This is a genomic window from Bacillus cereus group sp. Bce041, assembly GCF_052646455.1.
The window spans coordinates 1-461,373 of record NZ_JBQXON010000001.1 but is presented as its reverse complement, the minus strand read 5'-3'; the positions used below and the strand labels follow the sequence as shown (position 1 = coordinate 461,373).

The window sequence follows — 461,373 nt, the reverse complement described above, 5'->3', positions numbered from 1 at the left end:
TTACGCGCGCCAACACCGACCGCAGCAGCTGAGTTGGCAGCACCTAACATTATAGAGTTACAAGAAAAGGTATTACAAAGAACTCTGAGATTGCAAAGAGCAATGAGAGAGTTAGTACATAAAAAAGAAGAAAAACTACAAGTGTTGCAAAAATCGTATGCGTTCCGTTATCCAAGACAAGTATATGAGCAAAAGGAAGAGCAATTAGATAGAGCGCTAGAACAGCTTGTTTTAGCGAAAGAGCGCTATATTGATAAAAAGGTGAATCAGTTAAAGCAACTTTCATTTTATTTAGAGAAGCACCACCCATCTCAAAAAATTATGCAAACGAAGGTAGCTGTGGAAACGTTGCAAAAGCAATTACAACGTGAAATGCAAACGTTACTTCAAACGAAAGAATTTGCCTTTGTAAGAGCTGCTCAAAAACTTGAAGCGTTAAGTCCGCTTAAAGTAATGATGAGAGGGTACGGGCTTGTATATGATGAAGAGAAGCAAGTGTTAAAAAGTGTGAAAGATGTAAGCCTTGGAGATGCTGTTTCAGTTCAATTACAAGATGGAATACTAGATTGTAGCGTATCAGGCATAGAGGAGCGTGAATTGAATAATGGAAAATAAATTAAGCTTTGAAGAGGCAATTTCGCAACTTGAGCATCTTGTTTCTAAGCTAGAACAAGGTGACGTACCTTTAGAAGAAGCGATTTCTTATTTTAAAGAAGGTATGGAATTATCTAAGCTTTGTGATGAGAAGCTGAAGAATGTACAAGAACAAATGGCAGTTATTCTTGGGGAAGATGGAGAGCTTGAACCGTTTACTGCTTTAGGAGATGAAGCATAGTGACGATTGCTTTTGATACTTTTTTGAAAGAAAGTAAAACTTTCGTAGAAGAAAAACTTGTAAGCTATGCAAATGGATTACAATGTCCAAATGTACTTCGTGAAGCGATGGCATATTCTTTGGAAGCGGGTGGAAAACGTCTCCGCCCGTTACTTTTGTTTGCAACATTACAAGCGTTTGGGAAAGAAAGAAATCTTGGAGTAGGTGCAGCTTGTGCTCTTGAAATGATTCATACATATTCGTTAGTTCATGATGATTTACCTTGTATGGATGATGATGATTTAAGAAGAGGAAAGCCCACAAATCACAAAGTATTTGGTGAAGCGATGGCAGTTTTAGCAGGAGATGGCTTATTGACATACGCTTTTCAAGTTATTATGGCATATGAGCAGAAAGAAATTTCTGCTGAAAAAAAAGTAAGACTTGTACTTGAACTCGCAAAAGCAGCAGGACCAGAAGGAATGGTTGGCGGACAAGTGGCAGATATGGAAGCGGAAGGGAAACGCCTTACGATTGATGAATTGGAGTACATCCATAAACATAAGACCGGAAAACTACTTGAATTTGCTGTACTTGCGGGTGCGATACTTTCTGATGCGACAGAAGAGCAAGAAGAAAAGTTGCTTACGTTTGCCAAATATATCGGTCTAGCTTTCCAAATTCGAGATGATATTTTAGATGTGGAAGGAACTGAAGAAGAGATTGGAAAACCGATTGGTAGCGATCTTTCTAATGAAAAGAGCACATATACGACGTTGTTTACTGTAGATAGAGCAAAGGAGATTTTAGAAGAAACAATTGCAGAAGCAAAAGGTGCGATTAGCTCCTTGCAATTACAAGATGAATATTTACTATCTATTTGCGATTTGATTGCAAAACGTAATAACTAATATAACAGCGTTTTCATTTGTTGAGTCATTCATCATTTTATGATATAAATGTAGGAAAAGGTTTTTCTTTTCTTGTTATTGGCAAAAATATATGTAGATTACATTGCCGTTATCACTTCGTGTTAGCGGCTATTTTTTTCATCGCCTAAAGAAATATGGTTTATAATAGGATTAAGGCGCAATAGACTGGTTAATAGCGGGACAAGACGAAAAATAGAAAAGAGAATTTCTTGTTTTGTGTAAATGTTTTTTATAATATTTGACATGTTGACAGATTATGAAATGAAAGTGAGTGATCCGTGTGGATCTAACGCAAATTCAAAACCCTAGTTTTTTGAAAGATATGTCTATCAGTGAACTAGAGGGATTGAGTGAGGATATTCGTAAGTTTTTAATTGAAGAGCTCTCTCAAACAGGTGGACATATTGCACCTAATTTAGGTGTAGTAGAACTCACAATTGCTCTGCATAAATTATTTGATAGCCCGCAAGATAAATTTTTATGGGATGTAGGACATCAATCCTATGTACATAAAATTTTAACTGGACGCGCGAAAGAGTTTGGTACATTAAGGCAATATCAAGGTCTATGTGGTTTCCCGAAACGTTGTGAGAGTGAGCACGATGTATGGGAAACTGGTCATAGCTCGACTTCGTTATCGGCTGCAATGGGAATGGCTCTGGCACGTGATTTAAAGAAAACGAAAGAATATGTTATACCAATTATTGGAGATGGTGCTTTAACAGGCGGAATGGCTTTAGAGGCATTGAACCATATTGGACATGAAAAAACAGACATGATTGTTATTTTGAATGATAATGAAATGTCAATTGCACCAAACGTTGGTGCGCTTCATAATGTGCTCGGTCGTTTACGTACCGCAGGAAAATATCACTGGGTAAAAGATGAATTAGAGTATATATTAAAGAAAATCCCAGCAGTTGGCGGGAAAGTGGCTGCGACAGCAGAGAAAATAAAAGATAGTCTTAAATATTTACTAGTATCTGGTGTCTTTTTCGAAGAGTTAGGCTTTACATATTTAGGTCCAGTCGATGGGCATGATTATGAAAAGTTATTCGAAACGTTGCAATATGCAAAGAAAACAAAAGGCCCAGTACTCGTTCATGTTATTACGAAAAAAGGAAAAGGTTATAAACCGGCTGAGAGTGACGTTATTGGAACTTGGCATGGAACAGGACCTTATAAAATTGAATCAGGTGACTTCGTTAAGCCGAAAGAAGTTGCACCAGCATGGAGTGCTGTCGTTAGTGAAACAGTACTTAAGCTAGCGAGAGCAGATGAGCGTATCGTAGCAATTACACCTGCAATGCCTGTTGGATCAAAACTTGAGAAATTCCAAAAAGAATTCCCAGATCGTATGATTGATGTAGGTATTGCAGAACAGCATGCTACAACAATGGCAGCAGGTATGGCAACGCAAGGAATGAAGCCATTCTTAGCGATTTATTCAACATTTTTACAAAGAGCATATGACCAAGTTGTTCATGATATATGCCGCCAAAATTTAAATGTTTTCATCGGAATAGATCGTTCGGGATTAGTAGGAGCAGATGGTGAAACGCATCAAGGCGTATTTGATATCTCATTCTTACGTCACTTGCCGAATATGGTGCTTATGATGCCGAAAGATGAAAATGAAGGGCAACATTTAGTTTATACGGCGATGCAATATGAAGATGGACCAATCGCATTGCGTTATGCGCGCGGTAATGGACTTGGCGTTCATATGGATGAAGAATTAAAGGCGATTCCAATCGGTACGTGGGAGACGTTAAAAGAGGGTACACAAGCAGCTATTTTAACGTTTGGTACGACAATACCAATGGCAATGGAAGCAGCTGAGCGTCTTGAAAAAGCTGGGGTTTCAGTGAAAGTAGTGAATGCTCGCTTTATTAAACCAATGGATGAAGCATATTTACATGATCTTCTAGGAAAGAATATACCGATTTTAACGATTGAAGAAGCTTGTTTAATCGGTGGTTTTGGAACAGGAGTAGTTGAATTTGCATCTGAAAATGGTTACCATAGTGCATTAGTTGAACGAATGGGTATTCCAGATCGCTTCATAGAGCACGGAAGTGTAACAAAATTATTAGAAGAAATTGGTTTAACGACAGATGCTGTTGTAGACCGTATTCATACAATGATTCCATCAAAACAAAAAAGGGCGTAACAAATGAGCGTAAAAAAAGAAAGAGTAGATGTACTATTAGTAGAGCGAGGACTTATAGAAACGCGTGAGAAAGCAAAGCGCGCCATTATGGCCGGACTCGTATATGCAAATGAGATGAGACTTGATAAGCCAGGAGAGAAAATCTCGCAAGATACTGAGATTACGGTGAAGGGACAAGTTATGCCGTATGTAAGTCGTGGTGGTTATAAACTTGAAAAGGCATTAGAGACATTTCATCTTGATTTACAAGATAAAGTTATGATAGATATTGGTTCATCAACTGGTGGCTTTACAGATTGCGCGCTTCAAAATGGAGCGAAATTATCTTATGCATTAGATGTAGGATACAATCAACTAGCGTGGAAATTACGTCAAGATGAGCGTGTTGTTGTAATGGAACGAACAAACTTCCGTTACGTGACACCAGCAGACTTAGAACGTGGTTTACCTCAATTTGCAAGTATTGATGTTTCATTTATATCATTAAAGCTTATACTGCCAGTTTTAAAAACAATGCTTATGCCTAACGGAGATGTAGCAGCGTTAATTAAACCGCAGTTTGAAGCTGGAAGAGAGCAAGTTGGGAAAAAAGGTATCGTTCGTGATAGAAAAGTACATGAAGCTGTTGTAGAAATGATTGTCGAGTTTGCTTTAAAAGAAGGCTATGATGTGGAAGGTTTAACATTCTCACCAATTACGGGTGGGGATGGTAATATTGAATTTTTAATTCATCTGAAATGGCATGGTGAACGTGAGAATGGCGAAAATCATTCTCCGATTTCTATAGAGCAAGTTGTTACAGAAGCGCATGAAGTTCTAAAACAAAAAGGGAAAGGGGAATAACATATGTTGTTCCTCTTTTTGCTGTAATTGTATAATGATTGTAAAAACAATTGTGTACAAGAAACGAATTATAAGTTAACATAAATAAGTGAAGTATACCAATGTTTAAACTATGGTAAGAGATAGTGTGAGGTGCAAATGTATGAATAAAGGTCAGCGCCATATTAAAATCAGGGAAATTATTGCAAACAAAGAAATTGAAACACAAGATGAATTAGTTGATATTTTACGTAATGAGGGATTTAATGTAACGCAAGCAACAGTATCGCGCGATATTAAAGAACTGCACTTAGTGAAGGTGCCATTACATGATGGGCGCTATAAATATAGCTTGCCAGCAGATCAACGATTTAACCCGTTACAAAAATTAAAACGAAATCTAGTGGATTCATTTGTAAAATTAGACACGGCAGGACATATGCTTGTGCTAAAAACATTGCCTGGTAACGCTCATTCACTTGGAGCACTTATTGATCATTTAGAGTGGGATGAGATCATCGGAACCATCTGTGGTGATGATACTTGCTTAATTATTTGCCGTACACCTGACGATACAGGTGTTGTCTCTGATCGTTTCTTAAATATGTTGTAACAAAAAATCTTGTTTGCTTTCCATCGTAAAGTGGAAAGTGAACAAGATATTTTTATTGGTTAAAAATATGAATTTTCAATTGTAATATAATATTTTGTTTGCATAAAGTTAGAAAATAGATGGATTGACCCGTAAAACAAATGTTTGGTACAATGAAGCGGGTTAGAAGAGTATATACATACAAATATATAGCATGATTATTTGAATGAAGAACTGAGAAAATCCTTTAGTAAGGGATTATTTTATAACGAGGTGAATGGGGCATTGTTATCGGAATTATCGATTAGAAACTTTGCTATTATTGAAGCATTAAATATTTCTTTTCAAAAAGGTTTAACGGTTTTAAGCGGTGAAACAGGGGCCGGAAAATCGATTATTATTGATGCAATTAGTTTACTTGTAGGTGGCCGTGGGTCAGCAGAATTTGTTCGATATGGAACAGAGAAGGCTGAGATTGAAGGGCTATTTTATGTTGAAGATGAGAAGCATCCATGTATTGAAAAGGCAGAAGAGTTAGATATAGAAATAGAAGATGGCATGATTATTTTAAAGCGTGATATTGCTGCGAACGGGAAGAGTGTATGTCGTGTAAATGGGAAGCTTGTTACACTTAGCATATTAAAAGAAATTGGGAAAACACTTGTTGATATTCATGGACAGCACGAAACGCAAGATTTAATGAATGAAGAACGACATCTGTTTATGCTTGATCACTTTGATGGGGATCGAATCGTTAAACAATTAGACATATATCAAAACGTATACGCTGACTATGAAAAATTAAAAAAACAATTGAAATCGTTAAGTGAAAATGAGCAACAAATGGCACATCGCTTAGATTTAATTCAATTTCAGCATGAAGAAATTCGCAAGGCGGATTTAAAGATGGATGAAGAAAATGAATTAACTGAGGAACGATTGCAAATTTCTAATTTTGAAAAGATTTATAAAGCGTTAGGTGATGCATATCGTTCGTTAAGTGCCGACGGACAAGGGTTAGATAATGTAAGAAGTGCAATGGGGCAAATGGAAAGTATTACACATTTAGATGAAGTGTATCAGGAGAATCATGATTCAATTGCAAATAGCTATTACTTATTAGAAGAGGTTGCCTATCAACTGAGAGAAAAGCTCGATATGATGGAATATGATCCAAATCGTTTAGATGAAATCGAAACACGTTTGAATGAAATTCGTATGCTAAAGAGAAAATATGGAAATACTGTAGAAGAGATTTTAGCGTATGCTGATAAAATTGAACAGGAAATTTTTACGATTGAAAATAAAGACGTTCATATTGAAACGACGAAGAAACAGTTGAAGGAATTAGAAAGTGTTATTCTGAAAGAAGCAACGTTGTTAAGTAATATGCGTCATGAGCTTGCAGAACACCTTACAAATGCAATTCATCAGGAATTAAAAGAATTATATATGGAAAAAACGAAATTTGAAGTGAGAATTATGAAGAGAGAAGGAAATGTAGAAGAGCCCCTTGTGGAAGGTGCGCCGGTAAGACTTACGGCGGATGGTTACGATCATGTGGAATTTTATATTTCAACGAACCCAGGAGAGCCGCTAAAACCACTTTCAAAGGTTGCATCTGGCGGAGAGTTATCTCGTATCATTTTAGCTTTAAAAAGCATTTTTTCTAAGCATCAAGGGGTTGCATCTGTTATTTTTGATGAAGTGGATACGGGTGTAAGTGGCCGGGTCGCACAGGCTATTGCGGAAAAAATTTATCGAGTATCAGTAAACTCGCAAGTACTTTGTATTACGCACTTACCTCAAGTAGCTTCAATGGCAGATTCACATTTATTTATTCGAAAACAAGTAGCGAATGATCGGACAATTACATCGGTTACTGTTTTAACTATGGAGGATAAAGTAACAGAAATAGCTCGAATGATTTCTGGTGTGGAAATCACAGATTTAACGACAGAGCATGCGAAAGAATTACTTACGCAAGCGCATCATTTTAAACAGACAGCAGAGGCTATCCAGTAATGGATAGCTTTTTTTCTCAAATGACGATTTCTTAATTCTTCCGGTTATAAATAAAGCACTGCAAGGAGAGATTAAAAAGTGAAGCCAAGAGGCTGAATGTGGGGTAGGAGCGAGGAGAGTGAACAAGTTGAAATTAGAAAAATTTCGAAAAATAATAGGTCTTTGTCTCCTTGTTTCTTTAGTTTTTATTGGATGTTTTAAACCGCTTCGAACGTTTATTTCATCACCGAAACAACTTGTTGTTTTTGAAGGACAACAATCAGAAATATCATCATTACCAGTTTTCAAAGCTTCATCCACAAATCGTCATGTATTTACAGTGAGTTCGAATGAACAAAAACAAGGACTTATGGTAAATTCTCATCAAAATGGTGAAGCTGATATGGTATTTCAGCTTGCTGGTTTTCCAGTAAAAAAAGTAAATGTGAAAGTGTTAAAAGATTTTAAAGTGATTCCAGGTGGACAATCAATTGGTGTGAAATTAAATACAAAAGGTGTACTTGTTGTAGGCCATCATTTAATTCAAACTGAAAAAGGTAAAATATCCCCTGGTGAAACAGCAGGTGTACAAATTGGAGATATGATTACTGAAATTAATGGTAAAACAATTGAAAGAATGAGTGATGTAGCACCGTTTATTCATAATAGTGGAGAAACAGGTGAACCGCTTAATCTTGTATTGTTAAGAGATGGAAAATATATTCGTACGAAGCTAACTCCACAAAAAGACAACGGTGAATCGTCTTATCGAATTGGCTTGTATATCCGTGATTCGGCAGCTGGAATTGGAACGATGACATTTGTTCATCCAGATTCTATGAAATATGGGGCACTTGGTCATGTTATTTCTGATAATGATACGAAAAAGCCGATTCAAGTCGAAGATGGACAAATTATGCGCTCGACAGTTACATCAATTGAAAGAGGTAGTCATGGGAATCCAGGGGAGAAATTAGCAAGATTCTCACCAGACCGTGAAGTGATTGGCAATATTACAATTAATAGTCCATATGGTATTTTTGGAAAATTAAATACGAATATGAAAAACGGTATAATGGATAAAGCAATGCCTATCGCATTATCTCATCAAGTAAAAGAAGGACCGGCAAAAATATTAACAGTTATTGATCAAGATAAAGTAGAAGCGTTTGATATTGAAGTCGTTAGTACAGTGCAGCAAAAATTCCCAGCCACAAAGGGTATGGTAATAAAAGTAACAGATAAACGTCTATTAGCGAAAACGGGCGGTATCGTACAAGGAATGAGCGGAAGTCCAATTGTACAAAATGGAAAAGTAATTGGTGCTGTTACACATGTATTTGTAAATGATCCAACATCAGGATATGGTGTTCATATTGAATGGATGTTACATCAAGCTGGAATTAATATTTATGATCAAGAGAAAAAAGCGAGCTAATATATATTATTAGCTCGCTTTTTCTGTTGAAAAATTCGTTGAAATTTTGTAAAAGCTCCGCAAGAGGTGTTTTTTGTTGTAAAATAAAAGGAAAGGGTTGAACGTTTCGTTGTATTTCTATGATGGAATGTGTTGCGAAAGGGAATAAATGAACGATAAACATATTTTTTTGTGATTTTATCGGAAAGTAAGAAACTTTAAAAGGGAATTTTCACACAATTGTCGAACAATTCATGTAGCCTAGAAGGATACACATGTCGGAGAATCGATTCGGTAAGGGAGGAAAAGCTGTGGAGAAAATTAAAGTATGTCTTGTGGATGATAATAAAGAACTAGTATCAATGTTAGAGAGCTATGTAGCCGCTCAAGATGATATGGAAGTAATCGGTACTGCTTATAATGGTCAAGAGTGTTTAAACTTATTAACAGATAAGCAACCTGATGTACTCGTTTTAGACATTATTATGCCACACTTAGATGGTTTAGCTGTATTGGAGAAAATGCGACATATTGAAAGGTTAAAACAGCCTAGCGTAATTATGTTGACAGCATTTGGCCAAGAAGATGTGACGAAAAAAGCAGTTGACTTAGGTGCCTCATATTTCATATTAAAACCATTTGATATGGAGAATTTAACGAGTCATATTCGTCAAGTGAGTGGTAAAGCAAACGCTATGATTAAACGTCCACTACCATCATTCCGATCAGCAACAACAGTAGATGGAAAACCGAAAAACTTAGATGCGAGTATTACGAGTATCATTCATGAAATTGGTGTACCCGCTCATATTAAAGGATATATGTATTTACGAGAAGCAATCTCCATGGTATACAACGATATCGAGTTATTAGGATCGATTACGAAAGTATTGTATCCAGATATCGCAAAGAAATATAATACAACAGCAAGCCGTGTGGAGCGCGCAATTCGTCACGCGATTGAAGTAGCTTGGAGCCGTGGGAATATTGATTCTATTTCGTCCTTATTCGGTTATACAGTATCCATGTCAAAAGCAAAACCTACGAACTCTGAGTTTATCGCAATGGTTGCGGATAAGCTGAGACTTGAACATAAAGCTAGCTGAGAGTAGAAGTAGCAATGGGTTTTCGTTTTAGTAAAACCGATGTATGCTGGAACGCTATGCTCGATGTTAATTTTAAAGCCAATAAACTTTTTAATGAAAGACCAATGAATGTTATAATTCGTTGGTCTTTTTATTTTGTTGAGAAAAAGAGATTATTTGATATCATGGGAAATAAAACCTATTTTTAGTAATATTACATGTAAGTGAGTTTTTTATAAGGCAATAAAATAGATATAGATAGGGAGAAGGGGAATGGAAAATAAAATTTCAACTTGGCTAGGAATAGTAGCAGCTATGGGAGTTCTTGCTATTGCAGTTACATTTGGAATGTTAGAACTTGCAGATAATCCAGTAGATAAAAAAGAAGACCAAACAATAGTAGGTAGAGAGGTGGATGGGGTCTTTGTTGATGTGTATGTTACTGAAAATTCTACTGAAAGCGAAGTCATTACAGCGATGCATCGCATGACTCATCAAAAAGTGGTGGCAGAACGAAAATCGGGCTCTATCCCAATGATTCAAAGTAATGCTAAAAAATTAAAAGAAATTATAAATAAGAGTAGCTTTACGAAGAAAAATGAACTTTTAGCAATTGCTGATAGATGGGCGAAAAAAGATTTTAGTAAAATTGTAGAAGATCACAATTATTTCTCGGATGCTCAAGAAGATAGCGTTTGTAAAGTAACTAGAGCAATGGATGCGTTAGAAGAGCAACATTATATTTTAACTACATTCGGGGAGGAAAAAGCGAAAGAACTATACGAATCAGGGGATGCTCCGCACGTTCAATAAAAAATAATATAAAGGACTTCTCTAGTTTTTTTATTATCGTGTTTTAAGGACGTAATGGGACTTATAAATAAATGGTCTGCTTTCTTTATGACGTGTAACAAAAAAGAAAAGATGTGATTCATTATTAAATGATGAAGGAACGGCTAAATCACATCGTAGTACATCTGTTAAAGGATTTTAGTAGGAAAGGCATCCGTGATATAATAGAAAATAATAAAAAGTCCTGCAAAACAGGACTGTATTATTCTTCGTCTTTATTTTGTTTTTCTAATTCAACTAGCTTTTGAATTAAAATGTGCTGCGGCATATGCATGAGTTGTTCAAGTGGAACACCTAGTGCTTTTGATAAGCGGACTGCAGTATCTGGAGAGATTTGTAATGGTCTCATAGAAGTACCTCCTTTTTCGTATAGTATAGCATAAGATTGGGGGAGTGAGGATGACTCTTATATTTGCACATCGTGGTGCGGCTGGAACGTACCCAGAAAATACAATGATTTCATTTGAAGCGGCTGAGTCTTTTAGAGCGGATGGAATTGAACTTGATGTTCAATTAACGAAAGACGGAAAAGTTGTCGTCATTCATGATGAAACGGTGGACCGGACAACAAATGGAAAAGGTGCGGTTCGGAATTATGTATATGAGGACTTATGCAAGTTAGATGCAAGTTATAAATTTGGTGATAAAGTAGGTTTTTGTAAAATACCACTTTTAGAAGAGGTATTAGAATGGCTTGCACAAACGAGTTTGCTACTTAATATTGAACTTAAAAATAATAAAATTCCATACAGAGGTTTAGAGGAAGAAGTTATAACGCTTGTACGGAAATTTAGTCTAGAGGATCGTGTTATATTTTCTTCGTTTAATCACTACAGTATGAAACGGTGCCATATGATGGCTCCTGATATTCAAACAGCAATTTTATATCGCGAAGGTTTGCATAGTCCGTGGGCATACGCGAAAAAAATGGGCGCTACAGCAGTACATCCGAATTATCGTTACCTTCAAGATGCTATTGCCGAACTAACGATGGAAAGTGGTGTAGAGGTTCGCCCTTATACAATTAATGAAGAAACGCTTATGCGTAAATATTTTGATATGAATATATCGGCGATTATTACTGATTACCCTGAAACGGCCAGAACGTTAATGCCAATAAAAAAATGAGACCGCGTGTAACGGTCTCATTTTTTTATTTATAAATAGTGGGGCATTCCTATCTTCTAAAGCGAGCTTGTACTTTATTTCGTTTACGGTCTCGGTGCAAGACGAAGCCACCGAAGATATAAAACCCGAGCCCGAAGCAGAGAGCGCCGATTAAAAATTGTAACCACAGTATAGAGATTGGTGGAAATAGAATCCCGAATACAGTATCTCTCATTAACTTTATACCAAACACAGCTAATGAAATAGGGATGAGTGCTAATAGTAGAGCAACGTAACGCTGCATACATAACGCTCCTTTTCAGATTATTTCGTATATTTTAATGATGTTATAAGGAAAGGGGGTTTGTCAAGAGGGTGCTGAACGAGTAAGATAAAGGTGTGAAAAAATTTGCAGAGTTACTTCGAGAGGAAGTGGGATATATGAAACAAAAAGTATTAATTGTTGGTGCAGGTGAAGGCGGGAGCGCACTGCTGAATCTGTTACAAAGTTCGAATATATTTCAAATTATAGGGATTATTGATATAAATCCGTTGGCAAAAGGACTACAAATTGCTAAGGAATACGGGATTGCAATTGGAGAAAGTGTAACTCCATTTCTTTCTATGCATATCGATGTAATATTTGATATGACAGGTGAAGATGATGTGCATAAGGTTTTATTGGAAAAAAAGAAAAAAGACACTCTTCTTATACCAGGTGATATCGCAAAAATTGTTACAGGATTAGCGCATGAGAAGGAAGGGCTGATTGGGCGATTAGAGGAACAAACGCAACAAGGAGAATTAATTTTAAATTCTACACATGACGGCATGATCGTAATTGATCGAGAGGGACAAGTTCGTCTTTTTAATAAAAGTGCAGAGCGTATTATCGGATATAAAAAAGAAGAGGCGATAGGAAAATATATTTTAGAAGTCATTCCAACTAGTAAATTACTTCGTATTATACGTACGAAACAAATAGAAGTAAATTATGAACTAACATTAGAGAATGGAAAGAAAATTATTACAACGCGTATACCGATATTAAAAGAGGGCGGAGAGGTACAAGGGGCATTTGCAATTTTTAAAGATATAACAGAAGTTGTAGATTTAGCGGAAGAAGTTACAGATTTAAAGGAGATTCAAACACTATTAGAGGCAATTATTAACTCATCTGAAGAAGCAATTTCGGTTGTGGATGAAAAAGGAAGAGGTTTAGTCATTAACCCGGCATATACGAAATTAACGGGTTTAACAGAAGAAGATATTATTGGGAAGCCTGCTACAACTGATATTGTAGAAGGCGAAAGTATGCATATGAAAGTACTTCGAACGCGTCGTGCGGTGCGCGGAATACATATGAAGATTGGGCAAAAAAAGCGCGATGTAATTGTAAACGTGGCACCAGTCATTGTGGATGGAATATTGAAAGGAAGCGTCGGCGTTATCCGTGACGTGTCGGAAATTCAAAAGTTAACAAATGAATTGAATAGAGCAAGGCAAATTATTCGCACATTAGAAGCGAAATATTCATTTGATGATATTGTCGGGAATTCAGATGAAACAACGGCAGCTATCGAACAGGCGAAGCTAGGAGCAAATACACCAGCAACAGTACTGTTACGCGGTGAATCTGGGACTGGTAAAGAATTGTTTGCACATGCAATCCATAATGGAAGTAATCGAAAATACAATAAGTTTGTCCGTGTAAACTGTGCGGCCATTTCGGAGACGTTGTTAGAAAGTGAATTATTTGGTTATGAGGAAGGGGCGTTTTCTGGAGCGAAAAGAGGCGGGAAACGTGGGTTCTTTGAGGAAGCAAATAACGGTAGTATTTTTTTAGATGAAATAGGGGAGTTATCTGCAAATACACAAGCGAAACTCCTTCGTGTACTGCAGGAAAAAGAAATTGTAAAAGTTGGTGGAACGAAAGCGATACCTATTAATGTTCGAGTAATTGCAGCGACGCATGTGAATTTAGAAAAGGCTATTCTAGAAGGGAAGTTTAGGGAGGATTTATATTATCGATTAAATAAAATCCCAATTCAAATTCCATCTCTTCGTCAACGTAAAGGAGATATACCGACAATTGCGGACAGATTGATTCAAAAAATTAATCAAGATTACGGTCGTAATGTAGAAGGGCTCACTGATTCAGCCATTTTATATTTACAATCATACGAATGGCCAGGGAATGTGAGGGAACTTGAAAATATTCTGGGAAGAGCTATTATCTTTATGAATTATAACGAGACCTATATTGATGTACACCATTTACCGCCATTACATAACGAAGAGCAGGTGGAGTCAAAGCAATCTCATTTATTACCTGAATTAGAAGAAAAGCCACTTGAACATTTAGTGACAGAGTTTGAAGGGAATATTATTCATGAATATTTGGAGAGATTTGATGGGAATAAAACGCAAACTGCAAAAGCGTTAGGAATTTCCGTTCGAAATTTATATTACAAGATAGAAAAGTATGACCATGCAAAAAATAGCATGCAATAAATTGCGTACCGTGCAATTTATTGCATGGTATACAAAAAGCGACAAAATAAGACAGAATCTTTTGTTATTTTCCAAAGTATTGATTTTACTGCATTTTGAATGCGTTTTCATTATTGGTAAGACCACTTTTAAAAGTTGGCACGGTATTTGCTTTATAAATAGACGAGGGACGACGGAAAGGGTTGATTACAAAATATGAAGTTAGAATACTTAATTGATCAAGCAGCAGGGCAGCCTAAAAAAACTGTAGCTGTAGCAGTAGCTGAAGATCATGAAGTAATTGAAGCTGTAGCGAAAGCAATTAAATTACAGTTAGCTCAATTTCGTCTATATGGAAATCAAGAAAAAATAATGGGGATGCTACAAGAACATGGTTTACAAACTTCAGAACATGTTGAAGTGATTGCAGCAATGTCTAGTGCAGAGGCTGCAGAACTTTCTGTTAAAGCTGTGAGAAATGGTGAAGCAGACGTGCTTATGAAGGGGAACATCCCAACAGCGAATATTTTGAAGGCTGTGTTAAACAAAGAGTGGGGCCTACGTAAAGGTAGCGTACTTTCACATGTAGCAGCATTTGAAGTTCCAAATTACGATCGTCTTATTTTTGTTACAGATGCAGCGATGAACATCGCACCTGATGTAACACAAAAAGCTGCTATTATACAAAATACTGTAGAAGTTGCCCGGGCAATAGGAATCGACTTGCCAAAAGTGGCACCAATTGCAGCAGTAGAAGTTGTGAATCCAGCGATGCAGGCGACAATTGATGCAGCGATGTTAACACAAATGAATCGCCGCGGACAAATTAAAGATTGTATCGTTGATGGACCACTTGCTTTAGATAATGCAGTATCACAAATTGCAGCAGAGCATAAAGGCATAGTAAGTGATGTAGCAGGTAAGGCAGATATTTTACTCGTCCCAACGATTGAAGCTGGAAATGTGCTATATAAATCACTCGTATACTTTGCGGATGCAAAAGTAGGAGCAATGATTGCTGGCGCAAAAGCACCGATTGTTTTAACATCTCGTGCTGATTCAGCAGAAACAAAAGTATATTCATTAGCATTGGCAGTTGCGACTGCTTCAAAATAAACCAAAAAGGGTAAAACATTAGGGGGAAACGACAATGACATTAGAAATCTTCGAATACTTAGAAAAATATGATTATGAGCAAGTAGTATTTTGTCAAGATAAAGAATCTGGTTTAAAAGCAATTATTGCAATTCATGATACAACACTTGGACCGGCTCTTGGTGGAACAAGAATGTGGACATATGATTCTGAAGAAGCGGCGATTGAAGATGCATTGCGTCTTGCAAAAGGGATGACATACAAAAACGCAGCAGCTGGTTTAAACTTAGGTGGTGCGAAAACAGTAATTATCGGTGATCCTCGTAAAGATAAGAGCGAAGCAATGTTCCGTGCACTAGGACGTTATATCCAAGGACTAAACGGACGTTACATTACAGCTGAAGATGTTGGTACAACAGTAGATGATATGGATATTATCCATGAAGAAACTGACTTTGTAACAGGTATCTCACCATCATTCGGTTCTTCTGGTAACCCATCTCCGGTAACTGCATACGGTGTTTACCGTGGTATGAAAGCAGCTGCAAAAGAAGCTTTCGGTACTGACAATTTAGAAGGAAAAGTAATTGCTGTTCAAGGCGTTGGTAACGTAGCATATCACCTATGCAAACATTTACACGCTGAAGGAGCAAAATTAATCGTTACAGATATTAATAAAGAAGCTGTACAACGTGCTGTAGAAGAATTCGGTGCATCAGCAGTTGAACCAAATGAAATTTACGGTGTTGAATGCGATATTTACGCACCATGTGCACTAGGCGCAACAGTTAATGATGAAACTATTCCACAACTTAAAGCAAAAGTAATCGCAGGTTCTGCAAATAACCAATTAAAAGAAGATCGTCATGGTGACATCATTCATGAAATGGGTATTGTATACGCACCAGATTATGTAATTAATGCAGGTGGCGTAATTAACGTAGCAGACGAATTATATGGATACAATAGAGAACGTGCACTAAAACGTGTTGAGTCTATTTATGACACGATTGCAAAAGTAATCGAAATTTCAAAACGCGATGGCATAGCAACTTATGTAGCGGCAGATCGTCTAGCTGAAGAGCGCATTGCAAGCTTGAAGAATTCTCGTAGCACTTACTTACGCAACGGTCACGATATTATTAGCCGTCGCTAATCATTCATATATAACTTTTACAAAAGGTGTGGTTACCTCTTATGAGGTTTCCACTTCCTTTTGAATTTATTAGTGGAGGTAGCAACATTGTCTGTAAATCGAATTCTTGTTATTAACCCAGGTAGTACATCCACAAAAATTGGTGTTTTTGATAATGAAAGACCCGTTCTAGAAGAAACGATTCGTCATGACGTAGAACAGATTGGAAAATATAAGAGAATTATCGACCAATATGAGTTTCGAAAAGAAACGATTTTAGAAGTTCTACATTCTCATGGTATTAACATTTCAAAATTAAACGCTGTTTGTGGGCGTGGTGGATTACTTCGTCCAATCGAAGGCGGTACGTATACAGTAAACGATGCGATGTTAGAAGATTTGAAAAATGGCTTTAGCGGTCATCACGCTTCAAACCTTGGAGGCATTTTAGCATATGAAATTGCTTCTGGATTAAACATTCCTGCATTCATTGTAGATCCTGTCGTTGTAGATGAGATGGAGCCGGTTGCTCGTATAAGTGGCATTGCTGGTATGGAACGCAAAAGTATCTTCCATGCATTAAATCAAAAAGCAGTTGCTCGTAAAGTAGCTGAACAGTTAAATCACAAATACGAGGATTTAAATTTATTAGTTACACATATGGGTGGCGGTATTACAGTTGGTGCTCATAAAAAAGGAAGAGTAATCGATGTGAATAACGGTTTAAACGGAGAAGGACCATTTAGTCCAGAGCGCGCTGGTACAGTACCAGTAGGGCAACTAGTAGAAATGTGTTTCTCTGGTGAGTATTACCGTGATGAAATGATTAAAAAACTTGTCGGACAAGGTGGACTTGTAAGTTTAATCGGTACAAATGATGCGATTAAAGTAGAGCAAATGGTTGAAAAAGGTGATCCTGAAGCAACTCTTATTTATAAAGCAATGGCATATCAAGTTGCAAAAGAGATTGGCGGAGCTAGCGCTGTACTTCACGGGAAAATCGATGCAATCGTATTAACTGGTGGACTGGCATACAGTAAAATTCTTGTCGATGAAATAAAAGAGCGAGTGGACTGGATTGCAGATGTTATCGTACATCCAGGCGAAGATGAGTTAGAAGCGTTAGCAGAAGGAGCACTTCGTGTATTACGTGAAGAAGAAGCTCCAAAAGAATACGTTGTACGTGAAAAAGAAACGGTAGCTAGGGGTTGAGATAATGGCAAAAGAATATGATTTAGTCATCGTTGGCGGCGGTACTGGTGGATATGTTGCTGCAATTCGTGCATCACAACTAGGGTTAAAAACTGCACTAGTCGAAAAAGAAAATCTTGGTGGTACTTGTTTACACAAAGGATGTATTCCTAGTAAAGCTCTTTTACGTAGTGCGGAAGTATATGCAACTGCTAAAAAAAGCGAAGAGTTCGGAGTTATTGCAAGCAATGTAGAACTAAACTTTGCGAAAGTACAAGAGCGTAAAGAGAAGATAGTAACGCAGCTTCATAAAGGCGTTCAACATTTAATGAAACAAGGTAAAATTGATGTGTTTGAAGGTATTGGCCGTATTCTTGGCCCATCTATTTTCTCTCCGATGCCAGGGACAATTTCAGTTGAACTTGCAAGTGGAGAAGAGAATGAAATGTTAATTCCAAAAAATGTACTTATTGCAACAGGTTCTCGTCCAAATTCATTACCAGGTTTAGAATTAGACGGAGAGTACGTAATGTCTTCAGATCATGCTCTAAAAATGGAAACGCTTCCTAGTTCGATTATTATCGTTGGTGGCGGTGTAATCGGTATTGAGTGGGCATCTATGCTTGCTGACTTCGGTGTAGAAGTTACAGTATTAGAGTATGCGAAAACGATATTACCACTAGAAGATCAAGATGTTTCAAAAGAAATGCAACGTCTATTCAAGAAAAAAGGTATTAAAGTGGTAACTGGTGCAAAAGTATTACCAGAAACATTGGTAAAAGATAATGGAGTAACAATCCAAGCTGAACACAACGGTGAAAATAAAGAATTTAAAGCAGAAAAAATGCTTGTATCTGTAGGAAGACAAGCGAATACGCAAAATATTGGCTTAGAGAATACAGATATCGTTGTGGAAAAAGGATACATTCAAACAAATGAGTTTTATCAAACGAAAGAATCGCATATTTACGCAATTGGAGATGTAATCGGTGGCCTGCAACTTGCTCACGTTGCTTCTCATGAAGGAATTGCTGCAGTAGAACATATTGCAGGGAAAGAAGTTACACCAATTGATTACTCTATGGTATCAAAATGCGTATATAGCAGTCCAGAAGTTGCTTCTGTCGGTTTAACAGAACAAGAAGCAAAAGAAAAAGGCTATAAGTTAAAAGTAGGTAAGTTCTCATTCCGCGCAATCGGAAAAGCACTTGTATACGGAGAATCAGATGGTTTCGTAAAACTTGTAGTTGATGAAGAGACAAATGACATTCTTGGTGTTCATATGATTGGACCACATGTAACAGATATGATTTCTGAAGCTGGTCTTGCAAGAGTACTTGATGCAACACCTTGGGAAGTAGCACATACAATTCATCCGCATCCATCATTATCTGAGGCGATTGGTGAAGCAGCACTTGCTGTAGATGGAAGAGCGTTACACGCATAAAAATGTGGATTTAGGAGGTTATGAAAAATGGCAGAAGTAAAAGAAAAGCGCCATGAAGAGCTTGGCTTAAGTGATGAGCAAGTATTAGAAATGTTCCGTACGATGTTACTTGCACGTAAAATCGACGAACGTATGTGGTTATTAAACCGTGCTGGTAAAATTCCATTCGTAATTTCTTGTCAAGGACAAGAGGCTGCACAAGTTGGAGCGGCGTTCGCTCTTGATAGAGAGAAAGATTATGCATTACCATACTACCGTGATATGGGTGTTGTACTAGCATTTGGTATGACAGCTAAAGAGCTTATGTTGTCTGCTTTCGCGAAAGCTGGAGATCCAAACTCTGGTGGTCGTCAAATGCCTGGTCACTTCGGTCAAAAGAAAAATCGTATTGTTACAGGTTCATCTCCAGTAACAACGCAAGTACCACATGCAGTTGGTATTGCATTAGCTGGAAAAATGGAGAAGAAAGATTTAGTAACGTTCGTTACATTTGGAGAAGGTTCTTCAAACCAAGGTGACTTCCATGAAGGGGCAAACTTTGCTGGTGTACACAAACTACCTGTTATTTTTATGTGTGAAAATAACAAATATGCAATCTCTATTCCAGTTGAAAAACAATTAGCATGTAAAAACGTATCAGATCGTGCGATTGGTTACGGTATGCCTGGATATACAATAGACGGAAACGATCCGCTTGCAGTATATAAAGCTGTAAAAGAAGCAGCAGATCGCGGTCGCCGTGGTGAAGGCCCAACTTTAATTGAAACAGTATCATATCGTTTAACAGCACATTCTAGTGACGATGATGATCGTGTTTATCGTGATAAAGAAGAAGTAGAAGAAGCAAAGAAAAAAGATTCAATTATAACATTCGCGGCTTATTTAAAAGAAGCTGGTGTATTAACTGAGGAATCGGAAAAACAAATGTTAGACGAAATTATGCATATCGTAAATGAAGCAACAGAATATGCAGAAAATGCTCCGTATGCAGCACCTGAAGATGCATTGAAGCACGTATACGCAGAATAGGGGGGAACGTTTCATGGCTGTAATGTCTTATATTGATGCTATTACATTAGCAATGCGCGAAGAAATGGAACGCGATGAGAAAGTATTCGTTTTAGGAGAAGATGTTGGTAAAAAAGGTGGCGTGTTTAAAGCGACACACGGTTTGTATGATCAATTTGGTGAAGATCGTGCGCTTGATGCACCGCTTGCAGAATCTGCAATTGCTGGGGTAGCAATTGGTGCGGCAATGTATGGTATGCGTCCAATCGCTGAAATGCAGTTTGCTGATTTCATCATGCCAGCAGTAAACCAAATTGTTTCTGAGGCAGCAAAAATTCGTTATCGTTCTAATAATGATTGGACTTGTCCAGTTACAATTCGTGCACCATTTGGCGGGGGTGTTCACGGTGCATTGTATCATTCACAATCTGTAGAAGCGATGTTTGCAAACCAACCAGGTTTAAAAATCGTTATCCCTTCTACACCATATGATGCAAAAGGCTTATTAAAAGCAGCCATTCGTGATGAAGATCCAGTATTATTCTTCGAACATAAACGTGCATATCGTTTAATTAAAGGTGAAGTGCCGGAGGATGACTACGTATTACCAATCGGAAAAGCAGATGTAAAACGTGAAGGTGATGATATTACAGTTATCACGTACGGATTATGTGTTCATTTTGCTCTTCAAGCGGCTGAAAAGTTAGCACAAGATGGCATCTCTGCACACATTCTTGATTTACGTACTGTATATCCATTAGATAAAGAAGCAATCATTGAAGCAGCTTCTAAAACAGGTAAAGTTCTTCTTGTAACAGAAGACAATAAAGAAGGAAGCATTATGAGTGAAGTGGCAGCAATTATTGCTGAAAACTGTCTATTTGATTTAGATGCGCCAATCGCACGTCTTGCAGGTCCAGATGTTCCAGCAATGCCATATGCACCAACAATGGAAAAATTCTTTATGGTAAATCCAGATAAAGTTGAAAAAGCAATGCGTGAACTTGCGGAATTTTAATCGGGGGGACTATACATGGCTGTAGAAAATATTACAATGCCTCAGCTCGGGGAGAGCGTTACAGAGGGCACAATTAGTAAATGGCTCGTTAATGTTGGCGATCACGTAAACAAGTATGATCCGCTTGCAGAAGTAATGACTGATAAAGTAAATGCTGAAGTACCATCTTCTTTCACGGGGATTGTAAAAGAGTTAATCGCTGGTGAAGGTGATACGTTAGCTGTAGGTGAAGTAGTTTGTGTGATTCAAGTAGAAGGCGCAGATGAAGTAGCAGCAACAGCTGTTGAGGAAAAAACGAAAGAAGAACCAAAGGCAGAAGTAGCTACGTCTGAAAAAGCACCGAAAGTAAAACAACCAACTGATGGAAAACCACGTTTTTCACCAGCTGTGTTAAAACTTGCGGGTGAGCATAACGTTGATTTAGATCTAGTAGAAGGTACGGGAGCAAACGGCCGTATCACTCGTAAAGATATTTTAAAGCTAGTGGAATCTGGAAATATTCCGCAAGCAGGTGCAGCGAAGAAAGAGGAAGCTGTAGCGGCAGTAGTAGAAGCTCACCCAGAAGCACCAAAAGCAGCACCAGTAGCGCAAAAAGTAGAAGCTGCGAAACCAGTTTCTGTACCTACAATGCCTGGAGATATCGAAATTCCAGTAACAGGTGTGCGTAAAGCAATCGCAGCAAACATGTTACGTAGTAAACATGAAGCACCACATGCTTGGATGATGATTGAAGTAGATGTGACAAACCTTGTGTCATACCGTAACTCAATTAAAGGTGACTTTAAGAAGCGTGAAGGCTTTAACTTAACGTTCTTTGCTTTCTTCGTAAAAGCAGTAGCACAAGCGTTAAAAGAGTATCCTCAAATTAATTCAATGTGGGCTGGCGATAAAATTGTTCAGAAGAAAGATATTAACCTTTCTATCGCTGTTGCAACAGAGGAAGAACTATTTGTACCAGTAATTAAGCAAGCGGACGAGAAAACAATTAAAGGTATCGCTCGTGAAATTACAGAACTTGCAGGAAAAGTACGTACGAAATCGTTAAAAGCAGACGAAATGCAAGGTGGAACATTTACAATTAATAACACAGGATCATTCGGTTCTGTTCAATCTATGGGTATTATTAATTACCCACAAGCGGCTATTTTACAAGTTGAATCAATTGTAAAGCGCCCAGTAATTATGGATAATGGTATGTTCGGTGCTCGTGACATGGTTAACTTATGTTTATCACTTGATCACCGAGTACTTGATGGTTTAATTTGTGGTAAGTTCTTAGGGCGTGTTAAAGAAATTTTAGAAAACATGTCAGAAAATAATACATCTGTATATTAATAAAAAGCTCGCTTATGCGAGCTTTTTATTATCTTATTTCTTCATCTACATCCTACTATATGTATAAATATCTTTCCCAGTAATCTTACAATAAACGATTATGTATTAGGAATTTACGAAAATACATTGCTGATATATGGTATATGGATATAAAATAAGAAAAGAATAATTTTTTTGGCAAATCTTACTGATGAAACTGTAGTATAATATATTGTATTGTATGAAAAAGAGAGTTATTCTATATAAGTGTTTTATAGATAATGTGTAATCAGTCGTCAAAACATGAAGAATGTTGACTCCTGGTTTTTTATTTTTGCCGTAACAATGTTTCAGGAGGATGTCATGAAAAGAAGTACCGAGTTTCTAAAAAGTTTAGATGTAAAATTAATTTTAATTTTGTGTGCACTATGTGTGACGAGTATAGCTGCTATATATAGCAGTCAGCAAACGGGACAGTATGGAGCTGCAAACTTTGCTATGAAACAAGGTGTTAACTACATAATTGGGGTTGTATTGTTACTTCTTGTTGCAAGCATTGATTTAGATCAGTTACAAAAATTATCTTGGCCGCTTTATATTGCTGGGTTTGCTTCACTTATTCTTTTGAAAGTATTACCACCATCAGGTTTTACACCTGAAAAATTAGGTGCAAAAAGATGGTTTGTTTTCCCAGTATTTGGACAAATTCAGCCGTCTGAGTTTTTCAAAATTGCATTGCTACTTGTAGTAGCGAGTATAGCAGTAAAACATAATGCACAGTATATGGCAAGGACATTCCAAACAGATTTAAAGCTAGTAGGTAAAATTATGCTAGTGTCACTTCCACCTATGGCGGTTGTATATAGTCAACCTGATACAGGTATGGTGTTCTTATATGCTGCTGCTATTGCATGTATTTTATTTATGTCAGGTATTCAAAAGAAATTGATAGCATTATGTACAGTTATTCCGTTGACCATATTATCTGCTTTAATATTTATTTTCTTTAAGTATCAAGATTTTTTCTATAATAATTTAGTTACTTTACTAAAACCTCACCAACAGTCGCGTATTGTAGGTTGGTTAAATCCATTTGAAAATGCAGATCAAGGTTATCAAACGCAACAATCGATTTTAGCTGTAGGTAGTGGAGGAATGGAAGGTAAAGGGTTTGGGGGAGGAAGCGTCTATATCCCAGAGAAGCATACTGACTTTATTTTCGCTACAATTGCCGAAGAAGGTGGATTTATCGTAGCAGCCTTAGTTGTCTTCTTGTTCCTATTACTACTATATCGAACAATTATTATTGGTTATTCCGCTGATAATTTATTTGGTACATTATTATGCGCTGGATCGATCGGTATATTAACAGTTCAAATATTCCAAAACATCGGTATGATCGTTGGATTAATGCCTGTAAAAGGTATTGCATTACCTTTCTTATCGTATGGGGGAAGTTCCTTATTCTCGAATATGATTATGATGGGGCTCATACTATCGGTACGGAAAACGTATAAAAAATATATGTTTTCAGTTAAGTAAAAAAAGCTGGTTCGTTTTTAAACGAACCAGCTTTTTTACATATATGCTCATAAACGTTGCAAACTAAAACAGGTTAGCAGTTTGAGACGGGTAAGGAGTGCAAAGTGATGCATATGCATATTTTTGAAGGAGCACGGCATCTTTCTAGTAGTGAATGGGTTATTCGGGCTATTATAGCATACATATTTTTAATATTAGTTGCGAAAGCGATGGGACAAAGGTCTATCGCACAACTTCGTTTTTTAGATGTTGTATTAGTGTTATTGCTTGGTGGGAATATTTCTAACGCATTGTCTGATGAAAAAGTAGGGTTACTGGGCTCGATGATTACAACGTTCATACTCGTTGTACTTCATATTATAAGCTCAGTTTTAATGCTGAAATGGGATAGATGGAGACGTTTTTTAGAGCCAGCACCTATCATTCTTATACATAATGGTTCCATTGATTTTAGCAATTTGAAAAAGGCGAGAATTACCGTGGAATATTTGTTTTCGGAACTTCGTATGCGAAATGTGAGCGATATTCAAACGATTAAATTAGCATTATGGGAAGCAAACGGTGTCGTTTCTATATTTCGGTATCCAGAATATGAAGCAGTTTCGCGGCTTGATCTTAAAGTGGCGGGAAAAAAATCTCCAGTTTCTTTTGTATTAGTAAAGGATGGGAGGATACAGAAAGATGTTCTTGCATTATTAGGAAAAACAGAAGCTTGGGCGAGAGAATTTCTAGAGGAGAGTACAGAAGTGGAATCTATTATGTTAGCTACAGTAGATGAATCACATAAAATAAATATTTTGTTAAAAAAATGAAAAATATACGCATTTTGTCGTTTCGAACATATGATACAATAGTGTGGACAACGAAAAAGGAGGCGATACGGTGGGATATGTAGAAGAATTACGAAAAATAGTTGGTCATCGCCCTTTAATTTTAGTTGGTGCTGTTGTACTCGTTATAAATGAAAATGGATATGTTTTATTGCAGCAGCGGACAGAGCCGTACGGAAAATGGGGGCTACCTGGTGGGCTAATGGAGCTTAGTGAATCACCAGAAGAAACAGCTTATCGTGAAGTATATGAAGAGACAGGAATAAAAGTGAAGAACTTGCGACTAATCAATGTATTTTCTGGAGCGAACTACTTTACAAAATTAGCAAACGGTGATGAATTTCAATCTGTAACAACCGCCTATTATACGGATGAATACGAAGGGGATTTTGTTATGAATAAAGAAGAAGCAGTTCAGCTTAAATTCTTTTCAGTAACAGAACTACCTGACTATATTGTAGGATCGCATAAAAAAATGATTGCTGAATATATGAAGATTATGGAAAAAAAGATATAATCATAGTGAAAGAAATACAAAAACACAGTTCTGGTTGGTAGTCCAGACGCATGATTCCATGTCAGTAACCTTCCCCTCCGGGATGTCCCGTATTTCTAATCTTTTAAAGGAGGGGCTGTCAATGGATTTGACAGTATATCACGATGGCCAATTTTTTGTTGGAATCATTACATGCAAAGAAAAAGGGAAATTGTATGGAGCGAGGTATATTTTTGGGGCGGAACCGTCAGATGAAGAAGTGCTTATGTTTGTGAATAGTTCACTTTTAGAGCATTTTCAGCACTTTGCAAAATGTGGTGTAGAAATTAAAGAAAAACAGCGTCCTAAAAACATAAAGCGTACCATACGACAAGCAGCAAAAGAAATAAATATTAAACGTTTTACTAAGGCGCAAGAGGCGATTAGTTTATCTTATGAATTGCATAAACAAGAAAAGAAAGTGCAGTCTAAAGAGAAGCGAGAAGCTGAAAAAGAAAGAAGACGTTTAATGAAAGTACAAAAAGCAAAGCAAAAACATCGTGGTCATTAAAGAAAAGGTGTTAGAGCAAGAGCTCTAACACCTTTTCTATACTGAAATACAAGTAAACTTACTTGTATTTCATAAACATTAACTGGTAAGATACAAATAGGTAGTTTTAGAGGAGGGAAAAGAGTGATTAATTTTAACTTTTTTATGAATGATGTTGTCCGCCAAGCGCGTGAAGAGATTGTCTCTGCTGGATATACAGAATTGACGACGCCAGTAGCGGTAGAAGAAGCGTTTAAAAGAAATGGAACAACACTTGTAATGGTAAACTCTGTATGTGGTTGTGCAGGTGGTATTGCTCGTCCTGCTGCTGCGCATTCCGTACATTATGATAAACGTCCTAACCACCTTGTAACGGTGTTTGCAGGTCAAGATAAAGAAGCGACAGCAAGAGCGCGTGAATATTTCGAAGGGTACCCACCTTCTTCTCCATCATTTGCTTTATTAAAAGATGGAAAAATTGTAACGATGGTAGAGCGTCATGAAATTGAAGGTCATGAACCGATGCAAGTTATTGCGAAACTACAATCATATTTTGAAGAGAATTGTGAAGAACTATAAAAATAAGAGAAGAGGCGGCACGTCCACAATCAAGTGGATGTGCCGCCTTTTTTATTTATTATTAAAATTTATGGAATATGCATAGTTGTGTTATTTTATGCATCATTTTATACATAAAAAATAGCGTTTATATTGTTTTTTTATTTATTTTTATTTTATATATTGCATAAAAATAAAAGTGCTGATACAATACAAACATCGAATAAATATTCTATTAAACTTTTAAATATACATTATTAGGGGGAAGAAAGATGAAGAAGTTAGTATCAATATCGTTTGCACTTATTTTAATTGTAAGTATATTCAGCGCTTGTAGTAATGGGGAATCGAAAGAAACAAAAGGAAATAAAAAAGTACTCGTAATGGGAACTTCAGCAGATTATAAACCTTATGAATATGTAGATGCGTCAAAGAGCGATGAAATTATCGGCTTTGATGTTGATGTTGCTAAATATATCGGAAAAGAACTTGGGTATGAAGTGAAAGTGAAAGATATGGATTTTGGTGGTTTATTAGCATCTCTTAGTTCAGGAAAAGTTGATTTCGTAATGGCAGGCATGACGCCAACTGCAGAGCGTAAAAATAATGTTGATTTTACAGATATTTATTTTGTTGCGAAAAATATGGTCGTTTCTAAAAAGGATTCTAACATTAAATCTGTAGAGGATTTAAAAGGGAAAAAAGTAGGAGTACAAACAGGGTCTATTCAAGAAGAGAAAGCAGCAGAATTTAAAAAACAAGTAGATTTCCAGGTTGAGGGACGTGACCGTATACCAGAAATCGTACAAGAAATTAAAGCTGGTCGTTTTGACGCTGCAATTATAGAAGACACAGTTGCTAAAAATTATTTAGAGAAAATGAAAGATTTACAAGGAGTTGAAATTAAAGAAGCGCCAGAAGAAGTTGGAGCAGCAATTGCCCTTCCGAAAAACAGTGATAAAACAGCTGAATTTAATAAAGTAATTAAAAAAATGCAAGAAAATGGAGAAATGGATAAATTAGTGAAGAAATGGTTTGGCAGCGGAAAATAAGCTGCCTTTCACTTTTCTGTGAGGGGAATGAAAAGAATGAACTTAGATTTTTCGGCGATTACGCCTTCGATACCATATATACTAAAAGGTTTAGAAGTTACTTTAAAAATTGTAGCAGTATCAGCTTTAGCAGGATTTATTTTAGGAACGCTATTAGCACTTTGTAAAATTGCTAGAATACGAGCATTAAATATAGCAGCAGATTTTTATACATCAATTTTTCGTGGTACACCCCTTGTATTGCAATTAATGATTATTTATTTCGGTGTCCCGCAAATAATTGGTTATGAAATACCAGCATTCTTAGCTGCTGTACTTGCATTTAGCTTGAATTCAGGTGCATACATGTCAGAAGTAATTCGTGCTGGTATTCAAGCGGTTGATAAAGGACAAACAGAAGCAGCAATGGCTTTAGGGGTACCATACGGAAAAATGATGAGAAATATTATTTTCCCTCAAGCATTAAAAAATATATTACCAGCGCTTGTGAACGAATTTGCGACACTTACGAAAGAATCGGCTGTAGTAACAGTAATAGGCGCGACTGATTTAATGCGTCGTGCTTACATCGTAGGCGGTGAGACATTTAAATATCTTGAACCATTACTTTTTGTTGGACTGATTTATTATATGTTAGTCATTATTCTTACATTAGTCGGGAAGGAAATTGAAGGGAGAATGAAGAAAAGTGATTAAAATTGAAAACCTTCATAAATCATTTGGTAAAAACGAAGTATTAAAAGGAATTACAACAACGATTGAAAAAGGGGAAGTAGTTGCAATTATAGGACCTTCTGGATCAGGAAAATCAACATTTTTACGTTGTATGAATATGTTAGAAGCACCAACGGATGGTCACATTTGGATTGGAACGGAAGAAGTAACGAATCCGAAAACGAATGTTATGCATGTTCGTGAAAATGTCGGTATGGTATTTCAACATTTTCATTTATTTCCTCATATGACTGTATTAGAAAATATTACGTATGCTCCTACCAATGTAAAAGGGGTAACGAAGCAAGAAGCTGAAAAGAAAGCTGAGAAACTTTTAGAAAAGGTTGGACTAGTAGATAAAAAAGATACGTATCCAAATCGTCTTTCGGGAGGACAAAAGCAACGTGTAGCAATTGCAAGAGCGTTAGCAATGGAACCCGAAGTTATGTTATTTGATGAACCGACATCGGCGCTAGATCCAGAGATGGTGAAAGAAGTGTTAGAAGTTATGAAATCGTTAGTTACGACAGGAATGACGATGGCTATCGTTACACATGAAATGGGCTTTGCAAAAGAAGTGGCAGATCGTGTTCTTTTCTTGGACGGAGGAAAGCTTGTAGAAGATAGTGCGCCAGAAGAATTTTTTGCAGCGCCGAAAAGTGAACGTGCGCAACAATTTTTACAAAAAATATTGTAATATGAAAAGGTTATGTGAATAATAAGTAGAAAAGGATGACATTGTGTCATCCTTTTTTTATACTAGCTGTAAATACGTTTATACATATAGGAGTAATGATATGTTTAAAATTGGATACCGTACAGTAAAAACAGCAATAGGGACAGGCGCGGCAGTTTTTATTGCTCAGTTATTAGGGTTGGAATTTTATAGTTCAGCAGGTATTTTAGTTATTTTATGTGTACAAAATACGAAGCGCAAATCGCTTCAAGTGTCGTTACATCGTTTTCTAGCTTGTGTATTATCAATGGTATTCGCGTTTTGTATTTTTGAAACGATCGGCTATACACCACTTGCAATTAGCATATTGTTACTTACATTTATTCCGACTGCAGTAATGCTTAAAATTCAAGAAGGCATTGTCACGAGTTCAGTTATTGTTATGCATCTATATTCATTGAAGCAAATTACATGGCTTATAGTTGGAAATGAAATTGCTATATTAACGATAGGGATTAGCGTGGCGTTATTAGTAAATATGTATATGCCGAGTAGTGAAAATAAGCTAAAAGAGTATCAGGATAAAATAGAGAGCAATTTTAAAACGATTTTGTTTGAAATGGTTGTGTATTTACGAAATCGAGAAAGTAGTTGGAGTGGGGCAGAGCTCATTGAAACCGAGAATATGTTAAATGAAGCAAGAGATTTATCGTTTAAAAAACTTGAGAATGCATTTATGCGAGAAGATGATTATTACTATCGTTATTTTAATATGCGTATGCAACAATTCGAAATTTTAGAGCGAATGATACCACTAGCAGCTTCTTTATCATGGACATATGAACAAGCTGATATGATTGCAGATGTTGTTGAAAACATTGGTAATGCTATTAGCCCTGAGAGTACTGGCGTTATTTCCTTAAGGCAGCTTCAAGAAATGAGGGAATTATTTAGAGACATGCCATTACCAGCTACACGCGAAGAATTTGAGATACGTGCGAAACTTGTTCAACTTGTGTATGAAATGGAACAATATTTACTCATTAAAAGTCGCTTTAAGGGAAAGGATAATATAAAAGAACTTATATAGAAGGTAGGAATTATCTATGCCGTATCTTCTCTCTATCATATTATGTCTTTCTTTATCGCCGATTTGGCCTCTTGGGGATAATCCACGTGCCGGAGATCCTTTTATTATTGTAAATAAAGCAACGAATAAATTAGCTTACATTGACGATGGAAAGATTCAAAAGGTTTTTCCAGTAGCGACAGGGAAAACGAATGAATTAACTCCAGAAGGAACTTTTGATGTTGTAATGAAAGCGAAGGATCCGTATTATATTGCGAAGGATATTCCAGGTGGGTCGCCAAAAAATCCACTTGGGTCAAGGTGGATTGGATTTAATGCAAGAGGAACTGATGGAAGTAAATATGGAATACATGGAACAAACCAACCGAGTTCAATTGGAAAGTATATTTCACAAGGGTGTATAAGAATGAAGAAAAACGATGTGGAATATTTGTTTGATCGCATTCCAATTGGAACGAAAGTATGGATTGTGAAATCGAAAAAATCATTTCAGCAATTGGCAAAAGAAAAAGGAGCCGTTGCATATGAAAAAGCCAACGAAAAGGTTGGCTTTTTCTATTATAATAAGTTGTCTTGACATGTGTACATAACCGTGCGTTAATGAGAATATAGAAAGATAAAATTAGATAAAGGGGTTGCTCATATGTACTTGAATCCAAAACTTTCGTATATGCAGTTTTTTATGGGATTTCTATTTGTTATTACATTCATATTGGCAACTTTTAATATATGTTCTTATCTTGTAGCGATTGTATGTATGGCATTACTTAATCTAACTTTTGTTATTGGAGCATTTCAGCAGAAACAGTATACAAGTTTTGTAATAGCACTTGTAATGTCATTTTCCTTTAGTATTGTAGCGATTGTGTTTTATATAAAATAAACCATCTCGATGTCGAGATGGTTTATTTTGTCATGTGTGAAAAGTAAAAAAAGGACGAACACATCGCCCTTTTTACCAAAACATACTCGCGCCAGCAAGTAATGTTGTTACAAGCATAGAAATCAGCATCACATAAACCATAACTTTTTGAGCTTTTTTATGCATCGTTATACCTCCTTGCAAATCAGTACAATTTCATTGTAACGAGAAATGAAATTATGGACAAGGGGAGAGTGAGGACAAAATTCGGGAGGGGATTGCAAAATATAACAGGAAATTTGAGTGTGTATAGAGAATATAGTAAAAGGGTATATTGTTAATTTTTAGTTGGGCAAGCTGAAGAATGGAGATACGATGATGAAAATATACGAAACAGATCGTTTATACTTAAGGGAAATTGATGAGTCGTATGCTGAAACAGTTCTTCAATATTACGACAGAAATCGTGAATTTTTAAAAGCTTGGGAAGAGTATAGACCGGATGATTTTTTTACGCTAGATTATCAAAAGAAAAAGTTGCAAAAGGATAGAAAAGAGTTCGAAGAAGGGAAAATCATCAGACTATGGATTTTTAAAAAGGGTGATGATACGAAAATAATTGGGTGTATTTCATTTAATTTAATCGTTCGTGGCATTTATCAATCTTGTGTACTCAGTTATAAATTAGATAAAGCAGAGTTAAACAAAGGGTATACGACAGAAGCGCTTAGAAAAGCAATTCAAGTTGCTTTTGGGGAATTTCAGTTACATCGTATAGAAGCTCCGATTATGCCTCGTAATTTAGCATCTATACAAGTAGTAACGAAGATAGGTTTTCAATATGAAGGCGTGTCTAGGAAGATGTTAATGGTAAATGGCGTGTGGGAAGATCATATGCGCTGGGTATTGTTAAATGAGTAATAGAAAGCAGATGGTTATCTAGACATGTAAACCATCTGTTTTTTGTCTTGTATTTCGAAACTTTTGCGAAATTCTGTTATAATTAATAGTGTTACATACATAATGGTAGTGCAGGAGGCGCAGTCTTATGATTAATCAAGAACGTTTAGTAAATGAATTTATGGAATTAGTACAAGTAGATTCTGAAACGAAATTTGAAGCAGAAATCTGCAAAGTATTAACGAAGAAATTTACAGATTTAGGTGTAGAAGTATTTGAAGATGACACAATGGCTGTAACTGGTCATGGTGCAGGTAACTTAATTTGTACTTTACCAGCAACAAAAGATGGTGTTGATACAATTTACTTTACTTCTCATATGGATACAGTAGTTCCTGGTAATGGAATTAAGCCTTCTATTAAAGATGGATATATCGTATCAGATGGTACAACAATTTTAGGTGCGGATGATAAAGCTGGATTAGCATCAATGTTCGAAGCAATCCGTGTTTTAAAAGAGAAAAATATCCCTCATGGTAAAATAGAATTTATTATTACAGTCGGAGAAGAATCAGGTCTTGTTGGTGCAAAAGCATTAGACCGTGAGCGTATTACAGCGAAATATGGCTACGCATTAGATAGCGATGGAAAAGTTGGTGAAATCGTTGTTGCAGCTCCAACACAAGCGAAAGTGAACGCAATTATTCGCGGGAAAACAGCTCACGCTGGTGTAGCGCCGGAGAAAGGTGTATCTGCAATTACTATCGCAGCGAAAGCAATTGCGAAGATGCCACTTGGTCGCATTGACTCTGAAACGACTGCAAATATTGGACGTTTTGAAGGTGGTACACAAACGAATATCGTTTGCGATCATGTACAAATCTTTGCAGAAGCTCGTTCTTTAATTAATGAGAAAATGGAAGCACAAGTTGCGAAAATGAAAGAAGCATTTGAAACAACTGCAAAAGAAATGGGCGGTCATGCAGACGTTGAAGTAAACGTTATGTACCCAGGATTTAAATTTGCTGATGGCGATCACGTTGTAGAAGTTGCAAAACGTGCAGCTGAAAAAATTGGTCGTACACCTTCTCTTCACCAAAGTGGTGGCGGAAGTGATGCAAACGTAATTGCAGGACATGGTATCCCAACAGTTAACTTAGCGGTTGGTTATGAAGAAATTCATACAACAAACGAGAAGATTCCTGTTGAAGAATTAGCAAAAACAGCAGAATTAGTTGTTGCAATTATTGAAGAAGTAGCGAAGTAATGGAATAGAAAAAGCGTGTAAATCAATTATGATTTACACGCTTTTTATTTTGATTCGATTGCTTTGACAAGACGTATAAGCGAATATAAGAAAAACTATGGAAGTATATACGTTGTTGCTACATGTACTAGACGAGGGAATAACCTTAACGTATTCATATTGAAAATCGGAAGTAGTAAATAATTAATTGCAATGATTAATATAACTACAAGGAATGTATAGTTGAGTTTATCCCGCTATTTGCCGGACAGTAAGACCCCTACCTCAAAATTCAGCGAAAGTAAAGAAGTTAGGTGGGGGCCCTGCTGCCCGTAAAAGTCCGATTAGTGAGAGTTGATTAAAGTTTCGATTTATATCGATTATAAAAAAGAACAAGTAATTATTATAACTATTGTGCAAAATTTGATATAATAAAAGAACGAACGTTCTGATTAGGGAGTGAGTACTATGCGAGAAATGTATCCGAAAAATGGTCGTGTTATTTTACATGTAGATATGAATTGCTTTTTCGCATCTGTTGAAATTGCTCATGATCCATCATTACAAGGAAAGCCATTAGCGGTTGCTGGAAATGAAAAAGAGAGAAAAGGAATTATTATAACATGTAGTTATGAGGCGAGAGAATACGGAATACGTACGACGATGCCCCTTTGGGAAGCGAAAAGGTTATGCCCGCAATTAGTTGTAAGGCGTCCTAATTTCACATTATATCGCGAAGCTTCATTTCAAATGTTTCAAGTCCTTTCTCGTTTTACAGAAAAGATACAACCAGTCTCAATAGATGAAGGATATTTAGATATTACAGATTGCTACGCACTTGGTTCGCCTCTTGAAATAGCAAAGATGATTCAACAAGCACTATTAACAGAGTTGCAGCTTCCGTGTAGTATCGGAATCGCTCCAAATCTTTTCCTAGCAAAAACAGCTTCTGATATGAAAAAACCTCTCGGTATTACCGTACTTCGAAAACGTGATATTCCAGAAATGATTTGGCCACTTTCAGTTGAAGCAATGCATGGGATTGGAGAAAAAACAGCTGAAAAATTAAATGAAATTCATATACATACAATTGAACAGTTAGCGAAGGGAGACGAGCATATCATTCGCGCTAAAATTGGCAAGCACGGTATTGATTTACAAAAGCGTGCAAAAGGTACGGATGATAGGGAAGTGGATCCGAGTCAAATGGGCCAACATAAAAGTGTCGGTAACTCGATGACTTTTTCAAAGGATATGGATGAAGAGAAAGAATTACTTGATATGTTAGAACGGTTATCAAAATCAGTGAGTAAAAGATTACAAAAGCGAACCCTTGTCAGCTATAATATTCAAATTATGATTAAATACCATGATAGGCGAACAGTAACACGGAGTAAGCAATTGAAAAATGCAATTTGGGAAGAACGCGATATTTTTCAAGCAGCATCCCGTTTATGGAAGCAACATTGGGATGGTGATTCCGTTCGTTTACTAGGTGTTACAGCTACTGAAATAGAGTGGAAGACAGAATCGGTGAAACAATTAGATTTATTTTCATTTGAAGAGGATGCGAAAAAAGAACCACTACTTGCTGTCATTGATCAAATTAACGATAAGTATGGAACACCGATTTTACAACGAGGTAGTCAACTACTACGTAAGCAAGAGAAGTCGTTTCAACAAAAGTTAGAAAATAAGTTTATGTAGAAGGTGTCATGAAGTAGTAAAATCATGACACCTTTCCTAGTTAACTCGCTTCTAAATTTAAAGAAGTCTTCCATCCAGCTCCAGTAACGCCAGATTCTAATAGCATTCTACTTACTATTTTTTCAATTAAGATAGCCGCATTTGTCTTGCAATGTAATGTAGCCTGTATACACACCTTTTGATTAGAATCTACGTCTTCACTATACAACTCTTTTAAACCGATTCCTTCTGTACTTACCATATGCATAAGTAAAAAACGAATATGTGCTTCATTTTCTTCTGAACAAGTAAGGGAAAGTAAGTAGTTCGTTTGTTCTGGTGATTCTTCTTTTGATTTTTTATTCATAAAAAGAGCAATTGGGCGAAGAAGTATATTTGCTAGTAACACGCCGGCTGCACCTAATATAGCTGCAACGAGGAAACCGGCGCCTGTAAGAGTACCGACAGCAGCTGCACACCATAAAGTAGCTGCTGTATTTAGCCCTCTAATACTAAAACCATCGCGGATAATAACGCCACCCCCTAAAAATCCAATACCACTAACGACTTGAGCAGCAATGCGGGATGGGCTAGCATCATGATCAAGCATGACGGATAATAAAACAAATATACAGGCACCAAGTGATACGAGAGCATTTGTCCGTAACCCAGCCATTCGGTGTCTCCATTGTCTTTCCATTCCAATGCAAGCTCCTACAATAATTGCTATAACTAACCTGAATACAATGTCGTACCATACCATCATGGTCACCTCCATATATAATATGTGTTATGTTTTTTAGAATGAGCGGGGGATACCCACTCATTCTTATTTTTACAACCAGCTATGAAACTTTTTAATATAAAGCTTTTTCAGGAATTGTGTTAAAAAAGCGTAGCCTAATAGTATTCCTACTAACCAAGGGAAATAGTTAAGTGGCAATGCTTGTAAACCAACGGCTGCACCAAGTGGTGAGAATGGAATATAAATCCCGATTGCCATAATAAGAGCGGTTAATAAAACGACTGGTGTTGATGCAGTGCTTTGAATAAATGGAATCTTTTGTGTTCTTATCATGTGAACAATTAAAGTTTGTGTTAACAACCCAACGACAAACCAACCGGACTGGAATAATGATTGCTCGCTCGGTGTATTTGCACCAAATACATTCCACATGACTACGTATGTGATAATATCAAATATAGAACTAATTGGGCCGATACAAATAATGAAGTTTCGTAAGTTTGCAGTATCCCATTTTCGTGGTTTTTCTAGAAACTCTTTATCCATTTTGTCCCATGGAATAGAAAGTTGTGAAATATCATAAAGTAAGTTTTGAATTAAAAGATGAATGGCAAGCATCGGTAAAAAAGGAATGAAAGCACTTGCTACTAACACGCTAAACACATTACCGAAGTTAGAGCTAGCTGTCATCTTAATATATTTTAAAATATTTCCGAATGTAGTACGTCCTTCTAAAATCCCTGCTTCTAATATAGTTAAACTTTTTTCGAGTAGAATAATATCGGAAGCTTCTTTCGCAATATCAGTAGCAGTATCAACAGATATTCCGACATCAGCTTCACGTAATGCTACAGCATCGTTAATGCCGTCTCCCATGTAACCTACAGTGTATCCATTTCCTTGTAATGCGTGTATAATACGAGATTTTTGCATGGGATTAAGCTTCGCAAATACAGTCGTTTCTTCGGCAAGTTTTGCTAATGCTTTATCTGGTAAAGAATCAATCTCGTAACCGAGGATTGGTTCGCAGATATCTAATCCAACTTCTTTACAAACCTTTCTTGTAACAATTTCGTTATCGCCAGTTAAAATTTTCACTTGTACACCATGTTTTTGTAATGCTTGAATTGCAGCTGCTGCAGATGGTTTCGGTGGATCTAAAAAGCCGATATATCCAGCGAGAATCATATCAGTTTCGTCTTTTACTGCGTACTCTGTATCATTTATTCTTCTATCTTTTTTATAAGCCACAGCAATAACCCGCATACCTTCACTATTTAGTGTCTCACTTATTTTTTTGACATTTGAACGTATTTCCTCGGTGAGTGGAACGATTTTTTCATCCACTTCAGTGTAGTTACAAATTGATAAAATTTCTTCTACGGCACCTTTACAAACCATTGTATGTTCACCTGAAATATCCTTTACGATGACTGACATACGCCGGCGGGCGAAATCGAATGGAATTTCATCTAGCTTTTGAAAAGCTGATGGATTAAATGTATTGTTTTCCTCTGTATGCTTAATAACAGCTTTATCTATTAAATTTTTCAATCCAGTTTGATAGAAACTATTTAAATAGGCAAATTGCAAGACGCGATTGCATTCATTTCCCTTGGGATCTAAGTGACGAACAAGGACAACTTTATCTTCTGTTAAAGTTCCTGTTTTATCTGTACAAAGAATGTTCATAGCACCTAAGTTTTGAATAGAATTTAGCTGTTTTACAATTACTTTTTGTTTAGACATTTTAACGGCACCTTTAGCTAAATTAGCAGTTACAATCATTGGTAACATTTCAGGTGTAAGGCCAACAGCGACGGCAATAGCGAAGAAGAAAGCTTCTTGCCAATCACCTTTTGTGAATCCATTAATGAGAAGGACAATAGGTGCCATAATAAGCATGAATGTAATTAAGAGCCAGCTTACTTTGTTTACACCTTTATCAAAGCTTGTTTCTACACGCTTTCCAATTACCTTATTGGCTAAAGAGCCGAAATACGTATCGGTACTTGTTGAGATGACAACAGCTTTTGCGCTACCACTTACAATATTTGTTCCCATGAAACAAAGGTTTTCCATATCGAGTGGATTGTAATTTTTTTTCATGTTTGTCGGTAAGATATGCTTATTTTCTGTATGGTAGCAGTGTTCGTATTTTTCTACAGGAAGTGCTTCCCCTGTTAAAGAAGATTGATTAACAAATAAATCTTTAGCGGATACAATACGCACATCAGCTGGAATGATATCACCGGCTGAAAGGGAAATGATATCGCCAGGTACAAGTTCCTCAATTGGAATTTCTGTTGTGTAATTTCGATTTAAATTCGTTACATTTTTTGTTTCATGTACAAATCCATTTATTCTAAATACGCTTGCAGTTGTTCGAACCATAGCTTTTAACTTATCGGCAGCTTTTTGAGAACGAAATTCTTGGGAAAACCGAATTGTTGCACTAAGTAGTACCATTGCAGATACGACAATTGTTCCTTGCATATCATCCGTGAAAAAGGAGAGTGCTCCAAGAGCTAATAAAACGAAAATAAATGGATTTTTAAATGCCAACAGAAATTGAATGTACCACGGCGCCATTTTATTATGAGCTATTTCGTTCGGACCATATAAAGAAAGTCTACGAGACGCTTCTTGTTTAGATAATCCATCTTGTGTTGTTTCTAAAAGTTTTAACGCAGAGCTTACATCTTGTGTTGCAACCGCCACTAATAATTCGTTATTTGTTTTCATGCTATCTTGCTCATAAGCATGCTTTGTTTCTTGTCTTTGTAAATTAAACATCGGTAGTTCCTCCTCTGTCATGAAGGAGGAAACAATCTGTTACCTAACTATTTGAAATGGTGAGGAACAGTTTCTTTCCTACCTACATGATGAAATATGAATGTAAAACGTATGGGTATCTGGGCCGAATCATCAATTGCCAACTGTTCCTCACCTCCGTACAATTTAGTAGTTTCTGAATATGCTATGTTTGTTTCATAGTAAGGTGCATATAGACGTAAAAAGACCTTTACTCAAAACGAGTAAAGGTCTGAATTCGCAGCTAAAAGAGTCCACAACAAAGACTGTTAGTAGACATAAATAAAAACAGTTTTTGTGTATGACAAAATACATGCACCTCTCCCTCGTTGAGTTTTAGCACTGTATAGCATAGGTACTGAAACCAGCTACATTAAAAAAGGCCTTCATTCCGACCTTTCCTGTTGACCCATTGGCGTCTCTCGACATTTTTGGGCAGCAGCGTTTCTCTATACAGGAGCCTCACCTAACAGAGACCATATTCAATTACATGTTGAATGTTAGCACTGTAAAATCGTAGTGTCAATATCTTTTTATCTGTGTTTTTAAAATATTAAATGGATTTATAATAGATATATGGGATGAAATGTATGATATTGATTATGAATAATATGGAAAATAAATATTTTTATAAAAGGGGAATTTGTAATGGTACCACAAAATTTTATTATAAATATTGAGAATCAAAAATAGAAAACAAATTGTTTCTTTTGCGCTACAAGCAAAAGAGTTATTCAATAAATCAAGTGAAAAGATAATTTTAGATGAGTTTGATCAAAGTATGTATACAGACTTTTGGACGGAATATAATCATTTGCTAAATAAGTATAAATAAAAAAGCACTGTAACCAGTGCTTTTTTATTATAGATTACGAGATTGTAGGGTTTTCAAAAATAACAATCTCTGAACTGTTTGTAGTTGAAACGCGTTGGGCGTAATATGTTAAAGCTGAAGAAATATATGCTGGTAACGTATCATTTGTATGTGATGTTGTATATTCATGGATTAATTCCTTTAAAGTTGTCCATTCTAATTGTGCTGGGTGATCAGACACGAAAGAACTTACCCAGCGATCAAATGAAGATGAAAAATCAGTTTGTAAACGAAATACTTCTTTCATAATAAAACGCTCCCTTAAAATGTAGTATAATCATTTTAACACAAAACACGAACGATAGCTAAATTTTTTGAGTATAACGTTCGTGTTATATAGTTGTCTAGATGTTTGGTTATGTAAATTCAATTTGCCATTTGAAATAACATTCCGTAAGATGAGAGATAGAGTATATTTAGAGCTGGAGGAAAGAAAGTGGAATTTGTATTTTTAGGAACTGGTGCAGGTGTTCCTTCAAAAGGAAGGAACGTTTCAGCAATTGCTTTACAATTGTTAGAAGAACGAGGACAAACTTGGTTATTTGATTGTGGCGAGGCCACGCAACATCAAATATTACATACATCTGTACGTCCGCGCCGCATTGAAAAAATATTTATTACGCATTTACATGGCGATCATATTTTTGGATTGCCTGGTTTATTAGGTAGCCGTTCATTTCAAGGAGGAACTACGCCTTTAACGGTGTATGGACCGAAAGGAATTAAACAATTTATTGAAGTGGCATTATCGGTAAGTACGACACATGTGAAATATCCACTTGAAGTTGTGGAGATAACAGAAGAAGGTACCGTATTTGAAGATAATGAATTTTATGTAGAAACGAAAAGATTGTCACACGGTATAGAATGCTTTGGATATCGTATTGTAGAGAAAGATATACAAGGTGCTCTTTTAGTTGATAAGTTGCTTGAGATGGGTGTGAAACCAGGTCCAATCTTTAAACGTTTAAAAGATGGTGAAGTAGTTGAATTAGAGGATGGCACGATATTAAATGGAAATGAGTTTATCGGCCCACCTCAAAAAGGAAGAATTATTACTATCTTAGGTGATACGCGATATTGCGAAGCGAGTAGGGAGCTTGCGCAAGATGCAGATGTACTTGTCCATGAAGCGACTTTCGCAGCAGAAGATGAGCAACAAGCGTATGATTATTTTCATTCTACATCTAAGCAAGCTGCGAGCATTGCACTTCAGGCAAATGCGAAGCGACTAATATTAACTCACATTAGTTCTCGTTATCAAGGAGATACATATAAGGAATTATTGAAAGAGGCTAGAGAGTTGTTTTCTAATACAGAAATAGCGACAGATTTGAAATCATTCCCAGTAGAAAAATAATAATTTTGTAAAAAATGGTAACGGCGGGTTACCATTTTTTTATGTCTAAAAAAATTTAAAAATAAAACTGTTATTATTTTATACTTATACTTGGATGGTACAGAAAATTAGAATGGTTTGAATATATACGATAAAAATACGAAATAATGATTATTTAGAAAAACTGTTATATAAGTCAGATGACATACAAGTGATACAAATAGCAGAAATGGACTGTTATTCAGAACTTTTAAAATTCAACAAAAGTAAGCGTTTTATAAAAAACAAGCTATAATGAGGGCAGATTATAATTTATGATAAGTCGCATGTATTTTAGTCATTATCGTAACAAGTGAAGTTGACTAAATCATGAGAGAGTAACACGAGAATTATAATAGGAAAGATATTACTATTATTTGTCATAAGTCTTTTTCACTTTTTAGCTAAACGATATGATTAGCAAGTGTAGCTATTGCGAGTTCCTTAGTAGAAGCTTTTTATTAATAAGGTGGTGGAGATTTAATTGGTACACCACTCTTTAAAAGAGTTCAGAACATCAGCAGGTAGTCTAGGCGGAATAGCGGGTGCAAATTTAGTTGCATTAGCAATGGTTATATCACTTGTTTATGCTATGCTTGCAATGGCTTCTGTGTTAAACTTTGGATTGCTACCAGACTTTATTCTGGATCATCTTGTATCATTTTTAAATGAAAATAATGCTAAGATTCTTATGTAGTATGATAACTGGTATTATTTCAGGTTATATTGGATTACTTTTATTCAAAAACTATCCAATTCGTACAGCAGAACAAATTCGTGGTACAACTGGAAAAGCGACAGATGTAGCAACTTAATAGAATAGTAGAATAAATTTTTTCATAGAGGTTTAGGGGGAGTTATGATGAAGTATCGCTCAGTATTTGATATTATCGGTCCAGTTATGATTGGACCATCAAGTTCACATACAGCAGGCGCGGCAAGAATGGGGCAAGTTGCTCGCCAGCTGTTTCGTCATGAACCAGAAAGAGTAAGCATTTCGTTATATGGATCATTTGCAAAGACGTATCGAGGGCATGGTACGGATGTAGCACTAATCGGTGGAATATTAGGATTTGAAACAGATGACTTACGTATTCCAGAGGCGCTAGAAATAGCAAAAGAGCGCGAAATTGAAGTGGAATTCATTGAAGAAGATGCCAATGCACCTCATCCAAATACAGCGAGAATTCGTTTGTATAAAGGTGAAGATGAAATTGAAGTTGTTGCTTGCTCAATTGGTGGCGGTAAAATTGAAGTTGTAGAATTAAACGGATTCGATCTTCAATTATCAGGCACGAGCCCAGCACTACTTATTGTAAATAACGATCGCTTCGGTGCTATTGCAGCGGTAGCTTCAATCCTTGCGAAACATGAGATTAACATTAGTACAATGAGTGTTTCTCGTAAAGAAAAAGGAAGAAGAGCGCTTATGGTCATTGAAACAGATGAATTATTAGCAGATGAAGTAATTGAAGAAATAAAAGCGCAACAAAATATTTGTCAAGTAACTATTATGGAATAATTGCAGGGGGGACACACCATGTTTCGGAACGCAGCGGAACTAGTGGCGCAAGCTAAAGAACAAAATGTAAAAATCGCAGAAATTATGATTCAATGTGAAATGGAAACAAGAAGTATTTCACGTGAAGAAGTAATTGCTGGTATGGAAAAGAACTTAGTCGTGATGGAGCAAGCAGTAGAACGTGGTATTCGCGGCGTGAAATCACCAACTGGTTTAACTGGTGGAGATGCTGTAAAAGTTCAAGCGTATATGAAGAGCGGAAAAGGCTTATCTGGAGATACGATTTTGGATGCAGTAAGCAAAGCTGTTGCAACAAATGAAGTAAACGCAGCGATGGGAATTATTTGTGCAACACCAACAGCAGGTTCTGCTGGAACAGTGCCAGGTGTACTATTTGCACTAAGAGAAAAATTGCAGCCTACACGTGAAGAAATGATTGAATTCTTATTTACAGCAGGAGCTTTCGGTATGGTTGTTGCGAATAACGCTTGTATTTCTGGTGCAGCGGGAGGATGCCAAGCTGAAGTTGGTTCAGCAAGTGGAATGGCGGCTGCAGCCGCAGTTGAGATGGCTGGTGGAACACAAGATCAAGCAGCTACAGCGATGGCAATTTCATTAAAGAACATGCTTGGTTTAGTGTGTGATCCTGTTGCAGGACTTGTAGAAGTACCTTGTGTAAAACGTAATGCAGCAGGAGCTGCGAATGCGATGATTTCAGCAGATTTAGCATTAGCTGGTGTAACGAGTACAATTCCATGTGATGAAGTAATTGAGGCAATGTTTAGAATCGGACAAACGATGCCAGTAGCACTTCGTGAAACAGCAGAAGGTGGACTTGCAGCAACGCCGACTGGTCGTCGCCTGCAAGAAGAGATTTTTGGGAAGAACAATAACTAAGTGTAATTATAGAAAAAGGAGCTCAAATAAACTTGAGCTCCTTTTTCTATTTTTCTTTTGTTAGTTGTTTTAATGTTTTTCCAAGATTATGTGATCGTTCCGTTGCCTGTTTAATACAAGAAATAAGTGCTTGTTGAAATTTATGTTCTTGTAATACTTCAATACCTGCTTCGGTAGTTCCACCAGGAGAAGTAATTTCCTTTCTCAAAATAGAAGGGTGTTTGTCACTTGCTTTTAGCATTTCAGCAGCACCAATCATCGTTTGAAGAATAAGTGATTTTGCAACATCTTCTTTTAAACCGATTTTTTTTGCAGCTTCTTCCATAGCTTCCACTACGTAATAAATATAAGCAGGTCCACTTCCGGATAATGCAGTGACAGCATGCATATCTTCTTCCTCTACAACAGAGACGAGACCAATCGTTTCAAATAAAGATGTTGCAGTGCGAATATGCTCCGCTGTTGCATGTTTTGAAGGGGAGATAGCGGTAGCTGATTTTAAAATGGCTGCGGATGTATTTGGCATTGCACGAATAATTGGAACGTCTTTTTGAAGTAGTTTTCTAATTGAGTCAGTAGAAACACCTGCTAGTAATGAAATAATAAGCACGTTATTATTTATGTATTCTTTAAAAGGGGTAAGCGCCTCTGCAACATCCTTTGGTTTCATTGCTAGAAAAAGAATATTTGCATCAGTAAGTAATTCTTTTTTATTATGAGTACCTTTGACACCGTATTTTTTATGTAGCTCTTGTAATCTTGTCTCGTTAGAACGATTACTTACAGTAATTTGTTCACCTTTAACGACATTTGCATGTAACAAGCCACCAATAATAGCTTCGGCAATAGAGCCTGCACCGAGAAAGGAAATGTTTTGAATAGACATGATGTTCCTCCTTTAATTTTGGTTAGAAATTCTTATAAATGTACATACATTCGTTTTTTTATAGGAAACACCTCTTTTTATCTGAAAATAATGACAAATATATATAGAAGTTGTAAACTGAAGAAGTATTCATTTTTGAACCGGAAAGAGACAGGGGGGCTAAGCATGACGGCGATTCACCGAATGGAGATTCCTGTACCATTTGCAGTGGAAACTGTGAATGTGTTTTTAGTTGAGGGGGAGACATTAACATTAATTGATACAGGGACGAATACAGAAGAGGCAAGGAATGCGTTAGAAAGTCAATTAGGTGCATTAGGACATACGATAGAAGATATTGAAACAGTAGTCATTACGCATCATCATGCAGATCATTGTGGACTTTTAAATATATTTTCTGAGAAGACGAATATTATTGGACATCCTTGGAATGAGCCTTGGATTACACAAAATCCAGAATTTTTAAAGCGGTATCATGAATTTTTTAGAGAGACGGCCTTACAGTTTGGTGTGCCAGCAGCATTTTTGAAAGACGAGTCGTTATTGACGACGAGGACACTTAAATATTCTTGTAATAGATCGTTAACGCATACTGTGAGAGAAGGAGATCGTATTGATTCTTTGCCTGGATTTACAGTGCTTGAAACACCAGGTCATGCTTCTACTCATATTTCTTTATATAGAGAATCTGATGGAATATTAATTGGTGGAGATGCTCTCATTAGTCATATTTCTTCGAATCCAATACTAGAACCGCCATATGAAGGGCAAACAGAGCGGGCACGCCCATTACTACAATATAATCAAACATTACAGCGTTTAAGCGAAATGAATATTTCACGCATTTTATCAGGGCATGGGGAAGATGTTCTAAATGTGAAACAACTTATTGAAACGAGATTACAAAAGCAAGAAACACGTGCTTTTAAAGTGCTTGAGTTATTAAAGGAAAAACCAATGACAGCATTTGAAGTATGTGTAAAACTATTTCCGGTATTATATAAAGAACAATTACCACTTACTATTTCAGAAACGGTTGGACAATTGGACTATTTAGCATATAATCAACAAGTGATGATTGATGAGTCATCGCAACAATTGATTTATTATGCAAAGTAGGTGACAGCAATGACAGGACGTTTACAAAATAAAGTAATCGTCATTACAGGTGCTTCTAGTGGGATTGGTGAGCAAGTTGCAATGCAAGTTGCAGCACAGGGAGCGACTCCAGTATTAATGGCTCGAACAGAAGAGAAACTACAAGTGTTAGTAGACAAAATTAAAGAAACTTATAATACGCCTTGCTATTATTATGTATTAGATGTAAGTGAAGAGATGGAAGTACAGTCTGTTTTTTCAAAGGTATTACAAGAAGTGGGACGTATTGATATATTAGTAAACAATGCGGGATTTGGTATTTTTAAAACGTTTGAAGATGCGTCAATGGGTGAAGTAAAAGATATGTTCCAAGTAAATGTATTTGGATTAGTAGCATGTACGAAAGCGGTACTACCTTATATGGTAAACAAGAACGAAGGACATATTATTAATATTGCTTCACTTGCCGGAAAAATTGCAACTCCGAAATCAAGTGCGTATGCAGCAACGAAACATGCTGTATTAGGATTTACGAATAGTTTACGCATGGAATTAGCGAATACAGATATTTATGTTACAGCAATTAATCCAGGTCCGATAGATACAAACTTTTTTGAAATAGCGGATCAATCTGGTACATATGTAAAGAATATGGGACGTTACATGTTAAAACCAACATACGTAGCAGAACAAATCGTAAAGTCGATGCACACGAAAAAACGTGAAGTAAACTTACCGAAGTGGATGGGAATTGGTCCAAAACTTTATGCTTTATTCCCAGGTTTATTTGAACGTGTAGCAGGTAAATCATTAAGTAAAAAATAGGAGATTTCCACATGGAAATCTCCTATTTTTTATTGTTTTCCAGTCACATAATCATAAACAATATCCTCAATCTCCTCGTATAAATCAATTTCAATATTTGAATGAGTCACCGTTTGAATATGTTTCACTAGCATTTCCTGATCTTCTTTTGATATTGGACTGCATTGATATTGCTGAAAACTTTTTATAATCATTTTCTCAATTAATTTTTCGTTCATATTTTTTCCCGCCTGTATGTACGTATGTATTGTTTTATTGTACTTGAAGTGAAATAAAAAAACTACTATGCACTATTTTTGTATAAAAATTCGGTTGAGTATATTATTTTTCTAATAAAATTAAGTTTTTTTAGATTTAAAAATTTATAAATATTTAATTGACTCTATAAATATACAATATTATAATCATACTTAATTTAAAGAATCGATTTGAGGAGGAACTTATGAAAGTCGCAATTATTGGAGCCACTGGATATGGGGGCATTGAATTAATTCGTTTATTAGAACAACATCCATATTTTTCGATAGCATCTCTTCATTCTTTTTCGCAAGTTGGTGAGTGTATAACAAATGTATATCCGCATCTTCGAAATGTTCTCGTTCATACGTTACAAGAAATTGATGTGAAGACAATAGGGAAAGAAGCAGAAATCGTATTTCTAGCAACACCAGCAGGAGTATCGGCGGAGTTAACTCCCAAGTTATTAGCAGAAGGTTTAAAAGTAATTGACCTATCTGGAGACTTTCGTATGATAGATCCTTCGTCATATGAACTGTGGTATAAAAGGCCAGCAGCGAAAGAAGAAATTCTTAGAAAAGCAGTGTATGGGTTAAGTGAATGGAAAAGGACTGGGATTCAAAAGGCAAATTTAATTGCAAACCCAGGATGTTTTGCTACAGCCACATTGCTAGCGATAGCGCCGTTAGTACGTAGCGGCATGATTGAAGAAGATTCGATTATTATTGATGCGAAATCAGGGGTATCAGGAGCAGGTAAAACACCAACAACAATGACTCACTTTCCTGAGCTATATGATAACTTGCACATTTATAAAGTGAATGAGCATCAGCACGTTCCAGAGATTGAGCAAATGCTTACAGAATGGAATAATGGATCACAGCCAATTACATTTAGCACACATTTAATACCGATATCACGAGGAATTATGATTACACTTTATGCAAAAGTAAAACAAAAGATGGAAATAAAGCAACTTCAAAAATTGTATGAAGAAACGTATGAACAATCGCCTTTCATCCGAATTTGTACGCAAGGGAAATTTCCAAGTCCAAAAGAAGTGAGAGGCTCAAATTATTGTGATATTGGCATAGCTTACGATGAAAGAACTGAAAGAGTTACGGTCGTTTCTGTTATAGACAATATGATGAAAGGCGCGGCTGGGCAAGCGATTCAAAATGCAAACATAATAGCGGGACTAGAAGAGACAACAGGTTTACAACATATGCCGCTTTATCTATAAGGGGGACATGATGATTAAAGTAGCGTCTATTACAAAATTAGAAAATGGTTCAATTGTAACGCCTAAAGGCTTTTCGGCAATTGGTACTGTAAATGGTCTGAAAAAGGAGAAAAAGGATTTAGGGGCAATCGTTTGTGACGTACCAGCATCATGTGCCGCTGTGTATACAACGAATCAAATACAAGCAGCCCCTTTGCAAGTAACGAAGGATAGTATAACGGCAGAAGGGAAGTTACAAGCAATTATCGTTAATAGTGGAAATGCAAATGCTTGTACTGGAATGCAAGGATTACAAGACGCATACGAGATGCGCGCGTTAGGGGCGGAACATTTTGGAGTGAAAGAAAATTACGTTGCAGTAGCTTCAACAGGTGTAATTGGTGTTCCACTGCCGATGGATATAATCCGAAAGGGGATTGCAACTCTTATACCGACGAAGGAAGAAAGTGGAGCGTATTCTTTTTCTGAAGCAATTTTAACGACGGATCTTATCACGAAAGAAACTTGCTATGAAATGATTATTGATGGGAAGAAAGTGGCGATTGCGGGTGTTGCAAAGGGTTCAGGGATGATTCATCCGAATATGGCAACGATGCTTAGTTTTATTACGACAGATGCTCATATAGAGCATGACGTATTGCAAACAGCATTATCCCAAATTACGAATCATACATTTAATCAAATTACGGTAGATGGAGATACTTCTACGAATGATATGGTCATCGTTATGGCAAGTGGATTATCAGAAACAAGCCCGATAAATATGGAACATACAGATTGGGAAACTTTCGTATGTACTTTACAGAAGGTATGTGAAGATTTAGCAAAAAAAATTGCGCAAGATGGTGAAGGCGCTACGAAGTTAATAGAAGTAAATGTGCTAGGAGCTCAAACGAATGAAGAGGCAAAAAAAATTGCAAAGCAAATAGTCGGTTCGAGTCTTGTGAAAACAGCAATACATGGTGAAGACCCAAACTGGGGGCGAATTATTAGCAGTATTGGACAAAGTGAAGTAGTTATTAATCCGAACACAATTGACATTACTCTTCAATCTATATCGGTATTAAAAAATAGTGAGCCTCAAATATTTTCTGAAGAAGAAATGAAAGAGAGATTACAAGAAGATGAAATAGTCATTAATGTGTACTTACACTTAGGTGAAGAGACAGGATCAGCTTGGGGCTGTGACTTAAGCTATGAATATGTGAAAATAAATGCTTGTTATCGTACATAAGGAGAGAGAAGATGAGCGATTATATTGTAGTGAAATGCGGCGGTAGTATGTTGAATCAATTAAATGATGTGTTTTTTGAATGTATAAAGAAATTGCAACAGAAGTATAAAGTAGTGATTGTTCATGGTGGTGGACCAGAAATTGATGCCAAATTAAAAGATTGTAACATCAACGTAGAAAAAAGAGATGGATTACGGATAACACCAAAAGAAGTTATGGATGTTGTTCAAATGGTGCTATGCGGAAGTACGAATAAAAAATTCGTAATGAATTTACAAAAGCATAATTTACTTGCTGTAGGTTGTTCAGGGTGTGACGGCAATTTACTTCAAGTTCAACCTGTCAGCGAGGAGATAGGATATGTGGGAGAAGTAAGTTATGTAGAAACAGCCTTATTAAAAGGATTAATAAATATGGGGTATATTCCTGTTATTGCTCCAATCGGGGTAAATGGTAATGAAATTTATAACATAAATGCGGACAATGCTGCAGCTGGGATTGCGGCTGCGTTAGGGGCAAAAGAGCTGATTTTTATTACGGATGTAGATGGAATATTACATGAAGGGAATTTGGTAAAGGAAACGGATGAATCTGAAATTGCTACTTTTATAGAAACAGGTGTTATTACAGGTGGGATGATTCCGAAAGTACAGGCGGCACTAGCATCATTAAAAATGGGAGTGCAAAAGATAAGTATTGTGAATGGTACAAAAGATTTTACTGAGGTTACGGGAGAGTGTATTGGAACGACGGTAACGAAAGGCGTGAGTATTGCATGACGAGTCATCTTTTTCAAACGTATGGCAGAAGAACTATTGAGTTTGTAAAGGGAACTGGAACGAAAGTTATTGATAATAACGGTAAGGAATATTTAGATTTCACATCAGGAATTGGCGTATGTAATTTAGGACATTGTCACCCTACTGTTCTCAAAGGTGTACAAGATCAACTTGATGATATATGGCATATATCTAACCTGTTTACAAACAGCTTACAAGAAGAAGTTGCGTCATTATTAACAGAAAATAGAGCATTAGATTATGTGTTTTTCTGTAATAGTGGGGCAGAGGCAAATGAAGCGGCTTTAAAGTTAGCACGTAAGCATACTGGAAAATCTCTCGTCGTAACATGCCAGCAGTCTTTTCACGGTAGAACATTTGGAACGATGAGTGCAACAGGCCAAGATAAGGTAAAAGAAGGATTTGGTCCATTACTTCCATCTTTTTTACATATCCCTTTTAATGATATTAAAGCATTAGAGGAAGTAATGAATGAAGAAGTTGCGGCGGTAATGGTAGAAGTTGTTCAAGGAGAGGGAGGAGTAATACCTGCCGATCTATCTTTTTTGAAAGAGATTGAAACATTATGTAATAAGTTCGGTTCCTTATTTATTATAGACGAAGTACAAACGGGGATAGGAAGAACTGGAACACTATTCGCTTATGAACAAGTGCGAATAGAGCCTGATATCGTTACCGTTGCAAAGGCACTTGGGAATGGGGTTCCTGTCGGAGCGATGATTGGCCGGAAAGAGCTCGGAACGTCGTTTACTGCAGGATCACACGGTTCAACTTTTGGCGGGAATTACATCGCGATGGCTGCAGCGAAAGAAGTATTGCAAGTGAGTAAAAAACCATCGTTTTTAAAAGAAGTACAAGAAAAGGGCGAGTACGTATTAGAGAAGTTGCAAGAGGAATTACAGCATGTCGAATGTATTCAAAATATACGTGGTAAGGGGCTTATGATTGGGATTGAGTGTAAGCATGAAGTTGCAAGTTTTATAGAACAACTAGAAAACGAAGGGCTTCTCGTATTACAAGCAGGCCCTAATGTTATAAGACTATTACCGCCACTCATTGTCACGAATGAAGAGTTAGAACAGGCAGTATATATAATAAAAAAAGTAGTTTGTACAAAAAACGTATCAATCATATAAGGGGGAAGTTTCATGTCAACTGTACAAGTACCGAAATTAAATACGAAAGATCTTTTAACACTAGAAGAATTAACGAAAGAAGAAATTATTTCTTTAATTGAGTTCGCTATATATTTAAAAAAGAATAAGCAAGAGCCTTTATTACAAGGCAAAATATTAGGGCTTATTTTTGATAAGCATTCAACTCGTACTCGTGTATCTTTTGAAGCGGGAATGGTACAACTCGGGGGACATGGTATGTTTTTAAGTGGAAAAGAGATGCAAATGGGAAGAGGAGAAACTGTTTCAGATACTGCGAAAGTATTATCGCAGTATATTGACGGGATTATGATACGTACATTCTCGCACGCGGATGTAGAAGAGCTTGCAAAAGAATCGAGCATTCCTGTTATTAACGGTTTAACGGATGATCATCATCCTTGTCAAGCATTGGCAGACCTCATGACAATATATGAAGAAACAAATACATTTAAAGGAATAAAATTGGCTTACGTAGGTGACGGAAATAATGTATGTCATTCATTGTTGCTAGCGAGTGCAAAAGTCGGAATGCATATGACTGTTGCAACGCCTGTAGGATATGAACCGAATGAAGAGATTGTAAAAAAAGCGTTAGCGATTGCCAAGGAAACAGGAGCTGAGATTGAAGTTTTGCATAATCCTGAATTAGCGGTGAATGAAGCAGATTTCATTTATACTGACGTTTGGATGAGCATGGGGCAAGAGGGCGAAGAAGAGAAATATTCTTTATTTCAACCTTACCAAATCAATAACGAACTTGTTAAGCATGCGAAGCAAACATATCGTTTCTTACACTGTTTACCTGCCCATCGTGAAGAAGAAGTAACAGGAAAAATTATAGATGGACCGCAGTCTATCGTCTTTGAGCAAGCTGGTAATCGATTGCATGCTCAAAAAGCGTTATTAGTGAGTTTATTTAAAAATGTAGAAGAGCCTTCCTAAAAGGGAGGTTTTTTTATATTAAAATGTCATATGTATATTTAGTTAACCATTTCGATATCATTTATAATAAAAGAGAAAACTAAATTTGTTTTTCAGAGTGTGTAAGGACATACTACATATAAAAATATAGTTAAAGAGATGATGAGGGTGAAAACAACTAAGAAAACATATTCGTTTTTTCAGCGGATGTGGAGAATATTAAAGTTTCAATATTATAAGTTGCTTCGATCGCCAGAAGGCGCAAAGAAAGTATCGTTAGGGTTTGCTATAGGATTCGGCTTAGAAATGTTAGTCATTTATACGGCATCGCTCGTATATGTAATATTTTATCCAATCGTCAGGTTAGCAAAGGGATCTTTTCCTGCGGCAGTTATTGGCAATATTATTGGGAAAATATCGTTTCTCCCAGTATTTTTATTTCCGCTTGCGTATGCGCTAGGAAAAATGATTTATCCATTTCATGTACAGAAAATTCATCATGAACCATTTACGATATCGGACTTGTTTTCAAGTCACATTTTTACGATATTAAAGAGCTTATTACAAAGTGAAGTGTATGTATTAATTGGAATGACGATTTTAGGAGTTGTGTTTGGTCTCATTTCGTATTTCGTTGTGCATTATTTATACGAAAAGAACCGTAAGTTACGCTTGAAGAAAAGGAAGAAACGAGTGAGAGAACCACTTGTACAATTATAAACAATGTCACATCCATTTTCTCCTTTGAATATGTTTAAGAAAAAGGAGGAGAGGATAATGTATTATTATTACGTACCTCAAGTATATCCATATGTAAATTATTATCCGGTTTATGATACGAGTAGACAATACGAATTATATCGGCAACAACAATTACAGCAATTATCACAAATACCACAATTACCACAACAACAGCCTACACAGGAAAAAAAACCATATTTAACAACATGGCCATATTCCAATGTGTACTATGGTAACTATTACGAATCATAAAGCTGCTTCTATTTAGAAGCAGCTTTATACGTTTGTTTTCAAAATTAAATTTTGAATGGTTTGAAGAGAATGAATGAGCTTTTCGCGCTCTTCCTCAGATAATGTTTGGAAATTTTCTTTTAGTTTGTCTAAAATGAATTGCTGATACTGATTTACTAATAATTTCCCTTCAGCTGTTAGGGAAATTAAAATGACCCGTCGATCTTTTTCGCTATAATGACGCTCTATTAGTTCTTCTTGAATAAGTTTGTTTAATAGAGGTGTCATGTTAGGCCGTGAAATCGCTAGCCGCTTGCCGATTTCGGAAACTGCTAATGTGCCGTTTTCATGCAAAAGCAGTAATACTTGTGTATGTGATGGCGGCATATGTCTTTGAGAAGAAAATTCTCCAGGAAGCATAAATTTGCGATAAAAAAGAGGCACTAGCGAAAGAAGATGATCAACAATACGTTCCCACTCGCGTGATTCCATATAAAGGCCCCCTTCCACTATCATTGTAACAAAAAAGACATGTTATAAAAATAGAATTGTTTCATGGGAATTTTAATATTTGTAGGCCAATACTTTTTTTGTAAATGAATCGGCAATAATCGTATAGCCTTTATCATTTGGGTGTACTTGGTCAAAGAGCAATTCTTTTTTATCATTCGATATTAATTTACGAATTGGCAAAACGATAGATGGTTGATTCACTTTTGCAATGGAATAAACGGATTCATTCCAGCCGTCTAAAAACATATCTGCATAACTTGCGATGGAGTCATCGAGTTGTAACGGGTTATAGAGTTCAGAAAGAATGAGTAAAGCATCCGGATTTTGATCTCGGACTGTCTTTACAATATTTTTTACATCCGCTTCAAAATGAGCTTTTTCTTTATTTAACATTTTAATACCGTCTATAACACCGACATCACGATTTAAGCGAAATAAATTATTTCCCCCAATATTAATTGTAATGATATTTGCTGCTCTAATTTTTTGCTTTACATCTTCTGATTGAACTTTTTTAGCGAGACGATCTGTTGTAAGACCGTTTATCCCAAGGTTTTCTACAGTAATTGGTTTATGAATTTGTGCTTCTATTTGTTTAGAGGCTAATTCAGCAAATCCACCTTGTGTTGATCCATATCCTTTGGCGAGCGAATCACCTAGTACGAGATGATAAAAGGAATCGTTTGTTTGCTTATCAATCCAACTTGGAGTAGATGTTTTTTCTTCGGGTTCATTTTGTTTTGTCTCGTCGTTCTTTTCAAAATAAGAATAAGAAATGATCAGAAGGAGGAGACAAACAATTGTTAAGATGACTTTTTTCATAAATTCATCCTCCTTGTAATTGGTAATTGTATCATATTCAGCAGTATTAGCAATGTAAGGGCATATTATATGTTTATGAAAAGTTTATAATAACTTTACAGAAAATTTGTTGAAGTTTGTCAAAAAATATTGACGATAGGAAAGAACTTTATATATGATAATGTCAGATAAGGTGAAATTTTAATTAGTGGGAGCTTTATTTCCTATTAATTGTTAGTCTTCATCAATCGAGCGTTTAAGGGGACTACTCGTTAGCGCAGGGTGAAATGAAAATTGTGTCTCTAATAGAAGAAAAAAGGTATGTGGTTAGAGACAGATAGGGATTCATTTCATTATTTCTGGTAATTGTATAAGGGGGATTTTTTGTGAAAAAGTCAAAAAAAATGCTAGCTGGAGCAACTCTTGCGATTGGTGTTATAGCACCGCAAGTAATGCCAGCAACAGCTCATGCAGATGAGAACGCTGGGGAGAGTACAGTTAAATTACGAATTCTAGAAACATCAGATATTCACGTTAACTTAATGAATTACGATTATTATCAAACGAAAACAGATAATAAAGTAGGTCTCGTACAAACGGCAACACTCGTTAATAAAGCACGTGAAGAAGTGAAGAACTCTGTCCTATTTGATGATGGAGATGCATTACAAGGGACACCGCTTGGAGATTATGTAGCAAATAAAATAAAAGATCAGAAGAATCCTGTGGATCCTAGTTATACACATCCATTATATCGTGTAATGAATTTAATGAAGTATGACGTCATCTCTCTTGGGAATCATGAATTTAACTATGGTTTAGATTATTTAAAGGAAGTGACTAGTAAAACAAAAATTCCGGTTATTAACTCGAATGTCTACAGAGATGACCATGATGGTAATGATGAGAATGACGAGCATTACTTTGATAGACCATATCATATTTTAGAGAAAGAAGTAGTGGATGAAGCAGGCCAAAAACAAATAGTGAAAATTGGTGTAATGGGATTTGTTCCACCACAAATTATGAATTGGGATAAAGCGAATTTAGAAGGACAAGTTAAAGCGAAAGATATAGTTGAAACAGCGAAGAAAATGGTACCAAAAATGAAAGCAGAAGGTGCAGATGTTATCGTTGCACTAGCTCATTCCGGTGTTGATAAAAGTGGATACAACGTTGGTATGGAAAACGCGTCGTATTATTTAACAGAGGTTCCTGGCGTAAATGCAGTATTAATGGGACATTCACATACTGAAGTGAAGGATGTATTTAATGGTGTTCCAGTCGTAATGCCTGGTGTTTTTGGTAGTAACTTAGGTATTATTGATATGCAATTGAAAAAGGTAAACGGAAAATGGGAAGTACAAAAAGATCAATCTAAGCCACAACTTCGCCCGATTGCTAATAGTAAAGGTACCCCATTAGTAGAATCTGATCAAAAATTAGTTAATGAAATTAAAGATGAGCATCAAGCGACAATCGACTATGTAAATACACCTGTAGGTAAAACGAAAGCACCAATTAATAGTTATTTTTCATTAGTACAAGATGATCCTTCCGTACAAATTGTGACAAATGCGCAAAAATGGTATGTAGAACAAGAACTTAAAAAACCAGAGTACGAAGAGATTAAAGATATTCCGGTTTTATCTGCAGGCGCACCATTTAAAGCAGGTGGCCGAAACGGTGCTACATATTATACGGATATTCCAGCTGGAACGTTAGCAATTAAAAACGTTGCAGATTTATACGTGTATCCAAATACGTTATATGCTGTAAAAGTAAATGGGGCACAAGTGAAAGAATGGCTTGAAATGTCTGCAGGTCAGTTTAATCAAATTGATCCAAAGAAAACAGAAGAACAGCCGTTAGTAAATATAGGCTATCCTACATATAACTTTGATATTTTAGATGGCTTAAAATACGAAATTGATGTAACACAACCAGCGAAATACGATAAAGATGGAAAAGTTGTAAATGCAAATACGAATCGTATTGTAAATATGACATATGAAGGTAAGCCAGTAGCTGATGATCAAAAGTTCATTGTCGCTACAAATAACTATCGTGGAAGTAGTCAAACGTTCCCAGGTGTAAGTGAAGGGGAAGTTGTATACCAATCACAAGATGAAACACGTCAAATCATTGTGAAGTATATGCAAAAAATAAAAAATATTGATCCAGCAGCTGATCAAAATTGGACGTTTAAACCGATTGTTGCAGATAAATTAAATACAACATTTGATTCTTCACCAAATGCACAAAAGTATATAAAGAAAGATGGGAACATATCATATGTTGGACCATCTGAAAATGAATTTGCTAAATATGCAATTGATATAACGAAGAAAAATGATGATAAAGAAACTGGTGGAGAAAATCCGACGACACCACCGAAAGGTGATGGAGAGAACCCGACGACACCGCCAACAGGTGGTGGAGAAAACCCAACACCACCAACAGAAGAAGGTAATAATGGTAATGAACCAAAACAAGATGGAAACAATACTGGATCTGGACAAACTACAACAGCTGATCAAAATAAAAAAGAAACAACAACAACTGTAAGTGAAAATAAAGAAGCTGAAAAAGATGAACGTGATTTACCGAAAACAGGTGCAAGTATTGCTTCTACAATTGGAGCGGGTCTTGCGTTTGTTGGAGCGGGATTACTTATGTTATTTAGAAGAAAGAAAGCGAATAGATAGTCGAGAAATATAAAAAGGATTACCGATTTGGTAATCCTTTTTATTATATTATGAAACTGGTACTGCTTTTTCTTTTTTCCATGAAAGACCGAATCCAGTAAAGCCGACGATAATGGTTACGACTGGACATGCTAAACAGAAGATTGCGTATGGCAGGTAATCGAATGTTGGAACGCTAAGAACGTTTGTTAAGAATACGCCACTTACACCCCATGGTACGAGTGGATTAATTACTGTACCAGCATCTTCTAATACTCGTGATAAATTACGACGTTCTAAACCGACTTCATCGTATTTATTAGCGAATGCTTGTCCTGTTAAAACGATAGATAAGTATTGCTCACCAAGTAAGAAGTTTACACCAATTGCAGTTGAAGCAGTAGAAATAATTAAGCGTGTACTAGTTTTTACGAAGCTAGAGATAATATTCATCAGCTGCGCTATAATACCCATTCCTTGTAATAATCCTCCCATACAAAGAGCTAGGAAAATAAGAGCAATTGACATCATCATACTTTGCAGGCCACCGCGAGATAATAAGCTGTCAATGTCTTTGATACCAGTTTTAGAAACGTAACCGTCTTGCATAATTTTTATTAAATCAGCTAAAGAAGTGCTAGGTTTAAAAATAAAGAGAATAATAATCCCTACCACAATTCCTGCAAGTAATGTTGGAACTGCGGGTACCTTTTTAAATGCGAATAGGAACAGTAATAAAATAGGAATCAGTGTAACGATAGAAATCGTTGCATTTTTTTCTAGTGTGTTAATAAATGCTGAGAAATCAACGTTTCCACCAGATCCGCTTCCTAAAATGAAAAATGCGATAAAAGCAATAATGAAAGCTGGCACTGTTGTCCAAAGCATGTTACGAATATGTTCAAATAAATCTACACCTGTTACAGCAGGCGCTAAGTTTGTTGTATCAGATAAAGGAGACATTTTATCTCCGAAGAATGCACCAGAAATAATTGCACCAGCAATAAGAGCTGGATCGTATCCAAGGGCAGTACCCATTCCCATAAAGGCAAGTCCTACAGTTGCAGCAGTTGTAAATGCACTACCGATACTCGTTCCAACAATTGCACAAACAACAAAAACAGTTGGAACGAAAATTTTTGGAGATACAAGTTGGAAGCCGTATACCATTAAAGTGGGAATAGTTCCAGCTGCGATCCAAACGCTAATTAATACGCCTACAAGTAAGAAAATAAATATAGATGGAATGCCAGCTGAAATACTACTAATCATCCCTTTCTCCATAGTAGACCAAGAGATTTTCTTCAAGAATCCAAATGCTAATAAAAGAACGATACCAAATAAAATTGGGATGTGTGGTGAAACTTCTAATTGAATAACACTAAAACCAATACAGAAAAAGATAAAAATTGTTAAAAGAACAGACTCAATTTTTGAAACCATTGTTTTCCCCTCCTAAGTAATGTGAAATAGCTCTTTTTTATATAAAATTCGCCAATATTGTATATTTCCTTCTAAAATTTAGAATTTTGTGACAAATTACCGGTAATTGTTAGTCCTTCTATATGATACGGAAATGATTGGATAAAAAAACGTCCCTGCATATAATTATGCAGGGACGAAGAAATCGCGGTACCACCCTAGCTTGTGAAATGAATGTATCACAAAATAAAGGGTCATATGATATGCGCTTATAAAATAAAAACGCCCCTGCAATATATGCAGGGACGAAAAATTCGCGGTACCACCCTAAATTGTGAAACAGTTTCGTTTCACCACTCTTTAGACATAACGGTCTATAACCGTCTTTCACTACTCCTTACGTTTCGTAAAAGAAGCTCCAGGGGGTAATTCATAATTCGCTCTGTACTGGTTCGCACCGACCACCAGCTCTCTGAAATCAGAAATCGAAATACTACTAAATCCTATCAACGCCGATTCATATGATGTTAGTTAAATTTTTATCATATATTCATCATACATGTCAATAAAAATATGTGATATTTTTTTAGGGAAATAAAGGAGATAGGTTTTAACACTAAAAAATGTGCGTTATAATGAATTTGAAAGGGGAGGAAAGAGTGAAGAAAAAAATAATTCTTTTTACCACCTTACTAGTCATTGGCGGAAGTGCTGGCATTTACACAGCTTTTGCAGCTGAATCAGAGCAAGCGAAGCAAAAGCAAGTACAGCAGTCAGAAGTGAAGAAAGCGAAAGAAGCGGAAGAGAAGAAGTCGATGGAGAAAGCAGCTACGAAACTAGGGGTTTCTAGTGATGGAAAAACAAAAGAAGAAATTACGAAAGAAGTAAATAAGGCTAGATTTGAGCAGCGTCATGATTTATTAATTGAGCATGCGAAGCAGCTTGGAATTAATACAGAGGGAAAAAAAGATGAAGAAATTATTTTAGAAATTGGAAAGATACAGCATGGAAAGTAGAACAACTTATCGTATGATAAGTTGTTCTTTTTTAAGAACTATTTGATTTTAAAATAATTGACAGTCATTCAGATTTAATGTTAACTTTATTTGTAAACAAGTTAACATTAGGGGTGACAATTGTGACAATAAATAGTAAAACGATTGAAAAATCATCTTATACATATGAAGAATTAGCAGAGAAAAATAAAGCTTACGTATGGCACCCATTTACACAAATGAAAGATTATTTAGAAGAAGATCCTGTCATTATTGAACGTGGAGAGGGAAGAAAGCTATACGATGTAAATGGTAATGAATATTGGGATGGTGTTTCATCTATATGGTTAAATGTTCACGGACATCAAGTACCGGAATTAGATGAAGCAATTCGTGAGCAATTAAATAAAATTGCTCATTCTACTATGCTAGGACTTGCTAACGTTCCATCTATTTTATTAGCAGAAAAAATTATTGAGGTTGTACCAGATGGATTGAAGAAGGTATTCTATTCTGATTCAGGTTCTACCGCTGTTGAAATTGCAATTAAGATGGCTTTCCAATATTGGCAGCATAAAGGGAAACCAAAGAAACAAAGATTCGTTACATTAAAAGAAGCATATCACGGTGATACAATTGGAGCTGTTTCAGTAGGAGCAATAGACTTGTTTCACCAAGTGTATAGTTCGCTCTTATTTGATGCGATTAAAATGCCGTATCCATATACATATCGTTCTCCTTACGGAAATAATAAGGAGGAAATTGTAAAAAGCCATTTAGAAGAAATGGAAGAATTGTTGAAAGAAAAGCATGAAGAAGTAGCTGCCATCATTGTAGAGCCATTAATGCAAGGTGCTGGCGGGATGATTACAATGCCAAAAGGATATTTAAAAGGACTGCGCGATTTATGTACTAAGTACAATGTATTATTTATTACAGATGAGGTAGCAACTGGATTTGGGCGTACAGGGAAAATGTTTGCTTGTGAACATGAAAATGTGACGCCAGACATTTTAACTGCTGGGAAAGGTTTAACAGGTGGATATTTACCAATTGCAGTTACGGTAACGACAGATGAAATATATAATGCCTTCTTAGGAGAATATGAAGAACAAAAAACATTTTTCCATGGACATAGCTACACAGGCAATCCGTTAGGGTGTGCCGTAGCAATCGCGAATCTAGAACTATATGAAAAAACAAATTTAATAGAAGAAGTGGCACGTAAAACGGATTATGTGGCAGCGCAATTAGAAAAGCTCTTTGCTTATAAACATGTAGGTGATATTCGTCAGTGCGGATTAATGGTTGGTATTGAGCTTGTGAAGAATAAGGAAACGAAAGAAGCGTTTGACTGGACAGAGAGAGTCGGTGTTCAAGTATGTAAACGCTCAAGAGAGCTGGGTATGATTTTACGACCGCTAGGTAACACGATTGTATTTATGCCGCCACTTGCTTCTACTTTTGAAGAAATTGATGATATGTTACGCATTTTATATAAGGCAATCTCGGATGTTACGGAGGGAGAATAATGAGTGGTTTTTTCATAACAGCAACTGATACTGAAGTTGGAAAAACAGTAGTTGCAGGTGCTATAGCAGGTGTATTTAGAGAATTAGGATATAACGTAGGGGTATATAAACCGTTGCAAAGTGGGCATGTTGCATCAAACCCTGAGGGAGATGCGGCAAGGTTAAAATCATTATCAGGTGTACCGACACAAGAAAATGAAATTTGCCCTTATTCTATTGAAGAACCACTTGCTCCGAGACTTGCCATGAAAAGAGCTGGAAGAGTAGTAAAGTTAAAAGAAATTACTGATTACTATAATGAACTATTAAAAGAGTTTAATAACTTATTTGTAGAAGGAGCAGGTGGGCTTGCTGTCCCATATACAGAAGATGCTTTAGTAATTGATTTTGCAAAAGAATTACAGTTGCCTCTTATTGTAGTAGCTCGTCCTACATTAGGAACAGTAAATCATACAGTGTTAACGATTGCTTACGCAAAGGCGCATGGCTTAACCGTAGCGGGTGTCATTTTATCAGGTTGCAAAGAATGTGAAATGGAAAGAGTGCAAGAAAATAAAGAGATGATTGAAGAGCTGAGCGGGGTACCAGTTTTAGGATTATTACCATTCTTTGCAGGTGAGTTTACGAAAGAAGAAGTATTAGAATCTGCAAAAGAACATATTATGATTTCAAAATTAGAGGAGTTTATCCAAAATGAATCAAACGTGGCGGGCGCACCTTCAATGTAAATTACAACAATTACATGAGGAAGGGCAGTATCGTGATTTGCATGTAACAGAGAAGGCAGAAGAGACTTGGCTTATTCGAGATAAAAAAAGGATGTTAAATTTAGCGTCAAATAATTATTTAGGGTTAGCTGGAGATGAAAGGTTAAAAGAAGCTGCTATTGCCTGTACAAAAAGATATGGAACTGGAGCGACTGCCTCTCGTCTCGTTGTAGGAAATCATCTATTATATGAAGAGGTTGAGAGAAGCATATGTGACTGGAAAGGTACTGAAAGAGCTTTAATTGTAAATAGTGGGTATACGGCAAATATAGGTGCCATATCTTCTTTAGCCTCTCGGCACGATATTGTTTTTAGTGATAAGTTAAATCACGCAAGTATTGTTGATGGAATCATATTAAGCGGGGCAGAGCATAAAAGGTATCGTCATAATGATTTGGATCATTTAGAGAAGTTGTTGAAAATGGCTTCGCCTGAAAAAAGGAAATTAATCGTAACAGATACCGTTTTTAGTATGGACGGTGATACTGCGTATTTGAGAGATTTAGTACAGCTGAAAGAGAAATACGGGGCAATCATTATAGTCGATGAAGCACATGCGAGTGGAATATATGGAATCGGCGGAGCTGGGTTATCTCATATAGAAAAAAATCTTTCTCAAAAAATTGATATACATATGGGGACGTTTAGCAAGGCTTTAGGGTGTTATGGTGCGTATTTGACAGGTGATGAAATTTATATAGAGTATTTACAAAATATGATGAGAAGCTTTATTTTTACTACAGCCTTACCACCAAGTACGTTAGGAGCAGTGCAAAAAGCAATTGAAATTGTAAAAGAAGATAACGAAAGAAGAGAGAACCTTATAGCAAACGGAGAATACTTCAGAACTAAATTAAGGGATGCTGGTTTTGATATTGGAAATAGTTCAACTCATATTGTACCGATTGTAGTCGGTTCAAATGAACATGCTTTACGGTTTAGTAAAAGGTTGCAAGAGGCAGGGATTGCGGCTATTGCAATTCGTCCGCCAACTGTGCCGGTTCATAGTTCTCGAATTCGCTTTGCAGTTACATCGCAACATACAATAGCTGATTTAAAATGGGCTATTGACCGAATTATCCACATTGCGAAAGAAGAGGAGCTTTTCGTATGAATGAGCTAAAGATTATTTTTATCCCCGGATGGGGAATGGAAGAGAATATTTGGGATTTAGTACTTCCGTATTTTAAAGGATATTCTGTTCAATGCATAGATTGGCGTAATGTGAAAGAACGAAGTGAATTTGCGGAACGAATTATAGATGTAGCGCATAATGACAACGTAATATTGGTTGGATGGTCACTAGGAGCGTTAGCAGCAGTTGAAGCTTATAAAAAGATTCAGGCAAAAGGCATCGTATTAATTGGTGGTACTGCTAAATTTACAAATACGAGCGATTACAGTAACGGATGGAATGCTTTGCATGTAGAACGGCTGAAAAGGAATTTGGCGAGAAGGAAAGAAGATACGCTCAAGCGGTTTTATGAAAATATGTTTACGAAAGATGAGCTAAAAGAGAATAAAAACTTTGAAGACATTGTAGACCGTTTTAAAGGTGATTCTATTCAGTCTTTACAACTAGGTTTAGATTATTTAATAGAAACAGATATGAGAGAAGAACTAAAAGAAATTAAAGTACCTATACTACTTATTCACGGAGAACAGGATGTAATATGCCCATTGTCTGCGGCACGTAGTATGACGGAGAATAGCAGCAGCGAGCTGAAAGTAGTAAGTGAAGCAGGGCATGCATTATGTGTGACGAATTTTGAATATTGCGCAAATGAGATAATTCAATTTGTAGAGGGGATACGACATGATCAACAAAACGTTACTACAAAAACGGTTTAATGGGGCAGCCGTATCTTACGATCGATATGCAAATGTACAAAAAAAGATGGCACATTCATTACTTTCAATCTTAAAGGAACGATATAGTGAAACGGCATCAATACGTATTTTAGAACTAGGATGCGGGACGGGGTATGTAACAGAGCAATTATCAAAGTTATTTCCGAAATCACATATTACAGCAGTTGATTTTGCTGAAAGTATGATTGCGATTGCGCAAACTAGACAAAATGTAAAAAATGTAACGTTTCACTGTGAAGATATTGAGCGATTACGATTAGAAGAATCATATGATGTCATTATTTCAAATGCTACATTTCAATGGTTAAATAATTTACAACAAGTGTTAAGAAATTTATTTCAACATTTGTCTATAGATGGGATATTACTCTTTTCAACGTTTGGACATGAAACATTTAAAGAATTGCATGCTTCGTTCCAACGTGCGAAAGAAGAAAGAAATATAAAAAATGAAACATCGATTGGTCAACGTTTTTATTCAAAAGATCAGTTGCTTCATATATGTAAGATAGAAACAGGGGATGTGCATGTTTCTGAAACATGTTACATAGAGAGTTTTACAGAAGTTAAGGAGTTTCTGCATTCTATTCGAAAAGTAGGAGCAACTAATAGCAATGAAGGATCATATTGTCAAAGTCCCTCACTCTTTCGTGCGATGCTACGCATATACGAAAGAGACTTCACGGGAAATGAAGGGATAATGGCAACGTATCATGCTTTATTTATACATATAACAAAAGAGGGGAAGAGATGAAATGAAACAAGTACAAACAAAAAGGGATTGGAAAAAACTTGCATACGACGTAGTGGAAGAGAAGATGATTACAAAAGAAGATGCAATAGCGATATTAGAAGCTGATGATACAGAAGTTTTAGAAATTATGAATGCGGCTTACATTATTCGCCATCATCACTTTGGTAAGAAAGTAAAATTGAATATGATTATTAATACGAAATCTGGATTATGTCCTGAAGATTGTGGATATTGCTCACAGTCTATTATTTCAGAAGCACCGATTGATAAATATGCATGGTTAACGCAGGAGAAGATTGTAGAAGGGGCACATGAAGCAATACGCCGTAAAGCAGGTACATATTGTATTGTAGCGTCTGGTCGTCGTCCGACGGATAAAGAGGTAAATCACGTAATTGGAGCAGTTAAGGAAATTCGTGAAACGACAGACTTGAAGATTTGTTGTTGTTTAGGTTTCTTAAATGAAGATCAAGCAGGACGTTTAGCGGAAGCAGGCGTGCACCGTTATAACCACAACTTAAATACACATGCAAATAATTACGATAGTATTTGTTCAACTCATACGTATGATGATCGTGTTGATACAGTTCAAAAAGCAAAACAAGCGGGCATTTCCCCATGCTCTGGAGCGATTTTTGGCATGGGAGAAACAATTGAAGAGCGTGCTGAAATTGCATTTGAATTACAACGTATAGATGCAGATTCTATCCCTTGTAATTTCCTTGTTGCTGTAAAGGGGACACCTCTTGAAGGGCAAAAAGAGTTAACGCCAGTAGAATGTTTAAAAGTACTGGCAATGATGCGTTTTGTAAACCCGACAAAAGAAATTCGTATTTCAGGAGGACGTGAAATCAATTTACGTTCTGTACAGCCAATCGGTTTATTTGCAGCAAATTCTATTTTTGTCGGGGACTACTTAACGACAGCTGGACAAGAGCCGACTGCAGACTGGGGTATGATTGCAGATTTAGGATTTGAGATTGAAGAGTGTGCATTATAAGATAGATGAAAAAGCAAACTTGTAAAAGGGTTTGCTTTTTTTGTAAATAAAATGTAATAAATAGTTGTGAACGCCTGTTACTATTGGTTTTTGAACGAAAAAAAGAATTTTTGTGAACGAATTTTCCAAGCCCTAGTTGTACATAGTAAATATGTAATTTATATTGGGTTGGAGGATTTTACATGTACAAATACATATTAGCGATTATGACTTGTTTAATTTTAATAAAAGCAATAAGTTCTGATCCAGTTAAGGCTGCTGAAAATCCTGAACAAAAAGAGATGCAACAAAGAATCGAACAACACTTTCGAACGAAAGCTGAACATTTTGGATTGAAAACGGAAGGAAAAGATTTAAAGGAAGTTAGAAAAGAAATTACTATTATAGAAGAAGCGAAAAAAAGAGAGAATGTATGGAGAACAGCACAAGCTCTTCATATAAAAACAGAAGGAAAAACGATGAATGAATTAATAAAAGATGTACAAAAAAAGGTGAAAAAATAAAAAGAGGCCGTAGCCTCTTTTTTTATGCCCATTGTTTTGATAAGTGAGCCATTTCAATTGCAGCAACAGCTGATTCATATCCTTTATTACCAGCTTTCGTACCTGCGCGTTCAATCGCTTGTTCAATTGTTTCTGTCGTTAATACGCCGAAAATAACTGGGATGTCCATTTGTAGTGATAAAGACGCAACACCTTTTGCTACTTCATTACAAACGTAATCGTAGTGAGTTGTAGCACCTCGGATTACAGTACCTAATGTAATAACAGCATCATACTTGCCGCTACTAGCCATCTTTTTAGCAATTAAAGGAATTTCAAATGCACCAGGAACCCAAGCAACATCAATATCATTTTCTTCTACACCGTGACGCTTTAATCCGTCTAAAGCGCCGCCAAGTAACTTACTTGTAATAAATTCGTTAAAACGTCCAACAACAACTCCAACTTTTAATCCTGTACCAACTAAATGACCTTCGAATACCATAATAAATCTCTCCTTTAATTATAAGTTTAGTAAGTGTCCTAATTTGTTTACTTTCGTTTGTAAATACGATTTATTCTCTTCTTTTGCTGGCATTTGCAACGGTACACGCTCGACTACTTCTAAATCGTAACCTTGTAAGCCAGCAATTTTTCTTGGGTTATTCGTTAATAATCGTAAACTTTGTAAACCTAAATCTTTTAATATTTGTGCACCGATACCGTAATCACGAAGATCAGCAGGGAAGCCGAGTTTTTCATTTGCTTCTACAGTATCGAATCCTTCTTCTTGTAATTTATAAGCACGAAGCTTATTAAGAAGCCCAATGCCTCTTCCTTCTTGTCTCATATAAAGAAGAACACCTTTTCCTTCACGCTCAATTTGAGCAAGTGCTGCATGGAGTTGTGGTCCGCAATCGCAGCGATGTGAACCGAATACATCTCCTGTTAAGCATTCAGAATGAACACGCACAAGTACCGGTTCACCTATTGAAATATCACCTTTTACAAGTGCGATATGTTCTTTCGTATCTAATGAGTTAGAATAGCCAATTGCGTGGAAAGTACCGAAATCTGTAGGTAATGTAATTTCCACCTCTCTCGTCACAAGTGTTTCATGATGGCGGCGGTAAGCAATTAAATCTTCTATTGTAATCATTTTTATATCAAATTGTTTTGCGCATTCTATTAAATCAGGTACACGTGCCATCGTGCCGTCCTCATTTATAATCTCGCAAATAACTCCAGCTGGTTCGGCACCGCATAGCTTCGCTAAATCAACAGCAGCTTCTGTATGACCTGCACGACGCAGGACACCGCCTTCTTTCGCAATTAATGGAAAGATATGTCCAGGTCGATTGAAATCAGCGCCTTTTGATGCGGGGTTTAACAATTCTTGTATCGTAGTTGCACGTTCGTGAGCGCTAATCCCTGTTGTTGTAGAAACATGGTCAATGCTCACTGTAAACGCAGTATGATGTGAATCTGTATTATGAGATACCATTGGTTCTAATTGTAGACGTTCTGCGTACCCTGCTGTAATCGGTACACAAACGAGACCACGGCCATGTGTAATCATAAAATTAATTGTTTCTGGTGTAATGTACTCTGCTAAAGCAATAAAATCGCCTTCATTTTCTCGGTTTTCATCATCACATACGATAACGACTTTACCTTGTTTTAAATCTTCTAGAGCTTCTTCAATACGATGAAACATTGTGCTTCCCCCTTATAGAAATCCGTTTTCTTGTAAAAAGCTTTCGGTCATTGAACCTACTCGTTTTGTAGGTTTAGTAATAAAGCGTTCGATATATTTACCAATCATGTCACACTCAATGTTTACGATATCTCCGGCATTTTTTTCTCCAATGACAGATTCGCTTACTGTGTGCGGGATGAGTGAAATCGTTATAGAAGATTCGTCTATATCAAATATCGTTAAACTCGTTCCATCAACAGCAATGGACCCTTTCTGCAAACAATAGCGCAGCAGTTCATCAGAAATTGCTATTTTGTAATAGACGGCATTGTAATGTTGTTTTTTATTTAAAATCGTTCCGATGCCATCAATATGTCCTGAAACGAAATGTCCACCGAATCGTCCATTTGCAGCCATTGCTCGCTCTAAATTTACTTTAGAGTGCGGTTTAAGCATGCGAAGTGATGTCGACTGCATCGTTTCAGGCATTGCATCAACTGTAAATGAAGTAGTTGTAAAGCTTGTTACAGTTAAGCAAATACCGTTAACCGCGATACTATCACCTAAGTGAACATCTGATAAAATTTTCTTTGCATGAATCGTTAATTTCATCGCTTCTCCGCTTTGTTGCATGTTTGCTATCGTTCCTAATTCTTCTACAATTCCTGTAAACATTTCGTCACCTCGTTTCGGGCATTCGCAACGATTTTTATATCATCACCAATTTGTTTCATCTCTTGAATTTTCAAGGAAAGCGCATTTTGTAATTTTGAAAAACCATTTCCTCCAAATAAAGTAGGAGCATCTTTCCCACCAATTAATTTCGGACTTATATAGGTTACAATTTCATTAAAATTGTTTGTTTTTAAGAAACTTGCATGAATCGATTGGCCACCTTCAACGAATAGAGAAAGAATTTGTTTCTCTCCAAGAAAGGAAAGAAGGTCCTCGATTTCTATATGTTTCGTTTCCATTTGGAATATAGCTATATTTTTAGATTCATAAGAAGATATCTTCTCTTCCTTTACATCCTTACCGACAATAATCCATGTCGGTGCTAAACCATCTGTTATAACATGAGAAGATGGTGGCGTTCGTAAATGGATATCTAAAACAACGCGAATAGGATGTTTCCCACCATTTGGAATTCTTGTTGTTAAATGAGGATTATCAGCTATAACTGTATTCACTCCAACAAGAATTGCATCATGTGTATGGCGATATTGGTGAACATCAGCACGTGCTTCTTCACCTGTAATCCACTTACTTTCACCAGTTACAGTTGCTGTTTTTCCATCTAAGCTCATCGCTGTTTTGATTGTTACAAAAGGGCGCTTCGTTTTCATGTAGTGAAAAAAGTAGCGATTTAATAAAACTGCTTCTGCTTCAAGAACACCGGTCGTTACTTCAATTCTAGCTTCCTCTAATCTTCTTTTTCCGTTACCAGAAACGAGCGGATTACAATCGAGAGTAGCAATTACAACACGCTTAACTCCTTTTTCGATGAGCAATTCACAACAAGGTGGTGTTTTTCCAAAGTGGCTACACGGTTCCAGTGTTACATAAACGGTAGCGTCTTTGGCGTTCTGACCAGCCATTTGAAGGGCATGAACTTCTGCGTGTTCTTCACCAGCTCGTAAATGAGCCCCCATACCAACGATGTTTCCATCTTTTACAACAACAGCACCAACCATAGGATTTGGACTTGTTTGTCCTGATGTCCCTTCTGCTAACTGCAGGGCAATCCTCATATATTCTTGATCTGTCATTTTCTTCACCTCTCCTAAAAAAATCAAAAAACCCCAAGGATTTAATATCCTTGGGGTTTGGGAGACGTGATTTCTAGAAATATAGTTTGAATACGAAAGCATAGGAAAGAAACCTAACGATAATTGATATTTCTGCATAAGGAAAAAACCTAGCAAAATATCGAATTTTTAAACGCTAGTTGTCTCTTTTTATTTCAGTATAAAAAATAAGTATAGAAAATTAAACATATATAAAGAATCAAAATGAATCTTTAAAAATATGCATACTGAAATAAAAGTGTATTCACTATATAAAAAACTAGAAACATATCCTTCTCCCATCCAGACTATACTGTCGGCCCTAGAGTTTCACTAGATCCACCGTTTTCGAGTTGAAAACGGGTCACGGACTTAGAAGTTTTCACTTCATCACCGCCGGTTGGGAATTTCACCCGACCCCGAAGGATGCTGTTTGCTCAAATTATAGCACAAAAAAAATAAAAGGCTAGTAAAAAATATTCGAATGTGAAGAATTGTGTGAAAATATATGCAGGCTGGAATGGAAATAAAAGTATTAGAAATGTTGTAAGGAGAAGGGATATAACGGAGTTGCTAAAAAGAAAAAACATGCACAAAAAAATGTGCATGTCACATGTAAAATTATTCTGCCTCTGGTGCTCTAACAACAGACTCGAATTTACCTTTATGCGAAGCGTCGCAATAAGGCATATTTTTTGATAAACCACAACGGCATAAAGAAAATGCCGGTTTTGCTGGGAATACATTCCCTTGTGAGTCGACTAATTCCACGTCCCCTGTAACGCGAAAAGAGCCATTATCATTTACTTTAATTTGTACTTTTGCCAACGTTATCCCTCCTTCCCAAACGCTTAATTTCATCATATAATCAAGGGAAGTGCTTGACAATATAAAAAGAGCACTTTGTTTGAGAAAGAAGAGAGTGTTATAATAGTTTTCATAACTGACTAGAGTAAGGTGACGAGAGATGGATAAACAATTACATACATTACGAAACATTGCAAATGAGCGCACGTGGGCATCATTTTTGAATGATAATCATCCATATAGTTTGTTACATTGGTCCATTGCAGGTGTAGGGCAAGAGGCAAAGGATGTTTGGTTACTTCAAGATGAAGTAACATTTCAAACGACAGAATTCCCAACGTTAGATGATGCAATGCAATGGATTTCTGAAAATATGGAACAAGTTACAGACGTTTTAGCGCAATAAAAAACAGGCTTATGCAAGCCTGTTTTTTGTTTCTTTCACATATGTGTTTAAAAATTGATCGACGGCTGCTTCGTACTCTTCTTTATTTTCGTTATAAGAGCAAGCGTGTGCACCGTGTTCTGCAATATAAAGCTGCTTATTATTTTCTTTCGCTTCATATAACGCTTTTGTCATATCAGCTAAAATATAGTCGTCATCTTTACTATGAATAAAGAGAACGGGATTGTTAATGTTTTTTATACAGTCGATTGGTGAAACTTCACGAATTGTATAACCGTCACGAACTTTCAAAAATGCGTTTGCTAAAGGTAATAAAGGCCATTTTGGTAAATGGAATTCAACCTTTAAACGGTGCTGTAATTGTCCGTGGAAATCAGAGAAAGGACAATCTGCAATATAGAAATCAGCACCATCTTCTACAAGTCCTGCGTATTGAAGAAGTGTTGCAGCTCCCATAGATTCACCATGAATACCAAGTGTAATATTGGTGCCAAAACGGTTTTTTAGCCAGTCAACTACGGATTTTAAATCATGTTTTTCATAGTATCCATAGCTTGTTGTTTTTCCGCCAGTTTTACCATGACGACGATGATCGTAAATGAGGACGTTATATCCCCTTTTTAAGAATAAGTTTGCATATTTTACAGAGTTTATTTTATTTACAGTTACACCGTGGCAAAAAACCATAAACTTATTGGTGGAATGACCAGCAGGAATGTAATATCCGTGAAGGTCGTATCCGAATTGTGAAGGGATATGAATTTCTTCTTTATGAAGAGCATCAAAATCCTCTATACGAAAATGTTTTTTCGTTTCTCTTTCGAGTACTTCTTCCTCTGTTTTTTTCTTTAAGTACATCACTTTATTTGTAAAGAAAATCCCAAGGGCAGTTATTGCACCTAGTATAGTAAACAATGCTGCAAAAAAACGTTTCATACTTTACCTCACCCTCCAAATACCGTTACATGTGATACACTTATATTGTATCACAATGATATAAAAGGGGAGAAATAGGAAATGCTGCATATACAAAAAATTACGCCAGCGATGAAAGAAACAATCCGAATGTTCATGTGTGAGAACTGGGGAAGTTCATTGATGGTTTCACGTGGTAAGGGACATCAGTTAGAAGAGTTGCCAGGATTTGTTGCGCTCTCAGATGACAGAATAATCGGAATTATAACGTATGAAGTGACCGGAAATATATGCGAAATTGTATCGCTAGATAGCTTTGAAGAAAGAAAAGGAATAGGGACGAAACTTGTGGATTGTGTATTACAAGTTGCAGAAGAAGAACGGTGCAGACAGGTTTGGCTTATTACAACAAATGATAATATGAATGCGTTACGATTTTACCAAAAACGTAATTTTGTAATGACTAATTTATATGTGAATGCGGTAGAGGAGGCACGAAAAATAAAGAAAGAAATTCCACGTATGGGATATGATAATATCCCAATTTTACATGAAATTCAGTTGGAGTATCGTTTAGTGAAATGATGTAACAATTTTCAGAAATGTGAGTTATTAATCTTGACGGATAGTGTAATTTAGGTTACCGTAAAATTGTAATCTATTACCATATTAAGGGGTGACGATGTGGCAACTATACGTGATGTTGCAAAATTGGCAGGTGTTTCAGTCGCAACCGTTTCACGAGTTATTAATGAAAAAGGATACGTTCATGAGGACACAGTAAAACAAGTAAAGGAAGCAATTGAAGAATTACGTTATAGGCCAAACAGTGCAGCGAAGCCACTATTTAAAGAGAGTTCAACGATAATTGCATTACTTGTAGATAATTTATGTAACCAATCAAACATCACTTTGCTACATTGTATTGAGGAAATAGCATATAAAGAAGGCTATCAAATCATTATTTGTAATATAGAGAATAAAGATAGATACATACATATGCTGAAGCAAAATAACATTGCAGGTGTTATTTTGACGAGAGCAGTTTTTAAAAGTGTAGGAGAAATTCCATTTCCGTTTGTTGTGATCGATGAGCAACAATCACATGGAAATTATTATGAAAGTGGACAGAGAGCTGTTTCTTTATTAAAAGAGAAAGGGTGTCACTTTCTTGCATATTTCGGTGAGGGAGAAGAAAGTGAAGAAATGGAAGATTATATAGCAGGGTTTTTAGACACTGTTTGGGATGAAGGAATCTCTTATCGAGAAGAATGTGTACAAGGGTATACAAATAAACAATTTATTACATTATTGCAAAACAATCCGTATATAGATGGAATTGTAGCCTCAAGTGATCAGATTGCTATTGAGTTAATTCGGTCAGCGAGATTTCTAAATATACATATACCAGATAAATTAAAAATTGTTGGACCGAATGGGAGTATAGAGTGTGAATGGATAGGTTCATCACTACCGACAATTGAAAGCTATGTCAAAGATAACGGAAAAGTAGCTTTTCAACAATTAAAAGGAAAAATAAAAAAGTAAAAGGTGCGTTTTATACGCACCTTTTTATAATGTAATTGCGGCAATAAAGCCAAATATAAGTAACGGTATATTGTAATGTAGAAAAGTGGGTACACATGTATCCCATATATGATGGTGCTGACCATCAGCATTTAAACCGGATGTTGGTCCAAGGGTACTATCCGATGCTGGAGATCCTGCGTCACCTAGTGCTCCGGCTGTACCGATAATTGCAATTGTGGCCATTGGACTAAATCCAAGCTGAATGCAAAGAGGTACAAAAATGGTTGTTAAGATAGGGATGGTTGAAAAGGATGAACCAATTCCCATCGTAACGAGAAGTCCAATAACGAGCATAAGAAATGCAGCGAGTGGTTTGTTATTTCCGATTATATGTGCACTCGTTTGCACTAGAGATTCAACATGTCCTGTTTTTCGAAGAACAGCGCCGAATCCAGCGGCAGCAATCATAACAAAGCCAATAAAGGACATCATACGCATTCCGCTTGTTAATATCGCATCTGCTTCTTTAAGTGGTAGACTGCCACTAACTGATAAGACGATAATACCTGCTAAAGCACCGAAAATCATGGATTCTGTTGTTAATTGAACAGTTAATGTAGCAATGATAGATAATAACCCGAAAGTAATGCTACGTTTTGTATAGGGAACGATTTCATTTTCGGTAGTATGAATTTGTTCTGTTTCATACGTACGAGGTTTTCGGTACGTAATGAATACCGCTACACATAATCCAATAATCATACCGATTGCTGGAATAGTCATTGCTTTTGGAATAAGTGTGACATCAAATGTAAGGCCGCTTTGCGCAGCGTTGGTTTGCAATACGTCATGATAAATTTTTCCGAACCCTGCAGGGATCCACATATAAGGAGTAATCAATCCAAATGTAATAATACATGTGACAAGTCTGCGATCCACTTTCAGCTCATTTAATACTTTTAAAAGTGCTGGAATTAAGATGGGGATGAAAGCAATGTGAACAGGAATCACATTTTGTGAGAAACAAGCCATCGTTAAAATAATGAATAAAATAAGTATTTTAGAATAAACTTGTTTTTTCGTGTCTTGTTCATTGCCAATCCATTTTAATGCAGTTTGAATCATAGCATCTGGAAGTCCTGTTTTGGAAAGGGAAATAGCGAAACCACCAAGCATTGCATAACTTAAAGCGATTGGAGCACTGTTTCCAAGACCAGTTGTAAAAGTGTTAATCGTTTCTGAAATACCGAGTCCGCCGATAAGTCCGCCTGTTAAAGCTCCAACAATGATGGCGACAATGACCTGGACACGTAACAAACTAAGCAATAGCATAATTGCTACTGCGACGAGTACAGCGTTCATAATAAATGTAATCTCCCTAAATTTTTATTCTGTTAAGACAAGTAAATATGAAACATTTTGCTATGTTTATACATACTTGCGACATATTATTATAAAATGTTTTCTATGAAATGTAAAAGAGCCTTTTGTTACTAATGCTGAAAAGCTAGCTCTTGTTTAATTGATTGTAAAGAATTAGCGAATAATTCTGGTTCTTCTAAATCAGGAGAATGTGCTGAATTTGGGAACCAAATCATCTTTTTTATAGGCGCTTCAATAATATCGCAATATTCCTGAACGAGTGCATAAGGAGTTTGATAATCATAGCGACCAGAACAAAAATAAACTGGAATAGATAAACTTGAGATAGAAGAAAAGAAATCGATTGTCAGCATTTCTTCCCATAAAATGCCAGATTTTAAATTTCCTGCGAGAAACTTGAACCAATCTAATAGCGTATATTCGGGAGAAAAGAAACCTTTTCGTATGAAAGAAAAGGAAGATCCGTTTTGGATTGCGCCTCCAAATGTGCCAAGCCACTTTCTTTGAATAATGAGACGTCTCGTATCTAAAAATGGTGGTTTGCCTAATTTTAAAAGGGAAGCTAATGCTTTTTTATGATCATGTTTTTTTGCAGAATGAATTAAATGTTGATATAGCAATTCTTCATTTTGTTTCATATGTACAATTTGCCCAATACCGATGTAAGCCTCGATATACTTTGGATATTGATGTGCTATGTTAAGCCCAATAATACTTCCCCAAGAATGACCAGCGAGAAATAGTTTTTGTTTGTTGAACTTTTTAAGTACATATTGAATCACTTCTTTTGCATCGGAAACGAATTGTTCGATTGTGAAATTTGCTCCGAAATCTTTCATTGAAAAGGATTTACCAGCTCCGCGCTGATCCCAATTAATAACAATAAATTGCTTCTCTAATTCTTTTTGAAAATGGCGAATAAATCCGATTTGTGCCATCCCAGGTCCGCCGTGACAGCATAATAAAATAGGTTGCTCTACGTTTTGTCCACGCATAAGGAGAGTTTGTTTTCGATTATTAATCATAACGCTTTCTATCGTAGCGATACTATTAGGAATGAGTTGTTTGTTTTCGTTATAGAACTGAGGGGTGTAGCTACGAAAAAGCATATTGAAAACCTCCTTTTGTGAAATCGTATGAATCGCACAGGCTCTTCATTTTGCATATACTGTTAGAAAATCATTGTAACATACCATACTAGTGTCATTTCAACACGGGAGGAGGGAAATTGTGACGATTGGAGAAATTATAGATGGTTTAAATAGACGTGAATCCATCGCTATTATAGCAAAACGTCTTGAAATAAGCCCGTATACATTATCGAAGAAATTAAGATTGATTGGATACGAATATGATGGAGAGCAGAAGAAACGTATTTTTGTAGGAGATGGAGAAGAACCACGTCACTTACAACTCCAAGAAGCGACCGCCCTTCAATATGAGAAAACAGATTATCAATTATTAATTTATGAGCAATTACAAAGTATTTATGAGTTATTAAGAAAAAGAGAAGAAGTAATTGCACCAATTGTGAGTAAAAGTACAGAGAAAAAGAGACGAACCTTTTCTATTAATACAGAAATATTAGCAAGATTGGACCTTATATCAGAATCGAAAGGAATTCAAAAATCTAAACTTGTAGAAGAGGCGTTGCAACAATTTTTACAGCAATATGAAGTTGACAAAACATCACATTTTGATAACTAAAGAAAAGGATACTATGTTCATTAGAAGAACGAGTATCCTTTTTATGATGTATATTACGTATAAAATAGAGGATCAGTACAAATCCTTTATACGTGAAAAATGAAATTTATTATTAGAGAAACACTTAATTTACTTTTTGAATTCTTCCATCAATAACTGGCTGAATTGGTTCTTTTAATTGTTTTACGTAATTGACTAACGCTTCAAAGTCGTTTGGCCCAGTTTCTGCATTTTTACCATTTTTAAATGATACGAATCCATCACCGCCAGAAGCTAAGAAGGCATTTGCAACTACGCTATACGTTGTAGATGGAGATAATTCTTCTCCGTTTGTTAAACGTATATTTGTAACTTTTTCACCGTTTGGTTTATTTGCATCCCACGTATATTGAATACCTGAAATTTGAAGCATTCTTGTTGTTCCTTTTTGCCATTGCTGATTTAAAATATCGCGAATGTCTTGACCTGTTAAATCTACTTTAATCAATTGATTTCCAAAAGGTTGAATGCCGTATAACTCACCCCACGTAATATCACCAGCATCTAAGTCATTACGAATGCCACCAGGATTCATGAGGGAGATTTGAGTTTGCATCGTTTGACGCTGAGCATCGGCAACTAAATTTCCAAGAGTGGACTCACCAGCATCATTTTGTTTACGGTCGATAGGTGCTGTAGATTTTCCGACCACTTCATTTACAAGTGGTGCGATTTTTTCTTTATATTGATCTAGTTTTTTCTTTACTTGTTTATCAGGTTCTACACCTTCATGATACGTTGTAACAACTTCAGCTTTTTTCTTTACAATATCCTTTGTTTTACGATCAATTGTTACATCGACGTCTGAGAAAGCCATTCCGTATGAATTTGCTTGGACAATTAGTTTATTGTTTACTGTACCATTTACATACGTATGACTATGTCCACCGAAAATAACATCAACTTCTGGGTCTGTTTCATTTGCAATTCGAGTAAGATCGCCATTTGTTACCCCAGACTCATCGGTTGTTCCACCGACATGAGCAAGAACGACGATAGATTTAACGCCGAGGCGTTTTAATTGTTGTGTTGATTTATTAATTGCTTCTACTTCATCAGTAATTTGTACATTGTTAAGCATCGTAGGCATAACGACATTTGGTGTATCAGTTGTAACAATCCCAATGAATCCTACAGGAACACCATCTACCATTTTTACAGTAAATGGTGGTAAAAATAAGCGGCCAGTTGATTTGTTATAGAAATTAGCAGCTACATAGGGGAAGTTAGCCCCTTTGAAATTTCCTGTTTTTTCATGATATCCACCGTAAATGAGGCGTTTCATTTCATCAATGCCTTCATCAAATTCATGGTTCCCGATTGTACCGACATCAAATTTTAAGTCATTTAAAAATTCAATCGTCGGTTCATCTTGTAATAATGCTGAAACTGGTGGACTAGCTCCGACGATATCACCAGCATGTACGAGAAGTGTATTAGGGTTTTGTTTTTTATGTTCTTTTAAATAAGTAGCTAAGTAATCAGCGCCACCAGCTTCTTTATTATTGATTTTTTTAACAGTATCTAGTTGTCCATGGAGATCATTAATACCAAGCATTTGTACGTCTATGTAGCGGTTTTGTTCAGCTGGATTCTGAGATGGGGGAGCGGCAAATACGCTTGAAAAAGTAATGGTGCTTAAAACAGCAACGGCAGGAATAATTTTTTTCCACATAATATAATTCTCCTTTTTTATAATCTGACATCATACGACATAATTTTAATAGATTCATAGGATTATAGCTACATAAAAATTTAGTCTTTTCGAAAAATTAACATATTTACAAAAAGTGAATAATAGAGTAAAGACCCTTTTTTATTGTCGATTTCATTGTGTATCTACTATAATGGAGAAAAAAGTAAAAGGTGAGTAGCATGAAGAAAAAGAAACAAAGACAAATGCAAAGACAATCACAAGTGAATCAACCAAAGAAAGAAACACTTACATTAGGCGATCAATTAAATGATTCACTCATGCAACAATTAAAGAGTAAGAAGAAAGAGTTGCAAGTGAGGGAAGAGGAAAAAGAGGCAGCTGAACTGGAAAGAAAGCGCCAAGAACAAAAAGAACGTGAAAAGAATAAATCATTTGAAGAACTGCTAAGTGAAAGTAACCTTACTTGGAAAGACTTTAAATAATAAAAAAATGATCAGTGAAATACCACTGATCATTTTTTGACGAGCTTGTAAGAAAAGGGGAGTTAGCATGAGAAAAATTGTCGTTGTTCCACATGAAAACCATTGGAGTGAAAAATTTCAAATGGAGGCTAAAAGATTAAAATCAGCGATGCCAGAAACGGTAAAAATTTATCATATTGGAAGTACGTCAGTTCCCGGACTGGCAGCTAAACCTATTATTGATATGATCATGGAAGTAGAAAATATCGAAAGAGTAGATGGGTGGAATGAACGATTTATAGAGCTTGGTTACATCGTAAAAGGGGAAAATGGTATTTCAAGACGCCGATATTTTATTCATGGAACTGAAGAAAAACGCTCGTATCATTTACACGTGTTTGAAAAAGGAAATCCAGAGATAGTAAGGCATTTAGCATTTCGTGATTATATGATGGCTCATTGTGAAGAAGCAGAGGCATATGCAACCTTAAAGAAAGAATTAGCCGAAAAGTATAAATATGATGGCGCGTTATATACGGAAGGAAAAAATGAGTTTGTGCGCAATGTGGATGAAAAAGCGAAAGAATGGAGAAAAAATAACGTGAATGAATGAGTTCACGCTATTTTTTAGCTATATAAAAGTGTTATGTAAACTGTACGTATGTTTTGACTTTTGGGATGAATCTTGTTGAAATAAAATTGTGGCTTATAAAAAATGTAACAATGAAAGGGAGACGACTGTGCATATTCCAACAACTACACTTCATAATGGCGTGAAAATGCCGATGATTGGTCTAGGCGTATATAAAGCGAAAGAAGGAGACGAAGTAAAGCAAGCAGTAAAAACAGCGTTAGAAGTTGGATACCGTTCGATTGATACAGCAACTGTATATGAAAATGAAAGCGGTGTCGGAGAGGCGATACGTGAATCAGGAATTCCAAGAGAAGATATATTTATTACAACAAAAGTATGGAACGACGATCAAGGATATGAGGAGACACTCGAGGCGTTTGAAAAGAGTTTGAAAAAATTACAAATGGACTATGTAGATTTATATTTAATACATTGGCCGGTAAGAGGGAAGTATGTTGATACGTACCGAGCTTTAGAGAAATTGTATGAAGAAGGTAAAGTGCGTGCGATTGGTGTTTCTAATTTTCATAAACATCATTTAGAACTATTATTACCAAATTGCAAAGTGAAGCCGATGGTAAACCAAGTGGAACTTCATCCGATGTTGACGCAATTTGAGTTGCGAAATTATTGTCAAGATGAGCAAATTCAAATGGAAGCATGGAGTCCGTTAATGAGGGGCGGAGAAGTATTCCAGCATCCAATCATTCAGGCTATTGCTAACAAATATGAAAAAACACCTGCACAAGTTATATTAAGGTGGGATATTCAAAGCGGGATTGTTACAATTCCTAAATCTGTTACACCATCTCGTATTAAAGAAAACTTTACTATTTCTGATTTTGCACTAACTGAAGAAGAGATACGTCAAATTAACACGTTGAATCGTGATTTACATGTAGGAACGAATCCTGATAAATATGATACGTTATAAAAAAGACTGTCTCCTAATACTGGAGACAGTCTTCTGTTTTATCGGTAATTCGATATTTTTAACGATGCAAAGCATATGTGTCATATTTAACAATCTTTTGAAGTTGTATATATTCTTCTTTCGTTAAAGGTAACTGTTGACTAGCTCGTATATTTTCCTGTAATTGTTGAAGAGAGCTTGCACCAGGTATAACAGCTGCAACAGTCTTATTATGTAAGCAATATTGAATAGCTGTTCCTGTTAAAGAGCGTTCTCCAATCATTTCTTTTACACTTGCTAGAGTTGCATGTAATTCATCGTAAGAATAAGAGAGATAATCCTTTTCCTTTACTCTTTCTATCTTTCTTGCATTATTGTCAGTTAAAATTCCTTTTGCAAGTGGCCCGCGGGCAATGACGCTAATTTGGTGTTCATTTAGAAGGGGGAACCATTCTTCTGGACGACGATTTAAAAGGTTATATTCCATTAGTACACTAACGATGTTTGAGCGTTTTGCATATTCACGAACGACATTTGGGCGTATAGAAGAAATACCGTAATGGCGAATAATACCTTCCTTTTTCAATTCTTCAAAAGCTTCAATTGTTTCATCTATTGGATCTTCAATTGTTCCGCCATGAAGTTGGTAAAGGTCAATATAATCAGTTTGAAGTCTACGTAAACTTTCCTTTACTTCAGTCTTTATGTAAGCTTTAGAAGGATCCCAAGACCAGCCATTTTTTTCTTCTGTCCAACGATTTCCAACCTTCGTTGTAAGTACAATTTGGTCTCTTCTTCCCTTCAAGGCTTTTCCAACAAATTCTTCATTTAATCCGTAATCATATAAATCTGCTGTATCAAAAAAATTAATTCCTAAATCGATCGCTTCATCGATAATATGCATAGCTTCTGTTTCAGATGTACCGAGAGACATACAGCCAAGGCCCATTTCTGTAACAAACAAATCTGAGTTTCCTAATTGACGTTTTTTCATAGGTCAACCTCCTTACCTTTATTGTACGAGAGGGAAAAGAGGTTGACAAACGTTTACTTTCCGCTTCGCATTAACTGCCCGTAAAAGCATGATTAATGTTTCACTTTATTTGCAGTAATCCACTCTTGTACAGTTGTATACTCTTTGCTATATTGCTTTAGCTTATGGCGAATTTGCCATGCTTTTCCGACTAAAGTGACGCGATTTGGTAAAATATAAACTTTCATTTCTATCACGCTCCTTTCAATGTGGTAAAATGTATGAGGAAAGAATAGGAAATAGAACAGGGAGATGAAGTAGTATGAGTAATCTTGCAGAGAGAACAGTAAAAACTGAGCCAATTTTTGATGGTAGAGTTATAAAAGTTCGTGTTGATGATGTAGTATTACCAAATGGAGCAATGAGTAAACGTGAAATTGTAAATCACCCTGGTGCAGTTGCTATTATTGCTATTACTGATGAGGGGAAAATTGTGCTTGTTGAGCAGTATCGTAAAGCACTTGAAAAGGCGATTATAGAAATTCCGGCTGGCAAGTTAGAACCTGGTGAAAAACCTGAGGTAACAGCAGTTCGTGAATTAGAAGAGGAAACAGGATATGTATGTGAAAATATGGAGCTCATTACTTCTTTCTATACATCTCCAGGATTCGCAGATGAAATTTTATATGTATATAAAGCGACAGGTTTGACAAGAAAAGAAAATAAAGCTGAGTTAGATGAAGATGAGTTTGTGGAATTAATGGAAGTATCGTTAGAAGAAGCGATTACTCTTATGAAAGATCTTCGTATTCATGATGCGAAGACGATGTTTGCAGTACAATATTTACAACTACAAAAATAAACACTCGCCAAAGGCGAGTGTTTTTTAATTGATTTTTGCATATACACGTGCATCACGTAAGCTACCATCTGGTGCTAGGAAATCATTTTCCATTGTCCCTTCTAGAATGAATTCTAGACGTTCTGCTAAGCTACATGCATTTATATTTGTTGCATCAGTACGAATTTCAATTCTTCTAGCGCCTAGTTTATCAAAGGCGAACTGAATTGCACCTTTAACAGCTTCGGTCATATAGCCTTGTTTTGTATAGGCACTATGTAGCCAGAAGTGAAGTGAAAACTTTGGAATATCCCAGTTTTCAGGCTTTAGTGTAATTGCTCCGATGAATGTACCAGATACTTTATCGTATAAGTGAAAATCAAGTGTTTCACGAAGTAAAAACTGTCCGTGAGCTTCGCGAACAATTTCTTCAGCACTCTCTTCTGTTTCAGCGTTAATTGGTATCCACGGTACTAAGTCTTCTAGAGAAGCTTGGATTGCTTCATATACTTCTGCACCATCACCTGGAAATGGTTTACGAACCTGCAAGCGTTCAGTTTGAAATAATGTTGGAAAATCTAATAATAATGGTTTCAAGAGAAATCCCTCCTATTCTCTACTTTTTAGTTTAGCAAAGTAGAGCGGAATTTCAATGTTAATTCGTCATACTTTTTTCTTTCTTTCATACATTTTTAATAAGAGTGTGAACGGAGGGAAGAAAAATGTGGCGAAAAAATTGGCAAGACCGTGTAATGTCTCACATACAGGAAAACTCTTCATTATATATATTTAACGCTGTTTTATTATTGATGGGAGTAATATTCGGAGCCATTCTCGTGAATAGTTTACAAATCAATCAAAAACAAGATTTATCATTTTATTTACAACGTTTTTTTGGACAAGTCTCTAAAGGAGAATTTGCCATTGCGGGCGAAATGTTTCGAGAAAGTTACTTTTCGCAATTAAAATACATCGGATTTATTTGGATTTTAGGAATTTCAATTATTGGATTACCACTTATTTTTATTTTATTATTTGTAAAAGGAGTTGTCGTTGGATTTACAGTTGGTTTTTTAGTAAGTCAGCATGGATGGAATGGACTATTATTAGCATTTGTATCTGTTTTGCCACAAAATTTAATTATCATTCCAGTCTTTCTCGTTATGACAACCATTGCTGCAAGTTTTTCTTTACGGATGATTAGGCATCAATTTATTAGAAAAATAACCGAGCCACTATTACCATTATTAATCCGTTATACATGCTTCTTTCTCGTAATTGGAGTGGTGTTAGCACTTGCTTCTAGTGTGGAGGCTTACGCATCACCAGTTTTAATGAAAGAAGTCGTTGAGGCTATTAATAAAAAATAAATACTTTTTGAGAATAATTATCAATTTGTTTTTATTGTTTTTTCTTTTGACAGAAGCCCTTCTTCTGATATAATGGTGTAAGAGTGGCGAGGAGGGAGTAGTACCGAATGGAAGAAAGAATTGAACGAATTAAGAAGCAATTACATGCAGCGAGCTACAAATTAACACCGCAACGTGAAGCAACAGTTCGTGTGCTGCTAGAAAATGAAGAAGATCATTTAAGCGCAGAAGATGTTTACCTCCTTGTAAAAGAAAAGTCGCCAGAGATCGGATTAGCAACCGTCTATCGAACTTTAGAACTATTATCTGAGTTAAAAGTTGTCGATAAGATTAACTTCGGAGACGGTGTTTCACGCTATGACTTACGCCAAGAAGGTGCGCAGCGTTTCCACCATCATTTGATTTGTACACAATGTGGTGCTGTACAAGAAATACAAGAAGATTTACTTGGTGAAGTGGAAAGGAAAGTAGAACGAGACTGGAGCTTTAAGGTGAAAGATCATCGTTTAACATTCCATGGGATTTGTAAAAATTGTCAAGAAAATGAAACGGATGAAAAATAACCTTTTCCTATTTATCTAGGAAGAGGTTTTTTATTTGAATAAGGTATAAATTGGTGAAAGCTTGGCATATGTTGTAATAACTTATATTTTGGAGGAATTTACAATGCGCCGAGCTTTAAAATTAACTTTTGATGGAATAAAAGTATTTTTATTATTTACAAGTTGTACGATTTTGTTTTATTTCGCTATACTATGGATAAATGAAGAATATGAAAGCTATCATCGTTATGAAAAACCTAAAGAAGAGACTGTAGAAAAAGTATCAGGGAATGAAGAACCGGCAAAGGATGCTTTCGTAAATAGAATGATGTTTTTCTATGAAAATGGGGAGTAGTGTAGAGTGGAAGATCAATTAAAAGATTTTATTCATTATATGGTTGTCGAAAAAGGATTAGCAAAGAATACAGTAGTATCTTATGAACGGGATTTAAAAAGCTACGTAAAGTATTTGCAAAATGTGGAACAGACGAAAACTTTTCATGAAGTGACCCGTTTACACATTGTTAACTTTTTGCAGTATTTAAAAGAGAACGGAAAATCTTCGAAAACATTGGCGCGTCATATCGCATCAATTCGTTCGTTCCACCAATTTTTACTTCGTGAACGAGCGGTAGAACACGATCCATCCGTACATATTGAAACGCCACAAGGGGAACGGAAATTACCAAAGGTATTATCAGTTGATGAAGTAGAGGCGTTACTTCAAACACCAAAAATGACAAGTGCTTTTGGTATTCGTGATAAGGCGATGCTAGAGTTACTGTATGCGACAGGACTTCGGGTTTCAGAATTGATTGCACTCAATTTAGAAGATGTACATTTAACGATGGGATTTGTTCGTTGCATAGGGAAAGGGAATAAAGAAAGAATTATTCCACTAGGAAGTTTAGCAACGGAAGCGATTCAAAAGTATATTGAAAAAGGAAGAAGAGAATTAATGGGGAAAAAAGTAGTAGATGCACTCTTTTTAAACCATCATGGTAATCGATTATCAAGACAAGGATTTTGGAAAATATTAAAACGATTAGCGAAAGAGGCAAATATTGAAAAAGAACTTACACCTCATACGTTGCGTCACTCGTTTGCTACGCACTTATTAGAAAATGGAGCAGATTTACGTGCTGTACAAGAAATGCTTGGACATGCAGATATTTCAACTACGCAAATCTATACGCACGTTTCAAAAACTAGATTAAAAGATGTATATAAACAGTTTCATCCGAGAGCATAGTTACTATGCTCTTTTTTTCATAGATTAAGAGGGGAAGACCGTTTCACAGAAACTTCACAAACATTTCGTATATTGTTTTCAGCAGAAGACTGGAATATTACAATGTATTTCCTCTATACTAAATAAAGTATAAAGGAGGAAATGATGATGAAAAAACTGATTATAACTTTATTTATCGCGATGCTAGCGTTGGCTGGCTGTAATACAAACAAAGAAGAACCGAAAAAAGAACAGAAACTTGAAGCTGTAAAAGTAGCAGTCCAAACAAATCCGAAAGAAATTAAACCAGGTGAAAAAACAGAAGTACAAGCACTTGTTACACAAGGGAAAGAAAAAGTAACGGATGCCGATGATGTAAAGTTTGAAATTTGGAAAGGTGGCGACGAAAAGCACGAGATGTTAGATGGTAAGCATAAAGGAAAAGGTGTTTATGCAGTAGAGAAAACATTCGAAACGGATGGAGTATACCATATTATTGCTCACACAAATGCACGTGAAATGCACGTTATGCCAGAAGTGAAAGTTGCTGTAGGAAATGCGAAAGTAGAAGATGCGAAAAAAGAAAATAGTGATCACAGTGCAGGACATGGAGATCATAAAAGTGACACAATGATCCATCTTATGGCTGGAGACATAAAGGCAAATGCTGAATCTACAATGAAAGTTCATTTAAAGCAAAAAGAAGAAGCATTAACTGGTGCTGAAGTACAACTAGAGATTTGGAAAGATGGTGTTGAAAAACACGAATTTATTCCAGCGAAAGAAGGGAATAAAGGAGAGTATGAAACGAAACATACTTTCAAAGAGAACGGTGCTTACAACGTGAAAGTACATGTAAGAAAAGGCGAATTGCATGAACATAAAGAAGAAACAATAGAAGTAAAATAAAAAGTAGCTCTTTAGAGCTACTTTTTATTTTTAATATGAAGAAATAAATCATAAAAAAATTAGCACTTCGTTGCAGAATGGATTACAATAGAAGTGTGAAGAAAATGAGAAATTCTACGAAAATGTATTAAAAAGAAAGCGTAAACATGTTATGATATCAGTATCAGATGTCTGACATCTGACTTAGAAAAAACTAGAAATGTTTTTGAATCGTTTCAAGTAAACGAAATAGGTTAGAAAATGATTTAAAGAAGTACTGTTTGACAATGAGAATTCTTTTGGATAACAGTTTCACTTTATAGCGTTTTGAACATACTACAAGAAGTAGAACTGAACTTATAGGAGGTCGCAGTTATGAATAAATATAAACGTATATTCCTAGTCGTAATGGACTCTGTGGGAATCGGTGAAGCACCAGATGCTGAGCAATTTGGTGATCTAGGATCTGACACAATTGGTCACATTGCTGAACATATGAATGGGTTACAAATGCCTAACATGGTGAAATTAGGTCTTGGTAACATTCGAGAAATGAAAGGTATCTCTAAAGTAGAGAAACCACTTGGATATTACACAAAAATGCAAGAGAAATCTACTGGTAAAGATACAATGACAGGTCACTGGGAAATCATGGGCCTTTACATTGATACACCATTCCAAGTGTTCCCAGAAGGATTCCCAAAAGAATTACTTGATGAATTAGAAGAAAAAACAGGCCGTAAAATTATCGGTAATAAGCCAGCTTCTGGAACTGAGATTCTTGATGAACTTGGTCAAGAGCAAATGGAAACAGGCTCTTTAATCGTTTATACTTCTGCTGATAGCGTATTGCAAATTGCAGCACACGAAGAAGTAGTGCCACTTGATGAGTTATATAAAATCTGTAAAATTGCACGTGAATTAACATTAGATGAGAAATACATGGTAGGTCGTGTTATTGCTCGTCCATTCGTTGGTGAACCTGGAAACTTTACACGTACACCAAATCGTCATGACTATGCATTAAAACCATTCGGCCGTACAGTAATGAACGAATTAAAAGATAGTGACTACGATGTAATTGCTATTGGTAAAATCTCTGATATTTATGATGGTGAAGGGGTAACTGAATCACTTCGTACGAAGTCTAACATGGATGGAATGGATAAGCTTGTAGATACATTAAATATGGACTTTACAGGTCTTAGCTTCTTAAACTTAGTTGACTTTGATGCATTATTCGGCCACCGCCGTGATCCACAAGGATACGGAGAAGCTCTGCAAGAATATGATGCACGTCTTCCAGAAGTATTCGCAAAACTAAAAGAAGATGATCTATTATTAATTACAGCAGACCACGGTAATGATCCAATTCACCCTGGTACTGACCATACACGTGAATATGTACCATTATTAGCATATAGCCCAAGCATGAAAGAAGGCGGACAAGAGTTACCACTTCGTCAAACATTTGCTGATATTGGTGCAACAGTAGCAGAAAACTTCGGTGTGAAAATGCCAGAATACGGAACAAGCTTCTTAAACGAGCTAAAGAAATAGGGGGATAAACAAATGAATCGTGAACTTATTACAAAATCAGCTTCATACTTAAAAGAGAAATTTCAAGAGACACCACAAGTAGGACTAATCCTTGGATCAGGACTAGGTGTATTAGCAGACGAAATTGAGAATGCAGTAACAGTACCTTACAGTGAAATCCCTGAATTCCCAGTATCAACTGTAGAAGGCCATGCAGGTCAACTAGTATTTGGTACACTTCAAGGTGTAACAGTAGTAGCAATGCAAGGACGTTTCCACTTCTATGAAGGATACGACATGCAAAAAGTAACATTCCCAGTTCGTGTTATGAAAGAACTAGGTGTAGAAACAGTAGTTGTAACAAACGCAGCTGGTGGTGTAAATACATCATTTGAGCCAGGCGATCTTATGTTAATTTCAGACCACATTAACTTCATGGGTACGAATCCATTAATCGGACCGAATGATTCTGAAATGGGCGTACGTTTCCCTGATATGTCTACATCATATACAGTAGAACTTCGCGAAATGGCGAAACAAGTTGCAGCAGACTTAAATATTAAAGTACAAGAAGGTGTATACGTAGGAATGACAGGTCCTGTATATGAAACACCTGCTGAAATTCGTATGCTTCGTACACTTGGCGGAGATGCAGTTGGTATGTCAACAGTACCTGAAGTAATTGTAGCGCGTCACGCTGGTATGAAAGTATTAGGTATTTCTTGTATTTCAAATATGGCAGCTGGTATTTTAGATCAACCACTTCACCACGATGAAGTAATTGAAACGACAGAACGTGTTAAAGCTAACTTCTTAGCATTAGTAAAAGCAATCGTAAAACAAATGAAGGGGTGACTTCACAATGAGAATGGTGGACCTAATTGCAAAAAAACGTGACGGACATGCATTAACGACAGAAGAAATTAACTTTATTGTTGAAGGATATACGAATGGTGATATTCCTGATTATCAAGTAAGTTCACTTGCAATGGCAATTTTCTTCCAAGATATGAACGATCAAGAGCGTGCTGATTTAACGATGGCAATGGTAAATAGCGGTGATACAATCGACTTATCGGCTATTGAAGGTGTAAAAGTAGATAAGCATTCAACAGGTGGTGTTGGTGATACAACGACACTTGTATTAGGTCCATTAGTAGCTGCTTTAGATGTACCAGTAGCGAAAATGTCTGGACGCGGTTTAGGACATACTGGTGGTACAATTGATAAATTAGAAGCAGTTCCAGGATTCCATGTGGAAATTGAAAACGATGAATTCATGCGTCTTGTAAATGAAAACAAAATCGCTGTTATCGGCCAAAGTGGTAACTTAACACCTGCTGATAAAAAGCTATATGCACTTCGTGATGTAACAGCAACAGTAAACTCAATTCCGCTTATTGCAAGTTCGATTATGAGTAAAAAAATTGCTGCTGGTGCAGATGCAATTGTTCTTGATGTAAAAACTGGAGCAGGTGCATTTATGAAAACGGATGAAGATGCAAAACGTTTAGCAGAAGCAATGGTACGTATCGGTAATAACGTTGGTCGTAATACGATGGCAGTTATTTCTGATATGAGTCAACCACTCGGTGAAGCTATCGGTAACGCATTAGAAGTTCAAGAAGCAATTGATACATTACAAGGTAAAGGGCCGAAAGATTTAGAAGAGCTATGTTTAACACTTGGAAGTCAAATGGTGTACCTTGCTGGACAAGCTTCATCTTTAGAAGATGCACGTGAAAAGCTAATTGAAGTAATGAACAACGGAAAAGCGCTAGAATCATTTAAAACGTTCTTATCAGCGCAAGGCGGTGACGCATCTGTTGTTGATGACCCTTCTAAATTGCCACAAGCACAATTTAAAATTGAAGTGGAAGCGAAAGAAGACGGATATGTATCAGAAATCGTTGCAGACGAAATCGGAACAGCAGCAATGCTTTTAGGAGCAGGACGTGCAACGAAAGAGTCTGAAATTGATTTAGCAGTTGGTCTAATGCTGCGCAAAAAAGTAGGCGATAGCGTGAAGCAAGGTGAATCTCTCGTTACAATTTACGCAAACCGCGAAAATGTTGAAGATGTAAAAGCGAAAATTTATGAGAACATGAAGATCTCTAAAGAACACGTAGATGCACCAACTTTAGTACACGGTATCGTAACGAAGTAATAAAAAAAGCTGAGGAGATTTCTCCTTGGCTTTTTTTACTATTTTTTGTTTATAATAATAATGGGTGAAATTATGATTAGAATTTGTGCAGTAACAAAAACAGATGAAGTATTATATGATGTTTCTCTAGAAGAAACAAAGAAAGACCATATTGTATGGTATTGGCTAGATTTATATAAGCCAACGAAAGAAGAGTATACATATATTCTGCAAGACCATTTTAAGTTCCATCCCCTTGCAATTGAAGACTGTCTAGAATACGTACAGAGGCCAAAAGTTGATTTTTATGATGGATATAACTTTTTAGTTCTTCACGCGTTTGGAGAAGATGGGCTAGAACCACATGAAATTGATTTGTTTGTTAGTGATCGCTATATTGTTTCTTTCCATTTTTCTCATAATAATGCAATTGAAAGAGTATGGAAAACACTTGGTGAGAAGAGGCGGATTAAGAAAGGACCTTTACATGTAGCACATACGATCACTGATCAAATTGTAGATGATTATTTCGCACCTGTATATTACATTGAAGATCATTTAAATGCGATTGATGATAATTTAACAGGTGAGACAGCAGGAGCCGTACTAGAAGAAGTATTTGATATTAGGGCAGATTTATCTAAGTTAAGACGTACAATTATTCCAATGCGTGATTTATTGTATCGTATTTTGAATTCCACTCGTTTTTACGGTATAAGTGATCATGAGATTTATTTTAAAGATATACATGATCATTTACTTAAACTTACGGAAATGATTGAGGCAAGTCGAGAGTTAACGGCGGATATTCGGGATAGTTATTTTTCATTAAACTCACATCATATGAATAACATTATGAAAACATTAACTGTATTCTCGACTATTTTCATGCCATTAACATTTATTGCGGGAGTATATGGAATGAACTTTACGCATATGCCAGAGCTTGGTGGACAATATAGTTATTTTATTTGTCTTCTTCTAATGGCATTAATTGGCGGCGGAATGATGGCCTGGTTTTATAAAAAAGGATGGTTTAAGTAAAAAAACACCGAGGATTTCCTCGGTGTTTTTTTTCAACCAATAGCATGTAATACAAACATAGCTAAGAATAAGCATGTAATGATATACATAGATGGTGCGACTTCTTTACGCTTTCCAAGAGCAACTTTTAAGATAGGGTAAGCAATAAATCCGAACGCAATGCCATCAGCGATACTATATGTGAGCGGGATCATGACGATAATTAAGAACGCTGGAAATCCTTCTGAAAAATCGTTCAGAGGAATTTGCTGAATGCTTGTAATCATCAGGCCGCCAATAATAATTAAGATTGGTGCAATGGCACTATCAGGAATTAGTTTGACAAACGGAAGTGCAAACAATGATGCAAAGAATAACAACCCCGTAACGATAGACGTCAGACCTGTCTTTCCGCCTGCAGTAATACCTGCGGCACTCTCTACTGTTGATACGGTAGGGCTTGTGCCAAATAGACCACATGTCATTGCTGAAATTGCATTGGCTTGGTAAGCACGTGGGAATTTACGGTCATCTTCTAATAAACCGTGCAGAAGTCCCATGTTCTCAAAAATAAGCACCATGCTTAAGGAGAATGTTGCAATCCAAAACGGTAAGGAAGAAAGTTTGCCAAATGACATAGCTCCAAACACATCCCCGTAATTAGCGAATGAGAATGAACTATTTCCGATTTGACTTGTATCAACAAGGCCAAATAGCCATGCAATACCAGTTCCTATTGCAATCGTCCATAAAAAGTTTCCACGTACGTTACGAATAAATAGTACAAGTGCAACGATAAGAGTAAGCACGGTCGCAAGAACGACAGGGTTACTTAATTTACCCATTGCAACAGCAGTATTTGGGTTCGAAACGACTAAGCCACCTTTTTGCAATCCGATAAACGCTAAAAATAATCCGATGCCGACAGTAATTGCTTCCTTTAATGACTTTGGAATTGATACTGATAGCACGCGAGCGATTGGTGTAAAAGCGGCAATTGCAAAAATAATACCAGAGATAAAGACAGCAGCCAATGCTTCTTGCCAAGTTAGTCCAAGCGTATGCACAGCTGTGTACGTGAAGAATGCATTTACACCCATACCAGGGACAAGAATAGCAGGTGCATTTGCCCAAAATGCCATGAGTAGACATCCGACAAATGAACTGAAAACAGTTGCTAAAATTCCAGCTTCAAGAGGAATGCCAGCATCGGATAAAATTGATGCATTTACAATCATAATATATACGATCGTGAAAAATGACGTAACTCCAGCTAAAACTTCTTGTTTTGGTGATGTTTCGTGTAAACCTAATTTAAATGTTCTTTCAAGTATTCCTTTCATGTTAAACCTTCTTTTTCATATCCCTCTCCCACCCGTGATATCTCTTTCGTAAGAGCTCACCGTCCTTTATTATATCAGAACATCATGTTTTTACAACAAGGAAAATGATAACGTTTACTTATAAATGAAATTATTTATAAATACGTAAAAATTGCCCGTATTGTTGAAATAATTTCTAACTCTCCCGATTGAATGGGTGGAGCTGCTTGCGCATGTAAAGTAGCATAAGACGTAACCTCCCTTGGTAATTGGGCAGATTCTTCAACGAATGAGAGGGGAACAGGATTAATATTTAAATTATATGTACTCGCAATAGCACGAGCTTTTTCTACTGATTGGTGCAGAGCTTGAATGAGAGCTTGCTCATAATATTTATTTGGATGAGATACTCGGAAACGTAAACCTTTTGCTACATTTGCACCATTTGAAACGGCTATATCATATACTTCCCCAGCTTTTTGTACATTTAAAACGGTAATTTCATACAAATGCTCCACGCGGTATCCTTGCAGCAAGGCTTTATCATTTACATATTCGTATTGAGGAGTAATTGTATAAGAAATCGTCTCTATATCTTTATCGGCAATACCAAGCTGTTTAAGTGCATCCAACAATTGTTTGGATTGCACTGCATTTTCTTCTTGAGCCTGTTTTACATTTTTATCATCTGTTCGAATGCCGAGTGTTAATATAACAACATTCGGTTTTGCTTTTACAACACCTTCTCCTTGTACAGTAATAGTAGCTTCTTTACCAGTATTAGCAGTGCGTACGTTGTGTAAATAAGGATTCATTCCACCCTGCATTTTCCATCACCATCCTTTTTATATGTATATGTGTGAACAAAAAAGAAATTTATATGAAAAAAGTTACATAAATGAGAATGTTGAGGAAAGAAAGCATATACAACATAGGTATTTATAGATTATAATATGTGTAAATATGATAAAAAAGGGACGAGGCTATTGAACGAAAAAAGAGAAACGCTGATTTTAGATTTATCTGCATCATTTCGAAAAATGATACGTTTATTACAAAATGATATTAATACACGTTTTGCAGAACATATGCCATATAATGAATTTTCTGTATTACGTGCGTTATTTTTAAACAGTCCACAGATGGCTTCGCAAATTGCGAGTGAAGTAAACGTAACCTCCAGTCATATTACAGCTGTTACAGATCGTCTCGTACGAAAAGGATTAGTAGAAAGAAAACGTTCTAATTCAGATCGTCGAATCGTGTACTTAGAAATTACAGAGCACGGAAGAGAAGTAACTGAAAAACTTGAAGCTGTGCGTAAAGAATATTATAAAGAGAGATTTAAAGGTTGGAGCGACCAAGAAATAGAAATGGTCTTAGAACTATTTGGCCGCGTATTATAATAAATGAGGATAGGAAGCGAAAGCATTCCTATCCTTTTTCTTTTGAATAAAAATATTTTGAAACTCCGATACTTTAATTAAAAGATCGGAGGAAAGATTATGAAATATATTGCTGCACTTACCATTTTATTTGGTGGTTTTTTCTGTTTTCAAACATTCACGTACGCAGATACGCCTATCCAAGTAGTGCGAAAAGAAGTGAAGTACATTGAAAATGATAATACAGTCTTATATTCGAAATTATGGGTTCGTTCTATGCAAAACGCAGTATTATTCCACCATAGCGATAATATTCGTAATCGGGACACATTACGTAATGTAACAAGTTCATCGCTTGTTAAAGCGAAGCAACTATCTTTTCAGAAAGCAGCACTTTATATACCGAGACTATCGCAATACGTATCAAAAATAGGGAAAGAAAACATTCAAGTGTACTACATTGCGATTCACTATAATGTGAAAAAAGAAAATGCATATCAATTAGATGGCATGAACTATTTTCTACAAGTATTCGTAAAAGAGCGTGGGGAATGGAAAATTGCCGAAAGTGTAGTTGCCCCGACAGAGCAAATTGTGCAAAATGGTGATGGATTTGGAATGAAAGAAGAGATGGTGTATGGGGATAGGAGAGAGAATGTGAAATAACCTCCTCATCGAGAGGAGGTTATTTTATTTGAAATTCCAAGAGACTTTCCATTTTAATATTTTAGGTAGGAAGAAATACGTAATGAAACTAGTTATTAAAAATCCGATGTAAAAGCTGGACAATGAGTGCGCGCGACTTAGTATTAAACCTCCAACGATCCCACCAAAGAAAATAGCGCATGCCATTACTAACTTTTGTAACTTTGGATATAATAGATAGTTACCATTTCGCTCATTGATTGAACGGGCATATAAATAAATACCGAGTGGTAATAAAATAAGTATATGTGCAATAGGTGCAATCAATGTTTTTGCCGGCGGAATCTTTGTAAAGTTTGGTTCGTTATGACGTACTCCATTTTGATCAGTATAAGCGCTTTGTGGATCATAATTAAAGTTAATAGTAAAATCTTCTGCTGGACTAGAAATACGTATGTTTTCCATAACATCATGTATAATGCCATTGTTCTCATGAAAGTCGGCACTCGAGTGAACAGCAATGACTCCTGATATTAGAGATGGAAGTAACGCTGGGAAGATTAATATAGCTGCAGTAAGAAATCCTTGCGATATCACATTTCCAGCGATTGTTCCTATACATAAGGCAAGTGTATAAATAGCGATTAATACAATTAACATATATATAAAGTAACTATGAAACGGTGAAAATACTTGATATTTATTATGAAAAGTCAACCTTTTCATAATAGCAAATAGCCCCCAGTTTAAAATGACAACAGCGGCGATATTACAGATTCCAAACAACCACTTTGTTATATAAAGGTGTGAACGTTTAAAGGGCATAGACCATAACAAGTCGCTAGCGTTATTTTGTCTTTCCCATCCAATTAACGTACAAGCTAGAATGGTCAGTATGCTACCTAACAGCATGATAGGATCTAAAAGTGTTAAATCAAAGTGATAATGATATACATAGTTCCATTTTTTATTGTCATTTAGAAAGTGTTGCTGTTGAATAGAAGTCATATAGTATTTATATGACAAACTATAGAAGCTGACGAGCCAAAATAACCATACAACATATTTACTTTGTTGATACGTTCTTAGCCATAGTGCTTTTTGAAACATAGGATCTCTCCTTTAAAAAACTTTATAATTTGTTAGGCGTGATAATACAACATAAGTAATGATTCCAGCGAGAAACAAACTGATATAGTAGTTAGGTAAGAAATAAAATTGATTGATTTTATAGCCACCTAGTAATGAAAAGTAAATGGTTGTCCCCCATATACATATTTTTAAATGTTTTTGGAAAATAAATATCCTTTGACTATTTTCATTTGGTGAACGCACATATAAATATGTCCCAAGTAGTAAATAAAATATTGTATAGAAAATAGGGACTAACATTGATTTGGCTGAATAATATACGTGAGATGCTGGATTTCTTAAAGTAGTTGGATCGTTGTCCCTCTTCCGAGAATCTGGCTGATAGTTATAATCAATAGAAAAGCGATATATTGGTACAACTATATTTGTTTTTTGATTGATTTCATATAGTTGTTGATCTAATTTATTATTTTTAGTATCGGTAGCCTCTAAATGGTTTAGTGTAAAAGTGTACACTAGTGGAATAAATGTAAGGCCCATTAGTAGCCATGGAATGCAAAAAATGACCTGTGAAACAATACTTCCAGTAAAAGTACCGATACATAGAGCAGCTGTATAGACTGCAACATAAGAAACTATCGCATAAAGAAAGTATCGGTGAAGTGGACTAAATGATTGATAATCAAAATGGATAGTTGTTCTATAAATAACATACATAATAATCCAATTTATAAGTAACGAGCTCACAATACAGAAGGAACCGAAAGCCCATTTAGATAAGAAAACATGTTTTCTTTTAAATGGCATCGTCATAAGTAGTGTATTAGATTGGTTGCTACGTTCCCATCCTATCAATAAGCAGGCTAAAGCAATGATAAGAACAGTTAACCAAAAACTATTACCATCTCGTGCAGAAAAGGTATAAAAATAATAATACTGTTCCCCTTTTTCTTGTAATTCGTAATATTTATCGAGTTCCATCTGAGCACTTCTATAGTATCCGAGAGATAGAAGATAAAGCGAACTAAAGAAGAATAGTAACGCAGCATATTTCCCACGCTTCCAATTCCACATCCATAACGCTTTATGAAACATATCCATCCTCCTCCAGTGTCGTAACGAAGACATCTTCAAGTGACATTGTTAATTCTTCAATGAGCAGTGGTTGTTCTTTATAAAACTTCTCGAGTGTTGTAGTCACATTTCCTTCAATTAAGATTGTATATACTTTTCCTGTTTGATTTAATATTTTAATATTGCTTAAGTTTTCTAGTTTTTGAGGTAATGAACGCTCGTAAGCTACTTGTATTTTTGCAAATTGTGATTTTGCATCGTCTAGTGACGTAATAGATGCTACAGTATGTCCTTTTAACATAATGATTGTATCTGCAATTTGTTCCACTTCATCTAAATGATGGGTAGAGATGAAAATGGTAATTTCTTTTTCTGCAACTTCTCCAACGAGAAACTGTAAAATCTGTCTTTTAACGATAGGATCAAGTCCGTTTGTTGGTTCATCTAAAATAATATATTCTGCTTTTGCAGCAACAGCTAAAATGATGGCAAGCAGTGCTTTCATTCCTTTTGAATAACTACGAATTCGTTTATTTGGTAAGTTGAAATGTTCTAGTAGTTCATAGAAATATGGTTCATCAAAAGCTGTATAAACTGCTTTATAAAACTTCACGATTTCTTTTACTGTATAACCGTTCAGTATGTTAGTAGAATCCGGAACATATACGATTTTTTGTTTCGTTTCAGGATTCTTATGAATGTCGATATCCTCATATGTAACAGTTCCCTCGTCTGGGTCTAAAATGCCGACCATCGTTCGTAATAAAGTTGTTTTTCCCGCGCCGTTTCTTCCAAGTAACCCGATGATACTACCTTTTTGTAATGTGAAAGAAACATCGTCTAAAATTGTTTGAGTATCAATTGTTTTCTTCAAGCTTGTCACTTTCAGCATCCGTATTTCCTCCAATCTCTTTATAGTATGAATCTATCCAATCATGAATTTTATCTTTCGTAACACCAAGATAAGAGGCTTCTAATAGTAATTGATGAAATTGCTTTTCAACCATAGCGATTTTCCTTTCGTCTAATGTTGGGGTAATCGATTGGGATACAAATGTTCCTTTTCCTCGTAACGTTTCAATAATTCCTTGTCTCTCTAACTCTTGATACGCTTTACTCACTGTATTTGGATTTATAACGAGTAAAGAAGCGAGTTCGCGTACAGAAGGAAGTTTATCACTTGGAGCCAACATGCTTTTCAATACGAGTTCTTTTATATTTTGAACAATTTGTTCCCATATCGGAGTGTTGCTTCTTGGGTCAAGTTGAATATGCAAGAGCAATGTCTCCTTCCTCATATGTATTAAGTGTACTACTATGTGTAATACACTTAATACAATATAGGGGACGAATGTATTTGTCAACTGAAAATAATAGAAAAAATTGGTATTAAAAAAGGGGGAATTGGAAAAAATAGGTCTGATATAGAATGGAGGGTTAGTCATGAAGCGAGTTTTTGGAATACTTGTTTGTTTCATGTTATTGCTTTCTGGAACTTCAGTGAGTTTTGCGCAATCTGAAAAAACGAAGCAGGAGAAAACAGAAGAAACAACGCCGAAGTTAGCGGAACAAGCGTCGTCAGCAATCGTAATTGAGCAAGATACAGGTAGAGTTTTATTTGATAAAAACCCAAATGAAAAATTACCACCTGCTAGTATGACAAAGATTATGACAATGCTTTTAATTATGGAAGAAGTTGAAAAAGGAAAACTAAAACTGACCGATAAAGTTAGAGCGAGTGAACATGCAGCTTCAATGGGTGGATCGCAAATCTTTTTAGAACCTGGGGAAGAGATGACTGTAAATGAGATGTTAAAGGGTATTGCAATTGCATCTGGAAATGACGCATCTGTTGCAGTAGCCGAGCACATCGCAGGTTCAGAAGAAGGATTTGTAAATATGATGAACAAAAAGGCGAAAGATTTAGGGCTGAAAAATACACATTTTCAAAATCCAACAGGTCTTCCGGCCAAAGACCATTATTCGACAGCAAATGATATGGCTATAATGGCGAGAGAATTGATGAAGTATCCACTTATTCGTAAATACACAGGTAAGTACGAAGATTATTTACGTGAAGATACGGATAAAAAGTTTTGGCTCGTTAATACGAATAAACTAGTACGTTTTTATCCTGGCGTAGATGGAGTAAAAACAGGTTTTACGACAGAAGCGAAATATTGTTTAACAGCATCGGCTGAAAAAAATGGCATGCGTGTCATTTCAGTTGTCATGGGAGCACCAACATCAAAAGAACGGAACAACCAAGTGACGAAGCTTCTTGACTATGCATTTGGACAATATATGACAAAGAAATTGTATACGCGCGGCGAAAAAATTAAGACAGTTCAAGTAGGAAAAGGGAAAAAAGAAAAAGTAGATTTAGTTGCGTCAGATAATGTTTCTCTTCTTATGAAGAAGGGCGAGAATATGGACAAGGTAAAACAAGAAGTAATTGCTGAAAAGAAAGTAAAAGCACCGATTAAAAAAGGTGACGCGCTTGGTACACTTGTTATTAAAAAAGATAAAGATGTTTTATTAAAACAAACAATTGTAGCAAAAGAAGATGTTGCTGCAGCGAGCTGGTGGGAGTTATTTAAAAGAAGTTTTGGGATGTTTTCAACATCAAAATAGCGGCAAATATTTTGCCGCTTTTCTATTCGTATGTAAGTGAATAATGCTGAAAGGTTTCACTTTATGACGAAATAGTTCTTCTTTTGTCAGCAGGAAGGATTCTTATTTTGTATCACGAAAATCTTTATGTATGTGAATAAGTAAAGTTTGAGCATAAGGAGGAAATCGTGTGAGTCTTTCCATGCAATTAGAAGTAAAACGTGACGTCCTATGTGTGAGACTAGAGGGTGAATTAGATCATCATACGGCTGAAGAGTTGCGAACGAAAGTAACAGATATGATTGAGACACATGGTGTTCATCATATTGTTTTGAGCCTAGAGAACTTATCGTTTATGGATAGTTCTGGTCTAGGTGTTATATTAGGCCGATATAAACACGTAAAGGGATTAGGTGGAGAAATGGTTGTTTGTGCAATTTCACCGCCTGTTAAGCGTTTATTTGAAATGTCGGGCTTATTCAAAATCGTTCGCTTAGAAGAAAGTGAAGCGCACGCGCTCGCGACGTTGGGGGTGGCATAGATGAGAAATGAAATGAACCTTCAATTTTCAGCATTAAGTCAAAATGAATCATTCGCTCGCGTTACAGTGGCGGCTTTCATTGCACAACTAGATCCAACGATGGAAGAATTAACGGAGATTAAAACAGTTGTGTCAGAAGCGGTTACAAATGCAATTATTCATGGATACGAAGGAAATGCAGAAGGTATTGTTTATATTTCTGTAATTTTGGAAGAAGCAATGGTGAAACTCACGATTCGAGATGAAGGGATTGGAATCTTTAACTTAGATGAAGCGAGACAACCCCTTTTTACAACTAAACCTGAATTAGAGCGTTCCGGAATGGGATTTACTATCATGGAAAATTTTATGGATGAAGTAGAAGTTATTTCAAACGAATCTTTCGGGACAACAATCCATTTGACAAAATACTTATCAAATAGTAACGCTCTATGCAATTAAGGAGAATAGCCTATGGACATAGAGGTCAAAAATGAGAAGAAGAAACCTCAGTTAAAGGACCACGAGCTAAAAGCGTTAATTCAAAAAAGTCAAGATGGAGATCAACAAGCGAGAGATACAATCGTTCAAAGTAATATGCGCCTCGTTTGGTCGGTTGTACAGCGGTTTCTTAATCGAGGATACGAACCAGACGACCTATTTCAAATTGGATGTATTGGGCTCTTGAAATCGGTAGATAAATTTGATTTATCTTTCGACGTGAAATTTTCAACATATGCAGTTCCAATGATTATTGGTGAAATACAACGTTTCTTACGCGATGATGGATCAGTGAAAGTTAGTAGGTCTTTAAAAGAAACAGGAAACAAAATTCGAAAGATGAGAGATGAGCTTTCGAAAGAATTCGGAAGGGCTCCAACGATTAATGAAGTGGCAGAGGCACTAGAACTAACGCCAGAGGAAGTTGTTCTAGCACAAGAAGCGAGCCGGGCCCCTTCATCTATACATGAAACTGTATATGAAAACGATGGAGATCCAATCACTATTTTAGATCAAATTGCAGATCAATCTGAAACGAAATGGTTCGATAAAATTGCTTTAAAAGAAGCGATTAGAGAACTAGATGAACGAGAGCGCTTAATTGTATACTTGCGTTACTATAAAGATCAAACACAGTCAGAAGTAGCCGAGCGCATAGGCATTTCGCAAGTACAAGTTTCAAGACTTGAAAAGAAAATATTAAAACAGATGAAAGATCGAATAGACGAATAATTGTCTATTCGATTTTTTTATGCCGTTAATAGGAGAGAGATGTTAATTTTCGCAAAAATTAACAGAATTTATTGATAATTTAGTCAATTTAAAATATAATCCAAGTATGAACTTGTCATAAAGGGGGAAGGAAACATGGAAACGAGGCAACAATGGGGAACGAGAGCTGGATTTATTTTCGCAGCGGTCGGATCTGCCGTTGGATTAGGAAACATATGGCGTTTTCCTTATACAGCGTATGAAAATGGAGGAGGAGCATTCTTTTTACCGTATTTATTTGCATTATTAACGACTGGTATTTCATTGTTAGCGTTTGAGTTTGCCCTTGGTCATCGTCATCGTGGCTCAGCACCACTTACATTTTTCCGTATTAGCCCGCGTGCAGAATTTATTGGATGGTGGCAAATGTGCGTAACATTTATTGTTTCAACATATTATGCAGTGATTATTGCTTGGTCTATATCGTATACATACTTTGCAATTACTGGAGCATGGGGAAAAGACACGCAATCATTTTTATTTAAAGAGTACTTACATGTTGCAGATAAGCCAGGACAATTTGGAGGACTTGTACCAGAAGTATTAATTCCGTTAGCTCTCGTTTGGATTATTGTGCTTGGCGTTGCATTTAAAGGAGTTAAAAAAGGAATCGAAGTTGTTAACCGTATATTTATTCCTTTATTAGTTGTTATGTTCCTTATTATCGTTGTTCGTGCAGTGACGATGGAAGGTGCTATGCAAGGACTAGATGCATTCTTTAAACCAGATTGGAGTCGTATTTTTGATGGGAAAGTATGGCTTGCTGCTTACGGTCAAATATTCTTTAGTTTATCTTTAGCATTTGGAATTATGATTACGTATTCTAGTTATTTACCGAAAAACTCGGATACAACAAATAATGCCTTTATTACTGGATTTGCAAACTCAGGATTTGAATTATTAGCAGGTATTGGGGTCTTTGCAGCTCTTGGATTTATGGCAAATAATATGGGAGTACCGGTTGATAAAGTAGCAAGTGCTGGCGTTGGGCTTGCGTTCGTAGTATTTCCCCAAATTATTAATGAATTGCCGATGTCACCGTTGTTTGGTGTTTTATTTTTCTTATCGTTAACGGTTGCTGGAATTACATCACTTATTTCACTCGCGGAAGTATGCTTTGCCGCTGTATCTGAAAAATTCAGTTTAAGTCGGGAAAAAACTATTGGAATTATGGGAACCCTTCTCGTGTTAGTTTCTCTTGTTTTTGCAACACGTGGTGGACTTATGTTCTTAGATGTTGTCGACTATTTCGCTAATAATTTCGGATTAATTACAATTGCACTTGCGGAAGTAGTTACGATAGGGCTCATTTTACGCCGTTTACCAGTTTATCAAAATCATGCAAACTTTGTATCTGATATTAAATTAGGAACGTTTTGGAGAGTGAGTTTACTCGTTATTACTCCGCTTATGTTAGGGTATATGCTAATTGATGGTACAATCCAAAATATTAAAAAGAACTACGGAGATTATCCGACTGAGTTTGTTGTAACGTATGGTTGGTCGATAGCAGCAGCATTCCTCATAGTTGCAATAATCATTGGCTTGAAAAAATGGGATGCACAAATTCATTCGGATTCTGCCAAGCTTGAAAAAGAATGGAAAGATCGAGGTGTTTCATAATGAGTGGATCAGCGATTATGATGATGGTTATTGGAATAGTAGTCATTTGGGGAGGGCTTGCATTAAGTATTGTAAACTTATTTAAGAAAAAGGCATAAGTAAAAAACATCTGTACCGAAATGGTGCAGATGTTTTTTTATGAAAAAATTGTATTAGAAAAAAATTCAATAACCATACTACAACTACGAGGAAGAGTGAAGGGGTGAATGAAAGTTGGAACAAACGATTTATATTAAAATGCGCAATCGTTTAAAAGTTTCTCCTACTTATGAAGTAAAGCTGGGCGATGTTGCTCAACTTGCCGGAGATTCTTCCGTAGTTGAGTTGTTACAAAATGAGATAGTTTACAAAATAACAGCGCATGATAAGACGCATGTTGTAATTGATGTTATGAAAGTAATTGAGATTATTCAACAGAAAGCATCTCATGTACAAATTAATTTACTCGGTTCTGGACAAACTCTTGTTGAAATTATATACGAAAAAAAGAAGACACACCCAATTTTTTTCGGGCTTGTATGGCTGTTACTGTTCATTGGAGCGGCCCTTGCGATCATTTATTTCCATGAAGATGTAAGTATGCAACAAGTACATCAACGGTTATATTACATGATTACTGGAGAATTTAATGCGCAACCACTTTTATTTCAAATCCCTTATTCTTTAGGTCTTGGCTTAGGGATGGTTTTATTTTTTAATCATGTATTTCAAAAGCGAATTAATGAAGAGCCGAGTCCGTTAGAAGTTGAGATGTTTCAATACCAACAGTCACTTGATCAGTATGTAATCGTTAATGAAAACAAGGATAATATGAAACAACTTGCCGATGATTGAGTCTGGATTTGTTATTTTAATTGGTTTAGCTGGAGGGATTGCGGTAGGTAGCGGATATGTCGCATTTTTAGCTGTACTTGGTATAATCCCCCGTTTAGCCCAATTAACGAGAAGTGGAAAGCATATTCAATATTTTGAGTGGGCAGTCATTGCAGGTACTTTAACAGGGGCTTGGTGCAGTTTGAAAAACATTACATTTCAAACGTCGCAGTATTGGCTCGTTATATTAGGGATATTTTGTGGCACATTCATCGGAATGCTTGCTGCGGCATTAACAGAGGTGTTAAATGTTCTGCCTATTTTAGCGAAACGAGTAGGGGTAGAGGGGAAGATTATTGTTTTACTCGTTGCTCTTGTACTTGGAAAAGTAATAGGATCGTTGTTTCACTGGATTTATTTCGTAAAGTAGGAGGCAGTATATAAATGACAAGTCAGAAATTGAAGGATGATTACATAAATAAAGTGAAGGAGTATCATCCAAAGCCAAACTATTTACTAAATTGTATCAAAGCATTTCTTGTAGGTGGACTCATTTGCACAGTTGGAGAAGTATTGATGAAATTTTATATACATTATTTTCACTTCAGTGAACAAGAGGCAGGAAACCCAACTGTTGCAACCCTTGTTTTATTATCCGCGATTTTAACAGGGTGTGGTGTATATGATAAAATCGGTCAATTTGCTGGAGCAGGATCAGCGGTACCGGTAACAGGATTTGCAAATTCTATGGCGAGCGCTGCCTTAGAACATAAGAGCGAAGGGGTTGTTCTAGGGATTGCTACAAATATGTTTAAACTGGCAGGAAGTGTGATTGTATTTGGGGTTGTTGGTGCATATATCATTGGGTTAATAAGGTATACCTTTAAAATTTTTATGTCTTAAAGGAGGGCTAGTATGAGGTTGACCGGAAAACAAACGTGGGTATTTCAAAATGATATATATGTGAATGCAACGGGTACTGCTGTCGGTCCGAAAGAAGCTGAGGGCCCTCTCGGGAAAAAATTTGATATTTCATATGGTGACTTGCATTGTGGAGAAGAAAATTGGGAGCTTGCCGAACGAAGATTAATGTCAGACTCAATTCAACAAGCAGTGCAAAAAGGGAATATAAAAACATCGCAAATTGATTTCTTTTTAGCGGGAGATTTATTAAATCAAACAGTGACAGCAAATTATGTTGCGCGTAAGTGGGGCATTCCTTTTTTAGGAATGTTTAGCGCTTGTGCGACGTCTATGGAGACTTTAGCAGTTGGCTCAGCTTTTATAGACGGTGGATTTGCAAATCGTGTCTTAGCGACAGTAAGTAGTCATAATGCAACGGCTGAAAGACAATTTCGCTATCCAACAGAGTACGGTGGACAAAAGCCAGGGACAGCAAATTCAACTGTGACTGGTGCAGGATCTATATTAATTAGCAATGAAAAAAGTGCAATTAAAATTACGTCAGCTACAATTGGAAAAGTGCAAGATTTAGGAATTACAAATCCTTTGGATATGGGGGCAGCGATGGCTCCAGCAGCAGCTCATACAATTCAACAACATTTTGAAGATTTAAGAAGAAGTGCCGATGATTATGATTTGATTGTTACGGGTGATTTATCAGCTGTTGGGACGCCGATTGCGAAACAACTTTTACTTGAGGAAGGTTATGATCTTGGGCATATATACAATGATTGTGGATTGATGATTTATGAATCAAGTCAAGAAGAAGTGTTTGCAGGTGGTAGTGGTTGCGCTTGTTCAGCAGTTGTCACATATGGTCATTTATTACACGAGATGCAAAAAGGGAATTTACAACGAATTTTTGTCGTTGCGACTGGTGCATTATTAAGCCCGATGATGATGCAACAGAAGGAAACGATTCCAACAATTGCACATGGTGTCGTATTTGAGAGAGTTAAAGGAGAGTGAATTGTGGATTTTATATATGCATTTCTTGTAGGTGGAGTTATTTGTTTAATTGGGCAACTATTGTTAGATTTCGTAAAGTTAACACCAGCTCATTTAATGGCAACTTTTGTAGTCATCGGAGCAATTTTAGATGGATTTGGATTGTACGATAAACTAATAAAGTTTGCAGGTGCTGGAGCAACAGTCCCTATTACAAGTTTTGGACATTCACTATTGCACGGAGCAATGCATGCAGCAGAAAAACATGGATATTTAGGAATTGGTATTGGCATGTTTAGTTTAACGTCTGCGGGCATTTCCGCAGCGATATTGTTTTCGTTTTTTATAGCACTTATATGTAAACCGAAAGGATAAATCAAATGAGACGAAGGGTTGTTTTGGTCACAGATGGAGATGAATATGCAAAGCGGACAATTGAGCTTTTAACGAAGGAATTTGGGGGAAGGTGTATTTCAGCATCACAAAGTAATCCAACCAAATTGACAGGGAAAAAAGTTGTTGAGCTTATTATGCAAACGCCATATGACCCTGTATTTGTCATGTTTGATGACAGTGGATTTATTGGAGAAGGATCTGGTGAAAAGGCTTTAAAATATGTGGCTACCCATAAACAAATTGATGTGCTCGGTATTTTAGCGGTAGCGTCTAATACGCATCATTGGGAATGGGCACGTGTAGATGTAAGTGTAGATCGGAACGGGAATTTAACCGAATACGGTGTTGATAAATTTGGACTTCCAGATGGCGAAATTGGCAGAATTAGCGGAGATACAATTTATTGTTTAGATGACTTGAATGTTCCTGTCATCGTTGGAGTCGGTGACATTGGTAAGATGTGTGGAAATGATGAATGGGAGAGGGGATCACCTATTACGAAGAAAGCAATTCAATTAATTTTGGAAAGGAGTGGTTTTTATGACGAAGCCTAAAAAAGTGGATATCCCTATATCAACTTTCATAAGTGACAATGAAAATTATTTAAAGCAGACAGTTGGGCTAGGCGTTACATACGATGTTGGCATTCGTAAATTTCAAATTTTGAATAAAGAAATTGGTGTGTTATTTGTAAACGGACTTTGTGATACGAATTATATTATCCCTATTTTAGAAGAAGCGGTGGATACAAATGAGATAAGGGATGTAGAAGAAGATACAGTGAAGCTTTTAGAGAATCGCTTAATCCATCAACAAGTAAGTAAAGTGAAAACGATGGATGAGGTAATGCTCCAAGTATTATCAGGACTCATCGTGATATTTGTGGAAGGTGAAACGGAAGCGTTTGCAATCGATGTTCGTAGTTATCCAGGGCGAACGCCGACAGAACCAGATACCGAAAAGGTAGTACGCGGTGCAAGGGATGGATTTGTTGAAAATATCGTTGTAAATACAGCATTAATCCGTAGAAGAATTCGAGATCCACGTCTTCGAAATGAAATGGTTCGAGTAGGAGATAGATCACAAACGGATATTTGCATTACATACGTTCAAGATGTTGCAAATCCAGATTTAGTAAAGATTATAAAACAAGAATTAAATAACATCGATGTAGATGGAATTACGATGGCGGATAAAACAGTAGAAGAATTTGTTGTAAAGCAAAGCTATAACCCATTTCCACTTATTCGATATACAGAAAGGCCAGATGTAGCAGCAAATCATCTACTAGAAGGACATGTGTTAGTACTTGTTGACACATCGCCAAGTGCTATGATTACACCGACAACATATTTTCATCATTTACAGCACGCGGAAGAGTTTAGACAAAATCCAGCTGTCGGTACATTTTTACGCTGGGTGCGCTTTTTAGGTGTTATATTCTCGTTATTTTTATTACCATTTTGGTTAGTGTTTGTATTTGATCCAACTCTTTTGCCAGCAAATCTTGCTTTTATTGGACCGACTAAGATGACGCATTTACCAATTTTATTACAGGTGTTAATGGCAGAGGTCGGACTTGAGTTTTTAAGGATGGCAGCCATTCATACTCCAACGCCGTTATCGTCTGCAGCAGGGTTGATTTCCGCTATATTAATTGGTCAAATTGCAATTGATGTAGGTTTGTTTGTGCCAGAAGTAATTTTGTATGTAGCAGTTTCGATGATTGGTGCATATGCAACACCGAGTTATGAATTAGGATTAGGGAATAAGGTTGGGAAATTGTTTGTTATTATTTTAACAGGCCTCTTCCATGAGATGGGATTTGTAATTGGTATGACGATATTAATTTTATTTTTAACGTCTATAAAAAGTTTACAAACACCTTATTTATGGCCGTTTTTACCATTTGATTGGGGCGCATTAACAAAAATTTTACTCCGTCCAACGATGTCTAGTTTAAAAGTACGACCAAGTATTGTAAGACCTCAAAATGTAAAAAGACAAAAATAAACGGGATTATACACCCGTTTATTTTTTTTAGCAAAAATTTATTATTTTTTAACAAAAATCAAACATTTTTTGTGTACACTTAGAGTAGATATTGTGTATGGAAGGGGAAGAGGACATGATTAAATTATTTGTAAGTGATTTAGATGACACGCTCGTTTACGATGTGAATCATATGCAAAAAGAAGATGAACGTGCGCTGTGTTGGTTAGCTGAGAAAGGGACAAATATTTGTTTTGCCTCTGGCCGCTTTACACACAGAATTGATGAAGTTGTAAAAAGGTTTGCATTCCCATATTACACAACTGGCTTAAATGGAGCGACAATGTTACTTCCGGATGGAAATTTATTTCATGAATCGAGTTTTGAAAATGTGGTTGCCCAGGAAATATATCGATATATACATAAAAAAGGACTAGCGGATATTGTTTGTGCAAATGAGCAGCGATATACAAAAAGGAAGAATGAACATCACCATAATTTTGAAGCGTATATGGGCGTGCATATCGCTGAAATTGAAGCGTTAGAAGAAGAGTTTGGTAAGACTGTACACCCTGCAAAATTGTTTGTTTTTGGAGAAGAAGAGAAAATTGTGACGTTAGATCAAGAGCTACGAGATACGTTTCAAGGCGAAGCGGAAGTTTTTATATCAGGTAAACGCTATGTTGATATTATGCCAAGAGGCGTGAGTAAGGGGAGTGCTCTAAAGCGACTAATGGATCATTTGCAAATTGAAGCAAATGAAGTTGCTTGTATTGGAGATTCTTTCAATGATATTTCTATGTTTGAAGTAACCCCGCATTCATTTACTCTTCATCATGCCCATCCATATGTAAAGGAGAAAGCAAATCATATAGTGCGTTCGGTTGAAGAGGCTGTTATGAAATTACCGTTACTTGTATAAAAAAGAAGCCCGTCATTGGCGGGCTTCTTTTTTACTTGAATAAAGATTTAACAAAATCAATGATACTTGAGAAGAAATCTTTCACTTTATCTAGAAAACTTTGCCCTTCTTCAGATCCTAAAAAGGCAGAAACATGTTCTTTTGCTTTGTTTAATTGACTACCAACTTGATTCCAATCGATATTAAGATTTTTCATTTTATCAAATAACGATACTAAGTTATCTAACTGTTCATCTGTTAATGTAATGCCGAGTTGATCAGCAATTTTTTTAATTAATGAACGTAAATCTTCTGTTGTTTTTGGCTGTTCTTTTGCAATTTCTTCTTTAATTTTTGCAACAAGTTGAACTGCTTTTTCTTCACCAATTTTATCACCAAGCTGGGCTGTTTGTACCATTTCTTCATTCGCTACTTTTTTAATTTCTTCAGGAATTTGTTTATTGGACGCAGTTTCGTATGCTTTCATTAATCCAGTTAAAGCTGCAGTTCCTGAAACTTTAAAAGGTGCAGTAATTTGAATTTCTGCATCTTTTACACCTGCTGTAATCAAAGCGTTAGTGTACATTGCATCTGTTACCCAGTTAATGTTCTTTGATCGTACAATAAGACCAGATCCTGGTTTTGTGTATGTAATCATAGAAGAAGAAATTGCTCTCGTACCAATTTGTGCTTTTGGAACAATGCCTTCTAGAAATTTATGTTCTTCCGCATTAGATACAGTGATAATTGTAGCATCTTTTGGTGCTTTCATTTCTTTTAACAGATCTTGTTTTTGTTGTTCGGATAAGTTCTCTCCTAATGTAACAATTGATTCTCCCTCAATGATGTCTGCAAATGAAGCTGTTGGCATCATAAATACCGTTACAGCTAATAGCAGAGCTAATAATTTCGTTTTCACGAAAAATCGCTCCCTTTCTCTTTCTAAAATTTTCGGGCAACAAAGTTATTATAGTATATATTTCTTATTTGTCACCTAGCTTTTTCCACATTTCAAAAAAGAAGTATCTAGATTGTCGGATTCTTTTTGTTTCTAGTCATGAATGTGGTAATATAGTGCTGAGATAGTTGAAAGGAGACATATACGTATGAAAACTTTAGGATACATATTAATGGAAAACGGTGAAAAAATCGACTTGGAATTTTTCCCAGAAGAAGCACCGAAAACAGTAGAAAACTTTAAAAAATTAGCAGAGCAAGGATTTTATGACGGTGTTACATTCCACCGTGTTATTCCTGGCTTCGTAAGCCAAGGTGGAGACCCAACAGGTACAGGTGCAGGTGGCCCAGGTTACTCTATTCCATGTGAAACTGATGGAAACCCTCATAGACACCTTGTAGGATCACTTTCTATGGCTCACGCTGGCCGTAACACAGGCGGTAGCCAATTCTTTATCGTTCATGAGCCACAGCCGCATTTAGATGGTGTTCATACTGTATTCGGTAAAGCAACAAGCGGTATTGAAACAGTATTAAAAATGCGTCAAGGCGATGTAATGAAAGAAGTTAAAGTTTGGGAAGAATAAGGTAAGGAAAAAGAGAGCTTTTGCTCTCTTTTTTATTTTTAATGAGATTGAGTACTACTTCTACAGCTCATCATACAAGTAGTATTGTTGCTAAAATATATTGTTTGTGAGAACAAACCTTTAACCAATTACATAGAATACATTACATTATATGTTTCAATAAATATTTTTTGTTATATTAATTTTGCTAGAATTGTGCTGCTTTAGAGTAACTATAAATGAAGTGCTGTTGAATGATATGTTTCTTTCCATTCCATATAAAATTTTCTTTTTTTAACTCTATTTATTAAAGGAATAGTGCTGAAACATAGATTTGACTTTCTTCTTTTCGCTTTGTATGATTATCAAGTTGTTTTAGACTCTTCTCACTCTGTTGAAAATATTGTAAAATGAATGTGATATGAAAAGAGTGATTGAGGGGATTACTAGTTTGTAACTTTTGTAAGAAGGGATAAGGGTTATGTTAATTCGTTTTAAAAAAAGTTATGAAAAAATTGCAATGGGGCTTCTTTCGTTTATGCCAACTGAAAAAGATGTGAAAACATTACAATTGACAATGAAAGAATATGAAGCAAAAGATGATTGGCAATTGTATTTGTGGAAAGAAAATGAAGATTTTGTTGGAATAATGGGGATTGTAAAAAAAGAGAATCAAGTATTAGAAATTCAGCATTTGAGTGTGAACCCGTCTCACCGTCATGTGGGGATTGGGACGAAGATGGTTCAAGAGTTAAAGAGTAAATTTCTTGAGTTTACAATTTGCGGAAATGAGCAAACAGCAAGTTTTTGCGAAAAATGTAAAGGGCTAGAACAAAATATACATTCGTGAAAGCAGAGATAAGTAGTTTATTATCTCTGCTTTCTTTTTTGTAATTGTTCGTTTCGTTCAGTAATGACCTCTGTGCGATCACGCAAAGTGTGCTTGTTTATAATATATTCACCTGGGATAGCATTCAAGTCTTTCCAAGAGAGGTTTTGTTTTTGACATAACTCTATGCACTGCTTCTCTAACGATGAATCTGATAAGGGTAAAAATAAAGGTACAAAACGTTCTTTTTTATGGATAGATTGCAATCTTTCATTGAGCAAGGAAAGAAGTTGTACTTGATTAATTCCTAAACGTTGTAAAGGCACACCGCTTTTTTCTAAAATTGTAATTGCGCTTTTCATCATTTTTGTAGAACCATTCCAATTAGCACGTCTTTGGTGGTATAAAGAAACTGCAATTTGAATGAGACCAACTAAGTAATGATCACGATTACCTCTTGGTTTTGTCTTCCAATACTCTTCTAGTATTTCGTGGCATTCAAAATAGTCATAATCTCCATGGAAATGAATTAAAAATTGTATGTATTCGGTAGGATACATGTTTTCTCGCTCCTATCTAACGGTTATACATATAAGTGTATCATAGAAATATGAACAATAAACGACTAGGAGGTTTCCCCCTAGCCGTTATTGTTCATATTAGCAGAAGCAAGCTGCTCCTACAATAATTAGTAAAATAAACAGTACAACAAGTAATGCGAACCCACCGCTAAAACCACAATCAACGTGACCCATAGTTTTTTGACCTCCTACATTGTTCTTACTACACTGTTATCATATGAAGTGGTGGGCATGATGACATAGGCATCGGTCTATTTTTAATTAAATTTCTTAAAAAGGTTGGATAGAACATGAGTATGCTCTATACTTATGTTGTTATAGAAAAAATGTGGTGGGATGCTTTGTGCAATATAATTTTAAAGTAGAGGCTTTTGAAGGGCCGTTAGATCTATTGTTACATTTAATACATCGTTATGAAATTGATATATATAATATTCCTGTAGCAGATATTACAGAGCAATATTTATCTTATGTGCATACGATGAAAGAACTTCAATTAGATGTTGCAAGTGAGTATTTAGTAATGGCTGCAACGTTATTACAAATTAAAAGTAAGATGTTGTTGCCGAAACATGAAGAAGATGTACTTGATAACGGTGATGATTTTATAGATGATCCTCGTCAAGAATTGATGGAGAGGTTAATTGAATATAAGAAATATAAGCAAGTTGCTACTGAGTTAAAAGAAAGAGAACAAGAAAGAGCACAGCTATATACACGTCCACCAATTGACTTTACATCGTTGCAACAAGAAGAGGAGACAAGCTTACCTCTTGATGTTACGTTATATGATATGCTAGCAGCATTTCAAAAATTAATGCGCCGTAAAAAGGCAAAAAAACCTGTAACAACACGTATTACTCGTCAAGAAATACCAATTGAACAGCGAATGACTGATATTTTAAAACAGTTAAAAATAAAGGGTGGTCGCCAAAGTTTTTATGATTTGTTTGTTGATGATGAACGTGAAATAATGGTTGTAACATTTTTAGCAGTTCTGGAACTTATGAAAAACCAACAAATCATAATTGAGCAAGAACATAATTTTGATGAAATTTTCGTATCAAGCTCTAATAAATCTGCATAGAGCAAGTATGTGAAAATGGGATAGCAACATTTTATCTCATGCTATGTTTTAATGTATCGTTTGGAACAAGAGAAAAAATATTGAACCGAACGCATTAATTGTGATTCGGTTTTTTGATGTGTATTTTTATGAGAAAATAGAAGGAAGGAGCTCGTGAAATGGATAGGAAAGAACAAAAGTCAATTATTGAAGGCCTTTTATTTGTTTCTGGTGATGAAGGGATTTATCCAGAACAAATAGCGAAAGTTCTTGAAATTGAAATGAATGAAGCAATTAATATTTTAGAAGAAATGCAACAAGAATGTGAAGGTGCAAACCGTGGTTTGCAAATTGTACAGTATGCAAAAGTATATCGTTTTGCTACAAAGAAAGAACATGCTTCATATTATCAAAAATTAATAGATACACCAACAGCTGCTTCACTCTCACAAGCTGCCCTCGAAACGTTAGCGATTGTTGCATATCGCCAACCAATCACAAGGACTGAAATGGAAGAGATTAGAGGAGTTAAAACTGATAAGGCGTTACAAACGTTGGTTTCACATTTACTTATAAAAGAAATGGGAAGAGCAGAAGGACCAGGGCGTCCTATTTTATACGGAACAACAAAAGAATTTTTAGACACATTTGGATTGAAAACATTAGATGATTTACCACCGCTTTCTGAAGAGAATGAACAAATGAATGAAGCAGATTTATTCTTCGGTTCCTTACAAGAGATATCAAAATAAAAGCTTAGCATTTTGCTAAGCTTTTTTTGTATATCAATTATTTACAGTGCCATACTAAATGAAAAAAGGAGACGAGTTATGAGAGGTATGCGGATTATTTTATTATTAGTTTCTGTTTTATTATGTTTTTCTTTAAATAGCGCATCAGCTAAAAGGTATATGATGTCCATTCATACTACGTCTCCTTTACATATGCATCGGCAACATCTTAGTAAAATGAAAGTGAGCTTTTTAAAAGTGGGGCAAGGTGACGCAACACTTATTATAATGCCAAATGGACAAACAATGTTAATTGATGGAGGACCTTATGAAGCAGGAGAGGTTATTATTCAGAAATTAATTGAGAAAGGGATTAATCATTTAGATGTAATTGTCAGTACGCATCCCGATATGGATCATATAGGGGGGTTAATTCCAATTGTAGAGCAAATGCCGGTATCGCTTATACTAGATAGCGGAAAAACATATAGTTCTCTTACTTATCATACGTATCGGAATAATATAAAAAAAAGAGGGATACCTTTCGTTTCAGTAAAGGAAGGACAATATATACCGCTGGATCCACATGTTTCTATACAAGTATTAAACAACGGGAAATCAAAAGATGAAAATAATGAATCCTCAATTGTTTTAAAGGTGCGATATGGAAAAGCGGATTTTTTATTAATGGGTGACGCGGATGTACGGACAGAACATGAAATATTAAAACAATTTGATGTCCATGCAGATGTGTTAAAAGTGGGGCATCATGGCTCATATACTTCAACAAGTGAAACGTTTATAAAAAAAGTGGAACCGCAGTTTGCTATTCTATCGTACGGGAGTAATAATCCGTATGGACATCCTCACCAAAGTGTAGTGAAACGCTTAAAAAGGCACGGTATAATGGTATATAGAACGAATAAACGTACAGTAGAAATGGAAACAGATGGTGAACATATTATGTTAGAATCTAGCGGATTAATGCCATTGTTGAAGTGATTTCTATATTAGGGGGCGATACTGTCCCTTTTTGGAAAAATGAATAATATATATTATAATTATAAGAGACGTAAGAAATTTCCTTTTCTGTTGAATAAAAAGGAAATTTCATTAGAATGTATAGACAACTACTCGTGCGTATATTAAGATGGAACTAGGCGAATAAGGTAATAATAACAAGTAGGTAATTCATGGGAAAGGATCGATGAAAATGAAAACGCAAATTGTCATCAATGCCAAAATTTACACAGGTCAAGAAATAGTGGAAAACGGATTTATTCGTTACGCAGAAACCATTAAAGAAATTGGTTTGATGGCTCAATATGTACCACAAGAAAATGAAACTGTTTTTGATGCTACAGGGAAGATTATAATTCCAGGTATGATTGATGTTCATATTCATGGTGGATACGATATTGATGCGATGGATGCAAATAGCGATGGGTTAGTAACTCTAGGTAAAGAAATGTTAAAAGAAGGGGTTACAACTTACTTCCCAACAACAATGACACAAGCTCCAGAGGCAATTGAAGCAGCGTTAACTGCTGCGAAAGAAGCAAAAGAAAAAGGAGCGCATTTCGAATATATTCATTTAGAAGGACCTTATGTTTCAAAGAAACGTGCAGGTGCACAGCCACTTGAACATATCGTTCCTGCAAATATTGAGCAATTTAAACAATGGCAAGAAGCAAGTGGGAACTTAATTAAATTAGTAACATATGCACCAGAAGAAGAGGGAGCATTAGAGTTTGAACAATATCTTGCTGAAACTGGTGTAGTTGGCACAATGGGACATACAGATGCAATTGATGCGCAACTAAAAAATAGAAAGATTACACATGCGACACATTTATACAATCAAATGCGTGGATTACATCACCGTGAACCAGGAGTTGTGGGTCATGTGTTATTAAATCCAGATGTAATGGTTGAAGTAATTACAGATGGTATTCATATTCACCCTGACATGGTGAAATTAGCATATAAGTTAAAAGGACCGAAAAAAGTAAGTGTTATTACTGACGCAATGCGTGCAAAAGGTCTTGAAGATGGATTATATGAGCTTGGCGGACAGCCAGTACATGTAAAAGATGGTAGTGCTCGATTAGAAGATGGAACGTTAGCTGGTAGTATTCTAAAAATGGATCAAGCTTTCCGAAATGTAATTGAATTTACAGGTTGTTCAATCGAAGATGCAGTACTTATGACATCAGTTAACCAAGCAGAAGAGTTTGGATTAAATAATAAAGGTGCATTAGCGGTAGGAAAAGATGCAGACTTTGTTGTGATGAATGAAGATTTACATGTATATGATACGGTTCGTTTAGGAATTCATATGAAGGAAGGGAAGTAATTAAATGAATATTCTTGTTGTAAAAACTCCAGAAGAATTAGCAGAAGCAGGTTATAAATTAATTGAAGAAGTTGTAAAAACAAAAGAAAATCCAACATTAGGAATGGCTACAGGAAGCTCTCCATTAGGTATTTATGCAGAAATGCGAAAAAATAAACTTGATACAAGCCGTGTAACCACTGTAAACTTAGATGAGTACGTAAATTTACCACATGAAGATAAAAACAGCTATCACTATTTCATGCAAGAACAGTTGTTTGATCATCTTCCATTTAAACAAACTTATGTACCAAACGGGATGGCAAGTGATTTAGAGGAAGAGTGCAAACGTTACGAGAGCATTCTAGCTGCTAACCCAGTTGACCTACAGATTCTTGGAATCGGTGAAAACGGTCACATCGGATTTAATGAGCCAGGAACACCGTTTAATTCTCCAACAAACATTGTTGAATTAACAGAATCTACACGCCAAGCAAACCTTCGATTCTTCGAAAAAGAAGAAGATGTGCCAACTCATGCGATTACAATGGGAATTGGAAGCATTATGAAAGCGAAACAAGTTCTACTTGTTGCTATGGGTTCTAAAAAGGCAGAAGCTGTTAAAGAATTATTGCAAGGTGAATATAGTGAAGAGTGTCCGGCTACAGTTTTACAACGTCATCCGAATGTAACCGTAATCGCTGATCAAGAAGCTCTATCTTTATGCAGTGAGGCGATTGCTGATGAACATCGACAAGTATTCACCATTTCCGATCTATTATCAGATTCAAGAGTGGGTGAAACAGCTAATTGAGGACGGCGAATGGAAGCCGGGAGATAAAATCCCATCTGAGAATGAACTTTGTGATAAGTTCGAAGTGAGTCGAATGACAATCAGACAGGCGATTAATAATTTAGTGGAACAAGGCTATTTATATCGGAAGCGTGGAATTGGAACATTTGTCCAACTTCCGAAAGTGGAACAAAAATTGCAAGGAATGACGGGATTCACAGAAGACATGATTTCTCGTGGGATGAACCCAAGTAGTCAATTACTTAGTTTCCGCCTAGTTCCAGCTACTGCTAAAATAGCAGACCGGTTGAGAATACAGGAGGGGGAATCGGTTTATGAAGTGAGGCGTATTCGCTTAGCTGATGATGAACCGATTGCTTTTGAGACGACATATTTGTCGCCAGCTCTTGTAAAAGATATTAACGAAGAGATATTGCAACAATCTTTATATGAACATTTAGAGAAAAAACTGGGCTTTAAACTTGTTAGCGCTACTCAGTCAATTGAAGCTTCCGTTGCGACGGAAAATGAAGCTGAACATCTGCATATTCCTAAAAAGGCGCCTGTACTTGTAATGCGTCAATGGTCATATTCAGAAGGTGAGATACCGCTAGAGTACGTGAAATGTATTTATCGTGGAGATCGTTATAAATTTATTACGAATATCGCACGTAACAAATAGTATATTTCAGTTTGTGAAGTACAGTGGAATTGAAAATGGTTAACATGTAAAGAAATAAAAATACGACTCATCCTTATAAGGAATGAGTCGTATTTTTATTATGAGCAATTACGTGGTTAACAGCATCTTTGACGTGATTTACTACATAGTGAGCGTGTTTTTTTACTGCATCATCTGCTTGCGACATAGCAAAACTGTGAGGAGTTAAAGAAAACATAGGAATGTCATTATAAGAATCCCCTATACAAGCAATATCCTCAGGTTTTATTTGAAACTCATTTAATAAAACAGAAATGGCAGAGCCTTTACTAACATTCGGTGGCATTACATCTAAACATTGTTCTGCTGAGATGAAAGTACTAACTTTCCCGTGGAATTTTTCATCAATTTTTTTCTGAAGGAGTTGTAAGCTCTCCTTTGTTCCACCGACAGAAATTTTATTTGGGAAAATTGTATCATCAATCTTCTGTAGTAAGTTTGGTTCTTCAACAGAAGTCATAGTTACTTGTTGTTCAAGTTCTTGAATGAAAGGTGTTTTCTCTTCAATGTAATAATTATGCTCATCACTTACATAACGGAAATAAGGATCTTCATTCGTCATAGCTAACAAATCGGGAAGTATGCTGGAATCAAAAGTTGCAGATAATAGTTGTTTATTTTCATGTGTATATACAAAAACACCATTTACACTAATGCGATGAAAATTTGTATTTACAGCTTTCATTAAGTCTGCAATTTCATTATCAAGTCTTCCGGAAGCGAAGCAAAGAATAACATTTTGCTCGGCAAGGCTGCGCAGTGCCGCAACATCTTGTTCGTCAATAAGACCTCCGTGTTGCATCATTGTACCATCGATATCACTTACAAACATTTTAATCATGCTGTTATCTCCTTTCTATGTACAGTTGCTCTTACATTATACGCATCATATATAAACATGTCTAAAAAATGAATTTTTATTAAATGGCAGATGTTTTACATTGACGACAAAGAAGAATATTCTGTAACATAAAAGTAGGCTATTTAAGTACGAGGGTGGTGTTATATGAGTAATTATCTAGAAATTAAAAAAGTTTTAAATAATAATGTCATCATTGCTAGCCATCCGGAACACGAGGAAGTAGTAGTGATTGGTAAAGGAATTGGATTTGGGAAAAAAGCGAAAGATGTATTGGAGCAAGAACAAATCGAAAAGATGTTTGTCTTAAAAAATGAACGTGATCGTGAACAATACAAATTATTAGTGCCGCATATTAGTGAAAAATTAATTGAATTGATGAACGATATTATGCTGTACATTCAAGGGAAAGCGAAATCGCCACTAAATGAACATATTCATATTGCGTTAACAGATCATATTTCATTTGCGATTAAAAGGTTAAAACAAGGACTTACAATTGATAACCCTTTTTTAGTTGAAACAAAAATGCTCTATCCAAAGGAATATGAAATTGCGGAAGGTGTTGTAGAACTTTTAAATTCTCGTTTGCAAATTACATTGCCAGAAGGAGAAATTGGTTTTATTGCACTTCACATTTACAGTTCGCTTACAAATTCTGATTTATCTTCAGTTAATCAAAACTCCCGTCTCATTGCACAACTTGTATCTTTAATTGAGACAAACTTACAAATTACATTAGATCAAGAGAGCATTCATTATTTACGTCTTATTCGTCATCTTCAATATGCTATTGAGAGGGTGAAAAAAGGAGAAAAAGTAGAGGAATCGCAAAGTTTTGCTGATTTATTAAAGGCGGAGTATCCAGCTTGCTATAACTTGGCTTGGAAGCTAGTTAAGGTCATGCAAAAAGAGTTGCAACTACCTGTATATGAAGCTGAAAGTATTTATTTAACGATGCACTTGCAACGCTTAGTAAAGGCAGAGCATGTGTAAAAAGCCATATATTTTTGTCTAAAATGAAAACGTTAAAAAAAATGATTGAATCGCTTACAATAGTTATGTATAATAACTATTGCAAAGTTATACAAATTTCGACAAACACATTAAGGTGAGTAACGAAAACGTTTGCCTTAATTATAGTGAACTTATACGTAAACCTATTTTTGACACGTGTTACTGATTCGATCAGGCATGAGTGGAGAAAAGTAAGGAATGTAAGCTAGAGAAAGGGATATACTACCCTTTGTATAGCTATCGTTCTATCTTTTTTTCCTCATGTCTTTTTGGCGTTTGTCGGAAGGTATCAATATAGATAAGAGAGGAAGGGTTTCCATGTTTAAGAAGATCTTTGGTGTTCTTCAAAAAGTCGGAAAAGCGTTAATGCTTCCAGTAGCGATTTTACCGGCGGCAGGTATTTTACTTGGATTTGGTAATGCATTTCAAAATCCACAGTTAACAAATGTTATTCCTGCTTTAAAAGCAGATTGGTTCGTAATGGTTGCAAAAATTATGGAACAATCTGGTGATATTATTTTCGCTAACCTTGCATTATTATTCGCAGTTGGGGTAGCAATTGGTTTAGCTGGTGGAGACGGAGTAGCTGGTTTAGCAGCATTCGTCGGCTACTTAATTATGAACAAAACGATGAGTGTGTTCTTAGAAGTAGATAAGCTAGTGAAAGTAACAAGTTCTGGAGCAGACCCAGTAAAAATTGGATTTGCAGATCCAGCGTATGCAAACGTATTAGGTATTCCAACGCTACAAACAGGGGTATTTGGTGGTATTATCGTCGGTATAGTAGCGGCATATTGCTATAATAAATACTTCAATATTGAATTACCATCATACTTAGGTTTCTTTGCAGGTAAGCGTTTCGTACCGATTGCAACTGCAACATTCTCTTTAATAGTAGGTATTATCATGTGCTTCGTTTGGCCATACATTCAAGGTGGCTTAAACACGTTCTCACATCAAATGATTGATGCAAATAGAACAATTGCAGCATTTATATTCGGTTTAATTGAACGTTCATTAATTCCATTTGGATTACATCACATTTTCTATTCACCGTTCTGGTTCGAATTCGGTCAGTATACAAATGCAGCTGGCGAATTAATCCGTGGTGACCAAAAAATCTTTATGGCACAGTTAAAAGACGGTGTAGAATTAACAGCAGGGACATTTACAACTGGTAAGTATCCGTTCATGATGTTCGGTCTTCCAGCAGCAGCTTTAGCAATGTACCATGAAGCACGTCCAGAAAATAAAAAATTAGCAGCAGGTATTTTAGGTTCTGCAGCATTAACATCTTTCTTAACAGGTATTACAGAGCCACTTGAATTTTCATTCTTATTCGTAGCGCCAGTATTATTCGGAATTCACGCTGTATTTGCTGGTCTATCATTTATGACAATGCAAATTTTAGGTGTTAAAATTGGTATGACATTCTCTGGTGGTTTAATTGACTTCCTATTATTCGGTGTACTACCAGGCCGTACAGCATGGTGGTGGGTAATTATTGTTGGTCTTGTACTAGCAGTTATTTACTACTTCGGATTCCGCTTTGCAATTCGTAAATGGAATCTAAAAACACCTGGTCGTGAAGTGGCAAATGCAAATGACGGCGCAGGAAAAGCAGAAGCAGGCGAACTCCCTCGTGAAGTATTAGTAGCACTTGGTGGTAAAGAAAACATTGCTTCTTTAGATGCTTGTATTACTCGTTTACGTGTTCAAGTTAACGAACAAAAGAATGTAAACAAAGACCGCTTAAAAGAACTTGGAGCAGCTGGTGTACTTGAAGTTGGAAATAACATTCAAGCTATTTTCGGACCGAAATCTGACACATTAAAATCACAAATTCATGATATTATGTCAGGTCGTACACCTCATGTTGAAAAAGAAGAACCTGTAAAAGTGGAAGAAACTCCTCAAAAAGTTGATGAAAATGAAACAATTGTATCACCAATCGAAGGAAAAATCTTACCAATTACAGAAGTACCTGACCAAGTATTCTCAGGAAAAATGATGGGAGACGGATTTGCAATTGAGCCAACTGAAGGAACAGTAGTTTCTCCAGTGAACGGTGAGATTGTCAATGTATTCCCTACAAAACATGCGATTGGTATTCAATCTGAAGGCGGAAAAGAAATTTTAATTCACTTCGGTATTGATACTGTAAAATTAAATGGTGAAGGTTTTGAAGCGCTTGTAGCACAAGGCGACAAGGTGAAACAAGGCCAACCATTATTAAAAGTAGATCTTGCATTTGTAAAAGAAAATGCACCATCTATCATTACACCAATTGTCTTTACAAACTTACAACAAGGGCAACAAGTCGAATTGAAAAAAGATGGAAATGTTAAGAAGGGCGAAACCGCTATTATTGACATTCAGTAGGAATTTGACGCAAAATGTTTATAATTATAATAGGCGATGTGGTTGACCGAACATCGCCTATTATATACAATAGATGATGTAATACTCACGTCTATACAACTAAAAAATACTGTAATTTAAAGGAGATAAATTATCATGGAAAAAATCTTTAAAGTAACTAGCGACTCAGGAATTCATGCTCGTCCAGCAACTCTACTTGTAAACACTGCAAGCAAATTCGGTTCTGATATTAACTTAGAGTATAACGGAAAGAACGTTAACTTAAAATCAATCATGGGCGTTATGTCTTTAGGCATTCAACAAAACGCAGAAATTAAAATCACTGCAAATGGTGATGATGCAGCTCAAGCACTAGCAGCTATCGAAGAAACTATGAAAAACGAAGGATTAGGAGAATAATGACTCTTAACATTCAAGGGATCGCTGCATCAAGTGGGATTGCTATTGCAAAGGCTTTCAGACTTGAAAATCCTGAATTTAACATCGAAAAGAAATCAATTACAAACGAAGCTGCAGAAATTGCACGCTTAGACGCTGCGCTTGAGAAAGCAAAAACTGAATTAGAAGCTATTAAGGACCACGCATTTGCTGAGCTAGGTGCTGACAAAGCTGCAATCTTTGAAGCACATTTATTAGTGTTAAATGATCCAGAACTAGTAAACCCAGTAAAAGATAAAGTAAATAGCGAAAAAGTAAATGCTGAATTTGCAATGGATGAAGTTGCATCAATGTTTATTTCTATGTTTGAAAACATGGATAACGAATATATGAAAGAACGTGCTGCGGACATTCGTGACGTAACAAAACGCGTTCTTGCACATTTACTAGGAATTAACTTCTCAAATCCTGGTACAATTTCTGAAGAGGTAATCATCATTGCTGAAGATTTAACACCATCTGATACAGCTCAGTTAAACCGTAAGTATGCAAAAGGTTTCACTACTGATATCGGTGGACGTACATCTCACTCAGCAATTATGGCTCGTTCTATGGAAATTCCAGCTGTTGTTGGTACAAAAGTTGTTATGGAGAAAATCCAAAATGGCGATATCGTTATCATTGACGGTTTAGATGGAGAAGTAATTGTAAACCCATCAGAAGAAACTCTTCGTTCGTTTGAAGAAAAGAAAGCGAAATTTGAAGAGCAAAAAGCTGAATGGGCTAAATTAAAAGACCAAGCTACTGTAACAAGTGACGGACATCACGTTGAGCTTGTTGCAAATATCGGAACACCAAATGATGTACAAGGTATTATCGATAATGGCGGAGAAGGCGTTGGCTTATACCGTACAGAATTCTTATACATGGGCCGTGACAATCTTCCAACAGAAGAAGAGCAGTTCGAAGCGTATAAAGCAGTTCTTGAAGGTGTAAAAGAAGGTCAACCAGTCGTTGTTCGTACACTTGATATCGGTGGAGATAAAGAGCTTCCATACTTACATTTACCAAAAGAAATGAACCCATTCTTAGGATATCGTGCAATTCGCTTATGTCTTGATGAGCAAGATGTGTTCCGTACACAACTTCGTGCATTACTTCGTGCTAGCGTATACGGTAACTTAAAAATTATGTTCCCAATGATTGCAACTCTTGATGAGTTCCGTCAAGCGAAAGCAATTTTATTAGAAGAGAAAGCGAAACTTGTAGAAGCGGGTACAACTGTTTCTAATTCTATTGAAGTTGGTATGATGGTTGAAATCCCAGCTTCAGCAGTATTAGCAGATCAATTCGCGAAAGAAGTTGACTTCTTCTCTATCGGAACAAATGATTTAATCCAATACACAATGGCTGCAGACCGTATGAACGAACAAGTATCATACTTATACCAACCATATAACCCATCTATTTTACGTCTTGTAAAAATGGTTATCGATGCTGCTCATAAAGAAGGAAAATGGGCTGGTATGTGTGGTGAGATGGCGGGCGATTCACTTGCTATCCCATTACTATTAGGATTAGGGTTAGATGAGTTCAGTATGAGTGCAACATCTATTCTTCCTGCAAGAACACAGCTAAGCAAGTTGTCAAAAGCAGAAATGGAAACATTAGCAGAAAAAGCATTAATGATGTCAACTGCTGAAGAAGTTGTTGAACTAGTTAAAAGCATCTAATTAATAAAAAAACCTGAGTCGATTTGAAATCGGTCTCAGGTTTTTTCTATGAGAAAAGTAAATCTTATTTGCTTACTATCGAGGATAAGAGACAGAATTAGATAGCGATTGCAACGATATCAGTTGGGCATACACGTAAAATACCAGTAAAAGTATTTCGATTTTGATTGTTCTTATCGTCTTTATTGTTATCTTTGTTGTCTTTGTCATTACGAGCTAAAGCAGAGAAAAGAGCAACACCGTTAGCGAAACCTTCAAAAATTACATTGTTGAAAGTACCATTACCTCTAATGCTTAAAAGAGAAAGTTCTGTTCCAACTGAAATGCTAGCAAGTACGTTACATACAGCTGGTTGTTGTGGTCTAACCTCTCTCTCTCTCTTTCTCGCGATGGTCGCGCTCTCTTTCATGATGATGACATTCTCTAAAGTTATCACAGCATCCAAATGATCCAAACATAATCCTCATCACCCCCTTCACACTTATAATCTATGTAAGTTCGGTAGTTAGTGACTGGACAGAGAGTGGAATTTTTTCTAGGGGATTTTCTCATTTTAAATGACTAGCTGGGTGTTTAGTATGGAATGATGTTTAAAATAGGTGGAATATAACAAAAAAATGTAAAAACCACCGAAATAAATGAAATGGGTAGCCTTTACACTTTTTTACTTTTATATAAAACGATGATATATACAGGAAGAGCTAGGAGTAGTGGTACAATGGATCGTGCAGTATGTTTTTCTGATTCTAATTGGAATGCTTCTTCTTTTGGAAATTGTAAAATGGAGATGTTTGCGGCATCACCAATAAAATATAGAAGCAGTACAGTTACTATGTAACATAAAAGTGCGATAAAGCTTCCGTATGAACTCAATGAAAATCCCTCTCTTGTTATCTATTTGTTATCATTGTATCACAATTGTAACAAAAATACACGGGTATATTTCAACGCCTTAACAAAATTCGACATGAAACGTCACGTTTATTTATGAGAAGGGAATAGAATATACTTTTCCATAAGTATAAATGTCGAATGATTTGTAGTAATATTACAAAAGTATGACAGGGAATAAAAAAACGAAGGCAATGTAGTTGCCTTCGTTTTTTATTATTTTGCCCACTCGCTTACTTGCTCTACGCTCATGCGAGGTGCAGGGTGGCCTTTTAAAGTTGATTCACCAATTGTAATAAGCATAATTGGAACGTAACGAGATGAAACGTTAAATTCGTCTGTCAGTGCTTGTGGATTGAAGCCACCAATAGCACAAGTATCCCAACCAGTTGCTTTAGCTGCAAGCATAAGTTGCATTGCTGCTAAAGATGCATTTGAAAAGGCAGCATCTCTTGGGAATTGTTCACGAGCATATGCAGATTCAATATTTTTAGCTAAGCGTTCTTTTGCTTCTTCTTTCATAAATCCTTGTTCTACAATTGGACCATATACTGGCTCAACATTTTTATAAGCTTCTAAATCACCTAAAATAGCGACTACTGCAGAAGCATCAAGAATTTGTTGTTGGTTATAAGCTATTGGGTGTAATCGTTTTTGTACATCTTCACCTTGAAAAACAAGGAATTTCCAGTGTTGTAAGTTCCAAGCGGAAGGTGCTTGTGCTGCTGCTTTTAAAATCTCATGTAATTCTGTAGATGAGATTTCTTTATTTGGGTTGAATGCACGTGTAGATGTGCGTTCATATAGAACGTTAAAAAAGTTGTCGTTTGTCATAATATATCCTCCAAATTGTATATAAAATTATCGGGAAAACGCAATGTATATTACTTACATTTTGTAAGTTATCGAATTTAAGAATATAATATCTTTATTTTAATTGTCAAGTTTTAAGAAATAAGCTAGGGCATTCATACAAACGATATAATTCCTATAATCATACACTAAAAAAGGAATTTATAGAGTGAAAAGGGAAGATAACATTCTCAATTAGCTTGTTAATATGTATTTCTCACAAATTAAAGTTTATTGGAGAACAGTCTTTTAAAAATGTTTGTGAGGAATTCAGTAGAACAAGATATATGAAGTGAGTGAAGACTAGTGATGAACATACTACATTTTTTATTAGAGAATACGGTTTTCCAAAATGTGTTACAAGATCTGCAGTTAAATGTCCTTTATATAGAAAATGGATGTAAACATCAACAAACGATAGAAAATATCCATCCAAAATGTATGTTTATAGCAAATAGTTTTGAAGAGGGCGAACTATTATTTCAAAGAACGAAACCGCACATTATAATTATGTATGTAACAGATTATTCTCAAATAAAATATATAAAGAATATGTATACCTCGCAAAGTACATTCATTGTCATTTGGGATCAACAAATAACAAAGGAATTTACAGATGTACTTGCATTAGGAATACGTAATATTGTAATAGCCCCTGTAACTCCGCAAGCAGTGTTAGAAGAAGTGAATAAGAGTTTGTATCAACTTTCTTTAGTAAGGCAAGTTAGTTTACAACAGGAACTGCTTCAAACGATGTTTGATTTTCAAAATGATTTATTATTTATAGTAGAAGATGATGAAATTGTTGATTGTAATACAAATTTTTTAACGTTTTTCGGATATGAAAATTTGTTTGCCTATCGCGAGCAACATTTAGTATTTGCTGAACATTTTATTAGAGAAAATGGATACTACTCGACGACGCATGATATAACATGGCTAGACGATACTTTATCAAGCGGTAGAAGAATTAAGATGTCAAATTATGAAGGGGCAGTATCTACTTTTCTATTACGTGCGACACCATTGCCAGAAGATTTATCAAGATTTATTGTAAAGTGCACGGAAATTACAGAATTAGATGAAATCTATCAAGAACAAGAAAGACTTGCTATGATAGATTCATTGACAGAGATTTATAATCGTTTAAAGTTTCAACAAATACTAGAGGTAGAATGGGAAAAGGTAATACGTAATGATGAGAAAATAGCAATTATTTTATTTGATATAGATAATTTTAAAACAGTTAATGACACATATGGTCATGATTTTGGCGATTTGGCATTAATACAACTTGCAGAGCTTATGAAATCTAAAGTGGAGCAGCAACATGTATTTGCAAGATGGGGAGGGGAAGAATTCATTATATTAGTGACAAATACAGTAGAAAAGGAAGCATTTCAAGTTGCGGAATCATTACGATTCTTCATTGAAACAAAGCAATTCACTGGAATTTCGAAGTTAACAGCTAGCTTTGGGGTTGCGTTATATGAACAAGGAACTACAAGAGAAGAATTAATGCAACGAGCGGATATTGCATTATATGAAGCGAAAAAAAATGGAAAGAATCAAGTATGTGTGTATAGAAAAGAAAAAATGTGATTTTTCGCAACAAATTGTTGCGATTTTTTTTTATTGTTTGATAATAGAATAGGGGGACAATTTTTAGCGAAGGAATTATGGAGGATCAATATGATAAAAAAAGTAATGGTGGTGGCTTCACTGTCTGCTATAGTTGGCGGCGGAGTATACTATTTTCTTGTTAGCCCCAATATAAAGGAAAACACTGTATTAACAACTAAAGTGAATCCTACTATTGAATCGGAAGTACAAGGGAATATAGAAGAAAAAGAAGAGCAACAAATTGATTATGCTAGCATATCTCAAAAATTAGATCAATATTTAGTCGGAAAGCAATTCAATGGAACAGTTTTGGTAACAGATAAAGAGCATGTTATATTGAATAAAGGATATGGGTATGCTGATGTTCAAAATAAAATAGAAAATACGCCTCAAACAAAATATCGTATCGGTTCTATTACGAAAACAGTCGTTGCCACATCTATTTTACAGCTGCAAGAACAAGGGAAATTGAATATTCAAGATAATGTAAATAAATATATTCCTTCATTTCCGGAGAATAAAAATATTACGCTATATCATTTATTAACGCATACCTCTGGTTTACCTGAACACGCAAAAGGCAATATTAATGCGGCTTCCCGCTTACAATTAATTAATTGGATTGGACGTCAAAATTTAGAATTTCCTGCAGGAACAGGTTGGAGATATACAGATTATAATTATATGGTGCTTGCTTATATAATAGAACATATATCGAAAAAACCTTTAGGAGATTACATAAAAGAAAACATATTTGTAAAAGCAGATATGCATGAATCCGGTATGGGAAATATGGTACCTGGAGATAAAAATTTTACAAAGGGTTATGTGAAAAAAGATCAAGAGCTTGTACCAGCGCAGAAGTTAGGCATGGATTGGCTATATGGTTGTGGTGAGATGTATACGACAGTTGGAGATATGAAGAAATTAGACGAAGCAATTATAAATGGAAAACTTCTTTCTGAACAAAGTATACAAGCAATGTTTTCACCTTCAGCAGAACGGAAATATGCATTTAGTTTTTATATATATCCAGATTATTTTCATAATCATGGTGTATTATCTGGTTGGAACACTTTCAATAATTTTAATAAAGAAAAAGGAACTTTTGTTATTTTATTTTCAAATGTGAAAAATAGTATGGATGATGACTTTAATAAAGAGTTCCGAAAGATGGTAAATGATTTATTAGAACAAAGGGGATGAGAAAATGGAACATAAAACTTTATCAATAGGTTTCATTGGTATTGGCGTAATGGGAAAAAGTATGGTTTATCACTTAATGCAAGATGGTCACAAAGTATATGTATATAATAGAACGAAAGCAAAAACAGATTCTTTAGTGCAAGATGGTGCAAATTGGTGTAATACGCCAAAAGAGTTAGTAAAGCAAGTTGATATTGTAATGACAATGGTTGGATATCCACATGATGTAGAAGAAGTGTATTTTGGTATAGAAGGAATTATAGAACATGCAAAAGAAGGTATGATAGCAATTGACTTTACGACATCTACACCTACTTTAGCAAAACGGATTAATGAAGTTGCAAAAAGCAAAAATATATATACGTTAGATGCACCTGTCTCAGGAGGAGATGTTGGTGCGAAAGAAGCAAAACTCGCAATTATGGTAGGTGGGGAGAAAGAAATATATGATAGATGCTTACCTTTACTTGAAAAGTTAGGAACAAACATTCAATTACAAGGACCAGCTGGGAGTGGACAACATACAAAAATGTGCAATCAAATTGCGATTGCTTCCAATATGATTGGAGTATGTGAAGCTGTTGCTTACGCGAAGAAGGCTGGACTGAATCCAGATAAAGTGTTAGAGAGTATTTCAACAGGGGCGGCAGGTAGCTGGTCATTAAGTAATTTAGCTCCTCGAATGTTAAAAGGAGACTTTGAGCCAGGATTTTATGTAAAGCATTTTATGAAAGATATGAAAATTGCTTTAGAGGAAGCAGAAAAATTACAATTACCAGTCCCAGGCTTAAGTTTGGCGAAAGAATTGTATGAAGAGTTAATTAAGGATGGCGAAGAAAATAGTGGAACACAAGTACTATATAAAAAATATATAAGGGGGTAAACGAGGTGGACCTTCAAAAGTTTGATGAGATGATTGATACTGTACAGCGAGCTACTTGTATGCAAATTAATGAAAAACAAAAAGAAGCTTTTAAACAAAAATATGATTTTGAACCAGAATTTGAATATGGAAGAGATGAGAAGGGACATTATGTAATTCGAACCTCAAAAAAGATGTTAGAAGAAATGGAGTTTTATTTGGCATTGAAATATGATCGTGATGGAGTGGATCTTTATATGCAAGCTGAGATTGATGGTATATTTCATGTATCTGTTAGCTATGGTGAAGATGCCCTACATCTACAAGAATTGTTTCAATTTCTAGAAGAAAATAAATAAAAGTCCTCATTTGAGGACTTTTATTTATTTAGTCATCTTTAATTTTTATAATTATAAGTTAGAAGCGCGTCGGCATCGTTCAACCGGGAACGGGATAATTTGTGCGATGTGATTAGGACCAAATTGTTTTGTACGAGCATGGCGTATTATATAAAAAGCACACAGAATTGAAACAGGAATAGCGCCGAATAAACCAAATAATAAAGCGCTTACACAAGATGCGACAAATCCTAAAACACCAATTTCTAACTCTTCCATAATAGCTCCTAAAATAACAGGAAATGCTCCACATGTAACTCCAAGTATAAGTGCGATAAGTAAGCTCATGATTATCCCCCTCTGTTTGCGATATTATTTTCCTTCTAAGTTAATTGTAGTATATCACATATAAAACAGAATTTTCAGAAAAAATTCAATAAATGTTCAAAAAATGTTCGAAAAATGCACTTGAAAAATTAAGGTGTAAATTTGTGATGAAATGGTACTTTCAAGTAAATAAAAAATCAGACTTATTTCAAAATGAAATAAGCCTGTTCCATAGGAGGATGTATATATGTAGAGTGAATAAAAGTTTGGAAAAGGGGGTCCAAGTCCTTTTATTCAACTAACTACCTTAATAGATTGGAACCCAGCCTTCAGTTGTCACAAAAATACGAATAGCTACAACTTGGCGATCATCTTGCAAGGTAAAATAATGTCTTGCATTTTCAGGAACAGATATTAAATCGCCTGGCTCAAGTTCAACATCAAAGAATTTCCCATCTTTACCTTCAATAGCGAAAATGCCGTGACCACTGACGATAAAGCGAACTTCGTCATCTGTATGATGGTGTTCCTTTTGGAAATTAATTAATAATTCGTCAAGGTTAGGTGTGCTACTTGAAAGTGAGATTACATCATGTGCTTTATAACCTCGACGTGCTGAAACATCAGCGATTTCTTTTGAAAAAATAGCTAATATTTCAGCTTTGTTTTCATCCGTTAACGAATAATTTTCATTTAAATGAGTAGGAAGTTTAGAAATATTCCATTTCTCATATAAAACGCCTTCCTCTTGTAGAAATTTAGATACTTCCACTTCATTTTCAATACGAGTATTTACTTCATGAATACGAATTTGCGCCATTAGAAACGCCTCCTTGAATTGATAATAGTTTTATATGAAATTGGAATAAAAACTCATAAGCTTCTAATCTCTTCTTTGCATCAAAGCTATCTCGGCCCCATACGGTAATACCGTGGTTACGGATTAATACTGCACCCGAATCTCCTTGTATATGCTTTCGGAAGTTTTCTCCAAGTGTTGGGATATGGGCATGGTTTTCGATAATAGGAATGTGAATGGTTGCACCTTCTTCCCAAATATCGAGAGCTTTAATAATTTCTTGATTTTGAAGGGTGACTGCATCACTATATAAATTTGTGATGACATTATTATCGGTTGTATGAACATGAAGTACGCAACCGGCATTCGTATTGTTATAAATGTGTGTATGCAATATTGTTTCTGCTGAAGGGCGTAATTCAGTCTCTAAAACGGGAACTCCTACATGATCTACTAATAGAAAATCATCTGGAGTGGTTTTTGTTTTATCTTTACCGCTTGCCGTAATAAGAAAAGTAAGTGGTTCATGACTAACCTTTATAGAAATATTACCACTTGTTGCTGGGAACCAATTTCGTGTTGTTAACTCTTGTTTTATCTCGCTTAAGTCATACCATTGACGAAAAAGTTGTTTCATGCCTTCACCTCCAACAAAAGTTTTAATTCAGCTTGCACATCTTGAAATGTTTCAAACGGTGTATAAGCAATATGATTTTCTTCACACTTTGTAATAAGAAAATCGCGAGCGAATACTTTATCAGCTTGTTTCGCGGCTTGTAAATCAGTAATAGAATCTCCAATTACAATATGAAAGTCATCTGTATCACTTAATTTACGGATTAATGATGATTTACATAATCCGCAATGATTTTGACAATGATCATCACAAGAATGAGGCCATTTAACTGTAATAAACTCTGCTGAAAAGTCTGTTTCATTACAATAAATTTGCTCTTTTGGAATGATTCCTTGTAAGAGTGGATAGACGAAGAAATCCATTCCACCTGATATCACGTAAAAAGAAATGTTATTTTCCTTTACGAATTGTATAAACTCATGAAAACCACTACGGATTTCAGCAGTTTCTATTAAAAATTGAATAATATCATCGTGCAGATTAGTAGGTATTAATTGAAATAATTGAGAAACACCTTCTTGAATGGATAGTTCTTGTGATAAAATTTTATTCTTTACTTCTTCGGCTTCTGGTGGTGCGAATTTTTCCATAATGGACATAATGTTATCATTATTTGTAATCGTGCCATCGAAATCACAAAATACTTGAATACTCATAATTTCACCTCATAAGAGGGATTTCCCCATATTTGTAGTGCACTATGCAAATTTATGTCGTCTACTTCATGGAGTGGTTTATTTTGCAAAGTAGCATCAATTGCAGTACGGAAAGCTTTACCGCCGCCTTGCGCTCCATTTGGATGTCCGTGTATCCCGCCGCCAGCATTAATAACAACATCTTTACCGAAATCTCGTACAATAAAGGGAACGAAACCAGGATGAATACCAGCAGACGGAACAGAAAAGCTCTTCTTGAAAGATGCATCGTCTTCAGTTAAATATTTTGAGATAGCAAGAGCCTCCTCTTTTTCTAGCGCAACACTTCCGTATGGAGATGGGAATAATGAAAAGTCAGCCCCAGCATAACGTAGTAGCTTTCCAAGTAATAATGGAGATGAAACTCCATATAACTTGGATGCTGAATAAGCACCACTTACAGCAGGATGTGCCATAATAGGAACTGGGATTTCATCATCTTCTGCAAGTGATTGTAGTACATCTAGTCCGTAAGCAAATACGTTAAATAATAGAATATCAGCTCCAGCTTGCACTGCACGTTTAGCATTTTCTTTTAAATCAAAAGTTCGTCCTGTTAAATTTACGGCATATAACGTTTTATGTCCGTATGTTTCATATACGGATTGTAAAACTTCTTTTCCAGATACAATGCGTTTCGTAAGTGGTGTTAATGCATTTTCAAATAATATTTCATCATCTTTTACTATATCTACACCACCAATTGCTTGATCGCGTAATTGCGTTTTTAAATACCCAATATTTCGTCCAATCATTCCTTTAAAAATACTCATTAAAAGGGGACGATCATGCACTTGTAAAAGGTTTCGAATACCATCTATCCCGAATTTTGGACCAGGAAAATGTTTTTTTAACTCGTCTGAAAAAGTTAAGTCAATTAATTTTACTTCGCCATCAAGGGATAGTTTTCCAAATGTAGTCGTTAAAATTGCTGGTAAATCTGGACTGAAGTTTAATAACGGATATTCGATTTTAATAATTCCGCGTTTTACTTTTTTACGTAAATACGAATTGGTATGTTCATGTTCAGCTAATTCCTCAACATGAATGACATTGCCTTTATGCTGTTTTAATTGTTCTTGTAATAAGTGTGGCAAATGAGTCCAAGAGCCAATTGTTAAACCAAGTGCAATTTGCTCAGCTTTTTTTTCTAAGTTATGTGAACCGTCATGGATCAAATACGTCGCTATTATTCCGCTCATTGTTATAACCTCCTAGTTAAATAAAAAAACCTCTCAGCTAAGGAGAGGTTTTTTTACAACCAGCTCCTTATCTGTCAGCATAATGCTGCGAGAATTAGCACCGTGTCTACAATTGTAGATCGGTTGCCGGGTTTCGTCGGGCTCGTCCCTCCACCTGCTCTTGATAAGAAGTATTTAGAAATGTTTAAATTTTTAAGATAACTGAATTTTGTCAGATATTTTTCGTGTTGTCAATTACTTTTTGAAAAAATTTAATTTATCAATTCGATTAATGGCTTCTCGTAATCTATCTTCTGTATGTAAGAGACCAACACGGACATACCCTTCGCCATGCTCACCAAATCCAACACCAGGAGCAACTGCGACATGTGCTTTTTCTAGTAAAATATTAGAAAATTGCTCAGAGGTATATCCTTTTGGAACGGGAAGCCATGCAAAGAATGATCCTGTTGGAATGTCTACATTCCAACCAATTGAGTGACAGGCTGAAATAAGAGCGTTTCTTCGAGATTCGTAACTATTTACAAGGTCTATTACACAAGACTGTGAACTTAATAGCGCTTCTCGAGCAGCATCTTGAACTGCACCGAATATACTAACATACATATGATCTTGTAATAGGTTAATTGTTTCAATCACACTTTCATTCCCTACAGCAAAAGCGATGCGCCAGCCAGCCATATTGAAAGTTTTTGATAATGTGTAAATTTCAATTCCTATATCTTTCGCACCATCTGCTTGCAAGAAACTAACAGGTTTTTGACCATCAAATCCGATAGCGCCATAAGCAAAATCGTGAACAACTAATATATTATGTTTATTAGCAAAGTGAATGGTTTCATCAAAAAAATCTTTTGATGCAGTAGCACCGGTAGGATTATTTGGATAGTTTAAAAACATTAATTTTGCACGCTCTGCAATAGAGTCATCAATGTTCGTATAATCTGGTAAAAAGTTATTTTCTGCAATAAGTGGCATTCTTTCAAAGTGTGCTTTTGCTAAAGCAACCCCGGATAAATAATCTGGATAACCTGGATCCGGAACGAGAATCGTATCACCAGGATTTGTAAAACAAATCGGTAATTCTACTAGTCCAGCCTTCCCACCAAATAAAATAGCAACTTCAGTTTTTGGGTTTAATTCGACGCCATATTCACGTTTATAGAATGTAGCCACGGCTTCCTTTAAGCTTTCATGTCCGCGAAATGGCGGATATTTATGATGAATGGTCTTTTCGGCAGCATCTTGTAAAGCTTTTACGATATGCTGCGGTGTTGGTTGATCTGGATTACCTTGACCTAGATTAATAACATCGTGACCAGCTGCAACGACTTTGTTAACTTTTGCAACAAGTGAAGCGAAAAATTGTGTTGGCAATGATGTTACTATCTCAGAAGGTTGAAATAATTTCATACTTTCCACCTCTTTTGAAAGTTGTTACAATTCTAGTGACAAATGATATAATCTTTCCAGTATTTTGTAAAGAGAAAAATAAGAATGGGGCTGAAAAAATGAAAGTCGCATGTATTCAAATGGATATTGTTTTTGGAGATGTAGAAAAAAATATTGAGAATGCTAAAAATAAAATAAGTGAAGCTATGAAGGAAAGGCCAGATGTTATCGTCTTACCAGAACTATGGACAACAGGATATGATTTAACGAGACTTTCTGAAATTGCAGATAGGGATGGAGTGGAAATGAAAGAAAAGTTAATAGAATGGGCGAAGCGATATGATGTACATATTGTTGGTGGGTCCATAGCAAAGCAAACAGAGCAAGGCGTTACAAATACGATGTATGTTGTAAATAATGAAGGACAGTTAGTCAACGAATATAGTAAAGTACATTTATTTCAGCTTATGGATGAACATAAATATTTAATAGCTGGTAATGGTACGGGCGAATTTAAGCTAGATGATGTTGAATGCGCTGGAACAATTTGTTATGATATTCGTTTTCCAGAGTGGATGCGTGTTCATACTGCTAAAGGGGCAAAAGTATTATTTGTTGTAGCTGAATGGCCATTAGTTCGTTTAGCACATTGGCGTTTGCTATTGCAAGCAAGAGCAGTTGAAAATCAGTGTTATGTTGTTGCGTGTAATAGAGCAGGGAAGGATCCGAATAATGTGTTTGCAGGTCATTCTTTAATTGTGGATCCTTGGGGTGAAGTTGTAGTAGAGGCGAATGAAGAGGAATCAATTTTATTTGGAGAGCTTGAATTCGAGAAAATTAAAGAAGTACGTAAAGGAATTCCAGTTTTTGCGGATCGCCGTCCAGAATTATACAAATAAAATGTTGACAAGTGATTTTTATTCTTGGTATAGTCTTCAACATAAAGTTAAAAATTCAAAAAATTATACAACTCTTATCAAGAGCAGGTGGAGGGATTTGGCCCGATGAAGCCCAGCAACCGACCGTAATACCATTGTGAAATGGGGCGTTTATTACGCCAAAAGGCACGGTGCTAATTCCAGCAGAAAGTAAAACTTTCTGGCAGATAAGAGGGGAGAAGATAAACTTCAAACCTCTTTCTTAGTGGAAAGAGGTTTTTCTATGTTAGAAAAACCTCTGAATTTAAAAAGGGGGAGAAGAAGATGGGATATTATTCATTAACAGAAATAACAGCTGTACAATATGCGAAAGATCATGGCTATTTTGAAGAGAAGGCAAATGTCATTTGTCATGAAATTGGAGATGGAAACTTAAATTACGTGTTCAAATTAGATGATGGAGAGAAATCCATTATAATAAAACAAGCACTGCCTTATGCGAAAGTAGTTGGTGAAAGCTGGCCATTGTCTATAAAAAGAGCAACGATTGAAAGCAAGGCATTACAAATTTTTGCGCAGTATGTACCGGATTATGTTCCAGTAGTGTACAGTCATGACGAAGAGTTAGCGATAACGGTAATAGAAGACTTATCAAGACTAACAATTACAAGAAAAGGATTAATAGACGGAGAAGAATATCCGCTTTTATCCCAGCATATTGGTCGTTTTCTAGCACATGTTTTATTTTACACTTCAGATTTTGGTTTACAGTCAGAAGAGAAGAGGATACTAGAAGGTACCTTTGTAAATCCGGACCTATGTAAAATTACAGAGGATTTAGTGTTTACAGATCCGTTTGGGCATTATGATACAAATGATTATGAGCCAGATTTACAGCTCGTGGTTGATGAACTTTGGAGTGATAAAACTTTAAAACTAAAAGTAGCACAATATAAATATAAGTTCTTAACAAGAAAAGAAACTCTTATTCATGGTGATTTACATACTGGTAGTATTTTTTCGTCACCTTCTGAAACGAAAGTGATTGATCCAGAATTTGCGACATATGGCCCATTTGGGTTTGACATAGGTCAATTTATTGCAAATCTATTATTAAATGCGTTATCTAGAGAAGAAGAAAAGAGAAGTGTACTATTTTTCCATATAGAAAAGACGTGGAGTTATTTTGTAGAGACTTTTACAAAGTTATGGATTGGAGAAGGTGTAGAAGCATATACGAAAGAAAAACAATGGTTACCAATTATTTTGCAAAATATCTTTACTGATGCTGTTGGATTTGCCGGATGTGAACTAATTCGTAGAACAATTGGTTTAGCTCATGTAGCAGATTTAGATGAAATAGAAAATAAAGAAACAAGAATTCAAGCTAAGAAACAAGCGCTATCCTTAGGAAAAGAACTAATAAAATATGAATCTAAAAGTGCTGATATTCAACTGTTTCGAACATTATTTCAACAGACAGTTTCAAGGGGTGTAAAAGCATGAGTACAATCGTTACTGTTCCGAGATCTGTAAGTTGGAAAGGGGATGCAATTGCGGTATTAAATCAAACGAAATTGCCACATAGCACAGAATACAAAACATTAACGACTATTGAAGAGGTTTGGAAAAGTATCATAATGTTAGAAGTACGCGGAGCGCCTGCAATTGGAATTGTAGCTGCATTTGGCTTGGCGCTTGCAGCGAAAAAATATAATACTTTACATATCGAAGAATTTCAAAAGAAGTTTAATAGAGACTGTAACTATTTAGGGACATCACGCCCAACGGCAGTAAATTTATTTTGGGCAATTGATCGTATGAGAGAATCTATTCGAGAGATTACTACAATAAAAGAAGCACAAAAAATATTAGAAGAAGAAGCGCTTCGCATTCAACAGGAAGATGAAGAGGTGTGTCGAAATATTGGGGAATATGCGTTAACATGTTTTAAAGATGGCGATAATATTTTAACAATCTGTAACGCTGGAAGTATCGCAACTGCCAGATATGGAACTGCATTAGCTCCCTTTTATATTGGAAAAGAGAAAGGTGTGCGTTTACATGCATATGCGTGTGAAACGAGACCAGTTTTACAAGGTGGTCGCTTAACGACGTGGGAATTGAAGCAAGCAAATATTGATGTGACCCTTATAACAGATAATACTGCAGCTCATGCTATTCAAACGAAAGAAATAAACGCAATTATTGTGGGGGCGGATCGAATTGTCGCAAATGGAGATACAGCCAATAAAATAGGGACAATGAATTTAGCTATTTTAGCAAAGTACTTTAATATCCCATTTTACGTTGCTGCGCCACTGTCAACATTTGATGTTACGAAAGAAACTGGAGCCGAAATTATTATTGAAGAAAGAGATGAAACAGAAGTTACGAAAATCTTTGGAAAACAAGTAGCACCAATTGGAACGGATGTTTATAATCCAGCATTTGACATAACGCCGAATGAATTAATTACAGGAATTATTACTGAGAAAGGTATTATACGCGGGGACTATAAACGAGAAATTGCATCATTATTTGAAAAACAAGCTAATACATAATAGCTTGTTTTTTTATGCCTAAATGCAGTGTTTTCTCTTACTTATATAATGAAAGGAGGGGAAGAGGGTGGAAGAGTGGATCAAGATGATAGGTAATGTAGGGTTTCCGATTGTTGTAACATTATATTTACTCCACCGTATTGAAAGTAAATTAGAGGGGGTAATTGTTGCAATTGAGAAGCTCCCGCGGCAATTACTAAAGTACGAAGATCCTCGGGATAAAAAATAAAGTTTGCTCTTCTTGAGCAAACTTTATTTTTATTGAGCGGTATAACCACCATCGATAACGACAGCTTGACCAGTTATACCTTTAGCTTTTTCACTCGCTAAAAACATCGCATAATCTGCAATTTCTTGTACTTGTAATAAGCGCTTTTGTGGAACGAGTGGATAAATAACATCTTCTAAAACATTTTCAAGTGGTACATTTCGTGTAGTAGCTAAGTCTTGTAGTTGATTACGTACAAGGGGGGTATCAACATAACCAGGGCAAAGGGCATTAACAGTAATACCATGCGTAGCACCTTCTAAAGCGGCAACTTTTGTTAATCCAATTACGCCATGTTTTGCACTATTGTAGGCAGCTTTTCCAGCAAACCCGACAAGGCCGTTAATAGAAGCGACATTAATAATACGACCATATTTTTGTTGTTTCATAATCGGAAAGGCATGCTTAATTGCAATAAACGGAGCAATTTGCATAATTTGAATTAGTAGCTCGAACTTTTCAGTTGGAAAGTCTTCAATGGGTGAAACGTGTTGCATTCCTGCGTTGTTAATTAATATATGTAATGAACCGAAATGATCAACTGTTTGAGAAATTGCTGCTGTAATTTCCTCTTCAGATGTAACGTCACATTTTAAACCGATAGCTTGAAAACCTTCATTTTGTAATTGTTCAGCAGCTTCTTTTGCACGTTCTTCAAGCCGATCGGTAATCACAACTTTTGCACCTTCTTTTGCAAAAGCCTTTCCCATTTCATAACCAATGCCACTTGCAGCACCTGTTAAAAAGACAACTCGATTTGTAACCATGATGAAAAACATCCCTTCATAATAAAGTTTTCATAGTGCTCTATTTAGAGAAGCTATAATGAAATTCCTGCAAACATTTGGAAAAAATATCGTTAGCTATCTTGTTTTGCAAAATAGTCTTTGCTATACTATTTTGTAAAGCAAGATACTTACGCTTATCTATCTTGTAAAGCAAGATAGTAGGAGGATTTGAATTATGTCGACAAGTCAAATGCTGAAAGGGATTTTAGAAGGATGCTTACTTGCTATTATTTCTGAAGGCGAAATATACGGTTATGAAATGAGTGAAAAGCTAGCGAAGTATGGTTTTACAATGGCGAGTGAGGGAAGTATTTATCCGTTATTAATACGAATGCAAAAAGAAGGACTAATAACAAGCGTAATGAAGGAATCTCCATCTGGTCCAAAGAGAAAATATTATACATTAACAGAAAAAGGCGAGGAAGCACTTGATGAATTTATGGATCGCTGGGAAACGATGCAAAGTAGTGTAGAACGTCTACTTGAAGGGAAGGGAAGGAGAAAATAATGCTATCAAGTGAAGCGCGAAAGTTTTTGTTAGATATGAGATTATTTTTGACGGCAAAGAGTGTGAAAGAAAGCGATATTGAAAATTTTATAGAAGATGCGGAACTCCATTTAATTGAGGGTGAGAGTGATGGGAAAAGTGTAGAAGATATTTTCGGAAGCTCACCGAAAGAATATGCAAATGAACTTGTCAAAGTAATGGAAAGAGATAGACAGGAAACGTGGAAGCAAATTGGTTTTACAGTAATGAATATCGTATCGTTTTGGATTATTGCTTCTATCTTAATAGTGAATCATGGAATGTTACAGATTTCACTTATTCAGTGTATCGGTTATAGTTTTTCATTGATTTTAGTTGTTATAGGTCCTAATTTTCTACTTCGCAAAATGGCCTTCGTAACAAGTTTTACAAAAACATGGTTTTCTATGTGGTCTTTAGTTATGATCGCTCCAATGTTTTTATTAGGAGCTGTTACGATATTAGACGTGATATATCCGACAAAAATGCTCACATTCACCGAAGTGCAAAGTTATATAGTGGCTGGTGGGATTTTTATCATCACAGTAGCTATAAATATATATTTTGAAGGATGGTTTAAAAACTTATATTTAATCATTCCACTTTCAATTATGTTAGTGTTTAAAACATTTACAACGGAAGACCTTGTTCCAATGTTATTTCAAATTATATGTTTATACGGAAGTTTGTTTATTTTAATTTTCCTTGAAATTATGATGAAGACGAATAGAAGAGAGACGGTTTAATAAGGGAGGGATTATCATGATGATTTCTAAAGAAGGAGAAAAGTTTTTAATTGATACGAAAGTGTATTTAATAACGAAAGGAATTAAAGAAGAAGATGTTGACGCTTTTTTAGAAGATGCAGAACTTCATTTAATTGAAGGTGAGAAAGAAGGAAAAACGGTAAGTGATATATTTGGTGATTCGCCAAAAGAGTATGCTAATCAACTTGCAAAAGAGATGGGTATAGATAGAAAAGGTAATTATAAATTATTGCTTTACTTTATTGTAAATTTATTGGCTTTTACGATGATGAAGAGCGTATTCTTTAGTGAAACCGACCATCGTTTGTCTTATTCTTTAATTGAGTTAATTGGCTATCCGATTATGATTTTTGCAGGAATTATTGTATTAATATGGGGGATGAGAACAGCATCATTTAAGCGTAAAAGAATTGAATTTTTAATTATATATATAAGTGGTGCGGTATGGTTCTTATCAATTTTTAGTATTGCATTATTAAATAAGTTTTATGGTACAACATTTATTAAGTTTACTAGTACAGAAAGTTTCATCCTTGTTGGTGGAGTAGTTCTTTTAGCGGCTGTTATAAATATTAAATTTGGTGGTTGGTTTACTTTGTCATATTTACTAGTTCCAATTGCATTAGAATATGCATTTGGAATGATAGATGTATCAAGCGTTATCGGAATGTATGTACAACAAATAATTCTTTTCATTGCTATTTATATGCTTTTACAAATTCAGATAAAATTAGAAAAAAGAGAAGTATACAAATAAACAAGTAGGAGAGTTATGTATATGAGGAGGGGATTTCTCAGATCAACCATACTGTTTTTATCAAAAGAAATACATGATGCCTATTTTAATATTTTATTAGGTGATAAGTTTATATCTATCTTTTTAGTTTAATAGGAAAAAGGCTGCTCTGGATATACCAAAAATTATTTCCAAAGAAATATTATATAGGGATTTTTAGAGGGATTACATTTACATTTAGTTGTCTATTTTTATTTCTAGCAGCCGGGATTTGTTTTGTTGATTGGAATAAGTTGTTTTAAACAGTAACATGAGGGTTACTGTTTTTTTCTTTGCAATAAAGAGCTTTGTAAAGAGAGTGTTTTTTGTTCGTTCGTCAATAGAGACTGAATAGGAACATTTTCAGGGCGCGGGACTATCGGATACATAAGATTGGTTGGAGAAGGGTGGTGCTCGGAGCCGGTTGGAGAATGAGGATCTGCGTGAGTAAGTTTTCCGTGAACACGTCTTGTAAATAAAATATGACCAATTTCGTGAGCGAGCGTATATATATTTTTCATAGGAGCAGCCGAATTTGTTAAAACGATATAGCCAGTAAGTTGCTGTTGTTTTGCTAAAGAATAAGCGCAGGCAATTACTGCTGTTTCTTTGAAATAATCACTGCCAATATAACAAATATAAAGGTCGCATTCAGGAGCTTCATTTACACATGTTTGGAAAAAGGATGCCAGCTTTTCTTGACTTTGAATGGAATTTTTATAACTGATTTCACGGTCAAAAAAACGGAAAAGTTCATTTAATACAATTACTTCTTGAATTTGAAATGTAATGGGGTGCCAAATTGATTCTGCAACAGCTAAATCTTTTGCGATGCGGTCATCAGAAATATCGGCGCCGGGAGTAATACAAATACATATATTGACGTATGGATCCATAAGGAACACCTCAACTGAAAAAAAGTTCTTCCTATAATATATGTGGGGAAAAGATGTCATGTATGGATAAACGCCTTCTTTATTGAATATATAGATGACAAGTCGAAAAAATTTCATAGTTCTATAACGTAGTGTGATCATCTTTTTGATATAGTAAAGAAAAGGGGGAGAATATATGTATACATTAAAAATCGTTTCAGACAGAGAAGCTCTTTATCAATTTGCAAGTTATGTAAGAGTTGTACAAGGGGTGGAAGATGTATATGTAGAGGTGGGAGAACCTTTATATGAACATCCGTTAATGAAGTTTTATGTACATATTAAGCTGAAAGAAACATATGAGCAGCATAAAGCGTTACAGGAAATAGCAAGATTAGTAGAATTGGGGCGTTTTACATATGTCCATTATCGTAATGATGAAATTGAGGAAGCTTTTGAAGCTGTAAAATATGAAAGTTTTAAGAAATAAAGGTGAAAAAAAGGAGGCGAAAGCTTCTTTTTTTCTTTAAAATTACATGAACAAAAAGAGAAAAATTTTGTTATGATAAGGGAGGTTAGGGAAAGGGGAATTTACATATGGGGTATATTGAAGAGTTACGAAAAGTCGTTGGTACAAGGCCGCTTATTCTCGTAGGATCAGCAATTATTATATTAAACGATAATCAAGAAGTATTGCTTCAATATCGTTCAGATACATATGATTGGGGTGTACCTGGTGGGGCGATGGAACTGGGCGAAACGACAGAAGAAACTGCACGTAGAGAGTTATTTGAGGAAACGGGGTTAACTGCAAAAATAATGCAATTTCTTGGTGTTCTATCAGGAAAAGAAGTATATTTCCGTTATCCGAATGGCGATGAAATTTTCAATGTTATTCATCTGTATCAGGCACATCATGTGAGCGGGGAATTAAAGCTCGATCATGAAGGGTTAAAACTTCAATATTTTCCAGTAGATAAGTTGCCAAAATTGAATGAAACGACAGAGAAAATTTTACAAAAGTTTTTATATGCGCTGACAGAATAGAAGGTTAATTCCTTCTATTTTTATTATATTAAATATTTTGATTTTTTAGTATGTTTATAGTATGATAGTTATAGATATACATCTTATGGAATTTCACCTAAAAACTGACTAGGGTACATAAGAGAGGGGCAAGTGCAAAATGCATAATGTTGTTATTACAGCTGCAGTTCGTTCGCCAATTGGAACTTTTGGAGGAGCGCTAAAAAATGTAACGCCAGTAGAATTAGCTGTTCCTGTACTTCAGGAAGCTGTAAAACGAGGCGGGGTAGAACCACATGAAGTTGATGAAGTAATTTTAGGTCATTGTATTCAAAGAACTGATGAAGCAAATACGGCGAGAACAGCTGCATTAGCGGCAGGATTTCCTGACACAGTTACGGGATATACAATCCAACGTCAATGTTCTTCAGGTATGCAAGCAATTATGTCAGCTGCAATGCAAATCCAATTAGGTGTAAGTGATGTTGTTGTTGCAGGTGGGGTAGAAGCGATGAGTTCGAGCCCTTATGCATTGAAACAGCACCGCTGGGGACAACGTCTACAGCACGGAGAAATTCGTGATACGGTGTGGGAAGTGTTAGAAGATCCGATTCACCATATTATGATGGGTGAAACAGCGGAAAATTTAGTTGAACAATATGAAATTACAAGAGAGGAACAAGATGAAGTTGCTCTTCGCAGTCATACATTGGCACTGAAGGCAATCGAGTCTGGATACTTTGACGATCAAATTGTTCCTATTACAATAAAAGAGCGTAGAAAAGAAGTTGTATTTTCGAAGGATGAACATCCACGTGCAGATATTACAGCTGAAAAATTAGCTGGATTGAAGCCGGCGTTCCGTAAAGATGGATCAGTGACTGCTGGAAATGCATCTGGCCTTAATGACGGGAGTGCAGTTCTAGTATTAATGAGCGAAGAAAAAGCGAAAGAAAAAGGTTTACAACCGTTAGCTAGAATTGTTGGATATTCAGTAGCTGGAGTAGATCCAAAAATTATGGGTATTGGACCAGCACCAGCAATTCGTAAAGGTTTAGAAAAAGTAGATTGGTCATTGGAAGATGCAGATTTACTTGAAATTAATGAAGCTTTCGCGGCTCAATATTTAGCTGTAGAGAAAGAGTTAGGCTTAGACCGTGAAAAAGTGAACGTAAACGGTAGTGGCGTAGGACTTGGGCATCCAATTGGTTGTACAGGGGCTCGTATTACAGTAAGTTTAATTCACGAATTAAAAAGACGTGGGTTAGAAAAAGGAATTGCCTCTTTATGCGTCGGTGGCGGTATCGGGGTTGCCTTATTTATAGAAGCACTATAAAAAAGAAGCAGCTATTGCTGCTTCTTTTTTTACGACTCAAATAGATGCTGGAATAATCGATCGCGATTTTCAAAGAAAAGTTTCGTCGTTTGGTAATGCTCAGTTTCTTCTAATGTGGATTCGTGAATTCCCTCTTGTGTTAAAGAATATATAGTGGATTCAGGATAAGCCATTAAAATAGGAGAATGCGTCGCGATAACAAATTGTGAACCTTGTTCAGCTAGTTCGTGCATTCGAATGAGCATGGAAAGTTGTCTCATTGGTGATAAAGCTGCCTCAGGCTCATCTAAAATGTATAAACCTTGTCCTGAAAAACGGTTCATAAATAATGAGAAGAATGATTCACCGTGTGATTGTTTGTGTAGTGAGATACCACCATAAGAGTTGATAACCGGATTCCCACGTGCTTCTCTATCAGCATCTATTTCATCAATATAAGAAGCGACGTTATAAAATGATTCAGCGCGAAGAAAGAAACCGTCGTTTGGTGTATTGAAACTTTTTGAAATTCGAAGGTATTCATGTAAAGATGAATGGGAATCGTTTGTGCTAAAGCGGAAGTTCTTCGTTCCACCTTCTGCATTAAAACCTAACGCAATTGCAATTCCTTCAAGTAATGTTGATTTACCTGTTCCGTTTTCTCCAATAATGAATGTTACATTTGGATGGAAAGCTAGTGATTGTAATGTTCGAATAGCGGGTAAACAGTAAGGATATGCGGAAAAACTAGGGATATTTTCTTTTTTTAATGTGACATTTTGTAAAAAGGGTACGTCAATCAATATATAAACCTCAATTCATAACGGATTTTGAATTTAAAAAGGCAGCAAATACAAGTGTTAATGACACCTGAATCCCTTCTTGTTTTCTGAATATTTTATGTGGATTATATCATTTAAACTATCATATTCCAATGTGAAAATAAATATTGCATGAAGATCCATTCTCTCGTTATGATATATGGTATTCTATTGAAAATGTGAGAAGGAGTTAAAGTATGCCGTTTACATTTGCACATCCAGCAGCAGTTCTTCCTTTTGCGAAAAAGCACTCTAAACATATTTCAGTAACGGCTCTTATATTAGGTAGTATGGCGCCTGACTTTGAATATTTTTTGCACTTTAGACCCTATGGTGTTATTGGCCATACATGGCTTGGGTTCTTATATTTAAATTTACCGCTTGTATTTCTAATCGCATACATATATCATTACATTTTAAAAAAGCCGTTTATAACGCATTTGCCTAAACCGTTTGCTGGTTATTATTCATATGCAATAGATGAGAGGTGGGGGCTACATACCTGGAAAGAATTCTTTGTATTTTGCTATTCTGCATTATTCGGTATGCTCACGCATGTCGTTTGGGATGCATTTACTCATAATACAGGCTATTTCGTTATGAAAATAGCATTGTTACAAATTGAATTACGCAGTATTCCATTGTATAAATATATGCAACATGGGAGTACATGTGTTGGCTTATTATTGCTATTATACGTACTATGGAAGTATAAAGATGAAACAGGGAAAGATATGATTGTAGCTTTAGAAAAAAGAAAGTATTGGGTTTCGATAATCATTGTGACAGCTTTTATATTTATCGTGCATGCGTTCCTAGATCCCTATTTTCATATTTTCCAAATTGGAGGTATAATAGTATCTGGACTGACAAGTTCATTTTGTGGAATTGTCATTGTTTCTATAGTTTACAAAGCAAGGGACTAATTTTATATTCATGAATGATAGCGTTAGGAGAAATGAAATGATGAAAGCATGGAAAAGTATTTTTGTTTTATGTAGTTTTCTTCTTATGTTAAGTGGTTGCTTCCATCAAGAAGAAAAGAAAGCTGAACCGAAGAAGAAAGAATCTATTCCTGAAACGAAAGAATATGGTGGGCGTGAGCTGAAAAAAGTAGGACAAAAAGTGAAAGAAACAGGATGGGGTACTTTCAAGTTAGAGCAGATGCATTCTGTGAATCAAACATTTGAAGTAGCGCCAATGAAAATTCACGTACAAGATGTGAAAGTAATCTCTTTATCACAAATGAGTGAAAAGGCAAAAAATACATTGAAAGTATACACGGCACTAACTCCTGAAGAAGTAAAACGTAGATTAGGGGATAAAGTAAGCCAAGAAGATGCAGAATTATATGCATCGCTAAGTGGAACAGAGATTAGTAATACAATTCGTTACGTTGAGATTACATATAAAGTGGAGAATAGCGGAAATAAAAATATGCAATTTTTCTCTATGAATGATGTTATGATTAATGGTAAGCAACATTTTAAAGTAGCCACTCAAAACTTTTTATATGACGAAGATACGTTAGTTGGTACAAAAAATGTATCAAGAGAAGACTATAAGCCTGGTGAAATAAGAGATGGTATTATTGGTTTAATACTTGACGATGGAAAAGACAAGGTAAAGGATATTCAGTTTACAACTGATGATTTACTTGCAGGAGATTCAGAAACACAAGATGTTGTAAAAGAGCCACAAACGTTTAACATCTCACTAAAATAATGTAAGACAAAACAGTCAGCATACAAATATTATGCTGACTGTTTTTTTATTTCTTTTATGTATGAATCTACATTTTGAAAAGGCACCTTAATTTTAAACGCATCTTTTTGTTCATTAAATTGCTTTTCATTGTAGGGACCGAAACGTTTATTGTGCTTTACATCAATAATCCAATAATGTTCACTTTTTTTATTCGCAATTGCTGCGTCAGGGTTATTTGGATCTGATTTTTCCTCAGTTTGTTTTGCAATAATGTATTTATCATCCCAAGCAATGTCTGTAATTTTTGCAGGGATGTATTGTGTGGCATATACAGCATCTTGCGAGGGGAAAAGTTCAAATGCATTTCCAGAAGTACGTATGAGTTCGTATTCATCGTTAACCGTATAAGTTAAGTGACTTGTGTTTCCTGCACAACCAGTTAATAGGAAGGCGACGAATAGGATTATCCATTTTTTCAATATGGGAACCTCCTTTATAATGCTATTGTAACAAATTGTACAAGAAAAGTAAGAGAAACGCTAGTTTACAATGTTTTTTAGAAGTGGTACGATGAGACGGGTAAAGAAGGATATGAAGGAGTCGACATAAAATGAAGTTAAAGATGCATCGTCCAGCGCTTGTAATGAATCGCATAGGTGCTTCCCTAATTGACATGTTTTTAATCTCGGTTATGTATGGTGCAGTAGTAGCTATTATGACCGGAAACTATAGTGCTATGTTTAAGCGCTTTAATATAAGCTTAGGTGATTTTAGATATGATTTCGCAGTAGTTTTCATATTAATGGCGATATATTTTATTGTATTACCCTTTATTTGGAACGGTGTTACACTTGGCAAAAAGGTAACGAGAATAAAATTAATTTCATTGAAGAGTGAAAAGCTAACGTTGCAAACATTAATTATAAGATTTTTTGTAGTGTTATTACCGAACGTATTGCTATTAGGAATTCCATTAATATGTAACGTATATATGATGTTGTTCCGCAAAGACAATTGCGGTTTTCAGGACTTAATTACAAAGACGAAAATAATAAGTCTTGTATAATAAAATAAAAAAAGACCCTTTTATATATAAAAGGGTCTTTTTTTATTTTATAAGTATATTGTGAATATTTACAGTAAGGAAAAACTAAAATGTGTCATTTCTATTTATAATAGATTGAAAATTAAGATAATGGTATAATGATTAAAAATAATATCTTTATCTCACCATTTGGGGCTGATTAAAGTTTTACTTTATATAATAAGGGGGAAGTTGAGATGACAGGAGGTAGCATAATTTTTTGGGGCATTCTCATTTTTATCGGTCTAGTTCTTGATCAGCGTAAGAGTAAGAAAAAAGAAGGATAAAAAGTAAACGTTTACAAATCGAATGGCAATTTTTCTTGCTTGCAGAATAATCTCATAAAGGAGTATACTGAATGACGGTAAGACTTATAGAAGGGGTAATGAAAATGAAGCTTGCAGGAAAAGTTGCTATCGTAACTGGCGGTGGCATCGGTATTGGACGTAATACAGCTCTTTTGTTGGCTAAACAAGGCGCAAAAGTTATTGTGACGGACATTGATCAAGAGAGTGGACAAGCAACAGTGGAGGAAATTACGAATCTAGGCGGAGAAGCCCTTTTTGTATTCTATGATATGGAAAAGCAAGGAGATTGGCAACGCGTTATTAGCATTACTTTGAATGCATTCAGTCGCATTGACATGCTTTTTCAAAATGCTGGTTTATATAAAATAGATTCTATTTTTTCTCGCCAACAAGAGAACGATTCCAATGTACTTTGTATTAATGACGTTTGGATAGAGATAAAACAATTAACGTCATCTTTTATGAAACAGCAAGAAGAAGTGGTGCTTAGTGATTTACCGATTTTCGGTATTATTGGCACGAAAGGACAATCATTTCATACAGTAGAAGCCCTAGTATAATAATGAAAACCGCCCTCAATATATGTGGACGGTTTTTTATATGTGTATAGTAATGATAAATTTTTTAGCGAATACGTTGTTCAGTTTGGTTATCAAAGAAATGCGCTTTATTCATATCAAATGCTAATTTAATTTGGTCACCAGGTGAAAACGTATGTCTTGCATCTACACGTGCCGCAAAATCTTGATTCCCAAGTTTCATATATAAAATGGATTCAGCACCTAATAACTCAGCGACTTCAATTTTTGTTGTGAAGGCAGTAGATTGTGAAGCTTCTAAAAATAGTAGTTCATCATGAATGTCCTCTGGACGAATACCTAAAACAATTTCCTTATTTACATAGCCTTGTTCACGTAGCATCTTCATTTTTCCTTCAGATACTTTAATTTTTATAGTATTGTCTATAACGAAATCGGTTTCAGTCAATTTACCACGGAAGAAGTTCATAGCTGGTGAGCCGATAAATCCACCCACGAAGATGTTTTCTGGTGTTTCATATACTTCTTTTGGAGTTCCAATTTGTTGGATTTTTCCATCCTTCATAACGACAAGACGCGAAGCCATAGTCATTGCTTCTGTTTGATCATGTGTTACATAAATTGTTGTTGTTCCAAGACGATGATGTAGCTTAGAAATTTCTGAGCGCATTGCAACACGGAGTTTAGCATCTAAGTTTGATAATGGTTCATCCATTAAGAAAACTTTTGCATCTCGAACGATTGCTCTACCTAACGCAACACGTTGGCGCTGTCCACCTGATAATGCTTTCGGTTTTCTATCTAAATATTGTTCAAGTCCTAAAATTTTTGCTGCATCTTTCACACGACGATCGATTTCATCTTTTGGTATTTTTCGAAGTTTTAATCCAAATGCCATATTATCATATACACTCATATGTGGATAAAGAGCGTAGTTTTGGAATACCATAGCGATATCTCGATCTTTTGGAGGAACATCATTCATTAGTTTACCATCAATTGAAAACTCGCCTTTTGAAATATCTTCAAGTCCAGCTACCATTCGTAATGTTGTAGATTTTCCGCATCCAGAAGGACCGACAAATACAATAAATTCTTTATCTTGAATGTGTAAATTAAAATCAGTTACAGCTGTTACGTTATTATCATATATTTTATAAATGTTTTCTAATTTAAGTTCTGCCATGGTATTTCCCCCTAGAAATAATTATGCAAACGTTTTCTTTGAGTTCATTATAAACGAATAGATTCAAAAAATAAATAAAAAAATAAAACGTTTTCATTTATTGGAGATTTATTAGTGGTTTTCATATGTTTTCTTAGAAAAATACAATAAAAATTGTAAGCGCTATTTTAAATTGAGATAGAATCTGTTATCATTCATTAATGAAAACGTTTGCGCCTTAAAAAAGAGAAAAATGAATGATGAATGAAATGGGGTAGCATAATGGAAAAACAATGGTGGAAAGAAAGTGTAGTATATCAAATTTATCCTCGTAGCTTTATGGATAGTAATGGTGATGGTATAGGAGATCTTCAAGGGATTATTTCAAAGCTAGATTACTTAAAAGAGTTAGGGATTGATGTGATTTGGTTATCACCAGTCTATGAATCTCCAAATGATGATAATGGTTATGATATAAGCGATTATTGTAAAATTATGAACGAGTTCGGAACAATGGAAGATTGGGATGAGCTATTACATGAAATGCATGAACGTAATATGAAATTGATGATGGATTTAGTTGTTAATCATACATCTGATGAACATAATTGGTTTATTGAATCACGTAAATCAAAAGATAATAAATATAGAGATTACTATATATGGCGCCCTGGAAAAGAAGGAAAAGAACCGAACAACTGGGGAGCAGCGTTTAGTGGATCAGCATGGCAGTATGATGAAATGACAGATGAATATTATTTACATCTGTTTTCTAAAAAACAGCCAGATTTAAATTGGGATAATGAAAAGGTAAGACAAGATGTTTATGAAATGATGAAGTTTTGGTTAGAAAAAGGAATTGATGGTTTCCGTATGGATGTTATTAATTTTATTTCTAAAGAAGAGGGATTACCAGCTGTTGAAACAGAAGAAGAGGGGTATGTTTCAGGTCATAAGCATTTTATGAACGGTCCAAACATTCATAAATATTTACATGAAATGAATGAGGAAGTATTATCGCATTATGATATTATGACGGTTGGTGAAATGCCTGGTGTAACGACAGAAGAAGCGAAATTGTATACTGGAGAAGAACGAAAAGAATTGCAAATGGTATTCCAATTTGAACATATGGATTTAGATTCAGGAGAAGGTGGAAAGTGGGATGTAAAACCATGCTCACTTCTTACTTTAAAAGAGAATTTAACAAAGTGGCAAAAAGCATTAGAGCATACCGGATGGAATAGCCTTTATTGGAATAATCATGATCAGCCTCGCGTTGTATCTCGTTTTGGTAATGATGGAATGTATCGCATTGAATCAGCAAAAATGTTAGCGACAGTTCTTCATATGATGAAAGGAACGCCATATATTTATCAAGGAGAGGAAATCGGAATGACGAACGTCCGATTTGAGTCAATTGATGAATATCGAGATATTGAAACGTTAAATATGTATAAAGAAAAAGTGATAGACCATGGTGAAGATATAGAAAAAGTAATGGAATCTATTTATATAAAGGGTCGTGATAATGCTAGAACTCCGATGCAGTGGAATGATCAGAATCACGCTGGATTTACAAAAGGTGAACCTTGGATTACTGTAAATCCTAACTATAAAGAGATTAATGTGAAACAAGCAATCCAAGATGAAGGTTCAATTTTTTATTACTATAAGAAATTAATTGAACTACGCAAAAATAATGAAATAGTTGTGTATGGATCATATGATTTAATATTAAATAATGACCCTTCTATTTTTGCTTATGTAAGAACATATGGAGATGAAAAACTACTTGTCATTGCAAACTTTACTGCGGATGAAAGTGTATTTGAAATGCCTAAGGATATTAGTTATAGTGAATCAGAGTTATTTATACACAATTACGATGTAGAAATCGGATCAATAGATAACATTCCATTACGTCCGTATGAAGCGATAGTGTTCAAATTGAAATAAGAAAAAGCCTTATGCCACTTCAAACTTGGCATAAGGCTTTTTTGGATTACCATTTTAATATGGAGAATCCATATGGAGGAAGTGTAACTTGTAATACACTTGCTTCTGCTGAAAATTCTTCGTTTGTATAAATGTTAATTATTTTCTTACCAGTAACATGAAGAGGGAGTGAAACTGTAACTTCACTATTAGTAGGGTTTAAAACGAAAAAGATAGTTTCATCCTCATATGTTTTCGTATAAGAAATATAATTATGTTCATCATTTGCTTCGATGAATTGAAAAGTACCATGTCCTCCAAATGCTTTATGTTGTTTCCGTAATAAAATCAATGTTTGTATATGGGTAAATAATGCATGATCTTGTTCTTTAGTATCCCAAATCATACATTTACGGCAATCAGGGTCCATGCCGCCATCCATACCAATTTCATCTCCGTAATAAATACAAGGAGAGCCGATGAAAGAAAGATGGAATACATAGAGCAATTTCAACTTATTTTTATCTCCGTTGCATGTTGTTAAAATTCTTGGAGTATCATGGCTATCTAATAAATGAAATGCTGCTTCATTTACATTCATAGAGTAGGAATGTAGAGATTCTGTAATTTGCTTCATGAATTCACTTGCTTTAATGGAATCGTTAGCAAAGTAAGAAAGTAGAGCGTTTGTAACAGGATAGCTCATGACAGCATCAAATTGATCGCCTTGTAGCCACGGAAGGGCATCGTGCCAAATTTCTCCCAAAATATATACTTCAGGATTTAGTGTCTTTATTTCAGTTCGGAATTCTCTCCAAAAGTTGTGATCGACTTCATTGGCGACATCAAGGCGCCAGCCATCTATATTGAATTCTCGTACCCAATAACGTCCTACTTCAAGTAAGTATTCTTTTACATCTGGATGAGCTGTATTTAATTTAGGCATATACGGTGTAAAGGCGAAAGTATCATAATTTGGAAGTGGTTCGGTTATAATCGGAAATTCATGAATGTGGAACCACTCTTTATATGCGGACTTCTCACCATTCTCTAGTACGTCTTGAAATTTCTCGAAAAAGTATCCACTATGATTAAACACAGCATCGAGCATTACTTTTATACCGTGCTTATGACATTCTTCAACGAGCTCTTTAAAAGTTTCTTTCGTCCCAAATTGTGGGTCAATTTCCATATAGTCAATTGTGTCATATTTATGGTTTGAATGAGCTTTGAAAATAGGTGTGAAATATATTCCGGAAATGCCAAGCTTAACAAGGTAATCAAGGTTTTGAATAACACCAGAAAAATCTCCGCCGAAAAAATTAGTTGGAGTTGGATTCGCACTTCCCCAAGGAAGGGTGTTTTCTGGATTCAGCGTACTATCGCCATTAGCGAATCGCTCAGGGAAAATCTGATACCAAATGGTGTCTTTAATCCAAGATGGTGCTTTGAATACATCATCTGCATGAATAAATGGAAAACAGAAAAAGTTACCAACATCATCATTTGGAATGCTAGAAAAGAATCCTCGCTCTGCATAAATAAGAGTGTCTGTTTCAGATTTTAATTCAAACCCATAACGTAAGCGCTTAAATTTTGGTTCGATTGAAATGGACCAATAATCAAATAATGCAGTAGAACCCGTTTTTTTCATGGGTGTACTTGCTGATATCCATTTCCCGTCTTTCCATTCGTAAGGATCACCGTAAATAAGATCGGCGCTTTGAATATCATCTCTCTTAGTACGTACTCGGATGTGAATTGTTTGTTCATCATAAGCGTATGCATAATTATCTTTCGGCCTATGATAAATAGCTTCTTTAAACATATAGAAAATCCCCCTTCAATATCTCTATACATAGTATTCCCTTAAGTGTAATAATAAAGCCTATATTGCAAACGATTGCCTTTCTCGTAGCTTTAATATTGCTTATAAGAGTAGTATTCATTTCATATAAAGTCAATGTATAAAGAGTATAATGACATAATTTTTAAATTAATATTTGCAAAATGAATAAAAGAATGTATAATGATAGACAAATAGCGCAAACGTTTTCATAGATTGAGATATTGTTTGCGCTTCAATTAAACTATTAAATGCAAACGTTTTCAGTTACTGAGGTACATAGACAATTTAGGGAGGTTTTTGGGATGAAGAAAGCATTATCATTATTAACGGTTTCAGCATTATCTATTGGTATGTTATCTGCATGTGGACCGAAAGATTCAGGGAAAAAAGAGGAAAGTAAAGCGAAAAAAGACTATGATCTTCTTGTTTGGGAAGATGATAAAAAAGGTGTTGGTTTAGAACCAGCAGTGAAAAGCTTTGAGGAAAAATATAAAGTAAAAGTAAAAGTTGTTGAAATGCAAATGACAGATCAAGTGAAGAAGTTACGCCTTGATGGACCAGCGGGGACTGGACCAGATGTTGTAACATTGCCACACGATCAAATCGGAAATGCAGTAACAGAAGGTTTACTTTCTGAAGTGAAAGCAGATGATGCTGTAAAGAGTAAATTTACTAATTCATCAATAGAAGCACAGACATATAATGGAAAATTATATGGTTTACCAAAAGCAATTGAGACACCAGTCTTTATTTACAATAAAAAACTAATGCCAAAAGCGCCAGAAACGATGGACGAGCTGTTTAACTTCTCAAAAGAATTTACGAAAGATGGCAAGTACGGATTTTTAGCATTAGGAGATAACTTCTACTTTGCTAATGCATTCATGGCAGGTATGGGCGGTTATGTATTTGGTGAAAAAGATGGAAAGCCAAATGCAAGTGATGTTGGATTAAATAATAGCGGAGCAGTACAAGGTGCTGAATATCTTCAAAAATGGTACAAGGAAAAATTATTCCCAAAAGGTATTATCGGTGAATCAGGTGGGCCTGCTGCTGATGGACTATTCAATGAAGGAAAAGCAGCTTCTATCATGAATGGCCCATGGGCGTTCCAAGCAATGGAAAAGAACGGGATTGATTATGGCGTTGCTCCAATGCCGAAATTACTAAATGGTCAACCAATGAAAACGTTTGTTGGGGTTAAAGGATGGCATGTAACAAGTTTCTCTAAACAAAATGATTTAGCTACAAAATTCACTGAGTGGGTAACAAATGAAGAAAACGCAAAAATTCGATTTGAGAAAACAAAAGAAATTCCTCCAGTAAAATCAGTAATGGAAGATCCAATTATTAAAGATAACGAAGCTGCAAAAGCAGTTGCAACGCAATCTGAAAATGGAATTCCAATGCCAAACATTCCAGAAATGCAAGAAGTTTGGAAACCAGCTGGAGATGCGCTTCAATTAGTTGTTACAGATAAAGAGGCACCAAAAGCGGCGCTTGATAGTGCAGTGAAACAAATTAAAGGTAATATTGAGGCAAATCATAACAAGAAAAAATAAGGTGAAATTCGTGCCTCGAATATGAGAGGCACGAATTCTCTCCCTTCCATGTAGGAAGAAAAAAGGGGGAAGGAACATGCAAACATCTATGGAACCAGCAAATGGGTTAAACCATTCAAAGCATAGAAAAATGGCAACCATGTTATCAATCATTCCAGGCGTGGGCCAAATGTATAATAAACAATTTGTAAAAGGTCTTATTTTTCTAGTATTAACAGGTTCATTTATTGTAGCCTTTGCTGATTTATTAAATATGGGATTATGGGGTATTGTAACGCTTGGTACAGAAGTTCCACGTGACCATTCTGTCTTTCTATTAGTAGAAGGAATCTTGGCCCTTATCGTTATCGCTTTTGGGCTCGGCATATATGCATTTAACTTATACGATGCATACCAAAATGGAAAGAAACGTGATATCGGAACACCGTTAAATTCTGTAAAAGAGCAATACCGTAATTTGTTAGATCAAGGTTTTCCTTATTTAATGGTTTCACCAGGTTTTCTACTACTCATCTTTGTTGTCGTATTTCCAATCATCTTCGTAATTTTAATTGGATTTACAAACTATGATTTATATCATTCTCCTCCAGCAAAATTAGTAGATTGGGTGGGCTTTAAAAACTTTATTGATATTTTCACTTTACCGATGTGGAGAGAGACATTTGTAAGTGTATTCTCTTGGACTGTCATTTGGACATTCGTTGCAACAACATTACAAGTTGCGCTTGGTATTTTCTTAGCGATTATCGTAAATCAGCCCGGTATTAAAGGAAAGGCAATTATTCGAACAATCTTCATTTTACCGTGGGCGGTTCCAGCATTCGTATCTATTCTTGTTTTCTCTGGTATGTTTAATGAAACATTCGGAGCGATTAACAATCAAGTATTAGCTTTATTCGGAATTGAAAAAATTGCTTGGATGACAGATCCATTTTGGGCGAAGATTGCTTTAATTATGATTCAAACGTGGCTTGGGTTCCCGTTTATCTTTGCGATGACAACGGGTATACTGCAATCGATTCCGGGAGAATTATATGAAGCGGCTACAGTAGATGGAGCGACAGCTTGGCAACAGTTTCGTAAAATTACATTGCCACTTGTGTTATATGCAACAGCACCAATATTAATTACGCAATATACGTTTAACTTTAATAACTTTAGTATCATCTATCTATTTAACGGTGGAGGTCCTGCTGTAGCTGGACAAGACGCAGGTGGAACGGATATTTTAATTTCATGGATTTATAAGTTAACGATGACTTCAGCGCAGTACGGAAAAGCAGCAGCTCTTACAATGATATTATCGTTAATCGTTATTACAGTTGCGTTATGGCAATTTAAGAGAACAAAATCATTCCAAGAAGAGGATATGATGTAAATGAATATTAAAAGACAGAAGATGTTACGTCTCTCATTAAGTTATTTAGTTATTTTCGTAATGTGTGCCATCATTTTCTATCCGTTATTATGGATTATTGGCTCATCGTTTAATCCGGGTGATAGTTTATCTGGATCAAGTATTATTCCACAAAATGCAACGTTAGATCATTATCGTAAGTTATTAGATCTAGAGAATAGTAATTACTTACTATGGTATAAAAACACATTAAAAGTAAGTGTTTTAACGATGATTTTCTCAGTGTTAGCAATTAGCTTTACTGCTTATGCATTTTCGAGATATCGTTTTGTTGGAAGAAAAAATGGTTTATTAACATTTTTAATTCTGCAAATGATTCCAAACTTTGCAGCGTTAATTGCTTTATACGTATTAGCTCAATTAACAGGATTAATTGATACACACCTTGCATTAATTTTAATTTATGTAGGCGGAGCTATTCCGATGAATACATGGCTTATGAAAGGGTATTTTGATACGATTCCGAAAGAACTAGATGAATCAGCTCGAATGGATGGAGCAGGGCATTTTCGTATTTTTTGGCAAATCATTATGCCACTTGCAAAGCCAATCGTAGCGGTTGTAGCGTTATTTACTTTCATTGGTCCATTTACAGATTTCATTTTAGCGAGTATTATTTTGCGAACACCAGAAAATTATACTTTAGCAGTTGGATTATATGAAATGGTTGCGAAGAAATTCGGTAATGAATTTACAACGTTTGCAGCGGGTTCTGTGTTAATTGCGATCCCAATTTCAATTTTATTCCTATCACTACAAAAATACTTTATTTCTGGTTTAACAGCTGGAGGTACAAAAGGATGAAAAATGGGACATTACGTCCCATTTTTCTTTTCATCTCCCTATAAATAAGTTTATAGGGAGATGAAAAGAGATTTGACATCACATGTGAAAAGAAGTGAAATAAATAGTATATTATAGTATAGGAAAAAATAGCTATATCCCTTACAATACATGAAGAGGGAGAATAGGATTAGTTTTGCAAGATATAAGAAATGAAAGTTTATGACTTGCAATGAGTGCGAGATAAAATATATGAAAAATGGCAGAGAAATGAGAGGAGGGGGATTTTTATGACAGTTACAATTAAAGATGTGGCGAAGCAAGCGAATGTTGCACCATCAACAGTTTCTCGTGTAATTGCTGATAATCCAAGTATAAGTGAAAAGACAAAGCGCCGTGTTAGGAAAGTGATGAGTGAATTAGGGTATCATCCCAATTTAAATGCGAGAAATCTTGCGAACCAAACGACGAAAACACTTGGTCTTGTTATGCCAAGTTCTGCAAGTAAAGCTTTTCAAAATCCATTTTTCCCAGAAGTTATAAGAGGGATTAGTTCATTTGCACACGTAGAAGGTTATGCGCTTTACATGTCGACAGGTGAAACGGAAGAAGAAATTTTTAATGGTGTCGTAAAGATGGTACAAGGACGCCAAATTGGTGGCATTATTCTTTTATATTCAAGGGAGAATGATCGGATTATTCAATATTTACATGAACAAAATTTCCCGTTTGTTTTAATAGGAAAACCATATGATCGAAAAGATGAAATTACATATGTAGATAATGACAATTATACAGCTGCAAGAGAAGTGGCAGAATATTTAATTTCATTAGGGCATAAACAAATCGCGTTCATTGGTGGTGGATCAGATTTACTTGTAACGAGAGATCGTTTAGCTGGTATGAGTGATGCCTTGAAATTAGCAGACATTGTATTACCAAAAGAATATATTTTACATTTTGATTTTTCGAGGGAAAGTGGTCAACAAGCTGTTGAGGAATTAATGGGACTGCAGCAACCGCCAACGGCAATTATGGCAACGGATGACTTAATTGGACTTGGTGTGTTAAGTGCTCTTTCTAAAAAAGGATTTTTTGTACCGAAAGATGTTTCTATTGTAAGCTTTAATAATGCTTTATTATCGGAAATTGCGAGCCCTCCACTTTCGACAGTTGATGTGAATATTTATCAGCTAGGATATGAGGCGGCAAAAGCTTTAGTTGATAAAGTAGAGAATGCAGAATCCACTGCAAAGTGTATCATTATTCCTCATAAATTACTAAAACGTCAAACTTGTGATCATTATGCATAAAAAAGCTAAGAGTTTAACTCTTAGCTTTTTTCATTAGAAAGGCTTCTAATCGGTCGCAGCCTTCTTTTAAAGTTTCGATACTATACGCATAGGACAAGCGAAGGTAGCCTTCACCGTATTCAGAGAATGCTGTTCCAGGAACTACAGCTAGTCCCGCTTCTTTGACAAGATCAAGTGCAAAATCAAATGATGAAGATGTCAAATGACCAACATATGGGAATAAGTAAAATGCACCTGTTGGCTTTTCAACTGTTAATCCCATTTGAGTGAGTCTATTATATACGTAATCACGGCGTTTTTTATATTGGTGGCGCATCATTTTTGGTGCGTCTTTAGCTGCTGTTAATGCTTCAATTGCAGCGTATTGAGCGATTGAAGTAGCACACGTTACATTGTATTGATGAACTTTTAATATGTGTCCTGCTAAATAGCTTGGTGCAAATAAAAGTCCAACACGCCAGCCAGTCATAGAATGTGATTTAGATAAACCGTTAATGACAATTGTCTTTTCACGCATTTCTGGGAAATGAGCGATAGATGTATGCTTTTGTTCATATACAAGCTCGCTATAAATTTCATCTGAAAGGACGAAAATATTTTTATCTTTTAAAACATCTACAATATCTTTTAGCTCTTCTGTTGATAAAGTTACACCAGTTGGATTAGAAGGATACGGTAGTACGATACATCTTGTTTTTTCTGTAATAGCATTTTTAAGCGCTTCAGCTGTTAAACGAAATCCAGTTTCACGAACATCTACAAAAACAGGCGTTGCACCGCATAATCGAATAATGGGTTCGTAACCTGGATAAATAGGAGCAGGTAAAATTACTTCTGTTCCTGGCTCTAAAATCGTTCGGAATGCAACATCAATTGCTTCGCTAGCACCGATTGTAACGATGGTTTCGTTTTCAGGTGAGTAATGTAAATCGTAGTTATCTTTTACAAAGTTACAAGCTGCCTTACGTAATTCTAGTAAACCAGCGTTATGTGTATAGCTTGTATAGTTTTCTGTAATCGCCCGTTTTGCCGCTTCTTTTACGAGAGAAGGTGTAGGGAAATCGGGTTGTCCAATTGTTAAAGAAATCAAATTATCATAGTTTTGAATCATGTTAGAGAATTGACGGATTCCAGAAATTTGGATGTCCTTCACTCTAGGGTTAATGAATTGTTCCATTGTATCTCCCTTTCTTCCGTTTGAAAATTAAGTTCATTTTATCATATTTTCTATGATTACGCTTTGTATATGTTATTTAGAAAGAGAGAGAAAAGAGAAAAAAAGCCGCTATAAGCGACTTTTTAATATCCGTATTCCCAATCTATTTCATCTTCATTCCAGAGTACAGAGGATACCTTGCCAAGGTGAACGACTGATTGGTTCACAGCACATGTGCAGTTTTCATCTCCCGCTTTATGCTGTAACTCTTCATATACTGATTTTTCAACATTTTCTAGAACAACCAAATTTTCTTCTTTTAAAACAAGCGTAGTACCCGCCATATTTATCTTCCTCCTACTAAAGTAATGATCACTTATTTGTAAACATAGATAGTATGGATTATATGCTGTATTTTGCTATAGTTGTCCGTCTAAAAAAGTATTTTTATATTTTCTTTGTAATCCGTATTCATTGTATACTGCACGAAGGAAATTTGGTACAGGGTTTACAATCATTTCGAAAATCTGTAACAATTATTATGAGTTGTTAACAAAGAATTAACAAATATGTTAAGAAAAATCAAAATTTTAAAACAAATACACCTATAAAATGATATAATCATATCAAAATACATATAGGGGATGAGAGGTTATGGAGCTTATCCGTGATTTATTGATTCAAATTGCCATCATAATTTTGCCACTATTTTTATATGAAGCGATTCGTTTAAATCGCTATCAAGAAATGCCTCCGAAGCCAAATCGTTACTTTATTATGTTTTTATCTAGCGTTACGCTCGTTCTCTCCATGACATACTCTATTTGTTTTGGCAATGTGTGTGGGTATAACTTTCACCCCATTCCAATTGTCAGTGGTTTTTTATATGGTGGGATTGTTGGTTTAATCCCAGCGGTTATTTTTGTTGCATATGAATGGTTACTAAAGGGAATGAGCTTTCTTCCAGTTTTAGAAGTAATATTTTTATTGATAGTTCCGCTATTTTTATCAAAGAAATGGTCTCTTTTTTCAAGGGATAAGAAATTAATTTTAGCATTTATGATTTCATCATTTTATGTGCTTGTTTCTTTAGTATTAGGCATGATTATTGTTCTTTTGGAAACAGGATTTACACCGTATATTTCGCAAATATATAGCGGATTTATATTTGCCTCGCTTATCATGGTCATGACAATGGTATTTCAGGTGTATTTAACTGAATATTTAAATGAAAATGCATTGCTACGTACAGAGATGCAAAAATCAGAAAAGCTTAATATTGTAAGTGAGTTAGCAGCAAGTGTGGCACATGAAGTTCGAAATCCACTAACTGTTGTTCGTGGATTTATCCAATTGCTAGAAAGTACGGAAGATGTGAAGAATAAGGATTATATGCGTCTCGTATTAGCTGAATTGGATCGGGCGGAACAAATTATTTCAGATTACTTAAATTTAGCAAGGCCGCAAATTGAGAAAAAAGAACACATTTGTTTATCAGCCCAATTAATAGAAATGACCACTCTCATGTCGTCATTTGCAGCGATGCAAGGTGTATATTTACAAGTTGAAATTTCAGAAAGTCTTTATACGATTGGTGATAAGACAAAATTGAAGCAAGCTATTATGAATGTTGTTAAAAATGGTATTGAAGCAATTCAAGGAAATAAAGGATATTTAAAAGTAACAGCTATTCAAAAAGACGAAACAATCATAATAAGAGTTAAAGATAGTGGTGTTGGTATGACGAATGAACAGTTAGCAAGGCTTGGGCAACCATATTATTCTTTAAAAGAAAAAGGGACAGGATTAGGACTTATGGTAACATTTAGTATTTTACAAGCGCATAATGGTACATTGGAATATAAGAGTGAAAGTGGAAAAGGCACTGAAGCAATTATTATATTACCAGCTGTACAAAATAAGGAATAAAAGTTACCGATGAAAGGTAACTTTTTATTTTATATTGTTTATTCATTTGTTTTTTCTTGTTTTGCTCGGCTAAATAAACTTTTAAATGATTGAAAGAAGCTTTGCTCTTTTGAGGCAGCAACCATTCTTTTTGTTTCTTGAATTTCTCGAATAACTTGCATAAGCTGTGCATCACGGTTACTGTCTTTATTATAAATTTGACTAACAAGTTTATTCATTTTTTCTTCCTGTTTGGATTCTCGTTTATACATATGATTCATTAATAAGTCCATCTTTTCTTTTTGCAGTGCATCTGTTTGAGCGGCGTGATCGACTAACTCTTGAAGCATTTTTTCTTGAGAGCCTTCTTTTACATAAACTTGTTGCATCAATTCGTCTAGTTTCTCATCCTTTAAACGATTTTGTGTAATTAAAGTAGAATTTTGATGAATAATTGCCTCATTTAATTGAGCTAGCATTTCAAGTTTTAACATGAACTCCTCAAAGTTACGCCCATCTTCTTTTTCTTTCGTTTGTATCTCTTGCTTATCTTGTATAACTGGTACAGGTGGGGCCTCTTTTTCTTTTAAAATAATCGGTATCGTTTCTGAAATATCTTCTTGTAATGTAGCAGCTCTTTCGTGTATAGATTTCAATAATTTTAAATCATCAAGTTTATAAATACGAGCATCAGCTGTTTTGGAAATCATATAACCATGTTCTTCTAACAGTTGACTATATTTGCGAACTATATGTTTTGGGATGCCTGTTTTATTCGTGACATCTTTCGTTTTATAGGTAGCTTCCATCATATTTCCTCCCCAAAAAGTATCGTATATATCATTTCAATCTTTTATGAGGACTTCCTTTGAAAAAGAATGTCGGAAGGCTATTAGTTTTCTACAGCATTAGTGAAAAAATGAAAATTTTTGGCGGAATGGCAAGGAATAACTAAAATAATGTCTGAAAACATATACAGGAGAAGTTTGTTATAATAACGGAGGAAAAGAAACTGGTAGAAACATGGAGGTATACATGAAGCAATTAAAAGGTATTATCATTTCAATTATCGCAATTCTGTCTATTTTAGTAGCAGTTTATGAAGTACTTGTGCCAGAGGAAACAAGTGTAAAGAAAACGAATACGTATGATCAAGTGTTAGAATTTCCAAAAGAACGTTATCCAGAGACAGGAAAACATATTACGGATGCTATAAAAGAAGGGCATTCAGAAGTTTGTACAATCGATCGTGGTGGTGCTGCAGATAGAAGGAAATTGTCGTTAGCACCATATCCATCAAAAAAAGGGTATGATCGTGATGAATGGCCAATGGCGATGTGCAAGGAAGGCGGAAAAGGAGCACATATTGAATATATAAGTCCGGCGGATAACCGCGGAGCAGGTTCTTGGGTAGGGAATAAGTTAGATAAATACCCAGATGGTACGCGAGTAAAATTTGAAGTGAAGTAGTAGTTGTATATTTCATAATGAAGGAGAAGGGGAACTATGGAGTTAACGATTTCTTATTCGCAATTAATGTTGATGAACTATGACGGTGAGCAGCCTTATGTAGATTGGACTGATGAAGATTTTGAAAGAGGTTATGCTAAGGCAGATGGAACTGTTATTTTTGAAGCACTTTCTGATTATACTTGTGAAGTGAAAGTGACCCCAGGGAAACATATTGAAAAAGAAGAAGTAGTTAGAACGATTACGGTTCCTTTTACAGTTGAAAATGAAAGTATCGTTATAACGAGTATTCTTTCTAATAAATTTCAAATACCTATTCCAAATGGTGAGTATACAGTTGTATTACAAGCAATTCCTCTTGAAGAGCCAACGGATGATGAATTATATAAAATACAATATGAATTCTTTTTTGAAAGTAAAGAATAAAAAATGGGTTATCCTGAGAAAAGGATAACCCATTTTTGTTATGCGTTTGTTTTTAAAAGGGAACGAGCATCTTTCGCTGCTTGCACCATATGTTCTAAAGCTGGAATAACTTCTTCTGTTCTTCTCGTTTTTAAACCACAATCAGGATTAATCCAGAAATATTTAGGATCACATACTTCTAAAGATTGTTCTACGATTTTATACATTTCATCTTTACTCGGTACACGTGGGCTATGAATATCATATACACCTAGGCCGATGCCTTTTTCATATGTTGTATGTTTTAATGTATCAATAAATTCTCCGTGACTTCTTGATGTTTCGATAGAAATTACATCTGCATCTAATGCGCGAATCGCGTCAACAATATCTTCGAAGTTACTGTAACACATATGAGTATGAATTTGTGTTTCATTTGCTACAGAAGAAGTTGCTAAAAGGAAGGATTGTACTGCCCATGTAATATAAGCATCCCAATCTTTTTCTTTTAGTGGCATTCCTTCACGAAGTGCGGGCTCATCGACTTGGATTACTCTAATTCCGGAAGATTCAAGTAGTTCAATTTCGTGACGAAGAGCTAGTGCAATTTGATACGAAACTTCTTTTCTTGGAATATCATTTCGAACGAAGGACCAATTTAAAATTGTAACAGGTCCGGTTAACATTCCTTTTACAACTTTCTCTGTTAAGCTTTGCGCATAAACTGTTTCCTTAATAGTCATGCCGTTAATAAAGGCTACATCACCATAAATAACAGGTGGTTTTACGCAGCGGGAACCGTATGATTGTACCCAACCGTTTTTAGTGAATGAGAAACCAGCAAGGCGCTCACCAAAATATTCGACCATGTCAGTTCTTTCAAATTCACCATGTACAAGGACATCAAGCCCAATTTCTTCTTGGTAACGAATCCATTTTTCTGTCTCTTTTTCAATAAATTGTTCATATTGTTCATTTGAAATAACACCGTTACGCCATTCTTTTCGCGTTTGACGAACTTCAGTTGTTTGCGGGAAGCTACCAATAGTCGTTGTTGGTAATAGCGGTAACTCTAGAGCAACTTGTTGTAATTCGTATCGTTTTTCAAATGGAAGAGGACGTGAAAAATCTTCTTCTTTTAGTGCTGTTCGTGCTGCTTTGACATCTTCTCGGTTACGTGCAGCAGATGAACGAATTGTATGATGTACGTTTCGATATGTTTCCAGCTCATTACTAATGCTTTCTGTACCTTGAGTGAGAGCGGAATGAATAAGAACTAATTCTTCTAATTTTTGATTTGCAAATGCTAACGCATCAAACAGCTCAGTCGATAAGTGAGTTTCTTCTGTTTTATCGATTGGTGTATGCAATAAGCTACAAGAAGGCTGAACGATGATATCTTTCGTTTGGACTTGTTTTTGTAACGTTGTAAATAAATCAAGAACTTCATCAAGGTCAGCTCTCCAAATGTTACGGCCATCTATACAACCGACAGCTAAAGTTTTATCAGCTGGGAATCCATATTTTGAAATAGCATTTAGATTACCTTCTTTACCATGAATGAAATCTAATCCAATACCGGATACCGGGAATGTAATAATTTCTTCATAGTTTTCTTCTACGCTATCAAAATATGTTTGTAAAAGAAGAGTCGCATTTGGAACTTCTTTACGAATAGCTTCATAAATTTCTTTTGCTTGTTGAACTTCTTTTTTAGTTAAAGAAGCGAAAATCGGTTCATCAACTTGAATGGCTGGTGCACCAGCTGCATGTAGTTCTGAAAGCAGTTGTACGTAAGGTGCAACTAACTGTTTTAAAATGGTAGGAAATTGTTCTTGTGTATAACCTTTAGCTAATTTTAAGAAAGTATATGGTCCTAAAATAACAGGCTTTCCATCTACTCCTAATTCTTGTTTTGCCTCTTCGTATAAGCGAAGTGGACGATTATCTTTTAAAGAGATTTGTAATCCCTCTTCATATTCAGGAACGATATAGTGATAGTTTGTGTTAAACCATTTTGTCATTTCGGAAGCTACGTGATCTTTAGAGCCACGCGCCATTGCGAAATATACATCAAGGTAAGATGTAAACTCAGAAAAACGTGATGGAATAAATCCTAGCATATAGGCAGTATCCAAAACGTGATCATAATATGTAAAGTCGCCAATTGGAATGAGTTCAATCCCTTTTTCTTGCTGTACTTTTACGTGTTGAAGGCGAATTTCTTTCATTGTTGTTAAAAATTGTTCTTCATCGATTTTATTGGACCAAAAAGCTTCCAATGTTTTTTTCCACTCTCGTTGTAGTCCGATACGTGGATAACCTAAGTTACTTGTTTGAATTGCCATTTTAAATTCCTCCCTAATTGAAAGTAAGCATTTCCGTTTACTAGGAAATACCTATAACAAAAAGTACAAAGACATAGAAAATAAGCCTTCCTTTTTGTTTTAACACCTCATCATCATCCGTGAATCTATCAGTGTTGTTAAAACAGGCAGGTCTCCTGACTTATGCTTCATATAATTTCTTTCACCTTCCCGTTTTCACAGTGGCACCAAAAAGAAATCTCAGCATTTACAGTGGCGGGACCGTGTTGGAGTTTCACCAAGCTTCCCTTTTAAACACGAAACGAAACTTTCGTGTACCTATTTTCCTTTTGAAAGGAATTTAACAAGCGATATGATATTGAAACAAATTTTAACATAATTTTTGGAATTTTGTCTACTGTTTTAAAATAAGAAAATTCTAAAGTTTTTATTTCTTAGTATTCTGACTTTTCATATTCTGGAGTAACTAATAATATTACAGTATGAAAAGAGAAATTGAGCTATGAAAGAAGTAGGGATGTCTTCTTTCATAGCTCAATCTTCATCTATAGCAACTTCTGAAAGTTGGCCTGCTATAGCATCTTTAAGGAGGGTGTTTAGCCATTGTAATTCAACTGTAATATGCTCAATTACACTTTGCAAAATATATAGTTGTGCACGTGGAACCTTTCCTTTATTACAATCATATATCGTTTGCATAGTATGTAAATATTGAAGAGTATCGTTTTTCTTTTTTTCTAAAATAGGAACTAATTCGTGATCATTGCTAAAGTGAGCGAAAGATAAGGCTGAATAAATAGGTTTATATATTTGGTTTTTGGCTTCGAATTGTTTTAATAGTAAAGTGTGGAATAGTTTTTTGCCTTCTTCTGTTATATGAAAAATCGTTTTGTCAGGTCGATTTGTGTCTCTAATTACATTTGTAATATGAATTGCCCCTTGCTTTTCTAATTGCTCGAAGGCGTAATAAAGTGATCCTTTAGCATATTTAATGTAACAATCCATTTGTCGTTCTTTCATAATATGCTGCACTTCATATGGATGTTTATCTCCTTCGAGTAGTAAGCCGAGAATGACTAATTTCATGCTCATGCTGTCTCAACTCCTGTATATAAAAACTTTATACATATTATAAACGGCATATCCTTTTTCATAAAGGGATATGCCGCTTCTTTTTTATATTAACTAACTTGCTTTTGTTTTTCTTTCTTTTTAGGGCCTGTAAAGAGGCGTTCATTTCCCATAAGTAAAATACAAATAATACTTAGTACAGCCGGGATGAGTGCCCAGAAGAATGTGTTCGCAATAGATGTAGCGAGAGCTTCCTTAATACCCGCTAATATTTCAGCAGGAATTTTTGCGGTAGCGCCTGGTGATAATAAGAAACTTGTGTCTCCGCCTTTTGGAGCTAATTTTGCTAGTTCAGGGGGGAATACAGAGTTTAGTTTATCTGTAAAAATATGATTTTGAATTGTACCAAAAATCGTTACACCAAGAGTCATACCGAGTGATCGGAAGAATGAGTTTGTTGATGTCGCCGAACCACGGTCCCGCATTTCCAACTTGTGAATAGAAGACATACTTAATACTGAGAATGAGAAACCAACACCAAGCCCAGCGAGAATCATAAATAGTGTTACGAGTAAACGAGGTGTGTCCATTGTTAAAGTACTTAATAAATAAATACCAAGAACGAAGAAGACACCAGATACCATCATAATGTTACGATAGCTTGTTCGAGAAGCTAATTGTCCTCCCGTTTGACTTCCAATTACAGAACCAACCATCATTGGTGTTAAAATTAATCCAGCATTAGAGGCGGAACCTCCAAGGACGCCTTGAATGAAGATTGGAATATAAACTGTACAGATAATGAAAGCGGCACCATAGAAAAAGGCAACTCCTTGACTAGCTGCGAATAAAGGTTTTTTAAATAGATGGAATGAAATAATAGGCTCGGTTGCTTTTCGTTCTACAAAGAAGAAAATAATAAGCGTAATAACTACTGTTGTAAATAAGCCAATAATTACAGTAGAATTCCAGGCATATTCCTTACCACCAAGTTCTAATACGAACATTAAGCAAACGATACTTATGACAAGTGTAATAGCACCAGCCCAATCAATTTTTTGTTTTCTAAATTCTAGAGACTCACTGTAGTATTTAGTAATGAAGAAAAAGGAGATAAGTCCTAATGGAATATTGATATAGAAGACCCAATGCCAACTTATATAGTCTGTAATATAAGCACCTAATAAAGGACCGAATACACTAGATGTCCCGAAAACAGCACCGAATAGTCCTGTCATCTTCCCGCGTTTTTCTGGTGGGAAGATATCGTACATAATTGTGAAGGCGATAGGCATAAGGGCACCACCACCGATCCCTTGAATAGCTCTATAAATACTTAATTGCTCAATGCTTGAAGCTGTTCCGCAGAGCGCAGAACCGAATAAGAAAAGAATGAGGCCACCAATATAAAAACGTTTCCGCCCGTACATATCAGAAAGTTTCCCGAAGATAGGCATCCCTGCCATTGTTGCTACCATATAAGCTGATGTGACCCAAACAAACTTATCAAATCCTCCCAGGTCTCCAACGATTGTTGCCATTGCGGTTGCAACGATTGTATTATCCATTGCGGCCATTAATATACCAAGCAGTAAACCAGCAACAACAAATTTTGTCTTGTTGGCTTCTTTTTTTAATGGTTGAGTTTCCAAATATAACCCTCCTTTAGAAATAAGTAAACTATATTAAATTTTGAGTGCAGTGGATAAAAAATTTAAATGTATAGTTGATGTTAATTTCTTTTCCATAAGTGCACTTATATGCCATAAAGAATATTATAGTCAAATTTGACTATAAGGCAAATTTTTTCTTCCGTCAAAATATTCTTTCGTATGAGTAGAGAACGAGTGAGCCATACGAATATTGCTATGAAGGGAATGAAGTAAATTGTAAAAAAATTTCATAAAGAACACCTTCTGTTAATAGATGAAAAATGGTTTTTTCTTCATATTGTCGAATAGGATAAAAGGAAGAGAAATATTAAACATTGCTTGTAGCAAGCTTTAGGAATTTGGGGAATTCATTGTGTGTATGTTACATCTGAAATGAGGTGAATATATATTATGAAAATATGGGGACGAATTTCGGATACAGGAAAGTATTCAATACCGCTACAACCAGTATTGTGGATTGACGGATCGAAAAAGGAAAACGAATTTCCTCAAGTAGCCGTTACATTACAAATTGGTAGTATGTATACAGAACAATTTTCGTATGAATTGACCTACGATGTAAACGACATACTTATTATGAGAATTGAAGTGGAAAATAAAGGGGTAGAAATGATTTCGAGAGTTGTTGTAAGTCATATGATTCGAGATTACTTTGCTTATATTCCTAATTCTTTAAAAGTTGATAAGGGGATAAGTGAGTTTTTATTCCAGCTTGTTAGATGGCGAATTGATGATTTGTTACCGAATGAGAAGGTGGAACTACGTTGTAAAATAAAAGCTAATAAAGATAAAGCTCTTAAACAAACATTCTTTCAGGCTACATATACATTTCAAGATAAAGAGATATCATATGGCCCACTGCAAACAAATGAAGTTGTTGTGCGTCAATGATAAAAAGGAACCTGTACAAAAGGTTCCTTTTTTAGTGAAGGTTGTGTTTTTTGAGTATTTTCTTTTGCTCCATTCCTTTTTTTCCTACATAGTTATTTTTGTAGCCAAAGTATAGAATAAATAAAAATGAAACAACATTAACAATAGCGTCGATTTGATCGTTTGTAATAAAGTGTATCCCGAAAGAGGTAAATAATAATTTTAATGATAATAGAAAACCAGCTAGCAAACGCATAGCATCTGATAGATTCTCTTTTTGTAGCATATAGATTACTCCTTTCTATAAAAGTTATATATTATATATATGAAATAGAGTAGAAAAGGTATACAAGCTTAAGCAGAAATGTACATTGCATATGTACATTTTTTATTTTGTAGAAAAACATTATTGATATAGAAACATATATTGGTATAAAAGGGGGAAAAGTATGAAACATAAAGGAAAAATTAGTGGATTATTGCTTGGCAATACTGTGGCAGTTACAGAATGGATTGCACTTCAGGATGTAATTGCAAAACTGGATTCACGATCATTTTATACCGTCTTTATTATTTATATATTGCAAATGATACTAAGTTATTATTTTGGACATTGGTACGATAAAAGAACAAACGAGCGTATGGGTATGGAAGTAGGAGGAATGGCAAGCAATGATTTTGTTGTTGATTTTTTTGGGAAAGTAGCTGCTTTATCTGAAAGAGATTCTCGTAATATTACAGTGTACATTCTTTCTGTAAAAGAATGGGAAGGGTTAAAAGACACGTTGCAAGAAAAAAAGTTGGGAGTGTTAGTACAAAAATTAGAGAGTACCATTGTAAAGACAATTCGGAAGGGCGATGTTGTTACAAAGTGGGATGAAAATAAGTACGTTATTGTAGCAATTGATAATGGTCATGAAACATCAACAATAACAAAACGATTAATGAAAAATATTGAAAGTGAAATAGAAGGTGATTTACTCAGTGTCACTCTTTTATTTGGAGCAGCTAGCTATCCAGTAGAAGGAAAAACGTTTGAAGAACTGTTGAGAAAGTCGCAAAATCAATTGTACCAGTATAGAAATTTGCAAGAAAATGAGTGAAGCTTTGATTTGAAGATATATGATAGGAAGATGTTTTATTTGTAACATTTTTTTGACTTTTATTACAAAAAACGCCACGTTTGTAATAAAAGTCTTTAAAAATATATGAAATAAGCATATAATTATGATGGTAGTGCCAATGCAATTTGCACAGTGTGTTTTATTTTAAAAGTGTAGAGGAAAGCAAGCTCTACACTTTTCCTTTTTAGGAAATGAAAAGAATATTTGTAAGTTGTTGCGAGATATCGATTGTACTGTGTAAAATGAACAAAGAGATTAATTGATAGAAAGCTGGAAAGGGAATGATAGACGTGAGAGCGGAGCGATCACCTTTTATCAGGTGAACTATTATAGTCTTATTAAGACTGAGGTGAAATTCCGTGGATATTAAAGTAATACATAGTGTGAACAGGCCTTAAAAAACACGAAGTAGTATACTTAAAGATGGATATGGAATTGCTAAATAATTCAAAAAGAATAATGTAATATCAAGTAATAATTTGTACAAACAATATTAATGATCTTCGTAAAAAAGATGCGAGTGTATAGAACAATTACATATTTTATAACTTTTTTATATTACACGATGGTCGTTTATAAGTAGGAGGAAGAGATGTTGAAATATAGTAAATTAGCAATTGTAACTACATTATCAATGATTTTATTAGCCGGTTGTTTCGGTCCGAAACCAGAAGAAGAATTATATGTAGCGTTTGAAAACGCTGCTAAACAAGAAAAAACAATGTTTGAAGATGCAAAAAAACTTGAGACTTTAGAGAAAGAAGGACAAGAATTATATAACCAGATTGTTCAAGAAGGAAAAGATAATAATCAAACTGTTAAAGAAAAACTGAATCAAGCAGTGAAAAATACAACTGAACGAGAAAAAGTGCTTACAAAAGAAAAAGAAGTTTTAAATAAAGCGCAAGAAGAAGTGAAGTCAGCTGATAAGTATGTGAAGAAAATTGAAGATAAGAAATTGAAAGATCAAGCTGATAAAGTGAAAAGCACGTATGAGAAACGCCACGATTCATTTAATAAAATGTATGACAGCTATAACAAATCTTTAAAACAAGAAAAAGAGTTATATACAATGTTACAAGATAAAGGTACTAAATTAAAAGATATTAGTGAAAAAGTAAAAGTAGTAAATCAATCTTATAAGGATATTGAGTCAGAAAAAGATAAATTTAATGAATTTACAAAGTCTTATAATACAGAAAAAGTAGCTTTTTATAAACAAGCAAATATTAAAATTAAAGAAGAGAAAAAATAAAACAGTTTGGCCTACACTTGGCCAAACTGTTTTATTTTTTTGTATAAGTACGACTATACCATGGAACAGGCTCACTTAATTTTTTTTCTTGTTTTAATGCTTCAGGACCAATATAATCTTGAAGTGTTTTTTTTGCTACTGTTAAAGATAAGGTTGTTTTCGGATTTCGATAGGAGGATTCAAGATGACCAAGATGCGGTAGAATTCGAAAATCTTCTTTCGTAGGAGGGATGTGGAAAAAATAATCGCCTAAACGTATAAGGACATCAGATTGTTGTTGGCTAAAACGTGGGTTTCTAGAAAAATGCAATCCTTCTTTAATTGCTTTTTTTTCAGCAATCAAACGTTCTAAAGCTGTCTTTTTTAACCAGTATAAATATTTAGGATTAGTAGCTGCTTTAGCATGACGATTCACAACGAAAATAGATTGAGCTAGTCGATTAATAGAATGTTGGTTTTGTAATTGAGATTGTGGTTGTGAAGGTTTCATATTGAATCTCCTTTCAATTTTTCATTATTATACCATAAATAAAATAGGTATTTATTATACGCAAAAAGTGATTGTATATATTTTCAATATTAAAGCAATATTGTTACAAAAAACAACTATTTTGTATAATAGTAATAGAATATGTTTTTGAAATTTGATAATGAAAGAGTGAGAAGTTTGAAAGAAATATTAAAACAACAGTATGCCATTATAGATATTGGATCTAATACAATGCGTTTAGTTATTTATGAAAAGCAAAATGGAGGTTTTTATAAAGAGATTGAAAATACGAAAGTTGTTGCTAGGTTAAGGAATTACTTAATTGATGGTGTATTGAATGAAGAGGGAATAGAAGTATTATTACAGACATTATTTCAATTTCAAGAAAGTACAAGATTCCATCAGTTGCATCATGTACTTTGTGTTGCAACAGCAACAATTAGACAGTCGGAGAATCAAGAGGAAATTAAAAAGCTTGTTGAAGGACAAACGGACTTTACTCTTAGAGTATTATCAGAGTATGAGGAAGCGCGTTACGGATACCTGGCGGTTATGAATTCTACATCGTTTTCAGAAGGAATAACGGTAGATATTGGTGGGGGAAGTACGGAAGTTACATACTTTAGAAATAGAGAGATTTTAGAGTACCATAGTTTTCCTTTTGGGGCACTTTCTTTAAAGCAACAATTTATTAAAGGTGATATTCCTACTAAAGATGAGTTAGAGGGAATGCAACAGTATTTAGAGTTTCAATTTCGAACGTTACCATGGTTAATCAATAAGAAATTGCCTCTTATTGCAATTGGTGGTAGTGCTAGGAACTTAGTAAAAATCCATCAAAATTTAATATGTTATCCTATAGCAGGATTACATTTATACAAGATGAAAGAAGAAGATGTTGAAAGTGTAAAAGAGGAATTGGAAAAATTGTCGTTCATAGAACTTCAGAAATTGGAAGGATTAGCAAAAGATCGAGCAGATACGATTATTCCAGCGGTTGAAGTATTTCATACACTTGTTCATGTTATAGAGGCACCGGCATTTGTATTAAGTAGAAAAGGGTTAAGAGAAGGTGTTTTCTATGAAGAGTTGACAAAAGATTTGGGGATTTCATATTATCCGAACGTAGTTGAAGAAAGTTTGCATTTACTATCACATGAATACGAAATGGACATGGAATTTGTTATTCAACTTATTAAACATGGAAGACTAATTTGCAAACAACTTGAGGAAATAGGGCTTATTTCTATGTCAGTAAAAGACTGGGAAGTGTTCCATCAAGCTGCGAAAGTATTTAATATAGGCAAATATATAGACGAAGAAGCGAGCCGTTTACATACGTTTTATTTATTAGCGAATAAGACAATTGATGGCATGATGCATAAAGATCGAGTAAGGCTAGCGCTTATTGCATCGTATAAATCAAAAATGTTATTTAAACAACATTTATCTCCATTTGAAGGTTGGTTTGATAAAAGCGAACAAAAAAAAATCCGCCTGTTAGGAGCTGTTTTACAATTTTCAGCTACTTTAAATGTAAGGCAACGATCGCTTATTGATACCATATCTATAACAGAAAGCGAAGAGGGATTAACGTTTAAAGTTTTATGTGAACAATCGGCATTAGCAGAAAAAGTACAAGCTGAAAAACAAAAAAAACAGTTAGAAAGAGTATTAAAAACGAATATTAATTTATTATTTGAACTAAAACATTAGGGTTGTACGGATGTCTTTACGAAAAATTTACACTTTGTAATATTGTAATTTGATAAAATGAAATTAACTAAATTATAGTAAAAAAGTTTCAAGGGGAAGTGTGAAGAGAATGGAATTATTGAAGGGGAATGCAGTAAATTTAAATGATACAGCTTATTACAATAATCGAGAGTTAAGTTGGTTAGCATTTAATGAACGTGTCTTACAAGAAGCGCAAGATGCAAATAATCCACTTTTGGAAAGATTGAAATTTATTAGTATTTTTAGTTCGAATTTAGATGAATTTTTTATGGTACGTGTAGCGGGATTAAAGGATCAAGTGAGTGCTGGATTTAATCAACCAGAAAATAAAGCTGGCTTAACACCGAAAAAGCAATTAAATAAAATTGCGATAAAAGCCCATGCACTAATGACAGTACAATATGATACATTTAAAAATTATGTATTACCAGCGCTTGAGTTAGAGGGAATTGAACGTTTAACATTCAATGATTTGACGAAAGAGCAGCGAGAATTTATAGAAGAGTATTTTGACGAGCAAATTTTTCCGGTGTTAACTCCTGTAGCTATTGATGCATATCGCCCATTTCCAATGTTATTAAACAAAAGTTTGAATTTGGCTACTCTTTTATATGATGAGAAGCAAGCGGAAGAAGAAAACAGGACGAAGTTAGGGATTGTACAAGTTCCTTCATTACTTGAGCGCTTCATAATTTTACCGAGTGAAGGGCAAAAGCATAAATTTATTTTATTAGAAGACGTAATTAGTAGCTTTACTCATAAATTATTTACGGGATATACAGTATCATCTGTTACTCGTTTCCGTATTACACGCAATGCAGATTTAACGATTCATGAAGAAGGTGCGAGAGATTTATTAAAGGTAATTGAAAAAGAATTAAAAAAGCGTAAGTGGGGGGCTGCTGTACGTTTAGAAGTTGGGAAAGAACACATTGATGAAAGAGTATTAGCGTTATTATATGAGGTTCTGGAAGTAAAAGATGAAGATGTATATATAATGGATGGCCCATTAGATTTAACATGTTTGTTTTCTTTATATAAAAAACTAGCTCCTTTATATGAACATCTTGTATATCCAGCTCTTATTCCGCAACCGCCTCAAGATTTAGGTGATGAAGAAGATGTATTTGAAAAAGCAATTGAGCATGATATTTTATTACATCATCCTTTTGAATCATTTCAGCCGGTAGTTGATTTTGTCCGTGATGCGGCAGACGATCCGAATGTACTTGCGATTAAACAAACGTTATATCGTGTAAGTGGTGATTCACCGATTATTCAGGCGTTAAAGATAGCGGCTGAAAAGGGAAAACAAGTGACGGTATTAGTTGAATTAAAGGCAAGGTTTGATGAAGAAAACAATGTTCACTGGGCTAAAGAATTGGAACAGGCAGGCTGTCATGTTATTTACGGTGTCAGTCACTTGAAAACACATAGTAAAATTACGCTAGTTGCAAGGAGAAAAAACGGAAAAATCGAAAGGTTCGTACATCTCGGAACTGGGAACTATAATGATGCAACAGCGAAGTTATATACTGATTTTGGATATATTACATCAAGAAAAGATTTTGGGGTCGATGCAACCAATTTCTTTAATTATTTAAGTGGTTATACAACAAAGCCACATTTTCATCATTTATCGGTTGCTCCATTTGATATAAGAGAGCAATTTATGGATTTAATAGATGAAGAAATCCGTTATCATAGGCAATATGGAAATGGATATATTATCGCTAAGATGAATTCATTAACAGATAAACCGTTAATAAAAAAAATGTACGAAGCATCACAAGCTGGAGTAAAGGTAGAGCTCATTGTTCGAGGAACATGTTGCCTACGACCTGGTATTCCAAATGTAAGTGAAAATATTCGTGTAGTTAGTGTTGTTGGAAGATATTTAGAACATAGCCGTATTTATTATTTCCATCATAATGGGGAGGAGAAAATATATTTATCTTCAGCTGATTTGATGACGCGAAATATGGAGAAGCGAGTGGAAATATCTTTCCCGATATTAGATATTGAAATGAAGGCACGAATTAAGGCGATTTTACAGCTTACATTAGCTGATAATGTGAAAACACGTGAACAAAATAAAGATGGTGATTACTATTATGTTATTAATGGTAGTACAGAAGAAATTGATAGCCAAGTGAAGTTGTTTAAGATGGCGTATCAAAATACAGACGCTGAATAATGAAAAAAAGTAAAAACCTCTTATGTCCATAAGAGGTTTTTACTTTTTTCTACTCATATGCTCCAAAAATAGAAGGATGAGTAGAAACAATAGTTTTATTATAAGCGTGTAATGAGATGGCTCGTTGAGAGAATAATATTTGAAAGAATCGTTACTTTAACCTAGTAATAGTAGGGTTGCTGACACGGTCCACCGTAACAAGGATAAGGTGCTGGCGGCGGGAAAGGTGGTGGATAAGGTGGATAAAATGGTCGAGGGCCGAAAGCTAATGCTCCGCCGAGCAATCCACCAGCAATTCCAGCTAGAAAGGGAACGCCAAAAAACGGGAAGAAGCGTGAGTCGCCTACTGGACCAATAGGTGCTGAACGGACTGGAATTGGTTGATAATATGGATACATGAACATACCTCCTTTATTGGACTCACTTTTATCATATGGTAAACGAAACATGGATGAGCGCGTACAAGAAAGGATATGTAAGAAAATAGGCGAATTATTACGAATGTTGGAGTGTGAAAATTGTGATTTCAGGTTTTGACATGAAACGAAATGGGACACGTGTTCTTCCAAGACCTCGATTGACATAGAGAGTTAAATCTTGCATCGTATAGAAGCCTTCAATATAGTCTTTGGCGAGTGATGGTGTAATAATAGCCCCTAAAAAAGGAATTTGTACTTGTCCGCCATGGCTATGACCAGAAAGTTGCAAGTTGATTGGATATTTGGAAATTTGCGGCGCGATATCTGGCTCGTGAACAAGAACGATGTTATAAGTATTTTGCCGTGCATGTTGTAATGTTTTCTCTATTTTTGGTTTGCCTAGTAGTATATCATCGAGACCGAAAATAGAAATTTCACTATTATCCATTAGACGAATTCTTTTTTCACTATTTAGCAATAGTTCAAATCCTGATTCACGCATGATGTGCTCATAGTATTCAGTTCCATATCCACCGTGATCATGGTTACCATAAATAGCGAATTTACCGAAGGGGGCTTGTATATTTTTTAAAATGGATGCGACAAAAGGAGTGTCAGTATACGTTTGATAATTATCAATGAGATCTCCGGTAAAAAGGACAATATCTGGATTTACAGCATTAATTTTAGAAACAACTTGAGATAAATGTTGAAGCGAGAAATAGTATCCGAGATGTAAATCGCTGAATTGAAGAATTTTCATACCATGAAAACTTTTTGGGATGAGTTGTGATTTTAATGTGTGCTGTGTAAAAGAAATGAAATGGGGTTCTATATATTTAGCATAGTAGTATCCGATGCCACTGGTTATAAATGAATAGAGACAAGTACGCATACCAATTTTTAAAAAATTTCTTCTTGTAATGTGCGTCATAAAAATATGAGTATTCCTCAATGTTTTTATTCCATTTACAGGCTACTCAAATCTCCTTTCAGTTTATTTAAAAATATACTTTACATAATAAAAAATTAGTATAGATTACGAAAAAAATGAATAAAAAGAAAGTTCTTTACATTAAAATATCAGAAAAGTTTAAAAATATAAAGATTTCTATTAAATAAAGTGATAAAATGAATGTGTATTCATTTTTTGGAGGGGATGTATGTGAAAGAAAAGGTAGTTATTATAACAGGTGGATCGAGTGGAATGGGAAAAGGAATGGCGACTCGCTTTGCAAAAGAAGGGGCACGAGTTGTTATTACAGGACGTACAAAAGAAAAACTAGAGGAAACAAAGTTGGAAATTGAACAATTTCCAGGGCAAGTATTACCTGTACAAATGGATGTAAGAAATACGGATGACATTCAGAAAATGATTGAACAGATTGATGAGAAGTTTGGTCGAATTGATGTTTTAATAAATAATGCAGCTGGAAACTTTATTTGTCCAGCAGAAGATTTATCCGTGAATGGCTGGAATTCGGTCATTAATATTGTATTAAACGGTACATTTTACTGTAGCCATGCTGTCGGAAAATATTGGATTGAAAAAGGTATAAAAGGGAATATCATTAACATGGTAGCAACATATGCATGGGATGCAGGTCCAGGAGTTATTCATTCGGCTGCAGCGAAGGCAGGAGTATTAGCGATGACGAAGACGCTCGCTGTTGAGTGGGGACGTAAATATGGAATACGAGTTAACGCTATCGCTCCAGGACCAATTGAACGTACGGGCGGTGCTGATAAATTATGGATTTCAGAAGAAATGGCTAAGCGTACGATACAAAGTGTTCCGCTTGGAAGGCTGGGTACGCCAGAAGAAATCGCTGGTTTAGCTTATTATTTATGCTCAGATGAAGCTGCGTACATAAATGGAACTTGCATGACAATGGATGGAGGACAACATTTACATCAATATCCATTTTAAAAGGGATAAAAAAATGAATGTTTGATTCATTTTTTTACGGTTAAATGTGACGGAATTGTGACATATGAAAGAAAAGTGTTTACAAGAGGTCATATATACGTTATATTTAAGACCTCTTTTTTCTTCATAGTAGAATTGCTAATTCCCCTTAGCATTTTACCCCTCTAATCCCTTCAGGAAAACTGAAGGGATTTTTTATTATTTTTCCGTAAATATCATGTTATAATTTTTGAAAAGTAAAGGGAGGGAAGCACGTTGATAGATGCATTAGATGTAATGAGTAACTTGGATAAAGTCCTTCCTTATTATCAAGCTATTTTTAGTGCTGATGAGCATACTGTAATTGGATATGAAGTAGTAGGACGTATTCAAACAGAAGAGGGCATACAAAGTTTAGCTTCTTTCTTTCACGATGATTCGATTCCAAGTGAATTTCAACTGGAAGCGGATAATATTATAGTAGAAAAAGCTTTAAATCGTTATTTAGAAAGCGATCAAAAATTATTATTATTTATACATCGGAATGCTAATGTATTAATGAATGATGATGATGAAAGCTTGCTTCAACTTTTATTGAGGTATGAAGAACAAGGTTTAAATTTAAAACAAATTGTTTTAGAGATTACAGAGCATGAATGTAAAGAAGATATAGAGCAATTTAATCATTTGCTTATGTATTATCGTACATATGGTATTCAAATTTCGATTAATAAAGTCGGAACGGGTACAAGTAATTTAGAGCGTATTAGCGTGTTAGCACCTGATATTTTAAAAGTAGATTTAACAAACTTAAGGCAAACAGCACTTTTACAATCTTATCAAGATATTTTATATTCTTTATCATTACTTGCTAGAAGAATTGGTGCAACTTTATTATATGAAGAAATAGATGCTTTTTATCAACTGCAATATGCTTGGAAGAACGGCGGAAGATATTATCAAGGTAATTATTTAAAAGAATGTTTACCTGATTTTATTGAAACGAATGTTTTGAAAGAGCGACTAGGTAATGAATGTCATCAGTTTATTCAGCATGAAAAGAAGAAGTTACAAAAAATTTATAATTTAACAGAGATGTTACGCGATCGCATTGGCGATGTTTTATCAAAACAAAAAAAGAATGAAGATATAAATGATTGGTTATTACAATTTAGTCAAAGTGTATCACAGTGTAGTTTTCGTATATTTATTTGTAATGAAGATGGTTTCCAACAATCAGGAAATGTTATGAAAAAAGATGGAGAATGGATTGTGATGCCGGATTATTATATGAAGAACTGGAGCTGGCGCCCGTATTTTCTCGAGAATATAATGAAAATGCGTTTTGAGAATAAGGCGAGGCTTTCAGATTTATATGCAGATATTGAAACGGGAGAAATGGTACGAACATTTTCTTTCCCGATTGATGATGACAACTTTTTATTTATAGATTTATCTTATGAATATTTATATGAAGAAGATGTTTTATTTTAATGCACGAAGAGATTCGTGCATTTTTTGTTTGTTTTTATCATAAATTGGTAATAGTGAAAATGGTGATGAAAATGCTGTCTATCGTTGTAAAGATTTTACGAACGAAATCTGTCCTTTCTTTGCATAATCATTGTTACAATGAATACTACAAAGACAAGTTCTTTTAAAAGGAAGGTGAAAAAATGAGGAAATATGGAATATGGCTTGTTCTATTTGTATGTGTTGCCTTTCTAGTTGGTTATAGTGTTACGACTGTTTTAGGAAAAGAGGAAGTGGAAGTCGATCGGAAAGAAGTATTTACAACGATACAAAAAGGCTATGAAACCCAGTTTTCAATTCGTGGGAAGCATTTGCCGATGAATAAGATGATAGAGACGTTATCACCGTATTTTACAGATAATTTCCTTCAAGTATTTACAGATGAAAATAGCAGAAGTGATAAACAAAGTGGTGAATATTTACTTCCGGCAAAAGAAGCGCCGTTTTCTTTTAATTCAGAAACGAAAATGTCGTATGATGAAGAACATAAAAATTTATATGTATATGAGCGGACAAAAAGTGGACAATATCAAATTGTAACATTGAAAAGGGATCAAGATAAATGGAAGTTAGCAGGATATCATGAAAGTCAGGAACTTTTAACTGAAATAAAAAGGTTGCAACAATTATAAAGTGAAACTTTTAATCAGTGGGTGGGAGTTTTACTACCTACAAATAGCGGGATAAGAATAGGAATAGGTATTTACCTATTCCTATTCTATATTGAGTAGTTGTTGTAACTTTTCAATTTGAAAACCTGCAACTACTTCGCCATCAATTACGACTGTTGGAGTTGAATAAGAATCATAGTCGTATAAAAGACGATTGCGAGCAGCAGCGTCTTTTTTTACGTCAAATTCTTCATATGCAACGTTATTATGCTTCAAAAATTCTTTTACAATAACACATGGCGGACAATCGGGTTGTGTATAAACCTCAATTTTTTTCATTGTAATTCCTCCTTTTTTTCTGTTTTTTATTATATTCTTCCAGTATAAAAACCGCAATAATGAAGGAGAAATATGTTCTTTCTGTTTTTTCCTTCGCATTTCGACAAATTTTTAGTTGAGTTTCTGGCCAATAACCTTTATCCTAGAGTGTGGAACATTTTTTCTGTTATGACGGATAGAATGAGTATAGCTGTAAAACCTATTGGTAGGAAGATCAGAGAAAGGAGAGATTTCATGTCTCTACTCCAAGGAATTTTAACTCGACTTGTTAGTCTACAAGAACAAGCTGAAAGCGGTGAAGTAGCACAACGCTATTTTGAAGTGAACGGTGAGCGCAAATGTAGCGTGAAATTTTTCGATAAAAGTGAAATGTATGAGTTAGAAGTGTATCAACAAGGTGAAAAACCTCAAGTATATCAATTCGATAATATCGACATGGTTGCAATTGAGATTTACGATATCATTTCTTGATACATATAAAAAAGGTACTGCCACATGGCAGTACCTTTTTTAGTTCTATTACTTTCTAGCATAATGTATAGAAGTTTTTTATTTTTCCTACAATGGTATTAAAATGAAAATTTAATCCGTGCAAGTTTGCTTATCCATGTGGATAATTAGTCCCGTCAACCGGGTGAATATGTGAAGCTAAACTTCTCACTATCGCTGGGTTTTGCAAATAGCGGGAGAAATATAACTAGGAGGTTATCGTATGGAACGTTTACCAGTTGTGATTTGTCCTAATTGTCAAAGTTCTGCTGAGATTATTCATGTATTAACGGCTCAATCTAATCAAAATGTAATTTATACGTGCCAAGTTTGTCACTTTGTAATTCGAAATATTGAAACGAATAAAGGATAGGAAGTTATAATTTTAGTTTTTGTCCCATACAATGAGAATACGAAAAGTCTGTCTAATTGAAAGGACGTGACTCTGTGGACGGTGCACATAAATTTTACAATGTTTCAGAGAGACATTTAAATTTTGATATGGTCTTTAACCGTATTTGTAGTTTCATTGAAAAGGATCCGCGAAATTTGTATCGATTATCCATTGGGACAGACTCGCAAGCGCATCAAAAGGATACGAGGTTTATTACAGCAATCCATATTCATCGTGTTGGAAAAGGTGCCTGGGGTTGTTTACACCATAGATCAGTAAAAGATAAGCCAGCGACCTTACGTGAGAAAATATATTTAGAAACGCAGTTTAGTCAAGAAATCGCATGTCTATTTACGCCTACTCATATACAAACAATATGGGAGTTATTGCATCCTTATGCTCAAGATGGGGCTGGATTCATAATGGAAATTCATTTAGACATTGGGAATGATGGCTTAACAAAAGAATTTATTTTAGATATGACAGAAAAAATTCGAGCGATGGGATTAACTGCAAAAATTAAGCCGGATGCTTATGCGGCGTTTAGCTATGCAAATCGATATACGAAATGATTTTTTTATATGTGTACGATTGTTACATATCTTTTAATAAAAACTGAATATTACATCTATTAAATAGGTTGAATTTTTTATATAATAAGAGTAACGATGCGAGTGTAAGGAGAGGGGTATATGCAAAGGGAAGTTGTTTTAACGAAGGAAGAAGAAAGTTTACTACTAGATATTTTATTTCAGCAAAATTACGCAAGTGAAATTTTAGCTGTGGAACTTACAGATATTGAGAATGGTTTGAAACAGACCGATGTGATGCAATATAAAAAAATCACAAGGTTATTTTACAGATTAAAAAATAAAGGGTATTAAGCGCTACCGGAATGGTAGTCTTTTTTTTGTGCGGTATGCTAAAATAGCTGTGTGATTGTATTTTTATTGAAATAAATTTAGGACAAAATAATAATATGAAAACGCTGTCATAAAATGTGAATAGAGTTGTGAACATAAGCAGGAAAAAGGGAAAATGGGGGATGTAATATGATTAGTATTCCGAAAGACGAATTTCAACAAATTCTTGTGAAGGATTTAATGATTTCATCGGAAAAAGTAGCTCATGTCCAAATTGGAAATAGTTTAGAACATGCTTTACTCGTTCTTGTAAAATCTGGATATTCAGCGATACCTGTCTTAGATCCAATGTATAAACTACATGGTTTGATTAGTACTGCCATGATATTAGATGGTATGTTAGGATTAGAACGTATTGAGTTTGAAAGGCTCGATGATATGAAAGTAGAGCAGGTGATGAAAGAAGATATACCTGTTCTTAAATTAGACGATTCATTTGCAAAAGCTTTAGAAATGACAATTGATCATCCTTTTATTTGCGCTGTTAATGAAGAAGGCTATTTTGAGGGGATTTTAACACGTCGAGCTATTTTAAAATTGTTGAATAAGAAAGTAAGGCAACATAATCGATAAAGTGAAAAAAGTGACTTCATAGAAACGAAGAAGTCACTTTTTTTTCGTGCATATCACTTGTGTATGTATTATATTTAAAAAGACATAAAACATAAGGAAAGTTTGCGCTGGACAATTGTATTTTCTGAATGAAAGCATTCGGGTAAATTAAGGATGAAAAGCTTATTGAAATAAGGTGTATGGAAGCTAAGGAAAGAGGGAGAAAGTTGCAAATTGATGATTTTCAAATGATGGTTGTGTTAGCTCAGGAATCAAATATGAGAAAAGCGGCGGAACGTTTATTTGTTTCCCAACCTGCGCTGAGTCAACGATTACAATCTATGGAGAAACAATGGGGAATGAAGTTTTTTATTCGCTCACAAAAAGGATTGACAATTACACCTGAAGGGGAAAAAGTTGCAAATTATGCCAAAGAAATGTTGCAAAGGGAAGAAGATATAAAAAGTGAGCTGGCTGTTTTCAGAACGGAAACTCATGGAACGTTAAAAATAGCTGTTGCATCAGTTATTGGTCAATATTGGCTCCCTCCTGTTTTGAAAAAGTTTGTGCATAAATATCCTTCTGTAAAGATATCGCTGTTTACTGGATGGAGTAGTGAAGTGCAAAAGCAGTTTTATGAAGGAGACGTGCATGTTGCTATACTGAGGGGAACACAAGAATATAAAGGTCAGAAGCAACAATTATTTGAAGATGAACTGTATTTAGTTGATAAAGAAATAAAAGATATTTCGATGTTAAAAGAAACAAATAGGCCGTTCATTCAATTTAAAAGTGACTCGACTTATTATGGACAAATACAAAATTGGTGGTATGGTTTATTTTCTAATCCGCCTAAGCGAACGATTGTAGTTGACCAAATTGAAACATGTAAACAACTTGTTTTAAATGGTATAGGTTATGCCCTTTTACCTTCTACTGTTTTAAAGGAAGTACAGGAAAATATGTATAAAACACCTGTTCAACTGACGAGAGAAACATGGTTGTTAACAAGTGACTCGGCAAGGCAGTTGAAGCAAGTACAAGCATTTTTAGAAATTATAGAAGAAATTCAAAGGGAAAAATAAGATTATTATCTTGCTACTCGCTCTTTCGTTTGGTAGAGTAACATTATAAATGGATTTAGGAGGCAACAAGAATGAAAATGATGGACGCTAACGAAATTATTTCGTTTATTCAAAAAAGTGAAAAGAAAACTCCTGTAAAGGTATACATAAAAGGGGATTTAAAAGAAGTAACATTCCCTGAAACAGTACAAGCATTTGTGAATAAAAAATCAGGTGTATTATTCGGAGAATGGTCTGAAATTAAGACAATTCTTGATGAGAATAATAAGCACATCGTTGACTACGTTGTAGAAAACGATCGTCGTAATTCTGCAATCCCAATGCTTGATTTAAAAGGTATTAAAGCTCGCATCGAGCCAGGTGCTATTATTCGTGACCATGTTGAAATTGGTGACAACGCTGTAATTATGATGAATGCAACAATTAACATTGGTGCTGTAATTGGTGAAGGTTCTATGATCGACATGAACGCAGTACTTGGTGGACGTGCAACAGTCGGTAAAAACTGTCACGTAGGTGCAGGTGCTGTACTTGCAGGTGTTATTGAGCCACCTTCTGCAAAACCAGTTATCGTTGAAGATGATGTAGTAATCGGTGCAAATGTAGTTGTTTTAGAGGGTGTTACAGTAGGTAAAGGTGCAGTTGTAGCAGCGGGAGCTGTTGTAACAGAAGATGTGCCTCCATACACAGTTGTTGCAGGTACTCCAGCACGTGTAATTAAAGAAATTGATGAGAAGACAAAAGCAAAAACAGAAATTAAACAAGAGCTTCGTCAATTAAACCCAGAGAAATAAAAAGTAAAAAAAGCGTAAAAGCGTAAGAGCGTAAATGGGCTCTTACGCTTTTTATAGATAGAGGTGCAAAAATGACAGTAAGCAAATTTGTCCAAATTCGTAGAGATCTACATAGAATTCCAGAAATCGGATTTAAGGAATGGAAAACACAACAGTATATTTTAGATTATATAGGAACACTTTCTCATGAATTTGTGGAAGTGAAGACATGGAAAACGGGTGTAATCGTTAAAGTAAATGGAAAAAATCCCGAAAAAATAATAGGTTATCGTGCAGATATAGACGGTTTACCAATTACAGAGGAAACTGGATACGAGTTTGCTTCTATTCATGAAGGAATGATGCATGCATGTGGCCATGATGTACATACAACAATCGGTTTAGGCCTTCTAACGAAAGCTGTGAGCGAAAGAATAGATGATGACCTTGTATTTCTATTCCAGCCAGCAGAAGAAGGACCAGGCGGTGCTCTTCCTATGTTAGAAAGTGAAGAGTTAAAAGAATGGAAACCGAATATAATTCTTGGTCTTCATATTGCACCAGAATACGCTGTGGGGACAATTGCAACGAAAGAAGGACTGTTATTTGCCAATACTTCAGAATTATATATTGATTTAAAAGGGAAAGGTGGCCATGCTGCCTATCCGCATACTGCAAATGACATGATTGTTGCAGCGAGTCATCTTGTTACACAGCTTCAATCCGTTATTAGTCGCAATGTAAATCCTCTTGATAGTGCAGTAATTACAATCGGGAAAATTACTGGTGGTACGGTTCAAAATATTATTGCAGAAAAATCTCGTTTAGAAGGAACGATTCGAACATTATCAGTGGAATCAATGAAGCGTGTGAAAAGCAGAATTGAGTCAATTGTTGCAGGCATCGAAGCTTCTTTCCAGTGTGAGGCGATTATAGATTACGGAGCAATGTATCATCAAGTATATAACCATGAAGAGTTAACGAGAGAGTTTATGGAATTTGTACATAAACAAACTGATATGAATGTTATTACATGTACTGAGGCAATGACGGGTGAAGATTTTGGTTATATGCTTCGAGAAATCCCTGGATTTATGTTTTGGCTTGGAGTAAATTCAGAATATGGTTTACATCATGCAAAATTAAAACCAGACGAAGAAGTGATTGAAAAGGCAATTACATTTTTAAGCCAATATGTAAAGTGGAAAGGGAATAGAAAATAAAACTTCCACTTTCTTGAAGGTTCCAAAAAACTTTTTGTTCTGAGGTGTAAGTAACGCTCGTATAGATTGATTTTAGACATTTACATACAAATGGAAGAATTAAAGTTAATTGTACTGTTTTAATAATGAGCAGGGGGTTTAGCCACTGCTCATTATTAATTATTTGACTAACTTATATATGTTTACTTTTAGTATGAAAAGTGTGTAAAATCAATGTGAAACATAGAAAAAAGGGTGGGGAATTACGTGCAAATTAGCAGTGCGATTTTATGTTTCGTCTTATATGCGTATGTTATTATTGCGGCGGTTTATTTTGGGATAAGTTTTTATGCCTATCGTCTAGTAGATAATAATGAATATGACGAAACATACAAATGGGTGAAGAGATATTTATCACCTGTACTAGAAATTATGAATGGGTTTGTGCTCTTTTTATTTATTGGATTAATTGCTTTCTCAACGAGTTTAGTAGGGAATAAAACTACGTTATTTGTATTGGGTATCATTATTTTTATGTTGTTAGGAATAAGGATTGGTAATACGGTCTTTTGGAATGAAAGAAAAGTAGATGGTTGGACGGGAATGTTAATTCCGTGCATGTTAGCTGCAATCGTGACAAATATAGAGCATGAATATTATCAATTACATTTTTGGCTTATTATCGTTTTAACAATTCTTTCTGTTTTGTATATAAGCACAGTAGTACTAACATATATTGCACATGAAAAAGGAGATGTTAAAGGCACTCGTTTCTTTAGAGGACGGGCATTATTTTGGAGTGTGCCGACGATGGTAGTTATCGCGCTTATTGCGATATTAGTAAATGGATATCAATTTTCTAATTGGCAACTATTTTTAGAAAATTGGTGGATCTTTATCTTTTCGTTTATTGCTTTTTTAGGTGCAACGCATTATTTATTCCATCAACATCATTACATATGGGCGTTGTTATTTGCATTCACACAGCTTCTATTTGCCTTTTTTGGTCAAGAAACATTATTATTCGTTTTTGAAACATTTAGTTCTTTTGGAAATATATTTGTATTTGCTATGCTACTTGTTGGTATCGCTTTTTACTTGCAACAATATTTTTATATACAAAAACAAAAATAAGAGCTAATTACAGTTTTTGTGACGCATATAAAGTGTGTTACACTGAAAATAAATAGTACTTGAAGTTATTGGAGGAATTCCCGTGGGTGAGAAAGAAAAAGAATTTGCTGTCATTGGACTTGGTCGCTTTGGTGGAAGTATTTGCCGAGAACTAGCTCAATTAGGAATGGAAGTAATGGCAATCGATTCAGATGAGGATAAAATTAATGAATTTGCAAATATAGCTTCGCATGCTGTAATTGCAGATTCAACAGATGAGATGGTATTAAAAAGCCTTGGTATTCGAAATTTTGATCACGTAGTCGTTGCTATTGGAGATAATTTAAATTCAAGTATTTTAACGACTTTGATTTTGAAAGAGTTGGGTGTAAAAAATATTACTGTAAAAGCTCAAAATGATTATCATGAAAAAGTATTAAGTAAAATAGGTGCAGATCATATTGTGCATCCAGAACGTGATATGGGAAAAAGGATTGCTAATAATATTGCATCAAGCAATGTGCTAGACTACCTTGAGCTTTCAGATGAGCATAGTATTGTAGAGATTATTGCGAATAAAAAAATTGATGGGCACTCTTTAATTGAATTAGATATTCGTGCGAAGTTTGGATTGAATATTGTAGCAATTAAACGAGGCAAAGAAGTTATCGTATCCCCTCGAGCTACGGAGAATATTCAAGCAGGAGATATATTAATTGTCATTGGTCATGACGATGAAGTGGATCGATTTAAACACTTTTTAAGATAAGAGAAAAGAAAAGGACAATGCCTTCATGGCATTGTCCTTTTTCTTATATTTCCATAATGATTGGTAAAATCATTGGACGACGTTTCGTTTTCTCATATAGGAATGGAGCTAATGTGTCTGTAATTTCATTTTTAATTTCAGACCATTGTGTTGTTTTACGCTCCATTACTTTTTCTAAATGAGTTGTAATTAATGTTTGTGCATCATTGATTAAATCGCTACTTTCACGCATGTAAACGAAACCGCGTGAGATGATATCAGGTCCTGCTGCAACTTTAAATTCTTTCATATCAATGCTTACAACTACAATTACAAGTCCTTCTTCAGAAAGGATACGACGATCGCGTAATACGATATTGCCAATATCTCCAATACCGTTCCCATCAATGTAGACCGAACCAGATGGGATTTTTCCAGCTACGCTAGCTTCATCCGAACGTAAAGCAAGAACATCGCCATTATCCATAATGAAGCAATTTTCTTCAGGGATGCCACAATCATTTGCTATGTTCATGTGCATACGCTGCATACGATATTCACCATGAATTGGCATGAAGTACTTCGGTTTAATTAGACGTAACATTAACTTTTGTTCTTCTTGTCCACCGTGTCCACTTGTATGGATATTTGAAAGTTTCCCATGAATTACATCAGCGCCAGCGCGGTACAACATGTTAATTGTACGACTTACGCTAATTGTATTTCCTGGAATTGGTGAAGAAGAGAAAACAACTGTATCTCCAGGAATAATTTGAATTTGGCGGTGTGTACCGTTTGCAATACGTGAAAGTGCTGCCATCGGTTCACCTTGACTACCTGTACATAAAATAACAACTTTATTAGCTGGTAAGCGGTTTAGTTGAGATGCATCTATGAATGTATCTTTCGGGCAACGAATATAACCAAGGTTTTGTCCAATTTCAATCGCTGCTTCCATACTTCGACCAAACACAGCTACTTTACGGTTGTTTTCAACAGCAGCTTCAACAACTTGTTGTAAGCGGTGAATATTTGATGCAAAGGTTGCGAATATAATCCGTCCTTCTACTTTACGGAAAATGTCTTGAATGCTATCACCAACGCGACGCTCAGACATAGTAAAGTTTGGAACTTCACTGTTCGTACTATCAGATAATAGACATAGTACGCCATCTTTACCGATTTCAGCCATTTTTGTTAAATCAGCTGGTTCACCAACTGGTGTGAAGTCAAATTTGAAGTCACCTGTATGAACAACTTGACCTTGAGGTGTTTTCACAACAACGCCGTACGAATCTGGAATACTGTGAGTTGTACGGAAGAAGGATACAGACGTTTTTTTGAATTTAATAACGTCATCTTCTTGAATCTCGTAAAGTTTTGCTTTACGAAGTAAGCCGTGTTCTTCTAATTTGTTTTTGATGAGTGCAATTGCTAATTTTCCGCCGTAAATTGGAATGTTCACTTGACGTAATAGGTAAGGGATTCCGCCGATATGATCTTCGTGACCATGTGTAATGAATAACCCTTTAATTTTATCTTCGTTTCGCACAAAATAAGTGTAGTCTGGTATTACATAATCGATTCCGAGAAGTTCGTCCTCTGGAAATTTAATTCCAGCATCAATTATAATAATTTCATCTTGAAATTGAACAGCGTATGTATTTTTACCGATTTCACCAAGCCCACCGAGAGCAAATACAGCAACTTGGTCGTTTTTTAGAAATTTCATATCGCTATACGATTTCCGCTAATGTTAAATCAGCGTTTTCTTTTTCATATTCAAGATGAGCGCCAGTAACAGACTGAACAAACTCGATATTATATGCGAACTTATTTAATTTTGTACGAACATCCTTTTCAGACGTAGCCTCTAAATATAAAACTTTTGTATTTTCACGTACTGGAACCTCAGTTAATTTTTCTTGATAAAATACTTTAAAAATCATTTGGAAAACCTCTCCTTGTCTATGTTTTGCATTATCTGTTACTTATTATAAAGCAAACAGTCACGATTTTCATGTTTTTTCGAATGAGAATGAAGAAAAAGCCCGAAATGGGCACAATTTAAGCGACTGTCTTTTTACGGACTAGACCATTTAAATAACGCTTGAGCTTTTTCTTCAGCTTCTTCAGCATGATTACTCCTTCCTTTCCTTATTTTAAACATGCCTATTACTAGTGAAAACTCTATCTCTGATATAAGAGATAGGACAAAAGTGAATGGTGAATCTTGTCCTTTCCCATACAGTGAAAGTTATTCTATAGTAACGATCAGTAGCCGTTAGTTATTGGTATAGTATGAGGAAGAATGGAAAAGAAAATTCATCCGAACAAGTATCTACATGTTTTACTAATATATATATGCAAAGTTTACAAATAAGGTCAGAAAGGGAACGCTTTCTTCACAGATGTTTAATATGTTATACTTTTTTTTAGAATTTGAAAAGTGATATTCAAAATAGGAATATAGAGTCCCAGAAAGGATTTTGACAAATGAATGATAAAATTGTCTTTTTTGATATTGATGGAACATTATTAGATCATGATAAAAAAATTCCGCAATCTACACGAGATGCAGTAAAACAGTTACAAGAAAAAGGTGTACATGTAGCAATTGCGACAGGGCGCGCGCCATTTATGTTCGAAGATATTCGTAAGGAACTTGATATACATAATTATGTTAGTTTTAATGGACAATATGTTGTCTTTGAAGATGAGGTAATATTTAATAATCCGTTACATCCAGATGCTTTACATAAGTTTACTCAGTTTGCAAAACAAGAAGGATATCCACTTGTATATCTTGACCATCAAGATATGAGAGCATCAGTGGAATATCATGATTATGTGAAAGAAGGCTTTGGAAGCTTAAACTTTGAGCATCCAGCATATGAGCCTAATTTTTATGAGGAACGTAATATTTATCAAACACTACTTTTTTGTGAAGTAAATGAAGAGGAAAAGTTTATTAATCATTATCCAGATTTCCATTTTATTCGTTGGCATGCATATTCAATGGATATCATTCCGAATGGTGGTTCTAAGGCAAAAGGAATTGAGAAATACATTGAAAAGTTAGGTTTTAATCGTGATCAAGTGTATGCATTTGGAGATGGCTTAAATGATTTAGAAATGATCGAAGCCGTTGGCACAGGTATTGTGATGGGAAATGGCCATGAAGACTTGAAAAAACTTGCAAATCATGTGACAAAGGATGTTAATGAAGACGGTATATATCATGGACTAAAGTGGGCTGGATTGCTATAAGTGAATATGGAACCCATTTCATAATAAAAAGGCGGAAGATTAACTTCCGCCTTTTTATTATTATCGCTCTAGAGGTTTGGAATCATCAGGAGCGGCAAAAGGATTTTCTTTATTGATATGGTCATAGAACATAACGCCATTTAAATGATCAATCTCGTGTTGGAATACGATTGCTGGTAAACCTTTTAAACGTAATTTTACTTCTTCTCCGTTAATAGAAGTTGCTTTTACTGTAATTCTTGTATAACGAGGAACATAACCAGGTACTTCGCGGTCTACAGATAGACAGCCTTCACCACCCTGTAAATATGTACGTTCAACAGAATGGCTAATGATTTTTGGATTGAATAATGCATGGCTATATAATGTACCATCCGCATCGGTTACATGAACTGCAATCATTTTTTTTGAAACACCGATTTGCGGAGCCGCTAATCCGATTCCAGGGCGTAAACTATATTTTTCAGCCATTTCAGGATCTTGGCTATTTATTACGAATTCAATCATTTCTTTTAAGGTAGTTGTATCTTCTTCGCTTGCCGGTAAGGACACCTCTTCTGCAACGTTGCGCAAAATAGGATCTCCTTCGCGAATAACATCTTTCATTGTAAGCATATGTAATCTCTCCTTTCCTCTTTAGTCTACCAAAGGAGATAGAAAAAGTCATCGGCAAGAAAGGGAAGGCATTTTGGAAATCGTTCTATTATAGAGTAGTTATGTATGTGATAAACAGAAAAAGACGGCAAAGCCGTCTTTTTCTTTCCATAGTTGTTTCGTTTTACAATTAGCGAATGCAAGCAGCACCAACGATAATTAAAAGAATAAACAACACAACGATTAAGGCGAAGCCGCGTCCAGACCCGCCACAAGAACCGCCATAACCGTAGGAAGGATATGAACAAGTTGGATAGCAATATGAGTATCCGTACATGAGATGACCTCCTTTATCATTTCCCGCTAATACTGCGGTTACTATAATGTATGGAAGAGAGGGTAGAAATGTATAGGTATTTACCTAAAAAAGGAAGAGTAGTTTGTATATTTTTGTTACGAAGAGAGAAAAACTAAAGAGAATTAAATCGTTTACATATTATTCTAAGAGAAAAAATAAGTGAAAAAGGGAATAATATAACAGTAGGTCAATGCTTACTAATACAGATGTAAAAAATAAAAACACGTTTGTGTAGTAGAAACCTGCATATTATTTATAAAAAAACGTATTCAAAGTAATTGACATCGTAATTAGAATAGTTGTAAACTAAAAAACGTGATCAAGATTGTATTAATATGTTTCTGAAAAAACATTAGTACAGATTGTTAGGTACACAAAATTATTCTCAACCGACATACAAACATGTTGGTTTACATCGTTGCGCTTTTTAAACTGGAAAATAGCCAGTGAAAGCGTTTCAGAATATGGTTCAAGAGAGGAAGAGGTGAACGGAATGGGTACTAAAACAAAAAAGACCCTATTTAATGTTGATGAGCAAATGAAAGCTATCGCAGCTCAATTTGAAACATTACAAATTTTAAATGAAAACGGTGAAGTTGTGAATGAAGCAGCTATGCCTGAATTATCTGATGATCAATTAAAAGAATTAATGCGTCGTATGGTGTATACTCGCGTATTAGATCAACGTTCTATTTCTTTAAACCGTCAAGGACGTTTAGGTTTCTACGCACCTACAGCTGGACAAGAAGCTTCTCAATTAGCAAGTCATTTCGCACTTGAAGCAGAAGACTTCATCTTACCAGGATACCGTGATGTACCACAATTAGTATGGCACGGATTACCATTATACCAAGCATTCTTATTCTCTCGTGGACACTTCATGGGTAACCAAATGCCTGAGAATGTAAATGCATTAGCTCCACAGATCATTATCGGTGCGCAAATCATCCAAACTGCTGGTGTTGCGTTAGGTATGAAACTACGTGGTAAAAAATCTGTTGCAATTACTTACACTGGTGACGGTGGTGCTTCACAAGGTGACTTCTACGAAGGTATGAACTTTGCAGGTGCATTCAAAGCTCCAGCAATCTTCGTTGTTCAAAACAACCGTTATGCAATCTCTACTCCAGTAGAAAAGCAATCTGCAGCTAAAACTGTAGCACAAAAAGCAGTAGCAGCAGGTATTTACGGAATTCAAGTAGACGGTATGGATCCATTAGCTGTATACGCAGCAACTGCTTTCGCTCGTGAGCGCGCAGTAAATGGCGAAGGCCCTACTTTAATCGAGACTTTAACATTCCGTTACGGTCCACATACAATGGCTGGTGATGACCCAACTCGTTACCGTACAAAAGATATCGAAAACGAATGGGAACAAAAAGACCCAATCGTACGCTTCCGTAAGTTCTTAGAAGCTAAAGGCCTATGGTCTCAAGAAGTTGAAGAGACAGTAATCGAAGAAGCAAAAGAAGATATCAAACAAGCAATTGCTAAGGCTGACCAAGCTCCAAAACAAAAAGTAACTGATTTAATGGAAATCATGTACGAAAAAATGCCTTACAACTTAGCTGAACAATATGAAATCTACAAAGAAAAGGAGTCGAAGTAAGCCATGGCTCAAATGACAATGATTCAAGCAATCACTGATGCTTTACGCGTTGAAATGAAAAATGACCCTAACGTACTTGTATTTGGTGAAGACGTTGGTGTAAACGGCGGTGTATTCCGTGCTACTGAAGGTTTACAAGCTGAATTTGGTGAAGATCGTGTAATGGATACTCCACTTGCAGAGTCTGGTATTGGTGGACTTGCAGTTGGTCTTGCACTTGAAGGATTCCGTCCAGTTCCAGAAATCCAATTCTTCGGTTTCGTTTATGAAGTAATGGATTCAATTTCTGGTCAATTAGCTCGTATGCGTTACCGTTCTGGTGGACGTTGGACTGCTCCAGTAACAGTTCGTTCTCCATTCGGTGGTGGTGTTCATACTCCTGAACTTCATGCTGATAGCTTAGAAGGATTAGTGGCTCAACAACCTGGTCTAAAAGTTGTTATTCCATCTACTCCATACGATGCTAAAGGTCTTTTAATCTCTGCGATTCGTGACAACGATCCAGTTATCTACTTAGAGCATATGAAATTGTACCGTTCATTCCGTCAAGAGGTACCAGAAGGTGATTACACAATTGATTTAGGTAAAGCTGATATCAAACGTGAAGGTACAGATGTATCTGTTATCGCTTACGGTGCTATGGTTCACGCTGCATTAAAAGCTGCTGAAGAACTTGAAAAAGAAGGTATCTCTTTAGAGGTTGTTGACTTACGTACAGTTCAACCATTAGATATCGAAACAATCATCGCTTCTGTTGAAAAAACAGGTCGCGTAGTTGTAGTTCAAGAAGCTCAAAAACAAGCTGGTATTGCAGCTAACGTTGTAGCGGAAATTAACGACCGTGCAATCTTAAACTTAGAAGCTCCAGTTGTACGTGTTGCAGCTGCTGATACAGTATTCCCATTCTCTCAAGCAGAGAGCGTATGGTTACCAAACCACAAAGATATTGTTGAAGCTGTAAACAAAGTAATGAACTTCTAATTTTTAGCTTTTCATGTGCAAAAGAAATCAGCACATGCTGGTTTCTTTTGTACATATTCCATAATAATGAAATGAATCAGGGGGCTGAATTCCGTGGCATTTGAATTTAAACTACCAGATATCGGTGAAGGTATCCACGAAGGTGAAATCGTAAAATGGTTTATTAAACCAGGCGATGAAGTAAACGAAGACGATGTACTTCTTGAAGTACAAAATGATAAAGCAGTAGTAGAAATCCCTTCTCCTGTTAAAGGTAAAGTACTTGAAGTACTTGTAGAAGAAGGAACAGTTGCAATCGTAGGAGATACATTAATTAAATTTGATGCTCCTGGATACGAAAACCTTAAATTTAAAGGTGACGATCATGATGAAGCTCCAAAAGCTGAAGAAGCAGCAGTAGAAGCTCCAGCAGCGGAAGCTACTCCAGCAGCAACTGCAGAAGTAGTAAATGAGCGCGTAATTGCTATGCCATCTGTTCGTAAATACGCTCGTGAAAAAGGTGTAGACATTCATAAAGTAGCTGGTACTGGTAAGAATGGCCGTATCGTAAAAGCTGACATCGATGCATTTGCAAATGGTGGACAAACTGTAGCAGCAACTGAGGCTCCAGCAGCAGTAGAAGCTACTCCAGCAGCAGCGAAAGAAGAAGCACCAAAAGCACAACCAATCCCAGCTGGTGAATATCCAGAAACTCGTGAGAAAATGAGTGGTATCCGTAAAGCGATTGCGAAAGCAATGGTTAACTCTAAACACACAGCTCCTCACGTAACATTAATGGACGAAGTAGATGTAACAGAACTTGTTGCTCACCGTAAGAAGTTCAAAGCAGTAGCGGCTGACAAAGGTATTAAATTAACTTACCTTCCGTACGTTGTTAAAGCTTTAACATCTGCATTACGTGAATACCCAATGTTAAACACTTCTTTAGACGATGCATCTCAAGAAGTAGTTCATAAACATTACTTCAACATCGGTATCGCAGCTGATACAGACAAAGGTCTATTAGTACCAGTTGTTAAAGATACAGATCGTAAGTCTATCTTCACAATCTCTAACGAGATCAATGATCTTGCTGGTAAAGCACGTGAAGGTCGTCTAGCTCCAGCTGAAATGAAAGGTGCTTCTTGCACAATTACAAACATTGGTTCTGCAGGTGGACAATGGTTCACTCCAGTTATCAACCACCCAGAAGTAGCAATCCTTGGTATCGGCCGTATCGCTGAAAAACCAGTTGTGAAAAACGGTGAGATCGTTGCAGCTCCAGTATTAGCATTATCTCTAAGCTTTGACCATCGTTTAATTGACGGTGCAACTGCTCAAAAAGCGTTAAACCAAATTAAACGTCTATTGAATGACCCACAATTATTAGTAATGGAGGCGTAATAACAATGGTAGTAGGAGATTTCCCAATTGAATTAGATACAGTCGTTGTTGGTGCAGGTCCTGGTGGATACGTTGCGGCAATTCGTGCAGCACAATTAGGTCAAAAGGTAGCAATCATTGAAAAAGCTAACCTTGGTGGCGTATGCTTAAACGTTGGATGTATTCCTTCAAAAGCGTTAATCAATGCAGGTCATCGTTATGAGAATGCAATGCATTCTGATGACATGGGTATTACTGCAGAAAACGTAAAAGTTGACTTTACAAAAGTTCAAGAATGGAAAAACGGCGTAGTTAAGAAATTAACTGGCGGTGTTGAAGGCCTTCTTAAAGGTAACAAAGTTGAAATCATTCGCGGTGAAGCTTACTTCGTAGATGCTAATACATTACGCGTTATGACTGAAGATGCAGCTCAAACTTATACGTTTAAAAATGCTGTTCTTGCAACTGGTTCTACACCAATCGAAATTCCAGGATTCAAATACTCTAAACGTGTTATCAACTCTACAGGTGCTTTAAGCTTACCTGAAATTCCTAAAAAACTTGTTGTAATCGGCGGCGGTTACATCGGTATGGAATTAGGTACTGCATATGCTAACTTCGGTACAGAAGTTACTGTAGTAGAAGCTGGCGACGAAATCTTAGCTGGTTTCGAAAAAGCTATGAGCTCTGTTGTTAAACGTGCTCTACAGAAAAAAGGTAACGTAAATATCCATACAAAAGCTATGGCTAAAGGCGTTGAAGAAACAGAAACTGGCGTAAAAGTTAGCTTTGAAGTTAAAGGTGAAATCCAAACTGTAGAAGCAGATTACGTATTAGTAACTGTAGGTCGTCGTCCAAACACTCAAGAAATCGGTCTTGAGCAAGTTGGAGTTAAAATGACTGACCGCGGCATCATCGAAATCGATGAGCAATGTCGTACAAATGTACCAAACATCTATGCAATCGGTGATATCGTTCCTGGACCACCATTAGCTCACAAAGCTTCTTACGAAGGTAAAGTAGCTGTAGAAGCAATTAGTGGCCATGCATCAGCTATCGATTACATCGGAATTCCTGCAGTATGCTTCACTGATCCAGAACTAGCATCTGTTGGTTACACTAAAAAACAAGCTGAAGAAGCTGGAATGACTGTAACTGTATCTAAGTTCCCATTCGCTGCTAACGGTCGTGCATTATCATTAAACAGCACTGACGGTTTCCTACAACTTGTAACACGTAAAGAAGATGGTCTTCTTGTAGGTGCTCAAGTTGCAGGTGCAGGTGCTTCTGATATTATTTCTGAGATTGGTTTAGCTATCGAAGCTGGAATGACAGCTGAAGATATCGCTCAAACAATCCATGCTCACCCAACATTAGGTGAAATCACAATGGAAGCAGCTGAAGTTGCTCTTGGAATGCCAATTCACATTGTAAAATAATTTAAGTAATGTAAATAGCCCTTCTCTTATTGTAAGAGAGGGGCTATTTTTATTTTCATCAAATGACTTGCAAGGTCTTTAAACGTACTTGTCGAATGAATATATAATACTTTAACAAATGATTCAGGCTTAACTTACTTCGAAGGTAATATATATCATCCTATAATATGTAATTGATTCAAACTTACCCCCATATATTAATAAAATAGAGCATGTCAAAGGAGAAGGTTCCATGAAAATATTACATGTTATATTTTATCATTTACTACTATGGAGTGGCTTTTCCACTGTATTAACATTATCGAATGGTGATAAGTTTCATTATAAAGTTATTCTTTTTTTCGTATTTCTATATTTAGCCTATGTAATAGCATATTTTGTATTGCACGTAAGAAAGCAAGCTTTATTTCTTACATGTTCGAATTGTATATTATTTTTAATCATATTATCTATTTTTTAAATTAGCGTTTATAAAAATACATTGTTCTTCCATTAAATAATTGTAACTCTCCTTCTAATTTCTTCGCTAAAAAACGGCAAAATTCATTTGCTTTCCCTTTGTCACCAAATGTTGCATTAGGTGGTAAAGAAACTTGGATGAAAGATTGTTCATTTTCTATACCAACACCAATATAAATTGAGTCATACCGGTCGTGAGTGGATTGAAGTTTTAATGTTGTTGTAGATGTATCTAAAATTTCATAAGGAAAAGCGGTATTTGTATACGTGTAATTAATTTGGGCACCAGTTTTAGAAGTAACTGTTTTATAATAATGAAAAAGTTGTTTTATATCATCTATTGAAACTGATTGTTGGTTGGATTTCGGTACAAGCGTAATAAAGGCGTGTTGCATATAAGTTCCCCCTAGCTTAGTAGAATACTATCATTCTACATCCTACTGAATTTTTTGACAATTAAAAGGAGTATTACATGTTTTGTTTAATATACTATTAATGAAACGTGATGTAGAAAGGTGGAAACCAATGTTTGAAAAATTGTATGATGAGCATGAAAGTGTGAAGGTACGATTTTTAGGGTTTATGACACATGATACACGTTATGATTTTGGTGTTATTTATACAAATATGTTTTTTGGAAAGCCGCTCATTGTTTGTATGCAAACAGGAAGGTCTACTTTACTCGGACGAGATGATGTAGAGAATGTTCAATATATACAGGAGATTTTTAAATTAGGATCAGAAGAGGAAGCAAAGGAGTTAGCTCAGTTTTTCAAATTTCTAGTTCCGTCAACTTCTTTACATGCGGAATATGAAGAATAATTAATGTGAAACAGTCGTACTTATAAATATGGCTGTTTTTTTATTTTAATATCGCATACTAATTTAAATTAAAAATATTTAATGTGTTATACTAAAAACCTATTGACGTAAAAAGTATAACATATTAAAATAAAGGCAGAAAGTTAAGCGGTTACAAAAAGTTTTTGGGATTATAAACTTAGGGGGAAATGAAAAATGGGAACAATCGTATGTCAAGATTGTGAAGGTACAATTGCACACTTCGAAGATGAGAAAGTAACGGTACTTTACGGGAAATGTGGATCTTGCGGATGTGATCACACAGAGCATACAAAAGCCCAATAATTGATAGGAAATGGACAGCTAAAAGTTTTTAGGACCATAAACTTAGGGGGAAATGAAAATGGGAACAATCGTATGCCAAGTATGTGAAGGAACAATCGGACATTTTGAAGATGAGAAAACGACGGTACTTTACGGAAAATGTGGAACAAATTGTGACTGTGCTAGAAAAGATAATGCGAAAGCTTAATGATAAATAAATAGATTACTATTAAAACTCAGGGGGAAATGAAAATGGGAACAATCGTATGCCAAGTATGTGAAGGAACAATTGGACATTTTGAAGATGAAAAATCAACAGTACTATACGGGAAATGTGGATCTCATTGCGAATGTGACCATAAAGAACATACAAAAGCTTAATAATAAGAAAAAGCGCCTACATGTGTAGGCGCTTTTTTAATAAATTGTAGTTGTATGACCAACTGTTGCAACGATTGCATCATCCCTAATCGGAATAAAGCTTATGGAGGTCTGTGGTGTACTAGAAGAAGCGTATTGGCTCATTATACGACTATCGATACGGGTAATAGTATCGGTCAAGAAAGCTGAAATAAAAGCGTAAGGGACTCGTCGTTCATTTAATGAATAAATAATTTCTTCTTTTGTTTTTACACCTACGCCATGCCCGTAAAAAAAGAAATTTCCTAAATAGATTGTATTTTCTCCTTGCCATTCAATCGTAGCTGGATTTACTTGTGGGTTTTTAAAGTAAACGAGGTCACCTGGAACAAGATCGCCACCGTTTTTTGTTATGAGCCTTAGATCTTGGTCGTAGTCCCATGTATAAAGTAAAAGGTTTGCAAATAGACGATTGAAAGTTTCTTCCTCATACAATGATAGTAAAGCTTTATAAAAAATAATGATCATAGCGGTTGCGCATTCAGTTCCATATAGTTTTCCGTTTTTGAAAATATCCTGTATGGCAATAGAAGGTGGTATGTTTGGAAGAAGCTCGAATCCTCCAAGAGACGTTCTTTTCCAATACTGGGGGTTGCAAAAGGATTGTTGAAATGTACGAAACTGAAATCCACTTTGAAAAAGCTCTAGTGCAGAGATAATAATATTAACTCGTAAATTGAGATCAAAGCTGAGTTCATCAGCTGTTCGGAAGGAATAAACTTCTTGATTTCCTGCCATTATTGATAAAATTTGTTGTTTCTCTGCTGCAAATGGCTCGTATTCATTTGTAATATAAGGATGTACAATAGAACGGCCTATTACAATCATAATAGTATCCCCACCTATACGTTACATTCTTAAGTATCGTATGAAGAAAAGGAAAAAAGGTGAAAAAAAAGCCTATCAACTGATAGGCTTGTACTCTTTAATAACACGTAATGTTTGTAATGTCATATCTTCAGGACCTTGTACAGGTAAACCTGCTTCTAAGTTTTTACGAATATACTCTAAGTTTTCTTGTGTAATAATTTCCCCCGGAGTAAAGATTGGAATCCCTGGCGGATAAACCATAACAAAATCAGCTATAATACGACCCGCTGCATTTTCAAATGGAATGACTTCTGTTTCCGAATAAAAAGCATCTCGAGGAGAAAGTGCTAGCACTGGAATTTCTGGAATCTCTACTTGTACTTGAACACCTTTATCTGCCCTATTTCTAAATGTTGCTGCTAAATCTTGTAATGCTGCAATAAGTGTATTTGTATCACTTTCTGTATCTCCCAAAGTGATAAGACATAGTATGTTGTATAGATCTGAGAGTTCTACTTCAATGTTATATTGCTCTCTAAGCCATACTTCAGCTTGGTGGCCGGTAATACCTAAATCTTTTACAGATACAATTATCTTTGTAGGATCATAGTTAAAGGTAGCATCTGTACCTAACATTTCTTTTCCAGGACAGTAAAGATGCTCAATAGAATTTATAGCATCACGAACATGCTCAGCTAATTGTATTGTTTGTTCTATGAGTGCTGTTCCTTCTGTAGCAAGACGTTTTCTCGCAACATCAAGGGATGCTAACAAGATGTAAGAAGTTGATGTAGTTGTAAGCATGCTAATAATAGATTGGACATGCTTTACATTCACTAAGCCTTCTTTCACATTAAGAATAGAACTTTGAGTTAAAGAGCCTCCTAATTTGTGAACACTTGTTGCTGCCATATCCGCACCAGCTTGCATCGCTGACATAGGTAATTCATCGTGAAAATGAATATGAACACCATGAGCTTCGTCGACTAGTACAGGGATGTCATAAGAATGTGCTAATTGTACAATCTGTTCTAAGTCTGCAGCAAACCCAAAGTACGTTGGGTTAATAACAAGTAAGCCCTTTGCATCTGAGTGCTCTTCAAGTGCTTTTTTGACAGATTGAATTGTGATTCCATGAGAAATACCGAGCTTCGGATCGATTTCAGGATGCATGAAAATCGGTTTTGCACCTGAGAAAATAATAGCTGACATTACTGATTTATGCACGTTTCGTGGTACTAGGATTTTGTCACCAGGACCGCAAACGCTCATCACCATTGTCATAATAGCGCCACTTGTACCTTGAATAGAAAAGAAAGTATGATCTGCACCGAATGCGGCTGCTGCTAAATCTTGTGCTTCTTTAATCATACCTTTTGGATGATGTAAATCATCGAGTGGCGCAATATTAATTAAATCAATTGCTAATGCATTATGCCCAATAAATTCGCGAAATGTAGGATCCATGCCCTGTCCTTTTTTATGACCAGGAATATGGAATTGAATTGGATTTCGCTTACTGTGCTCAACTAAAGCGGTAAACAATGGTGTTTCGTATTGGGACAATCTATACACCCCTTCTTCTTCATAATATTTAGTGTAATTTGTTTTATATAATCCTGCTCTAAAAAAGTGTAGCCCTTTTTAGAATAAGGCTTGTTTTTCTGCCATTCAAAAAATCGTTTTTGAGATGGTAGCTTCACTTTATTTTCTATAAAACAAAAGCATTATATCACCAATAATTATAGATGTATAGAAAAAAATATTTTTAAGGTGAGTATGTTTAATAGTTAGCCTCAACTAATGAATAGAGGAAGACAATTCCATTAAAATGAATAAATAGTGTATAATGCAGAGTGGCTATAATGAAGAATAAAATATTCTCTTTAAGATAGCATAATGAAACAAGAAGAAATGATAAATGAGGTGCAAAATGGAATATCAATATCCGTTAGATTATGATTGGTCAAATGAGGAAATGGTTACAATGGTGAAGTTTTATGAAGCGATTGAGAAAGCTTATGAAAAAGGAATTATAAGAGAAGAGTTAATGGGTTTATATCGTCGTTTTAAAGAGATTGTTCCATCGAAAGCAGAAGAAAAGAAAATTGATAAAGAATTTCAAGAGGTAAGTGGATACTCTATATATCGTGCTATTCAAAGGGCAAAAGAAGTCGAAGAACAAAAGCTTGTAAAAATGTAAAAAATATTTTGAAAAATAAAAACTGAAGTGATATAATGTGATAACAACTAAAAACGGACAATATAAATTGTCCGTTTTCTACTATCGATTACAAAGTGCATATAAAGGAAGGAGTGATTGCATCGTAGATTCAATCTTAGCAAGGAATTGTTCGTTGGTCATTGCTGAAAACTCCTCTGGTGATATATGAATACCAACTAATAATTCTGCTTTTTTTACAGTAGCTAATCGTTCAATCATCTTTTGTAAGTCTTCGGTTTCAAGTGTTTTATGTAATTTCACACTTGGTTTAGTATGGTCAATGGACCAAACGAAGTCATTTGGAATATTTGTTTTTAAATCATTTAAATGTTCTAAGAAGGCATGAGCCGTCTCAACTTTTTGTGGACACTCATAGATTAAACCAAAGTATATGAAGGCATGAGTACCCCATAAGCCGATTTGGAAATGCGGTAGCATTTTATATCCTCGTTTATTTGTTGAAAAAGCAACCCAAGTATCGTTTGGTGGATTGACTTTGCGGCGTGCGTGTTTTGCAACATGATAAAAAAAGTTCTCATCAGTTTGTTTGGATAAGTATTCTGCAAATTGTTCCCCTAAAGCTTCTAGCTTAGGATGAATGTTCGTTTTAATTGCACTCATTCGTTCTTCGAGACCATCAACTGTAAAGACATCAAAATCAGTTGACTTGAATGTTTGTATTGTCATGATTGTTCCTCCAACTCCTATTTTGCTTTTATTTTAGCATAGCTTGTACTATTCATAAAAAAAACAGCACAAAAAAATTTAAATAAAAAAATATAATTTTGTTGCATAGATGATTTATCCAACATAGTATAGTATAAAACAAAAAATCAGAAAATTGAATTAATTCTAGTCCGAGGGCAGACGAATATTGGGAGGAGGCAAATAATATGAGACAGGTGATTAATGCGTTAAAGAGAACAGATGCTGAAAAGAGAATACCGGTGCTACGTTTGGAGCTAGATTATGAATTAGCAACTTTATATGATGCGATGATGGAAGATGATAACCAGAAAAAAGAAGAGTGTGTACAAAAGTTAGAAGTATTAAGACTTGAAATGATTCGCTTAGAAGCGTAATAATAGTATATGTATAAAAAATTAGTTGGTGCGAACCTTATAAAGGGTTCGTTTTTTCTGTGAACAGTATAGATCGGAGTGTTTAAACATGCAAGAAGTATGGAAAGACATCGATGCACACGCCAAACGGTGGATTCGGGATGCAGGAGAGCATTTAATGGCATCAATGAAAAAAGCACTTATTATAGAAACAAAATCAAATGCAGCTGACTTAGTTACAAATATGGACCGAGAGATAGAACAGTTTTTAATTGGGAAAATTAAAGAAACATTCCCGAATCATAATATTTTAGGAGAAGAGGGTTATGGAGACGAGATAACGTCTTCTGACGGGGTTGTTTGGTTAATTGATCCAATTGACGGCACGATGAACTTTGTTCATCAAAAAAGAAATTTTGCGATTTCAATTGGGATTTATGAGAACGGTATCGGAAAGATTGGACTTATATATGATCCAGTGCATGATGAGCTATATCATGCAGTCAAGGGATCTGGAGCTTTTTGTAATGATATATCAATTCCTCCATTGGAAAAAGGAACTGTAGAGCAAGGTATTGTAGCTTTAAATGCGATATGGCTTACAGATAATCCATTGCTTAATATGGAAAGTATGATGGCACTTGTTAAGAAAGCAAGGGGCACAAGGTCATATGGCTGTGCAGCATTAGAGATGGTATACGTTGCAACAGGAAGAATAGATGCATATGTAACGCCGAGATTATCACCATGGGATTTTGGCGGAGGGCAGATAATTGTAGAAGAAGTTGGAGGTAAGGTGACGACATTCTCTGGAGCGCCACTTTCTATCATAGAGAAGAGCAGTGTGTTAGTTGCAAAACCAGGAGTGTATGAAGAAGTGTTATCGTTTATATGAGAGCAACAAAAAAAGTAAGAGGCTGTGTATAAGCTTCTTACTTTTTAGCGTTATTGTGATTTGCGCATTTTTCTTTTTGTTACAAAACCGTATCCAACTGTAACAAATGTGCCGATAATGCAAATAATAATACCGATTGGACTATTTTCAGCAATCATAATGCCGATACCGATTAAGAAAATAACACCGATAATTGCAGTTAATAAAAAGCGATATTGAATGTGTTCCATTTCTTCACCCTCCAATCTCATTTTACTTTCACAAAAGTAAGAATACAACTATATTTTCATTCTTGCTTTTATTTTAATTGCTATTGTATCCCCTTCGCTCTTATAATAGAGAAGGATTAAAAAGACATTAGGAGTTGGACATGTTGAAAAAACGACAAGATTTACGTAATATAGCAATTATTGCCCACGTTGACCATGGTAAAACAACACTTGTTGACCAGTTATTACGTCAAGCGGGGACTTTCCGTGCGAACGAACACGTTGAAGAACGCGCAATGGATTCAAATGATCTAGAAAGAGAACGCGGTATTACAATTTTAGCGAAAAATACAGCGATTCACTATGAAGATAAAAGAATTAACATTTTAGATACACCTGGTCACGCTGACTTCGGTGGAGAAGTAGAACGTATCATGAAAATGGTTGATGGTGTTTTACTTGTTGTTGATGCATATGAAGGTTGTATGCCACAAACACGATTTGTTTTAAAGAAAGCTCTTGAGCAAAACTTAACTCCAATCGTAGTTGTAAACAAAATTGACCGTGACTTTGCTCGTCCAGATGAAGTAGTTGATGAAGTAATCGACTTATTCATTGAGCTTGGTGCAAACGAAGATCAATTAGAGTTCCCAGTTGTATTTGCATCAGCAATGAACGGAACAGCAAGCTTAGATTCAAATCCAGCAAATCAAGAAGAGAATATGAAATCATTATTCGATACAATTATCGAACATATTCCAGCACCAATTGATAACAGCGAAGAGCCACTTCAATTCCAAGTAGCACTTCTTGATTACAACGACTACGTTGGACGTATTGGAGTTGGTCGCGTATTCCGCGGTACAATGAAGGTTGGACAACAAGTTGCTTTAATGAAAGTAGACGGAAGCGTGAAGCAATTCCGCGTAACGAAATTATTCGGTTACATGGGATTAAAACGTCAAGAAATTGAAGAAGCAAAAGCAGGGGACTTAGTAGCCGTTTCTGGTATGGAAGACATTAACGTAGGTGAAACAGTATGTCCAGTTGAACATCAAGATGCGTTACCATTATTACGTATTGATGAGCCAACACTACAAATGACGTTCCTTGTAAATAACAGCCCATTTGCAGGTCGTGAAGGTAAATACATTACATCTCGTAAAATTGAAGAGCGTCTTCGTTCACAATTAGAAACAGATGTAAGTTTACGTGTAGATAATACAGATTCTCCTGATGCGTGGATCGTATCTGGACGTGGGGAACTACATTTATCTATCTTAATTGAAAACATGCGTCGTGAAGGTTATGAATTACAAGTATCTAAGCCAGAAGTAATCATTAAAGAAGTTGATGGCGTAAGATGTGAGCCTGTAGAGCGCGTACAAATCGATGTACCTGAAGAATACACTGGTTCTATTATGGAATCTATGGGTGCACGTAAAGGTGAAATGTTAGATATGGTGAATAACGGAAACGGTCAAGTTCGCCTTACTTTCATGGTTCCAGCACGTGGTTTAATTGGTTACACAACAGAATTCTTAACATTAACTCGTGGTTACGGTATTTTAAACCATACATTCGATTGCTACCAACCAGTACACGCTGGACAAGTTGGTGGACGTCGCCAAGGTGTTCTAGTTTCACTTGAAACAGGAAAAGCATCACAATACGGTATTATGCAAGTTGAAGACCGTGGTGTAATCTTCGTTGAACCAGGTACAGAAGTATATGCTGGTATGATTGTCGGAGAACACACTCGTGAGAACGACTTAACAGTTAACGTTGTGAAAATGAAACAACAAACTAACATTCGTTCTGCGACGAAAGATCAAACTTCAACAATGAAGAAACCACGCCTAATGACTTTAGAAGAATCATTAGAGTACTTAAACGATGACGAGTTCTGTGAAGTAACTCCAGAATCAATTCGTCTACGTAAAAAGATTCTGGATAAGAGTGAGCGCGAAAGAGCTGCTAAGAAAAAGAAATCTGTTGAAGCGTAAAAATAAAAAAACAACGCCCTTTATAAAGGGCGTTGTTTTTTTATTTTGTTTATTTTTTAGAATATTTACTCTTTTTTGTGGACAGTATTTTTTTTGCGAGTTACTCTTGTATTAAGTGTATAAAGAAAATTGCATTTTACTGCTAGGGGGGGAAGAGTGTGTTAGAAAGGATGTCTTTTTTTGCAAAATTGTGTAAGGTAGATGAAAATCCAGAGTTAGGAATGTGGTTACTTTATGGGACGATTATTATATTAAGTGCTCTCGTTTATAATTTAGGGTTTGCTAGAAAGTTGTCTGTACTAAAAAATATTGTGATATACATATCATTAGCAATTGGATGCACAGTATTAACCTTTTTTGCTGTGTTTTTACCTGTTGGAGAAGGACTTGTTGTAGCGGCAATTGTACTTGGAATTTATAGACTGCGTTTGCGTCAAGCGAAACAACAAAAAGCAGGATAAGAAAGGGGAGTTTTCATGCGTTCAGTACAAGATGCACTATATAATTGGTTAACAATTAAAACAGTTGCGGAAGCACGTCCAGATGATAGTGCTGCAAAAGAAACATATTTGTTATTTCAAAATATGGTATATGAAGAACATAAATTAAGAAATGTGGAAGTCGAAAAGAACGAGGAAATGTATTTAATTACATATGAAATAAATGGAGAACGGAAATCTGCAAGGTTTCCGTTAGAAGCCATTGATTGTTTTTTGGATCAGATGAATCGTGAACCAGAAAAATATAAATAAGTCCTTATCTATATGAGTAAGGACTTATTTACATTTTACCAATCATCTTCGATTTTTTTATCACGATATAATCGGAAATTACCACTTGCATGACGTTCCATTGTACGCTCTGCAATTCGTTCCGAACATTCCATGCACATATATGTATGAATAGGGCGATTACGCAGTTTTTTTGCCATAGGATTTTCATCATCTAACATATCTTTTTTATCACAAATCATACATTTGACTCTCATTTCGTCACCTCAATACGAATTCTATCAGTATAAGTATATCATGGAAGTATAATGTTTTTGAATAATAGTGGGAAAAAATAATATTTTCGCAATTCAAAAAATAAGTTATGATAAGGATATACCAAGTATATTTGGAGGTGAAAATATGGCGAATGTAGTAGAGCCTACCTTAACAGAGGATTTAGTACAAACGTTGCGTAAAGAGTGTATTGTTATGATAGCAACGACAGATTTCGAAAAACAAGTTCCTAACGTAAGTGCTATTTCTTGGGTGTATGCAGTGAGTGAAACTAGTATTCGATTTGCAGTAGATCAACGTTCACGTATTGTGGAAAATATACGTCATAATACAGGTGTGGTATTGACTATAATGGCGAATGAATCCGTATTTTCTATAAGTGGTGCAGGTGAAATTTTGACAGATAGAATGGAAGGTATTTCTCTAAAATTAACTGTAATAGAAGTAAAGGTGCAAGAAGTGCGTGATGTTATGTTTTATGGAGCGAAACTTGCAATTGAACCAACATATGAAAAAACATATGATCTTCGGGCAGCGAAAAAGCTGGATAACGAAGTGTTAGTAGGGATAAGAGAATTATAAAGATGCTAAATAAGAAATTCGTTTATTCACTTTTGTAGTCGGTTATTGTGATTTAACGTTAATAATTATAATAAAAAGTAATATATTGAATAGAAATGAATAAAGAATAAATAAAAGGTTTAATGACTATGATTTTCGATTCTACCTCGTTTACACGGTACATATAATTATAACAATGGTTCGTCCATATTTTATGGATGAAACCCTTGTTCTACAAATTTAAAAGTGGAGTCAGGGGGTAACAGGTTGGATAAAATTTATGTGTTAGATACGAATGTACTTTTGCAGGATCCTTTATCTATTTTTTCATTTGAAACCAATGAAGTAGTGATTCCAGCAGTTGTATTAGAAGAGGTTGATTCGAAAAAACGTTATATGGATGAAGTAGGAAGAAACGCTCGTTATGTATCTAAGTTAATAGATAAATTTCGTGAAATAGGAAAGCTGCATGAAAGTATCCCGCTAGAAAACGGCGGAACATTTCGTATTGAATTGAACCATCGTTCATTTGTGCAACTACAAGATATTTTTGTAGAAAAAACAAATGATAATCGAATTTTAGCTGTAGCAAAAAATCTATCTTTAGAAGAACAGGAAAAAGAGGACGGGAAGTCTGTTATTTTAGTAAGTAAAGATGTACTCGTAAGGGTAAAAGCTGATGCAATTGGTTTGAAGGCTGAAGATTATTTAAGTGATCGCGTAATTGAAGTAGAAAATATATATTCTGGTTTTTTAGAAGGATATATATCAAAAGAACAATTGGATTATTTTTATGAGAAAGGTGAATTGCCTCTATCTGAAATTGCGAATCATCCTTTTTACCCAAATCAATTTGTAGTAATGAAAGATGCATTAGGGGGCTCTAGTTCTGCGCTTGGCATTGTGGATCACTTAGGGAAGAAGGTAAAGAAACTTATTTTTCACAATGAACAAGTGTGGGGGATACGACCACGAAACGTGCAGCAAATTATGGGATTAGAATTGTTGCTTCGTGAAGATATTCCGCTTGTAACGTTAACGGGGAAAGCCGGCACAGGAAAAACGTTACTTGCGTTAGCTTCGGGACTTATGCAAACAGAAGACTTAGGGTTATATAAAAAATTACTTGTGGCAAGACCAATTGTTCCAGTCGGAAAAGATATCGGTTATTTACCAGGAGAAAAAGAAGAAAAATTAAGACCATGGATGCAGCCAATTTTTGATAACCTAGAGTATTTATTTAATACGAAAAAGCCAGGAGAGTTAGATGCTATTTTAGCTGGAATGGGTTCGATTGAAGTAGAAGCCCTTACTTATATACGCGGGAGAAGTATTCCAGATCAGTTCATTATCATTGACGAAGCACAAAATTTAACAAAGCATGAAGTGAAGACGATATTAACTAGGGTAGGGGAAAAGAGTAAGATTGTATTGATGGGAGATCCTCAGCAAATTGATCACCCATATTTAGATGAATATAATAATGGCTTAACGTATGTTGTAGAGAAGTTTAAAGAACAGCGTATTAGTGGTCATGTGAAGTTTGTTAAAGGGGAGCGATCTAATTTAGCTCAACTAGCAGCAGATTTATTGTAAAAAGGAGTGAGCTTAAGCTCACTCCTTTTCTTTAAATAATTGTAAATTTACGGATGTTACGGATTGGATTTTGTTGATTAGATCCATCATTGAAATAGAGATGAACAGGCCCGTCTTCTTTTAATGGTTTTCCTTCTTTTGAAAAGCCTAGTATAGCATTTTTGACAGTTTCTAATGGAAGTGTCATTGTATGATCTACCGTTTCAATTTCAACTTGCGTAGCGTCCTCTAAAATTTCAGCGTTAGCAAGGAATGGATGAAATGGTATACCAAATGTTCCAGTAATCAGCTGTTCTTTTTTATATTTCTTTACACTTTGTTGTATCGGTGGGAAGGCAGCACCATCACGAATTTCACGATCCCAATGTTCTGAAGTGTTTTTTAAATAAGTTTCTAGTTCAGACGTGTTTTCTCTAGTTTCATCAAAGTAAGTTGTCAAATCTACTTTTCGATCATCAAAGATCCAAACAGTTGGATCAATAGTGATTGGAAAACGTACTTTTCCGTTAATAAATAAAATTTCGCTCATTGTTGTTCCCCCATTTGTGTTATACTCCCACTTTTCAGTATAATAGCATTAGACACTGTTGTCACAAAAAATGTTTCTATTGCAATTTATTAAAACTATCGCTAATATTAATAGATAGGATAGAGGAGAGTAGGACGGAAACGGAGGGAATCAATTTGGCGTCTGAGACAGTAGCAAATCATCAGGAAAAGGCACTAGCCCTTCTACAAGCGGATGCAGAGAAGATTTTAAGACTTATTAAGGTGCAAATGGACCATCTTACAATGCCGCAATGTCCATTATATGAAGAAGTGTTAGACACACAAATGTTTGGACTATCCCGCGAGGTCGATTTTGCAGTTCGCCTTGGTCTTATTGCAGAAGAACAAGGGAAAGCAATGTTAGGTGAGCTCGAACGTGAGTTGTCTGCACTTCATGAAGCATTTACAAACAAACAACAATAACGGGTTCAAATAAGGGGGCTCAAACTAAATTAGTTTGAGCTTTTTATTTGTATAATAAAGCAGGAAGAATCAATATACATATGGAATACAACAATAATTAAATTGAAACAGAAAGAGGAAATGAAATGAAAAAAGTATGGAAATCAATGGATTATTCATTGTTACTTCCTCTTGTTATCTTATGTGTGCTGGGAGTAATAATGGTATATAGTTCTAGTTCCATTGTTGCGATTTCGCGATTTGATAAACCAGCAAATTTCTTTTTTAAAAGACAATTAATTACTTTAGCTGCTGGAACAGTGTTATTAATAATTCTTGCTATTATCCCATATAAAGTGTGGAGAAAACGAATCTTTTTATTGGGGAGTTATGGAATTAGTGTTGCATTATTAGCAGCAGCTGCCTTTTTCACTAAGAAAGTAAACGGTGCAAACGGGTGGATATTTGGAATACAGCCTGCAGAATTTGTTAAGATAACAGTTATTCTCGTCTTAGCTCATTTCTTTGCCAAAAGACAAGAAACGAATACACCTGTTTCCAAAGGGTCAGGTCCAGTACTTATTGGTGTTGGTATAATCATGTTTTTAATATTAAAGCAAAATGATTTAGGTACTGATTTGTTAATTGCAGGAACAGTAGGAATTATGTTCCTTTGTTCGGGAGTACAGGTTAACTTATGGATTAAACGAATTGCTTTAACTTCTATAGTATGGATTCCGGCACTATATCTTCTTGGCAATTATGCATTAAATCCATATCAAAAGGCACGTTTTTCTGTTTTCCTTGATCCGTTTAATGATCCTCAAAAGGATGGATTCCAATTGGTGAATTCATTTATTGGAATTGCTTCTGGAGGGCTTAATGGTAGGGGATTAGGAAATAGTGTGCAAAAGTATGGTTATTTACCAGAACCACAAACGGATTTTATTATGGCAATTATATCGGAAGAACTTGGTTTTATAGGCGTAGCAATCATTTTGATTTGTTTATTGCTTATAATTATTCGATCATTTAGAGTCGCACAAAAGTGTACAGATCCATTTGGAAGTTTAATAGCTATCGGAATTGCAAGCTTGTTTGGAGTTCAAACGTTTATTAATGTTGGTGGTATGTCTGGAGTAATACCACTTACCGGAGTACCATTACCGTTTGTCAGTTACGGTGGTAGTTCTTTATTAGCTAATCTACTTGCGATGGGGATACTACTCAATATTGCTAGTCACGTGAAACGACAAGAGAAACAACAGAATGGATTAATGAAAGAAAAAGAACAAAATGGACCACATCTTGTAGTTGTAAAATAAAAACACATTGTGCTTTAGAGCATGATGTGTTTTTATTTTTAAGTAGTTTTAAATATGATGTACTAATTTCTCTTTCAGTTAAAAGATATATCACATTAAGTTAAATGTGATATACAATTAAGTTGTTAGAAAAGGAAGAGGTATGCTATACTATTTTTGTGAAACAAATTGCACAGAAAACTTATCATTTGTTAAAAAATAAGGTATGATGGATAAAAATAAAGTGAAGCTTTCTAAGTATAATATAATGTGGAAAGTGAAGAACTTCACGCTTTTTAAGGTGTGTATATATTTTATCTCTAGAGTGGTAGGAAAGTAGAGGGGGAAAATCATGACAAAGCTGCAACGTATTCAAAAAGTATTGGTAGCTAACCGTGGAGAGATTGCAATTCGTGTGTTTCGAGCTTGTTCGGAACTTGGATTAAAAACAGTTGCAATCTATTCTAAAGAGGATAGTGGTTCTTATCATCGCTATAAAGCCGATGAGTCCTATTTAGTTGGGGAAGGAAAAAAACCAATTGATGCTTATCTAGATATTGAAGGCATTATTGAGATTGCAAAAAGTAATCATGTAGATGCAATCCACCCTGGATATGGTTTCTTGTCAGAAAATATTCAATTCGCTAAACGTTGTGAAGAAGAAGGAATTATCTTTATCGGTCCGAAAAGTAAGCATTTAGATATGTTTGGAGATAAAGTGAAAGCAAGAACACAAGCGCAGCTAGCACAAATTCCAGTTATACCTGGTAGTGATGGTCCAGTAAATTCATTAGAAGAAGTCGAAAAATTTGCTGAAAAGTATGATTACCCGATTATTATTAAAGCATCCCTTGGGGGTGGCGGTCGTGGTATGCGTATTGTGCGTACTAGTGAGGAATTAGGAGAATCATATAATCGAGCGAAATCAGAAGCGAAAGCAGCCTTTGGTAATGATGAAGTTTACGTCGAAAAATTCGTTGAAAAACCTAAACATATAGAAGTACAAATTTTAGCAGATGAAGAAGGCAATGTTGTTCATTTATACGAGCGTGACTGTTCTGTACAACGTCGTCATCAAAAAGTTGTAGAAATTGCACCGAGTGTATCACTTTCAGATGATCTGCGTCAGCGTATTTGTGATGCTGCTGTGAAGTTAACGAAAAATGTAAATTATTTAAATGCAGGAACAGTAGAATTCCTTGTAAAAGATGATGAGTTTTACTTTATTGAAGTAAATCCACGTGTTCAAGTAGAACATACGATTACAGAAATGATTACGGGAGTAGATATTGTTCAATCACAAATTTTAATAGCTGATGGACATTCATTACATAGCAAAATGGTAGGTGTTCCGAAGCAAGAGGAAGTAGTTGTACATGGATTTGCAATTCAATCTCGTGTAACAACTGAAGATCCGCTAAATAATTTTATGCCGGATACAGGAAAAATTATGGCGTATCGATCAGGCGGTGGTTTTGGTGTACGTCTTGATACAGGAAATAGCTTCCAAGGTGCAGTTATTACACCGTACTACGATTCTTTACTTGTAAAAGTTACAACTTGGGCACTTACTTTTGAGCAAGCTGCTGCAAAAATGGAACGTAACTTAAAAGAATTCCGTATTCGTGGTATTAAAACAAATATTCCATTCCTAGAGAATGTAGTAAAACATAAAAACTTCTTATCAGGAGAATATGATACTTCATTTATCGATGCGTCACCTGAATTGTTCTTGTTCCCGAAACGTAAAGACCGTGGAACGAAAATGTTAAATTACATTGGTACAGTAACAGTAAATGGTTTCCCAGGAGTAGGTAAAAAAGAAAAACCAATATTCCCAGATGCTCGTATTCCATGTTTAAAACATTCAGAGCCAATCCAAAATGGAACGAAACAAATTTTGGACGAGCGTGGAGCGGACGGATTAGTAAAATGGGTACAGGATCAAAAACGTGTACTTTTAACGGATACAACATTCCGTGATGCACACCAGTCATTACTTGCAACTCGTATTCGTACAAAAGATTTACATCAAATTGCGGAGCCAACAGCGAGAATGTTACCGAACCTATTCTCAGCGGAAATGTGGGGCGGTGCAACGTTTGACGTTGCGTATCGTTTCTTAAAAGAAGATCCATGGGAACGATTACTAGATCTTCGTGAAAAAATGCCGAACGTTTTATTCCAAATGTTACTTCGTTCTTCAAACGCAGTTGGATACAAAAACTATCCAGATAATTTAATTCAAAAATTTGTGGAATGTTCTGCTCAAGCAGGCATTGATGTATTCCGTATTTTTGATAGCTTAAACTGGGTGGAAGGCATGAGAGTTGCAATTGACGCTGTACGAGACACTGGTAAAATTGCAGAAGCAACAATGTGCTACACAGGGGATATCCATGATCCACTGCGTAGTAAATATGATTTAAATTACTATAAAAATTTAGCAAAAGAGTTAGAAGCATCAGGAGCTCACATTTTAGGTATTAAAGATATGGCGGGCTTATTAAAACCAAATGCAGCATATGATTTAGTTTCTGCATTAAAAGAGACAGTGTCGATTCCAATTCATCTGCACACGCACGATACGAGTGGAAATGGTATATTAACGTATACGAAGGCAATTGAAGCGGGTGTTGATATCGTCGATGTAGCAGTGAGTTCTATGGCTGGTCAAACGTCACAACCAAGTGCGAACACGCTATACTATGCATTAGGTGGAAACGAAAGACAACCAGATGTTAATATAGATTCTTTAGAAAAACTATCTCATTATTGGGAAGATGTACGCAAATACTATGCACCATTTGAAAGTGGTATGAATGCGCCGCATACAGAGGTATATATGCATGAAATGCCGGGTGGGCAGTATAGTAATCTTCAGCAACAAGCGAAGGCGGTTGGTTTAGGAGATCGCTTCGATGAAGTGAAAGTAATGTACCGCCGTGTGAATGACATGTTTGGAGATATTGTAAAAGTAACGCCATCATCAAAAGTTGTTGGTGATATGGCATTATTTATGGTTCAAAACCATCTGACAGAACAAGATGTTTTAGAGCGTGGACATGCGATGGACTTCCCAGGGTCTGTTGTTGAAATGTTCTCTGGTGATTTAGGTCAACCGTATGGTGGTTTCCCGAAAGAATTACAAAAGATTATTTTAAAAGGGAAAGAGCCGTTAACAGTAAGACCAGGTGAATTACTAGAGCCAGTAGATTTCGAAGCATTAAAAGAAGAATTATTCCATAAACTTGGACGCGAAGTAACGATTTTTGATGTAGTTGCATATGCTTTATATCCAAAAGTATTTATGGATTATGAAAAAGTTGCTGAGCTTTATGGAAATGTATCTGTACTTGATACACCGACGTTCTTCTATGGTATGAGACTAGGTGAAGAAATTGATGTAGAAATTGAACAGGGTAAAACATTGATGGTTAAACTAGTATCAATTGGAGAACCTCAGCCGGATGGAAATCGTGTCCTTTACTTGGAATTTAACGGTCAACCACGTGAAATTATCGTGAAAGACGAGAGTGTAAAAGCAACAGTTGCACAACGTGTGAAAGGAAACCGTGAGAATCCAAATCATATTAGTGCAACGATGCCAGGAACGGTAATTAAAGTAGTTGTAAAAGAAGGCGATGAAGTGAAAAAAGGCGATTCTATGGCAATTACAGAAGCGATGAAAATGGAAACGACAGTTCAAGCGCCGTTCAATGGTAAAGTGAAGAAAGTATATGTTAACGATGGTGATGCAATTCAAACGGGTGATTTACTTATTGAATTAGATCACTAAAATAAAAAAAGAGCTGTGTAAAATACAGCTCTTTTTTTATTGCAAAAAATCCCTTGCCAATTCGGCAAGGGATTTTAGTTTTAAATTATTTTGTTTGTTTAGAAGTTAATTCGGCTTCTTTTGCATTCACTTTACTTCTTGTTCCTAACATAACTAAATAGCATAGTACGGCAAACAAGCAAGAAATGAATAGAGAATGTAACAATGCCATTGCTAAACTAGCGTTTGTAAATACAACTAAAACTCCTACTACAGCTTGAAGTGTAACAAGGATAAATGAAATGATCCATCCCCAATATACGACAGGTTGCTGTTTGTAATGGCGAATAGCGAGAATCATCGCGTATAGTATCCAAGCGAAAATTAACATTGCTGCAACTCTATGGCCCATTTGAACCCATTCATGTAGTTGAGTTGGCATAGGTCTGTTTTTGCTACATAAAGGAAAGTCTGGACAGGCTAAGCTAGCTCGTTCGTGACGTACTAAAGCACCTGTGTAGACGACGATATAACTGTAAATTGTTACACCATAAATATGAATTTTCATTTTTTTGTCCATAATAAGTGAACGTGCATCAAATTTTTGGTCAATTTCAAAGATAAGACACGTTAATAAAATGACAGAAGCAAATGAAATTAAGGAAATACCGAAGTGGATAGCAAGTACAGCTGGCATTTGGCCCCAAACAACTGCTGCTGCTCCCATTAATGCTTGTGCAACTAAAAATACGAAGGATAAAATTGCTAACGTTTTTGTTTCACGCACATGTTTATAATATTTCCAGGACAAAATACAAAGGAGAGTGACAAGAATTCCAGCTGATCCGGATGTTAATCGGTGGCTAAGTTCAATAATAGTTTCCATTGATAAATTAGATGGAACAAATTCACCGTTACAAAGTGGCCATGATTTACCACAACCTTGACCAGAACCTGTTTTTGTAACTAAAGCGCCTCCTAATAAAACTATTAATAAATCAAGGCTTGTAATGACTGCTAACCATTTAATAAAGCGTTGCAATCTCTTTCACCATCTTTCTGCTATGAAGTTATTGCGAAATATTTTCATTCCATTATGTATAGAATAAAACGCGCTAGTTCCTATGATATATAAAAAATAATAAAATAGCAAAGAAATGGAGGGGGAAGGAAAGGGGGAGAAAATAGGTGTAAAAACAGGGTTCCTAAGGAAAATTTTAGGTGGAAAATAGGCTATTTTGAAAAGAAATGGGGAGAATACGTGTTAAATAAGACAAAATAGTTTATTATAGAAGGTAACATCATGTTATGATAAGGACAAGTCAGAATGAAGTTTTTTATATTCGACACAAAAAGTTCATGTTTTCTTCACAAAATGTTCGGGAAATATGATTTAATATATTGGAGTATGGGCGTAGATTAGTAGTAGAATGGGTTAACAATGTTTCTACTGTAATAATATTGCTATATAGAAGCGAATTATTTCATTTGAAATATGCGCAAAAAGAAAGATGAAAGTTTTAAGAGGGGGTTAGAGTGATGAACCATGCAACAAGTGAGCTGCATGATGAGTCCGCTGTTACAAGTGTACCGGAAACAACTCGGTTACAAGATTTAAAAGCACTCGTTAAAATGGGGATTGTAAACTCAAATACACTTACTGTATTTACAGGATTTTGGTTGGCATTACACTTTAATGGATTAAGTGTAATGGACAATCTGGATAAGTTATTCTTTACAATCGTTGGTTCTGGATTAGTTATGGCAGGGGTATGTTGTTTAAACAACTACATTGATCGAGACATCGATCCATTAATGGAAAGAACAAAGACCCGTCCAACGGTTACTGGAAAGTATAAACCAGGATTTGCACTTACATTTGGACTAGTCATATTACTTCTTGGTTTTGTATTTTTATTATTAACAACACCAATGGCAGTCTTAATGGGATTTATTGGTGCTTTCACATATGTTGTTCTATATAGTTTATGGACAAAGAGAAAGTATACACTAAATACTGTTGTAGGTAGTATATCTGGTGCAGTTCCTCCTTTAATTGGATGGGCAGCAATCGATCCATCTTTAGGCCATCCAATTGCTTGGATGTTATTTTTAATTATGTTTATTTGGCAAATCCCACATTTCCTTGCATTAGCAATGAAACGTGTTGATGAATATCGAAATGCAGGAATTCCAATGCTTCCTGTAGTTCATGGATTTGAAATTACGAAACGCCAAATTATGATTTGGACAGTATGTTTATTACCACTACCATTTTATATGAGTGGACTAGGGATAACATTTATGGTAATTGCAACACTGCTTAACATCGGATGGATCGTTTTAGGATTTTATGGCTTCCGTAAGAAAGATGACATCAAATGGTCCGTGCAAATGTTTGTTTATTCCCTAAATTATTTAACAATCTTATTTGTATCAATGATTGTAGTTACATTCTTCTAAGACAACGACATAATTGGATTTCTTTACGTTGAGATTTACTTTACTTAACTATAAAGTACAATCTAATTCACAAGGAAAGTGGGGGTTGTTTGTATGAAGAAACAGTGGCGACTGCTTTCGTTCGTTTCACTGCTGGCTTTACTGTTAGGGGGATGCGGTAAAGCCTTTCAATCTACTTTAATTCCGCAAGGAGAAGTAGCAAAAATGCAATATGATTTACTTCTACTGGCGAGTGCAATCATGGTAGGAGTAGTACTAGTAGTTACTATTATTTTCTTATATGTAATTGTGCGTTTCCGACAAAAGAAAGGTCAGGAAGATTATATTCCAGAGCAAGTTGAAGGGAATCACAAGCTAGAAATTATATGGACAGTTATTCCGATTATTCTTTTACTAATCTTAGCTGTTCCAACAGTTACATATACATTCAAACTTGCTGATGTAAGTGCGATGGAGAAAAAGAATATTGATAAAGATACTATCGTTGTTGATGTAACAGCGAATCTTTATTGGTGGGAATTTTCTTATAAATCAGAAAAGATAGTAACTTCGCAAGATTTGGTCATCCCCACAGGTAAGAAAGTGTATTTAAATTTGAAGGGTGCCGATATTAAACACTCATTTTGGGTTCCATCTTTAGCAGGGAAAATGGATACAAATACAGACAATGTGAACAAAATGTGGTTAAAGGCAGATAAATCGGGCACTTATAATGGTTTTTGTACAGAATTTTGCGGCCCATCACATTCTTTAATGCAATTTAAAGTGAAAGCTTTAGATGAAAGCGAGTACAAAAAATGGCTTGCTGATATGAAGAAGATTGATGGGAAGAAAGAAGTAGCTTCAACAAAGGCGCAAGAGGGCCAAGAAATATTTAATAAAAGCTGTATTGGTTGTCATGCAGTTGGATCTAATGATAGTAGACCACCTTCCGCTCGTATCGCACCAAACTTAGCAAACTTTGCGGATCGCGATATGGTTGCCGGTATTGCCGAAAACAATGAAGAAAACTTAAAAAAATGGCTGAAAGATCCTGAAAATATGAAGCCAGGAAACAAAATGACTGGCAAATATGGCAACTTAACGGATGATCAAATTGATGCATTAAATGCATACTTACAAACGTTAAAAGTTGAAAAGTAAAGAGGGATTATTCGCGAAGGGGAGGTTGAAAACGTGAGTTCTGTAGCAAAAAAACAGGGGATGGGTGCTGTCATATGGGATTATTTAACGACAGTAGACCATAAAAAGATTGCCATTCTCTATTTAATTGCAGGTGGATTGTTTTTTGTAATAGGCGGAATAGAAGCTCTATTTATTCGCCTTCAATTAGCGATTCCTAACAACGCTTTTCTTGTTGGGGATGCTTATAATCAAGTATTAACGATGCACGGTACAACAATGATTTTCCTCGCAGCTATGCCACTCGTGTTTGCATTTATGAACGCCGCTGTACCACTTCAAATTGGTGCACGTGATGTAGCGTTCCCGTTTTTGAATTCACTCGGATTTTGGTTATTTTTCTTTGGTGGAGTATTTTTAAATTTAAGTTGGTTTTTAGGTGGAGCACCTGATGCAGGATGGACATCTTATGCATCTTTAGCTTTAGCCTCTAAAGGTCATGGTGTTGATTTCTATGTACTCGGCTTGCAAATCTCAGGTATTGGTACATTAATTGGAGGTATTAACTTCCTTGTAACCATTATTAATATGCGGGCGCCAGGAATGACGTACATGCGTATGCCGATGTTTACATGGACGACATTTGTAACATCTTCGCTTATATTATTCGCTTTTCCGCCGTTAACTGTAGGATTAGGACTTTTAATGTTAGATCGTTTATTTGGAACAAGTTTCTTTAATCCGGCATTGGGCGGGAATACAATTATATGGGAGCATTTATTCTGGATTTTCGGTCATCCAGAAGTATACATTCTTATACTCCCAGCTTTCGGAATATTCTCAGAAATCTTCGCGACATTTTCGAAAAAACGATTGTTTGGTTATTCATCGATGGTGTTTGCGACTGTATTAATTGGATTTTTAGGATTTATGGTATGGGCGCACCATATGTTTACTGTTGGACTTGGTCCAGTTGCTAATGCTATTTTCTCGGTCGCAACAATGGCGATTGCGGTTCCAACTGGTATCAAAATATTCAACTGGCTCTTTACAATGTGGGGCGGAAGTATTCGTTTTACGACACCAATGATGTGGGCAGTAGCTTTCATTCCATCATTCGTAATGGGTGGAGTTACAGGGGTTATGCTAGCATCTGCACCAGCTGATTATCAATTTCATGATAACTATTTCGTAGTAGCGCATTTTCATTATGTAATCGTTGGCGGTGTTGTATTTGGTTTACTTGCAGGAGCTCATTATTATTGGCCACTGATGTTTAATAAAGTATTAAATGAAACATTAGGAAAGATAACGTTCTGGCTATTCTTTATCGGCTTCCATTTAACGTTCTTTATTCAGCATTTCCTTGGCTTGATTGGTATGCCACGCCGTTACTACACATATCTTGAAGGGCAAGGGTTGGAAATGGGGAATATGATTAGTTCCATCGGAGCGGTGTTTATGGCTCTTGGAACGATTGTTCTTCTATTCAATGTAATTAAAACGACAGTATCAAAAGAAAAAGCTGGTCGTGATCCGTGGGATGCACGTACATTAGAATGGACAATGCCAGCACCGACACCAGAATATAACTTTAAACAATTACCATTTGTTCGCGGATTAGATCCGTTTTGGATTGAAAAACGTGAAGGTAATAAAGAGATGACAGCAGCGGAACCAGTTGGTGATATTCATATGCCAAATCCTTCGTTTTCACCATTTGTCATTTCTTTCGGATTGTTTATAGCGGCATTTGGTGCGATGTATATGCAGGGCGGAAAAGATAAGTTCTGGTTATTAGTAGCAATTATTGGTTTAATCATTACATTTGGCGCAATGTTCCTACGTTCAGTAATTGATGATCATGGGTATCATATTCATAAAGAAGATTTAGAGGATAAGGGGGGCAAGGCATAATGCATGTAGATGAAAAATTAACGAATGAAACATTTCCAGCAGAGCCTGAAAAAGCAACCCTTGAAGGGAAAAATAAGTTTGTCGGTTTTTGGTTATTTCTTGGAGGCGAAACAGTGTTGTTCGCTTCCTTATTCGGAACATATTTAGCGTTAAAGAATTCTACAAATGGTGGACCAACATCTCAAGAGATGTTCCAAATGCCACTCGTTTTCATTATGACGATGCTTTTATTAACGAGTAGCTTAACGAGTGTATATGCGATGTATCACATGAAAAACTTTAACTTTAAGAAAATGCAGCTTTGGTTACTAGTAACAGTATTGCTAGGTTTAGGGTTTTTAGGGTTTGAGATATATGAGTTTTATCATTATACACATGAATTTAAGCATACTATGAGAAGTAGTGCGTTTGGCTCTGCGTTTTATGCTCTTGTTGGTACACATGGACTCCACGTATTGTTTGGGTTATGTTGGATTCTAACATTAATCTTTAGAAATGCGAAGAGAGGTCTAAATTTATACAATGCACCGAAGTTTTATGTTGCATCGATTTATTGGCACTTTATTGACGTAGTTTGGGTGTTTATTTTCACTGTAGTATATTTAATGGGAATGGTGGGATAAACAATGGCGATAAAGCAAACGAATAATTCTAAAGTTGATCTTGTTTATCGGAAGAGAAAAAGTGCGGAGGAAATGAGGCATCAAGTTATTACGTTTGCATTAATGATTTTTTTAACATTAGTTGCATTTGTAGCGGTGGCGTATCCAAAAACTTTTAGTCCGATTTTCTCTGTACCGTTTATTTTACTATTAGCAGTGGTACAAGTAATTTTTCAATTGTATTATTTTATGCATATGAGTCATAAAGGACATGAAGCAGCAAGTTTCTTTCTTTACTCTGGTCTGCTAATAGGGTTAATTACAATTTTAGCTTTTATGACAATCGTGTGGATTTGAAAAGTGAAAAATAAGGGAGCTTGTGTTGTCACAGCTCCCTCTTCATATTATGAGATAACCTTACGAAGGTAGGTGTGAAAATGAGTAACTTGTGGATATTTGGTTTTCAGGCTTTATGGAGTCCAATCTTTTTATTATTTATGCTTTCGATTCTTATTGGGTACTTCTTAATTATTGGGCCATATAGAATGCGATTTGAAAATGCGACGAAGGTAAGTAAGAAGCAAATTTTTTATTTTACGACTGGTATTGTTCTTTTGTATTTTGTAAAGGGAGGGCCTATTGATTTAATTGGCCATATTATATTTAGTGCTCATATGTTTGAAATGGCAGTCATGTATATTGCAGTTCCACCGTTACTGTTGCTTGGTATACCAATTTGGTTATATCGTTACATTACTTCTTTTAAGTTTGTTCAAATTATATTAAAGGTATTTGCTAAACCGCTTATTGCGTTATTTGTATTTAACGGCCTGTTTTCTTTTTATCATTTACCAGTTGTTTTTGATACGGTAAAACAAAGTCAAATAGCTCATCCTATTTGTCTCGCTATATTGTTTTTTACAGCAATCATGATGTGGTGGCCGATGTTAAATCCATTACCAGAATATCAAACATTAAGTGATATAAAGAAACTTGGTTATATGTTTGCTAATGGCATATTATTAACGCCTGCTTGTGCGTTAATCATTTTTGCGACAGCCCCGTTATTTGCAACGTATACGGATCCGGCTGCTTGGATGAAAGCGATGGAACTATGTGTACCAGCGGGCACTTTATCAGATTTAAATATAACGGGACCAGAATTTTTGCACTGGATGCCAGTCGTACAAGACCAGCAAACTGGTGGTATCATAATGAAAATTGTCCAGGAAATAGTGTACGGTACAATTATAGGCTATGTATTCTTTAGATGGGCACGTAGAGAACGTGAAAAGGATAAGGAGCAGTTGCAACAATTGCCGCCGTATTTACAGACTAAGTAAAAAAAGTGTATGGGATTCCATGCGCTTTTTCTTTTTAGTTTTAGCTACCTTAAAAGATTGAATTTTCTAATTTTTTATGTTAAGTTAGTGTAGGCGTGTACTAAAAGTGGAGATAAAATTTACTACTAGCTTTCATGCGTAATAATTCCATATGTAGTGCAAGTTTTTTAGAGAGTTACAAATATATATTGTTATCTTTAATAAACACGAACTATTTTAAGGGGGAGTTTAAATGGGTAGTAGTGGAAGTATGGTAAAGCCGATTAGTGGTTTTTTGACAGCACTAATTCAATATCCAGTACCAGTAGTAGAATCGCGTGCAGACATTGATAAACAAATTCAACAAATCATAAAAACAATTCATTCGACCAAATCAGGTTACCCTGGTTTAGAATTGATAGTATTTCCTGAATATAGTACACAAGGGCTCAATACAAAAAAATGGACTACAGAAGAATTTTTATGTACAGTGCCTGGGCCAGAAACAGACTTATTTGCTGAGGCATGTAAAGAATCTAAAGTATATGGTGTTTTTTCAATAATGGAGAAAAATCCTGATGGTGGAGAGCCATATAATACAGCAGTTATTATTGATCCACAAGGTGAAATGATTTTGAAGTATCGTAAGCTAAATCCTTGGGTGCCAGTCGAGCCTTGGAAAGCTGGAGATTTAGGCTTACCTGTTTGTGATGGACCTGGAGGAAGTAAATTAGCTGTTTGTATTTGTCATGATGGCATGTTCCCTGAAGTAGCTCGTGAAGCGGCCTATAAAGGTGCAAATGTCTTAATTCGTATTTCTGGATATAGTACACAAGTTAGTGAACAATGGATGCTAACCAATCGTTCAAATGCATGGCAGAATTTAATGTATACATTGTCGGTAAACTTAGCGGGTTATGATGGCGTATTTTATTACTTTGGTGAAGGACAAGTATGTAATTTTGATGGGACTACTTTAGTACAGGGACATCGAAATCCTTGGGAGATTGTTACTGCTGAAGTATATCCAGAACTAGCAGATCAGGCTAGATTAGGATGGGGATTGGAAAATAATATATATAATCTAGGTTCAAGAGGATATGTAGCAACTCCTGGTGGGGTGAAAGAAAATCCATATACGTTTGTAAAAGATTTAGCTGAAGGTAAATATAAGGTTCCTTGGGAAGATGAGATTAAAGTAAAAGATGGATCTATTTATGGATATCCAGTAAAAAAAACGATTCATTCTTAGGGAAGGGAAATAAAACAAGCGCATCATATTGATGCGCTTGTTTTTGTTAATCAATAATTTGAAATTCTTTTAACTCTTTTTCGACATTTTGTAGGAGTTGTTCGCTTTTTTGAAGTACATTCGTTGGGAAAGTCTCATCATCACCATATTCAACGCCGTGAGGATAATAATGTTTTCCTAATAAGGGGGGAAGTAGTTTTACTTCAGCGTGTCTACTGCCAATGTCACCTTCAACAGCAACTCCTTGCACTCGTAAATAATAAACATCCTTTAATATTTCAAATTTATAATCGTATGTAACTCGCTCATAATCCCACTGTCCGGCAAGTACGAAGTGGTTGTTTTCCATGATTTCAGTTAAAAGAGTTAATTCAACGACGGCTCCATTAAATTGCGTATTTGTAAATTGCATATAATACCTCCTTTTTTAATGTTACACCATTATTTTTATAATAGTATGAATAATAAGAAAGTGCAATTCATATTGAGAGAAAAGGGATAATCCAGACTTTTTTCACAAAAATATGATATAGTGAAAAGAGTACGGTACACACAAAAAGAAAGAAAAGGATTTGTGTATATCTCAATTTTATGTTTTGTTCAGGAGGTATATCGTTTGAAGAAATTATTGCGTATCGTAATGATTACATTTTTAATTTTAGCTGTTGATTTATACGGGAAATTACTCGTTTCACAATATATATTAACCCCATCTCAATCAAAGCAAGAAAATAAAATTGTGAAAAAGAAAAAGCAAATTAAGGAAGACTCCTCAGACACTGTTTTAAATATGATTGGTGAAGACTCTGAAAACTTATTAGCGAAGTGGGGAGAACCCTCTCGAATAGAGCCATCTGCATACGGATATGAATGGTGGGTATACAACCAGGATTTAACTCAGTATGTTCAATTTGGAGTTTCTGAACGTAAAGTTGTAACGGCATACGCAGCTGGTGAACAAGTTAAGGTTCCACCTTATTATATAAATGAAAAATATGAAGAAGTATATAAAAAAAGTCCGCTTTCGCATGAAATTTCATTAAAAAGAGGGAAAAATAGTTATCAATTTGAGCTATCTGATACCGAAGTCATGGAACAACCGTTAATACCTGTAGAAGATGGATGGGCGCAATTGTATTTTGATCAATTTACACATGAGCTTATTGGTGTTCGTTATATGGATGATGAAACTTTATTACGCCAAAGACCGTATCAGCTCGTTTATTCAGGTGAATTAATAGCAGAACAACCATTGACTCCAGAAAAAATAAAACAAGTAGAAAATGGGAATATGCAACAAATTTTTGATTTAACAAATATCATTCGAAGTCGTCATAAATTACCATTATTAACATGGGATCAGGAAACAGCAGATGTTGCTGTTGGTCACAGTAAAGATATGAAAGACAATAATTATTTTTCTCATGACTCACCTACATTAGGTACACTAGGAGATCGTTTGCAGCGCGGGAAAGTAGGATTTCAACTTGCTGGTGAGAACATAGCGGCGCAACATAGTGATGGAATTGCGGCAGTGCAAGGTTGGTTAAATAGTGAGGGGCATAGAAAGAATTTATTAAATGAACAATTTACAGGATTAGGTGTTGGTGTATACGATAAATTTTATACACAAAACTTTATTCGAAAATAAAGTGAAATTGTAAGCGGTGGGGTGTTAACATCACCAAATTAGTTACTTCGTATTCACTGAATTGTAGGTGGGAATCTGACCGTATGCAAATAGCAGAAAAAAAGGTGCATGAATCGTCTAAAAATAGGCGAACCATGCGCCTTTTTTTTCTTACTATATAGTAGATATACATGGAGAGGTGAGGATTATGCCAACAACAAAAGGACCGTTACATCCATCGGTTCAACAGTTTAAAGAATTTGTAAACCATCACCCTAAAATGGTTCATGAGGTTAGAAGTGGTCATAAAACATGGCAACAATTTTATGAAGAATGGTACTTACTTGGTGAAGAAGATCCAATATGGGCAACTTATAGACCGGATGGAGCGCCTGCGTTTTCTTCGGTAAAAGAAAATAAAAAAGAAAAAGATAATCGAACTGAAGAGGAAAAAACTGCTGATGTGATGGGGCAAATGCTTTCTTTTTTTAAAAAGTTGGACGTGGAACAAATGCAGAACCATTTAGCCAATGTGACGAGTGCAATCGGGAGCGTGCAACAAGTTATTCAGCAATTTCAAGGTAACCGTACGCAGCAAGAGCAAAGTACTTCAGAAAATAACCCATTTTTCTTTCAAAAGGATTAGGGGGAAAGATGATGAGAGCAGAAATTATGGAGTTTATAAAGGCTGATGAGGATTTATCTCGCTATATTAGAGAGCAACCGTACTGGTATAGAAAATTAACACGAAATCCTGAAGAAAAAGAGGCTTTTGAGTTAGCGGCGATGCAACATTTCAAAAAAACAATACCAGATAAAGTGGAAAAGTTTCAAAATCAATTGGCCGTTGCTTCGATCATGATTGATATGTTTCAGTATATGAAGCAACAAAATGCAACCTAATTGGAAGTGAAAAATATGTCCGTCATGCAGAACTTTTGTTACAATAGAGGTTGATTATTTAAAAAGGAGTTGCAGCATGACGGAAATTTGTTTAGTACGACATGGACAAACTGATTGGAATTTTCAAGAAATTATTCAGGGGCGAGAAGATATTCCGCTTAATGAAGTTGGTAAGAAGCAAGCGAGTCAGAGTGCAGCTGCTTTACAAGAAGAAACGTGGGATATCATTATAAGTAGCCCGTTAATTAGAGCGCAAGAAACGGCTAATGAAATTGCAAAGACAGTTGGATTACAATCGATTTTATTAGATGAGCGATTTGTTGAACGGAATTTTGGAGAAGCTTCAGGGAAGCCGGTTGCGGCTGTTAGAGAGTTGATTGCTGAAGGTAAAGTAGAAGGTATGGAGCGAGATGAAGAGATTGTAGCTCGTTGCTTTGCTGCTTTAGAAGATGTTGCGACAACTCATTTTGGCAAACGTATTATTATTGTTGCTCACTCACACGCGATAAAAGCGATTTTACATGCCATTGAACCAGATGAAATTACATTTAAGACACCATTAAAAAATGCGTGTATTAGTTATATGAAACAAAATAGTGGAAAGTGGGATGTTCTTAAATATAATATAGCGGAACATATTAATGTATAAGTGTGTACGGATATAGTGTAAAAATAGTTTCATTATATCTTTCTTTTGAGTAAGTCACTTCAATTAGTAGTTCTAATCTAAATGTGGTATGATGGATACTCGGAGGTGTCTCTCATGATTGTAGCGACGCTAGAAAGCGTATTAATATTAGATAAGGCAGAGCAGCTTGCAAAAGCGATTATCTGTTCAGATATAGCAGAAGATTATCGTAAGTATTATAGAGAATTACATGAAGATATGGAACTTCAGACGCTCATTCAGCAATTTACAGCGATGAAAGAACGGTATGAGGAAGTACAGCGTTTTGGAAAATACCATCCTGACTATACTACCGTGTCAATGAAAACGAGAGAATTAAAGCGTTCTGTGGACTTACATGATAAGGTTGCAGCTTTTAAAAGAGCAGAAACTGCTTTGCAGAAGTTATTAGACGAAGTTAGTGTAGCAATCGGTTCGGAAGTGTCTTCTTCCATTAAAGTGCCAACAGGAAATCCATTCTTTGATGCTGGTGGCTGTGGTGGAGGTTGTGGTACTGGCGGAGGTTGTGGTTGTAAAAAAACGGGGTGATGTACCCCGTTTTTTAGAAGTTGGAAGAAAACGTATACAGAGTTTGTCCTGTAATGTTATAAATTTCTGATTGGTTTTCATAGAATATAAAATATATGTTTTTAAAAGGAGAAGATGGAGAAGATTATGTTCGGGCAACGACAAAGTATGATTGTTTATTTACATTCATTGAAACATGCCAAGATTTTAAGGAAATATGGTAACATACATTACATATCAAAACGATTAAAATATGCTGTAGTATATTGTGATATGGAACAAATTGAGCATATGATGCATAAGTTGAACAAACTTCCTTTTGTGAAAAAGATAGAACAGTCGTATCGCCCGTATTTAAAAACGGAATTTGAAAATTCCCGTCCTGATCGAGCAAAAGAATACGATTATAGCTAATAGAAAAAATCCCCGGCTAAATTTAGCCGGGGATTTTTCACTTGAAATAACGTGTTATTTCATCGGAGGAATGAAATTGTTCATTCGTAAAATACCAATTAAATGATTAAAAAATAGTTCTTTTTCTGGGAAAGTTGTAGATGGTTTTACAGTAAAGGTAGCCACTTTTTTTCCGAGTTGTTCTGCCGTTTCTTCAAATAAAATGACACGTTTACTTTTTTTATTTTCAAATACAGGAATGCCTTCACGACATATGTATAATGGTTGGAAATCACCAGTAGTAGTTGGTTTTAATATTACAACAAGCGAACATACTTTTTTATCGTTTTTTATCGTTTCAAATTGTAACATATGTGCTATACGTTCTTGATTTGTTTTGGCAATTTCAAGTAATTCATATAAATCAGAGTAGCCTTCTCCAAGTTCTATAAAGCGTTGAATCATATCTTTTCCTCCTCTTTCTTTTACTGTACCATTTCACTTTTTAAATGAAAAGCACACAAAGAAAAAAAACCCTGCATAGCAGGGCCCTTCTTATACTAGCATGTACTAGTAAGAAGGCAAAGGGAGAGGAGAAACCGGAGGAAGAACTTATGGGGAAACGTAAGTCTTCTCCGCGGTTGGCAACAACATCGAAGGTGATGTTGTTATAATTATTTATGTCCAATCTAAATGAAGATATACATAATGAAATTAAATTTTATGTTGGGCTTTTTATTTTTCTTTTTTTTATTTTGTGATAGGATAAAAAAGATAAAGTGGAACTAATATACATATTGGGTTCATATTAGTGAATGATGAGATGAATACATAAAAATAACGAGAGGTTATTTGAGGCCGAGTTTTCCTATAGTTAGGTGAATGTGGTTTGTTAACGGTTACCGAAGTGGGAATGGCTTTCTATAATCGCTCGATAGATTGAAATAAAGGTAGTGACAACAGATGAGAGTAGTTTCAGGAAAATGTAAAGGACACCCACTTAAAGCGGTTCCTGGTAATACAACACGTCCAACGACAGATAAAGTAAAAGAATCTATTTTTAATATGATAGGTCCTTATTTTGATGGTGGTATCGCCCTTGATTTATTTGGTGGTAGTGGTGGTCTTGGAATTGAGGCTTTGAGCAGAGGGATTGATAAAGCAATTTTTGTTGATCGGGATAGTAAAGCGATAAAAGTAATTCATCAAAATTTAGAAAGTTGTAGAGTACAGGAACAAGCTGAAGTATATCGAAATGATGCTGAACGTGCAGTAAAGGCGCTAATAAAACGTGAAATGTCATTCGATCTTATATTGATAGATCCTCCATATAAAGAGCAAAAAATTGTATCTTTAATTAGTATAATGGATCAACATGGATTGCTACATAGTGATGGATTAATTATGGCAGAGCATGGTAATGATGTAGTTTTACCTAATTCAATAGGAAGGCTTGTAAAAGTACGAGCTGAGAATTATGGGATTACTGCAATATCGATTTATAAGTATGAAGGTGAGGGGACAGAATGACAAGTATAGCTATTTCTTCAGGAAGTTTTGATCCAATTACCCTTGGGCATCTGGATATTATTAAAAGGGGAGCAAAAGTATTTGATGAGGTGTACGTAGTCGTTTTAAACAATTCATCAAAAAAACCATTCTTTTCAGTTGAAGAGCGATTAGAATTAATTCGAGAAGCGACAAAGGATATCCCGAATGTAAAAGTAGATTCACATAGTGGGCTATTAGTAGAGTATGCAAAAATGCGTAATGCAAATGCAATATTACGTGGTTTACGAGCAGTTTCTGATTTTGAATATGAGATGCAAATTACTTCTATGAATCGAAAATTAGATGAAAATATTGAAACATTTTTTATTATGACAAACAATCAATATTCATTTTTAAGCTCGAGTATTGTAAAAGAAGTTGCGAGGTATGGAGGAAGTGTAGTAGATCTTGTACCTCCTATTGTAGAACGTGCTTTAAAAGAAAAGTTTCAAACCCCGTTAAAGTGAACGGGGTTTTTCTTTATATGTGCGCAAAAATAATAAAATAACATATAAGTATAGACAAAATAATGTGAAAATTGGTCCATAATGTATAAAAGATGTCCAAATTTCATGTAGTATAGAAGGATGTTCGGATAAAAATACAGGAATATCTTTTGGTATAGGCGAGAAAGAACTCACTTTCTCATAAAATGGTGTCCAAAATACAAATGTAAAAATAGGGGCAAGAATACTTTGAATAATTCGTGCGAAAAAATAGGGTTTAAATCGGATATCTGTTTCAGCTAATATGCTAGCAACTTGTGCCTGAATAGAAAGACCACTAAATGCTAAAATGAAGCTTGTTACCATAGCTTGTTGTAAGAGCGGTGTTTCATTTATTTGACTAATCATTTGGCTTCCGAGTGTCATTTCGAAAATACCTGATAATATAGGTATACTAAAATCTGTACTTAGTTGGAAGAATGATAAAATATGTTGCATAATAAAAGAAAGAGCTGCTGTAATGTGAAATACAGTAATCATTTTATTTAACACAGAGAATAAAATAATAAATCCGCCAATCATAAGTAATGTTTGAATAGAAGAAACAATGGCATCCCCAAGTAATTTACCAATTGGTCTTTTTTCTTGTAAGCGTGTCTCGTGAAGGATTAAAAAAGGGTTTTGAAAGCGACGTTTTTTTGTAGTGTGTGTATTAATTTTGTAAGCGGTATTATCGCCGTAAAAACGCATAATTAATCCGACAGCAAAGTTACTGAAATAATGGGCAGCGGCTAATATAATTCCTAATTTCGGATTATTAAAAAAACCGATAGACACAGCACCGAAAATAAAAAGTGGATTAGAAGAATTTGTGAAAGAAACGAGGCGCTCTGCTTCAATCTGAGTTAAAAGATTGCTTTTTCGTAGTCTAGCGCTTAATTTGGCGCCTGCAGGGAAACCAGAAGCCATTCCCATCGCCCAAACAAATCCGCCTATCCCTGGAACGCGAAAAAGTGGGCGCATGAGTGGTTCTAATATAACGCCAATAAATTTTACAACACCGATACTAATTAGAAGTTCCGCAATGATGAAAAACGGTAGTAGTGAAGGGAATACAACTTCCCACCATATATTTAACCCGCGAATAGAAGCTTGCAAAGCGGCTTGGGGGTGGAGTACAAGAGAAAAGGTTAAAAATAGCATTGATATGGTAAGGAAAGCGGTTTTCCATTTTTCATACATGTAAGTAAATCCCCCTTTGTCCCAAAAAACGTTCATTTCAGTATACGTGGATACGTAGTGAATTTAGACCATAAGTATGAAAAAGGAATGAAAAAAATTAAAGGGTGAGAAAAATGAAAGAACCAAAGATTGGTTTAGCACTTGGGTCTGGAGGAGCGAAAGGGTTTGCTCATATTGGTGTAATAAAGGTTTTAAGGGAAGCGGGTATCCCTATTCACATGATTGCAGGAAGTAGTATGGGGGCGCTAATAGGTACGTTTTATGCGGCAAGTAGTAACGTTGAAAGATTGTATAAATTAGCATCTGTTTTTAAGCGGAAGTATTATTTAGATTTCACGGTACCGAAAATGGGATTTATTGCTGGAAAACGTGTCAAAGATATGATTAAAATGTTTACATATAATAAAAATTTAGAAGAGTTAGATATCCCGACGGCTGTTGTGGCTACTGACATATTGAAGGGGGAAAAAGTGGTTTTTACAAGTGGGCCAGTTGCAGATGCGGTGAGGGCTAGCATATCTGTTCCTGGAGTGTTTGTACCAGAAAAAATAGATGGAAGATTATTAGTGGATGGTGGAGTCATTGATCGCATCCCAGTATCGGTTGTGAAAGAGTTAGGGGCCGATATTGTTATCGCTGTTGATGTATCTCCAATTAAGGTAAATGGCGATGTTACGTCCATTTATGACGTAATCATGCAAAGTATTGAAATTATGCAGCATGAGCTTGTAATGAATCGGCAAATTGCATCGGATTTAATGATGCGACCAGCTGTAGAGCAATTTAGTTCACGTGCTTTTACAAACATTGAAGACATTATTCGAGTTGGAGAAGTAGAAGCAGAAAAACATATTTCAAATATTTATTTATTAATTGAGCAGTGGAAGGAGAAACATAATGTTTAAGCGTTTTCGGTTTATATATGCAATCTTAATAGGGGTTATATTGGCGATGTTACTTGTTTACGTACGTTTACCGTATTATATAACAAAACCAGGAATGGCTGCCAAATTAGAGCCTTATGTTCAAGTTGAGGGTGGAACGAAAGAATCTGGTGATTTTATGCTTGTTACGGTTTCAATGGGACCAGCAAATGTGGTGAATTTAATAGCGGCACAGTTTAATAAATATACACATATTTCGAAAGCGGAAGAAATATTGCAAAAAGGTGAGAGTGATGAAGAATATCAATTTCGCCAAAATTATGCGATGAAAGATTCGCAAAATGCAGCGATTTATAATGCATATAAACGTGCAAATCGCTCAGTATCTTTTGAAAATAAAGGTGTATTAGTTGCTGGTGTGGTAAAAGGAATGCCGTCAGAAGGAAAGCTTAAGCTTGGTGATGTTATTATAGCTGTTGACGGAAAAACATTTGAAAAGACGGAGCAATTTATTGAATATATGACAGGGAAAAAAGAAAATGATGCTGTAAGTATTGAGTACATGAGAAATGGAAAACAATTGAAAGAGAATTTAAATGTAAAGACGATTCCTAATGGGAATGGACGTGTCGGTATAGGTGTTTCTATCGTTACGGAAAGAGAATTAGTGGTCGATCCGAAAGTGAAAATTAATTCTCATGAAATTGGTGGACCATCCGCAGGTTTAATGTTCACATTAGAAATATATAATCAACTTGTGGAAGAAGACTTAACGAAAGGACATGAAATAGCTGGAACAGGTACAATTAATGAAAAAGGAGAAGTGGGCCCGATTGGTGGTATAAATCAAAAAGTGGTGGCTGCTAGCGATGCTGGGGCTGAAGTGTTCTTTGCGCCAAATGAAAAAGGTGCGGAGAAATCGAACTATAAAGATGCACTTGAGACTGCAAAGGATATTAAAACAAAAATGAAAATTGTACCAGTGGATACGCTGGATGATGCGTTAACATATTTAGAAAAGATGGATAAGGAAAAAACCTCTCTGAAATAGAGAGGTTTTTTATAGGAATTTTGTAGTTGTTTCATCATAGCGAATAGGATGGTGTGTTATATCCTGTTTTAATAGTTGTGTGCGTAACGGTTCGTGCATGATGGAGAAATATACAGAGTTTGCTTTTTTCTCTATATCTAAAGCGGCATGGTCGAATGTTTTTGTATGAGTAAGGATTGAAAGTTCGATTTTTTTCTTATTTTTTGAAAGGTAAGTTTGTCCTTTTTGTGACATGCCTAGCAGGCGAATATATGGTGCGTGTTGTTCTATATTTGCGCTACGTATATCCTCTTTTGTTGTGTTTGTTAAAATGTGTGTACAAGCTCTTTGTAATCTAGTCCATGTATAACGTTTTGTTTTTAATGCTTCCATGAATGAATAGAAGGAGGAACTGTTTTGTATTTTTGATAAAATACGATGCTCTAAACCTTCTTCTATTTCATATATATGTCGTAAGTCCTCTGGAGACATCGTCATGAGTCTATATTTAAAAAATGAAAAGTATTGTTCCCAATTATGTAATATCCCGTAGTTTTGTTTGTAATTTGCTAAAAGCGAAGTGGTTGCCTGTGGGAGAAAAGGTTCAATTGTTGTAAATGATCCTTCTTCGCTAAAGAGTTGTTTTCGGATGCTTGTCGCGCTTGCAATATGTTGGTCATTAAATGTTTCATCATGATAATGAGAGGCAAATCTTTTTATAGTTTGAGCTTGTATAGAGCTATTTTGTGACAGAATTGCTTTCATATATTGGAAGCCTAAAATATTATTTGGTTGTGACATATCTATGTTTTTTTCAGATGTTAAAATGTGTGAGAAAGCATCCGATGTTGCTTTTGCATAACTATTACCAGCGTCCATGAATTGTTTTACAAGGCAGTTAAAAGTCTCTTCTTCGTTTTTTTGTATGGAGATGGTATTATAAAAATTTTCGATTTGTCCATCCTCACTACCGAAACAAATTTCGGAAACACGCAGGGCATTTAAAATGGAAATAGCACCATTTGCGAAGGTTTCAGCCTTTTGTGTTGCGAAGACGTATGGAAGCTCTACAACAAGGTCTACGCCGTTTGCTAAGGCCATTTTAGTGCGATACCATTTGGAAATGAGTGCGGGCTCACCACGCTGTAAAAAAGGACCACTCATAACGGCAATTATTATATCGGATTGTGTTAACTTTTTTGTCTGTTGCACATGATAAAGATGACCGTTATGAAAAGGGTTATATTCAACAACAATACCACCAGCTTTTATGGTAATCTCTCCTTTCGATGTAGCATCTTTTTGAAAAACGTGATACTCTATATATTATTTACTATGATGACTTCATTATAGTGTAAAGAAAAAACATTGACAAATATAAAATGGCTAGCTATAATTTTGTTTGTTGCCTTGAGGTGATATGATATGAAATGGTCCATCCATCAATTGAATAAATTGAGAAATAAAGGATTGACATTGGATGAGATGGTAGATGTAAGTGAGCTAAAAGAGGTCGAGAAAGATATTCGTGAAATTAATCCTGTTCATGTAACGGGAAGAGTTGATTTTGGCTCCGGTAAGTTTACGTTTCATCTACATATAACTGGAAGCATGGTTTTACCATGTTCTCGCTCTTTAGTAGATGTGACATTACCATTTGACATTAAAACAACTGAGGTGTTCCAAACTTCACAAGAAGAATTTGAAACTGAAGCTGAAATTCATTCTTTAGAAGGAGAAGTACTTGACTTACTGCCCGTAATCAAGGAAAATATACTTTTGGAGATTCCAATGCAAATTTTCAGTGATGATGTTTCTGGTGGAGCACCGACGCAAGGTCAAGACTGGCAAGTGATTTCGGAAGAAGACAAAGAAAAGACTGTTGATCCAAGATTGGCAGGACTTGCAAAGTTTTTTGACAAATAATCGGAAGACTGGTTCAGGCCTTCATATGAAAATAACTATTTCTTTTAAGGAGGTGGGAAGAATGGCTGTACCTTTTAGAAGAACTTCTAAAACAGTAAAAAGAAAGCGTCGTACGCATTTCAAATTATCAGTACCTGGTATGGTAGAGTGCCCAAGCTGTGGTGAAGCGAAATTAGCTCACCGTGTATGTAAAGCATGCGGTACTTACAAAGGTAAAGAAGTAATCAGCAAGTAATTGCGGGAAAATAAACGCAGAAGATATCTTCTGCGTTTATTTTTTTTGTCTTAATCTTTAGTTGTTGTATTCTATCTTTTCTAGTAACTGCATATGCTTAATAAAAAATGCATAGGGAGGACTAGAGAGATGGCGACAACAAGACAAGATGCTTGGACTGATGATGAAGATTTGCTTCTGGCAGAAGTAGTACTCCGGCATATTCGAGAAGGTGGAACACAACTTTCTGCCTTTAAGGAAGTGGGAAAAAATTTATCTCGTACACCAGCAGCATGTGGGTTTAGATGGAATTCTTACGTAAGAAAGCAATATAAAGAACGTATTGAGGAAGCAAAGCAACTTCGTAAAGTAGAACATTATGAAGTGAAAGAGACAAAGGTGTTAGAACCTACGTCAATTACGTTGAATGATGTTATTGATTTCTTGCAAAATTATAAAGATGAAAACTCTTTAACGGTGTTGCAACAACAAGTTGAATCATTACAAACAGAAAGAGAGCGCCTTCTGGAGCGATTATCAGTATATGAAGAAGAGTATAGAACATTACTTGATTATATCGATCAAAAAAGAAGTGTAATGGTAGCGGAAAGAAACAATGCTCGCTCGAATGAGAAGTTAGAGAAGCTTAAGAAATAAAAAACAGCTGTTATACAGCTGTTTTTTTATTTTTTAAGCCGATTCTTCGTTTGTAACCGCATTCAAATTTGTTTCTGGATGCCAAATATAAAAATCACCATCAGTTACTGATACGGGGTTGAAATTTAATTTATCCCAAAAACCAGCTGAATGAATACGTGCTATTGTTTTAATGGGAAATTGCATTTGTTTCGCATGATTTACAAGCATTTGCCCGAATCCTTGTTTTTGAAAAGTTGGTAATACTTCAAGTTTATAAAGTTCTAGGTAAGGACCTGTAATTTCGAATGGTTCTCCGCCGTTTCTTTTCATATATAGACTCATACGTGCGATTAGTGATCCACCATAATAAATGCCATAAAATGGAGATTCGCTGTCGTTTTCAATAATGTTTGCTTGCAATTCTTCCAGCATAGATAGTTCTTGGGCTCCGCACCCTTTAAATTTTTTGAATTCATCTAACGTTTTATAATTGATGAGCAAGCGCTCAACTTTTGGGAATCCCATTACATCACATCCTTTTGTTATCTTGTTGAATGCAGAAAAGTAAAAATATTTACAATAATATTATAACTCATTTTTTTATTTTTATGAAGAAGATAGTATATTTCTTTTATTATTTTTTTGAGGATTTGCTAAACTAAGAGTATAAGTGTATTAATAGGCAGTATTATACATAGCGAAAAAAGAGAGTGTATTTGTTTGACAGAGGACAACGAAATTATAGGGCGTGCTCATGTACTTTAAAAAGATATAAAAAGGAGGGGAGGCAAGGGCGCTTAATGTGAATCCCTTGTGTGAAAATGAAAATTGGAATTGTCGGACCAGGTGCTATTGGTCTATTGTATACATTTTATTTACAAAAAAGTAACCAAGATGTTACGTTGTTTACAAGAACGGCTAAGCAGGCTGAAGAGTTGAATGAAACAGGTGTAACTTGTATTAGAGATGGAAGATGTGAAACAGTATATCCATCTGTTTTACCGATAGAAAGTATGGTAGCACAAAATTTAGATTATATATTTATTTCTGTGAAGCAATATCATATAGATGACGTACTACCGTTTGTGGAAGGGGCATCATCATTAATCTTTTTGCAAAACGGAATGTCGCATCTTCAAAAGATGCTGAAAATAGGGAGTGAAAATATAGCTGTTGGTATTGTAGAACATGGTGCGAAAAAAGAGGGAGGGCATATCGTTCATCATACTGGGATAGGGGTAACAAAATTTGGAGTGGTTTGTGGTCAATCTATACATTTCAAGAAAATATTCCGTTATTTTCCTGTTACTTATTTTCCAGTTCAAATAGAAACGGATTGGGAAGAGATTATGCACAAAAAATTAGTAGTAAATGTATGTATCAATCCATTGACAGCACTATTGGGAGTTAAGAATGGTGAATTAATCACGAATCGTTTTTTTTATCAAATGATGGAGCAAGTGTTTCAGGAGGTCGCATTTCTTATTAGAGGAGAAAAAGAAATGGTATGGCAAATGGTACGAAATGTGTGTGAAGGAACGTCTCGTAATACATCCTCTATGTTAGCGGATGTAAGAGCGAATAGACAGACGGAAATTAATGCGATTGTTGGATATGTATTAGAAGAAGCTAAGAAACAGCAACTACCAGTTCCGACACTTCAATTTTTGTTCGATGCAATAAAAGGGTTAGAAACAAGAGTATAAGTGTTATTCTTTGCTTTTACGTGAAACATTGACTACAATGTGGATTGGTGAGAGAACTGGATACGAAAGGAAGAATTATATGGAGATAAAAGAAATCTCTGTTCCGCAACAAGGTGTTGTAGCGGACTATATGAACGGTAAAAAAGAGATACAGTCATGTTTTGATTATATGTTAACAGAAGATGCTTTTAAACAACGTTTACATGATTTGCGTGAAAGGGAGTTTTTCCGCCAAGATTTAGTAGCGCATTTATTAGAATATAATACAAAATTACAAGCGGGAGAATCTACACTTCAAAATGTAAAAGCGCTTGGAGATGAAAATACATATGTTGTTATAGCTGGACAACAAGCAGGGTTATTAACTGGACCGCTTTATACAATTCATAAAGTTATTTCAATTTTACAGCTTGCAAAGGAAAAGGAAGAAAGTTTAGGAGTTAAAGTTGTCCCTGTCTTCTGGATTGCGGGTGAAGACCATGATATGGATGAGATTAACCATACTTTTGTAGCGAAAAATAAAAAGATGAAAAAAACTATTTTTTATGACCGTAATCCGAAAAAGGCGAGTGCTTCTGAGTCTGAACTTTCTGTTGAAGATTGTAGAAATTGGATTGAAGAGATTTTTAAAACATACCCAGAAACAAATTTTACAAAGGATGTATTAAAATTTGTTGATGATGCTTTGAAAAAATCGAATACGTATGTAGATTTCTTTGCTCATCTTATTACGAAAATCTTTGCTAATTCTGGTTTAATCCTTGTTGATTCACATCATCCTGAATTAAGAAAGTTAGAAATTCCATTTTTCAAGCGAATTATAAGTAAGTATAAAGAGGTACAAGAGGGGCTTCGTAATCAGCAAGAAGTAATTAAAGAACTAGGATACAAACCGATTATTGAAACGAAGTCTCATGCAGTGCATATATTCATGGAAATAGATAATGAACGAGTATTGCTTGAAGATCAACAAGGTAAGTTTGTTGGAAAGGATGGGGCGCATTCCTTTTCATACGAAGAGTTGATTGAAGAGATGGAGAGAAATCCGGCACGTTTTAGTAATAATGTTGTAACACGTCCTCTTATGCAAGAGTATGTATTTCCTACGCTCGCATTTATTGGAGGTCCAGGAGAATTAGCTTATTGGAGTGAATTACAACAAGTATTCCATACTGTCGGTTTTCAAATGCCACCTGTCGTTCCTCGTCTTACAATTACTTATGTGGAGAGAGATATAGCGACGGATTTATTTGATTTGCAATTGAGAGAAAGTGATCCGTTTTTAAATGATGTCGATAAATTGCGTGAAAACTGGTTGTCTAATCAAATAGAGGAACCGATTGATGATCATTTTGAAAAGGCGAAAAAAGAAATTGCCGATATTCATACATCTTTACAGCAATTTGTAAAGAAAATAGAGCCAGGGTTAGGTGCGTTTGCAGGGAAAAACGAATTGAAAATTAATGAACAAATTGAACTGCTGGAAAGAATGTTGAAAAGAAATGTTGAGAAAAAGTATGAGGTTCAGCTAAATAAATTCCGCCGTATACAATTCGCACTTCGTCCATTAGGTGCACCGCAAGAACGTGTGTGGAATGTATGTTATTATTTAAATCAGTTTGGTTTGGATTTCGTTGATCGTGTAATGGAAAACCCTTTTTCTTGGGATGGAAAACATCATGTTATAAAACTATAAAATCTTGCTCTTTGGAGCAGGATTTTATTTTTATTCCGTTGAATTTACTGTGAAGTGATTTTTTTCTGAATTATCAATCAAAAAAAGTGTTAAATATGGCAATTGTGTTGGATACTTAAATATATGACAAAATAGCACAAAATGTAAACGTATTATTCGCTTTTTCGACAGTTTTTTATTTAAATTCCCGCAAAAGATGATAAAATTTAGTATATAATAAAAGAAAATAGCGATTTGTATAGTATGTTGCCTTTGTTGGTAAGTTAAATGAGTCGTTCTTTCGTATTATTTCTTTCTCTAAGCGTGAAATATGTGTTTAGAGGAAGGGATACATTCAACATAATTAATTGGAAAAAGAGTAGGTGCAACAATGTTTAAACACGTAACAGTGCTTTTAAAGGAAACAGTAGACGGCTTAGATATAAAGCCAGATGGTACATATGTAGATTGTACACTGGGGGGAGGAGGACATAGTTCTTATTTATTATCCCAATTAACAGAAGGTGGAAAATTAATAGCGTTTGATCAAGATGAGATAGCGATTCAAAACGCGAAAGAAAAGTTCTCTTCATACGGTGAACAGTTTATAACAGTAAAGAGTAACTTCCGTTATTTAGCTGAAAAACTGCAGGAAATAGGTATAACAGAAGTAGACGGTATTTTATTTGATTTAGGTGTTTCATCCCCACAATTAGATACACCAGAACGAGGCTTTAGTTATCATCATGATGCACCGCTAGATATGCGGATGGATCAAGATGCCCCATTAACAGCGTACGATGTTGTAAATAGCTGGTCATATGAACAACTTGTAAGGATTTTCTTCCAATACGGTGAAGAGAAATTTTCAAAACAAATTGCAAGAAAAATTGAAGCTTATCGTGAGAATAAAGCTATTGAAACGACAGGAGAATTAGTAGAGCTAATTAAAGAAGGTATTCCGGCTCCTGCTCGTAGAACGGGTGGGCATCCTGCTAAGCGAGTGTTTCAGGCAATTCGTATAGCTGTAAATGATGAATTAAAAGTATTTGAAGAAGCATTGGAATCTGCTATTGAGATGGTTAAGCCAGGTGGAAGGGTTAGTGTTATAACATTCCATTCATTAGAAGATCGTATTTGTAAAACAACGTTTAAGCGAAATAGTACAACGCCACAATTGCCGCCAGGATTACCGATTATTCCTGATGAATTTAAGCCGAAATTAAAGCTTATTACAAGAAAACCGATTTTACCTTCTGATATAGAGCTAGAAGAAAATAATCGTGCGCGTTCTGCGAAGTTGAGAATCGCTGAAAAACGATAAAAGGGAGAGAGAGGTATGACTAATTTAGCTGTAAAGTACAAACAACAAGCGCAAGAAGAGGTGCAAATTCAAACGCCCCCACAGCAGATGGCTGAGCCGAAGGTTAAAGCGAAAATTACAAGAATCGAAAAACTGTTGTATGTAGCGTTTATTGGCTTTTTATTGTATGCCTGTGTCGCGTTTATTGGAAATAAAGCAGGCCTTTATCAAGTTAATGTAGAAGCAGCGACGATAGAAGAAAAAATTGTACAGCAGCAAAAAGAAAATCAAGAATTACAAGCTGAAGTAGAGAAGTTAAGTCGCTATGAACGAATCGCTGAAGTTGCAAAAAAACATGGGCTAGAAATTAATGCGAATAATGTGAAAGGCCTCAAATAAGGCAATAGGTGTGAAGGAACGATGAAGAAGAATATGACTAAATTTCATACCAATAAGGGAGCAGGTTATTTTATGATATTTTTCCTCCTGCTCTTTTTGCTGTTATTAGCCCGATTTTTTTACATACAATCAACAGGAACAGTTCATAATCAGGATTTAGATGCACTTGCTAAACAAAAGCATAGTAAAAAAGGAGTTCTTGAAGCGAACCGAGGAACCATTTATGATCAAAACGGTCATGTGTTAGCGCAAGATGCAAACTCTTACAAAATGGTAGCTGCACTAAAAGGTGCTAACTCAGTTGAGAATAAAGAAGATACTGCAAAGAAAATTGCAGGAGTACTTGGAAAAGGCGAAGAGGATATTTTAGCGACGTTAAATAAAGATAAAAGTCAAGTGGAATTTGGGAAGATAGGTAAGAGCTTGACGAAAGAAAAGAAAGAACAAATAGAAGCATTGAAATTGCCAGGGGTTTCTTTTATTACCGAAAATGCGAGAGTTTATCCAAATGGTGATTTCGCATCTTATGTTATAGGGCATGCGAAACCGAATGAAGATGGAATTGCAGTAGGTCAATTTGGATTAGAAAAAAGTTTGGATAAATATTTAGGAGCTTCAAATGGAGAGGTAGCTTATACAGGTGATCGTAGGGGGGTATCTCTTGACGGTGGGAAAGTGAATGTGAAGGCACCTAAAAATGGAGATAATGTATATTTGACAATGGATCAACGTATTCAAAGTTATTTAGAAGACGCGATGAAATCGGCGAGTCAACATTATGAGCCGGAAAGTTTAATTGGAATTGTGGCGGATCCGAAAACGGGGAAAATATTAGCAATGTCTAGTAAACCTAGTTATGATCCGAACATAGAGAATAATAAATACTTTTATAATGACGCAATTGCCAATGCATTTGAACCTGGATCAACAATGAAAATTTTCACGTTAGCGGCAGCTATTAATGAAGGTGTGTACAAAGGACAAGATTATTATCAATCCGGGACATATCAAGTCGGAAATAGGAAAATAAAAGATCATAATGGCGGTGCTGGTTGGGGCTCTATCACGTTTGATGAAGGGGTAGAGCGTTCTTCAAACGTAGCGTTTGCAATTTTAGGAGATCAAAAACTTGGTCCAGAACGTTTCCGAAAATATATTCATAGTTTTGGATTAGATGAAAAAACGAACATTGATTTATCAGGTGAAGGATCGAATACAATTTTATTTGATCAGCAAATACAACAAGTGACAACAGCTTTTGGACAAGGTTCCACTGTAACACCAATTCAGCTTGTACAAGCTGCAACGGCCATTGCAAATGATGGGAAAATGATGAAACCTTATGCAATTGATAAAATTGTAGATCCGATAACAGACAAAGTAAAATTAGAACATAAGCCAGAAGAAGTAGGAAAACCTGTTACAAAGGAAACAGCAGCGCAAGTAAGACAGTTATTAGAACGTGTTGTTACATCTCCGAAAGGTACAGGGACAGCTTATAAAATTGATGGATATTCAGTTGGTGGTAAAACAGGTACAGCGCAAATTCCGGATGGAAAAGGCGGCTATATGACAGGAAGACAGAATTATATATTCTCATTCTTAGGTATGGCACCAATGGACGATCCACAACTTGTCGTGTATGTAGCTGTTAAACAGCCGAAATTAAAAGATGATGAGAACGGTGCACAACCTTTAGCTGATATTTTTAAATATGTAACAAAAAATAGTTTAGAGTATTTAAAGATTAAGCCAAATGAAGTGAAAGATCCGAAAAAACATCTGAAAGAACAACAAACTACTGTTCCAGATGTAACTGGTAAAACGATGGCTGAAGCGGGGAAAGCGATTGATAAAGCAAAACTTCGTCCAATCGTACTAGGTGAAGGGAAAGTACAGCAACAAGTACCAAAAGCGACTGAACAAACATTAAAAGGCGACCGAGTCTTCTTGGTAGGAGATAAGCCTACAATGCCAAATATACAAGGATGGGCACTGCGTGATGTTATGAATTTAGCGAAGACATTACAGCTTAACTTGAAACCTTCTGGTACAGGATACGTAACAGAACAAAGTGTGGCGGAAGGAACATTATTACAACCTGGTACAGAATTAGGTGTCACACTCGTACCGCCACTCGAACCACAGCAAGAAGCAGAAAAGCCGTAATGGTAAAAGAGAATAAGTTCTAATTAAATAAGTACAAGCATATATTGGAACAAGCTAGGCGTAAGGGAGGCTTGTTCCGATATGCGTGTATCAAATGTAACAGTTAGAAAACGACTTATTTTTATACTTATATCAGGTATACTTATTTTCACTATTATCGATATTCGTCTTGGATATGTGCAATTTTTTCTTGGGAATATGTTAACGGATCGTGCGAAAGATTCATGGAGTCGTAATATTACTTTTGAACCCGAACGTGGGAAAATTTTAGACCGAAATGGTGTGGAACTTGCCACGAATAAAAGTGCTCCAACTGTTTTTGTTGTACCGAGGCAAATTGAAAAACCAGCAGAGACTGCAGAGAAGTTAGCTGCAGTATTAGGTGTGGAAAAAGATGAGATTTATAAAAGGATTACAAAAAAAGAATCGATTGTAAGGTTAGATAAAGGCGGAAGGAAAATATCACATGACAAAGCGAAAGAAGTACGAGGATTAAGTTTGAAGGGCGTGTATATCGCAGAGGATTCTATCCGGTACTATCCATTTGGAAACTTTTTATCACATGTATTAGGTTTTGCAGGTAGCGATAACCAAGGTCTTATGGGACTAGAAAAATATTATGATAAAGAGCTAAATGGGGACAAAGGTCATGTGCGTTTTTTTGCAGATGCGAAAGGACAAAGGATGCCTAATGTTGGTGATGATTTCAAAAAGCCAGAAGCTGGTTTAAATTTAGGATTAACAATCGATGCGCGTATTACAAGGATTATGGAAAGAGAAATGAATATTGCGGAGTCAACTTATAATCCTGACGGTATGATTGCGATTGCAATGAATCCTAAAAATGGTGAAATTTTAGGTATGTCTAGTCGACCGAGTTTTGACCCAGCGGATTTTCAAAGTGTCTCTCCAGAAGTGTATAACAGAAATCTACCTGTATGGAGTACGTATGAGCCTGGTTCAACATTTAAGATCATTACATTAGCTGCAGCATTGAATGAAAATTTAGTAGACTTAGAGAAGGATACGTTTTATGATGATGGAGCAGCTGAAGTAGGTGGAGCTAGATTGAAATGCTGGAAAGCAGGAGGTCATGGCAGTCAAACGTTTTTAGAAGTTGTTCAAAACTCATGTAACCCGGGATTTATTGAACTTGGTGATCGCCTTGGTAAAGACCGATTATTTAAATACATTCGTAATTTTGGTTTTGGGCAGAAGACTGGAATTGACTTGCAAGGTGAAGGCAGTGGGATTTTATTTAATTTAGATAAAGTTGGTCCAGTAGAGCAAGCAACAACTTCATTCGGCCAAGGGGTTTCTGTTACACCGATTCAACAAGTAGCAGCTGTAGCGGCGGCTGTAAATGGTGGAACATTGTATCAGCCGTATATAGCTAAGGAGTTTATTGATCCGAAAAATAATCAAGTTGTTAGTAAAAAGACACCTGTTGAGAAAAGAAAAGTTATTTCCAAGGAAACTTCAGAAAAAGTTCGTTATGCATTAGAGAATGTTGTAGCGAAAGGTTCTGGTAAAGGTGCTTATATTGATGGATATCGTGTAGGTGGAAAAACGGGTACTGCTCAAAAGGTGAAAGATGGTAAATATTTAGAGAATAATTATATAGTATCTTTTATCGGATTTGCTCCAGCGGATGATCCAGAGATTGTTGTGTATGTTGCTGTTGATAATCCAAAAGGGGTTACACAGTTTGGTGGAGTGGTAGCAGCTCCGATTGTCGGGAATATCCTTCGAGATGCGCTTCCTGTTATGGGAGTGAAACCGAGAAAAGAACAAGTTGAGAAAGAATATAAATGGGGCGATACACCAACTGTGGAAGTTCCGAATTTAATTGGAATGAAAAAGAAAGACTTACAAACACAACTCGTCGATTTGAAGCTTGATATAAGTGGAGATGGAGAGAAAGTAATTAAACAATCACCAGAAGCGGGAGCTAAAGTAAAAGAAGGCTCAAAAATTAGAATTTACTTCGGGAATTAAAGGTAACATAGTACGTTTTATGGTACAATTGGTGGAAGTGAGTTCTTTATAGAACAGTTACTTAATTTGAGACAGTAAGTGTCTCATTCATAAATAGGTCAGTAGCACTTACCTCCTTATATAGGAGGTAATGTGTTGCTTACTGAAAAAAAGATAAATAAACAATGTAGAGAGGGTTTAGTGAAATGAAGTTGCATACACTTGTATCATGTTTGCATGATTTTCCAGTTGTTCCAAAAGAAAATCCAGAAATCACATCTATAGAAGCTGATTCACGTAAAGTGAAAGAGGGAAGCTTATTTGTATGTATGAAAGGATATACGGTTGATAGCCATGATTTTGCTAAGCAAGCAGCGGCACAAGGAGCGGCTGCTATTGTTGCGGAAAGACCAATTGATGTTGACGTTCCAGTTGTACTTGTGAAAAATACTTTTCGTTCGTTAGCGGTTTTAGCTGATTATTTTTATGGTCAACCGACACACAAGTTACATTTAATCGGAATTACAGGTACAAATGGAAAGACAACAACATCGCATATTATGGATGAGATTATGCGAGCACATGGTCATAAAACAGGGCTAATTGGAACGATTAATATGAAAATCGGTGATGAAACATTTGAGGTGAAAAATACAACACCAGATGCACTAACACTTCAACAGACGTTTTCAAAAATGGTTGAACAAGGTGTGGACAGCACGGTAATGGAAGTTTCGTCACATGCGTTAAATCTTGGTCGTGTACACGGATGTGATTACGATGTAGCGGTGTTTACGAATTTAACACAAGATCATTTAGACTATCATAAAACGATGGAAGAATATAAACATGCAAAAGGGTTACTATTTGCACAGCTTGGCAATAGTTATAATCATAATCGTGAAAAGTACGCTGTGCTGAATAGCGATGATAATGTAACAGAAGAGTATATGAGAAGTACTGCAGCAACAGTTGTAACATATGGTATTGATACAACAAGTGATATTATGGCAAAAAATATCGTTATGACGAGTGGCGGGACTACATTTACGCTTGTCACACCATATGAAAGTGTAAATGTTACGATGAAATTAATAGGTAAATTTAATGTATATAACGTACTTGCAGCAACAGCAGCAGGACTTGTTTCGGGTGTGAAATTAGAAACAATCATTGCTGTTATAAAGGATTTAGCTGGGGTTCCAGGACGTTTTGAAGTTGTTGATGGAGGGCAAAATTATACAGTTATTGTTGATTACGCACATACGCCAGATAGTTTAGAAAATGTATTAAAAACTGCAAAACAATTTGCAAAAGGTGATGTGTATTGTATCGTTGGTTGTGGTGGCGATAGGGACCGAACGAAGAGACCGATAATGGCAAGTGTTGCAACAAAATATGCAACTCATGCAATTTATACATCAGATAATCCAAGAAGTGAAGATCCAGCGGCTATTTTAGATGATATGGTACATGGTGCAAGCGGGAAAAACTATGAAATGATCATTGATAGAAAAGAAGCAATACACCATGCAATCGCTAAAGCGAAAGCAGATGATATCATTATTATTGCTGGTAAGGGGCATGAAACGTATCAAATTATTGGTAAAGAAGTTCATCATTTCGATGATCGTGAAGTTGCTAAAGAAGCAATTACAGGGCGTTTAAACAACGAAGAGTAACAACGTGAGAGGAGGACTACATGTGCTTGAGCAAGGTTTATTAGTAACGGCTGGGGTAGCATTCTTAATTTCTGTTGCCCTTTCGCCATTGTTTATTCCATTTTTAAGAAAATTAAAGTTCGGACAGAGTATTCGTGATGAGGGACCAAAGTCACATCAAAAAAAATCAGGGACACCGACAATGGGTGGTATCGTCATATACGTATCTATGATGGTAACTTCACTTATTATGGCGATTAAGTTTAATTATTTAGGTGCAGAGGTTTCGTTATTACTATTAGTGACGTTTGGTTACGGATTGATTGGATTTTTAGATGACTACATAAAGGTAGTTAAGAAGAGAAATCTTGGTTTAACATCAAAGCAAAAATTAGTAGGTCAGCTTGTTATTGCTATTGCATTCTTTTTAATTGGAAAAGGGCAAGCGTTCCACACATACATCATGATTCCGGGAACGGATGTTAAGTTTGAATTAGGTTGGGCGTATTTCGTACTTGTACTATTTATGCTTATTGGTGGATCAAATGCAGTTAACTTAACTGACGGGTTAGATGGTTTATTATCAGGAACAGCTGCTATTGCATTTGGAGCATTTAGTATTATTGCTGTGGCACAAGAGCAATTTGGAGTAGCGATATTCTGTATGGCAGTTGTGGGAGCTGTACTTGGATTTTTAGTATTCAATGCGAATCCAGCAAAAGTGTTTATGGGAGATACAGGTTCATTAGCTTTAGGTGGAGCCATTGCAGCTGTAGCGATTTTATTAAAACAAGAATTGCTACTTGTAATTATTGGCGGAGTATTCGTAATGGAAACTTTATCGGTTATCATTCAGGTCATTTCATTTAAAACAACAGGAAAACGTGTCTTTAAAATGAGTCCATTACACCATCATTATGAATTATGTGGTTGGTCAGAGTGGCGTGTTGTTGTGACGTTTTGGTCTGCAGGATTTTTATTAGCTGTGTTAGGAATTTATATCGGGGTGTGGATGTAATTGAAAACTGTAACTGAATTTCAAAATAAGAATATTCTTGTATTGGGCATTGCAAAAAGTGGTTATGCAGCAGCTACATTGTTACAAAAGTTAGGGGCAAATGTTATTGTAAATGACGGAAAGCCTTTAGCAGAGAATGTACTTGCTGCAGAATTACAAGCAAAAGGAATGGACGTTGTATGCGGTGGTCATCCTTTAGAATTATTAGAGAGAAATATTTCTCTTGTAGTAAAAAATCCAGGAATCCCGTATTCTAATCCAATATTAGTTGCTGCGAAAGAAAAGCAAATTCCGATTGTTACGGAAGTTGAATTAGCATATCGTATTTCAGAAGCACCATTTGTTGGGATTACGGGGTCTAACGGTAAAACGACGACGACAATGCTGACATTTGAAATGCTAAAAGAAGGACAAAAGCATCCTGTAATTGCAGGGAACATTGGAACTGTAGCGTGTGAAGTAGCACAGGATGCAAAAGAAAATGAAGTTGTAGTTACAGAACTTTCATCGTTTCAATTGATGGGAGTAGAATTGTTCCAACCTAAAATTGCTGCGTTTTTAAATTTATTTGAGGCCCACTTAGATTATCATGGGACGAAGAAAGAATATGGTTTAGCAAAAGCAAATATTTTTAAAAACCAAACAGAAAATGATTATAGTGTAATAAATGCGGATGATGCAGATGTGATGGCTTTGTCTGCGTATTCTAAAGGTCAAAAAATCCTGTTTTCGACAACGAAAGAAATTGAAGATGGTGCGTGTATAAAAGATAACGCTCTTTATTTCAAAGGTGAAAAAGTTATTGAAGTAAGCGATATCGTTTTACCTGGTCAACATAATCTAGAAAATATTTTAGCTGCGATGAGTATTGCGAAATTATTAGGTACTTCTAATGAAGCAATTACGGTCGTGTTAAAACGTTTTACGGGTGTAAAACATCGTTTAGAATATGTAACAACGATTAACAACCGTAAGTTTTATAATGATTCAAAAGCAACGAATATGTTAGCGACTGAGAAAGCACTATCTGCGTTTACACAACCGATTGTGTTACTAGCAGGTGGGCTTGATCGCGGAAATGAATTCGATGATTTAATTCCGTATTTCAAAAATGTAAAAGCGATTGTAACATTTGGACAAACAGCTCCTAAACTAGTAAGAGCGGCAGAAAAAGCGGGATTAGATATAATTGAAAGTGTCGATACTTTAGATGAAGCAGTGGTGAAAGCTTATGCTCATTCTAAAGATGGTGATGTCGTTCTTCTTTCTCCAGCGTGTGCAAGCTGGGATCAATTTAAAACATTTGAAGAAAGAGGAGACATTTTTATACAAGCTGTGCATAAACTTATATAAAGTAAATCAAAACATCAGTAGGCTAACACCTACTGATGTTTTGTTACATAAGGCAAAAGGTTCTGCCTAAAGAGGTGGTGTTTGTGGGTAATGAAGAAAACGCCTGATTTTATTCTCATCATCGTAACACTTTCATTGTTGACAATCGGAATGATTATGGTTTATAGTGCGAGTGCAGTTTGGGCCTCTTATAAAATGGGGGACTCATTCTTTTTTGCAAAAAGACAATTACTGTTTGCGGGTCTTGGTGTAGTAGCTATGTTTTTTATTATGAAAATTGATTATTGGGTGTGGCGTACGTATTCAAAAGTGATTTTGCTAGTTTGCTTCATTCTTCTTATTCTCGTTCTTATTCCTGGAGTAGGTCTTGTTCGAGGAGGAGCACGAAGTTGGATTGGAATCGGAGCATTTTCGATTCAGCCGTCAGAATTTATGAAGTTTGCGATGATTATTTTCTTGGCAAAGTTTTTAGCAGAACGGCAAAAATTGATTACATCTTTTAAACGTGGTTTATTACCGGCTCTTAGTTTTGTGTTTCTTGCTTTTGGGATGATTATGTTACAGCCAGACCTTGGGACAGGAACGGTAATGGTTGGGACATGTATCATTATGATATTCATTTCGGGAGCGAGAGTTTTTCACTTTGCAATGTTTGGTTTGATTGGTGTAGCAGGATTTGTAGGGTTAATTGCATCAGCACCGTATCGAATGAAACGCATTACATCATATTTAGATCCGTGGTCAGATCCGCTCGGGAGTGGATTTCAAATTATCCAATCATTACTTGCAATTGGACCTGGTGGATTATTTGGGCTTGGACTTGGACAAAGTAGACAAAAATTTCTTTATTTACCTGAACCACAAACTGACTTTATATTTGCGATCTTATCCGAGGAATTAGGTTTTATTGGTGGTTCATTTGTGTTATTATTATTTAGTCTATTATTATGGCGCGGGATTCGTATCGCATTAGGAGCGCCAGATTTATATGGTACGTTTTTAGCAGTAGGTATTGTGGCGATGATTGCGATTCAAGTAATGATTAATGTTGGTGTTGTAACAGGACTAATGCCTGTTACGGGTATTACCTTGCCGTTTTTAAGTTATGGTGGATCAAGTTTGACATTAATGTTAATGGCAGTAGGTGTATTATTAAATATAAGTCGCCATTCTCGCTACTAAACCCTGTTTATAAGACAGGGTTTTTCGTATGTGTGTAAAAATGCAATATGTATATAGAAATAAATATAATGGAAATAAGAAAAGAGAAGCGGAGGAGTTAGTAGTGCGTGTATTAGTGAGTGGTGGGGGTACTGGTGGTCATATTTATCCAGCTCTTGCTTTAATTAGAGAAATAAAAAAGTTAAATCCAGAAGCAAGATTTTTATATATTGGTACGGAAAATGGACTAGAGAGTACAATCGTTCCAAAAGCAGGTATACCATTTCAATCTATTGTTATAAGTGGATTTAAACGAAAAATATCATTAGATAATGTGAAAACAGTAATGCGTTTTCTAAAAGGTGTACAGGATAGTAAACGATATATTCGTCGTTTTAATCCGGATATCGTAATTGGAACGGGTGGATATGTATGTGGACCAGTTGTATACGCTGCAGCCAAATTAGGTATTCCAACTATTGTACATGAACAAAATAGTGTACCAGGTGTAACGAACAAGTTTTTAAGCCGTTATGTTGATAAAGTTGCTGTTTGTTTTGAAGCAGCTATAGAGCATTTTCCAGAGTCAAAAGTGGTAATGACAGGTAATCCACGAGCATCAGAGGTAATGGAACAAAATGGAATGAAGGGGAAACGTTCAGTTGGGCTTTCTCTTCCTAAAAAGTCTGTACTTATATTTGGTGGAAGTCGTGGGGCTAGACCGATTAACGATGCCTTCGTTGAAGCAATTGAACAGTTTGGGAACAAAAGCTACGAAATACTATATGTAACAGGTGAAGTACATTATGACAAAGTGATGGAAGCCGTGAAGCAAAAAGGGAACCCAAGCAATGTTATTATTAAGCCGTTCATTCATAATATGCCAGAGGTACTAACTGGTGTAGACCTTGTTGTTTCAAGGGCTGGGGCAACAACACTTGCAGAATTAACAGCGTTAGGAAAACCAAGTGTGTTAATACCGAGTCCGTATGTAACAAATAATCATCAGGAAAAGAATGCACGTTCAGTTGTTGATAAAGGAGCGGCAAAAATGTTACTTGAAAAAGATTTAACAGCTGAAACGCTTATTCGTGATATTGATGAGATTTTATTAGATGCACAAACATTACAAAATATGAAGTTAGCTGCTAAGCAACTAGGTATTCCAGATGCAGCAAATAAGCTGTATGAAGTAATGAATAAACTTGTAAAAAAATAAAGTGAGGCTTTAATCAGTGGGGAGTGATTCTCTCTCTTTGATTATTACCTTTCACTAATCGGATGTTTACTGGTATCCTCATTCCGCCTAATTTCTTTGTTAACACCTAATTTTGATTTAGGAGCTGTACTGCCCGTAAATAGAGGGATAACGTTAGGTGAACGCCCTGCATATTATTGTCATAAGGAGACTTAATATGGGGGAGATTGTCTATGGAACAATTAGTAAATGAGCTTATAGAAGCAGACGTTGGTCGTGTTTTGGTTAACGAGCCGTTAGCACGTTATACAACTATGAAAATAGGTGGCCCAGCGGATATTTTAATTGTGCCAAAGCATGTAGCCGGTATTGAAAAAACATTACAGTTAGTAAAGCAATACAAAACGAAGTGGACTGTAATTGGTCGCGGTTCAAACCTTCTTGTATCTGATCAAGGCATAGAAGGTGTTGTTATTCGTTTAGGAGAAGGATTAGATCACTTAGAGGTCGAAAAACATAAGGTAAGAGTTGGTAGTGGATATCCTCTTATTAAATTGTCAACTTTACTTAGTCGTCAAGGGTTAGCTGGATTGGAGTTTGCAAGCGGTATTCCAGGAAGTGTCGGTGGTGCAGTATATATGAATGCAGGTGCACATAAATCGGATATATCGAGTGTATTATCGAAGGCTCTCATTCTGTTTGAAGACGGTGCAATTGACTGGTTAACGAATAAAGAATTGGAGTTTTCTTATCGGGCATCTGTATTGCAAACGAAACGTCCTGGTATTGTTTTAGAGGCGGTGTTTCAATTACAGGCGGGGAAACGTGAAGAAATTGTACGTAGCATGCAAAATAATAAAGATTACCGCCGTGAAACGCAACCATGGAATCACCCGTGTGCAGGAAGTGTATTTCGGAATCCAATCCCACATTTTGCAGGAGATTTAGTAGAAAAAGCAGGGCTTCGTGGCTATAGGATTGGTGGAGCTCAAATTTCTGAAATGCATGGCAATTTTATTGTTAATACTGGGGGAGCTTCAGCGCAAGATGTATTGTCTTTAATTGAATTAATAAAACATACAATTAAGGATAAATTTGATGTAGATATGCACACAGAAGTAGAAATCATTGGAAGATAACGGTTATTCGTTCCGCTCATTATCATTTATGTTATAATAAGAAGATAAGAACGGCATGAGGAACATGCCGTTCTTTATGTTACATAGGGGGATCGTACATGAATAATAGTAAAGTGATTAAACTACAAGATCGTGTACCAAAATTGAAAAATCAAAAGAAAAAAAACAAAAAAAATGTTAATCATCGATTGATTTTATACATATCAATTTTATTTTTATTAGTGCTCTTTTTAATTTATTTTCGGTCTCCGCTTAGTAATATAAAAAAGATTAGTGTGTTTGGAAATCACTATATGACGGATGAACAAGTAATGAAGGATTCAGGCGTGACATATGATACAAGTTATTTCCGAGTGACAGCACATAAAGCTGAAGAAAACTTAACGAAGCGAAAAGAAATTAAAGCAGTAAATGTAAAAAAACGTTTTCCAAACAATATTGATATTCATATCGAAGAATATTTAACGATTGGTTATATAAATAAAGAGGGAAAATTACAACCGTTATTAGAGAATGGAAAAACGCTTGATGTACTACCTAATGGAAAACTTCCTGTTGCAGCACCGATTTTCGAACCTTTTAAAGAAGAGAAAATGAAGGAGTTAATCGCTGAACTAGAAAAATTAACACCAGCTATTTTAAAATCTATTTCGGAGATTCGCTATTCACCAACGAATGCGAATGAAGATCATCTTACTTTATATATGAATGAAGGTTATGAAGTGAGCACTACAATTCAAAATTTCGCAAAACGTATGGAAGCCTATCCGCTTATTTTAAAAACAATTGAGCCAGGTAAGAAGGTATTAATTGACTTAGAAGTAGGTGCATATACGAAAGAATTAGGTGCGGAAGAAAAAAAAGAATAGAATGGTAGTTTTCGTTACTTATAGCAGAAAAAACGAAACGAATGTTCTGTTATGTGTATACGAATTTAGAAGAATGGTTCATTTGATGAAAAATATGTAAAAATTCTTAGATTCATACTAGTATTGGTACAAGTTTCACTTTTCTATGAGTACATCTTAGTGTAGACTTATACTTGGCGGTAAACTTTACACTCGAAATAGAATTATTTCAAGATAAGCAGTTATTCATAGTTTACTGCGATATTCTTAATTGAATGCTAAATAAAAATAAGAAAAATATAGGGTTAAAAAAGGGAAACGTATAAAGACGTTGAATATTTTTCTTATAAATAGTAAAGTTGCGATTGTTGTTCCATATATTGAGTTGTATGGTATAAATAAAGAAGGAGGTGCCAAAGAATGAACAGCAATGAAATATATGTTAGTCTTGACATCGGTACATCCAATGTTAAAGTCATCATTGGTGAAATGGTTAATGACAGCTTAAACATTATTGGTGTTGGAAATGTAAAATCAAATGGTTTAAAGAAGGGATCGATAGTTGATATAGACGAGACTGTTCGATCAATTAAAAAAGCAATTGAACAAGCTGAGCGCATGGTGGGAATCCACATTGAGCAAGTTGTAGTAGGTGTCAATGCAAACCAGGTACAGCTACTTCCTTGTCACGGAGTAGTCGCTGTTTCAAATGAAGATCGTGAAATCGGGAATGAAGATGTCTTACGCGTTCTAGATGCAGCACAAGTTGTGTCAATTGCTCCAGAACGTGAGTTTATTGATGTGGTACCTCGACAGTTCATCGTAGACGGTCTTGACGAGATTAACGATCCACGCGGGATGATCGGTGTAAGATTAGAAATGGAAGGTACACTTATTACAGGCTCGAGAACTTTACTACATAACCTACTTCGTTGTGTAGAAAAAGCAGGTCTTGAAATTGTTGATATTTGTCTTCAACCTTTAGCGGCTGCAACAGTTGCAATATCTTCAGATGAAAAAAATAGAGGAGTAGCCCTTGTTGATATGGGGGGAGGATCTACAACTTTATCTATTTTTAAAGATGGAGAGTTACAAGCGACAAGCGTATTACCATTAGGTGGAGACCATATAACGAAAGATATTGCGATTGGGTTGAAAACTTCAACAGAAAATGCAGATCAAATTAAGTTGAAATATGGACATGCTTTTTATGATACAGCATCTGAAGAAGAGATGTTTACGGTTCCTATTATGGGAAGTGATCAAACAGAACAATATTCTCAGTTGGAATTATCGGATATAATAGAGGCTCGTGTAGAGGAAATTTTAATGTTTGTTCAAGATGAAGTGCGTAAGTTAGGAGTAAAGCAAGTGGCTTCTGGTTATGTACTAACTGGCGGAATTGCTTCTATGCCAGGTGTTCTTGATCTTGCATATGATATTTTACATGAAAATGTTCGTGTAGCAACTCCTGATTATATTGGTGTGCGTGAGCCCCAATATACAAGTGGAGTTGGATTAATTAAACATTCTTATCAAAAAGCTAAATTACGTGGGAAAAATGTGCAGGAAAAGCAAGAGCATTTTGAACCAGTACCAGCACCAGTACCAACGCCGGTACAACAGCAACCCACGAAACAAAAAACTCGTAATCAAAACAATAATAATCAAAATGATGACCGCATGATGTCAAAAGTAAAACGTGTATTCCGTTATTTATGGGATTAAAATTGGACACGAAAAATGAGGTTCTAGGGGGATTTCGACATGTTAGAGTTTGATACTACTCAAGATCAATTAGCGAATATAAAAGTTATCGGTGTCGGCGGTGGCGGAAACAATGCTGTAAACCGTATGATTGAACACGGTGTACAAGGTGTAGACTTTATCGCTGTGAACACTGATGCACAAGCATTAAATCTATCAAAAGCTGAAACAAAAATGCAAATTGGTGGAAAATTAACGCGTGGACTTGGTGCAGGCGCAAACCCTGAAGTAGGGAAAAAAGCTGCAGAAGAAAGTAAAGAACAGATCCAAGAAGCACTTCGTGGTGCGGATATGGTCTTCGTAACTGCCGGTATGGGCGGTGGAACTGGAACTGGTGCAGCTCCAGTTGTTGCTCAAGTTGCAAAAGAATTAGGTGCTTTAACAGTAGGTGTTGTAACACGTCCATTTACTTTTGAAGGACGTAAGCGTGCGACGCAAGCAGCATCTGGTATTGCAGCATTTAAAGAAAATGTAGATACTCTTATTGTAATTCCAAACGATCGCTTATTAGAGATTGTTGATAAAAATACGCCAATGTTAGAAGCATTCCGTGAAGCTGATAACGTATTACGTCAAGGTGTTCAAGGTATTTCGGATTTAATTGCAACGCCAGGTTTAATTAACTTAGACTTTGCAGACGTAAAGACAATTATGTCTAATAGAGGTTCTGCTTTAATGGGTATTGGTTCTGGTAATGGGGAAAATCGTGCTGCAGAAGCTGCGAAAAAAGCGATTTCTAGCCCATTACTAGAAACATCTATTGATGGAGCTCAAGGTGTTATCATGAACATTACGGGTGGCGCTAACTTAAGCTTATATGAAGTACAAGAAGCGGCAGACATCGTAGCTTCAGCTTCAGATCCAGAAGTAAATATGATCTTCGGTTCTGTTATTAACGAAGGATTAAAAGATGATATCGTTGTAACTGTAATTGCAACTGGTTTTGATGATAGCATTGCAACTCAACCACCAAAACCAATTATTCGTCCGAATGCGAACCACACGCAACAACAGCAACAACCAGTAGCTCAACCTTCAAAACAGCGTGAAGTAAAACGTGAAATGAAGCGTGAAGAGCCAGTTGTACATGAGCGTCATTCAGATTCAGATGATATCGATATTCCAGCATTTTTACGTAACCGTCGTAGACGATAAAAAAAGGAGCTTTCATGCTCCTTTTTATTTTTTATGGAAAAGACCTGCTAAGCAGGTCTTTTTTTATTTCGTATATTTCAATATATTTTGTTTGTGAAAATAAGAGTATATCATTCTATGAATTTGTACTTTTATTTTTTACCGACAGATTATGTCTAGAAATCACAAAATAACAAAAAAACACCTCCGCAAATTGACACACTTTCCTATTGGATATGCATTATACTAGTCTCAACTTGAAAAAAGAGGTGAATTGTTTGGTTGTTTACGCCGACGTTGTTTGGTTGTTAAACGCCTGCATTGATTTTCTTTTGCTTTTATTAACAGCTACCGTGTTAAAAAAGAAAATCAAAAGATGGAGGCTTGTGTTAGGGGCATTTATAGGTTCAACTATTGTTATTTTTGCCTTTACTCCTTTTGCTTCTATGATGACACATCCAATTATGAAACTACTGTACTCGTTACTTATTGTGTATACAGCATTTGGGTTTACGACATTTAGAAATTATGCACAAACTGTTTTTACTTTTTACTTTGTAACCTTTATGGTTGGCGGAGGATTAATTGGAACTCATTTCTTTTTGCAAACGAATGAAATGGTAAATGGATTGGTTCAATCTCAGTCAATTTCTTACGGTGATCCAATTAGTTGGTTATTTGTTATTTTTGGTTTTCCAGTAATTTATTATTTTTCTAAAAAGCGTATTGAAAGCGTAGAGGTCACGAAAATACACTATGATCAAATTGTGAAAGTAAAAATTCAATTAGCCGAAGAAGAACTAGAACTCGCAGGTCTTATTGACAGTGGGAACCAACTTTATGACCCATTAACAAAAACACCTGTTATGATTATGCATGTTTCATCATTAGAACATTGCTTACCATCTTGGTTAACAGAACAAATTTATTCCAAAACAGAAATTCCTCAAATACCAGAAAATGATTCTGGTTGGGCGACCAAATTACGCTTAATTCCTTTCCGTGCAGTAGGAGTAGAGAGTCAATTTTTGTGGGCAATTAAGCCTGACAGTGTGCAAGTTGACCATGAAGGTAGTTCTATTGTTGTAAACAAAGTATTAATTGGATTAAATACACAACAGCTGTCTACTAATGGGGAGTATCAATGTATTGTGCATCCAAAAATGTTGATTTCGCAAAAAATGGTGATCGCTTAATAAATGAGAGGCGGGATAATATGATGAAATTAAAATTTTATTTAGTATACCTTTGGTATAAAGTATTGCTGAAATTAGGAATTAAGACCGATGAAATTTATTATATTGGTGGAAGTGAAGCGTTGCCACCACCGTTAACAAAAGAAGAAGAGGAAGTTCTTTTGAATAAATTGCCAAAAGGAGATCAGGCAGCAAGGTCATTACTTATTGAACGTAACTTAAGGCTCGTTGTATATATAGCAAGAAAGTTTGAAAATACAGGGATAAATATTGAAGATTTGATTAGTATAGGAACAATCGGCCTTATTAAAGCGGTAAATACATTTAATCCAGAAAAGAAAATAAAATTAGCAACATATGCATCGCGTTGTATAGAAAATGAAATTTTAATGCATTTACGTCGAAATAACAAAAATCGTTCGGAAGTTTCTTTTGATGAACCACTAAACATTGATTGGGATGGGAATGAACTGTTATTGTCTGACGTGTTAGGTACAGATGATGATATTATTACAAAAGATTTAGAAGCTACTGTAGATCGTCACCTTTTAATGAAAGCATTACACCAATTAAATGATCGTGAAAAACAAATTATGGAACTTCGGTTTGGGCTTGCTGGAGGAGAGGAAAAGACGCAAAAAGATGTGGCTGATATGCTTGGGATTTCACAGTCATACATTTCGCGTTTAGAAAAAAGAATTATAAAAAGATTACGAAAAGAATTTAATAAAATGGTGTAAAGAATAAGACCAGCCGTTATGTAGGCTGGTCTTATTCTATTTAGTTGTATTAGGAAAGATAATTTAAATAATAAATCGTGAAAAAACCACATGCATAAAATCCCCTTCAAAGGAAATACTTTACACTGTACAGCAACTCCCGATAGGAGGGAACACTTTGACGAGAAACAAAGTAGAAATTTGCGGTGTTGATACAGCTAAACTTCCAGTATTAAAAAATGAAGAGATGCGTAAATTATTTCGTGAAATGCAAAGTGGAGAGATAAGCGCAAGAGAAAAATTAGTGAATGGAAACTTACGTCTTGTACTGAGCGTCATCCAAAGATTTAATAACAGAGGAGAATATGTTGACGATTTATTTCAAGTTGGTTGCATCGGACTTATGAAATCAATTGATAATTTTGATTTAGGCCAAAATGTAAAATTTTCAACGTATGCTGTGCCGATGATTATTGGGGAAATACGCAGATATTTGCGTGATAATAATCCGATTCGCGTATCGCGCTCATTGCGAGATATTGCGTATAAAGCTTTGCAAGTAAGAGAAAAATTGATTGCAGAAAATTCAAAAGAACCAACAGCAATGGATATTGCAAAAGTGCTAGAAGTAACTCATGAAGAGATAGTATTTGCTTTAGATGCGATTCAAGATCCAGTTTCATTATTTGAACCGATTTATAATGATGGGGGAGATCCTATCTTTGTTATGGATCAGTTAAGTGATGAAAAACAAAAGGACGAGCAGTGGGTTGAAGAATTAGCATTGAAAGAAGGAATGAAGCGTTTAAATGATAGAGAGAAAATGATTATTAGAAAACGTTTCTTCCAAGGAAAGACACAGATGGAAGTTGCAGAAGAAATTGGGATTTCCCAAGCGCAAGTATCACGTTTAGAGAAGTCAGCCATTAAACAAATGAATAAAACGATTCAAGGATAAGGTCTCACCAATTATGGTGAGACCTTTTTATATGTAATATGGTTTGTGCTCATAGTAGGGGATTAGTGTTCATATAATGAAACTAGCATGGTGTTTCGTATAGGTGGCTTCCTGTAAATATGAGAAACAGTTTCCAATTTGTCATATAAGGGAGAGGATAAAAATGGTGATACGAATTTCAGAGTTACAGATGAAGGATGTTATAAATATTTCAGATGGAAAAAGGATTGGGAATATTGGAGATATTGAAATTGATATGAACACAGGGAAAATTTGTTCTGTTATTATTTCCAAACAGACACGTATGCTAGGTATTTTTGGAAAAGATGTTGAGATTGTAATTCCTTGGAAGGAAATTGTGAAAATTGGGGAAGATGTCATACTTGTAAGAGTAAATCCTGTTAATTCTGTAACAGAATCAATACAAACACCGACAATTTCATAAAGAATATTACAAATTCCTCTTTTTTTTCTGTTAGGATTATGAAAAAATAAAAGTATGGTAAAATAGACAGGAAGTACCATGCTTTTTTCTGTTATTTTAATTAAAAGGAGCCGCTTTATTATGAGAGAACCATTTAAATATGTGGACGGTATACTGTATTTACAAGCGTGGAAAGAACTTGGAAACATTACTGCTGGATTTACGACAAAAGATGGTGGGATAAGTACGGGCTCCTTTCATGCGATGAATTTAGGATTACATGTGAATGATATCGTGGAGAACGTTCATGAAAACAGACGCATTTTAGCAAATAAGTTACAAAAACCATTAGAAAACTGGATTTGCTCTGAACAAGTTCATGCTCATCATGTTGAAAAAGTAGGGCAACAGGAAAAGGGAAGTGGTGTCTATTCATATGAGGACGGCATTTCAAAAACAGATGGCATTTATACGAGTAATGAAGATGTTCTGTTAACGTCTTGTTACGCGGATTGTGTTCCGCTCTATTTTTATGCACCATCACATGGTATGATAGGACTTGCGCATGCTGGATGGAAAGGCACTGTACAAGAGATTGCAAAGGAAATGATTCAAAAGTGGAATGCAGAAGGTATTTCAAGTGATGAAATTCATGTTGCAATTGGGCCGTCGATCGGATCTTGTTGTTATGTTGTGGATGATCGTGTATTAACAGCAGCACAGGAAGTAGTTAGCGGTGCTGTTCCTCATCAAAAAATTTCTGACGGGCAGTACGCAATTAATTTAAAAGAAATTAATCGTATATTATGTGTACAAGCAGGCATAAAAGAAGAGCATATTGTAATGTCATCTCTTTGTACAAGCTGTGAAGAGCAACTATTTTTCTCTCATCGTCGTGATCAAGGTAAGACAGGAAGAATGTTGAGTTTCATAGGTTTTAAGGAGGAAGGAAGCAAGTGACAGTACAAGAAAATTTAGTAATTGTAAATGAAGCTATTAAAGAATCTTGCGCTCGAGCTGGACGTTCGTTGCAAGATATTAAACTTGTTGCAGTTACAAAAACTGTAGGGATTGAAAAAACAAACGAAGTAATTGAAGCTGGAATTATCGATTTAGGTGAAAATAGAAATGAAGGTTTCTTACAGAAATACAAGCATTTCGGTTCAAAAGTTAATTGGCACTTTATTGGCTCATTACAAACGAGAAAAGTAAAAGAAATCATTAATGAAATTGATTATTTACATTCGTTAGATCGTCTTTCGCTGGCGAAAGAAATTCAGAAACGTGCTGATAAGAAAGTGAAATGCTTTATTCAAGTGAAAACCTCATCTGAAGAATCGAAGCAAGGATTGGCAATAGAAGAGGTTGTTTCTTTTATTCAAAGTTTGCAAGAATTCGATAAAATTGAAGTGGTTGGACTAATGACGATGGCTCCATTTACAGAAGAAGAGGAAGAAATCAGACGCTGTTTTAAGGAATTACGTATGCTGCAAACAGAGGTGCAGGAGCTAGAGTTATTACATGCGCCATGTAAAGAATTATCAATGGGAATGTCCAACGATTACACAATTGCAATTGAAGAAGGGGCTACATATATTCGTTTGGGAACGATTTTAGTAGGAAAAGCGTAAAAGGAAGGAGAATCTTATTATGAGTTGGTCAAAAGTAAAATACTTCTTTTTTGATACACCGGAAGAAAAAGAAGCAGCTCAATATGGTTATGAAAAGGAGCAAACAGACATGAAAAAGCAGCAAGATCCACCAGAACAACAAGACGTTACGTTTCCGAAAGCGCAACCGAAGCAAAATGTTGTGAGTATTGAAACAGCAAAACAATCTTCAAAAGTTGTTTTATTAGAACCACGCACATATTCGGAAGCACAAGGGATTGCGGACCACTTAAAAGGTAGACGAGCTGTTGTAATTAATTTGCAGAGAATGTCTACTGATCAAGCGGTACGTATCGTTGACTTTTTAAGTGGTACTGTATACGCTATAGGCGGGGACATTCAAAAAATAGGGCCGAAAACATTTATGTGTACACCTGAAAATGTAGATATTGTTGGTGCGATTTCAGAGTTATTCGGTGAAGAAGAAGAAACAAATATAAAGAGGTGGTAATACGCCATGACAACAGTTTTTATAGTGTTAAGTTATGCTATCGAGATTTACTCGTGGGCACTTATTATTTACATTCTCCTATCATGGTTTCCTGGTGCAAAGGAATCATCTTTTGGAGAGTTCCTGGCACGTATTTGTGAACCGTATTTAGAACCATTCCGCCGCTTTATTCCGCCGCTTGGAATGATTGATATTTCTCCAATCGTTGCGATCTTTGCGTTGAAACTTGCTAAAACTGGTTTGTTCAGTTTATTAAGCTATTTCTTATAGTAAGAAGGTAAATACATGAGCATCTACGAACATTTTAGGCCTGATGAGGAGGTCTTTGTGGATAAAGTGCTAGAGTGGAAGCGAGCGGCGGAGTACCATCAAGTGAAGTTAACGGATTTTCTTGATCCTAGGCAACAACAAATTGTTTCTATGGTAATAGGACAAGGTGATGTTGCTGTACAATTTGGTGGTGCAACGCCTAATGCAGAGCGTAAAAGAGCACTTATTTATCCAGACTATCTAGAATTAAATGAAGAAGAATTTCAAGTAGAAGTATTAGAAATTGACTATCCTTCCAAGTTTTATACGCTAGAACATAGGCAAATATTAGGTACATTTATGTCTCTTGGTTTAACAAGAGAAAAATGTGGTGATATTTTGCTGCAAGAAAATCGTGCCCAAATTGTAGTTGCGAAAGAAATTGTATCGTATATTGAGATGAACTTACAATCAATAGGGAAAGTAAAAGTCTCTTTAGCGTCAGTGCAAGGAGAACAAATTCTACAGATAGATGAAACGTGGGGAGAGAAATCTGGAACGGTTTCTTCACTTCGTTTAGATGTTATGTTAGCTGAAATGTTACATTTATCTAGACAGAAAGTACAACCTTTCATAAAAAATGGTTTAGTAAAAGTCAATTGGAAAACAGTGGAGCAAACTTCTTATGAATGCTATCCAGGAGATGTTTTTTCTGTTAGAGGATATGGCCGAAGTAAATTATTTTCTGTAGAAGGTAGAACAAAACGCGACAAATGGAGAATTTTGTATGGTATACTAAAATGATTGGTTTTTTAGAAGGAAATCCTCCTATTTTGTCGAAGAAAAGATATAATTGAAAGAGGAAATTTAGATAACTACTTGGAGGTGGCGTTGTGCCGTTAACACCATTAGATATTCATAACAAAGAATTTGGTCGCGGATTCCGTGGCTATGATGAAGATCAAGTAAATGAGTTTCTTGATCAAATTATCAAAGATTATGAATTGGTCATTCGTGAGAAAAAAGCTTTAGAAGAAAAAGTTGCGCAGTTAGAAGGGAAGTTAGATCATTTCTCTAATATTGAAGATACGTTAAACAAATCTATCGTCGTTGCACAAGAAGCAGCGGAAGAAGTAAAACGTAATGCGCAAAAAGAAGCGAAATTAATTGTGCGTGAAGCTGAAAAGAATGCTGATCGTATTATTAACGAAGCATTAGTAAAATCAAGAAAAGTTGCTTTTGATATTGAAGAGCTAAAGAAACAAGCGAAAGTATTCCGAACTCGTTTCCGTATGTTATTAGAAACACAGCTTGAGATGTTAAACAACGATGATTGGGATAAACTAATTGAATTAGAAGACGAAGTAGATGAACTGTTGAAAAAAGAAGAAACAGTGTAAGCTTGACGTTTTTCTCATTATTACATATAATTTTAAACAACATATTTATTAAGAAAAACGAAGATAGGGATAAGTACCTTTTCAAACCTTATATAGCGAACTGAGGATGGTGTAAGCTCAGGATAAGGAGATAGTGGGAATATCACCCTGGAGTTCCGCGCTGAACAAATAGAGTAAGCGTAGGCGTGTATTCGCGTTAAGAATATAAAGAGGATTCTATACATATGTATATGATCTACTAGGGTGGTACCGCGGGAGACTTTCTCGTCCCTTTTTGGGATGAGAAGGTCTCTTTTTTATTCCGTTTTTTAAGTGTTTCTTTTATACATGTAAGGAGGAATTGAGCATGGAGTACAAAAATACATTACTGATGCCAAAAACAGAGTTCCCAATGCGTGGGAATTTACCAAAACGTGAGCCTGCAATGCAAGAAAAATGGGCTGAAATGAATATTTACGAAAAAGTACAAGAACATACAAAAGGACGTCCTTTATTTGTATTGCATGATGGACCTCCATATGCGAATGGTGACATTCATATGGGACATGCATTAAATAAAGTATTAAAAGACTTTATTGTTCGTTATAAATCAATGACTGGTTTTAGTGCGCCATATGTTCCAGGATGGGATACGCACGGTTTACCAATTGAACAAGCTTTAACAAATAAAGGTGTAAAACGTAAAGAAATGACAGTTGCTGAGTTCCGTAAGTTATGTGCAGAGTATGCATATGAACAAGTAGAACGTCAACGTGAACAATTTAAGCGTCTAGGTGTACGTGCAGATTGGGATAATCCATATATTACTTTAGAGCCAGCTTATGAAGCACAACAAATCAAAGTGTTTGGTGACATGGCGAAAAAAGGTTATATCTATAAAGGTCAAAAACCAGTTTACTGGTCTCCAACGAGTGAATCTGCTTTAGCGGAAGCTGAAATTGAATATCAAGATAAAAAATCAGCATCTATTTACGTAGCATTCCCTGTAAAAGATGGAAAGAACGTATTAGAAGGTGATGAAAAGTACATCATTTGGACAACGACACCTTGGACATTACCTGCAAACTTAGGTATTTCTGTTCACCCAGAGCTTGAATATAGCATTGTAAAAGTAAACGATGAGAAATATATCATTGCTTCTGAGCTGTTTGAGACAGTTGCAAAAACGTTAGAGTGGGAAAATGCTGAAGTTGTGAAAACAGTAAAAGGTAGCGAACTTGAGTACACAGTTGCAAAACATCCATTCTACGATCGTGATTCATTAGTTATGCTAGGAGACCACGTAACAACAGATGCAGGTACAGGTTGTGTTCATACAGCACCAGGACACGGGGAAGATGACTTCGTTGTTGGTAAAAAGTATGGATTAGAAGTACTTTGCCCAGTCGATGATAAAGGTGTATTAACAAATGAGGCACCTGGATTTGAAGGCTTATTCTATGATAAAGCTAATAAACCAATTACAGAAAAATTAGAAGAAGTAGGCGCGTTACTGAAACTAACATTCATTACACATTCATACCCACATGATTGGAGAACGAAAAAACCAATTATTTTCCGTGCGACAGCACAGTGGTTTGCATCTATTGAAGCATTCCGTAAAGAATTAATAGAAGCTGTAGCAGAAACAAAATGGGTACCAGCATGGGGAGAAACTCGTCTTCATAATATGGTTCGTGACCGTGGTGACTGGTGTATTTCTCGTCAGCGTGCATGGGGTGTGCCAATTCCGGTATTCTATGCTGAGAATGGTGATCCAATTATTACGGATGAAACAATTAACCATGTAGCAGATTTATTCCGTGAACACGGTTCTAACGTATGGTTCGAGCGTGAAGCGAAAGATCTATTACCAGAAGGATTTACACATCCAGGTAGCCCAAATGGCGAATTCCGTAAAGAAACAGACATCATGGATGTATGGTTCGATTCAGGTTCTTCTCACCAAGCGGTATTAGAAGAGCGCGAAGATTTACAGCGTCCAGCTGATTTATATTTAGAAGGATCTGACCAGTATCGTGGTTGGTTTAACTCTTCATTATCAACAGCAGTTGCTGTAACAGGTAAAGCTCCATATAAAGGCGTACTAAGTCACGGTTTCGTACTAGATGGTGAAGGACGTAAGATGAGTAAGTCGATTGGAAACATTGTCGTACCGAAGAAAATTATGGATCAATTAGGCGGAGACATTTTACGCTTATGGGTATCTTCTGTTGACTATCAATCTGACGTACGTATTTCAGATGATATTTTAAAACAAGTAGCAGAAGTGTATCGTAAAATCCGTAACACATTCCGTTTCTTATTAGGAAACTTAGACGACTTTAAGCCAAGTGAAAATGCAGTAGCTGTAGCTGAACTTCGTGAAGTAGATCGTTACATGTTAGTGAAATTAAATGACTTAATTACAAAAGTTAAAGAAGCATATGAGACATACGACTTCGCTGCTGTGTATCATGCAATTCATAACTTCTGTACAATTGATTTAAGTTCATTCTATTTAGACTTTGCAAAAGACATTTTATATATTGAAGGTGCAAACCACGAAGATCGTCGTGCGATTCAAACTGTATTATATGATGTTCTTGTTGCGTTAACGAAACTTGTAACACCAATCTTACCGCATACAGCTGATGAAGTATGGCCATACATTCCAGGCGTAACAGAAGAAAGTGTACAATTAACTGATATGCCAGAAGCTGTACAATTAGATGACGCGGAAGCGTTAAAAACAAAATGGGATGCATTTATGACATTACGTGATGACGTGTTAAAAGCACTAGAAGTAGCTCGTAATGAAAAAGTAATCGGTAAGTCATTAAATGCAAGCATTACGCTATATCCAACTGCAGAAATGAAAGCTATGTTAGAGTCTATTAGCGAAGACTTAAAGCAATTATTCATCGTTTCTGAGTATAAACTTGGTGGTATGATGGATGAAGCGCCAGCAGATGCACCGAAGTATGAACATACAGCGGTTGTTGTTGCTCAAGCAACTGGTGAAACATGTGAACGTTGTTGGGTAGTTTCAGAAACAATTGGTAAAGATGCTGAACATGAAACATTATGTGAGCGTTGTGCAACAGTTGTTAAAGAAAACTATGTAAAATAATAAAAAAAGCTGACTGCTATTGATGCAGTCAGTTTTTTTGTTGATGGCATATCAAAATCACTTTCAGACTCTTTCCTGTGAAGGAAAAATGTGTGTGAGGTAAGCAAATAAATTTCGGACACACTAACTGTACATTACAGCTAGGAGGAATGTACACGTGAATGAAATTTACATGGAAATAAAAGAAGAATTGCAATTGATGAGAAAAGAGTTGCAAGAGAGACTAGCTAAAGAAGTAATGCACAAATATGATGTCGAGTTCAGCCAAGAGCTTGGATATGAAATTAAGGAAGAGATAAAGAAAAAATTGCTATTACATGATATAAAAGAGGATTTAAAGGATGTAGAACGCGCATTATTTAAAATGGAAATAGACATGTATGGTATTTGTGAAGAGACGGGGAGATTAATTTCGACAAAGCAAATGAAGACAATGCCGACTGCCCGTACGATTCATGAATTCTTTTATGAAAAGGTAAATGTATGAATACGCACAACGATATTATATTACCTTTTTTTAATTTATTTTATTCTTCTATAAAGGTTCATTGTGAAAAGGTAGCAGCTATGCTAAAATTTTGAGGTACACTGTCTTTGTGGGGGAAATGAAAATGATATATTATGTAATAGCGTTATTCGTCATTGCTATCGATCAAATATCGAAGTGGTTAATTGTAAAGAACATGGAATTGGGTACGAGTATTCCGATTATCGACAATGTATTATACATAACATCACATCGAAATAGAGGCGCTGCTTGGGGTATTTTAGAAAATAAAATGTGGTTCTTCTACATTATTACAGTTGTTTTTGTAGTGTTTATTGTATTTTATATGAAAAAGTATGCGAAAACAGACAAGCTTCTAGGTATTTCGTTAGGCCTAATTTTGGGCGGGGCAATTGGTAACTTTATTGATCGTGTATTTAGACAAGAAGTAGTGGATTTCATTCACGTGTATATTTTCTCGTACAACTATCCAGTATTCAATATAGCTGATTCAGCATTATGTATTGGTGTTGTATTAATTATTATTCAAACATTATTAGAAGGCAAGAAAGCGAAGGAGTAATTGAATGAGTGAAGTAGTACAAGTAACAGTTGCAGCAGAGCAAAAAAATGAGCGAATTGATAAATTCGTTGCAGGGATAAATAACGAATGGTCACGTACGCAAGTGCAGCAATGGATTAAAGATGACGCTGTGACAGTAAACGGGAAAGCGGTAAAAGGGAATTATAAAGTAAAAGAAGAAGATGAAATTACAGTAACAATTCCTGAACCAGAAGAGTTAGATATTCAACCAGAGGATTTAAATTTAGAAATTTATTATGAAGATGCAGATGTGCTTGTTGTAAATAAGCCACGTGGTATGGTTGTACATCCAGCACCAGGGCATACAAGTGGTACACTTGTAAATGGCCTTATGCATCATTGTACAGACTTATCAGGCATTAACGGTGTAATGCGTCCAGGTATCGTGCATCGTATTGATAAAGATACATCTGGACTATTAATGGTTGCTAAAAATGATATGGCACATGAATCGCTTGTGAATCAGCTTGTAGCAAAAACAGTAACGAGACGTTACAAAGCGATTGTACACGGTGTGATTCCGCATGATAAGGGAACGATTGATGCTCCGATTGCTCGTGATAAGAAAGAGCGTCAAAGTATGACAGTTGATGAAAATGGTAAGAACGCTGTTACGCATTTCCAAGTGTTAGAACGCTTTAAAGATTTTACACTTGTAGAATGTCGCTTAGAAACGGGACGTACGCACCAAATTCGTGTTCATATGAAATATATTGGCTATCCACTTGCAGGAGATCCGAAGTATGGTCCGAAGAAAACGTTAGATATGAATGGACAAGCACTTCATGCGGGTATTTTAGGCTTTGATCATCCTCGTACTGGTGAATATATTCAGTTTGAGGCACCGATTCCAGAAGTGTTTGAAGACGCATTAAATATTTTACGAAAATAGTATTGACAAATCATAAGAAAACTGAGATACTGACAACAGTTAAATAATGATCCTTTAACACAGCCCCGTGAGGTTGAGAAGGTAACGGTTTGAAATACTTAGGGTATGTTGTACCCTTTTTTCAAAAGTCCTCTCGCACACGCTGAGAGGACTTTTTTTATACCATTACTCTCACGCAAGAAAAAAGCTTGGAGGTGTAGAGCATGCAAGAGAAAGCTGTCGTTTTAGATGACCAAATGATTCGCCGCGCTTTAACACGAATTAGTCATGAAATCGTGGAACGAAATAAAGGTGTCGATAATTGTGTTCTTGTCGGAATTAAAACTCGTGGAATTTTTATTGCACAACGTTTGGCAGAACGAATTGGTCAAATTGAAGGAAAAGAAATGGAAGTTGGAGAGTTAGACATTACGTTATATCGTGATGATTTAACACTACAATCGAAAAATAAAGAACCACTTGTAAAAGGTTCTGATATCCCTGTAGATATTACGAAGAAAAAAGTTATCCTTGTGGATGACGTATTATATACAGGAAGAACAGTTCGAGCAGCAATGGATGCTCTTATGGATTTAGGTAGACCATCTCAAATCCAATTGGCGGTTCTTGTTGATAGAGGTCATCGCGAATTACCAATTCGCGCTGATTATGTAGGGAAGAATATTCCAACATCAAGTGAAGAGCGTATCGAAGTTGATTTGCAAGAGACAGATCAACAAGATCGAGTAAGCATATACGATAAGTAAAGCCCTTTTAAATGTAGTCCTGTGAGGCTGCCAAAGGGTCTTGGCTTTCATATGTCAAATTTGGCATACGAAAGTGTAGGACTCTTTGTGCACAGGCACAAAGAGTTTTTTTATTGCAAAGATTTAAACTGAAGGAGGATGTAACAATGGAACAAAAGCCAGTGTTAGACGTTAATGAAGTACCGAAACCGGGAAAATGGTTATTTTTAAGTATACAACATTTGTTCGCGATGTTTGGATCAACAGTGCTTGTTCCGTTTTTAACAGGATTGAATCCATCAGTAGCATTAATATCAAGTGGATTAGGAACGTTAGCGTTTCTTCTTATAACGAAAGGTCAAGTACCTGCTTATCTAGGATCATCATTCGCCTTTATCGCACCGATTATAACAGCGAAAACGGCAGGTGGACCGGGAGCGGCAATGCTTGGTGGTTTGCTAGCAGGACTTGTGTACATCTTAATCTCACTCGGAATTAAGAAATCAGGATCAGAGTGGATTATGAAATTACTACCACCAATCGTAGTTGGTCCAGTAGTAATGGTAATCGGTCTAGCTTTAGCACATACAGCAGTTAACATGGCGATGAACGGTGCGGATGGCAAATATAGCTTTACACACTTTTCAGTAGCGTTAGTAACATTAGCAATTACAATTATATGCTCGATATTTGGAAGAGGATTTTTCAGTATCATACCAGTGTTACTTGGTATTATCGGCGGATATATCTTCGCTTACTTCCAAGGGCTAGTAGACTTAAAGCCGGTAGCTGAGGCAAAATGGTTTGTTGTACCAGATTTCACAGTACCATTTGTAACATACACACCAGAGTTTTCATGGAAGATTGTACTCTTGATGGTACCAGTTGCACTAGTAACAATATCAGAACATATCGGACATCAAATTGTTCTTGGAAATGTTATTAAAAGAGATTTAATTGAAAAACCAGGTTTACACCGTTCAATCTTCGGTGACGGAGTAGCAACATTAATCGCGTCACTAATCGGTGGGCCACCGAATACAACGTATGGTGAAAACATCGGTGTGCTAGCAATTACGAGAGCATACAGTGTATACTTATTCATCGGTTCAGCAGTATTTGCAATCATGTTCGGATTTATCGGTAAGATTTCTGCACTGATTCATTCGATCCCAACACCAGTTATGGGTGGTGTATCAATCTTACTATTCGGTGTAATCGCATCAAGCGGATTACGCATGATGGTAGATGATAAAACAGATTTAAGTGACAAACGAAACTTAATGATTGCATCAGTAATATTAGTAATCGGTATTGGTGGAGCGGTACTTCATGTAGGAGAATCATTCCAAGTAGAAGGAATGGCACTAGCAGCAATTGTAGGTGTACTGTTAAATCTACTACTACCGGAAACGAAACAAATAAAACAATCTAAGCAGATTGCTTCATAATAATAACCTTTTAATTCAGTCCTGTGAGACCGGAAAGGGTGGCTTCTTTCTTGCACCCTAGTCTCACACGATTAGGGTATTTTTATGCAAAGGTTGTTATAAAAATTCAAAAGTGGTAACATAAAAATCAGAAAGATGAGGGATGACGATGAGCCATTTGTTAACGATGAGTGAATTATCGGAAGTAGAAATTTCAGAAATCCTAAAAGATGCAGAAGATTTTGCGAATGGAAAAGAGAGCAAAACGACAGAGCAAACTTTTGTTGCGAACTTGTTCTTTGAGAATAGTACGAGAACGAGATTTAGCTTTGAAGTTGCTGAGAAGAGATTAGGACTTGATGTTTTAAACTTTTCAGCTGATGCATCTAGCGTACAAAAAGGAGAAACTCTATACGATACGATAAGAACACTAGAATCAATCGGAACAAAAGCAGTGGTCATCCGCCACGAGCAAGATCGCTACTTCGATGAACTAAAAGATCAGGTGAATATTCCAATCTTAAATGCTGGAGATGGATGCGGAAACCACCCAACACAGTGCCTACTGGACCTTCTTACAATTAAACAAGAGTTTGGAAGATTTGAAGGTTTGAAGATTGCAATAGTAGGAGATGTTCGTCATAGCCGAGTAGCACGTTCTAATGCAGAAGCATTAACGAAGCTTGGTGCAACAATTTACTTTGCAAGTCCAGAAGAGTGGAAAGATGAAGACAACACATTTGGAACATACAAACCATTAGATGAACTTGTTCCAGAAGTTGATGTAATGATGTTACTCCGTGTACAACATGAGCGTCATGATCATTATGAAACAGACATTATGAAAGAATATCATGAGAAACACGGATTAACAGTAGAAAGAGAAAAGCGTATGAAAGAAGGAAGCATTATTATGCATCCAGCTCCTGTAAACCGTGATGTTGAAATTGCAAGTGAACTTGTTGAGTGTGAGCGTTCACGTATATTTAAACAAATGGAAAATGGAGTTTACGTAAGAATGGCTGTACTAAAACGCGCCTTACCAAATGTATTAGGAGGAATGAAACATGAATTATTTGTTTAAAAATGGTCGTTATATGAATGAAGAAGGAAAAATCGTAGCAACGGATCTTCTCGTACAAGACGGTAAAATCGCTAAGGTAGCAGAAAATATTACGGCAGATAATGCTGAAGTAATCGATGTGAACGGAAAGTTAATCGCACCTGGATTAGTAGATGTACACGTACATCTTCGTGAACCAGGTGGTGAACATAAAGAAACAATTGAAACAGGTACACTAGCAGCGGCAAAAGGTGGATTCACTACAATTTGCGCAATGCCAAATACACGCCCGGTACCAGATTGCAGAGAACATATGGAAGACTTGCAAAAACGTATTGAAGAAAAAGCTCATGTTAACGTACTACCATACGGAGCAATTACAGTACGTCAAGCTGGTTCTGAAATGACAGATTTCGAAACATTAAAAGAACTTGGAGCATTTGCTTTCACAGATGACGGCGTAGGCGTACAAGATGCGAGCATGATGTTAGCGGCTATGAAACGTGCAGCAAAATTAGATATGGCAGTAGTTGCGCACTGTGAAGAGAATACGCTTATTAATAAAGGTTGTGTACATGAAGGGAAGTTTTCTGAGAAACACGGATTAAACGGTATCCCATCAGTATGTGAATCTGTACATATTGCAAGGGATATACTGCTTGCTGAAGCAGCAGATTGCCACTATCACGTATGTCATGTAAGTACGAAAGGTTCTGTACGTGTAATCCGTGATGCGAAACGCGCTGGAATTAAAGTAACAGCAGAAGTAACACCGCATCACCTAGTGTTATGTGAAGATGATATCCCATCAGCTGATCCTAACTTTAAAATGAACCCACCGCTTCGTGGAAAAGAAGACCATGCAGCATTAATTGAAGGTTTATTAGATGGAACGATCGATATGATCGCAACTGACCATGCACCGCATACAGCGGAAGAGAAAGCACAAGGAATTGAAAGAGCACCGTTTGGAATTACTGGTTTTGAAACAGCATTCCCGCTTCTATACACAAACCTTGTGAAAAAGGGAGTTATTACGCTAGAACAGTTAATTCAATTCTTAACAGAAAAGCCAGCTGATACATTCGGCTTAGAAGCAGGTCGCCTAAAAGAAGGTAGAGAAGCTGATATTACAATCATTGATTTAGAACAAGAAGAAGAGATTGACCCAACAACATTCTTATCAAAAGGAAAAAATACACCATTCGCAGGTTGGAAATGCCAAGGATGGCCGGTAATGACAATCGTTGGTGGTAAGATCGCATGGCAAAAGGAGAGTGCATTAGTATGAAAAGACAACTTATCTTAGAAGATGGAACAGTATTAATTGGAACAGGTTTCGGAGGCGAAATCGAAAAGTCAGGTGAGGTTGTATTTACAACAGGAATGACTGGATATCAAGAAACATTATCTGATCCATCATATTGCGGTCAAATCGTAACATTCACGTACCCATTAATCGGAAACTACGGCATTAACCGTGACGATTTTGAATCCATTCACCCATCTGTAAATGGTTTAATCGTAAACGAAATTTGTGATCACCCATCAAACTTCCGTAATGAAATTTCGTTAAATGATTACTTGAAAGAAAGAAATATCCCAGGATTAGCAGGGATTGATACGAGAAAATTAACGAGAAAAATTCGTCAATACGGTACATTACGTGGACGCCTTTGTAACATGGATGCAGATGTAGAGTACATTGTAAGCCAATTAAAAGCGACAGTATTTACAGATCATGTAAAACGCGTATCAACGAAAGATCCATACCCAAGCCCAGGTCGTGGTCACCGAGTTGTACTAGTAGACTTCGGTATGAAACATGGTATTTTACGAGAATTAAATAAGCGTGACTGTGATGTAATTGTAGTTCCTTACAACACAACAGCGGAAGAAATTTTACGCCTTAGCCCAGATGGAATTATGTTAAGTAATGGACCTGGAGATCCGAAAGATGTACCAGAAGCAATTGAAATGTTAAAAGACATTATCGGTAAAGTTCCTTTATTCGGAATTTGCCTAGGACATCAATTGTTCGCTCTAGCATCAGGTGCAAATACAAGTAAGTTGAAATTTGGTCACCGTGGTTTAAACCATCCAGTAAAAAATCTTGCAACTGGAAAAGTAGCAATTACATCTCAAAACCACGGATACGCAGTAGAAGAAGAAACAGTTGAAAATACAGATCTTGAAATTACACATGTTGCTTTAAACGATGGAACGGTAGAAGGTCTTCGTCATAAGAAGTTCCCGGCATTTACAGTACAATACCATCCAGAAGCTTCAGCGGGACCAGAAGATGCAAATGATTTATTCGAAGATTTCTTAACAATGATTGAAAACTTCAAGAAAGAAGGGGAAGAGTTATGCCAAAACGCCTAGACATTAACACAATTTTAGTAATCGGATCAGGACCAATTGTAATTGGGCAAGCAGCGGAGTTTGACTACTCTGGTACACAAGCTTGTCAATCTCTTAAAGAGGAAGGTTACAAAGTAATCCTTGTTAACTCTAACCCAGCAACAATTATGACGGATACTGCAACAGCAGATAAAGTATACATCGAGCCATTAACATTAGAATTCGTAAGCCGTATTATTCGTAAAGAACGTCCTGATGCAATCCTACCAACATTAGGTGGTCAAACAGGTTTAAACATGGCTGTTGAACTTGCAAAATCAGGCGTACTTGACGAGTGCGGAGTTGAAATTTTAGGAACAAAATTATCAGCAATCGAGCAAGCGGAAGATCGTGATTTATTCCGTACATTAATGCAAGATTTAAATGAACCAACACCACCAAGTGAAATTATTCATAACCTTGATGAAGCATATGGATTTGTAAACGAAATTGGTTACCCAGTAATCGTTCGACCAGCGTTCACATTAGGAGGAACGGGCGGCGGAATTTGTCATAACGAAGAAGAGCTAATTGAAATCGTAACAAGTGGTTTAAAACATAGCCCAGTAACACAATGTTTATTAGAGAAAAGTATTGCTGGCTGTAAAGAAATTGAATACGAAGTAATGCGTGATTCAAATGATAACGCGATTGTAGTGTGTAACATGGAAAATATCGATCCAGTTGGTGTTCATACAGGTGATTCAATCGTTGTAGCACCGAGCCAAACGCTAAGCGACCGTGAATACCAAATGTTACGTAACACGTCATTACGAATTATTCGTGCACTAGGAATTGAAGGTGGATGTAACGTTCAGCTTGCACTAGATCCATATAGCTTCCAATACTATGTAATCGAAGTAAATCCACGTGTAAGTCGTTCATCTGCACTAGCATCTAAAGCAACTGGATATCCAATTGCGAAATTAGCAGCAAAAATTGCAGTCGGCTTAACGTTAGATGAAATCGTAAACCCAGTAACACAAAAAACTTACGCTTGCTTCGAGCCAGCGTTAGACTATGTTGTTTCAAAAATTCCACGTTGGCCGTTTGATAAGTTTGAATCAGCGAACAGAACGCTTGGAACACAAATGAAAGCAACTGGTGAAGTTATGTCAATCGGACGTAACTTAGAAGAATCATTACTAAAAGCAGTTCGTTCTTTAGAGCTTGGCATTTATCACTTAGAATTAGACCACTTAAAAGAACTTGATAAAGAAACGATGAAAAAACGTATCATTAAAGCGGATGATGAACGACTGTTTATTGTAGCAGAAGCAATTCGCCAAGGTGTAACGAAAGAAGAAATCAATGAATGGTGTGAAATGGACTTCTTCTTCTTACAAAAAGTTGAAAACATCGTAAATATGGAACGTGAAGTAAAAGCGAATGTAGGAAATATGGAAGTACTACAAACTGCAAAAGAAATGGGCTTCAGCGATCACTACATTGCAGCAGCTTGGAACAAAACGGAGCGCGAAATTTACGATATGCGTAAAGAAAATAATATGATGCCAGTATTCAAAATGGTAGATACTTGTGCGGCAGAGTTTGAATCTGCAACGCCATATTACTACAGCACATATGCGGACGAAAATGAATCGATTGTAACAGATCGTAAGAGTGTAGTAGTTCTAGGATCTGGTCCGATCCGTATTGGTCAAGGTGTTGAGTTTGATTACGCAACAGTTCACTCAGTATGGGCAATTAAAGAAGCTGGATATGAAGCAATTATCATTAACAACAACCCAGAAACAGTTTCAACAGACTTCAGTATTTCTGACAAATTATACTTTGAACCATTAACGATTGAAGATGTAATGCATATTATCGATTTAGAAAAACCAGAAGGTGTTATCGTTCAGTTCGGTGGACAAACGGCAATTAACTTAGCAGCGAAACTAGAAGAACACGGTGTGAAAATTTTAGGAACATCACTTGAAGACTTAGACCGTGCAGAAGATCGTGATAAATTCGAAGCTGCTTTAACAAAACTTGGCATCCCGCAACCAGTTGGTAAAACAGCAACGACTGTAGAACAAGCGGTAGCAATCGCAGAAGAAATTGGTTACCCAGTATTAGTAAGACCATCTTACGTACTAGGTGGACGTGCGATGGAAATCGTATATCGTCAAGAAGAACTACTGCACTACATGAAAAATGCAGTTAAAGTTCATGCAGATCACCCAGTATTAATCGACCGTTACATGGTTGGTAAAGAAATTGAAGTAGATGCAATTTCCGATGGTGAGAATGTATTTATTCCAGGTATTATGGAACATATTGAACGCGCTGGAGTTCACTCTGGTGACTCAATTGGAGTATATCCACCACAAAGTTTATCTGAAAAACTAAAAGAACAAATCATTGAACATACAATTGCACTTGGAAAAGGATTAAACATTGTTGGATTACTAAATATCCAGTTTGTAGTATTCAAAGATCAAGTGTACGTAATTGAAGTAAATCCACGTGCAAGCCGTACAGTACCGTTCTTAAGTAAAATTACAGGCGTACCGATGGCGAATGTTGCAACGAAAGTTATTTTAGGGCAAGACCTAGTAGAGCAAGGATACGGAACTGGCTATCACCCAGAAGAGAAAGAAGTATATGTAAAAGCTCCGGTATTCTCATTCGCGAAACTACGCTCAGTTGATACAACATTAGGACCTGAAATGAAATCAACAGGGGAAGTAATGGGTAAAGACTTAACGCTTGAAAAAGCATTATATAAAGGATTAGTTGCTTCTGGAATTAACATCCCAACGCACGGCTCAGTAATCATTACTGTAGCGGATAAAGATAAAGAAGAGGCGATGGAAATTGCAAAACGTTTCCACGAAATCGGCTATAACTTATTAGCAACAGCTGGAACAGCACAATCATTAGAAGAGCAAAATATCCCAGTACAAGTTGTAAACAAAATTGATTCTGAAGACTACAACTTACTAGATATTATCCGTCAAGGAAAAGCACAGTTTGTAATTAACACATTAACAAAAGGTAAACAACCAGCGCGTGATGGTTTCCGCATTCGCCGTGAATCAGTAGAAAATGGTGTGGCTTGCTTAACATCACTTGATACAACAAGAGCAATCTTACGAGTATTAGAATCTATGACATTCTCAGCTCATTCAATGAAAGAAATTACGCAAACAAAGCGTCACGAGGTGGTACATGCATGATGCAAAAGCAAAATATGATCGTCGTTAACCAAAAAGAAATCGCAAAAAATATTTACGAATTAGTGCTTCAAGGAACGTTAGTACAGCAAATGAACGAACCAGGGCAGTTTGTACACATTAAGGTAGCAGAGGGCATTGCGCCCCTTCTGCGCCGCCCAATTAGTATTTGTAATGTAGATCAAGAGAAGAACGAATTTACAATGCTATATCGTGCCGAAGGACAAGGGACAAAAACATTAGCAACTAGAAAACAAGGTGAAATGGTAGATGTACTAGGACCATTAGGACACGGTTTTCCTGTAGAAGAAGCAGAAGCTGGTCAAACAGCTTTACTAGTAGGTGGGGGAATTGGTGTACCACCACTTTATGAATTATCACAGCGCCTCGTTGCAAAAGGTGTACGTGTTATTCACATCTTAGGCTTTCAAACGAAAGATGTAGTTTTCTATGAAGAAAAATTTGCAGAACTTGGTGATACGTACGTTGCGACAGTAGACGGTACACACGGTACAAAAGGATTTGTCACAGATGTAATTGATAATTACGGAATTGACTTTGATATTCTTTATTCATGTGGTCCGCTAGCGATGCTTCGTGCACTAGAAGGACGTTACAAAGAGAAAAAAGCCTATATTTCATTAGAAGAACGTATGGGCTGTGGTATTGGAGCTTGTTTCGCATGTGTATGCCACTTACAAGAAGATCCAAGTGGACATTCTTACAAGAAGGTGTGTAGCGACGGACCAGTATTTCCAATCGGGGAGGTTGTACTATGAACAGATTGCAAGTTGAATTACCAGGATTATCATTAAAAAATCCAATTATACCGGCATCTGGATGCTTTGGGTTTGGTCGTGAATATGCACAGTTTTACGATTTAAGTGTACTAGGATCAATCATGATTAAAGCAACGACAGAACAACCACGTTATGGAAATCCAACGCCTCGTGTTGCTGAAACACCAGGGGGCATGCTAAATGCAATCGGACTTCAAAACCCGGGATTAGACAAAGTAATGAATTCGGAATTACCATGGTTAGAACAATTTGACCTTCCAATTATTGCAAACGTTGCAGGCTCACAAGCTGAGGATTACGTAGCGGTTGCGAAGGAAATTTCTAAAGCGCCTAATGTCCATGCACTAGAATTAAACATTTCTTGTCCGAACGTAAAAACAGGTGGTATCGCCTTTGGTACAAATCCTGAAATTGCTGCTGATTTAACGAAGCGAGTAAAAGAGGTTTCTGAAGTACCTGTATACGTGAAATTGTCACCGAACGTGGCAAACATAGTAGAAATTGCAAAAGCGATTGAAAATGCAGGTGCAGATGGTTTAACGATGATTAATACATTGCTTGGTATGCGTCTAGATTTAAAAACAGCTAAACCAATTTTAGCAAACCGTACAGGCGGATTATCAGGTCCTGCGATTAAGCCAGTAGCAATTCGCATGGTACATGAAGTAAGCCAAGCGGTTAACATTCCAATTATCGGAATGGGTGGTATTGAAACAGCTGAAGATGTAATTGAATTCTTCTATGCTGGCGCAAGCGCAGTTGCAGTAGGTACAGCGAACTTTATCGATCCGTTCGTATGTCCGACAATTATTGAAGAGTTACCAGCATTATTAGATGAATTAGGATTTGATCACATTTCGGAATGTCAAGGAAGGAGCTGGAAGCAAACATGTCACAGTCGTTAATCGTTGCACTAGATTTTCCAGGGAAACAAGAAGTAGAACAATTCTTACACCACTTTGAAGGGGAAGAGTTATTTGTCAAAGTAGGTATGGAGTTATTTTACAAAGAAGGCCCTGCGATTATTACGTACTTAAAAGAAAAGGGACATAAGATATTCTTAGATTTAAAACTTCATGATATTCCGAATACAGTAAAAAGCGCTATGCGTAGCCTAGCTAGTCTAGATGTTGATATGGTAAATGTTCATGCTGCTGGGGGAAGCAGCATGATGAAAGCTGCGATTGAGGGATTAGAGGAAGGTAAGCAAGAAGGAAAAGAGAGACCGATTTGTATTGCAGTTACACAACTAACAAGCACTTCGGAAGCTATGATGAAAAAAGAGATCGGCATTGAGAAAACGTTAGAAGAAGCGGTTGCTCATTATGCAAAATTAACGAAAGAAAGTGGACTTGATGGCGTTGTTTGTTCAACACTTGAAGTTCCAAAATTACGTGAAGTATGCGGAAATGAATTTGTAACAGTAACACCGGGGATTCGTCTTGCAAGCGATGATGTAAATGACCAAGTGCGCGTAGCAACACCGAAACGTGCGAGGGAACTTGGCTCAAGCTACATCGTAGTTGGACGTAGTATTACAAAAGCAGAAAATCCGCTTGAAGCGTATAAAACAGTAAAACAACAGTGGGAAGGTGTAACAGTATGAAAAAAGAAATCGCATCGCATTTATTAGAAATTGGAGCAGTATTTTTACAACCGAATGATCCATTCACTTGGTCTTCAGGTATGAAATCACCAATTTATTGTGATAACCGTTTAACTTTATCTTATCCAAAAGTACGTCAAGCGATTGCAGCTGGATTAGAAGAGTTAATTAAAGAGCACTTCCCAACTGTAGAAATTATTGCAGGAACAGCAACTGCTGGTATTGCGCACGCTGCATGGGTAAGCGATCGTATGGATTTACCAATGTGCTACGTACGTAGTAAAGCAAAAGGTCACGGTAAAGGGAACCAAATCGAAGGAAAAGCTGAAAAAGGTCAAAAAGTCGTAGTAGTAGAAGACTTAATTTCAACTGGCGGTAGTGCAATTACATGTGTAGAAGCACTTCGCGAAGCTGGATGTGAAGTATTAGGAATCGTATCAATCTTCACATATGAGTTAGAAGCAGGAAAAGAAAAACTAGAAGCAGCTAACGTAGCATCATATTCTTTAAGTGATTACAGTGCATTAACTGAAGTTGCAGCAGAAAAAGGTATGATTGGACAAGCTGAAACGAAAAAATTACAAGAGTGGCGTAAAAATCCAGCAAACGAAGCTTGGATCACAGCGTAACACGAAAAAAACGACTGCGGGGGAACGCGGTCGTTTTTTTATATTATTGTTAAAAATTCAAGTAAAGTTCCATCAATATCAAAGAAAATCATATTACAATCTCCTTAACTACTTAGTGCTTTCTGCAAGCTTATATCTTTTTACAAACAATAGAGTCACATAAGAAACAATAAATGAGAAAATGCTATACATGCCGACCCAAAAGAAAAATTTTGGAGTAAAGGCGATAACACCTATTATTAAAAAACTAGCAAACGTTACAATCGGCATTACGTAATACGTTTTCGTTTTGCGTGTTCCAATAACAGATACGATAAAGATAAATAATGGACAAATTAATAAGACGAAAATCAATTCATTCATAGGTATGTCCCCTTTTCTAATTGCAGTAATCTGTTTCTCGTAAACGTTTTGAAATAATTACTCTCCTAATATAATTTCGCTGAGTAATAACGAATCCCTCTTGAAAACTGATAATTCATGATGAATTTTACAAGCAAAAAACGTAAGCAAGAGAACACTTGCTTACGTTATAGGATAAACATCGCAACGATCGTGGTGACAATTAAACCGATAACAACCGGTAAAAAGTTTCGGCGTGCAAGTTCAAATGGATCGACTTTACAAATCGCAGCAGCAGGAATAAGTGCCCAAGGAATTAACGTCCCGCCCCCGGTCCATATAGCTGCAATTTGCCCGAGTGCTGTTAATGTAGCTGTTCCATGGCCAAGTGCTGTTCCAAAAAGATTGGCAATGGAACCAGCAAGTGATATACCTGAAAAACCTGATCCATCTAAGCCGGTAATGACACCCACGATGGTTAATGTCCCTGCCGATACATATTGATTTAAAGGAACAGTTTGAGATAAAGCGATGCCTAAGTCGTTAATGATTCCGTGTGAACCTTTCGGTAAATAGTCTCCGATAATTTTCACAAAGCCACTATCTCCTAAATAAAAGAGTGCAGCGATAGGAATAACTGGTCCGAAAATTTTAAAGCCAAATTGGAGCCCTTCTATGAAATAATCGGTTGTTTTATTCAGTCCATTACCTTTGTAGGCGATGAGAGAAATGATGATAATCATAATAACAGTTGTTCCGCCGATAAGTGCAGTTGCGTCGCTTCCTTGTAGTTTAAATTGAATCATGCAAAGGATATCAATGATATATACGATAGGGATACAAATAGCGAGCCATTTCTTTGTGCGAGGAGATAATGAAGTGAGCGTTTTAGAAGACTCAGTTGATAGAATAGATTCTTGTATAGCTAAGCCTGTATGAAACTCTTTTCGTAAGAAGAAAAAAGCGACGGAAGTTGTCACAACGCCCATAACGATAACGAGTGGAACACTTGCAGATACGACGCTGGAAACAGGGAGACCAGCCGCGTCTGCAGTTAATTTCGGTGCACCTTGAATAACGAAGTCTCCAGATAAGGCGATGCCGTGTCCAAATAAGTTCATAGCAATTGCAACCCCAATTGGAGGAAGGCCGACACGTACAGCAACCGGTAATAAAATAGCTCCCATTAAGGCGACAGCTGGAGAAGGCCAAAAGAAGAAAGAAATGGTCATCATTAAAAGGCCGATAATCCAGTAGGCGAGTGTAGGTGTACGAATCATTTTTGTAAATGGTGAAATCATCGTATCATTTATGCCAGTATGAACGAGTAAATTGCTCATTGATACGATAATGGAGATGATTAATATAGTTGGTAATAGCTCAGTAATGGCGTAAATGAAACTTTGAAAAATCCCGCTAATGGCAAGAGGGATAGAACTTGTTGCAGTTAATGCTAATAAAAAGATAAAAACGATACAAATGATAGTCGTATCTTTCCGGAGAATAAAAAAGGTAATAATAGTGAGTAAACAAATAATGTAGAGAGCGTGTAATAGCGTTAATTCAACTCCCATAACATTCACATCCTTTAGGCATTCGTGTAGTTTATTGTATGAAAGCAGTGAAAGTATGTGAGTATAGGAAAAAGAAAAAAGTAAAATTTCATGTACTGTAATGATGAGAACGATAAATGGATGTTACAATACAGTTAATCCTAAAAAATGAATAAAAGAAAGTGCCACCTTATCTGGTGGCACTTTCTTATTTTACTGCATGAGCTTTTTGCATCTTCCTAATTAAGCGAATTTGTCCGCGATGATTGATTTCATCTTCAAATACGTGAAACCATTTAAAGTAGTTGTTAGCTGGTTTGTCATACCAAAAGTCTGTCGTTTTAAATAGCCATTCATCAGGTAAAGATTCAAATGTTTCAATTGTTTTAGAGCGTACTTCTTGTAATGTATTAATGTAAAATTCTAAAGAGTTTCCTTTTATTTTTTCTCGTCCAAGATTCCCTAACTCAATAGCTGGCAACCAATGTTCTAATTCAGCTTCCGTCGGTTCACGATCCTCAAAGGTATGGATTTGGTAGTAAAATTCAATAGCAGCCATGTGATATAACAGCATGCCAATTGAATTGGCTTCTTTATCATATAAATAATCAAGTTCTTCAATTGTTAAACTTTCCACTGCTTGCATTGTTGTATAACGAGCGTAATTCATCATGGAAACAAGTTTTGAAAACTCAACTTGTAAACCATCTATTTTATCAATTACAAAATTCAATTTAAATTCCCCCTCTTTAAATGAACACTCCAGAGAAGGAATTCTATGTGTAGAAAAAAACTCCTTTTAAAAAGGCCATGATTTTAACAAGGGATTACAATTAGTTCTCTATTTGATTTTGTAATAACTTCATATCCGTCTTTTGTAATGACGATATCATCTTCAATTCTACAACCGCCCCAGTTCGGTATGTAAATGCCCGGTTCAACTGTAACAACCATACCTTCTTTTAATGTAGCTTTACTTTCTTGGGATAAGCGAAGAGGTTCATGTATTTCTAAGCCAAGACCATGACCAGTAGAATGACCAAAATATTGACCATATCCACAATCTGTAATGTAGTTTCTTGTTACATCATCGATACTTTTCGCAGTTTCTCCAGGCTTAATCACTTCAGTCCCACGTTTTAACGCTTCTCGTACAACATTGTATATTTTTTTGAATTCTTCCGATGGTTCCCCTATTGCTACGGTACGTGTTATATCGGAACAATATCCGTCGTAAAGTGCACCAAAGTCTAATGTAACGATGTCGCCTCGTTCAATTATTTTATTTGATGCAACTCCATGTGGAAGAGAAGAACGAACACCAGAAGCTACAATAATTTGAAATGATGAAGATGTAGCACCTTTTTTTCGCATGAAAAATTCTAATTCATCTCGTACAGCATTTTCACTTATTCCTGGTTTTAGAAACGTAAGAATGTGATGAAATGCTTCGTCCGCGATATTAGCTGCAATTTTCATTGTTTCTATTTCAGGCGTGTCTTTAATGATACGAATATTTTCGATAATTTCGCACACTTGAATCATTTCCGCCTGTACGTATTTTTGCAAGTTTTTATATTGTTGCAATGTCATGTTGTTTTCTTCAATTCCAAGTTTTTGAATGTTTAATTTCGATACTTGATGTGCAATTTCTTTTTCTAAATTTCCTTTATGCATAATAATTTCAGCATCTTTTATTTGTGATTTCGCTTGATCTACATAGCGGAAATCAGTGATGAAAACAGCTTGATCGGCAGAGAGTAAGACGACGCCAGCACTACCTGTAAAGCCTGTTGCATATTGGCGGTTTTCTTTTTTTGTAATAAGTAACCCCTCAATTTCATAGTTTTGTAGTTGATTTTGGATTTTATTAATTTTTAAAGTCATGTTAATTCCTCCTATTCATAGTATTGAATAAAGCAAATAGCGTGCCAAAATGTATATTTGAAGAAAGGATAGTAGGGACAACATATATTTTAGGGGAGATAAAAAAATAGCCCGTAATTTGTGGGAGACGGTTTGTTCATAAAATCTAGATTGCTTCAATGAATAGCAGGGGGATGGGGAAAAATGATTGGAGTTACACTTGTACTTTATTTACATGCTGTAAAAAATTTTATACAAATGTGAAATGATACTGTCAATTTTTTTGACAATATTGAATGGATATAGCAACGAAATTGAAAACATATAAAAAATGCGCTGCATACAAGCAACGCATTTTTTTATTTATGCTTTTAATTTCATTACAATATCAGCATCTGGTGTTACATATACGGTTTGCTGATTGTCGTACGTAACAAAACCAAGTTTTGCACCACTCGGTTTTTTGACATGGCGTATTTTGGTGAAATCAACAGGTACAGAGCTAGACTCTTTCGCTTTACTGTAATAGGCAGCAATTTTGGCGGCTTCTAGTAAAGTTTCTTCAGCAGGCTCTAAAGAACGAATGACAACGTGAGAGCCAGGTATATCTTTCGTATGTAACCAAATTTCATCACGGCGGGCAAACTTCGTTGTTAAATAATCATTTTGTTTATTGTTTTTACCAACGAAAATCTCTGTGCCATCACTTGCTACATATTTATCTAATACTGGTTTAGTAGGCTTTTTCTTTGCGTTTTTCGTTTTGCGATTGCGCACATAACCTTCTTCAGCTAATTCCTCACGAATTTCTTCAATGTCTTTTGAAGAAGCAGCTTCCATTTGTTGAAGTAAGCTATCAAAATAAAGAATTTCTTCATTTGTTTTTTCGATTTGTTCTTCTACAACAGCAACCGAATTTTTTGCTTTTTGATACTTTTGGAAATAGCGTTGTGCATTTTCAGATGGTGTTTTTAAAGGATCTAATGTGATTTTTACAGTTCCACCATCCTCATCGTAATAATTAACGACCTCAATATCTTTATCGCCCTTTTTTAAAGCGTACATATTGGCTGTAAGTAGCTCTCCAAATAGTTGATATTTATCTGCTTTTCCAGCATCTTGCAGTGTTTTTTCGAGTTTAATGAGTTTTTTCTCGTTTTTATTTTTTTCGTTTTGCATAAAGCGTTCTAAATCATGAGCTTGTTGTTTTACACGATCACGTTCTGCTTTGCCAAAGAAGAAACGATCTAACAATTCGCTCACTGATGAGAATGTTTTTTCTTCTCCTTGCAAGTGTGTAAGAGGGAAAAGATAAAAGAATTCTTTTCCATTTGCAGTAATCATTGTAGGTGTATATGCATGAGATAGTAATGGTGTTTGTATAGAGAAAAATGCTTCTGATAATGCTTTCTCGTTTACCATACCGGCTTTCTTTACTACTTCTTTTGCAAATAATGGGGATATTCCCATGAAAGCACCGACGAGTTGTTTATCCATATTTCCAGATAGAAAGTCTAGCGGTCTAATAAAATCATCTGCGGTTTCAATTTGCAGAGGATTGATTTTATGTTGGGCTGGTGGCGCGACGTACTCAGCACCAGCATATACAGTTCGGTGACGGTTTACGGCTAATGAAACGTGTTTTAAGCTATCTAAAATCACGTTTGTTTTCGTATCTAATAAGATAATGTTACTATGTCGTCCCATTATTTCAATTACTAATGTTTTTAATGATTCGTCTCCGATTTCATTACGACTGCGAACTGTAATTTGAATAATGCGTTCTAAGTCGATTTGTTCAATTTTTTCAATAAATCCACCTTCTAAATGTTTGCGAAGAAGCATACAGAACATCGGCGGTATTGCTGGCGAATCGTAGTTTTGATTCGTTAAGTGCATACGCGCATATGTAGGATGAGATGAAAGAATTAGTTTTTGGTTCTTTCCATTCGCTCGAATATGTAATAAAATCTCGTATTTTGAAGGTTGATATATTTTGGAAATTCTTCCTGTGTAAAGAGAATTTTCAATTTCATGTGTAATCGCTCTTGTAAATAATCCATCGAATGCCATAAATGAACACTCCTTTCTAACTAAATGTTAATTATAGCATTTTTTTGGACGAGGCTGAATAAGCTTTCAATAGAGTATGTCTGGAATCAGGAGGTCGATAGCAGGATGAACTGGTATGGAATGCGAGCACATGAAGTGGAAGAAAGAACGAATACGAATGTAAAGGTTGGACTTACAGAGAAAGAAGCAGAAGGGCGAGTAAAGAAATTTGGTACTAATGAATTAGAAGAAGCAAAAAGGCCTTCTGCACTAATGGTATTTTTAGCACAGTTTAAAGATTTCATGGTACTCGTTTTGTTTGGAGCAACAATTGTTTCTGCGTTTTTAGGTGAATACATTGATTCTATTGCTATTGTTGCCATTGTTATTATCAATGGTATTCTCGGCTTTTTTCAAGAAAGAAAAGCTGAAAAATCATTGGAAGCTTTAAAGGAACTAGCTGCCCCGCAAGTTACTGTAATGCGGAATGGAAAGTGGGTAAAAGCACCATCTAAAGCACTTGTTTTAGGTGATATTATTAAGTTTTCCAGTGGTGATCGTATTGGGGCTGATGTGCGTCTTGTTGAGGCATCAAGTTTATATATTGAAGAGTCTGCTTTGACAGGGGAGTCCGTACCTGTACAAAAGAAGGTAGAAGCACTGCAAGGGCAAGATGTTGCAATTGGGGATCAAAAAAATATGGCTTTTATGGGGACAATGATTACGCGAGGATCTGGTACAGGAGTCGTTGTAGCAACTGGTATGAATACAGCGATGGGGCAAATTGCAAATATGTTGCAAAATGCAGAGCAAATGGAAACGCCACTGCAAAGAAGGTTAGAACAGCTCGGAAAAATATTAATTATTGTAGCTCTTATTTTGACAGCGCTCGTTGTATTGGCTGGTGTGTATCAAGGGAATGAAGTATATCATATGTTTTTAGCTGGCGTATCGCTAGCTGTTGCGGCTATTCCAGAAGGATTGCCAGCAATTGTTACAGTAGCTTTATCACTTGGTGTACAGCGTATGATAAAAAAGAGAGCAATTGTAAGGAAGTTACCGGCCGTAGAAACGTTAGGCTGCGCTTCTGTTATATGCTCTGATAAAACGGGAACAATGACACAAAACAAAATGATGGTAACACATATGTGGTCAGGCGGAGAATTGTGGAAAGTGACAGGGCAAGGATATGAACCTAATGGCTCTTTTATGAAAGGTGAAAAAGAAGTGAATCCAGCTAAGACAAAATCACTTTATCAGCTACTTACATTTGGTTCACTATGTAACAATGCAAATATTATTCAAAAGAAAAAGGCGTACGTATTAGATGGGGATCCAACAGAGGGAGCGCTTGTAGCTGCGGCAATGAAAGCTGGGATAACACGTGAGGCATTGAAAGGGAAATTTGAAATTATTCGTGAATTTCCCTTTGATTCAACTCGAAAAATGATGAGTGTTATTGTACGAGATCGAGAGGGGAAAAAGTTTATTGTTACGAAAGGAGCACCGGATGTTCTTTTGCAACTGAGTCAAACAATCTTATGGGGGGATAAGCAGCAGCCGTTAAGTGAGCTATATAGAAAAGAAGTACAGGCGGCTATTCATAGCTTAGGTAGTCAAGCGCTTCGAACAATTGCAGTTGCGTTTAAACCTTTAAAAGTAACGGATTCTATTGAACATGAAAGAGACGTTGAAAAAGATTTTATGTTGGTTGGAATACAAGGTATGATTGACCCGCCAAGGCCAGAAGTCGCGCAGGCGGTAAAAGAGTGTAAAGAAGCTGGTATTCGAACAGTAATGATTACAGGTGATCATAAAGTGACAGCAATGGCGATTGCTGAACAATTAGGAGTTTTACCACCAGATGGACGCGTTGTTGAAGGAGTAGAACTCGCGAATATGGATGTGGAGGAATTAGAAAATGTTGTAGAAGATACGTATGTATTCGCTCGTGTATCACCTGAGCATAAATTGAAAATTGTTAAAGCATTGCAAAATCAAGGACATATAGTAGCGATGACAGGTGATGGAGTGAACGATGCTCCAGCTATAAAAACAGCGGATATTGGGATAGCGATGGGGATTACAGGGACAGATGTTGCAAAAGAAGCCTCTTCACTTGTTTTACTAGATGATAATTTTGCTACAATTAAGTCAGCGATTAAAGAAGGAAGAAATATATACGAGAACATACGTAAGTTCATTCGCTACTTATTGGCGTCAAATGTTGGAGAAATTTTAGTTATGTTATTTGCGATGTTACTTGCATTACCACTGCCGATGGTTCCTATTCAAATTTTATGGGTGAACTTAGTTACTGATGGTTTACCAGCGATGGCATTAGGTTTGGATAAGGCTGAAGGAGATGTGATGAAGAGAACACCGCGTCACCCGAAAGAAGGGGTATTCGCTAGAGGGCTTGCGTGGAAAATAATAAGTCGAGGGTTTTTAATTGGAGCAGTGACGTTAGTGGCGTTTATTATTGCGTATAACCAACATCCAAATGAACTGAAATATGCACAAACTGTAGCGTTCGCGACGTTGGTACTTGCACAGCTTATTCATGTATTTGATTGTCGTAGTGAGCATTCTGTCTTTCACCGTAATCCATTTGGGAACGTGTATTTAGTAGGGGCGGTTATTATTTCGTTACTACTTATGCTAGTGGTTATATATTATCCACCGTTACAACCGATCTTTAGCACAATGCCGATACAAGCAAGAGATTGGTTATTAATTGGAGGTTTGTCATCAATTCCGACTTTCCTACTAGTAGGTTCTTTATTAACAGAGAAAAAGGCTAAGAAGAAAAAGCCGATGTTATATAAGAAGGGATTAAACTTGAAATAGTCAATGTTATGAAAATGTGATATAATTTACAGAAGGTAGTAGAGCCTTGTCTCTATTACCTTTTTCATTGAGTTATTTTATGGCTTGGATGTGATAAAAATGATTTCTAGTATGACAGGGTTTGGAAGATCGAAAGTAGAAAGTGATACTTTTCAAATTACAGTAGAAATGAAATCGGTGAACCACCGTTTTTTAGAGATGAGTATTCGACTTCCTAAGCAAATGATGGTATTTGAGGACAAAATTCGTAAAATAATTGCACAGCAAGTTCGACGTGGACGCATCGAAGTGTCTATTAGTATAGCAGGTGAAGGACTTGTTGAAAGAAAATTAAGTGTGAATTGGTCACTTCTTGAGCAGTACCAATCGATGATGGAAGATATAAAAGGGAAATTTCAATTACAAGATTCTATTACACTCGAACAATTAATGGCAATGCCAGAAGTAACAGCAATTGAAGAAATAGAAAATGTAAATGAACATTTTGAGAACAGTTTATATGAGGCTGTTCGTCAAGCTGCTCATATGTTGAAAACGATGAGAGATGGCGAAGGAGAACGATTACATAAAGATATAGAGTATCGTTTACAAGAGATTAGCAATTGTGTAAATGCGATTATTCCACATGCACCAATTGTTACACAAAAATATCGTGAACGATTAGAAAATCGCTTAAAAGAATTACATAATCAAGATCTAGATGAACAAAGATTGCTAACAGAAGTCGCAATTTTTGCAGAGCGTTGTGATATTCATGAAGAGTTAGTTCGTTTGCAAAGTCATTTAGAGCAATTTCGTGAAACATTGCAGATTGAAGAGCCTGTTGGAAGGAAAATGGATTTCATCGTGCAAGAGATGCATAGAGAAATTAATACGATTGGTTCTAAAGCAAATGACTTAACAATTTCAAAATATGTTGTAGAAATGAAAAATAACCTTGAAAAAATTCGTGAACAAGTACAAAATATTGAGTAGCTTTCAAAAAATATATAAAGTTATACGTGGTGGAGAAATCGGATAGACTTACTAGGAGGCGCAAACTATGGCCATGCGGTTTTTAAATATTGGATACGGAAATATTGTATCTGCTCATCGAATTATTGCTATTGTAAGTCCGGAGTCAGCTCCTATTAAACGAACAGTACAAGAAGCACGTGAACATAATGCTTTGCTTGATGCTACGTATGGGAGAAAAACAAGGGCGGTTATTGTTATGGATGATGGGCATGTTGTATTAAGTCCAATTCAACCAGAGACGATTGCACATCGTTTGAATAATAAAGAAGATTTAAGTGAGGAAGGGTAGGTTTTACATATTTATGAGAAGTAGAAGAGGATTGCTCATCGTTCTTTCAGGGCCTTCTGGGGTTGGAAAAGGGACGGTTCGTAAAGAGCTGTTTAGCCATGAGGATACACGTTTTCAGTACTCTATTTCAGTAACGACACGTAAGCCGCGTGAAGGTGAAGTAGATGGTGTGGATTATTTCTTTAAAGAAAGAGAAGAATTCGAGGAAATGATTCGTAATGAAAAATTACTTGAGTGGGCTGAGTTCGTAGGTAATTATTACGGAACACCGATTGACTATGTTGAAAAAACATTACAAGAAGGAAAAGATGTATTCTTAGAAATTGAAGTGCAAGGAGCAATTCAAGTTAAGAAAGCTTTCCCAGAAGGTGTATTTATTTTCTTAGCACCTCCAAGTTTATCTGAACTAAAGAGCCGTATTGTCGGACGTGGTACAGAGACTGAAGATGTTATTGAAAATCGTTTAACTGTAGCGAAAGAAGAAATCGAGATGATGGACGCTTACGACTATGTAGTAGAAAACGATCAAGTTGAATTAGCTTGTGATAGAATTAAAGCAATTGTGGTTGGCGAACATTGCCGCCGCGAAAGGGTAGCAAAATATTATAAAGAAATGACGGAGGGTCTATAATTATGTTAAATCCATCAATTGACTCATTACTACAAAAAATCGATTCTAAGTACACTTTAGTAACAGTGGCTGCAAAACGCGCACGTGAAATGCAACTTGCTAATAACTGTGTTGTAGAAAAACCTGTTTCTCATAAATGTGTAGGTAAAGCATTAGAAGAAATCGATGCAGAAGCATTAAGCTACGTACCAAGTGAAGATAAAGTAGCTGAATAAGCCTTTGCCTTCGACAAAATAAAACATAGACTTTATAATTTTCTATGTAACGGTAACAACCTATTTACAAGTAGGTTGTTATTTTTTTACGAAAGGAATGAAATATCGGTACTGACGAGCTGAGAATTCTATTTCAGTATTATAAGTTTGAAAAAGAAAGAGGACGAGTCATATGCTAAAAGGGAAAAAGATACTTCTATGTGTAACAGGAGGCATTGCGGTTTTTAAAGCAGCTGCGTTAACGAGTAAATTGACACAATCTGGCGCGATTGTCAAAGTAATGATGAGTGAGTCGGCAATGAAGTTTGTTACGCCTCTTACATTCCAAGCGCTTTCTCGCCATGATGTATATACGGATACATTCGATGAGAAAGACTCAGCTGTTATTGCTCATATTGATTTAGCAGATTGGGCGGATGTTGTACTTGTCGCACCTGCTACTGCCAATTGTATTGGAAAGTTAGCTGGTGGTATTGCAGATGATATGATTACAACTACTTTGTTAGCTACTACAGCTCCGGTATGGATTGCGCCTGCTATGAATGTGCATATGTATGAAAATAAAATAGTTCAAAAAAATATGATGACATTGAAAACGCTAGGATATACATTTATTGAGCCTGGGGAAGGCTTTTTAGCATGTGGATATGTAGCGAAGGGACGACTAGAAGAACCTGAAGCAATTATTGCACGGTTAGAGGAAGCTTTCTCAGAACACAAACCATTGCAGGGAAAAAGAATATTAATAACTGCTGGCCCAACACGTGAAAAGGTTGATCCAGTTCGTTTTATGACGAATTTTTCTTCTGGGAAAATGGGGTATGCGATTGCGGAAGTGGCAGCGAATTTAGGCGCTGATGTTATACTCGTTTCAGGACCGACAGCATTAAATCCACCGTTACATGTAACGACAGTGCAAGTGGAATCTGCACAAGATATGTTAGAAGCAGTTCTTCAACATTATCAAAACGTAGACGTTGTCATTAAAACAGCAGCAGTTGCAGATTATCGTCCGAAATATGTGCATGAGAATAAAATGAAAAAGCAAAATGGTGATGCTGTCATTGAACTTGAAAGAACGGTGGATATTTTAAAAACGTTAGGTCAGAAAAAGGATAAACAGTTACTTATCGGTTTTGCTGCTGAAACGACAAATGTAGAGGAATATGCAACGAAAAAACTACGTGAGAAAAATGCAGATATGATTGTCGCGAATGATGTAAAAGCGCAAGGAGCTGGATTTGGCACGGATACGAATATTGTAACAATGTATAGAAAAGATGGAAAAGTTATTGAGTTGCCACTTTTAATGAAAAAAGAGGTAGCTCGTGAAATATTGAAGCAAATTGAAATGATGTTAGAAGATGATCGTTTATGAAATTTGCAAGTGTAATTGTTGATGTACCTGCCCGTCAGACAGATCGACCATTTGATTACATTATTCCTAAAAAATGGGAAGATATTGTACAGACAGGAATGCGTGTAGTAGTTCCGTTTGGGCCAAGAAAATTGCAAGGTTTTATTATTGGGATTAAAGATTCGGTGGATGTAGAAAGTAAGAAGTTAAAGACAATCCATGAAATATTAGATGTAACACCGGTTTTAAATGATGAATTATTAAAGCTTGGATATTGGCTTACAAGTGAAACGTTATGCTACATGATTTCAGCTTTTCAAGTGATGCTTCCAACTGCGATAAAAGCAACGTATAAAAAACGTCTACAACTTTGTAAACAGGAAGAAATAGCACCTGAAATACTATATTTATTTCAGGATAAAGAAGCAATTGATTTTGAAGTAATCGAGCAACAGCCACATTTATACCGAACTATTCAACAAGAAATTAAAAATGGTACGGTTGAAGTCGTTTATCAAGTGAAAGATAAAGTACAAAAGAAGAAGCAAAGAGTGGTTCAGCCGGAGTTGCCAGAAGATAAATTGGAATTAGCGGCATTTGAACTGAAAAGTAAAAAACAACAAGATGTACTTTATTATTTTGTGGAAAATTATAAAAGTACACCGTTGAAAGTAATTACAGAAGAGTTACAAATAACAGATGCTCCAATAAAAGCACTTGTTAAAAAGGGATTCATTTCAGAAAAGTATGTGGAAGTATACCGAAATCCGTATGACGATGATGATTTTGAACAAACAAAACCATTTCCACTTACGGAGGAACAAAAACAAGTTATTACACCGATTTTATCATCAATTACAAATGAAACTTATAATCCATTTTTGCTATATGGTGTTACAGGAAGTGGAAAGACAGAAGTATATTTACAATCTATAGCAGCAGTGCTCAAGAAAGGAAAAGAAGCTATCGTTCTTGTTCCTGAAATTGCACTAACGCCCCAAATGGTGGATCGTTTTAAAGGTAGGTTTGGCTCGCAAGTTGCAGTTCTTCATAGTGCGTTGTCTGTTGGAGAAAAGTATGACGAGTGGCGTAAGATTTTAAGAAAAGAAGTGAAAGTTGTAGTTGGTGCGCGTTCAGCTGTTTTTGCGCCTTTTGAGAATTTAGGGATTATTATTATTGATGAAGAGCATGAATCAAGTTACAAACAAGAAGATAATCCGAGGTATCATGCAAGAGATGTAGCTGTCTGGAGAGGACAATATCATAAATGTCCTATCGTTCTTGGTAGTGCGACACCAACACTTGAATCGTTTGCAAGGGCGAAAAAAGGTGTTTATGAACTATTAACAATGGAAAAACGTATGAATGAACAAGCTTTACCAACGGTAGAGATTGTTGACATGCGAGAAGAACTTCGTGACGGGAATCGATCAATGTTTTCTAAGGCGCTGCATGAAAAAATAGCAGATCGATTAGAAAAGAAAGAACAAATGGTACTCTTTTTAAATAGAAGAGGTCATTCTACATTTGTTATGTGCCGTGATTGTGGGTATGTTGTCCAATGTCCGCATTGTGATATTTCATTGACATATCATAAAATGAATCATCGTTTAAAATGTCATTATTGTAGTTACGAAGAGAATATGCCAACTGAGTGTCCAGCTTGTCAAAGTACATACATTCGTTTCTTTGGTACAGGTACACAAAAGGTAGAAGAAGAAATTACAAAACTATTTCCAGAGGCGCGAGTCATTCGAATGGATGTAGATACGACAAGTCGAAAAGGAATGCATGAAAAATTATTAAAGGCGTTTGGGGAAGAAAAAGCAGATATATTACTTGGAACACAAATGATTGCTAAAGGATTAGATTTTCCGAAAGTAACGCTCGTTGGGGTTTTAACTGCAGATACGATGCTTCACTTACCTGATTTTCGGGCGAGTGAAAAGACATATCAGTTATTGACGCAAGTAAGTGGACGAGCGGGTAGACATGAATTGCCAGGGGAAGTTGTGATTCAAACGTATACGCCAGAACATTACAGTATAGAGTTAGCGAAGAACCAACAATATGATGTGTTTTTTGACCAAGAAATGCAAATGAGACGAACAAGACAATATCCCCCATATTACTATGTTGTACTCGTAACTGTATCTCATCCAGAATTATTAAAAGCGGTACAAGTGACGGAAAAAATTGCCTCGTATTTACGAACGCATTGCTCACAGCAAACAATGGTGCTAGGACCAGTTGCTTCAGCGATTCCAAGGATAAAAGATAGATATCGTTATCAATGCATGATAAAATACAAACGGGAACCAAACTTAAAGAACGTGCTCAAAATGGTAAATGAACATTATCAAGCAGAAATGCAAAAAGAGCTACAAATCTCAATTGATTTTAATCCAACAATGTTAATGTAGCGGAGGGAAATATGGCAGTTTTAGAAATAATAAAGCATCCAAATGAAGTGTTAGAAACACCATGCGAAAGAGTAATTAACTTTGATAAAAAGTTAGTGAAATTGTTGAAAGATATGCATGAAACAATGTTAATTGCGGACGGAGTCGGTTTAGCTGCGCCTCAAGTAGGTGTAAGCTTGCAAGTAGCGGTTGTTGATGTCGATGATGATACTGGGAAAATCGAGTTAATCAATCCATCAATATTAGAAAAACGTGGTGAACAAGTAGGTCCCGAAGGCTGTTTAAGCTTCCCGGGACTTTATGGTGAAGTAGAACGTGCCGATTATATTAAAGTAAGAGCGCAAAATCGCCGTGGGAAAGTATTCTTATTAGAAGCGGAAGGATTTTTAGCGCGTGCAATTCAACATGAAATTGATCATTTACACGGTGTTTTATTTACATCGAAAGTGACAAGATATTATGAAGAAAACGAACTAGAATAGGTGTTAAAAGGAGCGGTTTTTAAATGATAAAAGTAGTGTTTATGGGAACACCGGACTTTTCAGTGCCGGTGCTTCGTCGTCTTATTGAAGATGGCTATGAGGTAGTAGGTGTTGTGACGCAACCTGATCGTCCAGTAGGTAGAAAAAAAGTATTAACACCTACACCTGTTAAAGTTGAAGCGGAAAAACATGGTATCCCTGTGTTACAGCCGTTAAAAATTCGTGAAAAAGATGAATATGAAAAAGTATTGGCATTAGAGCCAGATTTAATTGTAACAGCTGCATTTGGGCAGATTGTACCAAATGAAATTTTAGAAGCACCAAAGTATGGGTGTATTAATGTTCACGCTTCTTTACTTCCTGAACTTCGTGGTGGTGCACCAATTCATTATGCAATTATGGAAGGTAAAGAAAAAACAGGTATTACAATTATGTATATGGTAGAAAAATTGGATGCTGGTGATATCTTAACGCAAGTGGAAGTTGAAATTGAAGAGCGTGAAACGACAGGCTCATTATTTGATAAATTAAGTGAAGCAGGAGCACACCTTCTATCTAAAACAGTGCCTTTATTAATTCAAGGTAAGTTAGAACCGATTAAACAAAACGAAGAAGAAGTAACGTTTGCGTACAATATAAAACGTGAGCAAGAGAAAATTGATTGGACAAAAACAGGTGAAGAAGTATACAATCACATTCGCGGATTGAATCCATGGCCAGTTGCTTATACAACTTTAGCAGGACAAGTTGTTAAAGTATGGTGGGGGGAAAAAGTGCCTATAACTGAACCGGCTGAAGCAGGTACGATTGTTGCAATCGAAGAAGATGGTTTTGTTGTAGCAACGAGTAATGAAACAGGTGTTAAAATTACTGAATTGCAACCTTCTGGTAAAAAGCGTATGAGTTGTTCACAATTTTTACGTGGAACAAAACCTGAAATTGGAACGAAGTTAGGAGAAAATGCATGAGACAAAATGTTCGTGAATTAGCTCTTGATGGTTTAATTCAAGTGGAAAAAAGTGGTGCATATAGCAACTTACTTTTAAATAATCTAATTGAAAAAAGTGCAATTGATAGAAAAGATATTGGTTTATTAACTGAAATTGTATATGGAACGATTCAACGTCGTGACACATTAGATTATTATTTACAGCCTTTTTTAAAAAAGAAGGTTGAGGCGTGGGTAAGAGTATTGCTTCGCTTATCTTTATATCAAATGATTTATTTAGACCGAGTGCCAGAAAGAGCGGCTATTCATGAAGCGGTTGAGATTGCAAAGCGTCGCGGGCATAAAGGAATTGCTGGTATGGTGAACGGTGTATTACGTTCGATTCAGAGAGAAGGTGTACCTTCTGTAGATGAAATCAAGGATCCAGTAGAACGTCTTGCAATTACAACAAGTCATCCAGTTTGGCTTGTCCAAGAGTGGACTTCAGAATACGGTTTAGAAACTGCAGAAAAAATGTGCGAAGTAAACATGTTACCCCCTGTACCAACAGCGCGTGTGAATGTTGATAAGGTGACTGTAGAAGAAGCGATTGAGTTGTTAGCAAGTGAAGGTATAGAAGCAAAACGTGGTGACTTATCAGATGATGCTATTCAGATTGAAAGAGGAAATGTAGCGCATACAGAAGCGTTTAAAAAAGGATTTCTTTCTATTCAAGATGAAAGTTCTATGCTTGTAGCACGCGCTTTAGAACCGAATACGGGAGATGCAGTTCTTGATAGTTGTGCTGCTCCAGGCGGAAAAACAACGCATATCGCGGAACGATTAAAGGGAACTGGTAAGGTCATGTCCCTTGATTTACATGCACACAAAGTACGTTTAATTAAACAGCAAGCAGAGCGACTTGGTCTAGAAAATGTCGAAACTAAAGCGCTAGATGCTAGAAAAGTGCAAGAGCACTTTGCAAATGAAACGTTTGATAAAATATTGGTAGATGCACCGTGTTCTGGATTTGGTGTAATTAGACGTAAACCTGATATTAAGTTAGGAAAAGATAAAGGCGATAGTGAAAGATTATCGACGATTCAAATTGCAATACTAGAAAAAATAGCACCATTATTAAAACAAGGCGGTCGTCTTGTTTATAGTACGTGCACAATTGAGAAAATAGAAAATGAACAAGTAATAGAGAAATTTTTACAAGAACATCCTGAATTTGAATGGGATACTACGCTTAAAGAGCGTATGCCAGAAAAATTAACTCCGTATATTGATGAAGGTCAAGTGCAAATTTTACCGCATTATTTTGCGACGGATGGCTTTTATATTGCTTGTTTAAGGAAGAAGGTGTAGCATCATGGAAACGACTGTAAGAAAACAAAAGAAAAATTTAGAAACGAAGAAACCATCAATTTACTCTTTACAACTTCATGAAATGCAAGATTGGTTAAAGGAACAAGGAGAACCGAAGTTCCGTGCTGGACAAATTTTTGATTGGTTATATAAAAAACGTGTAAAAAATTATGAGGATATGTCAAACCTTTCTAAAGGATTGCGTGATAAATTGTCGAATTCCTTTGATATTACTACTTTAAAAACGTTAGTAAAACAAACGTCTTCGGATGGAACAATTAAATTCTTATTCCAATTATATGACGGATATTCTATTGAAACGGTATTAATGCGACACGAATATGGAAATTCCATTTGTGTAACAACGCAAGTTGGTTGTCGTATTGGGTGTACGTTCTGTGCTTCGACACTTGGTGGATTAAAGCGAAACCTAGAAGCTGGAGAAATCGTAGCGCAAGTAGTAGAAGTTCAGCGTGCGCTTGATGAAACAGAAGAACGTGTAAGTTCTCTTGTTGTTATGGGGATTGGAGAACCATTTGATAACTATGATAATTTAATGGGATTCTTACGCATCATTAACCATGAAAAAGGACTTCATATTGGTGCGAGACATATGACTGTTTCGACGAGTGGAATTATCCCGAAAATTTATAAGTTTGCTGAAGAAGATCTACAAATTAATTTTGCGATTTCATTGCATGCTCCAAACTCAGAATTACGTTCAAAATTAATGCCGATTAACCGTGCTTATAAATTACCAGATTTAATGGAAGCTATTAAATACTATGTAAATAGAACGGGGCGTCGTATTACTTTTGAATATGGATTATTTGGAGGAGAAAATGACCAAGTAGAGCATGCTGAAGAGCTTGCTGCGCTCTTAAAAGGTGTAAAATGTCATGTGAACTTGATTCCGGTAAACTACGTACCTGAACGTGATTATGTACGTACGCCACGTGAACAAATTTTCTTGTTCGAGAAAACGTTAAAAGATCGTGGAGTGAATGTAACGATTCGCCGTGAACAAGGTCATGATATTGATGCAGCCTGCGGTCAGTTGCGTGCGAAGGAGCGCAAAGAAGAGACGAGGTGACGAGATGAAAGCCGTATTTCTATCGGATAAAGGAAAAGTTCGTCAACATAATGAAGATAGTGCAGGAGTTTTTCACAATTTAGATGGAAATGTATTAGCGGTAGTAGCAGATGGAATGGGAGGTCATCGAGCTGGTGATGTAGCTAGCTCGATGGCCATTCAATTATTCCATGATTATTGGAAGCAAACACATAATATGAATGAGCCGAAAAAAGTAGAACAATGGTTACATACTAGTGTTGGGATTATTAATGAGCGTATATATGAATATGCTCAGCAAAATGCAGAATGTAATGGTATGGGAACAACGCTTATAATAGCTGTTTGTACACCAAACTTTGTGACAATAGGGCATATAGGAGATAGTCGTTGCTATATGGTATCAGAAGGAGAAATGACGCTAGTAACGGAAGATCATTCACTTGTAAATGAGCTGGTGAAACATGGTGAAATTTCAAAGGAAGACGCAGAGTATCATCCGAAAAAGAATGTGTTATTAAGAGCATTAGGAACAGAAGAAAAAGTTGGGTTAGATGTTAAAACGTTGGTAATTGAGGAAGATGATCAATTACTTCTTTGCTCTGATGGGTTATCAAACAAAGTTTCTATTGATGATATGCGACAAATTTTACAGTTAAATGAACAGCTTGAAGGTAAAGGGCAGTGTCTCATTCAATTGGCAAATGATCGCGGTGGAGAAGATAATATCACACTTGTTCTTATTGATTATGCGGGTTCGACAAACGAAAGTAGGTGAAGTGCAACGTGCTGATTGGAAAACGCTTAAATGACCGTTATAAGCTGCTGAAAATGATTGGTGGTGGCGGAATGGCCAATGTATATTTAGCTCATGATGATATACTTGGCCGAGATGTAGCGGTAAAAATATTAAGACTCGACTACTCAAATAACGAAGAGTTTATTAAACGTTTCCATCGAGAAGCGCAGTCTGTTACAACGTTGTCGCATCCAAATATTGTGAATATGTATGATGTCGGAGAAGAAGATGGTATATACTATCTTGTCATGGAATATGTACCAGGGCAAACATTGAAGCAATACATAATTGAGCGAGGGATGTTACCTATAGGAGAAGCTCTTGATATTATGGAGCAGTTAACATCCGCTATGGCACACGCCCATCATTTTGAAATTGTGCATCGTGATATAAAGCCGCACAATATTTTAATTCGAGCTGATGGAATAATAAAAGTAACAGATTTTGGAATTGCGACAGCTACAAGTGCAACAACAATTACACATACAAATTCAGTGCTCGGTTCAGTCCATTATTTATCACCAGAACAGGCACGTGGCGGAATAGCAAATAAACAATCAGATATCTATTCTCTTGGGATAGTTATGTTTGAATTGTTAACAGGAAGACAACCGTTTTCTGGCGAATCTGCTGTTGCTATAGCTTTAAAACATTTACAAAGTGAAATCCCATCACCAAAAAGATGGAATGAAAATATTCCGCAAAGTGTTGAAAATATTATATTAAAAGCAACTGCAAAAGATCCGTTCCATCGATATCAATCTGCCAATGCGATGAAGCGAGATATTGAAACTGCGCTATATCCAGAGAGGATAAATGAGCAACCGTTTTACATACCAGAAGATATGGAAGCGACGAAAGCGATTCCGATTATTCAACAAGAACAATTATTTGAAAATGTAAGTGATGAAACGATTGTTTTAAAAGGGAGTAAGGTGGAAGAACCGATAAGAGCAGAAGCAGCTGAGTTAGATAAGAAGAAAAAACGGAGTAACAAGTGGCTTAAAGTTTTAATTTCAACATTTTTATTTTTAGCGATAGGAATAACATTAGCGCTTACGGTTATTCCAGGATTATTTATTCCGAAAGATGTGAAAGTTCCTGATGTGGCTGGTATGAAATACACGACAGCTGTAAATACATTAGTAGAAAAGGGCTTTGAGGTGACGGAGCCTAATATTGTATATACAGATGATGTTGAAGTTGGGGATGTAATAAAAACGGACCCTGTAGCAGGAAGAGTCGTAAAAGAAAACGCTAAAATTACTATCTATCAATCAGGTGGGAAAAAGAAAAGTAAGATGGCGAATTTCACAGGGCAAAACTTTGAGAGTGTAAAAGCTGAGTTAGAAGAAAAATATAAACAAGTTACAGTAAATTATATTGAAAATGATAAGCCGAAAGGTGAAATTGTAGAGCAAATTCCGACGCCTGATCAAATGGTTATAGAAGCGGAGCAAGAACTGAAAATCTGGGTAAGTAAAGGTCCTTATCAAATTAGACCAGGTGACTTTTCGGGGTGGACTGAAAATAGTGTAACTGGTTATTTGAATGAGAGAAAACTAACGTCAGATATAAAACGAGAGTATTCAGATACAGTCGAAAAAGGACTTGTAATTTCGCAATTTCCAAAACCAGGTACACCATTAAAAGAGGGAGATAAAGTAACTATTATTATCTCTGATGGTCAAAAGCCTAAAGTGACTAAAACGGTAAAATTGGACAATATCTCTATCCCATATGAGCCTGCTGTAACAGGTGAAAAAAAGCCGCAAACAATAGAAATTTATAAAGAAGACATGCAGCAAAAAATGGATAGACCGGTTGAAACGAGAACAATTACTGAATCAGCGACTATTTCTTTAGAATTTGTAATTCAAGAAGGTTCAAAGGGACACTATAAAATTGTACGAGATGGAGTAACGATTATTGATAAAGAAGTACCATATCCAACTCAATAATAGTGAAAGTCTACTTATTATTATTGCCTGTTATGCTGTCTACAAAGTGGACGGTATAGCAGGCAAAAATATATGATTCAAAAAGCTAGTAAAGTGATGCAGCTGTAAATATTTTTTTGCATTTAATGGGAAATTTAATGTATATTAGCAAAAGTATATATGGTAGGTTTTGAAATCGTTATTTAGAAAATTTAAATCCATTCATTTTTAAATTCAGCATCACCTTATACAAAAAAGGAGAATTCTATGCCAGAAGGAAAAATTATAAAAGCTTTAAGTGGGTTTTATTACGTGCAGCATGAAGAAGGGGTTACGCAATGTCGTGGACGAGGTGTATTTAGAAAAAATAAAATTACACCACTTGTAGGAGACCAAGTTGTTTTTCAGGCAGATAATCCAACTGAAGGTTATGTGCTTGAAGTGTTTGATCGAAAAAATGAACTTGTTAGACCTCCTATTGCTAATGTCGATCAAGCGATCCTTGTGTTCTCTGCAGTAGAACCAGATTTTAATCCTGGACTGTTAGATCGATTTTTAGTGCTGATTGAATATCATAACATTAAGCCAATTATTTGTATTAGCAAGATGGATTTAGTAGATGAAAAGATGAAAGCAACTGTTGAAGCTTATGCGAATGATTATCGTGAGATGGGTTATGATGTTTTATTTACTTCTATTAATACGTCAGAAAGTATTGATATATTAAAACCATACTTAGAAAATTGTGTTTCTGTCGTTGCGGGTCAATCTGGTGTGGGGAAATCTTCAATGCTTAATGTGCTACGTCCAGAATTAGAGCTGAAAACAAATGATATTTCCTCCCATTTAGGACGCGGGAAGCATACGACAAGACACGTAGAATTAATTGCAATTGGGAGTGGACTAGTAGCAGATACACCGGGTTTTAGTTCACTAGATTTCATTGATATAGAAGTAGAAGATCTTACATATTGTTTTCCAGAGTTGAAAGAAGCGAGCCAATACTGTAAATTTAGAGGGTGTACACATCTTTCTGAACCGAAATGTGCGGTGAAAGCTGCGGTTGAAGAAGGGAAGATTACAGAATATCGCTATAAGAACTATAAACAATTCGTAGAAGAAATTAGAGAGAGAAAGCCGAGGTATTAGTTATGATTAAAATTGCACCATCGATTTTATCAGCAGATTTTTCAAAATTAGGGGAAGAGATTAAAGATGTAGAAAAGGGCGGAGCGGATTACATTCACGTTGACGTAATGGATGGACATTTCGTACCAAATATTACGATTGGACCGTTAATTGTAGAAGCTATCCGTCCAATTACATCATTACCATTAGATGTACATTTAATGATTGAAAATCCTGATAACTATATCCCGACTTTCGCACAAGCGGGAGCGGATATTATTACTGTTCACGTAGAGGCGTGTCCACATCTACATCGTACAATTCAGTTAATTAAATCTCATGGTATTAAAGCGGGCGTTGTATTAAATCCACATACGCCAGTTTCAGTAATTGAGCATGTATTAGAAGATATAGATATGGTATTACTTATGACAGTAAACCCTGGATTTGGTGGACAGAAGTTTATCCATTCTGTATTACCGAAAATTAAACAAGTTGCAGACATGGTGAAAGAGCGCAATCTAGAAGTAGAAATTGAAGTTGATGGTGGTGTAAATGCTGAAACAGCAAGACTTTGTGTGGAAGCAGGAGCAAATGTACTTGTAGCTGGATCAGCAGTATACAATCAAAAAGACCGCGGTGAAGCAATTCGCGTAATTCGTGGGTAGTGATGAACTTTATCCTAGTAAGGTATTCATAGGATAGCGTAAAAATATGTAAAAAGGCAATCTACCGAATGGCAGATTGCCTTTTTACAATGGAAGGGGAAGAAAAAATGATTATTCATATTTTGGCAGGAGGACCTTCGGAATATTGTGCAGATTTTGCTCGATATGAGGATGAGGAAGTAGTGTGGGCAGCGGTTGATAGGGGAGTATACCGTCTATTAAAGAAAGGGATTACACCGGCTGTTGCGTTTGGAGATTACGATTCAGTTACCGAAGAAGAATTAGTATGGATGGGACAGCAAACGAACGAATTACATATTGTTCCGCGAGAAAAAGATCAAACGGATTTAGAAATTGCAATTAACTGGGCATTAGGACAGAAGCCGGCACTAATTCGTATTTTTGGTGCTACCGGTGGAAGGCTTGATCACGGTTTGGCAAATATACAGATGCTTTTAAAAGGGTTAGAAGTAGAGATAGAAATGTGTATTGTGGACAATAAAAATGAAATAACAGTTAAAAAAGTGGGTACACATATAATTGAAGAAAATAAAAATTTTCCTTATGTATCTTTTGTACCAGTTACTGAAATAGTGGAAGGGATTACATTGTTTGGTTTTAAGTACCCGCTTACTAATAAAACAATAGAGTGGGGATCAACACTTTGTATTAGTAACGAACTCGTTGAGGAAAAAGGTACTTTTTCATTTACTTCTGGCATATTAATGTTGATAAGAAGCACTGATTGAAGAAACAATTTTGCTCCTTACATCATATAGTGACCAAGTGGAGTAATGGGGATTAGGAGGGAAACCATGAGATTTTATACAATTAAGTTACCTAAATTTCTTGGTGGAATTGTTCGTGCAATGTTAAATACCTTCAAAAAAGATTAAAAAAAGCACCTATCACCGGTGCTTTTTCCATTGTTATAGTAAAAAAAGAGCCTATCGGCTCTTTTTTTTATTATTAAACACGTTCGATTTTGCCAGATTTTAATGCTCTAGCAGAAACGTAAACACGTTGAACTTTTCCGTCGATGCGTACGCGAACTTTTTGAAGGTTAGCGCCCCACTTACGTTTTGTAGCGTTCATTGCGTGAGAACGAGAGTTACCAGAACGAGCTTTTCTTCCAGTAATAGCACAAACACGAGCCATTTATATTTCCCTCCCTTGATACCTTACCATACGTAATTTTTCAATGTTAGTCTTTTATGCGATGCTAAAAACACTACTATAATTTAACACAACTAAAAAGAGAATGCAACACCGTAGAAAAAAGAAATCAAGAAAATTTACTTGACACTATATATCAATGAAGAAAAGTTGAAATCCATAAAAATTGCTTGACATATTATAGTGGTACATGTTGTATAATAACAATGGACTATTTTGCTCATCATAAAAAAGTGTAATTTAAAACATAAAATATGAGAGTGAAAAGAAAGAACGATGGAATTTTCTTTAAAAAGATTATATGATAGTAACTAAAGTAGTCTAGCTCACTTTCACCATTTATGAAGGGGGAAACGAGATGTCAATTGAAATTAAAACGAAGTACGGTCAAATTGATATTAGTACAGATGTAATTGCAACAATTGCTGGAGGTGCCGCGGTAGATTGCTACGGTATCGTAGGTATGGCATCAAAAAATCAGTTAAAAGATGGATTAACAGACATTTTACGAAAAGAAAACTTCACTAGAGGTGTTATTGTTCGTAAAGATGAAGATGAAGTACATATTGATATGTATATTATTGTGAGCTATGGTACGAAAATTTCAGAAGTGGCACATAATGTGCAGACGAAAGTGAAATATACATTAGATCAAACTGTAGGACTAGCAGTAGATTCTGTAAACATCTACGTACAAGGAGTTAAAGTAATAAACTTGTAATGTGCATTAAGGAGGAAAATCTGTGTCAATTCAAAAAATTGATGGAAAACGTTTATCACAAATGATCATGCAAGGAGCGAATAATTTAACAAATAATGTTCAGCTTGTTGATGCATTAAACGTATTTCCAGTTCCAGATGGCGATACCGGTACAAACATGAACTTATCTATGACTTCAGGTGCGCGTGAAGTGAAAGCAAATCCTTCACAGCATGCTGGTAAAGTCGGCGTAAGTTTAGCCAAAGGATTATTAATGGGAGCTCGTGGTAACTCTGGAGTTATTTTATCTCAGTTGTTCCGTGGTTTCTCTAAATCCATTGAACAAAAAGAAGAATTAACAACAGTTGATTTTGCTGCAGCACTAGAAGCTGGAGTAGAGGCGGCTTATAAAGCGGTTATGAAACCGATTGAAGGAACGATTTTAACGGTTGCAAGAGAAACGGGTAAATATGCAGTAACAGTTGCGAAAAAACAGCGCGACTTTGTTTTGTTTATGGAAGACGTTGTGAAAGAAGCAAACGCATCGTTAAATCGTACGCCAGATTTATTACCTGTATTAAAACAAGTTGGCGTTGTAGATAGCGGTGGTAAAGGTCTTGTCGTGGTATACGAAGGGTTTTTAGCTGACTTAAAAGGAGAAACGATTTCTTCTGATGCACCGACGCAACCATCTATGAATGAAATGGTACGCGCAGAACATCACCGTAGTGTACAAAGCCAATTGAGTACAGAAGATATTAAGTATGGATATTGTACAGAGTTCATGGTGAAATTAGAGGCTGAAAAGGTGAAAGAGCATAATTTCTCTGAACAAAAATTCCGTGAAGATATTAGTGTATATGGTGATTCTCTACTAGTTGTGTCTGATGATGAAATTGTAAAAGTTCATATCCATGCAGAACATCCTGGAGACGCTATGAACTACGGGCAAAAATACGGTAGTTTAATTAAGATTAAAGTAGAAAATATGCGTGAACAGCATACTGCTTTGTTAGATGAACCTACTATGGTTCCTGAGCAACCAGCTCAATCGAAAGAAAAACAACCATATGGTATCGTAACTGTAGCTATGGGATCTGGTATTAAAACTTTATTTGAGAGCATCGGCGCAACGAAAGTTATCGAAGGTGGTCAAACGATGAATCCAAGTACGGAGGATATCGTGAAGGCAATTGAAGAAGCAAATGCTGAAAAAATCATTATTTTACCGAATAACGGAAATATTGTAATGGCAGCAGAACAAGCGGCATCAGTTGTAGATCAAGAAGTTATTGTTGTTCGTTCGAAAACAGTTCCTCAAGGTATGGCAGCAATGTTAGCATTTAACCCAGTTGGAACGTTAGAAGAGAATGAAGAAAACATGCAAGAAGCTTTATCTCATGTGAAAACAGGTCAAATTACGTATGCTGTACGTGATACGGAAATTGATGGTGTAGCAATTCAAAAAGATGATTTCATGTGTATTGCAGATGGGAAAATTGTATCTACAAATGCTGAAAAAGTAGGAGCTGCGAAGCAATTACTAGAAGCGCTTATTGATGAAGATTCTGAAATCGTAACGATTCTACAAGGGGAAGATGCAACTGATGAAGAAGTAGCGGAGTTAGTTGAATTTGTAGAAGAGAAATTTGAAGATGCAGAAGTAGAAGTACATGCTGGAAACCAACCAGTGTATTCTTTCATCTTCTCTGTAGAATAAGATAAGATTCGTTTTGAAAATAAATGGATTACTTACTTGCTAATGGATAAGAAGTAGTAATATGAAGTTTATTACTAGTTTTTATTCAAAAGGCTAGCATATTGAAGAGAGAAAAGAGCCTTGCTGCTAATAGTGAGGCTCTTTTTTACTTGTTTTATATAAGGGATTTGAGTAGTTTCTCTTAGAATGCCTATGATAGAATATATAAGGTGAAAGAGAGCGATTACAGATGCTAATTGGTACTCAAATAAAATGCAATAAAGAAAATAATGTGACGGGGTGTGAGAATCTTGAATGATGTTGTACAAGTTCCTGTTACGGATGTAAAGGGGATCGGAGGAGAAACATCTGAGTTACTACATGAGATGGGTATTTATACAGTTTCTCATCTATTAGAACATTTTCCGTACCGTTATGAAGATTATGCGATGAAAGATCTTGCTGAAGTAAAGCATGATGAACGTGTAACGGTTGAAGGGAAGGTTCATAGTGCTCCTTTGCTGCAATATTATGGTAAGAAGAAATCGCGTTTAACAGTTCGTGTTCTCGTCGGTCGTTATTTAATTACGGCGGTATGTTTTAATAGGCCTTACTATAAGCAAAAATTAAAGTTAGATGAAACGATAACGATTACTGGTAAATGGGATCAACATCGTCAAACAATTGCTGTATCAGAACTTCATTTTGGACCGGTTGTACGTCAACAAGAAGTGGAACCTGTTTATTCAGTAAAGGGGAAACTTACAGTAAAACAGATGCGTCGTTTTATTGCTCAAGCGTTAAAGGAATATGGAGATTCTATAGTCGAAGTGTTACCGGATGGTTTGTTAGGGCGATATAAATTATTACCAAGATATGAAGCGCTCAGGGCATTGCATTTTCCGGTAGGACAGGAAGATTTGAAGCAAGCGCGTCGCCGTTTTGTATATGAAGAATTTTTCTTATTTCAGCTGAAAATGCAAACGCTCCGGAAAATGGAGAGGGAAAATTCAAAAGGGACGAAGAAAGAGATTCCGTCAGCAGAATTACAAGAATTTATCGATGCACTGCCTTTTCCATTAACGGGTGCGCAGCGCCGAGTTGTAGATGAAATTTTGAAAGATATGACATCTCCTTATCGGATGAACCGACTATTGCAAGGTGACGTTGGTTCTGGGAAAACAGTTGTTGCTGCGATTGGCCTTTATGCATCGAAATTAGCTCATTATCAAGGTGCTTTAATGGTTCCTACAGAAATTTTAGCTGAGCAACATTATCAGTCGCTTGCTGAAACGTTTTCGCATTTTGGTATGAAGGTGGAACTGTTAACAAGTTCTGTTAAAGGGGCGAGACGTCGAGAAATTTTAGCGAAGTTAGAACAAGGAGAAATAGATATTCTTGTTGGAACGCATGCCTTAATTCAAGATGAAGTTATATTTCATAGGTTGGGTCTCGTTATTACAGATGAACAGCATCGATTTGGTGTAGCGCAGCGCCGAGTTTTACGGGAGAAAGGTGAAAGTCCAGATGTATTATTTATGACAGCGACACCAATTCCGCGTACGCTTGCAATTACTGCATTTGGAGAGATGGATGTTTCGATAATCGATGAGATGCCAGCAGGTAGAAAGGTGATTGAAACATACTGGGCAAAACATGATATGTTAGATCGCGTTCTCGGTTTCGTTGAAAAGGAGATAAAAAAAGGAAGACAGGCATACGTTATTTGTCCTCTAATTGAAGAATCTGAGAAACTTGATGTGCAAAATGCTATCGACTTACATAGTATGCTGACGCATCATTACCAAGGGAAATGCCAAGTTGGATTGATGCATGGGAGATTATCGTCTCAGGAAAAAGAAGAGATAATGGGACAGTTTAGTGAAAATAAAGTACAAATTCTTGTATCGACAACAGTTGTTGAAGTAGGTGTGAACGTACCGAATGCGACTGTAATGGTTATTTATGATGCAGAACGTTTCGGTTTATCGCAGCTTCATCAGCTTAGAGGGCGTGTCGGCCGTGGTAGTGAACAATCATATTGTTTATTAATAGCAGACCCTAAATCAGAAACAGGGAAAGAAAGAATGCGCATAATGACTGAAACAAATGATGGATTTGTATTGTCAGAAAAAGATTTAGAATTACGAGGTCCTGGAGATTTCTTTGGGAGTAAGCAAAGTGGCTTACCAGAATTTAAGGTTGCTGACATGGTACATGATTATCGAGCGTTAGAAACAGCAAGGCAAGATGCGGCGATACTAGTAGATTCAGAAGCGTTTTGGCACAATGATCAGTATGCTGCCTTGCGTACGTATCTTGATGGGACAGGTGTGTTCCAAGGAGAGAAGCTCGATTAAAGGGAGTCAACAAAAGTTTTTGTTGCATTCTACTTTTAATGATTATATACTACTGTTAGTACCTAGTCATAAAAATGGATGGTGCGGTATGAAAAAAAGAAGAAGTAAAAAAGAAAGACAAGAGTTATTACAACAAACAATCGAATCAAATCCTTTTATTACGGATGAAGATTTAGCGGAAAAATTTCAAGTGAGTATACAAACGGTACGACTTGATCGTATGGAATTGTCTATTCCTGAATTAAGAGAGAGAATTAAACATGTAGCTACAAAGCAACATGAAGAAGATGTGAAATCTTTACCGTTAGAAGAGGTTGTTGGAGAAATTATTGATATTGAATTAGATAGACATGCAATCTCTATCTTTGAAGTAAAGATAGAACATGTATTTAAAAGAAATCAAATCGCTCGTGGGCATCATCTGTTTGCGCAAGCAAACTCACTAGCTGTTGCGGTTATTGATGAAGAATTAGCTTTAACTGCAAAGTCTACCATTCGATACATTCGCCCTGTAAAATTAGGAGAGCGTGTTGTTGCAAAAGCGCGCGTTGAAGATGTAGAGAATGATAAAGGACGGACGGTTGTCAAAGTGCGTAGCTTCGTTGGAGAAGAACTTGTTTTTACAGGCACTTTTGAAATGTATCGATCTAGTAATTATAGTGAGGAAGGTAACAACTTATGAAAATCGCAATAGATGCAATGGGCGGAGATTACGCTCCAAAGGCTGTAGTATTAGGGGCAATGAAAGCTATTAAGGAATATTCTGATTTACATATTACGTTAGTAGGGAAAGAAGAGGAAATTCGTCAATACTTAACGAGTGATGAACGAATTACTATTCTTCATACAGACGAAAAAATAGAATCAACGGAGGAACCAGTAAGGGCGGTTCGTCGAAAAAAACAAGCTTCAATGGTGCTTGCGGCACAACAAGTAAAGGATGGAGAAGCAGACGCTTGTATATCCGCAGGTAGTACAGGAGCTTTAATGGCAGCTGGATTATTTGTAGTCGGTCGTATGGAAGGAATTGAGCGACCAGCTTTATCGCCTACAATGCCAACTGTAGATGGAAAAGGTTTTGTTATGTTAGATGTTGGAGCAAATGTTGATGCAAAACCAATTCATTTATATCAATATGCAGTAATGGGATCTGTTTATGCTGAGAAGGTAAGAGGAATTGAAAATCCTCGCGTTGGACTATTAAACGTTGGAACAGAGGATGGAAAAGGAAACGAGCTTTCAAAGCAAGTATTTGCAATGCTTAAAGATGCGCCAATTAATTTCGTGGGGAACGTTGAATCAAGAGATTTATTGCAAGGTGTAGCAGATGTTGTTGTATGTGATGGTTTTACAGGGAATGTAGCGTTGAAATCATTAGAGGGAACAGCACTTGCGCTATTCTCTATGTTGAAAGAACAGTTAATGAGTTCATTTACGAGCAAATTAGCAGCGGCGGTATTAAAGCCAAAACTTATGGTATTAAAAGATAAAATGGATTATTCGGAGTATGGAGGAGCTGCATTATTTGGATTGAAAGCACCTGTCATTAAGGCTCACGGTTCTTCTAATGACCAGTCGATATTTAGTGCGATTCGTCAAACGAGAGAAATGGTAGCGAAAGAAGTAATTCCTACGATTTCAAGCGTAATGGAGAAAGAGTCACTCCAATAAGAGGAGGATTTGAAATGGGAAAAATAGCATTTCTTTTTCCGGGCCAAGGTTCACAGGCAGTTGGAATGGGTAAACAATTAGCAGAGAATAATAAAGAGGTTGCAAAAGTGTTTGCAAAAGCAGATGAGGTGTTGGAAGATTCACTTTCAGAAGTGATTTTTGAAGGACCGCAGGAAAAGCTTACATTAACAACAAATGCGCAGCCTGCATTATTAACAACGAGTTTTGCTATTTTGACAGCTTTGAAAGAGTATGACATTACACCTGACTTTGTCGCTGGTCATAGTTTAGGTGAATATAGTGCTCTTGTAGCAGCTGGTGCATTAACTTTTGAAGATGCTGTATATGCTGTAAGGAAACGTGGCGAATATATGGAAGAAGCTGTTCCGGGCGGGGAAGGCGCAATGGCAGCTATATTAGGTGCTGACCCACATATGCTGAAACAAGTTACAGAAGAAGTAACAAGTGAAGGATATGCAGTGCAAATCGCTAATATGAATAGTACGAAGCAAATTGTGATTTCTGGAACGAAGCAAGGCGTAGAGGTTGCTTCTCAAAGAGCGAAAGAAAATGGTGCAAAGAGAGCGATTCCACTAAAAGTAAGTGGGCCATTCCATTCTTCACTTATGAAGCCGGCAGCTGAGAAGTTCCAAAGTGTTTTAAATGAAATTACAATTCATGACACGAATATTCCTGTTATTGCAAATGTTACGGCGGAAGTTATTACACGTGGTGCAGACATTCAAGAAAAGTTAATCGAACAGCTTTATTCGCCTGTATTATGGTACCCGTCTATTGAATATATGGTGAACCAGGGAGTAGATACATTTATTGAAATTGGACCTGGAAAAGTACTTGCTGGACTTATGAAGTCAATTGATTCATCAGTAAAAGCATATGCGATATACGATGAAGAGACATTAAAAGATACCATTTCAAATTTGAGAGGAGAAAACTGATGTTAAAAGGGAAGGTAGCATTAGTAACTGGCGCTTCACGTGGAATTGGTCGCGCGATTGCGATTGATTTAGCGAAACAAGGGGCAAATGTAGTAGTAAATTATGCTGGTAATGAACAAAAAGCAAATGAAGTAGTAGATGAAATTAAAAAATTAGGTTCTGATGCAATTGCGGTAAGAGCAGATGTTGCAAATGCTGATGATGTTACAAATATGGTGAAACAAACAGTAGATACATTTGGACAAGTTGATATTCTTGTAAATAATGCTGGTGTAACGAAAGATAATTTATTAATGCGTATGAAAGAAGAAGAATGGGATACAGTTATTAATACAAACTTAAAAGGTGTATTCTTATGTACAAAAGCAGTATCTCGTTATATGATGCGTCAACGTCACGGTAGAATTATAAACATCGCTTCGGTTGTTGGTGTTATAGGAAACCCAGGACAAGCTAACTATGTTGCTGCTAAAGCGGGTGTTATTGGATTAACAAAAACATCTGCAAAAGAGTTAGCAAGTCGAAATATTACAGTGAATGCAATTGCGCCGGGCTTTATTGCGACTGATATGACGGATGTACTAGATGAGAATATTAAAGCCGAAATGTTAAAAGTTATTCCAGCTGCTCAATTTGGTGAAGCGAAAGATATCGCGAATGCTGTAACGTTTTTTGCTTCTGATCAAAGCAAATATGTTACAGGTCAAACGTTAAATGTTGATGGCGGTATGGTAATGTAATAAAAGAATCGATTTCACCTAGTTTTTTTGGTCAATATTTAATATAATATTTGAGGGGAGGTGAATGGAATGGCAGATGTTTTAGAGCGCGTAACAAAAATCATCGTTGATCGTTTAGGAGTAGAAGAGACTGAGGTAGTACCAGCTGCAAGCTTCAAGGAAGATTTAGGAGCAGACTCCCTAGATGTAGTAGAACTTGTAATGCAATTAGAAGATGAATTCGAAATGGAAATTTCTGATGAAGATGCTGAAAAGATTGCTACTGTTGGCGATGCTGTGACTTACATAGAGAGTCATCTATAATGCTTAAGTGAAGTCCCGTTTTTTAGCGGGGCTTTCTGGCTTATATCTGGAGGGACCTATGCCGTACCGAAAATATAGAGAAAAAAAATACGAAACAAAATATCGTGAAGCATTTAAAGTGTTTCAAGAAAAGATAGGTATTACGTTTACAGATGAAAAATTATTGATTCAAGCATTTACGCATTCATCGTATGTGAATGAGCATCGAAAAAAACCGCATGAAGATAATGAGCGTCTTGAATTTCTTGGAGATGCAGTATTGGAACTGACTGTATCGCAGTATCTGTTTCAAAAATATCCGACAATGAGCGAAGGAGAGTTAACAAAACTACGTGCAGCTATTGTATGTGAGCCATCTCTTGTTCGTTTTGCGAACGAATTGTCATTTGGTAGCCTTGTTTTATTAGGAAAAGGTGAAGAAATGACAGGTGGACGTGAACGACCAGCTTTATTAGCGGATGTCTTTGAAGCGTTTATTGGTGCCCTTTATCTTGATCAAGGGCTAGAAACAGTTTGGGAATTCTTAAAAGAAATTGTATATCCGAAAATTAATGAGGGTGCTTTTTCTCATGTGATGGATTATAAGAGTCAGTTGCAAGAATTGATTCAGCGTGATGGCAGTGGCAATGTTGAGTATCAAATTTTGCAAGAAAAAGGACCAGCTCACAATCGAGAATTTGTGTCACGTGTTACGTTAAATAACGTAGCTTTAGGTCTTGGTAGTGGTAAGTCGAAAAAAGAAGCAGAGCAACAAGCTGCTGCAGAAGCATTGAAAAAATTAAAAGAACAACTATAAGGAATCCCCCTTTGAATGAGGGGGATTCCTTGTGCATAGAATGAAACTTTCTTTTTGTTTATAATGAAAAAGAAGGTAAATCCGTATAATACTTGTTTTTGTATAGAGAACATTTATAACGACGGAGAATAGGAGGAAGGCCTTTCGTGTTTTTAAAAAGATTAGAAATAGCAGGGTTTAAGTCTTTTGCTGAGCGTGTATCTGTTGATTTTGTCCCAGGTGTAACTTCTGTAGTAGGACCTAATGGAAGCGGGAAAAGTAATATTACTGATGCAATTCGCTGGGTACTTGGTGAACAATCTGCAAAATCATTACGTGGTGCAAAGATGGAGGATATTATTTTTGCAGGCAGTGATACGAGGAGAGCGGTTAATGTTGCTGAAGTAACAATAACTTTAAATAATGAAGATCAACGTTTACCAATTGAATACAATGAGGTGTGTGTAACACGTCGTGTATCTCGTTCAGGTGATAGTGATTTTTATATTAATAAACAATCATGTAGATTGAAAGATATTATCGATTTATTTATGGACTCTGGTATGGGAAGAGAAGCTTTTTCAATTATTAGCCAGGGGAAAGTGGAAGAGATTTTAAGTAGTAAGTCAGAAGAGCGTCGAGGTGTATTTGAAGAAGCGGCAGGCGTACTAAAATACAAACTTCGCAAAAAGAAAGCTGAAGGGAAATTAGCAGAAACACAAGAAAACTTAAATCGTGTACAAGATATAATTCATGAATTAAGTAGTCAAGTAGAACCTTTAGAAAGACAAGCTTCTATTGCGAAAGATTATCTTGAGAATAAAGAAGAATTAGAGAAAGTAGAAGCTGCGCTTATTGTCCATGAAATTGAAGAATTGCACGAGAAATGGGAAGCGCTTCGAAATCAGTTTGGGCATAATAAAAACGAAGAAGCTAAAATGTCAACGAATTTACAAAAAAGTGAAGAAGAGCTTGAGGAATTACGAGGACAATTACAAGCGGTAGATGAGTCTGTAGACTCGTTGCAAGAAGTACTTCTTCTTTCTAGTAAAGAGCTAGAAAAACTTGAAGGGCAGCGCGAGTTGTTAAAAGAGAGAAAGCAAAATGCTACGACGCATTGTGCGCAACTTGAGCAGTTAATTGTTGAATTAACAGAGAAAACTAAAAGTTACGATGGTGAGATTGAGTCAAGTACAGAAGCTTTAATGCAATTTGTGAATGAAGTAAAAGAGTTGGAGCAAAAATTGCATGATAATGAGCAACTGCTTGCTACTTTTGCTGACAATTTAGAGGAACAGATTGAGAATTTAAAAGGTGACTATATTGAGCTTTTAAATCAACAAGCTAGTCATCGTAATGAATTATCTATGATTGAAGAACAATCTAAACAGCAAACGTCTAAAAACGAGCGTCTAGATGAAGAGAATGCGAAATATGTAGAAATGCGTATGGAAATTACAGCGAAAAAGACGAAACTTGTAGAAAGTTACGAACAAGCGAAAGAAAAAGTAGCTGGCATTCTCTCAAACATACAGAAGACAGAGGCGGCGCTTGGGAAATGTAAGACGCAGTATAGTGAAAATGAAACAAAACTGTATCAAGCATATCAATTTGTGCAACAGGCACGTTCTCGAAAAGAAATGCTTGAAGAGATGCAAGAAGATTATTCTGGATTCTATCAAGGTGTACGTGAAGTATTGAAAGCTAGAGAAAATAGGTTGCAAGGTATCGAGGGTGCTGTTGCGGAACTGTTAACGGTACCGAAAGAATACGAAGTTGCAATGGAAATTGCTCTAGGTGCAGCGATGCAGCATATTGTTGTACAAACAGAGGAGCATGCTCGTAATGCGATAGCATTTTTAAAGCAAAATAAACATGGACGTGCAACGTTTTTACCGCAAGCTGTTATTAAAAGCAGGTCTTTATCATTTGAGCAATTACGCATTGCAAATCAACACCCATCGTTTGTAGGTGTGGCGGCAGAACTTGTGCAGTACAACAATAAATATGAAAATGTAGTTTCAAATTTATTAGGTACGGTTATTGTTGCGAAAGATTTACGCGGAGCAAATGAGTTGGCGAAACAACTGCAATACCGTTATCGCATTGTAACAATCGAAGGTGATGTAGTGAATCCTGGCGGTTCTATGACTGGTGGGGCGGTAAAGCAAGCGAAATCTTCTTTATTAGGACGCCAACGTGAACTGGAAGAGTGGACTCGCAAGTTAACTGATATGGAAGAAAAAACAATGAAGTTAGAAAACTTTGTTAAAGCAGTAAAACAAGAGATTCAAGAAAAAGAAGTGAAAATACGCGAACTAAGGCAAACTGTAGAAGTAGATCGTGTAGATGAGCAGAAATTAAGAGAAGAGATTAATCGTCTAGAATTAGAAGAACATCGTATTAATGATCGATTGTCTATTTATGATTTAGAGATTGAAGGGTTTTTACAAGATCGAGTAAAAATGCAAGGGCGTAAAGAGGAGTTAGAAGGGATTTTAACGAATCTTCAAGCTGATATCACTAAGTTAGATAGTAAAATTGTAGCTTTAACAAAACAAAAAAGTGAGCAACATTCTTCGAAAGAAAAAGTTCAAAAAGAAATGACGGAGTTAAAAGTGCTGGTAGCTGAAAAGCAACAACGCTTATTTAATCAAAAAGAAAAAGTTGAACGATTGACGAAGGAAAAAGAAGAAACGGATGCGACACTTGTAAAAACGAAAGAGGATTTAGCGTTCTTAAAACAAGAAATGACATCTAATTCAAGTGGTGAAGAGCAAATTACGAATATGATTGAGAAGAAAGCATATGATCGTAATCAAACTTCAGAATTAATTCGCTCTCGTCGTGAACAACGTGTATCGTTGCAAGAGAGGGTAGAACATTTAGAGCGCAATTTGAAAGAAACGACAGGTAAACATAAATATATTCTTGAAATGTTGAAAGATCAAGAAGTGAGAATAAATCGACTTGATGTAGAGTTGGAAAATAGATTACAACATTTACGTGAAACATATACGATTTCATTTGAAGCGGCAAAACTAAAATATACAATGACAATGCCTGTAGAAGATGCGCGTAAGAAAGTAAAATTAATCAAATTATCTATAGAAGAGTTAGGTACAGTGAACCTAGGGGCAATTGATGAATATGAACGTGTAGCGGAGCGTCATACATTCTTACTAGAGCAGAGAGACGACCTAGAAGAAGCGAAAGCGACATTGCACCAGCTTATTACCGAAATGGATGAAGAAATGAAAAAACGCTTTTCTACTACGTTTGAAGGCATTAGAATGGAGTTTCAATCGGTATTCTCTGAATTATTTGGAGGCGGTAGAGCGGATTTAGTAATGACTAATCCAGAGGATTTACTAAATACGGGTATTGATATTGTAGCACAACCGCCAGGGAAGAAACTGCAGAACTTAGGTTTACTTTCAGGTGGAGAGCGTGCTTTAACAGCAATTGCGCTTTTATTTGGTATTTTAAAAGTACGCCCAGTACCATTCTGTGTACTAGATGAGGTAGAGGCAGCCCTTGATGAGGCGAATGTAGCTCGTTTTGCACAGTATTTAAAGAGATTCAGTAATGAGACGCAGTTTATTGTAATTACACATAGAAAAGGTACAATGGAAGAGTCTGATGTGTTGTACGGTGTAACAATGCAAGAATCAGGGGTATCTAAACTTGTTTCGGTTCGTTTAGACGCCGGAGAAGAACTTATTGCAAGTGAATAGGAAGGATGGGAAAGTATGAGTTTTTTTAAAAAACTAAAAGAAAAAATTTCAAAACAAACGGATACAGTTACAGAGAAATTTAAACAAGGATTAGAAAAAACGAGAAATTCATTTGCGGATAAAGTGAATGATTTAGTTTATCGTTACCGTAAAGTGGACGAAGATTTTTTCGAAGAGTTAGAAGAGATCTTAATCGGTGCAGACGTTGGCGTTGCGACGGTAATGGAATTAATTGACCAATTGAAAGAAGAAGTACAACGTCGTAACATTCAAGATCCAAAAGAAGTACAAGCTGTTATTTCAGAAAAACTAGTAGGAATTTACAAAGGCGACAGCGATTTTAGTAACGAAATTAATATGCAAGAGGACCAATTAACGGTTGTTTTATTTGTTGGTGTTAATGGTGTAGGAAAAACGACGACAATTGGTAAACTGGCGCATAAGTTTAAATCAGAAGGTAAGTCAGTCCTATTAGCGGCAGGAGACACATTCCGTGCTGGAGCGATTGAACAATTAGAAGTATGGGGCGATCGCGTTGGTGTAGAAGTGATTAAACAAGGATCTGGATCTGATCCAGCGGCGGTTATGTATGACGCTGTACAAGCTGCGAAAGCACGTAAGGTAGATGTATTACTATGTGACACAGCAGGACGCTTGCAAAATAAAGTAAATTTAATGAAAGAATTAGAGAAGGTGAAGCGTGTAATTGAGCGTGAAGTACCAGGTGCTCCTCATGAAGTATTACTTGTTATTGATGCAACAACAGGACAAAACGGTTTAAGCCAAGCGAAAACATTCCGTGAAGCAACGAATGTAACTGGTATTGTTTTAACGAAGTTAGATGGAACTGCTAAAGGTGGTATTGTATTAGCGATTCGTAACGAAATGGATGTACCAGTGAAGTTTGTTGGATTAGGAGAGCAAATGGATGACTTGCAACAGTTTGATCCAGAACAATATGTGTATGGTTTATTTGCGAACTTAGTAGAAACAGAAGAAGTATAAGTGAAAGGAGCGGTATTTCCGCTTCTTTTTCTATAAAAAATATATGATGTTAAGAAAAAAACTTGACACTCTTTTGGACTACATGTAAACTAATTCATGTAAAGGGAAATCACTTAACAAAGGATGATCCAACATGCTCGAAAAAACAACGAGAATGAACTATTTATTTGATTTTTATCAATCGTTGTTAACGCAAAAACAAAGAAGTTATATGTCGCTTTATTATCTAGATGATTTATCTCTTGGTGAAATTGCGGAAGAATTTGATGTAAGTCGCCAAGCCGTGTATGATAACATTAAACGGACTGAAGCGATGCTTGAAGAATATGAAGAAAAATTAGTATTACTTCAAAAGTTTCAAGAGCGACAGCGACTTGTTGCAAAGCTAAAACAGCTAATCAGCGAAGAAGAGCATGTAAATGAAGAAATGAAACAAGTTGTTGAAGCTATCGAAAAATTAGATTAGGAGGGCGGCAATATGGCATTTGAAGGATTAGCCGACCGACTTCAACAGACAATGCAAAAAATCCGCGGCAAAGGAAAAGTTTCTGAAGCCGATGTGAAAGAAATGATGAGAGAAGTTCGTCTAGCTCTTTTAGAAGCAGATGTTAACTTTAAAGTAGTAAAAGATTTTGTGAAGCGTGTGTCTGAACGTGCTGTCGGACAAGATGTAATGAAAAGTTTGACACCTGGACAACAAGTAATTAAAGTTGTACAGGAAGAACTTACAGAACTTATGGGCGGAGAGCAAAGCAAAATTGCTGTTGCTAATAAGCCACCGACTGTTATTATGATGGTTGGTCTGCAAGGTGCGGGTAAAACAACGACGACAGGTAAGCTTGCGAATTTGCTTCGTAAAAAGCATAACCGTAAACCGATGCTTGTTGCAGCGGATATTTACCGTCCAGCAGCGATTAAACAGCTTGAAACATTAGGGAAGCAATTGGACATGCCTGTATTCTCTTTAGGAGATCAAGTAAGTCCTGTTGAAATTGCGAAACAAGCGATTGCAAAAGCAAAAGAAGATCATCACGATTATGTTTTAATCGATACAGCGGGTCGCCTGCATATTGATGAAGAACTAATGGATGAATTAGCGAAAGTTAAAGAAGTTGCGAAACCGGATGAAATTTTCCTTGTTGTCGATGCGATGACGGGACAAGACGCGGTAAATGTTGCGCAAAGTTTCCATGAACAGTTAGGTTTAACAGGTGTTGTATTAACGAAATTAGATGGTGATACGCGCGGTGGTGCTGCATTATCTATTAAGGCTGTAACAAACACGCCGATTAAATTTGCTGGTATGGGTGAAAAACTAGATGCAATTGAAGCGTTCCATCCAGAGCGTATGGCATCCCGTATTTTAGGGATGGGCGATGTCTTAACATTGATTGAAAAAGCGCAAGCTACAGTTGATGAAGAGAAAGCGAAAGAACTTGAGCAAAAAATGCGTACGCTTTCGTTTACGCTTGACGATTTCCTAGAACAACTTGGACAAGTGCGTCAACTTGGGCCGCTTGATGAATTGTTAGGAATGCTTCCTGGTGCAAATAAAATTAAAGGGCTGAAAAATGCACAAGTTGATGAAAAACAAATTGGGCATATTGAGGCAATTATTCGTTCTATGACTAAATTAGAACGAGAACAACCGGAAATAATCAATGCTAGTCGCAAAAAGCGCATTGCCAAAGGTAGCGGTACAACTGTACAAGAAATCAATCGTCTAATTAAACAATTCGATGACATGAAAAAAATGATGAAGACGATGACGGGAATGCAAAAAGGTAAGAAAAAAGGACTAGGTGGATTGAAGTTTCCATTCATGTAAGGAAAAAAAGATGGCTCTGTTAAGAAAAAATACTTTACAAAGCAATAGTCTTTTTGCTAATATAATTATCTGTGTGAAATAAATTCGGAGGTGCTTTATAAATGGCAGTTAAAATTCGTTTAAAACGTATGGGAGCTAAAAAAACTCCTTTCTATCGTGTAGTTGTTGCAGATTCTCGTTCTCCTCGTGACGGACGTTTCATTGAGGAAATCGGAACTTACAATCCAGTTGCTCAACCAGCTGAAGTTAAGATCAACGAAGAAGCAGCATTAAAATGGTTAGGAAATGGTGCTAAACCATCTGATACAGTTCGTAACTTATTCTCTAACCAAGGTATCATGGAGAAATTCCACTTATCTAAACAAGGTAAGTAATTGAGGCAATGACTATGAAGAAGTTAGTCGAGACGATTGTCAAGCCTCTTGTCGATTATCCTGAAGATGTAAAAGTTACACAGGAACTTTGCAACGGAGAGATAAAGTATCGATTAACTGTACATCCTGAGGATGTTGGAAAAGTCATTGGAAAGCAAGGGAGAGTTGCGAAAGCGATTCGAATGCTCTTGTATTCAGTGGGACATCATAATGATGAAAAAGTAACACTGGAAATTCAATAAACGTAAAAAAGGGCGAGGAGTTATTCCTCTCCCTTTTTTAACATTTAAATAGAGAGTGCATGTTCCATCTGTGAAATGGAGATGCTTAATTTATATAGAAACCAGGGGTGACATACTATTTATGACAAAATGGTTTAACGTAGGGAAAATTGTAAATACTCATGGCGTAAGAGGAGAAATCCGTGTTATTTCTCGTACTGATTTTCCAGAAGAGCGATATAAAGTAGGAAACACGTTATACATATCGAATGAGAAAGGCGCAGACTACCTTCCGGTGAAGGTAACTTCTCATCGCCAACATAAGACATTCGATTTATTAACATTTGAAGGATATAACAATGTAGATGAAGTAGAGAAGTTTAAAGGTTCTTTAATAAAAGTACCAGAAGAGCAGTTAGGTGAACTTGCTGAAGGTGAATACTACTATCATGAAATTATTGGTTGCAGTGTTGTAACGGAAGAAGGAGAAGCGCTAGGGACAATCAAAGAGATTCTATCTCCTGGTGCAAATGATGTTTGGGTAATTAAACGCCCGAAGGGTCAAGATCTCTTAATTCCTTATATCGATGACGTTGTACTTCAAGTTAATATTGAAAATAAATTAGTAACCATTCATGTAATGGAAGGGCTGCTATAATGAAAATTGATATTTTAACGTTGTTCCCAGACATGTTTACCGGTGTATTTGGATCTTCTATATTAAAGAAGGCACAAGAAAAAGAAGCGGTAAACCTTCGTGTTGTTAACTTTCGTGATTATACAACAAGTAAGCATAATAGTGTAGACGATTATCCTTACGGCGGAGGAGCTGGTATGGTGCTTACTCCTCAGCCTATTTTTGATGCTGTAGAAGATTTGACGAAAGAGACAGAGCGTAAGCCTAGAGTTGTCTTAATGTGTCCGCAGGGCGAAAGATTTACGCAGAAGAAAGCGGAAGAGCTTGCAGGGGAAGAACATTTGATCTTCGTATGTGGGCATTATGAAGGGTATGACGAACGAATTCGTGAGCATCTCGTAACGGATGAGATTTCTATTGGTGACTATGTATTAACGGGCGGAGAATTAGCCTCTATGGTTATTACTGATAGTGTTGTACGTCTCTTGCCAGGTGTGCTAGGAAATCATGCTTCACAAGTAGAGGATTCGTTTAGTACAGGTTTATTAGAGCATCCTCATTATACACGTCCGGCTGATTTTCGTGGTATGAAGGTACCGGATGTATTAATGTCAGGGAATCATAAAAACATTGATGAATGGCGACATAAGGAATCTTTGCGTCGAACGTATACGCGTAGACCGGATTTGTTAGATGAGAGAGAGTTATCTAAACAAGAGAAAAAATGGCTTGAGGAAATAAAGCGAGAGCAGTAATAACTTCATATATTTGCTATTGCAACAGGCCTAGTAATATGCTATTATAACATTTGTGCTACTGAAATCAGTAGCCGTATTAACGATGTTCCGCTGTAATTTATTAAGACTTTATAAGAGCATCTGTTTAAAGGAGAGAATTTAATATGCAACAATTAATCGCAGAAATTACAAAAGGCCAATTAAAAACTGACCTTCCTTCATTCCGTCCTGGTGACACTTTACGTGTACACGTAAAAGTTGTTGAGGGAACTCGTGAAAGAATTCAGCTTTTCGAAGGTGTTGTAATTAAACGTCGTGGTGGCGGAATCAGTGAAACATTCACAGTTCGTAAGATTTCTTACGGTGTAGGTGTTGAGCGTACATTCCCAGTTCACACGCCAAGAATCGCGAAAATCGAAGTACTTCGCCGTGGTAAAGTACGTCGTGCTAAGTTATACTACTTACGTAACCTTCGCGGTAAAAAAGCACGTATTAAAGAAATTCGATAAGACATGTATGGGAGCTTGTAAATGCACAAGCTCCCTTTTTCCAATCTATATGAAATTTTGGTATAATACGAGCAGTTTACATAACCGTGGAGGGGAAATGCATGAAAAAAGAGAAGAGTTCACTTTGGGAATGGATTAAGGCAATTTTGATTGCTGTTGTATTAGCTGGTGTTATTAGACAGTTTTTCTTTGCGCCAATTCTCGTAGACGGGGTATCGATGGCACCTACTTTACATGATCGTGATCGAATGATTGTGAATAAAATTGGTTATCACATTGGAGATCCAAAACGCTTTGATATTATCGTATTTCGAGCAACAGAAGATAAAGATTACATTAAGCGCATTATAGGCCTGCCAGGCGATGAAATAGAGTATCGTAATGATAAACTGTATGTTAACGGAAAGGCTTATGAGGAGCCGTATTTAGACAAGCAGAAAAAGCAAATTGCTGACGGACCGCTTACATATGATTTTAATCTTGAAGAAATGACAGGCAAGAAAACCGTTCCAAAAGATCAATTATTTGTTTTAGGTGATAATCGTCGTTTTAGTAAAGATAGCCGTTCAATCGGTACGATTTCAATGGATCAAGTAATTGGTAAAGCTAATATGTTATATTGGCCGTTAGAAGACGCACGTATTGTGAAATAAATGAAAAAGAAGGTGGCAACATGGTAATTCAATGGTTTCCAGGGCATATGGCGAAGGCTAGACGCCAAGTAACGGAGAAATTAAAATTAATTGATGTTGTAATTGAACTTGTAGATGCTCGATTACCATTATCATCTCGAAACCCAATGATTGATGAAATCATTACACATAAGCCAAGGCTTGTTGTTTTAAATAAAGCGGATATGGCGGATGATTGTTTAACAAAACAATGGATCGCATATTTTAAAGAAAAAGGTCATATGGCAATTTCGATTAACGCGCAAGCTGGACAAGGTATGAAGGAAATTGCAGCAGCTTGTAAAGTGCTTGTTAAAGAAAAATTTGATAAAATGGTTGCAAAAGGTATTAGACCGAGAGCGATTCGTGCATTAATTGTAGGTATACCAAATGTTGGTAAATCTACATTGATTAATAAATTGGCAAAGAAAAATATTGCTAAAACAGGAGATCGTCCAGGTGTGACAACAGCTCAACAATGGATTAAAGTTGGGAAGGAAATGGAATTGTTAGATACACCAGGTATTCTGTGGCCTAAATTTGAAGATCAATTAGTGGGTCTTCGTTTAGCGACAACGGGTGCAATTAAAGATTCAATTTTAAATTTACAAGATGTAGCTGTTTACGCATTACGTTTTATGGAGAAACATTATCCAGAACGCTTGAAAGAACGCTATAATTTAAATGAGATTCCAGAAGATATTGTGGAATTATTCGATGCAATTGGAAAAAATAGAGGCTGCTTAATGGGCGGCGGAATGATTGATTATGATAAGACATCTGAGCTTGTGCTTCGTGAGCTTCGTGGTGGCAAACTTGGAAAAATGACGTTTGAAACACCGGAAGAGTTTGGAGAGCAAGTGGAAGATGTGGAAAAAATAGAAGAAGTATAAGACGTGCGTTTGTGCGTCTTTTCTTTTTGGATATGTTTAAAAAGGAGCTTGTATAAATGCAAACTATGACGATAAAAGAAGCGGAAAATGTATTGAAAGAAATTATGAATGAAGAAGATGATCGCTTTCAACTGTTAATGAAAGATGATCGAAAAGGTGTTCAAAAGCTCGTTTTGAAGTGGTATAAACAAAAAGAGTTAGAACAGAAAGAAAAAGAGAAGTTTTTTGAAATGTCCAAGTATGAAAATGCTTTGCGTGAAAAAGGGGTCACATATATCGCGGGTATTGATGAAGTAGGGCGCGGGCCATTGGCTGGGCCTGTTGTGACGGCAGCTGTCGTTCTTCCTGAGGATTTTTATATTCCAGGGTTAAATGACTCGAAAAAGTTGAGTGAAGCGAAACGTGAGCGTTTTTATGATGAAATAAAAGTACAAGCAATTGCAATTGGAGTAGGAATTGTATCACCGCAAGTTATTGATGACATTAATATTTACCAAGCAACGAAACAAGCGATGTTAGATGCAGTTGCAAATTTATCTTGTACACCTCAACATTTATTAATTGATGCGATGAAGCTTCCTACACCAATTCCGCAAACATCAATTATTAAAGGTGATGCGAAAAGTGTTTCGATTTCAGCAGCATCCATTATAGCAAAAGTAACGAGAGATCGTATGATGAAAGAACTGGGAGAGAAGTATCCTGAATATGGATTTGAGCAACATATGGGATATGGCACAAAGCAACATTTAGAGGCAATTGAAGTGCATGGAGTACTAGATGAACACCGCAAGTCATTCGCACCAATTAAAGATATGATTCAAAAATAAGCTGTAAATATACAGCTTATTTTTTTATTTTGGCATATAAACATTACTATTTTCGAAAAAGAATAAAGCGATTTCAGTTTTCTGACACTTTATTGTAGACAGCGTGCCAATCATCTTATACAATGGCAATGTAATGTTTTTTAAACATTAAAAAACTTTTCGAGTAAAACAGGAAAACAGGGGAGGATGGGACCATGAATATCCATGAGTACCAAGGTAAGGCAGTCCTTAGAAGCTATGGGGTTAGCGTTCCGAACGGGAAGGTTGCGTTTACAGTAGAAGAAGCTGTAGAAGCAGCGAAAGAATTAGGAACAGATGTATGTGTAGTGAAAGCACAAATTCACGCTGGTGGACGCGGCAAAGCTGGCGGAGTAAAAGTTGCGAAAAATTTAGATGAAGTTCGTACATATGCAGAAAGCATTTTAGGAACTACACTTGTGACACATCAAACAGGTCCTGAAGGTAAGGAAGTAAAACGCTTACTTATCGAAGAAGGTTGCGATATTAAAAAAGAATATTATGTAGGTCTAGTTTTAGATCGTGCAACTTCTCAAGTTGTTTTAATGGCGTCTGAAGAAGGCGGAACAGAAATTGAAGAAGTAGCAGAAAAAACACCTGAAAAAATCTTTAAAGAATATATTGATCCAGCAGTAGGCTTGCAAGGTTTCCAAGCGCGCCGAATTGCATTTAACATCAATATTCCAAAAGAGCTTGTAGGACAAGCTGTGAAGTTTATGATGGGCTTATATCGTGCGTTTATCGAAAAAGATTGCTCTATCGCTGAGATTAACCCACTTGTTACAACAGGCGAAGGTAAAGTTATGGCATTAGATGCAAAATTAAACTTTGATTCTAATGCGTTATATCGCCATAAAGACATTTTAGAGCTTCGTGATCTTGATGAAGAGGATTCAAAAGAAATTGAAGCTTCAAAATACGACTTAAACTACATTCCTTTAGACGGAAATATCGGTTGTATGGTTAATGGTGCAGGTTTAGCGATGGCTACAATGGATATCATTAAACATTACCACGGTGACCCAGCTAACTTCTTAGATGTTGGTGGCGGTGCAACTGCAGAAAAAGTTACAGAAGCATTCAAAATTATCCTTTCTGACAAAAATGTAAAAGGTATCTTCGTTAACATTTTTGGTGGCATTATGAAGTGTGATGTTATTGCAGAAGGTGTTATTGAAGCAACGAAACAAGTAGGTCTTGAGTTACCTTTAGTTGTACGTCTTGAAGGCACAAACGTAGAACTAGGTAAGAAAATTTTAAATGAGTCTGGCTTAAATATTGTTGCAGCAGAATCTATGGCAGACGGTGCACAAAAAATTGTTTCACTAGTGGGCTAATAGAAAGCGGGGGAGAAAAATGAGCGTATTAGTTAATAAAGATACAAAAGTTATTGTTCAAGGTATTACAGGTTCTCAAGGTTTATTCCATACAAAACAAATGATTGAATACGGTACGAAAATTGTCGGTGGTGTAACACCAGGTAAGGGCGGCACTGATATTGAAGGTGTACCAGTATTTGATACAGTAGAAGATGCAGTGAAAGCAACAGGCGCAAACGCTTCAGTTGTATACGTTCCACCCGCTTTTGCGGCAGATGCAATTATGGAAGCTGTTGATGCAGAAATTGATTTAGTAGTATGTATTACTGAAGGGATTCCTGTATTAGATATGGTAAACGTAAAGAGATATATGGCGGGTAAACATACACGTTTACTTGGACCAAACTGCCCAGGTGTAATCACACCAGATGAATGTAAGATTGGTATTATGCCAGGATATATTCATAAAAAAGGTCATGTTGGTATCGTATCTCGCTCTGGTACATTAACTTATGAAGCTGTACATCAGTTAACACAAGAAGGTATTGGCCAATCTACTGCTGTAGGTATCGGCGGAGACCCTGTTAACGGTACAGACTTTATTGATGCGTTAAAAGCATTTAATGAAGATGAAGAAACACATGCTGTAATTATGATTGGTGAAATCGGCGGTACAGCAGAAGAAGAGGCAGCTGAATGGGTAAAAGCTAATATGACAAAACCTGTTGTAGGCTTCATTGGTGGTCAAACAGCGCCTGCTGGCAAACGTATGGGCCATGCTGGTGCAATCATTTCTGGCGGTAAAGGAACTGCTGCTGAAAAGATTAAAACAATGGAAGCTTGTGGCATTAAAGTAGCTGAAACTCCAGCAGTTATGGGAGAAACGCTAATCTCTGTTTTAAAAGAAAAAGGTTTATTTGAGACTTGTAAAAACTATTAATCTGTTGAAAGACACCTTCTTACTTGAGGGTGTCTTTTTACACTTTTTTCTGTTTACATAATAAAAATTATGGGTAAGGAGAATCAAGATGAAAAGAGAGAGATTATTACATGTTCATTACTTGCTAGCAGATTATTGGAAAGCGATGGAGAGGCTACTATATGTCGATCCAGAATTAAAGAACATATATAATTTTAACGAAAAACAAATGGAACACTACACTGGAATATCCTCGAAAAAATCTTCAGAACTAGTAAAATTTCTTCAAAATTCAAATCTTCCGCAATATATATCTTATTTAGAGAGAAATCGTATTTTTTATATAACGATATGGGATGAAGATTATCCGCAATTATTACGTGAAATACAAGACCCTCCCTTCGTTTTATATGGAAAAGGAGAGAAAGATTTCCTGAATAAAGTAAATAAATTAGCAGTTGTTGGAACGAGAGAACCATCATTATATGGTCATGAGAGTTTGAAGTTTATTTTACACCCTTTATTAGAAAGAGAGTGGCTTATTGTCAGTGGGTTTGCAAAAGGGATAGATACAATGTCTCATGAGATTACAGTAAGGCATCATTGCCCGACTATTGCGATATTAGGGCATGGATTGTCTTTTATGTATCCGAAAGAAAATAGACATTTATATGAAATGTGGAAGGAATATATATTGTTATTGACAGAGTATCCGCCGCACTATGCACCGAAAAAATGGTATTTTCCAAAAAGGAACCGGATTATTAGTGGTATAAGTAAAGGTGTTTTAGTTGTAGAAGCGAAATCGAGAAGTGGAACACTTATTACTGCAGACCTTGCGTTAGAGCAAAATAGAGAGGTGTTTGCGCTTCCTGGACCTATATTTGTAGAGGGGGCATCGGGAACGAATCATCTTATTCAGCAAGGAGCAAAACTAGTAAGAAATGCAGAAGATATCTTGGAAGAGATTTTAAATTAACCTTATATTTTTATGTTTTTATTAAACAATTATTGACAAATGGTAGATTGGCACTGTATGGTATATTCATTCTTGATTGACAAAAACAAGAGAAATCAATAAGATTAATGAAGACTTGAATCCACCTCTTAAGGAGGCACTAGCATGTCAGATTACCTCGTAATCGTGGAGTCGCCTTCTAAGGCGAAGACCATTGAGAAATATTTAGGGAAAAAATACAAAGTTGTCGCGTCTATGGGACATGTTCGCGATTTGCCAAAAAGTCAAATGGGGATAGAAGTAAAGAACAACTTCACCCCGAAGTATATTACCATTCGTGGTAAAGGTCCCGTCTTAAAAGATTTAAAATCAGCGGCGAAAAAAGCAAAGAAAGTCTATCTCGCGGCCGATCCAGACCGTGAAGGGGAAGCGATTGCTTGGCATTTAGCGAATACGTTAAATGTGGACGTTGAATCAGATTGTCGGGTTGTGTTTAATGAGATTACGAAAGATGCAATCAAAGAATCATTTAAACATCCTCGTGCAATTAATATGGATTTAGTGGATGCACAACAAGCAAGACGTATACTTGATCGTCTTGTTGGTTACAATATTAGTCCTTTATTATGGAAGAAAGTAAAAAAAGGATTAAGTGCAGGACGTGTACAATCTGTAGCAGTTCGTTTAATCATCGAGCGTGAAAGGGAAATTCAAAACTTTGAACCTGAAGAATTCTGGACAATTAAAACAGAATTTGTAAAAGGAAAAGACACATTTGAAGCAAGCTTTTACGGTGTAGATGGTGAAAAAGTTCAATTAACAAATGAAACGCAAGTGAATGAAATAATTGAACAGATGAAAGACAATGCGTTTTCAGTTGAAAATGTAACGCGCAAAGAGCGAAAACGTAATCCTGCATTACCGTTTACAACATCTTCCTTGCAACAAGAAGCAGCACGTAAGTTAAACATGCGAGCAAAGAAAACAATGATGCTTGCACAGCAATTGTATGAAGGGATAGATCTTGGAAAACAAGGAACTGTAGGTCTTATTACGTATATGAGAACTGATTCAACACGTATCTCAGAAACAGCTCAAACAGAGGCTCGTACTTACATCACTGAAGCGTATGGTACGGAATACATAGGAACAGAAAAGAAGAAAGAAACGAAAAAGTCAAATGCGCAAGATGCGCATGAGGCAATTCGTCCTACTTCGGTAATGAGAAAGCCAGAGGAACTAAAAAGTTTCTTAGGTCGTGATCAACTTCGATTATATAAATTGATTTGGGAGCGATTTGTTGCAAGTCAAATGGCGTCTGCTATAATGGATACTGTGACAGCGAGACTCATTAATAACAATGTTCAGTTCCGTGCAAGTGGATCGGTTGTAAAGTTCCCAGGATTTATGAAAGTGTATGTAGAGTCAAAAGATGATGGTGCTGAAGAAAAGGATAAGATGTTGCCACCTTTAGAAGTAGGGGAAACTGTATTTTCAAAGGATTTAGAACCAAAGCAACATTTTACACAACCTCCTCCGCGCTATACAGAGGCTCGCCTAGTAAGAACACTTGAAGAACTTGGAATTGGAAGACCGTCAACATATGTACCTACACTTGAAACAATTCAAAAGCGTGGGTATGTAGGTTTGGATAATAAACGCTTCGTTCCGACTGAACTTGGTGAAATAGTAATTGAACTTATTTTAGAGTTTTTCCCAGAAATTATTAACATTGAATTTACTGCCAATATGGAGCAAAGCCTTGATGAAGTAGAAGAAGGAAATGCGAATTGGGTAAAAATTGTTGATGATTTCTACGTAGGTTTTGAACCGCGTTTAGAAAAAGCGGAAAAAGAAATGCGTGAAGTGGAAATTAAAGATGAACCAGCTGGGGAAGATTGTGAATTATGTAATCACCCAATGGTCTTTAAAATGGGTAAATACGGGAAATTTATGGCTTGCTCGAATTTCCCAGATTGTCGTAATACAAAGCCGATTGTGAAAGAAATCGGTGTTACTTGTCCAAAGTGTGATAAGGGTCAAATTATTGAACGCCGTAGTAATAAAAAGAAACGTCTTTTCTATGGGTGCGGTACGTATCCGGAATGCGACTTTGTATCTTGGGATAAGCCAATTGGTCGTAAGTGTCCGAAGTGCGAAGGCATGCTTGTAGAGAAAAAGTTGAAAAAAGGCGTGCAAGTACAATGTATTTCGTGCGATTATGAAGAAGAACAACAAATGTGAGCGTAACTGCTCACATTTTTTTCGGGAAGAAAAGGAAAGGTGATATAAATGACAACACAAGTAGTAAACGTCATTGGCGCAGGTCTTGCAGGAAGTGAAGCAGCTTACCAAATTGCAAAACGTGGTGTCCAAGTTAGATTATATGAAATGAGACCGGTAAGGCAAACGCCAGCTCATCACACAGATAAATTCGCTGAATTAGTATGTAGTAACTCACTTCGTGCAAACACTTTAACAAATGCAGTTGGAGTTATTAAAGAGGAAATGCGCTTAATGGATTCTGTAATTATTCGTGCGGCGGATGAGTGCTCTGTACCAGCTGGAGGTGCTTTAGCTGTAGATCGTCATGAGTTCGCAGCTAAAGTAACAGAATACGTAAAGAACCATCCAAATGTAACTGTAATGAATGAAGAAATTACAGATATTCCAGAGGGACCGACAATTATTGCTACAGGTCCATTAACATCTCCTGATCTTTCTGCAAAATTGAAAGAATTAACAGGAGAAGATTATTTCTACTTCTATGATGCTGCAGCCCCAATCGTAGAAAAAGACAGCATTGACATGAATAAAGTGTATTTAAAATCGCGTTATGACAAAGGTGAAGCTGCATATTTAAATTGCCCAATGACAGAAGAAGAGTTCGATCGTTTTTATGAGGCTCTAATTGCTGCTGAGACAGTGCCTTTAAAAGAGTTTGAAAAAGAAATTTTCTTTGAAGGTTGTATGCCAGTAGAAGTTATGGCAAGTAGAGGGAGACAGACGTTAGTATTTGGACCTATGAAACCTGTTGGATTGGAAGATCCCAAAACAGGAAAAACGCCATATGCTGTTGTTCAGTTACGTCAAGATGATGCAGCGGGAACTTTATACAATATCGTAGGTTTCCAAACTCATTTAAAGTGGGGACCGCAAAAAGAAGTGCTACAGTTAATTCCGGGATTGGAAAATGCAGAGATTGTACGTTATGGTGTAATGCATCGTAATACGTTTATTAATTCACCTAATTTGCTTCGTCCAACATATCAATATAAACAACGTGATGATTTATTCTTCGCTGGTCAAATGACTGGAGTAGAGGGATATGTTGAATCAGCAGCATCAGGATTATTAGCAGGAATTAATGCTGCGCGTCTTGTGCAAGGTGAAGAGCCAGTTGTATTACCGCCAGTAACTGCGATGGGTAGCATGGCAAATTACATTACGGCAACGAACGCTAAAAACTTCCAGCCGATGAATGCGAACTTCGGTCTATTTGCACCGTTAGAGAAGAAGATTAAAAAGAAAGCAGAACGAAATGAAGCGTACGCAGCACGCGCTTTAGAAACGATTCGAAATTTTGTAAATATTTAGTTAAATTTCTTGCAAAGGCTACTAAGTTGTGATACGATTTAGTAGCCTTTATTGAGGTGAGTTGTGTGAATGTGAAGAAATTGTTACAATTATTCGTTGGATATTTACAAATTGAAAGAAATTATTCAAAATATACAATTGCAAGTTATCAAAATGATTTAGAACATTTTGTGCAATTTATGGAACGAGAAGGCATATCCTCTTTTTTAGACGTTACATACGCGGATGTTCGTTTGTACTTAACGACGTTGCACGATGAAAAGTTAGCCCGTAAATCTGTCGCAAGAAAAGTATCAAGCTTACGAAGTTTATATCGTTTTTTGATGCGTGAAGGTTATCGAAAGGATAATCCGTTTGCACTTGCGTCACTCCCCAAAAAAGAATTGTCAATCCCAAAGTTTTTATATGCTGAAGAGTTAGAGGAATTATTTGAAGTTTCTGACACGGAAACGCCATTAGGTCAAAGGAATCAAGCTTTATTAGAGTTGATGTATGCGACTGGGATCCGTGTGAGTGAATGTGTCAATTTACAACTTACCGATATTGACTTTGCGGTGGGAACAATTTTAGTAATGGGAAAAGGAAAAAAACAAAGGTATATTCCGTTCGGAAGCTATGCGCAAGATTCTTTAATTACTTATATAGAGAATGGGAGAAAACAGTTAGTTAATAAGACTGACGAAGATTCTCATATGGTATTTTTAAATGCGAAAGGTACACCGCTAACAAGTCGTGGGGTTCGTTATGTTTTAAATGAACTCATTAAAAAGGCTTCGCTGACAATGCGGATAAGTCCCCATATGTTAAGGCATACATTTGCTACACATATGCTAGATGAAGGGGCGGATTTACGTACTGTACAGGAGCTATTAGGCCATGAAAATTTGTCGACGACACAAATTTATACGCATGTCTCTAAAGAAAGATTGCGTTCTGTTTACATGAAGCATCACCCGCGGGCATAAATTGCTTTAAAAGCTATAAAAACAAATAAAGGAGTTTTTTCTATGGGAAATTTCCACGCTACAACGATATTTGCAGTTCATCATAATGGAGAATGTGCAATGGCTGGAGATGGCCAAGTGACAATGGGAAATGCTGTTGTAATGAAACATACAGCTCGTAAAGTTCGTAAACTTTTCCAAGGTAAAGTTTTAGCTGGTTTCGCAGGATCAGTTGCTGACGCATTTACTCTTTTTGAAATGTTTGAAGGGAAATTAGAAGAGTATAATGGCAACTTGCAGCGTGCTGCTGTTGAAATGGCAAAACAATGGCGTGGCGATAAAATGTTACGTCAGCTAGAAGCGATGCTCATTGTCATGGATAAAACAACTATGCTCCTTGTTTCAGGTACAGGAGAAGTGATTGAACCGGATGATGGTATTTTAGCAATTGGATCTGGTGGGAATTATGCACTTTCTGCAGGTCGTGCTTTAAAGCAATATGCAAGTGAACACTTAACAGCGAAGCAAATTGCGAAAGCGAGTTTAGAGATTGCTGGCGATATTTGTGTTTATACGAATCACAACATAATTGTTGAAGAATTGTAGAATCGTAAGGGAGGCATTTTATATGCATTTACATTTTACTCCGCGCCAAATTGTGGAAAAATTAGATCAATACATCATCGGTCAAAAAGACGCAAAGAAAGCGGTTGCTGTAGCGTTGAGAAATCGATATCGCCGCAGTAAATTAGCTGAAAATTTACGTGACGAAATTGCGCCTAAAAATATTTTAATGATTGGACCGACAGGTGTTGGGAAAACAGAGGTAGCACGACGAATGGCGAAACTCGTTGGAGCACCTTTTATTAAGGTTGAGGCTACAAAATTCACAGAAGTTGGATATGTGGGTAGAGATGTAGAGTCGATGGTACGTGACTTGGTGGAAACATCGGTTCGTATCGTAAAAGAAGAAATGGTAGTGAAAGTTCAAGATAAAGCAGAAGAGCAAGCGAATCAACGTCTTGTTGAAATTTTAGTGCCGAGTCCGGAGAAGCAATCTGGATTCAAAAATCCATTAGAGATGCTTTTTGGAGGCGCTCAAAATTCGAATCAAACGTCTGATACACAAGAAGATGTTGAAATCGAAAAGAAACGTCAAGATGTGGAGAGAAAGCTTGCTGCAGGGCTTCTTGAAGAAGAAATTGTATCGATTGAAGTGACTGAACAACAGTCTTCCATGTTTGATATGTTACAAGGAACTGGCATGGAACAAATGGGAATGAATTTCCAAGATGCGCTAGGAAGTTTTATGCCGAAAAAAACGAAAAAACGTAAACTTTCTGTAAAAGAAGCAAGAAAACTCTTGACAAATGAAGAGGCACAGCGCTTAATTGATATGGATGAAGTTACACAAGAGGCTGTTTATCGTGCTGAACAGCTCGGGATTATTTTTATCGATGAAATTGACAAAATTGCTGGTAAGCAGTCGAATAGCGTAGATGTATCACGTGAAGGTGTGCAACGTGACATTCTGCCAATTGTAGAAGGGTCGAATGTTGCGACAAAATACGGATCAGTAAAAACGGATTATATTTTATTCGTTGCAGCTGGAGCGTTCCATATGTCTAAACCGTCGGATTTAATTCCGGAATTGCAAGGGAGATTTCCGATTCGAGTAGAATTAACAAAATTATCGACAGACGATTTTGTTAAAATATTAATCGAGCCTGACAATGCGTTAATTAAACAATATATGGCATTATTAGCGACTGAAGGTATAGAAATTGAATTTTCAGACGAAGCTATTCGTAAGATTGCTGAGATTGCTTATCAAGTTAATCAGGATACAGATAATATTGGAGCAAGAAGACTTCATACGATTATGGAGAAGCTCCTTGAAGATTTATCGTTTGAAGCATCTGAAATTACGTTAGAGAAAATAACGATAACACCTCAATACGTTGAGGAGAAATTAGCAACAATTGCTAAAAATAAAGATGTGAGCCAGTTTATTTTGTAATAGTGTCATCAGGTGACTCGCCCTAGTTTCCAAGTGATGAAAAAATATGTGAGTAACATGTAGGAGGAACTTTTGAAATGGAATTATTAGCAAAAACGAGAAAATTAAATGCGTTATTACAGAGCGCAGCAGGGAAGCCTGTAAACTTTAGAGAAATGTCTGACACAATGTGTGAAGTAATCGAAGCAAACGTATTCGTAGTTAGCCGTCGTGGTAAATTACTAGGTTATGCAATTCACCAACAAATCGAAAACGAACGCATGAAGCAAATGCTTGCAGAACGTCAATTCCCAGAAGAATATACACAAAGCTTATTCAACATTACAGAAACATCTTCAAACTTAGATGTGAACAGTGCTTACACAGCATTCCCAGTAGAAAACAGAGAATTATTCGGTCAAGGTTTAACTACAATCGTACCAATCGTTGGTGGCGGTGAGCGTCTAGGTACATTAGTATTAGCTCGTCTTGGTCAAGAGTTCTTAGATGATGATTTAATCCTTGCTGAGTACAGCTCAACTGTTGTAGGTATGGAAATCTTACGTGAAAAAGCAGAAGAAATCGAAGAGGAAGCGCGTAGTAAAGCTGTTGTTCAAATGGCAATCAGCTCATTATCTTACAGTGAGTTAGAAGCAATTGAGCATATCTTCGAAGAATTAAATGGAACAGAAGGTTTACTTGTTGCAAGTAAAATTGCTGATCGCGTAGGAATTACTCGCTCTGTAATCGTAAATGCACTACGTAAATTAGAAAGTGCTGGTGTTATTGAGTCTCGCTCTTTAGGTATGAAAGGAACATACATTAAAGTGCTAAACGACAAGTTTCTACAAGAACTTGCTAAATTAAAAACAAACTAATTTATAAAAAACTCTCCTCAATTGAGGAGAGTTTTTTGTGCAATGGATAGAAGATGCTTGTGAAAAGTGTCATAAGCGTGTTTTCTGGGAAAACTATTAATTGTATTTACTTCTTTGCTTAAAAGAAAAGAAGGTTGGTAATACTAGAATTCGAGTATGAACAAAGAAAGTTTTACATTGTTCGCATTTTCGACTTGATTGTAATATTTCAGTATGATATAGTAAGCAGTGGTGTCAGTACAAAGTACACACGTTTACTGATTTAAGTGTTGGTGCTACGTTTGTAGTTTCGCTTAGAGATGAAGTAAACGGAGGATATCAAAAACCATTTAGGAGGAACTATATTATGTCAGTAATTTCTATGAAGCAATTGCTTGAAGCTGGTGTTCATTTCGGACATCAAACTCGTCGTTGGAACCCAAAAATGAAGCGTTACATTTTCACAGAGCGTAACGGTATCTACATCATCGACTTACAAAAAACTGTGAAAAAAGTTGAGGAAGCTTACAGAACGATGCGCGACATCGCTGCTGAAGGCGGAGACATCTTATTCGTAGGTACTAAAAAACAAGCACAAGAAGCTATTAAAGAAGAAGCAACTCGTGCTGGTATGTACTTCGTTAACCAACGTTGGTTAGGTGGAACTTTAACAAACTTCCAAACAATCCAAAAGCGTATCAAGCGTCTTAAAGACATCGAAAGAATGCAAGAAGATGGTACTTTCGAAGTACTTCCTAAGAAAGAAGTTGTTCAACTTAAAAAAGAGTTAGAGCGTCTTGAGAAATTCTTAGGCGGTATTAAAGATATGAAAGGTCTTCCAAGTGCATTATTCGTAGTAGACCCTCGTAAAGAGCGTATTGCAGTTGCTGAAGCACGCAAATTACACATTCCAATCATCGGTATCGTTGATACAAACTGTGATCCAGACGAAATCGATCACGTTATCCCAGCAAACGATGATGCAATTCGTGCTGTAAAACTTCTTACATCTAAAATGGCAGACGCGATCCTTGAAGCAAAACAAGGTGAAGAAACTGTTACTGCGTAACAAAGTTGGAAAGGTGATAAGGGGTTCGGCCTTTTATCACCTTTTTTAAGGTATAAACACCTTTATAAAAGGTATAAATACATATTTTAGGAGGATGAAAAGTATGGCAATCACTGCTCAAATGGTAAAAGAATTACGTGAAAAAACTGGCGCAGGTATGATGGACTGCAAAAAAGCTTTAACAGAAACTAACGGCGACATGGAGAAGGCAATTGACTTCTTACGTGAAAAAGGTATTGCGAAAGCTGCTAAAAAAGCAGACCGCATTGCTGCTGAAGGTTTAACTTTCATCGAAACAAACGGTAACGACGCTTTAATCTTAGAATTAAACTCTGAAACTGATTTCGTTGCGAAAAACGAAGGTTTCCAAACACTAATTAAAGAATTAGCTGCTCACTTATTAACTAACAAACCAGCTAACGTTGAAGAAGCTATGGCTCAAACAATGGAAAACGGTAAAAAAGTTGAAGAGCACATCAACGAAGCAATCGCTAAAATTGGTGAAAAACTTACACTTCGTCGTTTCGAAATCGTATCAAAAACTGATGCAGATGCATTCGGCGCTTACCTACACATGGGTGGACGCATTGGTGTATTAACAGTTCTTGAAGGTTCTACTGATGAAGCTGCTGCTAAAGATGTTGCAATGCACATCGCTGCAGTTAACCCTAAATACATCGACCGCGATGCTGTAACAGCTGAAGAAGTTGAGCATGAGCGTCAAGTATTAACACAACAAGCATTAAACGAAGGCAAGCCTGAGAAAATCGTTGCGAAAATGGTTGAAGGCCGTCTAGGCAAATTCTTCGAAGAGATTTGTTTACTTGACCAAGCATTCGTTAAAAACCCTGATATGAAAGTTCGTCAGTTCGTTGAGTCTAAAGGCGGAACATTAAAAGGATTCGTTCGCTACGCTGTTGGTGAAGGTATCGAAAAACGCGAAGATAACTTTGCTGAAGAAGTAATGAACCAAGTAAAAGGTAGTAACTAATACAGATTAGGGAACACATTGTGTTCCCTTTTTTAAAATAAAGATGTAAGCAATTGGAGGTTCATTATGAGTAAACCGAAATATAATCGTGTCGTTTTAAAGCTAAGTGGAGAAGCTTTAGCTGGAGAGCAAGGATTTGGAATTAACCCAACTGTTATTAAGTCAGTTGCGGAACAAGTAAAAGAAATTGCAGAACTTGATGTAGAGGTTGCTGTTGTTGTTGGTGGCGGTAACATTTGGCGTGGAAAAATTGGAAGTGAAATGGGCATGGATCGTGCAGGGGCAGATTACATGGGCATGTTAGCGACAGTTATGAATTCATTAGCTCTTCAAGATAGCTTGGAGAATATCGGAATTCAAACTCGTGTACAAACTTCAATTGAGATGCGTCAAGTTGCAGAACCTTACATTCGTCGTAAAGCAGTTCGTCACTTAGAGAAAAAACGTGTTGTTATCTTTGCAGCAGGTACAGGTAACCCATACTTCTCTACAGATACAACAGCAGCATTACGTGCGGCAGAAATTGAAGCAGATGTAATTTTAATGGCGAAAAACAATGTAGATGGTGTATATAATGCGGATCCATCTATTGATCCAACAGCTACAAAATACGAAACGCTTACTTACTTAGATGTATTAAAAGAAGGTTTAGGTGTAATGGATTCTACAGCTTCTTCTCTATGTATGGATAATGATATTCCACTAATTGTATTCTCAGTTATGGAAAAAGGTAATATTAAACGTGCCGTTTTAGGCGAAAATATCGGAACAGTGGTAAGGGGGAAATAAATATGGGACAACAAGTATTGAAGTCTTCAAATGAAAAAATGGAAAAAGCAGTTGCTGCTTATTCTCGTGAATTAGCAACAGTTCGTGCTGGTCGTGCAAACGCGTCTGTATTAGATAAGGTACAAGTTGATTACTATGGTGCACCAACACCAGTTGTGCAATTAGCGAACATTACAGTTCCAGAAGCGCGTTTACTAGTAATTCAACCTTATGATAAAACTTCTATCGGTGATATTGAAAAAGCAATTTTAAAAGCAGATTTAGGCTTAAACCCTTCTAATGATGGAACTGTAATTCGTATTGCATTCCCTGCACTAACAGAAGAGCGTCGTCGTGATCTTGTAAAAGTTGTGAAAAAATATGCTGAAGAAGCAAAAGTTGCTGTTCGTAACGTACGTCGTGACGGAAATGATGATCTTAAGAAGCTTGAAAAAGCTGGCGAGATTACAGAAGATGATTTAAGAGGATATACTGAAGATATCCAAAAAGAAACAGATAAATATATTGCAAAAGTTGACGAAATCGCAAAAAACAAAGAAAAAGAAATCATGGAAGTGTAATAGCGATAACTTCGCAAATATGACCCTCTTCTTAAGGGGGTCTTTTTACACTTTTAGGCATACGTCTGCTTGCTGGAGGGTATGAATGATGTTTAAAAACTTTCCTTTTTTTAAAGGTAAAAAGGACACATCGTTTGATCATCTCGTTGAAGAAGTGAAAAAAGGATATATCCCAGAACATATTGCCATCATTATGGATGGGAATGGAAGATGGGCAAAGAGGAGAGCAATGCCTCGTATTGCGGGACATCATGAAGGTATGCAAGTTGTAAAGAAAATTACAAAATTTGCAAGTAAACTTAATGTGAAAGTGTTAACTCTCTATGCTTTTTCAACTGAGAACTGGAAAAGACCGAAAAAGGAAGTTGATTATTTAATGAAGCTTCCAGAAGAATTTCTAGGTACATTTTTACCAGAATTGATTGAAGAAAACGTACAAGTCCGAGTAATAGGGCAAAAAGATCGTCTTCCTACGCATACACGCAGAGCGATGGAGAAAGCCATGGAAGATACGAAAGAGAATACGGGATTAATTCTTAATTTCGCGTTAAACTATGGAAGTCGAGATGAAATCGTTTCTGCTGTGCAACATATGATGAAAGATAATGAGGAAGGAAAAATTCGTTCTGAAGAGGTAAGTGAAGAAATGCTTTCCTCCTACTTAATGACGAGTTCTTTACCTGATCCAGAGTTGTTAATCCGAACAAGCGGAGAGCTACGTATTAGTAATTTCATGTTATGGCAAATTGCATATTCGGAGTTTTGGTTTACAGACGTGTATTGGCCAGACTTCAAAGAAGAACATTTGCTAAATGCGATTACTGACTTTCAACATAGAGGGCGCAGATTCGGAGGCGTGTAGAAAGAGAGGGTTTGGTAGTGAAACAGAGAATTATTACTGGAGTGGTTGCTGCCGCGCTATTCATTCCCATCGTAATATACGGTGGCGTGCCTTTTACGGTTTTAGTGTATGCACTTGCTTCTATAGGTTTATATGAATTAATTCGTATGAATAAGCTTACGCTTATTTCAGTACCGACAGTTTTAGCTGCAGTATTATTGTGGATTCTTTTAATTCCAAGTAGTGCATCAGAACTGTTTACATGGATTGGATTAGGTAAATTGGAAATCACATTTGTGATTGTTTTATTACTTTTATCATATACAGTCCTTTCTAAGAATACATTTACTTTTGATAATGCTTCATTTTTACTGATGGCAACGACATATGTGGCAATGGGATTCTTATATTTAAATGAAACGAGAATATTAGGAATTAAATATGTATTTTGCGCATTATTTGTTATATGGGCTACTGATTCAGGCGCATATTTCGTAGGAAAAGCATTGGGCAAGAGAAAATTGTGGCCAGAAATTAGTCCGAATAAAACGATTGAAGGTTCATTAGGCGGTATCGTTTGTGGAATTATTGTGGCACTTGTTTACAACGTGTTCTTCCCAGTCGAATCGAATGTAGTAATTTTAATTGTGCTGACAATTATCATTTCTATTTTTGGACAAATTGGTGATTTAGTACAATCTGCTTTTAAACGTCATTATGGCGTAAAGGATTCAGGTACAATTTTACCTGGGCATGGTGGTATATTAGACCGAACAGATAGTTGGTTATTCGTTTTACCAATTCTCTACTTCTTATTACAATACAATTAATAAATGAACGAGGGGTTGGAGTCATGAAAAACATTAGTTTATTAGGTGCAAGCGGATCAATTGGTACACAAACTTTAGATGTATTACGCTCGCACCCAGACCAATTCCGTCTCGTTGCTTTTTCTGTAGGGAAAAATATTGACTACGCAGTAAAGGTAATTCAAGAATTTTCTCCGCAAATCGTCTCTGTGCAAAGAGAGGAAGATGTTTTAAAATTACAATCTGTTTCTGGTAATACAAAAATTGTATATGGTAGTGAAGGACTTTTAGAAGTAGCATTACATCCAGATGCGGAGATTGTAGTAAATGCTGTTGTAGGTAGCGTAGGGTTGTTACCAACACTTCGTGCAATTGAGGCGAAAAAAACAATTGGAATTGCAAATAAAGAAACGTTAGTAACTGCAGGACATCTTGTAATGGAAGCAGCACGAAAACATAATGTTTCGTTACTTCCAGTAGATAGTGAACATTCGGCTATTTTTCAGTGCTTGAATGGTGAAAATGAAAAAAGAATTTCTCGTCTTATTATAACGGCTTCTGGTGGAAGTTTCCGTGATAAAACGAGGGATGAATTGCATCATGTGACCGTAGAAGATGCGCTTCGACATCCAAACTGGTCAATGGGTTCGAAAATTACAATTGATTCTGCTACAATGATGAATAAGGGACTAGAAGTAATTGAAGCACATTGGCTTTTTGGTATCCCTTATGAGCAAATCGATGTTGTTTTACATAAAGAAAGTATTATCCATTCTATGGTTGAATTTGAAGATCGTAGTGTAATGGCGCAGCTTGGTTCACCTGATATGCGAGTACCAATTCAATACGCACTTACATATCCTGATAGATTGCCTCTTTCAGACACAAAACAGTTAAACTTATGGGAAATAGGGACGTTGCATTTTGAGAAAATGGACCAAGAACGATTCCGTTGTTTACGTTTTGCGTATGAAGCTGGAAAAGCAGGTGGAAGTATGCCAGCTGTAATGAACGCAGCGAATGAAGTAGCGGTTGAAGCCTTTTTACAAAAGAGAATTGGTTTCTTAACAGTGGAAGACCTCATTGAAAAAGCAATGAACCATCACAATGTCATTGCACGACCGAGCTTAGAGGAAATTTTGGAAATTGATGCGGCCACAAGACGGTTTGTGATGGAACAAATTTAGCAAAGGTGGTTATGGAATTGAATACAGCGATTGCCTTTATATTAATTTTCGGTGCACTCGTATTTTTCCATGAGCTAGGGCATCTATATTTCGCAAAAAGAGCAGGTATTTTATGCCGCGAGTTTGCGATTGGTTTTGGTCCGAAAATATTCTCATTTGAAAAGAATGAAACGGTGTATACGATTCGATTACTGCCCCTTGGTGGCTATGTAAGAATGGCCGGCGAGGATGCGGACACAGTTGAGTTAAAGCCTGGGAAAAAGGTTGGCCTTGTATTAAATGAAAAAGACGAAGTTGTAAAATTAGTTTTTGATGGATATGAAAAGTATCCAAATGTTCGTGTTATTGAAGTCGAACAAGCTGATTTGGAGCATAATTTAACAATTTCGGGCTATGAAGAGTACGAGGAAGAGCTTCAAACATTCCGAGTGAATGAAAAGGCTCGTATTATTACTGCGGGGGAAGAAATTCAAAATGCTCCGTATAATAGACAATTTGGCTCGAAAAAACTAGGGCAACGCGCTTTAACAATCTTTGCGGGTCCTGCAATGAACTTCATTTTAGCATTTGTTATTTTTGTGATTCTTGGATTTGTACAAGGGGTTCCTATTGACAAACCAATGGTTGGAAAAGTGATGGATAACAGTGCAGCACAGCAAGCTGGATTGAAAGAGAATGATACAATTCAAGCTATTGATGGGAAAAACACAAGTACATGGAAAGATGTTGTTACTATTGTACGTGAAAACCCAAATAAAGAAATTACGTTACAAGTAAAGCGTGATAATGAACAGTTTAATGTGAAAGTAACGCCAACACTCGATAAAGAAGGAAAAGACGAAGTTGGTAGAATCGGTGTGTATTCTCCTGTAGAGAAAACAGTAATGGGTTCTATTAAATCAGGATTTGAACAAACGTACCAATGGACGAAACTAATTTTTGAATCTCTTGTTAAATTAGTAACTGGTCAATTTTCTATTAATGAGTTATCAGGTCCAGTAGGAATTTATAATCTAACAGATCAAGTTGTAGATTATGGGTTTACGCGTGTACTAAGTTTAGCTGCAGTTCTAAGCATTAATCTTGGTTTATTTAATTTATTACCAGTTCCTGCTTTAGATGGTGGCCGTTTATTCTTCTTCTTAATTGAAGCGTTACGAGGGAAACCAATTGATCGCCAAAAAGAAGGAATGGTTCACTTTATTGGTTTTGCATTATTAATGTTACTTATGTTAGTTGTAACTTGGAATGACATTCGTAAGTTTTTCTTGTAAAATAAAGTGAAACTTATAATGAAATAGAGCTCGTAGAATAAAATCCCTCACCTAACTCGAGGTGAGGGGTTTTACTGCGTGTAAGAGTAAAATGAAGAGGTGCAAATAAATGAAACAAAGTATGGTATTCAGTCCTACATTACGTGAAGTTCCAGCTGATGCTGAAATTAAGAGTCATCAGCTATTACTTCGTGCAGGTTTTATGCGTCAAAATGCTTCTGGTATTTATAGCTTTCTACCATTTGGATTAAAAGTATTACACAAAGTAGAACGTATCGTTCGAGAAGAAATGGAGCGCGCAGGAGCTGTAGAATTATTAATGCCAGCTATGCAAGCTGCGGAATTATGGCAAGAATCAGGTCGTTGGTATTCTTACGGATCTGAATTAATGCGTATGAAAGATCGTAATGCTCGTGAATTCGCATTAGGAGCGACACATGAGGAAGTAATTACGGATCTTGTGCGTGATGAAGTGAAATCATATAAAAAATTACCGTTAACATTATACCAAATTCAAACAAAATTCCGTGATGAGCAAAGACCTCGTTTCGGCTTATTACGTGGAAGAGAGTTTCTAATGAAAGATGCATACTCTTTCCATGCTACACAAGAGAGCTTAGATGAAGTATACGATCGTTTATATAAAGCATACTCTAACATTTTTGCTCGCTGTGGCTTGAATTTCCGTGCAGTTATTGCTGATTCTGGAGCAATGGGCGGAAAAGATACACATGAATTTATGGTATTATCTGATGTTGGTGAAGATACAATTGCATACTCTGACACATCTGATTATGCAGCAAACATCGAAATGGCTCCTGTTGTAGCTACGTATACGAAGAGTGACGAAGCAGAAAAAGCACTTGAAAAAGTAGCAACACCAGACCAAAAAGCAATTGAAGAAGTATCTGCATTCTTAAACATCGAAGCTGACAAGTGCATTAAGTCTATGGTGTTTAAAGTAGATGAGAAATTAGTAGTGGTACTTGTTCGTGGTGATCACGAAGTAAACGATGTGAAAGTGAAAAATGTATACGGCGCTTCAGTTGTTGAGCTTGCTTCTCATGAAGAAGTAAAAGCATTATTAAATTGTGAAGTTGGTTCATTAGGACCGATTAATGTAACAGGTGATATCGAAATTATTGCTGATCATGCTGTAGCATCAATTGTTAACGGATGTTCAGGAGCGAATGAAGAAGGATTCCATTATGTAAATGTAAATCCAGAACGTGACTTTAAAGTAAGTCAATATACAGATTTACGCTTCATTCAAGAAGGAGACCAATCTCCAGATGGAAACGGAACAATTCTTTTTGCACGCGGAATTGAAGTTGGTCATGTATTCAAATTAGGAACTCGTTATAGTGAAGCAATGAACGCAACATTCCTGGATGAAAACGGAAAAACACAACCACTTATTATGGGTTGTTACGGTATCGGGGTATCTCGTACAGTGGCAGCAATTGCAGAGCAGTTTAACGATGAGAACGGCTTAGTTTGGCCAAAAGCTGTAGCACCGTTCCATGTGCATGTAATTCCAGTAAATATGAAATCGGATGCACAACGTGAAATGGGTGAAAATATCTACAACTCATTACAAGAACAAGGCTATGAAGTGTTATTAGACGATCGTGCAGAACGTGCAGGTGTTAAATTTGCAGATGCAGATTTATTCGGTCTTCCAGTTCGTGTTACAGTTGGTAAAAAAGCAGACGAAGGTATTGTAGAAGTGAAAGTACGTGCTACAGGTGAGTCTGAAGAAGTAAAAGTAGAAGAACTTCAAACATATATTGCAAATATTTTAAAATAAGAAGAGGTACCTCGTAATGGGGTACCTTCTCTTTCTTTGTAAACGTATTTTGTAAAAGAAGAGGTGAGAAATCTTTCTTTGTGGTACGTTTCAATTTATAATAGCAAATGGAAGGAGAGTGCTTATGTCTTTAACAAATGAACAACAAGAGCGATTTCAAATTTTGCTCCAGCAGTTGCAAATACCAGACGACCTTATAAATCAATATTTACAAGGCGGTGGTATTGAAAGGCTCGTTATTGATAAAGCGAATAAAAGTTGGCATTTTGATTTACAAGTGCCACGTATTTTGCCTACAGAATTATATGAATTGCTAGAAACAAAGCTTAAGCAATCATTTTCTCATATTGCAAGAACAACATTTGCATTAGAAACAGAGAATAAACAATTTACAGAAGAAGAAGTGAGGGCGTATTGGCCGCTTTGTACGGAACGAATTACATTTTCACCTATGTTCGCATACTTAAAGAAGCAGCTTCCACAGGTGAATGGAGTGAAGTTGCTAATAAATGTGAATAACGAGTTGGAGTCTACTGCTTTAAAGAAAAACGTTGCGAAACCAGTAGGGGATCAATACGAAGTTTTTGGATTCCCGCGTTTTCAGTTAGACACACATATACAGCAAAATACAGAAGAAATGCAAAAGTTTCGTGAACAAACGCAGCAAGAAGACCGCGAGCGTGTTATACAAGCTATGGAAGAAATGGCGAAGAAGCAAGCTGAAGAAAGCAGCGTTGTGTATGAAGGACCGATTACACTCGGGTATCTTATTAAGCCAGATGAAGAGATTACACCGATGCGAGAAATTCAAGATGAAGAAAGAAGAAAAACGGTTCAAGGATATGTCTTCCATGTAGAAACAAAAGAGCTTCGTAGTGGACGTACGTTATTAACTTTAAAAATAACGGATTATACGGATTCTATTATGATCAAAATGTTCTCGCGTGACAAAGAAGATATTCCAATGCTGCAATCCTTGAAAAAAGGAATGTGGGTGAAAGCGCGTGGTTCTGTTCAAAACGATACATTCGTTCGAGATTTAGTAATGATTGCAAATGATATTAATGAAATCACAGGACCGTCTCGTAAAGATAAAGCACCAGAAGGCGAAAAACGAGTAGAGCTGCATCTCCATACTCCGATGAGTCAAATGGACGCTGTCACTCCAGTTTCTAAGCTTGTTGCTCAAGCTGGTAAATGGGGACATGAGGCTATTGCGGTTACAGACCATGCCGTGGCTCAGTCTTTCCCAGAGGCGTATTCTGCGGGGAAGAAGGCTGGAGTTAAAGTTATATATGGTGTAGAAGCAAATTTAGTTAATGATGGTGTACCGATAGCATATAACGAAGCGCATCGTTTACTTGCAGAGGAAACGTATGTTGTTTTCGACGTTGAGACGACAGGTTTATCAGCTGTATACGATACAGTTATTGAGTTGGCTGCTGTAAAAGTAAAGGGTGGCGAAATTATTGACCGCTTTGAATCTTTTGCAAATCCGCATCAACCATTATCGGCGACGATCATTGAATTAACAGGTATTACAGATGATATGTTAACTGATGCACCTGAAGTGGACGAAGTGTTTAAAAAGTTTGAGGAATGGATGGGCGACCATACACTTGTTGCCCATAATGCGAGCTTTGATATGGGCTTTATTAACGTAGGTTTTAAAAAGGCTGGACTAGAAAAAACGAATAACCCCGTTATTGATACGTTAGAACTTGCACGATTCTTATTCCCAGAAATGAAAAATCATCGATTAAATACGATGTGTAAAAAACTTGATATTGAATTAACACAACATCACCGTGCGATTTATGATACAGAAGCGACGGGATATTTACTTGTGAAAATGTTGAAAGACGTAATTGAAAAGGGATTTGAATATCACGATCAATTAAATGATAGCATGGGACAAGGGGATGCGTATAAGCGTGGCCGTCCAAGTCATATGACGTTACTTGCCACATCAGATGTTGGATTGAAAAATTTATATAAACTTGTTTCATATTCTCACCTTAATTACTTTTACCGTGTACCACGTGTGCCGAGGTCACTATTAAAAAAATACCGTGAAGGAATTTTAGTAGGAACGGCTTGTGATAAAGGTGAAGTTTTCGAGGCAATGATGCAAAAGGCACCTGAAGAGGTAGAAGAAATTGCCCAGTTCTATGATTACATTGAAGTAATGCCTCCAGAGGTGTTGCGTCATTTAGTAGAACGTGAACTTGTTCGAGACGAAGGTCAATTAAAAACAATTATTTCTAACTTAGTAAAACTAGGTGAGACGTTAGATAAACCAGTTGTTGCTACAGGAAACGTGCATTATTTAGACCCTGAGGATGCAATGTATCGTAAAATTTTAGTCAGTTCGCAGGGGGGAGCCAATCCGTTAAATCGACATTCATTACCGCCAGTACATTTCCGTACAACTGATGAAATGTTAGAATGTTTTTCATTCTTAGGTGAAGATAAAGCGAAAGAAGTTGTTGTAACAAATACACAAAAGATTGCGTCATTAATTGGTGATGTGCATCCAGTAAAAGACGATCTATACACACCGAAAATTGAAGGTGCTGATGATGAAACGCGTGATATGAGTTATAAAATGGCGCGTAGCATTTATGGTGAAGAGCTACCGGAAATTGTAGAAGCACGTTTAGAAAAAGAATTAAAAAGTATTATTGGGCATGGATTCGCCGTAATTTATTTAATTTCACATAAGCTTGTGAAAAAATCGTTAGTAGACGGATATCTAGTAGGTTCGCGTGGATCGGTAGGATCATCATTTGTTGCAACGATGATGGAAATTACAGAAGTAAACCCATTACCACCACACTATGTATGTCCGAAGTGTAAGCAATCAGAATTCTTTAATGATGGTTCTGTAGGCTCTGGTTTTGACTTACCAGATAAAGAATGTCCTGCTTGTAATATTCCATATGTAAAAGATGGACATGACATTCCGTTCGAAACATTCCTTGGATTTAAAGGAGATAAGGTACCCGATATCGATTTGAACTTCTCCGGGGAATACCAACCACGTGCCCATAACTATACGAAAGTACTGTTCGGTGAAGACTATGTATATCGTGCAGGAACGATTGGTACAGTTGCGGAAAAAACTGCTTACGGATATGTAAAAGGTTATGCAAATGATCATAACTTAACGATTCGAAATGCAGAGATTGATCGCTTAGTAGCAGGGTGTACCGGTGTAAAACGTACAACAGGACAGCATCCAGGCGGTATTATCGTTGTGCCAGATTACATGGATATCTTTGATTTCTCACCAATACAGTATCCAGCTGATTCAATTGGTGCTGAATGGAGAACAACGCATTTTGATTTCCACTCGATTCATGATAATTTATTGAAACTTGATATACTAGGACACGATGATCCGACCGTTATTCGCATGTTACAAGATTTAAGTGGTATTGATCCGAAAACAATCCCAACGGATGATCCAGAAGTAATGAAAATTTTCTCTGGTCCAGAATCGTTAGGGGTAACGGAAGAACAAATTAACTGTAAAACAGGTACACTTGGTATACCAGAGTTTGGTACAAAATTCGTAAGACAGATGTTAGAAGAGACAAAACCGACGACATTCTCAGAGTTAGTCCAAATTTCTGGACTATCACATGGTACCGACGTATGGCTTGGTAATGCAAACGAGTTAATTTATAACGGTACATGTACGCTGAGCGAAGTTATCGGTTGTCGTGATGACATCATGGTATATTTAATCTATCAAGGTCTAGATCCATCATTAGCCTTCAAAATCATGGAGTCGGTTCGTAAAGGTAAAGGTGTACCGGAAGAATGGGAAGAAGACATGAAAAATAATAATGTACCAGGTTGGTATATTGATTCATGTAAGAAGATTAAATACATGTTCCCTAAAGCCCATGCGGCTGCTTACGTACTTATGGCTGTACGTATCGCATACTTTAAAGTACATTTTGCACTGTTATTCTATGCCGCATATTTTACAGTTCGTGCAGATGATTTTGATGTAGAGGCAATGGCGAAAGGTTCAGCATCTATACGTGCAAGAATTGATGAAATTGCTCAAAAGGGACTCGATGCTGCGCCGAAAGAGAAGAGTTTATTAACGGTACTAGAAATGACACTTGAAATGTGTGAGCGTGGATACTCATTCCAAAAGGTGGATTTATACCGCTCACATGCAACAGAATTTATTATTGATGGAGATACATTAATCCCTCCATTTAATGCAGTACCTGGTCTTGGCACAAACGCAGCTTTAAGTATTGTAGAAGCACGTAAAAATGGAGACTTCTTATCAAAAGAAGACTTGCAACAGCGAAGTAAGGTTTCGAAAACAATTATTGAGTATTTAGATAGCCAAGGTTGTTTAGGAGACTTACCAGATCAAAACCAGTTATCACTGTTCTAGTAGGTAGGAAAAGTCTTTGCAAATCAACATTTCCTATGATATACTATTAACCGAGATAACCATGTCATGTATATTGTGTAAAGAAAAGAGTGGGGAAACCCACTCTTTCGTGTTACTATCTATGTTTTATCTACGTAGATAGGTAAAAGATTTCTGTCGTATATACATATTTTGTTACAAGTTTTACTTCTTAAATTTGGTAATACTAAGACAGATAATCCCTGCTGAACAGCAGGGGCTTTTGTTAGCTAACGAGAAAGAATAAGATAGACCGTTTTTAAATTGGCGGGGTCTTCTTCTTTTAAATGGTACATGACGGCAGGAAGGAGGCTGTTTATGGATAAGAAAGTCACAGAAGTTGTAGAAGCATTTGCGCAGCCGATCGTTGAAGAGTTAAATCTTGAACTTGTAGATGTAGAGTATGTGAAAGAAGGACAAGACTGGTTCTTACGCGTATTCATCGATTCTGAAAAGGGAGTCGACATTGAAGAATGCGGTGCGGTAAGTGAACGTTTAAGCGAAGCTTTAGATAAAGAGGACCCAATTCCTCATCTTTACTTTTTGGATGTATCATCTCCTGGAGCGGAACGCCCATTAAAGAAAGAAAAAGACTTCCAGCAAGCGGTAGGAAAACAAGTGGCAATTAAAACATATGAGCCGATTGATGGTGAAAAGATGTTTGAAGGAAAACTGCTTTCTTACGATGGTACAACAATAACATTATTATTAACAATTAAAACACGTAAAAAAGAAATCCAAATTTCGATGGATAAAGTCGCAAATGCGCGACTTGCTGTTACGTTTTAGTTAGAAGGGGGATCTTCATGAGCACTGAGTTATTAGATGCTTTGCTCGTATTAGAATCTGAAAAAGGCATTAGCAAAGACATTATTATTGATGCGATTGAAGCAGCTTTAATCTCTGCTTATAAGCGCAATTTTAATCAAGCACAAAACGTTCGTGTGAGCTTTAACCCAGAAGTGGGAACAATTCAAGTTTTAGCACGTAAAGACGTAGTAGACAATGTGTTTGATCCACGTCTTGAAATTTCTGTAGAGGAAGCAAGACAAATTAATCCAAACTACCAAGATGGTGACGTACTAGAAATTGAAGTAACACCAAAAGACTTTGGTCGTATTGCAGCACAAACTGCAAAACAAGTTGTAACACAACGAGTGCGTGAAGCAGAGCGCGGTGTTATTTACTCTGAGTTTAGTGATCGTGAAGAAGATATTATGGTAGGTATTGTACAACGTCAAGATGCTCGTTTCATCTATGTAAGCTTAGGAAAAGTAGAAGCTTTATTACCTGTAAGTGAGCAAATGCCTAATGAGCAATACAAACCACATGATCGTATTCGCGTATTCATTACGAAAGTAGAAAAAACGACAAAAGGACCACAAATTTACGTATCACGTACACATCCTGGTCTTTTAAAACGTTTATTCGAAATGGAAGTTCCTGAAATCTATGATGGAACTGTAGAAATTCGTTCTGTAGCACGTGAAGCTGGCGATCGCTCTAAGATCTCTGTATATGCAGAGAACACTGATGTTGATCCAGTTGGTTCTTGTGTAGGACCAAAAGGGCAACGTGTACAACGCATTGTAGACGAATTAAAAGGTGAAAAAATTGACATCGTTCGCTGGTCAAATGATCCAGTTGAATATGTTGCAAATGCATTAAGCCCATCACAAGTTGTTAAAGTACTTGTAGATGAAGAAGAAAAAGCGACAACAGTAGTTGTTCCAGACCACCAGCTATCATTAGCTATCGGTAAGCGTGGACAAAATGCACGTCTTGCAGCTAAATTAACAGGCTGGAAAATTGACATTAAGAGTGAGTCTGATGCGAAACAACTTGGTATTGTAACAGAAGAAGATAGCGTAATCGCATTTGGATTCGATTCAGTGGAAGACGAAATCGAATAGAGGTGATGAGTATGAGCAATCGAAAAGTTCCGTTACGAAAATGTGTTGCAACGCAAGAAATGAAATCAAAACGAGAGCTCGTTCGCATTGTTCGTTCCAAAGAGGGAGAAGTGTCCATTGATTTAACTGGGAAAAAATCAGGACGAGGTGCTTACTTGTCGAAGGACAAGGAGAGCATTCTTCAAGCTCAAAAGAAAAATGTTTTGGAACATCATCTAAAAGCGAAAATCGACGGTTCTTTATATGAAGAGCTTCTTGAGCTTGTTGAGAAGGAGTCGAAATAAGTGTCCGATTGGAAATCGTTTTTAGGACTAGCAAACCGGGCTCGGAAAATTATTTCGGGTGAAGAACTCGTTTTAAAAGAAGTACGAAGTGGCAAAGCAAAACTTGTATTGCTATCTGAAGATGCGTCAGTAAATACTACAAAACGCATCACAGATAAAACTACGTACTACAACGTACCAATGAGAAAGGTCGAAAATCGACAACAATTAGGGCATGCGATTGGGAGAGATGAGCGAGTCGTTGTAGCTGTGTTAGATGAAGGCTTTGCGAAAAAGCTGCGTAGCATGCTCGATACAAATTACCGGGGGTGAAGGTATGAGTAAAATTCGAGTGCATGAATATGCAAAAAAACATAATATCTCAAGTAAAGATCTTATGACAAAACTAAAAGAAATGAATATCGAGGTTTCGAATCATATGACAATGTTAGACGATGAAGTAGTAAATAAATTAGATAATGAATATCAAACTGAAAAACCTTCTGTTGCAGATGAGTTTGAAGTAGAAGAAAAAGTTGTTCGCAGTAAAAAGAACAGCAATAAGAAAAAGAAAAAAGGCAAAGGAAACGAAGACAAACGTCAAGAGAACTTTGCTGGTAGACAACAAACTCAAATTGTAGAAACACCAGATAAAATTACTTTCTCTGGAAGCCTTACAGTAGGAGATCTTGCTAAAAAATTAAGCAAAGAGCCATCTGAAATTATTAAGAAGCTCTTCATGCTTGGAATTATGGCAACAATTAACCAAGACTTGGATAAAGATACAATTGAGTTAATTGCTAACGACTACGGTATTGAAGTAGAAGAAGAAGTAATTGTGAGCGAGACTGAGTTTGAAACATTCATTGATGAGCAAGATGATGAAGAGAACTTAAAAGAACGTCCAGCTGTAGTTACAATCATGGGACACGTTGACCACGGTAAAACAACATTACTGGATTCTATTCGTAACTCAAAAGTAACTGCAGGCGAAGCGGGTGGAATTACTCAGCATATCGGTGCATATCAAGTTGAAGTAAACGATAAGAAGATTACATTCTTAGATACACCTGGTCACGCAGCATTTACAACGATGCGTGCTCGTGGTGCACAAGTAACGGATATTACAATCCTTGTTGTTGCAGCGGATGACGGTGTTATGCCACAAACGGTTGAAGCAATTAACCATGCGAAGGCAGCAGGAGTACCAATTATTGTTGCTGTGAATAAAATGGATAAACCAGCTGCAAACCCTGATCGCGTAATGCAAGAACTAACAGAATATGAATTAGTTCCAGAAGCTTGGGGCGGAGATACTATTTTCGTACCAATTTCTGCAATTCAAGGCGAAGGCATTGACAACTTACTAGAAATGATCCTTCTTGTAAGTGAAGTAGAAGAATACAAAGCAAATCCAAACCGCTATGCAACTGGTACAGTAATCGAAGCACAGCTTGATAAAGGTAAAGGAACTATCGCGACATTACTTGTTCAAAACGGTACGCTTCGAGTTGGAGATCCAATCGTTGTTGGAACTTCATTCGGACGTGTTCGTGCAATGGTAAGTGATATTGGTCGTCGTGTAAAAGTTGCTGGTCCATCAACTCCTGTTGAAATTACTGGTTTAAACGAAGTACCACAGGCTGGAGATCGTTTCATGGCATTCGCTGATGAGAAGAAAGCTCGTCAAATTGGTGAATCACGTGCACAAGAAGCGTTAGTTGCACAACGTGGTGAGAAATCTAAATTAAGCCTTGAAGATTTATTCCAACAAATCCAAGAGGGCGATGTAAAAGAAATTAACTTAATCGTAAAAGCAGACGTACAAGGTTCTGTTGAAGCGATGGCAGCATCACTTCGTAAAATTGATGTTGAAGGCGTAAAAGTTAAAATCATTCACACTGGTGTAGGTGCGATTACAGAATCTGATATCATTTTAGCTTCTGCATCTAATGCAATTGTAATTGGATTTAACGTACGTCCAGATGTGAACGCGAAGCGTACAGCTGAATTAGAGAACGTTGATATTCGTTTACACCGTATTATTTATAAAGTAATCGAAGAGATTGAAGCAGCGATGCAAGGTATGCTTGATCCAGAATTCGAAGAAAAAGTAATCGGTCAAGCAGAAGTTCGTCAAACGTTTAAAGTAACAAAAGTTGGAACAATCGCAGGTTGTTATGTAACAGACGGTAAAATTACGCGTGATAGTGGCGTACGTATTATCCGTGACGGCGTAGTAATTTTCGAAGGACAACTTGATACGTTAAAACGTTTCAAAGACGATGTAAAAGAAGTTGCACAAAACTATGAGTGTGGTATTACAATTGAGAGATATAATGATCTTAAAGAAGGGGACATCATTGAAGCGTACATTATGGAAGAAGTGAAGCGATGATTATCGCTTCACTCTCATTCGAGTGTATGATTTACGATGTGCATTCTTTAAAAGAGAAACGTGCAATTTTACAACGTGTGTTAACTCGTGTGAAACAGCGCTATAATGTAGCTGTTTCTGAAGTTGGGCACCAAGATGTATGGCAACGTACAGAAATTGCAATTGTTTCCGTATCCTCAAATCGTGTTATCTGTGAAAAAGAAATGAATCGTGTACTTGAGTACATCGATTCATTTCCTGAAATTGAACGTACAATAACACATTTGGAATGGTATTGAATGAGGTGAAGAGTTATGAAATTACGTGCGAACCGTGTGGGCGAGCAAATGAAAAAAGAATTAGGCGATATTATCAGTCGTAAAATTAAAGACCCACGTATTGGATTTGTTACAGTAACAGATGTACAAGTGAGTGGTGATTTACAAATTGCTAAAGTATATATTTCTGTTTTAGGTGACGAAGAACAGAAAGAAAATACTTTAAAAGGTTTAGCGAAGGCAAAAGGCTTTATTCGTTCAGAAATTGGCCAACGTATTCGTCTTCGTAAAACACCGGAAATTACCTTTGAGTTTGATGAGTCTATCGGATATGGTCATCGAATTGATACACTTTTACATGAAATTAATAAAGACGGTAAACGTGAAGAATAATGGATAGACATTTGTCTATCCATTTTTTCAATGCAAAATAAGTTTTGGATATTTAATACGAAAGAATTATGATGAGGTGAACATATATGGAAGGTGTAGTATTATTACATAAGCCAAAAGGCATGACATCACATGATTGTGTATTTAAATTAAGAAAGATATTGCGAGAAAAGAGAATTGGTCATACGGGAACATTAGATCCAGATGTAACAGGAGTATTACCAATTTGCGTTGGAAGAGCAACGAAAATTGCACAATTTTTAACAAGTGAAACGAAAACATATGAAGGTGAAGTAACATTAGGGTTTTCAACGACAACTGAAGACGCTTCTGGTGAGGTTGTTGAAACGAAAAATGTAGATCGTACTATTACTCGTATGGAAGTAGAGAAAGTCCTTGCGGAATTAACAGGCACGATTGAACAAATGCCACCAATGTTCTCGGCTGTAAAAGTAAACGGGAAAAAATTATATGAATATGCAAGAGCAGGACAAGAGGTGGAACGTCCAGTTCGTACAATTACAATTCATGAATTCGTATTACTTGATGATCGTGAAGTTTTTGAAGGAGAAAATATTTCATTCCGTTTCCATGTAACGTGTAGTAAAGGAACATATGTAAGAACGTTAGCTGTAATGATCGGGGAGAAACTTGGTTTCCCATCACATATGTCTCACCTTGTAAGAACGGCATCTGGTGAATTTTTATTAGAAGATTGCATATCATTTGAAGAAATTGAAGAAAACGTGCAAAATGGAACAGTAGAGTCTATCTTCATTTCAATTGATGAAGCATTAAGTAAGTTTCCAAAAATGGTTGTAGATGAAAAGCAAGCAGAGAAAATAAAGAATGGTATGTTCTTAAAGAATGAATTAGAAATAACAGCACCATTTATTACAGTGTTTGATAAAAATGATCGTTGCTTAGCAATTTATGAACATCATCCGAAACATCCTGGCATGTTAAAGCCGATGAAAGTACTTGTGAATAATCAAGAACTAAAGCTATAATGAATTATTGGAAGGATTATTACAGAAAAAGGTGAATTCAAGCGTGAAACTTATTCATTTAACTCATCCACATGAACAAAATAAATTAGAATTACCACCTACTGTAATGGCATTAGGATTTTTTGATGGCATTCATTTAGGACATCAATGTGTAATTCGAACTGCGAAAAAAATAGCGGACGAACGAGGATATAAAAGTGCAGTTATGACATTTCATCCTCATCCATCTGTTGTTTTAGGGAAAAAGGATGCGCATGTGGAGTATATTACACCAATGCGTGATAAAGAAAAAATAGTCGAAAGCTTAGGAATCGATATATTATATGTGATTAAATTTGATGAATCATTTGCAGGGTTATTACCGCAACAATTTGTAGATGATTATATTATTGGTTTAAATGTAAAGCATGTAGTAGCAGGGTTTGATTATTCATATGGACGTTTAGGAAAAGGAAAGATGGAGACTTTACCATTTCATGCAAGAGGGGAGTTTACACAGACTGTGATTGAAAAAGTTGAATTTCAAGAAGAGAAAGTAAGTTCTACAGCATTACGAAAGTTAATTCGAAATGGCGAAATGGAGCAAATTCCATCTATTTTAGGTAGAGCCTATACTGTAGCGGGAACAGTTATACACGGCGACAAACGTGGGCGTCAAATTGGTTTCCCGACAGCTAATGTAGGTTTAAGTGATGAGTATTTATTGCCACCTGTAGGTGTTTATGCAGTGAGATTAAAAGTTCACGATGAATGGTACGATGGTGTATGTAATATTGGATATAAACCGACTTTTAAAGAAGATGAGCGTCAATTATCAATTGAAGTGCACTTATTTGAATTTAACAAAGATATATACGATCAAAATGTTACAGTAGAGTGGCATATGCGTATAAGAGCAGAAAAGAAATTCAACGGTATTGATGAGTTAGTTGAACAAATCGCAAAAGATAAGAAAACAGCACAAGAATATTTTATGAGCGAAAAGAATATACTTGCTTTTTCAAATGAAAAGTAGTATTCTATGTTATGTACTTTATGACAACCATTGCTTGGCATTGCGACTCACCGACGCTTGCTAGGTAATTGGGGGTTTAATTAATAGGAGGTGAAATAGGATGGCTTTAACACAAGAACGTAAAAATGAAATCATTGCACAATTTAGAACTCATGAGACTGATACTGGTTCTCCAGAGGTTCAAATTGCTGTCCTAACGGAGCAAATTAACACTCTAAACGAGCACTTACGTACTCACAAGAAAGATCATCATTCACGTCGTGGTCTATTAAAGATGGTTGGTAAACGTCGTAACTTACTAACTTACCTTCGTAATAGCGATATCACACGTTACCGTGAATTAATCACAAAGCTTGGCTTACGTCGATAGTCAAAGAAGCGGGAATATTCCCGCTTTTTTGTTAGGTAAAAATATATCTTCTACGCTTTATAGCTTACTTAATTTTAGGCAATACTAGAGGTAGAATATTGTGATATACTATCCATTTACATAGAAGAATTGAATACTTTAAATTGAGAGGGGTACTTAAATGAGTCAAGAAAAGCAAGTCTTCTCGATAGATTTAGCTGGTCGCCAGCTAACAGTTGAAACTGGTCAGCTTGCAAAACAAGCGAACGGAGCAGTATTAGTAAGATATGGCGATACAGCGGTTCTATCTACAGCAACTGCATCAAAAGAAGCAAAAAATGTAGATTTCTTCCCACTTACAGTAAACTATGAAGAGCGTTTATATGCAGTCGGAAAAATTCCTGGCGGTTTTATTAAGCGTGAAGGTCGTCCAAGTGAAAAAGCAATTTTGGCAAGTCGTTTAATCGACCGTCCAATTCGTCCGCTATTCGCAGATGGCTTCCGTAACGAAGTACAAGTTGTCAGCATTGTAATGAGTGTTGATCAAGATTGTTCTTCTGAAATGGCAGCTATGCTTGGTTCTTCATTAGCGTTATCGATTTCAGATATTCCATTTGAAGGTCCAATCGCTGGTGCGACAGTTGGCCGTATTAATGGCGAATTCGTTATTAACCCAACAGTAGAACAGCAAGAACAAAGTGATATCCACTTAGTTGTAGCTGGTACGAAAGATGCGATTAACATGGTTGAAGCAGGAGCAGATCAAGTACCTGAAGAAACAATGTTAGAAGCAATTATGTTTGGTCATGACGAAATTAAACGTCTAATTGCATTCCAAGAAGAGATTGTACAAGCTGTAGGTAAAGAGAAATCAGAAGTGAAACTTTATGAAGTTGACGCTGATCTTAACCAAGCTGTACGTGAAATGGCTGAAGAAGATATGCATTCAGCAATTCAAGTACATGAGAAACATGCACGTGAAGATGCAATTAACGAAGTGAAAAAGCGTGTTATTGAGCATTACGAAGCGCAGGAAGCTGACGCTGATACATTAGGACAAGTAAATGAGATTTTATATAAAATTGTAAAAGAAGAAGTACGTCGTCTTATTACAGTTGAAAAAATCCGTCCAGATGGCCGTAAAGGTGACGAAATCCGTCCATTAGCATCAGAGGTTGGTATTTTATCTCGTACACACGGTTCTGGTTTGTTCACTCGTGGACAAACACAAGCATTAAGTATTTGTACATTAGGTGCATTAGGCGATGTGCAAATTTTAGATGGTCTTGGTGTAGAAGAATCAAAACGCTTTATGCACCATTACAATTTCCCATCATTTAGTGTTGGTGAAACAAGACCAATGCGTGGACCAGGTCGTCGTGAAATCGGTCACGGTGCACTAGGAGAACGCGCACTTGAGCCTGTAATTCCATCTGAAAAAGATTTCCCATACACAGTACGTCTTGTATCTGAAGTTTTAGAATCAAATGGTTCTACTTCACAAGCAAGTATTTGTGGTAGTACTTTAGCAATGATGGATGCTGGTGTTCCACTTAAAGCTCCAGTTGCAGGTATTGCAATGGGTCTAGTTAAAACTGGTGAGCATTACACAATTTTATCTGATATTCAAGGTATGGAAGATCATTTAGGTGATATGGACTTTAAAGTAGCAGGTACAGCACAAGGTGTAACTGCACTACAAATGGACATTAAAATCGATGGTCTATCTCGTGAAATTTTAGAAGAGGCATTACAACAAGCGAAAGTTGGTCGTGTGCACATTCTAAATCATATGTTATCTGTTATTCCAGAGCCACGCACTGAATTATCAGCGTACGCTCCAAAGATTATTACAATGACAATTAATCCAGATAAAATCCGTGACGTTATCGGACCGAGCGGTAAACAAATCAATAAAATTATTGAAGAAACTGGCGTTAAAATTGACATCGAGCAAGATGGCACAGTATTCATTTCTTCAATAAACCAAGAAATGAACGACAAAGCTAAGAAAATTATCGAAGATATCGTTCGCGAAGTACAAGTAGGTGAAATCTACGAAGGAAAAGTGAAACGTGTTGAGAAATTCGGTGCTTTCGTTGAATTATTCAGCGGTAAAGATGGATTAGTTCATATTTCTGAACTTGCACTTGAGCGTGTAGGTAAAGTAGAAGACGTTGTAAAAATCGGTGATGTAATTACAGTTAAAGTTATCGAGATTGACAAGCAAGGTCGCGTAAATCTATCTAGAAAAGTATTGCTAAAAGAAGAGCAAGAAAAAGAAGCTGCTAAAGAAGAAAACAAACAAGAGCAGCAATAAGTAAAAGCCAGTTTAACTGGCTTTTTTTGTTATGTAAAAATATGATTTATATATATTTTTATGTCAGCATAGGTATAGTTTTCATTATAACGCTCAAATTAACAAAGATAAGAAGAAAATGTTTTTATATAGTTAATTTGGGAGGGTTTATATGAAAGTTCGTATATTGGCATACATATGTATATTTTCTTTATATGTCAGTTTAGGCTCTTATTCTGTTTTTGCACAGGATAACTTGCATGAAGAAATTCAAAAGCATGCAAAACAGTATGAGATTGCACCTCAAAATGCGATGATTGATAAAATATGGAAGGCAACACCTGGATATAATGGAAGACAAGTGGATATTGAAGCATCGTATAATAATATGAAGAAGCTAAAGGAATTTGATCAAAAATATCTTGAATTCAGAGAAGTCTCACCGAGTGTTCATTTAGAAGATTTATCACCAGCTCCAATTTATAGAGGGCATCCAAATAAAAAGATGGTAGGATTAACAATAAATGTGGCATGGGGAAATGAGTATTTGCCTCGCATATTAGAGATATTGAAAAAGCATGATGTGAAGGCCACTTTCTTTTTAGAAGGACGTTGGGTGAAAGAAAATTTGCGATTTGCAAAAATGATTGTCGATGCAAAACAAGAAGTTGGAAATCACTCATACACACATCCAAATATGAAAACGTTATCGTCAGATGAAATACGAGATCAGTTACAAAAAACAAATCGAATGATAGAAGTAGTAACGAATCAAAAAGTAAGATGGTTTGCCCCGCCGAGTGGAAGTTTTCGAGATGAAGTCGTAAAGATTGCAGATGATTTTCAAATGGGAACGATTATGTGGACTGTAGATACGATTGATTGGAAGCGCCCTGAGCCGGATGTACTATTGCAGAGAGTAATGAGAAAAATACATCCAGGTGCTATCGTATTAATGCATCCTACTTCGTCAACGGCAGAAGCATTAGATACAATGATTAAAAAATTGAAGGAACAAGGATATAAAGCGGGGAATATAACTGAATTACTGGATGAAAAACGTGTGGATTAAATACATTTGCATGACATTCATCCTTAAACTTGTTATCATTAAATAATAGCGTTTTATTTAGAGAAACTGGCAGTAGGAGGAAAGTTTTTGATTAAAAAATATACTTGTAAAAATGGTGTAAGAATAGTTATGGAGAATATACCAACTGTAAGATCGGTTGCAATTGGTATTTGGATCCATGCGGGATCAAGAAATGAAAATGAAAAAAATAATGGGATTTCTCACTTTTTAGAGCATATGTTCTTTAAAGGGACAGAAACACGTAGTGCACGAGAGATTGCAGAATCATTTGATAGCATTGGTGGTCAAGTGAATGCATTTACTTCAAAAGAATATACATGTTACTATGCAAAAGTATTAGATGAGCATGCTAAATATGCTTTAGATGTTTTAGCAGATATGTTCTTTAATTCAACATTTGATGAGGAAGAACTGAAAAAAGAGAAGAATGTCGTATGTGAAGAAATTAAAATGTACGAAGATGCTCCAGATGATATTGTGCATGATATGTTAACGAAAGCAACATATGAAACGCATCCACTTGGATATCCTATTTTAGGAACAGAAGAAACGCTTAATACGTTTACAGGTGATACGTTACGTCAATATATAAAAGATCATTATACACCTGAAAATGTAGTTGTATCAATCGCAGGAAATATTGATGAAGCATTTTTACAAACAGTGGAGCAATATTTCGGTAGTTATGAAGGAACAACAAACCGTGAACAAGTACATAGCCCAATTTTCCATTTCAATAAGGTAGCCCGTAAAAAAGAAACGGAACAAGCTCATTTATGTCTAGGATATAAAGGCTTACAAATGGGACACGAAGATATTTATAACTTAATTGTATTAAATAATGTTTTAGGCGGTAGCATGAGTAGCCGTTTATTCCAAGAAGTACGTGAGCAACGTGGATTAGCTTACTCAGTATTTTCTTACCACTCTTCTTATGAAGATACAGGCATGTTAACACTTTACGGTGGAACAGGTAGCCAACAATTAGATACATTGTATGAAACAATGCAAGAAACATTAGAGACATTGAAAAATACAGGTATTACAGAAAAAGAGCTTATGAATAGTAAAGAGCAATTAAAAGGAAACTTAATGTTAAGTTTAGAAAGTACAAATAGCCGTATGAGCCGTAACGGTAAAAATGAATTGCTTCTTCGTAAACATCGTTCACTTGATGAGATTATTGAAAGTGTAAACACTGTAACAAAAGAAAATGTGGACGGATTAATTCGCAATATGTTTACTGACGAGTTCTCTGCGGCACTTATTAGTCCAGACGGAAAACTTCCAAAAGGAATAAAACTATAATCAATTTTTACGATGTATAAAAAATAACCTTCTCTCTTTTTAAATGAGAGAAGGTTATTTTTTTTATACATATAGAATAGGTACTAATTATAGACAATGCAAATGAAAAATTCATTAGGGGAGTGGAGTGTGTATGCGATTAAGTGAATTAAGTGGTAAAGAGGTTGTAGATATAGAAAAAGCGGAAAAAATGGGAGTCTTAGGTTATATGGATTTAGAGATTAATGAGAAAGACGGGCAAATACAAACACTTATAATACCTGTAGGGAAGTGGGGAGGTTTTAAAAAGGAACCACAAGAAGTAAGGGTGGCATGGAGTCAAATAAAGAAAGTCGGACACGATATGCTTCTTTGTGATAGTATAGATCGTTCAAATTCGGAGTGAAGGATGGCCATTTTGGTCATCTTTTTTTGTATCTACATAGAAACCTGATAAATCATATGTGCATTTGGATTTTCAATCACCATAAACTCGTACATTACATATGATGTGGAGGAAAAAGAAAAAGTAGGCACTTTTCTTATAAATGACAGAAAAAGAAGGTGAATTAGGGAATGTTGACTGAGATGCATATTGCTGTCATAGGAGGAGATGCAAGGCAGCTAGAAGTAATTCGTAAGCTAGTTGAATTGGATGCGAAACTTTCTTTGATAGGTTTTGATCAGTTAGATCATGGTTTCACAGGGGCAGCAAAAGAAAGTATACAAAATTTAGATTTCACTTCTGTAGACGCAATTATTTTGCCGGTTGCCGGTACAAATGCCAAAGGAGAAGTAGATACTATTTTTTCAAATGAAAAAGTTTCAATAACGAAAGAACAAATTGAAAATACACCAGAACACTTTACTATATATTCAGGTATTGGTACACCTTACTTGGAAAATCTCGTATCTACTACGAACCGAAAACTTGTTAAATTATTTGATCGTGATGATGTAGCAATATACAATTCTATTCCAACGGTAGAAGGTACATTAATGATGGTAATTCAACATACCGACTATACAATTCATGGGTCCAATGTAATGGTTCTAGGATTTGGTAGAACAGGAATGAGTGTTGCGAGAGCATTTCAATCATTAGGAGCCCATGTCAAAGTTGGAGCAAGACGATCTGAACATATTGCACGTATTACAGAAATGATGTTTTCTCCTTTTCATATGCAAGACATAGAGAAAGAAGTAGGAAATATCGATATTGTAATTAATACGATTCCGCACCTCGTTGTAACAGCGAATGTTATTGCAAAAATGCCAGCTCATACGTTAGTGATTGATTTAGCTTCTAAACCAGGCGGTACCGACTTTAGATATGCAGAAAAAAGAGGAGTCAAAGCATTGCTAGCACCTGGATTACCAGGTATTGTTGCCCCAAAAACGGCTGGGCAAATCTTAGCAAATGTTCTTTCTCAGTTATTAGCAGCAGATGCAATCGCAAAGGAGGAGGAAAAGAAATGAGTTTGAAGGGGAAACGAATTGGTTTCGGATTTACAGGTTCACATTGTACGTATGAGGAAGTTATGCCGCACTTAGAAAAATTAATTGCTGAAGGAGCAGAAGTACGTCCTGTTGTTTCATACACTGTTCAATCAACAAATACTAGATTTGGAGAAGGAGCAGAGTGGATTAAGAAGATTGAAGAAATAACAGGTTTTAAAGCAATTAATTCAATTGTTGGAGCAGAGCCACTTGGACCTAAAATTCCATTAGACTGCATGGTAATCGCTCCTTTAACAGGAAATTCTATGAGTAAATTTGCAAATGCAATGACAGACTCTCCAGTACTAATGGCAGCAAAAGCGACGCTAAGAAATGGCAAGCCTGTCGTATTGGCAGTTTCGACGAATGATGCTTTAGGGTTAAATGGGGTAAATCTCATGCGCCTAATGGCAACAAAAAACATCTACTTCGTCCCATTCGGGCAAGATGCACCAGAGAAAAAACCGAACTCAATGGTAGCTCGCATGGAGTTGCTTGAAGATACAGTGTTAGAAGCGCTGCAAGGGAAGCAATTGCAACCGGTTGTCGTAGAAAAATTCAGATATATGAATTAAAAAACGAAAAAAAACGGACAATTTTTGATGAAACCATCATTCTTACTGTAGAATATGATAAAATTAACGTTATTAAGATTAGAAGGGGTATTGTATACTCCTTCTGATTCTAAGTTATAGAAGGATTGGTATCTAGAAAGGGGCATAGTGATGGAAAAGCAAAAAACTTTTCATGTCGCTGTAGTTGGAGCAACCGGCGCAGTTGGTGAACAAATGTTAAATACTTTAGAGAAACGAGAATTTCCAATCGGGAAATTAACGTTACTTTCATCTAAACGATCTGCAGGTAAGAAACTTGTATTTAAAGGCGAAGAATTTACAGTTCAAGAGGCAACTCCTGAAAGCTTTGAAGGAGTAGATATTGCACTATTTAGTGCTGGTGGATCTGTATCGAAACAATTAGCGCCAGAAGCAGCAAAACGCGGTGCGATTGTTGTTGATAATACAAGTGCATTCCGTATGACAGAAAACGTGCCACTTGTTGTACCTGAAGTAAATGAAAACGACTTAAAAGAACATAATGGTATTATTGCAAATCCAAACTGTTCTACAATTCAAATGGTAGTAGCTCTTGAGCCAGTTCGTCAGCAATATGGTTTAAAACGAGTAATCGTTTCCACATATCAAGCTGTATCAGGTGCTGGTGCGGCAGCTATTGAAGAACTGCATGAACAATCACAAGCAATCTTAAATGGCGAAGAAGTTAAGGCAAATGTTCTTCCTGTATCAGGTGATAAGAAGCATTTCCCAATTGCTTTTAATGCGATTCCACAGATTGATAAATTCCAAGATAATGGATTTACGTTTGAAGAAATGAAAATGATTAACGAAACGAAAAAAATTATGCATATGCCTGAATTAGAAGTAGCGGCAACATGTGTACGTTTACCAGTTGTATCAGGACACTCTGAGTCTGTTTACATCGAAGTAGAAAAAGAAGGCGTAACAGTAGCAGAATTAAAGAGCTTACTTGCAAATGCGGAAGGTATTGTTCTACAAGATAATCCAGAAGAGCAGTTATATCCAATGCCAGCTACTGCAGTAGGTAAAAACGAAGTATTCGTTGGAAGAATCCGTAAAGATTTAAATAACGATAAAGGATTCCATCTTTGGGTCGTATCTGATAACTTATTAAAAGGCGCTGCATGGAATTCTGTTCAAATTGCAGAGCGCTTAGTAAAATTACAATTAGTGTAAACGGCTAAGAGAAGGTGCAAAATATGAAAATAATTGTTCAAAAATTTGGTGGCACATCAGTACGTGATGACAATGGACGTAAGCATGCGCTTCATCATATAAAAAAATCATTAGCTGCTGGTTATAAAGTAGTTACTGTCGTATCTGCTATGGGCCGTAAAGGTGAACCATATGCAACGGATACGTTATTAAGTCTTGTAAATCAAGAGGAATCTACTATTTCTAAGCGTGAGCAAGATTTATTATTATCGTGTGGAGAGTTAATCTCTGCAATTGTTTTCTCTAATATGTTGAATGAGAACGGTATAAAAGCAGCAGCATTAAATGGTGCACAAGCTGGTTTTGTAACGAATGATGACTTTACGAATGCAAAGATTATTGAAATGAATTGCGATCGTATACATGAAGAGTTAGAAAATGTAGATGTAATCGTCGTTACAGGATTCCAGGGACAAACGAAAAAAGGTGATACGACAACACTTGGACGCGGAGGTAGTGATACTTCAGCTTCAGCATTAGGTGTTGCACTTCATGCTGAATACATCGATATATTCACTGATGTAGAAGGTGTTATGACTGCGGATCCTCGTATTGTAAAAGATGCACGTCATCTTCAAACTGTAACGTATAACGAAATTTGTAACATGGCTTATCAAGGTGCGAAAGTCGTTCATCCACGTGCAGTTGAAATTGCGATGCATGCAAAAGTGCCACTTCGTGTACGTTCTACGTATTCTGATAGTGAAGGTACGCTTATTTCAGCATATGACGGTGCTACAAGAGGTCGTGATGTAGAAGAACGTCCTGTTACAGGCATTGCCCACGTATCAAACGTAACGCAAATTAAAGTGCTTGCAAAAGAAACGGCATATGATTTGCAACAACATGTGTTTAAAGAGATGGCGAACGAAGGAATAAGTGTTGATTTAATTAATATTTCACCTACTGGCGTAGCATATACGGTGAGTGATAATGTATCAAGTCATGCAGTTAAATTATTACAGAACCTTGGATATGAGCCAATTGTGACAGAACATTGTGCGAAAGTATCTATCGTTGGGGCTGGAATGGCAGGATACCCAGGGGTTACTGCGAAAATCGTTACAGCTTTAGCGGAAAAAGGTATTCAAATCCTGCAATCGGCAGATAGTCATACAACAATTTGGGTTCTTGTAAAAGAAACTGATTTAGTGGAGGCTGTAAATGCATTACATAGTGCGTTTGAGCTTTCAAAAGAAAAGCAACTGGAACAATAAGGAGTGAGACCATGATAGATTTTGGGACAATTGCAACCGCGATGGTAACACCGTTTGATATAAACGGGAATATCGATTTTGCAAAGACAACGAAATTGGTAAATTATTTAATTGATAACGGTACAACAGCAATCGTGGTAGGAGGAACGACAGGAGAATCTCCTACATTAACTTCAGAAGAGAAAGTAGCGTTATATCGCCATGTCGTATCTGTTGTCGATAAAAGAGTGCCCGTAATCGCTGGAACAGGTAGCAATAATACGCATGCTTCTATTGACTTAACTAAAAAGGCAACAGAAGTTGGTGTGGATGCAGTAATGCTAGTAGCACCGTATTATAACAAACCGAGTCAAGAAGGAATGTATCAGCATTTTAAAGCAATTGCTGAAAGCACGCCGCTTCCGGTTATGCTATATAACGTTCCAGGACGATCTATTGTACAAATCTCCGTTGATACAGTTGTTCGTTTATCAGAAATAGAAAACATTGTTGCTATTAAAGATGCCGGCGGCGATGTGTTAACAATGACAGAAATCATTGAAAAAACAGCGGACGACTTTGCGGTATACAGCGGTGATGACGGTTTAACGTTACCAGCTATGGCAGTTGGAGCGAAAGGTATCGTTTCGGTAGCCTCTCATGTTATCGGAAACGAAATGCAAGAAATGATTACAGCATTTCAAGCAGGAGAATTTAAGAAGGCACAAAAATTACATCAATTACTTGTAAGAGTAACTGATTCATTATTTATGGCGCCAAGTCCAACTCCAGTAAAAACAGCGTTACAAATGGTTGGATTAGATGTAGGTTCTGTACGTTTACCACTTCTTCCATTAACAGAAGAAGAAAGAGTAACGTTACAATCTGTAATGCAATCTATCCCTCGTTAATAAAAAATGACCTAGTGTAGAACTAGGTCATTTTTTATTATATGCAAATCTTTTCCTCTTTTTCTTACTTATATGTGTTCTTATAAGAATATTAATCGCTTCTTCATTATGTGTATAAGAAAATAATCGTACCCCTTTAACTGAGTCAAAAAATGATAGATATTATGGCATAAACGTAATAAACTACGGTGTCTGTTTTTAGAGAAATCCCCTCAAATGTGACGTAATTCATAAAAAAACTCCATTTTGTAAGTGTTTTTGTTGGATTCTAGAAAAATAAATCTTGAAACTCCCTATTATGAAATGAATTTAGCGTATGTATGGCTAGTTCTTCAAAATAATATGGAGTATAAAATCGGAGTAAATATAAAGGAAATACGTTCGATACTTTTGTTGTCATTCCGTTCTTTTCCTCTTTCTTTCGCACGATTTAACTTGTGTTCTATTTCTTGTATCAGGTATAATATGGCTAAGTAGCTTAGTACGGGTATGCTTAGCAAAATTGGGAAAAATTATAATTTAATTAAATTTTCATATCATATCGAATAAGATATTTGATTTATATAATGAAAGAGAGGTGAAACCTGGTTTAAAAAATAAACAAGGACATGATATCGCATAACGGTAAGGACATTCGTCTTGGACGGTGAAAATATGGTGGTTGTAGAGTTTCCCCTGGTGTCTCTGCAATTTTAGTGAAATCAGTGTTTGCAAGATTTTTAAACCAGGCAACAACATGAAGAGAAAAGAGAATGAGTCTGTTAAAGTATTTGCTCTTGGTGGAGTAGGTGAAATCGGGAAAAACATGTACTGTGTTGAAATTGATTCTGAAATCTTTATCGTAGATGCAGGGTTAATGTTCCCGGGAGATGAAATGTTTGGAATTGATATCGTTATTCCTGATATTACATATTTAGTGGAAAATCAAGAGCGAGTAAAAGGTTTATTTATTACTCACGGTCATGAAGATCATATTGGTGGAATTGTGTATGTACTTCGTAAATTATCTATTCCAGTCTATGCAACGAAATTAACAGTAGGACTTATACAAGAAAAACTTGGTGAAGCGGGCATGTTAGGCCGTGTAGACCTAAAAACAATCGATTCAAATTCAACAGTAGAATTTAACACTACAACGGTGTCATTCTTCGGAACGACACATAGTATTCCGGATTCTGTTGGCGTTTGTTTCCATACATCAAAAGGTGCAGTCGTATATACGGGAGACTTTAAATTCGATCAAACTCCAATTGGAAATAGTGGAGCAGACCTTGGTAAAATGGCACAAATCGGAAATGAAGGCGTACTTTGCTTATTATCTGATAGTACAAACGCAGAGCGCCCAGGCTATACAGGTTCAGAAAAAGAAGTTGGTGTAGAAATCTCTAAAGTGTTCTACGGCGCAGAAGGTCGCATTATCGTTGCTTCATTTGCATCGAATGTACATCGTATTCAACAAGTATTTGATGCAGCTGCTGAAACAGGGCGAAAAGTAGCAGTAGTAGGACGTAGTATGGTGAAAGTAGTAGACATTGCAAGACGTCTTGGTTATTTAGATGTTCCAGAAGGTATGGTTATTTCATTACAAGAAGTAGACAACTTCCCAGAGAAAAAGGTAGCTATTTTAACGACAGGTAGTCAAGGTGAACCGATGGCTGCTCTATCTAGAATGGCAAAACAAGCGCATAAACAAATTTCAATTCGTAAAGGTGATACTGTTATCATTGCTGCTTCGCCAATTCCGGGTAATGAAATATCTGTATCAAAAATTATTGATTTGTTATTTAGAGCTGGAGCTGAAGTTGTTTATTACGGCGAACGAAAAGTTCACGTGTCAGGTCACGGTAGCCAAGAAGAATTAAAATTAATGTTAAATTTAATGAAACCAAAGTACTTTGTACCCGTACATGGTGAGTTCCGTATGCAAAAAGCACATGCATATTTAGCTGAAGATGTAGGTATTACAAGAGAAAATATCTTTATCGTAGAAAAAGGCGATGTAATTGCTTTTGGTGACGATGAAGCAAACTTAGTCGGTAAAGTACAAGCTGGTAATGTTTTAATTGATGGATTAGGTGTAGGTGACGTTGGTAATATCGTTCTTCGAGATAGAAAGATGTTATCTCAAGATGGAATACTAGTAGTTGTTGTAACGCTTGGTAAAGATGAAAAGAAAATTATCTCTGGCCCAGAAATCATTTCACGTGGTTTCGTATATGTTCGTGAATCAGAAGCGTTAATTGAACGATCTACAGAGATTGTACGTATGATTGTTGAGCAGTCAATTAAAGAATATTCAATTGAATGGTCAATGTTAAAACAAAATATTCGTGAATTATTAGGACAGTTCTTGTACGAAGAGACAAAGAGAAAACCTATGATTTTACCGATTATTATGGAAGTATAAAAAGATCACCCTTATGGGTGATCTTTTTTCTTTTTAACCCTATCGAATGAAATTTATAACTTAAGAAATAATAGTTATATACGAGTGAAAGGGGATGCGAAATGACAGAACGTGATCGATATACAAATGAAGAAAAAGAAGCTGAGCCAAAAGAAGCTGGAAAAGAGGCTTCAATAGTTGAAAAAATTCAACAGCTTGGACAGACAAATGTACCACAGATGAATGAATCACGTATTCATTGTTTAACGATTATCGGACAAGTGGAAGGTCATGTTCAATTACCACCGCAAAATAAAACAACAAAATATGAGCATATCATTCCGCAAATTGTTGCGATTGAACAAAATCCGAAAATTGAAGGTTTGCTTTTAATATTAAATACAGTTGGAGGTGACGTTGAAGCTGGGCTAGCAATTTCTGAAATGGTAGCTTCACTTTCAAAACCAACAGTATCTCTAGTTTTAGGTGGGGGACATTCCATCGGTGTACCGATTGCTGTTTCTACTGACTATTCGTTTATTGCGGAAACTGCGACGATGACAATTCATCCAATTCGTTTAACAGGTCTTGTCATAGGTGTGCCACAAACATTTGAGTATTTGGATAAGATGCAAGAAAGAGTCATTCGTTTTGTGACGAAGCACTCGAAAGTAACAGAAGATCGTTTTAAAGAGCTTATGTTTGCGAAAGGAAATTTAACCCGAGATATTGGGACGAATGTAATTGGTGGGGATGCAGTAAAGTACGGTCTTATAGATGAGGTCGGCGGTATTGGAAATGCGATTCGAAAATTAAACGAATTAATAGATGTTCGTGCGGAAGATAGTACAGAAGGGACAATGCTACAATGATTTTATATACAATTATGCCAGAGCAACTTGTGTATCCGGTCGATTATTCACAATGTGAAAGTCAAAAAGTTGTAAATATAAATGGTGTGGAATTAATGGTTTCTGAAGAGGAACATGGATGTTATTCTATTGTACGTGTGCTAAGTACGGACCCGCTTCACTATTTAGAGTTTGAGCCCGGTCAGAAAATAACCTTTTAGCAAAAAGAAGGATTTTGTTTAGAAGCTATGGTATAATATAAAAAACAAGACGGTTGAGCAGCCATGAGTAGGCTGCTTTCTTCTGTTTATTTAGCATTTTACAAGAAGTGTAAAAATAGAAGATATAAAGACCAGAAAAATAGAGAAAACAGACATATAAATAGAGCGTTTTGAAGGGAGCTTTACTTATATGTAGAACACGAGGTGAAGAAATGGCAAAACAAAAGCAAAGAGGGACGAAGACAAAGGCAAGACGTACGATAAAGCCAACTTTGTATTATGAAATCGTCGGTTTAACTCTTTTTGCACTTTCAATCATTACGATTTTACAGCTAGGCGTTGTAGGGAAATCGTTTGTGTTATTTTTTCGCTTCTTCTTTGGTGAGTGGTACATAATTGGTGTGTTAGGTGTAATAGCTTTATCGGTTTCCTTTGTTATAAAACGCGGATGGCCGAACCTTTTAAATAAACGATTAATTGGATTTTATTTAATTGTATTGGCGATATTAATGTTTAGTCATATTACATTATTTAACCTTCTTACAAAAGATGGAGCAGTGCAAAATACTTCTGTTATTGTGAGTACGAAAGATAACTTCTTTCTTGAAATGAAAAAGGGGCCAGATAGCGTTCATTTAGGTGGTGGTATGTTTGGTGCGCTTATGTTCGCAACATGTTACTTCTTATTTGACGAAGTAGGAGCTTATATCATTGGTATTATTCTAGTTATTCTCGGTATACTTTGTATAACAAATAAGCATATTGGAGAAGTGTTAGCTCCAGTTGGTAGAATTCTTAGAAGTCAGTTTCAAGTGATGCAAGGGGATTATAAAGATTGGAGAGCCAAAAGAACGGCTGAACAAACAGAAAAGAAAAAAACAACAAGAAGCACAAGAAGCAAACGTGCTGCAGAACAAGAAGAAATTATTGAGCCGATGGAAGAAATCTCAATTGATCCTCCGATTATTTCGAATTTCACTGAGAATTATCCTGTAAATGAAGAAGAGGATAAACGAATCGAAGTAGAGCAAGAAGAGTTGATCACTTCACCGTTTATTGAAGAGACTCCGCCAATTGAAGAACCAAAGAAAAAGCGTGGAGAAAAAATTGTTGAATCGTTAGAGAGTGAAGCGCAAGCACCTCCTATGCAATTTTCAAATGTAGAAAATAAAGATTACAAGCTTCCTTCACTTGATATATTAAAATTTCCAAAGAATAAGCAAGTTACAAATGAAAATGCGGAAATTTATGAGAATGCTCGTAAATTAGAACGTACATTCCAAAGTTTCGGAGTGAAAGCGAAAGTAACAAAAGTGCATAGAGGTCCTGCAGTTACAAAATATGAAGTGTATCCTGATATGGGGGTAAAGGTAAGCAAAATTGTCAGTTTAAGTGATGATTTAGCCCTTGCTTTAGCTGCAAAGGACATTCGTATTGAAGCGCCAATTCCCGGGAAATCAGCTGTAGGGATCGAAGTTCCAAACTCAGAAGTTTCGATGGTAACGCTGAGGGAAGTTCTTGACTCTAAGGCTAATAATCATCCGGAAGAGAAGTTGTTAATTGGTCTTGGCCGAGATATTACAGGTGAAGCTGTATTAGCCCGGCTAAATAAAATGCCTCATTTACTCGTAGCTGGTGCGACAGGTAGCGGGAAAAGTGTATGTATTAACGGTATTATTGTTAGTATTTTAATGCGTGCAAAACCACATGAAGTAAAATTAATGATGATTGACCCGAAAATGGTAGAGCTAAATGTATATAACGGTGTGCCTCATTTGTTAACGCCAGTTGTAACTGATCCGAAAAAAGCATCGCAAGCATTGAAAAAAGTTGTGAGTGAAATGGAACGTCGTTATGAATTGTTTGCTCATAGTGGTACACGTAACATTGAAGGATACAACGATTATATAAAAGAGCATAATAGTCAATCAGAAGCGAAACAACCCGAATTACCTTATATTGTAGTAATTGTGGACGAGTTAGCAGATTTAATGATGGTTGCTTCGTCTGATGTAGAGGATGCGATTATGCGTCTAGCGCAAATGGCTCGTGCTGCTGGTATTCATTTAATTATTGCAACGCAACGTCCGTCAGTTGACGTTATTACGGGTGTTATTAAAGCAAATATTCCATCACGTATTGCATTCGCTGTATCTTCTCAAACAGATTCTCGTACAATTCTTGACGGTGGTGGTGCAGAGAAGCTACTAGGTCGTGGAGACATGCTGTTTATACCAATTGGTGCATCGAAACCTGTACGTGTACAAGGCGCATTTTTATCAGATGATGAAGTTGAGAGAGTTGTAGAATATGTTATTGGACAGCAAAAAGCACAATATCAAGAAGATATGATTCCGCAAGATGTTCCTGATACGAAGCAGGAAGTAGAAGATGAATTATATGATGAAGCGGTTCAACTTGTAGTGGAAATGCAAACAGCATCTGTTTCTATGTTACAACGTAGGTTTAGAGTAGGTTATACGCGAGCTGCTCGCCTAATTGATGCAATGGAAATGAATGGTGTAGTAGGTCCGTATGAAGGGAGTAAACCGAGAGAAGTACTCATTAATGATGTACAAGAAAAAAGTTCTTAAAAAAAGCCTAATTGTTTTTACAATTAGGCTTTTTTATATAGTATTTTTGTTATATACTATACTCAGCGATAAAGAAAGGGCTTACATTTAGGGGTGCCCTTTAGAATACGAATACTTTGAGTATGTTTTATGTAAATGTTCGATATTTAATGCAGAAAAATGTTGGATTTTGTTGACACGTATGAGAGCAAGTGGTAAGATTACTTCGAAAAGAATCACTGCCTCATATAATCTTGGAGATAAGGTCCATAAGTTTCTACCTGGCAACCATGAATTGCTAGACTATGAGGGGAAAAGTGTGTAACAAAGGATGTCAAGGATCTTTGTGCCGAACTTTTTCTCGAAATGAGGAATGTTTATGGTGCAAAGTTTTTTTTATGCAATAAAGAGTGAAAATTTTATTTTAAAAAATTATTATTATTTATTCGACAATTACACTTATTTGGGTGTTTAGTCATTTGTACTATGTTGTAAGTTGAAAAAAGAGAAAAGAAGTCTTACATCAGAGGTCGAATAATTGAAATGCGGGGGAGTCTTATGTCAGTAAAATCTGATAGTCGTCACCTATATCTACGGGTGATTGATCACATCAAAGAAAAAATTAAAGATGGCGCTTATAAAGAACGACAAAAGTTACCATCAGAGTTTGATTTAGCGAAAGAACTTGGCGTAAGTAGAGCGACTTTAAGGGAAGCGTTGCGTATTTTAGAAGAAGAAAATGTTGTCATTCGTAGACATGGTGTAGGGACATTTGTAAATGCAAAGCCATTATTTTCTTCTGGAATAGAACAACTTTCTAGTATTACAGATATGATTTCTAGTGTGGGGAAAACACCAGGAACAATCTTTTTATCATCATCTACTACAACTTTAACAGAAGAGGAAAAAGAGAAGTTTAATAGTGAAGATGGTTTTAATGCAGTGATGATTGAACGCGTGCGTACAGCAGATGGGGAACCTGTTGTGTATTGTATCGATAAACTTGCAAAAGAAATATTGCCAGACTTATCGGGTTATAATGAGGAATCATTATTAACGGTGATACATAATAACACGCATAAGCGCATAACATATGCGGTTGCTCACATTGAGCCAATTGGCTATCACCCTAAAATCTCACCAATTTTAGAATGTGAGCCTGAAACAGCACTGCTTGTATTAAAACAAATGCACTATGATCAAAATGATGAGCCAATCTTATATTCTATCAATTACTTTAGAGCTGATAAATTTAGCTTCCACGTATTAAGAAAGCGTATGTAGGTAAATTCCTTTTTAGGGAGGTGACAGCAAGAAGTAAGGAACAGCAGCGTAAGAATAAATAAATATATATCATTTTTGGAGGGGTTTCTAGTATGAAGAAAAAAGCAGGCCTTTTATTATCATTAACTTTAGCAGCAAGTACAGTTTTAGGTGCATGTGGTAACTCGGATAAGGCGAGCAGTGACAAGAAAGACACGAAAGACAATAAAGACTTCAAGGTTGGTCTCGTAACGGATGTTGGGGGCGTTGATGATAAGTCATTTAACCAATCTTCTTGGGAAGGGTTACAAAAGTTTGGTAAAGATAATGGTTTAAAAGAAAAGACAAATTATCGTTACCTTCAGTCTGAAAAAGAAGCTGATTATATTCCGAATTTAAAAAAATTCTCAAAAGATAAATATGATTTAACATTCGGAATTGGTTATAAATTAGAAGGTGCAATTAAAGAAGTAGCAAAAGAATCTTCAAAACAACAATTTGCAATCGTAGATACTGTTGTAGATGCACCGAACGTAACGAGTATTACGTTTAAAGATCATGAAGGATCATTCCTTGTAGGTGCGGTAGCAGCTATGTCAACAAAATCGAATAAAGTAGGATTTGTTGGTGGAATGAAAAGTGATTTAATTAGTAAATTTGAAAATGGATTTAAAGCTGGTGCAAAGGCAGTAAATCCAAACATTGAAATCGTATCTGAATATGCAGAAGCATTCGATAAGCCTGAAAAAGGTACAGTTCTTGCTTCAGCAATGTATGGTCAAGGCGTAGACGTAATTTATCATGCTGCTGGTGGTACAGGTAACGGTGTGTTCACAGAAGCGAAAAACCGTAAGAAAAAAGGTGAAAATGTTTGGGTAATCGGTGTTGACCGTGACCAACATCAAGAAGGTATGCCTGAAAATGTAACATTAACTTCAATGATTAAACGTGTTGATGTAGCAGTAGAAAAAGTAGCTAAAGAAGCAAAAGATGGGAATTTAAAAGGCGGGAAAATTGAAGAGTTTGGCTTAAAAGATGACGGTATTGGTATTTCAAAAACAACTGATAACGTGAAAAAAGTTAACCCTGAAATTTTAACAAAAGTAGAAGAGCTTGAAAAGAAAATTACAGCCGGTGAAATTAAAGTGCCAGCTACAGATAAAGAGTATAAAGAATATGAAGCTTCTCTAAAAAAATAAATAGAGAAATAGCAAAGGTTAGTTCATAGAACTAACCTTTGTATGTATAAAACTTCCGAATTGCTTAATAAGTTAATAGTGTAATAGGGAATGTTCCCTGTTAAAAGGAGGAACACAATGGAATACGTAATTGAGATGAATAACATTACGAAAGTATTCCCAGGCATTGTAGCGAATGATGATATTACGCTGCAAGTAAAGCAGGGTGAGATACATGCTTTACTTGGAGAAAATGGTGCAGGGAAATCCACATTGATGAATGTACTATTTGGTTTGTACCAACCAGAGCAGGGTGAAATTAAAATTAAAGGTAAACCTGTAAAAATCACAAATCCGAATATAGCAAATGACCTTGGTATTGGAATGGTCCATCAACACTTTATGCTTGTTCATAATTTTACAGTTACAGAGAATATTATTCTCGGAAATGAACCGAAGAAAAAAGGGAAAATTGCTGTTGAGGAAGCTGCTAAAGAAATTCAAAAACTGTCTGAACAATACGGTTTATCTGTAGATCCATATGCGAAAATACAGGATATTTCAGTTGGTATGCAGCAGCGTGTTGAGATTTTGAAAACTCTTTACCGCGGTGCAGAAATTTTAATATTTGATGAACCAACAGCTGTGTTAACACCGCAAGAAATTCATGAGCTAATTCAAATTATGAAAAAGCTTGTGCAAGAAGGAAAATCTATTGTTCTTATTACACATAAGTTGAAAGAAATTATGGAAGTTTGCGATCGTTGTACGATTATTCGTAAAGGAAAAGGGATTGGAACGGTTGACGTTGCAAATACGGATGAAAATAAACTTGCAGAATTAATGGTCGGACGTCAAGTGAATTTTAAAACAGAAAAAATAGACGCGAAGCCAAAAGAAGAGGTACTTTCAATTGCAAACCTTGTTGTTCACGATGCACGTCAACTACCTGCTGTAAAAGGCCTTGACTTAACTGTTCGTGCGGGGGAAATTGTTGGGATTGCAGGGATTGATGGAAACGGACAAAGTGAATTAATAGAAGCAATTACTGGTTTACGAAAAGTTGAGTCAGGTTCTATTGCAATTAAAGGAAAAGAAATAACAAATTGGCCTGTTAGAAGAATAACAGAAGAAGGAATTGGTCATATTCCAGAAGATCGTCATAAACACGGACTCGTTCTTGATTTTTCTGTTAGAGATAATATAGTTCTGCAAACGTATTATAAAAATCCATTTTCAAAGAAAGGGATTTTAAATTTCAGCAAAATTACAGAAAAAGCAAAGGCTCTTATTGAACAGTTTGATGTGCGTACACCTAGTGAGCAAACGTTAGCACGCGCTCTATCTGGGGGGAATCAACAAAAAGCAATTATTGCACGTGAAGTAGACCGAAATCCAGATTTATTAATTGCGGCACAGCCAACACGTGGTTTAGATGTAGGAGCAATTGAATTTATTCATAAGAGATTAATAGAGCAAAGGGATAAAGGAAAAGGTGTATTACTTTTATCATTAGAGTTAGATGAAATCTTAAATGTTAGCGATCGAATTGCTGTTATTTATGAAGGGGAAATTGTAGCAATAGTTGATGCGAAAGAAACGAATGAACAACAGCTTGGATTGTTAATGGCTGGAGGAACAAAGAAGGAGCAGGTGGGTACAAATGGCTAAAAAGCTTTTAACAGAACGAACGATAAATATTTTAGTCCCAGTACTATCCGTTATTTTCGGCTTACTTGTAGGAGCGATTGTAATGCTAGTTAGTGGCTATGATCCAATTGTTGGTTATAGTGCACTTTGGACAGGAATGTTCGGCAGCGCAAGTGCGATTGGTGAAACGCTTCGTACAATGATACCGCTTATTCTTGCTGGCTTATCGGTGGCGTTTGCATTTCGTACAGGTTTATTTAATATCGGGGTAGAGGGTCAATTGTTAGTTGGTTGGCTTGCAGCGGTTTGGTTCGGTTATGCAGTCTCACTACCAGCTTTCCTTCATATTCCATTATCTATTTTATTTGCAGCATTGGTGGGCGGAATTTGGGGCTTCATTCCGGGATATTTAAAAGGGAAGTTTCAAGTGAATGAAGTTATTGTAACTATTATGATGAACTATATCGCTTTGTATGTAACGTATGACATCATTAAGCGTTTCTTACATGCGGGTAATGACAAAACGTATGATATTAAAGAGAGTGCGTCACTATCTTCAGACTGGCTTGCTTCTATTACTGATGGTTCACGTCTACACTGGGGAATTATTGTAGCAATTTTAATCGCTATTTTAATGTGGTTCTTATTAGATCGAACAACTTTAGGTTACGAATTAAAGTCAGTAGGATTTAATCAGCATGCTTCTCAATATGCAGGTATGAAAGTTTCTCGTAATGTAGTATTCTCCATGACAATTGCTGGTGCATTTGCGGGGATTGGTGGAGCGATGGAAGGATTAGGGACATTCCAGAGTATGACAGCGATGTCTTCGTTTACAGGAGTAGGATTTGATGGGATTGCCGTAGCATTACTTGGAGGGAATAATCCGTTTGGTATAATCCTTTCAGCTTTATTATTTGGTGGTTTGAAAAGTGCTTCCCCTCAAATGAACTTTGAGGCAGATGTACCGTCAGAGCTTATTAATGTAATTATTGCATGTATCATCTTCTTTGTTGCATGTAGTTATGTGTTAAGATGGGCGCTTACACGCATGAGCAAGGAGGGGAAATAAATGAGCTTTTTAGATATATTAGCCATTCTTGTGACGGGTACGTTATATACATCGGCACCTATCATTTTCACAGCACTAGGTGGTGTATTTAGTGAACGATCGGGTGTTGTAAATATCGGATTAGAAGGACTAATGCTATTTGGTGCATTTATTGGAGTCGTTACAAACTTATTAATGGGTGATACTTGGGGAACGATGACTCCGTGGATTGCGTTACTATTTGCGGCAATTGGTAGTGGGTTATTTGCATTACTTCATGCGGTAGCTTCTATTACATTCCGAGCAGATCAAGTTGTAAGTGGTGTAGCCATTAACTTCTTATCTCTTGGTTTAACAGTATTTGCAATTAAGAAGATTTTTGATAAAGGGCAGACTGACTTTATTCAGTATCGTATTGAAAAGATTGATATTCCAGGCCTTTCGGATATTCCGGTTTTAGGGAAAATATTTTTCTCGAACGTACCAATAACGTCATATATTGCCATTATTTTAGCATTCGTTGTTTGGTATGTTATTTATAAAACACCGTTCGGTCTTCGTCTACGTGCTGTTGGTGAACACCCAATGGCAGCGGATACGATGGGGATTAACGTATATAAAATGCGCTATATTGGAGTCTGTATTTCAGGAGTGTTTGCTGGAATTGGTGGAGCGATTTTTGCAATGTCAATTTCTAATAACTTCTCAGGGGCAACTATTACAGGACAAGGTTTCTTAGCTTTAGCTGCTATGATTTTTGGAAAGTGGAATCCACTAGGCGCACTAGGTGCAGCTCTATTCTTTGGTTTTGCGCAATCTCTAAGTGTAACGGGCGGAACAATCCCTGTATTAGATCAAATTCCAAGTGTTTTATTAACGATATTACCATATATATTCACAATATTAGCGCTTGTCGGTTTTGTAGGTCGTTCTGAAGCTCCGAAAGCTTTAGGAACTCCTTATGAAAAAGGAAAACGATAAGTATTTTATAAGTATAAAAAAGCTCGCACATTAGTGTGGGCTTTTTTACATAGAATATATTTAATACGGAATTTTACTATGTTTCTTACATATTAAAGTTTTTAGAAAGAATCATATGTAAGCATAATAAGGGAGAAAAGTTGATTTTTTATTTCTAAAAACTGTATATTGAAGAGGAATATTCCTATATACGTAAAGGAGGGCTATAAATGAAACTAATGGAACAACAACTACATGAGTTAGGTGGTTTGCGCGTACATATTATTCCGACTGATAAATATAAAACGAATACCTTTGTATTTCGTTTTAAAGCGCCTTTAAATGAGGAGACGGTGACAGAGCGTGCCCTATTGCCATACGTATTGCAAAGTGCGACAGAAAAATTACCTTCTGTAATTCGTCTTCGTCAATATTTAGAAGAATTATACGGATCTTCTTTAGCGGTAGATGTAAGTAAAAAAGGGGAAGACCATATTATCTCCATTTATGTAGACATTGCAAATGAAGTTTATTTACATGATGCACCACCGTTATTTGAAAAAGCGCTTTCTATGTTGTCAGATATTGTGTTACATCCAGCAACGGAGGGGAACGGTTTCCTATCTTCTATCGTAGAAAGTGAAAAAAGAGCACTGTTACAGAGAATTGAAGCTACTTATGATGATAAAATGCGTTATGCAAACGAGCGTTTAATTGAAGAAATGTGCAAAGTAGAACCGTATCGTTTAAGTGCAAATGGAAAAAAAGAGAGTGTTATGTCTATTACAAATGAAAGTTTGTATCAATATTATCAAAAGGTGTTAGCGGAAGATGAAATGGATCTATATATTATTGGTGATATTTCAGAAAACGCCGTTGATCTTGTAAGTAAGTATTTTTCTATTTCAACTCGTCCAGTGAGAGAAAGAAATGTACTCCTTCATAGACGAAATAATGAAGAAAAAGAAGTTGTTGAAAAACAAGAATTAAAACAAAGTAAATTACACATCGGTTATCGTACATTTGTCACATATAAAGATGAAGATTATTTTGCATTGCAATTGTTCAATGGATTGTTTGGTGGCTTTTCTCATTCGAAGTTATTCGTAAATGTGCGTGAAAAAAATAGTTTAGCGTACTATGCAGCATCGCGCTTTGAAAGTCATAAAGGTTTATTATTTGTTATGTCAGGAATCGAAGCGAAAAATTATGAAAAAGCAGTTGAGATTATTAAAGAACAAATGCTTGCGATGCAAAACGGAGAGTTTTCTGAAGAAGAAATACATCAAACAAAAAGTGTCATCCAAAATCAAATATTAGAGGCAATTGATACACCACGTGGCTTTGTAGAAATGCTATATCATGGTATTATTTCAGATCGTACACGTCCAGTTGAAGAATGGCTTACAGGTATAGAAAGTGTGACGAAAGAAGAAATTGTAAAAGTTGCTAAAAATATTGAACTAGATACAATTTACTTTTTACAAGGAACGGAGGGAGAGTAAATGGAGAAAATTGTTTATGAGCAATTAAAAGAAACACTCTATTATGAAAAACTTCCTAATGGATTAGATGTATATGTTTTACCGAAACAAGGATTTAATAAAACATTTGCGACGTTTACGACGAAATATGGTTCTGTAGATAATACATTTGTACCATTAGGGAAAGAAGAAATGATTCGTGTGCCTGATGGAATTGCACATTTTCTTGAGCATAAATTATTTGAAAAAGAAGATCACGATGCTTTCCAATTGTTTAGTAAACAAGGAGCATCGGCAAATGCTTTTACATCCTTTACACGAACAGCTTACCTTTTTTCATGTACTTCAAACGTAGAACAAAATTTAAATACATTGCTAAACTTCGTGCAAGAGCCTTATTTCTCTGAAAAAACGGTTGAAAAAGAGAAGGGGATAATTGGGCAAGAAATTCAAATGTATCAAGATAACCCAGATTGGCGTTTGTACTTCGGGTTAATTGATAGCTTGTTTGTAAAACACCCAATTAAAATTGATATTGCAGGGACAATCGAATCTATTAGTAAAATTACGAAAGATTTATTGTATGAATGTTATGAAACATTTTATCATCCGAGCAATATGTTATTATTTGTTGTGGGTGCAATTGATCCAGAGAAAACAATGGATTTAGTACGTGAAAATCAAGCGAAAAAAGATTATAAAAACCAGCCAGAAATTGTGCGTTCATTTGAAGAAGAACCAAATGAGGTAAATGAAAAGAAAAAAATTATTTCAATGCCTGTGCAAACACCGAAATGTTTAGTTGGTATTAAAGCGACTAATTTAAAGGAAAAGGGGCAAGCGCTTTTAAAACAAGAAATTGCGCTTACGTTACTCTTAGATTATTTATTTGGGAAAAGTTCTGTTCATTACGAAACTTTATATAATGAAGGGCTTATTGATGATTCATTCTCGTATGACTATACAGAAGAAAATAACTTCGGTTTTGCAATGGTTGGCGGTGATACGAAACAACCTGATGAATTGGCAAATCGTTTAAAAGATATTTTATTAAAAACAGATTATGATCAATTAGATGCGGCGGCATTAGAACGAGTGAAGAAAAAGAAAATTGGTGGTTTTTTACGCTCGTTGAATTCACCAGAATATATTGCAAATCAATTTACACGATACGCGTTTAATGAATCTAGCCTATTTGACGCATTGACTGTATTAGAAGGACTAACCGTTCAAGACTTACAAGAAGTAGCGAAATTATTGTTATCAGAAGACAAAATGAGTATTTGTCAGGTGTTACCGAAAAAATAAAATTAAAAAGATACCCTCATCTTATCATTGAAAAATTGTAAGATGAGGGTATTATTTAGTTATGTGAAAATTGAACTTGTAGAGATAAGAGAGGGACTTTATGAAAAAGTATGCGTTAGTAACTGGAGGGAGCGGAGGAATTGGCTCTGCTATTTCGAAACAATTAATTCAAGATGGATATACAGTTTATGTTCATTACAATAACAGTGAAGAAAAGGTATTGGAATTGCAGAAGGCATGGGGAGAAGTTATCCCTGTTCAAGCGAATTTAGCTTCTAGTGATGGAGCAGAGCAATTGTGGGGACAAATTGAACATCCTATTGATGTTATTGTATACGCAGCTGGGAAGAGTATTTTTGGACTAGTAACAGATGTAACAAACGATGAATTGGATTATATGGTAGAACTTCAAGTGAAGAACGTATATAAATTACTTTCTATGGCACTTCCGCCTATGATCGGGAGAAGAAGTGGTAATATTGTAATTGTTTCATCTATATGGGGACAAATAGGGGCTTCTTGTGAAGTGCTTTATTCAATGGTAAAAGGGGCACAAAATTCATATGTGAAAGCTTTAGCGAAAGAAGTTTCTTTAAGTGGATTACGTGTGAATGCAGTAGCACCAGGAGCAATTGAAACGGAAATGTTAAGTGTTTTTTCTGAAGAAGATAAAATGGGAATTGCTGAAGATATACCATTAGGTAGAATAGGATTACCAGAAGAAGTAGCGAAAACAGTTTCATTCCTCGTATCACCAGGAGCGTCTTACATAACTGGACAAATTATCGGAGTGAATGGCGGTTGGCACTGCTAAAAAATTCTTACATAAAAAATGAATAGTTGCACAAATTAAGGATGATTTTATTACTCAATAGTGAGGTGCTTAATTATGTCAGTATTAGATAATTTTGATCAGTGGAAGAGCTTTTTAGGAGAACGTTTAGAGCAAGCGCAAGACAAAGGTTTAGATGGCGGTGCGGTATCAGATATGGCGTTTCGTGTTGGCGACTATCTTGCTAATGAGGTAGAAGGACGCAATGACCAAGAGAAATTATTAGCTGAGCTTTGGAAAGTTGCTGATGAACAGGAGCAACATACAATTGCAAATTTAATGGTTAAGTTCGTACAACATAAGTAAAAGTAGAGAGGAGATTCTCCTCTCTACTTTTTTTGTATAATAATTACACAGGGTAGATTATACATTTAGCTTCCCTATTAAGGTGAAATCATATAATATAGTACGTAGGTGTAAAGTAAGCAAGGGGAGTGATCTTGGATGATTGAATGGTATTTTGAATATGAAATACATAAAAACCGACCTGGCTTGCTTGGTGACGTTTCTTCGTTAATCGGTATGCTCGGCATTAATATTGTCACAATTAATGGTGTAGATAATGCACGACGTGGGTTACTTCTTATGTGTGATAATCAAGAGCAAATCTCTAGACTTGAATCAATTTTAAATACGATGGATAACATAACGGTAACGAAATATCGTCCGCCCAAGCTAAGAGATAAGCTAGCGGTTAGACATGGTAGGTACATACAACGAGATGCAGATGATAAGAAAACATTTCGATTTGTGCGTGATGAATTAGGCTTACTTGTAGACTTTATGGCAGAAATTATGAAAAAAGAAGGCCATAAACTAATTGGGATACGCGGAATGCCTCGTGTCGGAAAAACAGAATCCATTGTTGCTGCAAGTGTTTGTGCAAATAAAAGGTGGTTATTTGTATCATCTACTCTTATTAAGCAAACTGTTCGTAGTCAATTAATTGAAGATGAGTATAGCGATGACAATATTTTCATCCTAGATGGAATTGTGTCAACGAAGCGTGCTAACGAAAGACATTGGCAGCTCGTTCGTGAAATTATGAGATTGCCTGCAACGAAAGTTGTGGAACATCCTGATGTATTTGTGAGTCAGTCAGAATACACATTGGATGATTTTGATTATATTATCGAGTTGCGTAACGATTATGATGAAGAAATTCAATATAATTTAGTAGATGAAATTGAGCAAGGTACGCAAAATAATTTCTCTATGTTTGACTTTTAAAGAAATATTGAGGTGTTAGTAGTGACGGAATTGGGACAAAAGCTGAAAGAAGCAAGAGAAGCGAAAGGCTTGTCTATTGATCAGCTGCATGAGATTACAAAAATTCAAAAACGCCATTTAGTGGCAATTGAAGAAGGCAATTATGATGTATTGCCAGGAGCTTTTTATGCGCGTGCATTCATTAAACAATACGCAGATGCGGTTGGATTAAATGGAGAGGAACTGCTCGTAGAACATCAGAGTACGATACCACAATCTGAAAAGCGTGAAGTTCCACAAGTATCAACGGGACAAAAAACACAAGAAACAATGCAAAAATCTTCATCATGGCCAATTGCAGATCACATGCCGAAAATCTTAGTTGCGCTGTTAGTAATCGCAGTTGGAGTGGTAATCTGGTTTGTGTTTCAAGCGTTAACTGGAAAAGATGATGAAAAAGTTCCGAGTGCTCAAAGTGAGAAAATTGAAGTTCAAAAAGCGAAAGATTCTCCGTTAGATACGAAGAAAGATGAAGTGAAAGCGGAAGAGCCAAAAAAAGAGGAACCAAAGAAAGAAGAACCAAAGAAAGAGGAGCAACCAGCACAACCAACTGGACAGCAAGAAGTGAAAGTAGTTGGAACAACTGGAAAAGTATCTACTTTGGAAATTCATAATAATAAAACATTAGAACTGGAATTATCGGGTAAAGGTGCGAGTTATGTAGATGTTAAAGATGATGCTGGGAATGTGATTCTAAACGCTACAGTACAAGAGGGCCAAATAGAAAAACGTGATGTATCAACATTAAAAGAAGTGCGACTTAATATTGGAAATGCAACGAATGTTGAAGTTAAACTGAATGGCCAAGTGGTCGCTTATCCATTGGATCCAGAAAAAGAACTTCACCAAAGATTGGTGATAAAAAACCAAGGGATAGAGCAACCTGCACAATAACAGTCATCGCTTCGATGACTTTTTTTCGATGAACAAATGTTTTTGATATGATGGAGGAATAGCTGTGAATTTACCAAATAAAATTACAATATCTAGAATCTTCTTAATTCCAATTTTTATGGTAATTATGTTAGCACCCTTTGATTGGGGTTCATACAAAATTGGTGATGTTGATTTACCGATTCAACATTTAGTGGGGGCACTTATCTTTATCATTGCTTCAGCTACAGATTGGATTGATGGACATTACGCAAGAAAATATAATCTTGTAACGAATTTAGGAAAGTTTCTTGACCCGTTAGCTGATAAATTACTTGTTTCGGCAGCACTTATTACATTGGTAGAGATGCAATATGTACCGGCTTGGATTGTTATTGTAATTATCAGTCGTGAGTTTGCGGTAACTGGTTTACGTCTTGTACTTGCTGGAACAGGGGAAGTAGTTGCAGCAAACCAGCTAGGAAAAATTAAGACATGGACACAAATTATTGCGATTGCAGCATATTTATTACACGATGTACCTTTAAATTTAATCCATATTCCAGTTGCGGATATCTTCATATGGATTGCATTAATCTTTACTGTTATTTCAGGATGGGATTATTTCTGGAAAAATAGAGCTGCTTTTGTAAACTCAAAATAGAAGTTTATGGGGGAATTGGGATGAATGCTGAGATTATTGCGGTTGGAACTGAATTATTACTTGGACAAATTGCAAATACAAATGCCCAGTTTTTATCTGAAAAGTTAGCTTCAATCGGAATTAACGTGTACTATCATACTGTTGTTGGTGATAATAATAAGCGATTGCAAAAGGCGATTGAAGCTGCGGAAGAACGTGCTGATATACTTATTTTTACAGGTGGATTAGGACCGACAAAAGATGATTTAACGAAAGAAACGATAGCTGCTAGTTTAGATGAAGAGCTTGTGTATGATGAAAAGGCATTAGCCTTAATAAGTAATTACTTTAAGCGTACAGGCCGTGAATTTACGGAGAATAATAAAAAGCAAGCGCTCGTTTTAAATGGAGCAACAGTATTTGCAAATGATCACGGTATGGCGCCGGGTATGGGGGTAAATAAGAACGGAAAAGTTTATATTTTATTACCAGGGCCGCCAAAAGAAATGAAACCAATGTATGTAAGTTACGTAGAGCCTTTTTTACGTAATTTTACAACAGGAGAAAACATTTATTCTCGTGTGCTTCGTTTCTTCGGTATTGGGGAGTCCCAATTAGAGGTGAAAGTTCAAGATTTAATTGATGGACAAACAAACCCAACAATTGCCCCATTAGCAAATGATGGAGAAGTGACATTACGTTTAACCGCTAAGCATCAAAATGTTAGCGAAGCGGAGAAACTAATTCAACATGTGGAAGATTTGATTTTAGAAAGAGTAGGAGAATTTTTCTGCGGATATGACCAAGAATTTTTGCATTATAAGGCAATCGAGTTATTGAAGAGAAAAGGGTTAACTTTAGCGTGTGCAGAAAGTTTAACAGGTGGTCTTTTTGGAAATCAAGTAACTGAAAACGCTGGTGTTTCTTCTGTGTTTAAAGGCGGTGTCATTTGTTATCATAATGATGTGAAGCAATCTGTTTTACGTGTGCCTGAAGAAGTGTTGCATACTGATGGTGCAGTTAGTAAAGAATGTGCTCGTTATCTTGCTGAAAATGTTAAGGATGTACTAAAAGCGGATATTGGAATTAGTTTCACTGGGGTAGCAGGACCAGATGCTTCAGAACAGAAAGAACCAGGAACAGTATTTGTTGGGCTTTCGATTAAGGATGAACCAACTGTAGTCTTTTCTCTTAATTTAAGCGGAAGTCGTCAACAAATTAGAGAACGAACAGCAAAATATGGATTTTATCATTTATATAAAAAGCTAGAAGAGATATAAGTTTCTTCTAGTTTTTTTACGGTTAAATTTAGATGTTATTTGATAGAAAATAAAAAATCGAATAAATGTTCGATTTTTGTTGGCAAATTGAATTGAAAATAGGTATAATAAGATTAGCAATTCAGTTAAGGAGGAATTTTGAATGAGTGATCGTCAAGCAGCGTTAGATATGGCGTTAAAACAAATAGAGAAGCAATTCGGTAAAGGTTCAATTATGAAATTAGGAGAACAAGCGGAGCGTAGAGTTTCTACGGTTTCTAGTGGTTCTTTAGCACTTGATGTGGCACTAGGGGTAGGCGGATATCCACGTGGCCGTATTATCGAAATTTACGGACCTGAAAGTTCAGGTAAAACGACAGTTTCATTACATGCAATTGCAGAAGTACAACGTCAAGGTGGACAAGCAGCATTCATCGATGCGGAGCACGCAATGGATCCTGTATATGCACAAAAATTAGGCGTTAACATAGATGAATTACTATTATCACAGCCTGATACAGGGGAGCAAGGATTAGAAATCGCGGAAGCACTTGTACGAAGTGGTGCGGTTGACATTATCGTAATTGACTCTGTAGCAGCTCTTGTACCGAAAGCAGAGATTGAAGGCGACATGGGTGACTCACACGTAGGTTTACAAGCACGTTTAATGTCACAAGCACTTCGTAAGCTTTCAGGAGCAATCAACAAATCAAAAACAATTGCAATCTTTATTAACCAAATTCGTGAAAAAGTTGGGGTTATGTTCGGAAACCCAGAAACAACTCCAGGTGGTCGTGCGTTGAAATTCTATTCAACTGTTCGTCTTGAAGTGCGTCGTGCGGAGCAATTAAAGCAAGGTAACGACATCGTTGGTAATAAAACAAAAGTAAAAGTAGTGAAAAATAAAGTAGCACCACCATTCCGTGTTGCTGAAGTTGATATTATGTACGGAGAAGGTATTTCAAGAGAAGGTGAAATCTTGGATATGGCTTCTGAGCTTGATATCGTTCAAAAGAGCGGTGCTTGGTATTCTTATAATGAAGAACGCCTAGGACAAGGTCGTGAAAATTCGAAGCAGTTCTTAAAAGAAAATACAGATTTAAGAGAAGAAATTGCTTTCTTTATTCGTGAGCATCACGGAATTAGTGAAGATTCTGGTGCTGAGGGCGCAGAAGATTCAACTCTTCTTGATTAAAAAAATAAAAGACACGGCCTCGTGTCTTTTATTTTTTTATCTACTATTAAGGAGCATAATACTATAGATAAAAAATATTTTTTTACTTCAAATGCGTTGTGTAAAGAGGGATATATAAATATTTTAAGTAAAAGAAATGGGAATTACTAAGGTTTTCCAGTATAGTAGGCTCCTTACTTTTAAAATTTAGGTCACATTCAAGGCTGAAGGCAAAGAAAGTAAAAGTAGACAACGCTTGACAATGAAAATTACGATAGATACAATGAGAATGTATATTTTTTCTTATATACAATATACTCTTCTCAAGAAGAGAAGTAATATTCGGAGTAAGGTTTAAATCTTACCGAAATAATAATATGACATTTTAATTGTGAAATGAAGAAAGTCCCTTAAAAAAGCGGGACGACGGTCTTTGCTGTATGTTGTAATTCAATGTACATGCCGACAGTCTTTTTTCATTCATAGCAAGGGGAGGTGAAATCATGACGAGTACAGTTTGGATACTCATCTCCATTTTGCTTGCAACAGTCGGTGCAGTTGTTGGCTTTTTTGTTCGAAAGTCTATTGCTGAAGCGAAGATTAATGGTGCGGCTAATGAAGCGAGACGTATTTTAGACGAAGCGAATCGTGATGCTGAAGCACTTAAGAAAGAAGCGCTTTTAGAAGCAAAGGATGAAATTCATACACTTCGTACAGAAGCTGAATTAGAAATTCGTGACCGTAGAAGCGAATTACAAAAACAAGAAAATCGTTTAATGCAAAAAGAAGAGAACCTTGATCGTAAAGACGAAACGCTCGATAAACGCGAGCAACAGTTAGAGAAGAAAGAGGAATCTCTTGTAGCGAGACAACAACAGATTGAAGAGTTGGAAAGCAAAGTGGGAGAGTTAGTTCAAAAGCAACAAACAGAATTAGAGCGCATTTCCAATCTGACACGCGAACAAGCGAAAGCAATTATTCTTGGTAAAGTAGAAAGTGAAGTTTCTCATGAAATCGCTGTTATGGTAAAAGAGAGTGAAGTTCGCGCGAAAGAAGAAGCGGATAAGAAAGCAAAAGAGATTTTATCTCTTGCAATGCAAAGATGTGCAGCTGATCATGTTGCTGAAACAACCGTTTCGGTTGTAAATCTTCCAAATGACGAAATGAAGGGACGTATTATCGGGCGTGAAGGTCGTAATATTCGTACGTTAGAAACGTTAACGGGTATTGACTTAATTATCGATGATACACCAGAGGCAGTAATCCTTTCTGGATTCGACCCAATTCGTCGTGAAACAGCTCGTATCGCTCTTGATAAACTAGTACAGGACGGACGTATTCACCCAGCGCGTATTGAAGAGATGGTCGAAAAATCAAGACGTGAAGTGGACGAGTATATTCGCGAAGTCGGAGAGCAAACAACGTTTGAAGTGGGTGTTCATGGATTACATCCAGATTTAATTAAAATTTTAGGTCGTTTAAAATACCGTACAAGTTATGGTCAAAACGTCTTAAAACACTCTATGGAAGTTGCATATTTAACTGGACTTATGGCGGCAGAGCTTGGCGAGGATGAAAAACTAGCAAGACGTGCAGGTCTATTACATGATATCGGAAAAGCGATTGACCATGAAGTAGAAGGAAGCCACGTTGAAATTGGTGTTGAACTTGCAACGAAATATAAAGAGCATCCTGTAGTTATAAACAGTATCGCATCTCACCATGGTGACACAGAACCAACTTCTATCATTGCAGTTTTAGTTGCAGCAGCAGATGCTTTATCAGCTGCAAGACCGGGAGCTCGTAGTGAAACACTTGAAAACTATATTCGTCGTCTTGAAAAGTTAGAAGAGATTTCAGAGTCTTATGAAGGCGTTGAAAAGTCATTTGCAATTCAAGCAGGACGTGAAGTTCGTATTTTGGTAAAACCAGATACAATCGATGACTTAGAAGCTCATCGTTTAGCTCGTGATATCCGAAAACGTATTGAAAATGAACTGGATTACCCAGGACATATTAAAGTAACTGTTATTCGTGAAACACGTGCAGTGGAATACGCAAAATAAAGTGGTGAAACACCACTTTATTTTTTTGTGTTGGAATTGGATAAAATAAAGACAGTTAGTTATATAGTATAAAAGTGAAACAAACTTATAATAAACATATTATAAGGAATTTACTTGATGCTATAGCAATAAAAAATGCAGTACATAGAAAGGGTAAGACATATGAGAATATTATTTGTTGGGGATGTAGTAGGATCTCCTGGTAGAGGTATGATTCAACAATACGTACCGGCATTAAAGAAAAAATATACACCTACAGTAACAATCATTAATGGAGAAAACGCAGCAGGTGGCCGTGGGATTACAGAAAAAATATATCGAAACTTTTTAGAATGTGGGGCGCAAGCAGTTACACTTGGAAACCACGCTTGGGATAATCGTGAAGTATTTGAATTCATCGATGATGCAAAATATCTTGCAAGACCAGCTAACTTCCCAGAAGGAACTCCAGGAAAAGGACTTATCTTTGTGAACTGTAATGGAACAGAAGTTGCAGTTATTAACTTACAAGGACGTACTTTCCTTCCTCCGATTGATTGTCCATTCCGTAAAGTGGATGAATTAATTAATATTGCGAAAAAACGTACGAATATTATCTTTGTTGACTTCCATGCGGAAACTACAAGTGAAAAACAAGCGCTAGGTTGGTATGTAGATGGACGTGCTACAGCAGTAGTAGGTACGCATACGCATGTCCCTACAGCAGATAACCGTATTTTACCAAGCGGAACGGCATACATTACAGATGTTGGAATGACAGGGCCGTATGATGGAATATTAGGTATGGATAGAGAAGCAGTATTGAAGAAGTTTTTAACAAACTTACCAGTACGATTTGAAGTAACAAATGGTAGAACGCAATTAAGTGCAGTGTTAATTGATGTGGATCCAAATACAGGAAAAGCAAAGAAAATTGAACGTATTTTAATTAATGACGATCAACCATTTTTTGAGTAAATTCCCGTTAAATTTTAGATAAGTTATTATATTTTAATTTTTTAGAAAAATTACGAAAATTTAGCAGGAATACGCGCCATTCCTCGTGAATATAAGTTAAAGTGAAATAATTGCTAATACTTTTTAAAGAAACGAGGAGGAAACGCGGAATGGAAATATTAAAAGTTAAAGCAACGTCGGTCCCTAATTCTGTAGCTGGTGCACTTGCAGGTGTTATTCGCGAACGCGGAACAGCAGAAATTCAAGCTATTGGTGCAGGTGCATTGAACCAAGCGGTAAAGGCAGTAGCAATCGCAAGAGGATTTGTAGCGCCTAGTGGTTTGGACCTGATTTGTATCCCAGCGTTTACAGATATTATGATTGATGGCGAAGAGCGTACAGCAATAAAATTAATTGTAGAACCTCGTTAAGTTTTAAACAACCTGTTTGCAGTATGCAAACAGGTTGTTTTTATAATGGAGGAATGAAAATGAAAATTTTTGATGCTCATTGTGACGTGCTTCTTCAGTTATGGAGTGCACAAGGGAAAAGGAATTTTAACGATGATTCACAATTACATATTACATTTGAACAGTTAAAGAGAAGAAAAGGAAGTATACAATGTTTTGCTATATATGTACCAGAAACAGTGGCATATGAAAACCGATTTGAAGCAGCATTACAAATGGTAGATATTTTTTATAATGAAATTTTATCCCTACCAGGTGTAAAGTTTATTCAGACAAAAGATGATATTAACATGTTAAAACAGGACGAGGTTGGAGCGATATTAACACTAGAAGGATGCGAAGCAATTGGAAAAGAAGCAATGAAATTACGGTTGTTGTATCGCCTAGGAGTACGTTCTTTTGGACTAACATGGAATTATGCCAATCTCTTAGCTGATGGTGCGCTAGAGACACGTGGGGCGGGTTTAACGAATTTTGGTAAACAGGTTGTACAAGAACTGAATGCGCTACATGTATGGACTGATGTGTCTCATCTGAATGAAAGAAGTTTTTGGGATGTTATAGAGATTGCAAAAAATCCTATTGCTTCCCACTCAAATTGTATGAAACTTTGCGAGCACCCACGTAATTTAAACGATGAACAACTTAAAGCTCTTATAAAGAAAAATGGCATGATCGGTGTCACTTTTGTACCGCAGTTTCTAACGAATGAAAATGAAGCAAATATAACAGATATAGTAAGACATATCGAATATATTTGTTCATTAGGTGGAGAGTACAATATAGGATTTGGTTCAGATTTTGATGGGATTTTAGAAACAGTTGTAAATGTATCAGTTTATCGAGATTATGAAAATGTAATGAATGAGCTTTGTAAACACTATGCTGCATCTACTGTAGAACGATTTTTATATGATAATTTTGTAGAACATATGAGTTTTTAAGTTTTGGTTTAAAATTCAGAAAAATTAAAATTAATTCATTTGATTTTATTGCTTTTTTTAAGACCTAATACTAGAATGAAAAACAAAATAGCTTTATACTAAAGATTCAGGGAAATCAGAAGAGGCATAATTTGCGTCCGTTGTAGTTTATTTGCATAAAAAATGCTAAACTATTACTGTAAAAAAATACACTACAATGAATGCAGCCAAAAGGGGTGTAGGAGATGATTAGTCAACTTTCATGGAAAGTTGGAGGCCAACAAGGTGAAGGAATTGAAAGTACAGGAGAAATCTTCTGTATTGCATTAAACCGATTAGGATATTACCTATACGGTTACCGCCACTTCTCATCACGTATAAAAGGCGGCCATACAAATAATAAAATTCGTGTAAGTACAACAGAAGTACGAGCGATCTCAGATGATTTAGATATTTTAATTGCTTTTGACCAAGAAACAATTGATTTTAATTTCCACGAACTACGTCCAGGTGGAATTGTAGTTGCGGATGCGAAATTTAATCCAACAATACCTGACAATACAGATGTAAATCTATATGTGATACCGTTTACAGATATTGCTTCAGAATTAGGCACATCATTAATGAAAAACATGGTTGCTGTTGGAGCGTCAAGTGCAGTATTAGGATTAGATGAAACAGCTTATTTAGATGTTGTTGAAGAAATCTTTGGTCGTAAAGGAGAGCAAGTCGTTCAAAAGAATATGGACGCAATTAAACGTGGCTCTCAATATATGAAAGAATTACTAGGTGAGAAAGTAAACATGATGCAGCTTGAAAAAGCTGATGGTAAAAAACGCATGTTTATGATTGGGAACGATGCAATCGCATTTGGTGCGGTAGCTGGTGGTGCTCGTTTTATGTCAGCATACCCAATCACACCTGCATCAGAAATTATGGAATACTTAATTAAAAAATTACCGAAAGTTGGCGGAACAGTAATCCAAACTGAGGATGAAATCGCAGCTTGTACAATGGCAATCGGTGCAAACTATGCTGGTGTTCGTACATTAACGGCATCTGCTGGTCCAGGTCTTTCATTAATGATGGAAGCAATCGGTTTAGCAGGTATTACAGAAACTCCATTAGTAATTGTTGATACACAACGTGGCGGCCCAAGTACAGGATTACCAACTAAGCAAGAACAGTCTGACTTAATGGCGATGATTTACGGTACGCATGGTGAAATTCCAAAAATCGTAATGGCGCCAAGTACAGTTGAAGAAGCTTTCTATGACATTGTAGAAGCATTTAACTTATCTGAAGAATATCAAGTTCCTGTTATTTTCTTAACAGATTTACAGCTTTCTTTAGGAAAACAAACAGTAGAACCACTTAAATTAGATAAAGTGGAAATTCGTCGTGGTAAGCTTGATTTAGAAGTAGAATTACCAGAACGTGAAAATAAAGCATACTTCAAGCGTTATGAAGTAACAGAAGACGGCGTTTCACCACGTGTTTTACCTGGTATGAAAAATGGTGTTCACCATGTTACAGGTGTAGAACATGATGAAACTGGAAAACCATCGGAATCAGCAATAAACCGTAAAGATCAAATGGACAAACGTTTCCGTAAAATGGAGAACTTGAAGTTTAATACCCCTGTTTATAAAAATGTTAAGCATGAAGAAGCAGACGTATTGCTTGTTGGATTTAACTCAACTCGTGGTGCGATCGAAGAGGCAATGACGCGTTTAGAACAAGAGGGTATGAAAGTAAACCATGCTCATGTGCGTTTAATTCACCCGTTCCCAACAGCTGAAATCGATCCACTTGTGAAAAAGGCGAAGCGTGTTGTAGTAGTAGAAAACAATGCAACAGGTCAGCTTGCTAACATTATGAAAATGAATCTTGGTAATGGTGAGAAAATTTCTAGTCTTTTAAAATATGATGGAAACCCATTCTTGCCGAAAGAGATTTACAACGAATGCAAAAAAGGGGTTGTATTAAATGGCAACATTTAAGGACTTTCGTAACAGTGTAAAGCCAAACTGGTGCCCAGGTTGCGGAGACTTCTCAGTGCAAGCTGCAATTCAACGTGCGGCAGCTAACGTTGGCCTAAATCCAGATGAACTTGCTGTTATTTCTGGTATCGGCTGTTCAGGCCGTATTTCAGGTTATATTAATTCATATGGTGTGCATAGTATTCATGGTCGTGCCCTTCCAATTGCGCAAGGTGTGAAAATGGCAAATCGTGATTTAACAGTTATCGCTTCAGGTGGTGACGGTGATGGATTTGCGATTGGTATGGGTCATACAATCCATTCTATTCGTCGTAATATCGACATTACGTACATCGTAATGGATAACCAAATTTACGGATTAACAAAAGGGCAAACTTCACCACGTAGTGAAGCTGGATTTAAAACGAAAAGCACACCACAAGGTTCAATTGAACCATCACTAAATGTAATGGAAATGGCCTTAACAGCTGGTGCGACATTTGTGGCGCAAAGCTTTTCGAGTGATTTAAAAGAATTAACACAAATTATTGAAGCTGGTATTAACCATAAAGGATTTTCATTAATTAACGTATTTAGCCCATGTGTTACTTACAATAAAGTAAATACTTACGATTGGTTTAAAGAGAATTTAACGAAACTAAGTACAGTAGAGGGATATGATCCATCTAATCGCATGATGGCTATGCAAACTTTAATGGAAAATAACGGTTTAGTAACAGGGTTAATTTATCAAAATACTAAGCAACCATCATATCAAGAACTTGTTAAAGGCTATAGTGAAGAGCCTTTAGTGAAATCTGATTTAAATATGGATCAGAAAATGTTTGATGAGCTTGTTGCTGAATTTATGTAATGTAAGAAGAGGAGGTTGCCGATTTGGTAACCTTTTTTTATGTACAAAAATATAGGGTAGTCTTATTTACTTAGAAAATTCAGAATGATAAAATAATATATAAATCGTTGTATGAAAATGGCAAGTTCATTGCTTATGAAATGTAAGATAATAAAGGGCCTCTTTATTGTTAAAATTGGCGAAATACATCATACTATGGTAATGTTTATAGGGATAAAGCAATATGCTTTTTGGTAGGACAACAAGAAATGATAAAAAGGGAATGTCTATTTGCGTGGGGAAGACTTCATTCTTATGAATGATTAGATTGATTACTCAAGTTTCAAAGGACAAGTTATCTCTCAAGCTATCTAACCATTTTTGAGGTGAGTCTAGGCGCATTAAAATGGACTATAGAGTATGTATAGTTAAGGGTGAAAGGAGATTACCGATGAACGAGCAACAACGATTAGCAAGTCAACAAGCAAATTCCTCTACGAAAAAAGAAGAGAAAGATTATAGTAAATACTTTGAAAGTGTATATCAACCACCTTCCTTAAAGGATGCGAAAAATCGCGGGAAAGAAGAAGTTAAAATTGAACGGGATTTTGGCTTACCTGAAGAGTTTCGCAATTTTGGTACAGGAAGAAAGTTCTATATTCGTACATATGGTTGTCAAATGAATGAGCATGATACGGAAGTAATGGCAGGCATTTTCACCGCACTTGGATATGAACCAACTTTTTCAACTGAGGATGCAGATGTAGTTTTATTAAACACTTGTGCAATTCGTGAAAATGCTGAAAATAAGGTGTTTGGTGAGCTAGGCCATTTAAAGTCACTCAAACGAAGAAATCCAGACCTTTTAATTGGTGTATGTGGTTGTATGTCTCAAGAGGAATCTGTTGTAAATAAAATTATGCAAAAAAATCAGCATGTAGATATGGTATTTGGAACGCATAATATTCATAGATTACCGTACATTCTAAAAGATGCGATGTTCTCGAAAGAGACGGTAGTTGAAGTATGGTCAAAAGAAGGTGACGTAATTGAAAACCTTCCGAAAGTACGTCGTGGTGATATTAAAGCTTGGGTAAATATTATGTATGGCTGTGATAAATTCTGTACGTATTGTATTGTACCGTATACACGCGGAAAAGAGCGAAGTAGACGTCCAGAAGATATTATCCAAGAGATTCGTCATTTAGCTGCAAATGGTTATAAAGAAATTACTTTACTTGGTCAAAACGTAAATGCATATGGTAAAGACTTTGAAGATATAGAATACGGTCTTGGCGATTTAATGGACGAACTTCGTAAAGTTGATATTGCCCGTATTCGTTTTACAACGAGCCATCCACGTGATTTCGATGATCACTTAATTGAAGTGCTTGGCAAAGGTGGCAACCTAGTAGAACATATCCATTTACCAGTTCAATCTGGAAGTACGGATATGCTGAAAATTATGGCACGTAAATATTCGCGTGAGCATTATTTAGAACTTGTAAGAAAAATTAAAGAAGCAATTCCAGATGCAGTATTAACAACAGATATTATCGTTGGTTTTCCAAATGAAACAGATGAGCAATTTGAAGAAACGATGTCGTTATATCGTGAAGTAGGGTTTGATACTGCCTTTACATTCATTTACTCTCCTCGCGAAGGTACACCAGCTGCAAAAATGAAAGATAATGTACCGATGGAAGTAAAGAAAGAACGTCTTCAACGCTTAAATACACTAGTAAATACGTTGGCAATTGAAAAGAATAGTCGTTACAAAGGTCAAATTGTAGAAGTGTTAGTTGATGGGGAAAGTAAAAATAATCCGGAAGTACTTGCAGGTTATACTCGTACGAATAAACTTGTAAACTTCGTCGCTTCAAAATCTTTAATTGGTCAGCTTGTGAAAGTAAAAATAACGGAAGCAAAAACTTGGTCTCTTAACGGGGAATTAGTTGAAGAGCCGATTGAGGTGAAATAATAGATGAAAGTATATTCGAAAGATGACATTGTTGAACAAGCGAAAGAATTAGCAAAAATGATTTCTGAAACAGAAGAAGTTGATTTTTTTAAGAAAGCAGAGGCGCAAATTCATAAAAATGAAAATGTAAAGCGCGCAATCGATGAAATTAAAGCACTGCAAAAACAAGCAGTAAACTTGCAACATTACGGGAAATGGGAAGCTTTAAAAAAGGTAGAAGCTGAAATTGATGCATTGCAAGATAAGTTAGACAGTATTCCAGTCGTACAACAATTTAAATCTTCACAAACATACGTAAATGACTTATTACAGTTAGTTGCTAGTACAATTTCTAACAACGTAACAGATGAAATATTAATTTCAACTGGTGGCGATGTACTAAAGGGTGAAACTGGCGCAGCAGTAGAAAGTAAAAAAGGAAATTGTGGTTGTTAAAGAGATGTCATATTGACATCTCTTTTTTTGTGGATTAAACGTAAGGTCTTCTCAAAAAAAAGAATGACACATTCCGCTATTGTCACGCATATGATTAAGTGAATAGTGATTGAGGAGGGTTACGAATGTCCGAATTTAGAGAGATTATTACAAAAGCAGTGGTTGGAAAAGGACGTAAGTATACAAAGTCAACGCATACATGTGAATCGAATAATGAGCCAACAAGTATTTTAGGGTGCTGGGTAATTAACCACTCGTACGAAGCAAGAAAGAATGGAAAACATGTGGAAATTGAAGGTTTCTATGATGTGAACACTTGGTATTCATTTGATGGAAATACAAAGACTGAAGTTGTAACAGAACGTGTGAACTACACGGACGAAGTAAGTATTGGTTATCGTGATAAAAACTTTTCTGGTGACGATTTAGAAATTATTGCTCGTGTTATTCAGCCGCCAAATTGTTTAGAAGCACTTGTATCACCAAATGGTAATAAAATTGTTGTAACTGTAGAACGTGAATTTGTAACAGAAGTAGTTGGGGAAACGAAAATTTGTGTAAGTGTAAATCCTGAAGGCTGCGTAGAATCAGATGATGATTTCCAAATTGCTGATGATGAATTTGAAGAATTAGATCCGAACTTTATCGTTGATGCAGAAGAAGAGTAATAGAAAGCTAGGGAGAAGTTCTTCCTAGCTTTTTACTTTACATAAGTGGCGCTGAATGAACATGATTCTTTATGAAATATGTTATAATGAAGAAAGACTCCTGAAATAGGAGATAAGAGTGTCCGTGAAATGCGACATATATGAAAATAGATTATCATGTAAGAATTATGGAGGAAAAGTATGACTCAATATACGCCTATGATACAGCAATATTTAAAGGTTAAGGCAGATTATCAAGATGCCTTTTTATTTTTTCGCTTAGGCGATTTTTATGAAATGTTCTTTGAGGATGCTGTTAAAGCAGCCCATGAACTTGAAATTACATTAACGAGCCGAGATGGTGGTAGTAGTGAACGTATACCAATGTGCGGTGTACCATATCATGCGGCTAAAAACTATATTGAACAACTTGTTGAAAAAGGATATAAAGTAGCTGTTTGTGAGCAAGTAGAAGATCCGAAAACAGCTAAAGGTGTAGTACGTCGTGAAGTAGTACAATTAATTACGCCAGGAACGATGATGGAAGGGCGTACAATTGATGAGAAAGAAAACAACTTCTTAGCCGCATTAACACATTTTGAAGATGGATCATATGCATTAGCTTGTAACGACTTAACGACTGGACAAAATACAGTAACGTTACTGACTGGTTCAGTAGAAGATATTTTATTAGAAGTGTATGCAACTGGTTCGAAAGAAATTGTTGTTGATTCTTCATTTTCTAAAGATGAACTAAACAAGTTAACTGAAACATTGAAAATGACGATTTCGTATGAAGATGCAACGGCAATTCCGGAAGGATTAGAACATCTTGTGAAAAATGTTTCACAAGCAAAATTAATTAAAGCAGTTGGACGTTTATTTAACTATGTAATAAGAACGCAAAAACGTTCTTTAGATCATTTGCAACCAGTAGAAATTTATTATACGAATCAATTTATGAAAATTGATGTACATTCAAAGCGAAACTTAGAACTGACAGAAACACTTCGGACGAAAGAAAAAACAGGATCACTATTATGGTTATTGGACAAGACGAAAACAGCTATGGGTGGTCGTATGTTAAAACAGTGGATGGAACGTCCACTTATACAGAAAGAAAGAATTGAAGAGCGTTTAGAAATGGTTGAAACGTTTGTAAATGATTACTTCTTACGTGAAGATTTAAAAGAAAAGTTAAAAGAAGTATATGATTTAGAACGCTTAGCAGGAAAAGTTGCATTTGGTAACGTAAATGCAAGAGACTTATTACAATTAAGACGTTCATTACTTCAAGTGCCAGCTATTTTAGAAGCAATTAGTTTGTTAGATAACGCTTATGCATCGAGATTAATTCAAGGTGCAGATCCATGTGAAAGCTTAACAGAATTACTAGGAAGAAGTATTCAAGAAAACCCACCGCTTTCAATTAAAGATGGAGATATTATTAAAGATGGTTATAATGACAAGCTTGATCAATATCGTTACGTGAGTAAAAACGGGAAAACGTGGATTGCTGAGCTTGAAAAAAGAGAACGTGATATTACTGGAATTAAATCGTTAAAAATCGGATACAACCGTATTTTCGGTTACTACATTGAAGTAACGAAAGCGAATCTTGCAGCACTTCCAGAAGGTCGCTATGAACGTAAACAGACGCTTGCTAATGCTGAACGTTTCATTACAGATGAACTGAAAGAAAAAGAAACGTTAATCTTAGAAGCTGAAGAAAAAATTGTACAGCTAGAATACGATTTATTTACAGAACTTCGTGAAGAAGTAAAAGTATTTATTCCGAAATTACAACATTTAGCGAAAGTAATTAGTGAATTAGACGTACTGCAAAGTTTTGCGACAGTTAGTGAAGAAGAACAGTTTGTAAAACCTGTACTGACAACGAAGCGCGAAATCTTTATTAAAGATGGTCGTCATCCTGTCGTTGAAAAAGTATTGAACGGGAAATTGTATGTACCGAATGATTGTATTATGCCAGAGAATATGGATGTCTTTTTAATTACAGGGCCGAACATGTCTGGTAAAAGTACGTATATGAGACAATTAGCACTTGTAACGGTTATGTCGCAAATCGGTTGTTTCGTACCAGCAACAGAAGCAGTATTACCTGTATTTGATCAAATCTTTACGAGAATTGGTGCAGCGGATGATTTAATATCAGGTCAAAGTACATTTATGGTCGAAATGTTAGAAGCGAAAAATGCAATTGCAAACGCATCAGAAAGAAGTTTAATTTTATTCGATGAAATTGGACGCGGTACATCTACCTATGATGGTATGGCACTTGCACAAGCAATTATTGAACATATTCATGACCAAATTGGTGCAAAAACGTTATTCTCTACGCATTATCACGAGTTAACGGTGTTAGAAGAGAGTTTAGATCAACTGAAAAATGTACACGTTTCAGCAATTGAAGAGAATGGAAAAGTAGTATTCCTTCATAAAATTCAAGACGGGGCAGCAGATAAAAGTTACGGAATTCACGTTGCGCAACTTGCAGAGCTTCCAGATAGCTTAATCGCCCGCGCGAAAGAAGTGTTAGCACAGCTAGAAGGACAGGAAGAAATTATTATTCCAAAACGAGTAGAAGTGAAAGTACAAGAAGCTGCTCCAGAACCTGTAGTTGTAAAAGAGGAAATAGCAGAAATACAGGAAACGAAAGTAGAGACTGAAGAAGAATCGCAACTATCTTTCTTTGGAGGAGAACAGTCTTCGAAGAAACAAGACAAACCTCTGCTAGATCAAAAAGAAACAGCAGTATTGGCGCAAATTAAAAAAATCGATTTACTTGATATGACACCTTTAGAAGCGATGAACGAATTGTATCGCTTACAGAAAAAGTTAAAGAAAGGATGAGTAAGTAGATGGGGAAAATTCGCAAACTCGATGACCAACTCTCTAACTTAATTGCGGCAGGGGAAGTAGTAGAGCGCCCTGCTTCAGTCGTAAAAGAACTTGTGGAAAATTCTATCGATGCGAATAGTACATCTATTGAAATCCACTTAGAAGAAGCTGGGTTATCGAAAATTCGTATCATTGATAACGGTGATGGTATTGCAGAAGAAGACTGTATCGTCGCTTTTGAACGCCATGCGACGAGTAAAATTAAAGATGAAAACGATCTGTTTCGCATAAGAACACTCGGTTTCCGCGGTGAGGCATTGCCGAGTATTGCCTCTGTTAGTGAATTAGAATTAATTACTAGCACAGGTGATGCGCCTGGTACACACCTCATAATTAAAGGTGGAGACATTATAAAACAAGAGAAAACTGCGAGCCGAAAAGGAACAGATATTACAGTACAAAACTTATTCTTTAATACTCCAGCGCGTCTTAAATATATGAAAACCATTCATACGGAGCTCGGGAATATTACAGATATCGTGTATCGTATTGCAATGTCACATCCAGAAGTATCGTTAAAACTGTTTCATAATGAAAAGAAATTGCTTCATACATCAGGTAACGGTGATGTAAGACAAGTACTTGCATCGATTTACAGTATTCAAGTTGCGAAGAAGCTTGTTCCAATTGAAGCTGAATCTTTAGACTTTACAATTAAAGGCTATGTAACATTACCAGAAGTAACGAGAGCATCTCGTAATTATATGTCAACGATCGTAAATGGTCGTTACGTTCGAAACTTTGTACTAATGAAAGCAATTCAGCAAGGCTACCATACATTACTGCCAGTTGGCCGGTATCCAATTGGCTTCTTATCGATTGAAATGGATCCAATGCTAGTTGACGTTAACGTACATCCAGCGAAGTTAGAGGTTCGTTTTAGTAAAGAACAAGAATTGCTAAAGCTGATCGAAGAAACATTGCAAGCTGCATTTAAAAAAATACAGCTCATTCCAGATGCAGGCGTAACAACGAAGAAAAAAGAAAAAGACGAAAGTGTGCAAGAACAGTTCCAGTTTGAGCATGCGAAGCCGAAAGAACCATCTATGCCGGACATTGTTTTACCAACTGGCATGGATGCAAAACAAGAAGAACCGCAGGCTGTGAAACAACCACCACAACTGTGGCAACCGCCGAAACAAGAATGGCAACCACCACAGTCGCTCATAAGAGAAGAACAAAGTTGGCAACCATTCACTAAACCGATAATCGAAGAACCAATTCAAGAAGAGAAATCGTGGGACAGTAATGAAGAGGATTTTGAACTAGAGGAATTAGAAGAAGAAGTTCGGGAAATAAAAGAGATTGAAATGAACGGGAATGACTTACCACCGCTTTATCCAATTGGACAAATGCATGGAACATATATTTTCGCTCAAAATGATAAAGGCTTATATATGATTGACCAGCATGCCGCGCAGGAACGTATTAATTATGAATACTTCCGTGATAAAGTAGGAAGGGTAGCGCAAGAAGTACAAGAGTTACTTGTACCGTACCGTATTGATCTATCTCTTACTGAATTTTTACGTGTCGAAGAACAGTTAGAAGAACTAAAAAAAGTTGGGCTATTTTTAGAACAATTCGGCCATCAATCCTTTATCGTCCGCTCGCATCCAACATGGTTCCCGAAAGGACAAGAAACAGAAATTATCGATGAAATGATGGAGCAAGTTGTCAAACTAAAAAAAGTGGATATTAAAAAGTTACGTGAAGAAGCAGCCATCATGATGAGCTGTAAAGCATCCATTAAAGCGAATCAATATTTAACGAACGATCAAATATTTGCCTTACTGGAAGAATTACGTACAACAACAAACCCATACACATGCCCACACGGAAGACCGATTCTTGTGCATCATTCTACTTATGAGTTGGAGAAGATGTTTAAGAGGGTTATGTAGAGTGAATAAATTATATTTCAAAAGGGAGCAACATTTACTGTTGCTCCCTTTTCATATGTAGATTTAATAGTTAAACGAGAATATGGTGGAGTAATTTTACCGCTTATTTCTTGGTTGTGTTAGCTTAAATTTATCTATGTATAAAAAAGCGCTGTATACAGCACTTTTTAAAATGTGCATGAATTGTATCATTACTAACTAAATAACTATGCATGGTTGAATATTGCTTCTTATTTAGCTAATTGTTATAAAGATCTATACAATTACTTATTTTTATTATTATTAATTTTTTCAGTGTATAGAACTTGCTCTTTATAGTGCTTCTTAATTGGGAAGTTATGTGTACCTGTGCCGTTCTTGAATTTTTTATCAATGGGGTTCTTTAGAGGAACTGTTGTAGTTTCAGTAAATTCATATGGGTAATTTATTTTAGATTTATCTTCAAACATGAAAATGCCTCCTTTTAGGATCTCCTAAATTCTTTACTATAACATGATATGCATATAGATATTTTTTGGACTAGTTATTTATATAGGTTAATGGAATTTAATTACATAACTACTGAAACATTTTAAAGGAAAACAATTTGAGAAAGAAATGCTATGAATAGCTGTTGGCTCCTATTGTTGTTTTTTTTTGTTTGACAGCACAGTTAATTATGTATATAAATTCAATATAGATTGTTTTTATAATATGGTTTATATGGGGTTTTCTTGATAATATAATGTGGAATATTATAGTGTTATTAGGTTATTAGGAACATTTAATGCTGTTTCATAACTGAAAGGTAATTGAAAAAAAACTGAAACTTTTCTCATAAAAATTCAATCTAACTTGAAAAATGAAAGGAAAATGAAATTTTCCAAAAGATATTCTTTGTTAAGATAAAAAGCATACATACAAAAAGTATTGACATATCTTAAAAATGTATTTTCAAGATATAGTGGGGGAAAAGATGAGATTAGAAAAACAATTAATAAAAAAGATGTATTATGAAACATTCCTAATGGAGAATGAAACAAAACCAACTCTTGACGTACTTGGACAAGCTTATGTAAACGAAGAAAAAAATGAGATTTCTGATGGGTCTTATATTCGTTTTGCACAAGGTGAATTTTATTATCGTCATCAAGATTTTGAAGCAGCTATTTTTAAATGGGAGAAGGTTAGTAATGAATTAGCACCATGGGCACAAAAAAATATTGCGGATGCTTATTTCGAACTGAATCAGTTATCATTTGCTGAAAATATTTATACTTCTATTACTACTGATAATAAAATATTGATGACCGAAATTAGACTACAATTACTTTCTCTTTACATTGAGCAAAATAATTTTGACTCAGCTTTCGGTGTTATTAAAGAAGCAGTTTCTTTAAATCCTGATTATCCGAATGTCACAAAAATTGCCCGTTCCTTTTATGAGGAACAGCAAGATTTTGATAGTGCAGTAGAGCTTGCTGTGAATGAGTTAATTCGCATAGAATCGTATCCTTGGTTTGAGGTGTTAAAAGGATATATCGATAAAGGGTTTACTAAACATATTTCACCAGACTATTTTTATGATGCATTAGCTACATTAAATAATGTAGATCAAGTACAATTTACGCAAATGGTTTCATCACTCTGGAACAGTTATAAAAATGAAAAAAATTACTTATTGTGGCTTAACACAATAAATGAATTTTTCTTACATATTGAAATACATTCGTCCGATATATGGAACAAAGTTTCTGCTCTTTACGAAGAAACGTACTTTGCATTAATTCAAGGTCAATATACGCTTAGACAATTAAACGATATCATACCAAATCTGTTAGCAAATTGGTTAAAGGTAGTCAATCCATCTTATGCTGTATTTCCATCTGCAGCTGTATTGGCATGGGATGAGATTTTCCCTTCCAAAATAGATTCAGCAAATATAGAACATGCGAAAAACTTACTGTCACATTCTATTAATCATGTAAATGGCTTAGAGTACAGCTTACACCTTTTTGAATCTATTACACAGTGGGCACAAAAGCAGAATATAGAAATAGGTCACCGATTTAAATGGTTAGTTGACGAGCTCGCAGATTTAAGAACAAATCGTATTTTAGTAACGGGAACTTCAGGGAACGGAAAAACTACATTTATTAACTCTATATTAGGAGAAAATATATTAGAAAAATCAATTTCAAATGTAGTAGTTTTAAAAAATGATGCTCATATAGAAATAAACGCTATAACAGACTCAGCAATTACAACAACGGAAGATGTCTCTGATTACCATAATATGATGTCTCAGCACCATCAAACATATAGAGATAGAGCGTGTGTTGAATTTAAATTACCATGCAGATTTTTAAATGAAAATAAACTTACATTTGTAGTGACACCTGGCTTTAATAGGAATAACGACACTAGAGATGAGATATTCGAATATTTAAATTCTGTAGACGAATTACTGTTCGTATTGAATGCGGATTCACCTTTTACTGATAAAGAACGTGACATTCTATTAAGTATTCAAGAACATACGCCAAATTTACAAATTCATTTCTTATTAAATAAAATCGATAACATTTACAGTGAAGCAGAAGTGAAAAGGGTATTACATGATACGGCAACGAGAATAAACACATATTTCCCGTATGCGAGAATTTTCCCTTATTCCTCGTTATATACAAGTAGTCAACAATTAAATGATTTAACTGAGTTTATTCATTTTAACTTTAATCATAAAAATATCGATGCAGAACGTACTGAAAAGTTATTATTTTTCATTCGAAAAACAATTACATATCTTTTGGATAAACGTGTTGAGAAAGAAAATAATCTGGTGGATGCTATTAATTGGAATGAAGATATGCTAGTGAAACTAAACGGTAGCATTAATAACCTTACTACATTTGAGAGGGAAAAAATTCATTTCATTACACAATCATATCGTTCAATGAAGACTGAAATTACAAATGATCTTACTGAAAATATTCCGAAGATATTAAAGAGCTGTTCTAATTTAATTAGTGAAGAAAGTGATTTCGGGCACATGGATACGGAACTAAATAAAGCAATGAATGAAAGAGTGCATAAATATTTAGAACAAACTGTGTTACCTAATCTGGCTCTTTCTATGCAAAATTGGATTGCAACTTCTAATAATGAGCTTCTTCAAAGTCAAACGTATTTAGAAGAACTTAGTGAAGGGCTTAATTCACTATTTGGAGAAAATAGAATACAGTTAGAATGTGACTTTAAAGTGCTTGATGACTGGCGCAGAGATACTGACAGGATGACGACTAGAATACAAATGGATGAAGTAAATATTTTACGTCGATTTACGCCAGCACAATTTTTACTGAAAAGTGCCGGTAAATTGTTTGGAGTTCTTCCTAAAAATAAATCTATGCTATATAACAAATACAAACAGTATGTAGAAAATGAAGATTATACTGAAGTAACGGCTTCTATTATGAAGAAATTTTTCTTGCAATTTGAGCTGTTTGAAAACACACAAGAGCGAGATATTAATATATTCTTTAGGAATCCATTTAACTCTTTAAAGCAAGCTGTAGAAAACACGCATTTAGAAATACAAGAAAAACAAGAGATATTACATAAGATGAAATCAAATCCTGAAATCTATCATGATTCTATCATGCTCTTTGAATTGAGATTGCGTCAATGTGAAGTAATTTTAAATATAGGTAATGATAATACCTATACGGATGTAGCTTTAGAAACAAGCGTAGAATAAAAGTAAAAGGGAGCAACTGTAATAAGTTGCTCCTTTTTCATATATAGATTATTTTTCTGTTTCTTTAATTTTAGTTTGTACTTCGCCAGTTTTAATTTTATTGCTTTCTGAGAAGCGTAATAAATCGCCTTCAATAATTTTGTCAGACATTCGTAATTCATTTTGGGCACGTTTAATGAGGGCTTGAGCTTCTTTTTTTGGTAAATCTACAATTTCACCTGTTATACGGTCGTAGAAAGTGTTGTTTTTGTATGCATACTTATCTGTAACGAAGCTACCATCACGTAAAACAACAAAGCCAGTATATTCATCTGAAAACATATCATGGCCAAAACGAATATCATTCGTAGAATCAACACCTAATAAATTTAGAATAGTAGGTTTCATATCGATTTGTCCAGTAGGCTTTGAAATAGTTTGACCTTCTGTTTGTCCAGGAATATGAATATATAAAGGTGTACGTTGTAAATTTAAAGTATCAAATTCTGTTATTTGATCTTTTTCTAAAAACTGTGCCATTGCACGATTATGTTTTTCGGAAATACCATAATGATCACCGTATAACACAATAATAGAATCATCGTAAAGCCCCTCGGCCTTTAGACGTTCAATAAATTTTTTAATTGATTCGTCTAAGTAACGTGCTGTTACGATGTAACGATCAAATACGCCATTACCAGAGTTGTATGGTTCAATGAATTTTGTATCTTCATCATACGTAAATGGATAATGGTTTGTTAAAGTAAGGAAACGAGCATAGAATGGTTGATTAACAGTTTTTAATATATCTACTGATTGATCAAAGTATTCGATATCTTTTAATCCCCAATTTAAATTTGTTTCTGGTGTAATTTTGTAATCAAGCTCATTATAGTAACGATCATAACCAAGAGCAGAGTACATGATATTACGATTCCAAAATGTTGCGTTATTCGCATGAAATACAGAAGTGAAATAACCTTGCTGACGTAAAATTTCTGGAGTTGCAGTATAATCATTGTTACCGTGTGTAAAGAATACAGCTCCTCGATTTAATGGATACAACGACGTATCGATTAGAAATTCAGAATCAGATGTTTTCCCTTGACCAGTTTGATGGAAAAAGTTATCAAAGTAATAACTTTCATTTATGAATTCATTTAGGAATGGTGTAACTTCTTGCCCGTTCACTGATGCGCCTATTAAGAAGGTCTGCAAGGATTCAAGAGTGACGACAATTACGTTTTTTCCTTTCGCTGCACCAAACATATTAGGGTTTGGCTCGCTTTGATTTGCTTTTACGTAGTTTTCAATTTCTTGTAATTTACTACTATCAGCAAGTGCTTTTTGTGACCCAGCTTTTACTTGCAGTGTTAAGTCATATACTTGGTGAGTATATAAGCCTAAATTTTTGACAAGCATGACTCGGTCGAATGATCTTGTTAATAATTCAGGGCGCTCTTTTTCTGCAAGATGTAGATTCGCAAAGAATACACCAATCGTTAAAAGAAAGTATAACAAGCGCGTAGAATGAGTTACACGTTCTGTTTTAAAGACCAATGATTTCTTTTTTAATAAAATAAAGAAGAAAACAATGTCTACGAATGCGAGTATAATTTTGTAGTTTAATATTTCTATAATACTGCCGCCTAATTGGCCGAAGTTTGAGGTTTGTCCAAGTACTGGTAATGTAACGAAATCACTATAAAAATCATAGAACATTACATTTCCAACAAGCACGATTGTTAATAAGAAATTAATACAGAGCGCTATATAATTTCGCTTTTCACCAGTTGCAAATAATGCTAATCCAACAAATGCTAATGATGCGGCTAGAGGGCTAATAAACAAAATAAGCTCTTGCGTTGAAGACTCGATTTTTAAATCAAAACTGAATCGCGTAATAAGATATGTTTTTAACCATACCGCTAAAGCCATTATTATAACAAAACTTATATTTTGCATTTGTAAATTTATTTTGTTCTTCATTTTTACACCTTCTTTATATAATTTATTTAACTAAAGTTATATATTATGTTTTTATAACTATTAGAGTGTAATGAACCATTTAGACTTTGTTTTCTAAAGGGAATAATTTGAAGTATTCATATATATACAATGGGGATTTTTAAAGCGTAGTAGCATAAATATAACTCTTTTTGAGAAACGGGCAGAACAAGTCATAGTTGTAGTGAAATTGACTTATAGACATCCTACCATATTAAACACTATGATGATGTTACAAAATATCGAACAAATAAAAGTGAAAATGGATAGAGACTTTTAAAACTGTTGACATTCAATTTATTAGAATTGAATGTCAATCGTTTTAAATATACAGTTATATTACATATGTATTTTGTAAAATCCCGATTTTTTGTCGGTTAATTATTAGCAGGGAAGGATAGGGGGGTTATTAATATAATTTTACTATATGTAAGTAAAGTGTTTTGAAATTGAAAATATTTGACTGACATTTTAATGATAGAAATTAAATGTCAGATAAGTACTTTCCAACATACAGACCACTTGCAGCTGCTTGAGATAATGAATGCGTAACGCCTGAACAATCTCCAATTAAAAATAGCCCATGTATACTAGTTTCAAAATGATTATTAATTTTTATCGTAGGAGCATAGAACTTTCCATCAATTCCATATAGTAAAGTATGTTGATCAATAGGTTCTTGTATAAATTGTTCTAAACGTAATAAAAATTCTTTGAGCCCTTCAATATATAATTGAGGAATTTCTTGATTCAAATCTCCATAATCCCCCTGTAGTGTAGGCTGTATACGGCTATGTTCCATGCTGTTTTCCGCCGTAGGTTGTTTCTTTAGTAAGTCCTCTAAGCGCTGTATAACAATCCGATCTCGTCCTTGGTTAATGCCTTTAATAATTGAACTTGCGTATACATTTGCTTCTTTGAGAGTTGGAAAATAGCTAGGAATAAATAAAGTGAAATTTAAATTAGAAGTGCCAGTTCCTTGCTCTCGAAAATTTTGACCGTCAGGCATAACTAAACCTTCTTCGTACTTTCGAATGATGCGTCCTTTTGGATTCATACAGTAAGTAGTTGCTGTGAAATGCTCACCTTGATAAGAAAGTTTTGTTTCAAAAGTATCTTTTAATATAGAACGTAATTGATGTTCTTTCATTTCTACTCTAATTCCTAAATCTACACGTGTTTGCTCCTGAGAAATATTTAGGGAACTGCACATTTCTTTTAACCAATCGGCCCCAGAGCGCCCAGTTGCAAATACTAGTTGCTTAGTTTGAACTGTTCCTTGATTTGTATCTATTGTAAAATGATCTTCCTGTTTCAGAATATGTTGTACATCTATATGAAATTGGATCTTTATTTTCGTCAGTAAAAATTCATAGAGCTGCTGAAAAATGTTACTGGAAAGTGTAGTACCAAGATGTCTTACTTCTGTTGTTAGCATTTGTAAACCACACGCTTCAGCTCTCTTAGTGAGACTTGAATTTTCAGTAGAATATTTTGAAACCGAACTTCCACCAAACTGACATAGAATTTCATCTACTTCAGCCATGAGTTGTAAAAAACCCTCTTTACCGACTTTTTTCTCAAGTTCTCCGCCAAATCCGTTTGTATAATTAAATTTCCCTTCAGATTTGCCTAAACCACCAAACCCGAAATATTTATCACATGTAGTACAATTACACACTTTTCCTTCGTCTAAAGGACAATGGCGATCTTCTAGCGCTTTACCTTTATCAAGAATTAAAACTTTTTTGTTACTTTTAGCTAGTGAATAAGCCATAAAAATGCTACTTACTCCAGCGCCGATAATCGTAACATCATACATATTCTTCCACCTGCTAACGAATAGTTTGTTTTTTATTTTTCTAGTGTATAACAATTTTATGAAGTTAAGAAATAGCTTTTATTAATAAAGTGGGAGTTTTTGAACTTGATGCTTTATTAATTTCTACGAGTGGTGGAGTAAATACAAAAATTTTTATTTGAAAGAAGAAACAGTTTAAAAAATAACTATGTCATATGATTAATAACATCTTACATAGAAAAAAACAGACCTTTTAAGTGAAGAGGTCTGTTAATGATTTTAAATTTTATTTAGCAAACACATGATTACCAATTACTGCTACTGTTTGACGTGTCGTAATCCACTTGTCCGTTGATGTTTTTGGATTGTAGAAATAAATCCAGTCTGAATCTACTCCATTTGTGGAGATAGCCTCTTCTACAGCCATTTTTGCTTCTGCACTTGCAGGTTGATTAATTCTTCCATCTGTAACAGGAGTAAATGCATATCCGTATTTAATAGGTTCATAAATAACGCCTGTTATTGTATTTGGAAAACCTTTTGCATTTACACGATTTAGTATAACTTTGGCTACTGCTACTTTTCCTTTATAGGATTCGCCACCTGCTTCAGCGGTAACTAAGCGTGCCATTAAGTCTTTTTCTTTTTGTGAAATACTTGAGTTGATTTTTAAATGTTGTCCTGTATAAAGCTTGTTTCCGACTGTATTGTTCATTTGTTTTATAGATTGGACAGTGACATTGTAACGCTTTGCTATCGTTTCTAATGAATCTCCCGGTTGTACTTGATAAATAATTTGTTCAGAAATGTTCGCAGGCTTGGCATTTTGAGGAACATTGATTTCATTTGATTTCACGGACCCTGGAATATGTAACTGTTCGCCAATAAAGGTTTTATCGTTTCCTTTATTATTAGCCTGTTTAATGGATTGTATTGAAACTCCGTATTGTTTACTAATGCCCCAAAGTGTATCGTTCTTTTTTACTGTATGAATGGTAGAAGCTTCAGCTGTACTTTGACTACATACGAATGTAATTGCGGCCGCAGATAAAGGAATTATATGTTTTATTTTTAGTAATTTCATTGTAAATCCTCCTAAGAAAAAATTAAGGTGAAACGATTAAGTAATGTAGTTTGAAATGTGTATATGCGTAATATATTAATGTAAGTATATTAGCACATATAAAATAAATAATCACTATAAGTTTCATATTCGTTTAGTGTAGAGTCAGAATATGAAATATTGCATATGAAAATACATTGAAGTTCATATTTCTGATTACTATAATCTATTTAGTAGAAAGGGAATACGTTATAGAATTAATCATTATAGATTAATATAATGATTAATAATTATTAATAGGAGGATTGATGTAATGAAAATATTTCAAAAAATGTGTGCGTCAACTGTAATCATTACAACACTTTTAGGAACAGGAGGCACTATCAATAGTGTATATGCTGATTCTATAGAACAGCAGAGTAAATTAGGGATAGAACAAGAAACAGATAAGCAAATCATTGTAAAATTTAAAGCGGATTTGGATTTGCCATATGAAGATGGTATTGAAAAACAAATACAATCTCAAACGAATGATAAAATAATAAAAGATCTTTTGACAGAATATCCAGATGTAACATTTACTCGTTTATTCACATCTGTAAGCCCGGAACAAATACAAAACCTTGAAGTGAAAGCACCTAATCATGTATCTACAAGTCTATTAAACTACTATATTCTTCAAAATCAAAATAGTGGGTATGAAGAAGAAATAGTAGATAAGTTAAAGGCATCTTCTTTAATAGAAGATGCGTATATGAAGAAACAAGAGAAAATAATGCCACCTGAAGTGCAATCATCAAGTGTAGCTCTTAATCCTAATAACAATCCTAGATTTAAAAAACAAGGTTATCTTGAAGCAGCCCCATACGGTATTAATGCGCCTTTCGCCTGGGGAATTCAAGGCGGTAATGGAAATGGTATTACTTTTGTTGATATGGAATACGGATGGCTATTAAATCATGAGGATTTATTACATCAAAATATTGAATTAATGTCTGGAAGAAATATAGATCAGCATGTCGGTCATGGGACGTCTGTACTAGGAATTGTATCCTCTGAGGACAATGAAGTCGGGAATATTGGGATTGCGCCAAAAGCGAAAGCAAAGGTTATCTCTCAAATAAGAGATAACGGACAGTATAATACGGCTGATGCAATATTAAGCGCTGTAAATCAGTTAGAAGCTGGGGATGTTTTATTATTAGAGGCGCAAGCATCCTTTGATGGATATGGTGATAAATATTTACCTGTTGAAGTACAACCAGATATTTTTGATGCAATTCGTGCTGGTACAGATAAAGGGATTGTAATTATAGAGGCTGGAGCAAATGGGTGGAATGATTTAGACCAGTTCAAAGATAGAAAAGGTAAGCAAGTCTTAAATCGTAATAGTAAAGATTTTAAAGATTCGGGTGCAATTATGGTAGGCGCTGGCTCTTCATCTTTCCCTCATGAACGTATGTGGTTTTCGAATTATGGAAGCCGTATTGATGTGTACGGATGGGGAGAAAATGTAGATACAACTACAGCTGAACAAAGTAGAAGTGCTGTAAATCTATATACTTCAAGCTTTAGCGGAACATCTAGTGCCTCGCCAATTATTGCTGGGGCAGCGACTTTAGTACAAAGCATTGCTAAAGAAAATTTAGGACAACCATATAGACCTAGTGAACTAAGAGCAATATTAAGCAACCAGAGCACAGGAACAAAATCTAAAGATCCATATGCAGATAAAATTGGTGTTTTACCAGATTTGAAGTCTATACTAGTAAACTTAGGCTATGAACAAAGAAAACCAAACGGTGGGAATGAATTACAAGTAACAGAAAATGAACCAAATAATGAGCCTAGACAGGCAAATAAAGTTAACTTTCATACACCGGTGAAAGGAATGCTACATAATAGTGATAGAGTAGATGTATTTACTTTCCAAATTGACTCGCCGGAAAATATTAATATTTCTCTACTAAATGAACAAAATATCGGAATGACATGGGTACTTCATCATGAATCAGATTTAAATAACTATGTAGCATATGGTGAAAATGAAGGCAATGTAGTTAAAGGAACTTATAATGCAAAGCCAGGTAAATATTATTTATACGTCTATAAATATGAGAATAAAGATGGTTCATACGTATTGAACATAAAATAAGTAAAAGGAACTTCAGATGAAGTTCCTTTAAATTTTTCTAATTTAGTATATGTGAATGATTTTTTAACTTTACTTCTATGCAATATTTCATATTGATGAAATGTTATTTATTTTTTCTGAACTAGCTTATATTATATTCAATAAGTTTGATATAAAAACAGAAAAAGAGAGGGATAATAATGAGCAATAAGAAGTTAATTTTGAAATTATTCATATGTAGTACAATATTTATCACATTTGTATTTGCTTTACATGATAAGCAAGTAGTTGCAGCTAGCTCTGTTAATGAGCTTGAAAATTGGTCGAAATGGATGCAACCTATACCTGATAATATCCCGTTAGCACGAATTTCAATTCCAGGAACACACGATAGTGGGACGTTCAAGTTGCAAAATCCGATTAAGCAAGTATGGGGAATGACGCAAGAATATGATTTTCGCTATCAAATGGACCATGGAGCTCGCATTTTTGATATAAGAGGACGTTTAACAGATGATAATACGATAGTTCTTCATCATGGGCCATTATATCTTTATGTAACACTGCATGAATTCATAAACGAAGCGAAACAATTTTTAAGAGATAACCCGAGTGAAACGATTATTATGTCTTTAAAAAAAGAGTATGAGGATATGAAAGGGGCAGAAGATTCATTTAGTAGTACGTTTGAAAAAAATTATTTTGTTGATCCTATCTTTTTAAAAACAGAAGGAAATATAAAACTTGGAGATGCTCGTGGGAAAATTGTACTACTAAAAAGATATAGTGGTAGTAATGAATCTGGAGGATATAATAATTTTTATTGGCCAGATAATGAGACGTTTACCACAACTGTAAATCAAAATGTAAATGTAACAGTACAAGATAAATATAAAGTGAGTTATGATGAGAAAGTAAAATCTATTAAAGATACAATGAATGAAACGATGAACAATAGCGAGGATTTAAATCATCTATATATAAATTTTACAAGCTTGTCTTCTGGTGGTACAGCATGGAATAGTCCATATTACTATGCCTCTTATATAAATCCTGAAATTGCAAACCATATAAAACAAAAGAATCCTGCGAGAGTAGGCTGGGTAATTCAAGACTACATAAATGAAAAGTGGTCACCATTATTGTATCAAGAAGTTATAAGAGCGAATAAGTCACTAATAAAAGAATAAAGATGATGAGAGTGAGAAGCGATAAAATATATCGCTTCTTATTTCTTTTCCAATAACCAACAATATAAATTGTACTTTTATAATAGAAAAAAATAAAAACATAAGATATAATCATACATATAAAATTTGTACCTATAAATTTTATATGTATGATTGAATTTGATTTGTTGTAATGAAATGGAGGTATATACTATGAAGTTTCCACATGATTTTTTATTCGGAGCTGCTTCAGCTTCTTATCAAGTAGAAGGTGCATGGAATGAAGATGGAAAAGGTGTTACGAATTGGGACGAGTTTTCAAAAATTCCTGGCAAAACATACAATGGAACAAATGGTGATGTAGCTGTTGATCATTATCATCGATATAAGGAAGATGTTCGCTTAATGGCTGAGATGGGATTAGAATCGTATCGTTTTTCTATTTCTTGGGCGAGAATATTGCCGACTGGAGATGGAAAGGTAAATGAAAAAGGGATTGAATTTTATAACAACTTAATTGATGAATGTTTAAAATACGGGATTGTGCCGTTTGTCACTTTATATCATTGGGATTTACCATTACCGTTAGAAAAAGATGGTGGATGGACGAATAAAAGAACAGCAGAGGCTTTCGTAAAATATGCAGAAACTTGTTTTAAGGCATTTGGTGACAGAGTTAAGCATTGGATTACTTTTAATGAGACCGTAATGTTTTGTGGATTAGGTTATTTAAAAGGTGCACATCCACCAGGAATACAAAATGATGTTCCAAAGTATTTTCAAGCGACTCATTATGTATTTTATGCACACGCGAAAACAGTTGCGGTGTACAAGCAGCTGAAACAATATGGTGAGATTGGGATTACACATGTTTTCTTACCAGCTTATAGTGTGGATGATCAAAAAGAAAATATACAAGCAGCAAATCATGCGAATGAATATGAAACGTATTGGTATTATGATCCAATTTTAAAAGGCGAGTATCCGTCTTATGTTGTACAACAATTAAAGGAAAAAGGATGGACTCCTAATTGGACGGTTGAAGAATTAGAAATCATTAAACAAAATGCAGAAGAAAATGATTTTATTGGCTTGAATTATTATCAACCAATACGAGTAGAAAGATACGATATGGATATAAAGAGTGAGGAACACTCTCGAGAAAACTCAACGCTTGCTCCAGGTAACCCTTCTTTTGATGGTTTTTATCGAACAGTTAAAATGGATGATAAAACATATACAAAATGGGGATGGGAAATATCTCCCGAAGGTTTCTTAGAGGGATTGCATATGTTGAAAGCGCGTTACGGTGACATAAAGATGTATGTAACGGAAAATGGACTTGGTGATGAAGATCCAATCATTGACGGAGAAATTGTAGATGTTCCGAGAATTAAATTTATTGAAGCACATTTAAAAGTAATGAAGCGTGCAATTGAAGAGGGAATTAACTTAAAAGGTTATTATGCATGGTCAGTGATTGATCTTTTAAGTTGGTTAAATGGATATAAAAAGCAATATGGCTTTATTTTTGTCGATCATAATGATAACTTAAAACGTAAGAAGAAACTTTCGTTTCATTGGTATAAACGTGTGATCGAAACGAGAGGGGAAGAGTTATAACAGATAAAAGCGTATTTTAGGAGAAAGTGTATGAGTGCAAAGTATAAACAAATTGCAGATGTGTTAGAGCAAAACATTCGAGATGGGCTTTTTAATGAAACGAAAAAACTACCTACAGAAGAAGCGTTGATGAATCGATTTGAAGTAAGCCGTAATACGATACGTAAAGTAATTAGTCAGCTTGTGAATAGAGGTTATATTTTTCAAGTGCAAGGTAGTGGCATGTTTTTACGCGAAACTTCTGTAACAGATTACATTAATTTAGGAAGTTTACGTGGATTAACGAAAAATCTTGTTTCACAAAATATTGAAACGAAAGTGTTAGAGCTGGAAGTAATAGATGCGGACGAAGAGATAGCAAAGCGGATGCAATGCGAAGCTGGAACTAGGTTGTATTTTTTGAAGCGCTTAAGAATTGTAGATGCTAAACCATTCTCTATTGAAGTAAGTTATTTCAAAAAGGATATTATTCCATATTTGAACGAAGAAATAGCATTAAGCTCTGTATACAGTTATTTCATTGAAGATTTACGATTAAATATTGGTTTTGCTGATAAAGTTATTAGTTGTGAAAAAGTAAATAAAGAAAATGCACAGCTTTTAGAATTAAATGAAGGTGATCCGGCGCTTCTTATTGAAAATACAGTGTATCTTGTAAATGGAACAATTTTTGAGTTATCTCAGTCGATGTTTCATTATGAAAAGGCGAAACTTTTAAATCAAATTAATTTTAAATGAAAAATTATCGTGTGAAAAAAGCAACTGGTCCTAAGTGATCAGTTGCTTTTTATTTTTTAAGTGGATGAGCAAAAAAACATGAAAGTGGTTGGTCCGCTTTTTGCAAACATCTATTATGATAAGAGAAGAAAGGTAGTATGTTATCGACGTTTTAAAGAGGAAGGTTTTTATGTAAGTTCTTTAATTAAAATAGATGGGTCTTAGAGAGGTGAAAAGACAATGAGTTTTGCAATTTCACTAGTCGTTATTATTGTAATTGTATCGCTATTTGGGACTGTACTAGTTGCAAGAAACGTGGAGGAGAATTACGGTAAGTCTACAAAAAGAAATGTGAAAAACTTATCTGCAATCTATATTCTTCTTCTTTTTGTTCTACTGGCCGGGGTAACATGGTACGCGGTAATGATTTAATAGTTTGTAAAAGAATTGAAATGAGAGTATGAAGTTGGAATTTCAGAAGCTATTGAGTAATCAGAAAGAGAACCATTTTGGATATATCCATTTACGGATAAGAAAATGTGACTAATTAATACTATTTTTACGGTGAATACTGTTAGTAAAAAATGAGGATAGTTCGTTTTGAAAGGAGGAAACTAGATGGAATGGAAACCAAATCGTGCAGATAAGACACCTGTATATAAACAAATTGCGGATTATATTGAAAGAGGCATTTCTTCAGGTGAATTTCCTTCTGATAGTAAGTTACCTTCTGAGCGTATGTTAGCAAAGGAATTACAGGTGAACCGGAGTACAATAGTAGCTGCGTATGAAGAATTAAAATCACTTGGAGTAGTAGAACGGCAAAAGGGAAGCGGAACACGGGTCAATACAGACATATGGGGTGTCTCACATAAACGAATACCGAACTGGGGTAGGTACGTGGAGGATGGATCGTTCTTACCTAACGTACCACTCGTTCAACAAATTCGAACGGAAACACAAAAAGATGATTTAATTAATTTAGCAAGCGGTGAACTGTCACCAGAATTAATTCCAAGTGATAGATTTCGAACAATTTTGTCGGAGAAAACATTTATGGAAAACCTCGGTTATGATCATCCACTTGGAAATGAGATGTTGAGAAAAACAATTGCAGCACATGTTCAGCAATATAAACAAATTGAAGCAGATTCAAGCTCTATTCTTATTACGTCAGGAGCACAACAGGCGCTTAATCTTATCGTTCAATGTTTATTAAAACCTGGTGATGCGATCGCGATTGAAGATCCTTCGTATTGTTTTTCGCTTCCAATGTTTAAATCGGCCGGTTTAAACATATTTCATTTACCTGTTGATGAGCATGGAATGAATCCAGATGACTTAATCGATTTGCACAAAAAGCATCGCATTCGTATGGTGTTTTTGAATCCAGATTATCAGAATCCGACGGGGACTGTGCTTTCATTAGCGAGACGTAAAAAAATTTTAGAACTGTCTTCTGAGTTCGGTATACCAATTGTAGAAGATGATCCGTATAGTTTAATCTCTTTTAATGGAGAAGTGAACCCGACATTAAAATCAATGGACCAAAATGGAAATGTTCTTTATATAAGTTCATTATCAAAAATTGTTGCATCAGGATTACGTATTGGATGGATAATTGGTCCTACACGTGTAATTGAGCGTTTAGCAGATGCAAAGCAACAAGTTGATTTTGGCCATAGTGTATTTACGCAGTGGGTAGCAAATCAATTTTTAGAATCAAAGGATTTCCATAAACATATTACGATACTTCGTGGACAATTGAAGCAAAGAAGAGATGTATTAATTGCAGAGCTTGAAGGAACATTGGGAGACCGAGTTGAATGTTTCGTGCCAGAGGGTGGAATACATGTATGGTGTAAAGTGAAAGGAAAGTTTGATGAATATCACTTATTAGGTGAATCTATACAGAATGGTGTCGCATTTGTTCCGGGCAGTGTTTTAGGTTCGAAAAATGAATATATACGATTTACGTTTGGTAGAGCGAATATAGAACAAATTCAACTTGGAATTAAACGGTTTGCCGACACGCTAAATGAGATTTCATAATATGGATGTGTGATAGTGAAATGAGGGAAAGAAATGAAGTACGTGACGCTTTTACTTCAAGTAGGCGTGCTATATGTATTTAGCCTAGTGGGTACGTGGATTCAAGGAGTATTCCATCTATCAATGCCAGGAAGTTTAATAGGGATGTTAATACTGTTCCTGCTCCTTTCCACTCGCGTTTTACCGTTAAAATGGTTTGAGTTAGGTGCGGAAAAGTTAATCGTATTTTTACCGTTATTTTTAATCCCTTCGACAACAGGGCTCATGGAATACGGGTCTTTTCTTTTCAGTAAGGAGAGTATTATATTCCTTTTAGTAGTTGCAAGTACTGTAGTAACTTTGATTGTTTCAGGGTATATAAGTCAATTATTAATAACAACAAAAAAATAAAATCGACAAGGTGCACGATTCAAATGGTCTTAATTATTATTACTGTAGCAATTTATTTCTTGGCGACAAAGCTATATAAAAAATTTACGTTTGCATTTACGTTACCGGTGTTAACAGTTACGGCAATTATGATTTGTTTATTTTTCATTTTTGGTATTTCTCATCATGAGTATAGGGAAAATGGAGGAGACATTCTTTCAAGCTTATTGAGCCCTGCAATTGTAGCATTAGCCATACCTCTATTTAAAGAGCGAAAGATACTTATGAAAAATTTTTTATCGATACTTATTGGAGTAGTGATAGGTATAGTGGCTGTAACGAGTATGAATGTAGTGATTGGCGGAATTTTAAATATAGATAAGGAACTTATATTAACTACTTTACCACAGTTAGCAACGATGCCTATTGCCCTATCATTAGCGGATCAAATTGGTGGTATTCCATCTATGACTTCTAGTTTTGTAGTTGTTGCAGGAATAACAGGCGCTATTATCGGACCAACAGTACTTAAGTTTTTCAGTATAACAAGTACGATTGGAAAAGGAGTTGGAATGGGCTGTGCATCACATATTATCGGTGTGAGCCGTCTCGTGAAGGAAGGCGAGAAAGAGGCGACAATCGGTTCGGTAACGATGATTGTAACTGGAATACTCATTAGTATACTAATACCGTATGGAACGAAATTTATTTTTTAAATGTAATGGAGATGATAACAATGACAACATGGTTTATAGTTACATTATTTGTTTTTGGAGCTATTAAAGTATTAGTTTCTAGCATGCCCACTTCTGTTGTGGAATCAATTATTAGTAAATTTGAATTGCATCAAAAGCTTGAGGCGGAAAATACTTCTATATCGATAGATGGAAAAAATATAGAGGGAGAAATGAAACTACAAGTTATTCATGAATTTAATGAGGCTTTGTTTTTAGATAAACATTATTTCCCGCCGCACGGAGAAGGGACACCCATAGTCATTGATACGAAGAAAGGGAATAAAGAGATTAGATTTTCGCTATATAGCTATGAAGAACATGTTGATGTCATTAAGCAATATAAGAAGAAAGTCGTTGCCTATCGTTTACGCTCTAAAAGCCTTCAAACATTGGCACCATTAGCAATAACGGAAGAGTATGCTTAAGAAGGGACCTATAATGGTCTCTTTATTTTTTTATCCAATTATATACGTTCCAAATAAAAGAATGAAAAATCATATAACCAAATAAAGAATATGTATGGTTCCAATTCGCGTTATGTACAAATAAACCTAAACTTTCAGCAATCTGTTCAAAAAGGCTAGCACAAATACCGATTGAAATAATAAATAAAATTCTAGAAACTTTAGATAATTTTTTTGAAATGTGTATAAAGATAACTGTTAAAATCGGCAGTACGAACAATGTAAAAGCTATATTAACCGAAAATGTGGATGAGAAGGGCCTAGCCGGAAAGGAATATATTTGTTTATGAACAAAAAAGGCATCTAAGCAAGTTCCAATAATAGAAGAGAGAAAGATTGTAACTACTAATGCTAGAAACTCATTCTTCTTCTCGGAGGAGGACATTTTTCTTTGCGAGAATGGCGAGTTCAATTTTTTCGAGTGTTTTGCAGTAGTCTTCTGTAATTTGTCCATTTATATTTTCCTCCTTATCAACTAAGTAATTTACAACTTGCCAATCGGTAAACCAATCTTCACTGTCAACTTCTTCATGCTTCATATCTCGCCATGCATAGATGAGTGCAGGGCTGTATATGCGATAAGCGCCATTTCGTAACTGGCATTTCTTTATTCGGCGCTTATAAAACTCACGGGAAAAAGATTCATTTACACTTGAAAATAAATGGGGCCAGTAATCTTTCCTTGATCCTGTATGTGGATGGTGTTGAGCCCAGCTTATTATTTGAGATAAAACATGTGTATCTCGAAATAATAATGAGTACAATCTTTTTCCAATTAATATCCGTTCATGTAAGGAAGTGAAATGTTTCATTGTATCACCAAATAGTAATACTTTTTGTTTCTTATCATTTTCGTAGAATGGGAAAAGAATATGATTAAACTGAAAGAAATCAAAGAGTTTAAATCCAATACTATTTAGTACAGTCTTTTTAAATTGTACATTTTGAATCACTCTTTTTTCTAAGTAGTTTTGTTCATTAATAATAGTGGCAATCGCTAAAGTTTTTTTGTTACCTGTTTTCCAAAAATGGTGCCACATCGTTTCCATAAATGTAGAAACATTTAGGTGAGGGAGAAGGTGAAATAACTTTTGTGATCTCTTTACACTTTGTTCGTAAAGTAAAAATTGAGGGTATACATCTTGGAAAATAAGCCAATTCCCTTTTTCTAAAAAAGAAAAAAATATGAATTGATCTTTCTCTGATAAAATTCTCGTATATAAATCCCCCTTTAAATCAGTCATATTCCAACCGCCGTTACGTGATACCATATGTCCAAGCAGTGCCCAATGTATTTCTGGATATTGAATGTAAAATTGGTAGTATGCGCGTGTTCTTGTAACATTATTTTTATTTAGTTGTTCTGTTTGTATTTTAATTTTGTTGATGATGAGTTGTTCTTCTTTCGTTAATTTATACATGGTGTCAGAAGGAATAAGCTTGCTTTTTTGTTTTAATTCATTTTTTACGTCGAATAGGGAGAGAGGCAGTGCTTTGGAAGGTCCGTTATATGTATGATTTGAATTGCTTCGGTCCATTCCGTTACCTCCCTTTTTCATAAATTTAAACATGATTATTGGCTATGAATCATTCTATTTATTTTATTACGAGTATAAGAAATAAATGAGCGGTGTTTTTTTACAAGGAATTTATTTATCATGCAAACAGTATGGAAAATCTTACTGTTGTGAGGTGAAATGAAAAACAGAAACTAAGTTTAATAGTTTCTGTTTTTTTATTTTGTCAATTAAATGTAACAAACGACGATTATGATTTGAATCAATTGAAAATAATTCAATAAATATTATTTAAATTGAGATGTTTCGTAGGAGGAAAAGGAATGTTAAATAAAATAATTTTAATTACTGGTGGTACAGGTTCGTGGGGGCATGAACTTATAAAACAACTATTAGAAAAATCACCGAAAGAAATTAGAGTTTTTTCAAGAAATGAAACGGTTCAGTTTGAAATGCAGCAACAGTTTATAAATGATCATAGGCTAAAATTTATTATTGGAGATATTCGTGATAAAGATCAACTAGTCTATGCATGCCAAGGTGTACATTATGTATTCCATCTTGCAGCTTTAAAACACGTTCCAGTATGTGAGTATTATCCTTATGAAGCTATAAAAACTAACATACATGGTACGCAAAATGTAATTGAAGCCTCTACACAGATGCAAGTTGAAAAAGTTATATATGTTTCAACGGATAAAGCAGCTGATCCATCAAATACGTATGGGATGACAAAAGCAATTGGTGAAAAATTAATGGTTCATGCGAATATACAAACGAAGAAAACAAAATTCATTTGTGTTCGTGGTGGAAATGTTTTAGGAACGAGTGGAAGTGTAGTACCGCTTTTTAAACAACAAATTAAAAGATCTTCACAAGTAGGGATTACCGATGCGAATATGACTAGATTTTTCTTAACAGTTGAAGATGCTGTTGGATTGTTATTTAAAGCCGTATCTCAAGGTAGAGGCGGGGAAATCTTTGTTATGAAAATGCCGGCATGTAAAATAACAGATTTAGCGGAAATATTAATTGAAGATTCAAAAAAAGAAAATATTAAGGTGAAAGAGGTAGGGATAAGACCGGGTGAAAAATTAAGTGAAATGCTTCTATCTGAGGTAGAGAGTAAAACAAGTATAAGTTTTGATCAAAATTATTTTGTGGTACTACCGACGATTCCTATCGAAGGACTTCAAGAATATTATTCTAGCTATCCGCTAGTGGATGTGAAGAGTTTTAGTTCTCAACAAGATTTACTTGCAAAACATGAGGTGAAACAAATGCTATTAAAAGGAGGGTTTTTGCGATGAAAAAAAATGCGAGCCTTTTAATAACTGGTGCAAATGGTTTCACAGGCCGCCATGCTTGCCACTATTTTTTAGAGCAGGGCTTTCATGTAATTCCTATGTTTCAAAATCGTGCACATAGAGAAAAAATTAGAAATGGTATTACGTGTAATTTAACTAATAAGAGCGAAGTAATGAAGGTAATGAAACAAATAAAGCCAGACTACGTATTGCATTTAGCGGGAAGGAATTCGGTTATAGAATCTTGGACAGCTGCTCTTGAGTATATAGAGATTAATGTAATAGGAACGTTATATTTATTAGAAGCAATTAAGCAAGAAGCCTCGCATTGTAGAACATTAGTTATAGGATCTGCTTTGCAAGCAGATAGTATGAACGAAATGAAAATTTCAAATCCATATAGTTTAAGTAAAACGATGCAAGTCATTATTGCAGAGGCTTGGGGAGGATTAATGGATTCAAATATTATCATTGCAAAGCCCTCAAACTTAATTGGTCCAGGGGTATCGAATGGTATTTGTTCGATTCTCGCAAAGAAAATAATAGATATAGAATCAGGTAGAAGTAAGGCTATTATCGAAGTAAACAGTTTGAAAGATAGTAGAGATTTTCTAGATGTACGTGATGCGGTCAAAGCGTATCATGTGTTATTACGAGATGGAATAAATGGAAAACAATATAATATCGGATCAGGAGTAAAACGATCTTTATTAGATGTACTAGAACAATATAAAGAATTAACACAGCTAAATTTTTTTATAGAGGAAACAGAGAAAAGTGGGAGCGACTCAAATGAGAGTTTAGCAACAGAGGAAATAAAAAATTTAGGTTGGATCCCAGAAATTGAATTTCATCAATCATTAAAAGATGTACTTGAGTATGCGAAGTGTAGTGACATCTGCGTGCAATGAAAAACAAAAAAGGGTGTAAGAAATATATGAATGGTTATGAAGTAATAGATAATCAAAATACGCTATTTCTTTCAATTGTTGATACGCTGGACTGGAGAGATGAAGAAGCGCATGTATTGCTTATTTATGAGGCAATACATAAATATCAAGCGTATGTAGAAGAAAAAAGGGTTAATCGAATAAAGTCAGCATTAGAGACGGAAACTAGATATGTGATTCAAATCTTTGCTCAATACGAGTGTAGTGAGTATGGAAATGATTTTTATGAACTCATTAACGATCTTTTACAAGATATAGAGGTGGAGTTAAAGATTTATATAAAAAATAATAAGTTTATTTACATTTAAAAGGTAAAGAGAAAGCTAGATTTTTAATAATAAAGGTGGGTATAAGTTATGAGCAAAACGATTCTTTTTACTGGGGGCGGTACAGCCGGACACGTTATGATTAATATTGTATTAATTCCTAAATTTATAGAGAAAGGCTGGAGAGTCGAGTATATTGGATCCAAAAATGGAATTGAAAAATCATTAGTGCAAAATGTAAAATACAATAGTGTTTCAACGGGAAAGCTTAGGAGATATTGGGATTGGGAGAATTTTAAAGATCCTTTTAAAATTATACGCGGTTGTTTACAAAGTTATAATTTAATTAAGAAAACAAAGCCTGACGTTATCTTTTCAGCAGGAGGATTTGTTTCAGTTCCTGTAGCTATAGGAGCATGGTTAAATCGTGTGCCTATAATTATACGTGAACCAGATAGCACATTAGGGCTTGCCAATAAAATAGCATTACCTTTTGCTACAAAGCTATGCACAACATTTCCTCAGACAGGAGAAAATGTAAGTAATGAGAAGAAGGTTTATGTAGGACCAATTGTAAGGGAAGAAATTGAGAAGGGTAACGTATTACGAGGAAGAAGATATTGTGAATTTCAGCAAGATAAACCAGTATTATTAATTATGGGTGGGAGTCAAGGTGCTAAGTGGATAAATGATATGGTAAGGGAATGTTTAGATACAATACTATTAAACTTTAATATTATTCATATATGTGGTAAAGGGAAGGTAGACCCATCTATTGGCATGGAGGGATATATGCAATTTGAATATATAGGCGACGAGTTGCCGCATATACTAAATATGGCAAGTGTTGTAGTTTCTAGAGCGGGTTCTACTGCTATTTCTGAATTGTTATTTTTGAAGAAACCGATGTTGCTTATCCCGTTAACTAACAGTTCCAGTAGGGGAGATCAAGTTTTAAATGCTGAATATTTTTCACGGCAAGGATATGCGGAAGTTATACTCCAAGACAGAGTAAGTACGAATACATTTATACATGCAGTAAATAAGTTGTATACAAATAAGGAGAAATATATTCAAAACATGAATGGATATAAGAAAACAAATGATGAGGGAATTCATCAAATAATAGATATAATAAATGAAGTGGTGAAGTAATAGAAATGTAAATAGAAAAACAAAAGGAAAGAAGGTATCTTCTTTCCTTTTTGCTATATTTGTTCTAATTAGTTATGTACTATGGGTGAATGCCGTTTTCTAATAGCTCAGTAAATGCATGAATATGAATAGGTTTACTGTAATAATAACCTTGAATAAACTGACATTTATTTTTTTGAAGGAAATTTACGTGCTCTTTCGTTTCTACACCTTCAGCAATGACAGACATTCCTAATGTATTTGCTAATGTGATGATCGTTTTAATAATTTCCATTCCATCATCACATGTTTCAGACATTGTAATAAATTCTCTCGGGATTTTTAACGTATCAATTGGATACAAAGGTAAGTAGGCTAGCGAAGAATAACCTGTACCAAAATCGTCGATAGAAATGTGAATCCCTAAACTTTTTAGTGTACGCAGTTTTATCAATGTTTCTCGCTCATCCATCATTGCAATTCGCTCTGTTAATTCAAGATCAAGAGAGCTTGCTGGTAAACCTGTATTTGTTAAAGTAGAAGAAATAGATTTTACAAAATCCTCTTGTTCAAATTCCTTAGCAGATAAATTTACACCTATTTTTAAATGTGAATATCCGAGTGCGTGCCAACGTTTCATTTGTTTACAAGCCTGCTCTAATGTCCATTTACCTATTGAAATAATTTGTAGTGTTTCTTCTGCAATCGGAATAAACTCGTATGGAGAAATAATACCTAATTCAGGATGATTCCACCTAATTAAAGCTTCTGCACCGATAATTTTATTAGATTCACTATCAACTTGAGGTTGATACAAAAGGAACAATTCTTCATTTTGTAGTGCGTTTGGTAAATCTTTTTCTAATCGCAATCGTCTTTCAATTTTTTTAGCGATTACATCGTCATAAATAGATACAGAGTTAAGTTCTTTTGCTTTTGCATCATACATTGCAACATTAGCGTTTTTCAGAAGTGTAGCGGTATCGATTCCGGAATGTGGATAAATAGCGATGCCGATACTCAGTGATAAAGTTAATTTATGCTCATGTATGATAAATGACTTTTTCATGCATTTAAATAATTGGTTACATAATTGGAATAAGTAATCTTCGTCAGTATAGTTTTCAATTATGATTGTAAATTCATCGCCACCGATTCTTGAAAGATGAGTATGTGATGGAAGACATGATTGGAAGCGCTTTGCTACTTCTTCTAATATGTAGTCTCCTGATGAATGTCCAAGTGTATCGTTAATTGCTTTAAAGCGATCTAAATCTAAATATAATAATGCAAACTCGCTTTCTGTTATTTCAGCATTTTTTATAACTCTCTTTAATTTCTTATGGAAAAAGGCACGGTTACCAATTTTCGTTACAGTGTCATGGAATGCTAAATATTTTATTTCTTCTTGCTGTTTTTTTAGTGCAGTAATATCTTTCACCATAATATAGCTTCCTGAAATTTGTCCGTCTATTATAATAGGAATGATTGTAACGTATAAAAAATAAGTAAAGCCATCTTTATATTGAGAACTAAGTTGTAAGGATGCCGATTCTTGTTGTTTCACTTTCTCTAACGCCAATGCTAGCTTATGCTTATCTTCATCTAAAATAATCGAAAAACAAGTTTCACCGAGTAACTCATCTGTTGGTGCTCCAAGTAGTACACTCCCAGCCTTATTTACATTTAAGAATATTCCATTTAAATCAATGGTGAAAATAGGGTCAGGATGATATTCATATAATGATTTGAATTTTTGTTGTTTTTGAGAAAGAGCCTCTGATTTATGAACTAAATCAGAAGTCCGTAAAGTAACTTTTTCTTCTAGTTGGGCATTAAATGCCTGCAAACGTTTTGTTAAGGAATTGTTTTGCATACGTACGATAGAATGACGAATGAGTACGAAAATAAAAGTAATACAATTTCCTGTAATGAGAGTTGAAGATGATGTTTGTTCTTTTAATGTAAACCCGATTAGTATTGCAACAGCAAGATAGGGAAATACAACTAAAGCTTTTTTTCCTATTATAGGGTTTACAAGGAAATAATTTTTATGGCTATTATGATCTTCTGAAATAGAGCCAGCTATTGCAATAAGTAATATAGGTATTCTATATAAAAGACGTAATAATATTATCGTTTCAGTTGATAAGTGGTTATTTAAGTAAAAATAAATATAGTTAAAAGTTGCAGAACTTATTAATACAAAAATAAAGATATAAATTTTCCGTTTGGAATTAAAAATTGTTGGACGGAAAAAGAGACTAACACCTAGCAGTAGAAATAATAAATCTGCAATTGGGTATAAAAATGAAAGGAAAACATCTCCTAGTGAAAGAGCGAATATATTTAAATTTGGTTGATTAAATAAATACCATTCTAATGTAAATATGGAAGTAAGCACTATGCATATATCACAAATAAAGAACGCTTTTTCCCATTTATTGCATTCCTTTAAGATTTTATAGCAGAAAGCGATAAGACAGAAAAATAGAAAAAACATGTAAAATACATCAGAAACCGTAAAACGATGTATTGGAATTTCGAAGAAGCTATCTTGATATGTATATACTATTTTCCCTAATAAAAAACTACCAATTGCTATTGTAATACATATCCAAAACGGATTTGAACTGACTTTTTTAGAATATATAGAGTAAATCAGTGATACAAATGTAATGGCTTCAACGACAAGTGAAGCGAAGCGTACATCTGAATTTGAAAAATGAGTAGGGAACAGATAGAAAAACATAAAATAGATTGAATAGCATATTAATGTTCCGATTAATATACATAATTGTAAATTTTTATTTAATTTCAATGAAATCACCTTCTTTAATTATGCACTATGTTCGTTATATCTATACATAATAATATTATTTAAGAATTGTATCAGATTTCCTTATAAAAATCATGTTTATAAGGAAAGTGTTAAAGAGTGTAAGTATTCTTAAGGTTGAAAAAATATTGCGGTTGATAGTATAGACTGTATCAAGACTTTAAATAGAAATTGTATATTTAGTCATCCTTTGAATTGTAAAGTTTTTTTAGTGATTTGTAAGTGGAGATGCAAAATTGCATATAAAATGATGAGTATCTTTTTTTGGTGAGCTTTTTATTTTTAATCTGAAGATTAATATTTGTGAAAATGTTGAGAAAAGATATAAAATAAGAACGTGTATTCTTACAGAGTGGAATAGTATTGCCACTAAATAGGGAGGCTTTTTTATGATATATCGAATTAAAGATGCAGAAATATACTATGAAATTGTGGGAGAGGGTAAACCGGTCATTATCATACATGGGTGCGCCCCTGACCATAGGTTAATGATGAAATGTATGGAATCAGTATTTCAGAAATATGAAGGTTATAAGCGAATATATATTGATTTACCTGGAATGGGAAAATCGAATGCTCCAAATTGGATAAATAGTTCAGATCGTGTAGAAGTGCTTATCACATTTATTGAGGAAATCATTTCTACTGAAAAATTTTTATTGGTAGGAGAATCATATGGAGGCTATTTAGCCAAAGGTATACTTGCAAAGATGTTTGAGAGAGTTAGCGGATTACTATTAGTATGTCCTGTTGTTGTAGCGGAGCCAGAAAAAAGGATTCTTCCAGATAAACAGGTAATTGTACAAGATGAGGAATTTTTAAATACGCTCACTTCCACAGAAAGAGAGGAGTTTTGTGAGTTAGCTGTAATAGCAAATGAATATACATATAAGCGATTTAAAGAAGAAATTAAGCCTGGGTTAGATGTTGCTAATTATGAATTTATTGAAAGGTTGCAAAAGAATTACTCTCTTACTATGGATTTTCAGCATGAAAAATATGAAAATCCCGTTCTTTTACTGACTGGAAGACAAGATATATCAGTAGGTTATCAAAATATTATAGAAATTATTGAAGAATATCCAAGGGCAACATTAGCAGTGTTAGATATGGCAGGGCATAATTTGCAAATTGAGCAGCCTGAATTATTTGAGAGTTTAGTAGGAGAATGGATTAGACGAACAAATCAGCACAGTTTATAAAGTATTTTAGTATTACCCCTAAGTGTTGAAATGGGATAAATGAACGTGATTTATTAACTTATCTCGCTATTTGCCGGGCAGCCCGATTAGTGAGGGCTGATTAAAGTTTCACTTTATAAAAAATTTTAAGGAGAAATTATGAGCACATATATTTATATGGTTAGACATGGTGAATCATCAAAACTAGAAGGAAATGAAAGAATGCGTGGATTAACTGAGAGGGGACATATGGATGCCCGTAGAGTAACTGACATATTAAAAGCGGAGAGGATTGATACTTTTATTTCCAGTCCTTATAATCGGGCTATGCTAACGATAGAGGAGTCAGCTAATTTCCATGAAAAAGAAATAGTAGTATATGAAAATCTTAAAGAGTGTATGTTTTCAAGTGAGGATCAGGTTATATCAGACAAAGAGGTGTATCCACTTGTACAGAAGATGTTCTCTAATCCGGACTTTGCACGAACGGAAGGAGAGTCATATGCAGATTGCCAGAGAAGAGTAGTGAAAGTATTAAAAGAAATCTTAATGGATTTTCGAGGATGCAAAATTGTAATTGGTACACATGGGTTTGTCATGACATTAATGATGAACTATTTTGATAAACAATATGGTTTTGAATTTTTAATGAATACGTCAAAACCGGATATATATAAGATGGAATTTAAAGAAGAACAATTAATGAATGTAGAGAGATTATGGAAAGCTGAATAAAATTAGTTGCATGGATTTTGTTGTAAAAGTTACTTTTATAGCAAAGTCTTTTTTTGAATAGAAAGCATCTTTATCAACTATTGTTAGAATGTTAAATAAATAAGTAATTATTCAGTCTTTGAATAAATTATGGAGAAATTGGTTTAGGGAAACAATTTTAAATGTGTCAAAATTCCAAACGTTGGATTTATATTCAATAGGAGAAAAAGATGTAGAATTTTGTCTTACAGTCCCCGTTTACTTTTCATTTCATTACATATAGGCTTTGTGGTGTAAGGGAGGACATTGCCTTTACGTAAAATCTATAAGGAGGTCATTGTAATGAAACAGATTAAAAAGTTTGCGGGAGTTGCTTTAGCGGGGACGATTGGATTAAGTGGATTACTGTTTTTAGAACCAAGTGTAAGCGTTGCGGAAGCACAGCAAGTGAAAGTAGAAAATTTCAATACAATTGATGTAACGATGAATTTAAATGAATTGTATGTATTAAGTGGCAGAAGCATTGATATTCTTTCTGGAGATAAAGAAGCAATTCAGTTAAATAAATACACAATTAGTTTTAATAAACCTGGGAAGTATGTGATTAAAGTAAATGGCTGTATTTATGATGATGTATATACTTTTATTGTAAATGAGTAGTATATATTCTTAAATTGCGAGATAAAAACAGAAACACCCTATTTGCGATGAGAGTCGTAAATAGGGTGAATTTATTTGTATTAAGCTGTACTTTAAATATGTTCACTAATTTTCTTTTTGTTATGTAAAAGTGTTAACAATGTAAATGAAATATACATCTTCACAGTCAAAAAAGTTAAAATATTTCGTTTTAAGGATTATAATGGAGGGAGGAACATAAAAGGGAGTGAATGAACTTGAAACAAGAACTTATTGAAAGATTTACGAGATATGTAAAAATTGATACGCAATCAAATGAAGAAAGTCATACAGTACCAACAACACCAGGACAAATTGAGTTTGGTAAGTTATTAGTGGAAGAGCTAAAAGAAATTGGTTTAACAGAAGTAACGATGGATGATAATGGCTATGTAATGGCAACACTTCCAGCTAATACGGACAAGGATGTTCCTGTAATCGGATTTTTAGCCCATTTAGATACGGCAACAGACTTTACAGGGAAAAACGTCAAACCACAAATTCATGAAAATTTTGATGGTAATGCAATTACGTTAAATGAAGAGCTAAATATTGTGTTAACACCAGAGCAGTTCTCGGAATTACCATCATATAAAGGACATACCATTATTACAACTGATGGTACAACACTTCTAGGAGCAGATGATAAAGCTGGTCTTACAGAAATTATGGTTGCAATGAACCATTTAATACATAATCCGCAAATTAAGCACGGGAAAATAAGAGTAGCATTTACACCGGATGAAGAAATTGGTCGTGGGCCAGCGCATTTTGATGTAGAAGCGTTTGGTGCATCATTCGCTTATACGATGGATGGAGGTCCATTAGGTGGTTTAGAGTATGAAAGTTTTAATGCTGCAGGTGCTAAGTTAACGTTTAACGGAACGAATACACATCCTGGAACAGCGAAAAATAAAATGCGCAATGCTACTAAACTGGCTATGGAGTTTAACGGGTATTTACCAGTAGAAGAGGCGCCAGAATATACAGAAGGCTATGAGGGATTCTATCATTTACTTTCTTTAAATGGTGATGTTGAGCAAAGTAAAGCGTATTATATTATTCGAGACTTTGATCGTGAAAATTTTGAGGCACGTAAAAATAACGTTAAAAATATTGTGAAGACTATGCAAGAAAAATATGGCGAAGATGCAGTCGTTTTAGAAATGAATGATCAATACTATAACATGCTTGAAAAAATTGAACCGGTAAGAGAAATTGTTGATATTGCATATGAAGCAATGAAAAGTTTAGACATTGAACCAAATATTCATCCGATTCGCGGAGGCACAGATGGATCACAATTATCATATATGGGATTACCGACGCCGAATATTTTCACTGGTGGTGAAAACTATCACGGTAAATTTGAGTATGTTTCGGTAGATACTATGGAAAAAGCTGTTCAAGTTATTGTGGAAATTGCAAGACGTTTTGAGGAGCAAGCTTAAAAAAGAACCAAGTAGTACGAATGTGCTACTTGGTTCTTTTAATATAGTACTCGCCACAAATAAAAAGTCGCATAAGACTCCCAATTAGCCCAGTTTGCCGCGAAATCTTTTATTTCATTTTTTGTCGGTTTATTTTCGGAACCTGTTATAAATTTAATTGCATTATGCAGACCAACATCATCAATTGGAAAAGCCGAAGGAAATCTTAAACAACGCATTAAAACATAGTTGGCAGTCCATGGCCCTATACCATGGATAGCAGTTAATTGTTTCTCAGCAACCTTTACATCTTGTGTTTGCAGTAAATCCTCTTTTAATAGTTTTCTCTCTGTAATAAGCTTCGCAATACCGATTAAATATTCACATTTTCTAGTCGTCATTTTTAATTGTTGGAGATCTTCTACATGTAGATTTGCAATTGCTTCAGGTGATGGGAATATCCAATGCTTTCTACCGTCCCATTCTACATAACTTCCAAATTGCTCAACTAATCTCCTTTTTAGTGTATAAGCATATGTTAGGTTAATTTGTTGACCGATAATTCCCCAGGAAAGTGCCTCAAATAAGTCTGGAATGCCTAAAGTACGAAGGCCATAATATTGTTCAATTGGTCCTTGAAGGAGTAAATCATGTTTAGCTAATGTATAAAATGGGGCTAAATCAGTAGTTAAATCAAACCATTCTTTTACATAGTTAACTACAGCTTCACGTATCGATTTTTCAGATGTATATGGTTCTTCTAAACAACGTATTTGAATATTCCCATCTGTATTCACACTAATTTCAACTAAAGGATTTACATCTTGAACAGGGATAACTTTATAAATTTTGTTATCTTCAATATGGAACATACATTCATTGTTAGAGCGTGATAGATAACGTAAATTTTCTTGGAAACAAAATTCTTTTGGAACTGCTATAGATAATGCGCTATTATATTCTGCTGTCATATGAATTCCACCTGCAACTTTTCTAATGTAAGCAATTTTTTCTTCATTTCTAATCCACCCCTAAATCCGGTTAGTTTCCCATTCTTCCCAATAACGCGGTGACAAGGAATGGTAATAAGAAGAGGGTTAGCAGCAATAGCAGAAGCAACGGCGCGCACAGCTTTAGGTTTTTGAATTCTTTCAGCAATTTCTGTATAAGAATATGTCTTTCCATAAGGAATTTCACGTACCGTATTCCAAACAGATAATTGAAAATTAGTTCCATAAGCATCGATAGGAAATGTAAAAGTTTCTCGCTTGTTTTCTAAATACTCGATAACTTCTTGCGTATATATTTGCAAGTAATCTGGACTATGGGTCAATATATGTTGGGGCAGTTTTTTTCTAGCCCATATATTTAATTCTTCAAAGTTTTCGTCTTGTGATCCAATGAAACATAGTCCATTTTCAGTTGCAGCAATATGAAATCGCCAATTTTTATGTGTAAGTAGCGTCCAATATATATAATTATTTTTGTAGGAATTCATTATCGTATCCCTCTTTCATTTCGTTCTTTTTTCGATATTCAGTAGGAGTAAATCCGGTTTTCTTTTTAAATAAAGTTGCGAAATACTCTGGGTTTTCTATCCCGACAGCAGTACTAATTTCTTTAATAGATTGATTTGTGTGTAAAAGGTATTCGGTTGCTTTAAGAACCCTGAATTGTTGTATATATTCTATAGGAGTTAACCCTATTATTCTTTTGAAAGTACGTTGTAAATGAAAAGGGCTACCGTGACACATTTCCGCAAGCATGTCGAGAGTTAAGGATTCGTCATAATGCTTTTCGATATAGTCTTTAATTTGTTCTACCCACTCTTCATTAGGTAAAGTGATTCCATTTGGCTTACAACGTTTGCACGGGCGAAAGTTCTCACTTAATGCTTGCTCTGCATGATGAAAAATTCGTACATTGTTTCTATTCGGTATTCTTGATTTGCATGATGGCCTGCAAAAGATTCCAGTTGATTTCACAGCATAAAAGAATTTGCTATCATAGGAAGAATCATTATGAATAATTGCTTGCCAATACTCATTTGTTAATGTAACTCCTTCATTGTGCATAGAACATCACCTCTGAAATTAGTATAACCTGAATAAAGTGCGTATGTATGTATTCATAAATGTAAGAGCAAGATTACAAAGGTGAAAATATGATTGTTTTTCTATTTTGTGATAGCATGAAATTTGGAAATAAACATCAAGAGGAGGGCTAAAAGTGAAGTTAATTTCATGGAATGTAAATGGTTTGCGAGCAGTTATCGCAAAAGGTGAATTCTTGGAATATCTCGAGGAATCAAGTGCTGATATATTTTGTCTACAAGAGATTAAATTACAAGAAGGGCAAATTGATTTAAATCTAGAGGGATATTATACATACTGGAATTATGCTGTGAAAAAAGGATATTCAGGAACTGCTATTTTTTCGAAAAAAGAACCGCTTTCAGTTACATATGGTTTAGACATTGAAGAGCATGATCAAGAAGGGCGACTTATTACTTTAGAATTCGAAGATTTTTATATGATAACGTTATATACACCAAATTCAAAACGTGGATTAGAACGATTAGATTACAGAATGAAATGGGAAGATGATTTCAGGTCCTATATCAAACGATTAGATGAGAAAAAACCAGTTATTTTTTGTGGAGACTTAAATGTTGCTCATAAAGAAATCGATTTGAAAAATCCAAAAAGTAATCGTAAAAATCCTGGATTCTCTGATGAGGAGCGAGAGAAATTTTCAAGTATTTTAGAAGAAGGATTTATTGATACATATCGTTACCTTTATCCTGATCAAGAAGGTGCATACTCGTGGTGGTCGTATCGTATGGGCGCGAGAGCGAAAAATATCGGATGGCGTTTAGATTATTTTGTTGTTTCGGAACGAATGAAAGACCAAATAACAGAAGCGAAAATTAATAGTGAAGTGATGGGATCAGACCATTGTCCAGTTGAATTGCATATAAATTTCTAAAAAAAGAAGTATCTCCCTAATATCAGGGAGATACTTCTTTTTTAATTCAGTTTGTTAAAATTTTTCAAATCATTCTTGAAATAATTTCATATTAAATATATACTTAGTAACGATAATCATTATCATTGAAAATGATTATCAAGTGATGGAGGCGTAAAAGAATTATAGTCTAGGGGAAGTGAACGGGAATGAGTTCTGGATAAAATTATTAATCTAATGAAATATATATATGGGACAAGGTTCATATAGTTAAATTTTATTGAGAATATAGTTTGAAAATTTGAGAGGAGACATATAAAGATGAACAAGAAATTATTTACTTTAGGGATGGTTACAGTTTTAAGTGTAGGTTTAGCAGCATGTAATAGTGCGGATAAAACTTCAGGCGAGCAAAAACAACAGACAAAAGCTACGGAAACAAAAAAAGATGAAAAACGAAAAATTACATATTTAGGTAAAGAGTATACAGTGCCAGCAAAAGTAGATAAAATTGCGACAGCTAGTTTAGAGTCAATGGAAGATGCGGCAGTACTTGGAATTAAACCAGTTGGTGCCATTACTGTAGGTGGTAAATTACCAAAATATCTTGAAAAAGAGTTAGAAGGTGCTAAATCTGTTGGTGAGAAAATGCAACCCAATTTCGAAACATTACTACAATTAAAACCAGATGTTATTACATCGAGTACGAAATTCCCAGCAGAAACAGCTGAAAAGTTTACGAAAGTAGCTCCTACATTCCCGGTATCACACGTTTCAACAAATTGGGAAGATAACTTAAAGTTAATGGGAGAATTAACTGGTAAAAAAGATAAAGCCGAAAAAATTATTAAGGATTACAATTCGGACGCTGAAAAAGCAAAAGCAAAACTAGGAGATAAGTTAAAAGATAAAAAAGTACTTGTCATAAGACTAAGAGCAAACGAATTATTCCTATATCCAGAAGGAGTATACTTCAATCCTGTAATTTATAAAGATCTTGGACTAACTGCTCCAGAACAATTGAAAACTGTAAAAGCACAAGAGAAAATTTCATTTGAAAAACTTGCTGAACTTAACCCAGATTATATTTTCTTACAATATGAGGCAAGTGAAAATAAAAACCCGAAAGTGTTAGAAGAAATTGAAAGTAATCCAATTTGGCAAAGTATGAATGCTGCGAAGGAAAAGAAAGTATTTGTAAATGTTGTAGATCCAATGGCACAAGGTGGTACAGCTTGGAGTAAAACAGCATTCTTAAAAGAAGCAGTGAAAAATTTATCTAAATAATACAATAAGTAAGGTGCGTTGAATGATATGCAGAAAACAAATGCAGTACCAGTAACTATATTATGTATAGCACCCATACTCATCTTATTTACAGTTATACTTTCGATTTTGTATGGGGCAAAAAGTATTGACGCTGAAACAGTGTGGAACGCATTATTTCATTTTGATTCAAGCGATGTAAATCATAATATTATTATTACTTCACGTTTACCAAGGGTAGTTGCAGCTCTTTTAGTCGGAGCATTTCTAGCCATATCAGGAGCACTTATGCAGGGGATGACAAGAAACTATCTTGCATCCCCTTCTATTATGGGTGTGACGGATGGTGCTGCCTTTGTTATTACACTTTGTATGATTTTTCTTCCGGGAATGTCATCAATTGGTATGGTTGTATGTTCAATGATTGGTTCTGCACTAGGAGCCGGTATCGTGTTTGGTTTTGGTTCGCTCCTTCAAAATGGCTTATCACCAGTAAGGTTAGCGATTATAGGAACAGTTATTGGAACATTTTTAAGTAGTGTATCGGCTGCAATGGCTTCGTATTTCCAAATTTCTCAAAATGTTAGTTTTTGGTTTAATGCAAAGTTAGATCAAGTAGATCCTAATATCATTAAAATCACGATACCGTTTGGGATAATTGGAATAATTTTAGCATTGTTAATATCAAAATCTATTACCATTCTTTCATTAGGCGAAGAGGTTTCTATTAATTTAGGGCAACGTACAAAACTAGTTAAAGCGATGGCAATTTTATCGGTAATTTTCTTAACAGGAACAGCAGTTGCTTTAGTGGGGAAAGTTGGTTTTGTAGGTTTAATTATTCCGCACATTACGCGCTTTATAATTGGGGTAGATTATAAGTGGATTTTGCCATGTGCAGGTGTTATTGGTGGCGTTTTCTTAGCGTTATGTGACGTTTTGAGTAGATTTGTAAACTATCCATTTGAAACACCTATTGGAGTCGTTACCTCTTTAATTGGAATTCCTTTCTTCCTTTATTTAATCCGTACTAGAGGAGGAGAGAGACATGCTTAAAAGTTCAAGTCAACGTTTCGGAATGACGATGGGGATTATTATATTTTTAATACTATGTGCTATTTATATTAGTTTAACAAATGGTACGTTCGACATTACGATTACAGATGTATTTAAAACACTGTTTAGAATTGATCCAGTACCAGAACATGATTTAGTTATTTTTGAGTTTCGCCTTCCGCGCATCGTAATTGCTGGATTAGTAGGATTAGGCCTTGGTGTTGCGGGTGCCGTTATTCAAGGGATTACGAGAAATGGGTTGGCGGACCCAGGTATTTTAGGCGTAAATGCCGGAGCAGGAACAGCGATTGTCATTTTTATGTTTTTCTTTCAAGGGCAATTAAAAAGCACAGACTGGGTTTCTATTATGATGATGCCAATGTTTGGTTTAGTAGGCGGATTAGGTGCAGCTATCATCATTTATCTGTTTTCTTGGAAAAACGGTAAATTAGATTCGCAGCGACTTTTATTAACAGGGATTGCAATTGGATCAGGATTTGGAGCCTTTTCTATGTACTTATCACTCAAAATGAAGTCAACTGATTTTGAAATGGCCGCAGTGTGGGTGTCTGGAAGCATATATAGTGCAAACTGGAAGTATATTGTGGCTATGTTACCATGGCTTATTATCTTAATTCCGCTTATACAAAAGAAAGCTTATTTATTAGATTTATTTCAATTGGAAGAAACGAGTATTACAAGTTTAGGTGTTTCAGTAGAAAGAGAGAAATCGATTTTACTACTAAGTAGTATCGGGCTTGTGAGCGCATGTGTTGCTGTTTCAGGGAGTATCGGTTTTATTGGCTTAATGGCACCGCATATAGCGAAAAGGCTTGTCGGTATTCAACATAAGTATATAATTCCTACGTGCGGCGTAATCGGAATGTTTCTTGTAATTGCTTCAGACTTTATTGCGAAAACAGTTTTTACACCTGTAGAGCTACCAGTTGGAATCGTTATTTCTATTGTCGGTGTACCGTATTTCTTATATTTACTTTATAAGGCGAAAGCGTAAGAGGAGGAATAAAAGTGAGTATTTTAAGTGCAAAAAATTTAGAAACAAGTTATGAAAAGCTTACAGTGTTTCGCGATTTAAATGTGGAAATACAAGAAGGAAAAGTAACGACAATTATAGGTCCAAACGGTTGCGGTAAATCGACATTGTTAAAAACAATGGGAAGAATTTTAAAACAAAAAAGCGGTAAAGTATATTTGCAAGGACAGGATTTACATACAATTCCAACGAAAGAAATTGCGAAGCAGTTAGCTTTACTCCCGCAAACTCCAATTGCACCAGGTGAGCTTAAAGTGGAAGAATTAATTTCTTATGGACGCTATCCACATCGAAATAACGTAAATAAGTTAACGACAAAAGATAAAGAAATGATTGATTGGGCATTAGATATAACGAAAACTTCTGAATTTCGAACGAGACAAATTGCAAATTTATCAGGTGGTCAAAGACAAAAGGTATGGCTAGCGATGGCATTAGCACAAGAGACAGAAGTGTTGCTATTAGATGAGCCAACTACATACCTTGATATGTCTCATCAATTAGATGTATTACAAATTGTGGAGAAGTTAAATAAAGAACATAATTGTACGGTTGTTATGGTATTACATGATATTAACCATGCATCAAGGTTTTCAGATGAAATTATTGCAATGAAGGAAGGCGAAATTGTTACAACTGGTAGCCCAGAAGAAATCATTACAAATGAAGTGTTAAAAGAAGTATTTCATATTGATGCGCGTGTCATGATTGATCCGTATAACGGGGCTCCTGTTTGTTTCGGTTATGATAGCGTTGTATCTCAAGAAGAAAAAATCGAAATATATGTAACAAGTTAAAAAGGGGGGGATAGGGTGAATACTACAGTTGAAAAACAGCAGATTATAACATCTAATACAGAGCAGTGGAAAATGTATTCAAAATTAGAAGGTAAGGAATATCAAATTCATATTTCAAAGCCGAGGCAACCAGCACCGGATTCAGGATATCCCGTTATTTACGTATTAGATGGCAATGCCTTTTTTCAAACATTTCATGAAGCAGTTAAAATACAATCAGTAAGAGCGGAAAAAACTGGTGTTTCACCAGCTGTTATAGTTGGAGTGGGTTATCCGATTGAAGGCGCATTTTCAGGGGAAGAAAGGTGCTATGATTTTACGCCTAGCGTAATTTCAAAAGATGCCCCTTTAAAACCAGACGGTAGACCGTGGCCTAAAACAGGAGGAGCACATAATTTCTTTACTTTTATTGAAGAAGAACTGAAACCACAAATTGAAAAGAATTTTGAGATTGATAAAAGTAAGCAAACGTTATTTGGACATTCTTTAGGTGGACTATTTGCTTTGCATATACTATTTACAAACTTAAACGCTTTTCAAAATTATTTTATTAGTAGTCCATCTATATGGTGGAATAATAAATCCGTTCTTGAAAAAGAAGAGAACCTTATACATGAATTAAACAATGCTAAGTTTGAAACAGGAGTGTTCCTTACAGTTGGATCACTTGAACGAGAGCATATGGTTGTAGGTGCAAATGAATTATCAGAGCGCCTTCTCCAAGTAAACCACGATAAACTTAAATTTAAGTTTTATGAAGCTGAAGGGGAGAATCATGCATCTGTTGTGCCGACGTCTTTAAGTAAAGGATTGAGGTTTATTAGTTACGTATAGGAAAAAAGGTTATGGATGAAACATTCCATAACCTTTTTTAATATGTAGAATTGTCCTTTTCGAAAGTTTTGTTTCAACTTTTCGTCTAAAGAGACAAAAAGTTGTCACAAATCGGTCACAATTAGCATAAACATAAAATAGACGAAATGAACTTATTTCCAAAAAGGCTTGGTTTATTCCGATCATGATTTGTAGAGCTGAAAAAGTATGGATGAAAAGTTCACTATATTCCCAAGGAGGTAGATCGTATGAAAACTATTCTTGCTATCGCTGGACTTATTTGGGTTCTATCACATGGCATTCCAATTTATGAAGGAGAACAAATTCGCAGTGCTCTAAATAAAAATTTTAATGAATATCATATCATTGATCGGCAAGATAATGTTGTGACAGTTCGAGTAAATGACTGTTTTCATACGGTAACCGTTGAAGGAACTTCAGTAGTGAATGATACAAAAGTATGTGATCAGCAATAATTATATATGGAAAGAAAAAATTCTCAGGTTAAATATCTGAAAATTTAAATTAAAACATTATAGACGAAGAATAAGCGGGGGCGGGTAATCCCCGCTTATTCTTGTTTCACTTTATTGAATTTTGATGAGAGATATAATGATTTTTTGACAAAAAGGAAAGGGTATACTGAAAATTGAGATTAAGAAGCTAATGCGTTGTTAAGAATAATCATAAAGTGTAAATATACTCTTATGGGGTATCATGCGTAGATATTTAATGCTATAATTGATATACTCATAAAAAACAATTGTTTTATTGGATGAAGAGAAACTTTAAGAAGGTGATAATATGGATCATAAAGAGCATGAAGCAGTAACACATAGATCAGAAAAAGAAAAAGAACAGATTATAAATAGATTAAAGAGAATTGAAGGACAGGTCCGCGGTATTCAAAACATGATTGAAAATGATCGTTATTGCGTAGATATTTTAGTGCAAATTTCAGCGATTAATGCAGCGATGAAAAAAGTAGGAATGGGCGTTCTCAAAAATCATACGAGTCATTGTGTTTCAGGAGCTATTAAAAATGGAAATGGTGACGAAGCAATTGAAGAATTAATGACAGTATTTGAACGTTTTTCAAAAGCGTAAAAACAAGCTAGTATTTAACTGGCTTGTTTTTTTGTTTACCCTCATATTGGATTTGGGTGTATTGTAGTGAAAAAGTGTGTGTAAAATAAACTTTTAGAAAATAATTGAAAAATCATGATACAAAACCATTGATTACCTTAGGGGGGTATGGTAAGATGTAATTGTGATTAACAAACAATGAATAAACAAGAGGAGGATTTTAAATGGAACAGTTAACATTACAGGTTGAAGGTATGTCTTGTGGACATTGTGTAAATGCTATCGAAAGCAGTGTGAAAGAGCTAAACGGTGTTGAACAAGTGAAGGTTCAATTAGCAGAAGGAACTGTTGAAGTTACTATCGACTCGTCTGCTGTAACATTAAAAGATATCGTTGCTGTAATCGAAGATCAAGGATACGATGTTCAATAATTATTTTTAGATATGGAAATAAATCGTACTTTAAATGAAGTACGATTTATTTTGCTAATCATTATACCTCATAAGGGTATATAGAGGTGAGAGACATGAATGAAAAAAAAGAGGCCAATCTTCAAATATCAGGAATGACATGTGCGGCATGTGCAAATAGAATTGAAAAAGGTCTAAAAAAAGTAGAAGGTGTTCATGAGGCAAATGTAAATTTTGCGCTTGAAAAAACAAAAATAATGTACGATCCAACTAAAACAAATCCGCAACAATTTAAAGAAAAAGTTGAATCATTAGGATATGGAATTGTAAGTGATAAAGCTGAATTTACTGTTTCAGGAATGACATGTGCAGCATGTGCAAATAGAGTTGAAAAGCGTTTAAATAAGTTAGATGGTGTGAACAAGGCGACAGTAAATTTTGCTTTAGAATCAGCCACAGTAGACTTTAACCCTGATGAAGTTAATGTAAATGAAATGAAGAGCGCGATTACGAAGCTAGGATATAAATTAGAAGTGAAACCAGATGATCAAGATGCATCAACTGATCATCGATTACAAGAAATTGAAAGACAAAAGAAGAAGTTTATTATTTCGTTTATTTTATCTTTCCCATTATTGTGGGCAATGGTTAGTCATTTCTCATTTACGTCATTTATTTATTTACCGGATATGTTAATGAACCCTTGGGTGCAACTAGCACTTGCAACTCCTGTTCAATTTATCATTGGTGGACAGTTTTATGTTGGGGCTTATAAAGCGTTACGCAATAAAAGTGCTAATATGGATGTTCTCGTGGCGCTTGGAACGTCGGCCGCGTACTTCTATAGTGTATATTTAAGTATTCAATCTATTGGTTCTTCGGAACATATGACAGATTTATATTTTGAAACGAGTGCGGTACTTATTACATTAATTATTTTAGGTAAATTATTTGAAGCGAAAGCAAAAGGGCGCTCCTCAGAAGCAATTAAAAAATTGATGGGTTTACAAGCGAAGACAGCTACAGTTGTGCGAGATGGAACAGAAATAAAAATTTTGATTGAAGAAGTAGTAGCTGGTGATATCGTCTATGTAAAGCCTGGTGAAAAAATACCAGTAGATGGTGAGATTGTAGAAGGAAAGTCAGCAATTGATGAATCGATGTTAACGGGTGAAAGTATTCCTGTTGATAAGTCAATTGGGGATGTAGTAATAGGTTCGACAATAAATAAAAATGGATTTTTAAAAGTGAAAGCAACTAAGGTAGGAAGAGATACTGCATTAGCTCAAATTATTAAAGTAGTAGAAGAGGCACAAGGTTCAAAAGCTCCTATTCAAAGGGTAGCAGATCAAATTTCAGGTATTTTCGTACCGGTTGTAGTTGTGATTGCGATTATCACCTTTGCAGTATGGATGATATTTGTTACACCTGGTGATTTTGGCGGAGCACTTGAGAAAATGATAGCAGTACTTGTTATTGCTTGTCCATGTGCATTAGGTCTTGCAACGCCTACATCTATTATGGCAGGATCAGGAAGATCGGCTGAGTATGGTATTTTATTTAAAGGTGGAGAGCATTTAGAAGCAACGCACCGATTAGATACGGTTATTCTAGATAAAACGGGTACAGTGACAAATGGGAAGCCGGTATTAACAGATGTAATTGTAGCAGATGGATTCAATGAAAATGAACTGCTTAGATTAGTAGGGGCAGCAGAAAGAAATTCTGAACATCCGCTTGCAGAAGCGATTGTAGAAGGAATTAAAGAAAAGAAAATTGATATCCCAAGTTCAGAAACGTTTGAAGCGATTCCGGGATTTGGTATCGAATCAGTTGTAGAAGGAAAACACTTATTAATTGGTACACGTCGATTAATGAAGAAATTCAATATTGATATTGAAGAAGTTTCTAAATCAATGGAAGCGCTAGAACGAGAAGGAAAAACAGCAATGCTTATTGCAATCGATAAAGAATATGCTGGTATAGTTGCCGTTGCAGATACTGTGAAAGATACTTCAAAAGCAGCTATCGCAAGACTGAAAAAAATGGGTCTAGACGTTGTGATGATTACAGGAGATAATACACAAACTGCTCAGGCAATTGCAAAGCAAGTTGGTATTGATCACGTAATTGCAGAAGTATTGCCAGAAGGAAAAGCAGAAGAAGTGAAAAAACTGCAAGCAAATGGTAAGAAAGTAGCGATGGTTGGAGACGGGATAAATGATGCTCCTGCTCTTGCTACAGCGAACATTGGTATGGCAATTGGAACGGGAACGGATGTAGCGATGGAAGCAGCGGATATAACGTTAATCCGCGGTGACTTAAATAGTATTGCTGATGCGATATTTATGAGTAAAATGACGATAAGAAATATTAAACAAAATTTATTCTGGGCATTAGCTTATAACGCGTTAGGAATTCCAATTGCGGCATTAGGTTTCTTAGCCCCTTGGGTTGCTGGAGCAGCGATGGCATTTAGTTCTGTATCCGTTGTATTAAATGCATTACGATTACAAAGAGTTAAATTAAAACCTTAAAAAGCTACATTAAGTAACTGAATAGAATTAAAAAACAATACTTGAATAAGTATTGTTTTTTTGTTCGTATAGAAATTAAAACGATATAATAAAGCAGAAATATAGAATCGTATGTAGTAGAAAAGTTAAGAGGTAGTTTGGTAAGGAGACTTATATATGTTAAAAGATATTATAATTAGAACATTCCAGAAAAAAGATTTAGATCAAGTATTACAATTGTTCTATGAAACAGTTCATACGGTTAATGCAAAAGATTATAATGAGTTACAGCTACAGGCGTGGGCACCGGAGCGACTAGATAGAGAAAATTGGTTACAGTCTTTAGAAAAGAATATTAGCTATGTAGCGGATCATAAAGGTATGATTGTGGGGTTTGGGGATTATAACGATGACCGTTACGTAGATCGTTTATTTACGCATAAAGATTATCAAGGGAAAAGAGTCGCTTCATACATACTACAGAAGTTAGAAAAAAAAAGCAGTGAACTTGGGACATAGGGAGATATATACAGAGGCGAGCATTACCGCAAAACCTTTTTTTGAAAGTAAAGATTTTATTTGCATAAAAGAACAAAAGAAACAGCATAATGGTCAGATTTTTATTAATTATGTTATGAAAAAATATCCTTCTCATAAATGAGAAGGATATTTTTCATTATTTTACAGCTTCTTTTAGTTCTTTACCAGCTTTGAAAGCAGGTACTTTAGAAGCTGCGATTTGCATTTCTTCACCAGTTTGTGGGTTACGGCCTGTACGAGCAGCTCTTTCGCGAACTTCGAATGTACCGAATCCGATAAGTTGTACTTTTTCACCAGCAGCTAAAGTGTTAGTGATTGATTCTACTACAGTTTGTACAACTACAGTAGCTTCTTTTTGAGAAATCTCAGCATTTTGTGCTACGTTTTTAATTAATTCTGTTTTGTTCATGTTTTTCACCTCATATGTAAATAATGCTATTTAAGTTGTTATTATAACGTATAAAACATTCGAGAACAAGTGTACGTACATATATTCGCAAAAAAAATGAAATTTGTAATATTTTTAGGGTTCTTTATAGACATTCTATTTAAGCCGACAGAGATTTGTTCTTCATTTCAGTCTTCTCTTGATAAGAAGCTAGTTTCTTATTATAAGATATGAAGTAAGGTAGTGCTACAAATAACATACCTCCTACTAAATTTCCAAAGAAAACAAAAATAAAGTTTGGAAAATATTCAGCCCAAGTGAAATGACCGGCAAAAATTGCGGCTGGGATGACAAACATATTTGCTACAACGTGTTGAAATCCAATCGCAACAAAAGTCATAACTGGGAACCAAATACCGATAATCTTTCCGATAAATTCTTTACTTCCCATACTGAGCCAAACAGCTAAACAAACGAGCCAATTACATCCGATTGCAGAAATAAATGCTTGCAATGGTGTATCTTGTAGTTTCGCTTGAGCGATAGAAATAGTTTTCGCTAAAAAAGCTCCTTCAGTTAAGCCAACGATATGGCCGAAAAAGTAGGCTACAAATACAGCCCCTATGAAATTGCTAAACGTAACAATAACTAAATTTCGTATGAAATGAAATAAAGTAATTTTCTTTTGAAGCCAAGCCATAGAAACTGTCATCATGTTACCAGTTACTAGTTCACCGCCTGCAAGAATAACGAGAATAAGACCGATAGGGAATACAGCAGCGCCTAGAAAACTAGTAAATGATCCCCAATATTTTGGCATTGTTCCAATAACATGAATATCGAGTAAATACCCTAATGCGATAAAAGCACCGCCAAAAAAACCGAGAATTAGCATAGGGAGTAATGATAAATGAGCTTTTTTCCTTCCGGAATTCGCAGCAAGTTCCGGAATTTCTTCTGGTGTAAATACAGACATGAATAACCCCTCCGTAATAAAATGATGGAATGAATAGAAAAAGATTCGAAAATATATGTATTATAAAAATATGGTATGACTTCTGTATAAAATTGTCAAAGTGAATAGGGAGGAAATTACATATTAATAACATTGTTCATGTTGTCACATTAATGTAACAATAAGGATTTAAAGTGTTTCTAGAGGTGAAAACATGAATACGAATCATGTAAAAAAAGAACGAAAAAAATCAATCGTAAAGATATTTATTATTAGTTTTATAAGTATATTAATGATACTAGTAAGTTTGTATTATTATGCGACAGAAATAGAACGAAAACTAGTAACAGTTACATGGAATGAAATAGAAGCTTCTGCAATTCCTAAAGAATTTAATAATAAAAAAATATTACAGTTTTCAGATGTACATTTAGGGCCAGAGTTTACATTGAAGCAACTTGAACATTTGGTGGAGAAGATGAATGAATTACATCCAGATATAGTAGTTTTTACCGGAGATTTAATAGATAAATTTGGTTCTTATAGTGCAGAAAGAGAGGGAGCGAAGGCTATTTTGCAGAAAATTTATGCTCCCTTAGGGAAATATGCTGTGTTTGGGAATCATGATAGGGGCGGGGGCGGTAGTTTATTTTACAAAAAATATATGGAGGAAGCTGGTTTTTCTGTATTAGTAAATGAAGTGCAGAAAATTAAAGTGGAAAACGGCAAATATATTACAATATCAGGTTTGGATGATTTTCTATTAGGGAAGCCGAAAATAGATTCAACTTTAAAAAACTTGAAACAAAATGATTTCAACATGTTATTAGTACATGAGCCGGATGTTGTAACCAAAATAAATCGTTACCCAGTTGATCTTCAACTGTCAGGACATAGTCACGGAGGACAAGTCCAAATCCCTTTTGTAGGTCCGTTAATTACTACCAAACTAGCTGAGAGTTATGTTGAAGGTATGTATGAAGTGGAGGGGAAGAGTAAGCAGTTATATTTATATGTAAATCGTGGTATTGGGACTACTAGGATGCCTGTTAGATTTTGTAGTGTACCTGAACTTTCAGTTTTTGTGTTGAAGCAAAAGAGTGACTAGAATATTTAACAATATGATTCGGAGGAACGTGCGATGTTGGGCGATGGAAAACAGTTTCTTAAAACTTTAGATGTGACAAAGTAATTTTCATAAATAAAAAACAACAATAGGACCTATAAAGGGTCCTATTGCTGTTTTTATCCTGCATTGATTGCCCATAAATGTCCGATTGATGGGGGCTAATTATAGTTTTACTTTGTTATTTTTGCAAGGAAAGACCATCAAAATATGTTCTATAGTTATTTGAGAATTCGAAGTTGTTTTTTGCATCCCAATTAATAGACCAAGACATTAGGCCGCGGAATGCAGGATAGCCACTCTGGTTAGAAAGTTTATACTTTCCTCCGAACGGAACGCCTTTAATGATATAATTTAAAGCTTTTTTCATTTCAGTTGGCGAAATGTATCCACCACTTGGAGCTGCCGCTGGTGCTGCTGGAAGCCCAATCATAACTTGATCTGAGCGAAGAGCTGGGAAAATGTTATTTGGATTACCACCTACAGGAAAACCATGTAAGAGCATATCTGCCATAGCGACCTCGTAGTCTGCAGTACCTTGATTGTAGTTATTACCGTCCATTCCAATCCCGCTACCAGCGTTGTAGTGTTGAACATGAATGTATGTTAGTTTATCTTTCACTCCGTAAATAATTGGTAAATATGCACCCCATATGCTTCCATATGCGCTATAACCGCCTTGAACATAAGCTGTTTCAGGAGCCATGCTTAATAGAAAATCTGGACCATAATGATCTGAGATTGTTCGAATAGCTGATATAAGATTTACGATTTGGGGAGTAGTTGGATTTTTGAAATTAGTATCATTTCCGTTTAAGTAAATACCTGATTCAAGGTCAATATCTATTCCATCAAAACCGTATTTATCGATTAGAGACTGTATGGAATTAATAAAACGATCCTTAGCGGCATTGTCAGGAAGTAAAACGACTCCATTTTGTCCACCTATTGAAAGAACTACTTTCTTTCCTTTACTTTTTAAATAAGAAATATCTGATTTGAAGTCTGCATCTGTACCATACACAGGAGAAAATTCAACAGTGGAACGATCACCACCAGTTTCACCAAAAGATACATTGATTACATCCCATTTTGGTGAAACGTCTTTTAATTTAATAATGCCAGTACCGTTATCAAAGTTATGCCAATATCCAACGAGTAATTTTGAACCTAAATTGTTTGCTGCTTGTGCTTGGAAAGGGGATAGCGGTAGAAGTAAGAACATTACTAAAATGCAACAAAAAAATTTGAACTTGTTTAACATATCAACACTCCTATACAAAAAGTTGTCTAGACGTATAATCTTGTTTATTTAATAATATCTGAAAATTCTTTCTTTCGTAAGGGGACTATAATTTTCTCAACAATTGTGTATGGGAAAGTATTAAACCTAATGTAATAATTTTTGAAGAAGGTTGAATTGTAATTGTTAAATTCAGAATATTTTGATATATTTTAACGTATAGAACAAAATCTTTCGCACAGTACTCTTACATAAGTTTCAAAATTTAGTTTGGAAGGGGATGTACAAGATTTGGATAAAAATCTAAAGAAAGACCTCAAAATACGCCACATTACAATGATTTCAATTGGCGGCGTAATAGGGGCTGGTTTGTTTGTTGGAAGTGGTGCAGTTGTACATTCGGCAGGACCAGGTTCTATCGTTTCATATGCATTAGCAGGACTTCTAGTCATTTTCGTCATGAGAATGCTAGGAGAAATGGCAGCTGTTAATCCGACAAGTGGTTCATTTGCAACGTATGCAAGAGAAGCGATTGGTCCTTGGGCGGGTTATACAATAGGCTGGTTATATTGGTTTTTTTGGGTAATTGTTATTGCAATAGAAGCCACAGCAGGTGCTGGTATTATCCAATATTGGATTCCACAAATACCGCTTTGGTTATTAAGTTTAATATTAACAATTTTATTAACGCTGACGAACGTTTTTTCGGTGAAATCATTTGGAGAGTTTGAATATTGGTTTTCTTTTATTAAAGTAATAAGTATTGTTTTGTTCCTTTGTCTAGGTCTTGCTGTTATTTTAGGATTTGTTCCAGGAACAGAAGCACCCGGCACTTCGAATTTAATTGGACAAGGTGGATTTATGCCAAACGGTATAAGTTCGGTCCTGCTTGGAATTACTGTTGTTATATTTTCATTTATGGGATCAGAGATTGTAGCAGTAGCCGCAGGTGAATCTGCAGAACCTGTAAAAGCAGTAAAAACAGCAACAAACAGTGTGATTTGGCGTATTCTTGTATTTTTTATTGGGTCTATAGCGGTAGTTGTTACGCTACTGCCATGGAATTCAGCAAACATATTAAAAAGTCCATTTGTAGCTGTACTTGAACATATAGGAATACCAGCGGCAGCACAAATTATGAATTTTATCGTTTTAACAGCTGTACTTTCTTGCTTAAATTCAGGCTTATATACAAATTCAAGAATGCTTTTTTCAATGGCAGAAAGAGGAGATGCTCCAAAGTCATTTTTAAAATTGAACAGTAGTGGTGTTCCCGTTCGAGCGGTTTTATTTGGAACTTTCTTCGCTTATATTGGAGTTGTGTTTAGTTACATTTCTCCAGATAAAGTCTTTTTGTTTTTAGTGAATGCATCTGGCGGGATTGCGTTACTAGTTTATCTCGTTATTGCAGTTTCGCATTTAAAGATGCGTAAAAAAATGGGGAAAGTAGAACAACAAAATTTGAAAGTGAAAATGTGGCTTTTTCCGTATGTAACGTATGTTACAATTGCTGCTATTATAGCAGTTTTAGTTGCGATGTTCGCAATTGATACTTTACGTTCACAAGCACTTTTAACAATGTTTGTTACAGTTCTTATCATACTTTCTTATTTTATTTTTAATAGAAATAAAAATAGCACAGTTTTGAATCCTAAAAGTAAGAATGAGGAATCTGTTCGATTCTAATTTTCTTATTTTCGAAGAGAGTTACACCCAGTCATTGCTATAAAAGAATCATATATAATCATAGAAACAAGTAATTACTATTGTCATAGTGGATATAAACTTTTTTCTTGACTTTTTATACGAAGGCGAGCAAAATGGTAAAAAAGGAAGGGGGGATGATGATGGAAGAGTACGTATTAGAGCTGTATAACCTGTTATATACGACAGAATGGCAAGATATTGTTTCGTTTCTAGGAATCGTATTTTGCATGAAAATTGTAATTGTATATATGGAAGAGCAAGGTATGTTCTATTCCTTCTCATCTCCGTTCGATGTGCAGCGCGAGCCGTTGCTAAACTATGCCAATGTGAATTACGAACAATTTCCTTTTGTAGTTTTCTTTATGATTCGATTTATTACAGCAATTGTAAGGAAAAAGGAAAGTGATGATGAAGAGTGCCACTCAACTTGTAAGGTAGCTAACGTTTTTTAAGCTAAATACAAGGAGGAGATTTATATGTGGTTTCGATTTCTTATGATTGGTTTCTTTTCATTAACAGCAATTTCATTAATGGGATATCAAGTGTCTGAAATTTTTCAAGCATATAGCGATACATTTTTTAACAAAAACTAATCGCATTGCTATTTGAATAATAAAGCGATAAAATCCTTCTTAAGAAGTTTTATTAAGAAGGATTTTTTTCTTTGTCTGGTCTTGCTGTGTCAAACTATTGTCACATTTACACTGTGAATAATATGTTAAAATAGTGAGGTTATGTATACATACTTGAAGGAAGAGGGAGTGACCATTTTGGTGGATCAATCAACAAATCAGAAAAGCTATGCTCCTATTGTGATAACGCTTTCTGTAATTGTAAATGCGATTATTTTATTTTTGTTCTTTGGACCTGTTGGCTATGAAGGAGAAGTACATTTTGATGTAACGATTTTACCAATGTTAAACGCGATTTTTAATAGCTTTACGTTCGTATTTTTATTAGCAGCGTTATTCTCTATCATTAAAAAGAATGTGAAAATGCATCGTGGTTTTATCCTTGCAGCATTTACGACAACTTTACTATTTTGTGTGTCGTATTTATCGTATCATTACTTAGCACCGGCAACACATTTTGGCGGAGAAGGATTCATTAAATATGTGTATTTCATCATTTTAATTACACATATTATCCTAGCAGCAATTATCGTACCACTTGCATTGTTTGCGCTTGTATTTGGTTTTACAAATCAATTAACACGTCACCGTAAAATTGTACGTTGGACGATGCCGATTTGGTTATATGTAAGTTTATCTGGTGTTATTGTTTACTTAATGATCTCACCTTATTACCAATAAAAAAATCTCAGCCTGTAGGCTGGGATTTTTTTATTAGGCAAATATTTTTGTGAAATGAAAAAAATATGGTATACAAAAGTATAGTTGCTTTTCATATAGAAGGGATGGTAAAGAAATATGCAAAATTTTGTATTTCGTAATCCAACGAAACTTATTTTCGGTAAAGGTCAATTAGAACAGTTAAAAACTGAAATTCCACAGTTCGGTAAAAAAGTTCTTCTCGTATACGGGGGAGGCAGCATTAAAAGAAACGGTATTTATGATAATGTAATTTCTATTTTAAAGGATATTAATGCAGAAGTATTTGAATTAACAGGTGTTGAACCGAATCCACGTGTATCAACTGTAAAGAAAGGGATTCAAATTTGTAAAGAGAATGGTGTTGAATTTATTTTAGCAGTTGGTGGAGGAAGTGTAATCGACTGTACGAAGGCAATTGCAGCTGGTAGTAAGTACGATGGAGATGTATGGGATATTGTAACGAAAAAAACATTTGCTAATGAGGCATTACCATTTGGTACTGTACTTACTCTTGCAGCAACAGGATCTGAAATGAATGCAGGCTCGGTAATTACAAACTGGGAAACGAATGAAAAGTATGGATGGGGTAGCCCGGTTACTTTCCCGCAGTTTTCGATTTTAGATCCAGTTCATACTACTTCTGTACCGAAAGATCAAACAATTTACGGTATGGTAGATATTATGTCGCACGTATTAGAACAATATTTCCATCATGGAACGAATACAGAACTACAAGATCGTTATTGTGAAGCTGTTTTAAAAACAGTAATTGAGACAGCTCCTAAGCTTTTAAGTGATTTAGAAAATTATGAGCATAGAGAAACTATTTTATATTGTGGTACTATGGCGTTAAACGGCATTTTAGCAATGGGAGTAAAAGGAGATTGGGCGACTCATAATATTGAGCATGCAGTTTCTGCTGTTCATGATATACCACACGGGGGTGGCCTTGCGATTTTATTCCCGAACTGGATGAAGCATGTTGTAGAGGGAAATGTAAGTCGTTTTAAACAGTTTGCTATTCGAGTATTCAATGTAGAAACAGATGGAAAGACTGATCGAGAAATTGCGTTAGAAGGAATTCAGGCGTTACGTCAATTTTGGACTTCAATTGAGGCGCCAGTAACATTATCTGATTACGCTATTGGAGAAAATGAAATTGATTTAATGGCGGATAAAGCGATGGCGTATGGTGAATTTGGTAACTTTAAAAAATTAAATAAAGATGATGTTTTAAGTATATATAAAGCTTCTTTATAAGTGAATTTAGAAAAGAAATCTATTTGATTGTTTGATCGAATAGGTTTCTTTTTTTGCTGTTTATAAATGTTTGTGGATGTTTTTGATTATTTTTGATTGTTTATGGTTGATTTTTGTGACCGTTTTCATTATACTGTAATCAAAGAAGAGGTGAATAAAATGTTAACTCCTGAACGTCATCAAATGATATTGCAACTTGTAAAAGAACAGAAAGTTGTAAAATTACAGCAATTAGTTGAAAGAACAGAAAGCTCTGAGTCGACAATTCGCCGTGATTTAGCACAATTGGAAAAGCAAAGGTTATTAAAAAGAGTTCATGGTGGTGCAGCTGTTTTAACAGGAAAAGGGCAAGAACCAACGATGGTCGAAAAATCATCCAAAAACATTCAAATAAAACAACAAATTGCTAAGTATGCGGCTAGCGTTATTGAACAAGGTGATTGTATTTATTTAGATGCAGGAAGTACAACATTTGAAATGATTCCATTTTTAATAAATAAAGATGTTACTGTCGTTACGAATGGACTTATGCATATTGAAGCTTTAGTTGAAAATAATATTCGTGCGTATTTACTAGGCGGAATGATGAAGAGTAGGACGAAAGCTTTAATCGGTGCTATGGCACAGGAAAGTATGCAGAAGTATCGTTTTGATAAATGTTTTTTAGGTGCAAATGGTGTACATGAACAGCTTGGCTTTACAACGCCAGATCCAGAAGAAGCGCTCTTAAAACAAATGGCATTAACATTAGCAAACGAAGGATATTTCTTAATTGATGAAAGTAAGTTTTCAGAAGTTGCGTTTGCGAAAATTGCAAATGTTGAAGATGCAAATATTATTACAAACCATTTAGAAATTGATTTAGAAAAATATAAACAACAAACCAATGTAATTGAGGCTGATAAACAATGATCTATACAGTTACTTTAAACCCATCTATTGATTATGTAGTGCAAGTTTCTTCCTTTGATTTAGGAACAATAAATCGAGCGGAAAAAGATATGAAGTTTCCTGGAGGAAAAGGAATTAATGTTTCTCGTGTTCTTCAGCGTTTAGGTGTTAAAAATATAGCACTTGGATTTACTGGTGGATTTACTGGTCAATTTATTAAAGAGGTATTACAGACGGAAGGTGTAACAACAAACTTCGTCCAAGTAGATGAAGATACTCGTATTAATGTGAAAATAAAAGGGGAAGAAGAAACAGAATTAAATGGCCAAGGTCCTATTGTAACAAAAGAGCAGTTCGAACAGTTAATGAAAAAAATTGAGAGTATGCAACCTGGAGATTGTGTTGTACTTGCTGGGAGTGTACCAGTTTCTATTCCAAGTACCTTTTACGAATCAATTGCTGTGTTTGGAGCTGAAAAAGGTATTCGTGTAGTAGTAGATGCAAGTGGAAGTGCACTGCAACATGTAATTAAAAATAAGCCATTTTTAATTAAGCCAAACCACCATGAACTTGGTGAGTTGTTTGGAGTGGAGCTTTCAACAGTAGAGGACGTTTTACCTTATGGAAGAAAATTAATTGAACAAGGTGTAAAACACGTTATCGTATCGATGGCTGGAGAGGGAGCTTTATTATTTACGGCAGAAGGTATATATGAAGCGACTGTTCCAAAAGGTGTTGTAATTAATTCAGTTGGGGCCGGGGATTCTCTTGTTGCAGGGTTTGTAGGCAAATATGAACAGACAAAAGATATTGAAAAGGCATTTCAATACGGCGTTGCAACAGGGAGTGCAACAGCATTTTCAGCTGATTTATGTAAGAAGGAAAAAGTAGAAGAATTATTGTCGCAAGTAATTGTAGCTAAGCGATAGGGGGAAGCAACATATGAAAATTACAGAACTATTAAAAAGGGATACAGTCATTATGGATTTGACAGCTTCAAATAAAGAAGCTGTCATAGATGAATTAGTTGAGAAATTAAACGGGGCAAATCGTTTAAATAGTAAAACGGAATTTAAAGAAGCTATTTTAAAGCGGGAGGCCCAAAGTACGACTGGAATAGGGGAAGGTATTGCAATACCTCATGCGAAGACAAAGGCTGTTAAACAACCATCGATTTGTTTTGGTAGAAGTGTAAGCGGTATCAATTATGAGTCGCTTGACGGACAGCCAGCACACTTATTCTTTATGATTGCTGCAAGTGAAGGAGCGAATAATACTCATTTAGAAACGTTGTCTCGTTTATCGACATTATTAATGGATGAAGGATTTCGCAAGCAACTATTAGAAGCAAAGGATGAAAGTGAGCTTCTTCAACTATTTGATGAAAAAGAGAATGAAAAAGAAGAAGAGATTGAAGTCGCAAAACCAGAAGGAAATGAACCGTACGTACTTGCTGTTACAGCTTGTCCAACTGGAATCGCTCACACATATATGGCAGCGGATAGCTTAAAAGCAAAAGCGACAGAGTTAGGAATAGCGATTAAAGTTGAAACAAACGGATCAACAGGTATTAAAAACGGTTTAACGAAAGAGGATATTGAACGTGCGACAGCTATTATTGTTGCGGCGGATAAACAAGTAGAAATGAATCGTTTTGCTGGTAAACATGTCATTCAAGTGCCAGTTGCTGATGGGATTCGAAAAACGGAAAATCTGCTTAAGCGAGCTGTCAAACAAGATGCACCAATCTTTAAAGGTGTAAAAGAGGACGGGAAATCAGAAAGTATTGAGGGAGAAAAAGGATTAGGAATTTATAAGCATTTAATGAGCGGTGTAAGTAATATGCTTCCATTCGTTGTTGGTGGCGGGATTTTAATAGCGCTAGCGTTTTCGTTTGGTGGTATAAAGGCGGAAGGTCCTTTAGCTGAATTGTTCATGTCAATTGGTGGAGGAAAAACAGGTGCGTTTTTATTCCTTGTACCAATTTTAGCTGGATTTATTGCAAGTTCTATTGCTGATCGTCCTGGTTTTATGCCTGGTGTTGTAGGTGGATTTTTAGCGGCGAATGCGAATGCTGGATTTTTAGGTGGATTAATTGCTGGTTTCTTAGCTGGATATGTTGTTTTAGGGTTGAAAAGATTATTTTCAGGACTACCAGTACAATTAGAAGGAATTAAACCTGTATTGTTATATCCAGTCTTTGGATTATTGATTACAGGAGTTGTAATGCAAAAAGTAGTAATTCCGCCTGTAGTAGCATTAAATGAAATGTTGACAGGGTGGTTAAATGGTTTAAACGGTACGAATGCTATATTACTAGGTCTTATTTTAGGTGGTATGATGGCAATTGATATGGGGGGGCCAATTAATAAAGCGGCATTTACCTTTGGTATTGCTGCAATAGAAGCGCAGAATTTTGGAGTGCACTCAGCAGTTATGGCTGGTGGGATGGTACCACCACTTGCGATTGCATTCGCAACTACATTCTTTAAATCAAAGTTTACAGAAGCGGAACGTAAATCTGGTTTAACAAATTATATTATGGGAGCGTCGTTCATTACAGAAGGTGCGATTCCGTTTGCAGCTGCAGATCCGGTTCGAGTAATCGTAAGTTGTGTTGTTGGTTCAAGTATTGCAGGTGCGTTATCTATGTTATTCCAAATTACATTACCGGCACCGCATGGTGGATTATTTGTAATAGCGTTAGTAAATAAACCGTTACTATATATTTTCTCTATATTAATTGGAACAATTGTCTCGGCTGTTATGCTAGGTGTTTGGAAAAAGAAAGTTCAATAACAAATAAAAAGAGAGCAGTTTTTAGTAGCTGCTCTCTTTTTATTACAAAAAAATAGGTTAACAATTGAATATTGATGTTTTTTGGTAAAAGATGTAACGAATTGTGAATTTTTTGTAACAAAAAAGTAACACTGTAATTTTTTCTGGAAAAAAGTTCTTGTGCTCGTATATGAAAAATATATGAAAACCACTGGAGATTGTATTAGAAATGCATTTTATTAATATGGAAATTTATGTTACAACTCGTTAATCGTATATTACGAATGCTTTGTAATTGTGTGATTTCTAAAAATTCTAAAAATCTGTTGCTATAATGAAAATACGAAAACAAAGCAAATGGAGGCTATTCATGAAAAAATTATTAGGTATAGCAACAGCAGCAGTTTTTGGTCTTGGGATTTTTGCGGGTTCTGCTAAAGCGGAAACAATTGTAACAACAGACGTATTAAATGTTAGAGAAAACCCAAATGTAGAGTCAAAGCTTGTAGGTAAAGTGTTCAGTGGGAATACACTAGATGTTATGAATACAGAAAATGGATGGACAAAAATTAAGTTGAACGGTAAGGAAGCGTTTGTAAGTGCCGATTTTACAAAGAGCACATATTATGTAACGGCGGGCGTATTAAATGTTCGTGCTGGAGCGAATACTGATTCTGAAATTTTAGGTAAACTTAATAAAAATGATGTGATTGAAACGACGAATCAAGTTCAAAATGAATGGTTACAATTCGACTACAATGGAAAAGTTGGATATGTTCACGTGCCATTTTTAACAGGAACAGCACCTGTAATCGAAAAGAAAGAGGTTGTAGCTCAAGAAGAAGCGCCAGCTAGAACAAATACGCCAGTTAAAAATAATACAGTAGTTAAGAATAAAGAGTCTGTTAAGAGTAACGATTCTATTAAGAATGTAGAATCAAGTAAACCTGTGGTAAAAGAAAAACCGGCTGCAAAACCAGTTGCAAAATCTACTGAAACAAGTGCGCCTACTGGTGGTCGTGAAATTACAGTAGAAGCGACGGCATATACAGCAGATCCGAGTGAGAATGGTTCGTATGGTGGTCGTGTATTAACTGCAATGGGGCATGATTTAACAGCAAATCCAAATATGAAAGTAATTGCTGTTGATCCGAAAGTAATTCCGCTTGGATCAAAAGTATGGGTAGAAGGATATGGAGAAGCGATTGCTGGAGACACCGGTGGTGCGATTAAAGGAAATCGTATTGATGTATTAGTCGGTTCAGATGGTAGTGCTAATAGCTGGGGGCGCAAATCTGTAAAAGTGAAAGTTATACAATAGGTTATCGATATTAATATAAAAAGCGGTTGCTTGAAACTATGTAAGCAGCCGCTTTTTATGGATTATTGAAATGGATAAATAGTTTTACCTGTAATAATTTTATATGCACTGCAAAATTGCGTTTGTATATATTCTGTATTTTTATTTTCTGGATGTAATGTTGTTTCATGGAGAGTAGAATGAAAAGCCCGTAGTAAACAATTTAGGGCGAAGTATAATTCCTCTTGTGAACAATTTTGTTCTTTTGTAGAAGTGGCTAAAATGAGGTCTTTTGTCAAAGATGAAAAATTGATGGTGGATTGTTTCATAGTTAACTCATCCTCTCGAAACTATTTTTATCATGTATATGCAGAATTGGACAAACTATGTTCTTTTTTCTGTATAATTTCATGTACCGAAATGAAAGAACTTGCAATCATGCCGTTAAAATTGGTAAGATTGGGTATAATCAATAGATGGAGTATATTACATAAAGAGAGTTGAATGATATGGGAGAAGTGCAACGTGAAAAAGTTGCTGTCATCATTGGACCAACTGCTGTTGGAAAGACGAAGTTAAGTATCGATCTTGCCAAAGCGTTGAACGGTGAAATTATTAGTGGTGATTCCATGCAGATCTATCGAACGATGGATATTGGAACCGCAAAGGTAACAAAAGCAGAGATGGACGGAATTCCACATTATATGATCGATATAAAAAATCCGGAAGATTCATTTTCTGTCGCGGAATTTCAAGAACGTGTTCGCAAGCATATTCGAGAAATTACAGAACGTGGTAAATTACCAATTATAGTTGGTGGGACCGGTCTTTATATACAATCTGTTTTATTCGATTATCAGTTTACAGATGATGCTGGTGATGTGATATACCGAGAGCAAATGGAAAAGTTAGCTTTAGAACGCGGTGTGGAATATGTACATAAAAAATTGCAAGAAGTAGATCCAGAAAGTGCGGAGCGTATTCATGCAAATAATGTACGACGTGTCATTCGGGCGTTAGAAATTTTCCACACGACGGGTGAAAAAATGAGTGAACAAATTGAGAAACAAGAAAAAGAGTTACTCTATGATGTTTCATTAATTGGCTTGACAATGGATCGAGAAATGCTATACGATCGCATTAACTTACGAGTGGATTTGATGATGGAACAAGGCCTATTAGAGGAAGTAGAAGGGCTGTATAATAGAGGGATACGAGATTGTCAATCTATTCAAGCGATTGGATATAAAGAAATCTATGATTATTTTGAGAATCGAGCCTCTTTAGAAGATGCGGTGTCACAATTAAAGACGAATTCGCGTCGTTATGCAAAACGTCAATTAACGTGGTTCCGTAATAAAATGGATGTCATGTGGTTTGATGTTACAGACGGTGAAAAAACGTCAGAAATTTTACGATACATAGAAGGAAATTTACAAGTAAAGTCGAATAATAGTAAGTAGAGAAAAAGAGGAGGATTCGACATGAAGCAATCAATCAATATTCAAGATCAGTTTTTAAATCAACTCCGTAAAGAAAATACGTTTGTTACGCTGTACTTATTAAATGGTTTCCAGCTTCGTGGACTAATTAAAGGATTTGATAATTTTACAGTCCTGCTGGAAACAGAAGGTAAGCAGCAGCTTATTTATAAACATGCAATCTCCACATTTGTACCACAAAAAAATGTTTCAATTGAATTAGAATAGTAATGAATTATTGTACATAACAAAAAAAGAGCGAGTTTCCTCGCTCTTTTTTTATTTGTCATAAACAATATATCATGAAATTTAAGCGATTCTAAATACAGTAAGGCGGATGTTAGTATTTCCTGTCGCAGGGATCGTAATCTCATTAAGAGTAGATTGAACAGAAATTCTTGCACCAGCTGCTAATGTTTCGATTGTAGTAAATGAAAGTGAGTCGCCTATTAAATTTGAAGAGAAATTATCAGTTGCGACTGCTCCATTAATTGAAATTCCTACTCCGAGTGGAGCGCATCCTGGCGCAGTTGTAGAAATGGATACGCTAATTACATAAATACCACCGTTAATAACAGTAACTGTATCTGTGCCGTTGAAGATAATATTGTTTACGTTAATTGCAGTACTAAAAATAAAGTTATTAAATTGCAGTACTGTTTGCTGAATATTGTTTGTTACAACAATTGTTGCTATAGGGAAGCTAGGTCCAGTTGGCCCAGTAGGTCCAGTAACTCCTATGCCAGTAGCGCCGGTAGCACCCGTTGGTCCTTGAATGCCTTGAGGCCCGGTAGAGCCTGTGTTACCTTGAACACCTTGAGGTCCAGTGGCACCGGTAACGCCAGTAGCACCCGTGTTACCTTGAACACCCTGAGGTCCAGTAGCACCAGTAGCGCCGGTAGCACCTGTGTTACCTTGAACACCCTGAGGTCCAGTAGCACCAGTAGCGCCGGTAGCACCTGTGTTACCTTGAACACCTTGAGGTCCAGTAGCACCGGTAGCGCCAGTAGCACCTGTGTTACCTTGAGGTCCAGTAGGTCCAGGAGGCCCGCCAGAAGGTCCAGTAGGTCCGGTAACTCCTATACCAGTAGCGCCAGTGGCACCCGTGTTACCTTGAACACCTTGAGGTCCAGTAGCACCAGTAGCGCCGGTAGCACCTGTGTTACCTTGAACACCTTGAGGTCCAGTAGCACCAGTAGCGCCGGTAGCACCTGTGTTACCTTGAACACCTTGAGGTCCAGTAGCACCAGTAGCGCCGGTAGCACCTGTGTTACCTTGAACACCTTGAGGTCCAGTAGCACCA

General features: G+C 35.8%; 465 protein-coding genes, 4 pseudogenes, 6 riboswitches and 2 other annotated features (1 of these 477 only partly in view). Of the genes and pseudogenes, 372 read left to right on the top strand and 97 right to left on the bottom strand.

Translation table 11 applies throughout. From position 1 onward, the window contains the following. From xseA to ACUN13_RS02300, 10 genes are all read left to right on the top strand, one after another. Window positions 1-615, top strand: the final stretch of a protein-coding gene (xseA, locus tag ACUN13_RS02345; RefSeq protein WP_000415249.1) for an exodeoxyribonuclease VII large subunit. The gene continues 744 nt to the left of window position 1, outside the view; the window shows 615 of its 1,359 coding nt (coding positions 745-1,359); its start codon lies off the left edge, out of view; the stop codon is at window positions 613-615. Continuing rightward, window positions 605-835, top strand: coding sequence for an exodeoxyribonuclease VII small subunit (xseB, locus tag ACUN13_RS02340; RefSeq protein WP_000428423.1), 231 nt, complete (start codon window positions 605-607; stop codon window positions 833-835). Before xseA ends, xseB begins: the two co-directional genes overlap by 11 nt. Beyond that, window positions 835-1,725 (top strand): (2E,6E)-farnesyl diphosphate synthase, encoded by an 891-nt coding sequence (gene ispA / locus ACUN13_RS02335; protein ID WP_000150381.1) that lies wholly within the window; start codon window positions 835-837, stop codon window positions 1,723-1,725. Before xseB ends, ispA begins: the two co-directional genes overlap by 1 nt. A gap of 301 nt (window positions 1,726-2,026) precedes the next feature. Next, entirely contained in the window at window positions 2,027-3,919 is a 1,893-nt protein-coding gene (gene dxs, locus ACUN13_RS02330; RefSeq protein WP_000366452.1) for a 1-deoxy-D-xylulose-5-phosphate synthase, read from the top strand. 3 nt (window positions 3,920-3,922) lie between these two features. Next, the gene (locus tag ACUN13_RS02325; protein WP_000111875.1) at window positions 3,923-4,762 is read left to right on the top strand and encodes a TlyA family rRNA (cytidine-2'-O)-methyltransferase; all 840 of its coding nucleotides are present in this window, start codon (window positions 3,923-3,925) and stop codon (window positions 4,760-4,762) included. Between the two features lie 142 nt (window positions 4,763-4,904). Beyond that, on the top strand, window positions 4,905-5,354 hold the full coding sequence (argR, locus tag ACUN13_RS02320) for an arginine repressor ArgR (RefSeq protein ID WP_001032580.1): 450 nt from the start codon (window positions 4,905-4,907) through the stop codon (window positions 5,352-5,354). Between the two features lie 264 nt (window positions 5,355-5,618). Continuing rightward, window positions 5,619-7,358 carry a DNA repair protein RecN gene (recN, locus tag ACUN13_RS02315; RefSeq protein ID WP_000947768.1) on the top strand — a complete coding sequence of 580 codons (1,740 nt, stop codon included), beginning with the start codon at window positions 5,619-5,621 and terminating at the stop codon, window positions 7,356-7,358. A gap of 118 nt (window positions 7,359-7,476) precedes the next feature. Continuing rightward, window positions 7,477-8,775 carry a SpoIVB peptidase gene (gene spoIVB, locus ACUN13_RS02310; protein ID WP_002000940.1) on the top strand — a complete coding sequence of 433 codons (1,299 nt, stop codon included), beginning with the start codon at window positions 7,477-7,479 and terminating at the stop codon, window positions 8,773-8,775. A gap of 290 nt (window positions 8,776-9,065) precedes the next feature. Further along, window positions 9,066-9,860, top strand: a complete 795-nt coding sequence (gene spo0A, locus ACUN13_RS02305; RefSeq protein ID WP_011110369.1) for a sporulation transcription factor Spo0A — start codon at window positions 9,066-9,068, stop codon at window positions 9,858-9,860. 252 nt (window positions 9,861-10,112) lie between these two features. Next, window positions 10,113-10,652: a PRK06770 family protein gene (locus ACUN13_RS02300; RefSeq protein WP_025687930.1), complete on the top strand. Its 540-nt coding sequence runs from the start codon at window positions 10,113-10,115 to the stop codon at window positions 10,650-10,652. A gap of 241 nt (window positions 10,653-10,893) precedes the next feature. Here ACUN13_RS02300 and ACUN13_RS02295 read toward each other — a convergent pair whose 3' ends face one another. Beyond that, window positions 10,894-11,040: a YycC family protein gene (locus ACUN13_RS02295; protein ID WP_001247671.1), complete on the bottom strand. Its 147-nt coding sequence runs from the start codon at window positions 11,038-11,040 to the stop codon at window positions 10,894-10,896. A gap of 50 nt (window positions 11,041-11,090) precedes the next feature. Here ACUN13_RS02295 and ACUN13_RS02290 point away from each other — a divergent pair, with 50 nt between their 5' ends. Beyond that, window positions 11,091-11,819 carry a glycerophosphodiester phosphodiesterase gene (locus tag ACUN13_RS02290; RefSeq protein WP_000172575.1) on the top strand — a complete coding sequence of 243 codons (729 nt, stop codon included), beginning with the start codon at window positions 11,091-11,093 and terminating at the stop codon, window positions 11,817-11,819. A gap of 49 nt (window positions 11,820-11,868) precedes the next feature. Here the strand turns inward: ACUN13_RS02290 and ACUN13_RS02285 are convergent, their stop codons facing one another. Further along, the gene (locus ACUN13_RS02285; protein ID WP_001190211.1) at window positions 11,869-12,102 is read right to left on the bottom strand and encodes a DUF2627 domain-containing protein; all 234 of its coding nucleotides are present in this window, start codon (window positions 12,100-12,102) and stop codon (window positions 11,869-11,871) included. A gap of 137 nt (window positions 12,103-12,239) precedes the next feature. On the opposite strand from ACUN13_RS02285, the gene ACUN13_RS02280 reads away from it, so the two are divergent. From ACUN13_RS02280 to ACUN13_RS02190, 19 genes are all read left to right on the top strand, one after another. Beyond that, entirely contained in the window at window positions 12,240-14,312 is a 2,073-nt protein-coding gene (locus tag ACUN13_RS02280) for a sigma-54 interaction domain-containing protein (RefSeq protein ID WP_025687929.1), read from the top strand. Window positions 14,313-14,507: 195 nt separating this feature from the next. Beyond that, window positions 14,508-15,407: a phosphate butyryltransferase gene (gene yqiS / locus ACUN13_RS02275; RefSeq protein ID WP_000764677.1), complete on the top strand. Its 900-nt coding sequence runs from the start codon at window positions 14,508-14,510 to the stop codon at window positions 15,405-15,407. A gap of 34 nt (window positions 15,408-15,441) precedes the next feature. Then, the gene (locus tag ACUN13_RS02270; protein ID WP_000171355.1) at window positions 15,442-16,542 is read left to right on the top strand and encodes a leucine dehydrogenase; all 1,101 of its coding nucleotides are present in this window, start codon (window positions 15,442-15,444) and stop codon (window positions 16,540-16,542) included. Between the two features lie 87 nt (window positions 16,543-16,629). Continuing rightward, window positions 16,630-17,733 (top strand): butyrate kinase, encoded by a 1,104-nt coding sequence (gene buk, locus ACUN13_RS02265; protein ID WP_000115781.1) that lies wholly within the window; start codon window positions 16,630-16,632, stop codon window positions 17,731-17,733. A gap of 4 nt (window positions 17,734-17,737) precedes the next feature. Continuing rightward, the gene (lpdA, locus tag ACUN13_RS02260) at window positions 17,738-19,159 is read left to right on the top strand and encodes a dihydrolipoyl dehydrogenase (protein WP_001051289.1); all 1,422 of its coding nucleotides are present in this window, start codon (window positions 17,738-17,740) and stop codon (window positions 19,157-19,159) included. A 27-nt stretch (window positions 19,160-19,186) separates the two neighbouring features. Further along, window positions 19,187-20,188: a 3-methyl-2-oxobutanoate dehydrogenase subunit alpha gene (gene bfmBAA / locus ACUN13_RS02255; RefSeq protein ID WP_000852551.1), complete on the top strand. Its 1,002-nt coding sequence runs from the start codon at window positions 19,187-19,189 to the stop codon at window positions 20,186-20,188. Window positions 20,189-20,201: 13 nt separating this feature from the next. After that, window positions 20,202-21,185, top strand: coding sequence for a 3-methyl-2-oxobutanoate dehydrogenase subunit beta (gene bfmBAB / locus ACUN13_RS02250; RefSeq protein WP_000290071.1), 984 nt, complete (start codon window positions 20,202-20,204; stop codon window positions 21,183-21,185). A 15-nt stretch (window positions 21,186-21,200) separates the two neighbouring features. After that, window positions 21,201-22,520, top strand: coding sequence for a dihydrolipoamide acetyltransferase family protein (locus ACUN13_RS02245; RefSeq protein ID WP_088343929.1), 1,320 nt, complete (start codon window positions 21,201-21,203; stop codon window positions 22,518-22,520). 342 nt (window positions 22,521-22,862) lie between these two features. Next, a complete protein-coding gene (locus ACUN13_RS02240) occupies window positions 22,863-24,041 on the top strand; it encodes an FtsW/RodA/SpoVE family cell cycle protein (RefSeq protein ID WP_000831181.1) in 1,179 nt (392 codons plus the stop codon). Between the two features lie 107 nt (window positions 24,042-24,148). Continuing rightward, on the top strand, window positions 24,149-24,853 hold the full coding sequence (locus ACUN13_RS02235; protein ID WP_000550974.1) for a DUF421 domain-containing protein: 705 nt from the start codon (window positions 24,149-24,151) through the stop codon (window positions 24,851-24,853). Between the two features lie 70 nt (window positions 24,854-24,923). Further along, on the top strand, window positions 24,924-25,388 hold the full coding sequence (locus ACUN13_RS02230) for an NUDIX hydrolase (RefSeq protein ID WP_000542551.1): 465 nt from the start codon (window positions 24,924-24,926) through the stop codon (window positions 25,386-25,388). A gap of 121 nt (window positions 25,389-25,509) precedes the next feature. Beyond that, a complete protein-coding gene (locus tag ACUN13_RS02225; RefSeq protein ID WP_000366588.1) occupies window positions 25,510-25,917 on the top strand; it encodes a YjdF family protein in 408 nt (135 codons plus the stop codon). Between the two features lie 144 nt (window positions 25,918-26,061). Further along, a complete protein-coding gene (locus ACUN13_RS02220; RefSeq protein ID WP_445423716.1) occupies window positions 26,062-26,475 on the top strand; it encodes a BrxA/BrxB family bacilliredoxin in 414 nt (137 codons plus the stop codon). A 251-nt stretch (window positions 26,476-26,726) separates the two neighbouring features. Next, a complete protein-coding gene (locus ACUN13_RS02215; RefSeq protein WP_000737675.1) occupies window positions 26,727-27,506 on the top strand; it encodes a transporter substrate-binding domain-containing protein in 780 nt (259 codons plus the stop codon). A gap of 36 nt (window positions 27,507-27,542) precedes the next feature. After that, window positions 27,543-28,202 carry an amino acid ABC transporter permease gene (locus tag ACUN13_RS02210; protein WP_445423650.1) on the top strand — a complete coding sequence of 220 codons (660 nt, stop codon included), beginning with the start codon at window positions 27,543-27,545 and terminating at the stop codon, window positions 28,200-28,202. Further along, complete coding sequence (locus ACUN13_RS02205; protein WP_000590206.1) at window positions 28,195-28,917, top strand: amino acid ABC transporter ATP-binding protein; 723 nt, start codon at window positions 28,195-28,197, stop codon at window positions 28,915-28,917. Before ACUN13_RS02210 ends, ACUN13_RS02205 begins: the two co-directional genes overlap by 8 nt. A 100-nt stretch (window positions 28,918-29,017) precedes the next feature. After that, complete coding sequence (locus tag ACUN13_RS02200) at window positions 29,018-29,986, top strand: aromatic acid exporter family protein (protein ID WP_000472671.1); 969 nt, start codon at window positions 29,018-29,020, stop codon at window positions 29,984-29,986. Window positions 29,987-30,002: 16 nt separating this feature from the next. After that, a complete protein-coding gene (locus tag ACUN13_RS02195) occupies window positions 30,003-30,563 on the top strand; it encodes a L,D-transpeptidase (protein WP_001146566.1) in 561 nt (186 codons plus the stop codon). Window positions 30,564-30,629: 66 nt separating this feature from the next. After that, on the top strand, window positions 30,630-30,869 hold the full coding sequence (locus ACUN13_RS02190) for a DUF3894 domain-containing protein (RefSeq protein ID WP_000281167.1): 240 nt from the start codon (window positions 30,630-30,632) through the stop codon (window positions 30,867-30,869). Window positions 30,870-30,941: 72 nt separating this feature from the next. On the opposite strand, the gene prli42 is transcribed toward ACUN13_RS02190, so the two are convergent. Further along, window positions 30,942-31,034 carry a stressosome-associated protein Prli42 gene (gene prli42, locus ACUN13_RS02185; RefSeq protein WP_000549040.1) on the bottom strand — a complete coding sequence of 31 codons (93 nt, stop codon included), beginning with the start codon at window positions 31,032-31,034 and terminating at the stop codon, window positions 30,942-30,944. Between the two features lie 189 nt (window positions 31,035-31,223). Here prli42 and ACUN13_RS02180 point away from each other — a divergent pair, with 189 nt between their 5' ends. The 3 genes from ACUN13_RS02180 (at window position 31,224) to ACUN13_RS02170 (ending at window position 34,701) form a co-directional block, all read left to right on the top strand. Continuing rightward, window positions 31,224-31,769: a GNAT family N-acetyltransferase gene (locus tag ACUN13_RS02180; RefSeq protein WP_001987197.1), complete on the top strand. Its 546-nt coding sequence runs from the start codon at window positions 31,224-31,226 to the stop codon at window positions 31,767-31,769. Window positions 31,770-31,896: 127 nt separating this feature from the next. Then, the gene (locus ACUN13_RS02175) at window positions 31,897-33,015 is read left to right on the top strand and encodes a tripeptidase T (protein WP_000609803.1); all 1,119 of its coding nucleotides are present in this window, start codon (window positions 31,897-31,899) and stop codon (window positions 33,013-33,015) included. Window positions 33,016-33,462: 447 nt separating this feature from the next. After that, window positions 33,463-34,701 (top strand): DNA polymerase IV, encoded by a 1,239-nt coding sequence (locus ACUN13_RS02170; RefSeq protein ID WP_001208858.1) that lies wholly within the window; start codon window positions 33,463-33,465, stop codon window positions 34,699-34,701. A 40-nt stretch (window positions 34,702-34,741) separates the two neighbouring features. Here ACUN13_RS02170 and ACUN13_RS02165 read toward each other — a convergent pair whose 3' ends face one another. Together ACUN13_RS02165 and mgtA are read right to left on the bottom strand one after the other, a co-directional pair. Further along, on the bottom strand, window positions 34,742-35,443 hold the full coding sequence (locus ACUN13_RS02165) for an MgtC/SapB family protein (RefSeq protein ID WP_000262342.1): 702 nt from the start codon (window positions 35,441-35,443) through the stop codon (window positions 34,742-34,744). A gap of 72 nt (window positions 35,444-35,515) precedes the next feature. Beyond that, complete coding sequence (gene mgtA, locus ACUN13_RS02160; protein WP_445423649.1) at window positions 35,516-38,221, bottom strand: magnesium-translocating P-type ATPase; 2,706 nt, start codon at window positions 38,219-38,221, stop codon at window positions 35,516-35,518. A 331-nt stretch (window positions 38,222-38,552) separates the two neighbouring features. Further along, window positions 38,553-38,720, bottom strand: a riboswitch (M-box (ykoK) riboswitch). A gap of 210 nt (window positions 38,721-38,930) precedes the next feature. Between mgtA and ACUN13_RS02155 the strand changes: the two are divergent. Further along, window positions 38,931-39,074, top strand: a pseudogene (locus ACUN13_RS02155) (DNA polymerase IV); the annotation flags it as partial. 34 nt (window positions 39,075-39,108) lie between these two features. Here ACUN13_RS02155 and ACUN13_RS02150 read toward each other — a convergent pair. Beyond that, entirely contained in the window at window positions 39,109-39,360 is a 252-nt protein-coding gene (locus tag ACUN13_RS02150; protein ID WP_000665709.1) for a DUF3932 family protein, read from the bottom strand. 189 nt (window positions 39,361-39,549) lie between these two features. On the opposite strand from ACUN13_RS02150, the gene rnz reads away from it, so the two are divergent. The 4 genes from rnz (at window position 39,550) to sdaAA (ending at window position 42,910) form a co-directional block, all read left to right on the top strand. Continuing rightward, entirely contained in the window at window positions 39,550-40,473 is a 924-nt protein-coding gene (rnz, locus tag ACUN13_RS02145) for a ribonuclease Z (protein ID WP_000397455.1), read from the top strand. Window positions 40,474-40,975: 502 nt separating this feature from the next. Then, a complete protein-coding gene (locus tag ACUN13_RS02140) occupies window positions 40,976-41,188 on the top strand; it encodes a hypothetical protein (RefSeq protein ID WP_000233385.1) in 213 nt (70 codons plus the stop codon). A 165-nt stretch (window positions 41,189-41,353) separates the two neighbouring features. Continuing rightward, window positions 41,354-42,013, top strand: a complete 660-nt coding sequence (gene sdaAB / locus ACUN13_RS02135; protein ID WP_000877445.1) for an L-serine ammonia-lyase, iron-sulfur-dependent subunit beta — start codon at window positions 41,354-41,356, stop codon at window positions 42,011-42,013. A gap of 18 nt (window positions 42,014-42,031) precedes the next feature. After that, a complete protein-coding gene (gene sdaAA, locus ACUN13_RS02130) occupies window positions 42,032-42,910 on the top strand; it encodes an L-serine ammonia-lyase, iron-sulfur-dependent, subunit alpha (RefSeq protein ID WP_000489461.1) in 879 nt (292 codons plus the stop codon). Window positions 42,911-42,956: 46 nt separating this feature from the next. Here sdaAA and proI read toward each other — a convergent pair whose 3' ends face one another. Next, window positions 42,957-43,796 (bottom strand): pyrroline-5-carboxylate reductase ProI, encoded by an 840-nt coding sequence (gene proI, locus ACUN13_RS02125; protein WP_445423648.1) that lies wholly within the window; start codon window positions 43,794-43,796, stop codon window positions 42,957-42,959. A 165-nt stretch (window positions 43,797-43,961) separates the two neighbouring features. Between proI and ACUN13_RS02120 the strand changes: the two genes are divergently transcribed. Next, on the top strand, window positions 43,962-44,915 hold the full coding sequence (locus ACUN13_RS02120; protein WP_000125119.1) for an MBL fold metallo-hydrolase: 954 nt from the start codon (window positions 43,962-43,964) through the stop codon (window positions 44,913-44,915). A gap of 9 nt (window positions 44,916-44,924) precedes the next feature. After that, window positions 44,925-45,719, top strand: coding sequence for an SDR family NAD(P)-dependent oxidoreductase (locus ACUN13_RS02115; protein ID WP_000147797.1), 795 nt, complete (start codon window positions 44,925-44,927; stop codon window positions 45,717-45,719). Between the two features lie 29 nt (window positions 45,720-45,748). On the opposite strand, the gene ACUN13_RS02110 is transcribed toward ACUN13_RS02115, so the two are convergent. Then, entirely contained in the window at window positions 45,749-45,937 is a 189-nt protein-coding gene (locus ACUN13_RS02110; protein WP_001003222.1) for a YqzH family protein, read from the bottom strand. 224 nt (window positions 45,938-46,161) lie between these two features. Here ACUN13_RS02110 and argC point away from each other — a divergent pair, with 224 nt between their 5' ends. The 7 genes from argC to ACUN13_RS02075 all read left to right on the top strand — a co-directional run bounded on the left by argC (window position 46,162) and on the right by ACUN13_RS02075 (window position 52,304). Then, complete coding sequence (gene argC, locus ACUN13_RS02105) at window positions 46,162-47,199, top strand: N-acetyl-gamma-glutamyl-phosphate reductase (protein ID WP_000861256.1); 1,038 nt, start codon at window positions 46,162-46,164, stop codon at window positions 47,197-47,199. Between the two features lie 10 nt (window positions 47,200-47,209). Next, entirely contained in the window at window positions 47,210-48,433 is a 1,224-nt protein-coding gene (argJ, locus tag ACUN13_RS02100; protein WP_000598398.1) for a bifunctional glutamate N-acetyltransferase/amino-acid acetyltransferase ArgJ, read from the top strand. Window positions 48,434-48,444: 11 nt separating this feature from the next. Beyond that, window positions 48,445-49,212 carry an acetylglutamate kinase gene (gene argB / locus ACUN13_RS02095; protein WP_001286796.1) on the top strand — a complete coding sequence of 256 codons (768 nt, stop codon included), beginning with the start codon at window positions 48,445-48,447 and terminating at the stop codon, window positions 49,210-49,212. Beyond that, on the top strand, window positions 49,209-50,369 hold the full coding sequence (locus ACUN13_RS02090; RefSeq protein ID WP_000200549.1) for an acetylornithine transaminase: 1,161 nt from the start codon (window positions 49,209-49,211) through the stop codon (window positions 50,367-50,369). Before argB ends, ACUN13_RS02090 begins: the two co-directional genes overlap by 4 nt. A 12-nt stretch (window positions 50,370-50,381) precedes the next feature. Next, window positions 50,382-51,332, top strand: a complete 951-nt coding sequence (argF, locus tag ACUN13_RS02085; protein WP_000108865.1) for an ornithine carbamoyltransferase — start codon at window positions 50,382-50,384, stop codon at window positions 51,330-51,332. A gap of 138 nt (window positions 51,333-51,470) precedes the next feature. Next, complete coding sequence (locus ACUN13_RS02080; protein WP_002005691.1) at window positions 51,471-52,031, top strand: DUF2062 domain-containing protein; 561 nt, start codon at window positions 51,471-51,473, stop codon at window positions 52,029-52,031. 57 nt (window positions 52,032-52,088) lie between these two features. Beyond that, on the top strand, window positions 52,089-52,304 hold the full coding sequence (locus tag ACUN13_RS02075) for a hypothetical protein (protein WP_000291956.1): 216 nt from the start codon (window positions 52,089-52,091) through the stop codon (window positions 52,302-52,304). A gap of 24 nt (window positions 52,305-52,328) precedes the next feature. On the opposite strand, the gene ACUN13_RS02070 is transcribed toward ACUN13_RS02075, so the two are convergent. Together ACUN13_RS02070 and ACUN13_RS02065 are read right to left on the bottom strand one after the other, a co-directional pair. After that, complete coding sequence (locus ACUN13_RS02070; protein WP_000445819.1) at window positions 52,329-52,775, bottom strand: MarR family winged helix-turn-helix transcriptional regulator; 447 nt, start codon at window positions 52,773-52,775, stop codon at window positions 52,329-52,331. A 72-nt stretch (window positions 52,776-52,847) separates the two neighbouring features. Then, on the bottom strand, window positions 52,848-53,618 hold the full coding sequence (locus tag ACUN13_RS02065; RefSeq protein ID WP_000755844.1) for a GDSL-type esterase/lipase family protein: 771 nt from the start codon (window positions 53,616-53,618) through the stop codon (window positions 52,848-52,850). Between the two features lie 365 nt (window positions 53,619-53,983). Between ACUN13_RS02065 and cpdB the strand changes: the two genes are divergently transcribed. Then, window positions 53,984-56,305 carry a bifunctional 2',3'-cyclic-nucleotide 2'-phosphodiesterase/3'-nucleotidase gene (cpdB, locus tag ACUN13_RS02060; RefSeq protein ID WP_445423647.1) on the top strand — a complete coding sequence of 774 codons (2,322 nt, stop codon included), beginning with the start codon at window positions 53,984-53,986 and terminating at the stop codon, window positions 56,303-56,305. Between the two features lie 48 nt (window positions 56,306-56,353). Here the strand turns inward: cpdB and nhaC are convergent, their stop codons facing one another. Then, the gene (nhaC, locus tag ACUN13_RS02055) at window positions 56,354-57,727 is read right to left on the bottom strand and encodes a Na+/H+ antiporter NhaC (protein ID WP_000253730.1); all 1,374 of its coding nucleotides are present in this window, start codon (window positions 57,725-57,727) and stop codon (window positions 56,354-56,356) included. Window positions 57,728-58,004: 277 nt separating this feature from the next. Beyond that, window positions 58,005-58,225: a binding site (T-box leader), on the bottom strand. A 140-nt stretch (window positions 58,226-58,365) separates the two neighbouring features. On the opposite strand from nhaC, the gene ACUN13_RS02050 reads away from it, so the two are divergent. The 8 genes from ACUN13_RS02050 (at window position 58,366) to ACUN13_RS02015 (ending at window position 65,129) form a co-directional block, all read left to right on the top strand. Then, window positions 58,366-58,722, top strand: a complete 357-nt coding sequence (locus tag ACUN13_RS02050) for a hypothetical protein (RefSeq protein WP_000726896.1) — start codon at window positions 58,366-58,368, stop codon at window positions 58,720-58,722. A 77-nt stretch (window positions 58,723-58,799) separates the two neighbouring features. After that, window positions 58,800-60,233 (top strand): adenosylmethionine--8-amino-7-oxononanoate transaminase, encoded by a 1,434-nt coding sequence (bioA, locus tag ACUN13_RS02045; protein WP_044307303.1) that lies wholly within the window; start codon window positions 58,800-58,802, stop codon window positions 60,231-60,233. Further along, the gene (bioD, locus tag ACUN13_RS02040; RefSeq protein ID WP_417052721.1) at window positions 60,233-60,961 is read left to right on the top strand and encodes a dethiobiotin synthase; all 729 of its coding nucleotides are present in this window, start codon (window positions 60,233-60,235) and stop codon (window positions 60,959-60,961) included. The genes bioA and bioD overlap by 1 nt, the downstream gene beginning before the upstream one ends. Continuing rightward, entirely contained in the window at window positions 60,927-62,114 is a 1,188-nt protein-coding gene (gene bioF, locus ACUN13_RS02035) for an 8-amino-7-oxononanoate synthase (RefSeq protein ID WP_025687582.1), read from the top strand. Before bioD ends, bioF begins: the two co-directional genes overlap by 35 nt. Further along, on the top strand, window positions 62,111-62,851 hold the full coding sequence (locus tag ACUN13_RS02030) for an alpha/beta fold hydrolase (protein ID WP_001004172.1): 741 nt from the start codon (window positions 62,111-62,113) through the stop codon (window positions 62,849-62,851). Before bioF ends, ACUN13_RS02030 begins: the two co-directional genes overlap by 4 nt. Then, the gene (bioC, locus tag ACUN13_RS02025) at window positions 62,817-63,626 is read left to right on the top strand and encodes a malonyl-ACP O-methyltransferase BioC (RefSeq protein WP_000608913.1); all 810 of its coding nucleotides are present in this window, start codon (window positions 62,817-62,819) and stop codon (window positions 63,624-63,626) included. The genes ACUN13_RS02030 and bioC overlap by 35 nt, the downstream gene beginning before the upstream one ends. Window position 63,627: 1 nt before the next feature. Further along, window positions 63,628-64,626 carry a biotin synthase gene (bioB, locus tag ACUN13_RS02020; protein ID WP_000815856.1) on the top strand — a complete coding sequence of 333 codons (999 nt, stop codon included), beginning with the start codon at window positions 63,628-63,630 and terminating at the stop codon, window positions 64,624-64,626. Window positions 64,627-64,808: 182 nt separating this feature from the next. Beyond that, window positions 64,809-65,129, top strand: a complete 321-nt coding sequence (locus ACUN13_RS02015) for a hypothetical protein (protein WP_000280032.1) — start codon at window positions 64,809-64,811, stop codon at window positions 65,127-65,129. Between the two features lie 22 nt (window positions 65,130-65,151). Here the strand turns inward: ACUN13_RS02015 and ribH are convergent, their stop codons facing one another. The 5 genes from ribH to ACUN13_RS01990 all read right to left on the bottom strand — a co-directional run bounded on the left by ribH (window position 65,152) and on the right by ACUN13_RS01990 (window position 69,422). Further along, the gene (ribH, locus tag ACUN13_RS02010) at window positions 65,152-65,613 is read right to left on the bottom strand and encodes a 6,7-dimethyl-8-ribityllumazine synthase (protein ID WP_000230895.1); all 462 of its coding nucleotides are present in this window, start codon (window positions 65,611-65,613) and stop codon (window positions 65,152-65,154) included. A gap of 18 nt (window positions 65,614-65,631) precedes the next feature. Further along, window positions 65,632-66,825 carry a bifunctional 3,4-dihydroxy-2-butanone 4-phosphate synthase/GTP cyclohydrolase II gene (gene ribBA, locus ACUN13_RS02005; RefSeq protein WP_000468981.1) on the bottom strand — a complete coding sequence of 398 codons (1,194 nt, stop codon included), beginning with the start codon at window positions 66,823-66,825 and terminating at the stop codon, window positions 65,632-65,634. A gap of 12 nt (window positions 66,826-66,837) precedes the next feature. Next, the gene (ribE, locus tag ACUN13_RS02000; protein ID WP_000493910.1) at window positions 66,838-67,482 is read right to left on the bottom strand and encodes a riboflavin synthase subunit alpha; all 645 of its coding nucleotides are present in this window, start codon (window positions 67,480-67,482) and stop codon (window positions 66,838-66,840) included. Continuing rightward, window positions 67,464-68,576, bottom strand: coding sequence for a bifunctional diaminohydroxyphosphoribosylaminopyrimidine deaminase/5-amino-6-(5-phosphoribosylamino)uracil reductase RibD (gene ribD, locus ACUN13_RS01995; protein ID WP_025687581.1), 1,113 nt, complete (start codon window positions 68,574-68,576; stop codon window positions 67,464-67,466). Before ribD ends, ribE begins: the two co-directional genes overlap by 19 nt. A 305-nt stretch (window positions 68,577-68,881) precedes the next feature. Further along, window positions 68,882-69,025: riboswitch (FMN riboswitch) on the bottom strand. A 190-nt stretch (window positions 69,026-69,215) separates the two neighbouring features. Further along, the gene (locus tag ACUN13_RS01990; protein WP_001151582.1) at window positions 69,216-69,422 is read right to left on the bottom strand and encodes a CDGSH iron-sulfur domain-containing protein; all 207 of its coding nucleotides are present in this window, start codon (window positions 69,420-69,422) and stop codon (window positions 69,216-69,218) included. Between the two features lie 139 nt (window positions 69,423-69,561). Between ACUN13_RS01990 and ACUN13_RS01985 the strand changes: the two genes are divergently transcribed. Next, window positions 69,562-69,807: a DUF2552 family protein gene (locus tag ACUN13_RS01985; RefSeq protein WP_000360793.1), complete on the top strand. Its 246-nt coding sequence runs from the start codon at window positions 69,562-69,564 to the stop codon at window positions 69,805-69,807. Window positions 69,808-69,816: 9 nt separating this feature from the next. Here ACUN13_RS01985 and ACUN13_RS01980 read toward each other — a convergent pair whose 3' ends face one another. Continuing rightward, a complete protein-coding gene (locus tag ACUN13_RS01980) occupies window positions 69,817-70,743 on the bottom strand; it encodes an alpha/beta hydrolase (protein ID WP_000819234.1) in 927 nt (308 codons plus the stop codon). Between the two features lie 81 nt (window positions 70,744-70,824). Here ACUN13_RS01980 and ACUN13_RS01975 point away from each other — a divergent pair, with 81 nt between their 5' ends. Next, complete coding sequence (locus ACUN13_RS01975; RefSeq protein ID WP_000902435.1) at window positions 70,825-71,307, top strand: GNAT family N-acetyltransferase; 483 nt, start codon at window positions 70,825-70,827, stop codon at window positions 71,305-71,307. 99 nt (window positions 71,308-71,406) lie between these two features. Continuing rightward, on the top strand, window positions 71,407-72,270 hold the full coding sequence (locus tag ACUN13_RS01970) for a LacI family DNA-binding transcriptional regulator (protein WP_025687580.1): 864 nt from the start codon (window positions 71,407-71,409) through the stop codon (window positions 72,268-72,270). 24 nt (window positions 72,271-72,294) lie between these two features. On the opposite strand, the gene ACUN13_RS01965 is transcribed toward ACUN13_RS01970, so the two are convergent. After that, window positions 72,295-73,614 carry a Na+/H+ antiporter family protein gene (locus ACUN13_RS01965; protein WP_000994816.1) on the bottom strand — a complete coding sequence of 440 codons (1,320 nt, stop codon included), beginning with the start codon at window positions 73,612-73,614 and terminating at the stop codon, window positions 72,295-72,297. Between the two features lie 131 nt (window positions 73,615-73,745). Then, window positions 73,746-74,744, bottom strand: coding sequence for an alpha/beta fold hydrolase (locus ACUN13_RS01960; RefSeq protein ID WP_000898969.1), 999 nt, complete (start codon window positions 74,742-74,744; stop codon window positions 73,746-73,748). A gap of 121 nt (window positions 74,745-74,865) precedes the next feature. Between ACUN13_RS01960 and ACUN13_RS01955 the strand changes: the two genes are divergently transcribed. Continuing rightward, window positions 74,866-75,342: a ribbon-helix-helix domain-containing protein gene (locus tag ACUN13_RS01955; RefSeq protein ID WP_000151931.1), complete on the top strand. Its 477-nt coding sequence runs from the start codon at window positions 74,866-74,868 to the stop codon at window positions 75,340-75,342. A 124-nt stretch (window positions 75,343-75,466) separates the two neighbouring features. Here ACUN13_RS01955 and ACUN13_RS01950 read toward each other — a convergent pair whose 3' ends face one another. Then, complete coding sequence (locus ACUN13_RS01950) at window positions 75,467-77,056, bottom strand: bifunctional metallophosphatase/5'-nucleotidase (protein ID WP_025687579.1); 1,590 nt, start codon at window positions 77,054-77,056, stop codon at window positions 75,467-75,469. Window positions 77,057-77,256: 200 nt separating this feature from the next. Between ACUN13_RS01950 and ACUN13_RS01945 the strand changes: the two genes are divergently transcribed. The 3 genes from ACUN13_RS01945 (at window position 77,257) to ACUN13_RS01935 (ending at window position 79,067) form a co-directional block, all read left to right on the top strand. After that, entirely contained in the window at window positions 77,257-77,520 is a 264-nt protein-coding gene (locus ACUN13_RS01945) for a YqkE family protein (protein WP_000727561.1), read from the top strand. 67 nt (window positions 77,521-77,587) lie between these two features. Further along, the gene (locus ACUN13_RS01940) at window positions 77,588-78,112 is read left to right on the top strand and encodes a GrpB family protein (RefSeq protein WP_025687578.1); all 525 of its coding nucleotides are present in this window, start codon (window positions 77,588-77,590) and stop codon (window positions 78,110-78,112) included. Window positions 78,113-78,239: 127 nt separating this feature from the next. Next, window positions 78,240-79,067 carry an aldo/keto reductase gene (locus ACUN13_RS01935; protein WP_000547993.1) on the top strand — a complete coding sequence of 276 codons (828 nt, stop codon included), beginning with the start codon at window positions 78,240-78,242 and terminating at the stop codon, window positions 79,065-79,067. 58 nt (window positions 79,068-79,125) lie between these two features. Here the strand turns inward: ACUN13_RS01935 and ACUN13_RS01930 are convergent, their stop codons facing one another. Together ACUN13_RS01930 and mciZ are read right to left on the bottom strand one after the other, a co-directional pair. Then, the gene (locus tag ACUN13_RS01930) at window positions 79,126-80,040 is read right to left on the bottom strand and encodes an aldo/keto reductase (RefSeq protein WP_000747210.1); all 915 of its coding nucleotides are present in this window, start codon (window positions 80,038-80,040) and stop codon (window positions 79,126-79,128) included. A gap of 92 nt (window positions 80,041-80,132) precedes the next feature. Continuing rightward, window positions 80,133-80,267, bottom strand: coding sequence for a Z-ring formation inhibitor MciZ (gene mciZ, locus ACUN13_RS01925; RefSeq protein ID WP_000870302.1), 135 nt, complete (start codon window positions 80,265-80,267; stop codon window positions 80,133-80,135). A gap of 74 nt (window positions 80,268-80,341) precedes the next feature. Here mciZ and ACUN13_RS01920 point away from each other — a divergent pair, with 74 nt between their 5' ends. Continuing rightward, window positions 80,342-80,881 carry an NUDIX hydrolase gene (locus ACUN13_RS01920; protein WP_000067042.1) on the top strand — a complete coding sequence of 180 codons (540 nt, stop codon included), beginning with the start codon at window positions 80,342-80,344 and terminating at the stop codon, window positions 80,879-80,881. Window positions 80,882-80,905: 24 nt separating this feature from the next. Here ACUN13_RS01920 and ACUN13_RS01915 read toward each other — a convergent pair whose 3' ends face one another. Beyond that, window positions 80,906-81,457: a GNAT family N-acetyltransferase gene (locus tag ACUN13_RS01915; RefSeq protein WP_000803479.1), complete on the bottom strand. Its 552-nt coding sequence runs from the start codon at window positions 81,455-81,457 to the stop codon at window positions 80,906-80,908. A gap of 155 nt (window positions 81,458-81,612) precedes the next feature. Here ACUN13_RS01915 and spoIIM point away from each other — a divergent pair, with 155 nt between their 5' ends. From spoIIM to corA, 9 genes are all read left to right on the top strand, one after another. Next, entirely contained in the window at window positions 81,613-82,230 is a 618-nt protein-coding gene (gene spoIIM / locus ACUN13_RS01910; RefSeq protein WP_013142149.1) for a stage II sporulation protein M, read from the top strand. A 107-nt stretch (window positions 82,231-82,337) separates the two neighbouring features. Continuing rightward, window positions 82,338-82,793 carry a ferric iron uptake transcriptional regulator gene (gene fur, locus ACUN13_RS01905; protein WP_000392657.1) on the top strand — a complete coding sequence of 152 codons (456 nt, stop codon included), beginning with the start codon at window positions 82,338-82,340 and terminating at the stop codon, window positions 82,791-82,793. 103 nt (window positions 82,794-82,896) lie between these two features. Then, window positions 82,897-83,127 (top strand): YqzK family protein, encoded by a 231-nt coding sequence (locus ACUN13_RS01900; RefSeq protein ID WP_001250432.1) that lies wholly within the window; start codon window positions 82,897-82,899, stop codon window positions 83,125-83,127. Between the two features lie 6 nt (window positions 83,128-83,133). After that, window positions 83,134-84,024: a site-specific tyrosine recombinase XerD gene (xerD, locus tag ACUN13_RS01895; RefSeq protein WP_000390088.1), complete on the top strand. Its 891-nt coding sequence runs from the start codon at window positions 83,134-83,136 to the stop codon at window positions 84,022-84,024. A gap of 147 nt (window positions 84,025-84,171) precedes the next feature. Further along, window positions 84,172-84,912: a FixH family protein gene (locus tag ACUN13_RS01890; protein ID WP_257115663.1), complete on the top strand. Its 741-nt coding sequence runs from the start codon at window positions 84,172-84,174 to the stop codon at window positions 84,910-84,912. Window positions 84,913-85,266: 354 nt separating this feature from the next. Continuing rightward, complete coding sequence (gene deoB / locus ACUN13_RS01885) at window positions 85,267-86,451, top strand: phosphopentomutase (RefSeq protein WP_001046079.1); 1,185 nt, start codon at window positions 85,267-85,269, stop codon at window positions 86,449-86,451. 12 nt (window positions 86,452-86,463) lie between these two features. After that, window positions 86,464-87,285: a purine-nucleoside phosphorylase gene (locus tag ACUN13_RS01880; RefSeq protein ID WP_001078446.1), complete on the top strand. Its 822-nt coding sequence runs from the start codon at window positions 86,464-86,466 to the stop codon at window positions 87,283-87,285. Window positions 87,286-87,292: 7 nt separating this feature from the next. Next, the gene (locus tag ACUN13_RS01875; protein ID WP_001243069.1) at window positions 87,293-88,597 is read left to right on the top strand and encodes a pyrimidine-nucleoside phosphorylase; all 1,305 of its coding nucleotides are present in this window, start codon (window positions 87,293-87,295) and stop codon (window positions 88,595-88,597) included. A gap of 60 nt (window positions 88,598-88,657) precedes the next feature. Continuing rightward, window positions 88,658-89,620, top strand: coding sequence for a magnesium/cobalt transporter CorA (corA, locus tag ACUN13_RS01870; RefSeq protein ID WP_002026281.1), 963 nt, complete (start codon window positions 88,658-88,660; stop codon window positions 89,618-89,620). A 32-nt stretch (window positions 89,621-89,652) separates the two neighbouring features. On the opposite strand, the gene ACUN13_RS01865 is transcribed toward corA, so the two are convergent. Both ACUN13_RS01865 and ACUN13_RS01860 read right to left on the bottom strand, forming a co-directional pair. Continuing rightward, window positions 89,653-90,942 carry an NCS2 family permease gene (locus ACUN13_RS01865; RefSeq protein WP_000676248.1) on the bottom strand — a complete coding sequence of 430 codons (1,290 nt, stop codon included), beginning with the start codon at window positions 90,940-90,942 and terminating at the stop codon, window positions 89,653-89,655. 134 nt (window positions 90,943-91,076) lie between these two features. Then, window positions 91,077-91,748 carry an SIMPL domain-containing protein gene (locus ACUN13_RS01860; RefSeq protein WP_025687575.1) on the bottom strand — a complete coding sequence of 224 codons (672 nt, stop codon included), beginning with the start codon at window positions 91,746-91,748 and terminating at the stop codon, window positions 91,077-91,079. Window positions 91,749-91,907: 159 nt separating this feature from the next. On the opposite strand from ACUN13_RS01860, the gene ACUN13_RS01855 reads away from it, so the two are divergent. Next, entirely contained in the window at window positions 91,908-92,327 is a 420-nt protein-coding gene (locus tag ACUN13_RS01855; protein ID WP_001003307.1) for a MarR family winged helix-turn-helix transcriptional regulator, read from the top strand. A 99-nt stretch (window positions 92,328-92,426) separates the two neighbouring features. Next, window positions 92,427-92,972 (top strand): hypothetical protein, encoded by a 546-nt coding sequence (locus ACUN13_RS01850; protein WP_000873774.1) that lies wholly within the window; start codon window positions 92,427-92,429, stop codon window positions 92,970-92,972. Between the two features lie 24 nt (window positions 92,973-92,996). On the opposite strand, the gene ACUN13_RS01845 is transcribed toward ACUN13_RS01850, so the two are convergent. The 4 genes from ACUN13_RS01845 to ACUN13_RS01830 are packed head-to-tail and all read right to left on the bottom strand — an operon-like array spanning window position 92,997 to window position 96,394. Next, window positions 92,997-94,061: an ABC transporter permease subunit gene (locus tag ACUN13_RS01845; protein ID WP_000486538.1), complete on the bottom strand. Its 1,065-nt coding sequence runs from the start codon at window positions 94,059-94,061 to the stop codon at window positions 92,997-92,999. A gap of 12 nt (window positions 94,062-94,073) precedes the next feature. Beyond that, window positions 94,074-95,138 carry an ABC transporter permease gene (locus ACUN13_RS01840; protein WP_000468523.1) on the bottom strand — a complete coding sequence of 355 codons (1,065 nt, stop codon included), beginning with the start codon at window positions 95,136-95,138 and terminating at the stop codon, window positions 94,074-94,076. Next, window positions 95,128-96,009: an ABC transporter ATP-binding protein gene (locus ACUN13_RS01835; protein WP_000922165.1), complete on the bottom strand. Its 882-nt coding sequence runs from the start codon at window positions 96,007-96,009 to the stop codon at window positions 95,128-95,130. The genes ACUN13_RS01840 and ACUN13_RS01835 overlap by 11 nt, the downstream gene beginning before the upstream one ends. Continuing rightward, window positions 95,975-96,394 carry a GntR family transcriptional regulator gene (locus tag ACUN13_RS01830; protein WP_000548045.1) on the bottom strand — a complete coding sequence of 140 codons (420 nt, stop codon included), beginning with the start codon at window positions 96,392-96,394 and terminating at the stop codon, window positions 95,975-95,977. Before ACUN13_RS01830 ends, ACUN13_RS01835 begins: the two co-directional genes overlap by 35 nt. 166 nt (window positions 96,395-96,560) lie before the next feature. Between ACUN13_RS01830 and dacF the strand changes: the two genes are divergently transcribed. The 14 genes from dacF to ACUN13_RS01760 all read left to right on the top strand — a co-directional run bounded on the left by dacF (window position 96,561) and on the right by ACUN13_RS01760 (window position 107,179). Continuing rightward, on the top strand, window positions 96,561-97,751 hold the full coding sequence (gene dacF / locus ACUN13_RS01825) for a serine-type D-Ala-D-Ala carboxypeptidase DacF (RefSeq protein ID WP_025687572.1): 1,191 nt from the start codon (window positions 96,561-96,563) through the stop codon (window positions 97,749-97,751). Between the two features lie 169 nt (window positions 97,752-97,920). Continuing rightward, window positions 97,921-98,271: an anti-sigma F factor antagonist gene (spoIIAA, locus tag ACUN13_RS01820; RefSeq protein WP_000059135.1), complete on the top strand. Its 351-nt coding sequence runs from the start codon at window positions 97,921-97,923 to the stop codon at window positions 98,269-98,271. Continuing rightward, the gene (gene spoIIAB / locus ACUN13_RS01815; protein ID WP_001243398.1) at window positions 98,272-98,712 is read left to right on the top strand and encodes an anti-sigma F factor; all 441 of its coding nucleotides are present in this window, start codon (window positions 98,272-98,274) and stop codon (window positions 98,710-98,712) included. Between the two features lie 12 nt (window positions 98,713-98,724). After that, window positions 98,725-99,483, top strand: a complete 759-nt coding sequence (gene sigF / locus ACUN13_RS01810) for an RNA polymerase sporulation sigma factor SigF (RefSeq protein WP_000350729.1) — start codon at window positions 98,725-98,727, stop codon at window positions 99,481-99,483. Window positions 99,484-99,618: 135 nt separating this feature from the next. Beyond that, window positions 99,619-101,145, top strand: coding sequence for a sodium-dependent transporter (locus tag ACUN13_RS01805; protein ID WP_000450088.1), 1,527 nt, complete (start codon window positions 99,619-99,621; stop codon window positions 101,143-101,145). Further along, window positions 101,145-101,243, top strand: a complete 99-nt coding sequence (locus ACUN13_RS01800) for a methionine/alanine import family NSS transporter small subunit (protein ID WP_000016828.1) — start codon at window positions 101,145-101,147, stop codon at window positions 101,241-101,243. Before ACUN13_RS01805 ends, ACUN13_RS01800 begins: the two co-directional genes overlap by 1 nt. A 115-nt stretch (window positions 101,244-101,358) precedes the next feature. Next, window positions 101,359-101,979: a stage V sporulation protein AA gene (locus ACUN13_RS01795; RefSeq protein WP_000438369.1), complete on the top strand. Its 621-nt coding sequence runs from the start codon at window positions 101,359-101,361 to the stop codon at window positions 101,977-101,979. After that, window positions 101,972-102,388, top strand: coding sequence for a stage V sporulation protein SpoVAB (gene spoVAB / locus ACUN13_RS01790; protein ID WP_000572936.1), 417 nt, complete (start codon window positions 101,972-101,974; stop codon window positions 102,386-102,388). Before ACUN13_RS01795 ends, spoVAB begins: the two co-directional genes overlap by 8 nt. A 14-nt stretch (window positions 102,389-102,402) precedes the next feature. Further along, window positions 102,403-102,861, top strand: a complete 459-nt coding sequence (gene spoVAC, locus ACUN13_RS01785) for a stage V sporulation protein AC (RefSeq protein ID WP_000203810.1) — start codon at window positions 102,403-102,405, stop codon at window positions 102,859-102,861. A gap of 12 nt (window positions 102,862-102,873) precedes the next feature. Next, window positions 102,874-103,890: a stage V sporulation protein AD gene (gene spoVAD / locus ACUN13_RS01780; RefSeq protein WP_001241166.1), complete on the top strand. Its 1,017-nt coding sequence runs from the start codon at window positions 102,874-102,876 to the stop codon at window positions 103,888-103,890. A gap of 3 nt (window positions 103,891-103,893) precedes the next feature. Next, complete coding sequence (spoVAE, locus tag ACUN13_RS01775; RefSeq protein ID WP_000345916.1) at window positions 103,894-104,244, top strand: stage V sporulation protein AE; 351 nt, start codon at window positions 103,894-103,896, stop codon at window positions 104,242-104,244. Window positions 104,245-104,249: 5 nt separating this feature from the next. Then, window positions 104,250-104,819 carry a stage V sporulation protein AE gene (locus tag ACUN13_RS01770; protein WP_001254415.1) on the top strand — a complete coding sequence of 190 codons (570 nt, stop codon included), beginning with the start codon at window positions 104,250-104,252 and terminating at the stop codon, window positions 104,817-104,819. Then, on the top strand, window positions 104,806-106,278 hold the full coding sequence (gene spoVAF / locus ACUN13_RS01765; RefSeq protein WP_000165595.1) for a spore germination protein SpoVAF: 1,473 nt from the start codon (window positions 104,806-104,808) through the stop codon (window positions 106,276-106,278). Before ACUN13_RS01770 ends, spoVAF begins: the two co-directional genes overlap by 14 nt. A 97-nt stretch (window positions 106,279-106,375) precedes the next feature. Further along, window positions 106,376-107,179 carry a Cof-type HAD-IIB family hydrolase gene (locus tag ACUN13_RS01760; protein ID WP_002000777.1) on the top strand — a complete coding sequence of 268 codons (804 nt, stop codon included), beginning with the start codon at window positions 106,376-106,378 and terminating at the stop codon, window positions 107,177-107,179. Window positions 107,180-107,210: 31 nt separating this feature from the next. On the opposite strand, the gene ACUN13_RS01755 is transcribed toward ACUN13_RS01760, so the two are convergent. Beyond that, entirely contained in the window at window positions 107,211-108,077 is an 867-nt protein-coding gene (locus ACUN13_RS01755; protein WP_000850514.1) for a DUF1002 domain-containing protein, read from the bottom strand. 187 nt (window positions 108,078-108,264) lie between these two features. Here ACUN13_RS01755 and ACUN13_RS01750 point away from each other — a divergent pair, with 187 nt between their 5' ends. Together ACUN13_RS01750 and ribT are read left to right on the top strand one after the other, a co-directional pair. After that, the gene (locus tag ACUN13_RS01750) at window positions 108,265-108,702 is read left to right on the top strand and encodes a peptidylprolyl isomerase (protein WP_000853782.1); all 438 of its coding nucleotides are present in this window, start codon (window positions 108,265-108,267) and stop codon (window positions 108,700-108,702) included. A 460-nt stretch (window positions 108,703-109,162) separates the two neighbouring features. Then, a complete protein-coding gene (ribT, locus tag ACUN13_RS01745; protein ID WP_000908401.1) occupies window positions 109,163-109,531 on the top strand; it encodes a GNAT family N-acetyltransferase RibT in 369 nt (122 codons plus the stop codon). 20 nt (window positions 109,532-109,551) lie between these two features. Here ribT and ACUN13_RS01740 read toward each other — a convergent pair whose 3' ends face one another. Together ACUN13_RS01740 and ACUN13_RS01735 are read right to left on the bottom strand one after the other, a co-directional pair. Continuing rightward, window positions 109,552-110,070, bottom strand: a complete 519-nt coding sequence (locus ACUN13_RS01740) for a DUF309 domain-containing protein (protein WP_000283597.1) — start codon at window positions 110,068-110,070, stop codon at window positions 109,552-109,554. Between the two features lie 99 nt (window positions 110,071-110,169). After that, complete coding sequence (locus ACUN13_RS01735; RefSeq protein WP_000510194.1) at window positions 110,170-110,265, bottom strand: YjcZ family sporulation protein; 96 nt, start codon at window positions 110,263-110,265, stop codon at window positions 110,170-110,172. Between the two features lie 169 nt (window positions 110,266-110,434). Between ACUN13_RS01735 and scpA the strand changes: the two genes are divergently transcribed. The 6 genes from scpA (at window position 110,435) to ACUN13_RS01705 (ending at window position 115,698) form a co-directional block, all read left to right on the top strand. Continuing rightward, window positions 110,435-111,178 carry a segregation/condensation protein A gene (gene scpA, locus ACUN13_RS01730; protein WP_001199753.1) on the top strand — a complete coding sequence of 248 codons (744 nt, stop codon included), beginning with the start codon at window positions 110,435-110,437 and terminating at the stop codon, window positions 111,176-111,178. Between the two features lie 158 nt (window positions 111,179-111,336). Beyond that, the gene (gene scpB, locus ACUN13_RS01725) at window positions 111,337-111,909 is read left to right on the top strand and encodes a segregation/condensation protein ScpB (RefSeq protein ID WP_000375168.1); all 573 of its coding nucleotides are present in this window, start codon (window positions 111,337-111,339) and stop codon (window positions 111,907-111,909) included. A 78-nt stretch (window positions 111,910-111,987) separates the two neighbouring features. Further along, entirely contained in the window at window positions 111,988-112,890 is a 903-nt protein-coding gene (locus tag ACUN13_RS01720) for a ComEC/Rec2 family competence protein (RefSeq protein ID WP_001214826.1), read from the top strand. A gap of 211 nt (window positions 112,891-113,101) precedes the next feature. Further along, entirely contained in the window at window positions 113,102-114,244 is a 1,143-nt protein-coding gene (gene nagA, locus ACUN13_RS01715) for an N-acetylglucosamine-6-phosphate deacetylase (protein WP_002179749.1), read from the top strand. Between the two features lie 4 nt (window positions 114,245-114,248). Further along, window positions 114,249-115,037 (top strand): glucosamine-6-phosphate deaminase, encoded by a 789-nt coding sequence (gene nagB / locus ACUN13_RS01710; protein ID WP_001024210.1) that lies wholly within the window; start codon window positions 114,249-114,251, stop codon window positions 115,035-115,037. Beyond that, complete coding sequence (locus ACUN13_RS01705) at window positions 114,967-115,698, top strand: GntR family transcriptional regulator (RefSeq protein WP_014894892.1); 732 nt, start codon at window positions 114,967-114,969, stop codon at window positions 115,696-115,698. The genes nagB and ACUN13_RS01705 overlap by 71 nt, the downstream gene beginning before the upstream one ends. 73 nt (window positions 115,699-115,771) lie before the next feature. On the opposite strand, the gene ACUN13_RS01700 is transcribed toward ACUN13_RS01705, so the two are convergent. Beyond that, complete coding sequence (locus tag ACUN13_RS01700) at window positions 115,772-116,578, bottom strand: HAD family hydrolase (protein WP_025687570.1); 807 nt, start codon at window positions 116,576-116,578, stop codon at window positions 115,772-115,774. Between the two features lie 165 nt (window positions 116,579-116,743). On the opposite strand from ACUN13_RS01700, the gene glcT reads away from it, so the two are divergent. From glcT to ptsP, 4 genes are all read left to right on the top strand, one after another. Next, the gene (gene glcT / locus ACUN13_RS01695; RefSeq protein ID WP_000073860.1) at window positions 116,744-117,592 is read left to right on the top strand and encodes a glucose PTS transporter transcription antiterminator GlcT; all 849 of its coding nucleotides are present in this window, start codon (window positions 116,744-116,746) and stop codon (window positions 117,590-117,592) included. A 339-nt stretch (window positions 117,593-117,931) separates the two neighbouring features. Next, window positions 117,932-119,995, top strand: coding sequence for a PTS glucose transporter subunit IIABC (ptsG, locus tag ACUN13_RS01690; RefSeq protein WP_000473178.1), 2,064 nt, complete (start codon window positions 117,932-117,934; stop codon window positions 119,993-119,995). Window positions 119,996-120,130: 135 nt separating this feature from the next. Then, window positions 120,131-120,394: a phosphocarrier protein HPr gene (gene ptsH, locus ACUN13_RS01685; RefSeq protein ID WP_000411080.1), complete on the top strand. Its 264-nt coding sequence runs from the start codon at window positions 120,131-120,133 to the stop codon at window positions 120,392-120,394. Then, complete coding sequence (gene ptsP / locus ACUN13_RS01680) at window positions 120,394-122,106, top strand: phosphoenolpyruvate--protein phosphotransferase (protein WP_445423646.1); 1,713 nt, start codon at window positions 120,394-120,396, stop codon at window positions 122,104-122,106. Before ptsH ends, ptsP begins: the two co-directional genes overlap by 1 nt. 97 nt (window positions 122,107-122,203) lie before the next feature. Here the strand turns inward: ptsP and ACUN13_RS01675 are convergent. The 3 genes and pseudogenes from ACUN13_RS01675 to ACUN13_RS01665 all read right to left on the bottom strand — a co-directional run bounded on the left by ACUN13_RS01675 (window position 122,204) and on the right by ACUN13_RS01665 (window position 123,831). Further along, window positions 122,204-122,564: pseudogene (locus ACUN13_RS01675) on the bottom strand (DUF3915 domain-containing protein). A 196-nt stretch (window positions 122,565-122,760) separates the two neighbouring features. Further along, on the bottom strand, window positions 122,761-122,979 hold the full coding sequence (locus ACUN13_RS01670; protein WP_000100485.1) for a hypothetical protein: 219 nt from the start codon (window positions 122,977-122,979) through the stop codon (window positions 122,761-122,763). A gap of 234 nt (window positions 122,980-123,213) precedes the next feature. After that, entirely contained in the window at window positions 123,214-123,831 is a 618-nt protein-coding gene (locus ACUN13_RS01665; RefSeq protein WP_000180387.1) for a nitroreductase family protein, read from the bottom strand. Window positions 123,832-124,158: 327 nt separating this feature from the next. Between ACUN13_RS01665 and ACUN13_RS01660 the strand changes: the two genes are divergently transcribed. The 4 genes from ACUN13_RS01660 (at window position 124,159) to ACUN13_RS01645 (ending at window position 127,899) form a co-directional block, all read left to right on the top strand. Next, on the top strand, window positions 124,159-125,451 hold the full coding sequence (locus ACUN13_RS01660) for a GGDEF domain-containing protein (protein WP_001023185.1): 1,293 nt from the start codon (window positions 124,159-124,161) through the stop codon (window positions 125,449-125,451). 90 nt (window positions 125,452-125,541) lie between these two features. Beyond that, window positions 125,542-126,678, top strand: coding sequence for a serine hydrolase (locus tag ACUN13_RS01655; RefSeq protein WP_000592910.1), 1,137 nt, complete (start codon window positions 125,542-125,544; stop codon window positions 126,676-126,678). A 4-nt stretch (window positions 126,679-126,682) separates the two neighbouring features. Next, entirely contained in the window at window positions 126,683-127,561 is an 879-nt protein-coding gene (locus tag ACUN13_RS01650; RefSeq protein ID WP_025687569.1) for an NAD(P)-dependent oxidoreductase, read from the top strand. A 5-nt stretch (window positions 127,562-127,566) separates the two neighbouring features. Then, window positions 127,567-127,899 carry a DUF3909 family protein gene (locus ACUN13_RS01645; protein WP_000365619.1) on the top strand — a complete coding sequence of 111 codons (333 nt, stop codon included), beginning with the start codon at window positions 127,567-127,569 and terminating at the stop codon, window positions 127,897-127,899. A 51-nt stretch (window positions 127,900-127,950) separates the two neighbouring features. Here ACUN13_RS01645 and ACUN13_RS01640 read toward each other — a convergent pair whose 3' ends face one another. The 6 genes from ACUN13_RS01640 to ACUN13_RS01615 form a co-directional block, all read right to left on the bottom strand. Next, the gene (locus tag ACUN13_RS01640) at window positions 127,951-128,226 is read right to left on the bottom strand and encodes a hypothetical protein (RefSeq protein ID WP_000054659.1); all 276 of its coding nucleotides are present in this window, start codon (window positions 128,224-128,226) and stop codon (window positions 127,951-127,953) included. Window positions 128,227-128,512: 286 nt separating this feature from the next. Continuing rightward, the gene (locus tag ACUN13_RS01635) at window positions 128,513-129,025 is read right to left on the bottom strand and encodes a 1,2-dihydroxy-3-keto-5-methylthiopentene dioxygenase (RefSeq protein ID WP_000057314.1); all 513 of its coding nucleotides are present in this window, start codon (window positions 129,023-129,025) and stop codon (window positions 128,513-128,515) included. Next, window positions 129,003-129,641 carry a methylthioribulose 1-phosphate dehydratase gene (locus ACUN13_RS01630; RefSeq protein WP_025687567.1) on the bottom strand — a complete coding sequence of 213 codons (639 nt, stop codon included), beginning with the start codon at window positions 129,639-129,641 and terminating at the stop codon, window positions 129,003-129,005. Before ACUN13_RS01630 ends, ACUN13_RS01635 begins: the two co-directional genes overlap by 23 nt. Continuing rightward, on the bottom strand, window positions 129,638-130,297 hold the full coding sequence (locus ACUN13_RS01625) for a 2-hydroxy-3-keto-5-methylthiopentenyl-1-phosphate phosphatase (RefSeq protein ID WP_000027461.1): 660 nt from the start codon (window positions 130,295-130,297) through the stop codon (window positions 129,638-129,640). The genes ACUN13_RS01630 and ACUN13_RS01625 overlap by 4 nt, the downstream gene beginning before the upstream one ends. After that, on the bottom strand, window positions 130,294-131,538 hold the full coding sequence (gene mtnW, locus ACUN13_RS01620) for a 2,3-diketo-5-methylthiopentyl-1-phosphate enolase (protein WP_025687566.1): 1,245 nt from the start codon (window positions 131,536-131,538) through the stop codon (window positions 130,294-130,296). Before mtnW ends, ACUN13_RS01625 begins: the two co-directional genes overlap by 4 nt. Before the next feature lie 64 nt (window positions 131,539-131,602). Next, window positions 131,603-131,708: riboswitch (SAM riboswitch) on the bottom strand. Between the two features lie 64 nt (window positions 131,709-131,772). After that, a complete protein-coding gene (locus tag ACUN13_RS01615; protein WP_025687565.1) occupies window positions 131,773-132,951 on the bottom strand; it encodes a pyridoxal phosphate-dependent aminotransferase in 1,179 nt (392 codons plus the stop codon). Window positions 132,952-132,965: 14 nt separating this feature from the next. On the opposite strand from ACUN13_RS01615, the gene ACUN13_RS01610 reads away from it, so the two are divergent. From ACUN13_RS01610 to ACUN13_RS01595, 4 genes are all read left to right on the top strand, one after another. Further along, on the top strand, window positions 132,966-133,829 hold the full coding sequence (locus tag ACUN13_RS01610; RefSeq protein WP_445423715.1) for a carbon-nitrogen family hydrolase: 864 nt from the start codon (window positions 132,966-132,968) through the stop codon (window positions 133,827-133,829). Between the two features lie 71 nt (window positions 133,830-133,900). Then, window positions 133,901-134,042, top strand: a riboswitch (SAM riboswitch). Window positions 134,043-134,132: 90 nt separating this feature from the next. Beyond that, window positions 134,133-135,314: an S-methyl-5-thioribose kinase gene (gene mtnK / locus ACUN13_RS01605; RefSeq protein ID WP_000542682.1), complete on the top strand. Its 1,182-nt coding sequence runs from the start codon at window positions 134,133-134,135 to the stop codon at window positions 135,312-135,314. Continuing rightward, entirely contained in the window at window positions 135,311-136,372 is a 1,062-nt protein-coding gene (gene mtnA / locus ACUN13_RS01600) for an S-methyl-5-thioribose-1-phosphate isomerase (RefSeq protein ID WP_000104604.1), read from the top strand. Before mtnK ends, mtnA begins: the two co-directional genes overlap by 4 nt. A 67-nt stretch (window positions 136,373-136,439) precedes the next feature. Then, complete coding sequence (locus tag ACUN13_RS01595) at window positions 136,440-136,601, top strand: YvrJ family protein (protein ID WP_000393336.1); 162 nt, start codon at window positions 136,440-136,442, stop codon at window positions 136,599-136,601. Between the two features lie 29 nt (window positions 136,602-136,630). On the opposite strand, the gene ACUN13_RS01590 is transcribed toward ACUN13_RS01595, so the two are convergent. Next, the gene (locus ACUN13_RS01590) at window positions 136,631-137,407 is read right to left on the bottom strand and encodes a 3-hydroxybutyrate dehydrogenase (RefSeq protein ID WP_000258428.1); all 777 of its coding nucleotides are present in this window, start codon (window positions 137,405-137,407) and stop codon (window positions 136,631-136,633) included. A 196-nt stretch (window positions 137,408-137,603) separates the two neighbouring features. On the opposite strand from ACUN13_RS01590, the gene ACUN13_RS01585 reads away from it, so the two are divergent. The 4 genes and pseudogenes from ACUN13_RS01585 to ACUN13_RS01570 all read left to right on the top strand — a co-directional run bounded on the left by ACUN13_RS01585 (window position 137,604) and on the right by ACUN13_RS01570 (window position 139,759). After that, window positions 137,604-137,936: a PadR family transcriptional regulator gene (locus ACUN13_RS01585; protein ID WP_000107982.1), complete on the top strand. Its 333-nt coding sequence runs from the start codon at window positions 137,604-137,606 to the stop codon at window positions 137,934-137,936. Further along, window positions 137,936-138,700 (top strand): DUF1129 domain-containing protein, encoded by a 765-nt coding sequence (locus tag ACUN13_RS01580; protein ID WP_000952885.1) that lies wholly within the window; start codon window positions 137,936-137,938, stop codon window positions 138,698-138,700. Before ACUN13_RS01585 ends, ACUN13_RS01580 begins: the two co-directional genes overlap by 1 nt. Before the next feature lie 19 nt (window positions 138,701-138,719). Next, window positions 138,720-139,478, top strand: a complete 759-nt coding sequence (locus tag ACUN13_RS01575; protein WP_025687564.1) for a DUF1129 domain-containing protein — start codon at window positions 138,720-138,722, stop codon at window positions 139,476-139,478. A 21-nt stretch (window positions 139,479-139,499) separates the two neighbouring features. Further along, window positions 139,500-139,759: pseudogene (locus tag ACUN13_RS01570) on the top strand (DNA-binding protein). 15 nt (window positions 139,760-139,774) lie between these two features. Here ACUN13_RS01570 and ACUN13_RS01565 read toward each other — a convergent pair. After that, entirely contained in the window at window positions 139,775-140,392 is a 618-nt protein-coding gene (locus ACUN13_RS01565) for an ImmA/IrrE family metallo-endopeptidase (protein WP_000371608.1), read from the bottom strand. A 175-nt stretch (window positions 140,393-140,567) separates the two neighbouring features. Here ACUN13_RS01565 and ACUN13_RS01560 point away from each other — a divergent pair, with 175 nt between their 5' ends. The 3 genes from ACUN13_RS01560 (at window position 140,568) to ACUN13_RS01550 (ending at window position 142,733) form a co-directional block, all read left to right on the top strand. Further along, on the top strand, window positions 140,568-140,861 hold the full coding sequence (locus tag ACUN13_RS01560; RefSeq protein ID WP_000288330.1) for a DUF3928 family protein: 294 nt from the start codon (window positions 140,568-140,570) through the stop codon (window positions 140,859-140,861). A 107-nt stretch (window positions 140,862-140,968) separates the two neighbouring features. Beyond that, complete coding sequence (locus ACUN13_RS01555; protein WP_000540529.1) at window positions 140,969-141,418, top strand: NUDIX hydrolase; 450 nt, start codon at window positions 140,969-140,971, stop codon at window positions 141,416-141,418. Window positions 141,419-141,557: 139 nt separating this feature from the next. Further along, window positions 141,558-142,733 (top strand): acetyl-CoA C-acetyltransferase, encoded by a 1,176-nt coding sequence (locus tag ACUN13_RS01550; protein WP_000552078.1) that lies wholly within the window; start codon window positions 141,558-141,560, stop codon window positions 142,731-142,733. A gap of 29 nt (window positions 142,734-142,762) precedes the next feature. Here the strand turns inward: ACUN13_RS01550 and ACUN13_RS01545 are convergent, their stop codons facing one another. Continuing rightward, entirely contained in the window at window positions 142,763-143,515 is a 753-nt protein-coding gene (locus ACUN13_RS01545; RefSeq protein ID WP_025687983.1) for an AAA family ATPase, read from the bottom strand. A 215-nt stretch (window positions 143,516-143,730) separates the two neighbouring features. On the opposite strand from ACUN13_RS01545, the gene ACUN13_RS01540 reads away from it, so the two are divergent. Both ACUN13_RS01540 and ACUN13_RS01535 read left to right on the top strand, forming a co-directional pair. Next, window positions 143,731-144,459, top strand: a complete 729-nt coding sequence (locus ACUN13_RS01540) for a DUF4184 family protein (RefSeq protein WP_001116855.1) — start codon at window positions 143,731-143,733, stop codon at window positions 144,457-144,459. 37 nt (window positions 144,460-144,496) lie between these two features. Continuing rightward, on the top strand, window positions 144,497-145,258 hold the full coding sequence (locus ACUN13_RS01535; protein ID WP_000973899.1) for a hypothetical protein: 762 nt from the start codon (window positions 144,497-144,499) through the stop codon (window positions 145,256-145,258). Between the two features lie 29 nt (window positions 145,259-145,287). Here the strand turns inward: ACUN13_RS01535 and ACUN13_RS01530 are convergent, their stop codons facing one another. Next, window positions 145,288-145,719 (bottom strand): DUF3997 domain-containing protein, encoded by a 432-nt coding sequence (locus ACUN13_RS01530; protein WP_000758789.1) that lies wholly within the window; start codon window positions 145,717-145,719, stop codon window positions 145,288-145,290. A 131-nt stretch (window positions 145,720-145,850) separates the two neighbouring features. On the opposite strand from ACUN13_RS01530, the gene ACUN13_RS01525 reads away from it, so the two are divergent. The 3 genes from ACUN13_RS01525 to ACUN13_RS01515 all read left to right on the top strand — a co-directional run bounded on the left by ACUN13_RS01525 (window position 145,851) and on the right by ACUN13_RS01515 (window position 147,192). Then, complete coding sequence (locus ACUN13_RS01525; RefSeq protein WP_000769080.1) at window positions 145,851-146,306, top strand: RDD family protein; 456 nt, start codon at window positions 145,851-145,853, stop codon at window positions 146,304-146,306. Window positions 146,307-146,521: 215 nt separating this feature from the next. Then, window positions 146,522-146,611 carry a hypothetical protein gene (locus ACUN13_RS01520; RefSeq protein WP_000145638.1) on the top strand — a complete coding sequence of 30 codons (90 nt, stop codon included), beginning with the start codon at window positions 146,522-146,524 and terminating at the stop codon, window positions 146,609-146,611. 71 nt (window positions 146,612-146,682) lie between these two features. After that, window positions 146,683-147,192 carry an SDR family NAD(P)-dependent oxidoreductase gene (locus tag ACUN13_RS01515; RefSeq protein WP_000218413.1) on the top strand — a complete coding sequence of 170 codons (510 nt, stop codon included), beginning with the start codon at window positions 146,683-146,685 and terminating at the stop codon, window positions 147,190-147,192. Between the two features lie 64 nt (window positions 147,193-147,256). Here the strand turns inward: ACUN13_RS01515 and ACUN13_RS01510 are convergent, their stop codons facing one another. Continuing rightward, on the bottom strand, window positions 147,257-148,357 hold the full coding sequence (locus ACUN13_RS01510) for an ABC transporter ATP-binding protein (RefSeq protein WP_000818931.1): 1,101 nt from the start codon (window positions 148,355-148,357) through the stop codon (window positions 147,257-147,259). Window positions 148,358-148,618: 261 nt separating this feature from the next. On the opposite strand from ACUN13_RS01510, the gene malL reads away from it, so the two are divergent. Next, entirely contained in the window at window positions 148,619-150,295 is a 1,677-nt protein-coding gene (gene malL, locus ACUN13_RS01505) for an oligo-1,6-glucosidase (RefSeq protein WP_000415177.1), read from the top strand. Window positions 150,296-150,341: 46 nt separating this feature from the next. Here malL and ACUN13_RS01500 read toward each other — a convergent pair whose 3' ends face one another. Next, entirely contained in the window at window positions 150,342-152,102 is a 1,761-nt protein-coding gene (locus tag ACUN13_RS01500; RefSeq protein ID WP_000471782.1) for an alpha-glycosidase, read from the bottom strand. Between the two features lie 323 nt (window positions 152,103-152,425). Here ACUN13_RS01500 and ACUN13_RS01495 point away from each other — a divergent pair, with 323 nt between their 5' ends. From ACUN13_RS01495 to malR, 4 genes are all read left to right on the top strand, one after another. Continuing rightward, window positions 152,426-153,685: an extracellular solute-binding protein gene (locus ACUN13_RS01495; protein ID WP_257115660.1), complete on the top strand. Its 1,260-nt coding sequence runs from the start codon at window positions 152,426-152,428 to the stop codon at window positions 153,683-153,685. Between the two features lie 76 nt (window positions 153,686-153,761). After that, window positions 153,762-155,063 (top strand): maltosaccharide ABC transporter permease MalC, encoded by a 1,302-nt coding sequence (malC, locus tag ACUN13_RS01490; RefSeq protein ID WP_001194993.1) that lies wholly within the window; start codon window positions 153,762-153,764, stop codon window positions 155,061-155,063. Beyond that, entirely contained in the window at window positions 155,064-155,906 is an 843-nt protein-coding gene (malD, locus tag ACUN13_RS01485; protein WP_001022608.1) for a maltosaccharide ABC transporter permease MalD, read from the top strand. It abuts the gene before it with no gap. Between the two features lie 269 nt (window positions 155,907-156,175). Next, the gene (malR, locus tag ACUN13_RS01480; RefSeq protein WP_089607609.1) at window positions 156,176-157,198 is read left to right on the top strand and encodes a maltose operon transcriptional repressor MalR; all 1,023 of its coding nucleotides are present in this window, start codon (window positions 156,176-156,178) and stop codon (window positions 157,196-157,198) included. Between the two features lie 13 nt (window positions 157,199-157,211). Here the strand turns inward: malR and ACUN13_RS01475 are convergent, their stop codons facing one another. After that, window positions 157,212-158,375, bottom strand: coding sequence for an aminotransferase A (locus ACUN13_RS01475; RefSeq protein WP_000434582.1), 1,164 nt, complete (start codon window positions 158,373-158,375; stop codon window positions 157,212-157,214). 122 nt (window positions 158,376-158,497) lie between these two features. Continuing rightward, window positions 158,498-158,698 (bottom strand): hypothetical protein, encoded by a 201-nt coding sequence (locus ACUN13_RS01470; RefSeq protein WP_000929278.1) that lies wholly within the window; start codon window positions 158,696-158,698, stop codon window positions 158,498-158,500. A gap of 310 nt (window positions 158,699-159,008) precedes the next feature. Here ACUN13_RS01470 and kinB point away from each other — a divergent pair, with 310 nt between their 5' ends. Further along, window positions 159,009-160,283 (top strand): sporulation sensor histidine kinase KinB, encoded by a 1,275-nt coding sequence (kinB, locus tag ACUN13_RS01465; RefSeq protein ID WP_088343885.1) that lies wholly within the window; start codon window positions 159,009-159,011, stop codon window positions 160,281-160,283. A gap of 38 nt (window positions 160,284-160,321) precedes the next feature. Here the strand turns inward: kinB and ACUN13_RS01460 are convergent, their stop codons facing one another. Further along, on the bottom strand, window positions 160,322-161,071 hold the full coding sequence (locus tag ACUN13_RS01460; RefSeq protein ID WP_000388471.1) for a DUF3967 domain-containing protein: 750 nt from the start codon (window positions 161,069-161,071) through the stop codon (window positions 160,322-160,324). Window positions 161,072-161,297: 226 nt separating this feature from the next. Between ACUN13_RS01460 and nucA the strand changes: the two genes are divergently transcribed. Together nucA and comJ are read left to right on the top strand one after the other, a co-directional pair. Further along, window positions 161,298-161,732, top strand: coding sequence for a DNA-entry nuclease (nucA, locus tag ACUN13_RS01455; protein ID WP_000811494.1), 435 nt, complete (start codon window positions 161,298-161,300; stop codon window positions 161,730-161,732). A 36-nt stretch (window positions 161,733-161,768) separates the two neighbouring features. Then, window positions 161,769-162,158, top strand: coding sequence for a competence protein ComJ (comJ, locus tag ACUN13_RS01450; protein ID WP_000424030.1), 390 nt, complete (start codon window positions 161,769-161,771; stop codon window positions 162,156-162,158). A gap of 38 nt (window positions 162,159-162,196) precedes the next feature. Here comJ and metE read toward each other — a convergent pair whose 3' ends face one another. The 3 genes from metE to ACUN13_RS01435 all read right to left on the bottom strand — a co-directional run bounded on the left by metE (window position 162,197) and on the right by ACUN13_RS01435 (window position 167,187). After that, a complete protein-coding gene (gene metE, locus ACUN13_RS01445; RefSeq protein ID WP_088343883.1) occupies window positions 162,197-164,485 on the bottom strand; it encodes a 5-methyltetrahydropteroyltriglutamate--homocysteine S-methyltransferase in 2,289 nt (762 codons plus the stop codon). A gap of 128 nt (window positions 164,486-164,613) precedes the next feature. Continuing rightward, a riboswitch (cobalamin riboswitch) is annotated at window positions 164,614-164,801 on the bottom strand. A gap of 197 nt (window positions 164,802-164,998) precedes the next feature. After that, a complete protein-coding gene (locus ACUN13_RS01440) occupies window positions 164,999-165,556 on the bottom strand; it encodes a PadR family transcriptional regulator (protein WP_000062061.1) in 558 nt (185 codons plus the stop codon). An 89-nt stretch (window positions 165,557-165,645) separates the two neighbouring features. Continuing rightward, window positions 165,646-167,187: an MDR family MFS transporter gene (locus tag ACUN13_RS01435; RefSeq protein ID WP_025688000.1), complete on the bottom strand. Its 1,542-nt coding sequence runs from the start codon at window positions 167,185-167,187 to the stop codon at window positions 165,646-165,648. A 411-nt stretch (window positions 167,188-167,598) separates the two neighbouring features. On the opposite strand from ACUN13_RS01435, the gene ACUN13_RS01430 reads away from it, so the two are divergent. Then, window positions 167,599-168,099, top strand: a complete 501-nt coding sequence (locus ACUN13_RS01430) for a hypothetical protein (protein ID WP_000708120.1) — start codon at window positions 167,599-167,601, stop codon at window positions 168,097-168,099. A 31-nt stretch (window positions 168,100-168,130) separates the two neighbouring features. Here the strand turns inward: ACUN13_RS01430 and ACUN13_RS01425 are convergent, their stop codons facing one another. After that, window positions 168,131-168,364: an SPP1 phage holin family protein gene (locus tag ACUN13_RS01425; RefSeq protein WP_000939448.1), complete on the bottom strand. Its 234-nt coding sequence runs from the start codon at window positions 168,362-168,364 to the stop codon at window positions 168,131-168,133. A gap of 163 nt (window positions 168,365-168,527) precedes the next feature. Here ACUN13_RS01425 and ACUN13_RS01420 point away from each other — a divergent pair, with 163 nt between their 5' ends. After that, on the top strand, window positions 168,528-169,181 hold the full coding sequence (locus ACUN13_RS01420) for a diguanylate cyclase domain-containing protein (RefSeq protein ID WP_000680820.1): 654 nt from the start codon (window positions 168,528-168,530) through the stop codon (window positions 169,179-169,181). A 613-nt stretch (window positions 169,182-169,794) separates the two neighbouring features. Continuing rightward, window positions 169,795-170,457: a YkyA family protein gene (locus tag ACUN13_RS01415; RefSeq protein ID WP_000922498.1), complete on the top strand. Its 663-nt coding sequence runs from the start codon at window positions 169,795-169,797 to the stop codon at window positions 170,455-170,457. Window positions 170,458-170,488: 31 nt separating this feature from the next. Here ACUN13_RS01415 and ACUN13_RS01410 read toward each other — a convergent pair whose 3' ends face one another. Further along, complete coding sequence (locus ACUN13_RS01410; protein WP_000804864.1) at window positions 170,489-170,947, bottom strand: YkyB family protein; 459 nt, start codon at window positions 170,945-170,947, stop codon at window positions 170,489-170,491. Between the two features lie 141 nt (window positions 170,948-171,088). On the opposite strand from ACUN13_RS01410, the gene ACUN13_RS01405 reads away from it, so the two are divergent. Continuing rightward, the gene (locus ACUN13_RS01405; protein ID WP_002198132.1) at window positions 171,089-172,663 is read left to right on the top strand and encodes a Ppx/GppA family phosphatase; all 1,575 of its coding nucleotides are present in this window, start codon (window positions 171,089-171,091) and stop codon (window positions 172,661-172,663) included. Between the two features lie 109 nt (window positions 172,664-172,772). Then, entirely contained in the window at window positions 172,773-174,881 is a 2,109-nt protein-coding gene (locus ACUN13_RS01400; protein WP_445423645.1) for a polyphosphate kinase, read from the top strand. Between the two features lie 161 nt (window positions 174,882-175,042). On the opposite strand, the gene ACUN13_RS01395 is transcribed toward ACUN13_RS01400, so the two are convergent. Both ACUN13_RS01395 and ACUN13_RS01390 read right to left on the bottom strand, forming a co-directional pair. Further along, a complete protein-coding gene (locus ACUN13_RS01395; protein ID WP_000283738.1) occupies window positions 175,043-175,279 on the bottom strand; it encodes a hypothetical protein in 237 nt (78 codons plus the stop codon). Between the two features lie 97 nt (window positions 175,280-175,376). Continuing rightward, entirely contained in the window at window positions 175,377-176,234 is an 858-nt protein-coding gene (locus tag ACUN13_RS01390) for a metallophosphoesterase (protein ID WP_002024756.1), read from the bottom strand. Window positions 176,235-176,465: 231 nt separating this feature from the next. Here ACUN13_RS01390 and fadH point away from each other — a divergent pair, with 231 nt between their 5' ends. The 3 genes from fadH (at window position 176,466) to ACUN13_RS01375 (ending at window position 179,374) form a co-directional block, all read left to right on the top strand. Continuing rightward, window positions 176,466-177,230, top strand: coding sequence for a 2,4-dienoyl-CoA reductase (gene fadH, locus ACUN13_RS01385; protein WP_000660913.1), 765 nt, complete (start codon window positions 176,466-176,468; stop codon window positions 177,228-177,230). A gap of 255 nt (window positions 177,231-177,485) precedes the next feature. Then, on the top strand, window positions 177,486-178,703 hold the full coding sequence (locus ACUN13_RS01380; RefSeq protein ID WP_000564306.1) for an EAL domain-containing protein: 1,218 nt from the start codon (window positions 177,486-177,488) through the stop codon (window positions 178,701-178,703). Window positions 178,704-178,885: 182 nt separating this feature from the next. Continuing rightward, a complete protein-coding gene (locus ACUN13_RS01375) occupies window positions 178,886-179,374 on the top strand; it encodes a DUF3993 domain-containing protein (RefSeq protein ID WP_001233804.1) in 489 nt (162 codons plus the stop codon). 81 nt (window positions 179,375-179,455) lie between these two features. Here ACUN13_RS01375 and ACUN13_RS01370 read toward each other — a convergent pair whose 3' ends face one another. Continuing rightward, a complete protein-coding gene (locus ACUN13_RS01370) occupies window positions 179,456-179,692 on the bottom strand; it encodes a glutaredoxin family protein (RefSeq protein WP_000717875.1) in 237 nt (78 codons plus the stop codon). Between the two features lie 234 nt (window positions 179,693-179,926). Between ACUN13_RS01370 and ACUN13_RS01365 the strand changes: the two genes are divergently transcribed. From ACUN13_RS01365 to ACUN13_RS01320, 10 genes are all read left to right on the top strand, one after another. Continuing rightward, window positions 179,927-180,163 carry a YkuJ family protein gene (locus ACUN13_RS01365; protein ID WP_000055151.1) on the top strand — a complete coding sequence of 79 codons (237 nt, stop codon included), beginning with the start codon at window positions 179,927-179,929 and terminating at the stop codon, window positions 180,161-180,163. A 241-nt stretch (window positions 180,164-180,404) separates the two neighbouring features. Then, window positions 180,405-180,554 carry a hypothetical protein gene (locus ACUN13_RS01360; protein WP_000440540.1) on the top strand — a complete coding sequence of 50 codons (150 nt, stop codon included), beginning with the start codon at window positions 180,405-180,407 and terminating at the stop codon, window positions 180,552-180,554. Window positions 180,555-180,628: 74 nt separating this feature from the next. Then, the gene (locus tag ACUN13_RS01355) at window positions 180,629-181,147 is read left to right on the top strand and encodes a ribonuclease H-like YkuK family protein (RefSeq protein ID WP_000348489.1); all 519 of its coding nucleotides are present in this window, start codon (window positions 180,629-180,631) and stop codon (window positions 181,145-181,147) included. A gap of 120 nt (window positions 181,148-181,267) precedes the next feature. Beyond that, the gene (gene abbA, locus ACUN13_RS01350) at window positions 181,268-181,459 is read left to right on the top strand and encodes an antirepressor AbbA (RefSeq protein WP_001188692.1); all 192 of its coding nucleotides are present in this window, start codon (window positions 181,268-181,270) and stop codon (window positions 181,457-181,459) included. Between the two features lie 168 nt (window positions 181,460-181,627). Further along, complete coding sequence (cbpB, locus tag ACUN13_RS01345; RefSeq protein ID WP_000623579.1) at window positions 181,628-182,071, top strand: cyclic-di-AMP-binding protein CbpB; 444 nt, start codon at window positions 181,628-181,630, stop codon at window positions 182,069-182,071. Between the two features lie 179 nt (window positions 182,072-182,250). Then, on the top strand, window positions 182,251-183,135 hold the full coding sequence (locus tag ACUN13_RS01340) for a LysR family transcriptional regulator (protein WP_001987174.1): 885 nt from the start codon (window positions 182,251-182,253) through the stop codon (window positions 183,133-183,135). Window positions 183,136-183,206: 71 nt separating this feature from the next. Next, entirely contained in the window at window positions 183,207-183,929 is a 723-nt protein-coding gene (gene dapD, locus ACUN13_RS01335) for a 2,3,4,5-tetrahydropyridine-2,6-dicarboxylate N-acetyltransferase (RefSeq protein ID WP_000783241.1), read from the top strand. 71 nt (window positions 183,930-184,000) lie between these two features. Continuing rightward, a complete protein-coding gene (locus ACUN13_RS01330; RefSeq protein WP_000218672.1) occupies window positions 184,001-185,131 on the top strand; it encodes an N-acetyldiaminopimelate deacetylase in 1,131 nt (376 codons plus the stop codon). A 246-nt stretch (window positions 185,132-185,377) separates the two neighbouring features. Beyond that, window positions 185,378-186,244: a cytochrome c oxidase assembly protein gene (locus ACUN13_RS01325; RefSeq protein ID WP_001167324.1), complete on the top strand. Its 867-nt coding sequence runs from the start codon at window positions 185,378-185,380 to the stop codon at window positions 186,242-186,244. Window positions 186,245-186,326: 82 nt separating this feature from the next. Next, window positions 186,327-186,992 (top strand): potassium channel family protein, encoded by a 666-nt coding sequence (locus ACUN13_RS01320; protein WP_000504032.1) that lies wholly within the window; start codon window positions 186,327-186,329, stop codon window positions 186,990-186,992. Window positions 186,993-187,035: 43 nt separating this feature from the next. Here the strand turns inward: ACUN13_RS01320 and rnjA are convergent, their stop codons facing one another. Both rnjA and ACUN13_RS01310 read right to left on the bottom strand, forming a co-directional pair. Then, a complete protein-coding gene (gene rnjA, locus ACUN13_RS01315; RefSeq protein ID WP_000670377.1) occupies window positions 187,036-188,703 on the bottom strand; it encodes a ribonuclease J1 in 1,668 nt (555 codons plus the stop codon). A gap of 4 nt (window positions 188,704-188,707) precedes the next feature. Next, complete coding sequence (locus tag ACUN13_RS01310; protein WP_000576435.1) at window positions 188,708-188,920, bottom strand: DNA-dependent RNA polymerase subunit epsilon; 213 nt, start codon at window positions 188,918-188,920, stop codon at window positions 188,708-188,710. Window positions 188,921-189,467: 547 nt separating this feature from the next. Between ACUN13_RS01310 and ACUN13_RS01305 the strand changes: the two genes are divergently transcribed. Then, window positions 189,468-190,241, top strand: coding sequence for a Cof-type HAD-IIB family hydrolase (locus tag ACUN13_RS01305; RefSeq protein ID WP_000998268.1), 774 nt, complete (start codon window positions 189,468-189,470; stop codon window positions 190,239-190,241). A gap of 60 nt (window positions 190,242-190,301) precedes the next feature. Here the strand turns inward: ACUN13_RS01305 and def (ACUN13_RS01300) are convergent, their stop codons facing one another. Together def (ACUN13_RS01300) and ACUN13_RS01295 are read right to left on the bottom strand one after the other, a co-directional pair. After that, window positions 190,302-190,856, bottom strand: a complete 555-nt coding sequence (def, locus tag ACUN13_RS01300; protein ID WP_000957048.1) for a peptide deformylase — start codon at window positions 190,854-190,856, stop codon at window positions 190,302-190,304. 169 nt (window positions 190,857-191,025) lie between these two features. Further along, window positions 191,026-191,172: a YjcZ family sporulation protein gene (locus tag ACUN13_RS01295; protein ID WP_000274562.1), complete on the bottom strand. Its 147-nt coding sequence runs from the start codon at window positions 191,170-191,172 to the stop codon at window positions 191,026-191,028. A gap of 514 nt (window positions 191,173-191,686) precedes the next feature. Here ACUN13_RS01295 and pdhA point away from each other — a divergent pair. The 5 genes from pdhA to ACUN13_RS01270 all read left to right on the top strand — a co-directional run bounded on the left by pdhA (window position 191,687) and on the right by ACUN13_RS01270 (window position 197,044). Then, the gene (pdhA, locus tag ACUN13_RS01290; protein ID WP_000536895.1) at window positions 191,687-192,802 is read left to right on the top strand and encodes a pyruvate dehydrogenase E1 component subunit alpha; all 1,116 of its coding nucleotides are present in this window, start codon (window positions 191,687-191,689) and stop codon (window positions 192,800-192,802) included. Between the two features lie 3 nt (window positions 192,803-192,805). Beyond that, a complete protein-coding gene (gene pdhB / locus ACUN13_RS01285) occupies window positions 192,806-193,783 on the top strand; it encodes a pyruvate dehydrogenase complex E1 component subunit beta (RefSeq protein ID WP_000068168.1) in 978 nt (325 codons plus the stop codon). A 93-nt stretch (window positions 193,784-193,876) separates the two neighbouring features. Continuing rightward, window positions 193,877-195,166, top strand: coding sequence for a pyruvate dehydrogenase complex dihydrolipoyllysine-residue acetyltransferase (gene pdhC, locus ACUN13_RS01280; protein ID WP_000863419.1), 1,290 nt, complete (start codon window positions 193,877-193,879; stop codon window positions 195,164-195,166). A 5-nt stretch (window positions 195,167-195,171) separates the two neighbouring features. Continuing rightward, on the top strand, window positions 195,172-196,584 hold the full coding sequence (gene lpdA / locus ACUN13_RS01275) for a dihydrolipoyl dehydrogenase (protein ID WP_000260104.1): 1,413 nt from the start codon (window positions 195,172-195,174) through the stop codon (window positions 196,582-196,584). A gap of 232 nt (window positions 196,585-196,816) precedes the next feature. Further along, complete coding sequence (locus ACUN13_RS01270; protein ID WP_000697469.1) at window positions 196,817-197,044, top strand: hypothetical protein; 228 nt, start codon at window positions 196,817-196,819, stop codon at window positions 197,042-197,044. A gap of 1 nt (window position 197,045) precedes the next feature. On the opposite strand, the gene ACUN13_RS01265 is transcribed toward ACUN13_RS01270, so the two are convergent. Beyond that, window positions 197,046-197,438 (bottom strand): DUF1885 family protein, encoded by a 393-nt coding sequence (locus tag ACUN13_RS01265; RefSeq protein ID WP_001163302.1) that lies wholly within the window; start codon window positions 197,436-197,438, stop codon window positions 197,046-197,048. Window positions 197,439-197,568: 130 nt separating this feature from the next. Between ACUN13_RS01265 and ACUN13_RS01260 the strand changes: the two genes are divergently transcribed. The 4 genes from ACUN13_RS01260 (at window position 197,569) to ACUN13_RS01245 (ending at window position 198,549) form a co-directional block, all read left to right on the top strand. Then, on the top strand, window positions 197,569-197,865 hold the full coding sequence (locus tag ACUN13_RS01260; protein ID WP_000462038.1) for a DUF3055 domain-containing protein: 297 nt from the start codon (window positions 197,569-197,571) through the stop codon (window positions 197,863-197,865). Between the two features lie 195 nt (window positions 197,866-198,060). Continuing rightward, a complete protein-coding gene (locus ACUN13_RS01255) occupies window positions 198,061-198,189 on the top strand; it encodes a GapA-binding peptide SR1P (RefSeq protein WP_000536778.1) in 129 nt (42 codons plus the stop codon). Window positions 198,190-198,247: 58 nt separating this feature from the next. Further along, window positions 198,248-198,376: a GapA-binding peptide SR1P gene (locus ACUN13_RS01250; RefSeq protein ID WP_000536803.1), complete on the top strand. Its 129-nt coding sequence runs from the start codon at window positions 198,248-198,250 to the stop codon at window positions 198,374-198,376. A 44-nt stretch (window positions 198,377-198,420) separates the two neighbouring features. Beyond that, on the top strand, window positions 198,421-198,549 hold the full coding sequence (locus ACUN13_RS01245; RefSeq protein ID WP_000536796.1) for a GapA-binding peptide SR1P: 129 nt from the start codon (window positions 198,421-198,423) through the stop codon (window positions 198,547-198,549). 36 nt (window positions 198,550-198,585) lie between these two features. On the opposite strand, the gene ACUN13_RS01240 is transcribed toward ACUN13_RS01245, so the two are convergent. Next, window positions 198,586-199,416 carry a protein-glutamine gamma-glutamyltransferase gene (locus tag ACUN13_RS01240; RefSeq protein ID WP_000635337.1) on the bottom strand — a complete coding sequence of 277 codons (831 nt, stop codon included), beginning with the start codon at window positions 199,414-199,416 and terminating at the stop codon, window positions 198,586-198,588. Between the two features lie 75 nt (window positions 199,417-199,491). Next, window positions 199,492-200,964: an arginine decarboxylase gene (gene speA, locus ACUN13_RS01235; RefSeq protein WP_000084899.1), complete on the bottom strand. Its 1,473-nt coding sequence runs from the start codon at window positions 200,962-200,964 to the stop codon at window positions 199,492-199,494. Window positions 200,965-201,331: 367 nt separating this feature from the next. Between speA and ACUN13_RS01230 the strand changes: the two genes are divergently transcribed. Further along, window positions 201,332-201,601 carry a UPF0223 family protein gene (locus tag ACUN13_RS01230; protein ID WP_000456562.1) on the top strand — a complete coding sequence of 90 codons (270 nt, stop codon included), beginning with the start codon at window positions 201,332-201,334 and terminating at the stop codon, window positions 201,599-201,601. 81 nt (window positions 201,602-201,682) lie between these two features. On the opposite strand, the gene ACUN13_RS01225 is transcribed toward ACUN13_RS01230, so the two are convergent. Further along, window positions 201,683-202,309: a YktB family protein gene (locus ACUN13_RS01225; protein ID WP_000155317.1), complete on the bottom strand. Its 627-nt coding sequence runs from the start codon at window positions 202,307-202,309 to the stop codon at window positions 201,683-201,685. Window positions 202,310-202,515: 206 nt separating this feature from the next. Between ACUN13_RS01225 and ACUN13_RS01220 the strand changes: the two genes are divergently transcribed. Continuing rightward, window positions 202,516-202,704, top strand: a complete 189-nt coding sequence (locus ACUN13_RS01220; protein WP_001250165.1) for a hypothetical protein — start codon at window positions 202,516-202,518, stop codon at window positions 202,702-202,704. Window positions 202,705-202,792: 88 nt separating this feature from the next. After that, complete coding sequence (locus tag ACUN13_RS01215; RefSeq protein ID WP_001158701.1) at window positions 202,793-203,578, top strand: inositol monophosphatase family protein; 786 nt, start codon at window positions 202,793-202,795, stop codon at window positions 203,576-203,578. A gap of 50 nt (window positions 203,579-203,628) precedes the next feature. Here ACUN13_RS01215 and ACUN13_RS01210 read toward each other — a convergent pair whose 3' ends face one another. Next, window positions 203,629-203,808 (bottom strand): DUF5325 family protein, encoded by a 180-nt coding sequence (locus tag ACUN13_RS01210; protein WP_000400127.1) that lies wholly within the window; start codon window positions 203,806-203,808, stop codon window positions 203,629-203,631. 140 nt (window positions 203,809-203,948) lie between these two features. On the opposite strand from ACUN13_RS01210, the gene typA reads away from it, so the two are divergent. The 3 genes from typA (at window position 203,949) to ACUN13_RS01195 (ending at window position 206,545) form a co-directional block, all read left to right on the top strand. Next, window positions 203,949-205,793: a translational GTPase TypA gene (typA, locus tag ACUN13_RS01205; RefSeq protein ID WP_000914762.1), complete on the top strand. Its 1,845-nt coding sequence runs from the start codon at window positions 203,949-203,951 to the stop codon at window positions 205,791-205,793. A gap of 158 nt (window positions 205,794-205,951) precedes the next feature. Then, complete coding sequence (locus ACUN13_RS01200; protein ID WP_000893662.1) at window positions 205,952-206,254, top strand: YlaH-like family protein; 303 nt, start codon at window positions 205,952-205,954, stop codon at window positions 206,252-206,254. Between the two features lie 15 nt (window positions 206,255-206,269). Further along, window positions 206,270-206,545 (top strand): hypothetical protein, encoded by a 276-nt coding sequence (locus ACUN13_RS01195; protein WP_001258151.1) that lies wholly within the window; start codon window positions 206,270-206,272, stop codon window positions 206,543-206,545. 35 nt (window positions 206,546-206,580) lie between these two features. Here ACUN13_RS01195 and ACUN13_RS01190 read toward each other — a convergent pair whose 3' ends face one another. Next, complete coding sequence (locus ACUN13_RS01190; protein ID WP_002082250.1) at window positions 206,581-206,781, bottom strand: YlaI family protein; 201 nt, start codon at window positions 206,779-206,781, stop codon at window positions 206,581-206,583. Between the two features lie 145 nt (window positions 206,782-206,926). Between ACUN13_RS01190 and ACUN13_RS01185 the strand changes: the two genes are divergently transcribed. Then, complete coding sequence (locus ACUN13_RS01185) at window positions 206,927-207,382, top strand: pyridoxamine 5'-phosphate oxidase family protein (RefSeq protein WP_000024593.1); 456 nt, start codon at window positions 206,927-206,929, stop codon at window positions 207,380-207,382. A 246-nt stretch (window positions 207,383-207,628) separates the two neighbouring features. Continuing rightward, window positions 207,629-208,957, top strand: coding sequence for a PhoH family protein (locus ACUN13_RS01180; protein ID WP_000358083.1), 1,329 nt, complete (start codon window positions 207,629-207,631; stop codon window positions 208,955-208,957). A gap of 31 nt (window positions 208,958-208,988) precedes the next feature. Here the strand turns inward: ACUN13_RS01180 and ACUN13_RS01175 are convergent, their stop codons facing one another. Further along, entirely contained in the window at window positions 208,989-209,486 is a 498-nt protein-coding gene (locus ACUN13_RS01175; RefSeq protein ID WP_001289809.1) for a hypothetical protein, read from the bottom strand. 155 nt (window positions 209,487-209,641) lie between these two features. Between ACUN13_RS01175 and ACUN13_RS01170 the strand changes: the two genes are divergently transcribed. The 3 genes from ACUN13_RS01170 to pyc all read left to right on the top strand — a co-directional run bounded on the left by ACUN13_RS01170 (window position 209,642) and on the right by pyc (window position 215,011). Continuing rightward, window positions 209,642-209,929 (top strand): YlaN family protein, encoded by a 288-nt coding sequence (locus ACUN13_RS01170; protein ID WP_000135694.1) that lies wholly within the window; start codon window positions 209,642-209,644, stop codon window positions 209,927-209,929. A 125-nt stretch (window positions 209,930-210,054) separates the two neighbouring features. Next, on the top strand, window positions 210,055-211,233 hold the full coding sequence (locus ACUN13_RS01165) for an FtsW/RodA/SpoVE family cell cycle protein (protein ID WP_025689183.1): 1,179 nt from the start codon (window positions 210,055-210,057) through the stop codon (window positions 211,231-211,233). A gap of 331 nt (window positions 211,234-211,564) precedes the next feature. Then, window positions 211,565-215,011, top strand: a complete 3,447-nt coding sequence (gene pyc, locus ACUN13_RS01160) for a pyruvate carboxylase (RefSeq protein WP_000164087.1) — start codon at window positions 211,565-211,567, stop codon at window positions 215,009-215,011. 85 nt (window positions 215,012-215,096) lie between these two features. Here the strand turns inward: pyc and ctaA are convergent, their stop codons facing one another. Then, complete coding sequence (ctaA, locus tag ACUN13_RS01155; RefSeq protein WP_025689187.1) at window positions 215,097-216,032, bottom strand: heme A synthase; 936 nt, start codon at window positions 216,030-216,032, stop codon at window positions 215,097-215,099. Between the two features lie 497 nt (window positions 216,033-216,529). On the opposite strand from ctaA, the gene ctaB reads away from it, so the two are divergent. From ctaB to ACUN13_RS01120, 7 genes are all read left to right on the top strand, one after another. Continuing rightward, entirely contained in the window at window positions 216,530-217,453 is a 924-nt protein-coding gene (gene ctaB / locus ACUN13_RS01150; protein ID WP_001015058.1) for a protoheme IX farnesyltransferase, read from the top strand. A 93-nt stretch (window positions 217,454-217,546) separates the two neighbouring features. Further along, a complete protein-coding gene (gene coxB / locus ACUN13_RS01145; protein ID WP_000745268.1) occupies window positions 217,547-218,596 on the top strand; it encodes a cytochrome c oxidase subunit II in 1,050 nt (349 codons plus the stop codon). A gap of 60 nt (window positions 218,597-218,656) precedes the next feature. Further along, window positions 218,657-220,492, top strand: a complete 1,836-nt coding sequence (gene ctaD, locus ACUN13_RS01140) for a cytochrome c oxidase subunit I (protein ID WP_153579316.1) — start codon at window positions 218,657-218,659, stop codon at window positions 220,490-220,492. After that, the gene (gene ctaE / locus ACUN13_RS01135; RefSeq protein WP_000557861.1) at window positions 220,492-221,115 is read left to right on the top strand and encodes a cytochrome c oxidase subunit III; all 624 of its coding nucleotides are present in this window, start codon (window positions 220,492-220,494) and stop codon (window positions 221,113-221,115) included. Before ctaD ends, ctaE begins: the two co-directional genes overlap by 1 nt. Window positions 221,116-221,118: 3 nt before the next feature. Continuing rightward, window positions 221,119-221,451, top strand: coding sequence for a cytochrome c oxidase subunit IVB (gene ctaF / locus ACUN13_RS01130; RefSeq protein ID WP_025689190.1), 333 nt, complete (start codon window positions 221,119-221,121; stop codon window positions 221,449-221,451). A gap of 80 nt (window positions 221,452-221,531) precedes the next feature. After that, window positions 221,532-222,437: a cytochrome c oxidase assembly factor CtaG gene (ctaG, locus tag ACUN13_RS01125; RefSeq protein WP_000069026.1), complete on the top strand. Its 906-nt coding sequence runs from the start codon at window positions 221,532-221,534 to the stop codon at window positions 222,435-222,437. 232 nt (window positions 222,438-222,669) lie between these two features. Beyond that, entirely contained in the window at window positions 222,670-223,668 is a 999-nt protein-coding gene (locus ACUN13_RS01120) for a formamidase (protein WP_000535802.1), read from the top strand. A gap of 46 nt (window positions 223,669-223,714) precedes the next feature. Here the strand turns inward: ACUN13_RS01120 and ACUN13_RS01115 are convergent, their stop codons facing one another. After that, complete coding sequence (locus tag ACUN13_RS01115) at window positions 223,715-224,080, bottom strand: YugN family protein (RefSeq protein WP_001160952.1); 366 nt, start codon at window positions 224,078-224,080, stop codon at window positions 223,715-223,717. A gap of 204 nt (window positions 224,081-224,284) precedes the next feature. On the opposite strand from ACUN13_RS01115, the gene ACUN13_RS01110 reads away from it, so the two are divergent. The 6 genes from ACUN13_RS01110 to ACUN13_RS01085 all read left to right on the top strand — a co-directional run bounded on the left by ACUN13_RS01110 (window position 224,285) and on the right by ACUN13_RS01085 (window position 227,810). Next, window positions 224,285-225,319: a CAP domain-containing protein gene (locus ACUN13_RS01110; protein WP_000735375.1), complete on the top strand. Its 1,035-nt coding sequence runs from the start codon at window positions 224,285-224,287 to the stop codon at window positions 225,317-225,319. Window positions 225,320-225,506: 187 nt separating this feature from the next. Then, window positions 225,507-225,944: a YlbD family protein gene (locus ACUN13_RS01105; protein ID WP_001143346.1), complete on the top strand. Its 438-nt coding sequence runs from the start codon at window positions 225,507-225,509 to the stop codon at window positions 225,942-225,944. 11 nt (window positions 225,945-225,955) lie between these two features. Continuing rightward, window positions 225,956-226,201 carry a YlbE-like family protein gene (locus tag ACUN13_RS01100; RefSeq protein WP_001200990.1) on the top strand — a complete coding sequence of 82 codons (246 nt, stop codon included), beginning with the start codon at window positions 225,956-225,958 and terminating at the stop codon, window positions 226,199-226,201. 76 nt (window positions 226,202-226,277) lie between these two features. Continuing rightward, entirely contained in the window at window positions 226,278-226,850 is a 573-nt protein-coding gene (locus ACUN13_RS01095; protein WP_445423644.1) for a histidine phosphatase family protein, read from the top strand. A 114-nt stretch (window positions 226,851-226,964) separates the two neighbouring features. Next, window positions 226,965-227,417: a YlbF family regulator gene (locus ACUN13_RS01090; protein WP_445423643.1), complete on the top strand. Its 453-nt coding sequence runs from the start codon at window positions 226,965-226,967 to the stop codon at window positions 227,415-227,417. Window positions 227,418-227,543: 126 nt separating this feature from the next. Next, window positions 227,544-227,810: a YlbG family protein gene (locus tag ACUN13_RS01085; protein WP_002082261.1), complete on the top strand. Its 267-nt coding sequence runs from the start codon at window positions 227,544-227,546 to the stop codon at window positions 227,808-227,810. 54 nt (window positions 227,811-227,864) lie between these two features. On the opposite strand, the gene ACUN13_RS01080 is transcribed toward ACUN13_RS01085, so the two are convergent. Further along, window positions 227,865-228,254 carry a DUF7147 family protein gene (locus ACUN13_RS01080; protein WP_000616017.1) on the bottom strand — a complete coding sequence of 130 codons (390 nt, stop codon included), beginning with the start codon at window positions 228,252-228,254 and terminating at the stop codon, window positions 227,865-227,867. A gap of 498 nt (window positions 228,255-228,752) precedes the next feature. Between ACUN13_RS01080 and rsmD the strand changes: the two genes are divergently transcribed. Together rsmD and coaD are read left to right on the top strand one after the other, a co-directional pair. Then, window positions 228,753-229,319 (top strand): 16S rRNA (guanine(966)-N(2))-methyltransferase RsmD, encoded by a 567-nt coding sequence (rsmD, locus tag ACUN13_RS01075; RefSeq protein WP_001266978.1) that lies wholly within the window; start codon window positions 228,753-228,755, stop codon window positions 229,317-229,319. Continuing rightward, window positions 229,316-229,807 (top strand): pantetheine-phosphate adenylyltransferase, encoded by a 492-nt coding sequence (gene coaD / locus ACUN13_RS01070; protein WP_000200601.1) that lies wholly within the window; start codon window positions 229,316-229,318, stop codon window positions 229,805-229,807. The genes rsmD and coaD overlap by 4 nt, the downstream gene beginning before the upstream one ends. On the opposite strand, the gene ylbJ is transcribed toward coaD, so the two are convergent. Next, window positions 229,799-231,028 carry a sporulation integral membrane protein YlbJ gene (ylbJ, locus tag ACUN13_RS01065; protein WP_445423642.1) on the bottom strand — a complete coding sequence of 410 codons (1,230 nt, stop codon included), beginning with the start codon at window positions 231,026-231,028 and terminating at the stop codon, window positions 229,799-229,801. The two genes, coaD and ylbJ, sit on opposite strands and share 9 nt — an antisense overlap. A gap of 113 nt (window positions 231,029-231,141) precedes the next feature. Between ylbJ and ACUN13_RS01060 the strand changes: the two genes are divergently transcribed. Next, complete coding sequence (locus ACUN13_RS01060) at window positions 231,142-231,933, top strand: patatin-like phospholipase family protein (RefSeq protein WP_000662588.1); 792 nt, start codon at window positions 231,142-231,144, stop codon at window positions 231,931-231,933. Then, window positions 231,926-232,963 (top strand): SepM family pheromone-processing serine protease, encoded by a 1,038-nt coding sequence (locus ACUN13_RS01055; RefSeq protein ID WP_445423641.1) that lies wholly within the window; start codon window positions 231,926-231,928, stop codon window positions 232,961-232,963. Before ACUN13_RS01060 ends, ACUN13_RS01055 begins: the two co-directional genes overlap by 8 nt. Window positions 232,964-232,972: 9 nt before the next feature. On the opposite strand, the gene ACUN13_RS01050 is transcribed toward ACUN13_RS01055, so the two are convergent. Then, window positions 232,973-234,154, bottom strand: a complete 1,182-nt coding sequence (locus tag ACUN13_RS01050; protein ID WP_025689200.1) for a nucleotidyltransferase — start codon at window positions 234,152-234,154, stop codon at window positions 232,973-232,975. Between the two features lie 213 nt (window positions 234,155-234,367). Here ACUN13_RS01050 and ACUN13_RS01045 point away from each other — a divergent pair, with 213 nt between their 5' ends. The 3 genes from ACUN13_RS01045 (at window position 234,368) to ACUN13_RS01035 (ending at window position 235,739) form a co-directional block, all read left to right on the top strand. Further along, on the top strand, window positions 234,368-234,868 hold the full coding sequence (locus tag ACUN13_RS01045; RefSeq protein WP_000872149.1) for a YceD family protein: 501 nt from the start codon (window positions 234,368-234,370) through the stop codon (window positions 234,866-234,868). A gap of 61 nt (window positions 234,869-234,929) precedes the next feature. Beyond that, entirely contained in the window at window positions 234,930-235,103 is a 174-nt protein-coding gene (gene rpmF, locus ACUN13_RS01040) for a 50S ribosomal protein L32 (protein ID WP_001984764.1), read from the top strand. A 129-nt stretch (window positions 235,104-235,232) separates the two neighbouring features. Then, window positions 235,233-235,739: an RsfA family transcriptional regulator gene (locus ACUN13_RS01035; protein WP_000246467.1), complete on the top strand. Its 507-nt coding sequence runs from the start codon at window positions 235,233-235,235 to the stop codon at window positions 235,737-235,739. A 33-nt stretch (window positions 235,740-235,772) separates the two neighbouring features. Here the strand turns inward: ACUN13_RS01035 and ACUN13_RS01030 are convergent, their stop codons facing one another. After that, window positions 235,773-236,246 (bottom strand): N-acetyltransferase, encoded by a 474-nt coding sequence (locus ACUN13_RS01030; RefSeq protein ID WP_000506694.1) that lies wholly within the window; start codon window positions 236,244-236,246, stop codon window positions 235,773-235,775. Between the two features lie 296 nt (window positions 236,247-236,542). Here ACUN13_RS01030 and panE point away from each other — a divergent pair, with 296 nt between their 5' ends. The 39 genes from panE to pyrE all read left to right on the top strand — a co-directional run bounded on the left by panE (window position 236,543) and on the right by pyrE (window position 280,229). Further along, on the top strand, window positions 236,543-237,427 hold the full coding sequence (gene panE / locus ACUN13_RS01025) for a 2-dehydropantoate 2-reductase (RefSeq protein WP_002182931.1): 885 nt from the start codon (window positions 236,543-236,545) through the stop codon (window positions 237,425-237,427). Window positions 237,428-237,506: 79 nt separating this feature from the next. Beyond that, window positions 237,507-239,123 carry a bacillithiol biosynthesis cysteine-adding enzyme BshC gene (gene bshC, locus ACUN13_RS01020; protein WP_016125157.1) on the top strand — a complete coding sequence of 539 codons (1,617 nt, stop codon included), beginning with the start codon at window positions 237,507-237,509 and terminating at the stop codon, window positions 239,121-239,123. Between the two features lie 370 nt (window positions 239,124-239,493). Continuing rightward, entirely contained in the window at window positions 239,494-240,426 is a 933-nt protein-coding gene (gene rsmH, locus ACUN13_RS01015; RefSeq protein WP_000472508.1) for a 16S rRNA (cytosine(1402)-N(4))-methyltransferase RsmH, read from the top strand. A gap of 15 nt (window positions 240,427-240,441) precedes the next feature. After that, a complete protein-coding gene (gene ftsL, locus ACUN13_RS01010; protein ID WP_025689205.1) occupies window positions 240,442-240,804 on the top strand; it encodes a cell division protein FtsL in 363 nt (120 codons plus the stop codon). Window positions 240,805-240,825: 21 nt separating this feature from the next. Further along, complete coding sequence (locus ACUN13_RS01005) at window positions 240,826-242,973, top strand: penicillin-binding protein (protein WP_445423640.1); 2,148 nt, start codon at window positions 240,826-240,828, stop codon at window positions 242,971-242,973. Between the two features lie 81 nt (window positions 242,974-243,054). Next, window positions 243,055-244,971: a stage V sporulation protein D gene (locus tag ACUN13_RS01000; RefSeq protein ID WP_001266234.1), complete on the top strand. Its 1,917-nt coding sequence runs from the start codon at window positions 243,055-243,057 to the stop codon at window positions 244,969-244,971. A gap of 185 nt (window positions 244,972-245,156) precedes the next feature. Next, window positions 245,157-246,632: a UDP-N-acetylmuramoyl-L-alanyl-D-glutamate--2,6-diaminopimelate ligase gene (gene murE / locus ACUN13_RS00995; RefSeq protein WP_000766320.1), complete on the top strand. Its 1,476-nt coding sequence runs from the start codon at window positions 245,157-245,159 to the stop codon at window positions 246,630-246,632. A gap of 22 nt (window positions 246,633-246,654) precedes the next feature. Next, window positions 246,655-247,629, top strand: a complete 975-nt coding sequence (gene mraY / locus ACUN13_RS00990; RefSeq protein WP_000893060.1) for a phospho-N-acetylmuramoyl-pentapeptide-transferase — start codon at window positions 246,655-246,657, stop codon at window positions 247,627-247,629. Next, window positions 247,630-248,982 (top strand): UDP-N-acetylmuramoyl-L-alanine--D-glutamate ligase, encoded by a 1,353-nt coding sequence (murD, locus tag ACUN13_RS00985; RefSeq protein ID WP_000860115.1) that lies wholly within the window; start codon window positions 247,630-247,632, stop codon window positions 248,980-248,982. It begins immediately after the preceding gene. Window positions 248,983-249,072: 90 nt separating this feature from the next. After that, a complete protein-coding gene (gene spoVE / locus ACUN13_RS00980; protein WP_000753520.1) occupies window positions 249,073-250,164 on the top strand; it encodes a stage V sporulation protein E in 1,092 nt (363 codons plus the stop codon). 103 nt (window positions 250,165-250,267) lie between these two features. After that, the gene (gene murG / locus ACUN13_RS00975; RefSeq protein ID WP_025689214.1) at window positions 250,268-251,362 is read left to right on the top strand and encodes an undecaprenyldiphospho-muramoylpentapeptide beta-N-acetylglucosaminyltransferase; all 1,095 of its coding nucleotides are present in this window, start codon (window positions 250,268-250,270) and stop codon (window positions 251,360-251,362) included. Window positions 251,363-251,574: 212 nt separating this feature from the next. Further along, window positions 251,575-252,480, top strand: coding sequence for a UDP-N-acetylmuramate dehydrogenase (gene murB / locus ACUN13_RS00970; protein WP_000437020.1), 906 nt, complete (start codon window positions 251,575-251,577; stop codon window positions 252,478-252,480). A gap of 98 nt (window positions 252,481-252,578) precedes the next feature. After that, window positions 252,579-253,349 carry a cell division protein DivIB gene (gene divIB / locus ACUN13_RS00965; RefSeq protein WP_001065793.1) on the top strand — a complete coding sequence of 257 codons (771 nt, stop codon included), beginning with the start codon at window positions 252,579-252,581 and terminating at the stop codon, window positions 253,347-253,349. A 399-nt stretch (window positions 253,350-253,748) separates the two neighbouring features. Then, complete coding sequence (ftsA, locus tag ACUN13_RS00960; RefSeq protein ID WP_445423639.1) at window positions 253,749-255,056, top strand: cell division protein FtsA; 1,308 nt, start codon at window positions 253,749-253,751, stop codon at window positions 255,054-255,056. 39 nt (window positions 255,057-255,095) lie between these two features. Further along, the gene (gene ftsZ / locus ACUN13_RS00955; protein ID WP_000888984.1) at window positions 255,096-256,250 is read left to right on the top strand and encodes a cell division protein FtsZ; all 1,155 of its coding nucleotides are present in this window, start codon (window positions 255,096-255,098) and stop codon (window positions 256,248-256,250) included. Window positions 256,251-256,507: 257 nt separating this feature from the next. After that, window positions 256,508-257,425 (top strand): sigma-E processing peptidase SpoIIGA, encoded by a 918-nt coding sequence (spoIIGA, locus tag ACUN13_RS00950; RefSeq protein WP_000261975.1) that lies wholly within the window; start codon window positions 256,508-256,510, stop codon window positions 257,423-257,425. A 20-nt stretch (window positions 257,426-257,445) separates the two neighbouring features. Then, window positions 257,446-258,165 carry an RNA polymerase sporulation sigma factor SigE gene (gene sigE / locus ACUN13_RS00945; RefSeq protein WP_000976948.1) on the top strand — a complete coding sequence of 240 codons (720 nt, stop codon included), beginning with the start codon at window positions 257,446-257,448 and terminating at the stop codon, window positions 258,163-258,165. A 157-nt stretch (window positions 258,166-258,322) separates the two neighbouring features. Next, window positions 258,323-259,102, top strand: a complete 780-nt coding sequence (gene sigG / locus ACUN13_RS00940) for an RNA polymerase sporulation sigma factor SigG (RefSeq protein WP_000197755.1) — start codon at window positions 258,323-258,325, stop codon at window positions 259,100-259,102. Between the two features lie 163 nt (window positions 259,103-259,265). After that, window positions 259,266-259,547: a YlmC/YmxH family sporulation protein gene (locus tag ACUN13_RS00935; RefSeq protein ID WP_000236745.1), complete on the top strand. Its 282-nt coding sequence runs from the start codon at window positions 259,266-259,268 to the stop codon at window positions 259,545-259,547. A 120-nt stretch (window positions 259,548-259,667) separates the two neighbouring features. Then, the gene (gene pgeF / locus ACUN13_RS00930; RefSeq protein WP_001209008.1) at window positions 259,668-260,486 is read left to right on the top strand and encodes a peptidoglycan editing factor PgeF; all 819 of its coding nucleotides are present in this window, start codon (window positions 259,668-259,670) and stop codon (window positions 260,484-260,486) included. After that, complete coding sequence (locus tag ACUN13_RS00925) at window positions 260,483-261,157, top strand: YggS family pyridoxal phosphate-dependent enzyme (protein ID WP_025689225.1); 675 nt, start codon at window positions 260,483-260,485, stop codon at window positions 261,155-261,157. The genes pgeF and ACUN13_RS00925 overlap by 4 nt, the downstream gene beginning before the upstream one ends. Window positions 261,158-261,176: 19 nt before the next feature. Further along, window positions 261,177-261,647: a cell division protein SepF gene (locus ACUN13_RS00920; protein ID WP_000119129.1), complete on the top strand. Its 471-nt coding sequence runs from the start codon at window positions 261,177-261,179 to the stop codon at window positions 261,645-261,647. Window positions 261,648-261,653: 6 nt separating this feature from the next. Then, on the top strand, window positions 261,654-261,917 hold the full coding sequence (locus tag ACUN13_RS00915; protein ID WP_000214233.1) for a YggT family protein: 264 nt from the start codon (window positions 261,654-261,656) through the stop codon (window positions 261,915-261,917). A gap of 15 nt (window positions 261,918-261,932) precedes the next feature. Next, window positions 261,933-262,700 carry a YlmH family RNA-binding protein gene (locus tag ACUN13_RS00910; protein WP_002164454.1) on the top strand — a complete coding sequence of 256 codons (768 nt, stop codon included), beginning with the start codon at window positions 261,933-261,935 and terminating at the stop codon, window positions 262,698-262,700. Window positions 262,701-262,789: 89 nt separating this feature from the next. After that, the gene (gene divIVA, locus ACUN13_RS00905; RefSeq protein WP_001131611.1) at window positions 262,790-263,296 is read left to right on the top strand and encodes a septum site-determining protein DivIVA; all 507 of its coding nucleotides are present in this window, start codon (window positions 262,790-262,792) and stop codon (window positions 263,294-263,296) included. A gap of 51 nt (window positions 263,297-263,347) precedes the next feature. Further along, window positions 263,348-263,571: a binding site (T-box leader), on the top strand. A 71-nt stretch (window positions 263,572-263,642) separates the two neighbouring features. Next, window positions 263,643-266,408: an isoleucine--tRNA ligase gene (gene ileS2 / locus ACUN13_RS00900; protein WP_000455951.1), complete on the top strand. Its 2,766-nt coding sequence runs from the start codon at window positions 263,643-263,645 to the stop codon at window positions 266,406-266,408. Between the two features lie 157 nt (window positions 266,409-266,565). Further along, window positions 266,566-266,895 carry a molecular chaperone DnaK gene (locus ACUN13_RS00895; RefSeq protein ID WP_001002956.1) on the top strand — a complete coding sequence of 110 codons (330 nt, stop codon included), beginning with the start codon at window positions 266,566-266,568 and terminating at the stop codon, window positions 266,893-266,895. A 124-nt stretch (window positions 266,896-267,019) separates the two neighbouring features. Continuing rightward, window positions 267,020-267,478 carry a lipoprotein signal peptidase LspA gene (gene lspA / locus ACUN13_RS00890; RefSeq protein ID WP_000642180.1) on the top strand — a complete coding sequence of 153 codons (459 nt, stop codon included), beginning with the start codon at window positions 267,020-267,022 and terminating at the stop codon, window positions 267,476-267,478. A 4-nt stretch (window positions 267,479-267,482) separates the two neighbouring features. After that, window positions 267,483-268,391, top strand: a complete 909-nt coding sequence (locus ACUN13_RS00885; RefSeq protein ID WP_409531673.1) for an RluA family pseudouridine synthase — start codon at window positions 267,483-267,485, stop codon at window positions 268,389-268,391. A 203-nt stretch (window positions 268,392-268,594) separates the two neighbouring features. Beyond that, window positions 268,595-269,137: a bifunctional pyrimidine operon transcriptional regulator/uracil phosphoribosyltransferase gene (gene pyrR, locus ACUN13_RS00880; protein ID WP_001156491.1), complete on the top strand. Its 543-nt coding sequence runs from the start codon at window positions 268,595-268,597 to the stop codon at window positions 269,135-269,137. 146 nt (window positions 269,138-269,283) lie between these two features. Beyond that, window positions 269,284-270,567 (top strand): uracil permease, encoded by a 1,284-nt coding sequence (gene uraA / locus ACUN13_RS00875; protein ID WP_000435928.1) that lies wholly within the window; start codon window positions 269,284-269,286, stop codon window positions 270,565-270,567. A gap of 148 nt (window positions 270,568-270,715) precedes the next feature. After that, window positions 270,716-271,630 carry an aspartate carbamoyltransferase gene (pyrB, locus tag ACUN13_RS00870; protein WP_000018849.1) on the top strand — a complete coding sequence of 305 codons (915 nt, stop codon included), beginning with the start codon at window positions 270,716-270,718 and terminating at the stop codon, window positions 271,628-271,630. Beyond that, window positions 271,614-272,900: a dihydroorotase gene (gene pyrC / locus ACUN13_RS00865; RefSeq protein ID WP_001108368.1), complete on the top strand. Its 1,287-nt coding sequence runs from the start codon at window positions 271,614-271,616 to the stop codon at window positions 272,898-272,900. The genes pyrB and pyrC overlap by 17 nt, the downstream gene beginning before the upstream one ends. Further along, window positions 272,897-273,994, top strand: coding sequence for a carbamoyl phosphate synthase small subunit (locus ACUN13_RS00860; protein ID WP_409531675.1), 1,098 nt, complete (start codon window positions 272,897-272,899; stop codon window positions 273,992-273,994). Before pyrC ends, ACUN13_RS00860 begins: the two co-directional genes overlap by 4 nt. Further along, window positions 273,979-277,197, top strand: a complete 3,219-nt coding sequence (gene carB, locus ACUN13_RS00855) for a carbamoyl-phosphate synthase large subunit (RefSeq protein ID WP_001126101.1) — start codon at window positions 273,979-273,981, stop codon at window positions 277,195-277,197. Before ACUN13_RS00860 ends, carB begins: the two co-directional genes overlap by 16 nt. Beyond that, the gene (pyrK, locus tag ACUN13_RS00850; RefSeq protein WP_000983359.1) at window positions 277,194-277,973 is read left to right on the top strand and encodes a dihydroorotate oxidase B electron transfer subunit; all 780 of its coding nucleotides are present in this window, start codon (window positions 277,194-277,196) and stop codon (window positions 277,971-277,973) included. Before carB ends, pyrK begins: the two co-directional genes overlap by 4 nt. Beyond that, window positions 277,970-278,899 carry a dihydroorotate oxidase B catalytic subunit gene (pyrD, locus tag ACUN13_RS00845; protein ID WP_001081049.1) on the top strand — a complete coding sequence of 310 codons (930 nt, stop codon included), beginning with the start codon at window positions 277,970-277,972 and terminating at the stop codon, window positions 278,897-278,899. Before pyrK ends, pyrD begins: the two co-directional genes overlap by 4 nt. Continuing rightward, a complete protein-coding gene (gene pyrF / locus ACUN13_RS00840) occupies window positions 278,884-279,600 on the top strand; it encodes an orotidine-5'-phosphate decarboxylase (protein WP_000083510.1) in 717 nt (238 codons plus the stop codon). The genes pyrD and pyrF overlap by 16 nt, the downstream gene beginning before the upstream one ends. Then, window positions 279,597-280,229 carry an orotate phosphoribosyltransferase gene (pyrE, locus tag ACUN13_RS00835; protein ID WP_000711440.1) on the top strand — a complete coding sequence of 211 codons (633 nt, stop codon included), beginning with the start codon at window positions 279,597-279,599 and terminating at the stop codon, window positions 280,227-280,229. The genes pyrF and pyrE overlap by 4 nt, the downstream gene beginning before the upstream one ends. 108 nt (window positions 280,230-280,337) lie before the next feature. Here pyrE and ACUN13_RS00830 read toward each other — a convergent pair whose 3' ends face one another. The 5 genes from ACUN13_RS00830 to ACUN13_RS00810 all read right to left on the bottom strand — a co-directional run bounded on the left by ACUN13_RS00830 (window position 280,338) and on the right by ACUN13_RS00810 (window position 286,063). Continuing rightward, a complete protein-coding gene (locus ACUN13_RS00830; RefSeq protein WP_001003919.1) occupies window positions 280,338-280,592 on the bottom strand; it encodes a YbeF family protein in 255 nt (84 codons plus the stop codon). Window positions 280,593-280,759: 167 nt separating this feature from the next. Beyond that, window positions 280,760-282,145, bottom strand: coding sequence for a membrane protein (locus tag ACUN13_RS00825; protein WP_000537875.1), 1,386 nt, complete (start codon window positions 282,143-282,145; stop codon window positions 280,760-280,762). Between the two features lie 187 nt (window positions 282,146-282,332). Continuing rightward, a complete protein-coding gene (locus tag ACUN13_RS00820; protein WP_409531676.1) occupies window positions 282,333-282,857 on the bottom strand; it encodes a DinB family protein in 525 nt (174 codons plus the stop codon). Window positions 282,858-282,940: 83 nt separating this feature from the next. Beyond that, window positions 282,941-284,011 carry a M24 family metallopeptidase gene (locus ACUN13_RS00815; RefSeq protein WP_409531677.1) on the bottom strand — a complete coding sequence of 357 codons (1,071 nt, stop codon included), beginning with the start codon at window positions 284,009-284,011 and terminating at the stop codon, window positions 282,941-282,943. Between the two features lie 342 nt (window positions 284,012-284,353). Then, complete coding sequence (locus ACUN13_RS00810; protein ID WP_000863284.1) at window positions 284,354-286,063, bottom strand: Rqc2 family fibronectin-binding protein; 1,710 nt, start codon at window positions 286,061-286,063, stop codon at window positions 284,354-284,356. A 105-nt stretch (window positions 286,064-286,168) separates the two neighbouring features. On the opposite strand from ACUN13_RS00810, the gene ACUN13_RS00805 reads away from it, so the two are divergent. From ACUN13_RS00805 to spoVM, 17 genes are all read left to right on the top strand, one after another. Then, the gene (locus ACUN13_RS00805) at window positions 286,169-288,892 is read left to right on the top strand and encodes a calcium-translocating P-type ATPase, SERCA-type (protein WP_445423638.1); all 2,724 of its coding nucleotides are present in this window, start codon (window positions 286,169-286,171) and stop codon (window positions 288,890-288,892) included. A gap of 99 nt (window positions 288,893-288,991) precedes the next feature. Further along, entirely contained in the window at window positions 288,992-289,867 is an 876-nt protein-coding gene (locus ACUN13_RS00800; RefSeq protein ID WP_409531679.1) for a YicC/YloC family endoribonuclease, read from the top strand. A 67-nt stretch (window positions 289,868-289,934) separates the two neighbouring features. Beyond that, entirely contained in the window at window positions 289,935-290,198 is a 264-nt protein-coding gene (gene remA, locus ACUN13_RS00795; protein ID WP_001251456.1) for an extracellular matrix/biofilm regulator RemA, read from the top strand. 13 nt (window positions 290,199-290,211) lie between these two features. Beyond that, window positions 290,212-290,829 carry a guanylate kinase gene (gene gmk, locus ACUN13_RS00790; protein ID WP_001257741.1) on the top strand — a complete coding sequence of 206 codons (618 nt, stop codon included), beginning with the start codon at window positions 290,212-290,214 and terminating at the stop codon, window positions 290,827-290,829. A 2-nt stretch (window positions 290,830-290,831) separates the two neighbouring features. Then, on the top strand, window positions 290,832-291,044 hold the full coding sequence (rpoZ, locus tag ACUN13_RS00785) for a DNA-directed RNA polymerase subunit omega (RefSeq protein ID WP_000933960.1): 213 nt from the start codon (window positions 290,832-290,834) through the stop codon (window positions 291,042-291,044). A gap of 172 nt (window positions 291,045-291,216) precedes the next feature. After that, a complete protein-coding gene (gene coaBC / locus ACUN13_RS00780; protein ID WP_000911750.1) occupies window positions 291,217-292,422 on the top strand; it encodes a bifunctional phosphopantothenoylcysteine decarboxylase/phosphopantothenate--cysteine ligase CoaBC in 1,206 nt (401 codons plus the stop codon). After that, window positions 292,419-294,824, top strand: a complete 2,406-nt coding sequence (gene priA, locus ACUN13_RS00775) for a primosomal protein N' (protein WP_000666720.1) — start codon at window positions 292,419-292,421, stop codon at window positions 294,822-294,824. Before coaBC ends, priA begins: the two co-directional genes overlap by 4 nt. An 11-nt stretch (window positions 294,825-294,835) precedes the next feature. Then, entirely contained in the window at window positions 294,836-295,306 is a 471-nt protein-coding gene (gene def / locus ACUN13_RS00770) for a peptide deformylase (RefSeq protein ID WP_000279455.1), read from the top strand. 23 nt (window positions 295,307-295,329) lie between these two features. Next, window positions 295,330-296,274, top strand: coding sequence for a methionyl-tRNA formyltransferase (gene fmt / locus ACUN13_RS00765; protein WP_000598804.1), 945 nt, complete (start codon window positions 295,330-295,332; stop codon window positions 296,272-296,274). After that, on the top strand, window positions 296,271-297,605 hold the full coding sequence (gene rsmB, locus ACUN13_RS00760; RefSeq protein WP_001249666.1) for a 16S rRNA (cytosine(967)-C(5))-methyltransferase RsmB: 1,335 nt from the start codon (window positions 296,271-296,273) through the stop codon (window positions 297,603-297,605). The genes fmt and rsmB overlap by 4 nt, the downstream gene beginning before the upstream one ends. 4 nt (window positions 297,606-297,609) lie before the next feature. Then, a complete protein-coding gene (rlmN, locus tag ACUN13_RS00755) occupies window positions 297,610-298,698 on the top strand; it encodes a 23S rRNA (adenine(2503)-C(2))-methyltransferase RlmN (protein WP_000450540.1) in 1,089 nt (362 codons plus the stop codon). Window positions 298,699-298,702: 4 nt separating this feature from the next. After that, on the top strand, window positions 298,703-299,455 hold the full coding sequence (locus ACUN13_RS00750) for a Stp1/IreP family PP2C-type Ser/Thr phosphatase (protein ID WP_000648701.1): 753 nt from the start codon (window positions 298,703-298,705) through the stop codon (window positions 299,453-299,455). An 8-nt stretch (window positions 299,456-299,463) separates the two neighbouring features. Next, entirely contained in the window at window positions 299,464-301,437 is a 1,974-nt protein-coding gene (gene pknB / locus ACUN13_RS00745) for a Stk1 family PASTA domain-containing Ser/Thr kinase (protein ID WP_000904747.1), read from the top strand. A gap of 246 nt (window positions 301,438-301,683) precedes the next feature. Continuing rightward, window positions 301,684-302,565, top strand: a complete 882-nt coding sequence (gene rsgA, locus ACUN13_RS00740; RefSeq protein ID WP_001113932.1) for a ribosome small subunit-dependent GTPase A — start codon at window positions 301,684-301,686, stop codon at window positions 302,563-302,565. Between the two features lie 2 nt (window positions 302,566-302,567). Further along, window positions 302,568-303,212, top strand: coding sequence for a ribulose-phosphate 3-epimerase (rpe, locus tag ACUN13_RS00735; protein ID WP_000589974.1), 645 nt, complete (start codon window positions 302,568-302,570; stop codon window positions 303,210-303,212). Window positions 303,213-303,280: 68 nt separating this feature from the next. Beyond that, a complete protein-coding gene (locus tag ACUN13_RS00730) occupies window positions 303,281-303,961 on the top strand; it encodes a thiamine diphosphokinase (RefSeq protein ID WP_002026234.1) in 681 nt (226 codons plus the stop codon). Between the two features lie 66 nt (window positions 303,962-304,027). After that, the gene (gene spoVM / locus ACUN13_RS00725; RefSeq protein WP_001213599.1) at window positions 304,028-304,108 is read left to right on the top strand and encodes a stage V sporulation protein SpoVM; all 81 of its coding nucleotides are present in this window, start codon (window positions 304,028-304,030) and stop codon (window positions 304,106-304,108) included. Between the two features lie 73 nt (window positions 304,109-304,181). Here the strand turns inward: spoVM and rpmB are convergent, their stop codons facing one another. Continuing rightward, a complete protein-coding gene (gene rpmB, locus ACUN13_RS00720) occupies window positions 304,182-304,370 on the bottom strand; it encodes a 50S ribosomal protein L28 (protein WP_000124776.1) in 189 nt (62 codons plus the stop codon). A 376-nt stretch (window positions 304,371-304,746) separates the two neighbouring features. On the opposite strand from rpmB, the gene ACUN13_RS00715 reads away from it, so the two are divergent. From ACUN13_RS00715 to mutL, 88 genes are all read left to right on the top strand, one after another. Then, window positions 304,747-305,109 (top strand): Asp23/Gls24 family envelope stress response protein, encoded by a 363-nt coding sequence (locus ACUN13_RS00715; RefSeq protein WP_000021109.1) that lies wholly within the window; start codon window positions 304,747-304,749, stop codon window positions 305,107-305,109. A gap of 22 nt (window positions 305,110-305,131) precedes the next feature. After that, window positions 305,132-306,808: a DAK2 domain-containing protein gene (locus tag ACUN13_RS00710; protein WP_000027129.1), complete on the top strand. Its 1,677-nt coding sequence runs from the start codon at window positions 305,132-305,134 to the stop codon at window positions 306,806-306,808. 290 nt (window positions 306,809-307,098) lie between these two features. Next, window positions 307,099-309,147, top strand: coding sequence for an ATP-dependent DNA helicase RecG (gene recG, locus ACUN13_RS00705; protein ID WP_001000816.1), 2,049 nt, complete (start codon window positions 307,099-307,101; stop codon window positions 309,145-309,147). Between the two features lie 88 nt (window positions 309,148-309,235). Further along, complete coding sequence (fapR, locus tag ACUN13_RS00700) at window positions 309,236-309,829, top strand: transcription factor FapR (protein WP_000747348.1); 594 nt, start codon at window positions 309,236-309,238, stop codon at window positions 309,827-309,829. Further along, a complete protein-coding gene (gene plsX / locus ACUN13_RS00695; protein ID WP_000684115.1) occupies window positions 309,826-310,818 on the top strand; it encodes a phosphate acyltransferase PlsX in 993 nt (330 codons plus the stop codon). The genes fapR and plsX overlap by 4 nt, the downstream gene beginning before the upstream one ends. A gap of 14 nt (window positions 310,819-310,832) precedes the next feature. Beyond that, window positions 310,833-311,777 carry an ACP S-malonyltransferase gene (fabD, locus tag ACUN13_RS00690; RefSeq protein WP_000515899.1) on the top strand — a complete coding sequence of 315 codons (945 nt, stop codon included), beginning with the start codon at window positions 310,833-310,835 and terminating at the stop codon, window positions 311,775-311,777. Beyond that, window positions 311,777-312,517 (top strand): 3-oxoacyl-[acyl-carrier-protein] reductase, encoded by a 741-nt coding sequence (fabG, locus tag ACUN13_RS00685; RefSeq protein ID WP_000911773.1) that lies wholly within the window; start codon window positions 311,777-311,779, stop codon window positions 312,515-312,517. Before fabD ends, fabG begins: the two co-directional genes overlap by 1 nt. A 69-nt stretch (window positions 312,518-312,586) precedes the next feature. Next, window positions 312,587-312,820: an acyl carrier protein gene (acpP, locus tag ACUN13_RS00680; RefSeq protein WP_000786062.1), complete on the top strand. Its 234-nt coding sequence runs from the start codon at window positions 312,587-312,589 to the stop codon at window positions 312,818-312,820. Window positions 312,821-312,878: 58 nt separating this feature from the next. After that, window positions 312,879-313,616: a ribonuclease III gene (gene rncS / locus ACUN13_RS00675; RefSeq protein ID WP_001146875.1), complete on the top strand. Its 738-nt coding sequence runs from the start codon at window positions 312,879-312,881 to the stop codon at window positions 313,614-313,616. Window positions 313,617-313,762: 146 nt separating this feature from the next. Further along, window positions 313,763-317,332 carry a chromosome segregation protein SMC gene (gene smc, locus ACUN13_RS00670; RefSeq protein ID WP_445423637.1) on the top strand — a complete coding sequence of 1,190 codons (3,570 nt, stop codon included), beginning with the start codon at window positions 313,763-313,765 and terminating at the stop codon, window positions 317,330-317,332. Between the two features lie 15 nt (window positions 317,333-317,347). Further along, window positions 317,348-318,337 carry a signal recognition particle-docking protein FtsY gene (gene ftsY, locus ACUN13_RS00665; protein WP_000007655.1) on the top strand — a complete coding sequence of 330 codons (990 nt, stop codon included), beginning with the start codon at window positions 317,348-317,350 and terminating at the stop codon, window positions 318,335-318,337. A gap of 133 nt (window positions 318,338-318,470) precedes the next feature. Next, window positions 318,471-318,803, top strand: coding sequence for a putative DNA-binding protein (locus ACUN13_RS00660; RefSeq protein ID WP_000891062.1), 333 nt, complete (start codon window positions 318,471-318,473; stop codon window positions 318,801-318,803). 12 nt (window positions 318,804-318,815) lie between these two features. Continuing rightward, a complete protein-coding gene (ffh, locus tag ACUN13_RS00655; RefSeq protein WP_000863460.1) occupies window positions 318,816-320,165 on the top strand; it encodes a signal recognition particle protein in 1,350 nt (449 codons plus the stop codon). Window positions 320,166-320,266: 101 nt separating this feature from the next. Next, the gene (rpsP, locus tag ACUN13_RS00650) at window positions 320,267-320,539 is read left to right on the top strand and encodes a 30S ribosomal protein S16 (protein ID WP_000268750.1); all 273 of its coding nucleotides are present in this window, start codon (window positions 320,267-320,269) and stop codon (window positions 320,537-320,539) included. Window positions 320,540-320,553: 14 nt separating this feature from the next. Beyond that, window positions 320,554-320,781, top strand: coding sequence for a KH domain-containing protein (locus tag ACUN13_RS00645; RefSeq protein WP_000737401.1), 228 nt, complete (start codon window positions 320,554-320,556; stop codon window positions 320,779-320,781). 121 nt (window positions 320,782-320,902) lie between these two features. Then, window positions 320,903-321,418 (top strand): ribosome maturation factor RimM, encoded by a 516-nt coding sequence (gene rimM, locus ACUN13_RS00640; protein ID WP_409531695.1) that lies wholly within the window; start codon window positions 320,903-320,905, stop codon window positions 321,416-321,418. After that, window positions 321,418-322,152, top strand: a complete 735-nt coding sequence (trmD, locus tag ACUN13_RS00635) for a tRNA (guanosine(37)-N1)-methyltransferase TrmD (RefSeq protein WP_000686903.1) — start codon at window positions 321,418-321,420, stop codon at window positions 322,150-322,152. The genes rimM and trmD overlap by 1 nt, the downstream gene beginning before the upstream one ends. A 146-nt stretch (window positions 322,153-322,298) precedes the next feature. Next, a complete protein-coding gene (gene rplS, locus ACUN13_RS00630) occupies window positions 322,299-322,643 on the top strand; it encodes a 50S ribosomal protein L19 (RefSeq protein ID WP_001186516.1) in 345 nt (114 codons plus the stop codon). 101 nt (window positions 322,644-322,744) lie between these two features. Next, the gene (gene lepB / locus ACUN13_RS00625) at window positions 322,745-323,296 is read left to right on the top strand and encodes a signal peptidase I (protein ID WP_000711853.1); all 552 of its coding nucleotides are present in this window, start codon (window positions 322,745-322,747) and stop codon (window positions 323,294-323,296) included. Between the two features lie 20 nt (window positions 323,297-323,316). Further along, a complete protein-coding gene (gene ylqF / locus ACUN13_RS00620) occupies window positions 323,317-324,207 on the top strand; it encodes a ribosome biogenesis GTPase YlqF (RefSeq protein ID WP_088343853.1) in 891 nt (296 codons plus the stop codon). 56 nt (window positions 324,208-324,263) lie between these two features. Next, entirely contained in the window at window positions 324,264-325,037 is a 774-nt protein-coding gene (locus tag ACUN13_RS00615) for a ribonuclease HII (RefSeq protein ID WP_001194265.1), read from the top strand. Window positions 325,038-325,231: 194 nt separating this feature from the next. Continuing rightward, on the top strand, window positions 325,232-326,392 hold the full coding sequence (gene sucC / locus ACUN13_RS00610) for an ADP-forming succinate--CoA ligase subunit beta (protein ID WP_001020791.1): 1,161 nt from the start codon (window positions 325,232-325,234) through the stop codon (window positions 326,390-326,392). 19 nt (window positions 326,393-326,411) lie between these two features. Next, complete coding sequence (gene sucD, locus ACUN13_RS00605; RefSeq protein ID WP_000115178.1) at window positions 326,412-327,314, top strand: succinate--CoA ligase subunit alpha; 903 nt, start codon at window positions 326,412-326,414, stop codon at window positions 327,312-327,314. 88 nt (window positions 327,315-327,402) lie between these two features. Further along, on the top strand, window positions 327,403-328,272 hold the full coding sequence (gene dprA, locus ACUN13_RS00600) for a DNA-processing protein DprA (RefSeq protein ID WP_000818059.1): 870 nt from the start codon (window positions 327,403-327,405) through the stop codon (window positions 328,270-328,272). 144 nt (window positions 328,273-328,416) lie between these two features. Then, window positions 328,417-330,495, top strand: a complete 2,079-nt coding sequence (topA, locus tag ACUN13_RS00595) for a type I DNA topoisomerase (RefSeq protein ID WP_001286963.1) — start codon at window positions 328,417-328,419, stop codon at window positions 330,493-330,495. A gap of 48 nt (window positions 330,496-330,543) precedes the next feature. Continuing rightward, a complete protein-coding gene (trmFO, locus tag ACUN13_RS00590; RefSeq protein WP_000213002.1) occupies window positions 330,544-331,848 on the top strand; it encodes an FADH(2)-oxidizing methylenetetrahydrofolate--tRNA-(uracil(54)-C(5))-methyltransferase TrmFO in 1,305 nt (434 codons plus the stop codon). A 65-nt stretch (window positions 331,849-331,913) separates the two neighbouring features. After that, complete coding sequence (gene xerC / locus ACUN13_RS00585) at window positions 331,914-332,813, top strand: tyrosine recombinase XerC (protein ID WP_001101243.1); 900 nt, start codon at window positions 331,914-331,916, stop codon at window positions 332,811-332,813. A 42-nt stretch (window positions 332,814-332,855) separates the two neighbouring features. Next, a complete protein-coding gene (hslV, locus tag ACUN13_RS00580) occupies window positions 332,856-333,398 on the top strand; it encodes an ATP-dependent protease proteolytic subunit HslV (protein ID WP_000526272.1) in 543 nt (180 codons plus the stop codon). Window positions 333,399-333,420: 22 nt separating this feature from the next. After that, window positions 333,421-334,812 carry an ATP-dependent protease ATPase subunit HslU gene (hslU, locus tag ACUN13_RS00575; protein WP_000550078.1) on the top strand — a complete coding sequence of 464 codons (1,392 nt, stop codon included), beginning with the start codon at window positions 333,421-333,423 and terminating at the stop codon, window positions 334,810-334,812. 77 nt (window positions 334,813-334,889) lie between these two features. Further along, complete coding sequence (gene codY, locus ACUN13_RS00570; protein ID WP_000421290.1) at window positions 334,890-335,669, top strand: GTP-sensing pleiotropic transcriptional regulator CodY; 780 nt, start codon at window positions 334,890-334,892, stop codon at window positions 335,667-335,669. A gap of 346 nt (window positions 335,670-336,015) precedes the next feature. After that, window positions 336,016-336,717 carry a 30S ribosomal protein S2 gene (gene rpsB / locus ACUN13_RS00565; protein ID WP_000111485.1) on the top strand — a complete coding sequence of 234 codons (702 nt, stop codon included), beginning with the start codon at window positions 336,016-336,018 and terminating at the stop codon, window positions 336,715-336,717. 103 nt (window positions 336,718-336,820) lie between these two features. Next, window positions 336,821-337,708, top strand: a complete 888-nt coding sequence (tsf, locus tag ACUN13_RS00560) for a translation elongation factor Ts (RefSeq protein WP_001018578.1) — start codon at window positions 336,821-336,823, stop codon at window positions 337,706-337,708. Window positions 337,709-337,774: 66 nt separating this feature from the next. Further along, the gene (gene pyrH, locus ACUN13_RS00555; RefSeq protein ID WP_000042668.1) at window positions 337,775-338,497 is read left to right on the top strand and encodes a UMP kinase; all 723 of its coding nucleotides are present in this window, start codon (window positions 337,775-337,777) and stop codon (window positions 338,495-338,497) included. A gap of 2 nt (window positions 338,498-338,499) precedes the next feature. Next, window positions 338,500-339,057 (top strand): ribosome recycling factor, encoded by a 558-nt coding sequence (gene frr, locus ACUN13_RS00550; protein WP_000531501.1) that lies wholly within the window; start codon window positions 338,500-338,502, stop codon window positions 339,055-339,057. An 85-nt stretch (window positions 339,058-339,142) separates the two neighbouring features. Next, window positions 339,143-339,919 (top strand): isoprenyl transferase, encoded by a 777-nt coding sequence (gene uppS / locus ACUN13_RS00545; protein WP_000971296.1) that lies wholly within the window; start codon window positions 339,143-339,145, stop codon window positions 339,917-339,919. A 17-nt stretch (window positions 339,920-339,936) separates the two neighbouring features. Beyond that, window positions 339,937-340,728, top strand: a complete 792-nt coding sequence (gene cdsA, locus ACUN13_RS00540) for a phosphatidate cytidylyltransferase (protein ID WP_000813592.1) — start codon at window positions 339,937-339,939, stop codon at window positions 340,726-340,728. 23 nt (window positions 340,729-340,751) lie between these two features. After that, complete coding sequence (gene dxr, locus ACUN13_RS00535; RefSeq protein WP_000790373.1) at window positions 340,752-341,894, top strand: 1-deoxy-D-xylulose-5-phosphate reductoisomerase; 1,143 nt, start codon at window positions 340,752-340,754, stop codon at window positions 341,892-341,894. 17 nt (window positions 341,895-341,911) lie between these two features. Continuing rightward, window positions 341,912-343,168, top strand: coding sequence for an RIP metalloprotease RseP (gene rseP, locus ACUN13_RS00530; protein ID WP_409531707.1), 1,257 nt, complete (start codon window positions 341,912-341,914; stop codon window positions 343,166-343,168). Between the two features lie 109 nt (window positions 343,169-343,277). Next, window positions 343,278-344,978 (top strand): proline--tRNA ligase, encoded by a 1,701-nt coding sequence (locus ACUN13_RS00525; protein WP_000814302.1) that lies wholly within the window; start codon window positions 343,278-343,280, stop codon window positions 344,976-344,978. A 124-nt stretch (window positions 344,979-345,102) separates the two neighbouring features. Further along, on the top strand, window positions 345,103-349,404 hold the full coding sequence (locus ACUN13_RS00520; RefSeq protein WP_000060005.1) for a PolC-type DNA polymerase III: 4,302 nt from the start codon (window positions 345,103-345,105) through the stop codon (window positions 349,402-349,404). A gap of 336 nt (window positions 349,405-349,740) precedes the next feature. Further along, a complete protein-coding gene (rimP, locus tag ACUN13_RS00515; RefSeq protein ID WP_000359096.1) occupies window positions 349,741-350,211 on the top strand; it encodes a ribosome maturation factor RimP in 471 nt (156 codons plus the stop codon). 17 nt (window positions 350,212-350,228) lie between these two features. Next, a complete protein-coding gene (gene nusA / locus ACUN13_RS00510; protein ID WP_000102604.1) occupies window positions 350,229-351,335 on the top strand; it encodes a transcription termination factor NusA in 1,107 nt (368 codons plus the stop codon). A gap of 11 nt (window positions 351,336-351,346) precedes the next feature. Next, entirely contained in the window at window positions 351,347-351,619 is a 273-nt protein-coding gene (gene rnpM, locus ACUN13_RS00505; protein ID WP_000071127.1) for an RNase P modulator RnpM, read from the top strand. Beyond that, window positions 351,620-351,931: a YlxQ family RNA-binding protein gene (locus tag ACUN13_RS00500; protein WP_001286523.1), complete on the top strand. Its 312-nt coding sequence runs from the start codon at window positions 351,620-351,622 to the stop codon at window positions 351,929-351,931. 4 nt (window positions 351,932-351,935) lie between these two features. Next, window positions 351,936-353,996, top strand: coding sequence for a translation initiation factor IF-2 (infB, locus tag ACUN13_RS00495; protein ID WP_000036343.1), 2,061 nt, complete (start codon window positions 351,936-351,938; stop codon window positions 353,994-353,996). After that, window positions 353,993-354,274 (top strand): DUF503 domain-containing protein, encoded by a 282-nt coding sequence (locus ACUN13_RS00490; protein WP_000582363.1) that lies wholly within the window; start codon window positions 353,993-353,995, stop codon window positions 354,272-354,274. The genes infB and ACUN13_RS00490 overlap by 4 nt, the downstream gene beginning before the upstream one ends. A gap of 15 nt (window positions 354,275-354,289) precedes the next feature. Further along, window positions 354,290-354,646 carry a 30S ribosome-binding factor RbfA gene (rbfA, locus tag ACUN13_RS00485; protein ID WP_000776437.1) on the top strand — a complete coding sequence of 119 codons (357 nt, stop codon included), beginning with the start codon at window positions 354,290-354,292 and terminating at the stop codon, window positions 354,644-354,646. Window positions 354,647-354,732: 86 nt separating this feature from the next. Beyond that, the gene (gene truB, locus ACUN13_RS00480) at window positions 354,733-355,656 is read left to right on the top strand and encodes a tRNA pseudouridine(55) synthase TruB (protein WP_409531713.1); all 924 of its coding nucleotides are present in this window, start codon (window positions 354,733-354,735) and stop codon (window positions 355,654-355,656) included. A gap of 43 nt (window positions 355,657-355,699) precedes the next feature. Then, window positions 355,700-356,671: a bifunctional riboflavin kinase/FAD synthetase gene (gene ribF / locus ACUN13_RS00475; RefSeq protein WP_000766706.1), complete on the top strand. Its 972-nt coding sequence runs from the start codon at window positions 355,700-355,702 to the stop codon at window positions 356,669-356,671. Between the two features lie 100 nt (window positions 356,672-356,771). Further along, window positions 356,772-357,041, top strand: a complete 270-nt coding sequence (gene rpsO / locus ACUN13_RS00470; RefSeq protein ID WP_001229392.1) for a 30S ribosomal protein S15 — start codon at window positions 356,772-356,774, stop codon at window positions 357,039-357,041. Window positions 357,042-357,201: 160 nt separating this feature from the next. After that, window positions 357,202-359,340 (top strand): polyribonucleotide nucleotidyltransferase, encoded by a 2,139-nt coding sequence (gene pnp, locus ACUN13_RS00465; protein WP_000076737.1) that lies wholly within the window; start codon window positions 357,202-357,204, stop codon window positions 359,338-359,340. 151 nt (window positions 359,341-359,491) lie between these two features. Next, entirely contained in the window at window positions 359,492-360,391 is a 900-nt protein-coding gene (locus tag ACUN13_RS00460; protein ID WP_409531717.1) for a polysaccharide deacetylase family protein, read from the top strand. An 87-nt stretch (window positions 360,392-360,478) separates the two neighbouring features. Continuing rightward, a complete protein-coding gene (locus ACUN13_RS00455; protein WP_000592996.1) occupies window positions 360,479-361,720 on the top strand; it encodes a M16 family metallopeptidase in 1,242 nt (413 codons plus the stop codon). A 133-nt stretch (window positions 361,721-361,853) separates the two neighbouring features. Beyond that, window positions 361,854-362,105 (top strand): YlmC/YmxH family sporulation protein, encoded by a 252-nt coding sequence (locus ACUN13_RS00450; RefSeq protein ID WP_001239759.1) that lies wholly within the window; start codon window positions 361,854-361,856, stop codon window positions 362,103-362,105. Window positions 362,106-362,275: 170 nt separating this feature from the next. After that, entirely contained in the window at window positions 362,276-363,178 is a 903-nt protein-coding gene (dpaA, locus tag ACUN13_RS00445) for a dipicolinic acid synthetase subunit A (protein ID WP_000954735.1), read from the top strand. After that, window positions 363,175-363,774 carry a dipicolinate synthase subunit B gene (gene dpaB / locus ACUN13_RS00440; protein WP_000053596.1) on the top strand — a complete coding sequence of 200 codons (600 nt, stop codon included), beginning with the start codon at window positions 363,175-363,177 and terminating at the stop codon, window positions 363,772-363,774. The genes dpaA and dpaB overlap by 4 nt, the downstream gene beginning before the upstream one ends. A 150-nt stretch (window positions 363,775-363,924) precedes the next feature. Beyond that, window positions 363,925-364,971 carry an aspartate-semialdehyde dehydrogenase gene (gene asd / locus ACUN13_RS00435; RefSeq protein WP_000414846.1) on the top strand — a complete coding sequence of 349 codons (1,047 nt, stop codon included), beginning with the start codon at window positions 363,925-363,927 and terminating at the stop codon, window positions 364,969-364,971. A 23-nt stretch (window positions 364,972-364,994) separates the two neighbouring features. Beyond that, a complete protein-coding gene (gene dapG, locus ACUN13_RS00430; RefSeq protein ID WP_000692451.1) occupies window positions 364,995-366,227 on the top strand; it encodes an aspartate kinase in 1,233 nt (410 codons plus the stop codon). 11 nt (window positions 366,228-366,238) lie between these two features. Further along, window positions 366,239-367,117 (top strand): 4-hydroxy-tetrahydrodipicolinate synthase, encoded by an 879-nt coding sequence (gene dapA, locus ACUN13_RS00425; RefSeq protein WP_000564763.1) that lies wholly within the window; start codon window positions 366,239-366,241, stop codon window positions 367,115-367,117. 736 nt (window positions 367,118-367,853) lie between these two features. After that, entirely contained in the window at window positions 367,854-369,524 is a 1,671-nt protein-coding gene (locus ACUN13_RS00420) for a ribonuclease J (RefSeq protein ID WP_000823096.1), read from the top strand. Between the two features lie 101 nt (window positions 369,525-369,625). Next, a complete protein-coding gene (tepA, locus tag ACUN13_RS00415) occupies window positions 369,626-370,375 on the top strand; it encodes a translocation-enhancing protein TepA (RefSeq protein WP_409531752.1) in 750 nt (249 codons plus the stop codon). Next, window positions 370,372-370,575 (top strand): YlzJ-like family protein, encoded by a 204-nt coding sequence (locus ACUN13_RS00410; RefSeq protein WP_000605036.1) that lies wholly within the window; start codon window positions 370,372-370,374, stop codon window positions 370,573-370,575. Before tepA ends, ACUN13_RS00410 begins: the two co-directional genes overlap by 4 nt. A gap of 212 nt (window positions 370,576-370,787) precedes the next feature. Further along, window positions 370,788-373,169 (top strand): DNA translocase FtsK, encoded by a 2,382-nt coding sequence (locus tag ACUN13_RS00405; protein WP_098213141.1) that lies wholly within the window; start codon window positions 370,788-370,790, stop codon window positions 373,167-373,169. Between the two features lie 203 nt (window positions 373,170-373,372). After that, window positions 373,373-373,474: riboswitch (purine riboswitch) on the top strand. Window positions 373,475-373,706: 232 nt separating this feature from the next. Continuing rightward, window positions 373,707-374,432, top strand: coding sequence for a GntR family transcriptional regulator (locus ACUN13_RS00400; protein WP_000114182.1), 726 nt, complete (start codon window positions 373,707-373,709; stop codon window positions 374,430-374,432). Window positions 374,433-374,524: 92 nt separating this feature from the next. Continuing rightward, a complete protein-coding gene (locus ACUN13_RS00395; RefSeq protein ID WP_000725771.1) occupies window positions 374,525-375,610 on the top strand; it encodes a BMP family lipoprotein in 1,086 nt (361 codons plus the stop codon). 117 nt (window positions 375,611-375,727) lie between these two features. Further along, the gene (locus ACUN13_RS00390; RefSeq protein ID WP_000456914.1) at window positions 375,728-377,260 is read left to right on the top strand and encodes an ABC transporter ATP-binding protein; all 1,533 of its coding nucleotides are present in this window, start codon (window positions 375,728-375,730) and stop codon (window positions 377,258-377,260) included. Continuing rightward, a complete protein-coding gene (locus tag ACUN13_RS00385; protein WP_001085254.1) occupies window positions 377,253-378,311 on the top strand; it encodes an ABC transporter permease in 1,059 nt (352 codons plus the stop codon). The genes ACUN13_RS00390 and ACUN13_RS00385 overlap by 8 nt, the downstream gene beginning before the upstream one ends. Next, entirely contained in the window at window positions 378,312-379,271 is a 960-nt protein-coding gene (locus tag ACUN13_RS00380; RefSeq protein ID WP_000008856.1) for an ABC transporter permease, read from the top strand. A gap of 209 nt (window positions 379,272-379,480) precedes the next feature. Continuing rightward, window positions 379,481-380,755, top strand: coding sequence for an EF-P 5-aminopentanol modification-associated protein YfmF (gene yfmF / locus ACUN13_RS00375; RefSeq protein ID WP_000772418.1), 1,275 nt, complete (start codon window positions 379,481-379,483; stop codon window positions 380,753-380,755). Continuing rightward, window positions 380,756-382,042, top strand: coding sequence for an EF-P 5-aminopentanol modification-associated protein YfmH (yfmH, locus tag ACUN13_RS00370; RefSeq protein ID WP_000411976.1), 1,287 nt, complete (start codon window positions 380,756-380,758; stop codon window positions 382,040-382,042). 100 nt (window positions 382,043-382,142) lie between these two features. Continuing rightward, a complete protein-coding gene (ymfI, locus tag ACUN13_RS00365) occupies window positions 382,143-382,856 on the top strand; it encodes an elongation factor P 5-aminopentanone reductase (protein ID WP_000759604.1) in 714 nt (237 codons plus the stop codon). A 75-nt stretch (window positions 382,857-382,931) separates the two neighbouring features. Then, window positions 382,932-383,180 carry a DUF3243 domain-containing protein gene (locus tag ACUN13_RS00360; protein WP_000114450.1) on the top strand — a complete coding sequence of 83 codons (249 nt, stop codon included), beginning with the start codon at window positions 382,932-382,934 and terminating at the stop codon, window positions 383,178-383,180. A gap of 138 nt (window positions 383,181-383,318) precedes the next feature. Continuing rightward, on the top strand, window positions 383,319-384,104 hold the full coding sequence (locus ACUN13_RS00355; protein WP_000574107.1) for a DUF3388 domain-containing protein: 786 nt from the start codon (window positions 383,319-383,321) through the stop codon (window positions 384,102-384,104). Window positions 384,105-384,125: 21 nt separating this feature from the next. Continuing rightward, on the top strand, window positions 384,126-385,037 hold the full coding sequence (locus ACUN13_RS00350; RefSeq protein WP_000137461.1) for a helix-turn-helix domain-containing protein: 912 nt from the start codon (window positions 384,126-384,128) through the stop codon (window positions 385,035-385,037). A 64-nt stretch (window positions 385,038-385,101) separates the two neighbouring features. Beyond that, the gene (gene pgsA, locus ACUN13_RS00345; RefSeq protein WP_001052967.1) at window positions 385,102-385,680 is read left to right on the top strand and encodes a CDP-diacylglycerol--glycerol-3-phosphate 3-phosphatidyltransferase; all 579 of its coding nucleotides are present in this window, start codon (window positions 385,102-385,104) and stop codon (window positions 385,678-385,680) included. Window positions 385,681-385,700: 20 nt separating this feature from the next. After that, a complete protein-coding gene (locus ACUN13_RS00340; RefSeq protein ID WP_445423636.1) occupies window positions 385,701-386,939 on the top strand; it encodes a competence/damage-inducible protein A in 1,239 nt (412 codons plus the stop codon). Window positions 386,940-387,081: 142 nt separating this feature from the next. Continuing rightward, complete coding sequence (gene recA / locus ACUN13_RS00335; RefSeq protein ID WP_001283860.1) at window positions 387,082-388,113, top strand: recombinase RecA; 1,032 nt, start codon at window positions 387,082-387,084, stop codon at window positions 388,111-388,113. Window positions 388,114-388,595: 482 nt separating this feature from the next. Beyond that, window positions 388,596-390,158, top strand: coding sequence for a ribonuclease Y (gene rny / locus ACUN13_RS00330; protein WP_000204911.1), 1,563 nt, complete (start codon window positions 388,596-388,598; stop codon window positions 390,156-390,158). A 162-nt stretch (window positions 390,159-390,320) separates the two neighbouring features. Then, entirely contained in the window at window positions 390,321-391,115 is a 795-nt protein-coding gene (locus ACUN13_RS00325; protein ID WP_001221095.1) for a TIGR00282 family metallophosphoesterase, read from the top strand. A 149-nt stretch (window positions 391,116-391,264) separates the two neighbouring features. Continuing rightward, window positions 391,265-391,525: a stage V sporulation protein SpoVS gene (gene spoVS, locus ACUN13_RS00320; RefSeq protein WP_000404341.1), complete on the top strand. Its 261-nt coding sequence runs from the start codon at window positions 391,265-391,267 to the stop codon at window positions 391,523-391,525. A 59-nt stretch (window positions 391,526-391,584) separates the two neighbouring features. Further along, entirely contained in the window at window positions 391,585-392,508 is a 924-nt protein-coding gene (locus ACUN13_RS00315) for a dipeptidase (protein WP_000688045.1), read from the top strand. 224 nt (window positions 392,509-392,732) lie between these two features. Next, on the top strand, window positions 392,733-394,490 hold the full coding sequence (locus tag ACUN13_RS00310) for a 2-oxoacid:acceptor oxidoreductase subunit alpha (protein WP_000625418.1): 1,758 nt from the start codon (window positions 392,733-392,735) through the stop codon (window positions 394,488-394,490). Further along, window positions 394,477-395,343, top strand: coding sequence for a 2-oxoacid:ferredoxin oxidoreductase subunit beta (locus ACUN13_RS00305; protein WP_000190155.1), 867 nt, complete (start codon window positions 394,477-394,479; stop codon window positions 395,341-395,343). The genes ACUN13_RS00310 and ACUN13_RS00305 overlap by 14 nt, the downstream gene beginning before the upstream one ends. Window positions 395,344-395,773: 430 nt before the next feature. Further along, window positions 395,774-397,303, top strand: coding sequence for a tRNA (N6-isopentenyl adenosine(37)-C2)-methylthiotransferase MiaB (miaB, locus tag ACUN13_RS00300; protein ID WP_001005394.1), 1,530 nt, complete (start codon window positions 395,774-395,776; stop codon window positions 397,301-397,303). Between the two features lie 3 nt (window positions 397,304-397,306). Next, complete coding sequence (locus ACUN13_RS00295; protein WP_000870461.1) at window positions 397,307-397,738, top strand: RicAFT regulatory complex protein RicA family protein; 432 nt, start codon at window positions 397,307-397,309, stop codon at window positions 397,736-397,738. A gap of 125 nt (window positions 397,739-397,863) precedes the next feature. Beyond that, window positions 397,864-398,406 carry an outer spore coat protein CotE gene (gene cotE / locus ACUN13_RS00290; RefSeq protein ID WP_001288799.1) on the top strand — a complete coding sequence of 181 codons (543 nt, stop codon included), beginning with the start codon at window positions 397,864-397,866 and terminating at the stop codon, window positions 398,404-398,406. Window positions 398,407-398,586: 180 nt separating this feature from the next. Beyond that, window positions 398,587-401,259 carry a DNA mismatch repair protein MutS gene (gene mutS / locus ACUN13_RS00285; protein ID WP_048538894.1) on the top strand — a complete coding sequence of 891 codons (2,673 nt, stop codon included), beginning with the start codon at window positions 398,587-398,589 and terminating at the stop codon, window positions 401,257-401,259. Between the two features lie 8 nt (window positions 401,260-401,267). Beyond that, window positions 401,268-403,211 (top strand): DNA mismatch repair endonuclease MutL, encoded by a 1,944-nt coding sequence (gene mutL, locus ACUN13_RS00280; protein ID WP_409531760.1) that lies wholly within the window; start codon window positions 401,268-401,270, stop codon window positions 403,209-403,211. Between the two features lie 263 nt (window positions 403,212-403,474). Here the strand turns inward: mutL and ACUN13_RS00275 are convergent, their stop codons facing one another. Beyond that, window positions 403,475-403,660 (bottom strand): hypothetical protein, encoded by a 186-nt coding sequence (locus ACUN13_RS00275; RefSeq protein ID WP_000461138.1) that lies wholly within the window; start codon window positions 403,658-403,660, stop codon window positions 403,475-403,477. Between the two features lie 506 nt (window positions 403,661-404,166). On the opposite strand from ACUN13_RS00275, the gene ACUN13_RS00270 reads away from it, so the two are divergent. Beyond that, window positions 404,167-406,950, top strand: coding sequence for a dynamin family protein (locus ACUN13_RS00270; RefSeq protein ID WP_438906218.1), 2,784 nt, complete (start codon window positions 404,167-404,169; stop codon window positions 406,948-406,950). A 48-nt stretch (window positions 406,951-406,998) separates the two neighbouring features. On the opposite strand, the gene ACUN13_RS00265 is transcribed toward ACUN13_RS00270, so the two are convergent. From ACUN13_RS00265 to ACUN13_RS00255, 3 genes are all read right to left on the bottom strand, one after another. Continuing rightward, entirely contained in the window at window positions 406,999-408,918 is a 1,920-nt protein-coding gene (locus ACUN13_RS00265) for an LTA synthase family protein (RefSeq protein ID WP_409531763.1), read from the bottom strand. Between the two features lie 502 nt (window positions 408,919-409,420). Beyond that, on the bottom strand, window positions 409,421-410,758 hold the full coding sequence (locus tag ACUN13_RS00260) for an NAD(P)/FAD-dependent oxidoreductase (RefSeq protein ID WP_000272405.1): 1,338 nt from the start codon (window positions 410,756-410,758) through the stop codon (window positions 409,421-409,423). A gap of 265 nt (window positions 410,759-411,023) precedes the next feature. Next, complete coding sequence (locus ACUN13_RS00255; RefSeq protein WP_409531765.1) at window positions 411,024-411,821, bottom strand: cell wall hydrolase; 798 nt, start codon at window positions 411,819-411,821, stop codon at window positions 411,024-411,026. 292 nt (window positions 411,822-412,113) lie between these two features. On the opposite strand from ACUN13_RS00255, the gene ACUN13_RS00250 reads away from it, so the two are divergent. The 9 genes from ACUN13_RS00250 to ACUN13_RS00210 all read left to right on the top strand — a co-directional run bounded on the left by ACUN13_RS00250 (window position 412,114) and on the right by ACUN13_RS00210 (window position 421,026). After that, window positions 412,114-413,955 (top strand): S8 family peptidase, encoded by a 1,842-nt coding sequence (locus ACUN13_RS00250; protein WP_242259265.1) that lies wholly within the window; start codon window positions 412,114-412,116, stop codon window positions 413,953-413,955. A gap of 179 nt (window positions 413,956-414,134) precedes the next feature. Continuing rightward, complete coding sequence (plcA, locus tag ACUN13_RS00245) at window positions 414,135-415,124, top strand: phosphatidylinositol diacylglycerol-lyase (RefSeq protein ID WP_000066288.1); 990 nt, start codon at window positions 414,135-414,137, stop codon at window positions 415,122-415,124. A gap of 192 nt (window positions 415,125-415,316) precedes the next feature. Continuing rightward, complete coding sequence (locus ACUN13_RS00240; RefSeq protein ID WP_000671628.1) at window positions 415,317-416,726, top strand: glycoside hydrolase family 1 protein; 1,410 nt, start codon at window positions 415,317-415,319, stop codon at window positions 416,724-416,726. A 30-nt stretch (window positions 416,727-416,756) separates the two neighbouring features. Continuing rightward, window positions 416,757-417,464: a GntR family transcriptional regulator gene (locus tag ACUN13_RS00235; protein ID WP_409531766.1), complete on the top strand. Its 708-nt coding sequence runs from the start codon at window positions 416,757-416,759 to the stop codon at window positions 417,462-417,464. Between the two features lie 219 nt (window positions 417,465-417,683). Then, window positions 417,684-417,875: a hypothetical protein gene (locus tag ACUN13_RS00230; RefSeq protein WP_000006458.1), complete on the top strand. Its 192-nt coding sequence runs from the start codon at window positions 417,684-417,686 to the stop codon at window positions 417,873-417,875. A gap of 186 nt (window positions 417,876-418,061) precedes the next feature. Next, window positions 418,062-419,495: a MocR-like pyridoxine biosynthesis transcription factor PdxR gene (pdxR, locus tag ACUN13_RS00225; protein WP_000454965.1), complete on the top strand. Its 1,434-nt coding sequence runs from the start codon at window positions 418,062-418,064 to the stop codon at window positions 419,493-419,495. 33 nt (window positions 419,496-419,528) lie between these two features. Continuing rightward, window positions 419,529-419,885 (top strand): CidA/LrgA family holin-like protein, encoded by a 357-nt coding sequence (locus ACUN13_RS00220; protein WP_000878488.1) that lies wholly within the window; start codon window positions 419,529-419,531, stop codon window positions 419,883-419,885. A gap of 23 nt (window positions 419,886-419,908) precedes the next feature. Next, entirely contained in the window at window positions 419,909-420,580 is a 672-nt protein-coding gene (locus tag ACUN13_RS00215; protein ID WP_000242939.1) for an LrgB family protein, read from the top strand. Window positions 420,581-420,600: 20 nt separating this feature from the next. After that, window positions 420,601-421,026 (top strand): YfmQ family protein, encoded by a 426-nt coding sequence (locus ACUN13_RS00210; RefSeq protein WP_000214634.1) that lies wholly within the window; start codon window positions 420,601-420,603, stop codon window positions 421,024-421,026. A 22-nt stretch (window positions 421,027-421,048) separates the two neighbouring features. Here the strand turns inward: ACUN13_RS00210 and ACUN13_RS00205 are convergent, their stop codons facing one another. Then, on the bottom strand, window positions 421,049-421,450 hold the full coding sequence (locus ACUN13_RS00205; RefSeq protein WP_033687074.1) for a CBO0543 family protein: 402 nt from the start codon (window positions 421,448-421,450) through the stop codon (window positions 421,049-421,051). Then, window positions 421,425-422,603: a DUF2515 domain-containing protein gene (locus ACUN13_RS00200; protein ID WP_000376159.1), complete on the bottom strand. Its 1,179-nt coding sequence runs from the start codon at window positions 422,601-422,603 to the stop codon at window positions 421,425-421,427. The genes ACUN13_RS00205 and ACUN13_RS00200 overlap by 26 nt, the downstream gene beginning before the upstream one ends. Before the next feature lie 302 nt (window positions 422,604-422,905). Between ACUN13_RS00200 and ACUN13_RS00195 the strand changes: the two genes are divergently transcribed. From ACUN13_RS00195 to ACUN13_RS00180, 4 genes are read left to right on the top strand one after another with little or no spacing between them, the layout of a single operon-like run. Beyond that, complete coding sequence (locus tag ACUN13_RS00195) at window positions 422,906-423,892, top strand: UDP-N-acetylglucosamine 4,6-dehydratase family protein (protein ID WP_409531769.1); 987 nt, start codon at window positions 422,906-422,908, stop codon at window positions 423,890-423,892. After that, window positions 423,889-424,800 carry an NAD-dependent epimerase/dehydratase family protein gene (locus ACUN13_RS00190; protein WP_000739078.1) on the top strand — a complete coding sequence of 304 codons (912 nt, stop codon included), beginning with the start codon at window positions 423,889-423,891 and terminating at the stop codon, window positions 424,798-424,800. Before ACUN13_RS00195 ends, ACUN13_RS00190 begins: the two co-directional genes overlap by 4 nt. Next, window positions 424,797-425,147 carry a DUF6572 domain-containing protein gene (locus tag ACUN13_RS00185; RefSeq protein WP_002164458.1) on the top strand — a complete coding sequence of 117 codons (351 nt, stop codon included), beginning with the start codon at window positions 424,797-424,799 and terminating at the stop codon, window positions 425,145-425,147. The genes ACUN13_RS00190 and ACUN13_RS00185 overlap by 4 nt, the downstream gene beginning before the upstream one ends. Window positions 425,148-425,195: 48 nt before the next feature. Further along, window positions 425,196-426,260 carry an undecaprenyldiphospho-muramoylpentapeptide beta-N-acetylglucosaminyltransferase gene (locus tag ACUN13_RS00180; protein WP_000047562.1) on the top strand — a complete coding sequence of 355 codons (1,065 nt, stop codon included), beginning with the start codon at window positions 425,196-425,198 and terminating at the stop codon, window positions 426,258-426,260. A gap of 79 nt (window positions 426,261-426,339) precedes the next feature. Here ACUN13_RS00180 and ACUN13_RS00175 read toward each other — a convergent pair whose 3' ends face one another. Further along, complete coding sequence (locus ACUN13_RS00175; protein WP_000773557.1) at window positions 426,340-429,060, bottom strand: sensor domain-containing protein; 2,721 nt, start codon at window positions 429,058-429,060, stop codon at window positions 426,340-426,342. A 407-nt stretch (window positions 429,061-429,467) separates the two neighbouring features. On the opposite strand from ACUN13_RS00175, the gene ACUN13_RS00170 reads away from it, so the two are divergent. The 4 genes from ACUN13_RS00170 to pepT all read left to right on the top strand — a co-directional run bounded on the left by ACUN13_RS00170 (window position 429,468) and on the right by pepT (window position 433,102). Continuing rightward, on the top strand, window positions 429,468-430,280 hold the full coding sequence (locus ACUN13_RS00170) for an alpha/beta fold hydrolase (protein ID WP_445423635.1): 813 nt from the start codon (window positions 429,468-429,470) through the stop codon (window positions 430,278-430,280). Window positions 430,281-430,418: 138 nt separating this feature from the next. Next, the gene (locus ACUN13_RS00165) at window positions 430,419-430,994 is read left to right on the top strand and encodes a histidine phosphatase family protein (RefSeq protein WP_445423634.1); all 576 of its coding nucleotides are present in this window, start codon (window positions 430,419-430,421) and stop codon (window positions 430,992-430,994) included. Between the two features lie 321 nt (window positions 430,995-431,315). Then, complete coding sequence (locus tag ACUN13_RS00160) at window positions 431,316-431,633, top strand: hypothetical protein (protein WP_000809495.1); 318 nt, start codon at window positions 431,316-431,318, stop codon at window positions 431,631-431,633. 236 nt (window positions 431,634-431,869) lie between these two features. Beyond that, window positions 431,870-433,102 (top strand): peptidase T, encoded by a 1,233-nt coding sequence (pepT, locus tag ACUN13_RS00155; RefSeq protein ID WP_444877237.1) that lies wholly within the window; start codon window positions 431,870-431,872, stop codon window positions 433,100-433,102. A gap of 38 nt (window positions 433,103-433,140) precedes the next feature. Here the strand turns inward: pepT and ACUN13_RS00150 are convergent, their stop codons facing one another. From ACUN13_RS00150 to ACUN13_RS00140, 3 genes are read right to left on the bottom strand one after another with little or no spacing between them, the layout of a single operon-like run. Further along, window positions 433,141-434,052, bottom strand: a complete 912-nt coding sequence (locus tag ACUN13_RS00150; RefSeq protein ID WP_445423633.1) for a DNA glycosylase — start codon at window positions 434,050-434,052, stop codon at window positions 433,141-433,143. Continuing rightward, window positions 434,049-434,579, bottom strand: a complete 531-nt coding sequence (locus tag ACUN13_RS00145) for a methylated-DNA--[protein]-cysteine S-methyltransferase (RefSeq protein WP_001089840.1) — start codon at window positions 434,577-434,579, stop codon at window positions 434,049-434,051. The genes ACUN13_RS00150 and ACUN13_RS00145 overlap by 4 nt, the downstream gene beginning before the upstream one ends. Then, entirely contained in the window at window positions 434,560-435,156 is a 597-nt protein-coding gene (locus ACUN13_RS00140; RefSeq protein ID WP_000551322.1) for a bifunctional transcriptional activator/DNA repair enzyme AdaA, read from the bottom strand. The genes ACUN13_RS00145 and ACUN13_RS00140 overlap by 20 nt, the downstream gene beginning before the upstream one ends. 154 nt (window positions 435,157-435,310) lie before the next feature. Here ACUN13_RS00140 and ACUN13_RS00135 point away from each other — a divergent pair, with 154 nt between their 5' ends. The 11 genes and pseudogenes from ACUN13_RS00135 to ACUN13_RS00085 all read left to right on the top strand — a co-directional run bounded on the left by ACUN13_RS00135 (window position 435,311) and on the right by ACUN13_RS00085 (window position 445,728). Next, window positions 435,311-436,069: an exodeoxyribonuclease III gene (locus ACUN13_RS00135; protein ID WP_000767598.1), complete on the top strand. Its 759-nt coding sequence runs from the start codon at window positions 435,311-435,313 to the stop codon at window positions 436,067-436,069. 300 nt (window positions 436,070-436,369) lie between these two features. Continuing rightward, window positions 436,370-437,335: an iron-hydroxamate ABC transporter substrate-binding protein gene (locus ACUN13_RS00130; protein ID WP_001035506.1), complete on the top strand. Its 966-nt coding sequence runs from the start codon at window positions 436,370-436,372 to the stop codon at window positions 437,333-437,335. Between the two features lie 27 nt (window positions 437,336-437,362). Continuing rightward, the gene (locus ACUN13_RS00125; protein ID WP_001173058.1) at window positions 437,363-438,370 is read left to right on the top strand and encodes a FecCD family ABC transporter permease; all 1,008 of its coding nucleotides are present in this window, start codon (window positions 437,363-437,365) and stop codon (window positions 438,368-438,370) included. Then, window positions 438,363-439,385 carry a FecCD family ABC transporter permease gene (locus ACUN13_RS00120; RefSeq protein ID WP_000920450.1) on the top strand — a complete coding sequence of 341 codons (1,023 nt, stop codon included), beginning with the start codon at window positions 438,363-438,365 and terminating at the stop codon, window positions 439,383-439,385. Before ACUN13_RS00125 ends, ACUN13_RS00120 begins: the two co-directional genes overlap by 8 nt. Window positions 439,386-439,399: 14 nt before the next feature. Beyond that, window positions 439,400-440,221 (top strand): ABC transporter ATP-binding protein, encoded by an 822-nt coding sequence (locus ACUN13_RS00115; protein ID WP_000025766.1) that lies wholly within the window; start codon window positions 439,400-439,402, stop codon window positions 440,219-440,221. Window positions 440,222-440,236: 15 nt separating this feature from the next. After that, the gene (locus tag ACUN13_RS00110; RefSeq protein WP_326263219.1) at window positions 440,237-441,055 is read left to right on the top strand and encodes an alpha/beta hydrolase-fold protein; all 819 of its coding nucleotides are present in this window, start codon (window positions 440,237-440,239) and stop codon (window positions 441,053-441,055) included. A gap of 248 nt (window positions 441,056-441,303) precedes the next feature. Further along, window positions 441,304-441,531, top strand: a complete 228-nt coding sequence (locus ACUN13_RS00105; protein WP_000849103.1) for a hypothetical protein — start codon at window positions 441,304-441,306, stop codon at window positions 441,529-441,531. A 328-nt stretch (window positions 441,532-441,859) separates the two neighbouring features. Beyond that, window positions 441,860-442,162 (top strand): metal-sensing transcriptional repressor, encoded by a 303-nt coding sequence (locus ACUN13_RS00100; RefSeq protein ID WP_000349637.1) that lies wholly within the window; start codon window positions 441,860-441,862, stop codon window positions 442,160-442,162. Between the two features lie 203 nt (window positions 442,163-442,365). Further along, window positions 442,366-442,572, top strand: a complete 207-nt coding sequence (gene copZ, locus ACUN13_RS00095; RefSeq protein ID WP_000436973.1) for a copper chaperone CopZ — start codon at window positions 442,366-442,368, stop codon at window positions 442,570-442,572. 95 nt (window positions 442,573-442,667) lie between these two features. Beyond that, entirely contained in the window at window positions 442,668-445,088 is a 2,421-nt protein-coding gene (locus ACUN13_RS00090; RefSeq protein ID WP_001003178.1) for a heavy metal translocating P-type ATPase, read from the top strand. A 156-nt stretch (window positions 445,089-445,244) separates the two neighbouring features. Then, window positions 445,245-445,728 (top strand): annotated as a pseudogene (locus ACUN13_RS00085) (GNAT family N-acetyltransferase). A gap of 15 nt (window positions 445,729-445,743) precedes the next feature. Here ACUN13_RS00085 and ACUN13_RS00080 read toward each other — a convergent pair. Further along, window positions 445,744-446,016 (bottom strand): HU family DNA-binding protein, encoded by a 273-nt coding sequence (locus ACUN13_RS00080; RefSeq protein ID WP_001043904.1) that lies wholly within the window; start codon window positions 446,014-446,016, stop codon window positions 445,744-445,746. Between the two features lie 139 nt (window positions 446,017-446,155). After that, a complete protein-coding gene (locus ACUN13_RS00075) occupies window positions 446,156-446,971 on the bottom strand; it encodes a formate/nitrite transporter family protein (protein ID WP_445423632.1) in 816 nt (271 codons plus the stop codon). A 193-nt stretch (window positions 446,972-447,164) separates the two neighbouring features. On the opposite strand from ACUN13_RS00075, the gene ACUN13_RS00070 reads away from it, so the two are divergent. Beyond that, window positions 447,165-448,058, top strand: coding sequence for a metallophosphoesterase (locus ACUN13_RS00070; protein WP_001095336.1), 894 nt, complete (start codon window positions 447,165-447,167; stop codon window positions 448,056-448,058). 199 nt (window positions 448,059-448,257) lie between these two features. Here ACUN13_RS00070 and ACUN13_RS00065 read toward each other — a convergent pair whose 3' ends face one another. Then, complete coding sequence (locus ACUN13_RS00065) at window positions 448,258-449,340, bottom strand: chitinase (RefSeq protein WP_000932437.1); 1,083 nt, start codon at window positions 449,338-449,340, stop codon at window positions 448,258-448,260. A 270-nt stretch (window positions 449,341-449,610) separates the two neighbouring features. On the opposite strand from ACUN13_RS00065, the gene gabP reads away from it, so the two are divergent. From gabP to entD, 8 genes are all read left to right on the top strand, one after another. Continuing rightward, window positions 449,611-451,005: a GABA permease gene (gabP, locus tag ACUN13_RS00060; protein WP_000360113.1), complete on the top strand. Its 1,395-nt coding sequence runs from the start codon at window positions 449,611-449,613 to the stop codon at window positions 451,003-451,005. A 134-nt stretch (window positions 451,006-451,139) separates the two neighbouring features. Beyond that, window positions 451,140-451,478 (top strand): hypothetical protein, encoded by a 339-nt coding sequence (locus ACUN13_RS00055; RefSeq protein ID WP_121868051.1) that lies wholly within the window; start codon window positions 451,140-451,142, stop codon window positions 451,476-451,478. A gap of 318 nt (window positions 451,479-451,796) precedes the next feature. Next, window positions 451,797-452,339 (top strand): DUF420 domain-containing protein, encoded by a 543-nt coding sequence (locus ACUN13_RS00050; RefSeq protein ID WP_000228315.1) that lies wholly within the window; start codon window positions 451,797-451,799, stop codon window positions 452,337-452,339. A gap of 117 nt (window positions 452,340-452,456) precedes the next feature. Beyond that, entirely contained in the window at window positions 452,457-453,620 is a 1,164-nt protein-coding gene (locus ACUN13_RS00045) for an iron-containing alcohol dehydrogenase (RefSeq protein WP_001179093.1), read from the top strand. A gap of 159 nt (window positions 453,621-453,779) precedes the next feature. After that, complete coding sequence (locus ACUN13_RS00040) at window positions 453,780-454,532, top strand: DeoR/GlpR family DNA-binding transcription regulator (protein WP_000957279.1); 753 nt, start codon at window positions 453,780-453,782, stop codon at window positions 454,530-454,532. Beyond that, entirely contained in the window at window positions 454,529-455,440 is a 912-nt protein-coding gene (gene pfkB, locus ACUN13_RS00035) for a 1-phosphofructokinase (RefSeq protein ID WP_445423631.1), read from the top strand. The genes ACUN13_RS00040 and pfkB overlap by 4 nt, the downstream gene beginning before the upstream one ends. Window positions 455,441-455,453: 13 nt before the next feature. Then, entirely contained in the window at window positions 455,454-457,310 is a 1,857-nt protein-coding gene (locus ACUN13_RS00030; RefSeq protein ID WP_000704605.1) for a PTS fructose transporter subunit IIABC, read from the top strand. A gap of 349 nt (window positions 457,311-457,659) precedes the next feature. After that, entirely contained in the window at window positions 457,660-458,610 is a 951-nt protein-coding gene (gene entD / locus ACUN13_RS00025) for a cell wall-binding protein EntD (RefSeq protein WP_445423630.1), read from the top strand. A 62-nt stretch (window positions 458,611-458,672) separates the two neighbouring features. Here the strand turns inward: entD and ACUN13_RS00020 are convergent, their stop codons facing one another. After that, a complete protein-coding gene (locus ACUN13_RS00020) occupies window positions 458,673-458,918 on the bottom strand; it encodes a hypothetical protein (protein WP_000814429.1) in 246 nt (81 codons plus the stop codon). 180 nt (window positions 458,919-459,098) lie between these two features. Between ACUN13_RS00020 and miaA the strand changes: the two genes are divergently transcribed. Next, window positions 459,099-460,052: a tRNA (adenosine(37)-N6)-dimethylallyltransferase MiaA gene (gene miaA / locus ACUN13_RS00015; protein WP_445423629.1), complete on the top strand. Its 954-nt coding sequence runs from the start codon at window positions 459,099-459,101 to the stop codon at window positions 460,050-460,052. A gap of 21 nt (window positions 460,053-460,073) precedes the next feature. After that, window positions 460,074-460,298 carry an RNA chaperone Hfq gene (gene hfq / locus ACUN13_RS00010; protein WP_000813896.1) on the top strand — a complete coding sequence of 75 codons (225 nt, stop codon included), beginning with the start codon at window positions 460,074-460,076 and terminating at the stop codon, window positions 460,296-460,298. Between the two features lie 81 nt (window positions 460,299-460,379). Here hfq and ACUN13_RS00005 read toward each other — a convergent pair. Beyond that, a partial coding sequence (locus ACUN13_RS00005) for a Gly-Xaa-Xaa repeat protein (protein ID WP_445423628.1) occupies window positions 460,380-461,373 on the bottom strand: 994 nt, incomplete at its 5' end.

Excerpts from the sequence above, each read along its gene's own strand:
- truB (WP_409531713.1), top strand. The coding sequence starts at position 354,733 with ATGGAAGGTGTAGTATTATTACATAAGCCAAAAGGCATGACATCACAT.
- ffh (WP_000863460.1), top strand. The coding sequence starts at position 318,816 with ATGGCATTTGAAGGATTAGCCGACCGACTTCAACAGACAATGCAAAAA.
- malD (WP_001022608.1), top strand. The coding sequence starts at position 155,064 with ATGAATATTAAAAGACAGAAGATGTTACGTCTCTCATTAAGTTATTTA.
- sucC (WP_001020791.1), top strand. The coding sequence starts at position 325,232 with ATGAATATCCATGAGTACCAAGGTAAGGCAGTCCTTAGAAGCTATGGG.
- corA (WP_002026281.1), top strand. The coding sequence starts at position 88,658 with ATGGGTGAAATTATGATTAGAATTTGTGCAGTAACAAAAACAGATGAA.
- ctaE (WP_000557861.1), top strand. The coding sequence starts at position 220,492 with ATGCATGTAGATGAAAAATTAACGAATGAAACATTTCCAGCAGAGCCT.
- ACUN13_RS01655 (WP_000592910.1), top strand. The coding sequence starts at position 125,542 with ATGATAAAAAAAGTAATGGTGGTGGCTTCACTGTCTGCTATAGTTGGC.
- ACUN13_RS01330 (WP_000218672.1), top strand. The coding sequence starts at position 184,001 with ATGACAGTAAGCAAATTTGTCCAAATTCGTAGAGATCTACATAGAATT.
- ylqF (WP_088343853.1), top strand. The coding sequence starts at position 323,317 with ATGGTAATTCAATGGTTTCCAGGGCATATGGCGAAGGCTAGACGCCAA.
- ctaD (WP_153579316.1), top strand. The coding sequence starts at position 218,657 with ATGGGTGCTGTCATATGGGATTATTTAACGACAGTAGACCATAAAAAG.
- ACUN13_RS00805 (WP_445423638.1), top strand. The coding sequence starts at position 286,169 with ATGAACTGGTATGGAATGCGAGCACATGAAGTGGAAGAAAGAACGAAT.
- ACUN13_RS01225 (WP_000155317.1), bottom strand. The coding sequence starts at position 202,309 with ATGACAATACAAACATTCAAGTCAACTGATTTTGATGTCTTTACAGTT.
- ACUN13_RS01615 (WP_025687565.1), bottom strand. The coding sequence starts at position 132,951 with ATGAAATTATTTCAACCTTCTGAGATAGTAACATCATTGCCAACACAA.
- ACUN13_RS01370 (WP_000717875.1), bottom strand. The coding sequence starts at position 179,692 with ATGAAAAAAATTGAGGTTTATACACAACCCGATTGTCCGCCATGTGTT.
- ACUN13_RS01310 (WP_000576435.1), bottom strand. The coding sequence starts at position 188,920 with ATGATTTTTAAAGTATTTTATCAAGAAAAATTAACTGAGGTTCCAGTA.
- nagB (WP_001024210.1), top strand. The coding sequence starts at position 114,249 with ATGAATATTCTTGTTGTAAAAACTCCAGAAGAATTAGCAGAAGCAGGT.
- ACUN13_RS01890 (WP_257115663.1), top strand. The coding sequence starts at position 84,172 with ATGAAAAAACTGATTATAACTTTATTTATCGCGATGCTAGCGTTGGCT.
- ACUN13_RS00105 (WP_000849103.1), top strand. The coding sequence starts at position 441,304 with ATGAAAACTATTCTTGCTATCGCTGGACTTATTTGGGTTCTATCACAT.
- ACUN13_RS00275 (WP_000461138.1), bottom strand. The coding sequence starts at position 403,660 with ATGTTTGAAGATAAATCTAAAATAAATTACCCATATGAATTTACTGAA.
- lpdA (WP_000260104.1), top strand. The coding sequence starts at position 195,172 with ATGGTAGTAGGAGATTTCCCAATTGAATTAGATACAGTCGTTGTTGGT.
- ptsG (WP_000473178.1), top strand. The coding sequence starts at position 117,932 with ATGTTTAAGAAGATCTTTGGTGTTCTTCAAAAAGTCGGAAAAGCGTTA.
- ACUN13_RS01875 (WP_001243069.1), top strand. The coding sequence starts at position 87,293 with ATGAGAATGGTGGACCTAATTGCAAAAAAACGTGACGGACATGCATTA.
- pyrK (WP_000983359.1), top strand. The coding sequence starts at position 277,194 with ATGATGCAAAAGCAAAATATGATCGTCGTTAACCAAAAAGAAATCGCA.
- ACUN13_RS01630 (WP_025687567.1), bottom strand. The coding sequence starts at position 129,641 with ATGAAACAACTTTTTCGTCAATGGTATGACTTAAGCGAGATAAAACAA.
- divIB (WP_001065793.1), top strand. The coding sequence starts at position 252,579 with ATGAATAATAGTAAAGTGATTAAACTACAAGATCGTGTACCAAAATTG.
- ACUN13_RS01400 (WP_445423645.1), top strand. The coding sequence starts at position 172,773 with ATGGAATTATTGAAGGGGAATGCAGTAAATTTAAATGATACAGCTTAT.
- ACUN13_RS00815 (WP_409531677.1), bottom strand. The coding sequence starts at position 284,011 with ATGACTTTAAAAATTAATAAAATCCAAAATCAACTACAAAACTATGAA.
- cotE (WP_001288799.1), top strand. The coding sequence starts at position 397,864 with ATGTCCGAATTTAGAGAGATTATTACAAAAGCAGTGGTTGGAAAAGGA.
- ACUN13_RS00090 (WP_001003178.1), top strand. The coding sequence starts at position 442,668 with ATGAATGAAAAAAAAGAGGCCAATCTTCAAATATCAGGAATGACATGT.
- panE (WP_002182931.1), top strand. The coding sequence starts at position 236,543 with ATGAAAATTGGAATTGTCGGACCAGGTGCTATTGGTCTATTGTATACA.
- ACUN13_RS00120 (WP_000920450.1), top strand. The coding sequence starts at position 438,363 with ATGCTTAAAAGTTCAAGTCAACGTTTCGGAATGACGATGGGGATTATT.
- ACUN13_RS02225 (WP_000366588.1), top strand. The coding sequence starts at position 25,510 with ATGGATTTGACAGTATATCACGATGGCCAATTTTTTGTTGGAATCATT.
- fabD (WP_000515899.1), top strand. The coding sequence starts at position 310,833 with ATGGGAAAAATAGCATTTCTTTTTCCGGGCCAAGGTTCACAGGCAGTT.
- def (WP_000957048.1), bottom strand. The coding sequence starts at position 190,856 with ATGCTTACAATGAAAGATGTTATTCGCGAAGGAGATCCTATTTTGCGC.
- ACUN13_RS00160 (WP_000809495.1), top strand. The coding sequence starts at position 431,316 with ATGAAACAGATTAAAAAGTTTGCGGGAGTTGCTTTAGCGGGGACGATT.
- ACUN13_RS01410 (WP_000804864.1), bottom strand. The coding sequence starts at position 170,947 with ATGAAACCTTCACAACCACAATCTCAATTACAAAACCAACATTCTATT.
- ACUN13_RS01650 (WP_025687569.1), top strand. The coding sequence starts at position 126,683 with ATGGAACATAAAACTTTATCAATAGGTTTCATTGGTATTGGCGTAATG.
- ACUN13_RS01475 (WP_000434582.1), bottom strand. The coding sequence starts at position 158,375 with ATGGAACAATTCATTAACCCTAGAGTGAAGGACATCCAAATTTCTGGA.
- ACUN13_RS01920 (WP_000067042.1), top strand. The coding sequence starts at position 80,342 with ATGAGTAATCTTGCAGAGAGAACAGTAAAAACTGAGCCAATTTTTGAT.
- mgtA (WP_445423649.1), bottom strand. The coding sequence starts at position 38,221 with ATGTTTAATTTACAAAGACAAGAAACAAAGCATGCTTATGAGCAAGAT.
- ACUN13_RS01270 (WP_000697469.1), top strand. The coding sequence starts at position 196,817 with ATGAAAATATTACATGTTATATTTTATCATTTACTACTATGGAGTGGC.
- ACUN13_RS01175 (WP_001289809.1), bottom strand. The coding sequence starts at position 209,486 with ATGAGCGAAATTTTATTTATTAACGGAAAAGTACGTTTTCCAATCACT.
- ACUN13_RS01580 (WP_000952885.1), top strand. The coding sequence starts at position 137,936 with ATGCTATCAAGTGAAGCGCGAAAGTTTTTGTTAGATATGAGATTATTT.
- ACUN13_RS01165 (WP_025689183.1), top strand. The coding sequence starts at position 210,055 with ATGAAAAAAGTATGGAAATCAATGGATTATTCATTGTTACTTCCTCTT.
- acpP (WP_000786062.1), top strand. The coding sequence starts at position 312,587 with ATGGCAGATGTTTTAGAGCGCGTAACAAAAATCATCGTTGATCGTTTA.
- ACUN13_RS01190 (WP_002082250.1), bottom strand. The coding sequence starts at position 206,781 with ATGAGAGTCAAATGTATGATTTGTGATAAAAAAGATATGTTAGATGAT.
- ACUN13_RS02215 (WP_000737675.1), top strand. The coding sequence starts at position 26,727 with ATGAAGAAGTTAGTATCAATATCGTTTGCACTTATTTTAATTGTAAGT.
- ACUN13_RS01760 (WP_002000777.1), top strand. The coding sequence starts at position 106,376 with ATGGAAGGGGAAGAGGACATGATTAAATTATTTGTAAGTGATTTAGAT.
- ACUN13_RS00405 (WP_098213141.1), top strand. The coding sequence starts at position 370,788 with ATGGCAAAACAAAAGCAAAGAGGGACGAAGACAAAGGCAAGACGTACG.
- ACUN13_RS00315 (WP_000688045.1), top strand. The coding sequence starts at position 391,585 with ATGAAAATTTTTGATGCTCATTGTGACGTGCTTCTTCAGTTATGGAGT.
- argJ (WP_000598398.1), top strand. The coding sequence starts at position 47,210 with ATGATTAAAGTAGCGTCTATTACAAAATTAGAAAATGGTTCAATTGTA.
- spoIIAB (WP_001243398.1), top strand. The coding sequence starts at position 98,272 with ATGAGAAATGAAATGAACCTTCAATTTTCAGCATTAAGTCAAAATGAA.
- ACUN13_RS02090 (WP_000200549.1), top strand. The coding sequence starts at position 49,209 with ATGACGAGTCATCTTTTTCAAACGTATGGCAGAAGAACTATTGAGTTT.
- ACUN13_RS01265 (WP_001163302.1), bottom strand. The coding sequence starts at position 197,438 with ATGCAACACGCCTTTATTACGCTTGTACCGAAATCCAACCAACAATCA.
- ACUN13_RS01975 (WP_000902435.1), top strand. The coding sequence starts at position 70,825 with ATGCTGCATATACAAAAAATTACGCCAGCGATGAAAGAAACAATCCGA.
- lspA (WP_000642180.1), top strand. The coding sequence starts at position 267,020 with ATGATATATTATGTAATAGCGTTATTCGTCATTGCTATCGATCAAATA.
- glcT (WP_000073860.1), top strand. The coding sequence starts at position 116,744 with ATGAGTAATTATCTAGAAATTAAAAAAGTTTTAAATAATAATGTCATC.
- malR (WP_089607609.1), top strand. The coding sequence starts at position 156,176 with ATGACAGTTACAATTAAAGATGTGGCGAAGCAAGCGAATGTTGCACCA.
- fur (WP_000392657.1), top strand. The coding sequence starts at position 82,338 with ATGGAAGAAAGAATTGAACGAATTAAGAAGCAATTACATGCAGCGAGC.
- ACUN13_RS01470 (WP_000929278.1), bottom strand. The coding sequence starts at position 158,698 with ATGGCGGGTACTACGCTTGTTTTAAAAGAAGAAAATTTGGTTGTTCTA.
- rbfA (WP_000776437.1), top strand. The coding sequence starts at position 354,290 with ATGAAATTACGTGCGAACCGTGTGGGCGAGCAAATGAAAAAAGAATTA.
- pdxR (WP_000454965.1), top strand. The coding sequence starts at position 418,062 with ATGGAATGGAAACCAAATCGTGCAGATAAGACACCTGTATATAAACAA.
- topA (WP_001286963.1), top strand. The coding sequence starts at position 328,417 with ATGTCAGATTACCTCGTAATCGTGGAGTCGCCTTCTAAGGCGAAGACC.
- ACUN13_RS00860 (WP_409531675.1), top strand. The coding sequence starts at position 272,897 with ATGAAAAGACAACTTATCTTAGAAGATGGAACAGTATTAATTGGAACA.
- ACUN13_RS00205 (WP_033687074.1), bottom strand. The coding sequence starts at position 421,450 with ATGTCCTCCTCCGAGAAGAAGAATGAGTTTCTAGCATTAGTAGTTACA.
- ACUN13_RS00885 (WP_409531673.1), top strand. The coding sequence starts at position 267,483 with ATGAGTGAAGTAGTACAAGTAACAGTTGCAGCAGAGCAAAAAAATGAG.
- mutS (WP_048538894.1), top strand. The coding sequence starts at position 398,587 with ATGACTCAATATACGCCTATGATACAGCAATATTTAAAGGTTAAGGCA.
- ACUN13_RS00385 (WP_001085254.1), top strand. The coding sequence starts at position 377,253 with ATGGCTAAAAAGCTTTTAACAGAACGAACGATAAATATTTTAGTCCCA.
- tsf (WP_001018578.1), top strand. The coding sequence starts at position 336,821 with ATGGCAATCACTGCTCAAATGGTAAAAGAATTACGTGAAAAAACTGGC.
- ribE (WP_000493910.1), bottom strand. The coding sequence starts at position 67,482 with ATGTTTACAGGAATTGTAGAAGAATTAGGAACGATAGCAAACATGCAA.
- ACUN13_RS01555 (WP_000540529.1), top strand. The coding sequence starts at position 140,969 with ATGGGGTATATTGAAGAGTTACGAAAAGTCGTTGGTACAAGGCCGCTT.
- bioF (WP_025687582.1), top strand. The coding sequence starts at position 60,927 with ATGAATCAAACGTGGCGGGCGCACCTTCAATGTAAATTACAACAATTA.
- mtnA (WP_000104604.1), top strand. The coding sequence starts at position 135,311 with ATGAGTACAATCGTTACTGTTCCGAGATCTGTAAGTTGGAAAGGGGAT.
- lpdA (WP_001051289.1), top strand. The coding sequence starts at position 17,738 with ATGGCAAAAGAATATGATTTAGTCATCGTTGGCGGCGGTACTGGTGGA.
- spoIIM (WP_013142149.1), top strand. The coding sequence starts at position 81,613 with ATGTCTCACATACAGGAAAACTCTTCATTATATATATTTAACGCTGTT.
- rimM (WP_409531695.1), top strand. The coding sequence starts at position 320,903 with ATGACAAAATGGTTTAACGTAGGGAAAATTGTAAATACTCATGGCGTA.
- ACUN13_RS00730 (WP_002026234.1), top strand. The coding sequence starts at position 303,281 with ATGGCAGATTGCCTTTTTACAATGGAAGGGGAAGAAAAAATGATTATT.
- ACUN13_RS00920 (WP_000119129.1), top strand. The coding sequence starts at position 261,177 with ATGAGTTGGTCAAAAGTAAAATACTTCTTTTTTGATACACCGGAAGAA.
- ACUN13_RS01950 (WP_025687579.1), bottom strand. The coding sequence starts at position 77,056 with ATGTGGAAAAAAATTATTCCTGCCGTTGCTGTTTTAAGCACCATTACT.
- ACUN13_RS02180 (WP_001987197.1), top strand. The coding sequence starts at position 31,224 with ATGATGAAAATATACGAAACAGATCGTTTATACTTAAGGGAAATTGAT.
- ACUN13_RS02210 (WP_445423650.1), top strand. The coding sequence starts at position 27,543 with ATGAACTTAGATTTTTCGGCGATTACGCCTTCGATACCATATATACTA.
- ACUN13_RS01060 (WP_000662588.1), top strand. The coding sequence starts at position 231,142 with ATGAAAGAACCAAAGATTGGTTTAGCACTTGGGTCTGGAGGAGCGAAA.
- hslU (WP_000550078.1), top strand. The coding sequence starts at position 333,421 with ATGCATTTACATTTTACTCCGCGCCAAATTGTGGAAAAATTAGATCAA.
- ACUN13_RS00265 (WP_409531763.1), bottom strand. The coding sequence starts at position 408,918 with ATGAAGAACAAAATAAATTTACAAATGCAAAATATAAGTTTTGTTATA.
- dacF (WP_025687572.1), top strand. The coding sequence starts at position 96,561 with ATGAAGCGAGTTTTTGGAATACTTGTTTGTTTCATGTTATTGCTTTCT.
- ACUN13_RS02245 (WP_088343929.1), top strand. The coding sequence starts at position 21,201 with ATGGCTGTAGAAAATATTACAATGCCTCAGCTCGGGGAGAGCGTTACA.
- ACUN13_RS01220 (WP_001250165.1), top strand. The coding sequence starts at position 202,516 with ATGAGACAGGTGATTAATGCGTTAAAGAGAACAGATGCTGAAAAGAGA.
- coaBC (WP_000911750.1), top strand. The coding sequence starts at position 291,217 with ATGCTAAAAGGGAAAAAGATACTTCTATGTGTAACAGGAGGCATTGCG.
- ACUN13_RS00230 (WP_000006458.1), top strand. The coding sequence starts at position 417,684 with ATGAGTTTTGCAATTTCACTAGTCGTTATTATTGTAATTGTATCGCTA.
- dapA (WP_000564763.1), top strand. The coding sequence starts at position 366,239 with ATGATAGATTTTGGGACAATTGCAACCGCGATGGTAACACCGTTTGAT.
- ACUN13_RS01845 (WP_000486538.1), bottom strand. The coding sequence starts at position 94,061 with ATGTTTCAAAAAGCACTATGGCTAAGAACGTATCAACAAAGTAAATAT.
- ACUN13_RS02300 (WP_025687930.1), top strand. The coding sequence starts at position 10,113 with ATGGAAAATAAAATTTCAACTTGGCTAGGAATAGTAGCAGCTATGGGA.
- ACUN13_RS00125 (WP_001173058.1), top strand. The coding sequence starts at position 437,363 with ATGCAGAAAACAAATGCAGTACCAGTAACTATATTATGTATAGCACCC.
- pyrD (WP_001081049.1), top strand. The coding sequence starts at position 277,970 with ATGAACAGATTGCAAGTTGAATTACCAGGATTATCATTAAAAAATCCA.
- fapR (WP_000747348.1), top strand. The coding sequence starts at position 309,236 with ATGAAAAAAAGAAGAAGTAAAAAAGAAAGACAAGAGTTATTACAACAA.
- ACUN13_RS00150 (WP_445423633.1), bottom strand. The coding sequence starts at position 434,052 with ATGACAGCAGAATATAATAGCGCATTATCTATAGCAGTTCCAAAAGAA.
- ACUN13_RS01495 (WP_257115660.1), top strand. The coding sequence starts at position 152,426 with ATGAAGAAAGCATTATCATTATTAACGGTTTCAGCATTATCTATTGGT.
- rplS (WP_001186516.1), top strand. The coding sequence starts at position 322,299 with ATGCAACAATTAATCGCAGAAATTACAAAAGGCCAATTAAAAACTGAC.
- spoVAB (WP_000572936.1), top strand. The coding sequence starts at position 101,972 with ATGATTGAGTCTGGATTTGTTATTTTAATTGGTTTAGCTGGAGGGATT.
- ACUN13_RS01405 (WP_002198132.1), top strand. The coding sequence starts at position 171,089 with ATGTTTTTGAAATTTGATAATGAAAGAGTGAGAAGTTTGAAAGAAATA.
- ACUN13_RS00030 (WP_000704605.1), top strand. The coding sequence starts at position 455,454 with ATGAAAATTACAGAACTATTAAAAAGGGATACAGTCATTATGGATTTG.
- ACUN13_RS01575 (WP_025687564.1), top strand. The coding sequence starts at position 138,720 with ATGATTTCTAAAGAAGGAGAAAAGTTTTTAATTGATACGAAAGTGTAT.
- ACUN13_RS01375 (WP_001233804.1), top strand. The coding sequence starts at position 178,886 with ATGAGGAAATATGGAATATGGCTTGTTCTATTTGTATGTGTTGCCTTT.
- bioA (WP_044307303.1), top strand. The coding sequence starts at position 58,800 with ATGTTAACTTTATTTGTAAACAAGTTAACATTAGGGGTGACAATTGTG.
- ACUN13_RS01090 (WP_445423643.1), top strand. The coding sequence starts at position 226,965 with ATGATTGTAGCGACGCTAGAAAGCGTATTAATATTAGATAAGGCAGAG.
- rpmB (WP_000124776.1), bottom strand. The coding sequence starts at position 304,370 with ATGGCTCGTGTTTGTGCTATTACTGGAAGAAAAGCTCGTTCTGGTAAC.
- rsmB (WP_001249666.1), top strand. The coding sequence starts at position 296,271 with ATGAGACAAAATGTTCGTGAATTAGCTCTTGATGGTTTAATTCAAGTG.
- ACUN13_RS00075 (WP_445423632.1), bottom strand. The coding sequence starts at position 446,971 with ATGTCTGTATTTACACCAGAAGAAATTCCGGAACTTGCTGCGAATTCC.
- ACUN13_RS02220 (WP_445423716.1), top strand. The coding sequence starts at position 26,062 with ATGAATGATGTTGTCCGCCAAGCGCGTGAAGAGATTGTCTCTGCTGGA.
- ACUN13_RS00420 (WP_000823096.1), top strand. The coding sequence starts at position 367,854 with ATGAAGAGAAAAGAGAATGAGTCTGTTAAAGTATTTGCTCTTGGTGGA.
- proI (WP_445423648.1), bottom strand. The coding sequence starts at position 43,796 with ATGTCTATTCAAAACATTTCCTTTCTCGGTGCAGGCTCTATTGCCGAA.
- coxB (WP_000745268.1), top strand. The coding sequence starts at position 217,547 with ATGAAGAAACAGTGGCGACTGCTTTCGTTCGTTTCACTGCTGGCTTTA.
- ACUN13_RS02115 (WP_000147797.1), top strand. The coding sequence starts at position 44,925 with ATGACAGGACGTTTACAAAATAAAGTAATCGTCATTACAGGTGCTTCT.
- ACUN13_RS01560 (WP_000288330.1), top strand. The coding sequence starts at position 140,568 with ATGTATACATTAAAAATCGTTTCAGACAGAGAAGCTCTTTATCAATTT.
- ACUN13_RS01985 (WP_000360793.1), top strand. The coding sequence starts at position 69,562 with ATGGATAAACAATTACATACATTACGAAACATTGCAAATGAGCGCACG.
- yfmF (WP_000772418.1), top strand. The coding sequence starts at position 379,481 with ATGAAACTAATGGAACAACAACTACATGAGTTAGGTGGTTTGCGCGTA.
- kinB (WP_088343885.1), top strand. The coding sequence starts at position 159,009 with ATGGAGCTTATCCGTGATTTATTGATTCAAATTGCCATCATAATTTTG.
- ACUN13_RS01800 (WP_000016828.1), top strand. The coding sequence starts at position 101,145 with ATGAGTGGATCAGCGATTATGATGATGGTTATTGGAATAGTAGTCATT.
- spoVS (WP_000404341.1), top strand. The coding sequence starts at position 391,265 with ATGGAAATATTAAAAGTTAAAGCAACGTCGGTCCCTAATTCTGTAGCT.
- ACUN13_RS01365 (WP_000055151.1), top strand. The coding sequence starts at position 179,927 with ATGTCTCTACTCCAAGGAATTTTAACTCGACTTGTTAGTCTACAAGAA.
- ACUN13_RS00140 (WP_000551322.1), bottom strand. The coding sequence starts at position 435,156 with ATGCACAATGAAGGAGTTACATTAACAAATGAGTATTGGCAAGCAATT.
- ACUN13_RS00520 (WP_000060005.1), top strand. The coding sequence starts at position 345,103 with ATGTCTTTAACAAATGAACAACAAGAGCGATTTCAAATTTTGCTCCAG.
- ACUN13_RS00830 (WP_001003919.1), bottom strand. The coding sequence starts at position 280,592 with ATGAATGAATTGATTTTCGTCTTATTAATTTGTCCATTATTTATCTTT.
- ACUN13_RS02030 (WP_001004172.1), top strand. The coding sequence starts at position 62,111 with ATGAATGAGCTAAAGATTATTTTTATCCCCGGATGGGGAATGGAAGAG.
- dxr (WP_000790373.1), top strand. The coding sequence starts at position 340,752 with ATGAAAAACATTAGTTTATTAGGTGCAAGCGGATCAATTGGTACACAA.
- ACUN13_RS01000 (WP_001266234.1), top strand. The coding sequence starts at position 243,055 with ATGCGTGTATCAAATGTAACAGTTAGAAAACGACTTATTTTTATACTT.
- dpaB (WP_000053596.1), top strand. The coding sequence starts at position 363,175 with ATGAGTTTGAAGGGGAAACGAATTGGTTTCGGATTTACAGGTTCACAT.
- ACUN13_RS00260 (WP_000272405.1), bottom strand. The coding sequence starts at position 410,758 with ATGTATGATGTTACGATTATCGGCGCTGGAGTAAGTAGCATTTTTATG.
- ACUN13_RS00660 (WP_000891062.1), top strand. The coding sequence starts at position 318,471 with ATGCTCGAAAAAACAACGAGAATGAACTATTTATTTGATTTTTATCAA.
- ACUN13_RS00180 (WP_000047562.1), top strand. The coding sequence starts at position 425,196 with ATGAGCAAAACGATTCTTTTTACTGGGGGCGGTACAGCCGGACACGTT.
- gmk (WP_001257741.1), top strand. The coding sequence starts at position 290,212 with ATGAGAAGTAGAAGAGGATTGCTCATCGTTCTTTCAGGGCCTTCTGGG.
- ACUN13_RS01585 (WP_000107982.1), top strand. The coding sequence starts at position 137,604 with ATGTCGACAAGTCAAATGCTGAAAGGGATTTTAGAAGGATGCTTACTT.
- ACUN13_RS00395 (WP_000725771.1), top strand. The coding sequence starts at position 374,525 with ATGAAGAAAAAAGCAGGCCTTTTATTATCATTAACTTTAGCAGCAAGT.
- lepB (WP_000711853.1), top strand. The coding sequence starts at position 322,745 with ATGAAAAAAGAGAAGAGTTCACTTTGGGAATGGATTAAGGCAATTTTG.
- dapG (WP_000692451.1), top strand. The coding sequence starts at position 364,995 with ATGAAAATAATTGTTCAAAAATTTGGTGGCACATCAGTACGTGATGAC.
- yfmH (WP_000411976.1), top strand. The coding sequence starts at position 380,756 with ATGGAGAAAATTGTTTATGAGCAATTAAAAGAAACACTCTATTATGAA.
- ACUN13_RS01390 (WP_002024756.1), bottom strand. The coding sequence starts at position 176,234 with ATGACGCACATTACAAGAAGAAATTTTTTAAAAATTGGTATGCGTACT.
- priA (WP_000666720.1), top strand. The coding sequence starts at position 292,419 with ATGAAATTTGCAAGTGTAATTGTTGATGTACCTGCCCGTCAGACAGAT.
- ACUN13_RS00215 (WP_000242939.1), top strand. The coding sequence starts at position 419,909 with ATGGTCTTAATTATTATTACTGTAGCAATTTATTTCTTGGCGACAAAG.
- rsmH (WP_000472508.1), top strand. The coding sequence starts at position 239,494 with ATGTTTAAACACGTAACAGTGCTTTTAAAGGAAACAGTAGACGGCTTA.
- sdaAA (WP_000489461.1), top strand. The coding sequence starts at position 42,032 with ATGTTTCGGAACGCAGCGGAACTAGTGGCGCAAGCTAAAGAACAAAAT.
- miaB (WP_001005394.1), top strand. The coding sequence starts at position 395,774 with ATGAACGAGCAACAACGATTAGCAAGTCAACAAGCAAATTCCTCTACG.
- ctaG (WP_000069026.1), top strand. The coding sequence starts at position 221,532 with ATGAGTAACTTGTGGATATTTGGTTTTCAGGCTTTATGGAGTCCAATC.
- rsmD (WP_001266978.1), top strand. The coding sequence starts at position 228,753 with ATGAGAGTAGTTTCAGGAAAATGTAAAGGACACCCACTTAAAGCGGTT.
- ACUN13_RS01880 (WP_001078446.1), top strand. The coding sequence starts at position 86,464 with ATGAATCGTGAACTTATTACAAAATCAGCTTCATACTTAAAAGAGAAA.
- ACUN13_RS01660 (WP_001023185.1), top strand. The coding sequence starts at position 124,159 with ATGAACATACTACATTTTTTATTAGAGAATACGGTTTTCCAAAATGTG.
- ACUN13_RS01440 (WP_000062061.1), bottom strand. The coding sequence starts at position 165,556 with ATGAGCATGAAATTAGTCATTCTCGGCTTACTACTCGAAGGAGATAAA.
- ACUN13_RS00750 (WP_000648701.1), top strand. The coding sequence starts at position 298,703 with ATGAAAGCCGTATTTCTATCGGATAAAGGAAAAGTTCGTCAACATAAT.
- malC (WP_001194993.1), top strand. The coding sequence starts at position 153,762 with ATGCAAACATCTATGGAACCAGCAAATGGGTTAAACCATTCAAAGCAT.
- ACUN13_RS01305 (WP_000998268.1), top strand. The coding sequence starts at position 189,468 with ATGAATGATAAAATTGTCTTTTTTGATATTGATGGAACATTATTAGAT.
- ftsL (WP_025689205.1), top strand. The coding sequence starts at position 240,442 with ATGACTAATTTAGCTGTAAAGTACAAACAACAAGCGCAAGAAGAGGTG.
- ftsZ (WP_000888984.1), top strand. The coding sequence starts at position 255,096 with ATGTTAGAGTTTGATACTACTCAAGATCAATTAGCGAATATAAAAGTT.
- ACUN13_RS01425 (WP_000939448.1), bottom strand. The coding sequence starts at position 168,364 with ATGCTACAAAAAGAGAATCTATCAGATGCTATGCGTTTGCTAGCTGGT.
- metE (WP_088343883.1), bottom strand. The coding sequence starts at position 164,485 with ATGGCAATTCAAACAAGTAACTTAGGTTATCCACGTATCGGACTACAA.
- ACUN13_RS00240 (WP_000671628.1), top strand. The coding sequence starts at position 415,317 with ATGAAGTTTCCACATGATTTTTTATTCGGAGCTGCTTCAGCTTCTTAT.
- ACUN13_RS00645 (WP_000737401.1), top strand. The coding sequence starts at position 320,554 with ATGAAGAAGTTAGTCGAGACGATTGTCAAGCCTCTTGTCGATTATCCT.
- ACUN13_RS01115 (WP_001160952.1), bottom strand. The coding sequence starts at position 224,080 with ATGCAATTTACAAATACGCAATTTAATGGAGCCGTCGTTGAATTAACT.
- mtnW (WP_025687566.1), bottom strand. The coding sequence starts at position 131,538 with ATGAGCGGAATAATAGCGACGTATTTGATCCATGACGGTTCACATAAC.
- pfkB (WP_445423631.1), top strand. The coding sequence starts at position 454,529 with ATGATCTATACAGTTACTTTAAACCCATCTATTGATTATGTAGTGCAA.
- ACUN13_RS02270 (WP_000171355.1), top strand. The coding sequence starts at position 15,442 with ATGACATTAGAAATCTTCGAATACTTAGAAAAATATGATTATGAGCAA.
- ACUN13_RS02070 (WP_000445819.1), bottom strand. The coding sequence starts at position 52,775 with ATGGAATCACGCGAGTGGGAACGTATTGTTGATCATCTTCTTTCGCTA.
- ACUN13_RS00100 (WP_000349637.1), top strand. The coding sequence starts at position 441,860 with ATGGATCATAAAGAGCATGAAGCAGTAACACATAGATCAGAAAAAGAA.
- ACUN13_RS00255 (WP_409531765.1), bottom strand. The coding sequence starts at position 411,821 with ATGAAATTACTAAAAATAAAACATATAATTCCTTTATCTGCGGCCGCA.
- ctaF (WP_025689190.1), top strand. The coding sequence starts at position 221,119 with ATGGCGATAAAGCAAACGAATAATTCTAAAGTTGATCTTGTTTATCGG.
- ACUN13_RS01030 (WP_000506694.1), bottom strand. The coding sequence starts at position 236,246 with ATGGGATTCCCAAAAGTTGAGCGCTTGCTCATCAATTATAAAACGTTA.
- spoVAD (WP_001241166.1), top strand. The coding sequence starts at position 102,874 with ATGAGGTTGACCGGAAAACAAACGTGGGTATTTCAAAATGATATATAT.
- ACUN13_RS01295 (WP_000274562.1), bottom strand. The coding sequence starts at position 191,172 with ATGTACGGATACTCATATTGCTATCCAACTTGTTCATATCCTTCCTAC.
- ACUN13_RS00220 (WP_000878488.1), top strand. The coding sequence starts at position 419,529 with ATGAAGTACGTGACGCTTTTACTTCAAGTAGGCGTGCTATATGTATTT.
- ACUN13_RS00410 (WP_000605036.1), top strand. The coding sequence starts at position 370,372 with ATGATTTTATATACAATTATGCCAGAGCAACTTGTGTATCCGGTCGAT.
- spoVM (WP_001213599.1), top strand. The coding sequence starts at position 304,028 with ATGAGATTTTATACAATTAAGTTACCTAAATTTCTTGGTGGAATTGTT.
- bfmBAA (WP_000852551.1), top strand. The coding sequence starts at position 19,187 with ATGGCAGAAGTAAAAGAAAAGCGCCATGAAGAGCTTGGCTTAAGTGAT.
- nhaC (WP_000253730.1), bottom strand. The coding sequence starts at position 57,727 with ATGGTTTCAAAAATTGAGTCTGTTCTTTTAACAATTTTTATCTTTTTC.
- copZ (WP_000436973.1), top strand. The coding sequence starts at position 442,366 with ATGGAACAGTTAACATTACAGGTTGAAGGTATGTCTTGTGGACATTGT.
- cbpB (WP_000623579.1), top strand. The coding sequence starts at position 181,628 with ATGATTAGTATTCCGAAAGACGAATTTCAACAAATTCTTGTGAAGGAT.
- ACUN13_RS01215 (WP_001158701.1), top strand. The coding sequence starts at position 202,793 with ATGCAAGAAGTATGGAAAGACATCGATGCACACGCCAAACGGTGGATT.
- ACUN13_RS00325 (WP_001221095.1), top strand. The coding sequence starts at position 390,321 with ATGAGAATATTATTTGTTGGGGATGTAGTAGGATCTCCTGGTAGAGGT.
- ACUN13_RS00210 (WP_000214634.1), top strand. The coding sequence starts at position 420,601 with ATGACAACATGGTTTATAGTTACATTATTTGTTTTTGGAGCTATTAAA.
- ACUN13_RS02150 (WP_000665709.1), bottom strand. The coding sequence starts at position 39,360 with ATGAAAGAAGTATTTCGTTTACAAACTGATTTTTCATCTTCATTTGAT.
- ACUN13_RS00130 (WP_001035506.1), top strand. The coding sequence starts at position 436,370 with ATGAACAAGAAATTATTTACTTTAGGGATGGTTACAGTTTTAAGTGTA.
- ptsP (WP_445423646.1), top strand. The coding sequence starts at position 120,394 with ATGACTCTTAACATTCAAGGGATCGCTGCATCAAGTGGGATTGCTATT.
- argF (WP_000108865.1), top strand. The coding sequence starts at position 50,382 with ATGTCAACTGTACAAGTACCGAAATTAAATACGAAAGATCTTTTAACA.
- sucD (WP_000115178.1), top strand. The coding sequence starts at position 326,412 with ATGAGCGTATTAGTTAATAAAGATACAAAAGTTATTGTTCAAGGTATT.
- ACUN13_RS01395 (WP_000283738.1), bottom strand. The coding sequence starts at position 175,279 with ATGTATCCATATTATCAACCAATTCCAGTCCGTTCAGCACCTATTGGT.
- ACUN13_RS01980 (WP_000819234.1), bottom strand. The coding sequence starts at position 70,743 with ATGAAACGTTTTTTTGCAGCATTGTTTACTATACTAGGTGCAATAACT.
- ribT (WP_000908401.1), top strand. The coding sequence starts at position 109,163 with ATGTTAATTCGTTTTAAAAAAAGTTATGAAAAAATTGCAATGGGGCTT.
- tepA (WP_409531752.1), top strand. The coding sequence starts at position 369,626 with ATGACAGAACGTGATCGATATACAAATGAAGAAAAAGAAGCTGAGCCA.
- ACUN13_RS02065 (WP_000755844.1), bottom strand. The coding sequence starts at position 53,618 with ATGAAAAAAGTCATCTTAACAATTGTTTGTCTCCTCCTTCTGATCATT.
- ACUN13_RS00235 (WP_409531766.1), top strand. The coding sequence starts at position 416,757 with ATGAGTGCAAAGTATAAACAAATTGCAGATGTGTTAGAGCAAAACATT.
- ACUN13_RS01550 (WP_000552078.1), top strand. The coding sequence starts at position 141,558 with ATGCATAATGTTGTTATTACAGCTGCAGTTCGTTCGCCAATTGGAACT.
- ACUN13_RS02080 (WP_002005691.1), top strand. The coding sequence starts at position 51,471 with ATGATGAGGGTGAAAACAACTAAGAAAACATATTCGTTTTTTCAGCGG.
- ACUN13_RS00185 (WP_002164458.1), top strand. The coding sequence starts at position 424,797 with ATGAAAAACAAAAAAGGGTGTAAGAAATATATGAATGGTTATGAAGTA.
- scpB (WP_000375168.1), top strand. The coding sequence starts at position 111,337 with ATGGATAGGAAAGAACAAAAGTCAATTATTGAAGGCCTTTTATTTGTT.
- rlmN (WP_000450540.1), top strand. The coding sequence starts at position 297,610 with ATGGAAACGACTGTAAGAAAACAAAAGAAAAATTTAGAAACGAAGAAA.
- rimP (WP_000359096.1), top strand. The coding sequence starts at position 349,741 with ATGGATAAGAAAGTCACAGAAGTTGTAGAAGCATTTGCGCAGCCGATC.
- ACUN13_RS01930 (WP_000747210.1), bottom strand. The coding sequence starts at position 80,040 with ATGAAAAAACGTCAATTAGGAAACTCAGATTTGTTTGTTACAGAAATG.
- ACUN13_RS01635 (WP_000057314.1), bottom strand. The coding sequence starts at position 129,025 with ATGGCGCAAATTCGTATTCATGAAGTAAATACTCGTATTGAAAATGAA.
- recA (WP_001283860.1), top strand. The coding sequence starts at position 387,082 with ATGAGTGATCGTCAAGCAGCGTTAGATATGGCGTTAAAACAAATAGAG.
- infB (WP_000036343.1), top strand. The coding sequence starts at position 351,936 with ATGAGTAAAATTCGAGTGCATGAATATGCAAAAAAACATAATATCTCA.
- ACUN13_RS02290 (WP_000172575.1), top strand. The coding sequence starts at position 11,091 with ATGACTCTTATATTTGCACATCGTGGTGCGGCTGGAACGTACCCAGAA.
- bioB (WP_000815856.1), top strand. The coding sequence starts at position 63,628 with ATGAAACAAGTACAAACAAAAAGGGATTGGAAAAAACTTGCATACGAC.
- spoVAF (WP_000165595.1), top strand. The coding sequence starts at position 104,806 with ATGACGAAGCCTAAAAAAGTGGATATCCCTATATCAACTTTCATAAGT.
- trmFO (WP_000213002.1), top strand. The coding sequence starts at position 330,544 with ATGACAACACAAGTAGTAAACGTCATTGGCGCAGGTCTTGCAGGAAGT.
- ACUN13_RS00450 (WP_001239759.1), top strand. The coding sequence starts at position 361,854 with ATGCGATTAAGTGAATTAAGTGGTAAAGAGGTTGTAGATATAGAAAAA.
- ACUN13_RS01230 (WP_000456562.1), top strand. The coding sequence starts at position 201,332 with ATGGAATATCAATATCCGTTAGATTATGATTGGTCAAATGAGGAAATG.
- ACUN13_RS00935 (WP_000236745.1), top strand. The coding sequence starts at position 259,266 with ATGGTGATACGAATTTCAGAGTTACAGATGAAGGATGTTATAAATATT.
- murB (WP_000437020.1), top strand. The coding sequence starts at position 251,575 with ATGGAACAATTAGTAAATGAGCTTATAGAAGCAGACGTTGGTCGTGTT.
- ACUN13_RS01850 (WP_000873774.1), top strand. The coding sequence starts at position 92,427 with ATGAAATATATTGCTGCACTTACCATTTTATTTGGTGGTTTTTTCTGT.
- ACUN13_RS00065 (WP_000932437.1), bottom strand. The coding sequence starts at position 449,340 with ATGTTAAACAAGTTCAAATTTTTTTGTTGCATTTTAGTAATGTTCTTA.
- ACUN13_RS02165 (WP_000262342.1), bottom strand. The coding sequence starts at position 35,443 with ATGGTATGGTACGACATTGTATTCAGGTTAGTTATAGCAATTATTGTA.
- rncS (WP_001146875.1), top strand. The coding sequence starts at position 312,879 with ATGCCGTACCGAAAATATAGAGAAAAAAAATACGAAACAAAATATCGT.
- ACUN13_RS00080 (WP_001043904.1), bottom strand. The coding sequence starts at position 446,016 with ATGAACAAAACAGAATTAATTAAAAACGTAGCACAAAATGCTGAGATT.
- ACUN13_RS01340 (WP_001987174.1), top strand. The coding sequence starts at position 182,251 with ATGGAAGCTAAGGAAAGAGGGAGAAAGTTGCAAATTGATGATTTTCAA.
- ACUN13_RS01045 (WP_000872149.1), top strand. The coding sequence starts at position 234,368 with ATGAAATGGTCCATCCATCAATTGAATAAATTGAGAAATAAAGGATTG.
- ACUN13_RS01700 (WP_025687570.1), bottom strand. The coding sequence starts at position 116,578 with ATGATTAAAATGTTTGTAAGTGATATCGATGGTACAATGATGCAACAC.
- mutL (WP_409531760.1), top strand. The coding sequence starts at position 401,268 with ATGGGGAAAATTCGCAAACTCGATGACCAACTCTCTAACTTAATTGCG.
- ACUN13_RS01640 (WP_000054659.1), bottom strand. The coding sequence starts at position 128,226 with ATGAGCTTACTTATCGCACTTATACTTGGAGTTACATGTGGAGCATTT.
- ACUN13_RS00145 (WP_001089840.1), bottom strand. The coding sequence starts at position 434,579 with ATGAATTCCTACAAAAATAATTATATATATTGGACGCTACTTACACAT.
- bfmBAB (WP_000290071.1), top strand. The coding sequence starts at position 20,202 with ATGGCTGTAATGTCTTATATTGATGCTATTACATTAGCAATGCGCGAA.
- ACUN13_RS00810 (WP_000863284.1), bottom strand. The coding sequence starts at position 286,063 with ATGGCATTCGATGGATTATTTACAAGAGCGATTACACATGAAATTGAA.
- ACUN13_RS02200 (WP_000472671.1), top strand. The coding sequence starts at position 29,018 with ATGTTTAAAATTGGATACCGTACAGTAAAAACAGCAATAGGGACAGGC.
- argB (WP_001286796.1), top strand. The coding sequence starts at position 48,445 with ATGAGCGATTATATTGTAGTGAAATGCGGCGGTAGTATGTTGAATCAA.
- ACUN13_RS02120 (WP_000125119.1), top strand. The coding sequence starts at position 43,962 with ATGACGGCGATTCACCGAATGGAGATTCCTGTACCATTTGCAGTGGAA.
- ACUN13_RS00040 (WP_000957279.1), top strand. The coding sequence starts at position 453,780 with ATGTTAACTCCTGAACGTCATCAAATGATATTGCAACTTGTAAAAGAA.
- ptsH (WP_000411080.1), top strand. The coding sequence starts at position 120,131 with ATGGAAAAAATCTTTAAAGTAACTAGCGACTCAGGAATTCATGCTCGT.
- def (WP_000279455.1), top strand. The coding sequence starts at position 294,836 with ATGGCAGTTTTAGAAATAATAAAGCATCCAAATGAAGTGTTAGAAACA.
- ACUN13_RS01500 (WP_000471782.1), bottom strand. The coding sequence starts at position 152,102 with ATGTTTAAAGAAGCTATTTATCATAGGCCGAAAGATAATTATGCATAC.
- ACUN13_RS01100 (WP_001200990.1), top strand. The coding sequence starts at position 225,956 with ATGAGAGCAGAAATTATGGAGTTTATAAAGGCTGATGAGGATTTATCT.
- ileS2 (WP_000455951.1), top strand. The coding sequence starts at position 263,643 with ATGGAGTACAAAAATACATTACTGATGCCAAAAACAGAGTTCCCAATG.
- ftsY (WP_000007655.1), top strand. The coding sequence starts at position 317,348 with ATGAGTTTTTTTAAAAAACTAAAAGAAAAAATTTCAAAACAAACGGAT.
- ACUN13_RS00380 (WP_000008856.1), top strand. The coding sequence starts at position 378,312 with ATGAGCTTTTTAGATATATTAGCCATTCTTGTGACGGGTACGTTATAT.
- spoVE (WP_000753520.1), top strand. The coding sequence starts at position 249,073 with ATGAAGAAAACGCCTGATTTTATTCTCATCATCGTAACACTTTCATTG.
- ACUN13_RS01590 (WP_000258428.1), bottom strand. The coding sequence starts at position 137,407 with ATGGTTACAAATCGAGTTGTCTTTTTAACAGGTGCTGCAAGTGGCATT.
- ACUN13_RS00910 (WP_002164454.1), top strand. The coding sequence starts at position 261,933 with ATGAGCATCTACGAACATTTTAGGCCTGATGAGGAGGTCTTTGTGGAT.
- dapD (WP_000783241.1), top strand. The coding sequence starts at position 183,207 with ATGAAAATGATGGACGCTAACGAAATTATTTCGTTTATTCAAAAAAGT.
- ACUN13_RS02295 (WP_001247671.1), bottom strand. The coding sequence starts at position 11,040 with ATGAGACCATTACAAATCTCTCCAGATACTGCAGTCCGCTTATCAAAA.
- ACUN13_RS01360 (WP_000440540.1), top strand. The coding sequence starts at position 180,405 with ATGGAACGTTTACCAGTTGTGATTTGTCCTAATTGTCAAAGTTCTGCT.
- ACUN13_RS01965 (WP_000994816.1), bottom strand. The coding sequence starts at position 73,614 with ATGAACGCTGTACTCGTCGCAGTAGCAATTATGCTATTGCTTAGTTTG.
- ACUN13_RS00400 (WP_000114182.1), top strand. The coding sequence starts at position 373,707 with ATGTCAGTAAAATCTGATAGTCGTCACCTATATCTACGGGTGATTGAT.
- bioD (WP_417052721.1), top strand. The coding sequence starts at position 60,233 with ATGAGTGGTTTTTTCATAACAGCAACTGATACTGAAGTTGGAAAAACA.
- codY (WP_000421290.1), top strand. The coding sequence starts at position 334,890 with ATGGAATTATTAGCAAAAACGAGAAAATTAAATGCGTTATTACAGAGC.
- pyc (WP_000164087.1), top strand. The coding sequence starts at position 211,565 with ATGACAAAGCTGCAACGTATTCAAAAAGTATTGGTAGCTAACCGTGGA.
- ACUN13_RS00715 (WP_000021109.1), top strand. The coding sequence starts at position 304,747 with ATGTCAATTGAAATTAAAACGAAGTACGGTCAAATTGATATTAGTACA.
- nucA (WP_000811494.1), top strand. The coding sequence starts at position 161,298 with ATGAAGCAATTAAAAGGTATTATCATTTCAATTATCGCAATTCTGTCT.
- ACUN13_RS02280 (WP_025687929.1), top strand. The coding sequence starts at position 12,240 with ATGAAACAAAAAGTATTAATTGTTGGTGCAGGTGAAGGCGGGAGCGCA.
- ACUN13_RS01960 (WP_000898969.1), bottom strand. The coding sequence starts at position 74,744 with ATGCTTTTTCGTAGCTACACCCCTCAGTTCTATAACGAAAACAAACAA.
- ACUN13_RS01255 (WP_000536778.1), top strand. The coding sequence starts at position 198,061 with ATGGGAACAATCGTATGTCAAGATTGTGAAGGTACAATTGCACACTTC.
- miaA (WP_445423629.1), top strand. The coding sequence starts at position 459,099 with ATGGGAGAAGTGCAACGTGAAAAAGTTGCTGTCATCATTGGACCAACT.
- abbA (WP_001188692.1), top strand. The coding sequence starts at position 181,268 with ATGCAAAGGGAAGTTGTTTTAACGAAGGAAGAAGAAAGTTTACTACTA.
- ACUN13_RS01770 (WP_001254415.1), top strand. The coding sequence starts at position 104,250 with ATGAGACGAAGGGTTGTTTTGGTCACAGATGGAGATGAATATGCAAAG.
- ACUN13_RS00200 (WP_000376159.1), bottom strand. The coding sequence starts at position 422,603 with ATGGACCGAAGCAATTCAAATCATACATATAACGGACCTTCCAAAGCA.
- malL (WP_000415177.1), top strand. The coding sequence starts at position 148,619 with ATGGAAAAACAATGGTGGAAAGAAAGTGTAGTATATCAAATTTATCCT.
- entD (WP_445423630.1), top strand. The coding sequence starts at position 457,660 with ATGAAAAAATTATTAGGTATAGCAACAGCAGCAGTTTTTGGTCTTGGG.
- ACUN13_RS00055 (WP_121868051.1), top strand. The coding sequence starts at position 451,140 with ATGGTAAAAAAGGAAGGGGGGATGATGATGGAAGAGTACGTATTAGAG.
- mciZ (WP_000870302.1), bottom strand. The coding sequence starts at position 80,267 with ATGAAAGTTTATATTTTACCAAATCGCGTCACTTTAGTCGGAAAAGCA.
- ACUN13_RS00305 (WP_000190155.1), top strand. The coding sequence starts at position 394,477 with ATGGCAACATTTAAGGACTTTCGTAACAGTGTAAAGCCAAACTGGTGC.
- ACUN13_RS01525 (WP_000769080.1), top strand. The coding sequence starts at position 145,851 with ATGAAGTTAAAGATGCATCGTCCAGCGCTTGTAATGAATCGCATAGGT.
- rsgA (WP_001113932.1), top strand. The coding sequence starts at position 301,684 with ATGCCAGAAGGAAAAATTATAAAAGCTTTAAGTGGGTTTTATTACGTG.
- spoVAC (WP_000203810.1), top strand. The coding sequence starts at position 102,403 with ATGACAAGTCAGAAATTGAAGGATGATTACATAAATAAAGTGAAGGAG.
- ribBA (WP_000468981.1), bottom strand. The coding sequence starts at position 66,825 with ATGTTTCATCGTATTGAAGAAGCTCTAGAAGATTTAAAACAAGGTAAA.
- ACUN13_RS01535 (WP_000973899.1), top strand. The coding sequence starts at position 144,497 with ATGATGAAAGCATGGAAAAGTATTTTTGTTTTATGTAGTTTTCTTCTT.
- rpmF (WP_001984764.1), top strand. The coding sequence starts at position 234,930 with ATGGCTGTACCTTTTAGAAGAACTTCTAAAACAGTAAAAAGAAAGCGT.
- deoB (WP_001046079.1), top strand. The coding sequence starts at position 85,267 with ATGAATAAATATAAACGTATATTCCTAGTCGTAATGGACTCTGTGGGA.
- hslV (WP_000526272.1), top strand. The coding sequence starts at position 332,856 with ATGGGAAATTTCCACGCTACAACGATATTTGCAGTTCATCATAATGGA.
- ACUN13_RS00355 (WP_000574107.1), top strand. The coding sequence starts at position 383,319 with ATGATTGAATGGTATTTTGAATATGAAATACATAAAAACCGACCTGGC.
- murE (WP_000766320.1), top strand. The coding sequence starts at position 245,157 with ATGAAGTTGCATACACTTGTATCATGTTTGCATGATTTTCCAGTTGTT.
- ACUN13_RS01055 (WP_445423641.1), top strand. The coding sequence starts at position 231,926 with ATGTTTAAGCGTTTTCGGTTTATATATGCAATCTTAATAGGGGTTATA.
- carB (WP_001126101.1), top strand. The coding sequence starts at position 273,979 with ATGCCAAAACGCCTAGACATTAACACAATTTTAGTAATCGGATCAGGA.
- ACUN13_RS01540 (WP_001116855.1), top strand. The coding sequence starts at position 143,731 with ATGCCGTTTACATTTGCACATCCAGCAGCAGTTCTTCCTTTTGCGAAA.
- ACUN13_RS01860 (WP_025687575.1), bottom strand. The coding sequence starts at position 91,748 with ATGCAGGGTGGAATGAATCCTTATTTACACAACGTACGCACTGCTAAT.
- nagA (WP_002179749.1), top strand. The coding sequence starts at position 113,102 with ATGAAAACGCAAATTGTCATCAATGCCAAAATTTACACAGGTCAAGAA.
- comJ (WP_000424030.1), top strand. The coding sequence starts at position 161,769 with ATGGAGTTAACGATTTCTTATTCGCAATTAATGTTGATGAACTATGAC.
- fabG (WP_000911773.1), top strand. The coding sequence starts at position 311,777 with ATGTTAAAAGGGAAGGTAGCATTAGTAACTGGCGCTTCACGTGGAATT.
- pgeF (WP_001209008.1), top strand. The coding sequence starts at position 259,668 with ATGAGAGAACCATTTAAATATGTGGACGGTATACTGTATTTACAAGCG.
- ribH (WP_000230895.1), bottom strand. The coding sequence starts at position 65,613 with ATGGTATTCGAAGGTCATTTAGTTGGTACAGGATTAAAAGTTGGAGTT.
- ACUN13_RS01805 (WP_000450088.1), top strand. The coding sequence starts at position 99,619 with ATGGAAACGAGGCAACAATGGGGAACGAGAGCTGGATTTATTTTCGCA.
- xseB (WP_000428423.1), top strand. The coding sequence starts at position 605 with ATGGAAAATAAATTAAGCTTTGAAGAGGCAATTTCGCAACTTGAGCAT.
- ACUN13_RS00250 (WP_242259265.1), top strand. The coding sequence starts at position 412,114 with ATGAAAATATTTCAAAAAATGTGTGCGTCAACTGTAATCATTACAACA.
- ACUN13_RS01705 (WP_014894892.1), top strand. The coding sequence starts at position 114,967 with ATGAACATCGACAAGTATTCACCATTTCCGATCTATTATCAGATTCAA.
- ylbJ (WP_445423642.1), bottom strand. The coding sequence starts at position 231,028 with ATGTATGAAAAATGGAAAACCGCTTTCCTTACCATATCAATGCTATTT.
- ACUN13_RS01095 (WP_445423644.1), top strand. The coding sequence starts at position 226,278 with ATGACGGAAATTTGTTTAGTACGACATGGACAAACTGATTGGAATTTT.
- pyrF (WP_000083510.1), top strand. The coding sequence starts at position 278,884 with ATGTCACAGTCGTTAATCGTTGCACTAGATTTTCCAGGGAAACAAGAA.
- pyrB (WP_000018849.1), top strand. The coding sequence starts at position 270,716 with ATGAGCCATTTGTTAACGATGAGTGAATTATCGGAAGTAGAAATTTCA.
- ACUN13_RS01185 (WP_000024593.1), top strand. The coding sequence starts at position 206,927 with ATGGCGAATGTAGTAGAGCCTACCTTAACAGAGGATTTAGTACAAACG.
- uraA (WP_000435928.1), top strand. The coding sequence starts at position 269,284 with ATGGAACAAAAGCCAGTGTTAGACGTTAATGAAGTACCGAAACCGGGA.
- ACUN13_RS01720 (WP_001214826.1), top strand. The coding sequence starts at position 111,988 with ATGAGAGGTATGCGGATTATTTTATTATTAGTTTCTGTTTTATTATGT.
- dprA (WP_000818059.1), top strand. The coding sequence starts at position 327,403 with ATGAAAAGAGAGAGATTATTACATGTTCATTACTTGCTAGCAGATTAT.
- ACUN13_RS01840 (WP_000468523.1), bottom strand. The coding sequence starts at position 95,138 with ATGTTTCATAAAGCGTTATGGATGTGGAATTGGAAGCGTGGGAAATAT.
- ACUN13_RS00270 (WP_438906218.1), top strand. The coding sequence starts at position 404,167 with ATGAGATTAGAAAAACAATTAATAAAAAAGATGTATTATGAAACATTC.
- sigE (WP_000976948.1), top strand. The coding sequence starts at position 257,446 with ATGATGAAATTAAAATTTTATTTAGTATACCTTTGGTATAAAGTATTG.
- bshC (WP_016125157.1), top strand. The coding sequence starts at position 237,507 with ATGGAGATAAAAGAAATCTCTGTTCCGCAACAAGGTGTTGTAGCGGAC.
- ACUN13_RS00070 (WP_001095336.1), top strand. The coding sequence starts at position 447,165 with ATGAATACGAATCATGTAAAAAAAGAACGAAAAAAATCAATCGTAAAG.
- ACUN13_RS01105 (WP_001143346.1), top strand. The coding sequence starts at position 225,507 with ATGCCAACAACAAAAGGACCGTTACATCCATCGGTTCAACAGTTTAAA.
- ACUN13_RS01520 (WP_000145638.1), top strand. The coding sequence starts at position 146,522 with ATGACAGGAGGTAGCATAATTTTTTGGGGCATTCTCATTTTTATCGGT.
- ACUN13_RS01565 (WP_000371608.1), bottom strand. The coding sequence starts at position 140,392 with ATGGATCCATACGTCAATATATGTATTTGTATTACTCCCGGCGCCGAT.
- ribD (WP_025687581.1), bottom strand. The coding sequence starts at position 68,576 with ATGACAGATCAAGAATATATGAGGATTGCCCTGCAGTTAGCAGAAGGG.
- ACUN13_RS00460 (WP_409531717.1), top strand. The coding sequence starts at position 359,492 with ATGAAAGTTCGTATATTGGCATACATATGTATATTTTCTTTATATGTC.
- ACUN13_RS01665 (WP_000180387.1), bottom strand. The coding sequence starts at position 123,831 with ATGACAAACGACAACTTTTTTAACGTTCTATATGAACGCACATCTACA.
- ACUN13_RS02190 (WP_000281167.1), top strand. The coding sequence starts at position 30,630 with ATGTACTTGAATCCAAAACTTTCGTATATGCAGTTTTTTATGGGATTT.
- ACUN13_RS00915 (WP_000214233.1), top strand. The coding sequence starts at position 261,654 with ATGACAACAGTTTTTATAGTGTTAAGTTATGCTATCGAGATTTACTCG.
- rpsO (WP_001229392.1), top strand. The coding sequence starts at position 356,772 with ATGGCTTTAACACAAGAACGTAAAAATGAAATCATTGCACAATTTAGA.
- uppS (WP_000971296.1), top strand. The coding sequence starts at position 339,143 with ATGATGTTTAAAAACTTTCCTTTTTTTAAAGGTAAAAAGGACACATCG.
- ACUN13_RS01120 (WP_000535802.1), top strand. The coding sequence starts at position 222,670 with ATGGGTAGTAGTGGAAGTATGGTAAAGCCGATTAGTGGTTTTTTGACA.
- ACUN13_RS02285 (WP_001190211.1), bottom strand. The coding sequence starts at position 12,102 with ATGCAGCGTTACGTTGCTCTACTATTAGCACTCATCCCTATTTCATTA.
- pyrH (WP_000042668.1), top strand. The coding sequence starts at position 337,775 with ATGAGTAAACCGAAATATAATCGTGTCGTTTTAAAGCTAAGTGGAGAA.
- ACUN13_RS01460 (WP_000388471.1), bottom strand. The coding sequence starts at position 161,071 with ATGGAAGCTACCTATAAAACGAAAGATGTCACGAATAAAACAGGCATC.
- ACUN13_RS01085 (WP_002082261.1), top strand. The coding sequence starts at position 227,544 with ATGTTCGGGCAACGACAAAGTATGATTGTTTATTTACATTCATTGAAA.
- yqiS (WP_000764677.1), top strand. The coding sequence starts at position 14,508 with ATGAAGTTAGAATACTTAATTGATCAAGCAGCAGGGCAGCCTAAAAAA.
- ACUN13_RS00165 (WP_445423634.1), top strand. The coding sequence starts at position 430,419 with ATGAGCACATATATTTATATGGTTAGACATGGTGAATCATCAAAACTA.
- pyrC (WP_001108368.1), top strand. The coding sequence starts at position 271,614 with ATGAATTATTTGTTTAAAAATGGTCGTTATATGAATGAAGAAGGAAAA.
- ACUN13_RS01240 (WP_000635337.1), bottom strand. The coding sequence starts at position 199,416 with ATGATTGTAATAGGCCGTTCTATTGTACATCCTTATATTACAAATGAA.
- sdaAB (WP_000877445.1), top strand. The coding sequence starts at position 41,354 with ATGAAGTATCGCTCAGTATTTGATATTATCGGTCCAGTTATGATTGGA.
- ACUN13_RS02235 (WP_000550974.1), top strand. The coding sequence starts at position 24,149 with ATGCATATGCATATTTTTGAAGGAGCACGGCATCTTTCTAGTAGTGAA.
- bioC (WP_000608913.1), top strand. The coding sequence starts at position 62,817 with ATGATCAACAAAACGTTACTACAAAAACGGTTTAATGGGGCAGCCGTA.
- pdhA (WP_000536895.1), top strand. The coding sequence starts at position 191,687 with ATGGGTACTAAAACAAAAAAGACCCTATTTAATGTTGATGAGCAAATG.
- sigF (WP_000350729.1), top strand. The coding sequence starts at position 98,725 with ATGGACATAGAGGTCAAAAATGAGAAGAAGAAACCTCAGTTAAAGGAC.
- typA (WP_000914762.1), top strand. The coding sequence starts at position 203,949 with ATGTTGAAAAAACGACAAGATTTACGTAATATAGCAATTATTGCCCAC.
- trmD (WP_000686903.1), top strand. The coding sequence starts at position 321,418 with ATGAAAATTGATATTTTAACGTTGTTCCCAGACATGTTTACCGGTGTA.
- ACUN13_RS02110 (WP_001003222.1), bottom strand. The coding sequence starts at position 45,937 with ATGAACGAAAAATTAATTGAGAAAATGATTATAAAAAGTTTTCAGCAA.
- ACUN13_RS00490 (WP_000582363.1), top strand. The coding sequence starts at position 353,993 with ATGATTATCGCTTCACTCTCATTCGAGTGTATGATTTACGATGTGCAT.
- asd (WP_000414846.1), top strand. The coding sequence starts at position 363,925 with ATGGAAAAGCAAAAAACTTTTCATGTCGCTGTAGTTGGAGCAACCGGC.
- ACUN13_RS02240 (WP_000831181.1), top strand. The coding sequence starts at position 22,863 with ATGAAAAGAAGTACCGAGTTTCTAAAAAGTTTAGATGTAAAATTAATT.
- ACUN13_RS00800 (WP_409531679.1), top strand. The coding sequence starts at position 288,992 with ATGATTTCTAGTATGACAGGGTTTGGAAGATCGAAAGTAGAAAGTGAT.
- fmt (WP_000598804.1), top strand. The coding sequence starts at position 295,330 with ATGATAAAAGTAGTGTTTATGGGAACACCGGACTTTTCAGTGCCGGTG.
- argC (WP_000861256.1), top strand. The coding sequence starts at position 46,162 with ATGAAAGTCGCAATTATTGGAGCCACTGGATATGGGGGCATTGAATTA.
- ACUN13_RS02175 (WP_000609803.1), top strand. The coding sequence starts at position 31,897 with ATGATTAATCAAGAACGTTTAGTAAATGAATTTATGGAATTAGTACAA.
- argR (WP_001032580.1), top strand. The coding sequence starts at position 4,905 with ATGAATAAAGGTCAGCGCCATATTAAAATCAGGGAAATTATTGCAAAC.
- prli42 (WP_000549040.1), bottom strand. The coding sequence starts at position 31,034 with ATGCATAAAAAAGCTCAAAAAGTTATGGTTTATGTGATGCTGATTTCT.
- remA (WP_001251456.1), top strand. The coding sequence starts at position 289,935 with ATGGCCATGCGGTTTTTAAATATTGGATACGGAAATATTGTATCTGCT.
- ACUN13_RS01865 (WP_000676248.1), bottom strand. The coding sequence starts at position 90,942 with ATGAAAGGAATACTTGAAAGAACATTTAAATTAGGTTTACACGAAACA.
- ACUN13_RS01195 (WP_001258151.1), top strand. The coding sequence starts at position 206,270 with ATGCGTTCAGTACAAGATGCACTATATAATTGGTTAACAATTAAAACA.
- ACUN13_RS01735 (WP_000510194.1), bottom strand. The coding sequence starts at position 110,265 with ATGGGTCACGTTGATTGTGGTTTTAGCGGTGGGTTCGCATTACTTGTT.
- ACUN13_RS00360 (WP_000114450.1), top strand. The coding sequence starts at position 382,932 with ATGTCAGTATTAGATAATTTTGATCAGTGGAAGAGCTTTTTAGGAGAA.
- dpaA (WP_000954735.1), top strand. The coding sequence starts at position 362,276 with ATGTTGACTGAGATGCATATTGCTGTCATAGGAGGAGATGCAAGGCAG.
- rny (WP_000204911.1), top strand. The coding sequence starts at position 388,596 with ATGACGAGTACAGTTTGGATACTCATCTCCATTTTGCTTGCAACAGTC.
- rpsB (WP_000111485.1), top strand. The coding sequence starts at position 336,016 with ATGTCAGTAATTTCTATGAAGCAATTGCTTGAAGCTGGTGTTCATTTC.
- pnp (WP_000076737.1), top strand. The coding sequence starts at position 357,202 with ATGAGTCAAGAAAAGCAAGTCTTCTCGATAGATTTAGCTGGTCGCCAG.
- ACUN13_RS01750 (WP_000853782.1), top strand. The coding sequence starts at position 108,265 with ATGAAAACTTTAGGATACATATTAATGGAAAACGGTGAAAAAATCGAC.
- ACUN13_RS01210 (WP_000400127.1), bottom strand. The coding sequence starts at position 203,808 with ATGGAACACATTCAATATCGCTTTTTATTAACTGCAATTATCGGTGTT.
- rpsP (WP_000268750.1), top strand. The coding sequence starts at position 320,267 with ATGGCAGTTAAAATTCGTTTAAAACGTATGGGAGCTAAAAAAACTCCT.
- ACUN13_RS01430 (WP_000708120.1), top strand. The coding sequence starts at position 167,599 with ATGAAAATATGGGGACGAATTTCGGATACAGGAAAGTATTCAATACCG.
- ACUN13_RS01245 (WP_000536796.1), top strand. The coding sequence starts at position 198,421 with ATGGGAACAATCGTATGCCAAGTATGTGAAGGAACAATTGGACATTTT.
- ACUN13_RS02325 (WP_000111875.1), top strand. The coding sequence starts at position 3,923 with ATGAGCGTAAAAAAAGAAAGAGTAGATGTACTATTAGTAGAGCGAGGA.
- ctaB (WP_001015058.1), top strand. The coding sequence starts at position 216,530 with ATGAACCATGCAACAAGTGAGCTGCATGATGAGTCCGCTGTTACAAGT.
- rpoZ (WP_000933960.1), top strand. The coding sequence starts at position 290,832 with ATGTTAAATCCATCAATTGACTCATTACTACAAAAAATCGATTCTAAG.
- ACUN13_RS00390 (WP_000456914.1), top strand. The coding sequence starts at position 375,728 with ATGGAATACGTAATTGAGATGAATAACATTACGAAAGTATTCCCAGGC.
- ACUN13_RS01515 (WP_000218413.1), top strand. The coding sequence starts at position 146,683 with ATGACGGTAAGACTTATAGAAGGGGTAATGAAAATGAAGCTTGCAGGA.
- ACUN13_RS01740 (WP_000283597.1), bottom strand. The coding sequence starts at position 110,070 with ATGTATCCTACCGAATACATACAATTTTTAATTCATTTCCATGGAGAT.
- plsX (WP_000684115.1), top strand. The coding sequence starts at position 309,826 with ATGAAAATCGCAATAGATGCAATGGGCGGAGATTACGCTCCAAAGGCT.
- ACUN13_RS02015 (WP_000280032.1), top strand. The coding sequence starts at position 64,809 with ATGTACAAATACATATTAGCGATTATGACTTGTTTAATTTTAATAAAA.
- rnpM (WP_000071127.1), top strand. The coding sequence starts at position 351,347 with ATGAGCAATCGAAAAGTTCCGTTACGAAAATGTGTTGCAACGCAAGAA.
- ACUN13_RS00170 (WP_445423635.1), top strand. The coding sequence starts at position 429,468 with ATGATATATCGAATTAAAGATGCAGAAATATACTATGAAATTGTGGGA.
- ACUN13_RS00615 (WP_001194265.1), top strand. The coding sequence starts at position 324,264 with ATGCAAACTATGACGATAAAAGAAGCGGAAAATGTATTGAAAGAAATT.
- ACUN13_RS00295 (WP_000870461.1), top strand. The coding sequence starts at position 397,307 with ATGAAAGTATATTCGAAAGATGACATTGTTGAACAAGCGAAAGAATTA.
- rnjA (WP_000670377.1), bottom strand. The coding sequence starts at position 188,703 with ATGAAATTTCTAAAAAACGACCAAGTTGCTGTATTTGCTCTCGGTGGG.
- ACUN13_RS01420 (WP_000680820.1), top strand. The coding sequence starts at position 168,528 with ATGAAACATAAAGGAAAAATTAGTGGATTATTGCTTGGCAATACTGTG.
- ftsA (WP_445423639.1), top strand. The coding sequence starts at position 253,749 with ATGAACAGCAATGAAATATATGTTAGTCTTGACATCGGTACATCCAAT.
- ACUN13_RS00020 (WP_000814429.1), bottom strand. The coding sequence starts at position 458,918 with ATGAAACAATCCACCATCAATTTTTCATCTTTGACAAAAGACCTCATT.
- ACUN13_RS01080 (WP_000616017.1), bottom strand. The coding sequence starts at position 228,254 with ATGATTCAACGCTTTATAGAACTTGGAGAAGGCTACTCTGATTTATAT.
- pdhB (WP_000068168.1), top strand. The coding sequence starts at position 192,806 with ATGGCTCAAATGACAATGATTCAAGCAATCACTGATGCTTTACGCGTT.
- ACUN13_RS01835 (WP_000922165.1), bottom strand. The coding sequence starts at position 96,009 with ATGCTGAAAGTGACAAGCTTGAAGAAAACAATTGATACTCAAACAATT.
- frr (WP_000531501.1), top strand. The coding sequence starts at position 338,500 with ATGGGACAACAAGTATTGAAGTCTTCAAATGAAAAAATGGAAAAAGCA.
- ACUN13_RS01035 (WP_000246467.1), top strand. The coding sequence starts at position 235,233 with ATGGCGACAACAAGACAAGATGCTTGGACTGATGATGAAGATTTGCTT.
- ACUN13_RS01510 (WP_000818931.1), bottom strand. The coding sequence starts at position 148,357 with ATGGCAGAACTTAAATTAGAAAACATTTATAAAATATATGATAATAAC.
- ACUN13_RS00045 (WP_001179093.1), top strand. The coding sequence starts at position 452,457 with ATGCAAAATTTTGTATTTCGTAATCCAACGAAACTTATTTTCGGTAAA.
- plcA (WP_000066288.1), top strand. The coding sequence starts at position 414,135 with ATGAGCAATAAGAAGTTAATTTTGAAATTATTCATATGTAGTACAATA.
- ACUN13_RS00195 (WP_409531769.1), top strand. The coding sequence starts at position 422,906 with ATGTTAAATAAAATAATTTTAATTACTGGTGGTACAGGTTCGTGGGGG.
- ACUN13_RS01260 (WP_000462038.1), top strand. The coding sequence starts at position 197,569 with ATGTTTGAAAAATTGTATGATGAGCATGAAAGTGTGAAGGTACGATTT.
- ACUN13_RS01415 (WP_000922498.1), top strand. The coding sequence starts at position 169,795 with ATGTTGAAATATAGTAAATTAGCAATTGTAACTACATTATCAATGATT.
- ACUN13_RS00310 (WP_000625418.1), top strand. The coding sequence starts at position 392,733 with ATGATTAGTCAACTTTCATGGAAAGTTGGAGGCCAACAAGGTGAAGGA.
- ACUN13_RS01250 (WP_000536803.1), top strand. The coding sequence starts at position 198,248 with ATGGGAACAATCGTATGCCAAGTATGTGAAGGAACAATCGGACATTTT.
- hfq (WP_000813896.1), top strand. The coding sequence starts at position 460,074 with ATGAAGCAATCAATCAATATTCAAGATCAGTTTTTAAATCAACTCCGT.
- ACUN13_RS01005 (WP_445423640.1), top strand. The coding sequence starts at position 240,826 with ATGAAGAAGAATATGACTAAATTTCATACCAATAAGGGAGCAGGTTAT.
- nusA (WP_000102604.1), top strand. The coding sequence starts at position 350,229 with ATGAGCACTGAGTTATTAGATGCTTTGCTCGTATTAGAATCTGAAAAA.
- ACUN13_RS01940 (WP_025687578.1), top strand. The coding sequence starts at position 77,588 with ATGAGAAAAATTGTCGTTGTTCCACATGAAAACCATTGGAGTGAAAAA.
- coaD (WP_000200601.1), top strand. The coding sequence starts at position 229,316 with ATGACAAGTATAGCTATTTCTTCAGGAAGTTTTGATCCAATTACCCTT.
- mtnK (WP_000542682.1), top strand. The coding sequence starts at position 134,133 with ATGGGATATTATTCATTAACAGAAATAACAGCTGTACAATATGCGAAA.
- ACUN13_RS01625 (WP_000027461.1), bottom strand. The coding sequence starts at position 130,297 with ATGAGTATTCAAGTATTTTGTGATTTCGATGGCACGATTACAAATAAT.
- ACUN13_RS02195 (WP_001146566.1), top strand. The coding sequence starts at position 30,003 with ATGCCGTATCTTCTCTCTATCATATTATGTCTTTCTTTATCGCCGATT.
- ACUN13_RS02075 (WP_000291956.1), top strand. The coding sequence starts at position 52,089 with ATGTATTATTATTACGTACCTCAAGTATATCCATATGTAAATTATTAT.
- ymfI (WP_000759604.1), top strand. The coding sequence starts at position 382,143 with ATGAAAAAGTATGCGTTAGTAACTGGAGGGAGCGGAGGAATTGGCTCT.
- ACUN13_RS00340 (WP_445423636.1), top strand. The coding sequence starts at position 385,701 with ATGAATGCTGAGATTATTGCGGTTGGAACTGAATTATTACTTGGACAA.
- rpe (WP_000589974.1), top strand. The coding sequence starts at position 302,568 with ATGATTAAAATTGCACCATCGATTTTATCAGCAGATTTTTCAAAATTA.
- pyrR (WP_001156491.1), top strand. The coding sequence starts at position 268,595 with ATGCAAGAGAAAGCTGTCGTTTTAGATGACCAAATGATTCGCCGCGCT.
- pyrE (WP_000711440.1), top strand. The coding sequence starts at position 279,597 with ATGAAAAAAGAAATCGCATCGCATTTATTAGAAATTGGAGCAGTATTT.
- ACUN13_RS00825 (WP_000537875.1), bottom strand. The coding sequence starts at position 282,145 with ATGGGAGTTGAATTAACGCTATTACACGCTCTCTACATTATTTGTTTA.
- ACUN13_RS00190 (WP_000739078.1), top strand. The coding sequence starts at position 423,889 with ATGAAAAAAAATGCGAGCCTTTTAATAACTGGTGCAAATGGTTTCACA.
- ACUN13_RS01900 (WP_001250432.1), top strand. The coding sequence starts at position 82,897 with ATGCGCCGAGCTTTAAAATTAACTTTTGATGGAATAAAAGTATTTTTA.
- ACUN13_RS00525 (WP_000814302.1), top strand. The coding sequence starts at position 343,278 with ATGAAACAAAGTATGGTATTCAGTCCTACATTACGTGAAGTTCCAGCT.
- ACUN13_RS02170 (WP_001208858.1), top strand. The coding sequence starts at position 33,463 with ATGCGAGAAATGTATCCGAAAAATGGTCGTGTTATTTTACATGTAGAT.
- ACUN13_RS01945 (WP_000727561.1), top strand. The coding sequence starts at position 77,257 with ATGAAGAAAAAGAAACAAAGACAAATGCAAAGACAATCACAAGTGAAT.